The 461,373-nt window shown below is 43.1% G+C and carries 427 protein-coding genes, 5 tRNA genes, 2 rRNA genes, 2 pseudogenes and 2 riboswitches (2 of these 438 only partly in view); of the genes and pseudogenes, 295 read left to right on the forward strand and 141 right to left on the reverse strand.

The genetic code is table 11. The features are described 5' to 3' along the window. The 7 genes from NEJAP_RS07575 to hisA all read left to right on the forward strand — a co-directional run. Positions 1-1,942, forward strand: a 23S ribosomal RNA gene (locus NEJAP_RS07575); it begins 950 nt to the left of the window's first position. 115 nt (positions 1,943-2,057) lie between these two features. Continuing rightward, positions 2,058-2,173 (forward strand): 5S ribosomal RNA (gene rrf / locus NEJAP_RS07580). A gap of 272 nt (positions 2,174-2,445) precedes the next feature. Next, positions 2,446-4,479: a bifunctional diguanylate cyclase/phosphodiesterase gene (locus NEJAP_RS07585; protein ID WP_201350038.1), complete on the forward strand. Its 2,034-nt coding sequence runs from the start codon at positions 2,446-2,448 to the stop codon at positions 4,477-4,479. A 256-nt stretch (positions 4,480-4,735) separates the two neighbouring features. Continuing rightward, positions 4,736-5,443 (forward strand): septum site-determining protein MinC, encoded by a 708-nt coding sequence (gene minC / locus NEJAP_RS07590; RefSeq protein ID WP_201350039.1) that lies wholly within the window; start codon positions 4,736-4,738, stop codon positions 5,441-5,443. A gap of 48 nt (positions 5,444-5,491) precedes the next feature. Then, positions 5,492-6,304, forward strand: a complete 813-nt coding sequence (gene minD, locus NEJAP_RS07595; RefSeq protein ID WP_028471084.1) for a septum site-determining protein MinD — start codon at positions 5,492-5,494, stop codon at positions 6,302-6,304. Further along, complete coding sequence (gene minE, locus NEJAP_RS07600) at positions 6,301-6,552, forward strand: cell division topological specificity factor MinE (RefSeq protein WP_201350040.1); 252 nt, start codon at positions 6,301-6,303, stop codon at positions 6,550-6,552. Before minD ends, minE begins: the two co-directional genes overlap by 4 nt. A 109-nt stretch (positions 6,553-6,661) precedes the next feature. Next, on the forward strand, positions 6,662-7,426 hold the full coding sequence (gene hisA / locus NEJAP_RS07605) for a phosphoribosylformimino-5-aminoimidazole carboxamide ribotide isomerase (protein WP_201350041.1): 765 nt from the start codon (positions 6,662-6,664) through the stop codon (positions 7,424-7,426). Positions 7,427-7,442: 16 nt separating this feature from the next. On the opposite strand, the gene NEJAP_RS07610 is transcribed toward hisA, so the two are convergent. Further along, a complete protein-coding gene (locus tag NEJAP_RS07610) occupies positions 7,443-7,706 on the reverse strand; it encodes a hypothetical protein (RefSeq protein ID WP_201350042.1) in 264 nt (87 codons plus the stop codon). A gap of 279 nt (positions 7,707-7,985) precedes the next feature. Here NEJAP_RS07610 and leuC point away from each other — a divergent pair, with 279 nt between their 5' ends. From leuC to NEJAP_RS07690, 16 genes are all read left to right on the forward strand, one after another. Continuing rightward, on the forward strand, positions 7,986-9,407 hold the full coding sequence (gene leuC / locus NEJAP_RS07615; RefSeq protein WP_201350043.1) for a 3-isopropylmalate dehydratase large subunit: 1,422 nt from the start codon (positions 7,986-7,988) through the stop codon (positions 9,405-9,407). 33 nt (positions 9,408-9,440) lie between these two features. Next, complete coding sequence (gene leuD / locus NEJAP_RS07620; RefSeq protein ID WP_201350044.1) at positions 9,441-10,088, forward strand: 3-isopropylmalate dehydratase small subunit; 648 nt, start codon at positions 9,441-9,443, stop codon at positions 10,086-10,088. Between the two features lie 28 nt (positions 10,089-10,116). Continuing rightward, a complete protein-coding gene (leuB, locus tag NEJAP_RS07625) occupies positions 10,117-11,199 on the forward strand; it encodes a 3-isopropylmalate dehydrogenase (protein WP_201350045.1) in 1,083 nt (360 codons plus the stop codon). Positions 11,200-11,303: 104 nt separating this feature from the next. Next, positions 11,304-12,419, forward strand: a complete 1,116-nt coding sequence (gene asd, locus NEJAP_RS07630) for an aspartate-semialdehyde dehydrogenase (protein ID WP_201350046.1) — start codon at positions 11,304-11,306, stop codon at positions 12,417-12,419. A gap of 63 nt (positions 12,420-12,482) precedes the next feature. Beyond that, positions 12,483-13,505, forward strand: coding sequence for an aspartate-semialdehyde dehydrogenase (locus tag NEJAP_RS07635; protein ID WP_201350047.1), 1,023 nt, complete (start codon positions 12,483-12,485; stop codon positions 13,503-13,505). Between the two features lie 174 nt (positions 13,506-13,679). Beyond that, positions 13,680-16,610: a FimV/HubP family polar landmark protein gene (locus tag NEJAP_RS07640; protein WP_201350048.1), complete on the forward strand. Its 2,931-nt coding sequence runs from the start codon at positions 13,680-13,682 to the stop codon at positions 16,608-16,610. Continuing rightward, the gene (gene truA / locus NEJAP_RS07645) at positions 16,607-17,464 is read left to right on the forward strand and encodes a tRNA pseudouridine(38-40) synthase TruA (RefSeq protein ID WP_201350049.1); all 858 of its coding nucleotides are present in this window, start codon (positions 16,607-16,609) and stop codon (positions 17,462-17,464) included. Before NEJAP_RS07640 ends, truA begins: the two co-directional genes overlap by 4 nt. 59 nt (positions 17,465-17,523) lie before the next feature. After that, positions 17,524-18,150 (forward strand): phosphoribosylanthranilate isomerase, encoded by a 627-nt coding sequence (locus NEJAP_RS07650; protein WP_236591103.1) that lies wholly within the window; start codon positions 17,524-17,526, stop codon positions 18,148-18,150. A gap of 13 nt (positions 18,151-18,163) precedes the next feature. Beyond that, complete coding sequence (gene trpB / locus NEJAP_RS07655) at positions 18,164-19,354, forward strand: tryptophan synthase subunit beta (protein ID WP_201350516.1); 1,191 nt, start codon at positions 18,164-18,166, stop codon at positions 19,352-19,354. 20 nt (positions 19,355-19,374) lie between these two features. Further along, on the forward strand, positions 19,375-20,178 hold the full coding sequence (gene trpA, locus NEJAP_RS07660) for a tryptophan synthase subunit alpha (protein WP_201350050.1): 804 nt from the start codon (positions 19,375-19,377) through the stop codon (positions 20,176-20,178). A 34-nt stretch (positions 20,179-20,212) separates the two neighbouring features. Next, complete coding sequence (accD, locus tag NEJAP_RS07665) at positions 20,213-21,172, forward strand: acetyl-CoA carboxylase, carboxyltransferase subunit beta (protein WP_201350051.1); 960 nt, start codon at positions 20,213-20,215, stop codon at positions 21,170-21,172. A 54-nt stretch (positions 21,173-21,226) separates the two neighbouring features. Then, on the forward strand, positions 21,227-22,513 hold the full coding sequence (gene folC / locus NEJAP_RS07670; protein ID WP_201350052.1) for a bifunctional tetrahydrofolate synthase/dihydrofolate synthase: 1,287 nt from the start codon (positions 21,227-21,229) through the stop codon (positions 22,511-22,513). Then, positions 22,513-23,076 (forward strand): SPOR domain-containing protein, encoded by a 564-nt coding sequence (locus tag NEJAP_RS07675; RefSeq protein WP_201350053.1) that lies wholly within the window; start codon positions 22,513-22,515, stop codon positions 23,074-23,076. The genes folC and NEJAP_RS07675 overlap by 1 nt, the downstream gene beginning before the upstream one ends. Before the next feature lie 58 nt (positions 23,077-23,134). After that, positions 23,135-23,629 carry a CvpA family protein gene (locus NEJAP_RS07680; RefSeq protein ID WP_201350054.1) on the forward strand — a complete coding sequence of 165 codons (495 nt, stop codon included), beginning with the start codon at positions 23,135-23,137 and terminating at the stop codon, positions 23,627-23,629. 62 nt (positions 23,630-23,691) lie between these two features. Continuing rightward, positions 23,692-25,218, forward strand: a complete 1,527-nt coding sequence (gene purF / locus NEJAP_RS07685; RefSeq protein WP_201350055.1) for an amidophosphoribosyltransferase — start codon at positions 23,692-23,694, stop codon at positions 25,216-25,218. A 14-nt stretch (positions 25,219-25,232) separates the two neighbouring features. After that, positions 25,233-26,450: an O-succinylhomoserine sulfhydrylase gene (locus tag NEJAP_RS07690; protein WP_201350056.1), complete on the forward strand. Its 1,218-nt coding sequence runs from the start codon at positions 25,233-25,235 to the stop codon at positions 26,448-26,450. Here NEJAP_RS07690 and thpR read toward each other — a convergent pair. Then, positions 26,436-26,978, reverse strand: a complete 543-nt coding sequence (gene thpR, locus NEJAP_RS07695; protein ID WP_201350057.1) for an RNA 2',3'-cyclic phosphodiesterase — start codon at positions 26,976-26,978, stop codon at positions 26,436-26,438. The two genes, NEJAP_RS07690 and thpR, sit on opposite strands and share 15 nt — an antisense overlap. Before the next feature lie 39 nt (positions 26,979-27,017). On the opposite strand from thpR, the gene NEJAP_RS07700 reads away from it, so the two are divergent. Then, positions 27,018-27,995 (forward strand): tRNA dihydrouridine synthase, encoded by a 978-nt coding sequence (locus NEJAP_RS07700; RefSeq protein ID WP_201350058.1) that lies wholly within the window; start codon positions 27,018-27,020, stop codon positions 27,993-27,995. Here NEJAP_RS07700 and amrS read toward each other — a convergent pair. Then, the gene (gene amrS / locus NEJAP_RS07705; RefSeq protein ID WP_201350059.1) at positions 27,992-29,068 is read right to left on the reverse strand and encodes an AmmeMemoRadiSam system radical SAM enzyme; all 1,077 of its coding nucleotides are present in this window, start codon (positions 29,066-29,068) and stop codon (positions 27,992-27,994) included. The two genes, NEJAP_RS07700 and amrS, sit on opposite strands and share 4 nt — an antisense overlap. A 75-nt stretch (positions 29,069-29,143) precedes the next feature. On the opposite strand from amrS, the gene amrB reads away from it, so the two are divergent. From amrB to NEJAP_RS07735, 6 genes are all read left to right on the forward strand, one after another. Then, on the forward strand, positions 29,144-29,938 hold the full coding sequence (gene amrB / locus NEJAP_RS07710) for an AmmeMemoRadiSam system protein B (protein ID WP_201350060.1): 795 nt from the start codon (positions 29,144-29,146) through the stop codon (positions 29,936-29,938). A 28-nt stretch (positions 29,939-29,966) separates the two neighbouring features. Continuing rightward, positions 29,967-30,482, forward strand: a complete 516-nt coding sequence (gene amrA, locus NEJAP_RS07715; RefSeq protein WP_201350061.1) for an AmmeMemoRadiSam system protein A — start codon at positions 29,967-29,969, stop codon at positions 30,480-30,482. Between the two features lie 112 nt (positions 30,483-30,594). Beyond that, positions 30,595-31,374, forward strand: coding sequence for a hypothetical protein (locus NEJAP_RS07720; RefSeq protein WP_236591104.1), 780 nt, complete (start codon positions 30,595-30,597; stop codon positions 31,372-31,374). Beyond that, on the forward strand, positions 31,374-31,880 hold the full coding sequence (locus NEJAP_RS07725) for a M48 family metallopeptidase (protein ID WP_201350063.1): 507 nt from the start codon (positions 31,374-31,376) through the stop codon (positions 31,878-31,880). Before NEJAP_RS07720 ends, NEJAP_RS07725 begins: the two co-directional genes overlap by 1 nt. A gap of 45 nt (positions 31,881-31,925) precedes the next feature. Beyond that, positions 31,926-32,297: a YacL family protein gene (locus NEJAP_RS07730; protein WP_201350064.1), complete on the forward strand. Its 372-nt coding sequence runs from the start codon at positions 31,926-31,928 to the stop codon at positions 32,295-32,297. Between the two features lie 78 nt (positions 32,298-32,375). Then, entirely contained in the window at positions 32,376-32,534 is a 159-nt protein-coding gene (locus NEJAP_RS07735) for a DUF2986 domain-containing protein (protein ID WP_201350065.1), read from the forward strand. A gap of 153 nt (positions 32,535-32,687) precedes the next feature. Here NEJAP_RS07735 and pabB read toward each other — a convergent pair whose 3' ends face one another. Beyond that, the gene (gene pabB / locus NEJAP_RS07740) at positions 32,688-34,058 is read right to left on the reverse strand and encodes an aminodeoxychorismate synthase component I (protein ID WP_201350066.1); all 1,371 of its coding nucleotides are present in this window, start codon (positions 34,056-34,058) and stop codon (positions 32,688-32,690) included. A gap of 200 nt (positions 34,059-34,258) precedes the next feature. Between pabB and NEJAP_RS07745 the strand changes: the two genes are divergently transcribed. From NEJAP_RS07745 to prpF, 6 genes are all read left to right on the forward strand, one after another. Further along, entirely contained in the window at positions 34,259-35,104 is an 846-nt protein-coding gene (locus NEJAP_RS07745; RefSeq protein WP_236591105.1) for an alpha/beta fold hydrolase, read from the forward strand. Between the two features lie 130 nt (positions 35,105-35,234). Further along, complete coding sequence (locus NEJAP_RS07750) at positions 35,235-35,948, forward strand: GntR family transcriptional regulator (protein ID WP_201350068.1); 714 nt, start codon at positions 35,235-35,237, stop codon at positions 35,946-35,948. Then, complete coding sequence (prpB, locus tag NEJAP_RS07755) at positions 35,941-36,831, forward strand: methylisocitrate lyase (RefSeq protein ID WP_028471053.1); 891 nt, start codon at positions 35,941-35,943, stop codon at positions 36,829-36,831. Before NEJAP_RS07750 ends, prpB begins: the two co-directional genes overlap by 8 nt. 105 nt (positions 36,832-36,936) lie before the next feature. Next, complete coding sequence (prpC, locus tag NEJAP_RS07760) at positions 36,937-38,067, forward strand: bifunctional 2-methylcitrate synthase/citrate synthase (protein ID WP_201350069.1); 1,131 nt, start codon at positions 36,937-36,939, stop codon at positions 38,065-38,067. Positions 38,068-38,230: 163 nt separating this feature from the next. Beyond that, the gene (gene acnD, locus NEJAP_RS07765; RefSeq protein WP_201350070.1) at positions 38,231-40,840 is read left to right on the forward strand and encodes a Fe/S-dependent 2-methylisocitrate dehydratase AcnD; all 2,610 of its coding nucleotides are present in this window, start codon (positions 38,231-38,233) and stop codon (positions 40,838-40,840) included. A 250-nt stretch (positions 40,841-41,090) separates the two neighbouring features. Beyond that, a complete protein-coding gene (prpF, locus tag NEJAP_RS07770; protein WP_201350071.1) occupies positions 41,091-42,269 on the forward strand; it encodes a 2-methylaconitate cis-trans isomerase PrpF in 1,179 nt (392 codons plus the stop codon). Positions 42,270-42,444: 175 nt separating this feature from the next. Here prpF and NEJAP_RS07775 read toward each other — a convergent pair whose 3' ends face one another. Further along, a complete protein-coding gene (locus NEJAP_RS07775) occupies positions 42,445-44,079 on the reverse strand; it encodes a cation:proton antiporter family protein (protein WP_201350072.1) in 1,635 nt (544 codons plus the stop codon). 144 nt (positions 44,080-44,223) lie between these two features. Here NEJAP_RS07775 and ftsY point away from each other — a divergent pair, with 144 nt between their 5' ends. From ftsY to NEJAP_RS07840, 13 genes are all read left to right on the forward strand, one after another. Next, the gene (gene ftsY, locus NEJAP_RS07780; RefSeq protein ID WP_201350073.1) at positions 44,224-45,468 is read left to right on the forward strand and encodes a signal recognition particle-docking protein FtsY; all 1,245 of its coding nucleotides are present in this window, start codon (positions 44,224-44,226) and stop codon (positions 45,466-45,468) included. Positions 45,469-45,581: 113 nt separating this feature from the next. Further along, on the forward strand, positions 45,582-46,211 hold the full coding sequence (gene ruvA, locus NEJAP_RS07785; RefSeq protein WP_201350074.1) for a Holliday junction branch migration protein RuvA: 630 nt from the start codon (positions 45,582-45,584) through the stop codon (positions 46,209-46,211). Positions 46,212-46,290: 79 nt separating this feature from the next. Next, positions 46,291-47,304, forward strand: coding sequence for a Holliday junction branch migration DNA helicase RuvB (gene ruvB, locus NEJAP_RS07790; RefSeq protein ID WP_201350075.1), 1,014 nt, complete (start codon positions 46,291-46,293; stop codon positions 47,302-47,304). 99 nt (positions 47,305-47,403) lie between these two features. Beyond that, a complete protein-coding gene (locus NEJAP_RS07795; protein ID WP_201350076.1) occupies positions 47,404-47,802 on the forward strand; it encodes a TraR/DksA family transcriptional regulator in 399 nt (132 codons plus the stop codon). 301 nt (positions 47,803-48,103) lie between these two features. Further along, entirely contained in the window at positions 48,104-48,784 is a 681-nt protein-coding gene (tolQ, locus tag NEJAP_RS07800) for a protein TolQ (protein ID WP_201350077.1), read from the forward strand. Positions 48,785-48,796: 12 nt separating this feature from the next. Beyond that, the gene (gene tolR / locus NEJAP_RS07805; protein ID WP_201350078.1) at positions 48,797-49,213 is read left to right on the forward strand and encodes a protein TolR; all 417 of its coding nucleotides are present in this window, start codon (positions 48,797-48,799) and stop codon (positions 49,211-49,213) included. 8 nt (positions 49,214-49,221) lie between these two features. Beyond that, positions 49,222-50,250, forward strand: a complete 1,029-nt coding sequence (gene tolA / locus NEJAP_RS07810) for a cell envelope integrity protein TolA (protein WP_201350079.1) — start codon at positions 49,222-49,224, stop codon at positions 50,248-50,250. 2 nt (positions 50,251-50,252) lie between these two features. Beyond that, the gene (gene tolB / locus NEJAP_RS07815) at positions 50,253-51,542 is read left to right on the forward strand and encodes a Tol-Pal system beta propeller repeat protein TolB (RefSeq protein WP_201350080.1); all 1,290 of its coding nucleotides are present in this window, start codon (positions 50,253-50,255) and stop codon (positions 51,540-51,542) included. An 82-nt stretch (positions 51,543-51,624) separates the two neighbouring features. Continuing rightward, positions 51,625-52,155 (forward strand): peptidoglycan-associated lipoprotein Pal, encoded by a 531-nt coding sequence (gene pal, locus NEJAP_RS07820; RefSeq protein ID WP_201350081.1) that lies wholly within the window; start codon positions 51,625-51,627, stop codon positions 52,153-52,155. Further along, positions 52,155-53,000 carry a tol-pal system protein YbgF gene (gene ybgF, locus NEJAP_RS07825; RefSeq protein ID WP_201350082.1) on the forward strand — a complete coding sequence of 282 codons (846 nt, stop codon included), beginning with the start codon at positions 52,155-52,157 and terminating at the stop codon, positions 52,998-53,000. Before pal ends, ybgF begins: the two co-directional genes overlap by 1 nt. Before the next feature lie 19 nt (positions 53,001-53,019). Then, a complete protein-coding gene (gene queC, locus NEJAP_RS07830; RefSeq protein WP_201350083.1) occupies positions 53,020-53,706 on the forward strand; it encodes a 7-cyano-7-deazaguanine synthase QueC in 687 nt (228 codons plus the stop codon). Positions 53,707-53,821: 115 nt separating this feature from the next. Further along, positions 53,822-54,874, forward strand: a complete 1,053-nt coding sequence (nadA, locus tag NEJAP_RS07835) for a quinolinate synthase NadA (RefSeq protein WP_201350084.1) — start codon at positions 53,822-53,824, stop codon at positions 54,872-54,874. Positions 54,875-55,055: 181 nt separating this feature from the next. After that, positions 55,056-55,781 (forward strand): ABC transporter permease, encoded by a 726-nt coding sequence (locus NEJAP_RS07840; RefSeq protein ID WP_201350085.1) that lies wholly within the window; start codon positions 55,056-55,058, stop codon positions 55,779-55,781. Between the two features lie 111 nt (positions 55,782-55,892). Here NEJAP_RS07840 and NEJAP_RS07845 read toward each other — a convergent pair whose 3' ends face one another. Then, the gene (locus NEJAP_RS07845) at positions 55,893-56,690 is read right to left on the reverse strand and encodes a thiazole synthase (protein WP_201350086.1); all 798 of its coding nucleotides are present in this window, start codon (positions 56,688-56,690) and stop codon (positions 55,893-55,895) included. Positions 56,691-56,739: 49 nt separating this feature from the next. Next, positions 56,740-56,943 (reverse strand): sulfur carrier protein ThiS, encoded by a 204-nt coding sequence (gene thiS, locus NEJAP_RS07850; protein WP_236591106.1) that lies wholly within the window; start codon positions 56,941-56,943, stop codon positions 56,740-56,742. A gap of 383 nt (positions 56,944-57,326) precedes the next feature. On the opposite strand from thiS, the gene NEJAP_RS07855 reads away from it, so the two are divergent. From NEJAP_RS07855 to thiM, 8 genes are all read left to right on the forward strand, one after another. Continuing rightward, positions 57,327-58,718 carry an aspartate aminotransferase family protein gene (locus NEJAP_RS07855; RefSeq protein WP_201350087.1) on the forward strand — a complete coding sequence of 464 codons (1,392 nt, stop codon included), beginning with the start codon at positions 57,327-57,329 and terminating at the stop codon, positions 58,716-58,718. 305 nt (positions 58,719-59,023) lie between these two features. Further along, complete coding sequence (locus NEJAP_RS07860) at positions 59,024-60,502, forward strand: PLP-dependent aminotransferase family protein (protein ID WP_201350088.1); 1,479 nt, start codon at positions 59,024-59,026, stop codon at positions 60,500-60,502. A gap of 279 nt (positions 60,503-60,781) precedes the next feature. Continuing rightward, a complete protein-coding gene (ald, locus tag NEJAP_RS07865) occupies positions 60,782-61,888 on the forward strand; it encodes an alanine dehydrogenase (protein ID WP_201350089.1) in 1,107 nt (368 codons plus the stop codon). Positions 61,889-61,952: 64 nt separating this feature from the next. Beyond that, positions 61,953-63,716 (forward strand): sulfoacetaldehyde acetyltransferase, encoded by a 1,764-nt coding sequence (gene xsc, locus NEJAP_RS07870; RefSeq protein ID WP_201350090.1) that lies wholly within the window; start codon positions 61,953-61,955, stop codon positions 63,714-63,716. A gap of 200 nt (positions 63,717-63,916) precedes the next feature. After that, entirely contained in the window at positions 63,917-64,912 is a 996-nt protein-coding gene (gene pta, locus NEJAP_RS07875) for a phosphate acetyltransferase (protein ID WP_201350091.1), read from the forward strand. Between the two features lie 369 nt (positions 64,913-65,281). Continuing rightward, entirely contained in the window at positions 65,282-65,581 is a 300-nt protein-coding gene (locus NEJAP_RS07880; protein WP_028471030.1) for a DUF6506 family protein, read from the forward strand. Between the two features lie 11 nt (positions 65,582-65,592). After that, the gene (locus tag NEJAP_RS07885) at positions 65,593-66,240 is read left to right on the forward strand and encodes a helix-turn-helix transcriptional regulator (protein ID WP_201350092.1); all 648 of its coding nucleotides are present in this window, start codon (positions 65,593-65,595) and stop codon (positions 66,238-66,240) included. A 24-nt stretch (positions 66,241-66,264) separates the two neighbouring features. Continuing rightward, a complete protein-coding gene (thiM, locus tag NEJAP_RS07890; RefSeq protein ID WP_201350093.1) occupies positions 66,265-67,083 on the forward strand; it encodes a hydroxyethylthiazole kinase in 819 nt (272 codons plus the stop codon). 78 nt (positions 67,084-67,161) lie between these two features. On the opposite strand, the gene NEJAP_RS07895 is transcribed toward thiM, so the two are convergent. The 5 genes from NEJAP_RS07895 to NEJAP_RS07915 form a co-directional block, all read right to left on the reverse strand. Further along, entirely contained in the window at positions 67,162-67,347 is a 186-nt protein-coding gene (locus NEJAP_RS07895) for a hypothetical protein (protein WP_201350094.1), read from the reverse strand. 516 nt (positions 67,348-67,863) lie between these two features. Further along, complete coding sequence (locus NEJAP_RS07900) at positions 67,864-68,355, reverse strand: universal stress protein (protein ID WP_201350095.1); 492 nt, start codon at positions 68,353-68,355, stop codon at positions 67,864-67,866. A gap of 52 nt (positions 68,356-68,407) precedes the next feature. Then, on the reverse strand, positions 68,408-69,751 hold the full coding sequence (locus tag NEJAP_RS07905; protein ID WP_201350096.1) for a TRAP transporter large permease: 1,344 nt from the start codon (positions 69,749-69,751) through the stop codon (positions 68,408-68,410). 24 nt (positions 69,752-69,775) lie between these two features. Then, positions 69,776-70,330, reverse strand: coding sequence for a TRAP transporter small permease (locus NEJAP_RS07910; RefSeq protein WP_201350097.1), 555 nt, complete (start codon positions 70,328-70,330; stop codon positions 69,776-69,778). A 78-nt stretch (positions 70,331-70,408) separates the two neighbouring features. Continuing rightward, on the reverse strand, positions 70,409-71,413 hold the full coding sequence (locus NEJAP_RS07915) for a TRAP transporter substrate-binding protein (protein ID WP_236591107.1): 1,005 nt from the start codon (positions 71,411-71,413) through the stop codon (positions 70,409-70,411). Between the two features lie 507 nt (positions 71,414-71,920). Between NEJAP_RS07915 and NEJAP_RS07920 the strand changes: the two genes are divergently transcribed. From NEJAP_RS07920 to NEJAP_RS07930, 3 genes are all read left to right on the forward strand, one after another. After that, positions 71,921-72,523 carry a helix-turn-helix domain-containing protein gene (locus NEJAP_RS07920; RefSeq protein ID WP_201350098.1) on the forward strand — a complete coding sequence of 201 codons (603 nt, stop codon included), beginning with the start codon at positions 71,921-71,923 and terminating at the stop codon, positions 72,521-72,523. 75 nt (positions 72,524-72,598) lie between these two features. After that, positions 72,599-73,441, forward strand: coding sequence for a tetrahydrofolate dehydrogenase/cyclohydrolase catalytic domain-containing protein (locus NEJAP_RS07925; protein ID WP_201350099.1), 843 nt, complete (start codon positions 72,599-72,601; stop codon positions 73,439-73,441). Positions 73,442-73,505: 64 nt separating this feature from the next. After that, positions 73,506-74,585 (forward strand): poly(3-hydroxybutyrate) depolymerase, encoded by a 1,080-nt coding sequence (locus NEJAP_RS07930; protein WP_201350100.1) that lies wholly within the window; start codon positions 73,506-73,508, stop codon positions 74,583-74,585. A gap of 71 nt (positions 74,586-74,656) precedes the next feature. Here NEJAP_RS07930 and NEJAP_RS07935 read toward each other — a convergent pair whose 3' ends face one another. Continuing rightward, positions 74,657-76,597: a methyl-accepting chemotaxis protein gene (locus NEJAP_RS07935; protein WP_201350101.1), complete on the reverse strand. Its 1,941-nt coding sequence runs from the start codon at positions 76,595-76,597 to the stop codon at positions 74,657-74,659. 400 nt (positions 76,598-76,997) lie between these two features. On the opposite strand from NEJAP_RS07935, the gene NEJAP_RS07940 reads away from it, so the two are divergent. Continuing rightward, positions 76,998-77,639 carry a PolC-type DNA polymerase III gene (locus tag NEJAP_RS07940; protein ID WP_236591108.1) on the forward strand — a complete coding sequence of 214 codons (642 nt, stop codon included), beginning with the start codon at positions 76,998-77,000 and terminating at the stop codon, positions 77,637-77,639. Positions 77,640-77,701: 62 nt separating this feature from the next. Here the strand turns inward: NEJAP_RS07940 and NEJAP_RS07945 are convergent, their stop codons facing one another. Then, complete coding sequence (locus NEJAP_RS07945; RefSeq protein ID WP_201350102.1) at positions 77,702-79,603, reverse strand: PhoX family protein; 1,902 nt, start codon at positions 79,601-79,603, stop codon at positions 77,702-77,704. Between the two features lie 355 nt (positions 79,604-79,958). Here NEJAP_RS07945 and NEJAP_RS07950 point away from each other — a divergent pair, with 355 nt between their 5' ends. Then, positions 79,959-81,884 carry a putative bifunctional diguanylate cyclase/phosphodiesterase gene (locus NEJAP_RS07950; RefSeq protein WP_201350103.1) on the forward strand — a complete coding sequence of 642 codons (1,926 nt, stop codon included), beginning with the start codon at positions 79,959-79,961 and terminating at the stop codon, positions 81,882-81,884. A 12-nt stretch (positions 81,885-81,896) separates the two neighbouring features. Here the strand turns inward: NEJAP_RS07950 and NEJAP_RS07955 are convergent, their stop codons facing one another. Continuing rightward, positions 81,897-82,679, reverse strand: a complete 783-nt coding sequence (locus NEJAP_RS07955; RefSeq protein WP_201350104.1) for an AraC family transcriptional regulator — start codon at positions 82,677-82,679, stop codon at positions 81,897-81,899. 106 nt (positions 82,680-82,785) lie between these two features. Between NEJAP_RS07955 and NEJAP_RS07960 the strand changes: the two genes are divergently transcribed. Continuing rightward, positions 82,786-83,574 carry a sulfite exporter TauE/SafE family protein gene (locus NEJAP_RS07960; protein ID WP_236591109.1) on the forward strand — a complete coding sequence of 263 codons (789 nt, stop codon included), beginning with the start codon at positions 82,786-82,788 and terminating at the stop codon, positions 83,572-83,574. A 31-nt stretch (positions 83,575-83,605) separates the two neighbouring features. Here the strand turns inward: NEJAP_RS07960 and NEJAP_RS07965 are convergent, their stop codons facing one another. After that, positions 83,606-85,774, reverse strand: a complete 2,169-nt coding sequence (locus tag NEJAP_RS07965; protein ID WP_201350105.1) for an EAL domain-containing protein — start codon at positions 85,772-85,774, stop codon at positions 83,606-83,608. 280 nt (positions 85,775-86,054) lie between these two features. Between NEJAP_RS07965 and NEJAP_RS07970 the strand changes: the two genes are divergently transcribed. Continuing rightward, positions 86,055-86,390, forward strand: coding sequence for a hypothetical protein (locus NEJAP_RS07970; protein WP_201350106.1), 336 nt, complete (start codon positions 86,055-86,057; stop codon positions 86,388-86,390). Positions 86,391-86,473: 83 nt separating this feature from the next. Here NEJAP_RS07970 and NEJAP_RS07975 read toward each other — a convergent pair whose 3' ends face one another. Together NEJAP_RS07975 and NEJAP_RS07980 are read right to left on the reverse strand one after the other, a co-directional pair. Beyond that, on the reverse strand, positions 86,474-86,683 hold the full coding sequence (locus tag NEJAP_RS07975; protein WP_201350107.1) for a DUF2798 domain-containing protein: 210 nt from the start codon (positions 86,681-86,683) through the stop codon (positions 86,474-86,476). Positions 86,684-86,912: 229 nt separating this feature from the next. Then, positions 86,913-87,404, reverse strand: a complete 492-nt coding sequence (locus NEJAP_RS07980) for a MarR family winged helix-turn-helix transcriptional regulator (RefSeq protein WP_201350108.1) — start codon at positions 87,402-87,404, stop codon at positions 86,913-86,915. Positions 87,405-87,521: 117 nt separating this feature from the next. On the opposite strand from NEJAP_RS07980, the gene NEJAP_RS07985 reads away from it, so the two are divergent. The 3 genes from NEJAP_RS07985 (at position 87,522) to NEJAP_RS07995 (ending at position 90,207) form a co-directional block, all read left to right on the forward strand. Continuing rightward, complete coding sequence (locus tag NEJAP_RS07985) at positions 87,522-88,511, forward strand: DMT family transporter (protein ID WP_201350109.1); 990 nt, start codon at positions 87,522-87,524, stop codon at positions 88,509-88,511. Beyond that, positions 88,508-89,113 carry a nitroreductase family protein gene (locus tag NEJAP_RS07990; RefSeq protein WP_201350110.1) on the forward strand — a complete coding sequence of 202 codons (606 nt, stop codon included), beginning with the start codon at positions 88,508-88,510 and terminating at the stop codon, positions 89,111-89,113. The genes NEJAP_RS07985 and NEJAP_RS07990 overlap by 4 nt, the downstream gene beginning before the upstream one ends. 254 nt (positions 89,114-89,367) lie before the next feature. Beyond that, entirely contained in the window at positions 89,368-90,207 is an 840-nt protein-coding gene (locus tag NEJAP_RS07995) for a class I SAM-dependent methyltransferase (protein WP_201350111.1), read from the forward strand. A 166-nt stretch (positions 90,208-90,373) separates the two neighbouring features. Here the strand turns inward: NEJAP_RS07995 and NEJAP_RS08000 are convergent, their stop codons facing one another. The 14 genes from NEJAP_RS08000 to hisD all read right to left on the reverse strand — a co-directional run bounded on the left by NEJAP_RS08000 (position 90,374) and on the right by hisD (position 100,122). Continuing rightward, entirely contained in the window at positions 90,374-90,700 is a 327-nt protein-coding gene (locus tag NEJAP_RS08000; RefSeq protein ID WP_201350112.1) for a Fis family transcriptional regulator, read from the reverse strand. Beyond that, entirely contained in the window at positions 90,701-91,054 is a 354-nt protein-coding gene (locus NEJAP_RS08005; RefSeq protein WP_201350113.1) for a potassium channel family protein, read from the reverse strand. It lies immediately after the preceding gene. 13 nt (positions 91,055-91,067) lie between these two features. Continuing rightward, complete coding sequence (locus NEJAP_RS08010) at positions 91,068-91,511, reverse strand: CopD family protein (protein ID WP_201350114.1); 444 nt, start codon at positions 91,509-91,511, stop codon at positions 91,068-91,070. A 105-nt stretch (positions 91,512-91,616) separates the two neighbouring features. Continuing rightward, the gene (locus NEJAP_RS08015; RefSeq protein ID WP_201350115.1) at positions 91,617-92,048 is read right to left on the reverse strand and encodes a GNAT family N-acetyltransferase; all 432 of its coding nucleotides are present in this window, start codon (positions 92,046-92,048) and stop codon (positions 91,617-91,619) included. A gap of 14 nt (positions 92,049-92,062) precedes the next feature. Then, positions 92,063-92,680, reverse strand: a complete 618-nt coding sequence (locus NEJAP_RS08020; protein ID WP_201350116.1) for a MarC family protein — start codon at positions 92,678-92,680, stop codon at positions 92,063-92,065. Between the two features lie 406 nt (positions 92,681-93,086). Then, positions 93,087-93,497: a lysozyme inhibitor LprI family protein gene (locus tag NEJAP_RS08025; RefSeq protein ID WP_201350117.1), complete on the reverse strand. Its 411-nt coding sequence runs from the start codon at positions 93,495-93,497 to the stop codon at positions 93,087-93,089. A gap of 73 nt (positions 93,498-93,570) precedes the next feature. Then, complete coding sequence (locus NEJAP_RS08030) at positions 93,571-93,828, reverse strand: hypothetical protein (RefSeq protein WP_201350118.1); 258 nt, start codon at positions 93,826-93,828, stop codon at positions 93,571-93,573. 41 nt (positions 93,829-93,869) lie between these two features. Further along, complete coding sequence (locus NEJAP_RS08035) at positions 93,870-95,126, reverse strand: winged helix-turn-helix domain-containing protein (RefSeq protein ID WP_201350119.1); 1,257 nt, start codon at positions 95,124-95,126, stop codon at positions 93,870-93,872. Between the two features lie 11 nt (positions 95,127-95,137). After that, positions 95,138-95,476 (reverse strand): zinc ribbon domain-containing protein YjdM, encoded by a 339-nt coding sequence (locus NEJAP_RS08040; protein WP_201350120.1) that lies wholly within the window; start codon positions 95,474-95,476, stop codon positions 95,138-95,140. 127 nt (positions 95,477-95,603) lie between these two features. After that, positions 95,604-96,296, reverse strand: coding sequence for a hypothetical protein (locus NEJAP_RS08045; protein ID WP_201350121.1), 693 nt, complete (start codon positions 96,294-96,296; stop codon positions 95,604-95,606). A gap of 47 nt (positions 96,297-96,343) precedes the next feature. Beyond that, entirely contained in the window at positions 96,344-96,658 is a 315-nt protein-coding gene (locus NEJAP_RS19440) for an abortive infection system antitoxin AbiGi family protein (RefSeq protein WP_201350526.1), read from the reverse strand. Then, positions 96,655-97,116 (reverse strand): abortive infection system antitoxin AbiGi family protein, encoded by a 462-nt coding sequence (locus NEJAP_RS19445; protein ID WP_201350122.1) that lies wholly within the window; start codon positions 97,114-97,116, stop codon positions 96,655-96,657. The genes NEJAP_RS19440 and NEJAP_RS19445 overlap by 4 nt, the downstream gene beginning before the upstream one ends. A 467-nt stretch (positions 97,117-97,583) precedes the next feature. Further along, on the reverse strand, positions 97,584-98,777 hold the full coding sequence (locus NEJAP_RS08060; protein WP_201350123.1) for a DegT/DnrJ/EryC1/StrS family aminotransferase: 1,194 nt from the start codon (positions 98,775-98,777) through the stop codon (positions 97,584-97,586). A 37-nt stretch (positions 98,778-98,814) separates the two neighbouring features. After that, the gene (gene hisD / locus NEJAP_RS08065; protein WP_201350124.1) at positions 98,815-100,122 is read right to left on the reverse strand and encodes a histidinol dehydrogenase; all 1,308 of its coding nucleotides are present in this window, start codon (positions 100,120-100,122) and stop codon (positions 98,815-98,817) included. A gap of 237 nt (positions 100,123-100,359) precedes the next feature. Between hisD and NEJAP_RS08070 the strand changes: the two genes are divergently transcribed. Next, the gene (locus NEJAP_RS08070) at positions 100,360-101,277 is read left to right on the forward strand and encodes a LysR substrate-binding domain-containing protein (protein WP_201350125.1); all 918 of its coding nucleotides are present in this window, start codon (positions 100,360-100,362) and stop codon (positions 101,275-101,277) included. A 160-nt stretch (positions 101,278-101,437) separates the two neighbouring features. Beyond that, entirely contained in the window at positions 101,438-102,844 is a 1,407-nt protein-coding gene (locus NEJAP_RS08075; RefSeq protein ID WP_201350126.1) for a pyridoxal phosphate-dependent decarboxylase family protein, read from the forward strand. A 39-nt stretch (positions 102,845-102,883) separates the two neighbouring features. Here NEJAP_RS08075 and NEJAP_RS08080 read toward each other — a convergent pair whose 3' ends face one another. Together NEJAP_RS08080 and NEJAP_RS08085 are read right to left on the reverse strand one after the other, a co-directional pair. Further along, the gene (locus NEJAP_RS08080) at positions 102,884-103,384 is read right to left on the reverse strand and encodes a Crp/Fnr family transcriptional regulator (RefSeq protein ID WP_201350127.1); all 501 of its coding nucleotides are present in this window, start codon (positions 103,382-103,384) and stop codon (positions 102,884-102,886) included. A gap of 129 nt (positions 103,385-103,513) precedes the next feature. Further along, positions 103,514-104,980: a PLP-dependent aminotransferase family protein gene (locus NEJAP_RS08085; RefSeq protein ID WP_201350128.1), complete on the reverse strand. Its 1,467-nt coding sequence runs from the start codon at positions 104,978-104,980 to the stop codon at positions 103,514-103,516. A gap of 358 nt (positions 104,981-105,338) precedes the next feature. Here NEJAP_RS08085 and NEJAP_RS08090 point away from each other — a divergent pair, with 358 nt between their 5' ends. Next, entirely contained in the window at positions 105,339-106,949 is a 1,611-nt protein-coding gene (locus NEJAP_RS08090) for a GMC family oxidoreductase (RefSeq protein ID WP_201350129.1), read from the forward strand. A 29-nt stretch (positions 106,950-106,978) separates the two neighbouring features. On the opposite strand, the gene NEJAP_RS08095 is transcribed toward NEJAP_RS08090, so the two are convergent. Beyond that, on the reverse strand, positions 106,979-107,797 hold the full coding sequence (locus NEJAP_RS08095) for an IclR family transcriptional regulator (protein WP_201350130.1): 819 nt from the start codon (positions 107,795-107,797) through the stop codon (positions 106,979-106,981). A 292-nt stretch (positions 107,798-108,089) separates the two neighbouring features. Here NEJAP_RS08095 and NEJAP_RS08100 point away from each other — a divergent pair, with 292 nt between their 5' ends. The 12 genes from NEJAP_RS08100 (at position 108,090) to NEJAP_RS08155 (ending at position 121,491) form a co-directional block, all read left to right on the forward strand. Further along, positions 108,090-109,334: a TRAP transporter substrate-binding protein gene (locus NEJAP_RS08100; RefSeq protein ID WP_201350131.1), complete on the forward strand. Its 1,245-nt coding sequence runs from the start codon at positions 108,090-108,092 to the stop codon at positions 109,332-109,334. Positions 109,335-109,565: 231 nt separating this feature from the next. After that, the gene (locus NEJAP_RS08105; protein WP_201350132.1) at positions 109,566-110,090 is read left to right on the forward strand and encodes a TRAP transporter small permease; all 525 of its coding nucleotides are present in this window, start codon (positions 109,566-109,568) and stop codon (positions 110,088-110,090) included. An 11-nt stretch (positions 110,091-110,101) separates the two neighbouring features. Further along, positions 110,102-111,376: a TRAP transporter large permease gene (locus NEJAP_RS08110; protein WP_201350133.1), complete on the forward strand. Its 1,275-nt coding sequence runs from the start codon at positions 110,102-110,104 to the stop codon at positions 111,374-111,376. Between the two features lie 102 nt (positions 111,377-111,478). Further along, positions 111,479-111,961, forward strand: a complete 483-nt coding sequence (locus NEJAP_RS08115) for a universal stress protein (RefSeq protein ID WP_201350134.1) — start codon at positions 111,479-111,481, stop codon at positions 111,959-111,961. 454 nt (positions 111,962-112,415) lie between these two features. Continuing rightward, the gene (gene metA / locus NEJAP_RS08120) at positions 112,416-113,336 is read left to right on the forward strand and encodes a homoserine O-acetyltransferase MetA (protein WP_201350135.1); all 921 of its coding nucleotides are present in this window, start codon (positions 112,416-112,418) and stop codon (positions 113,334-113,336) included. 71 nt (positions 113,337-113,407) lie between these two features. Continuing rightward, positions 113,408-114,133: a GntR family transcriptional regulator gene (locus tag NEJAP_RS08125; RefSeq protein WP_201350136.1), complete on the forward strand. Its 726-nt coding sequence runs from the start codon at positions 113,408-113,410 to the stop codon at positions 114,131-114,133. Positions 114,134-114,624: 491 nt separating this feature from the next. Beyond that, the gene (locus NEJAP_RS08130; protein WP_201350137.1) at positions 114,625-115,068 is read left to right on the forward strand and encodes a universal stress protein; all 444 of its coding nucleotides are present in this window, start codon (positions 114,625-114,627) and stop codon (positions 115,066-115,068) included. Between the two features lie 189 nt (positions 115,069-115,257). Further along, complete coding sequence (locus NEJAP_RS08135) at positions 115,258-116,802, forward strand: tripartite tricarboxylate transporter permease (protein ID WP_201350138.1); 1,545 nt, start codon at positions 115,258-115,260, stop codon at positions 116,800-116,802. Further along, on the forward strand, positions 116,802-117,302 hold the full coding sequence (locus NEJAP_RS08140; protein ID WP_201350139.1) for a tripartite tricarboxylate transporter TctB family protein: 501 nt from the start codon (positions 116,802-116,804) through the stop codon (positions 117,300-117,302). Before NEJAP_RS08135 ends, NEJAP_RS08140 begins: the two co-directional genes overlap by 1 nt. Before the next feature lie 71 nt (positions 117,303-117,373). After that, a complete protein-coding gene (locus tag NEJAP_RS08145; RefSeq protein ID WP_201350140.1) occupies positions 117,374-118,366 on the forward strand; it encodes a tripartite tricarboxylate transporter substrate binding protein in 993 nt (330 codons plus the stop codon). A 159-nt stretch (positions 118,367-118,525) separates the two neighbouring features. Continuing rightward, positions 118,526-119,932, forward strand: a complete 1,407-nt coding sequence (gene sauS, locus NEJAP_RS08150) for an acylating sulfoacetaldehyde dehydrogenase (RefSeq protein WP_201350141.1) — start codon at positions 118,526-118,528, stop codon at positions 119,930-119,932. Next, the gene (locus NEJAP_RS08155) at positions 119,929-121,491 is read left to right on the forward strand and encodes an AMP-binding protein (protein WP_201350142.1); all 1,563 of its coding nucleotides are present in this window, start codon (positions 119,929-119,931) and stop codon (positions 121,489-121,491) included. Before sauS ends, NEJAP_RS08155 begins: the two co-directional genes overlap by 4 nt. Before the next feature lie 129 nt (positions 121,492-121,620). On the opposite strand, the gene NEJAP_RS08160 is transcribed toward NEJAP_RS08155, so the two are convergent. Then, on the reverse strand, positions 121,621-122,055 hold the full coding sequence (locus NEJAP_RS08160) for a DUF3461 family protein (protein ID WP_201350143.1): 435 nt from the start codon (positions 122,053-122,055) through the stop codon (positions 121,621-121,623). Between the two features lie 466 nt (positions 122,056-122,521). On the opposite strand from NEJAP_RS08160, the gene NEJAP_RS08165 reads away from it, so the two are divergent. Next, positions 122,522-123,013, forward strand: coding sequence for a DUF1456 family protein (locus NEJAP_RS08165; RefSeq protein WP_201350144.1), 492 nt, complete (start codon positions 122,522-122,524; stop codon positions 123,011-123,013). A 101-nt stretch (positions 123,014-123,114) separates the two neighbouring features. On the opposite strand, the gene NEJAP_RS08170 is transcribed toward NEJAP_RS08165, so the two are convergent. The 3 genes from NEJAP_RS08170 to NEJAP_RS08180 all read right to left on the reverse strand — a co-directional run bounded on the left by NEJAP_RS08170 (position 123,115) and on the right by NEJAP_RS08180 (position 125,195). Next, positions 123,115-123,357, reverse strand: a complete 243-nt coding sequence (locus tag NEJAP_RS08170) for an RNA recognition motif domain-containing protein (RefSeq protein WP_201350145.1) — start codon at positions 123,355-123,357, stop codon at positions 123,115-123,117. Between the two features lie 96 nt (positions 123,358-123,453). Continuing rightward, positions 123,454-124,167, reverse strand: a complete 714-nt coding sequence (locus NEJAP_RS08175; RefSeq protein ID WP_201350527.1) for a pseudouridine synthase — start codon at positions 124,165-124,167, stop codon at positions 123,454-123,456. Next, the gene (locus NEJAP_RS08180; protein WP_236591110.1) at positions 124,167-125,195 is read right to left on the reverse strand and encodes a site-2 protease family protein; all 1,029 of its coding nucleotides are present in this window, start codon (positions 125,193-125,195) and stop codon (positions 124,167-124,169) included. The genes NEJAP_RS08175 and NEJAP_RS08180 overlap by 1 nt, the downstream gene beginning before the upstream one ends. Before the next feature lie 196 nt (positions 125,196-125,391). Here NEJAP_RS08180 and NEJAP_RS08185 point away from each other — a divergent pair, with 196 nt between their 5' ends. Then, positions 125,392-125,637 carry a hypothetical protein gene (locus tag NEJAP_RS08185; protein ID WP_201350147.1) on the forward strand — a complete coding sequence of 82 codons (246 nt, stop codon included), beginning with the start codon at positions 125,392-125,394 and terminating at the stop codon, positions 125,635-125,637. Between the two features lie 18 nt (positions 125,638-125,655). Here the strand turns inward: NEJAP_RS08185 and NEJAP_RS08190 are convergent, their stop codons facing one another. After that, positions 125,656-126,000 carry a DUF2956 domain-containing protein gene (locus tag NEJAP_RS08190; protein ID WP_201350148.1) on the reverse strand — a complete coding sequence of 115 codons (345 nt, stop codon included), beginning with the start codon at positions 125,998-126,000 and terminating at the stop codon, positions 125,656-125,658. 151 nt (positions 126,001-126,151) lie between these two features. Here NEJAP_RS08190 and NEJAP_RS08195 point away from each other — a divergent pair, with 151 nt between their 5' ends. From NEJAP_RS08195 to NEJAP_RS08205, 3 genes are all read left to right on the forward strand, one after another. Next, entirely contained in the window at positions 126,152-126,322 is a 171-nt protein-coding gene (locus tag NEJAP_RS08195; RefSeq protein WP_201350149.1) for a hypothetical protein, read from the forward strand. A 56-nt stretch (positions 126,323-126,378) separates the two neighbouring features. Next, complete coding sequence (locus NEJAP_RS08200; protein WP_201350150.1) at positions 126,379-126,861, forward strand: GNAT family N-acetyltransferase; 483 nt, start codon at positions 126,379-126,381, stop codon at positions 126,859-126,861. Between the two features lie 106 nt (positions 126,862-126,967). Then, on the forward strand, positions 126,968-127,387 hold the full coding sequence (locus NEJAP_RS08205) for a GFA family protein (protein WP_201350151.1): 420 nt from the start codon (positions 126,968-126,970) through the stop codon (positions 127,385-127,387). 45 nt (positions 127,388-127,432) lie between these two features. On the opposite strand, the gene NEJAP_RS08210 is transcribed toward NEJAP_RS08205, so the two are convergent. From NEJAP_RS08210 to NEJAP_RS08235, 6 genes are all read right to left on the reverse strand, one after another. Beyond that, positions 127,433-129,199 carry a cobaltochelatase CobT-related protein gene (locus NEJAP_RS08210; RefSeq protein WP_201350152.1) on the reverse strand — a complete coding sequence of 589 codons (1,767 nt, stop codon included), beginning with the start codon at positions 129,197-129,199 and terminating at the stop codon, positions 127,433-127,435. Further along, complete coding sequence (locus NEJAP_RS08215; protein ID WP_201350153.1) at positions 129,186-130,184, reverse strand: AAA family ATPase; 999 nt, start codon at positions 130,182-130,184, stop codon at positions 129,186-129,188. The genes NEJAP_RS08210 and NEJAP_RS08215 overlap by 14 nt, the downstream gene beginning before the upstream one ends. A gap of 117 nt (positions 130,185-130,301) precedes the next feature. Beyond that, a complete protein-coding gene (locus tag NEJAP_RS08220; protein ID WP_201350154.1) occupies positions 130,302-131,048 on the reverse strand; it encodes a sulfite exporter TauE/SafE family protein in 747 nt (248 codons plus the stop codon). 12 nt (positions 131,049-131,060) lie between these two features. After that, positions 131,061-132,818 carry a SulP family inorganic anion transporter gene (locus NEJAP_RS08225; protein WP_201350155.1) on the reverse strand — a complete coding sequence of 586 codons (1,758 nt, stop codon included), beginning with the start codon at positions 132,816-132,818 and terminating at the stop codon, positions 131,061-131,063. A 252-nt stretch (positions 132,819-133,070) separates the two neighbouring features. Continuing rightward, entirely contained in the window at positions 133,071-133,415 is a 345-nt protein-coding gene (locus tag NEJAP_RS08230) for a RidA family protein (RefSeq protein ID WP_201350156.1), read from the reverse strand. A gap of 251 nt (positions 133,416-133,666) precedes the next feature. Continuing rightward, positions 133,667-134,677, reverse strand: a complete 1,011-nt coding sequence (locus NEJAP_RS08235) for a D-cysteine desulfhydrase (protein WP_201348832.1) — start codon at positions 134,675-134,677, stop codon at positions 133,667-133,669. Between the two features lie 692 nt (positions 134,678-135,369). Here NEJAP_RS08235 and dctP point away from each other — a divergent pair. From dctP to NEJAP_RS08275, 8 genes are all read left to right on the forward strand, one after another. Continuing rightward, on the forward strand, positions 135,370-136,428 hold the full coding sequence (dctP, locus tag NEJAP_RS08240; RefSeq protein WP_236591012.1) for a TRAP transporter substrate-binding protein DctP: 1,059 nt from the start codon (positions 135,370-135,372) through the stop codon (positions 136,426-136,428). A 29-nt stretch (positions 136,429-136,457) separates the two neighbouring features. Further along, positions 136,458-136,970: a TRAP transporter small permease gene (locus NEJAP_RS08245; protein WP_201348829.1), complete on the forward strand. Its 513-nt coding sequence runs from the start codon at positions 136,458-136,460 to the stop codon at positions 136,968-136,970. Then, on the forward strand, positions 136,970-138,271 hold the full coding sequence (locus NEJAP_RS08250) for a TRAP transporter large permease (protein WP_201350157.1): 1,302 nt from the start codon (positions 136,970-136,972) through the stop codon (positions 138,269-138,271). The genes NEJAP_RS08245 and NEJAP_RS08250 overlap by 1 nt, the downstream gene beginning before the upstream one ends. Positions 138,272-138,281: 10 nt before the next feature. Continuing rightward, the gene (locus NEJAP_RS08255) at positions 138,282-139,031 is read left to right on the forward strand and encodes an alpha/beta fold hydrolase (RefSeq protein WP_201350158.1); all 750 of its coding nucleotides are present in this window, start codon (positions 138,282-138,284) and stop codon (positions 139,029-139,031) included. A gap of 376 nt (positions 139,032-139,407) precedes the next feature. Further along, the gene (locus tag NEJAP_RS08260; RefSeq protein ID WP_201350159.1) at positions 139,408-142,332 is read left to right on the forward strand and encodes a molybdopterin oxidoreductase family protein; all 2,925 of its coding nucleotides are present in this window, start codon (positions 139,408-139,410) and stop codon (positions 142,330-142,332) included. 21 nt (positions 142,333-142,353) lie between these two features. Beyond that, entirely contained in the window at positions 142,354-143,043 is a 690-nt protein-coding gene (locus NEJAP_RS08265; protein ID WP_201350160.1) for a 4Fe-4S dicluster domain-containing protein, read from the forward strand. A 169-nt stretch (positions 143,044-143,212) separates the two neighbouring features. Beyond that, positions 143,213-144,139, forward strand: a complete 927-nt coding sequence (locus NEJAP_RS08270; protein ID WP_201350161.1) for a dimethyl sulfoxide reductase anchor subunit family protein — start codon at positions 143,213-143,215, stop codon at positions 144,137-144,139. Positions 144,140-144,196: 57 nt separating this feature from the next. Further along, the gene (locus NEJAP_RS08275; protein WP_201350162.1) at positions 144,197-145,561 is read left to right on the forward strand and encodes an NAD-dependent succinate-semialdehyde dehydrogenase; all 1,365 of its coding nucleotides are present in this window, start codon (positions 144,197-144,199) and stop codon (positions 145,559-145,561) included. Positions 145,562-145,662: 101 nt separating this feature from the next. Here the strand turns inward: NEJAP_RS08275 and NEJAP_RS08280 are convergent, their stop codons facing one another. Next, the gene (locus NEJAP_RS08280) at positions 145,663-146,046 is read right to left on the reverse strand and encodes a DUF3461 family protein (protein WP_201350163.1); all 384 of its coding nucleotides are present in this window, start codon (positions 146,044-146,046) and stop codon (positions 145,663-145,665) included. Positions 146,047-146,283: 237 nt separating this feature from the next. Here NEJAP_RS08280 and NEJAP_RS08285 point away from each other — a divergent pair, with 237 nt between their 5' ends. The 10 genes from NEJAP_RS08285 (at position 146,284) to NEJAP_RS08330 (ending at position 155,725) form a co-directional block, all read left to right on the forward strand. Next, positions 146,284-146,559 carry a hypothetical protein gene (locus NEJAP_RS08285; RefSeq protein ID WP_201350164.1) on the forward strand — a complete coding sequence of 92 codons (276 nt, stop codon included), beginning with the start codon at positions 146,284-146,286 and terminating at the stop codon, positions 146,557-146,559. A 177-nt stretch (positions 146,560-146,736) separates the two neighbouring features. Beyond that, positions 146,737-147,672: a 5'-nucleotidase gene (locus NEJAP_RS08290; RefSeq protein ID WP_201350165.1), complete on the forward strand. Its 936-nt coding sequence runs from the start codon at positions 146,737-146,739 to the stop codon at positions 147,670-147,672. Between the two features lie 233 nt (positions 147,673-147,905). Further along, a complete protein-coding gene (locus tag NEJAP_RS08295) occupies positions 147,906-148,160 on the forward strand; it encodes a DUF2164 domain-containing protein (RefSeq protein ID WP_201350166.1) in 255 nt (84 codons plus the stop codon). A 107-nt stretch (positions 148,161-148,267) separates the two neighbouring features. Beyond that, a complete protein-coding gene (locus NEJAP_RS08300) occupies positions 148,268-148,744 on the forward strand; it encodes a low molecular weight protein-tyrosine-phosphatase (RefSeq protein WP_201350167.1) in 477 nt (158 codons plus the stop codon). Then, the gene (murB, locus tag NEJAP_RS08305) at positions 148,744-149,799 is read left to right on the forward strand and encodes a UDP-N-acetylmuramate dehydrogenase (RefSeq protein WP_201350168.1); all 1,056 of its coding nucleotides are present in this window, start codon (positions 148,744-148,746) and stop codon (positions 149,797-149,799) included. The genes NEJAP_RS08300 and murB overlap by 1 nt, the downstream gene beginning before the upstream one ends. Positions 149,800-149,912: 113 nt before the next feature. After that, positions 149,913-150,785, forward strand: coding sequence for a cache domain-containing protein (locus tag NEJAP_RS08310; RefSeq protein WP_201350169.1), 873 nt, complete (start codon positions 149,913-149,915; stop codon positions 150,783-150,785). Positions 150,786-150,955: 170 nt separating this feature from the next. After that, positions 150,956-152,347, forward strand: coding sequence for a GGDEF domain-containing protein (locus NEJAP_RS08315; protein ID WP_201350170.1), 1,392 nt, complete (start codon positions 150,956-150,958; stop codon positions 152,345-152,347). Between the two features lie 18 nt (positions 152,348-152,365). Next, a complete protein-coding gene (locus NEJAP_RS08320) occupies positions 152,366-154,297 on the forward strand; it encodes a DNA topoisomerase III (RefSeq protein WP_201350171.1) in 1,932 nt (643 codons plus the stop codon). Then, positions 154,294-154,965, forward strand: coding sequence for an RluA family pseudouridine synthase (locus NEJAP_RS08325; RefSeq protein ID WP_201350172.1), 672 nt, complete (start codon positions 154,294-154,296; stop codon positions 154,963-154,965). Before NEJAP_RS08320 ends, NEJAP_RS08325 begins: the two co-directional genes overlap by 4 nt. Positions 154,966-155,350: 385 nt before the next feature. Continuing rightward, on the forward strand, positions 155,351-155,725 hold the full coding sequence (locus NEJAP_RS08330) for a zinc ribbon domain-containing protein (RefSeq protein ID WP_201350173.1): 375 nt from the start codon (positions 155,351-155,353) through the stop codon (positions 155,723-155,725). A gap of 74 nt (positions 155,726-155,799) precedes the next feature. Here the strand turns inward: NEJAP_RS08330 and NEJAP_RS08335 are convergent, their stop codons facing one another. Further along, entirely contained in the window at positions 155,800-156,507 is a 708-nt protein-coding gene (locus NEJAP_RS08335; RefSeq protein WP_201350174.1) for a DNA topoisomerase I, read from the reverse strand. 201 nt (positions 156,508-156,708) lie between these two features. Between NEJAP_RS08335 and topA the strand changes: the two genes are divergently transcribed. Genes topA through NEJAP_RS08350 form a run of 3 tightly spaced genes read left to right on the forward strand, consistent with a single transcriptional unit; the run spans position 156,709 to position 160,160 of the window. Beyond that, positions 156,709-159,351, forward strand: coding sequence for a type I DNA topoisomerase (topA, locus tag NEJAP_RS08340; protein WP_201350175.1), 2,643 nt, complete (start codon positions 156,709-156,711; stop codon positions 159,349-159,351). 30 nt (positions 159,352-159,381) lie between these two features. Further along, a complete protein-coding gene (locus tag NEJAP_RS08345; protein ID WP_201350176.1) occupies positions 159,382-159,909 on the forward strand; it encodes a DUF6586 family protein in 528 nt (175 codons plus the stop codon). Then, positions 159,909-160,160: a hypothetical protein gene (locus tag NEJAP_RS08350; RefSeq protein ID WP_201350177.1), complete on the forward strand. Its 252-nt coding sequence runs from the start codon at positions 159,909-159,911 to the stop codon at positions 160,158-160,160. The genes NEJAP_RS08345 and NEJAP_RS08350 overlap by 1 nt, the downstream gene beginning before the upstream one ends. Positions 160,161-160,182: 22 nt before the next feature. Here NEJAP_RS08350 and NEJAP_RS08355 read toward each other — a convergent pair whose 3' ends face one another. After that, the gene (locus NEJAP_RS08355; protein ID WP_236591111.1) at positions 160,183-160,644 is read right to left on the reverse strand and encodes a cell division inhibitor SulA; all 462 of its coding nucleotides are present in this window, start codon (positions 160,642-160,644) and stop codon (positions 160,183-160,185) included. Next, complete coding sequence (lexA, locus tag NEJAP_RS08360) at positions 160,641-161,255, reverse strand: transcriptional repressor LexA (RefSeq protein ID WP_201350529.1); 615 nt, start codon at positions 161,253-161,255, stop codon at positions 160,641-160,643. The genes NEJAP_RS08355 and lexA overlap by 4 nt, the downstream gene beginning before the upstream one ends. A 125-nt stretch (positions 161,256-161,380) precedes the next feature. On the opposite strand from lexA, the gene dinG reads away from it, so the two are divergent. The 8 genes and pseudogenes from dinG to NEJAP_RS08400 all read left to right on the forward strand — a co-directional run bounded on the left by dinG (position 161,381) and on the right by NEJAP_RS08400 (position 169,612). After that, positions 161,381-163,504 carry an ATP-dependent DNA helicase DinG gene (gene dinG / locus NEJAP_RS08365; protein WP_201350178.1) on the forward strand — a complete coding sequence of 708 codons (2,124 nt, stop codon included), beginning with the start codon at positions 161,381-161,383 and terminating at the stop codon, positions 163,502-163,504. A 74-nt stretch (positions 163,505-163,578) separates the two neighbouring features. Continuing rightward, a pseudogene (gene rhlB, locus NEJAP_RS08370) lies at positions 163,579-164,838 on the forward strand (ATP-dependent RNA helicase RhlB); the annotation flags it as partial. Between the two features lie 370 nt (positions 164,839-165,208). Then, the gene (locus tag NEJAP_RS08375) at positions 165,209-165,424 is read left to right on the forward strand and encodes a hypothetical protein (RefSeq protein WP_201350180.1); all 216 of its coding nucleotides are present in this window, start codon (positions 165,209-165,211) and stop codon (positions 165,422-165,424) included. A 30-nt stretch (positions 165,425-165,454) separates the two neighbouring features. Continuing rightward, complete coding sequence (locus NEJAP_RS08380; RefSeq protein ID WP_201350181.1) at positions 165,455-166,486, forward strand: NAD(P)H-dependent glycerol-3-phosphate dehydrogenase; 1,032 nt, start codon at positions 165,455-165,457, stop codon at positions 166,484-166,486. Beyond that, positions 166,486-166,932 carry a SixA phosphatase family protein gene (locus tag NEJAP_RS08385; RefSeq protein ID WP_201350182.1) on the forward strand — a complete coding sequence of 149 codons (447 nt, stop codon included), beginning with the start codon at positions 166,486-166,488 and terminating at the stop codon, positions 166,930-166,932. Before NEJAP_RS08380 ends, NEJAP_RS08385 begins: the two co-directional genes overlap by 1 nt. Before the next feature lie 40 nt (positions 166,933-166,972). Continuing rightward, positions 166,973-167,812, forward strand: a complete 840-nt coding sequence (locus tag NEJAP_RS08390; protein WP_201350183.1) for an alpha/beta fold hydrolase — start codon at positions 166,973-166,975, stop codon at positions 167,810-167,812. Between the two features lie 55 nt (positions 167,813-167,867). Further along, positions 167,868-168,713: a DUF4892 domain-containing protein gene (locus tag NEJAP_RS08395; protein WP_201350184.1), complete on the forward strand. Its 846-nt coding sequence runs from the start codon at positions 167,868-167,870 to the stop codon at positions 168,711-168,713. Between the two features lie 2 nt (positions 168,714-168,715). After that, positions 168,716-169,612, forward strand: a complete 897-nt coding sequence (locus NEJAP_RS08400; RefSeq protein ID WP_201350185.1) for a patatin-like phospholipase family protein — start codon at positions 168,716-168,718, stop codon at positions 169,610-169,612. Between the two features lie 72 nt (positions 169,613-169,684). On the opposite strand, the gene folE is transcribed toward NEJAP_RS08400, so the two are convergent. Both folE and NEJAP_RS08410 read right to left on the reverse strand, forming a co-directional pair. Beyond that, positions 169,685-170,224, reverse strand: a complete 540-nt coding sequence (folE, locus tag NEJAP_RS08405; protein ID WP_201350186.1) for a GTP cyclohydrolase I FolE — start codon at positions 170,222-170,224, stop codon at positions 169,685-169,687. A gap of 86 nt (positions 170,225-170,310) precedes the next feature. Next, positions 170,311-170,877, reverse strand: a complete 567-nt coding sequence (locus NEJAP_RS08410; RefSeq protein ID WP_201350187.1) for a Smr/MutS family protein — start codon at positions 170,875-170,877, stop codon at positions 170,311-170,313. Between the two features lie 72 nt (positions 170,878-170,949). Here NEJAP_RS08410 and prmB point away from each other — a divergent pair, with 72 nt between their 5' ends. From prmB to speE, 3 genes are all read left to right on the forward strand, one after another. Next, entirely contained in the window at positions 170,950-171,867 is a 918-nt protein-coding gene (gene prmB, locus NEJAP_RS08415; protein ID WP_201350188.1) for a 50S ribosomal protein L3 N(5)-glutamine methyltransferase, read from the forward strand. A gap of 49 nt (positions 171,868-171,916) precedes the next feature. Further along, the gene (gene aroC / locus NEJAP_RS08420) at positions 171,917-173,011 is read left to right on the forward strand and encodes a chorismate synthase (RefSeq protein ID WP_201350189.1); all 1,095 of its coding nucleotides are present in this window, start codon (positions 171,917-171,919) and stop codon (positions 173,009-173,011) included. Between the two features lie 285 nt (positions 173,012-173,296). Further along, on the forward strand, positions 173,297-174,151 hold the full coding sequence (gene speE / locus NEJAP_RS08425) for a polyamine aminopropyltransferase (RefSeq protein ID WP_201350190.1): 855 nt from the start codon (positions 173,297-173,299) through the stop codon (positions 174,149-174,151). An 89-nt stretch (positions 174,152-174,240) separates the two neighbouring features. Here the strand turns inward: speE and rne are convergent, their stop codons facing one another. After that, positions 174,241-177,060, reverse strand: a complete 2,820-nt coding sequence (gene rne / locus NEJAP_RS08430) for a ribonuclease E (protein WP_201350191.1) — start codon at positions 177,058-177,060, stop codon at positions 174,241-174,243. A gap of 560 nt (positions 177,061-177,620) precedes the next feature. Between rne and rluC the strand changes: the two genes are divergently transcribed. The 4 genes from rluC (at position 177,621) to thrH (ending at position 181,524) form a co-directional block, all read left to right on the forward strand. Then, on the forward strand, positions 177,621-178,607 hold the full coding sequence (gene rluC, locus NEJAP_RS08435) for a 23S rRNA pseudouridine(955/2504/2580) synthase RluC (RefSeq protein ID WP_201350192.1): 987 nt from the start codon (positions 177,621-177,623) through the stop codon (positions 178,605-178,607). Further along, entirely contained in the window at positions 178,604-179,692 is a 1,089-nt protein-coding gene (locus NEJAP_RS08440; RefSeq protein ID WP_201350193.1) for a DNA-binding protein, read from the forward strand. Before rluC ends, NEJAP_RS08440 begins: the two co-directional genes overlap by 4 nt. A gap of 99 nt (positions 179,693-179,791) precedes the next feature. Further along, the gene (cysB, locus tag NEJAP_RS08445; protein ID WP_201350194.1) at positions 179,792-180,766 is read left to right on the forward strand and encodes an HTH-type transcriptional regulator CysB; all 975 of its coding nucleotides are present in this window, start codon (positions 179,792-179,794) and stop codon (positions 180,764-180,766) included. A 140-nt stretch (positions 180,767-180,906) separates the two neighbouring features. Continuing rightward, complete coding sequence (thrH, locus tag NEJAP_RS08450) at positions 180,907-181,524, forward strand: bifunctional phosphoserine phosphatase/homoserine phosphotransferase ThrH (protein WP_201350195.1); 618 nt, start codon at positions 180,907-180,909, stop codon at positions 181,522-181,524. Positions 181,525-181,584: 60 nt separating this feature from the next. Here the strand turns inward: thrH and NEJAP_RS08455 are convergent, their stop codons facing one another. Next, positions 181,585-183,330, reverse strand: coding sequence for a DEAD/DEAH box helicase (locus NEJAP_RS08455; protein WP_201350196.1), 1,746 nt, complete (start codon positions 183,328-183,330; stop codon positions 181,585-181,587). A gap of 211 nt (positions 183,331-183,541) precedes the next feature. Here NEJAP_RS08455 and NEJAP_RS08460 point away from each other — a divergent pair, with 211 nt between their 5' ends. Both NEJAP_RS08460 and NEJAP_RS08465 read left to right on the forward strand, forming a co-directional pair. Continuing rightward, on the forward strand, positions 183,542-184,033 hold the full coding sequence (locus tag NEJAP_RS08460) for a hypothetical protein (protein WP_201350197.1): 492 nt from the start codon (positions 183,542-183,544) through the stop codon (positions 184,031-184,033). Positions 184,034-184,145: 112 nt separating this feature from the next. Continuing rightward, positions 184,146-184,475: a hypothetical protein gene (locus NEJAP_RS08465; RefSeq protein WP_201350198.1), complete on the forward strand. Its 330-nt coding sequence runs from the start codon at positions 184,146-184,148 to the stop codon at positions 184,473-184,475. Positions 184,476-184,508: 33 nt separating this feature from the next. Here NEJAP_RS08465 and NEJAP_RS08470 read toward each other — a convergent pair whose 3' ends face one another. The 3 genes from NEJAP_RS08470 to NEJAP_RS08480 are packed head-to-tail and all read right to left on the reverse strand — an operon-like array spanning position 184,509 to position 187,559. After that, a complete protein-coding gene (locus tag NEJAP_RS08470; protein WP_201350199.1) occupies positions 184,509-185,312 on the reverse strand; it encodes a class I SAM-dependent methyltransferase in 804 nt (267 codons plus the stop codon). 59 nt (positions 185,313-185,371) lie between these two features. Next, complete coding sequence (locus tag NEJAP_RS08475; protein ID WP_201350200.1) at positions 185,372-186,058, reverse strand: phosphatase PAP2 family protein; 687 nt, start codon at positions 186,056-186,058, stop codon at positions 185,372-185,374. Further along, on the reverse strand, positions 186,051-187,559 hold the full coding sequence (locus NEJAP_RS08480; protein ID WP_201350201.1) for a glycosyltransferase family 39 protein: 1,509 nt from the start codon (positions 187,557-187,559) through the stop codon (positions 186,051-186,053). Before NEJAP_RS08480 ends, NEJAP_RS08475 begins: the two co-directional genes overlap by 8 nt. A gap of 114 nt (positions 187,560-187,673) precedes the next feature. Between NEJAP_RS08480 and NEJAP_RS08485 the strand changes: the two genes are divergently transcribed. Both NEJAP_RS08485 and cysS read left to right on the forward strand, forming a co-directional pair. After that, the gene (locus NEJAP_RS08485; RefSeq protein WP_201350202.1) at positions 187,674-188,567 is read left to right on the forward strand and encodes a hypothetical protein; all 894 of its coding nucleotides are present in this window, start codon (positions 187,674-187,676) and stop codon (positions 188,565-188,567) included. Positions 188,568-188,697: 130 nt separating this feature from the next. Further along, entirely contained in the window at positions 188,698-190,104 is a 1,407-nt protein-coding gene (gene cysS, locus NEJAP_RS08490; protein ID WP_201350203.1) for a cysteine--tRNA ligase, read from the forward strand. A 92-nt stretch (positions 190,105-190,196) separates the two neighbouring features. On the opposite strand, the gene folD is transcribed toward cysS, so the two are convergent. Next, positions 190,197-191,048 carry a bifunctional methylenetetrahydrofolate dehydrogenase/methenyltetrahydrofolate cyclohydrolase FolD gene (gene folD / locus NEJAP_RS08495; RefSeq protein ID WP_201350204.1) on the reverse strand — a complete coding sequence of 284 codons (852 nt, stop codon included), beginning with the start codon at positions 191,046-191,048 and terminating at the stop codon, positions 190,197-190,199. 242 nt (positions 191,049-191,290) lie between these two features. Here folD and NEJAP_RS08500 point away from each other — a divergent pair. Next, a tRNA-Arg gene (locus tag NEJAP_RS08500) sits at positions 191,291-191,367 on the forward strand. A 107-nt stretch (positions 191,368-191,474) separates the two neighbouring features. Here NEJAP_RS08500 and NEJAP_RS08505 read toward each other — a convergent pair. Beyond that, entirely contained in the window at positions 191,475-193,703 is a 2,229-nt protein-coding gene (locus tag NEJAP_RS08505; RefSeq protein WP_201350205.1) for a heavy metal translocating P-type ATPase, read from the reverse strand. Between the two features lie 142 nt (positions 193,704-193,845). Here NEJAP_RS08505 and cueR point away from each other — a divergent pair, with 142 nt between their 5' ends. The 8 genes from cueR to clpX all read left to right on the forward strand — a co-directional run bounded on the left by cueR (position 193,846) and on the right by clpX (position 198,729). Next, positions 193,846-194,235, forward strand: a complete 390-nt coding sequence (gene cueR, locus NEJAP_RS08510; protein ID WP_201350206.1) for a Cu(I)-responsive transcriptional regulator — start codon at positions 193,846-193,848, stop codon at positions 194,233-194,235. A 301-nt stretch (positions 194,236-194,536) separates the two neighbouring features. Beyond that, positions 194,537-194,612: transfer RNA gene (locus tag NEJAP_RS08515), tRNA-His, on the forward strand. A gap of 16 nt (positions 194,613-194,628) precedes the next feature. Beyond that, positions 194,629-194,713, forward strand: a tRNA-Leu gene (locus NEJAP_RS08520). A gap of 121 nt (positions 194,714-194,834) precedes the next feature. Then, positions 194,835-194,919: transfer RNA gene (locus NEJAP_RS08525), tRNA-Leu, on the forward strand. A gap of 34 nt (positions 194,920-194,953) precedes the next feature. Continuing rightward, positions 194,954-195,029: transfer RNA gene (locus NEJAP_RS08530), tRNA-His, on the forward strand. A gap of 252 nt (positions 195,030-195,281) precedes the next feature. After that, positions 195,282-196,586 carry a trigger factor gene (gene tig / locus NEJAP_RS08535; RefSeq protein ID WP_201350207.1) on the forward strand — a complete coding sequence of 435 codons (1,305 nt, stop codon included), beginning with the start codon at positions 195,282-195,284 and terminating at the stop codon, positions 196,584-196,586. A gap of 117 nt (positions 196,587-196,703) precedes the next feature. Continuing rightward, positions 196,704-197,336: an ATP-dependent Clp endopeptidase proteolytic subunit ClpP gene (gene clpP / locus NEJAP_RS08540; RefSeq protein ID WP_028470914.1), complete on the forward strand. Its 633-nt coding sequence runs from the start codon at positions 196,704-196,706 to the stop codon at positions 197,334-197,336. A 106-nt stretch (positions 197,337-197,442) separates the two neighbouring features. Next, on the forward strand, positions 197,443-198,729 hold the full coding sequence (gene clpX, locus NEJAP_RS08545; protein WP_201350208.1) for an ATP-dependent Clp protease ATP-binding subunit ClpX: 1,287 nt from the start codon (positions 197,443-197,445) through the stop codon (positions 198,727-198,729). Positions 198,730-198,973: 244 nt separating this feature from the next. Here clpX and NEJAP_RS19535 read toward each other — a convergent pair whose 3' ends face one another. The 3 genes from NEJAP_RS19535 to NEJAP_RS19365 form a co-directional block, all read right to left on the reverse strand. Then, positions 198,974-199,150 (reverse strand): EAL domain-containing protein, encoded by a 177-nt coding sequence (locus tag NEJAP_RS19535; protein ID WP_201350530.1) that lies wholly within the window; start codon positions 199,148-199,150, stop codon positions 198,974-198,976. A gap of 220 nt (positions 199,151-199,370) precedes the next feature. Continuing rightward, positions 199,371-199,853: a nucleoid-associated protein gene (locus NEJAP_RS19360; RefSeq protein ID WP_236591113.1), complete on the reverse strand. Its 483-nt coding sequence runs from the start codon at positions 199,851-199,853 to the stop codon at positions 199,371-199,373. Next, complete coding sequence (locus NEJAP_RS19365) at positions 199,801-200,442, reverse strand: nucleoid-associated protein (protein ID WP_236591114.1); 642 nt, start codon at positions 200,440-200,442, stop codon at positions 199,801-199,803. The genes NEJAP_RS19360 and NEJAP_RS19365 overlap by 53 nt, the downstream gene beginning before the upstream one ends. 181 nt (positions 200,443-200,623) lie before the next feature. Here NEJAP_RS19365 and NEJAP_RS08560 point away from each other — a divergent pair, with 181 nt between their 5' ends. From NEJAP_RS08560 to NEJAP_RS08570, 3 genes are all read left to right on the forward strand, one after another. Next, on the forward strand, positions 200,624-201,517 hold the full coding sequence (locus NEJAP_RS08560; protein ID WP_201350209.1) for a neutral zinc metallopeptidase: 894 nt from the start codon (positions 200,624-200,626) through the stop codon (positions 201,515-201,517). Positions 201,518-201,695: 178 nt separating this feature from the next. After that, positions 201,696-201,953, forward strand: a complete 258-nt coding sequence (locus tag NEJAP_RS08565) for a TIGR02647 family protein (protein WP_201350210.1) — start codon at positions 201,696-201,698, stop codon at positions 201,951-201,953. A 6-nt stretch (positions 201,954-201,959) separates the two neighbouring features. Next, a complete protein-coding gene (locus NEJAP_RS08570; RefSeq protein ID WP_201350211.1) occupies positions 201,960-202,493 on the forward strand; it encodes a YaeQ family protein in 534 nt (177 codons plus the stop codon). Between the two features lie 16 nt (positions 202,494-202,509). Here the strand turns inward: NEJAP_RS08570 and NEJAP_RS08575 are convergent, their stop codons facing one another. Then, positions 202,510-203,160: an HPP family protein gene (locus tag NEJAP_RS08575; RefSeq protein WP_201350212.1), complete on the reverse strand. Its 651-nt coding sequence runs from the start codon at positions 203,158-203,160 to the stop codon at positions 202,510-202,512. Between the two features lie 254 nt (positions 203,161-203,414). On the opposite strand from NEJAP_RS08575, the gene NEJAP_RS08580 reads away from it, so the two are divergent. From NEJAP_RS08580 to NEJAP_RS08605, 6 genes are all read left to right on the forward strand, one after another. Then, on the forward strand, positions 203,415-204,470 hold the full coding sequence (locus tag NEJAP_RS08580) for an efflux RND transporter periplasmic adaptor subunit (protein ID WP_201350213.1): 1,056 nt from the start codon (positions 203,415-203,417) through the stop codon (positions 204,468-204,470). Between the two features lie 3 nt (positions 204,471-204,473). Beyond that, a complete protein-coding gene (locus NEJAP_RS08585) occupies positions 204,474-207,656 on the forward strand; it encodes an efflux RND transporter permease subunit (RefSeq protein ID WP_201350214.1) in 3,183 nt (1,060 codons plus the stop codon). 129 nt (positions 207,657-207,785) lie between these two features. Further along, the gene (locus tag NEJAP_RS08590; RefSeq protein ID WP_201350215.1) at positions 207,786-208,985 is read left to right on the forward strand and encodes a M48 family metallopeptidase; all 1,200 of its coding nucleotides are present in this window, start codon (positions 207,786-207,788) and stop codon (positions 208,983-208,985) included. A 267-nt stretch (positions 208,986-209,252) separates the two neighbouring features. Further along, positions 209,253-209,942: a GNAT family N-acetyltransferase gene (locus NEJAP_RS08595; RefSeq protein ID WP_236591115.1), complete on the forward strand. Its 690-nt coding sequence runs from the start codon at positions 209,253-209,255 to the stop codon at positions 209,940-209,942. 15 nt (positions 209,943-209,957) lie between these two features. Continuing rightward, positions 209,958-210,413 carry a GNAT family N-acetyltransferase gene (locus NEJAP_RS08600; protein WP_201350217.1) on the forward strand — a complete coding sequence of 152 codons (456 nt, stop codon included), beginning with the start codon at positions 209,958-209,960 and terminating at the stop codon, positions 210,411-210,413. Positions 210,414-210,500: 87 nt separating this feature from the next. Then, positions 210,501-211,454 (forward strand): DUF3179 domain-containing protein, encoded by a 954-nt coding sequence (locus tag NEJAP_RS08605; RefSeq protein ID WP_236591116.1) that lies wholly within the window; start codon positions 210,501-210,503, stop codon positions 211,452-211,454. 58 nt (positions 211,455-211,512) lie between these two features. Here NEJAP_RS08605 and NEJAP_RS08610 read toward each other — a convergent pair whose 3' ends face one another. Then, positions 211,513-212,019 (reverse strand): disulfide bond formation protein B, encoded by a 507-nt coding sequence (locus tag NEJAP_RS08610; protein WP_201350218.1) that lies wholly within the window; start codon positions 212,017-212,019, stop codon positions 211,513-211,515. A gap of 189 nt (positions 212,020-212,208) precedes the next feature. On the opposite strand from NEJAP_RS08610, the gene NEJAP_RS08615 reads away from it, so the two are divergent. Beyond that, positions 212,209-212,496, forward strand: a complete 288-nt coding sequence (locus NEJAP_RS08615; protein ID WP_201350219.1) for an antibiotic biosynthesis monooxygenase family protein — start codon at positions 212,209-212,211, stop codon at positions 212,494-212,496. A 17-nt stretch (positions 212,497-212,513) separates the two neighbouring features. After that, the gene (locus NEJAP_RS08620; protein WP_201350220.1) at positions 212,514-213,125 is read left to right on the forward strand and encodes a LysE family translocator; all 612 of its coding nucleotides are present in this window, start codon (positions 212,514-212,516) and stop codon (positions 213,123-213,125) included. Positions 213,126-213,191: 66 nt separating this feature from the next. Here NEJAP_RS08620 and NEJAP_RS08625 read toward each other — a convergent pair whose 3' ends face one another. Then, entirely contained in the window at positions 213,192-214,259 is a 1,068-nt protein-coding gene (locus NEJAP_RS08625) for a 3-deoxy-7-phosphoheptulonate synthase (RefSeq protein WP_201350221.1), read from the reverse strand. A 293-nt stretch (positions 214,260-214,552) separates the two neighbouring features. Here NEJAP_RS08625 and dsbD point away from each other — a divergent pair, with 293 nt between their 5' ends. The 9 genes from dsbD to NEJAP_RS08670 all read left to right on the forward strand — a co-directional run bounded on the left by dsbD (position 214,553) and on the right by NEJAP_RS08670 (position 222,297). Next, positions 214,553-216,475, forward strand: coding sequence for a protein-disulfide reductase DsbD (dsbD, locus tag NEJAP_RS08630; protein WP_236591117.1), 1,923 nt, complete (start codon positions 214,553-214,555; stop codon positions 216,473-216,475). Between the two features lie 34 nt (positions 216,476-216,509). Beyond that, the gene (locus NEJAP_RS08635; RefSeq protein ID WP_201350222.1) at positions 216,510-216,830 is read left to right on the forward strand and encodes a hypothetical protein; all 321 of its coding nucleotides are present in this window, start codon (positions 216,510-216,512) and stop codon (positions 216,828-216,830) included. Positions 216,831-216,904: 74 nt separating this feature from the next. Continuing rightward, a complete protein-coding gene (locus NEJAP_RS08640; RefSeq protein WP_201350223.1) occupies positions 216,905-217,405 on the forward strand; it encodes a DUF1499 domain-containing protein in 501 nt (166 codons plus the stop codon). Positions 217,406-217,588: 183 nt separating this feature from the next. Then, the gene (locus tag NEJAP_RS08645) at positions 217,589-218,698 is read left to right on the forward strand and encodes a high-affinity branched-chain amino acid ABC transporter substrate-binding protein (protein WP_201350224.1); all 1,110 of its coding nucleotides are present in this window, start codon (positions 217,589-217,591) and stop codon (positions 218,696-218,698) included. Between the two features lie 235 nt (positions 218,699-218,933). Continuing rightward, positions 218,934-220,070 (forward strand): fatty acid desaturase, encoded by a 1,137-nt coding sequence (locus tag NEJAP_RS08650; protein WP_201350225.1) that lies wholly within the window; start codon positions 218,934-218,936, stop codon positions 220,068-220,070. Between the two features lie 131 nt (positions 220,071-220,201). After that, the gene (locus tag NEJAP_RS08655; RefSeq protein ID WP_201350226.1) at positions 220,202-220,726 is read left to right on the forward strand and encodes an NADPH-dependent FMN reductase; all 525 of its coding nucleotides are present in this window, start codon (positions 220,202-220,204) and stop codon (positions 220,724-220,726) included. Positions 220,727-220,766: 40 nt separating this feature from the next. After that, positions 220,767-221,150 carry a cupin domain-containing protein gene (locus NEJAP_RS08660; RefSeq protein ID WP_201350227.1) on the forward strand — a complete coding sequence of 128 codons (384 nt, stop codon included), beginning with the start codon at positions 220,767-220,769 and terminating at the stop codon, positions 221,148-221,150. 140 nt (positions 221,151-221,290) lie between these two features. Next, positions 221,291-221,884, forward strand: a complete 594-nt coding sequence (gene msrA, locus NEJAP_RS08665) for a peptide-methionine (S)-S-oxide reductase MsrA (protein ID WP_236591118.1) — start codon at positions 221,291-221,293, stop codon at positions 221,882-221,884. A gap of 14 nt (positions 221,885-221,898) precedes the next feature. Continuing rightward, a complete protein-coding gene (locus NEJAP_RS08670; protein ID WP_236591119.1) occupies positions 221,899-222,297 on the forward strand; it encodes a GFA family protein in 399 nt (132 codons plus the stop codon). 29 nt (positions 222,298-222,326) lie between these two features. Here NEJAP_RS08670 and NEJAP_RS08675 read toward each other — a convergent pair whose 3' ends face one another. Both NEJAP_RS08675 and NEJAP_RS08680 read right to left on the reverse strand, forming a co-directional pair. Beyond that, positions 222,327-223,187, reverse strand: coding sequence for a pirin family protein (locus NEJAP_RS08675; protein WP_201350228.1), 861 nt, complete (start codon positions 223,185-223,187; stop codon positions 222,327-222,329). Continuing rightward, the gene (locus NEJAP_RS08680; RefSeq protein WP_201350229.1) at positions 223,184-224,176 is read right to left on the reverse strand and encodes a glutathione S-transferase family protein; all 993 of its coding nucleotides are present in this window, start codon (positions 224,174-224,176) and stop codon (positions 223,184-223,186) included. The genes NEJAP_RS08675 and NEJAP_RS08680 overlap by 4 nt, the downstream gene beginning before the upstream one ends. A 169-nt stretch (positions 224,177-224,345) precedes the next feature. Here NEJAP_RS08680 and NEJAP_RS08685 point away from each other — a divergent pair, with 169 nt between their 5' ends. From NEJAP_RS08685 to NEJAP_RS08715, 7 genes are all read left to right on the forward strand, one after another. Next, entirely contained in the window at positions 224,346-225,257 is a 912-nt protein-coding gene (locus NEJAP_RS08685) for a LysR family transcriptional regulator (RefSeq protein WP_201350230.1), read from the forward strand. Positions 225,258-225,265: 8 nt separating this feature from the next. Next, entirely contained in the window at positions 225,266-225,829 is a 564-nt protein-coding gene (locus tag NEJAP_RS08690; protein WP_201350231.1) for a methyltransferase domain-containing protein, read from the forward strand. 148 nt (positions 225,830-225,977) lie between these two features. Then, positions 225,978-227,360, forward strand: a complete 1,383-nt coding sequence (dbpA, locus tag NEJAP_RS08695) for an ATP-dependent RNA helicase DbpA (protein ID WP_236591120.1) — start codon at positions 225,978-225,980, stop codon at positions 227,358-227,360. A 198-nt stretch (positions 227,361-227,558) separates the two neighbouring features. Then, complete coding sequence (gene nhaA / locus NEJAP_RS08700; protein ID WP_201350233.1) at positions 227,559-228,764, forward strand: Na+/H+ antiporter NhaA; 1,206 nt, start codon at positions 227,559-227,561, stop codon at positions 228,762-228,764. Positions 228,765-228,971: 207 nt separating this feature from the next. Further along, on the forward strand, positions 228,972-229,400 hold the full coding sequence (locus tag NEJAP_RS08705) for a hypothetical protein (RefSeq protein ID WP_201350234.1): 429 nt from the start codon (positions 228,972-228,974) through the stop codon (positions 229,398-229,400). A 54-nt stretch (positions 229,401-229,454) separates the two neighbouring features. After that, on the forward strand, positions 229,455-229,985 hold the full coding sequence (locus NEJAP_RS08710; RefSeq protein ID WP_236591121.1) for an RNA polymerase sigma factor: 531 nt from the start codon (positions 229,455-229,457) through the stop codon (positions 229,983-229,985). Further along, a complete protein-coding gene (locus tag NEJAP_RS08715) occupies positions 229,970-230,698 on the forward strand; it encodes a hypothetical protein (protein WP_201350235.1) in 729 nt (242 codons plus the stop codon). Before NEJAP_RS08710 ends, NEJAP_RS08715 begins: the two co-directional genes overlap by 16 nt. Before the next feature lie 83 nt (positions 230,699-230,781). Here NEJAP_RS08715 and NEJAP_RS08720 read toward each other — a convergent pair whose 3' ends face one another. The 3 genes from NEJAP_RS08720 to NEJAP_RS08730 all read right to left on the reverse strand — a co-directional run bounded on the left by NEJAP_RS08720 (position 230,782) and on the right by NEJAP_RS08730 (position 234,537). Beyond that, the gene (locus tag NEJAP_RS08720; protein ID WP_201350236.1) at positions 230,782-232,422 is read right to left on the reverse strand and encodes an AMP-binding protein; all 1,641 of its coding nucleotides are present in this window, start codon (positions 232,420-232,422) and stop codon (positions 230,782-230,784) included. 87 nt (positions 232,423-232,509) lie between these two features. Continuing rightward, positions 232,510-233,277, reverse strand: coding sequence for a 3-hydroxyacyl-CoA dehydrogenase (locus tag NEJAP_RS08725; protein WP_201350237.1), 768 nt, complete (start codon positions 233,275-233,277; stop codon positions 232,510-232,512). A 102-nt stretch (positions 233,278-233,379) separates the two neighbouring features. Continuing rightward, positions 233,380-234,537: an acyl-CoA dehydrogenase family protein gene (locus tag NEJAP_RS08730; protein WP_201350238.1), complete on the reverse strand. Its 1,158-nt coding sequence runs from the start codon at positions 234,535-234,537 to the stop codon at positions 233,380-233,382. A gap of 283 nt (positions 234,538-234,820) precedes the next feature. Between NEJAP_RS08730 and NEJAP_RS08735 the strand changes: the two genes are divergently transcribed. Next, on the forward strand, positions 234,821-235,828 hold the full coding sequence (locus NEJAP_RS08735; protein ID WP_201350239.1) for an AraC family transcriptional regulator: 1,008 nt from the start codon (positions 234,821-234,823) through the stop codon (positions 235,826-235,828). 915 nt (positions 235,829-236,743) lie between these two features. Here NEJAP_RS08735 and NEJAP_RS08740 read toward each other — a convergent pair. The 8 genes from NEJAP_RS08740 to NEJAP_RS08775 all read right to left on the reverse strand — a co-directional run bounded on the left by NEJAP_RS08740 (position 236,744) and on the right by NEJAP_RS08775 (position 246,134). Beyond that, positions 236,744-238,441 (reverse strand): AMP-binding protein, encoded by a 1,698-nt coding sequence (locus NEJAP_RS08740; protein WP_201350240.1) that lies wholly within the window; start codon positions 238,439-238,441, stop codon positions 236,744-236,746. A gap of 45 nt (positions 238,442-238,486) precedes the next feature. Beyond that, the gene (locus tag NEJAP_RS08745) at positions 238,487-239,071 is read right to left on the reverse strand and encodes a peroxidase-related enzyme (RefSeq protein WP_201350241.1); all 585 of its coding nucleotides are present in this window, start codon (positions 239,069-239,071) and stop codon (positions 238,487-238,489) included. Positions 239,072-239,098: 27 nt separating this feature from the next. Beyond that, the gene (locus NEJAP_RS08750; protein WP_201350242.1) at positions 239,099-240,004 is read right to left on the reverse strand and encodes a hydroxymethylglutaryl-CoA lyase; all 906 of its coding nucleotides are present in this window, start codon (positions 240,002-240,004) and stop codon (positions 239,099-239,101) included. 1 nt (position 240,005) lies between these two features. Next, positions 240,006-241,994, reverse strand: a complete 1,989-nt coding sequence (locus tag NEJAP_RS08755) for an acetyl-CoA carboxylase biotin carboxylase subunit (RefSeq protein ID WP_201350243.1) — start codon at positions 241,992-241,994, stop codon at positions 240,006-240,008. A 6-nt stretch (positions 241,995-242,000) separates the two neighbouring features. Continuing rightward, positions 242,001-242,801: an enoyl-CoA hydratase/isomerase family protein gene (locus NEJAP_RS08760; protein WP_201350244.1), complete on the reverse strand. Its 801-nt coding sequence runs from the start codon at positions 242,799-242,801 to the stop codon at positions 242,001-242,003. Positions 242,802-242,814: 13 nt separating this feature from the next. Next, positions 242,815-244,422 carry a carboxyl transferase domain-containing protein gene (locus NEJAP_RS08765; RefSeq protein WP_201350245.1) on the reverse strand — a complete coding sequence of 536 codons (1,608 nt, stop codon included), beginning with the start codon at positions 244,420-244,422 and terminating at the stop codon, positions 242,815-242,817. An 87-nt stretch (positions 244,423-244,509) separates the two neighbouring features. Next, positions 244,510-245,676 carry an isovaleryl-CoA dehydrogenase gene (locus NEJAP_RS08770; protein ID WP_201350246.1) on the reverse strand — a complete coding sequence of 389 codons (1,167 nt, stop codon included), beginning with the start codon at positions 245,674-245,676 and terminating at the stop codon, positions 244,510-244,512. Positions 245,677-245,687: 11 nt separating this feature from the next. Then, a complete protein-coding gene (locus tag NEJAP_RS08775; protein WP_201350247.1) occupies positions 245,688-246,134 on the reverse strand; it encodes a MerR family transcriptional regulator in 447 nt (148 codons plus the stop codon). 286 nt (positions 246,135-246,420) lie between these two features. Between NEJAP_RS08775 and NEJAP_RS08780 the strand changes: the two genes are divergently transcribed. From NEJAP_RS08780 to NEJAP_RS08805, 6 genes are all read left to right on the forward strand, one after another. Next, positions 246,421-247,188: an ABC transporter ATP-binding protein gene (locus tag NEJAP_RS08780; protein ID WP_201350248.1), complete on the forward strand. Its 768-nt coding sequence runs from the start codon at positions 246,421-246,423 to the stop codon at positions 247,186-247,188. Then, the gene (locus tag NEJAP_RS08785) at positions 247,185-247,898 is read left to right on the forward strand and encodes an ABC transporter ATP-binding protein (RefSeq protein ID WP_201350249.1); all 714 of its coding nucleotides are present in this window, start codon (positions 247,185-247,187) and stop codon (positions 247,896-247,898) included. Before NEJAP_RS08780 ends, NEJAP_RS08785 begins: the two co-directional genes overlap by 4 nt. 62 nt (positions 247,899-247,960) lie before the next feature. Next, positions 247,961-249,163: an ABC transporter substrate-binding protein gene (locus tag NEJAP_RS08790; RefSeq protein WP_201350250.1), complete on the forward strand. Its 1,203-nt coding sequence runs from the start codon at positions 247,961-247,963 to the stop codon at positions 249,161-249,163. Between the two features lie 118 nt (positions 249,164-249,281). After that, a complete protein-coding gene (locus NEJAP_RS08795; RefSeq protein ID WP_201350251.1) occupies positions 249,282-250,169 on the forward strand; it encodes a branched-chain amino acid ABC transporter permease in 888 nt (295 codons plus the stop codon). Positions 250,170-250,182: 13 nt separating this feature from the next. Continuing rightward, complete coding sequence (locus NEJAP_RS08800; protein ID WP_201350252.1) at positions 250,183-251,109, forward strand: branched-chain amino acid ABC transporter permease; 927 nt, start codon at positions 250,183-250,185, stop codon at positions 251,107-251,109. Positions 251,110-251,184: 75 nt separating this feature from the next. After that, on the forward strand, positions 251,185-252,366 hold the full coding sequence (locus NEJAP_RS08805; RefSeq protein WP_201350253.1) for a thiolase family protein: 1,182 nt from the start codon (positions 251,185-251,187) through the stop codon (positions 252,364-252,366). Between the two features lie 62 nt (positions 252,367-252,428). Here the strand turns inward: NEJAP_RS08805 and NEJAP_RS08810 are convergent, their stop codons facing one another. Next, a complete protein-coding gene (locus NEJAP_RS08810) occupies positions 252,429-254,501 on the reverse strand; it encodes a TonB-dependent receptor (protein WP_201350254.1) in 2,073 nt (690 codons plus the stop codon). Between the two features lie 55 nt (positions 254,502-254,556). Continuing rightward, a riboswitch (TPP riboswitch) is annotated at positions 254,557-254,686 on the reverse strand. 246 nt (positions 254,687-254,932) lie between these two features. On the opposite strand from NEJAP_RS08810, the gene NEJAP_RS08815 reads away from it, so the two are divergent. Continuing rightward, on the forward strand, positions 254,933-256,240 hold the full coding sequence (locus NEJAP_RS08815) for a hypothetical protein (RefSeq protein WP_201350255.1): 1,308 nt from the start codon (positions 254,933-254,935) through the stop codon (positions 256,238-256,240). A 71-nt stretch (positions 256,241-256,311) separates the two neighbouring features. Here NEJAP_RS08815 and NEJAP_RS08820 read toward each other — a convergent pair whose 3' ends face one another. Together NEJAP_RS08820 and NEJAP_RS08825 are read right to left on the reverse strand one after the other, a co-directional pair. Beyond that, positions 256,312-256,968 (reverse strand): 3-oxoacid CoA-transferase subunit B, encoded by a 657-nt coding sequence (locus tag NEJAP_RS08820; protein WP_201350256.1) that lies wholly within the window; start codon positions 256,966-256,968, stop codon positions 256,312-256,314. Positions 256,969-256,981: 13 nt separating this feature from the next. Next, positions 256,982-257,680 (reverse strand): CoA transferase subunit A, encoded by a 699-nt coding sequence (locus NEJAP_RS08825; protein ID WP_201350257.1) that lies wholly within the window; start codon positions 257,678-257,680, stop codon positions 256,982-256,984. A gap of 148 nt (positions 257,681-257,828) precedes the next feature. Between NEJAP_RS08825 and NEJAP_RS08830 the strand changes: the two genes are divergently transcribed. Next, positions 257,829-258,713 carry a LysR family transcriptional regulator gene (locus NEJAP_RS08830; protein WP_329610946.1) on the forward strand — a complete coding sequence of 295 codons (885 nt, stop codon included), beginning with the start codon at positions 257,829-257,831 and terminating at the stop codon, positions 258,711-258,713. On the opposite strand, the gene NEJAP_RS08835 is transcribed toward NEJAP_RS08830, so the two are convergent. Next, positions 258,707-259,210, reverse strand: coding sequence for a CreA family protein (locus NEJAP_RS08835; protein WP_201350258.1), 504 nt, complete (start codon positions 259,208-259,210; stop codon positions 258,707-258,709). The genes NEJAP_RS08830 and NEJAP_RS08835 overlap by 7 nt on opposite strands. 97 nt (positions 259,211-259,307) lie before the next feature. Here NEJAP_RS08835 and NEJAP_RS08840 point away from each other — a divergent pair, with 97 nt between their 5' ends. The 6 genes from NEJAP_RS08840 (at position 259,308) to NEJAP_RS08865 (ending at position 263,945) form a co-directional block, all read left to right on the forward strand. Further along, complete coding sequence (locus NEJAP_RS08840) at positions 259,308-259,868, forward strand: TIGR00730 family Rossman fold protein (protein WP_201350259.1); 561 nt, start codon at positions 259,308-259,310, stop codon at positions 259,866-259,868. Between the two features lie 5 nt (positions 259,869-259,873). Further along, positions 259,874-260,806: an AEC family transporter gene (locus tag NEJAP_RS08845; protein WP_201350260.1), complete on the forward strand. Its 933-nt coding sequence runs from the start codon at positions 259,874-259,876 to the stop codon at positions 260,804-260,806. A 149-nt stretch (positions 260,807-260,955) separates the two neighbouring features. Beyond that, positions 260,956-261,156, forward strand: coding sequence for a dodecin family protein (locus NEJAP_RS08850; RefSeq protein ID WP_201350261.1), 201 nt, complete (start codon positions 260,956-260,958; stop codon positions 261,154-261,156). A 199-nt stretch (positions 261,157-261,355) separates the two neighbouring features. Continuing rightward, positions 261,356-261,841, forward strand: coding sequence for an FKBP-type peptidyl-prolyl cis-trans isomerase (locus NEJAP_RS08855; RefSeq protein WP_201350262.1), 486 nt, complete (start codon positions 261,356-261,358; stop codon positions 261,839-261,841). Positions 261,842-261,852: 11 nt separating this feature from the next. Continuing rightward, on the forward strand, positions 261,853-262,758 hold the full coding sequence (locus NEJAP_RS08860; protein WP_201350263.1) for an alpha/beta hydrolase: 906 nt from the start codon (positions 261,853-261,855) through the stop codon (positions 262,756-262,758). Positions 262,759-262,778: 20 nt separating this feature from the next. Continuing rightward, complete coding sequence (locus NEJAP_RS08865; protein ID WP_201350264.1) at positions 262,779-263,945, forward strand: AAA family ATPase; 1,167 nt, start codon at positions 262,779-262,781, stop codon at positions 263,943-263,945. Between the two features lie 19 nt (positions 263,946-263,964). On the opposite strand, the gene NEJAP_RS08870 is transcribed toward NEJAP_RS08865, so the two are convergent. After that, entirely contained in the window at positions 263,965-264,867 is a 903-nt protein-coding gene (locus NEJAP_RS08870) for an AraC family transcriptional regulator (protein WP_201350265.1), read from the reverse strand. Positions 264,868-265,049: 182 nt separating this feature from the next. Between NEJAP_RS08870 and NEJAP_RS08875 the strand changes: the two genes are divergently transcribed. From NEJAP_RS08875 to NEJAP_RS08900, 6 genes are all read left to right on the forward strand, one after another. After that, the gene (locus NEJAP_RS08875; protein ID WP_028470853.1) at positions 265,050-266,543 is read left to right on the forward strand and encodes a CoA-acylating methylmalonate-semialdehyde dehydrogenase; all 1,494 of its coding nucleotides are present in this window, start codon (positions 265,050-265,052) and stop codon (positions 266,541-266,543) included. A gap of 119 nt (positions 266,544-266,662) precedes the next feature. Next, the gene (locus NEJAP_RS08880; RefSeq protein ID WP_201350266.1) at positions 266,663-267,820 is read left to right on the forward strand and encodes an acyl-CoA dehydrogenase family protein; all 1,158 of its coding nucleotides are present in this window, start codon (positions 266,663-266,665) and stop codon (positions 267,818-267,820) included. A 106-nt stretch (positions 267,821-267,926) separates the two neighbouring features. Continuing rightward, on the forward strand, positions 267,927-268,703 hold the full coding sequence (locus NEJAP_RS08885) for an enoyl-CoA hydratase (RefSeq protein WP_201350267.1): 777 nt from the start codon (positions 267,927-267,929) through the stop codon (positions 268,701-268,703). Between the two features lie 28 nt (positions 268,704-268,731). Next, on the forward strand, positions 268,732-269,832 hold the full coding sequence (locus NEJAP_RS08890) for an enoyl-CoA hydratase/isomerase family protein (RefSeq protein WP_201350268.1): 1,101 nt from the start codon (positions 268,732-268,734) through the stop codon (positions 269,830-269,832). A 43-nt stretch (positions 269,833-269,875) separates the two neighbouring features. After that, positions 269,876-270,799, forward strand: a complete 924-nt coding sequence (mmsB, locus tag NEJAP_RS08895) for a 3-hydroxyisobutyrate dehydrogenase (protein WP_268927853.1) — start codon at positions 269,876-269,878, stop codon at positions 270,797-270,799. Positions 270,800-270,907: 108 nt separating this feature from the next. Further along, positions 270,908-272,797 (forward strand): AMP-binding protein, encoded by a 1,890-nt coding sequence (locus NEJAP_RS08900; RefSeq protein ID WP_201350270.1) that lies wholly within the window; start codon positions 270,908-270,910, stop codon positions 272,795-272,797. A 146-nt stretch (positions 272,798-272,943) separates the two neighbouring features. Here the strand turns inward: NEJAP_RS08900 and NEJAP_RS08905 are convergent, their stop codons facing one another. Further along, a complete protein-coding gene (locus NEJAP_RS08905; RefSeq protein ID WP_201350271.1) occupies positions 272,944-273,648 on the reverse strand; it encodes a choice-of-anchor E domain-containing protein in 705 nt (234 codons plus the stop codon). A gap of 749 nt (positions 273,649-274,397) precedes the next feature. After that, positions 274,398-276,029: a methyl-accepting chemotaxis protein gene (locus NEJAP_RS08910; RefSeq protein ID WP_201350272.1), complete on the reverse strand. Its 1,632-nt coding sequence runs from the start codon at positions 276,027-276,029 to the stop codon at positions 274,398-274,400. A gap of 138 nt (positions 276,030-276,167) precedes the next feature. On the opposite strand from NEJAP_RS08910, the gene NEJAP_RS08915 reads away from it, so the two are divergent. Next, positions 276,168-276,521, forward strand: a complete 354-nt coding sequence (locus tag NEJAP_RS08915) for a VOC family protein (RefSeq protein WP_201350273.1) — start codon at positions 276,168-276,170, stop codon at positions 276,519-276,521. A gap of 62 nt (positions 276,522-276,583) precedes the next feature. Here NEJAP_RS08915 and NEJAP_RS08920 read toward each other — a convergent pair whose 3' ends face one another. Continuing rightward, positions 276,584-277,159, reverse strand: a complete 576-nt coding sequence (locus NEJAP_RS08920) for a PhnA domain-containing protein (protein ID WP_201350274.1) — start codon at positions 277,157-277,159, stop codon at positions 276,584-276,586. A 150-nt stretch (positions 277,160-277,309) separates the two neighbouring features. Between NEJAP_RS08920 and NEJAP_RS08925 the strand changes: the two genes are divergently transcribed. The 3 genes from NEJAP_RS08925 (at position 277,310) to NEJAP_RS08935 (ending at position 278,627) form a co-directional block, all read left to right on the forward strand. Further along, a complete protein-coding gene (locus tag NEJAP_RS08925) occupies positions 277,310-277,705 on the forward strand; it encodes an MmcQ/YjbR family DNA-binding protein (protein WP_201350275.1) in 396 nt (131 codons plus the stop codon). Between the two features lie 150 nt (positions 277,706-277,855). Beyond that, positions 277,856-278,335, forward strand: coding sequence for a DUF4124 domain-containing protein (locus tag NEJAP_RS08930; protein WP_201350276.1), 480 nt, complete (start codon positions 277,856-277,858; stop codon positions 278,333-278,335). Positions 278,336-278,441: 106 nt separating this feature from the next. Beyond that, positions 278,442-278,627: a hypothetical protein gene (locus NEJAP_RS08935; protein WP_201350277.1), complete on the forward strand. Its 186-nt coding sequence runs from the start codon at positions 278,442-278,444 to the stop codon at positions 278,625-278,627. A 79-nt stretch (positions 278,628-278,706) separates the two neighbouring features. Here the strand turns inward: NEJAP_RS08935 and NEJAP_RS08940 are convergent, their stop codons facing one another. Then, positions 278,707-279,243: a hypothetical protein gene (locus NEJAP_RS08940; protein ID WP_201350278.1), complete on the reverse strand. Its 537-nt coding sequence runs from the start codon at positions 279,241-279,243 to the stop codon at positions 278,707-278,709. A 166-nt stretch (positions 279,244-279,409) separates the two neighbouring features. On the opposite strand from NEJAP_RS08940, the gene NEJAP_RS08945 reads away from it, so the two are divergent. The 3 genes from NEJAP_RS08945 to NEJAP_RS08955 all read left to right on the forward strand — a co-directional run bounded on the left by NEJAP_RS08945 (position 279,410) and on the right by NEJAP_RS08955 (position 283,882). Beyond that, complete coding sequence (locus tag NEJAP_RS08945) at positions 279,410-282,205, forward strand: cache domain-containing protein (RefSeq protein ID WP_201350279.1); 2,796 nt, start codon at positions 279,410-279,412, stop codon at positions 282,203-282,205. A 5-nt stretch (positions 282,206-282,210) separates the two neighbouring features. Next, entirely contained in the window at positions 282,211-282,954 is a 744-nt protein-coding gene (locus tag NEJAP_RS08950) for a response regulator transcription factor (RefSeq protein ID WP_201350280.1), read from the forward strand. 100 nt (positions 282,955-283,054) lie between these two features. After that, positions 283,055-283,882: a S1 RNA-binding domain-containing protein gene (locus NEJAP_RS08955; RefSeq protein WP_201350281.1), complete on the forward strand. Its 828-nt coding sequence runs from the start codon at positions 283,055-283,057 to the stop codon at positions 283,880-283,882. Between the two features lie 14 nt (positions 283,883-283,896). Here NEJAP_RS08955 and NEJAP_RS08960 read toward each other — a convergent pair whose 3' ends face one another. Next, entirely contained in the window at positions 283,897-284,862 is a 966-nt protein-coding gene (locus NEJAP_RS08960; RefSeq protein WP_236591122.1) for a LysR family transcriptional regulator, read from the reverse strand. A gap of 92 nt (positions 284,863-284,954) precedes the next feature. Between NEJAP_RS08960 and NEJAP_RS08965 the strand changes: the two genes are divergently transcribed. Next, a complete protein-coding gene (locus NEJAP_RS08965; RefSeq protein ID WP_201350282.1) occupies positions 284,955-288,014 on the forward strand; it encodes an FAD-binding and (Fe-S)-binding domain-containing protein in 3,060 nt (1,019 codons plus the stop codon). Between the two features lie 129 nt (positions 288,015-288,143). Here the strand turns inward: NEJAP_RS08965 and NEJAP_RS08970 are convergent, their stop codons facing one another. Beyond that, on the reverse strand, positions 288,144-289,286 hold the full coding sequence (locus NEJAP_RS08970) for a DUF5610 domain-containing protein (protein WP_201350283.1): 1,143 nt from the start codon (positions 289,284-289,286) through the stop codon (positions 288,144-288,146). A gap of 232 nt (positions 289,287-289,518) precedes the next feature. Between NEJAP_RS08970 and rraA the strand changes: the two genes are divergently transcribed. Beyond that, on the forward strand, positions 289,519-290,013 hold the full coding sequence (gene rraA, locus NEJAP_RS08975; RefSeq protein WP_419197847.1) for a ribonuclease E activity regulator RraA: 495 nt from the start codon (positions 289,519-289,521) through the stop codon (positions 290,011-290,013). A gap of 13 nt (positions 290,014-290,026) precedes the next feature. On the opposite strand, the gene NEJAP_RS08980 is transcribed toward rraA, so the two are convergent. Further along, the gene (locus NEJAP_RS08980) at positions 290,027-290,230 is read right to left on the reverse strand and encodes a hypothetical protein (protein WP_201350285.1); all 204 of its coding nucleotides are present in this window, start codon (positions 290,228-290,230) and stop codon (positions 290,027-290,029) included. A gap of 85 nt (positions 290,231-290,315) precedes the next feature. Here NEJAP_RS08980 and NEJAP_RS08985 point away from each other — a divergent pair, with 85 nt between their 5' ends. Continuing rightward, positions 290,316-290,522 (forward strand): hypothetical protein, encoded by a 207-nt coding sequence (locus NEJAP_RS08985; RefSeq protein ID WP_201350286.1) that lies wholly within the window; start codon positions 290,316-290,318, stop codon positions 290,520-290,522. 228 nt (positions 290,523-290,750) lie between these two features. Here NEJAP_RS08985 and NEJAP_RS08990 read toward each other — a convergent pair whose 3' ends face one another. From NEJAP_RS08990 to NEJAP_RS09000, 3 genes are all read right to left on the reverse strand, one after another. Continuing rightward, the gene (locus tag NEJAP_RS08990) at positions 290,751-292,133 is read right to left on the reverse strand and encodes a TRAP transporter large permease (RefSeq protein ID WP_201350287.1); all 1,383 of its coding nucleotides are present in this window, start codon (positions 292,131-292,133) and stop codon (positions 290,751-290,753) included. Further along, positions 292,123-292,719 (reverse strand): TRAP transporter small permease subunit, encoded by a 597-nt coding sequence (locus NEJAP_RS08995; protein WP_236591123.1) that lies wholly within the window; start codon positions 292,717-292,719, stop codon positions 292,123-292,125. The genes NEJAP_RS08990 and NEJAP_RS08995 overlap by 11 nt, the downstream gene beginning before the upstream one ends. 109 nt (positions 292,720-292,828) lie before the next feature. Beyond that, entirely contained in the window at positions 292,829-293,893 is a 1,065-nt protein-coding gene (locus NEJAP_RS09000; RefSeq protein WP_201350288.1) for a TRAP transporter substrate-binding protein, read from the reverse strand. 464 nt (positions 293,894-294,357) lie between these two features. On the opposite strand from NEJAP_RS09000, the gene NEJAP_RS09005 reads away from it, so the two are divergent. From NEJAP_RS09005 to NEJAP_RS09015, 3 genes are all read left to right on the forward strand, one after another. Further along, a complete protein-coding gene (locus NEJAP_RS09005; RefSeq protein WP_201350289.1) occupies positions 294,358-295,905 on the forward strand; it encodes a UxaA family hydrolase in 1,548 nt (515 codons plus the stop codon). 100 nt (positions 295,906-296,005) lie between these two features. Further along, complete coding sequence (locus NEJAP_RS09010; protein ID WP_201350290.1) at positions 296,006-296,845, forward strand: fumarylacetoacetate hydrolase family protein; 840 nt, start codon at positions 296,006-296,008, stop codon at positions 296,843-296,845. A 196-nt stretch (positions 296,846-297,041) separates the two neighbouring features. Next, positions 297,042-297,731, forward strand: a complete 690-nt coding sequence (locus NEJAP_RS09015) for a GntR family transcriptional regulator (protein ID WP_201350291.1) — start codon at positions 297,042-297,044, stop codon at positions 297,729-297,731. A 364-nt stretch (positions 297,732-298,095) separates the two neighbouring features. Here NEJAP_RS09015 and NEJAP_RS09020 read toward each other — a convergent pair whose 3' ends face one another. The 7 genes from NEJAP_RS09020 to paaF all read right to left on the reverse strand — a co-directional run bounded on the left by NEJAP_RS09020 (position 298,096) and on the right by paaF (position 304,831). Then, positions 298,096-298,545, reverse strand: a complete 450-nt coding sequence (locus tag NEJAP_RS09020; RefSeq protein WP_201350292.1) for an Rrf2 family transcriptional regulator — start codon at positions 298,543-298,545, stop codon at positions 298,096-298,098. A gap of 125 nt (positions 298,546-298,670) precedes the next feature. Continuing rightward, positions 298,671-299,978: a phenylacetate--CoA ligase PaaK gene (gene paaK / locus NEJAP_RS09025; protein ID WP_201350293.1), complete on the reverse strand. Its 1,308-nt coding sequence runs from the start codon at positions 299,976-299,978 to the stop codon at positions 298,671-298,673. A 92-nt stretch (positions 299,979-300,070) separates the two neighbouring features. Next, positions 300,071-301,279 carry a 3-oxoadipyl-CoA thiolase gene (pcaF, locus tag NEJAP_RS09030; RefSeq protein WP_201350294.1) on the reverse strand — a complete coding sequence of 403 codons (1,209 nt, stop codon included), beginning with the start codon at positions 301,277-301,279 and terminating at the stop codon, positions 300,071-300,073. Beyond that, a complete protein-coding gene (gene paaI, locus NEJAP_RS09035; protein WP_201350295.1) occupies positions 301,276-301,746 on the reverse strand; it encodes a hydroxyphenylacetyl-CoA thioesterase PaaI in 471 nt (156 codons plus the stop codon). Before paaI ends, pcaF begins: the two co-directional genes overlap by 4 nt. Next, positions 301,736-303,253: a 3-hydroxyacyl-CoA dehydrogenase PaaH gene (gene paaH, locus NEJAP_RS09040; protein ID WP_201350296.1), complete on the reverse strand. Its 1,518-nt coding sequence runs from the start codon at positions 303,251-303,253 to the stop codon at positions 301,736-301,738. Before paaH ends, paaI begins: the two co-directional genes overlap by 11 nt. Before the next feature lie 2 nt (positions 303,254-303,255). Beyond that, positions 303,256-304,047: a 2-(1,2-epoxy-1,2-dihydrophenyl)acetyl-CoA isomerase PaaG gene (paaG, locus tag NEJAP_RS09045; protein ID WP_201350297.1), complete on the reverse strand. Its 792-nt coding sequence runs from the start codon at positions 304,045-304,047 to the stop codon at positions 303,256-303,258. 4 nt (positions 304,048-304,051) lie between these two features. Then, positions 304,052-304,831: a 2,3-dehydroadipyl-CoA hydratase PaaF gene (gene paaF / locus NEJAP_RS09050; RefSeq protein ID WP_201350298.1), complete on the reverse strand. Its 780-nt coding sequence runs from the start codon at positions 304,829-304,831 to the stop codon at positions 304,052-304,054. A 177-nt stretch (positions 304,832-305,008) separates the two neighbouring features. Here paaF and paaN point away from each other — a divergent pair, with 177 nt between their 5' ends. The 5 genes from paaN to NEJAP_RS09075 all read left to right on the forward strand — a co-directional run bounded on the left by paaN (position 305,009) and on the right by NEJAP_RS09075 (position 312,450). Next, a complete protein-coding gene (paaN, locus tag NEJAP_RS09055) occupies positions 305,009-306,697 on the forward strand; it encodes a phenylacetic acid degradation protein PaaN (RefSeq protein ID WP_201350299.1) in 1,689 nt (562 codons plus the stop codon). A gap of 175 nt (positions 306,698-306,872) precedes the next feature. Continuing rightward, a complete protein-coding gene (gene paaY, locus NEJAP_RS09060; protein ID WP_201350300.1) occupies positions 306,873-307,481 on the forward strand; it encodes a phenylacetic acid degradation protein PaaY in 609 nt (202 codons plus the stop codon). Positions 307,482-307,768: 287 nt separating this feature from the next. Further along, positions 307,769-309,832: a TonB-dependent receptor plug domain-containing protein gene (locus NEJAP_RS09065; RefSeq protein ID WP_201350301.1), complete on the forward strand. Its 2,064-nt coding sequence runs from the start codon at positions 307,769-307,771 to the stop codon at positions 309,830-309,832. Between the two features lie 7 nt (positions 309,833-309,839). After that, complete coding sequence (locus tag NEJAP_RS09070) at positions 309,840-310,403, forward strand: YfiR family protein (protein WP_201350302.1); 564 nt, start codon at positions 309,840-309,842, stop codon at positions 310,401-310,403. Then, on the forward strand, positions 310,396-312,450 hold the full coding sequence (locus tag NEJAP_RS09075; RefSeq protein ID WP_201350303.1) for an EAL domain-containing protein: 2,055 nt from the start codon (positions 310,396-310,398) through the stop codon (positions 312,448-312,450). Before NEJAP_RS09070 ends, NEJAP_RS09075 begins: the two co-directional genes overlap by 8 nt. Here the strand turns inward: NEJAP_RS09075 and NEJAP_RS09080 are convergent. Genes NEJAP_RS09080 through paaX form a run of 4 tightly spaced genes read right to left on the reverse strand, consistent with a single transcriptional unit; the run spans position 312,447 to position 315,818 of the window. Further along, positions 312,447-312,920, reverse strand: a complete 474-nt coding sequence (locus tag NEJAP_RS09080; RefSeq protein WP_201350304.1) for a MaoC family dehydratase — start codon at positions 312,918-312,920, stop codon at positions 312,447-312,449. The genes NEJAP_RS09075 and NEJAP_RS09080 overlap by 4 nt on opposite strands. Before the next feature lie 26 nt (positions 312,921-312,946). Further along, entirely contained in the window at positions 312,947-313,504 is a 558-nt protein-coding gene (locus NEJAP_RS09085) for a DUF2889 domain-containing protein (RefSeq protein WP_201350305.1), read from the reverse strand. A 55-nt stretch (positions 313,505-313,559) separates the two neighbouring features. After that, on the reverse strand, positions 313,560-314,876 hold the full coding sequence (locus NEJAP_RS09090; RefSeq protein ID WP_201350306.1) for a hypothetical protein: 1,317 nt from the start codon (positions 314,874-314,876) through the stop codon (positions 313,560-313,562). Positions 314,877-314,897: 21 nt separating this feature from the next. Beyond that, complete coding sequence (gene paaX, locus NEJAP_RS09095; protein ID WP_201350307.1) at positions 314,898-315,818, reverse strand: phenylacetic acid degradation operon negative regulatory protein PaaX; 921 nt, start codon at positions 315,816-315,818, stop codon at positions 314,898-314,900. Positions 315,819-316,455: 637 nt separating this feature from the next. Here paaX and NEJAP_RS09100 point away from each other — a divergent pair. From NEJAP_RS09100 to maiA, 9 genes are all read left to right on the forward strand, one after another. Beyond that, positions 316,456-317,481 carry a TRAP transporter substrate-binding protein gene (locus NEJAP_RS09100; RefSeq protein WP_201350308.1) on the forward strand — a complete coding sequence of 342 codons (1,026 nt, stop codon included), beginning with the start codon at positions 316,456-316,458 and terminating at the stop codon, positions 317,479-317,481. Between the two features lie 10 nt (positions 317,482-317,491). Then, entirely contained in the window at positions 317,492-318,007 is a 516-nt protein-coding gene (locus NEJAP_RS09105) for a TRAP transporter small permease (protein ID WP_201350309.1), read from the forward strand. 42 nt (positions 318,008-318,049) lie between these two features. Beyond that, positions 318,050-319,378 (forward strand): TRAP transporter large permease, encoded by a 1,329-nt coding sequence (locus tag NEJAP_RS09110; RefSeq protein WP_201350310.1) that lies wholly within the window; start codon positions 318,050-318,052, stop codon positions 319,376-319,378. Between the two features lie 97 nt (positions 319,379-319,475). Beyond that, positions 319,476-319,961 carry a universal stress protein gene (locus NEJAP_RS09115; protein ID WP_201350311.1) on the forward strand — a complete coding sequence of 162 codons (486 nt, stop codon included), beginning with the start codon at positions 319,476-319,478 and terminating at the stop codon, positions 319,959-319,961. A 141-nt stretch (positions 319,962-320,102) separates the two neighbouring features. Next, positions 320,103-321,065 carry an MBL fold metallo-hydrolase gene (locus NEJAP_RS09120; RefSeq protein WP_201350312.1) on the forward strand — a complete coding sequence of 321 codons (963 nt, stop codon included), beginning with the start codon at positions 320,103-320,105 and terminating at the stop codon, positions 321,063-321,065. 132 nt (positions 321,066-321,197) lie between these two features. After that, on the forward strand, positions 321,198-322,124 hold the full coding sequence (locus tag NEJAP_RS09125) for a LysR family transcriptional regulator (RefSeq protein WP_201350313.1): 927 nt from the start codon (positions 321,198-321,200) through the stop codon (positions 322,122-322,124). A 197-nt stretch (positions 322,125-322,321) separates the two neighbouring features. Next, positions 322,322-323,998, forward strand: a complete 1,677-nt coding sequence (locus tag NEJAP_RS09130) for an FAD-dependent oxidoreductase (protein ID WP_201350314.1) — start codon at positions 322,322-322,324, stop codon at positions 323,996-323,998. A 17-nt stretch (positions 323,999-324,015) separates the two neighbouring features. Then, positions 324,016-324,213: a DUF2783 domain-containing protein gene (locus NEJAP_RS09135; RefSeq protein ID WP_201350315.1), complete on the forward strand. Its 198-nt coding sequence runs from the start codon at positions 324,016-324,018 to the stop codon at positions 324,211-324,213. Between the two features lie 105 nt (positions 324,214-324,318). Beyond that, a complete protein-coding gene (gene maiA, locus NEJAP_RS09140; protein ID WP_201350316.1) occupies positions 324,319-324,957 on the forward strand; it encodes a maleylacetoacetate isomerase in 639 nt (212 codons plus the stop codon). 18 nt (positions 324,958-324,975) lie between these two features. On the opposite strand, the gene NEJAP_RS09145 is transcribed toward maiA, so the two are convergent. Beyond that, a complete protein-coding gene (locus NEJAP_RS09145) occupies positions 324,976-326,202 on the reverse strand; it encodes an EAL and HDOD domain-containing protein (protein ID WP_201350317.1) in 1,227 nt (408 codons plus the stop codon). A gap of 137 nt (positions 326,203-326,339) precedes the next feature. Here NEJAP_RS09145 and ylqF point away from each other — a divergent pair, with 137 nt between their 5' ends. The 8 genes from ylqF (at position 326,340) to NEJAP_RS09185 (ending at position 333,959) form a co-directional block, all read left to right on the forward strand. Further along, complete coding sequence (gene ylqF / locus NEJAP_RS09150) at positions 326,340-327,308, forward strand: ribosome biogenesis GTPase YlqF (protein WP_201350318.1); 969 nt, start codon at positions 326,340-326,342, stop codon at positions 327,306-327,308. Beyond that, positions 327,298-327,585, forward strand: a complete 288-nt coding sequence (locus NEJAP_RS09155; RefSeq protein WP_028470694.1) for a hypothetical protein — start codon at positions 327,298-327,300, stop codon at positions 327,583-327,585. Before ylqF ends, NEJAP_RS09155 begins: the two co-directional genes overlap by 11 nt. Positions 327,586-327,618: 33 nt before the next feature. Next, positions 327,619-328,794: an NAD(P)/FAD-dependent oxidoreductase gene (locus tag NEJAP_RS09160; protein WP_201350319.1), complete on the forward strand. Its 1,176-nt coding sequence runs from the start codon at positions 327,619-327,621 to the stop codon at positions 328,792-328,794. Between the two features lie 387 nt (positions 328,795-329,181). Further along, complete coding sequence (locus tag NEJAP_RS09165; RefSeq protein WP_201350320.1) at positions 329,182-329,493, forward strand: hypothetical protein; 312 nt, start codon at positions 329,182-329,184, stop codon at positions 329,491-329,493. Positions 329,494-329,617: 124 nt separating this feature from the next. Next, positions 329,618-329,863 (forward strand): carboxymuconolactone decarboxylase family protein, encoded by a 246-nt coding sequence (locus NEJAP_RS09170; protein ID WP_201350321.1) that lies wholly within the window; start codon positions 329,618-329,620, stop codon positions 329,861-329,863. A gap of 183 nt (positions 329,864-330,046) precedes the next feature. Continuing rightward, complete coding sequence (locus tag NEJAP_RS09175; RefSeq protein ID WP_201350322.1) at positions 330,047-331,042, forward strand: DMT family transporter; 996 nt, start codon at positions 330,047-330,049, stop codon at positions 331,040-331,042. 503 nt (positions 331,043-331,545) lie between these two features. Then, positions 331,546-331,908: a DUF4345 domain-containing protein gene (locus NEJAP_RS19540; protein ID WP_201350323.1), complete on the forward strand. Its 363-nt coding sequence runs from the start codon at positions 331,546-331,548 to the stop codon at positions 331,906-331,908. Positions 331,909-332,180: 272 nt separating this feature from the next. Beyond that, the gene (locus NEJAP_RS09185) at positions 332,181-333,959 is read left to right on the forward strand and encodes an SLC13 family permease (protein ID WP_201350324.1); all 1,779 of its coding nucleotides are present in this window, start codon (positions 332,181-332,183) and stop codon (positions 333,957-333,959) included. Between the two features lie 116 nt (positions 333,960-334,075). Here NEJAP_RS09185 and NEJAP_RS09190 read toward each other — a convergent pair whose 3' ends face one another. Both NEJAP_RS09190 and NEJAP_RS09195 read right to left on the reverse strand, forming a co-directional pair. Next, positions 334,076-334,537, reverse strand: coding sequence for a GNAT family N-acetyltransferase (locus tag NEJAP_RS09190; protein WP_201350325.1), 462 nt, complete (start codon positions 334,535-334,537; stop codon positions 334,076-334,078). A gap of 85 nt (positions 334,538-334,622) precedes the next feature. Continuing rightward, positions 334,623-335,183 carry a hypothetical protein gene (locus tag NEJAP_RS09195; RefSeq protein ID WP_236591124.1) on the reverse strand — a complete coding sequence of 187 codons (561 nt, stop codon included), beginning with the start codon at positions 335,181-335,183 and terminating at the stop codon, positions 334,623-334,625. A gap of 460 nt (positions 335,184-335,643) precedes the next feature. Here NEJAP_RS09195 and NEJAP_RS09200 point away from each other — a divergent pair, with 460 nt between their 5' ends. From NEJAP_RS09200 to NEJAP_RS09210, 3 genes are all read left to right on the forward strand, one after another. Continuing rightward, positions 335,644-336,852 (forward strand): diguanylate cyclase domain-containing protein, encoded by a 1,209-nt coding sequence (locus NEJAP_RS09200; protein WP_201350326.1) that lies wholly within the window; start codon positions 335,644-335,646, stop codon positions 336,850-336,852. A 184-nt stretch (positions 336,853-337,036) separates the two neighbouring features. Beyond that, positions 337,037-339,223, forward strand: a complete 2,187-nt coding sequence (locus tag NEJAP_RS09205; protein ID WP_201350327.1) for an OsmC domain/YcaO domain-containing protein — start codon at positions 337,037-337,039, stop codon at positions 339,221-339,223. Between the two features lie 104 nt (positions 339,224-339,327). Continuing rightward, positions 339,328-339,606, forward strand: a complete 279-nt coding sequence (locus tag NEJAP_RS09210) for a peptidylprolyl isomerase (protein WP_201350328.1) — start codon at positions 339,328-339,330, stop codon at positions 339,604-339,606. A gap of 77 nt (positions 339,607-339,683) precedes the next feature. On the opposite strand, the gene NEJAP_RS09215 is transcribed toward NEJAP_RS09210, so the two are convergent. Further along, entirely contained in the window at positions 339,684-340,214 is a 531-nt protein-coding gene (locus NEJAP_RS09215; RefSeq protein WP_268927845.1) for a DUF523 domain-containing protein, read from the reverse strand. 336 nt (positions 340,215-340,550) lie between these two features. Between NEJAP_RS09215 and NEJAP_RS09220 the strand changes: the two genes are divergently transcribed. The 5 genes from NEJAP_RS09220 to NEJAP_RS09240 are packed head-to-tail and all read left to right on the forward strand — an operon-like array spanning position 340,551 to position 345,104. Then, complete coding sequence (locus NEJAP_RS09220) at positions 340,551-341,699, forward strand: CaiB/BaiF CoA transferase family protein (protein ID WP_201350329.1); 1,149 nt, start codon at positions 340,551-340,553, stop codon at positions 341,697-341,699. A gap of 55 nt (positions 341,700-341,754) precedes the next feature. After that, entirely contained in the window at positions 341,755-343,404 is a 1,650-nt protein-coding gene (locus NEJAP_RS09225; RefSeq protein ID WP_201350330.1) for an AMP-binding protein, read from the forward strand. 31 nt (positions 343,405-343,435) lie between these two features. After that, positions 343,436-343,867 carry a PaaI family thioesterase gene (locus NEJAP_RS09230; protein ID WP_201350331.1) on the forward strand — a complete coding sequence of 144 codons (432 nt, stop codon included), beginning with the start codon at positions 343,436-343,438 and terminating at the stop codon, positions 343,865-343,867. 21 nt (positions 343,868-343,888) lie between these two features. Next, positions 343,889-344,308: a PaaI family thioesterase gene (locus NEJAP_RS09235; protein WP_201350332.1), complete on the forward strand. Its 420-nt coding sequence runs from the start codon at positions 343,889-343,891 to the stop codon at positions 344,306-344,308. A gap of 1 nt (position 344,309) precedes the next feature. Then, the gene (locus tag NEJAP_RS09240) at positions 344,310-345,104 is read left to right on the forward strand and encodes an alpha/beta fold hydrolase (RefSeq protein WP_201350333.1); all 795 of its coding nucleotides are present in this window, start codon (positions 344,310-344,312) and stop codon (positions 345,102-345,104) included. On the opposite strand, the gene NEJAP_RS09245 is transcribed toward NEJAP_RS09240, so the two are convergent. Continuing rightward, positions 345,101-345,715, reverse strand: a complete 615-nt coding sequence (locus NEJAP_RS09245) for a response regulator transcription factor (protein ID WP_201350334.1) — start codon at positions 345,713-345,715, stop codon at positions 345,101-345,103. The two genes, NEJAP_RS09240 and NEJAP_RS09245, sit on opposite strands and share 4 nt — an antisense overlap. Then, entirely contained in the window at positions 345,715-347,235 is a 1,521-nt protein-coding gene (locus tag NEJAP_RS09250; RefSeq protein ID WP_201350335.1) for a PAS domain-containing sensor histidine kinase, read from the reverse strand. The genes NEJAP_RS09245 and NEJAP_RS09250 overlap by 1 nt, the downstream gene beginning before the upstream one ends. 194 nt (positions 347,236-347,429) lie before the next feature. Between NEJAP_RS09250 and NEJAP_RS09255 the strand changes: the two genes are divergently transcribed. The 3 genes from NEJAP_RS09255 (at position 347,430) to NEJAP_RS19450 (ending at position 351,142) form a co-directional block, all read left to right on the forward strand. After that, a complete protein-coding gene (locus tag NEJAP_RS09255; RefSeq protein WP_201350336.1) occupies positions 347,430-349,064 on the forward strand; it encodes an acyl-CoA synthetase in 1,635 nt (544 codons plus the stop codon). Between the two features lie 124 nt (positions 349,065-349,188). Further along, a complete protein-coding gene (locus NEJAP_RS09260; RefSeq protein WP_201350337.1) occupies positions 349,189-350,874 on the forward strand; it encodes a putative bifunctional diguanylate cyclase/phosphodiesterase in 1,686 nt (561 codons plus the stop codon). Between the two features lie 16 nt (positions 350,875-350,890). Continuing rightward, on the forward strand, positions 350,891-351,142 hold the full coding sequence (locus NEJAP_RS19450) for an EAL domain-containing protein (protein ID WP_268927846.1): 252 nt from the start codon (positions 350,891-350,893) through the stop codon (positions 351,140-351,142). A gap of 8 nt (positions 351,143-351,150) precedes the next feature. Here NEJAP_RS19450 and NEJAP_RS09270 read toward each other — a convergent pair whose 3' ends face one another. After that, a complete protein-coding gene (locus NEJAP_RS09270; RefSeq protein ID WP_201350338.1) occupies positions 351,151-351,588 on the reverse strand; it encodes a MaoC family dehydratase in 438 nt (145 codons plus the stop codon). Between the two features lie 175 nt (positions 351,589-351,763). Between NEJAP_RS09270 and NEJAP_RS09275 the strand changes: the two genes are divergently transcribed. The 4 genes and pseudogenes from NEJAP_RS09275 (at position 351,764) to NEJAP_RS09290 (ending at position 357,733) form a co-directional block, all read left to right on the forward strand. Further along, positions 351,764-353,557 carry an acyl-CoA dehydrogenase gene (locus NEJAP_RS09275; RefSeq protein WP_201350339.1) on the forward strand — a complete coding sequence of 598 codons (1,794 nt, stop codon included), beginning with the start codon at positions 351,764-351,766 and terminating at the stop codon, positions 353,555-353,557. Positions 353,558-353,686: 129 nt separating this feature from the next. Then, entirely contained in the window at positions 353,687-354,880 is a 1,194-nt protein-coding gene (fabV, locus tag NEJAP_RS09280; protein WP_201350340.1) for an enoyl-ACP reductase FabV, read from the forward strand. A gap of 130 nt (positions 354,881-355,010) precedes the next feature. Next, positions 355,011-355,424 carry an META domain-containing protein gene (locus tag NEJAP_RS09285; protein WP_201350341.1) on the forward strand — a complete coding sequence of 138 codons (414 nt, stop codon included), beginning with the start codon at positions 355,011-355,013 and terminating at the stop codon, positions 355,422-355,424. Between the two features lie 88 nt (positions 355,425-355,512). Continuing rightward, positions 355,513-357,733, forward strand: a pseudogene (locus NEJAP_RS09290) (YgiQ family radical SAM protein). An 86-nt stretch (positions 357,734-357,819) separates the two neighbouring features. Here NEJAP_RS09290 and NEJAP_RS09295 read toward each other — a convergent pair. Further along, entirely contained in the window at positions 357,820-358,704 is an 885-nt protein-coding gene (locus NEJAP_RS09295; RefSeq protein WP_201350342.1) for a LysR family transcriptional regulator, read from the reverse strand. A gap of 102 nt (positions 358,705-358,806) precedes the next feature. Here NEJAP_RS09295 and NEJAP_RS09300 point away from each other — a divergent pair, with 102 nt between their 5' ends. After that, positions 358,807-359,754, forward strand: coding sequence for a glutathione S-transferase family protein (locus NEJAP_RS09300; protein WP_201350343.1), 948 nt, complete (start codon positions 358,807-358,809; stop codon positions 359,752-359,754). A 23-nt stretch (positions 359,755-359,777) separates the two neighbouring features. Continuing rightward, the gene (locus tag NEJAP_RS09305; RefSeq protein WP_201350344.1) at positions 359,778-360,539 is read left to right on the forward strand and encodes a DODA-type extradiol aromatic ring-opening family dioxygenase; all 762 of its coding nucleotides are present in this window, start codon (positions 359,778-359,780) and stop codon (positions 360,537-360,539) included. Positions 360,540-360,631: 92 nt separating this feature from the next. Here the strand turns inward: NEJAP_RS09305 and NEJAP_RS09310 are convergent, their stop codons facing one another. Beyond that, positions 360,632-361,105: an LEA type 2 family protein gene (locus NEJAP_RS09310; protein WP_201350345.1), complete on the reverse strand. Its 474-nt coding sequence runs from the start codon at positions 361,103-361,105 to the stop codon at positions 360,632-360,634. Positions 361,106-361,312: 207 nt separating this feature from the next. Here NEJAP_RS09310 and NEJAP_RS09315 point away from each other — a divergent pair, with 207 nt between their 5' ends. Beyond that, entirely contained in the window at positions 361,313-362,521 is a 1,209-nt protein-coding gene (locus NEJAP_RS09315; RefSeq protein ID WP_201350346.1) for an FAD-dependent monooxygenase, read from the forward strand. Positions 362,522-362,621: 100 nt separating this feature from the next. On the opposite strand, the gene NEJAP_RS09320 is transcribed toward NEJAP_RS09315, so the two are convergent. Further along, the gene (locus NEJAP_RS09320; RefSeq protein ID WP_201350347.1) at positions 362,622-363,149 is read right to left on the reverse strand and encodes a phasin family protein; all 528 of its coding nucleotides are present in this window, start codon (positions 363,147-363,149) and stop codon (positions 362,622-362,624) included. 371 nt (positions 363,150-363,520) lie between these two features. Here NEJAP_RS09320 and NEJAP_RS09325 point away from each other — a divergent pair, with 371 nt between their 5' ends. From NEJAP_RS09325 to NEJAP_RS09345, 5 genes are all read left to right on the forward strand, one after another. Continuing rightward, positions 363,521-366,436, forward strand: coding sequence for an insulinase family protein (locus tag NEJAP_RS09325; protein ID WP_201350348.1), 2,916 nt, complete (start codon positions 363,521-363,523; stop codon positions 366,434-366,436). 53 nt (positions 366,437-366,489) lie between these two features. Beyond that, positions 366,490-367,368 carry a DMT family transporter gene (locus NEJAP_RS09330; RefSeq protein ID WP_201350349.1) on the forward strand — a complete coding sequence of 293 codons (879 nt, stop codon included), beginning with the start codon at positions 366,490-366,492 and terminating at the stop codon, positions 367,366-367,368. 371 nt (positions 367,369-367,739) lie between these two features. Next, a complete protein-coding gene (locus NEJAP_RS09335; protein ID WP_201350350.1) occupies positions 367,740-369,161 on the forward strand; it encodes an aldehyde dehydrogenase family protein in 1,422 nt (473 codons plus the stop codon). Between the two features lie 89 nt (positions 369,162-369,250). Beyond that, positions 369,251-370,390 carry a TauD/TfdA family dioxygenase gene (locus NEJAP_RS09340; RefSeq protein WP_201350351.1) on the forward strand — a complete coding sequence of 380 codons (1,140 nt, stop codon included), beginning with the start codon at positions 369,251-369,253 and terminating at the stop codon, positions 370,388-370,390. Between the two features lie 12 nt (positions 370,391-370,402). Beyond that, a complete protein-coding gene (locus NEJAP_RS09345; protein WP_201350352.1) occupies positions 370,403-371,131 on the forward strand; it encodes a class II aldolase/adducin family protein in 729 nt (242 codons plus the stop codon). A 118-nt stretch (positions 371,132-371,249) separates the two neighbouring features. Here NEJAP_RS09345 and NEJAP_RS09350 read toward each other — a convergent pair whose 3' ends face one another. Further along, positions 371,250-372,158 (reverse strand): LysR substrate-binding domain-containing protein, encoded by a 909-nt coding sequence (locus NEJAP_RS09350; RefSeq protein ID WP_201350353.1) that lies wholly within the window; start codon positions 372,156-372,158, stop codon positions 371,250-371,252. 287 nt (positions 372,159-372,445) lie between these two features. Between NEJAP_RS09350 and NEJAP_RS09355 the strand changes: the two genes are divergently transcribed. Beyond that, complete coding sequence (locus NEJAP_RS09355) at positions 372,446-373,408, forward strand: NAD(P)-dependent oxidoreductase (protein ID WP_201350354.1); 963 nt, start codon at positions 372,446-372,448, stop codon at positions 373,406-373,408. A gap of 94 nt (positions 373,409-373,502) precedes the next feature. Here NEJAP_RS09355 and NEJAP_RS09360 read toward each other — a convergent pair whose 3' ends face one another. Then, entirely contained in the window at positions 373,503-374,396 is an 894-nt protein-coding gene (locus NEJAP_RS09360) for a MurR/RpiR family transcriptional regulator (RefSeq protein ID WP_201350355.1), read from the reverse strand. A 223-nt stretch (positions 374,397-374,619) separates the two neighbouring features. Between NEJAP_RS09360 and NEJAP_RS09365 the strand changes: the two genes are divergently transcribed. The 7 genes from NEJAP_RS09365 to NEJAP_RS09395 all read left to right on the forward strand — a co-directional run bounded on the left by NEJAP_RS09365 (position 374,620) and on the right by NEJAP_RS09395 (position 382,956). Continuing rightward, positions 374,620-375,672 (forward strand): TRAP transporter substrate-binding protein, encoded by a 1,053-nt coding sequence (locus NEJAP_RS09365; RefSeq protein WP_201350356.1) that lies wholly within the window; start codon positions 374,620-374,622, stop codon positions 375,670-375,672. An 80-nt stretch (positions 375,673-375,752) separates the two neighbouring features. Next, positions 375,753-376,292 carry a TRAP transporter small permease subunit gene (locus tag NEJAP_RS09370; protein WP_201350357.1) on the forward strand — a complete coding sequence of 180 codons (540 nt, stop codon included), beginning with the start codon at positions 375,753-375,755 and terminating at the stop codon, positions 376,290-376,292. Further along, a complete protein-coding gene (locus NEJAP_RS09375) occupies positions 376,289-377,617 on the forward strand; it encodes a TRAP transporter large permease (protein ID WP_201350358.1) in 1,329 nt (442 codons plus the stop codon). The genes NEJAP_RS09370 and NEJAP_RS09375 overlap by 4 nt, the downstream gene beginning before the upstream one ends. 37 nt (positions 377,618-377,654) lie before the next feature. Beyond that, the gene (locus NEJAP_RS09380) at positions 377,655-378,398 is read left to right on the forward strand and encodes an N-formylglutamate amidohydrolase (protein WP_236591137.1); all 744 of its coding nucleotides are present in this window, start codon (positions 377,655-377,657) and stop codon (positions 378,396-378,398) included. Positions 378,399-378,451: 53 nt separating this feature from the next. Then, the gene (locus tag NEJAP_RS09385; protein WP_201350359.1) at positions 378,452-379,816 is read left to right on the forward strand and encodes a glutamine synthetase family protein; all 1,365 of its coding nucleotides are present in this window, start codon (positions 378,452-378,454) and stop codon (positions 379,814-379,816) included. Positions 379,817-379,903: 87 nt separating this feature from the next. Further along, positions 379,904-381,295, forward strand: coding sequence for an aldehyde dehydrogenase family protein (locus NEJAP_RS09390; protein ID WP_201350360.1), 1,392 nt, complete (start codon positions 379,904-379,906; stop codon positions 381,293-381,295). Between the two features lie 29 nt (positions 381,296-381,324). Then, complete coding sequence (locus NEJAP_RS09395; RefSeq protein ID WP_201350361.1) at positions 381,325-382,956, forward strand: GMC family oxidoreductase; 1,632 nt, start codon at positions 381,325-381,327, stop codon at positions 382,954-382,956. A 253-nt stretch (positions 382,957-383,209) separates the two neighbouring features. Here the strand turns inward: NEJAP_RS09395 and NEJAP_RS09400 are convergent, their stop codons facing one another. Then, positions 383,210-384,112 (reverse strand): PEP-CTERM sorting domain-containing protein, encoded by a 903-nt coding sequence (locus tag NEJAP_RS09400; RefSeq protein WP_201350362.1) that lies wholly within the window; start codon positions 384,110-384,112, stop codon positions 383,210-383,212. A 529-nt stretch (positions 384,113-384,641) separates the two neighbouring features. Between NEJAP_RS09400 and NEJAP_RS09405 the strand changes: the two genes are divergently transcribed. The 14 genes from NEJAP_RS09405 (at position 384,642) to NEJAP_RS09470 (ending at position 399,411) form a co-directional block, all read left to right on the forward strand. After that, positions 384,642-385,133: an alpha/beta hydrolase gene (locus NEJAP_RS09405; RefSeq protein WP_201350363.1), complete on the forward strand. Its 492-nt coding sequence runs from the start codon at positions 384,642-384,644 to the stop codon at positions 385,131-385,133. A gap of 332 nt (positions 385,134-385,465) precedes the next feature. After that, a complete protein-coding gene (locus NEJAP_RS09410) occupies positions 385,466-385,843 on the forward strand; it encodes a hypothetical protein (protein WP_201350364.1) in 378 nt (125 codons plus the stop codon). Between the two features lie 313 nt (positions 385,844-386,156). Then, positions 386,157-387,800: a fatty acid--CoA ligase gene (locus NEJAP_RS09415; RefSeq protein WP_201350365.1), complete on the forward strand. Its 1,644-nt coding sequence runs from the start codon at positions 386,157-386,159 to the stop codon at positions 387,798-387,800. 188 nt (positions 387,801-387,988) lie between these two features. Next, a riboswitch (cobalamin riboswitch) is annotated at positions 387,989-388,203 on the forward strand. 159 nt (positions 388,204-388,362) lie between these two features. Next, complete coding sequence (locus NEJAP_RS09420; RefSeq protein ID WP_201350366.1) at positions 388,363-390,192, forward strand: TonB-dependent receptor domain-containing protein; 1,830 nt, start codon at positions 388,363-388,365, stop codon at positions 390,190-390,192. Positions 390,193-390,264: 72 nt separating this feature from the next. Then, positions 390,265-390,843, forward strand: coding sequence for a hypothetical protein (locus NEJAP_RS09425; protein WP_201350367.1), 579 nt, complete (start codon positions 390,265-390,267; stop codon positions 390,841-390,843). Then, entirely contained in the window at positions 390,840-391,481 is a 642-nt protein-coding gene (gene cobO / locus NEJAP_RS09430; protein WP_201350368.1) for a cob(I)yrinic acid a,c-diamide adenosyltransferase, read from the forward strand. Before NEJAP_RS09425 ends, cobO begins: the two co-directional genes overlap by 4 nt. Next, on the forward strand, positions 391,478-392,842 hold the full coding sequence (locus NEJAP_RS09435; RefSeq protein WP_236591125.1) for a cobyrinate a,c-diamide synthase: 1,365 nt from the start codon (positions 391,478-391,480) through the stop codon (positions 392,840-392,842). The genes cobO and NEJAP_RS09435 overlap by 4 nt, the downstream gene beginning before the upstream one ends. Beyond that, positions 392,839-393,879 (forward strand): CobD/CbiB family cobalamin biosynthesis protein, encoded by a 1,041-nt coding sequence (locus NEJAP_RS09440; protein ID WP_201350369.1) that lies wholly within the window; start codon positions 392,839-392,841, stop codon positions 393,877-393,879. The genes NEJAP_RS09435 and NEJAP_RS09440 overlap by 4 nt, the downstream gene beginning before the upstream one ends. Next, positions 393,876-394,898, forward strand: a complete 1,023-nt coding sequence (gene cobD, locus NEJAP_RS09445) for a threonine-phosphate decarboxylase CobD (RefSeq protein WP_201350370.1) — start codon at positions 393,876-393,878, stop codon at positions 394,896-394,898. Before NEJAP_RS09440 ends, cobD begins: the two co-directional genes overlap by 4 nt. A gap of 5 nt (positions 394,899-394,903) precedes the next feature. Continuing rightward, a complete protein-coding gene (locus NEJAP_RS09450; protein WP_201350556.1) occupies positions 394,904-396,388 on the forward strand; it encodes a cobyric acid synthase in 1,485 nt (494 codons plus the stop codon). After that, positions 396,385-396,918 carry a bifunctional adenosylcobinamide kinase/adenosylcobinamide-phosphate guanylyltransferase gene (gene cobU, locus NEJAP_RS09455; protein WP_201350371.1) on the forward strand — a complete coding sequence of 178 codons (534 nt, stop codon included), beginning with the start codon at positions 396,385-396,387 and terminating at the stop codon, positions 396,916-396,918. The genes NEJAP_RS09450 and cobU overlap by 4 nt, the downstream gene beginning before the upstream one ends. Before the next feature lie 27 nt (positions 396,919-396,945). Then, positions 396,946-398,070, forward strand: a complete 1,125-nt coding sequence (cobT, locus tag NEJAP_RS09460) for a nicotinate-nucleotide--dimethylbenzimidazole phosphoribosyltransferase (RefSeq protein ID WP_201350372.1) — start codon at positions 396,946-396,948, stop codon at positions 398,068-398,070. A gap of 1 nt (position 398,071) precedes the next feature. Next, positions 398,072-398,662, forward strand: coding sequence for a histidine phosphatase family protein (locus NEJAP_RS09465; RefSeq protein WP_201350373.1), 591 nt, complete (start codon positions 398,072-398,074; stop codon positions 398,660-398,662). Continuing rightward, positions 398,659-399,411 carry an adenosylcobinamide-GDP ribazoletransferase gene (locus NEJAP_RS09470; RefSeq protein WP_201350374.1) on the forward strand — a complete coding sequence of 251 codons (753 nt, stop codon included), beginning with the start codon at positions 398,659-398,661 and terminating at the stop codon, positions 399,409-399,411. The genes NEJAP_RS09465 and NEJAP_RS09470 overlap by 4 nt, the downstream gene beginning before the upstream one ends. On the opposite strand, the gene NEJAP_RS09475 is transcribed toward NEJAP_RS09470, so the two are convergent. Continuing rightward, positions 399,376-402,102, reverse strand: a complete 2,727-nt coding sequence (locus NEJAP_RS09475) for a glycosyltransferase (RefSeq protein ID WP_201350375.1) — start codon at positions 402,100-402,102, stop codon at positions 399,376-399,378. The two genes, NEJAP_RS09470 and NEJAP_RS09475, sit on opposite strands and share 36 nt — an antisense overlap. Positions 402,103-402,722: 620 nt before the next feature. Here NEJAP_RS09475 and NEJAP_RS09480 point away from each other — a divergent pair. Next, on the forward strand, positions 402,723-403,196 hold the full coding sequence (locus tag NEJAP_RS09480) for an NYN domain-containing protein (RefSeq protein WP_201350376.1): 474 nt from the start codon (positions 402,723-402,725) through the stop codon (positions 403,194-403,196). Positions 403,197-403,279: 83 nt separating this feature from the next. Here NEJAP_RS09480 and NEJAP_RS09485 read toward each other — a convergent pair whose 3' ends face one another. Together NEJAP_RS09485 and acnB are read right to left on the reverse strand one after the other, a co-directional pair. Continuing rightward, positions 403,280-403,705, reverse strand: a complete 426-nt coding sequence (locus NEJAP_RS09485) for an immunity protein Imm33 domain-containing protein (protein WP_201350377.1) — start codon at positions 403,703-403,705, stop codon at positions 403,280-403,282. 401 nt (positions 403,706-404,106) lie between these two features. Further along, entirely contained in the window at positions 404,107-406,707 is a 2,601-nt protein-coding gene (gene acnB, locus NEJAP_RS09490) for a bifunctional aconitate hydratase 2/2-methylisocitrate dehydratase (protein WP_201350378.1), read from the reverse strand. A 171-nt stretch (positions 406,708-406,878) separates the two neighbouring features. Here acnB and NEJAP_RS09495 point away from each other — a divergent pair, with 171 nt between their 5' ends. From NEJAP_RS09495 to NEJAP_RS09525, 7 genes are read left to right on the forward strand one after another with little or no spacing between them, the layout of a single operon-like run. Continuing rightward, a complete protein-coding gene (locus NEJAP_RS09495) occupies positions 406,879-407,511 on the forward strand; it encodes a hypothetical protein (RefSeq protein WP_201350379.1) in 633 nt (210 codons plus the stop codon). Then, positions 407,512-408,120, forward strand: a complete 609-nt coding sequence (locus NEJAP_RS09500; protein ID WP_201350380.1) for a hypothetical protein — start codon at positions 407,512-407,514, stop codon at positions 408,118-408,120. A gap of 5 nt (positions 408,121-408,125) precedes the next feature. Beyond that, positions 408,126-408,992 carry a hypothetical protein gene (locus NEJAP_RS09505; protein ID WP_201350381.1) on the forward strand — a complete coding sequence of 289 codons (867 nt, stop codon included), beginning with the start codon at positions 408,126-408,128 and terminating at the stop codon, positions 408,990-408,992. 35 nt (positions 408,993-409,027) lie between these two features. Then, positions 409,028-409,660: a hypothetical protein gene (locus NEJAP_RS09510; RefSeq protein ID WP_201350382.1), complete on the forward strand. Its 633-nt coding sequence runs from the start codon at positions 409,028-409,030 to the stop codon at positions 409,658-409,660. A gap of 47 nt (positions 409,661-409,707) precedes the next feature. After that, positions 409,708-410,070, forward strand: a complete 363-nt coding sequence (locus NEJAP_RS09515; protein ID WP_028470767.1) for a roadblock/LC7 domain-containing protein — start codon at positions 409,708-409,710, stop codon at positions 410,068-410,070. 19 nt (positions 410,071-410,089) lie between these two features. After that, entirely contained in the window at positions 410,090-410,533 is a 444-nt protein-coding gene (locus NEJAP_RS09520; RefSeq protein WP_201350383.1) for a PAS domain-containing protein, read from the forward strand. Continuing rightward, complete coding sequence (locus NEJAP_RS09525) at positions 410,533-411,282, forward strand: phosphate/phosphite/phosphonate ABC transporter substrate-binding protein (RefSeq protein ID WP_201350384.1); 750 nt, start codon at positions 410,533-410,535, stop codon at positions 411,280-411,282. Before NEJAP_RS09520 ends, NEJAP_RS09525 begins: the two co-directional genes overlap by 1 nt. 8 nt (positions 411,283-411,290) lie before the next feature. Here the strand turns inward: NEJAP_RS09525 and NEJAP_RS09530 are convergent, their stop codons facing one another. Continuing rightward, entirely contained in the window at positions 411,291-412,316 is a 1,026-nt protein-coding gene (locus NEJAP_RS09530) for a sensor domain-containing diguanylate cyclase (RefSeq protein ID WP_201350385.1), read from the reverse strand. Between the two features lie 120 nt (positions 412,317-412,436). Here NEJAP_RS09530 and NEJAP_RS09535 point away from each other — a divergent pair, with 120 nt between their 5' ends. Next, positions 412,437-413,048, forward strand: coding sequence for a tRNA-(ms[2]io[6]A)-hydroxylase (locus NEJAP_RS09535; protein ID WP_201350386.1), 612 nt, complete (start codon positions 412,437-412,439; stop codon positions 413,046-413,048). A gap of 28 nt (positions 413,049-413,076) precedes the next feature. Here NEJAP_RS09535 and NEJAP_RS09540 read toward each other — a convergent pair whose 3' ends face one another. Both NEJAP_RS09540 and NEJAP_RS09545 read right to left on the reverse strand, forming a co-directional pair. Next, positions 413,077-413,799: a UDP-2,3-diacylglucosamine diphosphatase gene (locus NEJAP_RS09540; RefSeq protein WP_201350387.1), complete on the reverse strand. Its 723-nt coding sequence runs from the start codon at positions 413,797-413,799 to the stop codon at positions 413,077-413,079. A 12-nt stretch (positions 413,800-413,811) separates the two neighbouring features. Then, entirely contained in the window at positions 413,812-414,309 is a 498-nt protein-coding gene (locus tag NEJAP_RS09545) for a peptidylprolyl isomerase (RefSeq protein WP_201350388.1), read from the reverse strand. Between the two features lie 194 nt (positions 414,310-414,503). Between NEJAP_RS09545 and NEJAP_RS09550 the strand changes: the two genes are divergently transcribed. After that, the gene (locus NEJAP_RS09550; protein ID WP_201350389.1) at positions 414,504-416,198 is read left to right on the forward strand and encodes a glutamine--tRNA ligase/YqeY domain fusion protein; all 1,695 of its coding nucleotides are present in this window, start codon (positions 414,504-414,506) and stop codon (positions 416,196-416,198) included. Between the two features lie 58 nt (positions 416,199-416,256). Here the strand turns inward: NEJAP_RS09550 and NEJAP_RS09555 are convergent, their stop codons facing one another. Then, the gene (locus tag NEJAP_RS09555; protein ID WP_201350390.1) at positions 416,257-417,810 is read right to left on the reverse strand and encodes a GGDEF domain-containing protein; all 1,554 of its coding nucleotides are present in this window, start codon (positions 417,808-417,810) and stop codon (positions 416,257-416,259) included. 156 nt (positions 417,811-417,966) lie between these two features. Next, entirely contained in the window at positions 417,967-419,217 is a 1,251-nt protein-coding gene (locus NEJAP_RS09560; RefSeq protein WP_201350391.1) for a TMEM143 family protein, read from the reverse strand. A 223-nt stretch (positions 419,218-419,440) separates the two neighbouring features. On the opposite strand from NEJAP_RS09560, the gene NEJAP_RS09565 reads away from it, so the two are divergent. Beyond that, the gene (locus NEJAP_RS09565; RefSeq protein WP_201350392.1) at positions 419,441-421,207 is read left to right on the forward strand and encodes a PHA/PHB synthase family protein; all 1,767 of its coding nucleotides are present in this window, start codon (positions 419,441-419,443) and stop codon (positions 421,205-421,207) included. Positions 421,208-421,254: 47 nt separating this feature from the next. Here NEJAP_RS09565 and NEJAP_RS09570 read toward each other — a convergent pair whose 3' ends face one another. Continuing rightward, complete coding sequence (locus NEJAP_RS09570; RefSeq protein ID WP_201350393.1) at positions 421,255-422,556, reverse strand: sensor domain-containing diguanylate cyclase; 1,302 nt, start codon at positions 422,554-422,556, stop codon at positions 421,255-421,257. A gap of 226 nt (positions 422,557-422,782) precedes the next feature. Between NEJAP_RS09570 and NEJAP_RS09575 the strand changes: the two genes are divergently transcribed. The 3 genes from NEJAP_RS09575 to NEJAP_RS09585 all read left to right on the forward strand — a co-directional run bounded on the left by NEJAP_RS09575 (position 422,783) and on the right by NEJAP_RS09585 (position 425,303). Then, positions 422,783-422,956 (forward strand): hypothetical protein, encoded by a 174-nt coding sequence (locus NEJAP_RS09575; RefSeq protein WP_201350394.1) that lies wholly within the window; start codon positions 422,783-422,785, stop codon positions 422,954-422,956. A gap of 229 nt (positions 422,957-423,185) precedes the next feature. Further along, complete coding sequence (locus NEJAP_RS09580; protein WP_201350395.1) at positions 423,186-424,613, forward strand: PLP-dependent aminotransferase family protein; 1,428 nt, start codon at positions 423,186-423,188, stop codon at positions 424,611-424,613. A gap of 66 nt (positions 424,614-424,679) precedes the next feature. Next, the gene (locus NEJAP_RS09585) at positions 424,680-425,303 is read left to right on the forward strand and encodes a LysE family translocator (RefSeq protein ID WP_201350396.1); all 624 of its coding nucleotides are present in this window, start codon (positions 424,680-424,682) and stop codon (positions 425,301-425,303) included. Here the strand turns inward: NEJAP_RS09585 and NEJAP_RS09590 are convergent. Next, positions 425,300-426,220 carry a patatin-like phospholipase family protein gene (locus NEJAP_RS09590; RefSeq protein ID WP_201347027.1) on the reverse strand — a complete coding sequence of 307 codons (921 nt, stop codon included), beginning with the start codon at positions 426,218-426,220 and terminating at the stop codon, positions 425,300-425,302. The genes NEJAP_RS09585 and NEJAP_RS09590 overlap by 4 nt on opposite strands. 138 nt (positions 426,221-426,358) lie before the next feature. Here NEJAP_RS09590 and phnX point away from each other — a divergent pair, with 138 nt between their 5' ends. From phnX to murI, 7 genes are all read left to right on the forward strand, one after another. Continuing rightward, a complete protein-coding gene (gene phnX, locus NEJAP_RS09595; protein WP_201347029.1) occupies positions 426,359-427,186 on the forward strand; it encodes a phosphonoacetaldehyde hydrolase in 828 nt (275 codons plus the stop codon). Positions 427,187-427,435: 249 nt separating this feature from the next. Beyond that, positions 427,436-428,758, forward strand: a complete 1,323-nt coding sequence (locus NEJAP_RS09600; protein WP_201347031.1) for an NAD(P)/FAD-dependent oxidoreductase — start codon at positions 427,436-427,438, stop codon at positions 428,756-428,758. A 52-nt stretch (positions 428,759-428,810) separates the two neighbouring features. Next, a complete protein-coding gene (locus NEJAP_RS09605; protein ID WP_201347033.1) occupies positions 428,811-430,649 on the forward strand; it encodes an ABC transporter ATP-binding protein in 1,839 nt (612 codons plus the stop codon). Positions 430,650-430,988: 339 nt separating this feature from the next. Beyond that, positions 430,989-431,180: a hypothetical protein gene (locus NEJAP_RS09610; RefSeq protein ID WP_201347035.1), complete on the forward strand. Its 192-nt coding sequence runs from the start codon at positions 430,989-430,991 to the stop codon at positions 431,178-431,180. Between the two features lie 346 nt (positions 431,181-431,526). Beyond that, entirely contained in the window at positions 431,527-432,909 is a 1,383-nt protein-coding gene (locus NEJAP_RS09615; RefSeq protein WP_201347037.1) for a sodium:proline symporter, read from the forward strand. Continuing rightward, complete coding sequence (locus NEJAP_RS09620; protein WP_201347039.1) at positions 432,909-433,754, forward strand: metallophosphoesterase family protein; 846 nt, start codon at positions 432,909-432,911, stop codon at positions 433,752-433,754. The genes NEJAP_RS09615 and NEJAP_RS09620 overlap by 1 nt, the downstream gene beginning before the upstream one ends. Positions 433,755-433,765: 11 nt before the next feature. After that, on the forward strand, positions 433,766-434,620 hold the full coding sequence (murI, locus tag NEJAP_RS09625; RefSeq protein WP_201347040.1) for a glutamate racemase: 855 nt from the start codon (positions 433,766-433,768) through the stop codon (positions 434,618-434,620). A 7-nt stretch (positions 434,621-434,627) separates the two neighbouring features. Here the strand turns inward: murI and NEJAP_RS09630 are convergent, their stop codons facing one another. Then, positions 434,628-435,695 carry a substrate-binding domain-containing protein gene (locus NEJAP_RS09630; RefSeq protein WP_201347041.1) on the reverse strand — a complete coding sequence of 356 codons (1,068 nt, stop codon included), beginning with the start codon at positions 435,693-435,695 and terminating at the stop codon, positions 434,628-434,630. Between the two features lie 320 nt (positions 435,696-436,015). Between NEJAP_RS09630 and NEJAP_RS09635 the strand changes: the two genes are divergently transcribed. From NEJAP_RS09635 to NEJAP_RS09660, 6 genes are read left to right on the forward strand one after another with little or no spacing between them, the layout of a single operon-like run. Beyond that, positions 436,016-436,507 (forward strand): formate dehydrogenase subunit gamma, encoded by a 492-nt coding sequence (locus tag NEJAP_RS09635; protein ID WP_201347042.1) that lies wholly within the window; start codon positions 436,016-436,018, stop codon positions 436,505-436,507. Beyond that, positions 436,507-438,078, forward strand: a complete 1,572-nt coding sequence (locus tag NEJAP_RS09640; protein ID WP_201347043.1) for a formate dehydrogenase beta subunit — start codon at positions 436,507-436,509, stop codon at positions 438,076-438,078. Before NEJAP_RS09635 ends, NEJAP_RS09640 begins: the two co-directional genes overlap by 1 nt. A gap of 1 nt (position 438,079) precedes the next feature. After that, the gene (gene fdhF / locus NEJAP_RS09645) at positions 438,080-440,950 is read left to right on the forward strand and encodes a formate dehydrogenase subunit alpha (RefSeq protein ID WP_201347044.1); all 2,871 of its coding nucleotides are present in this window, start codon (positions 438,080-438,082) and stop codon (positions 440,948-440,950) included. After that, the gene (fdhD, locus tag NEJAP_RS09650) at positions 440,950-441,816 is read left to right on the forward strand and encodes a formate dehydrogenase accessory sulfurtransferase FdhD (RefSeq protein WP_236590883.1); all 867 of its coding nucleotides are present in this window, start codon (positions 440,950-440,952) and stop codon (positions 441,814-441,816) included. Before fdhF ends, fdhD begins: the two co-directional genes overlap by 1 nt. Before the next feature lie 60 nt (positions 441,817-441,876). After that, positions 441,877-442,116, forward strand: a complete 240-nt coding sequence (locus tag NEJAP_RS09655) for a formate dehydrogenase subunit delta (protein WP_201347045.1) — start codon at positions 441,877-441,879, stop codon at positions 442,114-442,116. Positions 442,117-442,135: 19 nt separating this feature from the next. Then, positions 442,136-442,531: a hypothetical protein gene (locus NEJAP_RS09660; protein ID WP_236590884.1), complete on the forward strand. Its 396-nt coding sequence runs from the start codon at positions 442,136-442,138 to the stop codon at positions 442,529-442,531. Between the two features lie 82 nt (positions 442,532-442,613). On the opposite strand, the gene metH is transcribed toward NEJAP_RS09660, so the two are convergent. From metH to NEJAP_RS09700, 8 genes are all read right to left on the reverse strand, one after another. After that, the gene (gene metH / locus NEJAP_RS09665; RefSeq protein ID WP_201347046.1) at positions 442,614-446,321 is read right to left on the reverse strand and encodes a methionine synthase; all 3,708 of its coding nucleotides are present in this window, start codon (positions 446,319-446,321) and stop codon (positions 442,614-442,616) included. Between the two features lie 225 nt (positions 446,322-446,546). Continuing rightward, positions 446,547-447,008: a YHS domain-containing (seleno)protein gene (locus tag NEJAP_RS09670; RefSeq protein ID WP_201347047.1), complete on the reverse strand. Its 462-nt coding sequence runs from the start codon at positions 447,006-447,008 to the stop codon at positions 446,547-446,549. Positions 447,009-447,168: 160 nt separating this feature from the next. Further along, positions 447,169-447,690, reverse strand: coding sequence for a cytochrome P460 family protein (locus NEJAP_RS09675; protein WP_201347048.1), 522 nt, complete (start codon positions 447,688-447,690; stop codon positions 447,169-447,171). A gap of 367 nt (positions 447,691-448,057) precedes the next feature. Then, positions 448,058-449,323 carry a hypothetical protein gene (locus tag NEJAP_RS09680; RefSeq protein WP_201347049.1) on the reverse strand — a complete coding sequence of 422 codons (1,266 nt, stop codon included), beginning with the start codon at positions 449,321-449,323 and terminating at the stop codon, positions 448,058-448,060. After that, positions 449,323-450,231, reverse strand: a complete 909-nt coding sequence (locus NEJAP_RS09685; RefSeq protein WP_201347050.1) for a cyanophycin synthetase — start codon at positions 450,229-450,231, stop codon at positions 449,323-449,325. Before NEJAP_RS09685 ends, NEJAP_RS09680 begins: the two co-directional genes overlap by 1 nt. Positions 450,232-450,245: 14 nt before the next feature. Then, complete coding sequence (locus NEJAP_RS09690; RefSeq protein WP_236590885.1) at positions 450,246-451,064, reverse strand: hypothetical protein; 819 nt, start codon at positions 451,062-451,064, stop codon at positions 450,246-450,248. A 16-nt stretch (positions 451,065-451,080) separates the two neighbouring features. Next, positions 451,081-451,602: a hypothetical protein gene (locus NEJAP_RS09695; protein WP_201347052.1), complete on the reverse strand. Its 522-nt coding sequence runs from the start codon at positions 451,600-451,602 to the stop codon at positions 451,081-451,083. Positions 451,603-451,642: 40 nt separating this feature from the next. Next, positions 451,643-452,107: a YHS domain-containing (seleno)protein gene (locus NEJAP_RS09700; RefSeq protein ID WP_201347053.1), complete on the reverse strand. Its 465-nt coding sequence runs from the start codon at positions 452,105-452,107 to the stop codon at positions 451,643-451,645. 530 nt (positions 452,108-452,637) lie between these two features. Between NEJAP_RS09700 and NEJAP_RS09705 the strand changes: the two genes are divergently transcribed. Continuing rightward, positions 452,638-454,563 carry a propionyl-CoA synthetase gene (locus NEJAP_RS09705; protein WP_329610953.1) on the forward strand — a complete coding sequence of 642 codons (1,926 nt, stop codon included), beginning with the start codon at positions 452,638-452,640 and terminating at the stop codon, positions 454,561-454,563. Between the two features lie 524 nt (positions 454,564-455,087). Continuing rightward, positions 455,088-456,749, forward strand: coding sequence for a methyl-accepting chemotaxis protein (locus NEJAP_RS09710; protein ID WP_201347055.1), 1,662 nt, complete (start codon positions 455,088-455,090; stop codon positions 456,747-456,749). Between the two features lie 25 nt (positions 456,750-456,774). On the opposite strand, the gene NEJAP_RS09715 is transcribed toward NEJAP_RS09710, so the two are convergent. From NEJAP_RS09715 to NEJAP_RS09725, 3 genes are all read right to left on the reverse strand, one after another. Beyond that, positions 456,775-457,470 (reverse strand): RES family NAD+ phosphorylase, encoded by a 696-nt coding sequence (locus NEJAP_RS09715; RefSeq protein WP_201347056.1) that lies wholly within the window; start codon positions 457,468-457,470, stop codon positions 456,775-456,777. Then, positions 457,464-457,865 (reverse strand): antitoxin Xre-like helix-turn-helix domain-containing protein, encoded by a 402-nt coding sequence (locus NEJAP_RS09720; protein ID WP_201347057.1) that lies wholly within the window; start codon positions 457,863-457,865, stop codon positions 457,464-457,466. Before NEJAP_RS09720 ends, NEJAP_RS09715 begins: the two co-directional genes overlap by 7 nt. A gap of 447 nt (positions 457,866-458,312) precedes the next feature. Next, positions 458,313-458,792 carry a thioesterase family protein gene (locus tag NEJAP_RS09725; RefSeq protein WP_201347058.1) on the reverse strand — a complete coding sequence of 160 codons (480 nt, stop codon included), beginning with the start codon at positions 458,790-458,792 and terminating at the stop codon, positions 458,313-458,315. A 151-nt stretch (positions 458,793-458,943) separates the two neighbouring features. Between NEJAP_RS09725 and NEJAP_RS09730 the strand changes: the two genes are divergently transcribed. Together NEJAP_RS09730 and NEJAP_RS09735 are read left to right on the forward strand one after the other, a co-directional pair. Continuing rightward, positions 458,944-459,585: a glutathione S-transferase gene (locus tag NEJAP_RS09730; protein WP_201347059.1), complete on the forward strand. Its 642-nt coding sequence runs from the start codon at positions 458,944-458,946 to the stop codon at positions 459,583-459,585. Between the two features lie 89 nt (positions 459,586-459,674). Next, positions 459,675-459,860: a hypothetical protein gene (locus NEJAP_RS09735; protein ID WP_201347060.1), complete on the forward strand. Its 186-nt coding sequence runs from the start codon at positions 459,675-459,677 to the stop codon at positions 459,858-459,860. Positions 459,861-460,021: 161 nt separating this feature from the next. Here NEJAP_RS09735 and NEJAP_RS09740 read toward each other — a convergent pair whose 3' ends face one another. Together NEJAP_RS09740 and NEJAP_RS09745 are read right to left on the reverse strand one after the other, a co-directional pair. Further along, the gene (locus NEJAP_RS09740; protein WP_201347061.1) at positions 460,022-460,819 is read right to left on the reverse strand and encodes an ion transporter; all 798 of its coding nucleotides are present in this window, start codon (positions 460,817-460,819) and stop codon (positions 460,022-460,024) included. Between the two features lie 172 nt (positions 460,820-460,991). Continuing rightward, positions 460,992-461,373: the 3' portion of a DUF4197 domain-containing protein gene (locus NEJAP_RS09745; RefSeq protein ID WP_201347062.1), read on the reverse strand. Its footprint extends 380 nt past the window's final position; the window shows 382 of its 762 coding nt (coding positions 381-762); its start codon lies off the right edge, out of view; its stop codon occupies positions 460,992-460,994.

The raw sequence follows: 461,373 nt of genomic DNA on the forward strand, positions 1-461,373 counted from the left end.
ACGTCCGTCGTGAAAAGGGAAACAACCCAGACCGCCAGCTAAGGTCCCAAAGTTCTAGTTAAGTGGGAAACGATGTGGGAAGGCTTAGACAGCTAGGAGGTTGGCTTAGAAGCAGCCACCCTTTAAAGAAAGCGTAATAGCTCACTAGTCGAGTCGGCCTGCGCGGAAGATATAACGGGGCTAAAACTAGACACCGAAGCTGCGGATGCCATTTATGGCATGGTAGAGGAGCGTTCTGTAAGCCGTTGAAGCGGAAGCCGGGAGGCACCGTGGAGGTATCAGAAGTGCGAATGCTGACATGAGTAACGATAAGGGAGGTGAAAAACCTCCCCGCCGGAAGACCAAGGGTTCCTGTCCAACGCTATTCGAGGCAGGGTGAGTCGGCCCCTAAGGCGAGGCAGAGATGCGTAGTCGATGGGAAACGGGTTAATATTCCCGTACTGGTTATAACTGCGATGGAGGGACGGAGAAGGCTAGGCAAGCGCGGCGTTGGTTGTCCGCGTTTAAGGTAGTAGGTTTAGAGCTTAGGTAAATCCGGGCTCTTATAAGACTGAGAACCGATGACGAGGTCCCTTGAGGACTGAAGTTGTTGATGCCATGCTTCCAGGAAAAGCTTCTAAGCTTCAGGTTATAACGAACCGTACCCCAAACCGACACAGGTGGTCAGGTAGAGAATACTAAGGCGCATGAGAGAACTCGGGTGAAGGAACTAGGCAAAATGGTGCCGTAACTTCGGGAGAAGGCACGCTGCTGGCGGTGATGAGCTTTACGCTCTAAGCTGCTGGCAGTCGAAGATACCAGGTGGCTGCGACTGTTTATTAAAAACATAGCACTCTGCAAACACGAAAGTGGACGTATAGGGTGTGACGCCTGCCCGGTGCCGGAAGGTTAATTGATGGGGTTAGCTTCGGCGAAGCTCTTGATCGAAGCCCCGGTAAACGGCGGCCGTAACTATAACGGTCCTAAGGTAGCGAAATTCCTTGTCGGGTAAGTTCCGACCTGCACGAATGGCGTAACGATGGCCACACTGTCTCCACCCGAGACTCAGTGAAATTGAAATCGCTGTGAAGATGCAGCGTACCCGCGGCTAGACGGAAAGACCCCGTGAACCTTTACTATAGCTTCACAGTGGACTTTGACATTACTTGTGTAGGATAGCTGGGAGGCTTTGAAGCATGGTCGCTAGATCGTGTGGAGCCAATCTTGAAATACCAGCCTGGTACTGTTGAGGTTCTAACTCTGTTCCCTAATCGGGATCGAGGACATTGTGTGGTGGGTAGTTTGACTGGGGCGGTCTCCTCCCAAAGAGTAACGGAGGAGCACGAAGGTACCCTCAGCATGGTCGGAAATCATGCATTGAGTGCAAGCGCATAAGGGTGCTTAACTGCGAGACAGACACGTCGAGCAGGTACGAAAGTAGGTGCTAGTGATCCGGTGGTTCTGTATGGAAGGGCCATCGCTCAACGGATAAAAGGTACTCCGGGGATAACAGGCTGATTCCTCCCAAGAGTTCACATCGACGGGGGAGTTTGGCACCTCGATGTCGGCTCATCACATCCTGGGGCTGAAGCCGGTCCCAAGGGTATGGCTGTTCGCCATTTAAAGTGGTACGCGAGCTGGGTTTAGAACGTCGTGAGACAGTTCGGTCCCTATCTGCCGTGGGCGTTTGAGATTTGAGAAGAGTTGCTCCTAGTACGAGAGGACCGGAGTGAACGAACCTCTGGTGTTCCGGTTGTCACGCCAGTGGCATTGCCGGGTAGCTACGTTCGGACGGGATAACCGCTGAAAGCATCTAAGCGGGAAGCCCCCTTCAAGATGAGATCTCGCTGGGAACTTGATTCCCCTAAAGAGCCGTTTAAGACTAAGACGTTGATAGGCTGGGTGTGGAAGCGCTGCGAGGCGTTGAGCTAACCAGTACTAATTGCTCGTGAGGCTTGACCATATAACGCCAAAGGCGTGTGGGAAGCATGTAGTAAAGATAAGATTACAGAGTAGTGCTTGTGAATAGACCAAGACAAAGAAAAGCCTTCATCAAATCCATGTTGTGACAGTTTATGCTTGGCGACCATAGCGAAATGGAACCACCTGATCCCATCCCGAACTCAGAAGTGAAACGTTTTAGCGCCGATGGTAGTGTGGGGTCTCCCCATGTGAGAGTAGGTCATCGCCAAGCTTTTAATAGAGAACCCTGATCACTTCGTGATCAGGGTTTTTTTATGCCTGAAAGAAAACTTTGTGAGTAACTATTGCTTAAGGCTTATGAAAGGAAGCACATTAACAAAAGCAAATTTCAGACGGGATTAGGAAATAATGTTGTTATAAATCAATTCAATGAGTACGTCATTGTGTAATTATTATCTTAGCAACTATCTTTGGATAGTTAGATTTTAAAGGATTAGCTCCTTGTTCTTAACGGGCTTATATCGTGAAGTCGGGGTAAATACAATGAACCCTCAAGATGCCTTCTTTCATATCAATGGACCAGTGATCTTCTTTACTTGGAAGCCGAGTGAAAACTGGTCAGTCAACTATGTCTCGGACAATATTCAACAGCTAGGTTATTACTCGAAAGACTTTATTAGTGGAGTAGTTAATTATTCGGACTTAATACACCCAGATGATTTTCCTAAGATAAGAGGGGAGCTTGATCTTCATCTTCAGTTTGGTAGTCAAAGTTTTGAGCAAGAGTATAGAGTTAGAAATAAGTCAGGTGAGTATAGGTGGGTCGTTGATAGGACCTTGATTCCCCAGTCTTGTGCTGGTAGTTCAGAACATGCTTACGGTTATGTCATAGATATTACGGAACGCAAGGTATCTGATATACAGCGCAATAAAGCGAAAGATATGTATAGCCAACTCTTTCAGCGCGGTAAGGCAATACAGCTTCTTATTGATCCTGAAACTCAGGCTATTGTAGATGCCAATGCTGCTGCACAAACTTATTATGGTTATAGCATTGAAGAACTCAAAAGTTTAAGTATTTCTGATTTGAACATCTTGCCGTCAGAACAGACACAGATTGAAATGGAGAGAGCACAGCTGGAAGAGAGAAGCTTTTTTAACTTTCAACATAAGCTAAAAAATGGTGACATACGTGATGTAGCAGTAGTATCTGGTCCTTTTAATGCCAATGGTAAAGAGATCTTATACTCAATTATTAATGACGTTACAGCGCAAAAAAGCGCCAAGCGTGAACTTGAAAGAAGTGAGGCAATGCTTCGCTCCTTTATTTCAACTACAACTGATGGTTTTATTACATTAGATCAATCGTTAAATATCACGCATTGTAATGTCCCTTTTTGCGAGATGCTCTCTTCTGCTAGGGAGAAGGTATTGGGAAGATCGGTTTATTCCTTTTTATCTTCACCCGATGAGATTTTTATTAGCACACTTCTTAGAACATTGAAGAATCAAAAAAACTGGAGCGTGGAAACGGTACTTAAAAAAGAGAGCGGAGAACTAATTTATGCTCAGCTTTCAGGTGGTCCTATTGAGAATGGTTCGGGTATTTTTGCTTTTATAACAGATATATCAATTCAAAAGCGTTCGCAAATGGAGTTGAAAAAACTATCTTTGGCTGTTGAGCATGCCGGTAGTTCTATTATGATTACCAATAAGCAAGGTGTTATTGAATATGTGAACCCTAGCTTTTGCAATATTACGGGTTACCTCTCCAGTGAAGTAATAGGGCAAACTCCTTCCATTGTCAGTACCGGGCATACAACAGAGCAAACTCATACAGATTTGTGGCAAACGATTCTATCGGGCAGTGATTGGCGAGGAGAAACCTATAATAGGACTAAAACGGGTGCTTTTTATTGGTCCTTTATGTCGATATCACCGATTAGCGATGAGAATGGAAATATAACTCACTTTGTAAGTGTTAGTGAGGATATTACTGAACAAAAGAAAGCACAGAATCAACTAGAAAAGTTAGCGTTATACGATCCTTTAACGGGGTTGGCAAATCGCCGATTATTTAATGACCGACTAAACCAGGCTGCGGCAATTTGCTTGCGCTCCACATCATCTGAACTGGCTTTAATTATGCTCGATTTAGATCGATTTAAGCTGATCAATGATACGCTTGGTCATGATGCGGGTGATGAATTATTGAAGATTATTGCTGAGCGGCTTCTTTTATGCGTACGAAAGTCAGACACGGTTGCGCGTATTGGTGGAGATGAGTTTACACTTTTATTGCAGAGCGTTAACGGACGTGACGATGCTCAAAAAATTGCCGAAAATATTTTGGAGGTTGTTAGTAAACCGTTACTGATCGGGAACCAAAAACTTAAGGTGACCTGTAGTTTGGGGATTAGTTTATTTCCTTTGGATGGTGATAATTCTGAGGATGTTATTAAAAATGCAGACCTGGCGTTATACCGAGCTAAAAAAGAAGGAAGAAATAGATGCATGTTTTTCCTTGAAGCGTACCGAGATGAAGCACTTCGCCAAGTGGCATTACAAACGCAGTAATGGTTATGTATGCCTTAAAAATGGAACTTTTATACCTCAATAGTTTCTCTTTACTTTACAATACAACGAATTTCACGCAGGTGCGTAATATATTTTATAATCAATGCTTGGATTGGTTTCCTGCTGTCATAGCAATTTGGTAAAGTAGTCGCCCAGAATTATTCACGTGTTGATTAATTGCCCCGCAGTTGAGATTGACGGCAAGCGCTGTTGGGGGTTAGTTATGTGCCGGTTTTTTGTAAGTTAGGATTGCTGAATGGCGGATGTTTGTTTTCAGATGAAAGGTACCGCTGTAACAGCGGTTGTTATGGATCTGTATGATTATTCTTGTGCTGCTTTTTTTCAGCAATTAAAGGATAAAATTGATTCAGCGCCGCAGTTTTTTAATGCATCTCCTCTAGTACTTAATTTATCTCAGTATAATGGTGTCTTACTGCCAGATCAGCTTATCCAAGTAGTTGCATCGTGCCGTGAGTTGGGTTTGCAGCCTATGGCATGTAAAGCGGTTACTGATGATTTGCTCAGTACGGTTCGACAGCTTGGGATGGCATCATTACCCGCATCAAATACTCGGGCTACTGAAATACAAGCTGAACCAGTTGCGCAAATTGTGGAATCTGTAGTGCAGGCAAAATTACGGCCGAGTAAGGTTATTACTAAACCGGTCCGTTCAGGGCAGCAGATTTATGCTGAAGGCTCAGATTTGATTTTGATGGCAGCTGTTAGTGAAGGCGCTGAAGTATTGGCTGATGGGCATATACATGTTTACGGCCCGCTGCGAGGCAGGGCTTTAGCGGGGGTAAAAGGTGATACTGATGCACGTATTTTCTGTCGCCAAATGGAAGCTGAGTTAGTGTCTATTGCTGGCTATTTTATATTAAATGATACGTTGCGAGAGCAGTGCTGGAAGCAACCAGCACATGCGTTTTTAGAGGGTGAATCCATTCAGGTTGCGGCTATTTAATATAATGCTGCAGTATGGGTTACCTAAATCGGGTTATGAGGAATCAAAGTGTCTAAAATTATAGTAGTGACCTCCGGTAAAGGTGGTGTAGGTAAAACAACGACGAGTGCTGCAATCGCAACAGGCTTGGCGCTACGCGGCTTTAAAACAGTCGTGATAGATTTTGATGTAGGTCTGCGCAACCTTGATTTGATCATGGGCTGTGAGCGACGTGTCGTATATGACTTTGTTAACGTTATTAATAAAGAAGCGAGCTTAAATCAAGCGCTGATTAAAGATAAGCGTACTCCAGGTTTATTTATTTTACCGGCTTCACAAACTCGCGATAAAGATGCTTTGTCGATGGAGGGTGTACAGACAGTATTGAATGACTTAGCGAAAGATTTTGAGTATATCATCTGTGATTCACCGGCAGGCATTGAGCAGGGTGCGCAGATGGCACTTTATTTTGCAGATGAGGCGATTGTAGTGACTAACCCAGAAGTGTCTTCTGTGCGTGATTCTGATCGCATTTTGGGCATTCTACAGAGCAAATCATTAAAATCTGAGCAGGGTGGTTCGGTTAAGGAGCATTTGTTACTGACTCGTTATAATCCAGAGCGTGTCGCTGCTGCAGAGATGTTAAGTGTTGCCGATGTCGAAGATATTTTGGCCGTTCCTTTGTTGGGAGTAATTCCAGAATCTGAGGCTGTACTTAAGGCATCTAACCAAGGTGCGCCAGTTATTTTGGATCAAGACTCGGAAGCAGGCCAAGCATACCTTGATGCTGTCTCTAGACTGTTAGGCGAAGAAGCAGAGCACCGTTTTCTTGAGGTGCAGAAAGTAGGTTTCTTGAAGCGCCTGTTAGGAGGTAAGAAGTGAGTATTTTTAACTACTTTTTGAAAAAAGAAAAAAAGACATCAGCATCAGTAGCTAAAGAACGCTTGCAGATTATTGTTGCTCATGAGCGTAATAAGCGGCAGCAACCAGATTATCTGCCGTTAATGCAGCAGGAAATTATCGATGTGATTCGTAAATACGTGAGCATTGAAAATGACCAAGTGTCGGTGCAGCTAGATAACAATGATGACTGCTCGGTATTGGAACTGAACATCACATTGCCGGAATAACTGCTGCGTGAATAAGACGTAGCTAAATAAGTATGGATGAGCGGCTTGGCGGTTTGGTAGTAATGTTCTTAATGCTGCTAAATAAGTCGTTTTTACATGGGAGATAAGGGTGACTCAGTTTCGACCTTGTATCGATTTACATCAAGGCCAAGTCAAACAAATTGTTGGCGGTAGTCTTAACGATGGCGGTGCAAAAACCAATTTTGTTAGCGCCTATGATGCGGCTTATTATGCGCGCTTGTACCATAAGCATAACCTTACGGGGGGGCATGTTATCGCGCTTGGTCCTGGGAATAAGGAGCAGGCATTACTGGCCTTGAATACCTGGCCTGACGGTTTGCAGTTTGGTGGTGGAGTTAATCATGAAAATGCTGTTGGGTTTCTTCAAGCCGGCGCTTCACACGTAATTGTTACCTCCTATCTTTTTGAAAATGGTCGCTTTTCATGGGAGCGCCTTGAGCAGATTAAAGCTGAAGTAGGTGCGCAGCGTTTGGTTTTGGATCTTAGCTGTCGACGTACAGGTTCTGGTTGGAATATTGCAACGAATCGTTGGCAAACCGTGACTGAAACCAGTATTGATCTTGATACATTGCGTGAGCTAGAAAAGCATTGCGCTGAGTTTTTAATTCACGCAGCTGACGTTGAAGGTTTGCAAGCTGGTATTGATAAAAACTTAGTTAAGTTGCTGGGGGAGATAGTTACTATTCCTGTTACATATGCAGGTGGTGCCCGCTCGCTTGAAGATTTGCAGCAGGTAAGTCTTTTATCGGGGGGCAAAGTTGATTTAACCATCGGTAGTGCGCTGGATGTTTTCGGTGGCTCTGGTGTGACACTCGATGCATGTATTGATTGGAATAAAAATATAGCATCGTAAAGTAATAAGGTTAGCTTCAGACCAGTTTGTTTTTCTGCAGGACGCGGTAGATTTTTCGGCTGGTCTTGGCTAATTTTTCAATGTCCCCCAAGCCTGGCTTTTCCCCTTGTTGCAGCCGCTGTTCCCAATCGCCTATTTCAATATCAAGAAAATCAATCAGCTTTTTTGAGCAACCATTGCAGATGCCAGAACAGAGGTCACTCACAGGAAGTTCAAAAGGGATGGTAAAACGTACTTCCTCAATCAGTTGCTCCATGGCTGTTGTGGCGTTGGGTTTCACTGGCTCCTCCTGTTTGTTTAGCTGCTAGAGTGATCTCTTATTTTAAAGTGTTTAAGCGAGTTAGCATTGATATATGACAGTTTTGGGAATGAGCCTGTTGATATATTCCTATTTGGAATTGAAACTATAAAAATTATGAATTTGTATAATTCGTAGAGCTCGATTAGGATGGCGACATATTAAAGATTGCATGCTCGTAAATAGCGTGCAAATAGGATTCTAAGCTAGCTTGCGTAGCTTCTTAGACGCGTTTTTAGCCAGATACAGGAGAAGGTTCTGATGGCGAGTAAGACATTATATGACAAATTATGGGATCAGCACCTTGTTCGTCAAAATGAAGATGGCAGTGCATTAATCTATATCGATCGTCAGATTCTTCACGAAGTTACATCGCCTCAGGCCTTTGAAGGGCTGCGCCTTGCCGGTCGAAAATTATGGCGTATAGATGCCAATTTGGCGACGCCGGACCACAATGTGCCCACAACCGAACGTGCAGGCGGTGTAGACCTTATCGTCGATCCGGTATCGCGCATTCAGGTACAAACCTTAGATGATAACTGTGATGATTTCGGTGTTGTTGAATTCAAAATGAATGATACACGCCAGGGTATTGTTCATGTGGTCGGCCCGGAGCAGGGCATGACGCTTCCTGGGTCGACTGTTGTTTGCGGTGACTCTCATACTTCTACGCACGGTGCGTTTGGTGCCTTAGCGCATGGTATCGGAACTTCTGAAGTTGAGCATGTGATGGCAACTCAGTGTTTGATCGCTAAGAAAATGAAAAATATGTTAGTGCGTGTCGATGGCCAGCTAGGTATTGGCGTTACTGCAAAAGATGTTGTATTGCATATCATTGGCGTGATTGGTACAGCCGGCGGTAATGGGTGTGCTATTGAGTTTGGTGGCGAAGCCATTCGTAGCATATCAATGGAAGGCCGTATGACAATCTGTAATATGGCCATTGAAGCAGGTGCTAGAGTAGGGCTTGTTGCTGTTGATCAAACAACCATCGATTACTTTAAAGGACGTCCATTCTCACCAACAGATGCTCAATGGGATGCTGCAGCGGCTGCTTGGAAAGATCTAGTATCAGATGATGATGCTGAGTTTGATACGGTTGTTGTTATTAAAGCTGAAGATATTATTCCTCAAGTTACATGGGGAACATCTCCTGAAATGGTAGTAGATGTAACGGCTACAGTGCCTAACCCTGAGAATGAATCTGATCCGACTAAAGCCGATGGTATTCGTCGTGCCTTGCAGTATATGGGATTGAATGCTGATCAAAAGATTACTGACATTCAATTGGATCGTGTATTTATTGGTTCTTGTACTAACTCACGTATCGAGGATTTGCGAGCCGCTGCTGCTGTAGTTCAAGGGCGTCAAGTTGCTTCTACAATTAAACAGGCATTAGTCGTCCCAGGTTCTGGATTAGTTAAAGCACAAGCAGAAAAAGAAGGCCTAGATAAAATATTTGTTGAAGCGGGTCTTGAATGGCGTGAGCCGGGTTGTTCTATGTGTTTAGCAATGAACCCTGATAAGTTGGGAAGTGGTGAGCATTGCGCTTCTACCAGCAACCGTAATTTTGAAGGTCGTCAAGGTTTTGGTGGGCGTACGCACCTTGTTAGTCCTGCAATGGCCGCAGCGGCAGCTGTTACCGGACACTTTGTTGATGTTCGTGAATTGATGGGCAGTTAAGGCCGCCGTGGCTTATTGAGAAGGAAAAATATAATGAAAAATTTTACTAAAGTAACGGGTATTGCTGCGCCGTTAGATCGTGCCAATGTTGATACTGATATGATCATCCCAAAGCAGTTTTTGAAGTCTATTAAGCGCTCTGGTTTTGGTCCCAATTTATTTGATGAGTTACGTTACTTAGATGAAGGTCAGCCTGATCAGGATTGTGCTGGCCGTCCATTAAATACTGAGTTTGTCTTGAATAAAGAGCGTTATCAAGGTGCTGCAGTATTGTTAGCGCGCAAGAATTTTGGTTGCGGTTCAAGCCGTGAACACGCTCCATGGGCATTAGATGATTTTGGTATTCGTTGTGTGATAGCACCTAGTTTTGCTGATATTTTTTATAACAACTGTTTTAAAAATGGCTTGTTGCCCATCATTCTGAATGATGAGCAGGTCGATCAATTATTTTGTGAAGTTGAAACCGCTGTAGGTTATCAGTTAACAATTGACCTAGAAAAACAAGTCGTTGTTACGCCAAGTGGTGTTGAAATGGAATTTGAAGTAGATTCTTTTCGTAAGCATTGCTTGTTAAATGGCTTGGATGATATTGGTTTGACGCTTCAAAATGCCGCAGATATCAAAGACTATGAAACACGCCGTCGCCAAGAAGCTCCATGGTTGTTTGATGCCATCAAGTAATAGAAGTAGATAAGTTAAGGATTTTGAAATGAGTAAAAATGTTCTGATTTTGCCAGGTGATGGTATTGGTCCCGAAATTGTAGAACAAGCTAAGCGTGTTTTAGAGCTAGTGAATGAGCAGTATTCACTAGGGCTTGAGTTTACAGAAGCACTAGTTGGTGGTGCCGCTATTGATGCAGACGGTATACCGTTGCCTGAAGCCACGCTGGACGCGGCTAAAAAAGCGGATGCTATTCTTCTTGGTGCTGTTGGTGGGCCTAAGTGGGATGCTATTCCTGATTTTCAGATTCGTCCTGAGAAAGGCTTATTGGGTATTCGTTCGAACCTGGGTTTATTCGGTAATCTACGCCCAGCTATTCTTTATCCTCAATTGGCGCATGCCTCTTCGTTGAAGCCTGAAATTGTTTCAGGTTTAGATATTTTGATTGTTCGTGAGCTGACAGGCGGTATCTATTTTGGTCAGCCTCGTGGTGTGCGTGTCAAAGAGGGTGGTGTTCGCGAAGGTTACAACACGTATGTGTATGATGAGAATGAGATTCGCCGTATTGGTCGAGTTGCATTTGAAGCGGCACGCCAGCGCGGTAAAAAACTGTGCTCAGTTGATAAAGCTAACGTACTAGAAGTGACAGTATTATGGCGTGAAATTATGGACGACCTTGCTAAGGAATATCCCGACGTAGAACTAAGTCATATGTACGTTGATAATGCTGCAATGCAGCTGGTGCGTGCGCCAAAACAGTTTGATGTTATGGTTACTGGCAATATGTTTGGTGATATATTATCAGATGCCGCAGCAATGCTGACGGGATCGATTGGCATGCTTCCTTCTGCATCTTTGGATGTTAACGGTAAAGGGATGTATGAGCCGTGTCATGGTTCTGCTCCCGATATAGCAGGTCAGGGTAAGGCAAATCCGTTGGCAACCATTCTTTCAGTCGCTATGATGTTACGTTACTCGCTGAATGAAGGTGATACAGCAGATAAAATTGAAGCGGCTGTGAGCCAGGTTCTGGACCAGAATTTACGTACCGTAGATATTATGTCTGATGGAATGACAGTGGTTACTACCGCTCAGATGGGCGATGCTGTCGTTGCTGCACTTAAAGGCTAATTTTAATCGAGCTTAAATTAGAGCATAATGTGTTATTGGTCGGCTTTTTAGGAAGCCGGCTTTTGTTTTTATGTACTTTGTAATTTATTTAATTGGGGATACCAATGAAACGTGTAGGTTTTGTCGGTTGGCGCGGAATGGTGGGTTCTGTGCTGATGCAACGCATGATGGAAGAGCGCGACTTCGATTTTATCGATGAGCCTGTCTTTTTTACTACTTCACAGGTTGGCGGAGCTGGCCCGGATATTGGGAAGTCGATTCCGGCACTTAAAGATGCCACCAATATTGAAGAATTAAAAACGATGGACGCTATTATTTCCTGTCAGGGCGGAGACTACACGAAAGAGGTGTTCTCTAAACTACGTGAGTCTGGTTGGCAGGGGTACTGGATTGATGCAGCATCTTCGTTGCGTATGGCTGATGACAGTATCATTGTATTGGATCCAGTAAACCGTCAGGTAATTGATAAAGGTTTAGCCGCAGGTGTTAAAAACTTTATCGGTGGTAACTGTACGGTTTCTTTAATGCTGATGGGTTTGGGGGGGCTGTTTAAGTCTGGTCAGATTGAATGGCTAACATCAATGACCTATCAAGCCGCTTCCGGTGGCGGAGCGCGCCACATGCGTGAATTGATCAGTCAGATGGGTGTTATTCATAACTCTGTTGCAGATAAAGTAGACGTTAATGGCGCTATTTTAGATATTGATAAGCGTGTTGCGGAAACCATTCGTGGTGCAAACATGCCTGTAGACAATTTTGGTGTGCCATTAGCTGGCAGTCTGATTCCTTGGATCGATGTCGCCCTAGAGAATGGACAAAGCAAAGAGGAATGGAAAGGCTTTGTTGAAACTAACAAAATTCTTGGCCGTTCTGAAAGCCCTATTCCAATTGATGGAACTTGCGTGCGTATCGGCGCTATGCGTTGTCATAGCCAAGCATTTACTATTAAGCTCAAGCAAAATCTTCCGATTGACGAAATTGAAGCGATGATCGGTGAAGCAAATGATTGGGTTAAGGTTGTTCCTAATTCACGTGATATTACGGCAGCAGAACTAACCCCTGCAAAAGTTACTGGTACCTTGAGTGTTCCTGTTGGTCGTTTGCGTAAGATGAATATGGGTGGTCAATACTTAAATGCTTTCAGTGTTGGTGATCAGTTGTTATGGGGTGCGGCTGAGCCGTTGCGTCGTATGCTACGAATCTTGCTTGAACAAGCCTGATAAAATTCATATTTAGTTTTCAATAGCCCGACATTGTTCGGGCTGTTTTGTTTTGAGGGTGTAATGGATAGAGTGTTTGATGTTGTTGTTGTGGGCGCCACGGGTTTGGTTGGTGAAAATATCTTAAGTGTTCTTGAGGAAAGAGCTTTTCCGATAGGGAATGTATATCTGCTGGCTAGTGAGCGCAGTACAGGTACAAAAATTACTTTTAAAGGCCAGACGTTAACGGTGCAAAGTGTCGTTGATTTTGACTTTAGTCAAGCACAGATTGCTTTCTTCTCTGCATCTGAGGAAGTTGCAATTCAGTATGCGCCAATCGCAGCCGACGCCGGATGCGTAGTTATTGATACGAGTTCAGCGTTTTGTAATGACCCTGATGTACCCTTGGTAATTCCAGAAGTTAATGCATATAGAATTGCAGACTTTTCTATTAGAAATATGATCAGTATTCCTGATGCTCCACTGACGCAGTTGTTGTTGGCGCTAGCGCCAATTCATCGCTCTGTTGGTATTGATAGCATTAATGTATCAACGTATCAGGCTGTATCAGGTGTTGGCAGAAAAGGTGTCGGAGAGCTTGCTAAACAGACTACACAGCTACTCAATGCAAAAGAGATTGAGTCTCACGTATTTAGTAAGCAAATTGCTTTCAATGTTGTTCCTCATGCCGGTAACTTTCTTGAAAATGGCTATACTCAGGAAGAGATGAACTTAGTGTTAGGTACGCAGAAAATTTTGGATGATCCCTCTGTGCGTGTTAATCCTACCTGTGTTCGAGTGCCGGTATTTTTTGGTCACAGTGAGTCAGTCTCTATCGAGACCCAAGCATATATTAGTGCTGATGAAGTGACGGAAATATTACAGGCCGTCGAAGGTGTTGATGTCATTGGTAAAGATCATGAAATGGACTTTACAACCCCAGTTACAGATGCTGCCGGTAGTGATGTTGTGTATGTAAGTCGTGTTCGTGAAGATTTGCATGGACATCAAGGTATAAGTTTATGGATAACGGCCGATAACGTAAAAAAAGGTTCTGCTTTGAGTGCAGTACAGGTGGCTGAATTAGTTATAAATGACTACCTGTAAAGTGTCAGATCTGCCGCTTGATTGATAAAAATGTGTGTAATTGGAGAAATTACACTCTTATTTACTCAGTTTCTTGACCGATTGGCACTTATTAACAATACTTTGATCACATATCGGATCGGCAACTTGCTGATTATGCAAGAAATAATCAGTAAGTAACTTAAGGAAAATAAAATGCTGCGCAAACTTGCTTTAAGTCTGGCTGTTGCAGGTGCTCTTGTATCAACACAGGCGAACGCGTTAGGGCTTGGTGATATTAAGATTAAATCGGCTTTAAATGAGCCTCTGAGTGCAGAAATTCAGCTGCACCAGATACGGGATTTAAACCCTTTACAGATTCGGCCTCGAATGGCAGACCAGGACGAGTTTGCACTGGCAGGCTTAAGTCAGCAAAGAGCGCTGTCTGATATCCGTTTTCAAGTAAAAGTTAGCCCCAACGGTAGTGGTGTTATTTTACTGACCTCCAGAGAACCCGTTAAAGAACCTTTTATCAATTTCTTAGTTGAAGTTAATTGGCCAAGTGGTCGGCTCGTTCGCGAGTATACACTGTTACTTGATCCCCCTGTTTTTGATCCATCACCGACGCAAAAATTTGTTGAGCCTGCAGTCTCTTCGTCAGTAGATACTCGCTCAAGTATTCAAGCTAAAACACCTGTGCCTAGACGTGCTAAGGCAAATTCTTCTAATATTCGTACGCGGATGGATAAAAAGACACAAGCGTATGTTGATGTGAAAGACACCTTGTGGGGATTGGCTCTGGATAACCGCATTGCGCCTGATATATCGTCTTATCAAATGATGGTCGCTATGCATAAGAAAAACCCGCTGGCATTTCCTGATGGGAATATTAACAACCTGAAAGCGGGTGTCGTTCTTAATCTTCCAACTGAAGCGGAGGCGAGGGCTATAAGCTCTAAGCAAGCCGCTGCAGAAGTTCATAGACAAACAGCGCTATGGAAGCAGGGTAAAGCACCTGCACCGGATAAAGCACCAATTGACGGATCAAAAAAAAGTTTAAAGAGTGAAGCCGCGGATTCTCAAGAGCCTGATGAGGCAAATAGTGGGCAGCTAAAAGTTGTCACGCCTGCAGAAGCAGTGAGTAAAGATGAAGCGGCTGTAGATGACCAAAGTGTGCAAACAGAAGATCTCGAAAAGCAGCAGCTTATTGAAAAAAATGAATCATTAGAAAACCAGTTAGCTGTTTCGATGGAGTCATTAGATCGTCTGGAAAGAGATAATGTAGACCTTAATGATAAATTAGATGCTATTCAGCAGCAGCTAGATTCATTGCAACGCCTTATTGAGCTTAAGGATCAGCAGTTGGCCGCGTTACAAACTGAAGTGAATAAGCCTCCTGCTCCTGTTGTGGCTCCACCCCCGCCACCTGAAAAAAGCTTAATTGATAAGATTCTTCAAGCACCTGAATATTTGGCAGGCATTGGCGGCGGGCTTATCGCAGTGTTGGTGGGCTTGTGGTTAATGCTGCGTCGCAAGAAAAAAGCTGAAGAAGCCGTCGAGGAAGAAGAGTTTTTTAATGCAGTAGATGTTCAAGACGATAGTGCTATTGATGAGGAAGATTCGCTTGCGGAATTAGAAGAGGTTTCAGATGACCTGGCTGAGGCTGCTGCAGAAGAGGCATTAGAAGAGAGAAGCGAAAACGTTGCTTCTAGCGAATTTGATCTTGATGATGACCTAGATGATCTGAATTTAGATATGGACTTAGATCTGGATGATTCGTTCGAGGAAGACCTGGATGTGATGGCTATTGATGATGCTGTTACAGCGTCTGAGCAGCCAGAGCCTGAGACTACAGATGGCCTTGATGACGATGACCTACTTGGGTCGATTCTAGATGATAATGAGTCTGATGATGAGTTTGACTTGGGCTTGGATGAATTGGCTGATATGGACAGTGCAACTGAATTAGATTCGGTTGAGCCTAAGTCAGCAGAGTCGCCAGATTTAGAGGATGAGTTTGAGTTAGGAGATCTTCCTGGTAGTGCATTAGCCGCCGATACGGCCTTAGATGAGTTGCTGGCAGATGATGACGATGAGTTAGATGCTCTAGAGCAATCTCGTCAAAGTAATGTACGCTCTGGCATGGATGCAGTCGACCCGATTTCTGATACTGATGACGTAGATGATTCATTAGAGTCGTTGGCATCCTTGGGCCTTGATCAGTTAGATGAGGAGCCTGTCACTATTGCTGATGATGAGGTTGTCAGTAATGAGGAAGAGCTCGAGTTTAATTTGAGTGACGCAGAACCTGAGTCTGTTGAATCAGAATCAGCGATGAAAGATTTAGAAGACGAGCTAGATGAGCTTGATTTTGAATTAGATGACCTTGATATGGCTGATTCTGCACCTGAAGTAGAGGTTGAGCCTACTTCTAATGAGAATGATCTAGATTTTGAAACGGACTTGATGGCTGATCTAGATTCACTTCTAGAGAATCAAGATGTGCAAGAGGAAGTGCCAGAGCTTGAAGACCTTGGTGATGGCGAACTTGCTTCTTTGGATGAAGAAACGCTAGATAATAACAGTGACTTAAATGACTTTGGCGATCTAGACGATGTTTTGGGTCTTGATGATGAAGAAACGGCTGAAGACGCAGCTCTTTCTGAGCAAAGTGCGAGCCTCTCTGATGCAGCTGAACTTTTGGATGATCCTGAAGAGCTTGGTCTTGGTGTGACTGAGCAAGAAGCACCAATAGATGTGGCAGGCTTTGATCTGGATGACCTGAGTTTTGATGAATCCGATGATGAGTTGCCGGGAACACCTACGGATGAAGAGGTCACTCGCGAGCTGACATCTAATATTGAGCACGATTTAGATGCTGAGCTTGATGATGAGTTAGAAGCGCTGCTCAACAGCACTGATAACGATATAGCATTAGAGGAATCTTCTTCAGAAGAGGAGCATTCTCTTGATGCTTTGGGTTTCTTGGATGGGGCTGATGAAGTTGAAACTAAACTTGACCTTGCTCGAGCTTATATTGATATGGATGATGTTGAAGGTGCTAGAGATATTCTTGAAGAGATCGCCCAAGAAGGTAATGATTCTCAAAAAGATGAAGCGACAGAGTTGTTAGGAGGTCTTGTTTGACGCAAGAAATAACTCAGTTAGGCAGTGAAGAAGGGGCGACTACGGTCGCCCCTTCTTATCGTTATGCGCTTTGTGTGGAGTATGCTGGTGCTGCTTATAACGGTTGGCAGATTCAGAAGAATGATGAAGTCCCTACTGTTCAAGGGCATATGCACAAAGCACTCTCAGTTGTAGCGAATGAACCTGTAACAGTTGTATGTGCGGGTAGAACAGATACTGGCGTTAATGGTACTTATCAAATAATTCATTTCGATACGCATGCAAAGCGTGAAAATCGTGCATGGGTTTTGGGGGGTAATAGTAATTTGCCTGATGATATTGCTATACGTTGGGCTACTCCTGTTGATGATACATTTCATGCGCGCTTCAGTGCTCAGGAACGTCGTTACCGTTATTTGATATATAGCACTAGAATTAAACCTGCCTTGCTATCGAAAGGGGTTACTTGGACTTATAAGCCTCTGGATATTGAACGGATGCGTGAGGCGGGTGCTCACTTGGTTGGAGTACATGACTTCTCTTCATATCGAGCGGTAGCGTGTCAGGCCAAAAGCCCAATCAGGGATGTAAAAGCACTGAATATTTATCGTTCAGGTGAGTTAATAGTTATTGATGTGCAAGCCAATGCTTTTTTACACCATATGATTAGAAATATCGCCGGTGTGCTAATGAGTATTGGTGCCGGTGAAGCTGAGCCTATTTGGGCTAAACAAGTATTAGACGCTAGAAATCGCTGCGCTGGAGGGATAACAGCACCACCTTCAGGCTTATATTTTGTTGATGTGAAGTATCCACAGAGTTACGCTTTACCAAAATCTGAACTGGGTCCTTATTTCCTTAATATTACTGGCTAACGTTGAGTCGCTAGTTCTGTTAGAATTCCCTCTTTGCCTAAAAATATATCGACTTAATCATGGCAGTACGCGTAAAAATTTGTGGTATCACTCGTGCAGAAGATGCGCTGACAGCTATAGCAGCTGGAGCACACTCTCTTGGCTTTGTCTTTTATAAACCAAGCCCTCGATACGTTGAGCCTTCTATCGCTGCGGATATCATCTCAGTACTTCCGCCTTTTATCACGACGACTGCGTTGTTCGTAGATGAATCCCCCGATGTTGTTAAAGAGATAGTAGCTCTGACAAAGGTCGATCTCCTACAGTTTCACGGTAAAGAATCTCCAGAATATTGTGTACAGTTTGAGCGACCTTATATTAAAGCGTTACGAATGAAGCCTGGTCTTGATTTAGTGCAGCAAGCTAGCAGTTACTCTTCGTCACGTGCTGTGTTGCTCGATGCATATAAGGCGGGGGTGCCGGGGGGGACTGGCGAATCCTTCGAGTGGAATCGAATACCACAGTCTATGCGCTCTAGTATCATTCTGGCTGGTGGCTTGTGTGCAGAGAATGTTGCACAGGCAATTGAACAAGTAAAACCCTTCGCTGTTGATGTTAGCGGCGGGGTGGAAGAATCTGCGGGTCTTAAAGACGCGAATAAAATTAATTGTTTTTTTAAAGAGGTGGCACGTGCCAACAACAACTGATCTGGCTGCTCTCATGCAGCTGCCTGATGAGCGAGGGCACTTTGGTCCTTACGGTGGTCGTTTTGTATCTGAAACGCTAATGGGCGCTCTTAAGGACCTTGAAAAGGTTTATGAGCGACTTTCAGCTGACGCGGACTTCCAAAAAGAATTTGATCATGATTTAGCACATTATGTTGGTCGTCCATCGCCATTGTATTTTGCAGAGCGCCTAACTAAAGAAGTTGGCGGTGCAAAGATTTACTTGAAGCGTGAAGATTTAAACCACACCGGTGCCCATAAAATTAACAACACTATTGGTCAGGCACTATTGGCTAAGTTTATGGGTAAGCCGCGCATTATTGCAGAAACGGGTGCTGGGCAGCATGGTGTTGCTTCTGCCACCGTTGCAGCGCGTTTGGGGCTTGAGTGTAAGGTTTATATGGGCGTTGATGATGTTCATCGCCAATCATTAAACGTGTATCGCATGAAATTGTTAGGTGCTGAAGTGGTTGCTGTTAAGTCAGGGACTCGCACGCTTAAAGATGCAATGAATGAAGCAATGCGTGATTGGGTCACGAATGTGGATGATACTTTCTATATTATAGGCACGGCAGCGGGCCCGCACCCTTATCCTAAACTGGTACGAGACTTTCAGTGTGTCATTGGTCGTGAAGCACGCCAGCAATGTCTTGAGCATGAAGGGCGTCTGCCGGATGCTTTGGTTGCTTGTGTCGGGGGCGGCTCTAACGCGATTGGTCTGTTCTATCCATTTATCGAAGATGCTGATGTTCGTATGATTGGCGTTGAGGCCGGTGGCTACGGTGTTGAAACTGGGCAGCATGCAGCGCCTCTATGTGCAGGGCGTCCAGGAGTCTTGCATGGAAACAGAAGTTACTTGATGTCTGATGATGCAGGGCAAATTCTAGGTACGCACTCTGTATCGGCGGGCTTAGATTATCCAGGCGTAGGTCCGGAGCATGCATGGTTAAAAGATTCAGGTCGTGCTGAATATGCAGCGATCACTGACGAAGAAGCGTTAGATGCATTTCGTATGCTGACAAAAGTGGAAGGTATTATGCCTGCCCTGGAGTCTAGTCATGCGGTTGCTCACGCTATTAAAGTTGCCAAAGAGATGGATAAAGAGCAGATTGTTGTGGTCAACCTGTCTGGTCGTGGTGATAAAGATATTCATACCGTCGCCGGTATTGATGGTATTGAAATTTAGTTGTTAAGGAGATTTTGAGAATGGGTCGTATTAATCAATGTTTCGAATCTCTTAAAGCGGATGGCCGAAAAGCGCTTATTCCGTATGTGACTGCGGGTGATCCTCAGCCGTCAGTTACTGTGCCGCTATTGCATGCGATGGTTGATGCTGGCGCTGATATTATCGAGCTAGGCGTGCCGTTTTCGGATCCAATGGCAGATGGGCCGGTGATTCAGTTGGCATGCGAGCGAGCTCTGCGTCACGGTACGCGTCTTCTGGATATCTTGGAGATGGTTAAAGAGTTTCGTGCACTAGATAAGCAAACACCTGTTGTTTTGATGGGCTACCTTAACCCCATTGAAACGCTTGGCTATGAGAGCTTTGCAAAACAAGCCAGTGATGCTGGCGTTGATGGAGTGTTGACAGTAGACCTTCCACCAGATGAGTCTGTTGAGTTTGCTGCCATCATGAAAGAGTATGCTTTGGATGTGATCTATCTGTTAGCGCCAACAACTGAAGAAAGCCGTATTCAGCAAGTTTGTGAGTTTGGTTCAGGCTATGTTTACTACGTCTCTGTTAAAGGTGTAACAGGCTCTGCAGCATTAGATGTTGGTGAAGTTGCTGAAAAGCTTGAGATTATACGTCGTCATACCGATATGCCGGTGGGTGTTGGCTTTGGTATTCGCGATGGAGAAACGGCCGCCTCTGTTTCTAAAGTAGCAGATGGCGTTATTGTAGGAAGTGTCTTGGTTAATGCGATAGCTGAAAAAGTATCTCAACCAGAACAGATTTCTACTGATGTCGCTGCTATTATTGCACAAATGCGCAGTGCTATGGACGCCTGAGAATAACGAATTATCATACTGGATTTAGATAAGAATGAGTAACTGGTTAGACAAAATTGTCCCCTCGCTTGTACGTTCTGAAAATAAAAGAGCGAGCGTTCCTGAAGGTCTCTGGAAAAAATGCCCTAAATGTGAGGCAGTGCTGTATCTTCCAGAGTTAGAAAAAAACCTTAACGTTTGCACAAAATGTGATCATCACATGCGCTTAGCTGCACGCCAGCGTTTGGAGTCTTTTTTAGATAAAGATTCCTTCACAGAACTGGCAGCAGAAGTAGAGCCAGTAGATCGTCTGAAATTTCGTGATACGAAAAAATATAAAGACCGCTTATCAGCCGCACAGAAAGCTACGGGCGAAAAAGATGCGCTTGTTGCCATGCGTGGAACGTTATTAAACATGCCTGTTGCGGCAGTGGCTTTTGATTTTCGTTTTATGGGCGGGTCAATGGGTGCTGTCGTTGGTGAGCGCTTTGTCCGCGCTGTAAACATTTCATTAGAAGAGAACATTCCTCTGATTTGCTTTTCCGCATCAGGTGGTGCGCGCATGCAAGAAGCATTGATCTCGTTGATGCAGATGGCAAAAACCAGTGCGGCGCTTGAGAAAATGCGCCAAGCAGGGATTCCTTATATCTCTGTGTTGACTGATCCTGTTTATGGTGGCGTATCAGCGAGCTTAGCAATGCTAGGTGACCTGAACATTGCTGAGCCAAAAGCATTAGTTGGATTTGCCGGTCCTCGTGTTATTGAGCAAACAGTACGTGAAAAGCTGCCAGAAGGCTTTCAGCGGGCTGAATTTTTATTAGAGCATGGTCAGGTTGATATGATCGTTTCGCGTTTAGAAATGCGTGAGCGTTTGCACTCAGTCCTTTCAATGTTCATGCACCGCTTTGCAGAGCCTATAGTTGAAGAGGCGCTGGCTGCTGATGCCGTTGATCCTTCAGAAGAGCAAGTAGAACTCTCTGATGAGCAGCAAACTGAAAAAAGCTCAGACTCGTAAATTAGATGGTTTGAGGCCGGTTATTGCCGGCCTTTCTTTTGGTAAACTGTATTAATGAATAGATCAGAATTTACGCTTGAACAATGGCTTAGTTGGATGGAGAAAAGCCATTCTGTGGCCATTGATCTTGGTCTTGAACGGGTACAAACTGTATTCAGCAGGTTGTCATTAGATTTCACCAATGTGCATGTCATTACGGTGGCTGGAACGAATGGTAAAGGTTCTACCGTTGCTATTTTAGATGCTATCTATCGCCGGTCTGGTTATAGAACAGTCTGTTATACCTCCCCACATTTACAAGTTTATAATGAGCGCGTTCGTATTAACGGTGGGTTAGTTGATGATGCCTCCTTAGTTGCTGCTTTTAATGCAGTTGATCAGGCGCGTGAAGGTATATCGTTAACTTATTTTGAGATGGGGACGCTTGCTGCGCTGTGGCTTGTCGCTGACCAGCAGCCTGAAGTCGCGCTTTTAGAAGTGGGTCTTGGTGGACGCTTAGATGCTATAAATGTCGTTGATGCTGATGTGGCGGTGGTAACCACGATTGATATTGACCATGTTGACTGGCTTGGTGATGACCGGGAGAAAATTGGCTGGGAGAAGGCCGGAATTTTCAGAAAAGGCAAGCCTGCAATATGCGGTGAGCTAGACCCTCCTGTTTCCATTGAAAACTATTCACAAGAACTCGGTAGTCATTTACGACAGGTAAATACGTCTTTTGAGTATCGATTACAAAATAATACCCGCTGGCTTTGGCAGGGTCGTGATATCAATGATGACCCTGTAACTTTGGCTGATCTTCCATTGCCTCGTTTGCCTTTGCAAAATGCAGCGACTGCGCTTCAGACAATTTTACTTTCAAATTTAGTGTGCTCTCCTGCTAATATTGCACAGGGCCTGCGTGATGCGCAGGTGTCTGGCCGTATGGAAGCTGTCGAGTATCAAGGGCACCATTTTATTCTTGATGTCGCACATAACCCGCAATCAGCTGCTTATCTGGCCCAGCAGTTAAAGAAAACTGACCCTAATGGTGTGCAGTTAATTCTTGGTATGTTGGCAGATAAAGATTGCTCAGCTGTTATAAAAGCATTGTCGCCAGTAGTTACGTGTTGGCATCTTGCAACTTTAGATGTACCTAGGGGGCAGACGGCGGAACAATTGAGTTCTCATCTGTTTGAGTCAGGTATTAATAAACAGAATCTTGTTTGTCATGACACGGTAGCCGACGCTGTTAACACCCTTGTTGCAACTGATGCTGCTACAACCGGCACGATAGTCGTGGCAGGTTCATTCTTTACAGTGGGTGGTGCTTACCCTGTTCTTCACAGGGAGCTGCTTTAATGGAAGAGAGTGTGAAAAGACGGCTATTAGGTCTGTCCGTGATTGTGGTCGCTGCTGTTGTTTTATTTCCTTTATTTTTGACGGGGGAGGGATATCGCGAGAGGCATTTGGAAAGTCGTATTCCACCGGCACCGTCAATGCCTGATGTCGTAAGCTTTGAGCCACAAACAAAATTGCTACCAGATACGTCTGAGTATGCGCCTATTCAAAAAGCACCTGAAGAAGTTGTAGTGTTGGTTGAAAAAAAGCCTGAGAAAAAAGCAGTCACTCAAGAAAAAAGGCCGGTTGTAAGTACTCGTACAGATAAGCCCCAGCTAGATGAGCAGAATGTGCCGGTGGCATGGACATTACAACTGGCCAGCTTTAAAGATGAATCTAATGCTCGGGCATTACGCAAGCAGTTAGTTGAAGCCGGGCATAAAGTGTATACACGCAAAAATGCGAACCTGTTTAAAGTCTATGTAGGGCCAGATATGAAGCGCCAGCGTCTTGAAAAATTAAAAGCGGCACTGCAAAGTGATTTTGGTTTGGATGGAATAATTTTCAGATTCACGACTCAGTGATTGGGTTCATCTTAACGCTCTGTTAGAATGCGCGCAAATTGGATAGGTGGTAGAAAAAATGAACTGGGCCGACTGGACAATTCTTGGGATTGTTGGGATATCAGGACTTTTTAGTATCAAGCGTGGTTTTGTAAAAGAAGCGCTGTCGTTATTGACGTGGGTTACTGCTTTTGTAATAGCGCGTCTTTTTACAGATGCTTTGGCTACGGTGCTGTCTGACTATATTCAGACCCCTTCATTTCGTATCGCGTCAGCGTTTGGCATATTGTTCGTATTAACACTTATCGTTGGCGCATTGGTAAGTAACCTAGTTAGTTTGTTAGTAGAGGCGACTGGGTTGAGCGGTACTGATAGAATTCTAGGCATGGGCTTCGGCTTAGCGCGTGGTGCCTTGGTGGTAGTCGTGTTAGTGGCTTTGCTGGGGGGAACTCCTGCAGTGCTTGATGCTTGGTGGAAGGAATCTGAATTGATTCCTCATTTTGTTTTAATGGAAACATGGTCCAGAGAAGTTGCATCTGAAGTAGGGCAATTGATTTGGAACGCGGGACGTTAAGTAAGACAGTGGTCTGATTTTAGACCAGACAGCTTTTTCTGATTCCTCTTGAGGTAGTTTAAATGTGCGGTATTGTTGGGCTAGTAGCCAAATCCCTTGTTAATCAGACAATCTTTGATGCGCTGACTGTGCTTCAACACCGCGGACAGGATGCCGCTGGCATGGTGACCTGTGAGGGTAATCGGTTTTTCCTACGTAAAGATAACGGCTTAGTTAATGAGGTGTTTCGTACACGTCATATGAAACGTTTAATGGGTAATGTGGGTATCGGGCATGTTCGCTACCCAACTGCTGGTAGCTCTAGTGCTGCTGAGGCACAGCCATTTTATGTGAATTCACCATACGGTATTGCGTTAGCACATAATGGTAATTTAACTAATGCTGAAGAACTTGTTGAGCAAATGTTCCGTGAAGATTTGCGCCATATTAACACCACTTCTGATTCAGAAGTGTTGCTGAATGTTTTCGCACATGAATTGCAACACCAGAGAAAGTTAAAGCCTGAACCTGAAGATATTTTTGAAGCTGTATCTAAAGTCCATAAACGTGTTAAAGGTGGTTATGCGGTTGTTGCCGTTATTACTGGCTACGGTGTCGTTGCTTTTCGTGACCCTAATGGTATTCGTCCTCTTATTTATGGGACGCGTTCAACGCCTGAAGGTGAAGAGTGCATGGTTGCTTCTGAAAGTGTTGCATTGGATATTGCAGGCTTTACACGTGTCCGCGATATTGAACCCGGTGAGGCGATCTTCATTGATATGGATGGTAACGTTTTCACTAAGCAGTGCGCAGAAGATACTAAGATAACGCCCTGCTTATTTGAATTTGTGTACCTAGCACGTCCAGACTCTATTATTGACAATGTTAATGTTCATCAAGCACGCATGCGTATGGGCATTAAACTGGCTGAAAAAGTAAAAGGTTTACGTCCTGATCACGATATCGATGTGATTATGCCAATACCAGATACTAGCCGTACGTCTGCACTGGAGATGGCTAAGCATTTGAATGTTACTTTTCGCGAAGGCTTCATCAAGAACCGTTATATTGGCCGTACCTTTATAATGCCTGGACAAACACAGCGTCAAAACTCGGTTCGTCGTAAGCTGAACCCTATTGAACTTGAGTTCAAAGATAAGGTTGTCATGTTAGTAGACGACTCCATTGTGCGTGGTACGACGTCTAAACAAATTGTACAGATGGCAAGAGATGTCGGTGCGCGTAAAGTATATTTTGCATCCGCTGCGCCACCAGTGCGTTTTCCAAATGTGTATGGCATTGATATGCCTTCTCCTGAAGAATTTATCGCATATAACCGCTCTGTTGATGAGATCGGTGAAGCTATTGGTGCGGACTGGATGATCTTTCAGGAACTAGATGACCTTAAAGATTCAGTATCAGAAGGTAATACAGATACTATCTGTGATTTCGACTCATCAGTATTTGATGGTTATTATGTAACAGGTGATATCGATACAGCTTACCTGGATCGCTTGGATGAGAAGCGTAAAGATGCTGCTAAAGTTGTGCCTGAGACTATTGATCATGAAGATGAGGCGCCGGCTGATCTTCACACTGAAATTTCATAAGAGCGGTTTCTACAATGGCTAAACTAGGTTTTGAGCGAGAAGAGCGCATTCAGTTTACACAAGCTGATGCAGGTCTTTCAACGCTAGCTATTAGAGCTGGACAAACACGGACGTCTGAGGGGGAGCATAGCGATGCTATTTTCCCAACGTCTAGTTTTGTTTATTCGAGTGCCCGCGAGGCTGCTGCTCGTTTTAGTGGAGATGAAGAAGGTAATATATACTCACGTTTTACAAACCCTACTGTGAATGCTTTTGAAAAGCGTATGGCGGCTTTGGAAGGCGCAGAGCGTGCAGTGGCTACCTCATCAGGTATGGCCGCTATTTTGAGTATTGGTTTGTCACTTTTACAGCAAGGCGATCATGTCGTTTGTTCTCAAAGTGTTTTTGGTTCGACGATTTCGTTGTTCGAAAAGTATCTAGTTCGTGCCGGTATTACTACTAGCTTTGTCGACCCTAAAGACCTAAACGCGTGGGAAGCTGCAATACAACCCAATACGCGTTTGCTGTTTTTGGAAACGCCTTCAAACCCGCTTGGTGAGTTAACAGACGTCAGGGCAGTAGCTGATATTGCACATAAGAATGATGCAATGCTCGCCGTGGATAATTGCTTTTTAACACCGGTTTTCCAGCAGCCGTTAAAGCTAGGTGCTGACCTTGTTATTCACTCGGCCACTAAGTATTTAGATGGCCAAGGGCGATGTGTAGGTGGCGTTGTTGTAGGGTCGGATGCCCTGATGGAAGAGGTTTTTGGTTTTATCCGCACGGGCGGGGCATGTATGAGCCCGTTTAATGCGTGGGTATTTCATAAAGGCTTGGAAACTTTAAAAATTCGCTTAGAAGCGCATGCAAAAAATGCACTTGAACTTGCGACTTGGTTACAACAGCAGCCGGGTATAGAAAAAGTTTACTATACAGGGCTAGAGAGCCATGCTCAGCATACGTTGGCCATTAAGCAGCAAACCGGCTTTGGCGGTGTATTATCATTTGAAGTGGCTGGTGGCCAAGAGGCTGCATGGCGTTTCATTGATTCAACCAAAATGGTGTCAATTACAGGTAATTTGGGCGATGTAAAGTCAACCATTACGCACCCATCAACAACAACTCATGGACGAATGACCGACGAAGCTAAGGCTGATGCTGGTATTAAAAAGAACTTGATTCGTTTATCAGTAGGCCTTGAAGACATAAAAGACATTCAGGCTGATATGCAGCTTGGTTTAGATGCGCTTTAATTGTTGAGTTTTAGCGTTGTAGATTGCTTCAATGCGATGTAAAGAGCCTGCTGGTTTTGACCAGCTGCTTTTTAAATTGAAGTGATCTACTGTAAAGCTAAGTGTGTCAAACATCCTGCGGCTTTCAAGTAGGTTCAAAACTAGATGCTCATCATTTTTTTGAGTATAAGCCAAAGTAATGTGAGGCTTAAAAGGTCTGCCTTTAAACCCCATATTTATTTCATGTAACACATCAGTGATTTTTTGATGAAGTTGCACTACTGGGGCTTCAGGGGTAACTCCTAGCCAAATATCTCCGCTGCAAAAACTACCAAACCGATCACAATGTAATGTGAAGGGTGTAAATGTTATTTTTTCGAGTTGTTGGTCTAGGGCGGGGAGCTTTCTCTTTTTTACTTTACCTAAGAATGCCAAGGTAATATGCAACCTTTCTGGTGGCGTCCATTGAATGCCGTGAAAGTTACAATACAGCTGCGAGATTTTCTGTTGCACCGTGTCGGGTATGTCTATAGCAATAAAGAGGCGCATCCGAGATTCCTAAACTACGATAGTGAATAAAGCATAAACATGAACGCTGAGAAAGTGAATACACAGGCCGGTAAAATCATACTTGCTCCAATGGAGGGTGTTGTAGATGCCACTATGCGCCACCTAATTACAAAATTGGGGGGGGTTGATCTGTGTGTTACAGAATTTATACGTATTACTGGCTATGTTCTACCTGAAAAAGAGTTTTTGAAATCAGCCCCTGAGTTAGCTCGTCAAGGCAAGACGCCTGCAGGCATTCCGGTGGTCGTGCAGTTGCTAGGGAGCGAACCTGAGTTGCTGGCCATGAATGCGATAAGTGCTGCAAAAATGGGGGCGCCAGCTATTGATCTTAACTTTGGTTGCCCTTCAAAAACGGTTAATAAACACCGTGGTGGTGCTGTGTTACTTGATGAACCCGCATTGATTCATCAGATAGTAAAAGCGGTCCGCGAAGCGGTGCCAGATAATATTCCAGTTACCGCTAAAATGCGACTTGGGAATTTAGATAAGTCGTTGGCCGTTGATAACGCTGTGGCTATCCAAGAGGCAGGCGCTAATAGTTTGGCTGTTCATGCACGCACTAAGGTAGAGGGGTATAAGCCACCGGCTCATTGGGAATGGATAGGTCGGATAAAAGAGAGTGTGGATTTACACGTCGTTGCTAATGGTGAGGTGTGGAACTGCGAAGACTATCAACGTTGTAAAGAGCTTAGTGGATGTGACGATGTGATGATTGGGCGCGGTCTTATTGCCCGTCCAGAACTAGGGTTAATGATTAAGAGCTATCAACTCGGCCAAAGTGGTGATGGTGCAGCATGGCCGCAGGTTGTTTTGCTGTTGTTAGAATATTTTTCTTTTGTTGAGCAAAAACTACCACCAAAATATGTTCATGGTCGCATAAAGCAGTGGCTACATATGATGCGACCTCAGCGTGAAGAAGCTGAAAAACTCTTCTTTAGTGTGAAAACGATCAATGACCTTAGTGATTTACGTGCTTGCTTGGAGCGTGAGCTTTAGCGCGAGTTGATCTTTACAAGTTGGCGCTTAGGTCCCCAGTTTCCAGGTGTGTTTTCAAAATAGCCTGGGGTTAAGGTATTGCACTGTCCGCATCTACCATCATGGATATTCCAGTGGCCTAGTTGGTACCCATCACGTTCAATCAGCAATGCTTTGCAGTTATGACAAAAAGTCGAACTTGCTTGTGGGTGATGTGCATTTCCAATGTAGACATATCGCACTCCATTCTTGAGTGCGATATCGCGAGCCCTTAGTAACGTTGTCAGCGGCGTTTTTGGAATGTCTTGCATTTTCCAGTCTGGGTGAAATGCTGAAAAATGTAATGGTACATTTTGCCCTAAATTCTTACTTATCCAGCGAGAGAGTGCTTCAATTTCTGCATCAGAATCGTTTTTTTCTGGTATTAATAGCGTGGTAATTTCAAACCAGACAGTGGTTTCGTGTTTAAGGTATATCAATGTGTCTAATACAGTGGTTAGCTTCGCGCCGCAAATATGTCGGTAGAAATGATCGGTAAATGCCTTTAAATCAATGTTAACCGCATCAAAAGATGAAAAGAAACGGGCGCGTGCTGCATCGCTTATGTACCCTGCCGTTACCGCAATACTTTTCATATTAGTTGCTTTGCATGCGGCAGCAACATCTTCTGCGTATTCAAAAAAGATAACAGGATCATTGTAAGTAAAAGCGATGGCGCGACAAGCGTGTTTTTTGGCTGTTATAGCGAGTTGTTCAGGCGTTGCGGCATTACACAGGTGGTCCATATTTCTTGCTTTGCTGATATCCCAGTTTTGGCAAAATTTGCATGTCAGGTTGCATCCTGCCGTACCAAAAGATAAGACAGGTGTGCCCGGTAAGTAATGGTTTAAAGGTTTCTTTTCGATGGGGTCTATACAAAAGCCGCTGGAGCGACCATAAGTGTGTAGTTGCATCTGTCCATTGGTATTTCCTCGGACATAACAAACCCCTCGTTGCCCTTCTTTTAATGAGCAATAGTGGGGGCATAAATCACACTGGATACGGTTGTCAGCCAGCGGATGCCAGAAAAGAATTTCTCTTTGATCTGGATTCATAAGTGCTGCAGGTTTAGTATTTGAAGAGTACTTATAAATGCCAATATAAAACATATTGGCCGGGGAGGGTAGTGTATGAGCATTCGACCTGCCGCTGTCGCTGGACTGTTTTATCCCGAAGATAAAGCCGATTTATACGGTGTGCTTACCGACTTATTACCTGAAAGGGTTTCTGAAAATGCTCTCAATAAGCTGACTGAAAAGCCAAGGGCGCTGATTGTGCCGCATGCGGGGTACATGTATTCAGGCGCTATTGCCGGTCTTGGATATGACCTGCTAAGAGACTATAGTGGTTTCGATACTATCTACCTGCTTGGTCCAAATCACCGTGAGCCTTTAGAAGGCTGCGCTGTTCCTACAAGCGATTATTTTTCTACGCCATTGGGTGATATTCAAGTTGATCATAAGGCTATTAATACCTTACTGAAGAATGATGTGGTGATTGAGGCGGATAAGGTCCATGCTCAGGAACATTGTTTAGAGGTGCAATTGCCTTTTCTTCAGTACCTACAACTTAACGTGCCCATCGTTCCTCTTATCATTGGTGAGTGTGCCGCTGCTGATGTTGCAGATATTATAGAACCTTTGTTGTTGGATCCTAATAAGCTGGTCATTGTGAGTACTGATTTAAGTCATTTTCATAGTTACGAAAATGCTAAAAAAACAGATGCCCATACTGACCTGAAAATCATGAGTGCTGACCATGACCTCAAGCCAACAGAGGCGTGTGGCTGTCATGCACTAAATGGTTTACTACTGGCAATTAAGCATCAGAGTCTAACAATTAAAAAACTTGCGCAGTGCAATAGTGGTGATACAGCTGGGGCGAAAGAACGTGTGGTTGGCTATGCTTGTTATGGTGTGTTTTAGCGTGTTGCAGAAAAAGCAAAAGAGGTTGTTGAGCTGTGCTAGAGCATCCATTACGCAAGGGTTGCAGGGAGGCTGGCAGCGAGAACCTCCAAGCTTAGATAAAGATGAACCAGGTGCTAGTTTTGTTACACTGACCTTGCAAGGACGCTTACGGGGGTGCGTTGGGTCGCTTGAAGTAAGGCAGTCGTTGATAGTCAATGTTTGGCAAAATGCCTTTAATGCGGCATTTAGAGATTCGCGATTTCCTCCATTAGATCAAGAAGAGTTAGGTGATGTTCAAATAGCCATTTCGATACTCACGCCTGCATTATTGTTAGCTGCAGATAACGAACAAGATTTGTTGAATAAAATCCGCCCAGGAGTTGACGGTTTAATATTAGAAGAGGGGATTCATCGAGCGACATTTTTACCTTCGGTTTGGAATACACTGCCCAAATCGCAAGATTTTCTGCTGCACTTAAAGCGCAAAGCGGGCTTGGCAGATGATTACTGGAGTAGCTCATTAAAGTTTACTACTTATCAAACGATTAGTTTTACGGAATGACTTCCAAATGCCTATACTGTGAAGAGTGTGTTAATTATGTGCTTGTTTCTATAAAGTTAATGTTAATAGCTCGCTGTTTAAATTCAATGTCCTCTCAATAAGAATGTTTCTGATGCTATCCATTTTTAAATTTCGTCCGCTAATTGATCTATCCAGTGCTGACTGGATATGCGATACCTTTGAGTGGGCGATGCAAAATTTTGATAATGAAGAGTTTTTTAAACGTAGTCGGTTAGTGCTACCAACCAATGAGTTTTTCCCAGGTAATGTTGATAGTGTTCATACTAAAGCAGAAAATATATTTAAGCATACGCTGATGTATACGGGACTCGCGCATTGGCCTTTTCAGCTTCAATTACCTGAATTGTTTGAAAGTTTACCTGCTCACCAGATTGAGTTGGTAAGAGTAGAGCGTAATTCAACGGTGAGCATGTTACCTGTTACGTACCAGCGCCCTTTGACGCTTAGTTATAACCCTCAACAAACGTTGAAGCCAGAAGATCTATCATCCAGCTTTGCTCATGTAATGGCACAACACATGTTGCTTCAGTCCCATCAGCTTCCTCCAGGTGGTGAGGATTACCTTAGTGAGGGTAGTGAGATATTAGCTGTTTTTATGGGATTCGGTGTCATGTTTGCTAACTCCGCTTATACGTTTCGCGGAGGTTGTGGCAGTTGTTATAACGCCCAAGCAAACCGTACGGCGAGCTTGTCTGAGAATGAGATTATATTTGCGCTAGCACTGTATTGCCGCTTGAAAGGTATAGAGGACTCACATGCTTTTTCTTGCCTAAAGAAGCATTTGAAAAGTAATTATAAGCAGGCATGCAAGCAGCTTGATAAGCGACCAGATAGGTTGGTAAGACTGATGGAATATAAAAGAGAAGTTTGATGTCCACGTTAAAGTATTTAACTGCTTACGCACCTGAGTTGCAGCAACAAGTGCAACAAATGATTGATAAGCGCCAACTGGCAGATTTTTTATTGAAAAAATACCCTCATGTGCATGATGTCAGTAATGATAAATATTTACGTGAGTATGTCATGACGTTAAAAAACCGCTATATAAAAAAGTCTGCGCCGCTGAGCAAGGTCGCATATGACAGTAAAATTCATGTGGTTAATAATGCGTTGGGGCTACATAGCTATGTGTCGAGAGTGCAAGGGGCTAAGTTAAAGAGTAAAAATGAGATTCGTATCAGCGCAATATTCAAAAAAGCACCTGAGGTGTTTTTAAATATGATTGTGGTGCATGAGTTGGCGCACTTGAAAGAGAAAGAACATAACAAGGCGTTTTACCAATTATGCCAATATATGCTTCCAGATTATCATCAGCTAGAGTTTGAGATGCGTTTATATTTGACGTACTTAGAGCTAGATGGCGCGCTTTATACGTAAAGTCATGTAGAATGCGCCTCCGTTAAGAAATAATCAGAGAACGCGATGGATTACGAATTTAGCATTGATGAATTGGGGCGTCCTCGGGCCAAGTTTTCGATGGGAGCCGAGGCGGTAGGTCGTTGGTTTACTGAAGAGTTATCTGATGACTTGCAGCAAATTAACCAACTAGTTGAGCTTGTTGAAACACTGGAGCGCGATGAGATAAGTAATTATCAGCAATCGGGTAAAGAGTTTCAATTACGGTTAAATCGTAATGAAATTGAAGTTGTTGCTTTGGTGTTGGGGCTTGATGTTGATGAAGAACTACCTGAAGACACTAACTTGTATGACGTGGAGTCTTATGCCGGTTGTGGCTTGCCTGACTTTAAGCAGGCGCTATTATCATGGCAGTCATTTGTTGGCTCATCGCATTGATAGAAGAGAATTATCATATTCGTGCCGTTAGCTTTACAATAGTCTCCATACATATATTTATAAAGTTGCACTGACATCATGAATCGAAAGAAAAAGATTAATAGCATTCTTATTAAGAGAATGAAAAAAGCCAATAGTAAGATCAACCCTAGTAACAAACCGCGTTATATCTCAAAAGAAGAACGGGCTAAAGCTGAAACCTCGGAGACGCAAAGTTCAGAAGGCATGAATTCATAAGTCTAAGGCCTGATTCACTGCGTATAGCGTTTTAATTAGTACGTAAAAGGGGGCGCTAAATAACACCAGAGGTATTATTTAGCTGTGTTGTTTGGGTCGGTTTTAGCACAGTCCAGTGTTCAAGTATTACTTTCATATCTAGGTATTCTGTTTTTAAAGTGCTGTTAGTGTCGACAGCAAGTTGTTGACCTTGTCGTAGGTCTCTTGATACTCCATTTCGCTGATTGAATCGGCAACGATTCCTCCTCCTGCCCAACAATGTATTTTGTTGTTTTCAACTAACAGAGTGCGAATAGTAATGCTGGTGTCTATCTGGCCAGAGACGCCTATATAGCCAATGCTTCCGCAGTAGATACTGCGGCGATGGGGTTCCAGTTCTTCGATGATTTCCATTGCTCTTATTTTCGGAGCGCCCGTGATCGACCCGCCTGGAAAGCACTCTTTGAGTAAGCTAACAGGTGAGGCACATGGCTCAAGAGTGCCGGTAACTGTGCTGACTAAATGATGAACATTTTTATAACTTTCTATAGCAAAAAGTGAAGGGACTTTAACGCTGTGGTGTTGGCATACTTTGCTAAGATCGTTGCGTAGTAAGTCTACAATCATGACATTCTCCGCTCGGTCTTTACTTGAGTCCTTTAATTCATCAGCTAGTTGTTGGTCAGCTTTAGCATCGTGTCCTCTTGGGCGAGTCCCTTTTATTGGTTGGGTAATAACGTGACCTTGCGTATCTGATGATAGGAACCGCTCTGGTGATAATGACAAAACAGCGCCATGCTCAGTGTCAAAGTAGGCTGCATAGTGAGTCGGTGCTGCGCTACGAAGGTGCTTGTAAGCTTCCCACGGATCTCCCTTACAGTTAGCACTGAATCGCTGTGCTAAATTGACTTGGTAGCAGTCGCCGGCGTGTATGTAATCGTCAATAGTCGAAAGCTGAGTATGGTAAGCCTGTTCGTCTAGGTTGCTGCAAAACTCGCTGGTCAACTGAAAAGAATGCTGTGACGGTTCGACAGGTGCTGAAGCCTGTTGTGCTATCTCTTTTAGAGTTGACTGATTAGTAAGATGAGAACCATGAAGGTTAGCTGATTTTTTTTCATGGTCAATGATGATAGCCCAACCATATAGTCCGACTAGCATTTCAGGTAGTGAGGTATCATTAACCGCTTGCTGGGGCAGAGTTTCTATTGCCCGCCCCAAGTCATAACAAAAATGCCCTACTAAGCCGCCGTTAAAAGGAATGTCTTCGGGTAGTTGAGCTTGCTCAATATAGGAATATTGATAGAGTTTTTCAAGTGCATCAAATGGGTCAGTATCAGGCAATATGTTAATAGGCAAATTAACACCAGAAAGTATGCCTTGTTGGTAGCTGAGTTGGCACAGTGGGGCAGCAACTAAAATATCAAAACGGCCACGCTCGCTGCTGGGTTTACCGCTATCAAGCAATATGGCGTTGCCTAAGCTTCTGATGCGTTCAAAGTAGTCGCTAGTGCTGACTTGGTACGGCAGTGTAATGCGTTTAAGCAATCGATCAAACCTTGTAGTTAGATAGCTATTAAATAATGGCGGCTAAATAGCTGTTATGCAAAAGAAGAGTATTTTACGCATCCTACTTATGGATAGCGAGGGTTGCTCTTTTCCAATCTTTATCTGGAGGGTGAATAACGTATACTGGATTGTAGACAATTTATGAGGGGATGAAGTGATTTATGCGAAGCGGCCAAGATATGAGTCAAAGAGAGCTGCATTTACCTGATCAGGTTATTAGTTATCGGGTCGTAAAAAACGCCAATGTTAATAATGGGAAAAAACTGGTGCTGCTTCATGGTGCCGGCGTGGCGGGTAAAGATACTTGGGTGTTAATTGCTTCAATGTTGACGCAGTGGGAGGAAGTGTTAATACCTGATCAGAGGGGGATGGGTGATACACATTATCCAGACCGGAGTGATTATCCTTTTAGTGCGCAAATGTTAGTGGCTGATTTGAATGCGCTGGTTGACCACCTAGGCTGGTGGGTGTTTGATCTAGGTGGTTATTCTCTGGGTGGAATGGTGAGTATGCTATTTAAACAGCAGCATCCAGATAGAGTCTGTAAACAGTTTTTACTTGAATCTGCTTTATTAGATAGGCCGTGCTGGGACTCAACAGTGCAGCTACGACAACGTTATAGTGAAGCTGCAGAGTATTTGCGCAGCGATAATCGTGATGTCGGTATTCGTAACTTTATGGATACGATCTCTCCTAATCGTAGAACGTCCGTACAAATTGATGACTTAACCGCCTCTCGTCTAGGGCGGCGCCCGCTGGGCTTTGCATATGCTTTAGACTGTGTGACGGATGCTATTAATAATATAGATAGAGAAAGCTTAGTCGCTGCTCAAGGTGATGTGACAAGCCTTATTGGTGGCTTAAGTGTCGACTTAATGCACCAATATCATCGAGATATGGCTGAAGGTTTGCCGAGTTGGCATTATTTCATGGTGCCGGGTACGGATCATTCTTTGCCATTTCAGAAGCCTCGGCAGATTGCCAAGGTAATGAATGAAGAAACCTTACGTTATAGAAATATGTAAGTAGGGGTAAACTCTTAAACTTTTGTATTGTGTTGACACCTTTATCCTTTTGTACGGTTGACGTGCTTAAAAACGCGCGGTATCGTTGGTTTAATTGAAGATTGTCGACAATCCCAAAAACAGATTGTTAATGGCAGATATAAAAATAATGAATGAAGCTCCGGTAGAAAGTCGAACGCTAGCTGATAAAGTTTGCGAGCAAATTATTAATGCCATTGTGGTGGGTGATATTCCGCCAGGGCAGAAGATCAGTGAGCCTGAATTGGCACGTACCTACGGTATTAGTCGGGGGCCGCTACGTGAAGCAATGCGCCGGCTTGAAGCGCTACGCTTGATCGAGCGAAAGCCTCATATTGGTGCCAGAGTCGTAAAGCTTAACGAGAAAGAACTGATCGAAATCTATCGGGTACGCGAAGCATTGGAAGGCATGGCCTGTCGTATGGCGGCAGAGTTTATGTCAGATGAAGAAATATCTAGTCTACGAATTTTGTTAGATGAGCATGATCGTTCTATAACTCAACTGGATGGCCAGTCTTACTTTCAGAAAGAAGGCGACTTGGATTTTCATTACCGAATAGTGCAGGGCAGCAAAAACGAAACATTGTTAGAACTGCTCGGCAGTGACTTGTACCACCTGGTACGTATGTACCGCTATCAATTCAGTATATCGAGTTCCCGTCCTAAGCGTGCACTCAAGGAGCATCGCCAGATCGTCGATGCTATTGAGGCGAGGGACCCCGAGTTAGCAGAAATTCTAATGCGTCGGCATATCAGTGCAGCACGCAGGAACATTGAAGAGAAGCTGAACATAGCAACTGACCTCAAAGGGGAAAAACATGGCTAAACTAACTGCAGGCGGTCGATTCCGCAAAGCGCTACTAGAAGCAAAACCACTACAGATCGTAGGTACAACTAATGCTTATCATGCCATGATGGCTGAACGCGTTGGCCATAAAGCTATCTACCTATCTGGTGGTGGTGTTGCCAATACGTCTTATGGTTTGCCTGATCTTGGTATGACTTCTATGAACGATGTATTAGAAGATGTTCGTCGTATTAGTAGTGCTGTAGAAACTCCTTTGTTGGTTGATATCGATACAGGCTGGGGTGGTGCGTTTAATATTTCTCGTACAATCAAAGAGATGACTAAAGCAGGTGCTGCCGCAGTTCATATCGAAGATCAGATTGCTCAAAAGCGTTGTGGGCACCGTCCTAACAAAGAGATCGTTTCTTCTCAGGAAATGGTTGATCGTGTTAAAGCTGCTGTTGATGCTAAAACAGATGATGATTTTTTCATTATCGCACGTACTGATGCTTTCCAAATGGAAGGGTTAAACTCTGCTGTGGATCGTGCTCAAGCCTGCCTTGAAGCTGGTGCAGATGGTATCTTTGCAGAAGCTGTTCATACACTAGAAGACTATAAAGCGTTTGCAGATGGTATTAACGGTGCACATTTGCTAGCGAACATTACTGAGTTTGGTGCTACGCCGCTGTTTAATACAGAGGAACTTGTAGCAAATGGTGCTTCTATGGTGCTGTACCCACTTTCAGCTTTCCGTGCTGCAAATAAAGCTGCATTGAATGTATACGAAGCGCTATTGCGTGATGGTGATCAGAAAGCAGTTGTTGATACGATGCAAACACGTATGGAACTGTATGATTTCCTTAACTACCATGATTTTGAGCAAAAGCTAGATGCGCTTTTTGCCGAAGGCAAAAATAAGTAATTAGCAAAGAAGACTTGTTGAGCGCTTTTACCGCAAGATTTAAATCAAATAATTAGAAAAACTGGTACGGGAGGCTCGCCTCCCAAAGACAGAAGGAGAAACCGTATGGCAGAAGCGAAAAAACTAAGTGGTGCGGGTCTGCGTGGCCAATCTGCTGGTGAAACTGCGCTCTGTACCGTGGGTCAAACCGGTGCAGGACTGACTTACCGTGGTTATGACATTAAAGAATTGGCTGATAAAGCACAGTTTGAAGAAGTTGCATATCTGTTATTGTATGGGACTTTGCCAACACAGGCAGAGCTTAGTGCATACAAAGCTCGCCTAAAAGAAATGCGTACATTGCCTGCAGCGCTGAAAACTGTTTTGGAACAGATACCCGCTGATGCACACCCAATGGATGTCATGCGTACGGGTTGCTCTATGCTGGGTAATCTTGAAACTGAGCAGAGTTTTGCTGATCAGCTTGATCACATTGATCGTATGCTGGCTGTATTCCCAGGCTTAATCAACTATTGGTATAACTTTAGTCATAACGGCAAACGTATTGACGAGAATACCGATGCTGACTCTATTGCTGAGCAGTTCTTGTGGACGCTGCATGATAAAAAACCAGAGCCTTTGCATGTAGATGTAATGCATGCATCTCTGATTTTGTATGCTGAGCATGAGTTTAATGCATCGACGTTTACTGCACGTGTGTGTGCTTCTACGTTGTCGGATATTCACAGCTGTGTAACGGCTGCGATCGGTTCCTTGCGTGGGCCGCTACATGGCGGTGCTAACGAAGCTGCTATGGATATGATCGAGAACTGGAAAACTCCTGATGAAGCGGAAGCTGAAATCATGGGTATGCTCGAGCGTAAAGACAAAATTATGGGCTTTGGACACGCTATTTACAGCGAGTCTGATCCACGTAATGCCATTATTAAAGAATGGTCTAAGAAGTTGTCTGAGCAAGTGGGCGACTCTAGCTTATATGCTGTTTCTGAACGTGTTGAAGCAGTGATGTGGCGTGAGAAAAAGCTTTTCTGTAATGCTGATTTCTTTCATGCATCTGCTTATAACTTCATGGGTATTCCTACCAAACTATTCACGCCGATTTTTGTCTGTTCGCGTGCCGCAGGTTGGACTGCTCATGTAATGGAACAGCGTGAAAATAACCGTATTATTCGTCCAAGTGCTGACTATACAGGTCCTGAATCTGCACAGTGGGTTGCTATCGAAAATCGTGGTTGATTAATCGAGTAAGGGCTGATTCTTCAGCCCTTACAGTTTTGATGTGCTAACAGATATCTGCTTGGCCATAATTAATTCTGCTTTAGAATAGGTGGAGTAGGCTTCGATTCGCTCATACGCCTGCCTCGTCTCTCTGAACCATACTCAATGGAGTTCAGGCGCAATGAATACTGAATACCGCAAATCTTTACCAGGCACAGACCTTGATTACTTCGATACGCGTGCAGCTATTGAGGCGATCCAGCCTGGTTCTTATGCAAAACTACCTTATACATCTCGCGTGTTAGCTGAGCAGCTTGTGCGTCGTTGTGAGCCAGAAGCGCTGACCGACTCATTGAAGCAGCTTATTGAATTTAAACGTGAGCTCGACTTTCCTTGGTACCCGGCGCGTGTTGTTTGTCATGATATTTTAGGTCAGACAGCCCTAGTAGATTTAGCAGGCCTACGTGATGCTATCGCTGATCAGGGTGGAGACCCATCTAAGGTAAACCCTGTTGTACCTACGCAGCTGATCGTTGACCATTCTCTGGCTGTAGAAGCGCCAGGTTTTGATCCTGATGCCTTTGAAAAGAACCGTGCAATTGAAGATCGCCGTAACGATGATCGTTTTCACTTTATCGAGTGGTGTAAGACGGCATTTGACAACGTTGATGTGATCCCTGCTGGTAACGGCATCATGCATCAGATTAACTTGGAAAAAATGTCTCCAGTTATCCAGGCGCGTGATGGTGTTGCTTTCCCAGATACGTGTGTCGGTACTGATTCACACACACCGCACGTTGATGCGCTAGGCGTTGTTGCGATTGGTGTCGGTGGTCTTGAAGCTGAAACGGTTATGCTCGGTTTGCCATCTATGATGCGCCTACCGGACATCATTGGTGTGAAACTTGTTGGTAAGCGTCAACCGGGTATTACTGCTACGGATATCGTTCTGGCGATCACTGAATTCTTGCGTAATGAGAAAGTGGTTTCTTCTTATCTAGAGTTCTTCGGTGAAGGTGCTAAAAACCTAACGATCGGTGACCGTGCAACTATCTCTAACATGACGCCTGAGTTTGGCGCGTCTGCAGGTATGTTCTACATCGATGAGCAGACAATTGATTATCTAAAGTTGACGGGTCGTGAGCCTGAACAAGTCGCCCTTGTAGAGCAATATGCCAAGTTAACAGGCCTATGGGCAGATGATTTAGAGAACGTTGAATATGAACGTGTTCTTGAGTTTGATCTATCCACTGTTGTGCGCAATATGGCTGGCCCATCTAACCCGCATCGTCGTCTACCAACATCCGCGCTAAACGAGCGCGGTATCGCTGGCGACGAGATGTTGGCTGCAGCCAAGGCTGAAGAGTCTGAAGGTTTGATGCCTGATGGTGCGGTAATTATTGCAGCAATCACCTCGTGTACTAATACTTCAAATCCACGTAACGTAGTGGCTGCAGGTTTAGTCGCTAAGAAGGCCAATGAGTTAGGCCTTGAGCGTAAGCCTTGGGTTAAGTCGTCATTTGCACCAGGCTCTAAAGTTGCCAAGTTGTATCTGGAAGAAGCGGGCTTGTTACCTGAGATGGAGCAGCTAGGTTTCGGTATTGTTGGTTATGCTTGTACTACGTGTAATGGCATGAGTGGCGCGTTGGATCCTGCGATTCAGCAAGAGATCATTGATCGTGATCTTTACTCTACAGCAGTGCTTTCTGGTAACCGTAACTTTGACGGGCGTATCCACCCGTATGCTAAACAAGCGTTCTTGGCATCGCCTCCGCTCGTTGTTGCTTATGCGATTGCTGGTACGATACGCTTTGATATCGAAAAAGATGTGTTAGGTAATGATAAAGACGGTAACCCAATCACGCTGAAGGATATTTGGCCTAGCGATGAAGAGATCGATGCGATCGTTGCTAAAGCTGTTAAACCTGAGCAATTTAGCCAAGTTTACATCCCAATGTTTGACTTAGGTGCAGTAGAAAAGTCTGAAAGCCCGTTGTACAACTGGCGTCCACAGACTACCTACATCCGTCGCCCTCCTTATTGGGAAGGTGCTTTGGCAGGTGAGCGTACGATGAAAGGTATGCGCCCATTGGCTGTGCTTGGCGATAACATCACAACGGATCACTTGTCTCCATCAAATGCAATTCAGGCGTCTAGTGCTGCCGGTGAATATTGCGCCAAAATGGGCTTGCCAGAAGAAGATTACAACTCTTACGCAACGCACCGTGGTGATCACCTAACGGCACAGCGTGCAACCTTTGCTAACCCTAAACTGCTAAACGAAATGTGCCTTGATGATAAAGGCGAAGTGAAGCAGGGTTCGCTTGCGCGTATTGAACCAGAAGGCCAAGAAAGCCGCATGTGGGAAGCGATTGAAACTTACATGGAGCGTAAGCAGCCGTTAATTATCGTTGCGGGTGCTGACTATGGTCAGGGCTCATCACGTGACTGGGCTGCGAAAGGTGTACGTCTTGCAGGTGTTGAAGCGATTATGGCTGAAGGTTTTGAGCGTATTCACCGTACGAACCTTGTTGGTATGGGTGTATTACCGCTTCAGTTTAAAGATGGCGAAACACGTAAAACATACGCGATTGATGGAACTGAAACCTTTGATGTAGAAGGTGATATTTCACCGCGTTCTAATCTTACTGTCATTATTAATCGTGCCAATGGCGAAACGCTTAAAGTACCTATGACGTGCCGTTTAGATACTGCTGCTGAAGTTAATGTTTATAACGCTGGTGGTGTATTGCAGCGTTTTGCTCAGGACTTCTTAGAAGCTAACGCTTAAGCATACATATGATCGGTATGTACTGTTATACCTATACAGTTCGTGGCTATTGCTGCGAACTCTATGAAGGGCAGCGCATATCGGTCTACTTAAGTAAGGCTATTTCAAATAACCGTGAGAAAATTTTTAATCACCTCTGCTGAATAGGTTGGCGGCAATAGCCGTTAGGCCGTAGCTGACGTTATTAAAATTTTTCTGAACCGTAGTGTTGAGTGATTATCAGCACCCGATAAGATAGGATAATTATACTATGTCGCAAGTACCTCAGATCAAAATTCCTGCTACTTACATACGCGGTGGAACCAGTAAAGGCGTCTTTTTTCGTCGCCAAGACCTTCCAGAAAGTGCACAAGTAGCCGGTGCTGCTCGCGATAATATTCTTATGCGCGTCATAGGTAGCCCAGATCCATACGGCAAGCAAACCGATGGTATGGGTGGTGCTACCTCAAGTACAAGTAAAACCGTTATTTTGGATAAGAGCAGCCAGCCCGACCATGATGTTGATTATCTATTTGGTCAAGTTGCAATCGATAGAGCTTTTGTGGACTGGAGTGGTAACTGCGGTAACCTCACAGCAGCTGTTGGTGCTTTTGCTATCAGTGGTGGTTTGGTTGATGCAGGCCGTATTCCTCAGAATGGTGTATGTGTCGTTCGAATCTGGCAGGCCAATATTAAGAAAACAATTATTGCTCATGTGCCTATTACTAACGGAGAAGTCCAAGAGACAGGTGACTTTGAGTTAGACGGTGTGACTTTCCCTGCAGCTGAGGTCCAAGTTGAGTTTATGGACCCCGCCGATGGTGCTGGTGCTATGTTTCCTACAGGTAACCTCGTTGATGATCTTGATGTTCCTGGCGTCGGTACGTTCAAAGCAACAATGATTAATGCAGGTATCCCTACTATTTTCCTTAACGCTGAAGAAATTGGCTACAATGGAACTGAGCTTCAAGAAGCGATTAATGGAGACTCTGTTGCGCTAGAGCGTTTTGAAACTATCCGAGCATACGGTGCAGTTCGTATGGGGCTTATTAAGGATATTTCAGAAGCTGTAGCTCGCCAGCATACGCCAAAAGTTGCTTTTTGCGCACCGGCTCAAAACTATGTTTCTTCTAGTGGTAAGCAAGTAACCACGGATGATATTGATGTGGCTGTGCGTGCGCTTTCTATGGGTAAGTTGCACCATGCGATGATGGGAACCGCAGCGGTTGCTATCGGTACCGCTGCTGCTATTCCTGGAACCCTGGTGAATATGGCTGCAGGTGGTGGCGAGCGTAATGCGGTTACCTTTGGTCACCCATCGGGTACTCTAAAAGTAGGGGCTGAAGCCGCACAAGTTGATGGTGAATGGACGGCTACTAAAGCTATTATGAGCCGAAGTGCTCGTGTGTTAATGGAAGGCTGGGTGCGTATTCCTGGAGATTCCTTCTAAGCGTTGTTTGTACCTAGAGATGCATATACTCTACGGCGCGTTTTAATGTATGTGAAGTTATATGTGATGATTTACCGTTTGAAGTAGGGATGTGGTAGATCTGACTGCCTATCAGGAAGGGTCTGCTTCTGCTTCTTTGACCCCGTATGGTTTCCATACGGGGCTTTTTTATGGATCAAGGTTTAGCTTTACTTACCCTTGAAGGTCCAGGCAAAAGCTTGGTGATAGCTTCTCTATCGGTAGGCTGCTCTCCAATGAGCATTAAGCTCTCCTCAGCAAAGCCGATACCGGCTTCAGTATAGAAGTTGAAAACGTTATTAATGCCCGCTTTAATGAGTTGCTCGCGCTCATCTTGATAGCGTGCTATTGCTGCGATTTGCCCTTTATAATGGGCGTTACGTAACTGGATAGTGATATTGCGGTCATCTTCAATAGAAGGCAAAGCCAATAACACGAGCTTAATAGCTGATGTGTCAAAACTTTCCCATAGGTCAGCATCTTCACCATCACCAAAGAAAACGTTCATTCCACGTAGTTGATACTCTTTGACACGATTGCGGTCGGCATCCATGCCTACTACGCGTTGATCGACCATATTCTGCAAGGCTTTAAATGCACTTTTACCTACACGCCCTAAACCTATCACTAGAATTTCTGCGTTTGGAGGTTGGATGAAAAGGTCTTCTTGTAAGCGGGTTTTGCTTTCATAGCGCTTAATTGTTTCTTTGTATAATCGGTAAATCTGATGAGCATGACGATAAAACAGACTGGTTAGGATAAATGATAGAGAGACCGCTAGTGCAAGAATAACGAGCCACTCTTTATTTAACCATCCTGATTCAACACTGAGGGCTGCTACTATGAGGCCAAATTCACTAAAGTTGCTCAATGCCAATGCCGATAAAAATGAAGTGCGACCGCGTAATTGCAGGCGAGAGAAGATAAAGAAAAACATAAGAAACTTTATCAGGATTAAACTCGAAATAAGTGCCGCCATGCCAAGCATTGACCAGTTTGGTAGTGCCGTGAAGCCAATCGAAAGAAAGAAACCAATTAAAAAGAGATCTTTGAAGCTTAGTAATGACTTTGTGAGCTCGCTGGCTTTAGGGTGGTGACTTAATAAAACACCGAATAATAGGGCGCCCAAGTCACCTTTCACACCGACTAGTGTGAATAGCTCATACCCACCAAGTGCGAGAAAGAAGCCTGTTAGGGGAAGCATTTCTCCATGGCCGGCTCTATTGAGTAATGCATCCAAGAAAGGGCGAATGAATACCAAGCCAAACAAGCCAAAAGCCCAAATTGAAGGGACTTTTCCTGTAGCGAAAACCAAGAATATTACGGCTGCTATATCTTGCATAACGAGTACGCCGATAGCGATTTGACCATGCCTCGTTTTCATTTCTCCGCTTTCTTCTAAAAGCTTAATAATGCAAACAGTGCTACTGAAGCTTAAAGCAAAACCGAGTATTGCCGCTGTTTGTAGATCCATATTTGAAAAATATGGAAATGAGATAATGGCGAGCAGCAGAGAGGAGGAAGTAAATAGCAGTGTCCAAATACCCATGTGGGAGAGTGTGCTGGCCCATATTTCTCGTTTTAATAAATCAGATACATGCAGTTTAAGACCTATGGTAAAAAGCATCAGTGTAATGCCCAGGTCGGCGAGGGTCTTAAGCGAATCGGTAGGCTCAACGCCTATAAAATGCAGTACGAAGCCGGCAAATAGGAAGCCAATAAGGGGAGGGAGGGAGATTACTTTAACCGTCAAACCGCAAACAAAAGCAAATAAAATCCAGATAAAATCCATAGTTCCCTACATTTTTTGATCAATGGGTTTGTGGAGCGCCGCACTATGATAAGATATTCCTTTTTAAATCATAGTCGTAACTGCCATATTATTATTGCATTTTTTCACTAGTTTTTGGCATATCCAGTGTTTTGAGGAACAAGCATGTTTAAGAAGCTGAGATCTATATTTTCATCCAGCGAAGAGGTTCAAAAAGAAGCAGCTGAAACAGTTGATAGTCAACAAGATTCGGTTGCCAGTAATGACATGGAAGTAGCGTCTGATATTGCTGCACAAGAGGCAGTAGAAAAAGATGCTCAAGAAGATAAGCAAGTCGTTGCGCCAGTTGCTGAAGATAGCAGCGTGGTTGTAGAACCAGAACCAGAACCAGAACCAGAACCAGAACCAGAACCAGAACCAGAACCAGAACCAGAACCAGAACCAGAACCAGAACCAGAACCAGAACCAGAACCAGAACCAGAACCCGTTAAAAAGGGTATGTTTGCTCGGATGAAGGCGGGGTTAAGCCGTACAAAAGCAAACCTATCAGTAAAGCTAGGTAATTTGTTTCTTGGTAAAAAAGAGATTGATGATGAGCTATTAGAAGATATTGAAACATTACTTTTAACGGCAGATGTTGGCGTTGAAGCAACCACAGAAATTATAGGTCGCCTAACCGAGCGTGTCGCACGTAACCAGCTAGCAGATGCACAAGCGTTGCATGAATCATTGAAACAAGAGCTAGCCGGTTTGTTGGGGCAAGTTGAGCAACCGTTGATAGTAGATACAGATAAAAAGCCTTATGTCATCTTGATGGTTGGCGTTAATGGTGTAGGTAAAACAACGACAATAGGAAAGTTGACTAAGCGTTTTCAGGCACAAGGAAAATCTGTCATGTTAGCGGCCGGTGATACGTTCCGTGCAGCCGCTGTTGAACAGTTACAGGTGTGGGGTGATCGTAACAATGTACCTGTTGTTGCCCAGCACACTGGTGCAGATTCTGCTTCAGTCTTATTTGATGCGTTAGAATCTGCCCAAACAAAGAATATTGATGTATTGATTGCTGATACAGCGGGTCGCTTACAAAATAAAGACCATCTCATGCAAGAACTTGAGAAGGTTGTGCGTGTTATGCGTAAAAAAGACGCAACGGCTCCGCATGAAGTTATGCTAGTGCTTGATGCAGGGACTGGGCAAAATGCTATGAGCCAGGCTCGCATATTCAAAGATGCCGTGGGTGTTACGAGTATTACGTTAACTAAACTGGATGGGACGGCAAAAGGCGGAATCATTTTCGCTATTGCCAAGCAGTTGGAGTTGCCTATTCGTTTTATCGGGGTTGGCGAGCAGATAGACGATTTACGTCCTTTTGTTGCGGAAGAGTTTGTTGCTGCGTTATTTGAAGAATAAGCAGAGGCTTTTCCTGTAGGGTCGCTCATTATTAAACTATGACTAACGGTATTGGTATTTATATAGTTGTACTGTATATTTATCCATGTTTTTAACTGGATGAGAAAATAGCTTTGATAGGGCGACTCAAGGGTGAAATACTCGAAAAGCAACCACCACAACTGCTCGTTGATGTGCAGGGCGTTGGTTACGAAGTAGAAGCTTCGATGAATACTTTTTTCCGTTTACCGGAAATGGGGCATCAGGTTGTGCTTTATACGCATTTTGTTGTGCGAGAAGATGCACAGCTGCTGTATGGGTTTATTGATAAACAAGAGCGTAGTTTGTTTCGCTCTTTAATAAAGGCGAATGGTGTTGGGCCAAAAATGGCGATCTCTATTCTTTCAGGGATGACGACACAAGAATTTATAGGTTGCCTACAGCGTGAAGACGCTGCCGCGCTAACGCGTATCCCTGGCGTAGGTAAGAAAACTGCCGAACGCCTAATTGTAGAGTTAAAAGATAAACTTCAAAACCTTCAGCAAACTGAGCCTGCGGACTTTCAGCTTACGGGTAGTGATTTGCCTGATATGGCACAGCATATGGCAGGTTACAGAGAGGAGGCTGAAAGTGCTTTAGTTTCTCTGGGGTATAAGCCTGTACAAGCAACGAAAGCCGTTGCGCAAGCTGAGCAGAAGTTGGGGGCCGATGTTAGCAGTGAAGAGCTTATTCGTTTGGCGCTTAAGTCGATGATATCAGGCTAGTATTCTTAGTTTTATTAGATGAGTAATAGTTAATTGATATGTACTGTTCTTTATTTGTCCTACCTATGAGGCATTTGTAGTGATCGAAGCAGATCGTTTTATCTCCGCGGTAAGTGCTCCGGTTGAAGAGCAGCATGATCGAGCAATCCGCCCTAAAACGTTAGCTGACTACACAGGGCAGCCCGTTGTAAAAGAGCAGATGGAGATTTTTATCCATGCAGCCAGGCAGCGTGAAGAGGCTCTTGATCATACCCTGATCTTTGGCCCACCAGGGCTCGGTAAAACAACTCTAGCGAATATCATTGCGCATGAAATGGGCGGCGATATTAAAACGACTTCTGGCCCTATTATTGAGAAAGCCGGTGATTTGGCTGCTTTACTTACAAATCTTGAAGCAGGCGATATTCTTTTTATTGATGAGATTCATCGCCTTAGTTCCAATGTTGAAGAGATTCTCTACCCTGCAATGGAAGATTACCAGTTAGATATCATGATTGGTGAAGGCCCGTCTGCACGATCGATTAAGCTGGATTTACCTCCGTTCACGTTAGTCGGAGCGACTACTCGAGCAGGTTCTTTAACCTCTCCACTACGGGATCGCTTTGGTATTGTGCAACGTTTAGAATTTTATAATATTGAAGACTTGACGCAAATTATTCTTCGTTCTGCGCAATTGTCCGGATCAAAAATTGATGAGCAAGGCGCTAAAGAAGTTGCCAAGCGTAGTAGGGGAACCCCGCGTATTGCTAACCGTTTGCTTCGTCGTGCCCGCGATTATGCTGAAGTAAAAGGTGATGGGGTTATTACAGAGGATGTGGCTAACCTTGCACTAAACATGTTGAGTGTTGATGAACGTGGTTTTGATCATATGGACCGGCGTTTGTTGTTGGTGATGATTGAAAAATTTGCTGGTGGTCCTGTTGGAATTGATAGTCTAGCGGCGGCGATTAGTGAGGAGCGAGATACGATCGAAGATGTACTTGAGCCTTATCTTATTCAGCAAGGTTACATCATGAGAACATCACGAGGACGTGTGGTCACTGATCATGCCTATTTACACTTTGGTATTGATAAGCCTGACGAAGATCAATAACCCTTACAAAAAGAGTGTGTTTTACTCTCTCTATAATTAGATAAGTGTATAAGCAGTGTTTATCACTGTGTTAGCACTCACATTTAGAGAGTAAGAGTTATGACTTCCCCATTAAACTCCTTTCAAGTCGATGCGATTAAATCTGAACTGCTAACGCTATTGAAACACCTGCGAGAAGATGTTGGTCATGAATTACAGGACCAGGAAGGGGAAAGAGTGCATGAGGCGATGAAAGAAGCCCATGACAGAGGGGATGAAGCCTCAGCAGAATTGGACGCTACTATTAATATTACCAACATGTCTCGCCACCTTGGAGAAATCAAAGAGTGTCAGGATGCTCTGCAGCGTTTAATGAATGGTAGTTATGGGTTATGCCTAGGTTGTGGAGAAGAGATAGAATTAAATCGTTTAAAAGCGAATCCTGTATCGGCTCGGTGCTTGTCTTGCCAGTCAAAAGAAGAGCGTGTTCATCGTGAAGGGCACCGTGCTTCATTGTAAGCGCGAATGGCTGTATGTGTGATGCTTTTTGAGGCAATAGCGTAATTAAAGAAAATACCTCCATCATTTTGAATGCTCTTCTTGTATAAATCTGCGTGCCTGCTATTGTTGCGTTTTTGCGATAAATACCGATGTTGTTGTATTAATATACATCTGTTGGGTTGTTAGGGTGAACTTTTCAAACGTGCCGCTATCAGAGCATGGACAAGTTCCCATCAGGCTTTGTTTTGAACATTCAATTATCATTTATTATTCCTATTAATCGACTAAGGATTATTAGGCTTGTCTCGGAGAATATGTAGTGGGCGAACAGTTGTCGATCTGGAGTCTTGTTGTTAATGCCAGCACAGTAGTGCAGGTAGTTATGGCTATTCTAGTCCTTGCCTCTTTTATATCTTGGGTGATGATTTTTCAGCGTTTTGCCGTCATTCGTAAAACGACTTCAGCGCTACGTAGTTTTGAAGACCGCTTTTGGTCTGGTATAGATTTAGGGCAACTCTATCGAGAGATAACGGATTCAGGCACTAAAATCAGTGGTGCAGAAACTATTTTTTGTGCGGGCATTAAAGAATACACAAGAATGACACAGCAAAAGAATTATGATCCGGATGCTGTGATGGACGGTGTTCAACGGAGTATGCGTGTTGCCTTAGCGCGAGAAGAGGAAAAGCTAGATCAAAACTTACCTTTTTTGGCTACAGTCGGCTCCACGAGTCCATACATTGGCCTATTTGGTACGGTTTGGGGCATTATGAATTCCTTTCGTGGTCTTGCTAACGTGCATCAAGCAACGCTTGCCTCGGTAGCGCCAGGTATATCAGAAGCCCTTGTAGCAACCGCGATTGGTTTATTTGCGGCGATACCCGCCGTTATTGCTTATAACCGCTTCTCGGCTAAATCAGAATGGTTAATGAATAACTACGAAAACTTTGCAGATGAGTTTTCTAGTATTTTACACCGTCGTATTCATTCGCCTATTTAATGGTTCAATACGATGATTAGACGGAACAAGAATAAGCGAAAGCTCAATGCCGACATCAATGTGGTTCCTTATATTGATGTCATGATGGTGCTGTTAGTGATTTTTATGGTGACAGCGCCGATGTTAACGCAAGGTGTCAGTGTTGAGCTCCCTCAAGCAACAGCTGAACCTGTTGATGCTCAGGATCAAGAACCTGTCATTGTTACTGTTGATAAAGAGGGCCTGTATTATATTAATATTGGCGGCTCTGAAACCGAAGCCATCAGTAGCGAAGAAGTATCGTCACGTGTTCAAAAAATTATGAGTGTTAATCCAAAACAGCTGTTGCTGGTTCGGGGAGACAAAAATGTCTACTACGATAAGGTCGTGACCTTGATGTCCCTGATGCAGCAATCAGGTGCGAGTAGTGTTGGCTTGGTCACTGAGTAGATTATCGCGTGGGTATAGCCAGTTATATTATTCCAATACTATTTGCGCTGATTTTGCATGGCGGGTTGCTGCTGCTATTGATCCCTCATTGGTTTCAGCAAGAGGACCCTTACCATCGAACGCCTCGTCACATTCAGGCACAAATGATTGACTTAAAAGCGTTAAGTAATCAGGAAAATTTACAAAAGAAGTTTCAGCAAGATCAGCTAAAAAAAGCTGAGCAAGAAAAAAAGCGCGAAAAAGTCGAGCAAGAGCGCCAAGAAGAGCTTAAACAACAGCAACGTGAACTAGAACAGAAAAGGCAACAAAAGCTTGAGCAGCAGGCTAAAAAGCTACAGCAAGAGAAAGAAATAAAACAAAAAGCAATCGCTGAGCAGCAGCGTAAAGAAACGCAAGCCAAGAAGCTAGCTAAACTGAAAGAACAGAAGGCCAATGAGCTTGCGCGTAAAATTGCTGCTGAGAAAGAACAGAAAAAAGAGCTAAAAAAGAAAGAAGAGAAGAAAAAATTAGAAGCTAAAAAGCGTGCTGACGCAAAGAAAAAACGTGATGCAGAGAAAAAGCGCAAAGCAGCAGAGGCCAAGAAGAAAGCCGATGCTGAGAAGAAGCGAAAAGCAGATAAGTTAAAACGTGAAGAAGCAAAGCGCAAAGCCCAAGAAGAGAAAAAACAACAAGAAGCAGAGCGCTTGGCAGCTGAAAACGCGGCTAATCGTAAAGCGGCTGCAGCAGAGCGCGCCAATAAAATGCGAGCCGAGATTAGTGGGTATATTCAAGCACTGATAGAGCGAAACTGGAGATACCCGAGTAATACTCGTAATGGCATGAAGGCTAAAGTGCTAATACGCTTGTTTCCCTCAGGTGAGGTCGATAGTGTGGAAGTGATCCAAAGCAGCGGTGATGCAGCTTTTGATAAGTCGGCCGAAAAAGCAGTATTAAGAGTTGGTAAGTTTCCTCGTGTTAGAGAAGTCGACCCGCTCTTTTTTGAAAGAGAATTACGTCGCGTTATTATTGAATTCCGACCAGAAGGATTAAGGTGGTAAACATGGTTAAACAAGTACTGCTAGGTGTTGTCTTACTGCTATCGTCAATAGTTGTTCGTGCAGAATTGCTCATTCAAGTGACTCAAGGTGTTGACGCACCCACACCCGTCGCCGTTGTCCCTTTTGGTTGGGATGGTGAGCTGTTAAGTGATGACATCGCAACAATCGTATCTGAAGACTTAGGTCGAAGTGGCTTTTTCAAGATGATGAAGCGCGAAAACATGCTGAGTACGCCTCATAGTAAAGAGCAAATATTCTTCCGTGATTGGCGTGTTTCAGGAAGCGATTACCTTGTTGTTGGCCGCCTTTTACCTGCAGCTAATGGACAAATTACAGCAACGGTTGAGCTTTATGATGTGCTTAAAGAGCAGCTGGTGTGGTCTGAAACAGTAAACGGTAATTCAGCTAATCTTCGAGATGTAGCTCACTATATTTCGGATCAAATTTTCCAGCAATTAACCGGTATTAAAGGCGCATTTTCAACACGTGTTGTTTATGTCACCGCAGAAATGTTGGGCAAGAATAACTATCGCTATCGTTTACAGATGGCGGACTCTGACGGTGCTCGGCCGCGTACTATACTTGAATCTAAAGAGCCTATTCTATCGCCGACCTGGTCTAAAGATGGTAGCAAGTTAGCGTATGTGTCGTTTGAAAGTACACGTCCTTCTATTTATGTACAGCATCTAGCTACGGGGCAGCGCCAGCGAATTCAGTCATTCAAAGGCTTAAATGGAGCACCTGCTTGGTCGCCTAATGGCGATAAGCTTGCACTAGTGCTTTCTAAAGACGGTAACCCTGAAATCTATGTGCTGACATTAGCAACGGGGCAATTAGATCGTATTACACGCCATTATGGTATTGATACAGAGCCTACGTGGGCACCCGATGGAGAGTCTTTATTATTTACTTCCGACCGCGGTGGAATGCCTCAAATCTATTCTCTGCATTTACCTACAAGAGACCTAAAGCGCTTAACGTTTGAGGGTAGGTATAATAGCCGTGGTCGCTTAACACAGGATGGTCGCTTTTTAACCATGGTACATCAGGATTCATCAGGTTTTCATATTGCAGTCCAAGACTTAAAAACAGGCCGGTTAGATATTTTAACCAGTACAGGGTTGGACGAATCTCCAACGATTGCACCTAACGGAAGTATTATTCTTTATGCCACGAAAAAAGGTGGACGGGGTGTATTAGCCGGTGTTTCGTTAGATGGACGTGTTCGTTTTACCATGCCTAATACGCGTGGTGATGTGAGAGAGCCTGCTTGGTCTCCTTATTTGCAATAATTTTTTGTTACCCATAAATTAGTAGTGATTAAACTACGGCCTTGGTGTAGATCAAGGTTATTAAAATTTTTTAGGAGTTACTATGCGCGTTTCCAATGCTGCAAAAGCAATATCTTTAGCGTTATCTGTTGCCTGGGTTGTGGGTTGTAGTTCGCCAAGTACCCTAACTGATGATAGCGGCTCATCTTCAACGGATAATGGTTCTGCGACTACTTATGGCTCTGGATCAGGTTCTGGTGTAAATGGTTCCGGTGTTGGTGGCTCAGTTGATGTAGCCAACCTGCAAACTGTTTTCTATTTTGACTTTGATGCTTCATCGGTACGTAGTGATAGTATTGCTGATTTAGAAGCGCATGCTCAGTATTTAGCAACGCATCCCTCCGCTTCTGTACGCTTAGAAGGCCATGCGGATGAGCGCGGAACACGTGAATACAATATGGCGCTTGCTGAACGTCGTGCTAAATCTGTTGAGCGTTTTTTAGCAATTAATGGAGTGAGTGGCGTGCAAGTTGAATCGATCAGCTATGGTGAAGAGAAACCGGCTGTCATGGGTTCTTCTGAAGGCTCGTTGTCACAGAATCGTCGTGTTGAACTGAAATACGAAGCGCGCTAATGAAATTGATATTCTCAAAAAGAATATCTGTTGGTTTGTTAGCCACTGTTTTTACGGTGGCTACGCAGGCTGCACAGGTAGTCCCTGTTATTGAAATTAATCAGGCTGGTGGATCTTCTAGTAATTATGCTTTGTCACAAAATAGCCAGCTGATTATTACTATTCAGCAGTTACAAGATGAAGTGCGTGAACTACGAGGCAAGCTAGAGTCTCAAGAGTACCGTTTCAAGCGTCTGGAAGCATCTCAAAAAGAGCGTTATAGAGATCTTGATCGCAGACTAAGTCTTATTTTACAAAGCCAGATGCAAGACGAAGATGCTTCTGGCATGTCTACCGGTGGCGTGCCAGAGGATAGTAGCTCTGAAAAAGTGCCCACAGCACCCATTAATGCAACAGCTAATGCAGGTAAGTCTGCAGCAACGCTGGCCAAGCCTGCTGCTAAAGATCAGTCTAAACCATTAGAAGACGCTCCAAACTTGAAGGATCAGGGTGATTATCAGGCGGCTTTTAAGTTGGTTCGTGAGCGCAATTTTAACGGTGCAGCACAAAGCTTCTCTCGCTTTTTGACCGACTATCCTGATAGCCCTCGTGTGCCGAATGCTCATTATTGGTTGGGTGAGATCTACCTAGCTCAAGGTAAGCATCCTCTCTCAGAAGAGGCCTTTTTACGCGTGGCTGATCAGTATAGCCAATCTCGTAAAGCGCCTGATGCTTTATACAAATTAGGGATTCTTTACAAACAGCAGGGTGATCTCAAAAAATCTATGACGTTTATGTCCCGAGTAGTGACAGAGTATCCTGAAACTTCAGCTGCACAGTTGGCTGAAAGTGCGTTAAATCAATAAAACTAGGAATAGAATTGTTATGAGTACGCCTGCACCTAAGGCTGTTGTGCTGTTATCCGGAGGTCTAGATTCGGCCACGGCGTTAGCCATGGCAAAGAGCCAAGGTTTCCAGTGTTATGTTTTGAGCTTTGACTATGGGCAGCGTTCGCTAACCGAATTAAATGCGGCTCGTCGTATTGTTGAGCAGTTAGCAATTTCGGAACATCGTATTATTCGCCTTCACTTAGAAGACTTTGGCGGTTCGGCGTTAACTGACCATGATATCGATGTGCCGGATCATGAAACCGGCGGGATCCCTGTTACTTATGTACCTGCACGTAATACGGTTTTCTTGTCGCTGGCGTTAGGTTGGGCTGAAGTGCTGGAAGCCGATTCGATCTTCATCGGTGTCAATGCGGTTGACTACTCAGGCTACCCAGATTGTCGTCCAGAGTTTATTGATGCATTTGAAAAAATGGCCAACTTGGCAACAAAAACAGGTGTTTCAGGCCAGGGTATAACAATTAAGACGCCGCTAATGAATATGTCTAAGTCGGATATTATTCGCGAAGGCTTGGCGCTCGGTATTAACTATGCAGATACTATTTCTTGTTATCAAGCTGATGATAATGGGTTTGCCTGCGGTGTTTGTGATAGCTGTCGTTTGCGTGCTAAGGGCTTTGAAGATGCAGGTATTATCGACCCTACACGTTATATTAGTGTCTAATTTAGGCATTCTCTCATCGCAATGAGAGTCTTCTAGGGGCCACTGTGGCGTGAAAAAAATTGCGCCATAGTGTAATCTATCCTTCCCATTTATTTTTTACTGGCGATATCTGACTATGTTGAGTAAGAAGGACATTTCGGATCGTATTCTGGTTCAGGAACACTTTGCGCAGGAACACCTGCCTAGTGAGATGGAGCTGGCTGAAATCGACCGCTACAAATCACGTATTAAAACATTGCTTAAAGAGAAAAATGCCTGCTTGGTAGCTCATTACTATACTGATGCTATCGTTCAGGAAATCACCGAAGAAACCGGTGGTTGTATCTCTGATTCACTTGAAATGGCACGTTTTGGCACACAGCGCCCTGAGCAAACATTAGTGGTAGCTGGTGTTCGTTTTATGGGTGAGACAGCGAAAATTCTTAATCCAGAAAAACGTGTTTTGATGCCAACGCTTGAAGCGACTTGTTCATTGGATATTGGCTGTCCAATTGAAGAGTTCTCGGCATTTTGTGATCAGCATCCAGACCACGAAGTAGTTGTCTATGCTAATACCTCCGCAGCGGTGAAAGCGCGTGCTGATTGGGTGGTGACATCGAGTATTGCTGTTAATGTTGCTGAGCACCTGGAAGAGCAAGGTAAAAAGATTATCTGGGCGCCTGATAAGCATCTTGGTGAATATGTACAAAAGCAAACCGGCATTGAGATGTTGATGTGGGATGGCTCATGTATTGTTCATGAAGAGTTTAAAGCTAAAGGTATTCTTGAGCTGAAAAGCGTTTATCCAGAAGCGGCAGTGCTAGTTCACCCAGAATCACCCGATGCTGTTGTGGAAATTGCCGATGTAGTCGGTTCTACAACACAGTTAATTAAGGCGGCATCTGAGCTGCCTAATGAAACATTTATTGTGGCAACTGATCGCGGTATTTTTTATAAAATGCGCCAAGCAGCCCCTGGCAAAACTTTCATAGAAGCGCCTACTGGCGGAAGTGGTGCAATGTGTCGTAGTTGTGCTCATTGCCCTTGGATGGCCATGAATGGTCTTGAAAATATTATCTCTGCACTTGAAACAGGTGAAGGAGAAGTATTGGTCGATGAGTCATTGATTGAGGATGCTCGTCGCCCGTTACAGCGCATGTTAGATTTTTCTAATAGCCTGAATAAGTAAAATATAACACTCGCTCAGTGCTCTGCTGAGCGGGTGATCATTATCACTTCATGTTTTGCTGTAACATCTCCTCTACTTCTAACACCTAGTATATTCCTCTTAACGTGACACGTTATGTCGCATAATACCTCGACAAACTTTTCTCAAATTGCTGCTTTTCAAGGAATGGAGCCCTGTAAATATGCCTACTATATCTTGGTTGTCACTGTCATGGTGTGCTCTTCCCGTATTGATGATTTGCGGTATTTATCTGTATTGGCAAGGTAAACCGTCTGAAATATTGTTATCTAGTGCAAGAATGACATTACAGTTGATCGGTGTGGGCTACATTTTAGTCGCTCTATTTGGTAACCCATCTATTTGGCTTACCTTAGTGGTATTAGTGGTGATGATTAGCGCAGCCTCTTGGATAGCTATTCGCCCGGTTAGACACCACAAAGGCTTTTTAAAACCGGCTTTTATTGCTTTGGGATTAGCCGTTACTTTACATCTGTTAATAACATTGAAGTTAGTGTTAGATGTCGATGTTTGGTATGAACCCCGTGTAATGATACCGCTAGCGGGTATGTACTTTGCCAATACCATGAACGCAATTAGTTTGGCAGCAGAGCGCTACCATGCTGAGCTGCACGAAGGAAAAGATGAAAAGCAAGCAAGGTTAAATGCTTTTCATGCCGCGATGATACCTCAAGTTAATGGTCTGCTTGCAGTAGGGTTAGTCGCGTTACCGGGAATGATGACAGGGCAAATTTTGTCGGGTGTATCGCCGCTGATAGCTGTGCGTTATCAGATTATGATTATGACGATGATTTTGGGAACAAGCGGTATGGGGGCAGCAATGATGTTGTGGCTATTAGGTCGTCGTTACCGTAATGTTTCAGCAGCTATAACAGAGGCTAAAAAGTAAGTTATTACAAGAGCGCGCTTATGCGTGTGAACAGGGAGGTATAGCGAAGAAAATGACAGCCAGCATCAGACTATTAACATCTGTTACTGCTGTCATTTTATAGATTTTTAGTTATGAAATAGTACCTTCAATCGGTGAGGAGGCGCTGGCATACGCTTTACGAGGCATCCGCCCAGCCAAGTAACCTTCACGGCCACACTCAACAGCTTTACGCATAGCTTGGGCCATCAATACAGGTTGTTGGGCATGTGCTACTGCGCTGTTCATTAGCACTCCCGCGCACCCTAACTCCATAGCGAGCGTTGCATCAGAAGGTGTTCCTACACCAGCATCTACAATAATGGGTACCTTAGCATTTTCAAGAATTAGCTTAATATTGTGAGGGTTGCTAATACCAAGTCCAGAGCCAATGGGCGCACCGAGTGGCATAACGGCAACACAACCCATATCTTCTAAGCGTTTAGCTATTAGCGGGTCATCACTTGTGTAAACCATGACGTTAAAGCCATCATTTATTAATACTTCAGCGGCTTTGAGTGTTTCTGTGACGTTGGGGTATAAAGTTTTTTCATCACCGAGCACTTCAAGTTTAACAAGGTCGTGTCCACCGAGAAGTTCTCTTGCTAAACGGCAGGTGCGTACAGCTTCTTCCGCCGTATAACAAAATGCGGTGTTTGGCAGTATGCAATATTTTTCTGGCGAGATAACATCCAGTAAATTGGGCTCGTTTGGGTTTTGGCCAATATTGGTTCGACGCAAAGCTAGAGTGACTATTTCGGCGCCACTCGTTTCTATCGCCTGACGTGTTTCCTCCATATCTTTGTACTTTCCTGTACCTATCATCAGTCGAGACGTGAAGGTGCGGTCAGCAATAATAAACGGATCATTCAAAATAATATCAGGTGTCATATTTGCTTCCTGTGAATTGCTAAGCTAATGAATTAGAGATGAATTTTTGTTAGCCGCCGCCAATTGCTCGTACAATTTCTACCTGATCACCTTCACGGATGCGCGTGCTTTGGTGCAAACTTTTAGGGATGATTTCATGATTAACTTCAACAGCAATTCGCTTCTGGCCTAGGTGAAGAGATTCTAGTAATTGTTTTAAATTATCTGTGTTGTAAAGCTGCATTGTTTCGCCGTTAACCGTGAGCCGAATCATTTTATTTTCCTTCTAATTCACACCAGAACAATAGATATGTTCAATTATTTTTATGCTGCAATAGTCGGAAAACTACTGTGTATCTAGAAGAGCCAAAGTGTTTTGAATTGTGAGTCCAGAGCTTTGAGTATGAGTTTTGATGTGGGTTTAAAAGCAAATTTAATACGCTGGTATCATTATTGTGAAACATCTGGTTCTAACTCACTTTCATGCTTGGACAGTAATTTAAACGTCATTGCTAGGCCGGGCGGGGTGCTTTTTATAGGTGTTAAACCTTAAGTGTAAGTACGTTAACGCGCTTCAGTCTCTATAAAAACGACAGAAGTTAGGAGCAAGAGCTCCTGCCTCAGTATAAAAATAACAGTATTTCAGAGGAAGTGAGTATGACTTACAACGCTAACGAATTTGATGCAAAAGAAGTGGTTGGTAACGACCGTAAACATATTTGGCATCATCTAACGCAGCATAAACCATTTGAAGAAGCTGATCCGATGGTTATTGTTAAAGGCGAAGGCATGCGTGTTTGGGATGCGAAAGGTAATGAGTATCTGGATGCCGTATCAGGCGCAGTATGGACAGTCAATGTTGGCTATGGTCGTACTGAAATTGCTGATGCTGTGCGTGACCAGTTGGTTACCCTTAACTACTTTGCTCAAACGGCGGGTAACGTACCTGCCGCACAGTTTGCAGAAAAACTAATTAGCAAAATGCCAGGCATGAGCCGTGTTTATTATTCAAACTCGGGTTCAGAAGCAAATGAGAAAGCATTTAAAATTGTTCGCCAGCTAGCTGCTAAGAAAAATGGCGGTCAGAAGCATAAAATTTTATTCCGTGAGCGTGATTATCATGGAACGACTATTACAGCGCTGAGTGCGACTGGTCAGTATGAACGTAAAAACCAATACGGCCCGTTTACTCCGGGTTTTGTTGAAGTACCACACTGCTGTGAATATCGTGCTCAAGAAGAATCAGATAAAGAAAACTATGGTGTTTGGGCTGCGAACCAGATTGAAAAAGTCATTCTTGCAGAAGGTCCTGAAACTGTTGGTGCATTGTGCTTAGAGCCAATCACAGCAGGTGGTGGTGTTATTGAGCCGCCTCATGGTTACTGGGAGCGTGTTCAGGAAATCTGTAAACAATACGATATCCTGCTACATATTGATGAAGTTGTTTGTGGCTTAGGTCGTACTGGAACATGGTTTGGTTACCAGCATTACGGTATTAAACCAGATATGGTGACTATGGCTAAAGGTGTTGCATCGGGATATGCAGCTATCTCATGCACCGTTATGACTGAAGAGCTATTTAATCAGTTTAAAGACCCTGAAGATCCACGTATGGATTACTTCCGTGATATCTCAACATTTGGTGGTTGTACTGCAGGCCCTGCTGCTGCATTAGTTAACATGCAAATCATCGAAGATGAGAATTTGCTTGATAATGTAAATCAGCAAGGTGAGTACCTAAAAGGGCGTTTAAATCAGCTAATGGAAAAATACGACGTCATTGGTGATGTGCGTGGTAAAGGCTTATTTGCTGGTTTTGAGATGGTTAAAGACCGTGCTACTAAAGAGCCTGTTGATGAAAGTGTAGCGATGGCTATTGGTGCACATTGCATGAAAAATGGTGTCATTATTGGTCGTACTAACCGTTCATTCAAAGAGTATAACAATACTATTTGCTTGAGCCCTGCGTTAATTGCTACACAAGCAGATATCGATAAAATCGTAGATGCTATCGATAATGCATTGGCTGAACTCGCTCCTAATGCATAAAGCATAAGGCACGACTCTCTCAGTCGTTGTCTATGAAAAAGGCAGCTACCCATTCTTGGGTGGCTGTTTTTTTGATGCTAAATTGCTTCCCTCGTTGAAAAATTTACCAAAAATTAATATTTCTCTGTCCTTGATACAAGTCTGCTGAGTAATCGGCTGCCATACACTATACTGCGTGTAATGGTGCTTTATTTCATGCATCACTTATAGGTTTGCTACTTGGGGTTGTCTACTAACGTTTGTTTGATGGCCAGATTTCAGTGTGCAAAAATTAAAACAAGAAATTATTGTAAAAGGCTAAATGAATGTTTCATCTCTTTCACTTAACTCCTGGTAAGGGCGGCAGTCTGCAGCAGCAGTTGAGAGAGCAGATAGCAGCGGCTATATTGAATGGCAACATTCCCGTTGATTCCCCACTACCTTCAAGTCGAAAATTGGCTCAGCAGCTTCATGTTGCACGTAATACAGTCGTTTTGACTTATGAGCACTTGCTAGATGATGGATATTTAATAGCAAGAGAGCGAAGTGGGTATTACGTGAACCCTGATATTTTACAAGGACAAGTAAAAGCGCTTCCTCCGAGTGACTCAAAAGAGGATGAGCCGACAGGTACTTATTGTCCATATTGGGAAGGGCGCTTTAAATTAAAGCCTTCTCAACAAACCAATATTATCAAGCCGCGTGACTGGCAAAAGTATACGTATCCTTTCATTTATGGGCAGTTTGATGCCTCGCTATTTCCGACGGTCAATTGGCGTGAGTGTTGTCGTGATGCGGTAAGTGGCCCGTCGATTAGTGATTGGGCGGCGGATCGTTTTGATAATGATGACCCTTTGTTGGTCGAGCAGATCCGCACGCGTTTATTGCCACGGCGCGGCGTGTGGGCTTCTGCTGATCAGATTTTGGTCACAGTTGGTGCACAGCAGTCGCTATACATGCTAGCAAAGCTTCTCCTTGATAACACGAGTGTGATGGGATTGGAGAATCCGGGTTATGTAGATATTCGCAATATAGCCAAACTCAACCCTGCTCAGGTGCGCACTATTCCAGTCGATAAGGATGGAATGATTGTTGATGATCGCCTTAAAGGCTGTGATCTTGTGTATACCACACCTAGTCATCAGTGTCCGACGACAGTTACTATGCCAATAGAGCGTAGATACGAGCTGTTACGTCGCGCTAATGAAGATGATTTCATCATCATCGAAGATGACTATGAGAGCGAAACCAACTTTAAAACCAACCCTATACCGGCCCTGAAAAGCTTGGATAAAAACGATCGAGTGCTTTATATCGGCAGCTTATCAAAGACGCTTGCTCCGGGCTTGCGGGTTGGTTATTTAGTAGGGCCTGCGGAGCTTATTCATGAAGCTAGAGCTTTACGGCGCTTAATGGTACGACATCCAGCAGCTAATAATCAGCGCTCAGTTGCGTTGTTTTTAGAGCGTGGCTATCACGATTCGTTGATCATGAATATTATGCGAAATTATCAAACACGCTGGAGAGCAATGGATGAGGCCCTAACTGCCCACCTACCAGAGTCGCATGATCAGCCGACATTTGGGGGCTCTTGTTACTGGGTCAAAGGCCCTGAAGGTTTGGATGCCTCTGTTTTACAAGAGCGTGCAAAAGAGGAGAGTATTTTGATTGAGGCAGGTGCAATTCATTTTCTTGATGATGCGCCACCTAAGAACTACTTCAGGCTAGGATATTCCTCTATTTCTACTGATCGGATTGAACCAGGAATCAAGAAGTTGGCAGAATTGATTCACGCAATGGTTTGATTTCGTGTAGATGGGTCCAAAAAAAACCACTTTGATAAGTGGTTTTTTTTATTTTTATATTATTGTAATTGTTTGTATTTAAAGCGTTTTTAAATATTTGTTTGGCTTCCCTCTCTCTGGCTCAACCCATTCTTTTAATCTGGTTCTACTGACTTTAGGGCCACACTCCTAATCTTCTAACCATGCAACTTGCGTTGGTAATGATGTTTTTCTAACAGACCAACTCAGAAAAAAACTCTACTACCTTGAATGATAATAATAGTAAATGGGAGTGGTATTATGTTGATAGGCGTTCCTAAAGAGATCAAAAATCATGAGTACCGGATTGGCATGGTTCCCGCTAGTGTTGAGGAACTAACCAGTCGTGGTCATCAAGTGATGGTCCAAGCTAATGGCGGTGTTGGTATTGGTTTTACCGATGCAGACTACCTTGCGGCAGGCGCGACGATTATTGAGACAGCAAAAGAGATATTTGCTGCTGCAGATATGATCGTTAAAGTAAAAGAGCCGCAAGCTGTTGAGCGTAAAATGCTGCGTCCTGGCCAGTTGCTATTTACCTATCTTCACCTCGCACCTGACCCTGATCAAACAGATGACCTTCAAGCGAGTGGTGCAACATGTATCGCTTATGAAACGGTCACATCAGAGAGAGGCGGTTTGCCTTTATTAGCGCCAATGTCTGAAGTCGCTGGCCGTATGTCAATTCAAGCAGGTGCCGCTTGTTTGGAAAAATCCAAAGAAGGCCGCGGTATGCTTCTTGGCGGTGTGCCAGGTGTTGAACCAGCAAAAGTAACTATTATTGGTGGCGGTGTAGTTGGCTCAAACGCCGCTCGTATGGCTATTGGGATGGGCGCACAAGTGGTTATCTTAGATCGCTCTGTCGATGTGTTGCGCCGCTTGGTATCTGAATTCGGAACGGCTATTCAAACTGTCTATTCAAGTAAAGCAACGTTGGAAGAGCACGTTCTCTCAGCTGATCTAGTGATTGGTGGTGTGTTAATTCCTGGCGCTGCAGCTCCTAAACTGGTGACTGCCGATATGGTTTCTCGTATGAAGCCTGGTTCAGCAATCGTAGATGTTGCAATTGATCAGGGAGGTTGCTTTGCAACGTCTCATGCAACCACACACCAAGACCCTACTTATATTGTGGATGGTGTTGTTCATTACTGTGTTGCCAATATGCCGGGGGCGGTTGCGCGCACCTCAACATTGGCTCTAAATAATGCGACGCTGCCATTTATCGTTTCATTAGCTGATCTTGGCTGGCAGGAAGCAATTCGCCGTGACAAGCATCTAGCGAATGGTCTGAATGTCCATAACGGGCAGATTACCAGCAAAGAAGTAGCTGATGCACTAGGACGTGAATACATCTCTTACTGTGCTTGATTATTTAACTTTTTCTACCGACAGCAGACATTGTTGTCAATATTAATAATAAGGAATTATGACTATGGCTCGTATGACTCCTAGTGAAGCAATGGTGGAAACACTTGTTGCAAATGGTGTAACTGATTGTTTCGGTATCATGGGTTCAGCTTTTATGGACGCAATGGATATCTTCACTCCTGCAGGTATTCGTTTAATTCCTGTAGTGCACGAGCAGGGCGGTGGTCATATGGCTGACGGTTACTCTCGTGTTTCAGGCCGTCACGGTGTATGTATTGCTCAGAATGGTCCGGGTATTACAAACTTTGTTACAGCAATTGCTGCTGCTTATTGGGCTCACTCTCCTGTTGTATGTATCACGCCAGAAACGGGTACTAACACTCAGTGGTTGGGTGGCTTCCAGGAAGCTCAACAGCTACCGTTCTTCGAAACTATTACTAAGTTTCAGGTAACAGTAACTAACAACGCACGTATGGCTGAATATACTGCACGTTGTTTTGACCGCGCTATGCTAGAAAACGGTCCTACTCAGTTGAACATTCCACGTGACTTGTTCTACGGAGATATTGACTGTGAAATTCCTAAGCCTATCCGTATCGAACGTGCTGCTGGTGGCGAAGAGTCACTTAAAGAGGCTGCTGAATTACTAGCCAATGCTGAATTCCCAGTAATGATTTCTGGTGGTGGTGTTGTTATCGGTGATGCTTTCAATGAAGCTATCGCTATCTCTGAGCAGCTTGGCCTGCCTGTTGTAAACAGCTACTTGCACAATGACTCTTTCCCTGCATCTCACCCTAACTGGTGTGGCCCTCTGGGTTACCAGGGTTCTAAAGCAGCGATGAAGTTGATTGCTAAAGCGGATGTTGTACTAGCCCTTGGTACTCGTCTAGGTCCATTCGGTACCTTGCCACAACATGGCCTAGATTACTGGCCGAAGAACGCTAAAATCATCCAAATTGATTGCAATCCTAAAATGCTAGGTTTGGTTAAGAAAGTTGATGTAGCTATTTGTGGTGATGCTAAAGCAGCCGCTAAATCTATTATGGCTCTGATGGAAGGCAAGCCTGCTAAGTGTCTTGAGAACCGAGCTGCTCGTGAAGCTGAAGTTGCCGCTGAGAAAGCAGCTTGGGAGAAGGAACTGGACGAGTGGATCCATGAGCGTGACGATTACTCTATGGAGATGATCGAACAGCAAAGTGGTGAAGAAGGTTCTTACTTACACCCACGTCAGGTTCTACGTGAACTTGAAAAAGCAATGCCTGCTGATGTAATGGTATCAACAGATATCGGTAACATTAACTCTGTTTCTAACAGCTATTTGCGCTTTGAACGCCCACGTTCATTCTTTGCAGCAATGGCTTTCGGTAACTGTGGTTACGCATTGCCTACAATGATTGGTGCTAAAGTTGCAGCGCCTGATCGTCCAGGTATCTCTTATGCTGGGGACGGCGCATGGGGTATGTCTATGATGGAAATCATGACATGCGTACGTGAAGATATTCCTGTCACTGCAATCGTTTTCCATAACCGTCAATGGGGTGCAGAGAAGAAGAATCAGGTAGATTTCTATAACCGCCGCTTTGTTGCTGGTGAGCTAGAAAACCCAAGCTTTGCTGACATTGCTCGCTCTATGGGTGCTCAAGGTGTTGTAGTTGATAAGCTAGAAGACGTTGGTGCCGCTTTGAAAGCCGCTCTTAATGATCAGATGGAAAATCGTAAGACTACAGTTATCGAGATCATGTGTACTCGTGAGTTAGGCGATCCGTTCCGTCGTGATGCACTGTCTAAGCCTGTTCGTCACTTAGATAAGTACAAAGACTTCCAGTAAGCCTTTGTAGACTGACTAAGACCTATCTAACCGAAGGCTAGCCGGCCTTCGGTTCTTTTAAACTTCACATATGTCTGTAAGTAGACTCGATATTGTTAGGCAATTTTATATTGATTCTTTTTAGGCTCCTGTGAATAGCTCATTTTTAATAGTGAGTTGCTTAGAGGCTGCCTCTGATCAATCCTTGAGGATAAGACGTTATGAAAGCCCTGAATAATATTTTTAAACGTGCAAGTGAAGACCCTAAAAGGGTAGTACTTGCAGAAGGGGAAGATCCTCGCATTATTGAAGCGGCAGTGATAGCAACTCAAAAAGGTATTGCTGATATCACGCTATTGGGAAATACCGCCTCAATTAACAGTAAAGCGGCTGAATTAGGCTTTGATCTGAATTCTATCGCGCTGATTGACCCCGCGACATCAGATTCATCAGAGCGATATGCCAAAGCATTGTTTGAATTGCGCCAAGCTAAAGGAATGACAAATGAGCAGGCCTCTATCAGTATGAAAGACCCTCTGCATTATGCACAGATGATGGTGCGTTTAGGTGATGCTGATGGTTCAGTAGCAGGTGCTGTTTATACGACGGGTGATACTGTTCGCTCTGCGATTCAAATTATTGGTATGGCACCTTCTAGTACGATGATATCGAGCTTTTTCCTTATGATGCTATGTGAGCCTTTTCATGAGCTTAAAGGCGGAGTGCTTTTTGCCGATTGTGGTCTAGTTATTGACCCTGATGCTTCACAGCTCGCACAGATTGCGATGTCAGCGTCGAATAGCGCTAAAACCTTACTGGAAGAGGAACCACGTGTTGCCATGTTGTCTTTCTCTACAAGTGGTAGTGCTAAACATGCTGCCGTGGATAAGGTGGTAGAAGCGACCAGTTTGGTAAAAGAGAAAATGCCAGATTTAGCGATTGATGGTGATGTGCAGTTAGATGCTGCGATTGTTGCAGAAATATCTGATCGAAAGGTAACCGATTCAGCGACCCATGGACGTGCCAATGTACTGATTTTTCCTAATCTAGAGGCGGGAAATATTGGCTACAAGCTGGCAGAGAGGATTGGTAAAGCCGACGCAATTGGGCCCATTTTGCAAGGCTTAAATAAACCCGCCAATGATCTTTCAAGAGGTTGTAGCGCGAAAGATGTCGTTAACGTTATCGCAATTACTGTTGTGCAAGCGCACGTGTAAAATATTTTTATTTAGCTGTTTCTAAAAGGATTATTTGTTTTATTTTCGTTTGTAATGCATTAGTTGTTTACGCTCGTCCCTATCAGCTTGCTGCTGAATTGGCCGTTTCATGGTGTGCATGAAACGGTTTTTTTTTGTTTGCATGTGAAAGGAATATTGGCTACGACTTTTTTGGGTAAACCTGTATTTAATTATGACTGGTTCCACATTTCAAAAAGCTCTGGCACTAAGGGGTTTTCTGAAAGCAGTCTTAAATGAGGGAACTCAAAGGTAAAGGCATATTTTTAGCAGAGTGCTTTTATTGAATAGGCTTCAGAAAGTAGAGCTAATGCTCTTACAATCATAATAATATATTTTCAGGAGGGTGGGATGGCACTACAACGATATGGTTTTATTGTTAAAAGTAATGACCTAGAGATGTTTAAGCACCATGCACGTTTGAATAGTGAGAACTTTAGCATGATGGTGTCAGGTGTTTCTGATGTAGCTCAGGCAGAAATGGTTGCACAAGAGATGATCACTAAAGATGTGCAGCTTATTGAGCTTTGTGGTGCTTTTTCCGCAGAAGATGCACAACAAATACGTGATGCAATCAATGACCATATTCCAGTAGGGTATGTTCAATATACAGATGATGAACGAGCACGCCTTAAAAGTGAGTTGAGCTAAAAGGTGTCACTATGAAAATCATCATTGCTGATGCATCTCCATTATACCGTTTAGGCGTTCAGGTTGCGCTTGATCACGCTGGCATAGTGGCCAAGATATCTTGTGTTGATAGTTTTTGTGAATTGACTCGTTTGTTATCTAAGCGTCAGGAAGCTGTCATCGTAATTCTTGATGCACGTCTTAATGGGCTGGAAGAGTTGGAGCATGTTAAGCGTGTTTTACGCCGCCCTGATACTCAAATTCTTATGTTGACTGATAACAAAGATATTACTTGGATGCGCCGAGTATTATTTTGTGGCGTAAGCGGTGTTATTGCTAAAACAGCTTCACTTAAAGAGTTCGGAGAGGCAATCAAAACGGTACTTGATGGTTGTATTTGGCGTTATGATGATGAAGTTCCAAATGAACTTATGGATAGTCAAAAAACACGTTTAGGGCATGCCCTTTGCCGATTGTCGGGTCAAGAAAATCATGTTCTGAAATGGGTTCGCTGTGGCTTAAGGAATAAACAAATAGCGCATCAAATGTCTTTGACTGAGCACACTATTAAAACACATATGTCTAACATTCTACGCAAGCTTGAAATTGAGAACCGCACGCAACTCGTCGTTGCGATGCAGGCTATAAAAGTGGATCAGTGGCCTAATATACGTTCCTGATTGAATGATTTTTGGAGGTAAGCTATGTCTTCTGTATTTAATGTATTTGATATCGAATCGCAAAGTAGCACAGATTATGCATCTTCTAGTGCTGTTATGTTGTCTACCATAGCTCGTCAAAAACCTCGGGTGCAATGTATTACTAATACTGTCGCCATGGATTTTACCTCTGATATATTACTTGCTGTAGGGGCAAGACCTTCATTAACAATGGGGGTTGAAGAGATCCAGGAGTTTGTTGCCAGTTCTGATAGCCTGAGTATCAATATAGGAACCTTGGATGGAGCACGTAAAGCTGCCATACCCTTGGCAATTGAAACCGCTCTTGATTATCATCGTCCCTGGGTACTTGACCCTGTATCGGTACATGCTTCGCAAAAGCGTTGTGATTATGCTCACGAACTACTTACGTTTAAGCCAACCGTTATTCGCGGCAATAGTGCTGAGATTAAAGCGCTTGTTGGTAAAGACACGGCTGAAGCTGCTTGGTTATTAGCCGAACAAACAGGCTCGGTTGTTGTTCAAACAGGTGAAGCTGACATTATCACCGATGGAAAAAAAGCCCTCATGATCGCTAATGGCGACTTAATGCAAACCCGGGTATCGGCAATGGGGTGTGCAGCAACTGCTTTCATCGCTACGTTCTTAGCTGTTAATCGGCGTGCATTTGATGCAAGTGTTCAGGCAATGCTAACGCTGTCTGTCGCAGGAGAAATCGCTGCACAACAGTCGCAGGGCCCTGGTAGCTTACATATGCATTTGTTGGATACCCTATATGGGCTTGACGACGTAATGCTGGCTAAGAATGCACATATCTTAATGTGCAAAGAGATCGCAGCTTAAAACACTAGGGTTTGTGTTATTTAATGGGTAAAACCGGGCTAGCGCATTGCGTGCGCTAGCTGCTCAGTTGGCCTGTTGTTAGTGGCGGGTTAGTTCTTCTTCTGATTCCATCCAAAAATCATTTTCATTATCAACGTGGCTGAATTCTTCCTGTAGTAATAAGCTATCAGGGCAGTGCGGGTCTCTCCAGCGTAACAGTTCTTCAACTTGGATATTAATACTAGTTCGGATGTTTATTTGTTGCATATGTTCTTTGTTGATCATAGCTACGTCCTCATCTTATTAAACGAACAGTTTTTAGCAGGCAGTTTTTAACACTGCGAACTTTGAAATCGCCTTTAACCTATAGCTTGTTTAGTTTGTAGTCGTCAACTAGATTGAGGGGTTAATTTAAATTTTAATGTGGCTGATAGACGCTATATTTATTTATAGAGAGGGGCTTTGAGGAGAGTGGGTGGTATTATTTTATAAATAATACCAAGGTGGTAATAGTATTTACGGTGTTATTTTCTATGATTTTTCTATTTTTATTAAAGGCTTATAATTTATATTCTTTCCGGTTATAAGTATTGTTTTTAAAGTTTGTTTACGTATGGGGTGTTGTTCTGTTTATACTAATATTTCAATTTTAAAGAGCGGTTTCTGATAAGGAAATAATGAAACCATAATTGGTTTATCGCAGATGTTCCCCCTTATGTGATGAAGCCCTGGCATGAAAGTGCTAGGGCTTTTTTTTATTGCAGGTGGTGGCGTTAAATATACTTTCGTTCTCTAAACGACCTACCTTTTGGATAAAGGAACAATCATCACAGGTGTACGAGTATGGCTTAATACATTTTTTGCCACACTACCTAAAAAGGTATGGAGCAAACCTTTTTCGTGCGTTCCCATAACGATGAGATCAATATCTAAGTCTTTTGCCATCTTTAAAATCGTTTCTTCAGGATAAGCTTCTATCACATTGATCGATTTAATCTGTTTTTGAACGTCTGCATCATCTTTATGAAGATTATCCCAAAAATTGCTTTGGCGTTCGTCTAGTTTTTTTCTGGCGTTCTGAACACGTTCTTGCAAAAGCTCATGTCGGCTTGATGAATCCATTACATAAGTTTGCAGCGTGATTTTGGCTTCGCTCGATAGTTTTTCAACAATATGCAATATATGAATTTCAGCACCCGTTTTTTTAGCAATGTAGGTCGCGTGTTCAAATGCCGCCGTGGAACCTGCGGAAAGGTCAGTGCTATAAAGGATTTTTCGGATTTCAGGTAGCATTATGATATCCCTCTAATAAATGAAAGCCCTCTCGTGTGAGAGGGCGGATATATCAGTAACCAAACATTCTGGGTAAGAAGAGTGATATGTCTGGTACAAAAGCGATCAGTATCACAGCCATAGCCGAAACCAGCGCAAAGGGAAGCGCTTTGGCGGTGACTTCTTCAAGTGAAATATTTGAAATACCCGAGGCAACAAATAAATTCTCTCCCAAGGGGGGCGTGGAAAAGCCGATAGATAAGCTACATACCATAACAATGCCGAAATGTACTGGGTCAATCCCTAGGTTATAGGTAACAGGCAGCAGTACAGGCGTTAGAATCATAATGGCTGCCAGTGTTTCCATAAACATGCCAACAAACAATAAAAACGCAATGATCAGTATCCAGATTAAATAGAGGTTCTCCGTCACACTTAGCATAGACTCAGCAACCATTGCTGGAATCTGATTCTCTACCAGTAAGCGACCAAAGACAGTTGCAGTGAATAGAATCAGGAGGACACGACCTGACAACCATGTGGTGGTTTCTAGGCAGCGAGCTAAGTCTTTCCATTTCAACTCTTTATGGATAAAGAAACCGACAAAGAGGGTGTAAAAAATAGCAACAATTGCTGACTCAGTCGGCGTGAAGAAGCCTGAGTAGATGCCCCCCAAAATAACCAGAGGAGCCATGACAGACCAAAAACCAGTGCGGAAAGCGCCTGTTATCTGCGAAAGAGACCAGCCTTCATCGGTGCCTTTATAGCCTAGCTTTTTACAACGGAAATAGTTGAGTGTCATTAATGCGCCGGCCAGTACCATGCCGGGAATGAAACCCGCTACAAATAGCTTGGTGATGGATACGCTTTGAAACTCGCCATGTTTAGCAATCGCTTCAGCGGGTACTTGCATACCAATGGCTGAAATACCGAAGATAACCATAGGGATAGAAGGTGGAATGACGATACCTAGACCACCAGATGATGCGGTAACAGCAGATGCATAGCCTTTATCATAGCCACGCTTTACCATGGCAGGAATCATCAACATGCCTACAGCAGCTGTAGTAGCCGGGCCTGAACCAGAAATGGCACCAAAGAACATACACGCAAGCACGGCAGCAGCAGACATACCACCAGTAACAGGGCCTGCGAAACTTTCCGCTAGATGGACAAGCCTTTTGGATATTCCAGCGGCCTCCATGAGCGCACCTGCCAAGATAAAAGCAGGTAGGGCCATCAGTGGGAACGATCCTACTGATGTAAAAGCAATTTGGACAAATTTTATTGGGTTCTGGTCAAGATAAAGGAACGATGCTAGTGCTGCCACACCTAGTGAGACAGTCACAGGTGCTCCTAATATCAGCAAGCCCAGAAACGACCCGAACAAGATAAGGACAATTGATGTTTCGGTCATGAGCCGACTCCCGAATTAATCGAATTATTTATTGTTGTTTTCGTCGATGTGATGAGCGTCATCGATTAGCTCATCCAGCTCCTGGGATTCTGGATCCCGAATATCAACACCCTTCACTAACTTGTAGTAATTCACCTGAATGATACGAATGGTCATAAGTGAGAACGCGATGGGTAGAATCATATAGATGTATTTCATTGGAATGCCAAGTGTCTGAGACTTCCAGAACAAGTTCATTTTGTTGAATACGAAATCATATGATAGATATACGAAGTAACAGTTAAAACCAATCCAGATGAGATCGGAGATGAACTCTAAAACAGGTGGTACCTTTGCAGGCATTAATTTGTATTGAAAAGTCACTCGGTTGTGTGCAGCCAATTTGGCGGCATAGCTAGCACCGAAGAATACAAACCAGACAAACATGTAAACGGATAGCTCTTCACTCCACGAGAATGAATAGCCAAAAAGCTGGCGGGATACAATCTGTGCAAATAGTAATGTTACAAATAATACCAACAGCGTACGGCAGATGTAACTTTCAATATTATCAAGAAAATGAACAATCTTACTGCCCATGATATGACCTCCGGTATAAAGCACATACACCAAGCGCGGTGCATGTGCTTATTGTGATAAAGAAATCTTACAACTTAATTAGATTTCATCACGTCCCAAAGAGCGTAGTAGAGCATTCACTTTGTCTTTGCCACCTACACTTTCATAATACTTAGGCCATACAGCCATCTGAGCTTTTTTAGCCCACTCAGCTTCATCAGCTAGCGTATCGATTTGCATTTTGTACTTGTTCACTAGCTCATCTTTGATTGTCGCTTCCTGATCTTTCAGCCACTGCAAGCTATAAGCTGTTGCTGCAAGACCTGACTCATCGATTGCTTTCTTAGTGTCTGCATTCTGATCTTGGTATAGAGATTCAGAAACAATCAGTGGCTCAAGCAAGAATAAGTAATGTAAATCAGTGATGTACTTCTGAACTTCACCAAACTTCATCGCATAGATTGTAGTGTATGGCGTGTCTTGCCCATCAACTACGCCCTGCTGTAATGCAGTGAATGTTTCTGACCAAGCCATAGGTGTTGGGTTATTACCCCAAGACTTATAAGTATCGATCATGATTTCGTTTTTAGGAACACGAACAATTACGCCATCTAGATCAGCCAATTTTTGAATTGGCTTTTTAGAGTTACTAAGAACGCGGAAACCAGAGTAAGTCCAACCTACAATGCGAACACCAGAATCACGAATTGTATTTGCGATCAATTCTTTTGCGATAGGGCCTTCGACAGTTTGCTGCGCTTGCTCAAGGTTTTCGAAAATGTAAGGAAGCGAAAGAACACCCAAAGTAGGAGAGAAAGGTGCGAGGTTGTTACTTGCTAAAATGGAAAAGTCTAGTGTGCCTAGTGCCGCATCATTGACTGTGTCCTGCTCAGAACCTAACTGACCGTTCAGGAATAATTTTGCTGTGTGCTTGCCGCCAGTTTTTTCTTGTAAAGTTTCAATGAACTTTAAACCAAGGGCTTCCTGAGCACTTCCGCCACCGTCACCTACAGCAATGTTCCAGCTGGCGGCGATTGAGCTAGCAGAAAACACCATACCAGCTGTCAGGGAAAGTACTTTAACGATCTTATTCTTATGTTTCATAAGTATCTCCTGGATTTTTATGTTCTCCCACCTTGCAAGATAAGCTGGGAGTTTTGGTCGCCTGAAAAACTCAAGCTAACTTCTCAGCTTTAATAGTAGTGGTCTTTGATGGACCCTGTATTATTAGTGCTAAGCAGTTATTATCACGCTTTAAAAGCATTTTTTTGAACCTGGTGACTCAACTAATAAGTTCCATAATCCTAAAGTGACAATAACCCAATAGTTAACTTATACGGTGATATTTTTTAGGGCCAGCTCATCGTACATAGTAGATCCAGTCTTGATGTTCAGCAATTATGGGGGCTGTGGCGAGATGCTAAGTTTGTAATTTTATTCAATAATCTGAATGTTTGACAAAATTATGGATGTAATCTAATACCTTCGATTGAAGTTTGTCTTTTGAGTGTCTTCGTACCGTATGGATTTGAATTGTTAATGTGGAGCGATACTGTGCAACACGGTTATTTGTTATTATGCACCGTAGTTATGTCACTCAATAGGTAACGAATGAACCAGCCACATCAGCCAAGCAAAGATACTGCTGAAAGTGAAAATCTGCGTATTGGAAGTCAGATACGCGATTTACGCAAAGCTAAGGGCATTACACTGGTCGCTATGGCGGAAAAAATTAAACGCTCAGTTGGCTATGTCAGCCAGGTTGAGCGTGGGGTTTCTTCTTTACCCATTCCTGTGCTGCAAGCGATTAGCGAAGCCTTAGATGTACAGATAAGCTGGTTTTTTTATACCGACCAGCATCCACCCCTTGATGAACGAAATCATATTGTTCGTCATAATGCTCGCCGTAGCCTTAATTTTTCAGGAACAGGAATACGTGAAGAGTTGCTTTCTCCTCGTTTGAGCGGGCAGTTACAGATGATCCTAACTACTTTTTCTCCGGGTGCAGGTAGTCGAGAGTCTAGAAAGCGAAAGGGTGAAGAAGCTGGTTTTATTCAGTCAGGGTCACTTGAGCTAGGCATTGGTAATAAAGTTTTCCTGTTAAAGGCGGGTGATAGCTTTTCTTTAACAGGAGATGAGCCGCATTGGGTGTTGAATGCCTCTTCTGATGAAGAGGCTGTGGTTATCTGGACCCTCGTAGGTACAAGCTATTAAGTGCTAGCTACTTACCATTTTTGAATTAGGCCATTATTAGTTCTATATCAGTTTTTAATTTAGGAGCGTTTTTAGATGTCTGCACAGGTGTTGGATGGAAAACTATTAGCTAAAAACCGCGAGCAGTTGTTAAAAGTAGCAGTGGATCAGCTGATAGCTCAAGGAGGTCGTAAACCTGCGCTAGCCACTATTCTTGTGGGAGATGATCCTTCTTCAGCAACGTATGTACAAATGAAGATCAATGCTTGTGAGCGAGTGGGCATGGGCTCAAAAAGTATTATATTGCCAGCAAAGACCACGACTGAAGAGTTACTAACAGAAATTACGCGCTTAAATAATGATCCAGAGATCAATGGTATTTTACTTCAGCATCCTGTGCCTGAACAGATCGATGAGCGTGCTTGTTTTGATGCTATTTCACTTGAAAAAGATGTTGATGGCGTCACCACGCAAGGGTTTGGTCGTATGGCAATGGGAGAGAAAGCTTTTGGATCAGCCACTCCAGCAGGAATCATGACCTTGTTAAAGCATTATGATGTGCAGATGGAAGGTAAACATGCCGTCGTGGTTGGGCGCAGTCCTATTTTAGGTAAGCCGATGGCTGCGATGCTGTTAAATGCAAATGCTACGGTCACTGTATGCCATTCCCGCACAGTTGATTTAGCGCAGCAAGTTCAGAAGGCTGATATTGTTATTGGTGCGGTAGGGAAACCAGAGCTGATAAAGGCGCAATGGATCAACGATGGTGCTGTGGTCATCGATGCGGGTTATCATGTCGGCGGTGTAGGTGATATTGAAAAACAAGGTTTAGAAACACGTGTTTCAGCCATGACGCCCGTACCAGGGGGCGTGGGTCCTATGACGATTAATGCACTTATCAGTCAGACACTTAAAGCCGCCCAACTGGCTTCTCTGTAATATTTATTATCGCAGAGCTGAGGTAAACTTTAGCGCAACTATCTGATGCTGGAGTTTACCCCTCATGCGATCGCGTATGCCGCTCATTCTTGCCGGTTTCATAATCCTAGTAACAAGCTATGCTCATGCCATAGAAACGAGATTGCCTGCTATGAATGCGCAGGCTGAACAAACCTCGGTTTCGGGTTTGTCTTCGGGCGCTTATATGGCGGCTCAGTTTCATGTGGCTTATTCTGAGAAACTGGTGGGAGCAGGTATCGTAGCCGGAGGGCCATGGAACTGTGCGTCGACTTTCTCTTTTATGTCGCCCCTGACTAACGCACTTACTACCTGCATGGATCCTTGTAAATACTCCTGGTTTATTTGCCCCTCGGCATTTTTTCCTGATGGGGATGAGCTGGCTAATTTCGCAAAGGAATCAGCGGAAGCCGCATTGATTGATGCTCCTACTAACCTTTTGGATGACAAGGTCTATATCTTTTCTGGCCAAAACGATAAAACCGTTGTAACAAAAGTAGTGGATTCAACATTTGATTTTTATCAATCGATTGGCCTTAGCGATAATCAAATTTTTTATAATAAATCTGTTAATGCGGGCCATGCTTTTATTACCAATGATGCAGAAGATTCAGCCTGTGATGTCACTCAATCGCCGTATATAAATAATTGCAATATTCCACAAGCCCTGAGAATGCTGACGCATTTCTATGGTGAGCTCAATGAGCCTGCCGCCACTCCTGGGGGCGATTTGCTACGGTTCAACCAGAGAGCTTTTTTTGAGTCAGATATAACGAGTATGGATGATGATGCTTACGTGTATATTCCACAGTCATGTAAAACGCAGCAATGTCGTTTACATGTGGCATTACATGGGTGCCGACAGGGAATATCGGTTATAAATACTACTTATATTGAGCAAACCGGATATATGGAAGTGGCGGATAGTAATAATATAATTGTCTTGTACCCGCAGGTGAAAGCGTCGCATGTTAACCCGGTTAACCCACGTGGTTGTTGGGATTTTTGGGGATACACCAGTAACAATTTACCGCCATTTAATTATGCCTACAAAAAGGCGCCGCAAATGCAGGCAATTAATCGGATGATAGAGCGCCTGATAAGCCCTATAGAAAATATAAAGTGAGTTATGAGGCTTTATAGAGAGATCAGCCCGCAAGTAGCGGGCTGGTTTAGGCGTTGCTGAATAGGTGTCTTTTATACTTTGAACTGTTTCATTATGTTACTTAAGTCATTTGCTAAAGCAGATAATTCTCGGGCGCTATTAAGAGTTTCTTCAGAACCTTTAACGGTATCGACAGCGGTTTGATAAACTGTTCCTATATTATCTGAGATCTGTTGTGCCACCATGCTTTGTTCTTCTGAAGCGCTAGCAATTTTCACGTTCATGTCTAGAATCGTTCCTACAGATGAAGAGATTGAGTCAAGAGCCACTCCTGCTTCTTGTGTTTTACCCGCGGTTGATTCTGCATCTTCAATATTGAGCTGCATTGCATTTACTGAACGTTGCGCTTCGGATTGCAGTTTAGAAATCATTGCTTGGATCTCTTCGGTGCTTTCTTGGGTTCGGCTGGCAAGGCTTCTGACTTCATCGGCTACAACGGCAAAACCTCGTCCATGTTCGCCCGCACGAGCCGCTTCAATAGCTGCATTGAGGGCGAGTAAATTGGTTTGTCCAGCAATACCCCTAATAACATCTAGAATTGATCCGACTTGATTGGTTTCTTGTTTCAGGTTTTCTAAGTTTAAACTGACATCGTGTATGCGTGTAACTAGGCCGACCATTGAATCACAAGTTTGGGCGACTACCGTTTTACCTGTACTGGATTCACTATCGGAGTGATTTGCTGCATTTGATGCCAGCTGAGCGCTTTCCGCGATATCTTGCACTGTGGCTGACATTTCAACCATTGACTGTGAGGTATGTTGTAAGTGCTCCATTTGGCTTTCTGCGCCTTGGGTCGCCTGTTCAGTAATCAATGTTAAGTTGGCTGCCGATGTGTTCATTTGTTGGGATGACTGTGAAATTTGGCCTAGCATCTGTTTTAGCGTCTTAACCATCTCTTGCATAGCGCCATAAATACCCGTTTCATTCCCTGTCTGGCTGAACTCCATGGTTAAATCACCACTAGCAATCTGACGTGCTAGTCGCTCGATTTCTTTTGGTTCACCGCCAATGGGCTCTCGAATAACACGAGCGATATACCAGCTTAGAAATAGGCCCGCTATCAGAACAATAAGGGAGATAGAAATGACTGTTGTGATAGTCGACTCACTAGAGCTTTGTGCCAGTGGGCCGAGTTCGTCTTGATCCTTTTTGACGGATAGTTTGACTTGCTCTAACTGGTCGGCAACCTGAGGCCCAATACGGTTCAGCGTGCCATCAATGATTTTGTTTCGCTCTTTAATCGTTGTGTACACATCGTCAACGCTGAGGGTGTAAGTTTTCATTCTTGCCTGAGTATCATTCAGTAGGTTACGACGGCTGCGGTTTTCTAGAACAGTGTCGAGTTTATGTAGGTCCTCAGCCAAAGCAGTAAATTCTTGTTTGGCACGCTGATAATCTGAATCCAAGTTAGTGACTAAGAACTTAGTCACATAGAGTCGACCTAAGAGTAATTGTTCTTGTGCACGAGAAGCATAATAGGTGGCTTGTGTATCATTATCTTTATAGGCTGAAGTAATAATGTCGGTAACATTCTTACGCATCTGTAGGCCATTGGGGTCTAATGAATCTTTCACAATCTCATTACGGTGTTGAAAGTACTCCTGAACCTTGTTGAAACCTTCTTCGTATTCCCTAATGCTAATTATTGCGCTTTTAATGAGTGGTGCTCGGGTTGGTTGTTCAATCTCCAGGCTCGCTTCATTTAATAACGTCTTGAGTAGTGCCAAACGCTTATTGAAGTCGTTAACATTTTCAGGACTTTGTTGTTTTAAATATTTAAGGGCATCCAAGCGAACTATTAATAAGTTTGCTTGGACGCGGCCCGCTAGGTTGCTGTCTCTTGCTAAGCCTCTGTATTCAACAAAGTTGCTATAAGCAGTATTTAAACCAATATAAGCAATCCCCGCTAGTACGGACATGAGCACTAGCATCGCACCGAAAGAGCTGGAGAGCTGGGTTGTAAGCTTCATTCTTTTGAACATGGAGTACCTTTTAAATTGATAGTTTACTTACCATCCATCGCTAAGTTTTTAAGTATTCAGACCAGATAAATCATGTCGTATGTGTATCGTTATATTTTATAAAATATGGTACGCAACACTTTTGTTAAGCTAACATTCATATAGCGAATACTTTTCTATCTGTTTGTTTTTATTCAAGAAAACAGATTGTTTAAAAGAGTAGTAGATAGATTCTAAATAGTGTGGGTTTATTAGGTTTTTCTTAATTAAATTTGAATAAATGTCTTAGATGCCTCAATTATTCCAGTCTTATGCATACAACGTATAATGTTGCGAATATGCTTATCGAAGGCTCATTTTTATTTGAACTAGATGGCTTAAATAAAGCCTCTTTATAAAGGAGTGGATATTGGAAAGGGCAATTATTCCTAATGCCGATACGGTTGTGGTATTAGATTTTGAGACCACAGGTTTGTCGCCTGATATGGGAGATAGAGCGATTGAAATTGGTGCTGTGCGTATTGAGCAAGGTGAGATAACAGGGCGTTTTCAGGCATTAATGAATCCCGGTGTACGGGTCAGTAGTTTTATTGAAGACTATACGGGCATCACAAATAGCATGCTAAAAGATGCTCCTTCATGTGGTGAAGTGATGCATCAGTTTGCTGACTTTATCAATGGCTATAATTTGGTTGCTCATAATGCGTCATTTGATAAACGTTTTTTAGATGCAGAGCTAGGGATGATTTCAAGGGGGTATACTGGGCAGTTTGCGTGTTCGATGCTGGTGGCACGTAGGTTGTACCAGAATTCGCCCGATCATAAGTTAGGTACATTAATTAACCACGCCAATATCCCTAGTGAAGGTACTTTTCATAGAGCCTTATATGACTCAGAAATGACAACTAAACTGTGGCTTTCTATGCTCGGTGTTATGCATGAGCAATATGCAATATCTAACGCGCCTTTCAAATTATTACAAACACTTGCCAAAACACCAAAAAGCGCAGTTCGTCGACTACTTGAACGCTCATCGTCAAACAAAAAATAGACAGAGTATAGAGAAAAAAAAGCCCCTCAAAGAGGGGCTCAAGACCTGTAACTGAGAGTTATTTAAGCGCCGATGATTCCACCATCTTCGCGCTGTACTACCATAATCGTTGAGCGAGGCTTGCTGTTGCCACCCGCTGGGAAGTGTGAAGGAGCGTTTTTCTCACCAGGGTGCTGTATGCCAACAAACATGCTGCGTTGGTCTGGCGAGAATGTCAGGCCAGTAATCTCACAGGCGATAGGGCCCGTAGCAAAGCGACGTATTTCACCGGTGTCAGGATCAGCACATAGCATTTGGTTATTACCCATGCCTGCATAATCCCCTTCATTTGAGTACTTGCCATCAGTAAGAACCCATAAGCGGCCTGCTTTATCAAAGCCTAAGCCGTCTGGGCTGTTAAACATGTTTTCATCTGTGATGTTCGCACTGCCTGCATACAAGTCGCTATGCACGGTTGGATTACCTGCAACTAAAAACAGATCCCAGTCGAATGTGTTGCTTGTGTGGTCAGCGTTTGCAGGCTTCCAGCGAACAATTTGACCGTATTTATTTTCAGCACGTGGGTTAGGGCCTGTAACTGGCTGATTGTCTTTTTTACCACGGTTCTTGTTGTTAGTTAACGTACAACATACCGTCTGGTTATTTGGGTGAACGGCAACCCACTCAGGTCGGTCCATTGTTGTTGCGCCAACAATGGTGGCGGCTTCACGTGCGTAGATTTGAATGGTAGCTTGATCCGCAAAGCCGTTTTCGGCGGTAAGACCATTTTTGCCGTGTGTTAGCTCTAGCCACTCGCCATTACCCTTCAATTCACCTTCTTGTGCATCAAAGCGAGCCACAAAAAGAGTGCCTTCTTCTAATAGATCACGGTTAGCGGCTTTGTTGTCTGGGTTGTAACGGTTTTTAGAAACAAACTTATAAAGGTGCTCACCACGCTCATCATCACCAAGATAAACAACAACGTGGCCATTGTCAGCTAGAGTTACGGCAGCATTCTCATGCTTGAAACGCCCTAAAGCAGTGCGTTTTTTCGGTGTAGAAGTAGGGTCCATTGGATCTATTTCTACTACCCAACCATGGCGATGCGGCTCGTTAGGCTCTTGAGACATATCAAAACGCTGATCGAACTTGTACCACTGGTACTTATTCTTATCGGCTTTTAGACCGTAACGTTTTTGGTGCTTATCCATCTCCGTACCCGGCGCTGCAAAGTAGCCGTTAAAGTTTTCTTCACAAGTAAGGTATGTGCCCCAAGGCGTTTCGCCGTTAGCGCAATTGTTAAATGTACCTAATACTTTTTTACCGCTCGGATCAGCTTTAGTTTGTAGCAGAGGGTGGCCAGCAGCCACACCTGTGATTTGCATCTCAGTATTAGCGGTAATACGGCGGTTATAGGTGGAGTCTTTCAAATAATGCCAATGGCCGTCGGCTTTACGCTCTACTTCAAAGACAGATACGCCATGTGCTGCTTGGGCCTTTTTCACATCATCTGCAGTCAGCTCTTTTCCCTGATGAGCAAATAGCAGTAGGTAATTAGTGTATTCGTTATTCACAGCCAACAGAGCACGGTTAGCAGAAAGAGGAAAAAGGCTCATGCCATCGGTGTTGTCGCCAAACTGTCCGGCTTGTGCAGCGCTGGTTTGTGTACCTGATTCATCAAAAGCAGGAGCGCCTTTTAAAATTGGGTCACCCCAAGATATCAGCGGTTTAGCAATGTAGCCCTTAGGAACAATAAACTCATCAGATGTGCTGACTGGTAATGCAGTGAAACCTAACAATTGGCTAGCTGGCTGTGCGGCGGCTGCAATTGCCTGTGCTAATGGATTGGCGGCTAGAAAAAGACCCATTGCAGCGGCGCCACCTTGCATGAAACGGCGGCGGCTTAATCCACTATCCACTATTTTGGAGAAATCAGAGTCATCATTAAGTCGGTTAGCATCATTTTGAAGTTTGATTTTGTTCATTACAGATATCCAGTTACTTTTTAAAGGTAATGCCAAAATGGCGTTGGCGAAATCTAATGAGCGGAAGGCTAAACGTCATTTGTTAACAAAAGATGACAGTCGGTAATGAGATTACAGTGTAGGTAGCGTTATTCTGCTAGGGGGAGTAAGAAAATATTTTTTTTAGACTACACTATATGCCATGTGGTTATTGTAATCATAATTTGACGAAAACGACGTTCGTTACTATTTTTTAATGCTTTTGTTATAGGTTTTTCGTGAATGTCGTTAGCGGTCTTTTGGAGTTATGTCTTGTTTTTACTTAAATTATGATAGATACCACTCATGTAAATGCTGAAATCGGGGAAGCTTATCAGTGAATTACCATAATAAAAGCAGACAAGAAATGCTTGATGTACAGTTTGCAACGCGATTACGGCTGTGCAAAATTCAGGCATTGATTGGTTTTGTATTGTTATTGGTTTTCAGCTTGATTAGCTATAATAACCAGTCTTTTTTACTCGCCACCATCCTTTTTAGCTGTGCAGTCAGTGGATCTTTCATTCTTTACTTGTTGTATTGGACTAGACGAGTTGGACTAGCTATTCACTTGTTGAATGTTAATTTGTTTGTGTTGCCATTGGCGCTTTTGATAACAGGTGGGCATGAAAACACGGGTGTTTTTTGGATCTATCCGCTTTTGGCGATAACACTGTTTGTTAACCGTTTTTGGACTGCTGTAACGCTTTACGGTAGTTTTATACTCATTAGTAGTCTAATTCTTTTTACCCCTTTATCTGGCTTGTTAGTGACAAGTTACTCTTTCGTTGAATCTGTGCGGTTTGAAGTAACACTATTTGTGTTATGTCTTATCTGTTTGGCTGTTTTGCATTCCAAAGAGCGTGCCGATGAGATGATCATACAATTACATGATGAAGATATACGTAAGCTGGCCTATTATGATGCGCTTACAGGTTTACCCAACCGTAGGAACTTTAAATCTAATCTGACGCGTTTATTACGCCGTGCTGGCAAAGAAGATAAGCGTGTAGGTCTACTGTATATTGATCTTGATAATTTTAAACAAGTAAATGATAACTATGGTCATGAAGTCGGCGATATCTTGTTGCGTAGCTTCAGCGATTTACTAAAAGAAACAGTACGCCCAACCGATATAGTTATGGATGATAAGTTTGATGAGCTTGCTCGTTTAGGGGGAGACGAATTTGTTGTGATATTAAACGATTTAAGTAGCCCCATAAGCAGTGCAGTCGTTGCTGAGCGTATACTTAAATTGTTCGAAAATGGCTTTGAAACGGTCGAGAATACCCATTCAGTATTTGCCAGCATTGGCATCGCTACTTTCCCAGATGATGCCGCCACTCCCGATGAACTACTGCACCATGCTGATTTGGCGATGTATGAAGCCAAACGTAATGGTCGAAATCGATTTGAATATTACACAAAAGATATTGCAGAGTTATTGCGAGAACGAAACTACATAGAAGAGCAATTAAAGATTGCACTTGAGCAAAACCGGCTTTCACTCGTTTATATGCCGGTGTTTAGCTGCCATACCCTTAAAGTTGTGGGTATAGAGGCACTTTTACGATGCCAGAATTTAGCGGAAGAGGGGATTACTCCTGAGCAATTTATTGCGGTTGCTGAGAAAACAAATTTAATTAAAGAGTTAGATTTGTGGGTTATTGATAATAGCTTAGCCAACCTAGCTGAGTTGCAACAGCAACAAGGTTTTACGGGTAAAGTATGTATCAATATATCTGGAGCTGAACTTAAAAATGATTCGTTTTCACGGGCAGTTGAAGAGTTATTAGAGAAGCACCAAGTGGCTCCTTCTACAGTCGAGTTAGAAATTTCCGAAACGGCTCTTTTATTGAGTGATGAAATCATTGCATTAGCGTTTGAGAAAATAAAAGCACTAGGTGTGTCCATTGCCCTAGATGACTTCGGTACAGGGAGTACGGCGTTTGGGCAACTAAATCACTACCCGCTTGATAGCTTAAAAATTGATAGCTCTTTTGTAAGAGAGCTTTTCTCAGAAGATGCTGATAAAACTAAGATGGTAAAAATTTTTAATAATCTTGGAAAACTTTACGACCTTAGAATCGCCGCAAAAGGTGTAGAAAACCAGAGGCAGTTAGAATATTTACAAGAGATTAATTGTGACTGGATACAAGGTTATCTGCTCTCATACCCTTTGAAAAAGCCTGACTTAATAAGCTTTATCAGCCAAAATGACGCTGATGATACCTCGATTAAAAGTCTTGAAGTACTCTCTTAATTGGCAGTATTACTACGGGTATTGGGCTACATAAAAGCTGGGTGAAAGGCCAAGCTCTTTACGAAACATATAAGTAAAAGCCGAAACAGACTCGTAACCCAAGTGATCAGAAATAGCACTGATTGCGTGTTGCTCACTTAACATACTTATCGCAATTTGAAGTTTTAAGCGTTGTTTCCACTCTCGGTACGATAAACCTGTTTCTTTAATAAAAAGCCGTGTGAGCGTTCGAGAGGATGCCCCAATCTGCTTTCCCCAGTCTTCTAGCGTATTGTTATTAAAAGGTTCGTCTTGCAGGGTCATCGTTATTTGAATTAAGCGTGGGTCCTTAGGGTACGGGAGTTGTAAAGCAATATCATCAGCCTCGATAAGGTAATCCCTGATAAGCCGTAATAAGCGCCCATCTTTTCCTGACCAGTCGTACGTAGCTGAAAGTGTCGTCGCTTCGGTGATCAGTGTTTGAAGCAGATGTGAAATATTGAGCACCGTGCAGTGTTGTGGTAGTTGCCGAATCTCATCGACACTGATGTAAAAACTGGCCAGTGTGACATCGCTCACCGTGATGATTTCATGGTCGGTATGCGGAGGCACCCAAACGGCCTGTTCGGGCGGAACAATAAAGCGCCCTGTTGCAGTAATAACTGACAAGATACCCTTAGTGGCATAAATTAGTTGCCCCCAATCGTGTTGATGCTTTTTAACAGCACGCTTACCTAAAAGACTTCGATTTAAGACAGTAATGGGGCGCTGTAATGCTTGCTGTCCGAGTGATGAAGGGGGAATCGTTTTTAACATGTCATATTTTATTGTTAAGTTGTCAGTTTGTAGATAATAAGACTCTCATTAAGTATCTACAATGGTTTTTTTGATTACACATGGAATCATGATGTTAGCGTACGAAATGATAGTAGCTTTTCTATTGCTGGGTGGGTTTGTTGGTGTGATGGCTGGCTTATTAGGGATTGGCGGTGGTGGGATTATGGTGCCAGTACTCACGTCGCTTTTTATCTATCAAGGCGTTGATAACGACATGGTAGTGCACTTGGCGCTAGGCACATCGATGGCGTCCATGGTGGTTACGGCTTTTTCGAGTTTACGCTCACATCATGCCAAACGAGGTGTATTGTGGCGTGTAGTTAAAGCTATGCTGCCTGGTGTACTACTCGGTGCATTTGCAGCAGCCTTTATAGCATCTTTGCTTAGTACTGTGTTTCTTGCTGTGTTTTTCGCCGCTTTTATGTTGTTTGTTTCGATCCAGATGTTTTCAAATAAAAAACCAAAATCTGATAAAGGTTTACCGAGTAAAGCGCGTTTATTTTTGGTCGGAGGAGGCATAGGGAGTATATCATCATTGGTTTCTATTGGTGGTGGCTCACTCATGGTGCCTTATTTTGTATGGCGTAATGTCGATATCAAGCAAGCGATCGGCTCCTCTTCAGCCGTCGGTTTTTTCATTTCGATGGCCGGTACTATGGGGTATTTAATCAGTGGTTGGCAAAGCACCCATGAAGAGGCCTTTGTGATGGGTTATATCTATTGGCCTGCTGTCCTGCTTATTTCAGTAGTCAGCTTTTTTACAGCCCCGCTGGGTGTTAAGTTGGCTTACCGCATCCCTGTCGCTAACTTAAAGAAGATCTTTGGGCTGTTGCTCTTTATTTTGAGTATTAAGATGCTAGTTTCTGTTTTATAAACCCTGATAGAAAGGTATTTTAGAGCAGAGCTTACAAGGGTTTGTATATGAAATTTTGTAGGTGATCCATAGGGACTGGCTTCCTAAATAAGTAGCCCTGCCCGAGGTCGCACTTGTATTGTTTGAGTAGTCGGTGCTGCTCTTTTGTTTCTATGCCTTCAGCGACTACTTCTAAATGTAGCTTATGCGCCATTGAAATTAACCCATGCACTATTTTCTGGTCACTTAGGTCTGTTTCTAAATCCGTAATGAAGCTTTTATCAATTTTAAGCTTATCCACGGGAAGGTGCTTTAATAAAGCGAAAGATGAATATCCCGTACCGAAGTCATCAATGGCTATCGATGCTCCCATTTTTTTTAGCTGTAAGAGAGTGCTGTTAGTATGTTCGATATCTTCCATGATGGACGACTCGGTTACTTCAAATTCTAGGGACCGTCCATCTACACCGGTCTCTTGCATAATATGGCGGATGTTTTCGAGCAAGTTAGTATCTTTAAATTGTTTTGGAGACAAGTTGATTGAAAACCTAAGAGGAGGCTGTAGGTTTGATGTGCGTAGCATTATTTGGTTACACACTTCTTTAATGACCCAATAACCAATATCAATAATTTTCCCAGTTTCTTCTGCTACACCTATAAACTTATCAGGGTAAATCAACCCTTGATCAGGATGTTTCCAGCGTATGAGCGCTTCATACCCGGTCACCTCATCCGTTAATTGCGTGAGAATAGGTTGGTAGTGCAGGACAAACTGTTTGTCTTTAATGGCAATAGCTAAATCATCTTCTAATTGTAGTTTAGCCATTGCGATGCTTTGTAGCGATTGATCATAAAAGCTGAATCTTTTCTTACCTGCTGTTTTCGCTGCATACATAGCCATGTCTGCATTTCTAAGAATAGAGTTTGCATCATGTCCATCGGCAGGGATCATGGTGATACCGACAGAAGCAGAGACGGTAAAAGATTTACTTTCTAAAGTGACGGGTCTTTCAACGGCCGCTATAAGCTTCTTGGCAATCCGGCTTACGTCTCTTGTTGAGTGTGTGTTTAAAAGTAAAATACTGAACTCGTCACCTCCTAGTCTTGTGACGAGGTCGTTGGAGCGCACACACTCCTTTAAACGTATGGCAATTTTTTGCAGTAACGTATCACCAGCACCGTGACCCATGGAGTCATTAATTTTTTTAAAATCATCTAGATCAAGATATATCAATACAGCTGGTTTTTGATTTCGACTGTACTCTTTAAACACTATATTAAGCTGTTCATGTAAATATCGACGATTAGCGAGCCCTGTGAGATGATCGTAGTATGCAAGCTGTTGTAACTCTTGAGTTTTTTCTTTTACTTCTTTTCTCAGCTTTTCTGGTTGTAGCAGTACAAAACGTGTGATCCAGGCAACGAGTAAGGCAGTAAAAACACTAATGATGTAACCATTATATGAATACCATTTAGATACGTTTTCAGCGCGACTAATAATAAGTTGCCAAGTAGCATTAGGTACATTAATAGATACCGAGTAGGAGTCCTCGGTCAGTGGGCTAACAGAGCGGGCAAAGGTTTCTGTTATGCCTGTGTCAGGGGCTGGTCGGCGTAGTTGATAGCTATAACCGCGCTCTTGTAATGAGTCTAGATCAGTGACTTTGAGTAGGTCTTCTAGGTAAATAAGAGCCGACGTAAAGCCCCAAAATTTATCACCCTTATCGCTTGGTAAGTACACAGGGTTTCGCCCAATAACGGCAACACCGCCTTGAATTAATGTGAAAGGCCCAGCGAGTGTGAGGCGACGCTCATTGATAGCGAGCATTGCTTCTTTAAGGCGATGGTCATCTTTTAAAATATTATGACCAATAGCTTTTTCATTACCTGCTATTGGATGTATGTGGCTAATAACACCATTAGGTGCTAACTGTAAATTAGAGACGCCGCCAACCGCTTTTAGCACTTCATCAGCATATATTTCAAATTGATCAATGACGCCATTATGTTGGCGTACACCTTGAGCTAATATCCGTGTGGAAGATAGTGAGCGTGCTAGGCGGCGTTCGATTGCGGACGCTTGTGAATTGACCAGCTCGCTCATATAAAAGCGTTGCTCATTTCGGTCAAGAGATTGCCCTATTTGGCTCCAATAGGCTCCTAAGCTTGAAACGAGTAGAAATATTGCAATGCAAATGGTTGTTATTTTAGTTATGTGCACTGATATAAGTCCGTGTTTTTAATGAGATAACGGTTTTACTATTGAGTGACGACATAATTAGCATAGCAGTCAATTTTAGAATTGATGGTTTTCTGTTAGATTTTTTTGATATATGTGTATGTTTTTAAAAGAAAAACCATGGGTAATGAAAGGTTAATATTACCTTGGTATATCTGCTTGTCTTGAGTTTTTAATATTGATTAACATGATGTTGTTTTTACTATGATCTACTACTTGCCTTGGCTGTACGGTGAGCCTTATAACATTAGAGATATAGAAAATGAATAGAGCTGAGTCATTAACGCAAATCCTTACATTTGGTAAGGACCGGGAGCAGGCGTTTACAGTGTTAGCCAAATTTGGTTTTTTATTAACGGATGACAACGATGATTTGATCGAACTCTCAGACTCAATATTAGCGGGCGTATTACAAAAATTTATTTCTGGCGGTATCTCTGCAGATGATCTTGAGGAGTGGGCGAATTTTATTGAGTGTAGAGGCGATATCAATTGCGATAAAAATGAAGGTTATATTTATGCATTGGCAAACCCTGAGCTGATGGGTGACATTACCATAATAAATATTCGTAAAATGCTTTCTGTATTAACAGCTTAGGCCTAAATCGTTATTTAGAGCCGTGATGCTGCAAAGATCGGCTTTAACCGTCGTTAAATCTTAACAGCATTATGTTTATACCTTTAGTGAGAGAGTTTCTCCGACATTTTATAAATTTCAGGGCCAATAAAAAATGAAATAAACCCTGCCACAGGCCATGCAAGTGAGAAGGCATGTAACCATTGGGTGAAAAAGCTCTCAACCCATCCTAAGTTAATCCAGGTAACCCAACAGGTCATTAATAGCGATAATAAGAAGGACATTAACAGGGCAAATATGACTCTTTGCTTCATTTTACTCTCACGTTGGCAATATTTTACAAACAGTAAACGTATCCTAGATGTTTTCAACTATGGAATATATGCTGATATATCAAACTTTAAATTCCAAATATGAAATAATAAAGTATGTATGATGACATCGCTTCGCAGTTGGGCATTCCAACGGCCAGCTAAGGCGGATCTTATCTGAGTGGCAAGGCCCTAAAAGGGCCTGCTAAACTTCACAGTGCCTTTTGGGTGGCTATTCTTCTTCCAGCCCATCGATCAGTTTTTCTAACAACCTTTCTAGTGTTTCTTGCTCTTCTCTACTCAGGTTCGATAGCGAGTTTGCTTCGTTTTCAACATGCAGTGGGACGATCTGGTTCATTAACGTTAGTCCTTCTTCGGTTAATAATACCAGCGTACCGCGGCGATCTTCTGGATTGGGAGCGCGTGCAATCAATCCTGCTTTTTCAAGCCGATCTAATCGGTTAGTCATTCCACCAGATGAAATAAGTAAGGCTTCAAATAACTGTGTGGGCGCTAATTCATATGGGGCACCTGAGCGGCGTAAAGTGGCTAGCACATCAAACTCACCTAGCTGTAAACCGTGGCTTTTAAAGAACGGGTCTAAGTAATTTCGAGTGACTAAGCGGGTCGCTTTTCCAAGATTACCAATCACTTTCATTGGTAAAAGGTCGAGTTGGGGCATCTCACGCTGCCATTGAGACGTGACTAATTTGATTTTATTCATTGTTATAAATTTATCTCTACGTTAAGATACTTTTAATCAAGAAGCTTTTTATAAAGAAACTCTTTGCTAAGAAGCTTGTCGTTAATAGATATAGTAACACGCAATAGGAGTAGGGCGATGTCGGTTAGCAGAAAATCGGATAACCACCGTTCACCAAAACCCACTAACAGAACTGGCTTTTATGCTTTTTCGTGTTTGTTGCTGGTGGGTGTTTTTTTATCGTTATCATTAGTGGTGGGTAAGCTTGCTTCTACCGCAGGGGCACCGTTATTAACTTTTCTTATGGTGGCAATGCTGGGCGCGAGTATTATGCTTTGCTTCATATCCGTACTTAAACGCCACCCCATGGCATTAAACAAACGCATGCTTGAGTACGGGCTAGTGTCTGGAGTGTTGTTTGCGCTACCCAATGCGCTGGGATTTTTAGCAATACGTCATGTTGGCGCAGGGTTTATCTCATTAAGTTTTGCCTTTCCCATACTCATTACATGGTTGTTAGCGGTTGTGTTACGCATGGAGCGACTGCGAGCATTGCGTCTTGTGGGCGTTCTATTAGGGCTCAGCGGTGGCATAGTGCTTGCGGCTGCTAAGAGTGGCGGTACGGGCGATGCACAGGCATGGATTCTTTTAGTGTTATCGATGCCTATTGTCATTGCCTGCGGAAATATTTACCGAACACTGCGCTGGCCTACAGCGGCATCCCCTGTGTTTCTGGCAGCACTCATGATGCTGGGAGGTGCTATTACACTGCTCCCGTTTGTACTTTTTCTTGAAGCAGGCCAAGTAGAGGGGTTATTCATTTCAAGTCAAGCAATGGGTTTACTCGCCTTAGAGGTTGCCGTTTTCACGATTCTTTACCTGTTTTACTTCTTGCTTCAGCAACTTGCAGGGCCTGTGTACCTCAGCCAAATTGGAACGGTTGCAGCGCTCAGTGGCACGCTATTGGCCGTTTTCGTATTAGGTGAAGTTGCACCGCCGAATCTTGGTTTGGCCGGTGTTCTCGTCGCCATTGGCATTGTGCTATTCCAGCGTGGTGCGAAAGAACATACAACACCGTTACCTAACTCATCAGCTACACCTTTAACAAACGTGGAGAAACACGCATGAATACGCTTGATGCCATCTATAATCGTCGCGCCGTTAAGCACTTTGACGCGCAGCATCGCTTAACCGCAGAAGAAGAAAACACATTGCTAGAAGCCGCGATACAGGCGCCCACTAGCTATAACTGCCAACATTGGCGTTTTATCATATTGCGTGACCCGGCATTACGTGCACAGATATGTAAGCAGTACGCGAATGACCAAGCACAGATTACTGATGCATCTATGCTGGTGTTATTTACCGCTGATGTAAAAGCATGGAGCAAAACACCAGAGCGTTATTGGGCTAATGCGCCACAAGAGGTAGGAGAAATGCTAGTGAGCTGGATGGGGCCGTTTCATGAGGGCCGTGACTGGCTACAACGCGATGAAGCACACCGCTCAATTGGTATGGCAATGCAAACCATGATGCTAGCAGCACAAGAGCTGGGTTATCAGACTTGTCCGCTCATTGGTTACGACATTGATGAAGTGGCGAAGCTGGTTAATTTACCAGATGATCATGTTATGGGACCGATGATAGCTATTGGTAAAGGCATAAAAGATCCTTGGCCTAAAGCAGGGCAGCTTCCGCTAAGTGAAGTGGTATTTGAGAACTCCTTTTAAATAGTCGCTATTAAGCGTACTCCACTATTATTTATACCGTTATCTTCTGACGAAGCATTTTTAATTAGTGAAGTAAACAAAGGAACGCTGATCTCCCTGTTAGGTCGGCGGTCGTAACAAATCTATGCTTGGTGCAGCCTAGATGACTAGGCCCTGTTACTGCTTTTTTTACAGTAGCCATTTTTAATCGGCAACTAGCGGGTATAAACAGGGTATAGTGCAGACCATAAAATCCAACAAGATAAGCGATCCACATGCTCAACTACTATCTTCATGCTGAAAACGCCAAACAGGCGCTCGCGGCGTTAGCGAAAGGGCTTGCCAGCGTTGAGCTCTCAACTGATCTGAATCTTTCACAACAGCGTTTCTCTTTGAATGAGCAAGGCCTGATACTCGATGAAGATAATCAGCTATCTATCGATGAGCTCAAATATATCGCTAAGAAAAAACAGAAGATATTTCTGTGTTGTGATGGTGAGTTTGACCCTCTAGAAGACCGCAGTTCGGGCTACTACAAGCTGGTTCCTACGGCCGGGTCACCGCTGCTAGAAATTAGCGGCGTTAAAATGCATATCTCTAAGGGCACCGACCCTTTTAAAAGTGCCTCCGAGATGGCACAGCAAGCTGTTCACAGCGGTGACAAAGTGCTGGATTGCTGTAGTGGGCTAGGTTATGCCGCGATTGCGGCCCATCGATTAGGTGCAAGAGAAGTGATAAGTATTGAGCTTAGCCCTGAAGTCATGGGATTGAGGGCGCAGAACCCTTGGTCAAATGACTTAGGCAATGAAGGCATTACTCAGCTCAAGGGTAGTAGCTATGAGCTAATAGACACAATGCCAAGTAACTCCTTTGATGCGGTGATTCATGATCCACCACGTTTTTCCCTTGCTGGTGAGCTGTACAGTGAAGAATTTTATAGCCAAATCTTTCGGGTGTTGCGCCGTAATGGACGGCTTTTTCACTACACCGGTAACCCGCACTTATTACGGAAGGGCAGTGGCTTTGTTGATGGCGTTATCCGTAGGCTCAAGGCTGCTGGTTTTAAGAAAATAGAAAAAATCGACCACCTTATGGGTGTTAGTGCACAGAAGTGATTTAGTTTTAAATCATTTTTAAAGTAGAGCGCCGTTGTCACTTAGTAGCTCGTAGATCGACTTAGCCAGCTCTTGGTACAGTGGCGCAGAACCTGAGAATAAATGTTTTTGCGGTACGCCAAACAGCACTACTGGTATATCTCTGCTTTGGGCTTAATCATAGCGTTTAGTGTAGACGATACTTTTCGGGCTCCCAGGTTTCTTCTGAATCAAAACGTACAAACTGTTGGCTATTTTTACATTGAATATTAGCTGCACGCAGCTTGCTTGTTATTAGTGTTCGTAAAAAATCATCGTGATGAGCACTAAGGGCGCTGGATAATTCACTCTTTGTAGCAAAGACACAAACAACAATAAGAGAACCCGGCAAATTATCGTAATTGACAAAATGGGTTATCCATTGAAAGCCAGGGACTTCATCTAGCGCTACGTCACAAACGTTGGTCAGTGCTATCCTGATTGCGTTCTCAGTTTTCTTATCGGTTTTTTTCATTTACTTTAATGACTGCTCAATCTGTTGGAAAATGACGGGGTCGGTATGCATGCTAAATGCTTTAGATGATGTTTCTATAGTGATAGCAACGATCAATCCGGTAAACATAATACCAACGCCCGCAATCATAATAGACAACACTTTAGAGCGTCTCTTTAATGGCCTAATATCCCCATAACCCACTGTAAAGGCAGTAATAAACGCCCAGTAGAGCGAATCAAACTTCTTCCAAGATTCTAGATGCCCGACGATAAGCCCTAATAATAAAAATACACTGCATAGCATTAACAGCAGAGGAGAGGCTAAATAGATGCCCCAAAAAAACAGCTGAATAAAGGTAAGTGAAAATTCCATTATCGCTCCCTAATTACAATAACCATCCCGCGCGAAACGACACGCCCACTAAAACAAACAGGATCGAAAAGAGTGTAACAGGGATAATATGCCACGCCATATCGACAAGGCTCGCTTGTGATAATTTAGGGATAACACGAAAACGTGCATCAATCGCGAACAGAACGGTTAACGCTAATAAAGTGAGTTTTGCCACAATGCCATGCGCTAAAGGATTGCTGAAATCAAACCATAATGAAACATCGGGGATCAACTGGTAGGCCAACATCAAACCACTTATTACCTGAATAATAAGTGCCGGCATACCTATTTTTTCAAAGCCGGACTCAAAATTAAGTAACTCCTCAGGAGAACGGTTTTTGAGTACCCGAGGCAGAATCACCAGCGATAAAACAATGTGACCACCTGTCCAAATAGTGGCTGACAAGATGTGGATAGCCAATAGAAAACCGTACATGCTTTAGGTGCTTCCTTTATGTGTTTGAGAGACTACATTGTAGTAAGGCGCAGAACACTAACACAAATGTTATGAGCGTAAATGCGCATAAATCAATTTACGGCTTTAAATCGTTTTTTCATAATTATGTGATGTTTTTTTCAGAGCAAAACCAAGGGACTGATAAAAACTATGCGAGGCATCTCTTGTGGTGTTTGAATGCACAGCCAAACGTGTTAATCCTAAATCCGTTGCCCACACTTGTGCGGCTTGGACGAGTTTGTTGCCCACACCTGCACGGCGGTGTTGAGTACTAACAACTAGACCGGTTATCTCAGCTTTAAAGCCAGCTTCTAGTGAAATGCGTTTTTCGACAACAATCCAACCACACAACGCTTCACCCGATACCGCAATCAATACTGCATGGGTAGCCGAGTTTAAAATATAAGTTAGCCACTCTTGGGTTTTAGTTTCATTGGCTGCGTAACCCAACTCATGAGTGAGTGCAGTTATAGCTATTACATCATTGAGTGTTGCGCTAGTGATTGAAATATTCATACATCCCCTTGGGCTTAGCCCATACTGCGGACAACGGCTGTTACTCCGGTAATCACCATTTGTGTACCTATAACAGCCAAAATTAGGCCCATTAAGCGCGTTACAATACTGATACCACTTTTACCGATAAGCGCGATAATGTTCGAGCTAAAAATAAAGCAGATAAAAGTTATCAGGCACAAAATAGCAAATACAGACACGGTAATTATTATCCCGCTTGTTCCGCCTGAAGATGAGAAGTTCATAGCGGTAGCAATAGTGCCCGGGCCTGCAAGCAGAGGCACGGCTAAAGGTGATATAGCGATATCGGATTCGTCATTGCCTTCACTTGAGTGCATCTTAGAGGTATGTCCGTTGAGCATATGATATCCGACAAGGAACACCAAAATACCTCCTGTTATTCTTAATGCCGAAATAGTAATGCCAAATAGATGAAAGATCGCTTTGCCCAGCAAAGAGAAAGCAAGGATGACAAAAAAGGTAACAATAAGGGCTTTAGCCGCGATTTTTATCTGTTCTGCTTTGCTTTTATCGCCAACAAGGCCAGCGAAAGCTGCCGTATTGGCGATAGGGTTCATGATAGCAAAAAAGCCTAAAAAGACGGTGATCATTTGCGTGTATAAATCACTCATAAGGTGGTGCTTCCTAGCGTTTAAATGACATCGACCTGTGTACAGGTAACATTGTAATCGTGCAGTAATGGTTACATAAAGCGTAATACATGAGCTAAAATTCACAATTGTAAATGAAACACCTAGTATGGACTATGCGCTTGAATATTAGTGCTTTAGTCGTTCTTTAGACGTTGGTTAAATAAGTAGATGAGCATACAAACATCATGAGCGAAATTAGCTGTAGCCATTGTGGTAAAAACTTTTCTGATGAGCTGAACTATTGCCCACACTGCAGAACACCAACGGCCGCCCAAAAAGAGCGGCAAATTAACGCCGCACAAAAAAAGTTTATTCGCTATTTTATAGCCTTGGTGGTGTTCTGCATCATCATGATAGTGTGGCTACCGCGTTAGTATCTTGTAATTTACTTTACCTTGGGTTCTGGCAAAACTGGGGGCGTACTATCCATGTAGGTAAGAAAGCTTGACCAAATATCATGGGTGCGTTGCTTGGTGATGTTTGTTTTACAGCTTAAATACATTACTCCCCGAATAGAGCCTTCACGCCACATTGTGTAAATAGAATCGCAATGTGCTTGTGCGTACACCGCCCATGTTTTTTGAGCGCTCTCAATTGATTCAGTCAATTCAGGGTCATAGTGATGATGCTCTTTGCTCTTCAATAAATAAGTGTTCATCTCTTTTTCTGCGCTGTCTAATACAAGGCCTACACAATGGTTAATTTCAATGGTTGTCATGGCATTGTCGCAGTCAAAATCATCACTAAAAACGGCTGTAGAATATAACCAGATAAGTAAGAGCAAATACTTATTCATAGAGCCTTCCTTGGTACAAATAGCCTTAATTTACAAGAATGTAGCGTGACATGTTCGCGGGCAGCACACTGCGTTAGATTGACCAAAGATCAGGAAGAAAAAAATTCTTGGCGAGCACCAGTGCGCCTGCTGCTAAAATAGCTAACTTAATGCCGGTGCTTAGCTTACTAACCTCACCTTTAGTGTTGCAATAAACATCGCCTGTTAAGCCAACAATAAGAGATAGGGGGTAAAACACAACGAAGGTGGTTAAGAAGAACCATCTCCATCGATACCAAGGGATCTGGTCACCATCAATTGAATCTGATTTTGTATCCGTTGAATCTGTCATCGCTTTTCCTCTAGATAGCAACATATCTATTTATTAGGGCGTCACTCTAAAGGTTTTAGTGCGCTGTGCAAGTGTTGCGCCAGATGTTTTGGGTAGACTTGAGTTAACGATACCGAATCACATTTTTGAAAATGACTAAATTCTCTAATAGCGTTTATAAAGGCCGTAATGAGTGAATCCTCATCAAAGCCTGATTTATTAATAGAAGGTTTAAAAGTAGCTTGCTCAAAAAGGCGTTGTTCAAAATGTAGCGATTTGATTTCTAGAAGGCGGGTTTTACGATGCGCCTTACAATCCATCCGCCCAATAAACTCACCACGATAAAGTAGCGGCAGGCAAAAGTAGCCGTACTGGCGTTTAGCGGCGGGTACATAACATTCTATTTGGTAGTCATAATCAAATATTGCTCTGAGCCGGTCGCGTTGAATAACGCTGTTGTCGAAGGGTGAAAGAATCAACAGGCGGTTGTTTAAACGCGTTAGTGGGCGCTCTAGTGCACCGGCCTCTATTATAAACACTTCGCCACTGTTTACTTGTACTTGCTCTAACGTACCTTGCGCTAACCTTTCATTGACTAACGCTTTTACTGCTTTGCGAAGCTCGGTGTTACGGCGCAGGTAAGTGAGCCCTTTGAGGGAAGCAAACCCATGGCAGCGTAATTGTTGATCAAGCATATGCGCTGCAAACTCTTCTATGCTGGGCATGCGTGAATCTATGTTAGATGGCAGGACTCGCTCGGTCAGGTCGTAGGTTTTTTGGAAACCCTCGCGGTTGCTAACCATCAGGTCGCCTTGCATATACAGCTGCTCAAGCGCCTTTTTTGCAGGTTTCCAATCCCACCAGCCAACAGGTTTTGTGGTGTTGGTTTCTAAATCGCGTGAGCGTAATGGGCCATCTGAACTTATGCGTGCCAACAGCTCACCCATCAGCTTTTTATCAGGGTTTTTATACCAATGGGTTTTGCCGCTTTTAATGGTGTGCTTATAAGGTAAAGAGAAACGAAAATCGGTGATAGGCAAAAGAGCCGCTGCATGCGACCAATACTCAAACACATCTTTATCGAGCAGCAATTGGTTGGTCATGGCTGGCTCAAATTTGGGCACCCTAGAATAAAGCACATGATGGTGCGCACGTTCTACCACCGATATGGTATCAAGCTGCACATACCCTAAGTGACTGACCGCTTCACGTGCCCCCGCCAAGCCATGCCCAAAGGGTTGTGCTTGCAATAAACCTTGCGAGGAGAGGGCAAGGCGGCGCAAGCGAGTTAGGTCTTTAGGGTGTTTGATTTCAATCACTGTTTGGTATCTCAGGCTTTCTTCACAAACTTTGCGGTTACCATCATTGCGCCTGCACCATCCACTTTGCAGTCTAATTGGTGATCTTTACCTTCGACTATTCGTTTTATCAGCGCTTTAGTACCAATCTTAAGCACCTGAGAACTGCTTTTTACTTTAAGATCCTTAATGAGTGTGACCTTATCGCCTTCAGCCAGCAGTGTGCCGTTGGCATCCTTGATGCTCAAGGTATCATCTTCACTAGAGGCTTGTGAGAGGTTCCACTCATGTGCACATTCTGGGCAAACCAGATTGTTTTGGTCTTGATAAACAAACTCAGAGTTGCATTGTGGGCAGGGAGGAAAGGACATACGTTTTGGTTCTCTAAATGGATGTGGCGTGTATTGTGATGAGTCTATATTGCCTTAGCGAGTAGATTTAATCGAATCTGTTAAATGCAGTTGGCTGGTCTGTAAGCATGACAATAACATATGCGTGTTATGCCGCTTTTTCTAAGTCAATTAGTTCATCAGAAAAATCTTTTTGAAGCATATTTATTACCTGAATAACTTCAGGTTTAGTACGAAAGTATTCAATTTTTTTGAAAGACATTTCGTTTCTTTCTAATAGATCCGCTATGATTTGAAATTGATGAATCATTTTGCTGTACTTAAAACCTAACTCATGTTGATTCCTAGCTTCTTGAAACATAGGCTCTATTAAAGCATCTCTATCAAGGCGGATCCTATCCGTTGTCTCTTTCATTCTAATAACATCTATGATTTCAGCTGTTAACATACCATTTGCATTAGAAATATAGGATAAGGCTAATTGATAAGTGCTCCAAAAAATATCGCTACCACTCAATAGTTGCAGGCGATGATTTGCTACTTGGTGAAATTGGGGGGGCTTTATTTCCATGAAGCCTTTATTTAATTCGTCAAGGTTAAAATTATCCCCTTGATCTCTATATGCTTTTATAATGTTTAATGCTCGACAAAAATTATGGCTTGTTATACTTAGCCCACTTTCAAGTTCAGATAAAAGCAAGTCGATTGAACCATTAAGGTATCTATCTTTGACTAGTTCATATTCTTTTTGTTTGAAAAAGAAATAAATACCAACTTTTGCAGCCCCTGCCGTTACACAAAAAGTGACTATTCCTTTTATGATAATTTCACATATATCCATTTGACACTCCACTATTTGATAGCTGCATAACGCCTCGTTATACGCTGTTACATATCACTACGTATTTGGTCAGCGGTTAATATTCTACTGGATAGCCTATCTATCGTAGATGGATCGAAATGCGCCTTTGCATTTCTTAAATGATGAATTAAATCGTTAATATCATTGTCAGATTCCACAATAAGGTACTTAATATCGTTTGGTTTAAACTGTAGGCGCACATCGTGAGCAATGTTATTGTACTTTTCTTTTTTAGTTGGAGTGTCAATATTTGATTTTGCTACAAAAGGAGGTATACCTGCTTTGGTAATCAAAGGAACATAACGCCACTCTCTTTCGTCAGCAAAGCGGAAGTTTTCTATAGTTTCTTCATTACAAGTAAGTGTGCCTTCATAGTTTTAATGTATCGATAAGCATCAAGTATTTTTATATTATTGTCTGAAATACCTTCAAATTCGTAATTATCTGTTAACGCACCTATTTTCTTAAATACACTATTCAGTGAGTTATTGAAATTATCAGTAAAAGGGCAATGCTTACTAACGTACATTACAGGGTTTAACCCATTTCTATTTGCCCAATTTTTAGTTAAACCAATACCAAAATTTCCATACTTTCCCATATGTACCTTCAACTCAGAGAGTTTTAAATCGCAAAAAGAGACCATTGGTACACCAAACTCTCTTATCGTATCTATCCCCTCTACTTTTTCACGAGCATATGAAACACGAAAGGTACTGTTCAAAATGTCAAAAAGAGTGTCTTTGTCTTTACTGAAGTGAAATAGAATGTCTGGATACAAACTTGCCTGATTACTCATAAAACTCCGAATGGTTAAACCAAACTAAGGCGCATAACAGTCTGTTTATCAGGAACCCTTATAACTCCACCGCTAGATTTTCGTGTTTTGTAACTGCTTGAATTTTACTAATAAATAATAGAAGCATGGCGTTGTCTCAGAAAATCAAACAGGAAGGGTGTAGCAGAAGTAGAGTGGCCTTGTACTAGAAAAATGTTGCTGTGCGAGTACACAGCTCTTAAGAGGTGATTATTCAATGTTGTACTCCCCATTCCTTAGGTTTGTCTGCCCAACTGCTTGTTAGGTGCGATGCGTGTCGTATTGCGTGACTATATAGTCGCTTAAACATAACTATATACCCGTATATGGGCAAGGTTTATCTATTGCGCTAGGGCAAGTGCTTGTCGATTCGGCATAAAAAAGCAGTCACATCATCACTTATGGCTGCTTTTTGTTGAGTGAAATTGTTAGAGGTGAATGAGGTTGTTTTACCCTTGAACCGCCGTAACCACTTCGTTAATCACTTCTCCTATGAGCTGGCAGTCGTCCTCACTGAAGGTGAGGGGAATGCGCATATCTAACAGCTTAGAGAGTATCTTTTCGGTTTTGGGTAGCTGTGGCAGCTCTTCGATATAGCGCCAGCTGTCGTAGCGGCTGGTGTAGTCTTTAGGGTCGGCATCGCCAAACCATTTAAGTACTACGCCTTGGTGCCCGCATTGCTCTACTACTTTGAGTATCTGCTCGGTGCTGAACTGCGGTAATGAGAACTGAATCGAGCTGGCAACAAAGTGCTCTGCTGCTGGGCGCGCCGGGATGTTAATCGCTGCACATTGGTTAAAGGCCTGTTCCAAGATACGGTAACGGGCATTCCAGCGGTTGCATTGCTTTTCTAGGTCAGCCAGTTGTGGGCGCAGTATGGCCGCACGTAGGTTGTCCATTCGCCCGCTATAGTTGGGCGTATCAAAGCGGATGTCGGCAAAGGTCTCTTTAGCCGGTGCTGCAAAGTGGCGTTCATACAACATGTATGAGCCGCTATGCATAATGGCGCGGGCCATCATATCTGGGTGATGCGTGGTTAAAAAGCCACCTTCGCCAGAGTTTATGTGTTTGTACGTCTGGGTGCTAAAGCAGGCGATATCACCATAGGTGCCGCTCTTTACGCCGTTCCAGCTTGCGCCCATGGTATGTGCGCAATCTTCAATCAGGAATAGGCCGTAGCGCTCGCATATCTCCATAATGCGATCCATATCAGCCAAGTGGCCGCGCATATGAGAGAGCATAAAGTACTTGGCACCACTGGCAGCGGCTTTGGCATCTAGGTCGTCTAGGTCGATGCAGTAATCTTCTGCTACATCTACCAGCACGGGAATAGCGCCACTGTTGTGAATTGCGCCAGGTACCGGTGCTAGTGTAAACGCATTACACAGTACTTTTTCGCCAGGCTCTACACCGGCAGCTCGCATGGCAATATGCAGTGCATAGCCACCCGAGGAGCATGCCAAGGCAAAGGGCACGCCCATATATTCTGCAAACTCGATCTCTAACAGGTCGGTTTCGCTTTTTTCATCTGGCAGTGTGTTGTAGCGATGTAAGCGCCCGGTGCGCATGACCGCTACGGCGGCATCAATACCGCTTTCTGGGATTGATTCTTGCTGCGTAAACGATTTAGTAAATTGCTTCATTCCTGCACTCCATAATAGTAGCCCTTAATCCCAAGGCTTAGTCGTAACGCTTCTGGTCGTATACGTGGAAGTCCCATTCATTTTCTGGGAAGTACTTACGTAAGCGCCAGTCACAAGCACGCGCGTGGCCTTCCATTCCTTCAACACGGGAGATACGAGAGCCGACAGCACTAAAGTCCAGATTCGCTGCTTCACTGATCTCTTGGTAAGTCAGAATCTTAAGGAATTTATGGACGTTCAAACCGCCGCTATAACGGGCCACTCTTTTGGTCGGTAGTATGTGGTTAGTGCCCGAGCATTTATCACCGTGCGTCACGGTTGCGCCTTCACCTAAAAACAGAGAGCCGTAGTTTTTAAGGTTATCGCGCCACCAGTCGGTGTCTGTTGTGAGTATCTGAAGATGCTCAGATGCGTATTCGTCACTGACTTTTGCGCACTCTTCACGTGTTTCGCAGTAGATAATCTCGCCATGCAGATCCCACGCCGATTGCACCACGTCATGGTTTGGCATATCGGCCGCTACTTTTGGCATGAGCTCAGCCACTTTCTCACCGATACGGCGGCTCGTTGTAAATAGCCATACCGGGGAGTCGTAACCGTGTTCAGCCTGTGAGACTAGATCTACTGCAATGGTCATCGGGTCGGCACTGTCATCTGCGATGATGGCTGACTCAGTTGGGCCTGCAAATACATCAATACCCACTTCGCCAAACAATAGGCGTTTTGCTTCGGCTACATAGCCGTTACCCGGGCCTACGAGAATGTCTGCACTTACACCGGTGAACAGGCCTTTTGCCATGGTTGCAATGGCGTGTACGCCACCCATCTCAAGAATGATATCGGCACCGGCTAAATCCATGGCGTACACAATGGCAGGGTGCATGTTGCCATCTTTAGGGGGAGAGCAGGCAATAATGGTTTCTACACCAGCGACTTTAGCGGTCGCAATACTCATCAGTGCCGACGCGGCATGTGAGTAGCGGCCACCTGGTACGTAGCAGCCCGCACAGTTAACAGGGATAACTTTCTGGCCAAGCTTAACACCCGGTGCTGATTCAATTTCAAACTCGGTTAAGCTGGCGCGTTGTGCTTGTGCAAATGTTTTAACCTGCTGGTAAGCAAATTGAATATCCTTTCGAGTTTGCTCAGGCACTTGTGCAATGAGAGCGGCACGCTTTTCGTCAGAAAGAATAAAGTCTCCCTGCCAGTTATCAAACTGTGCGGCGTATTCGCGTACTGCCGTTTCGCCTTCAGAATCGATACGTGCCAGCATCGTTTTAACAGTGGCATGAATGCGCTCATCGTTCTCAGCAACCGGAGCATTGGACTTTTTCAGATATTCCATTGGTGCACCTATATGTGTTTTGTACGTTACGTACGTTTTTTATTGTTGTGGCTCGTATGGGTCGCTAGGTTGTTATAACTGGACCTAGCGCATACGCTACCGTGATGGTTAGATAGTAGGAGTAGTAGGCTTGGGCTGACCAATGCTATTTTTAAAGTGGGCGGTTACTTTTCGGTATAGGTTGGTTTTCTGTAAGGTTAGTTACGCACTATTTATAATAATTACAAGGGCTTATTGATGGAACTTAAGTGGTTAAAAGACTACGTTGCCTTGCTAGAACAAGGTAGCTTTTCAAAGGCAGCTGAGTCTCGTTTTGTGACACAGCCCGCTTTTAGCCGGCGTATTCGCTCGCTTGAAAACTGGCTCGGTGTCAGCTTGGTCGACCGTAATCAATACCCCACAACGTTCACACCCGCAGGTGAAGCGTTTGCAGAACAAGCGCGGCAGCTCATTGGCCAAACCTATGCGGTGCGTAATCAAATGCGCGATATTAGCGCGGCACGCGAGCAGTTATTGATAATGTCCCAGCATGCCTTGGCGGTATCTTTTTTCCCTTCTTGGATGCAAACCCTAGAAGCCTTGGCCGATGGTGCGTTAATTAAAGTAGAAACAGGTAACCTGCACGATAACGTTGAGGCTTTTTTATCAGGCAATGGCGACTTTTTATTGTGTTACTCCTCTACCGATATCTTCTGCCAGTTACAGCGCGATGATGTAGAGAGCCTACAAGTGGGTGTTGATGAACTCGTACCCGTGACGGCGGTTGATGCAACAGGAAAGGCGCTTTTTGCTTTAGAAGAGGGTAAGCCTCTCAAGCTATTAAGCCATCCTGCGGAGTCCTTCTTTGGGCGTTTGTTACAGCGCGAATGCCTGTCGCGTTTGCCTGCGGATTTAAGTATTAATTTGGCGTGTGAAAATGGTTTGTCAGAAGCACTTAAAGCATTGGTTTTAAAAGGTTATGGCATGGCTTGGCTGCCAAGAAGCTTGATCAGCAGTGAGCTTGCCTCTGGCCAATTACAGCGGCTAGAAGAGCCGCTGCATACGGTTGATCTGAGCATTAAACTCTTTAGACTTCGCCAATCCCGTAGCGCAGCAGCAGAGCAGTTTTGGCAGTATTTACAGGAGCTATATAAGCAAACTAGCGGTGGCGATTAGCTCTACTGAGCACAGCGGGTTTTAGTCGCCATGCCGAAAAGTAATCGCATTAAAGTAAATCAGCATTGGTCGGGGCGTTAACGCCAAATCTATACTGATTAGCATTAATGGCGAGTGTGGATTTGAAAAAGCACCTCGCGATGCTACCGGAGATCTACAAATGCAAGAAAGCCTCGAACTACTATCCCGCGCGATCAATGAGTGGATGCCTAAGAACAGACCGGTATCTCAGAACCCTAGCGCGCCAGAGCTTGAAAAGATTCTGGATGTTTCTTTAGGCGAACAAGGGTGTGATCAGCAATCTTTAGAAGACGCGATCAAAGCGTATTTACATTACAACCCTGATGCATCACAGGTCGATTTCTTTAAGCTGCTCTATTCAGGGCGCAACAAGCATGCCTTGCTTGGTGATTGGATTACCAGCCTAAGCAACGCCACTATGCATACCTACCAAGTAGGGCCTGTCGCTACCTTGATGGAGCTAGAGTTGATTCGCCAGTGGAATAAGCTGGTGGGCTTTAATGATGGCAAGAATGAGGGCGAGGGTGTCATGGTTGCCGGTGGCAGCCAAGCTAATTTAATAGGAATGATGCTAGCGCGTCACCATGTGTGCCCCGACTACAAAACAAAGGGTGCGGGCGGGCGTACATTGGTCGCTTATGTTTCGGACCAAGCGCATTACTCCGGGCAAAAAGCCGCTAACGTGCTTGGCATAGGTACGGATAACTTAATTGCGGTTGCCAGTGATGACAACGGGCGTATCTGCCCTGTGGCGTTACAACAAGAGATTGATAAAAGCGTGGCGCAGGGCCATATCCCTTTCTATATTGGCATAACTGCCGGTACTACGGTCATTGGTGCTTATGATCCGGTAGCCGCGTGTAGCAAGATTGCGCGTGCGCACAACATTTGGTTGCACATTGATGGTGCGTGGGGCGGGCCTATTCTGTTCTCAGAGCAGTATCGTCACCTGTTGGCCGATAGCCATCTGGCAGACTCCTTCACGTGGGATGCCCACAAGCTGATGAATGTGCCGATAACGGCTGCGGTTATTTTGGTCAAACATGAAGGCGCATTAAGAGCCTGTTGTTCTGGTGGTGGCGGTGAATACCTGTTCCATGCTGATGAAAACGCCGCTTATAACTTAGGTGAGCGTTCTATCCAATGTGGCCGCCGTGCTGATGCATTAAAAGTGTGGCTAAGCTGGAAAGCCATCGGTAACCAAGGCTTTGCTGCTAAGATTGATCATCTGCAATCTATTAAAGCGGAATGCGTTGAGATGGTTGAGCAGAGTGAGTCCTTAGAAATGCTGGCGCCTTCTGTATACCTTAATGTGTTGTTCCGCTATCGCCCTGAGCATATGACGGATGAGCAGGAGATCCGCAAACTGAACATCGAGATCTGTAAAACTATGATGCGCAACGGCGGTCCGTATGTCGATTATGCGCAGTACAAAGGACGCTACGGTATCCGCTTAATATTGGCCAATGGTGAGGTCACTCGAGAGCATATATCTGTGTTGTTAGATCAGTGCGAGTTGGTTGGCCGAGAGTTGGCTGGGCAATAAGCTAGAGGGATAACAATATGCAGATGGTAGATGCAGAGCTTAGTAATGCTCGCATGTGTCCGTTGCTTTGTGGTCCGCTAGCTTGTCGTCTGATTCGCGCAGGCGTCTTGCCATCTCTCTGGATAGGTTGAGTAGCAATATTCCAAAGTCAGTAGGGAGTGTCTCATGTAGCCCATAGAATACGCTACATGAGACCTGCAAGATGATGCAGTTTTCACTAGCAACGCTATCACCTACGCGATTGTGAAGACCGATCATCGCGACTGAACCGATCTCTTGGCCAAACTGATAATCACGGATATGTTTGGCTTTGTTTTCTCGAATTTTAAAAAATTGGATGCAGCCTTTTAAAATCACAAAGAAACTATTGCCAGGCTCATTGTACGAAAATAGGGTTTCACCCTTATTGAGTTCGAACACATGGCCATTATCTAATAGATAGTGGATGGCATCAGGACTGAGTGCCCCTAATGTGGAGGCTCCTCTGAAATACTCTATCCCATACTGTTCTAGTAATTCGCTACCGATTACACTTTTCACTTTATTATCCAAGTCAGCTTTAATACTGAACATTGCGTGTGGTAAATACACTCGCCAAAAGTCCTTTTTATAGGCGCTGTTTTGTAGGTTACTTCCTATCTACTTTGTCATAGTTACAGTGCTTTAAGTTCAAGACATTTCTTGTATGAGCTCTGAGAGTATCTTTATGCCAGACTCAATTGCTTCCGGTGAAATAGCAGAAAAGCCAAGTTTAATGTAATTATGGGGTAAATTATCACCGTAGTGATAGCTGTCTCCAGAGATAATAAGTAAGCCTTTTTCTGCGGCTATGCCTTTTAGCTCGGCGGTGTCTATGTGCATAGGAACGCGGCACCAAAAAGAGGATCCGCCAGAGGGGAGCGTATAACTGCCAGGCATGTACTGGTCTAAAGCGGCGGCCATAATTTCACTGCGCTGCTGAAAACTGCGGGCAAGTTTGCGCAAAAGTGCATCGTGATAGCCCTGCGCTAGAAACAAAGCAACGGCTCGCTGGTTGTTAAGGGGTGGGTGGCGCACCATCAGCTGGCGAAGGTTTCTGGCCTCTTGTATGAGTGCTTTGGGGCCCACCATAAAACCCATTCTTAAACCGGGCGCTAAGGTTTTGGAGAGGCTGCCTATATAAAGTACGCGGTCGTGCTTATCGAGGCTTTTTAGGGCTGGTATAGGGTTGGAGTCGTAATTCATCTCCATTTCGTAATCATCTTCAAAGATGATGAAGTCGTCGTTACGTGCTTTATCCAGTAACGCTTGGCGTCTTTCTAATGGCATCGTTACTGTTGTCGGGCATTGGTAGCTGGGCGTGATATAGATCGCATCGCAATCTGTTAAACGCTCATCAAGTACCAAGCCATCTTGGTCGACAGGGAGGCTTATCACATTAGCACCAAACACATCGGCGATATGTGCTGCACTCACATAGCCTGGGTCTTCGATGCCAAAATTTGATGTTTTGTCTAGTAGTAACTGTGCTAGCAGGTAAAGCGCTTGCTGTGAGCCCACGGTGATGAGAATTTCATCCGCATTAGCCTGGATACCACGGCTAGGCAAAATGCGTTTTTGTATCTGCTCTATCAACATTGGGTCATCACTGTCGTAGCGGTCTGAGGTCCAATCTCGGATCGCCTGAACACTGACGGCATCACGCCAGCATTTTCGCCAGTTATCGATAGGAAAGAGTTTTGAGTCGAGTTGTCCATACACAAATGGATAGGGGTAGGATTGCCATGAATACGCCAAGCTTGGGTTGGATTGGCTACCTGCTGTTACTTTTAGTTTTAGTGTCCAATCAACCGTGTCTTTGTTTTCTTGCGGTGCTTTTGCCAAATTCTTTTTAAGGTGATCGGGTAAGAAGTGATGGTCGACAAAATAGCCGCTACGTTCTACTGATGTCAGGTAGCCGTCTGCAGCGAGTTCATCATAGACCAGCACAATGGTATTGCGGGCGACATTGAGGGTTTTGGCTAAGCTGCGGCTCGAAGGTAATGGCTTATCGATCGGAAGGAAGCCTCCCAGAATAGCATTGACTAGCTGCTGGCGAATCTGGCTTTGTAAGGTCGCTGCGTTCTCGTCTCTTTTTAAGTGGAACAGCGTAGACATAATGTGGGTCGCCTTCTTATTGTTATCGTTTTAGAGCGCATACTTTAGTGGTTGCTAGCTTTCTAGAACCGCTCTTCTCTCATTCTTTATTTAAGTAATACCTTTATTTTCTATAAATGTCACTTGAGAAAACTCATTATTATTACCATTTTTAATAATATTGAGACTTTAGATATCAAAATATTTAATTTTTGTTGATTTATGTTTTCATAAAAACGATACTTTTGGAATCGAATGTTGCTGTAAATGTTGCTTTGTTCGTTTGTGACTGTGTTTGGCAAGGATAGAAACTTTCGTTTTGAGTTTGTTATGTCGTTGTTGAACGAGCAAATAAAAATAAAAAGAGATGGTGTCAGTTATGTCTTTAGAGAATGCCTACGACTATATCGTGATTGGTGCGGGTTCTGCCGGGTGTGTGATGGCAAACCGTTTATCTGAAAATCCAAATCACCGCGTACTAATTTTGGAAGCAGGTAACAAGGATCGTAACCCTTGGATACATGTCCCCATCGGCTATTTTAAGATTATGCATAACCCCAAGACCGATTGGTGTTACGTGACTGAACCAGATCCAGGTATTAATAATCGCCAGCTACAATGGCCTCGTGGAAAGGTATTAGGTGGGTCGAGTTCATTGAACGGGTTGCTATACGTACGCGGCCAAAAAGAAGATTACGATGACTGGGCGGCTCTGGGTAACAGGGGCTGGTCTTATGATGAAATATTGCCCTACTTCAAAAAGTCAGAAAATCAGGAACGTGGCGCTAGTAAATACCATGGAGAGGGCGGCCCTCTCGCCGTTTCTAATATCCGTATACACCGTGAGATTTGTGACAAATTTATTGATGCAGCCGAGCAAGTAGGTATTCCTCGTAACGATGATAGCAATGGTGAAACACAAGAAGGTGTGGGTTACTTCCAGCTGACCATTAATCAAAATGGTACTCGTTGTAGTACTGCGGTGGGCTTTTTGCGCCCTGCTTTAAAGCGACCCAACCTTGATGCTGCCACTAATGCCTTAGTACACCGTATAGAGTTTGAGGGTAATCGTGCTGTGGGTGTCACTGTTTCTATTAAAGGTGAAAAGCAAACCATTCGCTGTCATAAGGAAGTGGTATTGTCGGCAGGTGCTATTAACTCTCCACAAATCCTGATGCTGTCAGGTATTGGTGAGAAAGAAGAGCTCGCTAAACATAATATCCCTTTAGTTCAACATCTTCCTGGCGTAGGCAAAAACCTACAAGATCACCTGCAGATTCGAACGATCTATAAGGTTAATAAACCAATTACTTTAAACGATGAAGTTAACAATCCCATTCGCAAAATGTTGATGGGCATGGAATACGCTTTGTTCCGTACTGGCCCCTTGACCATGGCGGCCAGCCAAGTTTGTATCTTCACTAAAACAGATGAACAGATGGAGCGCCCTGATATTCAATATCATTTGCAGCCGCTCAGCGCTGATAAGCCGGCTGATGGTACGCATCGGTTCTCTGCATTTACCGCCTCTGTATGTCAGTTGCGCCCAACCAGTACTGGGACTATTGCGCTTAAGAGTGCAAACCCTGAAGAATACCCAGCGATTCATCCAAACTATTTAGCAACAGAAGAAGATCAAAAAACAGCCATTGAAGCCATTAAGACTACGCGCCGTATTATTTATGCGCCCGCTTTAGCACCGTTGATTAAAGAAGAGCATGAGCCAGGGTTGCAGTACCAAACAGATGAAGAGCTACTTGAATATGCTCGCAATCGCGCCACAACTATTTATCACCCAACAGGTACATGCAAAATGGGCAGTGATGAAATGGCTGTTGTTAATGACCGTTTACAGGTTTATGGCGTTGACGGTTTGCGCGTGGTGGATGCATCGATTATGCCCATTATCGTATCGGGAAATACCAATGCACCGACAATCATGATTGCAGAAAAAGCATCTGACATGATGAAAGAAGATGAGCAGAAGTAGAGTAACGGGCGAGGGTGGAGCCATAAAAATTATGGCTGCTCACTTTCACTTGGCTCTATTTGAAAGTCTGCCATATCGTCTTCCATCAAGGCTGATAGTTCAGCGGCGGCTTTATGCATATCAGGGACGCTCTCAAGAGCTTGTTCAATTGATAGCCTGGCTGTTGGGGCATGCATGGCAAGCGCTGCGTACATTCGGCCTTCTTTATCACGGATGGGAACAGACACAGCAATCATGCCTTGGAAGAACTCTTCGTTATCAAGGCCGACACCTTGTTTACTGATTTTACTGAGTTCGGGCTTAAGCGCTGCAGCGCTGGTAAGCGTGTTGGGTGTGTAGCTATTGAGTGGGATCTTGGCGAGCAGCCGGGAGCGTTGAATGCTGCTGAGCTCACTTAAGAAGAGTTTTCCACTGGCAGTACAGTGCAGAGGTACGCGGTCGTTAATTTGCAACTGTACGCGTAAAGGCCAATGCGTTTCAACACGGTCGAAGTACACCATTTCTCCGCCATTCGGGATAGAGATGTTACAGGTTTCACCGAGAGTATCAGATAAACGCTGAAGGATGATGTGGCGTTGAGTGCGTAAAAAGTCATTGTTACTGAGTATGGCAATTGCAAGTTTGTTGAGCTTAAGACCCGGTAATAGCCCGCGTCCATCTAAGCGAGGCTGTAGAAAACCCTCCTCTTCCAGTTGGCTACATAGCCTGTGAATGCTGGGCTTAGGCAGTTTAAGCGTTCGATTGATTTCAGTCGGTGTCATTGGCTGCGTTGCATTAGCAACGATCTCGAGAATTTGTAGGGCACGTAGTATTGATGAGCCTTTTTCCTTAGAAGGGGAGCCTGGCATCGGTATTGTCCTGTTTGATTATGAGTAATTTAAAATGATAATACGATTGTAAAAGTCTCATTAATAGTTGTTTTTGTTGTAAATATATTTTGTTTATTAGTTTCCTATTTAAGATTAAGTAAAAAACATGAATTATTTATTACATTTTATATTAAAAACGAGACTTAATTTATCGAAAAAGTTTGTAATAAGTATTTTTATGTGTTTTATTGAACAGACGATCAGTTATTGACTTGTGTCAAACGGATCATCAAATCCCTAACTGTATAAAAATAAATAAGGGTGTTTAAAAATGGCTAAAATAATTACCTCCTCAAAACCGGAACAAGGAAGCGTCTCACGTCGCGACTTTTTTCGTGTTGCTGCCACCTATGGCATGAGTTCAACTATGCTTGCAGCGACTGCATTGGGGAGTTTTACGCTTCCGCAGTTAGCTCAGGCTGCTGAAGGCAATGCAAAACGCCGTTACAAAAAAGAAGCTAAGCATGTACTGAAATTTGGTGCATCAGGCTTCAACGAAAACAATCTGTTGATTGAACGGGCAGGTTGCATCGATTTCTTAAATGACATCGAAGAGCGTACTGATGGCGAAATTCGTGTCGAATTTATTGGTGATAACCAAATCTGTGGGCAGCTGAACTGTGTGAAGAAAACCCAGCAGGGTATTGTTGACATGTTTACCGCCTCGACGCAGAACTCCGCAGGCGGCGCACCGTACTTAAACGTACTTGATTATGCGTATATGTTTCCTACGCGCGCTTCTCAATATCATTTTTTGTATCACCCTGACAGCCAAAAGCTATTACGTGATCCTCTACGTAAAAAGCATGGCTTGCAGTTCTTGTTCTCGCATTGCGAATTACGTGGTTTGCAGATGGGGTTGGGCTGGAAAGATAAGCCTCTAATTACTTCTATTGAGCAGCTACGCGGCACGAAAAACCGTGTGACAGGTACACAATTAGGACGTATTGCAATGCAGTTACTGGAGTTAAACCCAGTGCCTATTGCGTGGTCTGAAACGCTTGACGGCCTGAAACAAGGCTTGATTGATGGTGCTGAAACATGGGCGGGTGCGGTAGGTTACGCCAATATGTCTCCTGTTGTTTCACAATCTGTTGATCTGCGCTTCTTCTGTGGTACTGAAGCAACAATGATGAGTGCGAGCATGTTTGATAGCTTTAGCGGCGATTTGCAAGATGCCGTTATGGAATCTTCATACTTAACACAGGTAAAAATTCAGGCGGCTCAAGAAGCGGCATTGGTTAACACTGTGGGCGCTTCAACACCTTCTTTACCTGGGACTTTATTTCATAAACATGGTGTTCGTATGGCAAGCTTGTCCGACGAAGAACGTGCTAAAGCAGAGCGTATTTGTGCACCGGAGTTCAACCCTGAACCATGGACACAATGGCGTGAGCGTTTGGATAAATGGTCTGGTGGTCAAGACACTTATGGTTCTATCCATAAGATTGCTCGTGAAATCCCACGCGATATGTTGGCAGAAAATGTTGCACCTCGCCGCTGGTGGAAAGGTTAAGTTTGCACTTAACAAGCCCGTTCAGACTGTGTGTTGATCGGGCTTTTTCTACTCAAAAAACTCGTTAGCTTTTATTAAGCAGGCTAATAAGAGAACCCGACACATTAAATAATAAGAATGGAGCGTTGCTGTGAACGCTGGTGTAGATACTTCAAATACAATTTTGGTTGATGATATTCAGCCAAGAATAGACTGGGCAGCGTTCGTCCGCTCGGTTAGAGGGCTAACAAGATGACTATTGGATCTGTGTTTGGTGCGATTGAACGCAATATAGAGAAGAGCGTTATTCTGGTTTCGTATGCCTCGATGGCGGGCATTATTTTTGTCGAAGTTATTCGTCGTTTTTTCTTCAATGAGCAAGCTCCTTGGAGTACGACTATCCCAATTTACATGTTTTTATGGCTTGCTTGGATGGGTGCTTCTTACAACACTATGCGTCGTTCTCACTTGCGTTTTACGGAGGTGAGGGAGCGCCTTCCGTATAAAGGACAATTCTATTGCTTGTTACTGGACGCTTTATGTTGGTTCGTTATGGGTGTTGTTGTTATCTATTACTCTGTTGAGCAGGTTTATATTGCCTATGACAACTTTGCCATCGTACAAGGCACCGATAATGTGATGCAGTGGTGGTTCTATATGGCTACGCCACTGGCCTGGGTCTTGTTACTTTTTCGTGTCATACAGAATCTACGACAAGATATTCGTTCCTTTATTGCTGGGCGTCCTTTGACTACCCAAGCCAAAATGTTTGATTGAGGAGAGTTGAGATGGATGGAATATTAATTACCCTGATCAGCCTCGGCGTAACGGGACTTTTTATACTGGGAATACCTATTTTTCTAGTGATTTCTTTATGGGTTATCGGTGTTAGCTTAGTCATTGATTTTACATTGGCTAATGTGGGAGTGACGCTTTATGAAGGGCTTAATTTCTACGGTTTGTTGGCGTTACCGCTGTTTATCCTGACAGGTGATTTGATCAATGCTGCGGGTATTGCTAAGCGGCTATCGGATTTTGCTTATTCTTGCTTAAGCTGGCTTCATGGCGGTTTAGGGATGGCTTCTTTGGGCGCGTGTGGTCTGTTTGCTGCAATATCTGGGTCTAACTCAGCCACAACAGCCACCATTGGTGGCATCATGCATCCTGAAATGACAAAAGGTAACTATGATTCTAAATTTGCCGCTGCAACGGTGGCTGCGGGTGGTACGGTAGGGATTATCATCCCACCCAGTATCATCTTTATTGTATATGGCTTTATGATGAATCTGCCGATTGGTGACCTATTTATGGCGGGTCTTATTCCCGGCATTTTGATGGTGGTTGCCATGCAGCTCGTTTGCTATTTCATTGCCCGTAAAAATGGCTACGGAGTTCTTAAGGCGTTTCGCTTTAAGCATGCGGTTAAAATGGGTATGCGTGCTTGGTTAGGTTTTCTGGCCATTGGTATCGTACTGTGGGGTATCTATTCAGGGGCATTTTCGCCTACTGAAGCGGCGGGTATGACAACAGGGTTCTGTTTACTGGCAGGCGTGTTGGTGACGCGAGAACTTAAGTTCTCTCAGCTCCCTACTATTTTGATGCGTTCTGGGCAAATCACAGGAATGTTAGCTCCACTTATTGCGGTATCTGTTGTTATGCAGCAGGTATTGTCATTACTGGGTGCTAAAGAGTTTCTAACAGAACTGCTTGGACTGCTAGGCGGTTACTATCCAATATTGTTTGCTTGTCTACTTATTGTATTGCTTGCAGGTACTGTTTTAGAAAGCTTACCGAATACAATAATACTGGCACCCATTTTAGCGCCAATAGCCATGAGTATTGGTGTAGATCCAATTCACTTCGCTGTGCTATTCCTGATTGGTGATGCTATTGGATTTATTACTCCGCCATACGGTTTGAATCTCTATGTCGCCAGCAGTATGACCGGCATACCTTATCTTCAGATAGTGAAAGCGGTACTGCCTTACTTATACGCCTTGATGGCAACATGGGCTCTGGTTGCATTCATTCCGCAGTTAAGTTTATTCATGCTTTCTTTCTAAAGCGATTGGGTGCCGAAGATATTCGGTACCCGTTTCTTAGGTGCATAGCGTAATAATTAAAGTTTGAGATAGTTATTTTATTGATTAAAGACAGGTGAGAATATGCTGCCAGAAATTAACAATATTTTGTATGCATCTGATATGGGAAAGGCCTCTCGGCCAGCGTTCTTCAGAGCAGTAAGTGAGGCGCTTCAACATGATGCACAGATCACATACTTGCATGTGATGGAGCCAATGAATCAGTCAACAGAAACGATGATTGAGAGTTATCTTTCTGAGGATGTTTTGGCGTCATTGCGTGACAAAGGGGTTGAATCACTTAAAGAAAAAATGACAAAGCGAATTGAGGATGTCGTTCGTGAGGGACTCGTAGGTATTACGCTCCCGCAAGGTGAGCTACTACATAAAATTGAGCCAGGTAAGCCTTCTAAAGTTATCTTAAAAGTGGCAAAAGAAATCAACGCTGACCTTATTGTGATGGGTACACGAACGCATTCTTCCATAGGGAAGTTGCTCATGGGGTCTACTGCACAAAAAGTGTTACAGGACTCTACTATTCCTGTGTTGGTCGTGCCTCTTAAATAGAGGTTGCTATTTTCACATCAAAACCGGCTATAAGAGCCGGTTTTTTTTATGCAGCCACATGCTCTAAGCTTTGGACTTATTACGGCATAAAGCACGAGTAAATTTTATTGATAGGGAAAAGGTAAGGTTCACTATTGTATTGAATAGTTTGTAGCTAGCGTCTTGGCGCATACCATCGGCAATTAGGTGTACTGGTGAGTTCTGCATATGCAATCTCCTCATAAATAAACGTTAAAAAAAGTGTGTTACCGCTTCTGCGGTTGTTGTTACCACTGTTTCTTGTTTTTATTTGGTGGAGATTTGGGGCGGATATTAATGTTAAAGAAGATATGTGTCAAATAACTCATATGTATCAATTTAGGGTTATAATTGTTACTTTCAGCGCTATGAAAAAATTAAGTATCTGTCGACAAGAATACTTCTAATGTCAGATGAGTTTGTGAGGTAATGTGTAATGCCCATAAAAATCCCCGATCTGTTACCCGCAGTCGATGTATTGGGGGCCGAAAACATCTTTGTGATGACCGAAACACGGGCAACACATCAGCATGTAAGACCGCTTAAAGTAATGATTCTTAACTTGATGCCTAAGAAGATCGAGACGGAGAATCAACTCATCCGTTTATTGTCTAATACGCCGTTGCAAGTTGATGTTGAATTGTTACGCATTGATAACCACGAAAGTAAAAATACCCCGCGTCAGCATTTAGATAGTTTTTATCGTGATTTTGAAGATGTTCAAGATAAAAATTACGATGGATTGATTATTACTGGTGCTCCTCTAGGTTTGGTTAGTTTTGAAGATATTCATTACTGGGAGCAGATTCAGGAAGTCATTAAATGGTCACAACAACATGTAACCTCAACGTTATTTTTGTGTTGGGCCGCTCAAGCTGCACTTAAAGTGCTTTATGATTTGCCAAAACAAACACGTTCCGAAAAATTGTCGGGTGTGTATCAGCATAATATTCTGTCGGCACATGAGCCATTAACGCGTGGTTTTGATGATCAATTTGTAGCGCCGCATTCTCGTAATGCAGACTTTCCAGTTAATTTCATCGCTAATCATACAGATTTGAACTTGCTAGCATCTTCGGATAAAGCAGGTGCATATTTAATGGCGAGTTCATGTCGTCGCCAAGTCTATGTGACCGGGCATCCTGAGTATGAAGCTGAAACCTTAGCTCAGGAATATTGGCGGGATATTGATGCAGGGGTTAATACGATAATTCCTGTTAATTATTTTCCTGGGAACGATCCGGATAATAAACCTGCGAATACATGGCGCAGCCACGGTAATCTACTTTTCTCCAACTGGTTAAATTACTATGTGTATCAGTTAACGCCTTATGATCTCAGCGTTAATCCGGAGTAAAGGGCGGGAATTCATGTGTACATTTATAGTTTTTAACCTATGTATCATTGATATGAGTGAAAAATATTCCAATGAATCAGTTTGATAATAGACATATCCCGTTATACAAACGTGTTGAAAGTCATATTCTTAATGATATTGATGAAGGCCGGTTAATACCTGGTGACTTAATACCATCAGAGCCCCAATTGGCTTTATTACTTGGAGTCAGCCAAGGTACGGTAAAAAAAGCGATTGAAAACCTAGTAAATGAAAATCGCCTTTACCGCCATCAAGGTAAAGGTACTTATGTCTCGACGATCAACTTCAATAACAGCTTATTTCGCTTTTTCTCTTATGGTGATGCTTCTGGTAAGGGAGTGCGTATACACAAAGAGGTTAGTGAGCGTGAATTGAAAATAGGCCCTAAAAATATCTGCCAGCAATTGGGTTATGAGCCTAATTCTGAGCTGCTCTATATTCAGCGTTGTGGTTATGTTCTTGAGCTCCCTATTTTAATAGAACACTGCTGGTGGTGTCCTGAGGTGGTACCCGGTATGGAAAGTGAAGATGTTCATATTCCTGACTTGATGTATGCCCTTGTTGTTGAGAAGTATGCCGTTCCAGTGGTGCGCGCTGAGGAGACGTTGACTGCTGATATAGCAGATAAGCAAACAGCCCAACTGTTAGGTATTCCAGAAAAGTCTCCTGTTATTGTTTTGATAAGACATACTTATAGTCGACATAACAAGATGATTGAGTACCGCAAAACTGTAGGTCGAGCAGATAAGTTTAGTTATAAAGCAGAAATACGTTAGTCATAGATCTAACCTGCATATTCTTAGTTTTGATGATTTTTAAGAATATGCAGTTTCTTTTTTATACTTTTTTAAAAGCTTTGCTCTTACAACTTAAGTTAATATTCTAAGCTGTTAACCCTTCTAAAAGTAACTTTATTAGTAAAAGCTTCCTCATTCTGTATGTCTTTTGTTAATAAATAGCCTCTCCAAAAATACATTTTATGGCATGATTTTCAGAATGTATTTATCAATTATTCACAGCTCATATTACTAAGATAATTTCTTAATAATCAATTCTGTAGCTTTAGTTTTTCAAGTGATTTTTTTTCGAAAAAAAACGCGTGTTTACATGTGTCCGCGTTTTTAATTGTGTCGTCTATGCGTCCGTTGCTCAATATTTATACTTGACAGGGCGGGGAAATTATTTAATATCATTCATGTCATCTAACACATATATATGAGTTAGATTATTTAATGCTATATCACTTCACAACGGCAGGGCTGAACCAATGTATAAAAAGATATGTGTTGCTGTGGATGGATCTGAATCTTCTCTGGCGGCAGTGAAAGTTGCCGCTGAATTAGTGAGGAGGTTAGGTGCAAAATTACTGGTGCTGCATGTTATTCGGCCAATGAAAATACCCGAAGAGCTGCAGCGCTATATTAAAGAAGACGACCTCGCTAAAGTAAGGTATGCCGCGCTTGAAGGTGTTGGTCAGGAGATTATTGCTAATGCGGTCAAGATTGCTAAAAAATTTGATGTAGAAAGCCTGAATACGGTGATCTTAAATGGTGATCCGGCAAGCTCAATAGTGAAAGAGTCAAAAAGGCAGTCGGTAGATCTGATCGTATTAGGTACGAGAGGACTCGGCAAATTCGAGGGAGCATTGATAGGCAGCATTTCACGTAAGGTGACGGATATCTCTGAAATTAGTTTATTGATAGTGAAGTAGGATAATCAGAGCTAACAGTGAGGATTGTTAATTATTTTACAGGGGAGTTTTAAATAAGCTGATTTTAATAGTGTGAGTTTTTGCTACCCATGTAAAAAATACTCATCACCTATGCCCATAAATGAAAATAACAATAGCAGCGATAACCTATTCATATTGAGTAGATGTTAAGCGCAAGGGTGATCAACGATGTTAGAGTTTCTGCAATACCTCCCGGAAGTATTTACTCCCTGGAACTTCATGATTCTTGTATTAGGCACCGTAGGTGGCCTGATATTAGGCGCTACACCAGGCCTAAGTCCAACAATGGCGGTCGCTTTGTTGATCCCTTTTACCTTTCATATGGAGCCTGCTACAGGCTTGATTCTGCTTGGCGCTGCATATACGTCTACAGTAGCAGGGGGAGCGGTTAGTGCCATTCTGTTAAGTATTCCGGGAGCTCCGGCTAATATAGCCACAACACTGGATGGTAACCCACTTGCCAAACAAGGTAAGGCGACTTCCGCACTGCATTACTGTTTTATCTCTTCTTTTGTTGGTGGTGTGATCGGAGTATTCGTGCTGATCTTCTTTACTCCTACGCTGTCTCAATGGGCACTTGGTTTTGGTCCTTCACACTTGTTCTGGGTTGCTATATTGGGTGTTACAGTGATCGGTACGTTAGGCAGCGGCTCTGTTGTGAAAGGCTTGTTTTCTGGCTTTGTCGGCCTGTGGATCTCCACGATTGGTTATGACCCTGTGCTAGGTGTAGAGCGTTTTAATTACAGTGAACACTTAGGTGGTGGGATTAATATTATTGCAGCGCTGGTCGGGCTGTTTGCTATTCCACAAGTTCTTTCTATGTTGACCCCGCAAATGATGCCAGGTGGTGTTCAGAAATTTGCGATGGAAACGCAAAGTGTTATGACATCTGTTAAAGAAACTCTACAGCGTTGGAAAGCCTTGGTTGTCGGTAGTTTCATTGGTGTTTTGGTCGGGCTGATTCCTGGTGCTGGTGGGCAGATAGCGGGTCTGGTTGCGTATGACCAAACTAAAAAATTGAGCCGTAATAAAGATATGTTCGGTAAAGGTGAGCCGGCGGGTGTGATTGCTGCAGAGTCGGCTAATAACGCCATGGTTGGCCCTTCTTTAGTTCCGTTGCTTACATTAAGTGTTCCCGGTTCGCCTACTGCCGCCGTGTTGTTGGGTGGTTTATTGATTCATGGTCTATTTCCAGGACCTGCATTGTTTACAGAACATGCGCCCGTCGTTTGGACCTTCATCAACTCTTTGTTGGTTGGTCAACTGCTGATGTGTGTGTTCGGTATTATGATCGCACGTTATAGCCGCTTTGTTATGGATATTCCTGAGTTCTACATGGCTGCGGCGATTACCGTATTGGCAGTGTTTGGTACCTTTAGTGTACAGAATAGTTTTTCAGATGTTTTTGTCATGATGACGCTGGGTATTGTGATGTACTTTGCTTCTAAAATTGGTTTTAGCCCATCACCAGTAGTGCTTGGCATTATCTTAGGACCCATTGCAGAAAGTAACTTCCTTCAAGGACAAATGATCGCAGAGGTAGGAGACGGATCGTTTAATTACTTCTTTGGTGGCCCGCTAAATATTGTTCTTGTTGGTGTTGTTGCTATGTCTATTGTGTATAGCGCTTACAGTGAGCTTAAGCAAAAGAAACAACAGCGCACAGCCCAGCAAAATGATGCTGACTACCGTGCAGAACAAGAAGGAGTCTGATGATGTTATCAAAACGTTTAACGGCTATTGGTGGCGTATTGCTTGCGCTGATTCTTCTTGTACTAGGAAGTAATGTTGAATATGGAGAAGAGGCCTATTTCTTCCCTAACTTATTGGCGTATTTCCTGCTCGCTTTTGCCTGTGTTTTATTGGTTTCTGATGGAGATTTGTGGAATTGGTTGAAGGAGATAGCAAGCTTCTTATGGCGCTGGATGTTTGGCATTGTCGGTGAGGGTAACCCGTCGCGCTGGCCTGACACAGTGCGTCTGATACCGATGTTTATCACTATCTTCTGTTATTTATATTTTGCAGATATCGTGGGCTTGTATACAACATCGTTCATCACTTTTCTGCTAATTACGGTTATCTATACACCGCATAGGCCAAGAAGCCGCACCTTATTTAAAAGCACTTTAATCGCTTTAATGTTCACGGGAGTTATCTACCTTATCTTTTCAGTTCTATTGCAGTTACAAGCCCCTACAGCCTGGCTTATATAGCAGGAGGAAAATGGAATTACCCACTAGCGTCAATAAAAATAATTAACGTCAATCTTGACGAGGAGTTAGCTATGTTTAGTTCTAAAATGTCCAGGAAACTGGCCACTAAAACCTTAACAGCACTTGGTGTTGTGAGCGTATTATCCCTACCTCAAATGGTACAGGCTGATACCTTTCCTGAAAGACCCGTCAGTATGGTGGTTTCATATTCACCCGGTGGAGCAACTGATTTTCAGGCCCGTATTGTAACTATGCTTGCTGGTAATGAGAGCTACTTGGGGCAGCCCATGGTCATCCTTAATAAGCCAGGTGCGGGTGGTAAAATTGGTTGGGACTTTTATGCATCTAAAGCGAAGAAAAATGGCTATGAATTAGCGGCGTATAACGTGCCACATTTTATCGCTCAGTCGATTGTATTCAAGACTAAATATAACATCGATAATCTTGAACCGATTGCCAATTGGGGAGCAGATCCAGCAGTACTGGTGGTAGGTAAAGACAGCCCTTTTAATACACTGGAAGACTTAATGAGTTTTGCTAAGGAGAATCCTAAAAAAGTAACCTTCTCCGGAGCGGGTTTGTATGTGGGTCATCATATCGCTTTCTTGCAATTTGCTAAGGAAAGCGGCCTCAAGATGACGTATATCCCACATAAAGGTGGAACGCCTGCAATGAAAAGTGTGATGGGTGGTCAGGTTAAGGCTGGTTTTAATAATCTTTCAGATGCTTTTAGGAATAGAGATAGCGTAAAAATTCTTGCTGTCGCTGACTTGCAGCGCAACACCGAGTTTTTGCCAGATGTGCCTACGTTTATGGAAAAAGGCGTCAATGTTGATGACTCAAGTGTTAACTTTCGCGGGATTATGGCAAGAAAAGGTACTCCTCCTGAAGTGCTAAGTTACTTGTCTCAGCGTGTTCCTTTGATGTTTGATGATAATAAAACAACGAAGAAAATGTCAGCAGCAGGTTCTCCTGTGCGTGTGTTGAGCCGTGAAGAAGTTATTAAGATGTGGAAAGAACGCGAAATCTATCTGAAAGAGCTATTGGCTGACCTTAAGAAGTAGGCCCGCTATTTCCTGTTCGTAAGCTACGGGCGGTTCCTTGGTGTAAATGAAGTTATATCTATCAAGACACGCCGTTCGTATATCTATTCTAATCATGTATATGAGTTGTTAGATCTATATCATTTATATGTAAATGGTCTGGATCTTTGGAGACCAGTTATGACAGCAATAAATGAAAAGGCTCAGGTAGCGGAGCTAGTTGATCGCGCGCGTAAGGCTCAGCTCATATTGGCGGGCTATTCTCAATCTCAGGTTGATGAGGTCGTTATTGCGGCGGCATGGGCGATTATTAATCCAGATAATAACGAGAGACTTTCAATACTGGCAGTAGAAGAAACCGGACTCGGAAACGTGAAAGACAAGGTGATTAAGAACCATCGAAAAACTCTGGGTCTTTTGAGAGATCTACAAGAAGCCAAAACCGTTGGTGTTATACGCGAAATTCCGGAGAAAGGTTTAGTAGAAATTGGCCGCCCCGCAGGTGTTGTTGGAGTGATTGTTCCTTCGACAAATCCAATCGCCACGCCAATGAATAACACGTTAAATGCACTTAAGTGCGGTAATGCAATTATTTTAGCACCATCGCCAAAAGGGCAGCCATCTTGTACACGGCTACTGGCGTTAATACACGCAGAGCTTGATCGTGTTGGCGCTCCTCGTGACTTAGTTCAGCAGCTCCCTTCACCTGTCAGCAAAGCACTCAGTGCTGAAATGCTTAAGCAAGTGGATCTAGTGGTATGTACGGGTTCGCAAAATAATGTACGAGCAGCTTATACCAGTGGCACGCCTGCTTATGGAGTGGGTGCTGGTAACGTCACAGTGATTGTTGATGAAACGGCAAATCTTGTAGAAGCAGCCAATAAAATTAAAGCTTCTAAAACCTTTGATAACTCGACTAGTTGCTCCTCTGAAAACAGCCTGGTCATTGTTGATGAGGTTTACGATGCCATGATGGAGCAGCTTAGTAATGTTAATGCTGCACTATTAAATGCAGAGGAAAAACTACAGCTACAAAACGCTATGTGGCATGAGGGCCATCTTAACCGTGAGGTGCTTGCAAAGCCTGTTAAGAGTGTGTGTGCTGTTGCTGGGCTGACGCGTGCAGGGTTAGCTGAGAGTGATTTTCTGATGGTGACAGAAACTGAAATTGGCGCTGATGCTCCATTTTGCGGAGAAAAAATGTCATTAGTGCTTACTGTTTATCGCGCTCGTAATTTTAGTGAAGCCAAGCAGCTGGCTAGCCGAATACTCGAACACCAGGGTAAAGGACATTCGCTGGGTATCCACACGCAGGACAGTAATCGCCCACAAGAGCTCGGGCTAGAGATGTCAGTGTGCCGAATTATTGTCAACCAGCCGCACTGTTTTGCCACGGGGGGGAGTTTTGAAAATGGCTTGCCGTTCTCTCTATCCATGGGCTGCGGTACATGGGGAGGGAATATCACAGATGAGAATGTGCACTATAAGCAGTACATGAATATCACACGTGTGGTGCGAACTATTGCACCCCAAGAAGTGGCTGCAGAGGATATATTTTCTGATTATAAGAGGAAGTATCTGTCATGAAACCTATCTCTTACATACCCCCTGCAGATTCAATTCGTGCTGTTATTGATCGTTTTGCCGGGGAGCGAGCAGAGCAAACGTTTGTTGTTTTTCCAGAAACAGATGCGCAATTAAATTACGGTCAACTACAGAAAACTGTTCAACAGCACAGCCGTTACTTCAGATCTCTTGGGTTGAGCAAGGGGGACACGATTTCATTCATGATGGAAAACGGCCAGACAAGTCTGGAGTTATTTTTAGCGACGCTATACAGCGGTTGTATTTCTTCGCCTTTAAACCCGGCAGCGGGGCAAGATCAGATCAGTTATGTGTTGGAACACTCAGATACGACAGTGGTGTTTGTATCGCCGCAGTATCGCGAGCAAGTTGAAAAAGCTGCGGTGACCTTAGATCGTGTCATCATTATTATCGAAACGGATATAGATCAAGGAGCAAAATGGCCGGTGGCACCTGCGGATGAAGGTATTCAGGCTGAGGTTGTTGGAGGTGATGATGGCTTGCTGATGTATACATCAGGCACGACAGGGCGCCCTAAGGGTGTGATTCTGACGAATACTAACCTGTTGGCCGGTGGTATGAATACAGCTCAAGCGCATGAACTAACCGCTCAGGACAGAACTCTGTGTGTGTTGCCTTTATGTCATATCAATGCTCAGTGTGTCACGATAATGGCACCGCTAGTCAGTGGTGGTAGTCTAGTTCTGCCCCATAGTTTTAGTGTGTCAGCGTTTTGGAATTGGGTAATCGAACATAATGTAACCTGGTTTAGCGTTGTGCCAACGATCATTTCATACTTGATGCATAACGAGGGAAAGCTCAGCGGTACTGCGTTGAAAATAGCACTCAATAAAGTCCGTTTTGGACGCTCAGCGTCTGCAGCATTACCGCCTTCACTGCATGCTGGATTTGAACAGAAATTTGGTATTCCTATTGTGGAAACGATGGGTTTGACGGAAACATCGGCGCAAATTCTTTCTAATCCTATGCCGCCTAAGAAAAACAAATACGGCTCACCAGGCATTGCCTTTGGTACTCAAATCAAAGTGATCGATGAGCAGGGAAATACTCAACCAGCAAATATCGAAGGAGAGTTAATGGTACGTGGTGACTGTGTCATGCGCGGCTATTATAAGAATAGTGAAGCAACCAACGAAGCTCTGGAGCCGGATGGTTGGTTGCATACAGGAGATTTAGCAAAACAAGATGAAGAAGGGTTTGTATTTGTCACGGGGCGTTTGAAAGAACTTATTATTAAAGGAGGAGAGAACATCGCTCCACGTGAAATTGATGATGCTTTATATTCCCACCCAAGCGTTGTCGAGGCTGGGGCCGTAGGCATTGATGATCAGCATTACGGGCAAGAGGTGATAGCGTGTGTGGTGATTAAAAATAATGCTGAGGTATCAGAAAAAGAGTTGCTAGATTTTTGTTTTGAAAAGCTAGGAAAAATTAAAACCCCGAAAAGTATTTATTTCTTTGAAGATTTACCAAAAGGGCCATCGGGTAAGGTGCAGCGTTTGAAGTTAGTCGAGCAGCTAAAAGTTCGTAGTATTATTTAATAATAAGGCAAGGATGTATTCATCGGTGTAGCGTTAGGAGTAGATCACTAAGGCTTAGTCAACACTCATTACCGGCTCAAGCAGAGCCGGTATTTTTATAAATGGCTGAGGTGTTGGTACTAATGTAATTTAGTTCATCTCATTAATTTGGCGACGGATTTCATCCATCTTGGTCGTCATTACTTTTTCCATATGATCTAAGTCAGAGAGGAATTTCTGCTTAGGGTCGATTGGATCAACTTCTTTACGACGAGCATCAAGTGCTTTCAACTCTTCTAAAGCCATGACCAGCTGCGGGCTGATTTTCGCCATATCATCAAATGCATGGGAGTTACGCGCCTCAAGAGGGATGCCGCGACGTCCACGTACAAAAGTAAATTTCTTACTACGTGATAAGAAAGAGCCTTTAGGACGTTTGTAATAAATTTTCAGTACATCTGTATCGCCTTGATGACGTAAGGTGTATTTGTCTACATTATCGACAGATTTGATGCCCATTTTTTCTAATGTAGGGTAGTCAGACATGGTGTTCAGGTTCTCATTCAATAGCACTTGCGTTTTCAAGTACTGGGCTCAAAAAATAGGTTGTTTATGCTTTAGCGTGTTGATTATCGTTAAAGCAATATCTCGTATTAGATCGTGGCACTTGGAACGATCTTGAGAAGCATTAAACAGGCAATAGCCTATTATACGGCTTCAAATTATTTTTATTTTGAGCTGAAACAATGTGTTTAGTTTCAGAAATTGACAAGGCCCTGAAAACGGCTTTAGTAAGGATGCTTATATTAGTGAATAAGCATCTATGGCAGCTTTCAAAAGAATAGTAAGGCTTATACCTTAGGACCAGTTAGGGCCACATTATGAACTATTTTGGTGCCAAGTTGTTATTTTCTAATTTTAGTGCACTTATTCAGTGCTTTTTTTAGAAAAATCCATAATGATTGAGTTAAGAAAAGGCGATATCTGTTAGAGTTAGGCGTTTTTTAGTGGGTCATAATGACGCCACTTTATGCTAAGTAAGAGTCTGCCTGTGACCAATAATGATGTTTTACGTCGACTTCGCTATACCTTCGATTTTAATGATTCCAAAATGGTTGCCATTTTTCGTTTGGCAGATCATGAGGTGACCCGTTCACAAGTTACTGATTGGTTAAAAAAAGAAGAAGACCCTCAATACTTACGTTGTAGTGATCGTGAGTTTGCAATTTTCTTGAACGGCTTAATCAATGAGATGCGCGGTAAAAAAGAAGGTGCTGCACCCGCTCCTGAGCGTGTATTAAACAATAATATTATTTTTAGGAAGCTAAAAATTGCGCTGAACATGACATCAGAAGATGTTATGGAAGTGATGGCAGTAGCTGAATTTAGACTGAGTAAGCACGAGTTAAGTGCTTTTTTCCGTAAGCCCGATCACCAAAACTATAGAGAGTGTCAGGATCAGGTGCTGCGTAACTTTTTATCCGGCATACAGCTTAAGTATCGCGATAATAAGACAGATGCTGCTGAGTCACCAAAAGCATAATACACAGTGTATATGATGACTGCTTGAGCTGTTAAAGCGTTACTTTGCTATGCTCAAGCAGGCTTTTTGTGAAGGTGGTTATAATGTCTATGTTGGGATGATTATTTAGCTTCAGCTTTTTTTACACGAATAATATTGTTATCTACTTTTGTGCCATTGAGAGTTTTAATGGCGGCTTTTGCATCCCCAGGGTTTGGCATTTCAACAAAACCAAACCCCTTTGATTTTCCGTTATGCTCGTCCATGACAAGAGTGCAGGACTGAACAGCGCCATGAACCTCAAATAGTGCTAAAACTTCTGCTTCAGTGGTGGAACGTGCAAGGTTACGTATTAATACTTTCATTGGGAGGCCGTGTCTTAATTAGTTAAATAAAGAGGTTGAATAATGCCGCTCATACTAGCAGGTATCAGCCTGAACCCCAATGGTGATGGTCATTGATTATTGAGGGCTTGCTAGGCGTGTTTTAAGTTCATGAGCTTCTTCATTTGTGAGCTCGCGAAGCTGATTAAGAGGTAAGCCTTGCAGTGATAGATTCATAATCGAGACGCGTTGCAAATCAACAACCTTGTATCCGAGCGAGCGAGTCATACGTCTGATTTGACGGTTTAGCCCTTGTGTTAGTGTGATTTTAAATCGATTCTTACTGAGTAGTGTTAGCTTGCAAGGCCGTGTTAAAACGTTATCAAGTTGAATACCTTGGCTCATCTTTTGTTGAAAATCATCACCAATATCGGGTTGTTGGTAGTGCGGTTCAACGGTCACTAGGTAGGTTTTAGGGTGTGAGTAATCAGGTGACAACAAACGTTGGCATAAAACGCCATCATTAGTGAGTAGCATTAAACCGTGAGAGTCTTTATCGATTCGCCCTACCGGGAATAGGCGTGTGGGTAGTGTTACATGATTAATGATACTGTGGGGGTTGTCAGCGACACAGTTACAGTCGATACCCACCGGTTTATTATAAATCACATAACAGCACTGCGTAGGTAGTGTGGCTTTTTCCCCACCCGCGATAATCTCCTCATCACCGGTTACGGTTGAGGGGTGTACGGCTACTTGGCCGTCAATACTGACATGGCCATCAGCAATCATTTTGATAGCAGCACGCCGTGAGCAAACACCAGCGTGTACTAAAAACTGTGTTAGGCGCATCAGCTGCCTAAGATTTTAAGTGGTATTGCTAACGCCTGGTTTTCACCTTGCCCTACAATCCAGATAATGGCACTTAAACCACCTAAGGTTAAAAAATACCAAACACCAGAGACAAGCTGTCCGTAACGGTCTAATGGAAGGAGCTCACTGTGGTGGCGTCGCTTCCATTCAAACATTATCTCGATACTACCGATAGCAAGTAAGAAGCCCAGTAGTGCCATACCAAAATAGTAGCTGGCCAAGATGCCTCCTATTGCCCCTAATACACAAGCGACTAAACCGACAACCGAGTTCATAGAGAAGGCAATGCTTTTTAAAATATGCCCTCCGTCTAACGGTAATACTGGTAGGAGGTTGAATAAATTGAGCAGCGCGTTGAAAACCGCAAGACCTGCAAACAGTTCGATACCAGTAATCCAAAAGATAAGTAGGCATGCGCACGATAAGATGAAACCAAAAAATGGCCCCATAATTGAGATGTAAACATCTTGCCAGCGTGTATTAATCTTATCATCGGAGAGTGCTAATCCCCCCACGAATGGAATGAGATAAATCCCTTTGGTTTTCAGGCCAAAGTGCTTCATAGCCCGAATATGGCCATATTCATGAAAGACTAGACAAAGAATTAATGCGATAGCAAACTGAATTGAAAAGAGCCATGCATAGGCTGCTAAGCTACCGGCTGCAAAGAGTACTTTTATTACTTTCGCGCTTTTGAATAGTTTAAGCGCTAGCGAACCTAAGCCAATTAAGCTAATTTTGTTAGGGGCTTTAGGGCGTTGCAGTACTTCTTGGCGCTCAATATCTTTTTCATTAAGTGCTGATTGGCTAATCAAGTCATCATTAATATGTAACTGGTATTGCAGTGTAAATGGTTGCCAGTTGAGATCGACACTGAGCTTGCAATGGATTTGTGTTTGATCTGCTTGTAAGGAAAAATGATGAGTAGGTTTTGATGTAGGGTCAGCACTGGCATTGTGCTGAGAAACAAGCTGGTTATCCCAATATAATGCTTGCCAGCCAGCCATGGAGCCTTCTAATCTTAACTCTCGACCCAGACAGTCTATTCGTAATAATTGCAATGTAGTGTTCCATTTTCCTAACAAAGAACGCAAATTATCCCTGATTCATTTAATCTGGCAAGTGATACTCGATATTTAACATCGCGGCTAAAAATATTATTTGGAAACATTCATTTAAATAACCTTACTGGATATACAGCGAATGGCTAATAAAGCATTTATCTTACAGCGGATTTGTATATTTGCTGGAATAGAGTTTGACCCTGATTCAGATGAGCAGGTCGTAGATGTTTTACGTGACAAGTTTAGTATTTCATTGCCGCAACGCCGTTCAATCGACGAGTCGTTACTTGATGTTGCCAGTGATCATGATGTTATTGGCTTGATTATAGAGTATCGCGTATTGGGGAAGGTTAAGAAGAACTCGCCTTATATATATGATGTCTAACGAGTCCTTTACGGTATTTTAGTACCAAAAATAAGCAGCAAATATTGTCCAAGATATTAGTAATAGTATCCAGGGTAGTTTGCTTGTGTGTGCTGTTGGCTGCGCTTGTTGTAGAGTGTCATTCTCTGATGGCGCATCAATGTTAGAGGATGAGTTAATCGATTTTATCTTTTTCTTTTGACGGTCTAGATCTCGTGCCTTAGATTTTTGCTGTTTTTTGTACTGGTCAATACCTTTTTGAATACCTAGGGCAATGAGTTTGCTCTGCTCTTTGGTTTGTCCCTGTTTTTGGGTGGCGCGGGTGATCTTCAGTGCTTCTGCTTTGGTTTCATCAGAGGCTGTGCTCTTGGCTTGCCGACTCATTCTTATTACCTTGATATGGAATGCGCTAAGTATAACCTGTGCATTACAAAAACGTGATAGTGCCTATAAAAATGGCTTGTATAAAGAGTCCTTGTTTCGTGCTTTTCTTCTTTGTATATTTTCATTTTGGTATTTTGTGAAGAGAGCAATTATGTCTAAAGTTACCGTTACTTTTGAGTATGAAAAAGAAACTAAAAACAGCGTGCGTTATCAAGAAGTACCTGAAGAGGGTAAAGCGCCTATTATGGGGTCTTTGTATGTGCAGAAATGGTTTGCAGGTAGCACCAAGTCGCTTGAGATAACTATCGAAAAGAAAGACTAAATAGAGAGCTAATATTTTAAGCAGTATTGAGAGATCTTTAATATAAAAGGAACGCTATGTCAGTTTTATCGATTAGAAACGCTACTCTTGATGATGCAGGTGTTATTCTTCAGTTTGTTAAGGAGTTAGCGGCTTATGAAAAAGCAGAACATCAAGTATTGGCTACTGAGACGTCTATCAGGGAGTCGATTTTTTCACAAGACTCCGCAACGAAAGCACTTATCTGCGAAACCAATAATAAACCGGTCGGGCTGGCAGTTTATTTTTTGAATTACTCCACATGGCTGGCTAAACACGGTTTATATTTGGAAGACCTGTACGTTACGCCTGCTGCTCGTGGTACCGGCGCAGGTAAGGCGCTTCTGAAACATCTTGCACAAATAGCGGTACGCAAGAATTGCGGCCGGTTTGAATGGAGTGTGCTTGATTGGAATGAACCTGCGATCAAGTTTTATGAGTCCTTAGGTGCTCAGCCACAAAATGAATGGATTGGCTACCGGCTAACCGGACAGGCGTTGCTAGATTTAGCTGACTCATAAAAAAACGTTATGCTAAGTCATACAGTGTCAATTTTGCGAAGTTAATCAGGTAGGGTAAGTTGAATACTTGGTTCACTTAATTAGCGTGAAATACCAGGAGGTTGCTATGTCAGAATTTAATGGGGTAGAGGGTAGCTGCTTATGTGGGGGTGTGCATGTTCAGGTAGTTAAAGTAGCGGAGAAGATTGGTGCTTGTCACTGTGGCATGTGCCGAAAATGGGGCGGTGGACCTTTGCTTGCGGTTGATTGCGGTACTGAGGTGAGCTTTACAGGGGAAGAGAATATTTCTACCTTTAGTTCTTCCGAATGGGCTACACGAGGTTTTTGTAAGCAGTGCGGTACTCATCTGTTTTATCACCTCAATGCGAACAACCAATATATCATGCCAGTTGGACTGTTAGAAAATACGGATGAGTTGCTATTTGACCATCAGATCTTTATTGATAAGAAGCCGTCTTATTATAGTTTCTCTAATAAAACGGCTGATATGACGGAAGCAGAAGTCTTTGCTATGTATGGTGCTTAAGTAAGGTTTGTAACCTATTTTAGCTTAACTTCTTTTAGCCACTGCTTAGCGGTGGCGACGTTCTAGCATCTTGATGATGTCTTTAAACACCGAGTTCTCTAAAACCTCTGGTAGATCTAGCTCCAAACTGTTGCGATAGTAGGTACTTAGGTCTAATCCAAACCCCAGTGCATATAACTCCATATCACCACGTGCTTCTAGCATAGTAGCCACTTGGCGTAAGTGGTTGTCCATAAAGTCTGGCACGTTATTTTGCGCGGTGGCTGATTCCATTGGCGAACCATCTGATAGCACAATGAGAATACGTCGCTCTTCTGGGCGTGCAGCCATCCGCTCAGCGGCCCAAAGCAGCGCTTCTCCATCAACACCTTCTTTAAAGATATCCGGCTTCATCATGGCGGCTATATTTTGCCGCGCGCGTTTAAATGGCGTGTCGGCATCTTTATAGATAATGTGCTCTGTCTCAGCCAAGCGACCCGGGTTTGCTTCCTTGTTAGCAGATGAACGCCAGCGTTTAAAGGTTTTCCCGCCTTGAATACTGCGGGTGGTAAAGCCAAGAATTTCAGTGCTAGCACCTGCAAGCTCAAGTGCTTTACTCATAATCTCTATCAGCATAGCGATGGAGCCGATGTGCTGCTTCATGGAGCCTGAGTTATCTAATAAAAAAGTAACCAAGCAATTGCTATGGGGTTGGTAGCGTTCTTTGCGAAATAGCTGGCGATATTCAGGAGAAGTAACTAGGCGCGTTAAGCGTCGAGCATCTAAATAACCCTCTTCTTCACCAAAGTTCCAGCCATCTAGTTCGGGTGCAGATAATATCATCTGTAATTGTCGAGCTAAGCGTGGAACGTTAACTCCTTGGCCGCGTATGCGTTCATCCAGTTGGGCACGCAGTTTTGTTCTGATAAAGGATGCGACAAGTTTTTCAGCATGTATAGTTCGGTCATTATCGCGCGACCATATTTTATAGCTGTTTAGTTGAACCAGTAATTCGCGGTATTGTGAATGTGTTGTGCGACCATTACCGGCAGGCATTTCACTTTCAGATTCACTTTCTGCTTCAAGCAGTAGGCCGAAGCTGTTATTAATTGCATCGTCTTCCTCTTCGCTGTCTTTTTCATTCTCATCCAAAAAACCGACCAACTCATCAACCACTTGGGCTACGCCTAAGGCGTTATCGGCGAATACTTTTTGGTCGTGGACGTTGCGACGCATACCAACAAGGTAAGCACCAACATGAGGTGCAAGCATCATGCGGTGCGGTTCGATAAGGTCTTCTGTAACTTCAATGACAGGCTTTCCTGAGAGGCGTGTCCACACCATCTGGGCTACCGTGTAGATCATTAGACCCACATTGTTTTCAGTCATATTGGCTGCGTGTAGCTGCAAACACCATGACTCGAAACGATGCTCGATGTTACGTTTAGCGCCGGGGTGAGCTGAATCAACCAGTGCTTCTACACGCAACTGCTCGAGCAGTTCAAAGATCATTTGGCCCACATCACTTTCAGGCATAAGGCTGCGATGAAGGTCAATGTCACAATGCTTTAAGCGCAGAGCGATACCGTCGGCTGCACCGCGAAAAGATTGAAAATCGTCTTTTTCTAAACTGGTACGCAGATGTGATGCGCGGATGCCTGAGGGGCGGCCGTTTAACTCTGGTCGGTGGCCTCTAAACTTAAAACCACTGACACCAGAGTAACCACGCACACTGACACCGCACAGCTCTTCAACCATTTGCTGAAGTTTTTCATGGCGCGGTTGCTGCTGCGCGGTTCGTTTTGCTTCGTAACCGCTATTAGTGTTGCTCACTGCTCATTACTCCAGACGCCTTATGAGCCCAAGATTCCGTTAATTCTTGGTCGAAACAGCGTTGGAAAAATTCAGCGATCATTGGCCGTTCAGCTTCATCACACTTGTTTAAGAATGATAAACGAAAGGCAACAGCAGGATCACGGAAGATCTCGATGTTTTCTGCCCACGAAATAACCGTACGCGGAGACATTAGCGTAGAAATATCGCCGGCAGCAAAGCTGTTACGTGTCATATCTGCAACAGCAATCATGGATTTTACTAACGTTAGGCCTGCGTCATTATCAAAGTTAGGTACTCGGGCTTGTATAATTTTAACTTCATCATCGGTTGGTAAGTAGTTAAGCGTTGTAACGATATTCCAGCGATCCATCTGGGCTTGGTTAATCATCTGAGTACCATGGTACAAGCCAGTGCTATTACCTAAACCAATCGTGTTGGATGTTGCAAATAAGCGGAACTGCTTATGCGGGTGGATCACTTCGTTCTGATCCAGTAGTGTAAATTTACCATCACGCTCTAATATGCGCTGGATAACAAACATGACGTCAGGGCGGCCTGCGTCGAATTCATCAAAAATCAATGCCGTTGGGCGACGTAATGCCCACGGTACGATACCTTCCTGAAACTCAGTTACCTGCTTGCCATCGCGTAAAATGATGGTGTCTTTACCGACTAAATCAAGACGGCTGATATGTCCATCAAGGTTGATGCGTACACATGGCCAGTTAAGACGAGCAGCGACTTGCTCTATATGAGTAGATTTACCTGTGCCGTGTAAGCCTTGAACCATAACGCGGCGGTCGCGGCTAAACCCTGCCAAGATGGCTAACGTTACTTCAGGGTTAAACTGGTACGCAGTATCTATTTCTGGAACATGGTCATCCCGCTCACTAAACGCAGGGACTCTAAGGTCTGTATCTATGCCAAAAGCCTCGCGAACAGAAACCGTCGTATCCGGCTGGTCAATTTTAATATCAGACATAGTTATACCTGTAATCTATAGATTTTATTAAGAAATGTGCTGCATAAGTGTTTGCCACAGTCTAGGTGAATGGGGGGGATAGGGGGTGGGCCAGTTATTATCTTTTAGTATGGCCAGTTATAGTGCGCCCACCATTAGGCTGATGCCAATGATAATCAGCAAGGAAAATGCAAAGCGGCGCATATTGGTAGTGCTCAGGGGTGGTGGGTAGCGTTTGCCGACCCACGTAAAGAACATCACCATAGGAATACACAGAAGTGAAAAGGTCAGCATATCCAGTGTTAATCCGCCCTGAAAACCAACCATAATAATCCGGGCTGTTGAGCAAACAAGGAATATGCTAACCAAGCATAACCTTATCGTTTTCAACTCAAAGGGTTGGCGATAAAAAAGGTAAACAAGAGGTGGGCCGGCCATACTAAACATCCCTGCTAAAAAACCAGCTGTTGCACCAGATACTGCAAAAACAGCATTAGGGGAAGGTTCTTTTAAGGGTTCCGGGCGAAGCATAATTAACATACCGCCGGTAAAAATAGTGATGCCCAATAATAGCTGTAATAGATTATTAAATGACTCACTCAGGTAATCCAGTAGGATTAGACCGGCGAGTAATGCAGGAAAAATACCAGCACAGGTAATCATGACACGTTTAATGTCTAGCGCATGGAAGTTACCTTTGATAGCAATAAGACCGTTGATCAAGGTGACTGCGCTAATAACGACAGAAGTGAATGCAATGGGTACTAGGCTAAATGCAGTAACGGCGCCCATCACTATCATGCCTAAAGCAAACCCTGTGATGGTTTGTACATAGGTTGCAAAGGCAATGATAGCGATGAAGGGAATAAGTGTTTCTAGGCCCATGATGTGTAGGATTTACTCTTTAGGGATGATGGTTTTGCATTCTTTAAAAATACGGCTGCTGCAATTATGGCAGATGTCACGATCAAGCTGGTCGTATATTTTATGAATGGCTTCCCCTTTTGACTGAAAAAATGACTGCTCACCTAAGCTCTCAAAGTACTCGTCACGTCGTAGGTACTCATCAACTTGTGTTTTAAGATTGCTTAGAAATAGTGCTTGTCCGATGCTGCGTCTACGTTTTGCTTCTTGCATCAACATCTCGGCTCCAGCGATATCGATATGGTTCATACCGTTACCGATAATGAGCACGTTGGGTGAACTTATATTTTCAAGATAATCTTTTACGTAGTTAACTGAACCGAAAAATAAAGAGCCTTCGATGCGAATTACTTTTAGCTGCGGGCAGCGAGGCTGGCTAGTACCAAGAGCGTTGATGAAAAACGGTGTGGCGCTGTGCTGGTCTGGCAGCACTTCCACAATATTAGGTTGGGACGTACGCTTTAGATAAAACACCAGTGACAAAATAACGCCTAGGTAGATAGCAAACTCTAACGCCATAACAAGGGTCGCAGCGAAGGTAACAATTAATACAGCAAATTCCGATTTTCCTGCACGAAAGATCAATTTTATATGATGAAAATCAATAAGGTTATAGGCAACAACAAGCAGTAAGCCTGCCATGCTTGGAATGGGAATAAAGCGTGTCATTTCAGAAAACAGCAGAACAATAACTGCCAGTGAAATGGCTGCGATAATGGCCGCTAATGGTGTTCTAGCCCCAGATGTGAAGTTGACGCCGGTACGAGTAAAAGAGCCTGAAGAGGCGTAAGAAGAGAATACAGAGCCAACAATGTTTGAAAGTGCCTGCCCATAAAATTCTTGATTGCCGTTAATGGATTGGTGTGAACGTGTTGCTACTGAGCGGGCTATTGAAACCGCCTCAACTAAGCCTAATAAGCCGATAGCAATGGCGCCAGGTGCTAAGTCATAAAATACACTAGAGTCGACGCTTGGAAACATGAAGGGCGGTAAGCTTCCAGGGATTTCACCAACTAATGCGATGCTGTTCTCATCTGCACCTAGCCACCATGCAAAGACACTGCTGATGATCATAGCGATAAGCATGTTTGGCCAGCGGGGTAATATACGTTTAAAGAATAGGCATGTAACAACGGTAACAGCCGCGACAGAGAGTGCGTAAAAGTTGGTGTTGTGGGCTGCTGAAAATACCCCAGACCATGTGGATAGGAAGGATCCATTGCTCTCAATAGAAATGCCTAGAATATTTTTAACCTGGCTGGATGCAATAACAATGGCAGCCCCTGTTGTGAAGCCGACAACAACAGAGTGTGAAACAAAATTAACTAAAGTGCCAAAGCGAAAGAATGCTAATAGTAGCTGAAACAGACCCGCCATGAGTGTGAGTGCTAACACAAGATTGATGAATTCAGGGGAGCCAGGAGACGCCAGTGGGCTCACTGTGGTAAAGACAACAATTGATAACGCAGCGGTTGGGCCAGAAATAAGATGCCATGAAGATCCAAACAAGGCGGCAATGATGGCGGGAATAATCGCTGCGTATAAGCCATATTCAGGAGGCATGCCGGCGATCAAAGCGTAAGCTACACCTTGGGGAAGTACGATGACCGCATTGGTGATACCAGCAAAAAGATCATCACGAGCTTTGTCCATCGTAATAAGGCGAGACCATACCAGAAAGGGAAACAAGCGGGCCCAGTTAAATTTCTGCTTGTTTGGTTGGTTCTGCATAAGGCTGATCCTAGTGATTGATTTTTTTAACTTTTTTATTATGACTATCAAGTTATATGCTCTTGGTGCCAGAGCATAGATCCAGATTATCAGCGTTTTTAAGACCATGCTACAGTGGAAGGGTCCGCAGCTAAGTTCCTTTAACGTAGCCGCAGGCAGTATAAAACTGGTAATGCTGAATCTTTGTACTTAATTGAGCCAATCCTGAGGAATTCTAGAGCCAACAGCACGGCGGAGTGAGAGAGCCTAAGATTACTTAACGGCGGTAACTTGAATCTCAACCTTGTAATCAGGGGTTATTAGATCTGCTCTTACACAGGCGCGAACTGGCGGGTTCTCCGCATCGATCCAGCCAACCCATACATCATTCATGGCTGCAAAATCGTTCATATCACTAACCCAGATAGTGGCACTCAGTAGGCGTGACTTATTAGTACCGGCTTGAGCGAGAAGGTCGTCTACTCTGGAAAGGATTTCTTGAGTTTGTCCTTTGATATCCACGGAGGTATCTGTTGCCAGTTGGCCTGCGAGTATAATAGTACCGTTGTACTCGACAGCCTGACTCATGCGTTCGTTCTTGTTGTATCGGTTAATCATTTTTAAGGTTCCCAAATGCGCAGTGCTGATAAACTCGACATATCAAAGGTTTATTCAGTGCTGTGATTATTAGATTTACAAAGAAAAAAAGCGGCTCCCAACGACCTTAGCCGTTGGTCAGCCGCTAAAATATGGCTGGAGGACACCAAAAAACAAACACTCCCTCAGTAATGACAGGCAATTCGTTTATAGCGCTGCCCATGACTGAAGGTGATATAACACTAGCAACCTTATGTAGTTGCTAGATGTAACTAGCAGTAATCTTCAAAGTCTAAGGCTTGGCGATAGCCAAATAGAGCCTGAGCACCACCGGTATGCAAGAAGACGATATTGTCATCTTTATCAAAGTGACCTTTACGGATCAGGTCGATAAAGCCTGCTGCACCTTTAGCAGAGTAGACAGGGTCTAGCATGATGGATTCTTGGCGAGCAAAAAGTTCGATCGCTTCGATACCACTTTCTGTTGGTATTCCGTAGCCTTCACCCACGTAGTCACAGTTAGCCACAACATCTTCACGCTTAACCACACCAGGAATACCCAGATGTTCAGCGGTTTTTTCTGCGAGACGAAATACGTTACCCTCTTGCAGATCACGGGGAGCACGCACACCAATACCTAAAACAGGGATCAGGCTATTAGAAGCCACTAAACCTGTGACCAAGCCCGCCTGTGTACCTGCACTACCGGTAGCATGAACGACTCTATCGATCTTAAGACCCATATCATTTGCCTGTGTGAGAAGCTCTAAAGCTGCATTCACATAACCCAAAGCACCGATAGGGTTAGATCCACCACCGGGAATAATATAAGGCGTTTTACCTTGCGCACGTAGCTTTTCGGCAACCTCTTCCATCGCTTGATTCATGTCAGTATCAGCGGGGTACTTGCTTAAAGATGCACCAAACAGCTGGTCCAGTAGCACGTTACCATTGTAGTTATAGTCAACATCTTTACTGCCCGTACGGTCTTCTAATAGTACATGACACTCCATACCCATTTTGGTCGCGATTGCCGCCGTCTGGCGAGCATGGTTAGACTGTGTTGCACCTTGAGTAATAATGGTATCAGCACCCTGAGCAATGGCATCGCCCATCAGGAACTCTAGCTTGCGGGTCTTGTTACCGCCGCCAGCTAAGCCGGTGCAGTCATCCCGTTTAATCCAAAGATTAGGCCCACCAAGAAGCTTGCTAAGATTTTCCATGGGCTCAAGTGGTGTTGCCAAATGTGCAAATTGTAAGCGGGGAAAGCGAGATAAATGCATCGTAATGCTCCTGTTATTATACTTGTGCAGCTCATAGGCTTTGTTCAAGTGACGCTATTGAACTGTGATTTATCATAGAATTTCTCAACAACAACTGACCAATGCTGTTTTCTGTACAGCTTGGTACTTTTTGGCATACTCTAGATATAATGCGGCTTATGGGGCATATTCGGTATTATTTCAAAAATATAAAAAGGTAAGCTCACTCTCGCCAGCTATCGGTAGGCCTCGTGGCTCTTCCACCGTGTTTGGCGCTATTGTTGTGGCTTTTAAGTTCGCTTCTATTCTTAGAGAGGCCTATTCACGACTTCATCGAAGTTCGATGGTGGTTACTAAACCTTGCCAGAGAATCTGTTTTCTATACGAACATAAACTTCTTTTTACGCGTCTGACGATGCTTATGATTGAATTCATTGTCGGCAAAGGTGAATGGGTCATCCAGTGACTTATCTGTGAAAATATATGGCCTGTATTTTTCATAGTGCCGGACTTCATCGTATGTTCCCAAGCAGAATACCTTCAAGAGCCATTTTTCTGCTTCCAAAGCCTCTTTCGTCATACAACATCAAATACATCTTCTGCTGAACAACTGCGTTGCAAGACGTGTAAACATGCGGGCTTGTCATTTTTAGCATGGGGTCAGTCTGAATAAGCATTAGCCAATAATGTAAAAAAATGGAAATACTAAAAGCATGAGTAAGAACATAAACCCAACTCATATGACTATGACGACAATAAAAATAATGGTGATTCAAATGATGAAAACTACATTCTTACGAACAGTTTTAGCCAGCGCCGTTGTACTGGGCATGACGGCAAGCGCTGTTCAGGCAAAAGAAACGATTCGTGTATCTACCTACGTTAACGAGTCAGATATTCGTTATGACGGTTTCAAAAAGTTTGCTGAGTTGGCCAGCCAAAAATCCAATGGCGATTTAGACATACAGATTTTTCCATCGTCTACGTTACATGGTTGGAGTGAAGGTGTTGATGCCGTACAGGGCGGTGTGTCTGATGTTAGCTGGATTCCAGCCGATAAACGTCTTGCCTGTTATCGCGTGACATCCTTATACCCTGCTGCCGTAAGCCTTGAAAACCAAGTCGAGCTGGATGCTGAATATGCTGAGCTAATGCGTAGCGAATCGGCCAAAGTCGGCTTGGTGCCGCTGATCAATTCTAACTACTCCTACGACCAAGAGTGGTGGTTCGAAGAGCCTATTAAAGATCTGAATAACTTGGATGGAAAACTGGTTCGATCTATCGGCCCATTGGTCAGTAGCATGATTGAATCATGGGGTGGTAAGCCTGTGTTTGTTGCGCCCAAAGAAGTCTTCCAGTCAGCGGAACGTGGTGTGGTCGATGGCATCAATATGGGAGTGGCAACCTACAGCTCATGGAAGCTGTGGAGCGTGATGCCCTACATGGTCAATGCCAACCTTTTCTACGGCAACATCATGTACATGATGAATAAAAACAAGTTCGAGTCACTCAGCGAAAGCAACCAAACCGCACTATTGGAAGCAGCAACAGAAGCAGAGACTTGGTTAAAGCCTCGCTATGAAGACTGGGTCGATCAACGTGTCGGTAACGCGGTTATGAAAGGCGGCGGTGCCGCTGTCACGGTCTCTCAAGAAGCCCGTCACTCAATGATCGAAAAGGCACAATCTTCATGGGATAGTGAAGTGGATGCAGCCTGCGGCAAACCTCTTGCTAACAAGGTTAGGGCTTTATTTGCTAAGCACGCTAACTAAGTAATTTTTTGCAATAAGAGGGTGTCAATATGCGACAGGCATTGGCTCGACTACTAGAACGATTAGCACTGGTGCTGCTGTATTGCGGTGGTGTAATCGTCCTCATTCAGGCGGTTTGGATCAGTTATGGCGTATTCATGCGCTATGTACTGGATAGCCCTGACGGCATGGTGACTGAGGCAACAGCATTGATGCTAGTGCCTGTTGCATTCTTTGGGCTGGCGTATGCACTTAGCAACGACGCCTATCCAAAGGTCACATTGCTGCGGGATTTACTGCCTATCAAGGTGCAAGGAATCATCGATAGAATCAACCTGCTAATCATGACGCTTACTGGCATGTTTTTCAGTGTCTCCGCGTGTGAGGCTGCTTATCGCGCCTTTCATTCGGGGGCCGCTTCAGAGATTTTACTCTGGCCGCGGTTCTATTTCTGGGTTCCCGTTGCTATTTCATTGTTAATTTTTACCCTGCTAGCGATTGTTCGTTTACTTAACTACGAACATCCATCGCGCCGGGTAGATGCTGTACAGGAGGCTCCCTAATGGAATGGTACACTGTTGGTCTAGGTTTACTGGGTCTGCTCATTCTATTTATCTCGATTGGTCTTCCAATCCCATTCGCGCTAGCAGCGGCTTCGGTGCCGTTTCTTCTCAGTATTCAGTCGCTCTCGACATCACTGATAACGGCAGAGCTAAAACTCTGGGGAGTATGGGTTGATTACATACTGCTGGCGGTACCCCTCTTTGTACTCTTAGGAGAGCTCATTGGGCGGTCGTCGATTGGCCCCAATCTCTACTGGTTTATGCACAGTAAAGTTCCTGTCAGAGGCTCTGCCGCCTACGGCAGTATTGGTGCTTGTGCAGGTTTTGGTGCGGTCTGCGGTTCCAGCATGGTGGGGTCACTCACCATTGGAGGCGTTGCTCTTCCTGAAATGCTGAAACTGGGTTATGGCAAGCGCTTATCCAGCGGTGTGTTAGCGGCCGGTGGTACGCTCAGCGTATTGATTCCACCGAGCCTGATACTGCTGTTTTACGGTATCGTGACGGACCAATCGATTGGTGATCTATTTATTGCCGGCGTTATTCCGGGCATTATTTTAGTCTCGTTCTTTATCATTATTGTCGCTATCTGGGGCTGGTTACGCCCTAGCGATGTACCTGAACGTGATAACACCAACCCGATCCCTTGGGGATTGGCACTGAGTGCCGTGTTGCCGGTTATCTTTATCGGTCTGATTATCACGGTATCGATCTATACCGGTATAGCAACACCCACTGAAGCGGCGGGCATCTCCTGTGTCGCTACTATGATTATGGCCTTTACGGTTGGGGGTTTACGTTGGGATGGTTTTCTTGGGGCGATACGCGCCACCATGCAAACCATGGGCTACCTCGGTCTACTGTTATCGGCCGGTGTGTTGTTCGGTTTTGTGATGACTTACTATCGCGTGCCACAACAGTTCACTGAAATATTCAGTGCCATGGAGCTGTCTCCCTACTTAGTGTTGGCGATCATCATCGTGTTTTACGTCATCCTCGGCATGTTCCTTGAACCGGTCTCCATGACCTTCATTACTCTGCCAACGATGTACCCGCTCGTGGCCGCATCCGGTTTCGATCTGATCTGGTTTGGCGTGATCTATACCATCACCATGGAGTTGGCGGTGCTCACCCCCCCCGTAGGGCTCAACTTGTACGTCATACAAGCCCTGGCCCGAAAGGAAATCACCATCATCGACGTCATTATTGGCTGTCTGCCTTTCATTGGTGCACTGATCGTTTTATTGGGCTTAATGGTCATGATTCCCGATATAGCACTGTGGTTACCGAGCATCATGGATTAGGAGAGTGATTATGGGATGCATTAGAGTCGGGAAGGGACCCGTGTTGGTCTTAGTTCATGGGTTCTTAAGCGGACTTTCTTACTGGGATAAACAGATTGAAAGCTTAAGTACACGCTTTGAAGTTATCGCCATGGACCTGCCCGGTTATGGCGGAGAAACACAACAAACCGGTCTTGATACCGTCGCAGGCTTTGCCCGCACGATACTCGAACAGCTGGATAAGTTGGGCGTAAAAAACTTCCACCTGGTCGGGCATTCGATGGGCGGCATGATTGCTCAAGAAATAGCCCTTCAGGCGCCAGAAAGAGTTAATAGGTTGGTACTGTATGGAACCGGGCCTATGGGTGAGCTGCCTGGTCGTTTCGAGCCGCTAAAAGTCAGCATGGAAAAAGTGGAAAAGGATGGCACTGAAGAAGCCAAGCACTACACGGTCGCTAGCTGGTTTAAGCAAGGGGATAAAGACGCGAACTTTGAACCCGGAATGGAGCTGGCCAAAGATGTGTCACTGCAAACCTATATTAATGGATTGAATGCGATGGCGGGCTGGAGTGCCGTTGGGCGGCTAGATCAGATCCAGTCCCACACCTTGGTGATATGGGGAGATATAGACCGCAGCTATATATGGCAGCAGCCTTACGCTCTGTGGCAGGAGATACAAAACTCGAGTCTGGCGGTAATGCCACTGTGTTCACACAATGCGCATTTGGAAAACCCACAGCTATTTAACCAACTGCTGTACGACTTCCTAACTCATGAATGATATTTAAAACGAAAAAACACTTATCTAGGAAGGTGTGAAGTAATACAAATTTTTTGGCTAGAAACGACTGCTTAATGCCGTCTGTAGTTGAATCAAATGTGCTTGCTTGCAGCTTTCTTGATAGTGGTGCTGATAGTGATCAGAGTCACTGTTTGATTGGTCCAGTCTTATTTTTATGCGGTATTTTTTTGAGCTGGCCCCATCGTTGAGTTCTTACTGGTCATTGTCGGATGGTTATCTAGTTTCTAGCATAACTGTCAGAGTCGAGTTCGTTTACCTATCTTTTTAGGGGGAAGGTGACGGGCTCAGTAACTTTTGATAGATCCGAATTTGTGGGCATCGCGTTACGCGCTAAACGCTACGGTGGATAATAAATATGACAAGCCAAGCCAATTTGATACCGGTTAATTCCGGTCTTCCAGAATTTGAAAATAGAGATAAGCAGGAAACTAAATACACTACCTGCTACATGTGTGCCTGTCGTTGCGGTATAAAAGTAACGGTAGAAGATAACAAGGTCCGCTTTATACAAGGTAATCCCAACCATCCTGTCAACAAGGGTGTGCTGTGTGCTAAGGGTAACTCCGGCATTATGAAACAGTACTCACCTGCAAAGCTAAGCTCACCTTTGTTACGTAAGCCTGGTACTGAGCGTGGTGCGGGTGAGTTTGAAGAGATTTCTTGGGAACAAGCGTTAGATATGCTGGAAAAGCGCTTATCGCACATCCGCGCTACTGACCCTAAAAAGCTGGCATATTTTACAGGTCGTGACCAAATGCAGGCACTCACAGGTATGTGGGCTAGCCAGTTTGGTACCATCAACTGGGCTGCTCACGGCGGGTTTTGTTCCGTGAATATGGCGGCCGGTGGTCTCTATACGATGGGGCATGCCTTCTGGGAGTTTGGTGATCCTGACTGGGAAAATACGAAGTATTTCCTTATGTGGGGAGTGGCAGAAGATCACGCATCTAACCCGATTAAGCTCGGTCTAAAAAGGCTCAAAGAGCGTGGTGCTAAGTTTGTATCGGTAAACCCAGTTCGTACGGGTTACCAAGCCATTGCTGATGAGTGGGTTGCTATTCGCCCAGGCACTGACGGCATTCTTGCGTTGTCGATGGTTCATGTTCTGCTAAAAAATCAGTTGGTTGATGAAGAGTTTTTGATTCGCTATACCAACTCAGCTCAACTGGTAGTTAATACACCGGGACAGAAAGGTGATGGTCTGTTCTACCGTGCCGGTGGTGAGACTCCGCAAGTATGGGATCAGGTAACAGAAGCTTACGCGGATGCGAACCGCCCTGATGTATCGCCTGCATTATTTGGTGAATACACAGCGCCTGACGGAACACCATTGCGCACAGCAATGAGTATCATGTTAGAAAAGTATATGGGTGATGAGTACTCTCCTGAAGTGGCAGCAAAAGAGTGTGGCGTCGCGGCTGAAGATATTGAGCGAATTGCACTTGAGATGGCGCATGTTGCTTTCAAAGAGACCATCACGGTTGATGTAGAGTGGACTGACTGGGCTGGGCGTAAGCAAGATAAGTTTATTGGGCGCCCGGTATCGATGCATGCGATGCGTGGTATATCTGCTCACTCTAACGGCTTCCAAACATGCCGTGCTATCCATATGTTGCAAGTACTACTGGGAACGATTGACTGTCCGGGTGGCCATCTGGCTAAACCGCCATTCCCTAAGCATATTCCGCCTGGAATTAAGCCAGCAAAAGAGATGGCGCCCAATACGCCGTTGAAATCACCACCCCTTGGCTTCCCGACATGCCCAGAAGACTTGGCGATTGATGCTGACGGTAAGCCGTTACGTATCGATAAAGCTTACAGCTGGGATGCGCCTATATCGTGTCATGGTTTGATGCATATGGTGATTAGTAATGCGGTAAAAGGTGATCCGTACAAAATTGATACCTTGATGTTATTCATGGCCAATATGGCGTGGAACTCCAGCATGAATACTGAGCAAACTTTGGAAATGTTATGCGCCAAAGAAGATGATGGCGAATATAAGATTCCATTTATTGTTTGCTCAGATGCATTTAACTCTGAAATGGTGGCGTATTCTGACCTTGTATTGCCAGATACCACCTACTTAGAGCGTTACGACACAATTTCTATGCTCGACCGTCCAATCTCAGAACCACATGCTGCATGTGACTCTGTTCGTATTCCTGTGATTGAGCCTGATCGTAATGTGGTTTCTTGGCAGGAAGTGATGGTTGAGATGGCCGGACGACTAGGTTTTCCTGCTTTTACAACAGGAGAAGGTGAGCGTAAATACGATGATTATAAAGATTTCATCGTTAACTTCGAGAAAGAGCCAGGTATTGGTTTCTTGGCAGGTTACCGTGGTGAGAATGGTGATAAGTCGCTTCGTGGTGAGCCAAACCCTCGTCAGTGGGAAGCGTATGAAGAAAACGAAGGTTTCTTTGAATTTGAGTTAGGTATGAATCAGCGTTATATGCGCCATGCTAACCGTGACTATCTTGAGCTAGCAAAAGAAGCAGGCTGGATTGGTAATACTGATCAGATCGTTATTGAGCTTTACTCTGAAAAACTACAAACGTTCCGTTTAGCAGGGCAGGGCTTATATGACGGTCCAATGCCAACTGAAGCGCACCACAAAGAACGTTTAGTAAAGTATTTTGATCCGCTTCCTATCTATTACATGCCGTTGGAAGAGCAACGTATTGATCGTGATGAATATCCCTATCATGCAGTGAATCAGCGCCCCATGTTTATGTACCACAGCTGGGACAGCCAAAATGCTTGGTTGCGCCAAATCATGAACCAGAACTATCTGTACATGAATCGCGTAGCGGCAGAACGTGATGGCATTAAAGATATGTCCTGGGTATGGGTAGAGTCACACAACGGCAAGATTCGTGCGCAAGTTAAGTTGATGGAAGGTACTAACGAGCAAACGGTGTGGACTTGGAACGCTATCGGTAAGCGTGGCGGTGCTTGGGGCTTATCGGAAGATGCAAATGAGTCGACGGATGGTTTCTTGATGAACCACCTGATTTCCGAGCTGCTTCCACAAAAAGGCGACGAAACAGATCGTGTGACTAACTCTGACCCTATTACAGGGCAGGCCGCTTGGTATGATTTGCGAGTGAAAATCACACCCGCCGCGCAAGGCGAGACTGGTAGCTGGCCGCAGTTTGGGCCGTTGAAACCGCAGCCTAATGCGAAGCCATCTCCGGATATGCTGAGCTATACCAGCCATAAAAATGTCAATATTTTGCGCTCGCTGTCAGACATTCTGACACGGGGTGAGAAGTAACTGCAGACGGAGAATAATAAGATGAAATTAGGTCTGGTAGTTGATCTGGATTCCTGTGTTGGTTGTCATGGCTGTGCAACAGCCTGTAAGCAATGGAATACGTCGGGCACCATTGGTCCTTTGTCGGATAAAGACCCTTATGGTCGTAATCCTAATGGGGCTTGGTTAAACCGTATCCGTACTTATGAGGTGGATGATTCTCCGAACAGTAAAACGGTGCATATGCCGATGTCATGTATGCATTGTGACGACGCTGCCTGTGTCACTGTGTGCCCAACGGGTGCTTCGTATAAGCGCTCTGAAGATGGCATTGTGTTGGTCGATCAAGATAAATGCATGGGTTGTAACTTGTGCTCATGGGCTTGCCCATATGGTGCGCGTGAATTGGATCCGCAAGAAGGAACAATGAAAAAATGTACCTTGTGTGTGGATCGTATTTACGATGAAAAATTGCCGGAAGACGAGCGTAAACCTGCGTGCGTGATGACCTGTCCAACTAAGTCGCGAGTGTTTGGTGACTTCGATGACCCTAATTCAGAAGTCAGCAAATTGGTGCGTGATCGTGCCGGCAAACAGCTGCTGCCTGAGTTGGGTTATAACCCTGTAAATACTTACTTACCACCGCGTAACAAACCGGTTGTAGAGCAGTATCAGCCAGCATCGTTGAAAAATACGGTTAAAGGTTGGGTTAATAAGGTTATTTCCCGCTAATTTTTCAAGCGGCTGCGTTTGGAAATATGACAGTAGTTAGTTGTCATGTTTCCTAAAGTCGTGGTGCTTGAAAGTAGTGAAATAGATAGAGCCTGCTCCCTAGTTCAGGGAGCAGGCGCATAATAATAAAACGGCCAGCGTATTGGTCGAGAAAAACGGAGATTGTAATATGCATCCGGCTTTTTCAGTTCTAGTATTTACCGTGATGTCAGGTGCCGGTTATGGTCTGATCACATTAATGGTGCTGGGTCACATGAGTGGTTTTGCGCCTCAAGAAGATAGCGTACTGATCGGCGGCGGTGTGTTAGCGCTAGTGATGATTACCGTGGGTCTTCTTTCATCTACATTACATTTGGCAAACCCGAAAAACGCATGGCGCTCGTTCAGTCGTTTTAAAACATCGTGGTTGTCACGTGAGGCCGTGTTTGCGGTATTGTTTTACCCGTTCACCTTGATTTACCTAGCTGGTGTTTGGTTTCAAGGTGCAGAAGTAGGCACTTTTGTAGCGCTGTGCGGATTGGTGTCAGCAGTGCTTGCGATGGTGACATTGTTCTGTACGAGCATGATCTACGCTAGCTTGAAAACTATTCGTCAGTGGAACTCATCACTAACACCCGTTAACTATATAGCTTTAGGTTTGATGTCCGGGTCGTTATTGCTGGCGGCTGTTCAAGCGCTCTTTGCTGGTGAACTAGCGGCTATTCAATTGCAAATGGCAATGGGCTTGTTGGTGTTGGGAGCAGTGGTAAAAGTGGTTTACCTCTTTTGGATTGGCAAGCCCGCTGGTAGCACGATTAATACGGCAACTGGTTTTACACAGGCAAGCGTTCGTTTGCTGGACCAGGGGCATACATCAAACGGTTTTTTGAATAATGAGTTTGGTTACACGGTTGAAGCTAACAAATTAGTGCGCTTACGTCTGTTGATGCTGGCACTCGCTTTTGTCATGCCGTTTCTATTACTGCTGGCAGCGAGCAGTGCGTTAACCGTTATTGCGGCTTTGTTAGTTATCGCAGGTTTGTTGGTTGAGCGTTGGTTGTTCTTCGCTGAAGCGCGTCATGTTGTTCGCCTATTTCATGGTGATCAGCGTACGTAAGCTGAAGTGTTCCGCTAAATAAATGCGTAATGAGACAACGAAGTAGAGAGAACTGTCATGAATTTTGAAACGCGTAATCCGGCAAATGGTGAGTTGTTAGAAGCATTTGATATGCTGACTAATGAGCAGTTAGAGCAAAAGCTTAGCGTTGCAGAGCAAGCAGCAGATGCTTGGAGTTGTTCGGTTTATACTGATCGTTCAGCGTTGTTGCATGCTATTGCTCAGCAACTAACCAATAACCGCCAAACGTTAGCTGAAACCATTTCTCTTGAGATGGGTAAGTTGTTGCCGGAAGCGTTAGGAGAAGTTGATAAGTGTGCGGGAGCGTGTAGTTTTTACGCTGATAATGCCGAGCAGATGTTGCAAGATGATCTGATCGAAACACCGGCGCGTAGAAGTCTGGTGACTTATCAGCCGCTTGGCATTATCTTTGCCATTATGCCGTGGAACTTCCCTTTGTGGCAGGTCTTTCGTTGTCTTGTACCTGCGTTAATGGCGGGTAATGGTTTGTTGCTAAAGCACGCACCTAATGTGCCGCGCTGCGCAAAAGCAATTGAAAAACTGATACGCGATGCAGGTGCACCTGAAGGTCTTGTAACTGACTTAACTATCTCTGTTGAGCAGGCGGGGTTAGTCATTGCTGATCATCGTGTGCATGGCGTTGCCTTTACCGGTAGCGAAATGGCAGGGCGACAAATTGCAGCGTTAGCTGGCCAAAACCTTAAGAAAGTTGTTTTAGAGTTAGGCGGATCAGACTCGTTTATCGTGTTAGATGATGCCGATCTTAATAAAGCGATGGATGTGGCAATGCGCGCTAGGTTCGGTAATGCAGGGCAGATTTGCATCGCTTCTAAGCGTTTTCTTGTTGTGCCTAGCCGTATACAAGAGTTTACCGAGCTTATGGTGTCGCGAGTTAATGATCTGAAACATGGTGATCCATTCAGCGCTGATACGACACTGGCTCCCATGTCGCGATTAGATATACGGGACAAGGTTCATCAGCAGGTAATGGCGTCTATTTCTGAAGGTGCACGAGCATTGACGGGTTGTAAGCCCATTGACGGTGCTGGTTACTTTTATGAGCCGTCCGTCCTGGATAATGTGAAGTTAGGCATGACTGCTTTTAATGAAGAGATCTTTGGCCCCGTTGCGGCCATTGTTGCTGTTCGTGATGAAGCAGATGCAATTGCGCAGGCAAATGCTACTCGCTTTGGTTTGGGTGCAAGCATTTGGACAGAAGACCTTGAGAAAGGCGAGGCCATTCTGCGTCAGATCGATGTGGGTTGTGGTTTTGTTAATGCTCAAGTTGCCAGCGATGTTCGTATGCCATTTGGTGGCGTTAAAGCTTCAGGTATTGGTCGTGAGCTAGGGATCAGCGGTATTCGAGAGTTCTGCAACGCTAAGTCTTTGTGGGTTGCTTAGGCTATAAGCTTGCTTAGGTATTGGGCAGATATAAAAAAAACGGATGACTTGTTCATCCGTTTTTTTATGCAGGTAAAACGGCTAGCTTTCTATCCAAACGGTTAAGCCATTCTGCTTAGATCGTTGCGTAGCTCTTGGATTTTAGCAGCCATTACTTGTTCCATTTTATCCAGCTCTTCCATTAATACTGCGCGGCGGTCGCTGTTACTGTGCTTTTTTGAAAGCGTATTCAATTCTGTGATGGCGGCCATCAGAACAGGGTCGCTTCCCCCATTATCTTTACTTTTTTCTTGTGCTTGTGCGTCGGCGGCAACCACTTTATTGCATTCAAAATAGAAAGAACTACTTTCAGGCAGAGCTGAAGTCTCAGAGTTTTTAAAGTAGATTTTCAGCACTTCCTGATCATCTTTTTGGCTGAGTTTGTAGTGGCTGATAGCGTGAGGGTCAATCAATCCCATTGTTTTAAGTGTGCTGTATTCAGACATAGCTTTACCTGTTTATTCTTATATAAGTTCTTATCATTCGTAAGCGCCTGTAGGCTATCTTCAAGCATAAAGAACATGCAAGGAAGCAGTAGGGCCAGTTTGTGAGGTCTGATATGTCCAGATATGTTTGCTATAAATACTCTGGTCCTAAAAAACAAAAAATTCTGGCACTAATTAAGCACGTTACAGGCATCTATAGTTAAAGCATAATGATAAAAATCGAGCAGGAGATACGCAATGGCGACTAAAACTCAGGTACAGATTGAACTACAACCAGAAACACTTGATCTGTTTGATCGTTATCACAAATATACTGGCACTTCGCCTGAGTTTTATATTACTGAGCTTGTTGAAAAAACTTTACCTACTGTAAAAGCCATGGTTGATGCAATGGATGAAGCAAGCGAAAACCCCGATGCCGGCATCGATGTAATGGAGCTGTTTGCACGTAACATGGCATCTGCTGCTCTAGAGCAGAAAAATGCCGCTAAAGATGCTCCTCTTACTGTTTAGTGGAGTTCGCTTTTACGATTTTGGTTTTATCCCTATAAAGCGCGTCAGCTTGTTAAAGTAGGCGCGTTATATATTCCATTTTTGTTGCTATTTTCATTACAGCAACAACCAACTGTTTTATATCTTCTATACCTTTGCTATTACTATGAACCCTCGATGAGTAGTTAAAGGGATTTTATGTCTTACCCAATTGATAAAAAGCTGGTGATCGCCGTATCATCTAGTGCTTTATTTGATCTTCGTGAATCGAATTCAATTTTTGAAGAGTATGGACCTAAATCTTATAAGCAGTTTCAGGAAGATAATCTTGATAAACCTTTAGGCAAGGGCGTCGTCTTTCCTTTTATCAAGCGTTTCTTAAATATTAACAGCCGCTTTTCCGAACAAAAACCTGTTGAGGTTATCTTACTTTCGCGCAACTCAGCAGCAACGGGTAAACGTGTTTTTCGCTCGATACAGGCGTATGGGCTAGATATTACGCGTGCTGCGTTTGTTGAAGGGAAGTCTCCTTTTGAGTATGTGCCGGCCTTTAATGCATCGCTGTTTCTTTCTGCTAATGAGAACGATGTACATAATGCTATTGGTGCCGGCTTTCCAGCAGGCGTGGTAATGCCGGGCAAGTCTGTAAATGATGAAGGTAGTGAGGAGCTGAGAATTGCCTTCGATTTTGATGGTGTTATCGCTGATGATGAGGCTGAAGCTATTTTTAAGGAAGGCGGCCTTTCAGTTTTTCAGGCTTATGAAGTGATGAACTCTCATATCCCTCATAATCCGGGGTTATTGGCGGATTTGTTTAAAAAGCTCTCCTTTCTACAGCAATTAGAGGATGAGGAGATAGAGAAAAACCGCCATTACAAACGCGTAATAAGAACGGCTATTGTCACGGCTCGTAATGCACCATCGCATGAGCGTGTTATAACAACGCTTGAGTCTTGGGGGGTAAGTGCAAACGAGACTTTTTTCCTTGGAGGTATGTCGAAAGATCGAATTTTGTCGTGTTTTAAGCCACACATGTTTTTTGATGATCAGCGTACTCACCTTGATTCAAGTGCAGGAAATATCCCTATGGTACATATTCCGTTTGGGGTCGCGAACACACAAGCGCTAGAGTGACTGCTAGCTAATATAATTTAACCAGTCGCATTTCATCGTGTGAAAATGTTGGCTCTCATTTCTTCCTGTGGCGAAAACTCATGTGAGTACGTAAATACTAATGGCTTTGTAAAACCTGCTATAAAAATTTCTTATGTCCCTAACTAATGACATGTAATGGAAAAGAGAATGCCCTGCAGGTTATTATTAGTTTCCCTTTAGATCATGGCTAATTCAAAAGGAAATTGTCATTCATGTCTAAAATTGAGTTCTCGAGTTCGCAAAAAAATGTGATTGTTCAAAAGATCCAGCGTTACTTTCAAGAAGAGCTGGATCAAGAACTGGGCCAGTTTGATGCTGAATTTTTAATGGATTTCTTTTCCAAAGAGGTGGGCGCGTATTATTACAACCAAGGACTACATGACGCACAAGCAATGATTGAAAAGCAACTTGAAAGCATAGCTGATGCTATCTATGAAATTGAAAAGCCAGTTGTATTTACTCGCTAACCGTATTTGTAAAACCATTTGATAACTAATTGATTTATAATATCTGCCGTTGATAGTGTCGATCGTTGTTTTCTGTTCCAGAATGTTTATTTAATTGGTTGTTTTAAATGAAAAAAGCTCGTGTTCTTTTTGTCTGCTTGGGTAATATTTGCCGCTCACCAACAGCGCATGGTGTATTTGAAACACTGGTTGCCCAGCATGGCTTAGCGAGTGTGGTTGATGTTGACTCAGCTGGTACGGCTGCGTACCACGTTGGCAATCCGCCTGATTCACGCGCTACCAGTGCTGCAGCAGAGCGTGGTTATCAGCTAGATCACCTTCGTGCTCGTCAGGCGGTCTCTCAAGATTTTTCTGAGTTTACGCATATCCTTGCGATGGATGAGGAGAACTTACGCGAGCTTAAGGCGATAGCTCCTGCTAATTATGCAGGGCATTTAGGCCTGTTTTTGGATTTTGCTCAGTGTGTTGAGCGTGAAGTCCCTGACCCTTATTACGGTGGTGAAGCAGGTTTTGGTCATGTTTTAGATCTGGTTGAGAATGCCTCCATGGGGCTGTTGTTAAAACTTCAGCAAGTACCGCGTTGATGAGTATCGAGCAAAAATTACAGAAAAACTATTCGCTTCAAACGAGTAACACATTAGGCTTTTCTGCTTTTGCTGAATACTTTTTAGCAGTGAGGAGTGAGGCTGAGCTAGTCGCCGCTATAGATTATGCTCAGCAAAATGATCTTGCCGTGCGAGTACTTGGCGGCGGGAGCAATGTATTAATGGCACCGCAGATTGATGGTCTTGTTATCCGTATTGATATTATGGGTAAAAAAGTTCTTCATGAAGGCGTTGCGAATCGCGCTCTTGCAACAGAGGTTGTCGATATTGTTGTAGGGGGAGGCGAGAATTGGCACGAAACTGTTGAGTGGAGTGTTGCTCAAAGCTTGTCTGGCATGGAGACAATGGCTCTTATCCCTGGTCGTGTTGGGGCTGCTCCTGTGCAGAATATTGGCGCTTACGGGCAAGAGATGAAAGATATTGTCTTCAAGGTGCGCGCATATCAGTTAGAGACGGGGCGCTTTGTTGAGTTATTCAATGATGATTGTGGTTTTGCATATCGCGATAGCGTATTTAAGCAGTCCCCAGGGCAATTCATTATAACCGAAGTGGTACTTAGGCTTTCTTGCCATCAAGACGAGAGCATTCGATATGCAGCATTACAGAGCTATTTTAGGGATCAGGGCATTAGTCAGCCTGATATAAAGCAAATTTTTAATGCGGTTTGCGCTGTACGCCGTAGTAAGTTGCCTGATCCAGAATTGTTAGGTAATGCAGGGAGTTTTTTTAAAAACCCAGTGATTACTCAGACTCAGTTTGATCAGCTGAAGCTACAATGGCCGGGCCTCGTTGCTTACCCAGAAAACAAGGGCTTTATGAAGCTTGCTGCGGGCTGGTTGATTGATCAGTGCGACTGGAAAGGTAAGCGTGTAGGGCATGTTGGCGTGTATGAAAAACAAGCGTTAGTGTTAGTACATTTTGGCGGCGGTGATCGAACCGAATTACTCGCATTAGCGTCTGATATTCAAGCATCTGTACTAGCTACTTTCAGCGTAGAATTGGAAATGGAGCCTCAGCTTTTTCCCTTCGTATAATTTGTTAATTCTTCAATTTGTCTACTATAGTCCCAAGGCCGTTATAAAAAGTGGCATGTCTAAAAATAATAAAAATAGGCGGTTTGTGCGGCCGTCAGCCTTGGAGCGCCAAAGTGAAAAACTTTAAAATAAAGCAAAAGATCCTAATTCTAACGGCCATTCCGTTGATCTTAACCGTTGCCGCTATTATGACGGTATCGACCTACCAGATGCGCACTTTGGGCATGCAGGAGGTTGAACAAATTCGCTATACCATGATGGCTTCCAAGCAAGAATCGTTACGAAATTATATGGAAATCACCGCCACCTCGATTCGTCCTATTCTTGAAACAGAAAGTGATATTTTTACGGCACGCGAAAAAGTAAAAACTGCATTACGATCAATCTCCTATGGTGATGATGATGGTTACGTTTTTGCTTTTGATTATGAGGGTGTCACTAAGGTCCATCCTGCAAAGCCTGAGTTGGAAGGTAAGAACTTGATTAATCTAGTTGATGTGAATGGTGTGCGGTTAATCGAAGACCTTGTAAGTGCTGCACGAAACGGTGGTGGTTATGTAAGCTATTTATGGGATAAGCCTTCGAAAGGGCGCGAGGTTCCTAAGCTTAGTTATGCTATTGCGCTTAAAGAGTTTGGTTGGATGCTTGGGACAGGTTTTTATATCGATGATATAGATGATGCTGTTTTGTTAAAGCAGCAAGAAGTAGATGAGAAAATTCAAATGATGATGATCTTATCGCTTTCAGTGGGGCTGGCAATTTTGATCTTGATTATTATTGTTAACTTGTGGTTTTCAAACCGCGCGCTGGTCCAGCCTATTCGTGAATTGGCAGAAAGTGCCCGCCAAATGAGTTTGGGTAAAATGGATACTGTCATTACGGTCAACTCAAAAGACGAAATAGGTGAGCTTGCCGATGCGATTGGTCGTATGCAGAAAAGCCTTAAAGTGATCTTCAAAAAATTAAAGCAAACACCGAGGAATTAGCGTTGTCAGTGTTGTCTGTTTAGAAAAGTAAAAAGGCAGGTTATCTTGCCTTTTTATCTATAAACCTCTCAAATAAAATGTAAATTACTTGTAATGATCTATGCTAAAAGCATTGTTTATAGCCTCTTGGGTGTCTTTAGGATGATTGCCCGTCTCTTCAGGATGAATGCATGAAGAAAAGTGTTTCTGACTTTTTGATCGCTATTGGTGTTTTTCTTGTCGCTAATTTCGTTGCTGTTTTATCAGGGTTTAATGAGCATTGGGTTTTATGGACTTCGGATTACTCTGCGGTTGGGCTTAATGAGTTACCAGTAGCGTTAGCGTTTCTATCTTTGGCCTTGGCTTGGTATGCTTGGCGACGCCTGCAAGATGCTAATGCTAGTCATCAGGAATTGTCTAAAATAGTAGAGCAGCTGAGTGAGCAAGTGGAAGAAAGAAAGCTTGCTGTGGAACAGGCACAAGTACTCTCTGAGACTAAAAATGAGATGCTGGAATACGAGTATCTACGTAGTAAAAAGTTGCAGCAGGTTCGTATGATGAGTGATGCATTAGCTGCTGCCAGTACATTAGATGAGCTGCAGGAAATATCAGTTAAGTATTTAAAAAACCTGATACCTGATCATACGGTTGCTGTGCTGTTTGCTAATAAGGCCTTTGAGAACTGGGCCTTGGCAGGCGCTTGGGGCGAGCATAAAGATAAAGTCTATCCTAATGTTAAGCTAGAAGAGTGTCAGGTTTTACAGCAGGGGAGGCCTTATATTGACTCTTCAAATACGCAAAAAATGCTGTGTGATAATGCTAATTTAACCACAATAAAAAGTGTGGCTTGTTACCCTATTACTTGTCACGAAATGCAGTTTGGTGTTTTGCATATTCGCTCAGAGCGGCTAACAGAGTCGTTATTATCCAAAGAGGATGAACAACGAATTATAGCGGTCTGTAACACTATCGGTTTGCATTTTAATAACGCGCAGCTGCGAACCGAACTGAGTATGGCTTCTAACCGTGATGAGCTAACGGGGCTGTTAAACCGTAGAGGTTTGGGTAATACCTTAAAACGAGAAGTAACTACTTCTGGTCAGCAGGGATATGAAGTTACCGTCGCTATGATCGATATTGATCATTTCAAAAGTTATAATGACTCATTCGGCCATCAAGAAGGCGATAAGGCATTAAAGTTTGTTGCAGAAACGCTGGCTAAAAATATGAGAGCCCGAGATGTTGTTGCAAGATATGGCGGAGAAGAATTCATTCTTGTGCTACCTAATACCAGTAAAATAATCGCTTATAAAAAGCTTAAAATGCTGATTGCGACAGTGGCTAAAGATTCTGAAATTAGCCCGGATTGTAAGCGTGCAATCACGTTATCTGCAGGTATTGCGACCTGTCCGCAGGATAAAAATAGTGAAGAAGCATTGATTAAATCGGCAGATTTGGCATTGTATGCGGCTAAAAAGCGTGGTCGAAACTGTGTGATGGCGTATAAGGCCGCTAGCACAAAAGTCTCGGCTGCTAAGCAGCCTGCCGCGGTTAGTATTATTCCTACCAAACAGGTTAAGTAACCTAGAGTAAGTCCTTCCATGATTTTATACATAGCGGAAAAGCCCAGCCTTGGGCGTGCTATCGCTGATGCATTACCAAAGCCACATAAAAAAGCGGATGGTTGCATCCATGTAGGTAATGGGGATGTAGTGAGCTGGTGCATTGGCCATTTATTAGAACAAGCCCAACCTGAAGCTTATAATCCTGCCTTTAAAAAATGGACCATTCAGCACCTTCCTATTGTGCCCAGCGAGTGGAAGCTCGAAATTAAATCAAAAACCCGCAAACAGTTTACGGTACTAAAAAGGCTGATCAAACAAGCAGATCTGCTTGTAAATGCCGGGGACCCCGATCGCGAAGGGCAGATACTGGTTGATGAGGTTATTAGTTTTAGTGGTGTTTCTAAAGCAAAACGAGAGTCAGTAAAACGCTGCTTAATCAGTGATTTAAATATAAACTCGGTTAAAAAATCTTTGAGTAACTTACGTAGTAATGCTGAATTTGTTCCTTTGGCGACATCTGCATTGGCAAGAGCGCGTGCAGATTGGCTATATGGCATTAATATGACACGTTTATGTACTCTGCAAGGCCAGAAAGCGGGTTTTAACGGCGTATTGTCGATAGGGAGGGTACAAACTCCTCTATTAGGCTTGGTAGTGCATAGAGACTTAGAGATTAAGGATTTTGTGTCTAAGCCTTTTTATGAAGTATTTGTTACTTTAAAAACAACGAAATGTGAATGCTATAAAGCTAAATGGAAACCTAGCGAAGCTTGTGAGCCCTATATGGATGAGGGGGGGCGAGTTCTCTCTAAAAAATTAGCTGAGAACGTTGTGACACGAGTTTCAGGTCACAGTGGCGCTGTTGTAAAAGTACTGCAGAACAAGAAAAAACAGGCCGCACCACTGCCTTATAATTTATCTTCTTTACAAATTGATGCCGCCAAACGATATGGTTTAAGTGCTAAGCAAGTGCTTGATATATGTCAGCAGCTGTATGAAAAACATAAGCTCATTACCTACCCCCGTTCTGATTGTCGTTATTTACCATTGGAGCACTTTAGTGGTGCTGGATATGTTGTTAGTGCTATTGCAAAAACTTGTCCTGAATTAGAAAAAGCGGTTGCTAGCGCTGATCTGAAATTAAAAAGTAAGGCATGGAATGACACTAAAATTAGTGCCCATCATGCGATTATCCCTACGGCGAAAGCAATGGTGACGAGTCGTTTGTCGTCTGGGGAGGTCAATGTTTACGAACTGATTGCTCGGCAATATTTAATACAGTTTTATCCGCCTTTTGAGTATTTAGACAAACAGATTGATACTGAAGTGGCAGGAGGATTGTTTGTCGCCAAGCAAAAAGATGTATTGGTGCAAGGCTGGAAAAGCTTGTTCCCCGCCGTAAAGCAGGCGAGCGCCCTGGCTACTGGAGGTGATTCTGGAGATGGATTTTCAAGCGTAAACTTTCCTGACGTAAAACAGGGTGATACAGTCTTGTGTTTAGAAGCGGACTTATCTGAAAAGCAAACGAGCCCGCCTAAGCATTTTACTGATGCCACGTTATTATCTGCTATGACAGGTATCGCGCGTTACGTACAAGACCCCACTATTAAAAAAGTGTTAAGAGAAACGGATGGTTTAGGAACAGAGGCAACGCGGGCAGGGATTATTGAGTTGTTATTTGCACGGCAGTTCTTAACAAGAATTGGCAAAGATATTCGCGCAACAGAAGTGGGCATTCAATTAATTACTAGCTTGCCTGACAATATGGCACATCCCGATATGACTGCGCATTGGGAATCTCAATTAGAAGCGATAAGCCAGCGTGAAATGAAGTACGCTCATTTTATGGAGCCGATGACCAACAGTTTGCAGCAGTTGATTGAAGAGGTTCGTTTGGTTCAATTTCAAGGCCTACGAGGGCAGGGGAAGGCTCCGGCTAAAAAGCGCAGGAGAAAGAAAGCATCATGAGTGCTCCTGGAGATAACTTTATTGCGCCTTTGTGTGAAGAGCAGGTAGGCATACTTTTTCAAGATGAACATATTCTATTGATCAATAAGCCAAGTGGCCTGTTAAGCTTGTCGGGTAAAAATCCTTTGAATAAGGATTCGGTACATTTTCGTTTATCGCAAATGTTTCCGGGTATTACTATGGTGCATCGTCTTGATTTTGGAACGTCGGGTATTATGGTGCTGGCTTTTAATAAAACGGTTAATGCAAACCTTACTAAACAGTTTCAAAATAGAACGGTACAAAAAACCTATATTAGTGTTTTGAGTGGCCATTTAGATTGTGAGCACGGCAGTATTGATGCACCTATAGCGAAAGACCCTCCCAACTTTCCTTATCAAAAAATCTGTTATGAAAAAGGTAAGCAAGCACTTAGTCGTTTCAAGGTGTTATCTACATCGAGTAACCCGGACATAAGCCGGGTATTATTTACGCCAGAGACGGGTCGAACCCATCAATTGCGTATTCATAGTCGTGAGATGGGCTTCCCGATTATAGGTTGCGATCTGTATGGAACACCGCAAACCCAATCTATGTCTAGTCGACTTTTATTGCACGCTTTAACCTTGGATTTTGATCATCCCATAACAGGTGAGAGGGTTAAGGGACGGTGTGAGTGCCCATTCTAAAGTGACTATCTTAAAACTAGCAAAATAATTTATTCGTCGAGCAGTGTTTGTATTCAATATTTTGCCCGTCAGCGAAGATACATGTTCGGGTATAGAATAATAGTGATCTCATAAGTCAATGTATGAGTAAGGCGAGTGATAATTAAGGGTTCTGTTTCGCGAAAAGAAGTAGAAGTGTAGGTTTTTTGCTTGTATAAGCGCCATGGTAATTCAGAGTTCTCCAGAAATATTCTCGATGATAGCACTTAGGGAAATGTTGCAGAAATATAGGCTGCTAAACATTGGCAATGTAAACTATTCGAAAATAAACACGCGAAGATCTTAGCTGGTATCGCAAGATAGCAAGCCTGATTTCAGGGCTTATCTTCTTGCACAAGGAGTAAGAATGTTTTGGAAAGCTAAACAAGACCGTGATTGGGATTTAAAAAAGCTCACTGATGAGCAGCTAGAATCCCTCCCTCTAAAAGAACTGCAACGAATAAGAAACAAGCGTTGGGCGAATGGTTTAGAGGAGCTTCAAACAAGAGCTCAAGATGAGCTTGATCGAAGAGATCCTCGTATTAACTGGTGTTGCCTGCGTTGCGGAAAGAAAAAATTTCATGAAAAAGAAATTCGTGTTTCAGGTGGTTTTTTTGAAAGCTATATAGGTTGGGAAAGAAACAAATACCACGCTATTGTATGCAACTACTGTGGGAAAACAGAATTTTATAATGTTCTTATGTCAGGCGCTGAGCAAAGTATTGGCTTCTTTGGTAGCTAAAGTTGCGTATTAAAAAAGCGGCTATTGCCGGTTTTATGAGTTTGATGTGCGAAAGTCATTAGTGAGAAGGGTTATTATTTCAAAAAGTTATCAATAGAGTCCTCAAGCGCTCCGCGATGATTTGTTTTGCGCGGTTGTATAGCGGTTATCTGAGGTTGAATTAAGTCTAGTTTTGGTTGTTTCTTCTGTTGTGGGACCATCGCACGCACAATGACTGCTTTGGCGTGTTTAAGGTGGGAAAGAGCAAGCGGTTTTTCATCTTGTGTAATAAACTGCTGTGCTTGGTGTATGTGTGCATCAGCAACTATTGAGATATTTAGCCAGTAAAGCTCTTGACCATAGTTTTCAGCTAGCAATGGCGATAACTTGCCCTTTTTTAGCATTTGATTAAGTAGTTTTTCAGTAAAGTTGATGTAAATTTGGAAGCGCTTTAAATCTTTGTCGCTGTTGAACACACCTTGCCCAGGCGCGGTTCTATCAGCTGTTTCTTTTTGATTATTTACTTGTGTCATTAGATCAGAATCAGGTGCTAATTGGCTGATCTCTTCTATTTGCACCATGGCATGGTTATTAAGCTTTTCTAAGATTTCTGGTTTACAGCCAGCTGCTTTGAGTGTTGCAATGGCGTCTAATGTATTAAAAGTTTGCTTGCGCAGCCAGTCTAGGCGCTCATGTTTAGCCGTTGTATTGTATTCTCTTTGAGAAATGAAATAGTTGATAGCCAGCGCAATTGCACCAATAACAGCTATTATGACGATATAAATCAGATTATCTTGCAACATGGTATGAAACTGCCTCGCTAAGTCTCTGAATTATATAGTTAGGATGTACTGTTGTTAAAGGGAGTATTGAAGTTATTTGCTATTAGCTGATTATAGTACTTATGGACTTTTTTATGAGTCTTGCTTGACCCCAGTTGTATAAGCACTTATATATGCTCGCTATTTTTATTGTGTCGTATCTGCCCGAGGATAGTTACCCCTATGGGAAAGTCGCTCGTTATTGTTGAGTCACCCGCAAAAGCCAAGACAATTAATAAGTATCTTGGTAATGAATATGTCGTTAAATCGAGCGTAGGTCATATCCGTGATCTGCCTACGAGCGGTAGCGCCACAAAGTCAGATCCTAAGGCCCGCGCTAAGCAGGCTGCGCTGACACGTAAAATGGCGCCTGAAGAAAAAGCCATTTACAAAGCGAAAAAAGCTAAAGACCAGTTAGTTGCAAGGATGGGCGTCAACCCCGAAAAAGATTGGGAGGCGCATTACGAAATCCTTCCTGGGAAAGAGAAAGTTGTCGAAGAATTGCGACGTTTAGCTAAAGATGCCGATACTATCTATCTCGCGACCGATTTGGATCGCGAGGGAGAAGCGATTGCTTGGCATTTGAGAGAGGCTATTGGTGGTGAAGATGAGCGTTACCGTCGTGTTGTATTTAACGAGATAACGAAAAAAGCTATCAGCAGTGCATTTGAATCACCTGGTAAGCTCGACATGAATCATGTCAATGCGCAGCAGGCGCGCCGTTTTCTAGACCGTGTTGTGGGTTATATGCTGTCTCCTTTATTGTGGGAGAAAGTTGCTCGTGGGCTTTCTGCAGGGCGAGTGCAATCGGTTGCTGTGCGTTTAGTTGTTGAGCGAGAGAAGGAAATTCGCGCCTTTATTCCTGATGAGTATTGGGAAGTACATGCGGACACTAAGACGGCTACTGCTGAGGCTTTAAGACTGCAAGTTGCTCGCGTTAGTGGCAGTGCGTTCCGGCCTTCATCTGAAGCTGAAACTAATGCACATTTAGCCGCGCTTAAAGATGCTGAGTATACAGTTCTTAGTCGCGAAGATCGTGCGACAAGCAGCAAGCCATCGGCTCCATTTATAACATCAACGCTTCAGCAGGCAGCCAGTACACGCTTGGGCTTTGGTGTGAAGAAAACCATGATGATGGCCCAGCGGTTATATGAAGCGGGTTACATCACATACATGCGTACAGATTCAACCAACTTGAGCTCAGAAGCTGTAGAAAGTTGCCGTGAATATATCGGTGATCACTTTGGTAGCAAGTATTTACCTGAAGAGGCTATTCGCTATTCAAGTAAAGACGGTGCTCAAGAAGCGCATGAGGCGATTCGTCCAAGTGATGTGAATATCGAAGCTACTGCTTTAAAGGCGATGGAGCGCGATGCAGAGCGTTTGTATGAGTTAATTCGTCGCCAGTTTTTGGCTTGCCAAATGATGCCAGCGCTGTATACCAGTTCACGCATTACAGTGAAGGCAGGTGAGTTTGAGTTAACCACGAAAGGACGTATTTTACGTTTTGATGGTTACACGCGGGTAATGCAAAAAGGTAAAGGTGATGAAGATCTCATTTTGCCGGATGTGAAGAAGGGTGAGTTGCTGACGATGACAGCGATTGATCCTAAGCAGCACTTTACTAAGCCAACGGCTCGTTTTACAGAAGCTAGCTTGGTTAAAGAGTTAGAAAAACAAGGGATTGGTCGTCCATCCACATATGCATCAATTATCTCTACTATTCAGGATCGTGGCTACGTCGAGATTCAGAATAAGCGTTTTTATGCCTGTAAAATGGGCGATATTGTGGTTGAGCGCCTTACCGAAAACTTTACTGACCTAATGGATTACAGTTTTACCGCGCGTATGGAAGACGCCTTGGATGAGATAGCCCAAGGTGAAGCTGAGTGGAAAGTGCTGCTCGATCGTTTTTATGGTGGTTTAACGCGTAAGCTAGAAGAAGCGCTTGATCCTGAAACAGGCATGCGCCCTAACTCGCCAACAGAAACAGATATTCCATGCCCTGAATGTAATCGTCATATGATGATTCGTACCGGTAGCACAGGTGTGTTTTTAGGCTGTTCGGGTTACAACTTGCCGCCGAAAGAACGTTGTAAAGCAACAATCAACCTAACCCCTGGTGATGAGGTTGTTAGTGTTGATGGAGATGAGGAAGAAGAATCTCGCATCTTGCGTAACAAGCATCGTTGCAATCTTTGTGATAGTGCGATGGATAGTTATTTGGTCGACAAGCAGCGTAAGTTGCACGTATGCGGAAATAACCCGGATTGCCCAGGGTACGAAGTCGAAGAGGGTAGTTATCGTATTAAGGGTTATGAAGGCCCTTCGCTTAAGTGCGATAAATGTGGTGCTGAAATGCAATTAAAAACGGGCCGTTTTGGTAAGTTCTTTGGTTGTATGAATGAAGAATGTAAAAACACTCGTAAGCTGCTGAAAAGTGGTGAAGCTGCGCCGCCTAAAATGGATCCGGTGCCTATGCCTGAGCTGGCCTGTGAAAAGGTTGAAGATACCTACATTCTTCGTGATGGTGCTTCTGGGTTGTTTTTAGCCGCAAGCCAGTTTCCACGTAACCGTGAAACACGAGCACCCAAAATTATTGAGTTACTGCCTCACGAATCTGAGATTGACCCTAAGTACACATTCCTGTTTAGCGCGCCAAAGCGTGATAATGAGGGGAATGAGACTATTGTACGATACAGTCGTAAGACAAAGGAGCAGTATGTGATGACTGAGGTCAATGGCAAAGCAACCGGATGGCGTGCATTCTATCAGGGTAATGCCTGGGTGATAGAAGAGCCAAAGGCTAAAGCGAAGAAGAAGTAACCTTTAATGGTCATGTTATAGAGGTAGTGTATGAGTAATGTATATCTGGTCAGGACGAATCAGAAAATTAATTTTGCACGTATTCATTTAGATGCTTTGACGGTCGCGCAAGACTCTACGAAGTGGAGTAAGCACAACGAAATTGAATCGTATAATGAATCTATTTTGTTTCATTTAGCGTCGGCATACGGTTCATTTTTACGAGAAGTTGCTGAAAAATATAGTTTTGATACCAGCAAGGTAAACACCTTGGCTGATTTAGAAGTTATGTTTGAGGCATCGGGGCAAGAGTCACCAGAAAGGATTGAGCTGGTAGGCTTGGAGAAGAGTGAAGTAAGTTGGTTGCATAAAATGCTAGCTGCTTATGGAGCTTGTTGGAAAGCCCTTGATAATCATAGTGAAGCTGCGAGTGATAAAGTAAGCGTTTCAGAAATTCATGTTGTGCAGATTAACCCAAATCATGCAGAAGATAGCGATATTCTGGCCGAATACAAACAGTGGCTTAATGAGTTTCGTTCGCTAGTCGAGCGTTTACGTTCAGATATGCAAGAGTGGTAGTGAGTAAAAATACAGTGGAACAAACAGTACTTGAGATTATCAAGCTTCCATCAGGCGAATACGCTATGCGTAAGGCGGGTGAGGATGAGCCACTGATCACAGTGAACTTGTCGCAAAAAGTTAGAGATGGTCTAAATGGTCAGTCTGAAGAGTTAGCGCGTATGATTCTTGTAGCTGGTGCAAAGATGATGTCTGAGTTATCAATGGAGTCTGCGGAAGCACCCAAGACTCCTAAACCGGTAATCCACTAGTTCTTCCCTTTTGTCTGCTGTTTTAGTGGTGGCGTCTTCTTATGAGGATGCCGTTACTACATCCTTGTTGAGCTGAGTGCTCTAAATTTTTAATCTCATGTTCTGATATCTCTTCGGCCCAGCTAATGACTGCGTGACAGGTGCCCGTACTTAATGCTTTTTTTGCAAGCTGCAGTACTGAATGATGCTCATCTGGGTAGAGTAAAATTACCTTGTTTAAGTCAATACCTGCATCCTGTAAGAGCGAACGAGGTAAGTTGGTCGGCGGCGCTACCCATGCAAACCAGCGGTCTTCATGGCTGAGCTGTGCCAGTAAAGGCATGAGCAGAGGCATATCGTTGAGTTCGCCGCTACGTGTGACTATTTCAGTTATTTTTCCGAACTCTTTTTTTGTGGCTGGCGGTTTTTGGTGGATCTGGTTTTGTTCGTGTTTGCGTAACAGCGCCATGCCGGGTCTGTTGCGATGGTTATGTAATTGAATCACAAATCACCTCCTTGCCTAATGACGCCTACGCCTAACCCTTCGATAGACAATTCTTGCTGTCGAAGGTCAACTTGAATTGGTGAAAACTCTGTGTTTTCTGCAATCAGATAGACCATGTGACCTTCTTTTTTGAAGCGTTTTACAGTGACTTCGTCATCAATGCGGGCGACAACAATTTGGCCGTTACGTGCTTCTGTACATTGATGTACAGCGAGCAAGTCACCGTCCATAATGCCAATGTCTTTCATGCTAGTGCCATGGACTCTCAGTAAATAGTTAGCTGGTGGATGAAAGAAGTCAGCAGAGATAGTGCAGTGCTCTTCGATATGTTCTTGTGCCAAAATAGGAGATCCAGCAGCGACACGCCCTATTACGGGTATCCCGTCTTCTGCTGCTTCCAGTTCAGGTAGGCGTATACCGCGAGAGGTTCCCGGAATAATCTCAATCGCGCCTTTTCTCGCTAATGCTTTAAGGTGTTCTTCGGCAGCATTAGCGGATTTGAAACCAAGTGTTTTTGCGATTTCTGCACGTGTCGGTGGATACCCGGTTGCTTCAATGTGCCCGCGGATGCATTCCAGTACTTCTTCTTGACGTTTGGTTAGTTTCATAATGTTGCCTGTTTATTTATACAGTATCTGTGATTATATACAGCAAGTAAGTGATGTAAAGTAATTTTCTGTTTATATATCCAGTATCTTGGTATGATCCACGCCAAATGTTATTCGGGTAGTTTGTCTTGCTTAGTGATGCTCTTAAAAACTCTATACAGGCTTCTTATCGACGCTTTTTAGCGGACCATGAGATGAAGCCGCGTTACGGCCAAAAAATGATGATTGCGCACGTAGCGCGAACACTCGGTGCTATAGAGGTGGACGAGAAAGGAGAACGGGTTAACGAAAATCATCTTTGTGTGATTGAGGCAGGGACCGGTACGGGTAAAACCATGGCCTATCTGTTAAGTGCAATTCCTATTGCGCAGTCGCATTCTAAGTCTTTAGTTATTTCGACTGCGACCGTTGCATTGCAAGAGCAGCTGTTAAATAAAGACCTACCTGAAGTGGCTCGTCTCCTAGGAGAGTCAGTTAATTATGTGCTGGCTAAAGGTAGGGGGCGTTATTTTTGTATTTCGCAGGCGGAAAAACTTTTAGACTCTCAAAATCAAACGGGACAAATTGCTCTATATGAAGATGAGATAGAGCATAGTATCGACCCTTCATTGCTGGTTTTTTATCAAGAGCTGTTGGGTAAGTTTGCTGCAGGTGAGTGGGATGGTGATCGAGACAGTCTTGCTCAAGAAATAGAGGCTGCAAACTGGGCCCCTCTAACGAGCGATCATACGCGTTGTACCAATAGGCGCTGTAGTAATTTTTCTGTATGTCCTTTTTATAAGTCTAGAGACTCTATGGATAAGGCCGACATTGTTGTGGCTAACCATGATTTAGTCTTGGCTGATTTGTCATTAGGTGGCGGTGCGATTTTACCCGAACCGGCTAATACTGTTTATATATTTGATGAGGCTCACCATCTTTCGTCTAAGGCAACGGGGCACTTTGCTTATACAATGCGTGTTAAAGGCACGCAACGTTGGCTGAAGTCATCCGTAAAGCAGTTAGATGCTATGCTGGATGAATGTGATAACAACGCCGTTTTGGCGCAGTATGTTGAGCGTATGGCGCCTGCACGCCAAGATATCGATATTGCGCTTGATCAATTGCATAGTGATTTGCGAATAATGTTGATGGATGGTGTTCAGCGCCCTGCATCAGAGCGTTTTCGTTTTCCAAAGGGTGTGCTTCCCGAAACAATGATGCATAGCGCAAAAGATATTGCCTCAGCGGCAGAGCGCTGGATGTTAAAAGCGGAGCAAATCGTTGATGTGCTTAAAGAGGCACTGGACGGAGGTGTTCCTGAGATTAATAGGGACGTAGCAGAGCGTTGGTATCCTCGTATGGGCCTACTTTGGATGCGGGCTCAGTCCTTGTATTGGCTAAACAAAAGCTATGCGGTGGCTGACCCTGAAGGTGTTGCGCCAACGGCACGTTGGATTAATTTAGTCGATGCTAGCGATGGCGTTGATTTTGAGTGTAGAAGTAGCCCCGTGTCAGCAGCAGATACATTACAAGAGCACCTTTGGTCCAGTTGCTTTGGTGCTGTGTTAACGTCAGCAACGATGACAGCGCTAGGGCATTTTAATCGTGTGATTCATGAGTTGGGATTGCCACAAGATGTATTGTGTGAGCGGTTGCCAAGTCCATTTAATTACCCTCAAGCAGCAGTATTGTCGGTTCCGCGTATGGAGTCGGATCCTGGTAAACCAGAAGAGCATACGAAAGAAGTTATCAGTATCCTTAATAAGGGTTTGGCGAGTGCAGCGGCAACACTGGTATTATTTAGCTCATGGCGACAAATGTTTACTGTGTTGGAAAAGCTTGAGAGTACGATTCGTAGTAAGGTGTTGGCTCAAGGCGATTTAACTAAGAACGAAATTATTAGAAAGCATAAAGAGATCATTAATGCAGAGAAGCCTAGTATCATTTTTGGCCTGGCGTCGTTTGCAGAAGGAGTGGATCTGCCAGGTAAGTACCTGACAGAGGTTATTATTACTAAATTGCCGTTTGGTGTGCCAGACGATCCTGTTGATGCCACGATGGCTGAGTGGATAGAGCAGCGAGGTGGTAATGCATTTATGGAGTGGACTGTACCTGAGGCGTCAATGCGCTTGACGCAGGCTACAGGTCGACTCTTACGTACCGAGCAGGACAGTGGTCGGGTTATTTTATTAGATAGACGTGTAGTGACGCGCCGTTATGGCCGGCAATTGCTGGATGCGTTGCCTCCTTTTCGTCGTGAAATCAGTTAAAAGTGAGTAATACATTGGAAGAATTAAACCCAGGTAACACGAAAGAGTCGACTACCGTAAAAGAGAATGGAAAAATAAAAGGTGAGCGTAAAGATAAGCGTCGCTCATCTGGTCGTAGTCGTAAGTCGGCAAAAAAGAGCGCTTGGACTCCAAATGATTCTAAGGTTGCTGTTGTTGACGGCAAAAAGCGTTTTCATGATTTTTCACTTCCAGATCAGCTTATGCATGCGATCCATGATCTAGGATTTGAATATTGCACGCCTATCCAAGCTGATACCATTAAGCCGGCTTTGGCGGGTAAAGATATTATCGGAAAGGCGCAAACAGGCACGGGGAAAACTGCTGCTTTTTTGGTAGGAATAATTACCGATCTATTAGATTTTCAGCTTGAAGATAAACAGCGCCAGGGAGAGCCTCGTGCGCTCATTATTGCGCCAACACGTGAACTTGCTTTGCAAATTGCTGATGATGCAGTGCTACTGTGTAAGTACACAGACATCAACGTAGTTTCTATTGTGGGTGGTATGGACTATGAGAAGCAACGTAAAGAGCTAAAAGCAGGTCCTGTAGGTATTTTGGTTGCTACGCCGGGTCGCTTAATTGACTTTGTACGCTCTAAAGAAGTTGATCTACATAACGTTGAAGTGCTTGTCTTAGATGAAGCAGATCGTATGTTGAGCATGGGCTTCATTCCTGATGTCAGAACGATTATCCGGAATACGCCACGTAAAGGTGATGAGCGTCAGACCCTACTTTATAGTGCTACTTTTACCGATGATATTATGAGTTTAGCGCGTCAGTGGACTGATGATCCGGTTCAAATCGAGATCGAGGCTGAGCGTCGTTCAACAGAAAATATTAGCCAAAAAGTCTTTCTTGTTTCTAGTCATGAGAAATACAAATTATTACGCAACTATATCCGTTTGAATAATATTGAGCGTGTTATCGTTTTCGGGAACCGTCGACATGAAACCCGTGATCTTGCAGAGAAACTTAAAAGAGATGGTGTAAGAGCTGCTTTGATGTCTGGGGAAATTCCTCAGCACAAAAGGGTTAAAACGCTTGAGGACTTCAGGAACGGTAAAATTGAAGTGTTGGTAGCAACGGATGTTGCTGGGCGTGGAATTCATATTGATGGTGTTACTCATGTTGTTAATTACCAGTTGCCTGAAGATGCAGAAGATTATGTGCATCGTATCGGACGTACCGGTCGAGCGGGGGCGACGGGAACTTCGATCTGCTTCGCCTGTGAGAATGACTCTTTTATGATTCCAGACATAGAAGAAGAAACAGGTGTCAAATTAGAATGTATTCACCCCAGCGAAGAATTGTTAGCAGACCCTAATGCTTATAAAACAGCAGTGCCGGTAGCTGTGGTTGCAGTTGAGCCGGTAATTGAAACGACAGGCAAGGTTGAGAGTAGTGTCGAAGCGGTTGCTGGCATTGAAGAAAATACTCAGCAAGGCCTGAAAGAGGTGGCTGAAACTTCTGTTGCTACAACCAAGGAGCTACCTGAAAAAGATGTTGCCCAGGAAGCTGTCGTTGAGCAAGTGCCAGAGGCCAAGCTTGATACGGCACCAGAGCAAGTGCCAGAGGCCAAGCTTGATACGGCACCAGAGCAAGTGGAGCTGTCTTTAGCATCACCTGAGGTTGCAGAGCCGGCTAGTGTTGTAGCAAGCCAAGGTGAGGAGACGAATCGTTCCGATGTCTGAAGATCGACATAAAACGCGCTTAATTGCGCGCATACTAGCTATCGTAGTCAGTGCACTTTTTGCTGTTTTTGCAGTGGCAGGCTATCAGCATACGGGTGATATCACGCAGTTATTAGTGTTTTTAGTGATTTCGGTTATTGCTTACGGTGTTGTGATCTTTATCTTTAAAGGTATCGATAAGCTGTTAGATAGCATTGGTGATCAGTAGCAATGAACAATCTGTAATAAGGGCGAGCACATGAATGCAGTGCAGCAGAAAGTTGCTGTGTTAGGGGGTGGTAGTTTTGGAACTGTCATCGCCAATATAATGGCAGAAAAAGGAATTAAAGTTTCTCAGTGGATGCGTGATTCCAGTAGAGCTGAAGAAATTAACCAGCAGCATATGAATACGCGCTACTTGCCAGATTACCCTTTATCAGAGGACTTGTGGGCAACGTCAGATATTGAGCTGGCGTTAAAAGAAGCTACGCTTATTTTTGTGTCTATACCAAGCCAGAGCTTTCGCTCGGTGGTACAGCTAGCCAAGCCTTTTTTAAAGGCTGGGCAGATGGTGATTAGTACCACTAAAGGAATTGAAGGCGAAACTTTCAGCTTAATGAGCGAGATTCTTAAGGATGAGTTGCCAGCCGCTAAAGTAGGTGTTTTGAGTGGCCCGAACCTAGCTAAAGAAGTCGCTAAGCATCAGCTAACGGCGACTGTTATTTCAAGTGATGATGAGGCGTTGCGTACGGATGTTCAAGCGGCGCTACATCAGTCTTACTTTCGAGTCTATGCCAGCTCTGATATGTATGGTGTTGAACTGGGTGGAACGCTCAAAAATATTTACGCTATTGCAGCAGGCTTAAGTGCTGCGTTAGGCATGGGCGAAAATACTAAGAGCATGTTGTTAACACGCAGTCTTGCTGAGATGAGTCGCTTTGCAGTCAGTATGGGGGCAAACCCTATGACGTTTCTTGGACTTGCTGGTGTGGGTGATTTAATAGTGACTTGTATGTCTCCTTTGAGTAGAAATTATCGCGTGGGTTATGCGCTAGGCAGCGGAGAGAACTTAGAAGAAGCCGTTGAATCTCTAGGGGAGGTTGCTGAAGGCGTGAACACCATTCGTATCATTAAAGCTAAGGCTGATGAGCTAGAAATATATATGCCGTTAGTCTCTGGCTTGTATGAGGTGGTATTTAACGGAGCACATGTTCAAGAAGTTGTAAAAGCCTTGATGATGAATGAGCAAAGCTCAGATGTTGAATTTGTACTCCCTAGGGAAGCGAACTAATGTTGATCCTGATGCGCCATGGAGAGGCCGGTTGGGATGCTTCAAGTGATCGAGAGCGTGTCTTGACGGAGGCAGGGATTGCTTATATTGATCGGCAAATAACGCATTATCAGCAATCTCTTTTATCCATAGAAAAAATTATCAGTAGTTCTTACGCTCGAGCTAAGCAAACGGCTTCTCAGGTGCATAGCATTATACCTGAGGCGCAATGGGTAATTGATGATCGTTGGTCGCCTGATGCGCCGCTCAGCGATGCGATAGCAGCACTAGAAGAGCACTGGGTTGATAACTTGCTTGTTGTTACGCATCAGCCGCTTATTGGTTATGCCGTTCCTTTTTTGGCTGAAGGGGTTGTGCATACTCCTGAACCATTGCTTCCTGGGCAATTAGTGGTTCTTGATCTTCTTTGGCCTGCCTCAGCTTCCGCTATCCGTTTATCTTTATAATTCTGAAGCTTTCTGTGTAAAGCTCTGCTAATTTATTAGTATGAATGAAAGACAATTTCGACTCGACGAGTTAACGCTACATGCATTGGAGTCTGGTAAAGGCCAGAAAAAGGTCATTGTGGCGCTTCATGGGTGGCTAGATAATGCGGCTACTTTTAATGAAATCCGAAAACATTTTAGTGATTACCACTTTATTGCGCTGGACTTAATGGGGCATGGGATGACAGATCATCGCCCTGCCTCAATGCCGTACTATATTTGGGATAATGTCGGCGATCTGCTGTTGGTGTTAAACCAGCTGGGGCTAGATAGAGTCACCTTGCTTGGGCATTCAATGGGAGCCAGTATTGCAACATTATTTGCGGGTGCTTTCCCTGACCGCGTAGAGCGTCTTTATTTGATAGAAGGGTTGGCTCCGCTGGTTTATGAAGCGTCTGAACTGCCGGTATTAATGGGGGATGCAATACTTAAGCGGCGTAGGATGAAATCAAAAAGTCTCAGGCCTTATCCCGATAAAGAGGCTGCTATTAATGTTCGTATGCAGGGGCGTTGGCCGGTGAATCGCCAAGCAGCAGAATGGTTGATAGAACGGGGTTTAAAGCATGTCGAGGAAGGTTATATTTGGCGTAGTGACCCTAGCTTGATGCTGCCGTCGTTATTGCGCATGAGCGAAGGTCAGGTTAGCGCATTTTTGCAAGGGGTGGCTGCCCCTGTTCGTATTTACTTAGGGGATACGGGCATCCATGATGAATCATGGATGCCAAGAATCGCGCAAATTAAAGCAGTAAATGTTATAGATTTAAAAGGTAATCATCATCTGCACCTTGAGCCTTTGGCAGCTAAGCTGATTGCAGAAGATATCAAAATTAGTATTGAGTGAATGTTTTAGGTAAATAGCGTTCTAACTTTCAAATAGTCATAAGGGTTGTTTGCTGATGTGGTTAACAAGGATTTGCTCACTTATATTGCTATTAGGTTCGTCAATTGCTTATGCAACAGATGATCTTGCAGGGTCCGCGGATGATGGTGTTTTAGAGCGGTTTAGAGGGTCTTGGATAGTAAATTACAGCACGGCACCTCTAACAGATTATGCGCTACCTTTAGGTGGTGTTGAGCAAGTTAATGGTGTTGAGCGATTGGAGCGTGAAGAGCGCATTACTGGTCGTCTTACACGTATCAGTTACCGTATTCCTGAAGGAAATAAGACACGTAAAGTGTTTGATTTTTTTAAAACTCAGCTCGAAATGAAAAAAGCAGAAGTGCTTTTTAAGTGTCAGGGGCGAGAATGCGGAAGTAGTAATTATTGGGCTAATGATGTTTTTGATTTCTCTAAACTTTATGGTGTTGAGCGTACACAGTACTACTTAGCAGCGCGATTACCAGGAGTGACTGTGTTGATGTATACGGTCGAGCGTGGAAATCGCAAGTTGTATGCGCATATTGATGTTATTGAAACAGATGCCGTTGCGCGTATAACTGCCACCATCAAAAGAGAAGGGTATGTCGGCCTTTCGGTTAGTCAGTTGCCTGATATGGACTTGCTTGAAAAGTTAGTGAGCCAGTTAGAGGCGCATACAAAAGACATTACGTTAGTTGTCCACCACAAAGGAGATACGCTAGCGCTTGGTAGTGAGCTTGGTGCTGCTAAGGCGTTGCAGCTGCGTCAGGCGCTTGCCGGGCGCAATATGACGAGTGTGTCTGTTCAGTCAGTGGGTGCGCTTGCGCCTTCTGTGTTAAAACAAAACCAGATGGTGGTTGTTCTTGTCTCTGGCGCACCCTAATTATGACAAGTGTTTCTTTGGTGTTGGGTAGCGGGGGAGCTCGTGGATATGCGCATATTGGTGTGATTGAAGTCCTTGAAGCAAGGGGATATCACATTAATTGCATCGCGGGTAGTTCGATGGGGGCCTTGGTCGGTGGTTTATATGCCGCTGGCGCACTTAAAGAATATACAGAGTGGGTTGAGGGTTTGTCTCGATTGCAGATTTTGCGTCTGCTGGACTTAACGTTTGGAATAGGGGCTATTCGCGGTGATAAGTTATTTCAAAGAATAAGAGAGATGGCGGGTGATCCGGACATCGAATCTTTGCCAATCCCTTTTACCGCCGTTGCGACCGATATAGTTCACCAAAAAGAAGTGTGGTTTCAGCGCGGCTCGTTACAGGCAGCTATTAGAGCGTCTGCTGCTGTTCCGGGTGTATTTACCCCGGTTGTTGATGCGCATAGGGTGTTAGTTGACGGCGGTGTATTGAATCCTTTGCCGATTATTCCAACAGTTGCGACACGCTCAGATTTGATTATTGCTGTTGATTTGAACGGCAGTCCAGTTATGCCTGATATAGAGTTGCCTAAAGGTGATGAGCCGGTTGAGGGTGATTTGTTTGCTCAAAGCTCTGTTGATGAAAAGATATCAGATGATGGGCGCGTGGTTCAATTGCTTCATGGTGAGGCAGAGGGCAAGATTAAGCTTGATAGTAACTTGGATGTCATCATGAGTTCGCTTGAAGTGATGCAAGGAGCACTAACGCAGTATAAAGTTGCAGGCTATCGTCCAGATTTATTGATGAACATACCGACTGAGATTTGTCGTTTTCACGATTTTCATCGAGCCAGTGAAGTTATTGACGAAGGTCGGCGCGTTGCAACTGAATGTTTAGATAAAATTGAAAGGTGTTCTTGATAGATGCGATTATGAAGCTTGATACTTAAAGCTACTGGTTAAAATAGTAGCTTTAAGTGGGTTGTTTAGCCGCTAAGAAAGTAGAGAGAGGAACTCTGAACGAGTTTCAGGTTTTGATCTAAAAGTACCTAGCATCATGGATGTTTTCATAGAGCCGTTCTGTTTTTCAACGCCGCGCATCATCATGCACATATGTTTTGCTTCGATCACTACACCAACGCCTTTGGCGCCTGTCATTGACATAATTGCCTCGGCGATCTCTTTTGTCATGTTTTCTTGGATTTGTAGCCGGCGAGCGTACATGTCAACTATGCGTGCAATTTTTGATAGTCCAATCACTTTGCCGTCTGGGATATAAGCGACATGTGCTTTGCCAATAAAAGGCAGCAAGTGGTGTTCGCACAGAGAGTAAAGTTCAATATCTTTAACAAGAACCATTTCGCTATTATCAGATGGGAAAAGGGCATTGTTTACCACTTCTTCAAGATTTTGCTGATATCCGCGTGTCAGGTAGGCCATTGCTTTTGCCGCGCGAGCAGGAGTATCGACTAAGCCTTCGCGGCTAAGATCTTCGCCTACTTGTTCGATAATGGTAGCGTATGCTTTTTCCATCACTGATGAATACCCTCTGTAATATAAGTCAAAAAAAATGCTAAGTTACGCGAACATGACAGTTTCGTAAAGTAGGCTGTATTAATTTATTGTCTGTTTTGTTTTAACAGTATGTAAAGTGCCCCAGAGCCACCGTCCTTAGGCTGGGCGGAACAAAATGCGAGTACTTGAGAGAGTTGCCTTAACCAATCATTTACATAGGACTTTAGCACAGGCTGCTGGCCTGATTGGCTAAATGCTTTTCCATGAATAACCATGACTGAGCGCATACTTTGGCGTTGTGAGTCTCTAACGAAAGCGCTGAGCTCGTCTCTAGCGGTATCTACTGTCATGCCATGCAAGTCAATGCCTGCTTCCCAGGGGATATGCCCTTTGCGAAGGCGTTTCATTACACTGATTTGTATGCCAGGGGCTGCAAAAATGAGTTCTTCATCAGATTCTACTATTTCGACGACTTCGCTAGAAAGACCATCAATAACTTGTTCTGTTTCTGCTTGGGCCATAGCGCGATGATACGCCCGTTGTTTGTCCTTGCGTATAGGCCCATTGGTTCGCAAGACAGTTTTGTCGTGCTTTATAGGTGAAACATCTCCCATTACCTCACTAAAAGAGATTTCTGGGTCAGTCTTGTTGGAGTTTATTTTGTCAGACATAGCACCGAACACGTGAATTCATTAAACTGTCTGGCTTAAACCAAATCAGATCCAGGTATTATCCCGATAGTTATGATGATTGATCAAGAGCAGGTTGCAACTGAATTACAAACAGTGCGCGATTTTATTCGTTGGACGTGTAGTTTACTGAATGAGCATAAGGTTTATTTAGGGCATGGTAATACTAATACGTGGGATGAGGCCCTGCAGTTGGTTATGGCTGGCGTTTACCTTTCCTGGAATAGTGATAAAGCGGTGCTAGATGCGCGTTTGATGGCCTCTGAAAAGGCCCGGGTTATCGACTTTGTTCACCAGCGTGTCGAAACACGTAAGCCGTTGCCTTACATTACTAATGAAGCATGGTTTATGGGTATGCCTTTCTACGTAGATGAGCGAGTGCTCATTCCACGTTCACCCATTGCGCAATTAATAGAAACAGAGTTCTCTCCATTTTTACGAGAGGGGCGAGTTGAACGCGTGTTGGACTTGTGCACCGGCAGTGGTTGTATTGGTATTGCGTGTGCTTATGCCTTTGAAGAAGCGCAAGTAGACTTGATTGATATCTCTATTGAGGCGCTAGTTGTTGCGCAGAAAAATATCGAGCAGCATGAGCTAGAAGAGCAAGTCACGGCTATTCAGAGTGACCTTTTTGAAGCAGTCGGCGGTCAGAAGTATGATTTGATTGTTTCAAATCCGCCTTATGTTGATCAGCAAGACTTTGAAAGTATGCCGCAAGAATATCATCATGAGCCAGAGCTAGCGTTAACCTCTGGAAATGACGGCTTAGATATTACGCGTTCTATTTTACGTGAAGCTTGTGATTATCTGACAGATGATGGGCTTTTGGTTGTAGAAGTTGGTAATAGCGAAGTGCACCTGATGACAGAATTTGCGCATGTGCCATTTACTTGGGTTGATTTACCTGAGGGTGGTAACGGCGTATTTGTGATTACTGCGCAAGAGTTAAAGCATTTTCGCGACGAATTTTGATTCGGGCGTTATAATGAATCAGCAGATTTAATAGAGAGAATTATAGATAATGTCGGGAAATAGTTTTGGTAAGCTGTTTACAATAACGTCTTTCGGTGAGAGTCATGGTCCAGCTTTGGGGTGTATCATTGATGGCTGCCCTCCTGGAATTGAGATATCAGAAGCTGATTTGCAGCGCGATTTGGATCGACGTAAACCAGGTACATCCCGGCATACAACTCAGCGTCGTGAGGCGGATGAGGTGCAAATTCTTTCTGGTGTTTTTGAAGGAAAAACAACGGGTACTTCTATCGGTTTGTTAATTCAAAACACCGATCAGCGTTCTAAAGACTACTCAAACATTGAAGAAACCTTTCGTCCAGCGCACGCTGACTATGTGTATACGCATAAATATGGTTTTCGTGATTATAGAGGTGGTGGCCGCTCTTCTGCACGTGAAACGGCCATGCGCGTTGCTGCAGGCGGTATTGCCAAGAAGTATCTCGCTAGTAAAGGCGTAGGTGTTCGTGGCTACTTATCTCAGTTAGGCCCCATTTCGATTGATGAAAATAATTTTGATTGGGATCAAATTGAGCAAAACCCATTCTTCTCTCCTGACACTGCAGCGGCAGAAAAAATGGAAGTGTATATGGATGAACTTCGTAAAGAAGGAAACTCTGTAGGCGCTAAAATTTCTGTTGTTGCTTCAGGTGTTCCAGTAGGGCTAGGAGAGCCGATTTTTGATCGCTTAGATGCAGAGCTTGCGCATGCGTTAATGAGCATTAATGCAGTGAAAGGAATCGAGATTGGTGATGGTTTTGCGGCGGTTGAGCAAAAAGGCACTGAGCACCGTGATGAAATGACACCTGAAGGGTTTCTTTCAAATCATGCGGGTGGCATTTTAGGTGGTATTTCTACGGGGCAAGATATTGTTGCACATATAGCGCTAAAGCCTACATCAAGCTTAAGGCTGCCGGGGCGAAGCATTAATATCAAAGGCGAGCCAATTGAAGTTATTACAAAAGGGCGGCATGATCCTTGTGTTGGGATTCGAGCGACACCGATAGCGGAAGCGATGATGGCCATTGTCTTGATGGATCATTTTTTGCGACATCGTGCGCAAAATGCTGATGTTGAATGCACTACGCCGGTTATCTCAGGCTAGCTTTAAATTAAAAGCGAGGCAAGCACGCTCGAATAAGCTTGGTTGTTATGATGGTGGTCGTTTTTCTTGCGTTAATCGTGTAAAACAACGTAAAAGATTGGCTTTGTTTGTAAGGTGCCCGGCTTTGGCTGGGCATTTTGTTTTCTGGTAGAGCGTTAGGTAATTACTTAGAAAATGTTGGTTTGCTCGAAGGGGTAAATCGTGTGGTATTTAAGGTCGCTTGTTCTTATGGTTATAAGTGCAAGTTAATGAAAAAATTATGCAGTACAAAGATGGACTGAATTGATGACTACTACCTTTCTAGAAACACTTTATGATGGCTACGGGCAGTCGTACACTGTTGAAGAGATTTTGTTTGAGCAACAAACTGATTCTTGGCATTTGATCATTTTCCGTAATAAAGAGTTCGGTACAGTTATGGCGCTGGATGGGATTATTCAGACAACTGAGCGCGATGAATTTATTTATCATGAAATGCTGACGCATGTTCCTTTGTTTGCGCATGGCAATGCTAAACGTGTACTAATTATCGGCGGTGGCGACGGTGGTATTTTACGTGAGGTACTGAAGCATCCTGAAGTTGAGCACGCGACTCAAGTTGAAATTGACCAGTCTGTTATTGATATGTGTAAGACTTATCTGCCTAAGCACTCTAATGGCGCGTATGACGACCCTCGAGCAAATATTGTTATTGCTGATGGTATTGAGTTTGTTTGTGAAACTGATGAAAAATTTGATGTCATTATTTCTGACTGTACGGACCCAGTTGGGCCTGGGGAAGTTCTTTTCAGTAGCCGCTTTTATGAAGGTTGTAAAAGTTGCTTGAACGATGGTGGTGTTTTTGTTGCGCAAAATGGTGTTGTTTTCATGCAAGTAGATGAAGTGCAAACAACGCGTCGCCGTTTAAGTCCGTATTTCTCTGATCAAACGTTTTATTGCACTGCAGTGCCAACTTACATTGGCGGTAATATGACGCTGGCTTGGGGAGCTGATGATGCCTCCTTGCGTAATGTTTCTGTTGATGTGTTGGAGCAGCGTTTTGCGCAAGCAGGAATCAAAACTCGTTATTATAACCCTCAGATGCACGCGGCTGCTTTTGCGTTACCACAGTATGTGATTGAAGCGCTAGCTGACGTCTAGCATTTGCATCGACATAAAAAAACCGGCTAATGCCGGTTTTTTTTATGTCGATTAAAGAGCGTCAGCATAAAGCGTGACGCCCTTTAGGTTTACTCGCTTGGCGCTTCAGCGTTTAGCTTAGCAGCCTCTTCCGCTTGGCGGCGACGGATTTCCCTAGGGTCGTTAGGTGCACGAGTCGTACGTCGAGCTCTTCGGGGTGCTCGCTCAGGCGGCTTCTCTTGAGTTGCCTCTGCCGTTGCTGCAGGAGCTGTTTCGGCGGTAGCTTCTTCTGTTATTGTTGTTTCTTTCGCTGTTCCAGTGACTTCAGGGCTGTCGACTACCGTAGAGGGTGTTTCATCAGTAGTATCTTCAGTAGTCACATTATTGCTTGCTTCATCTGCTTGAGTAATTTCTACTGTCTCAGCAACTTCAGCAACTTCAGCAACTTCAGCAACTTCAGCAACTTCAGCAACTTCAGCAACTTCAGCAACTTCAGCAACTTCAGCAACTTCAGCAACTTCAGCAACTTCAGCAACTTCAGCAACTTCAGTAACTTCAGCAATTTCAGCAACTTCAGCAACTTCAGCAACTTCAGCAACTTCAGCAACTTCAGCAACTTCAGCTGGTTTAGGCTCTTTAGTGGCTTCGGCTGCTGTTGTTGTTTCAATTACGGCAGTAGCGGCAGTAGCGGCAGTAATTGCTGTTGCTTGCGTATCCGGTTGAAGAGCTTCGGAGTCTGCAACTAATGTGCGTTCAGCTGAACGTTCATTGTTTCTACGACGACGACCACGGTTACGGCTGCGAGGTTGATCGCTGGTGGTTTCAGAAGGTTCTTCAGTAGCTTTTGCGTTTTTATTGCTACCAGAAGATTTTTCAGTTTTATCGTCACTGTTTTTGCGAGTACGGCGGCGGCGGCGCGGTTTGCCGTTCTTGTCATCATCAGGTTGCCCCGCAACTCCCGCAGCACTGGCAGAGCCAACAGCTTGAGGTGCTTGCTCTGGTGTTACTGTAATAACTTCGTCTAGCTGTTTACTTGGGCGGCCGCGTTCTGAGCTGTCACGACCATTGCGGCGTGGCTTGCGATTTCGCTGGCTGTTGTCTCTCGAACCGTCGCGCGAATTACTTCTCTTATTGCTGCTTTCTTTTGCAGCAGGCTTAGCTGGGGTTACTGGTTCTGCTTTCTTTTCTTCAGAACCAAATAATGAAGCCAGCACCGCCATAATGCGGCTGCCAATACCGACGGGCTTAGCTGCAGCTTTTGCAGTAGGCTTCGCTAACGTCTGGCTACTGGGTGCTACTGGCGCTGCTGCTGGTGTTTCGGCTGGGGCCGGTGCTGCTGGCGCTACGCTTCGAACAGCTGCTGACTCGCGTTTTACGGGTGGTGTGCGTGCAATCTCTTCTGACTCAGTTTCTGGCTCAGGTTGTAGAGTGTAGCTCGCATCATTAATCGTTGTGATTGTGTGGTCATCCCGTAAGCGAACCACTTCATAATGAGGTGTTTCCATGTTCGGATTTGGCACGATAACAACACGAACGTCGTGGCGTAGTTCAATGTCATGAACGATGCGACGCTTTTCGTTAAGCAGGTAGGTGGCAACAGTAACTGGTAAAATTGCTCTGATTTGCGCCGTGCGATCTTTAGACGACTCTTCTTCAATCAGGCGCATGATAGAAAGTGCTAGAGACTCAGTGTCGCGTATAGATCCCTGGCCATTACAGCGTGGGCATACAGTGCCGCGGCTTTCGGTCAGAGAAGGGCGTAGTCGTTGACGTGACATCTCTAATAGACCAAAGCGAGAGATACGTCCCATTTGCACGCGAGCACGATCAAGTTTCAGAGCGGTAAGAAGTTTTTCTTCAACGGCGCGCTGGTTTTTGATTGGTGTCATATCGATAAAGTCGATAACAACTAAGCCGCCGATGTCGCGCAAACGTAATTGGCGTGATACTTCTTCTGCAGCTTCAAGGTTTGTCTGTAGTGCTGTTTCTTCAATATCTCCACCGCGAGTCGCTCTCGCTGAGTTAACATCGACAGACACTAGCGCTTCTGTTGGATCTATAACAATAGAGCCACCAGAAGGCAGTTGTACTTCGCGTTCGAAAGCCGTTTCAATCTGGCTTTCAATCTGGAATCGATTAAACAGTGGTGTTTGCTCTTTATACAAACGTAATTTGCTTTCGTAAGAAGGCATGACCTGTTGAACAAACTGCAAAGCGTTTTGATAAACGTCTTCGTCATCAATCAAAACTTCGCCGATATCCGCGCGTAGGTAGTCACGAATAGCGCGAATAACTACGTTACTTTCCTGATAAATCAGGAACGGTGAGGGTTTGTCGCTAGACTCCTTGATCGCATCCCAAAGTGTTTTTAGGTAATCAAGGTCCCATTGCAGTTCTTGAGATGAGCGACCAACACCAGCAGTACGGACGATGATGCCCATTTTGTCTGGAACATTGACGCCATCAAGCGCTGCTTTAAGCTGAGTGCGTTCTTCGCCTTCGATACGACGTGAAATTCCGCCAGCACGAGGGTTATTAGGCATTAGAACTAGGTAGCGTCCAGCTAAGCTAATGAATGTAGTTAGGGCTGCGCCTTTATTGCCGCGTTCCTCTTTGTCGACCTGAACAATGACTTCAGTGCCTTCTTTAACTACATCACGAATGCTAGGGCGGTTACCGCGTTGTGGTTGCTTGCTGAAATACTCGCGAGAGATCTCTTTTAGAGGCAAAAAACCGTGTCTGTCAGAGCCGTAATCAACAAATGCTGCTTCTAGGCTAGGTTCTACGCGGGTGATTTTTCCTTTGTAAATATTAGCTTTTTTCTGTTCGCGGCTCTCTGATTCAATATCTAGGTCGTAAAGGCGTTGGCCATCTACGAGTGCGACACGCAACTCTTCAGGTTGAGTCGCGTTGATCAACATTCTTTTCATTTTAAATTATTTCTCTATTGCAGAGAGTGCAATTCATCCTGTCCGATCTGTCTGGTGAAAACGTTACACGATTCAATCATACGATACAGTTCAGTATTGAGGATGCCAGTATCTATAGATGATAGTACTGCGCAAATGCATCTGCGGTGGAGGAAAAAACAGCCACTATTGTTTTTCTAAGTGTTTGTGTCTGCGAGATGAAGTCGCAGGTTCTAGGCTGTTGATGCGTCTCCACCTCCAATCAAATCCAGCAGGAGATGTTCGGGAGGTAATGCACTCTCTTAAAAACTTTAATAAATACTGCCGTGCTGTCTTAGTTATCATGCTTGTTCGTCTCAGATGCTTAATAATCTGAGCGCTAGCATGAGTTTTACTACTATTAAGTCGTAACTGACATTAGTCGTAACGTAGATTCTACTATCGTGGGCATGAGTGAAAAAACATCTTCTCAACAGCCCATTTATCTATTTTTTTAACAATAGCTAAAGCCAACAGCGTTCGGCGACGCTACAATATAGCAGCTAACCCATACAGCATCAATCGAGAACACAACTTCCTCAATGTCAGATAATAAGCCAGCCGCTAATATTAGCGTTCGTTATATCGAAGTAGAAGATGATCAAGCAGGACAACGTATTGATAATTTTTTACTGACTGCCTTAAAAGGCGTACCTAAAAGCATGATCTATCGCATTATTAGAAAAGGCGAGGTACGTGTTAATAAGAAAAGAATTAAACCTGATGGTCGTATTCAAGGCGGCGATTGGGTGCGAATACCACCCATTCGTGTATCTGAGCCTGCTGATGCCCCAATTGTTGGCAAAGCGCTACTTGAACTATTAGATGCGTCGATTCTTTATGAGTCAAAAGCGTTGATTGTCCTTAATAAACCTTCAGGCCTTGCTGTGCATGGTGGGAGTGGTATTAATCTTGGTTTGATTGAGGCCATGCGCCAATTAAGACCGGATGAACGTTTTCTTGAGTTAGTTCACCGTCTTGATCGTGATACGTCGGGCTGCATCATGATTGCTAAAAAGCGCAGTATGTTACGTCATTTGCATGAGGCTTTACGTCAAAATCGTGTAAATAAGATTTATCATGCCTTGGTGGTTGGTAAATGGGAGTCTAAGAATAATGTGGTAGACGCACCTTTGCGTAAGAATGAACTGCAATCCGGTGAAAGGGTCGTCAAAGTTCAGCCAGATGGTAAAGCTTCAATTACACGTTTTAAGGTATTACGTCGATTTACCCAAACGACCTTGGTAGAGGCTAAACCTGTAACGGGGCGAACGCATCAAATCCGTGTGCACACGCAATTTGCAGGCCATCCCATCATTGGTGATGATAAATATGGCGTTGAATCAATTAACAAAGATATGAAAAAGCAAGGTGTGCGTCGTTTGTTTCTTCATTCGGCAATGTTGCAAGTAGCGCTACCAGAGGGTGAAATGTTAAACGTAAAAGCGCCATTGGAGCCTGCATTGAGTAGTGCATTAGAGCGCTTGGCAGAACAGCAAAATAAAGCATATAAGGAAGAGTCTGAATGATAAAGGAGCAAATTTATCGTTGTGCAGATCGTATTTTAACAAGTGGAGAGCAACCCACTCCGGAAAAAATTAGTGCTGAATGCCAGGTTGATGTTAATGAAGCGGTGCAATATCTAAGCAGTTGGAAACAAGACCTTTCCGATCGCATTAGTTTTGCTAGAAACAATATTTATGTACCGGATGTTCCAGAATCTCTTAGCTTGTCATTTGGCCGTATTTGGCAGCAAGCGGTGGATGAAGCAAGCTCGCGTTTGCAAAATGATCAAAAAGTTACGGGAAATAATTTAGAAGAAGCAGGTCGGGTTTCTGATGATGCTATTAAAGAGATGCAGTATCGCCAGCAGGACTTAGAAAATCGTTTACGTGAGCAAAACCAGAAAAATGGTGAGCTGGCAGGGCATAATAAAGCGATTGAAGCTGAATTGTCGGTATTGAAAACGGGACTGGCTTCAGAAACTACCTTGCGTAAGCAAGAAGAACAGGTTCGCTCAAATGTTGAGCATGAACTTGCACATCTAAGAAAGACCTATGAAGATTCGAAGCGTACTTTTGATCAGCGTATTAAGGATGAGCAGCGCCATATGTTGGATTCAGTCAGTAAGGCTGATGTCGATGTTCGCTATTATAAGAATGCATTAGAAAAGCTGCGTGATGAAGTTGGTAAGAAGGAATCAGCGCTAACTAAGTCGATTCACGATATCAAAGCTGAGCTTGCGAAGAAAGATGTCAAGATTGAAACGCAGCGCTCCCAGTTGCGTAGTCAAGAAACAGAGCTGAAGTTACTTAAGCAAGATGTGGCATCTCAAAGCCGCGAATTAGCACGTTGTACCTCATCGCTTTTAGCTGAAACAAATAAATCCAAGCGCTTTGAAGATAAAGGTCGTGATCTGGATAATGAAATAAAAAGACTTAATCAAAAGCAATATAACTCAGCAACTGATTGGAGCCGCCGCGAGAATAATCTGCGTAAAGAAGTCAAAGATAAAGAGGATGAGCTGTTAAGAACAGTCTCCCGCCTTACGAGTCTTGAAAAGCGTATTATTGCTCAAGATGAAGAGCTACGTCGCTTGAATTCGCGTTTGTAGGTCGTGAAAATGCCATCCCTTATTCTTTACAGTTATAAATGAAAGTAGTAATAATAGTGTAAATAGTGTGGGTAAGATTAACATGAGCGGAATGCTATTATGAAGTTGCAACAGCTACGTTATATTTGGGAAGTCTCGCGTCATGATTTAAATGTATCAGCGACTGCTCAGAGTCTATACACATCACAACCTGGTATCAGTAAGCAAATACGTTTATTGGAGGATGAGTTGGGTGTTGAGGTGTTTGCACGTAGCGGTAAGCATCTAACACGCGTGACGCCAGCTGGTGAGGCTATTCTTGAAGTGGCAGGGCAAATTCTGCAAAAGGTAGAAGGGATCAAGCAAGTCGCTCAAGAGTTTAGTGATGAAAAGAAAGGTAGCTTGGCAGTAGCGACGACTCATACTCAAGCTAGATATGCCTTGCCTCGAACCATTACCGAGTTTATTAAGTCCTACCCTGATGTTTCTTTACATATGCATCAAGGAACACCGATGCAGATTTCAGAAATGGCTGCAGACGGCACCGTTGATTTTGCAATTGCCACTGAGGCAATGACGCACTTCTCAGATTTAATTATGATGCCGTGTTATCGCTGGAATCGTTCAGTGATAGTGCCCAAAGATCATCCTTTGACTCAGGTATCTAAGTTAACGCTTAAAGATATCGCTGACTACCCGATAGTCACATACGTATTTGGCTTTACTGGACGTTCCAAGCTTGATGATGCTTTTGCACAGGAAGGTTTGGACCCAAAAGTGGTTTTCACTGCAGTAGACTCTGATGTTATCAAAGCTTATGTTCGCCTAAATCTAGGTGTGGGCATTGTCGCTACAATGGCTTATGAGCCAGAAGTTGATAAAGATTTAGTTGTGCTAGATGCGAGCCACTTGTTTGAACCAAGTACCACCAAAATTGGCTTTCGCAAAGGGACCTTTCTGCGTGGATATATGTACGAGTTTATTAACTTATTTGCACCGCATCTTACAAAGGATGTGATTAAGCAAGTACTTGAGTGTGGTAGCCGTGCAGAGATTGATGAGATTTTTGCTCATCAAGAATTACCCGATCTTTAATTCTGTAGCCAATGTATCTTGTCAGGTGTTGATCAAGTTTTAGGCGTGACTAACGACTAGAGTCTGGATTGCAGGCGGTATTTGAACGAGTTACATTGCGCTCACTTTATTGTTAGAAATTATTCTTGGAGGAGTTGCTTGTGGAATTAGCTTGTCTTGATTTAGAAGGTGTATTAATCCCGGAAATTTGGATCGCATTTGCTGAAGAGACCGGAATCGATGAGTTAAAGGCAACGACACGCGATGTCCCTGACTATGATGTGCTGATGAAGCAGCGCCTGCGTATCTTGGACGAGCATGGTCTGACACTACCGCAGATTCAGGCAACCATTAGTCGTTTGGCGCCACTTGAGGGGGCGAGTGAGTTTATAGATTGGTTGCGTGAGCGTTTTCAGGTTGTGATTTTGTCTGATACTTTCTATGACTTTGCAGAGCCATTGATGAAGCAACTTGGGCATCCTACATTACTGTGTCATAAGCTTGAAGTTGATGATAATGGTCGCATTACTGACTACACCTTGCGTCAAAAAGATCCGAAGCGTCAGTCAGTTAGGGCGTTTCAATTGCTGAACTACCGTGTGATTGCAGCAGGTGATTCTTATAATGACACTACCATGCTGACACAAGCTGAATCTGGAATTTTGTTCCATTCTCCGCAAAATGTCATTGATGAATTTCCGCAGTTTCCTGCCGTGCATACTTTTGAAGACTTAAAGAAACAGTTTTTAAAAGCTAGTCAACGAAACTTGACATTATAGCGCTTCGTCCTTGATCACTGGAAATCAGTTAACGGGTTTTCAGTGATTTCAAGTTATTGTTTAATTAAGCTGGTTTGCCTTTCTGAAGTTTCCTGCATAATCAAAAATTCTCGTTTGAATACGCCAGAATTTACCTTTTTTCCTAGCGATTACAAAATCAGGCGGTGTTAGTTGGGTGCTGTGTTCAACAACTTGCGTCGCAGTGCGAAATGTCATTGGCTGAGTGCCATTTAGGAAGCGTCGCCCATAGAGTTTGTTGAAAACGCCTCTTTGTGTCGAAAAACTGAAATTAAAACTCTCTTTTAATGTTTCTCCTTGTTCATCATGATAAATCACAGATACTTTCGTTTCGTTAATATCAATGCTCAGACCTGCGCAGCGTAAAATAAAAGCATCTTTGAGTTGTAAGGCTTTCTTTAATTGCTCGTCAGGGTCAGTAATGGCCTCTTTGCATTGGTGGCATTGTCTTGCTGCAATATCATTTTCAGCTGCACAAAAAGGGCAGCTTTTAAAACGAAACCGGTATTCGCAGCGTCTGATATTGCCGTTTTTATCTTTTTCGGCTTGCTGGCAGCGTCGCCCAAAGTGCTCAATAATATGCCCGTTGTTGTCTTTTTTTCCCCAGAAAATATTAGCGAACTCACAAAGAGGGCAGAATACTTGTACTGGTTCTGCTGTTGAGTCGGGTTTTGGTTTGCCGACTTCAGGGTGGTGTAAATTGAAATTGTTACCAGCGTAATCAATAACTAAACAGTCTTTCTTATTAGGAGCTAGGCGTAGTCCACGACCAATGATTTGTTGGTATAAGCTGACAGACTGGGTTGGACGCAATATGGCAATCATATCGACATGCGGGGCATCAAAGCCGGTGGTTAAGACAGAAATATTAACCATGTACTTAAGTTCCTGTCGTTTAAATTTCTGAATATAGTCATCTCTGGTAATGTTTGGGGTATCGCCGGTTATTAATGCCGTTAATTGTGGGGGTAAGTAAGACACGATCTCTTGTGCGTGCATAACCGTTGCGGCAAAAATCATCACGCCTTGTCTGTTTTTCGCGTATTGCTCAACTTGCTGAATAATGGCTTGAGTGACGCGTTTGCAGCGAGTTAGTAAATCATTGACTGGTTTCTCGGGTAGGTTGCCTGAATGAGTGGGAGTGATGGCTGAGAAGTCATATTGTGTAATGGCTGCATCAACAATATTAGGTGGCGTGAGGTAGCCATTAGAAATCATATGCCGTAAAGGGAGTTCAAAGATGCACTCTTTAAAAGGGCGTGGTGTATCGCTGCGCGTATAACCGCGATGATGATATTGGTAAATCCAGCCTAGGCCCATTCTGAAAGGTGTAGCTGTGAGGCCGAGTACCTTTAGGCTGGGGTTGAGTGTTGTTAAGTGTGTAATAGTTTTTAGATACTGGCTATCTGGGTCTTCGCTGAGGCGGTGGCACTCATCGATGATTAGTAATGTATAGGGCGTATCTAGTGCTTCTAAATTGCGTGATATGGATTGGATGCTGGCAAATGTGACTTGTTGCGTCGTATCTTTCTGTTTGAGTCCTGCGGAGTAGATGCCCGCATCAATACCTATCGCACAAAATTTCTGATGGTTCTGTTCTACCAGTTCTTTAACATGAGCGAGCACAAGAACTTTTCCGCGTGCTTTTTGGGCAAGGGCTGCAATGACTAGGCTTTTCCCCGCCCCGGTTGGTAAAACGATAACGGCGGGGCTGCTGCTGTTGCGAAAGTGCTGAATGGTTAGGTCGACAGCGTCTTGTTGGTAATCTCTAAGAGTAAAAGGCTTCATGTGCAAAGCATACGATTAATTTTCTTTAGAGTAAAAACTCAATTCTTTTTATATGAGTAGGTGCTGAGATGTCTGGCATTATCTGTTTTTAATATGCGACATATTTTGTGCGATGCGGCATAATCCAGTTCTTGTTAAGGTTTAATGGTTTACTCTACGAAGCTGAATTATGTGATGTTTGTGAGTATCTGTAAAAATTAAGGGATAGAAAATGAAATTCAATAATGTATTGATGGCAACAATGTTAGCTTCTGCAGTAGCTCTAACAGGCTGTGATAGCGATGATGCTAAAAAAGTAGCTGAAGAAACTAAAACGACTGCTGCAGAAGTAGTTAAAGATGCTTCAGAGGCTTCTAAGTCAGCAATGGATGTTGTTAAAGAGAACGCTAGCAAGGCTGTAGAAAGTACTAAAGAAGCGGCAGTAAAGGCTGTTGAAGGTGCAAAAGAAGCGTCTGCTGATGCAGTTAAAGCGGCTACTGATGCAGCTGGTAATACAGTTGAAGCTGCAAAAACTGTTGTTTCAGATGCTGCAAATTCAGCAATGGAGTCAACAAAAGAGGTCGCCAGCAGTGCTGTAGCATCGGCTAAAGAGACTGTTTCTGATGCGGTAAGTGATTCTGCTGAAAAAAGCACTGAAAAAGCTACTGAAGAAGAAGCAACGTCTGTACTAGATGACGCTAAGAAGGCATTGAAAGCAGAGTAATTGTAGCGCCCCATCTGATATCTGTAATTAGCTGGGGTGTTTTTTACGATACTTTTTGTTATTTCTTAAACTGTTGCTATGCTCAATCAAATGGAATAATTGTTGAGGGAGCATGATGGTTTCTGAGTTGAAGGGGCTTGTTTTAGAGCACTCCGGTTTTAATGCAGCTATATCGGGAGGAAATGGGCGTTCGATTGATTCTGCCATTATTATCCATCGAGATGGTGTTCATGATAAGCGTACGGTACAAAAAGCTGTGTTATGGGCATTGGGGCAGCATAAAGATTTGAGTTGGGGTGTGCTTTCTGATGAAAGAGAAGACGCTAACGGCAGATGCTATGAATCAATGCTTTTAGATGTTCGTATAATGAATAATAGTGGCCAGGTGAAGCGAGGTCAGCAACAGATTTATTTTGATATTACTGAGCATGTAAATGGCTAGATGTAATTTTATTTGACTGCTGCATAAAATGCTTTAACAGATAACCAATTCTACTATTCGTATAGCGTTGCATTGTAAATTACGCTGTACGTTTTTCCCCATGATCGCAAACTCTGAACCTAAAATCATATTGGGAGATACCACAGGAGCTTGTGGTGTTTCTTGTTTGCTTGTTTGCCGCGCTCTCCATGTGAGTGCTTCTTCTGTCCAGTCTTCCATTGACTGTATCTGCATGTGAGTCGTATTGATTAATGCGGTTATTTCTTCTTCGCTTATAAGGTGAGATAGTTCAGGGTGTCGAGCCCAGGGGACGGGGTATTGCATTTCTTGATAATTATCCCCTTTGAGTACCTCGTGGAGAATCAGATGCCCGTTTGGCGATAATACGCGTTTACATTCTTTAAGCGTGCTGATTTTGTCTGGCATGTTCAATAAGCTGTGCTGCATTATTATGACGTCAAACGAGTGGTCGGGAAATGGGAGTTTCTGACCATTACCGGTGATAACCATACTGTTCTTCTTGCTTAACAGGTTTAGTTGATGGTTTATCTTGCTTAGTTCATGGGTTATATCCAAACTGACATAAAGTGCGTTGTGTTGTTGCTGACATACACGCAGTAAGCCACCTAAACCGCTGCCAACATCAAGTACCGTGGAGGCGTTTAGATCCGCAACGCGTTGACTTAATTTCTTCGATGCCTTAATTCCGCCTATATGTAGCTGATCAATCGGCGCGAGCTGATAAGTGTTGGGGCCTTCGGGGTAAGCTGTAGCGAGCCGGTTGAGGATATCGTCGGCTTGAAGGCTTTGGCTGTAGTGGTTATCAACGCTTGGCATGCAGATCTTCCATTAGGGTATCTATGTATCTTGATGTTAACGGAAAACTTGTCCTTGTGCTATTTATCCTCTTTGCAAAAGAATGACATAGCAGGAGAGGGGTAATTAAAAAACCGTGCGATCAATAGGGTGCTGAAGTAAACACTCCAAAAAGCAAAAACAATGTCGCTTAAGAAGTGACCGCCTTCCATTATGCGGCTTAGACCAATGATTGCGCCTAATGAGAATCCAGCCCAAAACCACGCTCTTTTTCTAAACACCCAGCCTAAAACAATAGCATAAAAACCAATAGCCGCATGTCCGCTGACAAACGAGCAGTTCTTTTTGCACTGTCCTGAATAAGCAAAGGCTGGGGTGAAGCTTGCTTTGCCTCCAAACTGCTCAATATGAACCGGGCGTGCTCGCCCGATGGAGTTATCTTTGATGAGCACGTTGACTAAAATTCCTGGGCCTACAACCATAGTGACAATGAGAAAGAAGAAAATCTTTTGTTTGGCTTTTAGCCCTTTTTTCCAGCAATAAATGAGCCCGGCTATAAAGGCGACAAGCCATAGCAGATGGATGCGGGCAAAAGTGGAGTGTATGAACTGGTTAAACCAGATATCTCTCAAGTAAAAGCCTTCATCAGGCGTATAAAAGAAAGACGCAACACGTAAATCTATACTAGAAAAAATGGTGAAAAACAGTGTGCACAATATGAAAATTTTAATATCGGTGCGTAGTAAAAACTGCTTAATGTTACTCATTTATATAGCCTTTGAATTCAGTGCATTCATACAGGTAAATGTGACGAGTCAGGTCGCTAAAAACTGTTTCAGTATAGTGTTGCGGTGAGTTGCATTGCTCGAATTGAGCAAGAAACTTATCACCCGCGGGCGTTTCGCTGATGAGAATGAATTTTTTATCCGCCGTGTTTTTATATTCTCTAAGATTAAAAAACAAATCGTAGTAATCGCGAATGCTTTCCTTGTTTGGGTTCCAGCGAGCAACACGTAACTTTCCTGGTTCTGCATAAAAGCTCATGTAGGCGAGCAGCTTCCTTGAAGGACTTGTGATGAGTGCTTCAGGGTTGGCTTCCAAGGCGGGTTGTAGTTGTTTGGCAAGTTCTGGCCAGCTTTGGGTGCGCTGAAATGGATCTACTTTGCGGGTCCTTTCTATTCCAGCACTCTCAAGAATGATTGGCCAGTGGTAGAAAAGGCTAATCATAGATAATTGGATAACAAGGCCTAACAGAATTTTTTTTGGTGTCTGAGAGCTCAGGTAAAAACCAACCCAAAGTGATGCGGCTATCAAGCACGGGGCTGCCCAGTTAATAAAAGCGCGTGATAACAAGGCTTGTGTGCATATGACAATGATCAGTGGCAGAAAAATAGCAAGCAGTACACCTGATTGGCTAATAGCTGAGCGTGCTTCACGACGCAACCACTGGCGTATTAAGAAGTAGCTCCATATAGGGCCAAGAACCAGTATTTGGCTAAGTAAAAACTCTGCTAGCTTGTCTGGGTTAAAAAGCTTTTTGTCCAGTTGTGAAATTTCAGAAGTGTGGCTGAGCGTTACAAAGTCATGCTGGTAGTTCCAGTAGATATTCAGCGAAAAAATTAACCCAGCAATAATGGCGGCAGTCCAAGGTTTTAGGGTGGCAAGTTGAGAGCGGTGTTTTTCAGCAAAGCCCATATAGATGAACAAACCAAGGGGTAGTAGAGCCATGGTGTACTTGCTCATCATGCCGCAACCAACAGAAAAGCCGAGTAAAACCCAATCTTTCCAAGAGTTAGTTTCAGTAGCAATAATGAAAAGCCATGTAGATAATGCCCAGAAAAATAATAAAGGCGCGTCTGTCGTGATGAATAGGCTATTAAAGCCGACAAGGGGTGCAGAGCAAAAGACTAGGGCTGAGCACGCTGCTGCTTTGGGGTTCCAGAGGCGTTTGGCTATTTGGTAAATGACACCGGCGGTCAAGCTATATAGGAGTGGTGCGCCTAGCTTTACGGCAAAATCATTATCGCCAAACAAGGTGGTAGTGAATGCAATGATCCAGGCAACCATTGGCGGCTTTGAGTAATAGCCCCAGTCAGGGTTTAAAGACCAATGATAATAATATGCCTCATCATAAAAAAGTGAGACGTGACCCTGTGTGATAGAGAGGATTCTATATAATGTCAGTGCTACTATAAATAGAGTGGCGCCTTGCCAAGAGAAGATGCCGTTGCTTGACGAAAGTGAAGTTGTTTTGTTTAAGGTGGCCATGCTGGCAATCGATACTCTGTAATGTAAAAAATCCGTGTATTATATCATTGAATATTACGGCTTTCTTAGCCTCATTAATTTATATGGAAATTTATTGTCTGTGATGGTTATTCGATGCGTCTAAAAAAAATAGTGTTGCTTTCATGTGTGGCAGGGTTTCTTGTTGGTTGTTCTGCTTCAGCTGTTTCTAGAGATCAGCTGGGACAAACTTTGACGGTCGAAAGCCTTAAGTATTTGCCCGATAAAGTATCTGAAACGTCAGGCCTGGCAGAGTTCGGTCGTTACCTTTGGACAATTAATGACAGCGGTGGGAAAGATTCTGTTTATGCATTTGATAAAAAAAGCTATGGCTTTGTTAAGCGGATAAAAATTGAGGATGCTAAGAACAAAGACTGGGAATCATTAGCTCAAGATGATGAAAGTTTATTTATTGCAGACTGCGGCAATAATAAGGGAAAGCGAAAAAAACTAGATCTTTATAAAGTGGATTGGAAAAAACTCGTTGAGGCAAAGAATAAAGATAAAGTGGCGTCTAAAAAAATCAGCTTTAGTTATGCTGATAGAGGCGCTTCAGAAGAAGGAAAGCAGCATAATTTTGATTGTGAAGCCTTGACTGTTGTCGATAATGATCTGTGGTTGTTTACAAAAAATAGAGGAGATTTGCAGACTAGGCTTTATGCGTTGAGTAAGAATAAATCACAACAAAAGATAAAGCCTTTGATGACGCTGCCGGTTTCAGGGCTAGTGACAGCGGCTGATTATAATGAAAAGAGTAACCAGTTGGTGTTGTTGGGCTATCAAAAAGCGAGTGTGTTTGGGCAATCGTTTATTTGGATTATTGATATTGAGGCAGGCTTACCGGTGTGGGAAAGCGCTGTTTATCATACAATCTTGCCTTATGGGCAGTGGGAGTCGGTGATCTGGGAGAGTGCTGATCAGTTATTGCTGACATCAGAAAAGAGCCCGTTAGGTGCTCAGCAAATTGGACGGTTGCGTTTATCTAATTAAAATACACTCGTGTTGTTTTGAAAGAGTTTGTCATTTGTCACATAGGTTTTCAATTTCCATTATAATAGCGCTCTGTTCGGGCCAGTTGAGCAGTTTATTATTCATTTTTCTAGGAATATATCGGTAGATCATGCTTCAGATTTATAACACACTCACCAAGCAAAAAGCTCCTTTTATGCCGTTGGTAGAAGGCCGTATTAATATGTATGTTTGTGGTATCACGGTATACGATTATTGTCATATCGGGCATGCAAGGGTCATGGTGTGTTTTGATGTCATTACTCGCTACCTGCGTTCACGTGGCTGGGATGTAAACTATATTCGTAATATCACCGATGTTGACGATAAAATTATTAAAAGGGCTTCAGAAAATAGTGAAAGCGTTGAGCAGTTAACTGAGCGCATGATAGATGCAATGCATGAAGATGAAGATGCGTTATCAGTTCTAAGGCCAAGTCAAGAGCCTAAAGCGACAGCGCATATTGATGAAATTATTGCGCTGATAAGCACGCTGGTTGAGAAAGATTTTGCCTATCCTGCATCAAATGGTGATGTTTATTATAGAGTCGAGAAGTTTGCTGAATATGGCAAGCTGACAAATCAGAATGTTGAAGAGTTGCGTTCAGGCTCTCGTGTTGAGATAGATGAGGCAAAGGAAAGCCCACTCGATTTTGTTTTATGGAAAGCGGTAAAGCCGGGAGAGGTTAGTTGGGAGTCTCCGTGGGGCGCTGGTCGCCCGGGTTGGCATATTGAATGTTCTGCAATGTCAAAATGCTGCCTAGGTGACACCTTTGATATTCATGGTGGAGGCCCTGATTTGCCATTTCCACATCATGAAAATGAAATTGCGCAATCTGAAGCAGCTAATGGCTGTACGTATGCCAATTATTGGATGCATGCAGGTCCTGTGCGTGTAAACAGTGAGAAAATGTCTAAGTCATTGGGTAATTTTTTTACCATTAGAGATGTATTAGAAAAGTACAATCCAGAAGTGGTGCGCTTCTTCTTAGCGCGAGTTCACTACCGTAGCTATATTGACTACAGTGAAGACAGTCTTAAAGAAGCGCGTGTTATGCTTGAGCGCTTTTATCAGGCACTAAATGGAGTTGCTGCGTGTGAGTTTTCTTCAGAAGATGCAATAAGCGCCGGTATAAATGATTTTGAGCAGCGCTTTATTGATGCAATGGATGATGACTTTAATACGCCCAAAGCTATTTCAATTTTGTTTGAAATGGTTAATGAGCTTAACAAGTATAAGAAAGCGTCTAACGCAAGCGCAGCAGCAGTCGCTCATAAGATAGCTGAGTTAGGCGGTGTGCTAGGTATATTGCAGCAGAGCCCAGACGCTTTCCTGAAAGGCGATGATAAAGAAGGGGAGTTGAGTGCTGAGGGTATCGAGGTGTTAATTCAGCAGCGAGTAACGGCTAAAGCAAATAAAAACTATGCTGAATCTGACCGAATTCGTGATGAGTTAGCATCGCAAGGGGTTATCCTTAAAGACAGTCGAGAAGGTACTACTTGGTTTCGTGAGGGCTAGTTAAGCATTCGAATTTTGTAGAGTGAAAACCAGGTTAATAAAAAGCGAGCATATAGCTCGCTTTTTATTGTCTGTAAGAAGCTTAAACTACTTTAGCTAATTCTTGATGCGGCTTCTAAGGTGTTTTCCATAAGGCAGGCAACTGTCATTGGGCCAACGCCGCCTGGAACTGGTGTGATCCAGCCAGCGCTCTGCGCGGCTATATCATAGTCCACATCACCTACTAAGCGTCCATCGCTGAGGCGATTGATACCTACATCAATGACGATAGCGCCTTTTTTAATCCATTCGCCTTTGACGATGCCGGGTTTACCAACGCCCACAACGACGATGTCGGCGCGCTGAACGTGAAACGCCAAGTCGCGGGTAAAGCGGTGGGTTGTTGTAACCGTGCAGCCTGCCAGTAATAATTCAAGTGACATGGGGCGGCCGACAATGTTGGATGCGCCAACAACGACAACTTCTTGGCCATGCAAATCAATATTGGTTGACTCAAGTAGCTTCATTACACCTTTTGGAGTGCAGGGGCGCAGCGCTGGTAAGCGTTGGGCTAAACGGCCAAGGTTAAATGGATGGAAGCCATCAACATCTTTTTCTGGCTGGATGCGTTCAAGAATCTCGTTACTGTTTAATTCGATAGGTAGTGGTAGCTGTACTAGTATACCGTCAACATCAGGATTCGCGTTAAGCTCATCAACAAGAGAAAGCAAGTGTTGCTGTGATGTGTCTGAAGGCAGGTCGTATGATAGAGATTGTATGCCTACTTCAATGCATGCATTTTTTTTATTGCGCACATAGACATGAGAAGCGGGGTCGTTACCCACAATAACAACGGCCAAACAAGGAGCTCGCTTATCTTCTTTTAGTCGGTTCTGAATATTTTCTGCTACCTGTCGACGAACGTCGGCAGCAATCTGTTTTCCGTCAATAATCTGTGCGGTCATTGTTTTAGATGATTCCTGATGCTGGCATTGTATCAAAACTGCGCGGATTTTCTCATGTTCAGCCTCTGTGGCCAAGTAGGCGATAGGTTATTAGGCGTAAGAAGGTCAATTATGTACTCTCATTAAAATAAATATTGACGACATGCGAGTGCTCCTTTAGGATACGCGCTCCTTTATGAGGCCTTTGAATCTCGGTTCAGCAGCAGGGTCTCATAAAGGTTCAGGTATCCCTGATTCCTGTAGTGCCCATAGCTCAACTGGATAGAGCAACGCCCTTCTAAGGCGTAGGTTGTAGGTTCGAGTCCTACTGGGCGCACCAGTTACTATCTAACTCCTCTTAAAATTCTCCCTCTGTTTTCTTTGAGCCGTTGCTTTAGCAAAAATCTCAGATGTTTGCTTGTGATTTTATAAATGTTTATCAGCCGTTCAAGCTTTGCTTCCATGTGAAGGTTTAAATAACCTTAAGCGGTTGGCATTGCTAACTACTGTCGCGGATGAAAACGCCATTGCTGCACCGGCAATAATTGGGCTCAGTAGTAAGCCGGTAAAAGGAAATAGAATGCCCGCGGCGATCGGTATTCCTAAGCTGTTGTAAATGAATGCACCAAAAAGATTCTGTCGAATGTTTTTTAGTGTGGCTTTTGATAGTTCAATAGCATCTGCAACACTGTGTATAGAGTTGCGTATGAGTACCATGTCAGCACTCTCTATCGCTATGTCGGTACCGTTGCCAATAGCGAAGCCTACGTCTGCTTGGGCTAACGCTGGGGCGTCATTAATGCCATCGCCCGCCATGGCGACAATTCTGCCTTGTGCTTGTAGGGCTTTTACTTTGTCAGCTTTATCTGCAGGCATGACTTCAGCAATAAATTCAATAATGCCAACCTGCTTGGCTACAGCTTCGGCTGTTTTGCTGTTGTCGCCGGTCAGCATGATGACTTTTATTCCGGCATTACTTAAGCGTTTAATCGCCGCTGTTGAATCTTCTCTTATCGAGTCAGCTACTGCGAGTAGTCCTTGAAGCTCTCCATCAGCAGCAAGGTAGATAGGTGTATGCGCAGAGCTTGTTAGATCGTCAATTAGGTCGCTAACAGCTTGGGTATTTATTTTGTTTTCTTGCATGAAGGCGTGATTGCCTAAGAGTAGGGCTTGCTTATTAATGAGGCCTGTTACTCCGCGTCCCGTGATAGTGTTGAATTGTTCTACTTTCATAAGCGTTAGCTGCTTATCTTTGGCGGCTTTAGTGATAGCTTCTCCTAGTGGGTGTTCAGACCACTGCTCAAGGGATGCAGCAAGTGTGAGGAGTTGGTTCTCGGAAGTGTTTATAGCAATGATGCTGTTTAGCTTGGGCTTACCTTCAGTGATGGTTCCCGTTTTATCGAGAATCAGCGTGTCGATACTTGAGGCGGCTTGTAGTGCTTGGGCGTTACGAATAAGAACGCCATACTCGGCAGCTTTACCTACACCAACCATTACCGACATGGGGGTGGCAAGGCCTAACGCGCATGGGCACGCGATGATCAATACGGTTGTGGCTGTTATCAGCATATAAGCAATTTTTGGTTCAGGCCCAAAAAAGTACCAAAGCAGAGCAGTTAACAGGCTTATAACCAGAACGGCAGGAACAAATACGGCTGAGATTTTGTCGGCTAGTCGGGCGATAGCAGGTTTGCTATTTTGTGCTTGTTTAATCATTTCAATAATGTGATGAATCGCAGTGTCCGCGCCTACTTTTTCAGCTACTACCAATAAGCTGCCCGACTTGTTGAGTGTTCCTCCTGATACGCCGTCTCCGGGTGTTTTGTTGGTTGCTATGGATTCGCCGGTCAGCATTGATTCATCAATGTAGCTCTGACCTTCAATTACGCGGGCGTCTACTGGGATTTGCTCGCCTGGTCGGATGCGGATTTTGTCTCCAACCAGTACAAGCTCCAGAGGTAAGTCTAATTCTTTGTCGTTTCTAATGACGCGCGCTGTTTTAGGTTGCAGGTCTAATAAGCGTTCTACGGCGCTTGATGTCTGCGTGCGTGCTTTTAACTCCATCGCTAAGCCTAGGTTAACTAAACCAATAATCATGACGGCCGCTTCAAAATAAATATGCCTTGCTGTGATGGGTAGTAGGTGAGGGGCGAGCACAACAAGCATGGAGAAGAGCCAAGCGCTACCTGTTCCGATTGAAATCAAAGTGTCCATAGTAGAGCCGCCGTTGCGTAGTGCAGTAAGAGCTCCTGTGAAGAAATGGCGTCCAGAGAAATACATGATGGCTAAAGTGATAAGCCCTATTGCTCCCCATAGTATCTGGTCACTGCTTGTCTGAATGCTCATATCATCCATGAAAAAACCTGCAATCATCATGGGTATGCCAAGAGCAAGGGCTGTGCCTGCATGAATTAGACGTAGCCGATACTGAGCTGAGTCCGCCTCTTTTTGTTTGCGCCTATCATCGGCGTCGCTTTGTGAAGGTCGTGCTTGATAGCCAATGTTCTTTAGCTCTTGGATAATCGCTTCAGCGCTGGCAGAGCCTTGAATGTATAGCTTGCGTTGCGGGAAGTTGACTTCAGCATTGTCTATATTGGGAATGTTGGAAACGCAGGTTTCTATTTTCTTAACGCAGCCTGCGCATGAGACGTTTTCAAGAATTAGAGTAGTATTCATGGCTTATTAGTTATTCCTGCAGGTCTTCAGTTGATCGAGTGTGTTCGCTAAATGCGTTAATATTTATATCAGTGTAAAGGTTACAGTAACGGTAAGGTCAAATAAAAAGTGGATATTAAGGGCTGGTGCATTAGGTGATGAAATGAATATTGCAGAAGCTGCTAAGTATACAGGCTTAAGTAGCAAAACCATTAGGTACTATGAGAAGGAGGGGATTATACCTCCCGCTAAACGCAGTGCTAATGGCTATCGTTTATATGATCTGGAGCAGTTAGATAGCTTGCTCTTTGTTAAAAGGGCGCGAGGGCTTGGTTTTTCGTTAAGTGATAGTCATGAATTATTATTGATTTCACAAGACCCGGGAAGAAGCAGTGCGGCTGTTAAGCAAAAGGCGGAGCAGCATCTTATAAAAGTAAATAATCAAATTGAACAGATGCAAAAAATCAAGGGTGTGCTCGAAAGCGTTGTAGATAAGTGCCTAGGTGATGAGCAGGCGGCTTGTCCAATATTAGATAAGCTAAGTCAGGGTTGAGGGGTTCGCTGTTTTCTGGTGTGTTAGTGTTGGCGTTGGGTTTATGGTCAGTATTTAATAATAAGCGTTAACAATTGCTTATAATTTCAGCTATTTTGGCAACTAAACCTAGTCTATTGAAATAGTTACAAAATTTCTTACAAATAGCTGAATAAACTTGTTGACAGCATGGGAGTGTCTCCCTAGAATACGCCCCATCTTGAGTGAGGGGCTTACCTAAGCACTGAAAACAGTAAGTTTAGACTGTTTCATTCAAGTGTACTTTCAATGCTTTTAGTGAAGAAAGTGATATTTAGTTATGGTGGGCGTAGCTCAGTTGGTAGAGCTCCGGATTGTGATTCCGGCGGTCGTGGGTTCAAGCCCCATCGTCCACCCCATGCTAAATTATCAAATGCGGATGTGGTGAAATTGGTATACACGCTGGTTTTAGGTACCAGTGCCGAAAGGCGTGAGAGTTCGAGTCTCTCCATCCGCACCATTTGTTATCATGATAAATGGTGCTTTATTAAAGTAAGCGCAGTTTGATTATTTGGCTGCGAATTATAGATTTAACAATGTCAGGTCAGCCCTCGTTGTTAATGCATTGTTAGACGTTATATGCGGATGTGGTGAAATTGGTATACACGCTGGTTTTAGGTACCAGTGCCGAAAGGCGTGAGAGTTCGAGTCTCTCCATCCGCACCATTTATCGTCCTGATAAATGGTGTTTTTCATTATGGTGAGCGTAGCTCAGTCGGTAGAGCTCCGGATTGTGATTCCGGCGGTCGTGGGTTCAAGCCCCATCGTTCACCCCATTTCTTATATTTACACTATATTTACTTATTCTGAGCATTCTTAATGCTAAAATAGATTTAAGCTCCTGTTTTTCCGTAATTGCTTGACTAATATCTTCAAGTGCCGGAAAATTTCGCGCTTTAGAATTTTTGACATCGACGTATAATCGAGTCTAATTAAACGACAATGTGGATTAAGCAGATAAATAATCTGATGAATTAATTCATGTAGGTCGACAAACCGGTACATAGTATTTTTTGGTGAGGAATTCCATGCAAGTTTCTGTTGAAACGACTTCCGTTCTAGAGCGTCAGATGACAATCACTGTTCCTGCAGAGCGCATTGAAGGTGATGTAAATAAGCGAGTTCAGCAAGCTGCTCGTACACAGCGTTTGGACGGTTTCCGCCCTGGCAAAGTTCCTATGAAAGTTGCTAAGCAGCGTTTCGGTGCTGGTATTCGTCAGGATGTTATTGGTGAAGTGATCCAGCAGAGCTTCTATGAAGCAGTTCAGCAGGAGAATGTTTTACCTGCTGGCGGGCCACAGATCGAATTTAAGAACGACAAAGATGGTGAAGACTTTCAGTACGTTGCAACGTTTGAAGTTTACCCAGAAATCACACTTGCTGATTTCACATCGGTTGAAATTGAAAAGCAAAGCTCAGAAGTGAAAGATGAAGATCTTGAGCAGATGATTGACACGCTGCGCAAGCAGCAAGCAAATTGGTCTGAAGTTGAGACAGCTGCTGTAGATGCTGATCGTCTAAAAATCGACTTTGAAGGTTTCGTTGATGGCGAAGCGTTTGAAGGTGGTACGGCAGAAGGTATGGATCTGGTGTTGGGTTCGAACTCAATGATCCCTGGTTTTGAAGATGCTCTTGTTGGCGCTAAAGCTGGCGATGATGTCGAAGTTAAAGCAACGTTCCCAGCAGACTATCATGCTGAAGACCTAAAAGGTAAAGACGCTGTATTTAACGTTAAAGTGCAGACTGTTTCTTCATCAGAATTGCCAGAGCTAAATGAAGAGTTCTTCACGAAGTTCGGTATTGAAGCTGCAGATTTAGAGTCATTTAAAGTTGAAGTGCGTTCTAACATGGAACGTGAAATGGCTAATGCTCTTAAAATGAAATTAAAAGATCAGGTTTTCACTCAGCTGGTCGATATCAACGGTATTGAAGTGCCTTCTTCATTGGTTGATAGTGAGATTGATAACTTGCGTAAGCAAGCTGTACAGCGCTTTGGTGGCGGTGCAGAGATTGATCCGAACATGCTTCCTAAAGAAATGTTTGAAGATCAGGCTAAACGTCGTGTTACTGTAGGTTTGTTAGTTCAAGAAGTTATTAAAGCTAACGAAATCAAAGCTGATGACGACCGTGTACGTTCTACTATCGAAGAGATGGCAAGCACGTATCAAGAGCCGAAAGAAGTTATTGATTGGTACTACAGCAATGATGATATGCTGAATCAAGTTAAAAGTTTGGTATTGGAAGATCTTGTGATTGAACACTTGCTCGAATCTGCCAAAGTTACTGATGCAGTAGTTGCTTATGAAGAAGCAATTAAGCCTGCACAGCAATAAAATGCTGAAGGGTCGTATTGTCTTGCGTCGTTGAATGATGCATTGACTGAATGGAAAACGACAGTTGATGCAAATCCTCTGTCGTTTTTTGTTTATTAGGTTTAAGGAGAAAGTTGCATGTCAGTATTCCATCAGGATAATGCCAAGATCATTGAGAATTCTGGTCTGGTACCGATGGTAGTAGAGCAGTCCGCTCGCGGTGAGCGTGCGTATGATATCTATTCACGTCTTCTAAAAGAGCGAGTTATCTTTCTTGTTGGTCAAGTTGAAGACCATATGGCTAACTTGATTGTTGCTCAGATGTTGTTTTTAGAAGCTGAAAATCCAGATAAAGACATCCACTTGTATATTAATTCGCCTGGAGGCTCTGTTACAGCGGGCTTGGCAATTTACGATACGATGCAGTTTATCAAACCAGATGTGAGTACTATGTGTACAGGCCAAGCTGCTAGCATGGGTGCATTCTTACTATCCGCTGGTGCTGCTGGCAAACGCCATGCTCTTCCTAATGCTCGTGTTATGATTCACCAGCCGTTAGGTGGTTTTCAGGGGCAGGCAACTGATATTGAGATTCATACCAAAGAAATTCTTAGTATTCGTGAAAAATTAAACCGTATTTTGGCAGAGCATACTGGGCAAGATATAGAGACGATCAGTCGTGATACTGATCGAGATAACTTTATGGATCCTGTTGCTGCAGCTGAGTATGGTTTGATTGATTCAGTATTGGATAGGCGTCAAGGGCAATAAAGCGTGGTTAACAAGTAGTATATTAATGTGGCTATGAGTTAAAAATTCCTCGTTAGTCACTTTAATTTGAATACCGCTTTGCTGGAACGAGTTTGAGGTAAGTTTAATGAGCGATAATATCGACGATAAAGACAACGAGCAGGGCAAGCTTTTTTGTTCATTCTGTGGCAAAAATCAGGATGAAGTAAAAAAACTAATTGCCGGGCCGTCTGTTTTTATCTGTGACGAATGTGTTGATCTGTGTAACGATATTATTCGTGAAGAGATTCAGGACATTGATGAGCAGGAAGCACAAGAGAGCTTACCTATTCCCGCTGAAATTAAAGCAAAGCTTGATTCTTATGTAATAGGTCAAGATCGAGCTAAAAAAGTATTGGCTGTTGCTGTCTACAATCATTACAAGCGTTTGCGTTTTCAAAGTAGTGCGGCGAATAAAGATATTGAATTAAGTAAAAGTAATATTTTACTTATTGGTCCAACCGGTAGTGGTAAAACACTGTTGGCCCAAACATTAGCGCGCTTACTGAATGTGCCTTTTACTATTGCTGATGCAACTACGCTGACTGAGGCGGGTTATGTTGGTGAAGATGTAGAGAACATTATTCAAAAATTGTTGCAAAAATGTGACTACGATATTGAGCGAGCGCAATTAGGTATCGTTTACATTGATGAGATTGATAAGATCTCACGTAAATCTGATAATCCATCAATTACCCGCGATGTTTCGGGTGAAGGTGTGCAGCAAGCATTGCTTAAGCTGATCGAAGGAACTGTTGCTTCAGTACCTCCACAAGGTGGGCGTAAGCATCCTCAGCAAGAGTTTTTGCAGGTTGATACATCTAATATCTTGTTTATTTGCGGTGGTGCATTTGCTGGTCTAGAGCAGATTATTCGTGATCGTTCTGAAAAAAGCTCTATCGGCTTCAATGCAAGTGTAAAAAGTAAAGATGATACCAAGTCGATTACTGACACATTGTTGGATATAGAAGCGGAAGACCTGGTTAAGTTTGGTTTGATTCCTGAGTTTGTTGGCCGTTTACCAATGATCGCTACACTTGGGGAGTTGGATGAAGAAGCGTTGATGCAGATTCTAACTGAACCGAAAAATAGCTTGGTGCGCCAATATACGAAGCTATTTGAGATGGAAGGCGCTGAAGTGGATTTCCGTAAAGAGGCACTTCATGCGATAGCTAAGCACGCGTTAGAACGTAAAACTGGTGCGCGTGGCTTGCGTTCGATTCTTGAAGGAACTTTGCTTGATATTATGTATCAACTACCTTCAATGGAAAACGTTAGTAAGGTCGTTATTGATGACGGTGTTATTGATGGTACTTCTGAGCCAATCTTGATTTATGAATCTCCAGAGCAACCAGCTGCAGCAGATAACAAGTAGCATTGTTGGTTTAGCAGTGACGAGTCTTATTTGATTGTGTCGTTGATAATAAAGCCACTCTCCTCAGGTTGAGTGGCTTTTTTGATTCACGACGTCTTTCTCAATAAAGTTAACATACCTGCGGAATAACCGATTGACCAAATAGATAGTCTTGATCGCTATCGCAGCCAAGTTGTAAGTATGTGGGGCTGCTCTGTGTGCCTTCCTCGGTAATCAAAAATCACAAGAGTGAAACTCATCTTTATTATTGAGCCAATGGGAGACATGCTCTCCTGCCTGTTAGCACGCTATCAATGCAGTGCTTATCAATTTTAAGGAAAACTACATCTAGGTGTTTTAACGAAGCGAAGGGTGAATAGTTGGTTCCAATATCATCAATGGCAAGTAAAGCCCCAGTTGTTTTAGGTCTAGAAAAATGGATGGCGGGAAAGCCTGCTGACTAATGATTGAAAAATTACAGCTAATTCAATATAACAAATTTGGGTAGGATTACCCGATTTAAGATGCTGCTGGTTACGAAAGCTGATGTTATTTTGAATCAGAGATGATTATGGTTGATGTCTTTGAGTGTGTCGGCCACTCCGCTGTGGCTGTTTACTTAGCTGGGAGTGGTTTCTATCTTAGTAGTAGAGAAGTATATGCTAGTCCTCCTCATCGCCTTCTAGGGTGCGTTTAATCTGCTCAACAACGCGGCTTGGCATGCGACGTAACACTAAAATTTGTTTTTCTTCATCAAATTCAATATCACTTCCAGAGCCTGCTACTCCAAGTGAGCGTTTAGCGAAATCGACTTGCCAATTATCTGCTTTAGCTTTCAATTTAGTATGAGCATTCAATGTATGTGTATGTGGTTGAAATTCTTGGCTGACTTGGTATCGCTCGCTATTTGCGAAGCGGCCAAATTTACCAGTGATCTCTTCAGTTTTTTCTGTAGGAATATGTTGATCAAAGATCTGTTCGATTTCAGGCAGGTTGGCAGTGTTCTTTTCAGCTCTTTGACGGCTTAAATAGCTGACTACATCTTCGACTACCTGTTCTCTTTCATCATACATGCCATTTTGAGTACAGAAATCACGTGTAGCGCGAATGAGATCTCCGGTAGATTTTTTTAGATGGGGTAACATCTGTGCAACCAAAAGCATTAGAAAAATAATGAGTAATATCGCCTTTTTCTTTTGTGCCCATAAAACTCAAGTAACTATCTTTACCTTTTTTATATGATGTTATATTAAATTTAGCAGCTTGATGTAGCTTGTCCAGATCGACTTCATTAACCTCGGTAGGGCTTAATTGGTCGTTTAAGGAGATCGCTGAGCGATTACGCACCAATGCGACTAATAAAAACTCATAACGCTCTTGCTGGTAATGGGCAAAAATAATATACCCGCCGACAGCTGAATGTGACGATGGTGAATCCATTGCCGCAGCAAGTTGAGTGATTCCAAGATCTGAAAGTTTTAGAAAATCAGATGATGATTGCTCTTGTGAAAGATAGTTATCAAATGCTTGAATGAACGGGTAGCTATTTGGGTTTTCTTTATTAAAAGAGCCATGGGTAAGTGTTGAGCGTCGAGCCAAGGCATTATTCAAAGAGAGCACCATATCAGGTACAACAGGGTGTTGAGTGTTAACGCTACCGCCACGCTCACTAATGACAGTAGCCTGATCTTCTTCTTTATGTAATTCTCTAATTACTAGGTGCTTTAATTCCACAAATATTTCCAGATCTATAATCAAAATTGAATTTTATGTGAAAGAAGCGCTATTGTCAGGGTTATCTTACATCTAGTCAGGTATCGCGCTGGAGTAGTATGCTGGATGGACCTTAATTAAGGTGTAGTACATGCATTTTTTGCATCATGCTTATTTGAAATGAATTTTTTGGAGAAGGTCAATGCGCTGGAAAAGTGGTCGCCGTAGTTCAAATGTAGAAGATCGGCGAACTGAGCAGATGAGCTCCGGGCGCTCTAACGGAGGCTTTCGCATTGGAGGTGGAGGTAAAAAGGGCGGTATAGGCTTACTCGTTGTTGCCGTTGTTATTATGCTGATGGGGGGGGATCCCAGTACTATTCTCAATATGTTATTAGGCGGTGGTGGCGCTCCATCACAGTCTCAAAGCCAAACGGCTGAGCGTAATTATCAAACCTCAGCACCGACTGATGAAATGGCTGATTTTGTTTCTGTCGTATTAGCGGACACTGAAGACACGTGGAGTCCGTTATTTCAGCAAATGGGTGAGCAGTACCAGAAGCCACGTTTAGTGTTGTTCCGTGGTTCTGTTAAATCTGCTTGTGGGATGGCTCAGTCGGCCATGGGGCCGTTTTATTGCCCAGGTGATCAGAAGGTATATATCGATCTTAGTTTTTATGAAGAGTTAAAACATGCGTTTAGTGCGCCTGGGGATTTCGCTCAGGCTTATGTAATTGCACATGAGGTGGGTCATCATGTGCAGCAGCAATTTGGGATTTTACAAAAAGTGCATCAAATGCAGAGAGGTATGCCAAAAGCGCAAGCCAATGCGCTATCTGTAAAACTTGAATTACAAGCCGATTGTTTGGCAGGTATTTGGGCGCATCATGCAAATCGTGTCAGGAATATCGTTGAGCCCGGTGATATCGATGAGGCTATGAATGCGGCGAGTAAAATTGGTGATGATGCTATCCAAAAACGAACTCAAGGGTATGTTGTACCGGACTCTTTCACGCATGGTACATCATCCCAGCGTGTAAAGTGGTTTAATGAAGGTTTTAAGCGTGGGGATGTTCAAAGTTGTAACACTTTTGGTTAGTTTTTGATGGGATTTATTTCTTTCTCTAGGCAGTAGGGTGCTTGCTTAATTGATTAAAAGGGGCATGATTTCAATCACATAATTCCTTTAAGGATATTATCTTTTTGCTGTGGGGCTGTACGGGAAGGCTTATAAGCTCTATGCTGCTGGCATAGAAAATGATGTAAGGAAATAAACAATGCCGTACAACGCTGAATTGGTTGATGAACTGAATTTATTAAATCACTTTAATTTGGGTACAACACAAGAAGGTATTAAAGTGCACCACAGCGCAGGGCCTCAAATGGTCGCCGCTGCCAAACGTTTATTTGATAAAGATCTAATTTCTCAGGAAGATGGCGGTTACCTAACAGATTTAGGTCATGATGCTGCTGAGCATTCACAAAACCTTATGTTGATTTTAACAACACCGGTTCAGCTGGACACTACGTCTTAATAATTTATGGCACATAAACCAACCATCTATAAGGTTGAGTTGCAGCTGGTTGATATGAATCGTGATATCTACACCAGCTGCAAGCTTACACTTGCACTGCATCCCTCTGAAACTCAAGAACGAATGATGATTCGATTGATGGCTTTTGGTGTGAATTTTCATGATGACCTTCAGTTTAGCCGTGGGCTGTCTGCTACTGACGAACCTGATGTATGGGAGTGTTCTTTAGATGGGCAGGTAAATCATTGGATTGAAGTGGGGCAAGCAACCCCTGAACGTATTCGCAAGGCTGTTAGTCGTTCTCCAAAGGTTTCTTTGTATGCTTTTGGGCGAGAGGTTGATATTTGGTGGAATCGCGCTCAAGAAGCGTTTAAAGGTCTTCCTCGGGTGGCGGTTTGGCAGTTTAATGCAGAACAGTCTTTAAAATTGCCTGATCTGTTGGAGCGCACAGTGTCGATCACTATGACGATTACAGATAATGAGATTTATCTTAATAAAGACGAGCAACAGTTAGCATTAGGATTTACGCGGCTTTTATAAGGCCGCTGTATTTTTGTTATACTCGCTGCTCTAGATTTGGACCGCTTACTAGTAAGCTAAGTAAGTCGCTGCGACAAACAATACCAACAACTTTATGTTCTGGATCAACTACCGGTACGCAACTCACTTTTTGCTCCATGAAGATCAGTGCTATTTCGCGCACTAATGTTTCTGGGCTTACGGCAATTAACGCGCTGCTCAGTAAATTGCCAACAAAGCCACTGGAGTCAGATCCGGAACGAAGTAGATGTTCACCTGTAATAGCGCCTAACGGGTGCCCATGGGCATTGGTTATGATGAGATGATTAATATTCTCTTTTTGCATCAAATCCCAAGCAAATTTAATCGTGTCGAACTGCCCCACAGTAACTACGGGTGCATTCATTATGTGAAGCGCTATCAACCGTCTGCGGTCTTGCAGAGTATCTGATTTGCGCCCCGTTTCTTCATAAAGGCGTGATGATACAAGGGTGGAGCGTGTTCCGCTGGTCAGTGGAGAGCTTGCAGATGTTGCTTGTGTCGTAATTTGTGGGTTACTAACAGCATTGTTCTGTAAAGAATTTTTGGACGCAGTGATTCTTGAGGTGGCTGCAACGCCGCGCTGTGGGAACTGAGCTGCTGACGGGTTCTTTACAAGGTTCCCGTTGTCATAAATTAACAACGCCATTTAATTTCTCCGAACTACGATATGTACTTTATCGGCGAATATTGATTTTACTTTATTCTGACCGTATAGCTAGTTAGTCAATAATCTTGAGCAAACATTCCATTTTGATTGCCAAAAGTAAGAGAATACTTACTTGAACCTGAACAGTTGCAGAATAGTGACCGGCGGAAGAGGCTAGATATTGAGTAAAAATAGGGAGTTGGTATTATATTAGTATGTGCTAAAATAAGAATAATTTACTCATGGGGTGTTATATGTTTCGTTCAGTGGCGTCTTTCATTTTGCTGGTTTCTTTCATTGCCTCAGCCCCTGAAGCTATAAAAGCACAAGAGCTAAGTTCGGTAAAGGTTGTGAAAACAATCATGCCATTGCAACGTCTCTTGGACGGAAGCGTTGAGGCTATATCGCAAGCCACGGTATCTGCTCAAACGAGTGGTGTGGTTGACCAAGTTATGGTTGATGTTGGTGATCATGTACCGGCAGGTAGTGTTATCTTAACGCTAGTAGGTATTGACCAAAAAGAAACCCTTAACCAAGCAAAGGCAAGCTTAAGTGAAGCCGATGCGCAGCGTAAAGCGCAAAGCCAGCAATATGAGCGTGTCAAAGCACTTTATGCAAAAAAACTATTATCTAAGGCGAACTATGATAGTGCGGTTGCTAGTTATAACAGTGCTAAAGCACGTTTCACTAGTGCTCAGGCAGCTCTTAACCGTGCGCGTCAGCAAGTTTCATACACCGAAATAAAAGCTGCTTATGGTGGTGTCGTCAGTGGGCGGCATGTTGAAGTGGGCGAAGCTGTGCAGCCTGGTATGCCACTGTTAAGCGGTTTTGATCCACATCACTTGCGTGTTTACGCCGATTTACCCCAATCGATTGCTGCAATTATTAGAGAAAAGCCATTAGTTAATGTGTTGTTAGACAGTGGGGTGATGATTGCCCCTTTAAAAGTTTCGTTCTTTCCTGTTGCTGATGCCGCTACAGGGACTGTACGAATGAGGCTTGAATTACCCGTATCAGAAAACGGTCTATATCCAGGGAAATTAGTTAAAGTTGCGGTGCAAACGGGTGAAAAAGCACGACTACTCGTGCCTGAATCCAGTGTTGTCTATCGTTCTGAGGTTGCGGGTGTGTATGTGCTTGCTACTTCGAGAGGTGATGTATTACCTCAGCTACGTCAGGTACGAGTAGGAAGTCATTTTGCTAATCAAGTTGAAGTGCTTTCCGGACTCATGGTAGGCGAAGCGATTGCAATAGATCCCATAGCCGCGGGCATCTTAACAGTGACTGCCTCGATTGAAGAGAAGAGATAAAAAATGGATAAGCCTTTAGGGTTTTCTGGCGCTATAGCTAATCGGTTTATGCGCTCTCAGCTTACGCCCTTACTTGCATTAGTTGGTTTACTCATGGGGGTCTTTGCTGCATTAGTGACGCCACGTGAAGAAGAGCCGCAAATTAACGTTACCATGGCCAATGTCATGGTTCCCTTTCCTGGGGCTTCTGTTACTGATGTAGAAGCGCTTGTTAGTACACCGTTAGAGCAGGTGTTGGGTGAAATTAAAGATATGGAGCATGTGTATTCTGTATCAAGCCCTGGGATGGCGGTTCTCACCGTACAATATAAGGTAGGAGTTGAGCGAACAGAGGCACTAGTGCGGCTATACAATGCTGTTTATTCAAATATGGATTGGCGGCCGGCAAATTTGGGTGTAGGCCCGATTATTGTTAAACCTAAGGGGATTGATGATGTTCCTATTGTTGCGTTAACCCTACATAGCAGTGACATGTCTCGCGGTGCTTATGAACTTAGGCAAGTCGCTCATGCCTTAGAGGCTGAGCTTAAACGTGTACCTGGCACGCGAGATATCGAGACCATTGGCGGCCCAGAGCAGACTGTACGTGTTCTCTTGGATCCCCAGAAAATGGCAGCACGTAATATTTCTATTACTGAGCTTAAAGAAGCACTAATACTGAGTAATATTGCTGTAAAAGCAGGTGCTTTTGTGGGTGATAACAAATATACACCGGTCACTGCAGGCACTTTTTTTTCGACACGTGATGATCTAATTGAACTGGTTGTCGGCATGGTCGATGGTAGGCCTGTCTATTTGCAGGATATTGCTGCGATCAAACAATTTGCAGCTGAAAATAAGCAGTACGTGTGGTTTGCAGAAAAGGGCACTAAGGTAAGTCAACCAGCTGTCACGTTAACCGTTAGCAAAAAACCAGGTGAGAATGCGGTAGATATTGCCAATCATGTTTTGGAAAGAGTAGAGCATCTAAAGGGTCACGTAATACCGCAAGGTGTTGAGGTTACGATAACCCGGAACTACGGAAAAACGGCTAATGATAAAGCCAATAAATTAATTCAAAAGCTTATATTTGCTACTTTGTCAGTGATTGCTCTGGTTTTTTTAGCGCTGGGGCGACGTGAGGCCATTGTTGTCGGGGCCGCTGTTGTACTGACTTTAATGGTGACACTTTTTGCGTCATGGGCGTGGGGCTTTACCTTAAACAGGGTTTCGTTATTTGCACTGATCTTCTCTATAGGGATCCTGGTCGACGATGCCATTGTTGTTGTTGAAAACATTCACCGCCACATGGCGTTAGATAATAAAACGCTGCTTGAAGCGATTCCTATCGCTGTAGATGAGGTTGGCGGGCCGACGATTCTGGCGACATTTACTGTGATTGCAGCATTATTACCAATGGCGTTCGTCAGCGGCTTAATGGGGCCTTATATGAGCCCTATACCTATTAATGCATCAATGGGGATGTTGTTGTCTTTGATTATAGCGTTTACGTTTACTCCTTGGCTTTGTCACAAACTGCTTAAGCATAATGTCAGTCCACAGCAAAACCATACTTCAGTTAATACTAGTGATAAGGCTGATGTGGCTGAATCACGTTTGTATGATGTTTTTAAACGATTAATGATGCCGTTTTTAGGTGCGGGCAAACGATTAAACCGCTATTTACTCGGCTTTTCATTGATCGCTCTAATCGCAGGCGCTATTGGTTTAGGTGTTATGCAGCTAGTTATTCTGAAAATGCTTCCCTTTGATAATAAAAGTGAATTTCAGGTGGTTGTTGATATGCCTGAAGGTACAACACTTGAGCAGACCAACAGGGTGCTGTTTGAGCTGACTAGCTCACTGCTTAATGTTGATGAAGTAGAGAATGTTCAAGCCTATGCTGGTACCGCTTCACCGATTGGATTCAATGGGCTAGTTCGACAATACTATTTACGCCAAGCGGCTAACCAAGGTGACCTTCAAGTTAATCTCGCTGATAAAAAGCAGCGTGATCGTTCGAGTCATGAGATAGCACTTTCTGTGCGTCCGCAATTAATAAGAATTGCTGAGCAGTTTTCTGCCTCGGTTAAAGTGATTGAAGTACCGCCGGGTCCGCCTGTGATGGCACCCCTCGTAGCTGAAGTTTATGGGCCTGACTATAAAGGGCAAGTTGCCAAGGCACGCGAGCTTGAGAGCTTATTTAAGAAAACCAGTGGATTGGTTGATATAGATACGAGCATTGAAGCAAACGCTGATAGAGTTGTATTTGAGATAGACCGTAGTAAAGCTGCACGATTAGGTATTAGCCAAGCGGATGTTGTATCAAGTATTGCCGCAGCGTTGGGTGGCGAGGATGTTACCTATCTTCATACGGGGCATGCGAAATATCCTATACCCGTTCGGCTAGAACTGCCTATTGCAGGTAAGGCTGATGCCAATGCTTTATTGGATATTAAGTTGAGGAGCCGTTCAGGAAAACTAATACCTCTATCGGAAGTCGTGACAGTTTTGAACAGAGTATGGGAAAAAAATATCTATCATAAAGATTTGCTGCCTGTTGTGTATATTACGGGTGATATGGCAGGTCAGCAGGATAGCCCTCTGTATGGCATGTTTGATATGGTGGGGAAGATTAAGAAAATGGAGCAAACATTCATTAGCCAACCTGAGCATCAATACGACTATTCGGTAAAATGGGATGGTGAGTGGCAAATCACTTATGAAACATTCCGTGATATGGGCGCAGCGTATTCTGTCGGTTTGATTCTTATTTATTTGTTAGTCGTGGCGCAGTTTGGCTCATATATGGTTCCGCTCGTAATTATGGCACCCATTCCACTCACCATGATAGGTATTATGCCAGGACATGCATTGTTAAATTCGCAGTTTACGGCAACATCAATGATTGGAATGATTGCATTGGCAGGTATTATTGTACGTAACTCAATACTGCTGGTGGATTTTATTAATCATTTAATAGCGCGAGGAGTGGCGCTAGAAGAAGCGGTTGTTAGTGCCGCTAGCGTTAGAGCTAAGCCCATCATATTAACGGCTGTGGCCGCTATGATGGGCGCATTCTTTATATTGGATGATCCTATCTTTAATGGCTTGGCAGTTAGTTTGATTTTTGGTTTGTTGGTATCTACCTTGTTGACCTTGGTAGTTATTCCGCTGCTATATTACAGCTTGCTGCGCCGCCGATAAGCGAGAAACTACTTCTTTATCAAGCATCTGCTTTACGTTCATCTTGATTACTTTAGTATAGAAGATAATTAAAGTGCAGCATTTATCAAAATGTTGCACTCGTTCTCACACTAAAAAAGAATAATCATAATGAATGCAGACACGATTCGCTCACAACATGATTTGGCATTAGCTGCACATTTAATGCAAGCGCCAGAAGTTATCGCCATTAATAAAAAAATTGCTCAGGCAGAGGCTCAAGGAGTTAATGGAGTAAGGCGGCGGCTGCTTTCCACATCGGTTAGGTTAAGCCCTGCTATGGCACCCAGTCTTACACGTATAGCTAAGGACTGTATTGCTAAACTAGGCGTGGATTTACCGGTTGAACTTTATGCTTATTCAAGTCCTCACTTTAATGCCGCCTGTGTAAAGCCTGAGGAAGGGCGCTTGTTTATTATGTTTTCTTCAAGTCTTTTAGATAGCTTTGACGAAGAAGAGTTGCGCTTTGTGATGGGGCACGAGCTTGGGCATTTCATCTATGGCCATCATGATATCCCTGTCGGTCATTTGCTAAAAGGTGGAGCGCCTATATCACCCGATTTGGCATTAAAGCTTACAAGTTGGTCGCGTTTTGCTGAAATTTCAGCTGATCGCGCCGGTGCTTTTTGTACTCAAAACTTACACGCCGTTGCTCGGTCTTTATTTAAGCTGTCTTCGGGGGTGACAAGCTCAGTGGTGCGTTTTAATTTGGGTGACTTTCTTAAACAGATGGATGATATGAAGTTAGAGGATGGCGCTCCTGGGGTTGGTGCTCCAATGGAAGATTGGTTTATGACGCACCCGTTTAGCCCACTTCGAGTGAAAGCCTTGCAGTTATTCCATCACTCGCAACACATGATTCCCATGGGCGTTAATGTTGAGACGTTAGAGCTAGGCGTTGAAGGTATTATGGCTTTAATGGAACCTAGCTATTTGGAGTCTAAAACGGATGCTTCATTGGCAATGCGGCACTTACTCTTTGCTGGATGTTTATTGGTTGCCAATGCCAATGGAGATATTTCAAAAGAGGAGATAGTAATTTTTGAGCAATTCTTTGGGCAGTATAAATACAAAGAAAATTTCAATCTTGAAAAATTACGTGAAGAGTTGCCTAAACGTGTTGACCAAGTGGTTAAATACAATGCTTTGCCAAAACGTATGCAGGTATTGAGAGATTTATGTGTCATGGCAAAGGCTGAAAACAAAGCGCATCATGCTGAGATTGTTGTATTGCGTGAGATTGCTCATCGACTTGAAGTACCTGCTTTCTTTATTGAACAGTTATTAAATGAGAACCCAGAGTTGGACTAATAACAAATAACAACGCTCTGAATGAGAGCGCTATTTACTTACTTATCAAAGTGCATCGTTATTCTTCTAATGAGGGTGCACTTCTTAAAAGTGGTACTGTTGTATAGTTAATTATTGGGTCTGTTCCTGATCCAATAATCCTCCTAACCTATGTCTGAATCGAACTCATCGTGCGTAGAGTTGGCTATCTTTTGTGTAGCTAGCATTTACGGTGAGCTTACTACTTATGTGTATGCGCAAAACGGTAGATCAGATATGGAAATACGAATGAATGAATTAGGCCAGCCATTAGGCGATGAACTCGACCAATGGCAGTCGTGTGCTTTGCCTGAACGTATGGTTATTAAAGGTAAGTATTGTCGGCTTGAACCGTTGGACCCAGTTTTACATGCAGAGCAACTGTATGAGGCTTTTATTGAAGATATGCAAGAAGCTAATTGGACATATTTGCCATACGGACCTTTTAATAAATTTACTGATTTCAAAGTATGGTTAGATGTTAGCTGTGAAGGTAATGATCCTCTTTTCTTCACTGTTATTGATAACTCATCCTCTTGTGCCATTGGTTTGGCTAGTTATTTACGTATTGCTCCTTTGAATGGTGTTATCGAAGTAGGACATATACATTTTTCACCGAAGCTTCAAAAAACCGTGATGGCAACTGAAGTAATGTATTTAATGATGAAGCATATATTTGATGAGTTGGGTTATAGGCGTTATGAATGGAAATGTGACTCATGTAATCAAGGGTCAAAAAAAGCAGCGCTTCGTTTAGGCTTTAAGTTTGAAGGAATCTTTCGTCAAGCGACTATCTATAAAGGGCGTAACCGCGATACTGCTTGGTTTTCTATTTTGGATAAAGAATGGCCTGCGTTAAAGCTCGCTTTTGAACATTGGTTAGATACTTCGAATTTTGATGAGCAAGGGCATCAAAAGCGCTCTTTACAAGACTGCTAAAAAAGGAAAAATGATATGCAAAGTTCAGTAACCGTTGCGCCGTTAAATGTTGAGGATAGAGAGCAATGGGAGGCGCTATACAAAAACTATGCTCATTTTTATGAAGTACCGATGAACCAAGCTATCTTAAATACAGTGTGGTCGTGGGTTTTTGATGAAAATAACCAATTCTTCGCATTGGTAGCAAAAGATGATCAGGGGCGTGCTTTGGGGTTGATGCATTTTCGAGAAATGCCATCGCCTTTGCGTGGTACATCGGTAGGCTTCCTTGATGATTTATATGTTGATTCTAGTGTACGTGGAGAAGGTGTTGTTGAGCAGCTTTTTAGTGCGCTTACTACTTCAGCCAAAGAGCATAGCTGGCCGCATGTTAGATGGATTACCGCTGAGAATAATTATCGGGCACGTGCGGTTTATGACAAGTTAGCAAGTAAAACACATTGGAAAACGTATCAGCTACTATGTGATTGATGATTTTTTTAGTAACTCTATTTCTTGAAAACTGAATTATTATTTTATCTGATACTCAAAAGGCTAATAACATCGTGGAGCTACAGTATGATGCGTATTCGCCTTGTATCTTTTATTTTTTCCATGTGCCTAATGGTGGGGTGTGTCAGTTTTTTCTCAGCGTTCGCACTAGCAAATAATGGTTTTGATTTAACTAACGCATCTATTCCAGCAGAAAAGATACTACCCGGCGGCCCTGTTAAAGACGGTATCCCTTCAATTGACTCACCCCGGTTTATTCCTGTTGATCAGGTCAGTTGGTTAAAGGGAGATGACCAAGTGCTGAGTCTGAGTATCAATGGGGTGACACGAGCTTACCCCATTGCGATTTTAAATTGGCATGAGATTGTGAATGATAATATCTCTGGCTTGCCTGTGGTGGTTAGTTACTGCCCTCTGTGCGGAACTGGTATGGCGTTTTCTGCGAGGGTTGATGCAAACGTGTTAGAGTTTGGTGTGTCTGGCCTTTTATATAACAGCGATGTACTGCTGTATGACCGACAAACACAATCTTTGTGGTCGCAGTTAATGAGCGAATCCGTAAGTGGGCCGATGCGAGGAAGTAAGTTGGAGATGCTTGCATTGCACCAAATGACGTGGGCAGCTTGGCAAAATCGTTATAAGAGTGGACACGTTTTGAGTCGTGATACTGGTCATGTTCGTGACTATTCGAGAAGCCCATATGCTCAGTATGATGATACCCCTATCATCTATTTCCCAATTGACTTCTTAAGCCGCGCTTATCACCCCAAAGAACGCGTATTAGGAGTGGAAGTAGCTGGGAAATTTAAAGCGTATCCTTTTGCTGAACTGGCAAAACATGGTGGTAATCGTATTGCAGATAAATTTAATGGTGTTGATTTGGAGGTTCAGTTTGATGCGTTTTCACGTACAGGAGAAATTCGTTTGCAAGCGGGAGGTGTGCCTCAGCCTGCTGTGAATGCATTTTGGTTTGCTTGGTATACCTTCCACCCTGATACCGAAGTATTCGTTTTGCCATAAAATTAGCGACACCCCCTTTCGCAGCGTGGTTGATGGAAGGGGGATGTGAAAGTGGTAATTAGCGTTTTGATAGACTCGTTAGTATCATTATTAACATCACAATCACTAGTCCAGCGGATAGAACAATTAAGCCTTCGGCCATAGTGATGCCAAATAGTAGCTCAGGAGTGTAGCCACAGGCTTCCCAAGGCTCAAATGCATAAGGTATCCACTTGTCTAGCGCTAGCCACGAAGGAAAGCCCGAGCTTAGCGTGCAGCTCCCATCAACAAAGCCTCGTTCAATTCCTAGTGTTGTATAAGCTCGCTCTAGCATACCTATAGAAAATGCAAGCGCGACTAGGTTGGATATAATGAGTCCCAAGCGTGTTTTACGTAGTATAAAACCAAGAATAGAGATAATTAATAACGCGAACACCCACGCACGAATATGTACACAAAGTACGCAGGGGCCATAATCCAGTACGTATTGGTAATAAAGAGCGATAGACTCCATGCTAATACAAAGAACAATCATTGCTAGCCAGAATAGGGCTGAACGGTTAATACATCGAAAAACAGAGAGCATGAAAATTAGATCCTTCTAGGAAGCAGAGGTAATAATAAGACGACTTAATATAAAAAAAGTTTAACAGATACGACAGAATAGGTGAAAGTTGAGGCCTATATAGTTAATAACTCAAAGTTTTATATGTGTTAGATGCTGGAATGGCCTATTAGCAGTTGGGTTCGATAATTACATCGGAGTATTTTGATTGTGTATGTAGTCATATTTCGTGCAAAAACACGAGCGTTAGATAGCGAGTATTTTTCCGTTGCAAATAAAATGCGAGAGATTGCAATAGAGCAATTTGGTTGTATAGAATTTACAGCAGTAACAGAAGGTGCCAATGAGATCGCGCTATCCTACTGGCCAAATGAGGAAAGTATTCGCGCTTGGAAATCACATGCCGAGCATAAAGTAGCACAGCAGTTGGGCCGTGAGCGTTGGTATGAGTCATATACTGTGCAAGTCGCACATATTTCACGTGAATATTCGTTTTAAAAAAGGAAAGTTTGGTAATGGAACTTCATATATGGCTGGTTTACTTATTAGCGGTCATCGGTTTGTCTCTTTCGCCAGGGCCGAATGGATTATTGGCGCTAACACATGGTGCTATGTATGGACATAAGAAAGTTTTATATACGATCAGTGGAGGTACATTGGGGTTTATTGTGCTCATCGCGCTTTCAATGTTTGGTATTGGGGCATTACTGCAAGCATCGTCAAATGCACTGGTGGTTTTAAAATGGTGCGGTGGTGCTTATCTTATTTGGCTGGGTATTCAGCTATGGCGCTCGCCAGCACTGCACTTATCTGTCGCTTCTGCATCGGCAGATAAAAGTGGTTGGAAACTGTTTCAGGAAGGTGCTTTGTCGGCTGTTTCTAACCCTAAAGTTTTACTGTTTTTCGGCGCTTTTTTACCACAGTTTATTGATCCTGCTCGTAGCTTAATAGAGCAGTTTATAGTGATGGCGCTAACTTTTTCAGTGATAGAGTTTATGGTTGAATATTTACTGGCACGGATTTCATATCGAGTGAAGCCGTGGTTAGTAAAGTCGGGAAGACGTTTTAATCAATGTTGTGGTGGGATGTTTGTAGCAATAGGTGTTGCGCTGCCATTGTCGCGTTAATTGATGAGCGTATAAACTAAAAAGTGCTCTGTTAGGTAAACAGAGCACTTTAGGTGCGAGTAAGTGCTATCGTTTTGCTAGTACATCTTTGAGCTTTTTATTCATATCTAGTAAGCATTTTTCAGTTGCTGGCCAGTCGATACAAGCATCAGTGACAGATACACCGTATTTCAGATCGTCCAGGTTTTCAGGAATAGATTGGTTGCCCCATTCAAGGTTGGATTCAATCATCAGGCCTACAATTGATTTATTACCTTCAAGAATCTGATTGGCCGCATTTTCAGCAACCAATGGTTGCAATGCAGCATCTTTACTTGAATTAGCATGACTGCAATCAATCATAATATTTTTCTTAAGGCCTGATTTCTCTAGTGCCTGTTCACAAATAGCAACATTAACTGAATCATAGTTAGGCTTACCGTCACCGCCACGAAGAACAATATGACCGTATTGGTTACCTTTAGTACGAATAATTGATACCTGGCCGTCAGGGTTAATACCTAAAAAATTATGAGGATGTTGGACAGAGTTTAGTGCGTTGGTCGCAACAGTTAGACCGCCATCAGTACCATTTTTGAAGCCTACAGCACACGAAAGACCTGAAGACATTTCACGGTGCGTTTGAGACTCAGTTGTACGAGCGCCAATAGCAGACCACGAAATCAAATCTTGCATATACTGTGGAGAGATTGGATCTAGCGCTTCGGTAGCGAGCGGAAGTCCCATTTCTGATAGATCTAGCATTAACTTACGCGCAATATGCAGCCCTTCTTCGATATCGAAAGAGTCATTTAGGTGCGGGTCATTGATTAAGCCTTTCCAGCCAACTGTTGTACGTGGTTTTTCAAAATAAACACGCATGACGATATATATAGAATCTTTGACTTGTTCGGCTAACTCTTTAAGTCGTTTGCCGTATTCAATGGCAGCATCAACATCATGAATAGAGCACGGGCCGATCACAACGAAAAGGCGTTTGTCTGTTCCGTCTAAAATATCGCGGATGACTTTACGGCCATTCATTACAGCCGCGGCTGCCGCTTCACTGATCGGTAATTTGTTTTTAAGATCTTCGGGCGTGATCAGGACCGAATGGGATTCGACATTAAGGTTTTCTACACGGTTATCAGTCATGGTACATTTTTCCTGAAGCAGTTCAGTACAAGCCGATATCTTGGCCATACAGCATAATCATAAGTACGCATCTTTTTACCATAAAGTCATGACTTATATAAGGGTTTTTACAGGCTACTTGTCTCAAAACCTAAAAGGATATGACCAAAGAGTAGTGTTACAATGTTAATTAAATGTTGTCGTATGTTTTTTGGCTTGGAATAATTTAGTTTCTAAATCATCCTCTTAAAGCGAACTCAACAGATCACCTGTAGTCCATAGCTTATTAAACGACAATTCAGGAGTGCCTCAGGGTGCCGAGTGCAATTAAAATAGCAATTAAAACCATCACAATTATTTGTGTTCTGGCGATGAGCGTTTCATTTGCCAATGCCGGTTTTTTCGATAAGAAAAGTTCAGCAGGGCAGTCAGCAGATGGTCCTTTACCCGTTGAAAAAGCATATATCTTTGCGCCTGAAATAGGTGATAACGGACAAGTTTTTTTACGTTGGGATATCCCCGATGAGTATTATTTATATCGTGACCGTATACAGGTTACTTCCTCTAAAACACTAGAAATTGTCAGTCATATTAACGGTGCTACAGATACAAAAAATGACCCTTTGTTTGGTACTGTTGAGGTGTTTCATAATAGTGCAGATGTCACCTTACAAGTTCGCAGCCTAACAGGAGCTCCAGCTGATGGGAGCTTGAAAATCACCTATCAGGGGTGTTGGGAAGGAGGTATCTGTTATCCACCAGTGACAACAGACTTAGTGCTTACTGATATTCCGGCCGATATTTTTAAAATAGTGGCTATACCCGCTGATGCTTCTTCTAAAACAGTGCCTGATAATAGCCGTTCCTTGGAGCAAGCTAGTAACGGTGCTTCTCAAGTCGCACTTAATAGTAGTCAGGCTGGGTTTCTGAGTGAGCAGGATCAATTTGCTAGCCTTATATCGGGCGATAATGTGTTACTCACACTAGGCGCTTTTTTTCTGGCGGGTTTAGCACTATCGCTAACGCCATGTGTTTTTCCCATGATTCCTATTATTTCCAGCATTATTGCAGGGCATGGCCATAGAATAACGACACAAAGAGCGATGTTTTTGTCGATGGTATATGTTCTGGCAGTATCTGCTACTTATACTGTTGCTGGAGTTCTTGCTGGTTTGTTTGGTGAAAATTTACAAGCGGCCTTTCAGAACGCGTGGATCATTGCTTTTTTCAGCCTGATATTTGTCATGCTTTCATTGTCTATGTTTGGGTTTTATGAGCTTCAGTTACCAAATGCTTGGCAAAGCAAATTGAATAAAACTAGCCATCATCAGCAGGGTGGAACGGTAACCGGCGTCGCCGTTATGGGGCTGCTATCAGCGCTGATTGTTGGTCCATGCATGGCCGCTCCTTTAGCGGGTGCGCTTATTTATATAGGCCAGACTGGAGACCCTGTTATGGGTGGTCTTGCCTTGTTTACATTAAGTATGGGGATGGGCGTTCCTATTTTGTTGATAGGTGCCTCGGCAGGGAAGTTATTACCTAAAGCTGGGCGTTGGATGGACTCTATTAAAGCTGGGTTTGGGGTGGCTTTGTTATTGATGGCTGTGTGGATGCTCGATCGTGTAGTACCAGCGTCTGTCACCATGATCTTGACAGCGGTCATCCTTATTATTACTGCCATATACATGCGTGCTATCGATGGCATCCCTCATGATGCTAAGGGCTGGCTAAAGCTATGGAAAGGTGTAGGAGTCATGCTACTACTCTATGGGGCAGCTTTACTGATAGGAGTGTTTTCAGGAAGTAATAGTCTAATTTATCCGCTAAAAGGCTTCGCTTCTAATTATTCAGTTGATTCTCAAGCTAATAAATTAAGTTTTGTGACGGTGACATCAATAAACCAACTAGAACCGCTTTTAAAGCAAGCGAAAAAAAACGGTAAGCCTGTCATGTTGGACTTTTACGCTGATTGGTGTATTTCCTGTATTGAGCTGGAGCATGTCACGTTTGCCGATGCAAAAGTACAGCAAGCACTGGCTAGTTTTGTACGTATTAAGGTTGATGTGACAGCGAATGATGCCGACTCCAAATCACTCAATCAAGCCTATAAGGTCATTGGCCCACCGGCGCTCATTTTTTATAATCAATCGGGTGTGTTACGCTCGGAACTGACATTAATTGGTGTTATAGATCCATCTGACTTCGTTAGTCATTTAACAAGGCTAACAGCAACATAAAAATAAGAATGGCTACGGGCCACAGGGAGGAAATATGAAAGTCAGTGCTTTGATTACTGCTCTAATATTGAGTTCAACGACAGCCTTTGCGGGTGATGCAGATAACGGACTGGAGTTGTATCAAGAAGTAGAGATAGAACGAACTATCAGCGGTGAGCATTATACAGAAGCTAACTGTGAAACCTGTCATAGCGCTGAGATTTATCAGCGTGAAGATCGTAAAGCTACTACCTATGCAAAACTTGAAAGTAGAGTTGAAGGGTGCAATACCAACCTTGATGTTGGCTGGTTTCCAGAAGATGTTAGTGATGTCGCTGCGTATCTGAACCGTGAATATTATAAGTTTGAAAAGTAGCTCAGTGTGCTGGTGGAAAGCCATCAGCATCCTTTAAATCAGCAATTATATGTCAATGATAAGGGTGCTAAACGATGAAGCTTTTATTAACGCTGGCCGTTGTCGTTATCTCTGCAATTATTATCTATTTTTTTGTTTTAAGTTACCTTTCCAAACAAAGCAGCCCACTCGGACTGGTTGATGCCAAGTTGACTGTGTGCATACAAAAACCAAATTGTGTGTGTAGTGAATACCCTGAAGATACGTCACATTTTATAGAGCCAGTTGATTTGAATGTGCAAGGTCTGCGTTCACATTTATCTTCAATGGATGTTATTTTAACAATCAAAGAAGCGATCACCGATGCGGGGGGTAAGCTTCAAGAAAATCAGGCGCTTCATTCGGAGGCATTGTACTTCGCCGCTACCTTTCACTCCTCTTTATTTGGCTTTATTGACGATCTTGAAGTGCGCTTTGATCCAAAAAATAATCTACTACATTTTCGCTCGGCTTCACGGGCTGGTTATAGTGATTTTGGCGTTAATCGAAAAAGAGTCATGCAGCTAAGCGATGCTATTGTGCGCCGTTTACAATGAACACTGGCGATGCTATCAGGCTTTAATAATCAAAGAAAATTGCGTTAAATCAGTGCTTTTTACACGTTAAAAGTACATTATCCTTTGCGTTGATTGAATCATTTAACTGGGAAGCCACAAGCATCCTACTTAAGCATGTAAGCGGATACTATCCGTCTGCTTACGGCGCTTTAGGAAACCATCATGAAGCTAATAAAAAATCTTTTTATAACTTTACTACTTGCAGCAATGAGCCTGTCTTCACAGGCGAATAATGTACTTAAAATAGGTATTGCTGGGCCGTTCTCTGGTCCGGTTTCACCCTATGGACAGATGCAATTACAGGGTGCATATGCCGCAATCGAAATGCTGAATAAAGAAGGTGGTGTAAATGGACATTTGATTGAAGTGATAGAGTACGATGATGCGTGCGAGCCCAAGCAAGCGGTTTCTGTTGCACATCGTGTTATTAAAGATGGGGTTAAGTATGTTGTTGGTCATCTTTGCTCTAGCTCGACCCAGCCAGCGACAGATGTTTATCAGGATGAAGATGTATTAGTCATAACAGGTTCTACTAATCCAGGTATCACCCGACGTGGTTATCAAAATGTATTTCGCACCATCGGCTTAGACTCGGAGCAGGGGAAAACTGCTGCTGATTATATCTCTAAGATAGTTAAGCCCCAGCGTGTTGCTATTATTCACGATAAGCTACAGTACGGAAAAGGTGTTGCGTCAATAGTGCGAGCCCAGTTACTGACTAATGGCATTAATGTAGTGAGTACAGATGGTGTAAACCATGGCGAAAAAGATTTTTTTGCGTTAATAGGTAAGCTAAAACGGCACAATATTGATTTTGTCTATTATGGTGGTTATCACCCGGAGTTAGCACTTATTATGCGCCAAGCAAAGGATGTTGGTTTTAACCCCGTTTATATGGGACCAGAAGGTCTGGGTAATAAAGATATAGCCTATCTTGCTGGTGATGCAGTTGAAGGCTTACTGGTTACTTTGCCGGAACGTTATGACTTGATTAAAAAGAACCTCACGATTGCTGAGTCTCTAAAGAACAAAGGCATTGACCCTAAAGGTCCTTTTATCTGGACAAGCTATGCTGCTGTTCAGGCATTTGCTGATGCTGTGAGTCGTGTTGGGATGAAAAATACTCAGAAAGTGGCTGCCGCCTTACGATCAAAAATAATTGATACTGTCATTGGTCCTGTCAGTTGGGACGATAAAGGTGACCTTAATGGTTTTGATTTTGGTGTTTATCAGTGGCATGCAGATGGAACAGGAACGCTTATTAGTAAATAAATGACTCTTGATAATTGTATAGTTAGTATTTAAAAGCGTTTAATGAACGCCGCTTGTAGCTTACTTGCGGCGTTAAAAATAATATTATTGGTATCTCTTTTTATTTTTCGTAAGTTTTTACTATTTGTCACAAGATTTAAATGTGTTTTATATAGAACTATATATTAATTAATGTATATAATTTCAATCTTTTAATTAAATAATAAGAGTTTATAAATGTTTCTGGAGAATTATTATGGATGAGTATAAAAATATAGGTGGAGATTTTTCAACCAATATACATAAGTTTTATAACTACCCCTTTCAATGCTTATGGGTTCTTTTTTCGGGAAAAGAAATAATAAATAGAAAACGTTTATTTGTTCCTAATAGCTATACTCATTTGGTTATGGCATTTTTGTATTTATTTATCGGTGGTTTAGGCGTCGCAGCCTTTACTGCTAATAATAATGTAGCACTTTTGCTTATTTCATTATTATTTGTTGTGGCAGGTTCACGTTATATGATGACAACAAATATTCATATGATGTCTCACGGTGTTTTTTTTAAAAATAGAAAACTAGATTTTGTGCTGGGAGAGTTTTTGACAACGGTGTTTTTTGTGCAGAGTTGTCAGTTTTATAGGGTTGATCATTTAAGACACCACGGAAAACATTTTGGTTCTTTGCAAGATGGTGATGCTCAGAAAGTGATCGATTTAGGTTTTGATCCAGGAAAGAGTAAAGCTCAGCTGTGGTCTCATCTTTTATTATTGTGTATTAGTCCGCTTTATCATTACCAGTCATTGAAAAGCAGATTTTTAGATAATTTTTTTCACTGTACGAATATGAGAAAAATGATGAGTATTTTATGGGTTCTGATTTTATGCTTAGTGGCTGTGAATGCGGGAGGCTGGTTAGTATTTTGGATCTATATAGTCCCTGTATTGTTGCTTTGTCAGGTAGCAGCATTAATTCAATTAATATGCGAGCATATCTGGATTTCAACGACTCTCTCTTCAAAACAATGCCATATTCAACTGACAAATGGTCGCTATTGTGGAACGCCATTTCCTGAGGCAGGTTCCAGTGTTTGGCTTTATGCTTGCGATTGTTTTTTATGGGTATTGCGAAATTTACTTATTGAGTTACCTATACGTATTGCTGTTTTTCAAGGTACGGTACCGTCACATGACTGGCATCATAGGTTCTGTGGCAGTAAACAATGGGCGGATAGTGCGATGCAACGGGAAATACACATTCATAAACAAATTACAGAGACAGGAAAATCATCATATACAGAGATATGGGGTAGCATTGAAATCATTGATAATGTGTTTTCTCATATAAGCCAATCTGACACCTATGCTGAAAAATTATGTGAGGTTGGTTAACTCATTATACTTATATAATATACGATCAATGATAGATGAGTGGGATTAATCTTATGAGTGATATCTAGGTCGTGTATTGCACTTTATGTAATCACTAGTATTTCTGCCCTTTAGATAAATATGAGTACATTATGAAAATAGTAGCTTTTGCCGCCAGTAGTAGTAAAAAATCTATTAATAAAAAATTGGTCACTTATGCGAGCAGCCTGCTTGAATCAAGCTGTGTTGATATTTTAGATTTGAACGATTATGAACTCCCTTTATTTAGTGAAGATAAAGAAAGTGAATTGGGCAAGCCAGCTTTAGCTCAGGATTTTTTACAAAAAATAGCGGATTGTGATGCATTGGTCATCTCTTTTGCCGAGCACAATGGTTCTTACAGTGCTGCATATAAAAATTTGTTTGATTGGTGCTCTCGTATTAATCCAAAGGTTTTTCAAAATAAATCGATGGTCCTTTTATCTACCTCTCCAGGCGCAAGAGGGGGAGCGGGCGTGTTAGCTCAGGCGGTGAATTCAGCTCCATTTTTTGCAGGTGAAGTAAAAGCGAGTTACTCAGTGCCGAGTTTCTATGAAAACTTTGATATGGAAAATTCATGTATTAATAATGAAGAAATAAAATTTTCGTTGCAGTCAGCGATGGCTAAATTGATCTGATATTGAAAGCTATTTAACGCAAAGGTTACGGGAGGTTATTATGAGAAATTCTGATTTTGTAGTGTCTCACGCTGTTGATGCGACTTTTGAGCGTGGCCTGCGTTCGTTCTTTGAATACCGAGATCTTGGCATTGAGCATGCAACGAAGGGACAGGTGGTTGCCCATGTTATTCGTGCTGCTGCCGGCACTGATTTTTCTAGCCAGCCTCATTACCATGAGACTCACTTTCAATTTGTATACATACTTAAAGGGTGGATTGAGTTTGAATACGAAGGGCAAGGGATAGTGCGCCTTGTTGCTGGCTCTTCTGTGCATCAACCACCAGGTATTCGACACCGAGAAGTTGGGCATAGCGAAGATGTTGAAATGCTGGAGATTGTTATGCCTGCAGGTTTTAAAACTCAAGAAGTTGAATCTGTGTAAAAGAAATAGTGTTTATTAACTCATAGTTATTACTTTTGTTGCTGGGGTTGTAACAATTCAAGCAAACTGTTGTCCGAACCACTATATCGATACCGTTAGGTGTTGCGGTTTTTGTAGGTTTTTTTGCTGAGAGATGTTACATGAAGAATAAATTGATGTTACTTGCTGTTGTTACGGGCCTGCTTTCTTATGGCGCAAATGCGTATGCAGATAAAGCTGTTTTAGCAGGCGGCTGCTTTTGGTGTATGGAGTCAGATTTTGAAAAGTTAGATGGTGTATCTGGTGTTGTTTCTGGCTTTACTGGCGGTGTACTTAAAAACCCAACTTATAACGGTAACCATAAAGGCCATTATGAGGCCGTAGAAATTACCTACGATCCCAAGAAAGTGACTTATAAAGAGTTGCTGGCGCATTACTGGATTAATGTTGACCCATTTGACTCGCGTGGGCAGTTTTGCGATAAAGGGCCTAGCTATTTGAGTGCTGTTTTTGTCGCTAATAGCACTGAAAGAGCACTGGCCGAAGCTTCAAGAAAAGAAGTGGTAGCGCAGTTTCCAGAGCAAACTGTAGTGACTCCCATTTTAGATGCATCCACCTTCTATCCCATTCAAGGGCGAGAGAGCTATCATCAGGATTACTACAAAAATAATCCTCTGCGATATAAAGCGTACCGCTGGAATTGCGGTCGTGATAAGCGTTTGAAAACAATTTGGGGTGATAAAGCCACACATTAATAAGGAGTAAAACCATGGCAATGCAAGGAAGCTGTTTGTGTAAGGCGGTAGTATACGAAGTTGATTCGCTGGATATGCCTATAAGTCATTGCCATTGTGCTACGTGTCAAAAAGCGCATGCCGCAGCATTTGTAGCCACGGCAGGTGTAATGAGAGAGCATTTTAGGTGGCTTAAAGGGGAAGAGGTGATAGCCTCTTTTGAGTCATCTCAAGGGAAACTACGCCATTTTTGTTCTCAGTGTGGATCTCACCTTATGGCTGAGCGCGAAGCAGCACCTCATGTGATTCTTCGTGTTGCCACATTAGATGATGGCCCTGGTGTTAAGCCGCAGTCTCATATTTGGTTATCGCATGATAAATCATGGCTGGAATATAAAGATGTTCCAGCCTATGACGAGTGGCAAACGGATTAGTTGAGAGCTTGCCATTATTGGCTTAACCGCTAATTTGTTAGTGTATTGTTTTGATAATCCTCAATCGCTTGATCCACTTCCTTCATAGAGTTCATGACAAATGGGCCATATTGTGCGATAGGTTCACCTATTGCCTTGCCAGCTATTAACAACATTCTTGCGCCCATATCAGGTGCGTGAATAGTAACGCTGTCTCCTGAGCCTAAAACGGCTGTATTATCGTTGCTTAGCGCTTGTTTGTTGATTTCTGCTTGCCCCTCAAACAGATAAATGAAGGCACTTAAGCTATCGCTAACCGGTAGGCTAAGGTGCTCGCCTTTTGGTATATGAATATCAAGGTAGGTAACTTGTGTGCTGCCCGCAGCAATAGGCCCACTGGCGAGTTTATCTTCTAACTGATATTCACCCGCAATGACTTTAATGGTGCAGCCATTATCCAGTGTTATGACTGGTATTTCTTCGGGTTCTATATTTTGGTAAGCGGCTGGTTTCATTTTCTCACTAGCCGGTAAGTTAATCCATAATTGAAAGCCACGAATTAAGCCTTGTGTCATTTGAGGGCGCTCTTCGTGAATAACGCCTCGGCCAGCCGTCATCCATTGCACACCACCTGCACGCAGGTCTCCTTCATTGCCCATGTGATCTTTATGGATCATGTGGCCATCTAACATGTAGGTGACGGTTTCAAAGCCACGGTGTGGGTGAGGAGGGAAACCGGCAATATAATCATCCGGATTAGTTGAAGAAAAAGCATCAAGCATTAAAAAAGGATCAATACGCGATGCTGGGTTTTTACCTATACTGCGCTTAAGCTTTACACCTGCGCCATCTTGGCTATCAACGGCCGCCACGATGCGAGTAATTGTTCTTTGTTGTGTAGAGGTGCTCATAGGATATCTCTCCTGTGGGGTGCGTTGAGGTCAAACGCTGGTCCAACAGGAATGATGCCGGTTGGATTAATCATTTTGTGGCTGGTGAAATAGTGCTGTTTGATATGATCAAAGCAGACGGTTTCAGCAATGCCATTTATTTGATAAATGTCTCTTACGTAGCCAGAGAGTGCTGGGTAGTCGGCAATACGCTTACGGTCGCATTTAAAATGGCTGACATAGACAGGGTCAAACCGTATGAGCGTTGTGAATAGACGAATGTCTGCTTCTGTTAGCTGCTCGCCTACTAAATATCGTTGTGTGCTAAGGCGTTCCTCTAAATCATCAAGAGCTGAAAATAACAGGGTTGCTGCTTTATCATAAGCTTGTTGGCTAGTGGCAAAACCTGCGCGATAAACGCCGTTGTTAACAGTCTCATATATCCAGCTGTTTAGCTGATCAATTTCAGGGCGAAGGGCAGAAGGGTAGTAGTCCGCCTGTGTTGCGCCCAAGCCATCAAATGCATTGTTGAGCATACGTATTATTTCAGATGATTCATTATTGACGATGCGCTGTTGTTGCTTATCCCAGAGAACAGGTACCGTTACTCGACCGCTATAATTGGGTTGCTCATGGGTATAAAGCTGATAAAGGAAATCAGATGAGTGTTGTGAGTCTCCTGTCGTTGTCGCTGTGTCATTTACAAAAGTCCAGCCGTTCTCTTGCATTAATGGATGGACAATATCAACGCTAATAATATTCTCTAATCCTTTTAATGCTCGCATAATTAATGTGCGGTGGGCCCAAGGGCATGCCAAAGAAGCATACAAGTGATACCGTCCCGCTTGTGCTATAAAAGGGATATCTGCATTTGAATTATTTGTATTTTTTTCTGAGCTTGGCTTGGCAATCCAATGTCGGAACTGCGACTCATGGCGAATAAACTCGCCATCATTCGTTTTAGTGTCATACCACTGATCGTGCCATTGGCCATTAATTAACAGTCCCATCAGATAACTCCTCGCGTGCAATGTGATCTAAAAAAGCCTTCAGCTGCTTATGCTTACTACTTGATATGTTTAAAGTGTTTTATTGGATGGAGTCGATTTTATATTCATTAAAAAGATTATAAATAGGTATAATTAGTGCATTATTATCTAAAAATTAGATGTGAATGAGATGAATACACTCGTTACTTTAGAGCAGTGGCAAGCTTTAGTGGCTGTAGTTGATAGTGGTGGATATGCGATGGCAGCTGAATCACTGGAGAAAAGCCAATCATCTATTAGTTATGCTATCCAGAAACTTGAGACGAGTTTAAGCATCCAAGCCTTTAAGATTGAAGGGCGCAAAGCAGTATTAACACCCGCTGGGAAAACACTATATCGGCGTGCCAAAGTACTGCTTGAAGAAGCGCAGCAGATGGAGTCGATGGCTCAGCAGTTTTCTTCAGGTATAGAGGCAGAGGTAAAAATAGTGGTTGATACCTTGTTTCCTGAATGGGTTTTATTGGAAGCAATTCAAGAATTCGTGACTGAAAACCCAATGATAAGGATTGAGCTTAAAGAAACGGTATTAAGTGGGTCTGATGAAGCGTTAAGTAAAAAAGAAGCGGATATTGTTATTAGCGGCTCAGTGCCTTCAGGGTTTTTAGGTGATCCCTTAATGCAGGTGACTTTTCGTGCGGTTGCAGCCCCAGATCATCCTCTACATCAGTTAAAGCGTGCATTAGATTATCAAGATTTGCGTTTGCATAGGCAGCTGGTGGTGAAAGACTCGGGGAGTCGTGGGGCTGATTCTGGCTGGCTTGGCGCGCAGCAGCGTTTGACGTTCAGCCATATTGGTACCTCTATACGCAGTGCGGTGATGGGGCTAGGTTATGCTTGGTATCCTGAATTAAAGATCAAAAGTGAGCTGGATAGTGGGCAGTTAAAGGCGCTCCCTCTAACCTCCGGTTCAGAGCGCTCAGTTGAGCTATATCTTATCTACCGTGAGGGAAGTTATGCTGGTCCTGCTACCCTGCAGCTAGGTGATTTGATTAATCAGAAAGTAAAACAAGCATATGCATCCGCAAACTCGTCAATACAATAAGGCTTGATATGTCATCAGTACGTGAAAAATGGAATCGCCGTTACGCAGAAAAAACTGGATCACTTGCATCCGTACCTGCAGCAATAACACAAGGGTGGCAACAGCTAAAACCCGGTTCAGTATTAGACTTGGCGTCAGGTGATGGAGGATCTTCTTTGTATTTAGCGCAGCAGGGTTTTGCAGTCACTGCTGTAGATATCGCTGAGGAAGGTCTAAAACGCTTAGCACTCAGTGCGAAAGAGCATCAATTATCAATACGTACATTGCAATGTGACCTCGATGATGTGCAGGGATTAAAACAGTTAGGCCGGTATGACAATATTGTCATCAACCGTTTTAGGCCGTCTCCGCTGTTGTTTGCTTGCTTGCCTGATTTGCTTACCTTAGAAGGTAAGTTAATGCTCAATAGTTTTAATCTACGACAGCACCAAGAAAAAGGCTTCTCAGAACGTTTTTGTTTACTGCAAGGTGAATACCTAGAAGTGACATCCAATTTTCGTGTTGAATATTACCGTTCATTAGAGCGCGAGGGTGATTTTATGGATGAGTATTTATTCACACGTGAAGGCTAGTGCACGGGGTGTTGTTCTCTGTGTTAAATGAATGAAATTACTTGGCGTAAGCCGTGCTTATAAATCAGCGTAAAAGTCGTACATCTGCTATTATATGCGCCTTTTTGGTCATCTTTACTTTGAAACCGACCACGCACAGGACAACACATTGAGCTCTCTAGATTTTTCGACCCTAAAATTAAAACCTGCACTACTTCAAAACTTGGATTCCATTGGTTATACATCAATGACACCCATACAAGAGCAAAGCTTGCCACATATCTTGGCGGGCAAGGATGTTATTGCTCAGGGGAAAACAGGTTCAGGTAAAACCGCTGCATTTGTTTTAGGGATGCTAGAAAAGCTGAATGTGAAGCGTTTCAGAATTCAGGCGTTGGTGCTTTGCCCAACACGTGAGTTGGCTGACCAAGTGGCTAAGGAAGTGCGTACGCTGGCGCGTACTATCCACAATATCAAAGTGCTGACGCTGTGCGGCGGTACTCCATTGGGCCCACAGATAGGCTCACTAGAGCACGGTGCTCATATCATAGTGGGTACACCAGGGCGCATTGAAGATCATATCAATCGTAAAACTCTTAACCTTGAGTATGTCGAAACATTAGTCTTGGATGAAGCGGACCGTATGCTTGAAATGGGGTTTCAGGATGCGCTTGATGCCGTGATTGATCAGATTCCTCTGGACCGCCAGACTTTATTATTTAGTGCGACATTCCCGAAAAAGATTGAATCGATTGCTAAACGCATAATGACTGAACCGGAGATGGTTCAAGTAACGTCAACTCATGATGATTCAAGCATCCAGCAGCATCTGTTTAAAGTGAAAGATGATGCTGAGCGTATGCTTGCTTTGCGCTTACTTTTATTGAAGAACCGTCCTGAATCGACCGTGGTCTTTTGTAATACTCGTATTGAAACACAAGAGGTTGCAAATGAGCTCTGTAATTATGGCTTCAGTGCTGTTGCGCTTCATGGCGACTTAGAGCAGCGAGACCGGGATCAAACATTAGTTCGTTTTGCCAACAAAAGTGTTTCGATATTGGTGGCCACAGATGTGGCATCACGAGGTTTGGACATTGAGGCTCTAGATGCCGTTATCAATTATCAAATTGCTCGTGATATCGAAGTGTATGTCCACAGGATTGGCCGTACTGGCCGTGCTGGTCGTAAGGGCTTAGCATGTACTTTGTTTAGTGATAAAGAAACCCACAGGGTTGCTCGTTTAGAAGATTACATAGGCCAACGGATTACCGTTGAGTCTTTGCCTTCTGATAGTGCGTTGGACAAACCTGTTTTCAAACCAGAAATGTCGACCATACAGATTGATGGAGGCAAAAAGCAGAAAATTAGAGCGGGCGATATTCTGGGTGCACTAACCGGTGAAAATGGTATTGATGGCAAGCAGGTTGGTAAAATCCAGATTATGGATAATAAATCGTATGTTGCGGTGACGCAGGGTGTTGCTAAAGCGGCCTTGAAAAAGATCAGTGAAGGGAAAATGAAAGGCCGTTCATACCGTGCAAGACGCCTCTAAGAGCACCGGAGTTACAGGCTAGCCATAGCCAACGACTGAACTAAAGGTAATTTTCTTTATCTAATGCGAACAGCTAAATGAGGGTGGTAGATTATAACTACCCTCATTCGGTTATACATATCTAACAGATGATACGCATAGCTTTTCTAAAAGGCTATTATTGTTAGTGATGTTAAGCGTTTGAAAGTAAAGGAAGTTATGCCGAATTATCCAGATTTATGGACGCATGGTTCATCTTTATCTAGTTTTTTTAAATTAGAATCAGCAGGCGGCATTACCTTGATGCTCGCTGCTGTGCTCGCCATGATATTGGCTAATAGTCCCTACCAACACTACTACGACCTTTTGATATCTACCCCTGTTGAAATCAGAGTTGGCGCTTTGCATATAGCAAAACCATTACTGTTATGGATTAATGATGGCCTCATGGCCATTTTCTTTTTTCTGGTTGGCTTAGAACTCAAGCGTGAACTCATTGAAGGTGAACTCGCCGATAAATGTAATATTATATTGCCGGGCGTGGGTGCAATCGGTGGGATGGCAGCACCAGCTCTTATTTATACTTTTTTTAATATAGGCGACACAACGGCCATGAAAGGCTGGGCTATTCCCGCAGCAACAGATATTGCGTTCGCGCTGGGTATTTTGATGTTACTGGGTGCTAGAGTACCTATTAGTATTAAGATGTTTCTTACGTCATTAGCCATTTTTGATGATATGGGGGCGATTCTTATTATCGCTGTTTTTTATACTGAAAATATTTCAGTAACGGCGCTATTGATCGTCACCGCATGCTTACCGTTATTAGTTTTTTTTAACAAAAAGGGTGTTGAATCCAAAACAGCTTTTATTCTAGTTGGTATTATTATGTGGATCGCCATGTTGAAATCAGGTATTCATGCTACCTTGGCTGGCGTTATTGTCGCGATGTTTGTTCCCATGAAGTCTCGCCCCGATAGTGATTATTCCCCACTAAAAAGTATGGAGCATGATTTACACTTTGCTGTCGCGTTCTTTATTTTGCCTATCTTTGCATTTGCTAATGCGGGTATAAGTTTTACCGGTATGGGTTCAGCACAAATCATGCACTCTGTTCCACTGGGAATAGCGTTGGGTCTATTCCTTGGTAAACAGGTGGGCGTTTTCGGGCTTTGTTGGCTAGCTATTAAGCTTAACTGGAGCCGTTTACCAAAGGGGATGTCATGGGGTGGTTTATATGGAACGGCCGTTCTTTGTGGTGTGGGTTTTACGATGAGTTTGTTTATTGGTTCGCTCGCATTTGATGAAACAGTAATGAATCAGTTGTTTGATCAACGTATTGGTATCATTTTAGGTTCTCTTATTTCTGGCATTGTTGGTTTTGTAGTTCTTAATCGCTGTTTGCCAGCGAAGAGATGTACTTAGCTTTACGGTTTTAGCATTTTTTATAAGGCTCCACTTCATAGAATGAGTTTTTTGTACAAGCTAAAGGCTTGTTGTGCTGGCTAAGCATCAGGGTTAATGCAGCTTTATGGCTTACAAAAATATAAAAATAAATATTTTGCATCCAAAAGCACGTCTTCTTTCGTTTCTATATTGAAGATCATATTTAATATACGAAGGAGTTAACTAATGATTAAGCAACAATTGGCTGGTGCTGCAATTATATCCATGAGTTTGTTGGTCGTAGGGTGCGCCAATGCGTATCAAAGTAGTGAAGGAAGCCAGAGTTATTCTTCCTCTAAAGTGGGAGCTATTACACAGCAAACAGCCGCAGGCAATATCTTGGCAGATGCGCAGGGCATGACCTTGTATACTTTTGATAAAGACTCTCAGGGTATTTCGAAATGTTACGGGCCGTGTGAGCAAAAATGGCCACCTTTAAAGAGCAAGGTTGAGATTGATGAAATGGACTTCTCAACTGTATCTCGTAAGGATGGGTCATTACAGCTACGTTATAAAGGTCAGCCTCTCTATTTATGGGTTGGTGACAAAAAGCCGGGAGATACCACAGGTAATGGTATTAAAGGTGTTTGGCATATTGTACCGGTAGTAAAGTAACTCTATAGGCGAGTGAGCATAGGCACTCGCCATTTTTAACACGAAGGAAACAGTGTGAGCTGGAACCACGAAGTAGATATTCTGATGGCTCAGGTGAAGCTCAAGCATTCACCCGCTTTTAAAAAGCTATATGAGCATACCAGCAGTAAGCTTTATGGCTTACTGATTAAAATGCTAGGTGATAAAGAGTTAGCGGCTGATGTGCTTCAAGATGCTTATACAAAAATTTGGCAAAATGCAGCTCAGCATAATTCATCCATGGGAGAGGCGTGGCCTTGGTTGTGCCAAGTAACTCGAAATACGGCGTTGGATAAGCTTCGTCAAATAAAGCGTTATCCGCTGAGCCTTGAAGATGTCGACTGGGTTGAAGAAATTCAAGAGAGTAATCATCTTTGGCAAAGTAGTTATGACATGCGTCGTTGTTTAGGAAAGTTAAAGCAAGAGCCACGTCAGGCCATTATCTTTTCGTACATTTATGGTTTGACTCATAAAGAGTTAGCAGAACAGTTTAAGCAGCCGTTAGGGACACTAAAATCGTGGATCAGGCGTGGTATGAAGGAGCTTGAAACATGTCTGGATGCATGAGATATCGACGTAAAGATATTCAGGAATACTTAGCACAACAGTACGTTCTAGGGCACTTATCTAGCCGTGTTAAAAGACGAGTGGAGGTTTTAATTAAGCATGACCAAGCGTTTGAAAAAGTCGTATATAAATGGCAAGCACATCTGGCTACGCTAATGCACTCAGTAGCCGATGAAAAGCCACCGAAACGCGTATGGAAGGCGCTAGAACGACAATCAGGGCGTACTTCAGCGCCTTTTAATGGGTTAGCGTCATTATGGCGTTATGCAGGTGTGATGTCTTTTGTGATGCTTTGTGCTGTTAGTTTATTGTTGTTGCAGCAGTTACAAAAGCCTGTAGTGTCGCATCAGAATATGCCGGGTTATCTCGCTGTTATGAGTACACCTGAAAAGCCTCAAACAACGGCTTTTGTGTTAACCGCTTACCAAGGTGAAAAACCGGGTCAGTCTGTTTTGAAGTTACAGTGGGAGCAGACGCAATCTGAGCAAGCACGCGCACGGTTTAATCCGGATGAATTGCGGCTTTGGTCTATTGAACGTGATACTGGTAATCGTTCTGAAATAGGGCGTTTATCTTCGCTAACTGCGGATAACGTACTAACCAAAGAAGCATGGTTGAAAATAAAAAACAGCGCCGAATTGCAGATCAGCTTAGGCGGGGAAATTGTTTATCAGGGGCCGTGTTTGCAGTTAACTAAGTGGCAAGAAAGTTAGTTTCTGGTTGTTATTACAGGCTTAAAAGATAAAGTGTTGAAAATAGAGAGTCTGCAGTTGCAGACTCTCTAGGCAATCTACGACTAAGCTACTTCATCAACAGCACGTTGGCGAAGTAGGAAGCGTTGAAGTTTTCCACTTGGCGTTTTTGGCAGGTCTTCTACAAATTCGATCTCACGTGGGAACGAATGTGTAGATAAGCGTTTACGAACAAACTGTTGAAGTTCTTCGATGAGCGCCGTGCCTTCTTCATACTCAGGGCGAACAACAACATAAGCCTTCACTATGCTGCCTCTTTTTTCGTCTGGTTTACCAACAACGGCGCTCTCAGTAACAGCAGGGTGCTCTAGTAGAGTACTCTCTACATCGGCAGGCCCGATACGGTATCCAGCAGACGCGATAATATCGTCATCACGACCTGTATATGAGTGAGAACCATCTCCATTGCTAATAACAATATCACCGGTTAGATAGTACTTGCCTTTAAAGGGGTTTTTCTCTTCCCATGTATATCCCTGGAAGAAAAACTGTGGTGATTGCTCAACATCAATAGCAAGTTCACCGGTTTGACCTGCGCCAACTTCGTTTAGGTCTGAATCCAACGCAACCATACGGTATCCTGGAAGAGGATAGCCCATGCAAGCTGTGCGATATTCATGTGTGACCGCATGAAAGTTAGCAGAAACCATCCCCGTTTCTGTTTGGCCATATTGATCGCATACTTTGCAATTGAAGATCTCATCCATCCACGAAACTACTTCTGGATTCAATGGTTCACCAGCACTGCTGGCTGCTCTAAGATTGATATCGTAGTTAGCGCGTAATTCTGTATTGGCCATTAATAAACGATAGGCTGTTGGTGCTGCAGCTAAGTTGGTGATTTTATAGTTTTGTAAAAACTCAAATGTATTATCTGCAGTGAAGCCCTGTTCATTAAAGTGTGTTGTACAGCCCAGCAGAAGTGGTCCGACAACGGCATAATATAATCCGTAAGCCCAACCCGGATCAGCTACATTCCAGTATCTGTCTTCTGGTAGTACTTCTATCGCGTAGCTCATGTAGTTCCAGAAAGAGATCAGCGCTTTAGCAGGCACTGTAACACCTTTGGATTTACCTGTTGTTCCTGATGTGAACATCTGTAGGAAGGGTTCTTCTTTGGTAATTAGCACCGCTTCGAAGGTGTCAGATTGGGCATCTTGTGCATCGCTAAACAATGCATCAGCATCTGAAGCAAACTGGCTGCCTGCATCTGCAACGATTAATGTTTTAGGTAAAATACTAACGTCGGTTAGTTTTGGCCATTGCTCAGTGTTGGTTACAATCAGTTTTGTGTCAGCTTTGGTAAGGCGATACTCAATAGCACCAGAACCAAATGCTGTAAATAATGGCTGGTACACACCACCGGCTTTTAATGTGCCCAGTACAGTGATCAGTAGTTCTGGTGTGCGTGGTAGTAGGCAGGCAACACGGTCGCCTTTACCTATTCCCTGCGACGTGAGGTAGTTAGCAAATTGTGAGGAGCGGCGTTTAAGCTCTTTAAAGCTAAGCTCGCCACTTGATCCATCTGCTCGCTCATAGCGCAAAGCGATTTTATCTGTGTCAGCATAACGATCACAGATCTCAACACAAACGTTAATACCAGTTTCTAAGCTTCCTGAAAATTGATTATCAATGTCGGTCGCGGAGAATTGTTTGACCAATTCTTCATAAGTTGGTTTTTGCATCACTGTACCTCGTTTTGTATTTATATTTTTATCTTTATGCGTGTTACAACGCAGGCCTTTCCTGGCCTAAGAGGTTATTTTATTCTGTTACTTTGGTTCCATACGAATTGAACCATCTAAACGAATCACTTCACCGTTTAGGTACCCGTTATTGATGATATGAATCGCCAAAGAAGCATACTCTTCCGGCTCGCCAAAGCGTTTAGGGCTTTGAACCATTTGGATAAGTGGTTCGCGTACTTCATCAGTCATGGCTTTCATCATTGGGGTATCAAAAATACCTGGGGCAATTGTCATTACGCGAATGCCCAATGGTGCTAAATCTCGGGCTAATGGCAATGTCATGCCAACAACACCGGCTTTACTTGCGCTGTAAGCAGATTGGCCGACTTGTCCGTCAAAGGCTGCTACTGATGCGGTATTAATAATGACACCGCGTTCACCGTCAGCATTAGGTTCATTTTTTGCCATCTGTTCGGCAGCAAGGCGCAAAACATTAAATGTACCGATTAGGTTGATATTGATTACCTGAGAAAACTTCTCAAGAGGAAGGGCACCCTTACGACCGACTGTTTTCCCGCCGGGTGCAATGCCAGCGCAATTGATGCATGCATCAATGCTACCAAACGCTTCAACAGCTGCTGCGATACCTGTTTCAGTTGATGCCACATCAGTCACATCAACTTTAGCAAAAACTGCTTTGCCTTCAAACTGTACTTCCAGCGCCTTGCCTGCTTCTTCATTTAGGTCAAATGCAACAACTTTTGCGCCTTGTTTTACGAGTTGCTGGCATGTAATCAAACCAAGACCAGATGCACCACCAGTAACAACAACAACTTTATTATTAAGATCCATATTTGTTCTCTATGCTTGTGTTGGCACTCATGGCCAATACAGAAAATCGGTTAAGGGAGCCACTAAAGTGAATAGCTCCCTCTGCTATATGTTCAATATGTTTTAGCTAATTTCGCGCAACAATTCGCGCGAGATGATAACGCGCTGGATTTCGCTGGTACCTTCATAAAGTGACGTGATACGAACATCACGTGAGTAGCGCTCTAGCGGGTAATCTTTGATAAAGCCGTAACCGCCTAACAGCTGTAAACCGGTGTAGCAGGCTTTGTTAGCTTTTTCAGAAGCAAACAATTTAGCCATTGAGGCTTCTTTTGAAAATGGCAAACCTTTAGCTTTTTTGTCAGCAGCGTTCATTAATAACAGACGGGCTGCTTCGAGTTCAGTATAAGCATCAGCCATCATCCACTGCAGGCCTTGGAAGTTAGATATAGGCTGCCCGAACTGCTGGCGCTCTGTTGTGTAAGCACGCGCATAATCCATAGCGGCTAAGCCAATGCCTAATGCAACAGAACCAATACCGATACGTCCACCGGCGAGCTCTCCAACAGCAATTTTAAAACCTTGGTTGAGTTGGCCCATCAGTGCATTTTTAGGAATGCGGCAGTCAGTAAAGAGAACTTCGTTGGTAGGGGATGCGTGCTGCCCCAATTTCTTTTCTGCTTTAGATATTTCAAGGCCTGGCGCAGTGCTTTCTACTAGGAAGCAGGAGATGCCTTTGCCTTTAGGTAGGCTGCTATCGGTGACGGCCCATACAACAAAGACACCGGCAATCTCCCCACTAGTAATAAACTGTTTAGCACCGTTGATGACCCATTCATCGCCATCAAGAACGGCCGTAGCCTTCATGTTTGAAGGGTCTGACCCTGCCGTTGTTTCTGTTAAACAAAAACCGCCTGCTGGATACTCGCCGCTGCAAAGCTTGGGTAAGTATGTGTTTTTCTGTTCTTCAGATGCTACTGCTTGGATTACTTCAGCGACCATATTGTTAACAGACATGGTCGCGGCTGTGGATGCGCAGGCTCTGGCGATTTCGGTGATCGCTAGGCTAAATACAACAGTGCCTGCTTCCGTGCCACCGTACTTAGCGTCAATATTAAGGCCCATGAAGCCAAGTTCAGCTAGCTGCTTAAGGTTTTTTAAGAACAGCTCACGGTCACCTTCTTGATCGAGTTTTTCAGCAACAGGGGCGAGTTCACTTTGAGCAAACTTGCGCGCCATATCCTGAATCATGGCCTGGTCTTCAGTTAGGTTAAGATCCATCACTTCTCTCTCTTTATATAAAAGGAAGCCCTTAAACCAGGCCTCACTTTCTTAATTATTTTATCTGGAAAGTGTTATTCGTTTGGCGCTGCTCAATGCTTGAGTGTATCCATAAATAGCACAAACAAACAGTCAATATAGAGAAAAACCCGTAGACATAAAATGACATTAGATTACTATAAAAATCACATTATGTTACATTTGGCTCGTGTGTAATCCTTAAGTTTAAGGCTCGATGGTTTATCCGTGGTGAGAAACAAGTTTTTGGCCCTAGAGAGCAAGCATGGCTACTGTAGATATACATTATGTAAAAGCGTTGCTTAATTGTAGTAAGAGGAAAGGGTACTCCATTGAGGCCCTTATTGAAGAGATTGGTATCGCACCAGAGTTGTTGGATAAGCCTGAGGCGAGGGCATATGGTGAGCAAGTCACTCAGTTAGTGAAGCTTACTTGGGATCAGCTTAATGATGAATTTTTGGGCTGTACCCAGAGCCCTTGTAAGCAAGGGGTGTTTGCTTTAATGGCTTGTCATGCTTTGCACTATGAGTCATTGCAGGCAGTTTTAGAGCAAGGAATCAATTTATATAATCTGTTTACTGACGATATTCAGATGCAACTGACGAATAGAGGCGATATCGTTGAGTTTAAAGCGCGTTTCTCACGACCAGACTTAGATCCTGACCATTTTTACCAGGAGTTTTGGCTGGTTATCTGGCATCGTTTTGCCAGCTGGGTTATTGGTAAAAAGATCCCTTTGCTTTATGTTGATTTTCCCTATGAGAAACCGGATAACTTTAGAGAGTTAAAGTATCTTTTTCCTTGTCGACATCAATTTAATCGCGCGGAATTAAAATTCTGTTTCAGTGCTGATTATTTAACAGGCACACCGGTACGAACGCAACGGGATTTATCTCGCTTTCTTAAAAACTCCCCTGCAGATCTCATCACAATACCGGGTGAAGAGAAAAGTTATGAAGCACGTATCCGTTCAGTACTTCTCTACCAAAAAACAGAAGTTCTGGTGTGTCCTTCATTTGAAGAGTTAGCGGTTAAGTTCAATATTAGTGGTCAAACTCTGAGGCGCAAATTAAAAACTGAAGGGACATCTTATCCATTGATCAAAGACGATATTCGTCGTGATTTGGCTATTGAAAAGCTTTGCTCACAGAAGCTTCCTGTTTCTGAAATAGCACGCTTATTAGGCTTTAGCGAACCACGTTCTTTCACACGCGCATTTAAAACTTGGACAGGCTACACGCCTAGAACCTATGTAGATAAGAATATAAGATGATTCAGTGACGGTGAGCTCAATAGCGTGGGCGTTTTTTGATGTGCTTGTTAAATAATTCCAAACCCAGCAAATTTTCGGAGTAATTTATTTGTGACTTGCTCTCTTTGAGCAATGGAAGGAGAGAGGCTTCATTTTCTGACGTCTTTTAATAACTTTTTTTGATGCATATAGTGGAAGCTTTAATCCCCCAATAAGCTTAATTTTTAACTGCAACCTCTGCAGCAGTATAAGCACTATTGATCGTTCAAGTTTATCGTAAGCCAGCATAATTGACGTCAGATTCTAAATACAAAATGCATTTAATAAGCATCTATAGATACGTGGGTCTAGATATAAGAGCATTTATTAAATGACAGTGCCTGTTACTTCCATCGTTGAGAATAAGCATATTTGTTGTGATGATATAAGGCATCACGGTCTGTAGGTTGTTGACCTGCATCAACTAAAAACAATTTTATGCTAAAAATACTCTTATTGAATTTCTATTCAGTTTATATTCATTTTTATGGCAAGCAGGGTATGATTGCTTATCTTGTTTTAAATGAACAAGTTTCATTGCAAAGGACGTTCTACAACAGGCAATCATTTAACGTGATGGTCGCTGTGTTGCACGCTGCAAAATAGGAGTGTTTTTAACACTATTAATTTTAGAAAAGGCATGTGAGTGAGTAGCAAAGTGCAGAAGTGTGAGCAGTGTGAAAAGTTGATACAAACCCAGCAAACGAGTGCACATCTAGATCTGATAGAAGAGCATCATAATTATAATGATACGCTCTATAAATGCATTACGTGTGAGTCAGTTGTACGTTTAACTCATGTGCCGCATTGCTGGAGTTCTCTAAGTTCGTCGTAGCGATAGTGAAAACCTATAAAAAGGCCAGCTACCTATGTAGCTGGCCTTTTTTGTGAACTTGTTTAGATATCGTCTAAACCTAACTCAGCAATAGAGATTTCACGCATTTTAAATTTCTGAATTTTCCCTGTGACTGTCATAGGGAATTCATCAACAAATTTAAAGTACCGTGGAATTTTGAAGTGAGTGATCTTTCCTTTACAAAATGCACGTAACTGATCTTCTGTTACGGTATCAGTATCTGCACTTGGGTGTAGCTTGATCCAGGCGATCAGTTCTTCACCATATTTTTTATCTGGAACACCGGTTACCTGAATGTCTGAAATATCAGGGTGGGTATAAAGAAACTCTTCAATCTCTTTTGGATAAACATTTTCACCACCGCGGATAACCATGTCTTTAATTCGACCAACAATTTGAATGTAACCTTCTTCATCCATTGTTGCCAAATCTTCAGTGTGCATCCAGCCGCCAGCATCGATAGCTTTTTGGGTTGCGTCTTGGTTATTCCAGTACTTGAGCATAACACTGTAACCACGTGTGCAAAGCTCGCCAATTTCACCACGACCTACGATGTTACCTGTAGCAGGATCAATAAGTTTTGTTTCAAGGTGAGGTTGAGTGCGGCCTACGGTCGTTACCTGCTTATCAAATGGATCATTAGCAGCGGTCTGAGTAGAAACTGGACTAGTTTCTGTCATGCCATAAGCGATCTGAACTTCCTTCATGTTCATTTTTGTATTAACGGCTTTCATCACTTCAGCAGGGCAGATTGAGCCTGCCATGATGCCTGTACGTAACGTACTAAGGTCAAAGCTCTCAAATTCTGGGTGATCCAACTCAGAGATAAACATAGTAGGCACGCCATACAAAGCTGTCGCTTTTTCTTCTGTTACTGTTTCAAGAACGGTTTTTGGATCAAAGGCTTCATCTGGATAAATCATGGTAGAACCATGAGTCATGCAACCTAAGTTACCCATTACCATGCCGAAACAGTGATAAAGCGGCACAGGAATAACCATCCGGTCATTCTCAGTTAGGTTCATGCTTTCCCCCACAAAATACCCATTGTTCAGAATATTGTGATGAGTCAGTGCCGCACCTTTTGGAAAGCCTGTTGTACCAGACGTGTATTGAATATTGATAGCGTCGTCAAACTGTAATTGGTTTTGCACGTCTTGAACTTGTTCTGCGCTAGTGTTTTCTGCCATGGCGGTGAAATTAGCCCAGCTCCACATGCCAGAGAAGTTTTCATCAGACAGGTTAATGACGCCTTCAAGAGAGGGAAGCTTCATCGATTTAAGCTTACCTTCAGCAGATGCCTTAAGCTCTGGAGCTAGTTCAAATAGCATCTGAGTATAGTTGGAGCTTTTAAAGGTATCAGCCGTTACGATGAAGCGGGCTTCTGACTGGTTAAGAGCGTATTCAAGCTCATGCAAGCGATATGCTGGATTAATGTTAACCAGAATAGCGCCCACTTTGGCGGTAGCAAACTGAGTAATAGTCCACTCCGCGCAGTTAGGTGCCCACATCGCAATACGGTCGCCACGCTTTACACCGATGGCAAGAAAAGCCCGTGCTGCTTGGTCAACGACTTCTTTAAGTTGGCTATAGGTGTAACGCAGCCCTTGGTGGCGAACGATGAGTGCATCGTTGTCTGGGAAGGTTGCTGCTATTTCGTCAAACTTGTCACCAATGGTCATGCCCAAAAGTGGTTTGTTGGAAGTGCCGCTGGTGTAGCTTGGCAATTTAATAGTCATAATAAAATCCCTGCAATCTTGTTTTTATCAGGTAGTCCATAAAGTCTAAATGCCGCGATGGCTAGCGTGGTATTGCAGGTTAGGCTGCATCTCCACGGCACTGGCAACACGGTTAGTCATGTTGTAGAAACCTGTAATGTTGGATATGTCCCAGATCCCTTGGTCACTGAAACCAACATCTCGTAATGCTTGTCGGTCTGCTTCAAGAATCTGATCAGGTTGATGCGTTAATTTGTCTGCAAAATCGAGCATGGCGCGTTGGCGAGGACTCAGCTGTGCAGCACGGTAATTCATTACCATAAGTTCACCTAATACAGGATCCTCTGAGTATTCGCGAACAGCGGCACCATGTGCAGTAAGGCAGTAGTAACAGTGGTTCTGAGCAGAGACAACAACCGCTATCATCTCTTTTTCCAACGGGGTGAGTTCGCTTTCACCAAACATTAACTCGTTATAAAAACGGGCGAATACATCTAGTTGAGCAATGTTCTGACTATAAGCTGTCAGAACGTTTGGAACCATGCCTAGTTTTTCTTCACATTTATTGAAGTACTTCTGAAACTCTTCCGGTAGTTGATCTTTCTCCGGAATTGGCAGGTCAAGTGCGGTAATCTGCTTAGGTTGACTCATGTTGCTATGCCTCATTTTTATTGTTATTTATTCACCACACGCCATGGCGAGACCGACTTTAGAGCCGTTAGTGCGTCCGATTTGTTGGGTGATCCAGTTCCCAATAGGAACTAGCTTATCTAGATCAATACCGGTTTCTATCCCTAGACCGTTGAGCATGTATACCACATCTTCTGTGGCAACATTACCGGATGCTCCTTTGGCATAAGGACAACCACCCAAGCCTGCAACCGATGTATCAATGACGCTGACGCCGTCTTGCATTACAGCATATAGGTTGGCTAAAGCCTGGCCATATGTATCATGAAAATGCGCTGCAAGCTGGTTAACCGGAACTTCGTTAGCAACGCGAGCAAGCATTTTTCTGGCTTTGACAGGCGTGCCTACGCCTATCGTGTCACCAAGGGATATTTCATAACACCCCATATCAAGAAGCTCACGCGCAACCGCTGCTACTTGAGCGGGATCAATTTCCCCTTCATATGGGCAGCCAAGCACTGTTGAAACGTAACCACGTATACGAACATTGTTTTTCTTAGCCGCTTCAACAACGGGAATAAAGCGCTCGATACTCTCAGCAATAGAGCAGTTTATGTTTTTACGCGTAAATGATTCAGAGGCCGCACTAAAAATAGCGACCTCATCTGCGCGTGCAACAATGGCTCCTTCAGCTCCTCTCATGTTGGGAGTAAGAGCGGCATAAGCCACTCCTGCTTTGCGGGTAATACCTGCCATAACCTGGGCAGCATCGCCCATTTGCGGCACCCATTTTGGGGAGACAAAACTGGCTGCTTCTATATGGTTAATGCCAGCTTGTGCAAGACGATTAATCAGTTCGACCTTAATCGATGTTTCAATCACCGGACCTGATTCGTTTTGTAGGCCATCACGCGGGCCTACCTCAACGATGCGCGCTTTGCTAGGAAGCCCCATGTTACGCCTCCTCAGCAGGCGTAACGGCGACTAATGCCGCGCCGTCCGATACGAGGTCGCCAACAGCAAAGAATATCTCGCTGACAACACCATCATGAGGTGCGCGAATGCTGTGTTCCATCTTCATCGCTTCCATAATGACCAAGGTGTCGCCTTCAGCAACGGTTTGTCCAGGTTCTGCTAAAACAGCCACGATAGCGCCGTTCATGGGTGCCGTAAGAGAGCCTCCACCGGATTGATCGCTCTCTTCAAACGTGTGGCGGAACAGTTTGCACTGGAATTGATTGCCTTCACGGAACAACGTCATATCATCGCCAGAAAGGTGGCCATGAATACTCAGGCGGTGTCCGTTAATGACGGCACGTAAATGGTCGTCACGCAGGCTTGCAGACACTTTAAAAGAGACGTTATCAACGGTGATTTCATAACCGTTTGGCTGCTCAATAATGCTCACCTTATGATGCTCTTCTCCAACAACCCACTCCATTGGGCGGGAGTAGTTAGCGTTCAGGCGCCAGCTAGTTTGCAGGTTGAAAGGAGAGTCGGGGTCACCTTTTACCGGGTGTGCTTGCCTCTCTGTTTCAAGAACATAGCTAGTCGCAAGTGCTAATTGGCTTTGAATATCGCTTTTAGATGTTTGAAAAAGCAAATCATTGTGCTTTTCAATAAAGCCTGTATCCAGCTCTTCGTCACGGAAAGGCTTGCTGTCAGCTAGCTGGCGAAGAAAACGGATGTTTGTTTTCATTCCTCCGATGCGATAAGACTCAAGCGCATGAACCATGCGGTTGATCGCTTGTTCGCGATCTTCATCCCACACGATAAGCTTGGCAATCATTGGATCATAATAAACGCTAACGTCATCGCCTTCGATAACGCCGGTGTCTACGCGAATATGAGCGTTTTCATCGGGTGTTCGCAGGTAATGCAATGTGCCGGTTACGGGTAAAAAGTCATTATCAGGATCTTCTGCATAGATACGTGCTTCTAATGCATGGCCGCGAATTTGGATGTCATCCTGCTGTAATGGTAGGGGTTCGCCATCCGCGATGCGTAACTGCCATTCAACCAAATCTTGGCCGGTAATCATCTCAGTAACAGGGTGCTCTACCTGTAGGCGGGTGTTCATTTCCATAAAATAGAAAGAACCATCTACGTCATATAAGAACTCAACCGTACCTGCGCCAACATAATCGATAGCTTTTGCAGCAGCAACCGCGGTTTCCCCCATTGCTTTGCGGGTTTCTTCTGATAGACCCGGTGCTGGGGCTTCTTCAATAACTTTTTGGTGGCGGCGTTGAACAGAGCAATCACGTTCAGCTAAGTAAACACCGTTACCTTGTTTGTCACAAAACACCTGAATCTCAACATGGCGCGGTTGAGTCAAATAGCGCTCGATGAGCATATCGGGGTTACCGAATGCATTTTGAGACTCGCGCTGAGCGGCCGCTAAGGCCTCTTCAAATTCACCAATGTGATTAACAACACGCATCCCTTTACCACCACCACCGGCAATGGCTTTAAGTAAAAGAGGGAAACCGCATTTTTCAGCTTCGGCTTTCAATAGTGCTGGATCTTGGTCGTCACCGTGATAACCCGGTACTAAAGGAACATCCGCTTTAAGCATGATCTCTTTGGCAGCGGATTTAGATCCCATAGAAGCAATAGCAGAAGCGGGTGGGCCAATAAAAGCAATATTATTAGCTTCACATGCATCGGCAAACTCTGTGTTCTCCGACAAAAAACCGTAGCCCGGATGTATGGCTTGAGCACCTGACTTTAAGGCGATATCTAAAATCTTATCGGCACGTAAATAACTTTCGCTACTTGGGGCAGGGCCTAATAAAAAGGCTTCATCGGCCATGGCTACATGGCGCGCATTACGGTCGGCTTCTGAATAAACGGCAACGCAGCGAATACCAAGGCGATGTGCTGTCTGAATAACACGACAGGCGATCTCGCCACGGTTTGCAATCAAAATCTTGCTGAACATAGTGACTTACTCCTGAATCCAGTTAGGTTTACGTTTTTCTAGAAAAGCGCTTAAGCCTTCCTGTCCTTCACTGCTAACACGAATGTCTGCAATACGGTTTGCCGTATCCTGGATTACTGTTTGTTCAATAACTTTATGGCTGACAGCAAAGATAAGCTCTTTGGCTGCCCGCATTCCTTGAGGGCTGTTCTTGCTGAGTGTGCGAGTAATACGTGCACAGGCATCATCAAATAGCTCTGGTGATGCAACGACTTCATGAACCAACCCCAAACTTTGGGCGGTGGTTGCAGAAAATGCTTCTGCCGTCAGAAAGTAGCGGCGTGATTGGCGCTCGCCTATTGCTCGCACAACGTAAGGGCTAATCACAGCAGGTATCAGGCCAATTTTGACTTCGCTAAGGCAAAACTGTGCTTCTTCAGAGGCAATAACGATATCGCAGCACGCTGCAAGACCGACGGCGCCACCGTAAGCGGCACCTTGAACCAAACCGATTGTCGGCTTGTTCAGGTCATTCAGAAGTTCCATCAGCTTTGCTAAACGCCCAGCGTCTTCTAAGTTCTCTTGGTGAGAGTTCTTAGCCATGCGTTTCATCCACGCAAGATCGGCACCGGCAGAGAAGTTTTTGCCGTTTGAGCGCAATACTAGCGCACGAACATCATCATTATTCGCAACGCTCTCAAGTTGAGAAATGAGCTGCTCTATAACATCGTCATCAAAAGCGTTATGCACTTCAGGGCGATTTAATGTGAGTTGCGCTATGCCATCTGAGCTAATACTCAGGATGACGCGACTATTATTATCAGACATATGAATCACTCCATTACATTCTGAATATGCCAAAGCGGGTTTCGCCTACAGGCTTATTCAGAGCGGCGGAAAGTCCCATGCCGATAACTGCTCGGGTTTGCGCAGGATCAATGACACCGTCATCCCAAAGGCGAGCCGATGCATAATAGGGATGCCCTTGATGTTCGTACGTGTCGATAATAGGTTGCTTGAAATCAGCTTCTTGTTCGGCTGACCAGTTCTCACCTTTACGCTCTTTACCATCGCGCGTTACGGTTGCCATTACGCCAGCCGCTTGTTCGCCACCCATGACCGAAATACGTGCATTTGGCCACATCCACAGGAAGTTAGGGCTATAAGCACGGCCACACATGCCGTAGTTACCTGCACCGAATGAGCCGCCGATCAAAACAGTTAGCTTAGGTACCTCAGCACAAGCAACAGCAGTAACTAGCTTAGCGCCATGCTTAGCAATACCTTCCGCTTCATATTTTTGTCCAACCATGAAGCCGGTAATGTTTTGCAAGAACAGTAGCGGGATTTTGCGTTGGCAGCATAATTCAATAAAGTGAGCGCCTTTTTGTGCTGACTCACTGAACAAAATACCATTATTGGCAATGATACCGACTGGGTAGCCATAGATGTGAGCAAAACCTGTGACGAGTGTGGTGCCGTAGTTCTTTTTGAACTCATCAAATTCAGAACCATCAGCAATACGCGCAATCACGTCACGCACATCAAATGGTTTTTTAAGATCAGTACCAACAATGCCGTATAGCTCTTCAGCAGGGTAGAGAGGCTCTACCGAAGGTTTGATGTTTATATTGATCTCTTTTTTACGGTTCAGGTTAGCAACGCACGTGCGTGCTATCTGTAGCGCATGTTGGTCATTCTCTGCGTAGTGATCGGCAACGCCCGAAACTTTACAATGCACATCAGCGCCACCCAGGTCTTCCGCACTAACGACTTCACCCGTCGCTGCTTTAACGAGTGGTGGGCCTGCTAAGAAGATCGTACCTTGATCACGAACGATAATAGATTCATCCGCCATAGCCGGTACATAAGCACCACCTGCAGTACATAAACCCATAACGACAGCGATCTGAGGAATGCCTTTAGATGACATGCGAGCTTGGTTGAAAAAGATGCGACCAAAATGGTCACGGTCAGGGAAAACATCATCTTGTTGTGGAAGGTTTGCACCACCTGAATCTACAAGATAGATACATGGCAAGTGGTTTTGTTCAGCAATCTCTTGTGCTCTCAGATGTTTTTTGACAGTTAGAGGGAAATAAGTCCCGCCTTTAACGGTCGCATCGTTTGCGATGATCATGCATTCTTGGCCAGATACACGGCCAATGCCGGTGATAATACCTGCAGCTGGAATATTATCTTCATATACTTTATAAGCGGCCATTTGTGACAGCTCAAGAAAAGCAGAGCCTGAATCAATTAATGTATTGATACGGTCTCTTGGCAGTAGTTTTCCACGGGCAGTATGGCGTTCTTGATATGATGGGCCGCCACCTTGTTCTATTGTACTTACTTTGTCGCGAAGATCTGATACAGCTGTGTGCATCGACTTTTCACGAGATACGAAATCTTCCGCGCGGGTATTTACTTTGGATTGGATTATCGACATATCCTGTCCTCACCAGATTCAGGGATGCATGATCACCTGAATCTGTATTAGTTCTGATTTGATGGAGTGCTGCTAAAAATTGAAGGCTTACTTATTTAGGTAAAGTTCGCGGCCAATTAGCATGCGGCGGATTTCTGAAGTACCCGCGCCGATTTCATAAAGCTTAGCATCACGCAACAGGCGACCCGTTGGGAATTCGTTGATGTAGCCGTTACCGCCTAATAGCTGGATAGCATCCAGTGCGATTTTAGTGGCCATTTCTGCCGTAAATAAAATACAACCCGCCGCATCTTTACGTGATGTTTCACCACGTTCAGCAGCCATGCCATTAAGATAGACATAAGACTTAGATGCGTTCATCAGTGTGTACATATCGGCAATCTTGCCCTGTACCAGTTCAAATTCACCAATAGGTTGGCCAAACTGTTGACGATCACGGATGTAAGGAACACAGATATCCATAGCCGCTTGCATAATACCCAGCGGGCCGCCAGACAGAACTAAACGTTCATAGTCTAGGCCACTCATCAGTACTTTAACGCCGCCGTTTAGTTCACCAAGAATATTTTCTTTAGGAACAGGGCAGTCTTGGAAAACAAGTTCGCAAGTGTTGGATCCGCGCATGCCTAGCTTGTCGAGTTTCTGATGACGAGAAAAGCCAGGGTAGTCGCGTTCTACGATGAAAGCAGTGATGCCGCGAGGGCCCGCTTTAGTATCGGTTTTAGCGTAAATGACATAAGTGTTAGCATCTGGACCATTCGTGATCCACATTTTGTTACCGTTTAGCAGGTAGTGGTCACCATTGTCACGCGCACTTAGCTTCATCGAAACTACATCAGAGCCCGCATTGGGTTCTGACATTGCTAAAGCACCGATATGTTCGCCGCTCACAAGCTTAGGTAGGTATTTGTGCTTTTGTTCTTCTGTACCGTTGCGATGAATCTGGTTTACACAGAGGTTAGAGTGCGCGCCGTAGGAAAGGCCTACAGATGCAGAAGCGCGGCTGATCTCTTCCATAGCGATGATATGGGACAGGTAACCCATGCCAACACCGCCGTATTCTTCGTCGACTGTGATACCGAGTAGGCCCATGTCGCCAAACTTGCGCCATAAATCATTGGGGAACTCATTATCTACATCAATCTGTTCTGCACGAGGCGCGATTTCTTTAGCTGCAAAGCTATTAATCTGCTCACGTAGCATATCAATTGTTTCGCCAAGTCCGAAGTTCAGCTCTGTGTATTGTGAAATCATCAGTGACATCCTTAGTGATAGCTTATCCCTGTCTGAAGTTGCTCAGTCCAGGTTCGCTTTTTGTTTTTTTTGCTCGCTAGTTCCTTCAGTGCATCAGTACAACGGGTTTCAGCACTTTCGAGTTCTAGACGAACCATTGCGATATCGTTGAGTTGTTGTTCAAGGGCTGCTTTACGCTCAAGGATCTTATCGCGCAGAAGTGTTAGTTGTTTCTCACTGCCTGATAAGGTTTCATCCCAAAGGTCAAATAGCTCTCGCGTTTCAGCCAGCGAAAAACCTAATCGCTTGCCGCGTAAAATCAATTTAAGACGTACTCTGTCTTGTCGGCTATAGATGCGGGTTTGCCCTCGACGGCGAGGTGAGAGCAAGCCTTGATCTTCATAAAACCGAATGCTTCGAGTGGTGATATCAAATTCGGTTGCCAATTCGCTTATTGAGTAAGTCGATTTTTTATCCATGTTTCTTATGCCGCGCCGTATTTAGAGTTAATGTAGCGGAAGTTTACGTAAACGTAAAGCAGGAAAAGGTTGTAGACGAAGTATACATGATTATTTTTTTATTTGTTAAGTCTTTGTTTTAAAAAGAAATAGTCTTTTTTAATGGGGGGTGCAAGGCATCTGTTAGACCAAAGTACTACTTGGCTTCCAGTAGGGGAAATTGCTAATTTCTATACAGCGCTTACGTACAAGTAAGCTTACAGCGCAGCGAAAGATGCACAATAAGAACAAGAGGCATAGTACCGCAATGAGTGCAGATTACGTTCTGGAGACCCAGAATCTCATAAAAGAATTTAAAGGCTTTACGGCCGTAGATGATGTGAGTCTTAAGATTCAGCGCGGTAATATACATGCGCTGATCGGCCCCAATGGAGCTGGTAAGACGACCGTCTTTAACCTATTAACAAAATTTTTGACACCAACGTCAGGTACAATTTTGTTCAACGGAAATGATATCACCTCAATGCAGTCCGCGGCGATTGCACGTAAAGGTGTCGTGCGTTCATTTCAGATTTCAGCTGTATTTCCGCATCTAAGCGTACTCGAAAACGTACGTGTTGCATTGCAGCGTAAAGAAGGTAATAGCTTTCATTTTTGGAAATCAGACAAGATCCTAGACAAGCTTGATGATAGGGCTGTAGAGCTACTTGAATCAGTAGGTTTAGGGGATTTTGCAGATGCAAAAACTGTCGATCTGTCTTATGGGCGTAAACGTGCTTTAGAGATCGCTACTACCTTGGCTCTTGAGCCTGAGCTTATGTTACTGGATGAGCCAACACAGGGGATGGGGCATGAGGATGTAGACGTTGTTGCAAACCTGATTAAGCGCGTTTCTAAAGATCGTACTATCTTGATGGTTGAGCATAACCTACATGTTGTCTCCAAGCTTGCTGATCAGATCACGGTGTTACAACGCGGTGCTATTTTGACCGAAGGTAACTATGAGACAGTATCTGCTGATCCACGAGTGCAAGAAGCGTATCTAGGTGTGGCTGCAGATGAGGTACACGCATGAGTACTACCCGTCCTGAAAAAATTCGTATAAATGATTTACATGCCTTTTATGGCGAGTCTCATATTCTTCACGGAATTGACATGTCTGTCGGGCAAGGTGAACTTGTTACCTTGTTGGGAAGAAATGGTGCGGGTCGCTCAACAACACTAAAAGCCATTATGAGTATGGTGGGCCGCCGTACGGGATCAATCGTGATTAATGGTACAGAAACAATCAATATGCCTGCGCATAAAATTGCGCATCTAGGTATGGGTTTTTGTCCTGAAGAGCGCGGGATTTTCTCCAGCTTAAATGTAGAAGAAAACCTAATGTTGCCGCCAGCAGTTCGCTCTGATGGCGTCAGTGTTGAAGAAATTTATGAGATGTTTCCTAACCTTGCAGAGCGTCGCTACAGTCAAGGAACGCGTTTGTCGGGTGGGGAGCAACAGATGTTGGCTCTTGCGAGAATTTTACGCACGGGTGCAAACATTTTGTTACTTGATGAAATTACTGAAGGTTTAGCTCCCGTTATCGTCCAAAAATTAGCAGAAGTATTAATGCAGCTAAAAGAACGAGGCTTAACCATCTTGCTTGTTGAACAAAATTTCCGTTTTGCGGCGCCTATCGCGGATCGTCACTATGTTATGGAACATGGTCATATTGTCGAAGAGGTTCATGCGCATGAGCTTGAAGCTAAAACGGAATTGTTGAATACCTATTTGGGTGTCTGATATTTGTCAGATGTCTACTTGAAGCTATAACAATAAAAAACGCTCTAACCAGGAGAGTAACGATGAAATTAATGAATAAAACACTTCTTTCTGCTGCCATGGCAGTAGCATTGACCTCAACTGCCGCCCATGCTGACTTGTCAGATGACAAAGTTAAAATTGGTGTGTTGGCAGACATGGGTGGTGTTTATGCAGATGTCTGCGGTAAAGGTTGTTTAACTGCTGTTGAAATGGCAGTTGAAGACTTCGGTGGTTCTGTATTAGGTAAGAAAATCGAAATCGTTTCTGCCGATGATCAGAATAAGCCGGATGTGGGTTCTGCGATTGTCCGTGAATGGATCGAAAGCAAAGAAGTTGATGTGGTTACTGGTTTGGTTGCATCAAGTGTGACCGGTGCTGTTACTAAAGTGACTACAGATAACAAAAAGATCGCTTTGATTGCAGCGTCTGCAAGTAACGCTTTTACGACAAAAGCCTGCTCTCCTTACAATGCTCACTGGACATATAACGTAGTGGCATTGGCAAATGGTACAGTTAAACCAATCGTTCAGCAGGGTAAGAAAAAATGGTTCTTCATTACAGCTGATTATGCATTTGGTCATGCTCTAGAGGGTATTGCAAGTAAAGTAATCAAAGCAGAGGGTGGTGAAGTTGTAGGTGCGGTTCGTGCACCACTAGGAACAACAGATTTCTCTTCTTATATTCTACAGGCTCAGGCGTCTGGTGCTGAAGTTGTTGGTTTAGCAAACGCGGGTGCTGACTTTGTAAACTCACTTAAGACCGCTGCTGAATTTGGTCTAACTGAAATGATGGACGTTGCTGGCTTGTTGGTATTTACGCCAAATGCTAAGTCATTAGACCCTGCTATTGCTGGTGGCATGTTGACTACAACTGGTTTCTACTGGGATCGTGATGAAGAATCTCGTGAATGGAGCGCGCGTTTTAAAGAACGTCAGGGCGTCATTCCTGCAATGCCACACGCGGGTGCTTACTCTGCAACAATGCATTACCTAAATGCAGTTAAGGCAGCAGGTACCGATGATTCAGATACGGTAATGAAGCTTATGAAGTCGACTAAACCAGATGATTTCTTCGCTAAAAATGCAACACTGCGTTCTGATGGTCGTATGGTTCACGATATGTACTTAGTGAGAATTACTAAAGGATCTGAGCGTAAATCTGAAGATGATATCTTCAAGATCGAAAGTGTTATTCCAGGTGATAAGGCATTTGCCCCTGTATTACCTGCATGTGACTTTAAATAATAAAAAAATAGCCCTTCAGTGATACCACTGGGCCCCGTCATAACTGAGAAGTTAAGGCGGGGGATGGGCGCGTGTTCGCATCTGTTCGTAATTCAGGTCGAATTTTAGAGGTAGATATATGGCGACGTTTATGGGAATCAACCTGTTTGGCTTATTTGGTCAGCTTTTGGTTGGCTTAATCAATGGATCTTTTTACGCTCTACTGAGTTTGGGGCTGGCGATTATCTTTGGGTTGTTGAAGATCATCAACTTCGCACAAGGTGCTATTTATATGCTCGGCGCTTTTGCTGCATATTTGGCACTGCAGTACTTCGGCATTGGTTATTGGGCCGCTCTCATTGTTGTGCCGCTAGTGGTCGGCCTCTTAGGTGTTCTCATGGAGCGCTTCTTAATTCGACCTATCGCAAATGAAGATCATCTATACTCTTTATTACTTACCTTTGGTGTAGCACTTGTGCTGCAGGGTATGTTTACACATATGTTTGGATCTTCAGGTCTTTCTTATGCAATTCCTGATGCTTTGAAAGGTGGTAATAAGCTGCCGTTTATGTACCTGCCTAACTACCGTGCTTGGATCATTGTTGCTTCTTTGATCGTATGTGTCGGTACATGGTGGATGATTGAGAAAACCAAGCTAGGTGCATACTTGCGTGCAGGAACTGAAAACCCGGCACTGATGCAAGCGTTTGGAATAAACGTACCATTAATGGTTACATTAACATTCGGTTTTGGTGTAGCGCTAGCAGGCTTCGCTGGTGTAATGGCTGCTCCTGTTTATTCGGTATCGCCAGATATGGGGTCGAATATCCTGATTGTAGTATTTGCCATTGTAGTTATTGGCGGCATGGGGTCAATTGGTGGTGCCATCATTACAGGTTTAGGCATGGGTATTGTTGAAGGTTTAACAAAATACTTTTACCCAGAAGCTTCTAATACAGTGATTTTCCTTGTCATGGTGATTGTATTGTTAATCAAGCCTGCTGGCTTATTTGGTAAAGAAGCCTGAGGAGGATCCAGTTATGAAAATATCTAAGTTCAATATTGTTTTGCTGGGGCTCGCTCTGGTTGCGCCATTCGTCTTCTATCCTGTTCTTTTGATGAAGGTGTTGTGTTTTGCTTTGTTTGCTTGTGCATTCAATTTACTACTTGGTTTTGTCGGTTTGCTGTCTTTTGGTCATGCTGTTTTTTTAGGAACAGGTGGCTATGTGACGGGGTATCTCATGATGAATACAGGGCTTACTCCTGAGCTTGGGATTCTTGCCGGTACTGTTGCCTCAGGATTATTAGGCGCTATTTATGGGAAGTTATCTGTCAAACGTGAAGGTATATACTTTGCGATGGTAACGCTGGCATTGGCACAGCTAATGTTCTTCGTCTTCTTGCAAGCGCCATTCACTGGCGGGGAAGATGGTTTGCAGGGAATTCCTCGTGGATATTTGCTCGGTCTTATTGATCTGTCTGATAACCTTAATATGTACTACTTCGTGCTTGCGATTTTCTTATTCGGTTTTTGGCTAATTAATCGTACGGTGCATTCGCCGTTTGGTCAGATTCTAAAGGCTATTCGCGATAACGAGCCACGTGCCACATCACTAGGTTATAATGTTAACGATTATAAGTGGGCTGCTTTCGTAATCTCTGCAGCTTTGGCAGGGTTGGCTGGCTCTACAAAAACATTAGTATTCCAGCTAGCTTCGTTAACAGATGTGCATTGGCACATGTCGGGTGAAGTGGTATTAATGACACTATTAGGTGGCATGGGTACTATTTTTGGCCCGGTGGTCGGTGCTGCAGTTGTTGTTGGTATACAAAACTTCCTATCAGGTGGTGAGCTTGGAAATTATGTTCACATCATCATGGGGCTGATCTTTATTGTTTGTGTACTAGCGTTTCGTAGCGGTATTGTTGGTGAGATTCAAAAGGTTGTTAAGCGCAACTTTAGCTAATCAATCGTAGCCCCGCTTTATAGCGGGGTTTTTTTGTTTTATGTAGTTAACGTTTACGTAAACTGAGGTTTAGTTATGAGTCAGGATTCAGTAGTCATTGTAAGTGCGGCAAGAACACCAATGGGCGGTATGATGGGCGCGCTGAGTGATGTTCGCTCCCCAGATCTTTGTGCTGCGGCTATTAAAGCGGCGGTAGAGAGAGCCGGTATTAGTGGAGCAGACATTGATGAAGTTATCATGGGGTGTGTACTACCCGCAGGCTTAGGGCAAGCTCCTGCTCGACAGGCATCGCGTGCAGCCGGTATCCCGGATGCTGCAGGTGCTACCACTATTAATAAAATGTGTGGTTCTGGTATGAAGGCTGTTATGTTGGCGCATGACCAGATCATGGCAGGTCAGGTTGATGTAATGATAGCCGGTGGTATGGAGAACATGAGCCAATCACCTTACTTGTTGCCTAAAGCGCGCGCGGGTATGCGTATGGGGCATTCTCAAGTTATTGATCATATGTTCTTTGATGGACTTGAAGATGCTTATGAAGGCGGCCTAATGGGTGCTTTTGCACAAAAGAGTGCTGATGACTTTAATGTGACCCGTGAAGCAATGGATGACTTTGCTATAGGTTCGTTAAATAAAGCGCTGGCAGCTATTGAGTCAGGTGCATTTAAAGATGAAATTACGGCAGTAACGATTAAGTCCCGTAAAGGAGAGGTTGTAGTCGATACTGATGAACAGCCGGGTAATGCGCGAATAGATAAAATTCGCTCATTAAACCCTGCCTTTAAAAAAGGCGGCACAATTACAGCGGCAAACTCAAGTTCAATTTCTGATGGTGGTTCGGCGTTAGTCTTGATGAAAGAATCTGATGCTATCGCGCGTGGTTTAAAGCCATTAGCTCGCATAGCTGCACATTCAACACATGCACAGCTGCCTGCAGAGTTTACGATTGCGCCTATCGGTGCTGTTGAAAAAGTACTTAAAAAAGCTGGTTGGAGTAAAGGTGATGTTGATCTTTATGAAATCAATGAAGCATTTGCAGTCGTCTCTATGCTAGCTATTTCAGAGCTTGGGTTGGATGCAGATAAAGTAAACGTAAATGGAGGGGCTTGTGCACTAGGTCATCCAATTGGATCGAGTGGTTCACGCATCTTGGTTACTTTACTGTATGCGCTAAAAAATGCGGGTAAGTCAAAAGGTGTTGCATCGCTGTGTATTGGTGGTGGTGAAGCGACAGCTGTTGCGGTTGAGATGCTTTAGTCGTTTAACTGATTACAAAAAAACGCCGCTTTTTAGCGGCGTTTTAGTTTGCTTCATTTGAATTAGAAGTTCAGTTTTGCCGTGATGCCTATTTGGCGTGGTGCACCTAGTTGAGTGTACTTTGTAGCGGCATATCCGTTACGAGGGTCATTACCAAAATAGAAGCCGCGAACAAATGTGTCTTGGTCTGTGAGGTTGCGTCCCCAGAGTGTTAGATCCCAGTCTTTGGTTTTGTAACCAACGCGAGCATTTAACAAGGCATAAGCTTCAGACTTTTGGTCGTGACTGTCAGAAAAGTAGTAGATATCTTTGCCTTCAACATCGACCCCTGAAAACCAGCCTTTTCCATGATTGAAATTGGCGCCTATCGTATATTGATAGTTTGGTGACTGTGCTGCATCGCGTCCGTCAAAAGCGGCACTGCTGTCTTTTAACTTGGTATTAAGTAAGCCAAGTGAGCCAAAAAGCGATACTGTTGGGTTTAACTTCCAACGAGCTTCTGCTTCTAAACCGTAGCTATATGCTTCGTCAGTATTATCGACGTAATCAAAAAAGCTGCTTCCTCCGCCGGGGTTGCTAACAACCCGATTTCCTTTTATTTGAGCATCATCGCGTTGTTGGAAAAATAAAGCAATTTGTGTTTGTAAGCTGTTCTCTAGCCAGCTTTTTTTGCTACCAACTTCATAGTTCCAAAGGTATTCAGTATCAAACTCTTTTAGGTTTGCTGGTAGTGAGCTGTCCGCATTAAAGCCGCCTACCTTGTACCCTCGTGAGATCAAGCCATAATAAGTCGTGTTTTGGTTAGCTAGGTATTCTAGAGCCACTCGCCCACCTACTAGCAGCTCATCAGAGCTAGAAGAGGCACCGTCGTTATCACTGTATTTAGATTCTGAATGCTCAATGCGTAAACCTGTTGTTAGCACATAGTTCTCAGATAATGATGACTCAAGCTGCCCGTAGACTGAAAGACGAGAAGTATCAAACTCGCTGATAAAGTCGTTGCCAAGGTATGTATATGTGCGAGCTAAGTCAGATGATCTATCATAATAGTATAAGCCGGTTGCCCATGATGTAGAGCCGTTGAATAGTTCAGAGCCAGGAGCTGATATAAATCTGACTTCAGCGGTTGCTGTTTTGTTGTCGCGTTTATAATTATCAAATGCATTGTAACCCGCAACATGAAAACCATCGTATACCCAGTCTTCATCATAACCATATTCTAGGTTTGAATCTGAGTAGCTCAATGATGTTTCTAATGTGAACGCATCATGTCCTGTCCAGGTAGTTTTAGCGGCTAGGGCTGATGTCTCTTGACGATCATGCCCTGGCTCGTCAGATAATGTTGTGCGGTTATTATCTAATGAAAATGCATCATAACCGTTATCGATATTGGCATAGAATGCTGTTAAATCTACCATTAGGTCGTCGCTTGCTTCAATACGTAGCTTGCCGCGGAACAGGGTTTCATCAATATTGTTGGTATTATCTTTATGCAGGTGGTCGTTCTCGGTAAATCCATCACTTTTGTTACTTTGAAATGCAACGCGGTAACCGACGCTATCATTGATGGGGCCACCTACAGCGGCTGATAGGCGTTTAGTGTTGTACGTGCCTAATGTTGTTTCTATGTGGCCTGTGGTTGTGGTGGTTGGGTCGTTAGAGCGGATATTAATCAGACCGGCGAGGGCATTTGCACCATAAAGTGTTCCTTGAGGGCCACGAAGCACTTCGACTTGCTGTGCATCTAACATATTTGCGGCACCACCAATATTACTCATATCTATGCCATCCATGATGACGCCGACTGACGGGTTGATCGGCCCGATAAACTGGCTACGCTCACCTATACCGCGAATCTGGAAGTATTTCGCATGTGATGCACCGCTGGATGAATTTACGTTAGGTGCAAGGGTTATAAGGTCTTCTAAATGGTCTGCGTTACGTTCTTGAATGACCTGGTCATCAACCACAGTTAAGCTTGTAGGTACGTCTTGAAGGGCAGCCCCGCGAAAGCCGGAGGTGACAACAATTGAGGGTAGCGAGAAGTTATTTCCATCAGCTGCAAAAGAATGGTTAGCTGACAAGATAGCAACGGCAAGCGTAGATTTAACAAACAATGAAGGTTTTAAATTCATACAAGTCTCCGGAAAAAAGCTCAGAGACCCGGTTGAGAAGCGGGAAAATAAAGAAGAAGTATAACTTTCCTATTCCTACGCCGGTATCATCCGGATCAGGTTCAAAGGGTCCGCATTCCATATGCGTCTCAGGCGCAGAGAGCTTAAAACGGCTCTCTTTTTCTGTGCCACCCCTTAGGAACTTACTTAATTAGTAAATTGGCTTGGATTATAACGTTTAGATTAATAAAAGATAGGCGCCAAATATGTGATGTGATTTCAAAGGTATGGATCTTGTTGTTATTAGTGATGAGTGATAGCGTTTTATTAAGTAGCGATGAAGCATTAAAATGAATGTCCATTTTAATGAGAAAGTTACTAAATACTAAGTGAGTGTTCATTTTCATTTGAGATAATGTTAAGTCACTATTAATTTAATTTGGACTTCAAGAATGGATACAGTTTCGGCTGTCAGGGCGGGTAAATGGACCATTGCTGTATTTATAGCTATTGCAATTGTGTATTTATTTATAGGAAATGGAACAAAAAAAGATCGTCAACCTGAAGTGCTTTCCTATACGCCAGAGATGTATGATAAGTGGAGACAAAGGATAGTTGAGCACTCCCGAAAAGGTGATCTTCTTCGTTCCCTTGATCTTATTAAGGAAGGTGAGAGAGAAAGGGTGTTGAATGATTACGATGCCGCTATGCTGCGTAGCCAGCTATTATTTGAACATAAGCGCTTTCAAGAATCTGAATCTGTACTGAAAAGCGTTGTCGCTAAATACCCTTCAAAGGCGGAAGCCTACAATAACTTGTCTATTGTGATGTTCTATCTTGGTAAGCGTTCTGAAGCTATAGATGCAATATCAGCAGCACAAAAAGCGGCTATTGATAATGCTTATATTGCAGGCAATGAAGACAAGCTTATGACTATTGTTGCTGAAAATGATTCCGCATCCTTTATGACTGCCCGCAACTATACTGAACAACTCGTTTACTTATCTGGAAAAGGAATGCCTGTTGATAGCGAAGAGTCAAAGGCCGAGTTAACTAGCCAAAATAATGTGCTGGATTCACTGGTAAAACCAACGAATTTAGACGATCAGGAAAAACAATCGACGCAAATAGAAGCGGCTATGCCTTCCGCTCCATACGGACTTATTGATTTGGGATTGAAAAATGAAGACCTTCTATCTTCTCTTCCACAAAATGTTGCTGAGCTAAAGACCGTAAATGAAGTAGCCGAAGTAGCTGAAGTAGCCGAAGTAGCCGAAGTAGCCGAAGTAGCCGAAGTAGCCGAAGTAGCCGAAGTAGCCGAAGTAGCCGAAGTAGCCGAAGTAGCCGAAGTAGCCGAAGTGGCCGAAGTAGCCGAAGTAGCCGCAGTAGCCGAAGTAGCCGAAGTAGCCGAAGTAACGGAAGAGGCAGAAATAGAGGCTAGTATAAATGCTTGGGCCTCAGCGTGGGTGAGCCAAGATGTTGGCCGTTACTTGCATCACTATATGTCAGATTATAAATCTAAATATAACAGCCATAAGCAGTGGGTGGAGCAAAGAACACGGCGCATCAAAAAAGCAAAAGGCATACAGATAGTGCTTGAAGATGTGAATATTACTGTCAATTCTCCAGCTTATGCGAAAGTAAGCTTTAAACAGAAGTATCAATCGCACAACTATAGTGATGTGAGCTTTAAGAAAATGGAGCTTGTTAAAGATGGAGATGGTTGGAAAATAATTAAAGAAAGAAGTCGGTCTCTATAAATAAAAAAGCCCGAACGCAGCATAAGCAAAGTTCGGGCAAAGCGCTATATCAGTGCTTTAGGGCAACGCTCTTAGAAAACCATTTCAGGTACATGATCAGGTACAATCATTTTTCCTTCTGTCTTTGACACAATCTCTTCTACAGAAACGCCCGGTGCTCTTTCTTTCAATATGAAAGCACCATCTTCAATTTCTATATAAGCAAGATCGGTTAATACTTTTTTAATGCATCCTGCACCGGTTAACGGTAGCGAGCATTTAGTTAAAAGTTTGGACTCGCCGTGTTTTGATGCATGAGTCATGGTGACAATAATGTTGTCAGCGCCCGCGACCAAGTCCATTGCTCCACCCATGCCTTTGATGAGTTTTCCTGGGATCATGTAAGATGCAATATTGCCTGAAATATCAACTTCAAACGCACCTAGTACGGTTAAATCTACATGTCCGCCACGGATCATGGCAAAAGATTCAGCTGATGAGAAAATCGATGCGCCAGTAACAGTGGTCACTGTTTGCTTGCCAGCATTAATCATATCGGCATCAATTTCATCTTCTGTTGGGAACTGTCCCATGCCTAGCAGTCCGTTCTCTGATTGCAGCATAACTTCCATTCCTTCAGGAACGTAGTTTGCTACAAGAGTAGGAATGCCTATACCTAAGTTTACATAGAAGCCGTCCTGCAGTTCGCGAGCGACACGGATTGCAATTTGTTCACGTGTTAGTGCCATCTTTAAAACCCTCTTACGTACGGACAGTGCGTTGTTCAATGCGTTTTTCGAAAGTGCCTACAATGAGGCGATCAACGTAGATACCCGGGGTGTGAATATGAGCTGGGTCTAATTCACCAGGCTCTACAATCTCTTCCACTTCAACAACCGTAATTTTTCCGGCGGTTGCGGCCATTGGATTAAAGTTTTGTGCAGTATGGCGGTATATTACGTTACCGAATTTATCGGCTTTCCAACCTTTAACGATAGCAAAATCGCCAGTGATGGACTCTTCAAGAATATAGTTGCGACCATTGAATTCGCGTACATCTTTACCTTCAGCGACGGGCGTTCCGTAGCCTGTTGCAGTATAAAATGCAGGAATTCCAGCACCGCCAGCACGCATTTTTTCAGCGAGGGTGCCTTGTGGAGTAAGCTCAACTTCTAATTCGCCCGCCAGCAACTGTTGCATAAATAATGCATTCTCACCGACATAGGATGAGACCATTTTCTTTACTTGGCGATCTTCTAATAAAACGCCCAGACCGAATCCGTCAACACCGCAGTTGTTGGAAACAATAGTGAGATCTTTTGTGCCCATTTTTTTAACTTGGGCAATTAAGTTTTCTGGAATACCACAAAGACCAAAACCTCCAGCGATGACAGTCATGCCATCCTCAAGTCCCGCCATTGCTTCATCGTAGCTATTGACTACTTTGTTAAAACCCGACATTGAACATCTCCATGCCTTGTAGCTTATTGTTATTCGGCCTGCCTAATACATCGCCCTAGGGTGAAAGCAGAATTTAAGTTTGTTAAGTGTCTATCACTGGCTTATATTTATCCAATGAATTTAATAGAAGAATTAATAGATTATATTTATGAATATAACAGTTAAACAATTACGTGCATTTGTTGCTGTTGCTAATACGCAAAGCTTTACTGAGGCTTGTGCTGTTGTGCATCTTTCACAACCTGCGTTAAGTGTGGCGATTAAAAATTTAGAAGAAGGCTTAGGCGGGCCACTTTTTTCACGCACCACCCGAACATTATCTCTAACGCCAGAAGGCGAAGCTTTTTATCCAACAGCCCAGCGTTTATTAGCTGATCTAGATGAAGCTTATGAAGAGATGCACAATCGCTTTTCATTGTTTAGAGGTAAAGTGGCTATCGCAAGTATGCCTTCTTTTGCATCAAACCAGTTACCAATTGCGCTTCGAAACTTTCGTGATAAATACCCACATATTAATATGACAGTACATGACGTCATTGCGGAAGATGTCGTTGATATGGTTAGGGATGGACGGGTTGAGGTTGGTGTATCTTTTGACCCAGGTAATACCGAAGATTTACTTTTTAATCCATTATTTGATGACCGGTTTATCGCGGTACTACCTAAAGGTCATCCTTTAGCCCAGTACAAGGCTATTAAATGGCAGCATTTGTTAGAAAGTGATTTTATTATATTGCAGCGCCCTTCAAGTATTCGTTTACTAGTAGAGGCCATGCTCGAAGAAGAAGGGTTGTCGTTAACTCCACAGTTTGAAACTCATCAGTTAGCAACCATTGGGCGTATGGTTGCTACGGGGCTAGGAGTGAGTGTGGTGCCATCGTTATGCTTAGGACAAATGACTGAGTTAGGTGCTGTATGCTGTGCATTAGAGTCGCCAATAATTACCAGGCCCGTTGGCGTTATAACACGACGCCGTTACCCACTTTCTGCCGCCGCTAAAGGCTTAGTTGATGTTTTGCTAACTACTTACTGAGGCTGGTTGTGTTCGTTGTTGGCTTCTGTGCTTTCAACCTGATCCCAAACAGGGTTCCCCCATAGTGGAACCGTAGATAACGAATGCTTATGACTCCCTTGTATTTCCTTTGTGGAATAACTGACATAGATGAGAGTTTTGTTCTGTGCATCATAAATTCGTCTTACTTTTAAGCTTTTAAAAAGAATGCTTTTGGATGTTTTGAAAACAACTTCACCTGATTTACTTTTATCTATTGCCGATATCATAGGAAGGGTGATAGGGCCTGTTTGACGGCACGCGATGGACATATCAGAAGGGTCTGAAAAATTTAAGTTGGCTTCAACATGTGCAATATGACAACTAACACCTGTGACGACTGGATCTTTGACGATTACCAGCTTAATGTCTTTTGTCGTAAATACGCCCAAACTTACATTTCCTACCTCATTATCTGAACAGCCAGAAAGAAGAGGTGCTATTAAAAAGAAGGGAAGAAGGTATGTAGACTTGAACATGTTAACCTCATGAAAATAGCTAATAAACTGTACCTACTTTAGGTAATGGTTTTTGTTAAGCTGGAATATATTGTTGCACTAAATAAGTGAATCGGAAATGAAAATAGCAGTTTTTTGTGGGTCAGGCACTGGTGCGAATCCTATCTTTGCGACAGAAGCGCAACGCTTGGGGCGGTTATTAGTCGAGGATGGTCATGAACTTGTATACGGAGGGGGAAAAACCGGTTTAATGGGCGTTATTGCTGACACGGTTTTACAAGAAGGTGGCAAGGTTTATGGTGTAATGCCTATGGCCCTAAAAGATAGAGAAGTACAGCACAGAGGAGTGACAGAGTTATTTATTGTTGCTGACATGCACGAGCGAAAAGCCAAGATGGCTGAGTTAGCCGATGCATTTATTGCTATGCCTGGTGGTATAGGAACACTGGAAGAGATATTTGAAATCTGGACTTGGGGGCAGCTTGGTTATCATCAAAAAGCCTGTGGGTTCCTGAACGTAGCTGGCTATTACGATCAGTTATTAGGTTTTATGAATACAGTAGTTGACCAAGAGTTTATGAGATCAGAATATGCCGATATGATGCAGGTGAGCGCCGAACCCGCTGAATTATTAGAGATGCTTTGCAACTATGCAGCCCCGCAAGAGAAGTGGAGCTAGCCCTTATGTTGTTGAGCTTTCAGTCAATATTGCCGTTGTTTTTAATGATTGCGCTGGGGTATGTAGCTAAGAGAACCATATTTAATATCAATATGTTACCCGGGTTAAATCAGTTTGTTTATTACTTAGCAGTTCCCGCTTTACTGTTTAATGCTGCTAGTAAGGCGTCTATAGATAATTTGATAAATGGGCCTGCATTGGCCGCTTTCTTTTTGGGTGCTATTGTTACGGCCATTATTGTTGTTTTCGGTAGCCGTATGTTTTTTAAAGCAGACAGTACTGAGCAGTTAGTGCTTCGCGCTTTAAATGGTACCTTTGCCAATTATGCCTATATGGGGATTCCACTGACATTCGCGATATTTGGCAATGAAGCTTACGCTGCGACGGTCAGCATTATTCTTGCGGGGAATATTTTTCTCATTGGCGGTGCCCAATTATTGATAGAGTCCATACGCCAAAAAGAGCTAGGCCTTAGGCCTATTCTAGCCATTTTGGACCGTTCTTTATTGCGAAACCCTATCTTTATATCAACGCTGTTGGGGTTATTGTTTTCTGCTAATCAAGTGAGTATGCCTGCCGCCATCCATACACTATTAGATATGTTGGCTCCTGCTGCTATACCTGTGGCTTTATTTTGTTTAGGTGCCAGCTTGCAGTTTGCTAAAACAACAATTGTGCTAGCAGAGTTGGGCTGGCTGGTCCTAATTAAGCTGTGTATTCACCCTGCGCTTACATTAGCAGCATTTTGGTTACTGGATGTAGAAGCCCCAATCTGGTTAGCAACCACCGTATTACTTACAGCACTGCCTACAGGGGCGTTAGCGCATGTAGTGGCACTTAAGTATGACGTGTTCGAAAAAGAAACTTCTCAAATTGTCGTCGTCACGACGGTGTTTTCTTTATTAAGCGTAACGCTTTGGATGAGCTGGTTGCAGTAATATTGCTATGGATCTTTTAGTTCATGCCTTATTAATGATAAGAGAGCTAAACCTATACCAAGACTGATAGATTCTTAATCAGCCCTATTGAGTTGATTAAGTTTTTATCAGAGTAAATAACTATTTTTTGCTCAACTTGGAGAGACCTAATGTCTATTGCAAAAATTACTGAAGTTACATCGTCTTCTAAAAAAAGCTTTGATGACGCGCTCCAGAAAGGTGTTAAGCGTGCATCTAAAACAATCAAGAACATTAGTTCTGTTTGGGTTAAAGATCAGAATGCCACCGTTGTGAATGGCAAAATTGATGAATATCGAGTGACGATGAAAATCACTTTTGTTTTGGATTGATTAGATATTACGTGAAAGGGGGAGTGTCCCTCTTTTGCTTTTTTTCATTAAAGTTTTTTAAGATAGCGTTTCACTTTTTGCGACCACTTAGCGTTTTAGGCCCGCTTTAATACCATCTTTATTTTGTGTATTTAATGTTGTGAGTCACCTATGGTTTACTGTTAATATCTCTCTTTTTATATAGTGTTAAGGATATTTTATGCAGATTGCAAAAGATTCAGTGGTTCAATTTACCTACACGCTGAAAGACGTAAATGGTGACATTGTTGAAGCAACAGATGAAGATTCGCCTGTTGCTTATTTGCACGGCCATAACAGTATGCTTCCTGGGCTTGAGAAGATCATGGAAGGCAAAAGTGTAGGGGAAAGTGTATCTGAAACATTGCAGCCAGCAGACGCTTACGGAGAGAGAACAGAAGACTCTACGCAACGAGTACCTGTTAAGCATTTACAAGGTGCTAAAAAGTGGAAGCCAGGTATGACGGCTACTGTGCAAACAGAACAGGGAAATCGCCAGGTTACTATCGTTAAGATGGGTAAATTTATGGCGACGGTTGATACTAATCACCCGCTTGCTGGCAAAGTAGTTACGTTTGATATTGAAATAAAAGACATTCGTGAAGCAACCGCTGAAGAAATTCAGCATGGTCATGCTCATGGCGCTGGCGGTCATCAACACGACTAGTATTGCTTAATATGAAGCAAGCACAAGAAACGCTAATTCCGTGGGAACATGATGATGGTGTATTAATACTGCGGGGGTGGATGACACCCAATTGTGGAAATAATGGCCGCCCAATTATCCATTTTCTGCATGGGACAGGATTGTCGAATTTAACTTACTGGCCCTTTCTCGAATTATTTCATGGAGAGTACGATCTATTTCTTGGCTCATTTGAGGGGCACGGGGATAGTGATCATGCTCCACGAGAGTCGTATTCGGATTGGCAGGCATTAACAGCTCGTGCGCTGCTGTGTTATGAAGACTTCAGCAAGAGCTGGGATCCACAACTACCCATTATTGGGCTGGCACATAGCTTCGGCGCTATCGCCACAACGTTGATGTTACATAAACAGCATCGCTTGTTTGATCAGTATATATTGCTGGACCCCGTTATTTACCCTCAGTCTATGATTGCACTGATGCGTTTTTTGCACCTGGTCGGTGTCGCTGGGCGTTTGCCCCATGTGAAGCAAGCAAAAAAAAGACGCCAAACATGGGCCAGTAGAGATGATGTGCAAAATAACCTTAAGGGTCGTGGCGTTTTTAAGAGTTGGACGCCTGCATCGTTAGATAGTTATATCGATCATGCTATACGGCCTAATGAAAAAGGTGAATGGCAATTGCGTTGTCCTCCTTGGTTGGAGGCTCGCATATTTTCTGGTTATCCTAAAAAACTATGGCCGGCTATCGCGCAGTTACCTGAATATACGCATATTTTACACAGCACCAAGACATATCCTTTTGTTCCGCCAGCAGTAAGGAGAGCAGAAAAAGCCAATGCACATATTCAACTCACAGAAGTTGAGGGTGGACATTGCTTTATGCAAGAAAGGCCAAAAGAAACCTATCTTCATGTTAAGCGTTTATTACGGTTCTAAAGTGAAAAGCAGGATGCATTATGATCACTTCCTTAGCGATTAATAATTACCGGTCAATTCTTAACTTAATTATTCCGCTGGGCCCACTTAATGTGATTACCGGCCCTAATGGCACGGGTAAGTCTAACCTGTATAAGGCATTACGCCTGTTATCTGATACGGCTCAAGGTGGTGTTGTTAATTCATTGGCGCGAGAGGGTGGTTTAAGCTCTACCTATTGGGCAGGGCCTGAAAAAATATCAAATCGGATGAAAAAGGGTGTCGTTCCCGTTCAAGGAAGTCCGTTACAAGCGGTTAAGCGTTTGCGTTTAGGTTTCGCTACACAAGACTATGGCTACTCAATCTCACTTGGGCTACCCACGCCGTCTCGCTCGAAATTTAGCTTGGACCCAGAGATTAAGCGTGAAGTAATTTGGGCGGGAGGTTTTTACCGGCCTGCATCTTCTTTAGTGGATCGAAATGGCTCCGCAGTAAAGCTACGTAAAGGAAGACGCTGGGAGGTTGTGGCACAGCACCTAAATAGTTTTGATAGTTTGTTTGACCAGATCGCAGACCCAGGTGTAGCGCCAGAAGTATTTCATATGCGTGAGCTAATAAGGCGTTGGCGCTTTTATGATCATTTTCGGACAGATGCCGATGCGCCTGCACGCAAGCCTCAACTAGGGACTCGAACACCGGTGTTGCACCATGACGGTCGTGATCTAGCCGCTGCTTTACAAACCATACGTGAAATTGGTGATCCTGATGTGCTTGATCATGCAATAGCAGATGCATTTCCCGGAGCACGAGTATCCGTAATGCCGCATGAGGATGGCCGGTTTTCTATTGAGTTTTTTCAACATGGGTTGTTACGTCCATTAACGGGTGCCGAATTATCAGATGGAACATTGCGCTATCTATTGTTGATCGCAGCATTATTGACACCAAGGCCACCCTCTCTAATGGTGTTAAATGAGCCGGAGACCAGTCTGCATCCTGATCTGTTACCTGCACTCGCCCGCTTAATTATACGTATCTCAAAAGTTACTCAGGTATGGGTGGTTTCGCATTCAAACCGTTTAATAGCCGCGCTTAATCGCGACCCCGGCTGTCATGCAATTGAACTAGAAAAAGTGTTGGGGCAATCAGAGGTCAAAGGTTTAAGTATGCTTGATGAGCCGCCCTGGTATTGGCCTGATAAAGCATGAATATGCCTGTTTTAGCGCATTAATAGGAATAAGGGTAGGTTCCCATTCGCATGCGTCGATACTGGCTGGGTGAAATGCCCATGATTTTTTTGAAGATTCGAGAAAAATAGTAGGCATCTTCATAACCCACGGCAAAGCTTATTTCATTAATTGATTTCGTTGTTACATCAAGCAAATGGCAGGCACGTTCAATTTTTAGATGTATGAAATGGTTAATCGGTGTGGTGCCCGTGAGTTCTTTATATTTTTTGATAAAATGAAATTTTGATAGGTTGGCTGTTTCTGCCAACGTATCTAAGTCTAATTGCTCGTGGGCCCTGGCTTGCATAAGGCTGTGAATGAGCTCTAAGTCAAAGTTGTGGGCGGCTTTTTGTTGCTTGGCCAATGGTTGTAGCTGCGCTATGTGCGTTAGTATCTGGCGAAGAAGGTTGGCTGCATGTACAAATGCACTGAGGTTATAACTTGATTGACGGCACTCCAGTAGGGACTCTAGGTCGCTTGTAAGTCGTGCATGGATTCCCAGCGGCAATACAAAATTATTTTCACGAACAGCAAGATAGTCAATGAAATCCTCACTTTGCTCGCCTGAAAAATGAATCCAGTAGATAGTCCATGGCGTTAGTTCGGATGCTCTATAGGCATGTGGTACTCCTCTTGGTAGGAATATGATATCGCCAGCTTTAATATCATAAGACTCATGATCCAGTGTTAACTCGCCTTCGCCATCAAGACAATAGATCATTAAATAGTCATCATGTGTGCGCCGCAACATAGTATGGTTAAACGCTTGTTTATAGTACCCAAGGCCTATGGGGTATAGCCCTTTTGTTAATGTATGAGTGCTGAGGTGAGCCACGGTTTTGCGGGGCACAACGAATCTTGAGCTCTCGGGGGGGAGTGGCCATTCTGATGGTTGGCTCATATCGTTAGACCTTTAGACTAGGGAAAACCACTATTAATTCGCAATATAGTCCATTAATCTGACAAGATTATCAATCCCTGCTCCACATGACATGTGCTTAAATTATCATCAACGTAATTGCAAAGCACGCCATTAGGCGCTGACCGTAAAACTACAATAAAACAAGAGGCAAGGTATTTATCATGACTCAACAAGTACAACTTCTAATCAACGGCGAACTCGTAAGTAGTAAATCTGATAACTGGATTCCTGTAACAAACCCAGCTACGCAGGAAGTTATTGCACAAGTACCTTGTGCAACTGCTGATGAAGTAGAGCAAGCTGTTGATGCGGCAAAGGTTGCTTTTGAAACGTGGAAAGAAACGCCAGTAGGAGAGCGTGCACGCTTAATGCTGCGTTACCAGGCGTTGCTTAAAGATAACCATGATGAGATTGCTAAAATACTCGCACTAGAAACAGGCAAAACTTTTGAAGATGCTAAAGGGGATGTTTGGCGTGGTATTGAGGTCGTTGAACATGCCTGTAACATCGCTTCACTGAGCATGGGTGAAACCGTTGAAAACGTTGCTCGTAAAATTGATTGCTACAGCATTACTCAGCCTTTGGGTGTGTGTGTTGGTATTACACCATTTAACTTCCCAGCGATGATTCCTCTGTGGATGTTCCCAATGGCCATTGCTTGCGGTAACACTTTTGTTCTTAAGCCTTCTGAGCAAGATCCTCTAACACCGATGTTCTTGGCTAAGTTGTTCCAAGATGCGGGTGCTCCTGCTGGTTTGTTACAAGTGGTTCACGGTACAAAAGATGCTGTTAACCAACTACTAACACATAAAGATACACCGGCTATCTCGTTTGTTGGTTCGGTTGCTGTAGGTGAACATATCTACCGTACAGGTACGGACAAAATGAAGCGTGTACAGGCATTTGCCGGTGCTAAAAACCATATGGTGATCATGCCTGATGCGGCTAAAAACCAGGTAGTTAATAGCATTGCGGGTGCTTCTGTAGGTGCCGGTGGTCAGCGTTGTATGGCTATCTCTGTTGCTGTATTTGTGGGTAGTGCACGTGAGTGGATCCCTGAAGTACGTGATGCATTGGCAAAAGTTCGCCCTGGTGTATGGGATGATGAAGGTGCTGGATACGGCCCGTTGATCAACCCTCAAGCCAAAGAGCGTGTTTTGCGCTTTATCCAAGAAGGTAAAGATGCCGGTGCTGATTGTATTCTGGATGGTTCAGAGTGCGTAGTTGAAGGTTATCCTGATGGTAACTGGGTTGGGCCAACGATGTTCCGCAATGTGTCTACTAATATGTCAATCTATCAGGAAGAGATCTTCGGACCTGTATTGATTGCTTTAGAAGTCGATACGCTAGATGAAGCGATTGCTTTGATTAATGACAACCCGTACGGTAACGGTACGTCAATGTTCACATCTTCTGGTGCGGCTGCTCGTAAATATCAGCACGAGATCAAGGTAGGTCAGGTGGGTATTAATGTACCTGTACCTGTGCCTCTTCCAATGTTCTCGTTCACCGGTTGGAGAAAATCTTTCTACGGTGATCAACATGCCTATGGTAAGCAGGCAGTGCGTTTTTACACTGAAACTAAAACAGTGACAGCGCGCTGGTTTGAAGATGATATCGATACCGGTGTTAACACTAGTATCAACTTGAAGTAATATTTTCTAGTAATAAAAAGGTCTTGAGAGATGTTGTAATTAATATCGCTCAAGGCCTTGTTTTATATAATAATAAATTTCGCGAAGGCTAGCGGGCTTCGCTAAACAGGGAGAGGCTAATGGATTTTGAACTTAACGAAGATCAGATCGCATTTTCCGATATGGCGCGAGCATTCGCTCAAAATGAGATGGAACCCCATGCGGCAAAATGGGATCAAGAACAAATTTTCCCAGTGGATGTTTTGCAAAAGGCGGGTGAGCTTGGTTTTTGCGGATTGTATTCCCCCGACGATGTAGGCGGTTTGGGCCTTGGTCGTCTTGATTCAAGTATTATTTTTGAACAACTCGCGATGGGTTGTACTTCCACGACAGCTTTTATCACTATTCATAATATGGCGACGTGGATGATTGCTGATTTTGGCAATGAAGAGACACGACAGTTTTGGTGCCCCGAATTAACGGCAGGTCAAAAACTCGCTTCTTATTGCTTAACTGAGCCTAATGCAGGTTCTGATGCTGCTTCATTAAAAACAACGGCACGTAAAGACGGTGATGAATACGTTCTTAATGGCAGTAAAATCTTTATTTCGGGTGCCGGAGCTACCGATGTATTAGTAGTGATGGCGCGTACGGGTGAAGATGGTCCAAAAGGTATCTCAGCTTTTGCGGTTGATGCCAAAGCGGCAGGTATAACCTATGGCCGTAAAGAAGAAAAAATGGGTTGGAATAGCCAGCCTACGCGACTGATTACTTTTGAAGATGCCAGAATTCCTGCTTCATGCCTAATGGGTAACGAGGGTGATGGCTTTAAAATTGCCATGAAAGGGTTGGATGGAGGACGCATCAACATTGCGACATGTTCAATCGGTACTGCTCAGGCGGCACTTAATCACGCTATTCAATATATGGGCGAGCGAAAGCAGTTTGGTCGTACCCTTGAAAACTTTCAGGCGTTACAGTTCAAAATCGCGACTATGAACACAGAGCTAGTCGCTGCCCGCCAGATGGTGCGCCTTGCTGCTAGCAAGCTTGATGATAAGCATCCCGACCGTTCTACTTACTGTGCAATGGCAAAGCGCTTTGCTACGGATGTAGGTTTTAAGGTCTGTGATGAGGCGCTGCAGATTTTTGGTGGGTATGGCTACATTAAAGAATATCCGATGGAACGTTATGTGCGTGATAATCGTGTGCATCGTATTCTTGAAGGTACCAATGAAATAATGAATGTCATTATTGCACGTCGTCTATTGTTAAAAGATGCAGCTGATATTCTGTAATGTATTTTTGTTAAATAAGCTTTACTAAGCAAGTTTGCTAGTGACTGTGACCTAGCTCTTATTGTTTATAAATAGGCCAGATAAAAGAGTAGAGGTAAAGGATCCAATGAGCGACCAACTTATAGTAGAAAAGCAGGGCCATATCGCGGTTATTACAATGAATAACCCGCCAGCGAATACTTGGACTGAAGCGACCTTAAAAGAGTTAGCAGTCATTGTTAAAGAACTGAATGATGATATGGATATTTTCAGCTTGGTGCTTAAAAGTAGCAGTGAGAAATTTTTCTCAGCGGGCGCTGATTTGAACCTTTTTGCTGATAGTGATCGTTCTGTCGCAAGAGACATGGCGCGCTACTTTGGTGAAGCATTCGAGACGCTTTCTCAATTTCGTGGTGTTTCAATTGCAGCAATGAATGGCTGGGCAATGGGCGGCGGTTTAGAAGTTGCGCTGGCGTGTGATATTCGTATAGCTGAAGAGCAGGTTCAAATGGCGTTACCAGAAGCCAAGGTTGGTTTGTTGCCTTGTGCGGGTGGTACGCAAAATCTCACAATGTTGGTGGGTGAAGGTTGGACTAAAAAAATGATTCTATGTGGTGAGCGAGTTAAAGCTGCGAAGGCATTGGAAATTGGTTTAGTCGAAGAAGTCGTCGCCAAAGGGGAATGCGTTAACCGCGCAATGGAAATGGCTGAGCAGGTTGCTGAACAAAGCCCAATGGCTGTTGCTGCATGCAAACAGTTGATCCAGTCAAACCGTACTCGCGCTTGGGATCAGGGTTATATTCTTGAGCGTGAACTGTTTGTGGATTTGTTCCACTCTGAAGACCAAAAAGAAGGCGTGAATGCGTTTTTAGGCAAGCGTAAAGCTGAATGGAAAAACCGATAATACAACGAGCTCAAAAGGAGAAAAACGGATGAGTTGTGTACTTTTTACAGAGCACCTAACGCAAGATGGTAAGAAAATTATTGAGATCTGCCTTAATGCAGAGAAATCTCTTAATGCGTTAACGTTGGATATGATAGATCTGATTCAGCCTAAGCTAGATGCGTGCAAAGAAGATGATTCTGTTGTTGCCATTCTGCTTGACGGTATGGGTGAAAAAGCATTCTGTGCAGGTGGTGACGTTGTTAGCCTGTATAAATCCATGACAGGTGGCGCTGAGCCTGATTTTCCTGAAGAGTTTTTCACGCGAGAATATTTATTGGATTACACCATCCATACATACCCTAAGCCAATTATCTGTTGGGGCAGCGGTATTGTGATGGGTGGTGGCATGGGTCTAATGAGTGGTTGTAGTCATCGTATCGTGACTGAAACAACACATATGGCGATGCCTGAAGTCACGATTGGTTTGTATCCTGATGTAGGTGGTACGTGGTTTTTACACCGAACTCCAGGACGAACCGGTCTTTTTCTCGGTTTGACTGGGAATAGAATGAATGCTGCTGATGCGTTATTTCTCAATTTAGGAGATCGCTTCCTGAAAACATCACAGCGTGGCGACATTCTTGATCGGCTATCACAAGAGTCTTGGGGTGGTGACCTGAATGCTGTTGTTAATCGTGTTCTGCGTGACCTTGAAGATGATGCCTGGGATATGCGTCAGGCCATCGAGTCACCAGTACGTACTCATTTTGATCTGATTCAAGATATTACGGATCAAGATACCGTCGAAGAAATTATTGAGACATTGCTTGCAGTTGAAACAGAAGATAAATGGATGCAGCGTGCTCAAAAAGCGATCAGTCATGGCAGTCCTCTTGCAATTCATATGATTTATAAGCAGTTGCAAAGTACGTTGCAAATGTCATTGAAAGAAGTATTTGAGTCTGAGTTGGTGCTATCTGTGCAGTGCTGTCGTCATCGTGAATTTCCAGAAGGAGTTCGTGCTTTATTGGTTGATAAAGACGGTAAACCTAATTGGACATTCAGCTCTATTAATGATGTTGATCCAGCCTTCTTAGACGAGCTTTTTGTCTCCCCGTGGGAAACTAATCCACTGGCGAATATGTAAGCTGGTTTTCTCAATCAAGGATTCTCAGTTAAGAATTTTTTATATTAAGAATAACGATAAGAACAAGGATTATAAAATGGCTACTATAGGCTTTATTGGTTTAGGGAACATGGGCGGTCCAATGGCGATTAATCTCGTTAAGGCTGGTCATACAGTTAAGGCTTTTGATTTATCAGCTGAAGCTGTAGCAAAAGTAGTATCTGAAGGTGGTGTATCTGCTCAATCTGCCAAAGATGCCGTAACGGATGCAGATTTTGTTGTATCAATGTTGCCAGCAGGTAAGCATGTTCAGGGTTTGTTTGTTACCGGTGATGACCCTTTATTCGAGCATGTAAAAAAAGATGTACTGATTATTGACTCATCTACTATTGATGCTGCAACAGTACAAAGTGTAGCGGCAGCCGCTGAAGCACGCGATATCGACTTTATTGATGCGCCAGTGTCTGGTGGTGTGGGTGGTGCTATAGCAGGGACGTTAGCCTTTATGGTTGGCGCTAGCGAAGCGCAGTTTGCTAAAGCTAAACCTATCTTAGATGTTATGGGTAAAAATATTTTCCACGCAGGTACTCATGGCGCAGGTCAGGTTGCAAAGGCGTGTAATAACATGCTGTTGGCAGTACTGATGACCGGTACCAGTGAGGCACTCAATATGGGTGTTAAAAATGGTCTAGATCCAGCTGTTTTGTCTGAAATCATGAAGCAGAGCTCAGGTAACAACTGGGCGCTGCAGGTCTATAACCCGTTCCCAGGTGTTATGGAGGGGGTGCCTTCCTCAAATGACTATCAGGGTGGTTTCCAGGTTGATCTAATGTTTAAGGACCTTGGTCTTGCGATGGAAATGAGCCAGCAAAGTGCTTCTCCAACACCGATGGGTTCGCAAGCACGCGCTTTATTTAATCTACACAAGGTTAATGGCAACGGTGGCTTGGATTTCTCAAGCGTATTGAAGCTGTATCAAGATCAGTAATCTCTGGTCTTCATGACTACCGAATAAGGGCATCCTATTTTTAATAGGGTGCCTGCTTCATAGCCTTTAATAAGAGCGCCTTTAATAAAAAAAACATGAGGTCCTACGATGGGTTACACAGAAGAATATCGTCACGCGCTTGAGAATCCTGAGTCATATTGGGCAGAGCAAGCCAAAGCAATAAGCTGGTACAAAGATCCTCAAACAATTCTACAAGAAACCGAACAAGGTACTTTTTGCTGGTATCCGGACGGTGAGCTGAATAGCTGTTATCTAGCGGTTGATAAGCAGGTTGAAGAAGGCCGTGGTGAACAAGTTGCCTTGTATTACGATTCGCCATCAACACAAACTAAAGAAGCTATTACCTATAATGATTTGCAGCAACGGGTTAGTCGCTTTGCGGGTGCAATGAAAGGCTTAGGCGTTGAAAAAGGCGACCGAGTTGTTATTTACATGCCGATGATTCCTGAAGCGGCTGTCGCTATGTTGGCTTGTGCTCGATTGGGTGCGATTCACTCAGTTGTGTTTGGTGGTTTTGCTGCGAATGAGCTCGCTATTCGTATCGATGATGCAACACCTAAGCTTATTCTTACGGCTTCTTGTGGTATCGAGTTTGATAAAAAAATAGCTTACAAGCCCTTGGTAGATAAAGCTGTGGAGCTAGCCGCTCATAAGCCTTCACATACTGTGGTTTGTCAGAGGTCTGTCTTGACGGCAGAAATGAATCCTGCGCGTGATCTTGATTGGCATGAGTTTCAAAAAGATGCAGAGCCGGCTGATTGTGTTGCCGTGAAAGGGTCTGACCCGCTTTACGTGTTATATACATCGGGTACGACAGGACAGCCAAAGGGTATCGTTCGGGATAATGGAGGGCATGCTGTTGCCCTGCGTTATGCTTTTAATAATGTCTATGGAATGAAAGCCGGTGATGTTTGGTGGGGAGCCTCCGATATTGGTTGGGTTGTTGGGCATTCTTTTATTGTCTATGGCCCATTGATGGGCGGTGGTTCTGCTATCTTCTATGAAGGTAAGCCGATTCGCTCGCCTGATGCGGGTGCTTTTTGGCGTGTTATTGAAGAGTACAAAGTTAACTCGATGTTCTGTGCGCCGACAGCGTACCGTGCAATTCGTAAAGAAGATCCGACAGGTGCGCTTTCAAAAGATTATGATTTAAGCAGTTTGCGCTGGGTATTTGTTGCAGGAGAGAAGCTGGATTCTTCAACTTTCCATTGGCTTAACGAGTTATTACAGGTTCCGGTTATTGATCACTGGTGGCAAACCGAGACGGGCTGGCCAATGACATCACCGATGATGGGATGGGATAATCCATCTGAGGCGCGCCTTGGCTCAACTAACAAGCCTATTCCTGGATATGATATTCGTGTGCTGGATGGTGATGGTGGCGAGATGGAGGCGAATGAGACAGGAAATATCTGTGTTAAGTTACCGCTTCCTCCGGGTGTTGCTTGGAGTATTTGGAACCAACCGCAACGTTATATCGACTCCTATTTAGAAGCCTTTCCCGGTTATTACCATACAGGCGATGGTGGCTTTAAAGATGATGATGGCTATATCTACATCACCGGGCGTACAGATGATGTTATAAACGTCTCTGGGCACAGGCTTTCAACAGGTGAGATGGAAGAGGTTGTTTCAGCTCATCCAGCTGTGGCAGAGTGTGCTGTCATTGGTGCTAACGACTCACTTAAAGGGCAAGTGCCAGTCGGCCTTATTGTTCTGAAAGCGGGCGAGGACATTGATGAGGTGCAGCTTGAAAAAGAACTAGTCGAGCGTGTGCGTGGTGAAGTCGGTGCTTTGGCCTGTTTCAGAAAAGCCGTTGTTGTTGAGCGCTTGCCAAAAACGCGTTCAGGTAAAATTTTGCGTGCAATACTGCGTAAAATTGCTGCTAATGAAACCTATAAAATGCCTTCTACAATTGATGATGAGACTATCTTGCCAGAGATTGAAGATATCTTGAAAGAGAGAGGGCTGGTGTAGAGATCTATTACAAATAGGTATTTGCGTTATGAAAGAAGGTGCCTTAGGGCGCCTTTTTTTATGGCCTAAATAAGATACATCTATATTCAAGCAAACAAAAAAGCCCCATCTTATCAGATGAGGCTTTTGTTAGTGCTTAAAAGGGCTTATGCGCTTTTACGAGCACGCATAGCTAGTAGGCCAAGACCTAGTAGAGCAACAGTTCCTGGAACAGGTACAGTGCTTGGTGGTAGGGCAGCATCATAAGTGTATGCAACGTCAACCTGACCCCATGAGCCTGTTGCGAATGAGTTAATGAATGCGCCTGTACCTGAATCTACAGAGTTGTTGATATTAGTTTGAGCGAAACCTGTAAAATCAAATTCTACTGGACCAGCAGAGAATGCAGACAAGTCAACACCCGTTAGTGATGTGCTCAGCTCGCCACTAGAAACGCCGTATGAGAAAGTATCATTTGTTGCTAGGTCAAAAGTACCAGCTGTAGAGCTTTCATCAGTCAAGTAAGAAAGCATGAAGCCTTGGAAAATGTGGTCATCAGCTGCTGCTGTTGAAACTTTCCAGTCTTGGAAAATATTGATAGATACATCAGCACGGCCATTAGCAGCACTAGTGTTTTGAGAAGTACCAGAGCTATCTAGTTGACCATAAACAGTTACGTTAACGCCTGTTAGGTTACCTAGAGCAGCATCAAAGCCAGCAATAGTGATTTTTTCGTTTAAAGCGCCCATTGCAACATCAGTTGAGCTGCCTTGCGTACCAAAAGAACCTGTTTCAGTAATTAGCGCTGCAGAAGCTGTGCTCGCTGCTAAAGTAAGAACTGCGGCTGCTGAAATTTTTGTGAAAGCTGACATTTAATATCTCCATTATTTATAAAAATCGCTTCCAACTACATTTTATGTGAAAGCTATCCCCCTTAAAGCAAAATGTGGACCAAGAGTTGTAGTTTTAGTAAAAATATTTTTATTTTATTATTTCGCTATATTACTGACTCTGCTTGGCTACATTTTAAAGCGTGTTAATGAGTTGTTAATTTTTAAAATATAAGTAAAAGAATTAAACCACTTATTATTAATGGGTATTGTGGCTGTATATTAATATTCGGTTCATTTTTTTGCTTGCGAACTATTTAATGTAAAAAAATACGACGTTACTGATTGTTTAATGATCACTTGTAAATATATCTAGATTTTATTATTCCTATAGAAGTCTTTAGACTTAATCAATACTTAATATTATAAGGAGTGTCTCAAATGAGAGACTTTAAACTGTTGTTTTTTGTGGATTTATATTTGTAATGTGTAAATAAAACTGACGTTTCTTTATAAAATCTCATTTTTAATTATTCAGTGCCAATAATTTTTAGTAAAAGTATAAATAATGACTACCCATGAGTAGTCTTATCTGATCGGTATTTTAATATTGTCAATAATCTTAGCATTTTGTTTCTTAATGGAGACATATATTTTTTATAAAGTAGGCGTGTGTTAAGCGGCTTAAACGATGTTTATTTGAGGCTGTTAATGGGTATGGTGTATTAAATAATAAGCGCTTGGCTCGGGCGGGCACAAAGCGCTTATTGGTAGGAGGCTGGCGTTTTCTTTTAAGTTTTAAACTTGGCTACTTGTCGGCTTAGCTCAGAAGCGAGCGATGCTAACTCTAAACTGGCTGTTGAAATTTGAGAGGCGCCATCAGAAGACACTTGAGACGAATCATGAATTGAGACAAGTGATCGGTTTATCTCTTCGCATACGCTGGTTTGCTCCTCACTAGCTGAGGCTATATGAGTATTCATTTCATTGATAGCAGTAACGGATAGTGTGATTTCTTCAAATGCTTTACTGACTTCGGCTGCTTTATTACCGGCCTCTGCTGCTTCTTCTTGGCTTTTGGTCATAGCAGACACTGCTGTACGGGTGCCGTTCTGCAGTCGCTCAATAGTTTCCCTGATCTCAGTGGTCGATGTTTGAGTGCGTTGTGCTAACGTTCTCACTTCATCGGCGACAACAGCAAAGCCTCTACCTTGATCTCCCGCACGAGCAGCTTCAATAGCTGCATTGAGAGCGAGTAAGTTGGTTTGATCGGCAATGTCATTAATAACATCAACAATAGAGCCTATGTTATCGCTATCAACGCCGAGTATTTTGATGCGTTCTGATATATCAGCAACATTGCTGACTAGGGAGTTAGTTGCAGACACCGCAATGCCAACAACATTGTTACCTATATCGGCTTGCTCACGCGTTTCCTGTGCTCTGTGATCGGCTTGTTCTGCGTTACCCGCAATCTCTTGGGAGCTGGATACCATTTCATTCATGGCGCTTGCTACTTGCTCAATTTCGAGGCGTTGGCTGTCTATGCTTTGGTTTGCAGTGTTGCTGACAGAGGTCATTTGCTCAGAGGCGACTGCAAGCTGGGTAGTCGCGTTGCTTATTTCGCTTATGAGTGAACGCTGCTGGTTCAGCATGGTATTGAAGTTCTCAGTCATGGCAGCGAGTTCGTTTGTGCCGCTGGTGTCCAGTTCAATAGTTAAATCTGATTCAGTGGCGACTTTGCTCATTGCCTGGTTGAGTGCTGTTAAAGGTTTATTAATCGATTTGTAAATTAAGTATCCGACTATTATAAGGATAAGCAGAACGGCTGCCCCTTGGGCTATCACCAAAAAGACTTGGTTTAGGTAAGTTTCATGTATATGTGCGCGTTCCTCTCCTGCGACCCTTAGCTGTAAATCTATTAGCTCAGCTATTTTATCGTTGATGGGATCCATTGTTTTATAAAGAGGCCCATCAAATTCATTTAGTTGGTTTGGTATGTATCCGTTTAAGCTCTGCAAGGCTTGTTCTAGTGTATCAAGTGCATTATCGGCGGCTACAAAGAGCACGCTGGCCTCTTTGGCTAAGCGGTCTTCTTCTGCAGTGTGGTGAGTTTTCATATACTCACTCCATGTTTTCTTAATTTCCTTCCTGGCGCTTCTGATGCCTAATAAGGCTTCGGATGCAGTCATTATACCAGCGTTGGCTTTGTTGACCGCCTCAATTACGTAGACTCCATAATCATCAGCTATAATTTTCAACTCTTTTAATGGGACTACTCGGTCATCATAAATACTGGCTACACCAAGATCTGCTTCTTTGAGAGAGCTTAGCGACTCGCTGATGATCAGGATGATAGCCAGCATCGGTAGTGCTGATAGAAAGATTAACTGATTGCGAATGCTGAAATTATTTAGAAGCATAGAATTCTCACATAGAACGTTGAAAACTTTAAAGTGTGTCATTAATAGGAATTTTTCCTATTGACATATTTTTATTTTAGTTTAGACGGTTATTGAGGGAATGCTAAAAAATGATCAAATATTTATTGTGGAGGGTATATGAGTGAACATGAAAAAATAAACTATGTGGAGTTTCCGGCTAAAAACCTTGAAGAAGTGAAGCGTTTTTATTCGCAAGCTTTTGAATGGGTATTTACCGATTATGGTTCCGAATACGTGGCTTTTTCTAATGCCGGGTTAGAAGGTGGTTTTTTTAAGTCTGAGTTGTGCTCGTCCAGCGATCAAGGCGCCGCATTGATTGTTTTGTATAGTGACCATTTAGACATTACTCTAGAAAAAATAGAATCTTCTGGTGGCCAGATCATCAAGCCTATATTTGAGTTTCCAGGTGGGCGTAGATTTCATTTTACTGACCCTAATGGAAACGAGCTTGCCGTGTGGTCTAATCGATAAGATCAGCACTGCCAATAAATAGAAAAGGGCAGTGCGGTTGTAAGCTTGTCTAAGGTTAATAATTAGTTTTGCTTTTTGAGGAATTTTGTCAGAAGAACGATTCGCGTGCCGTTGACGCGACCTTCAATTTGATCTGGATTCGATGTAAGCGAGATTCCACGCACGGCTGTACCGCGTTTAGCAGTAAAGCCTGCGCCTTTAACATCTAAATCTTTAATGAGTGTCACGTTATCACCAGCATTTAACGTTGCGCCGTTACTATCTTTTGCTGGTGGGTATGCGTCATCATCAGCATCGCTGGCTTGAGCCCAGGTTTGGGTTTCTTCATCGAGGTAGAGCATATCTAAAAGATCTTGTGCCCAAATTTCACCCATTGATGAGAGCTGCTTAAGTTGGCGCCAAGCCATGACTTGAACCGCAGGTATTTGGCTCCACATGCTATCGTTTAAGCAGCGCCAATGGTTTACATTAATTGAATCTGGCTTATTGATCTGACTATTGCATGCTTCACAAGTCAAGATGGCTTGCTCTGCAGAACCATTAGACGGGCTGACTTCAAAAACAGAAAGATTGTCAGTTGATGAGCAAAGCTCACATGCTGAGTTACTACGCTGCATTAATTCTTTTTCAATAGTCATATCAATAAGCCCTCATTTTTGTGGGGCGTATTATGCCTGATTGATTTACTAAAACACAAATGGAGGAATGCTATAAATACTTGATCGGCTTATTATTTTGATGTTTGTAGCTTTTATGTTTAAGCGGTTAGCAACAAGAGAGGATATGTAATGGATAAACAGGCGTTAATCACCTACTTGCGCGAAAAACCACAAGCCGTTGAAGATTTCCCTTTTGGTCCTGAGGTAGATGTTTTTAAAGTGAAAGATAAAATGTTTGCCCTGGTGTCCAACTATCAAGGGAGGTTAAGTATTAATCTAAAAAGTGACCCTCAAGATGCTATTGAGCTTAGAGATGTTTTTAATGATGTCATCCCTGGTTATCACATGAATAAGCGGCATTGGAATACAGTGTTTGTTGATGGCGCAGTTCCAGAAGGAGAGATCCAACGTCAAATTGATTGCTCGTATGCGTTGGTGGTCAAGGGGCTTGTAAAGATGAAAAAAGACGCGCTGGTACTGGCGTATGGAGAGTCTGTTGTATTTAAAGGCTTACGCTGCAAGTAGTGCTATACAATCGTCAGGTGTTGATGTTCTTAAAACCCAGCAATAAGCCACTTGTTTTGTTAAGAATTAACAGTTTGAACTGACATATGCTTAAATCAATCTATAGCTATTAAAGAGAATAACACGTTAGTTGAATAGATGGAGAAGACTGTGTTTACTTTTCGATTAAAAATAGGGGTATTGCTCATCTGTTTAATGCCACTCCTTGCGAGTGCTGAAATTTATCGTTGGACAGATGAAAACGGTAAGATTCATTACAGTGATAAGGCGCCAGTTGGTGTTAAAGCTGAGAAGAAGACCTATGTTAATGTAGCTACGCCTTGGCGAAAAATACCTAAACCAGAAGTACCTAGTGAAGAAGGAGTACAAAACGAGCAGTCTGATTCAGTAGAGAGTCCTAGCGCAGCGAAAAGTAATAATGAGGAACTTTCGGCGGATAAAAGTGACAAAAAAAATAACAAGAAAACTAAACGTCTAAAAGTTAAGGATGATAGTTCTTCGTCAGATGGTAGTTCAGTACCGGCACGCCTTAATCAGAAGGATAAATCATCATCCACTCCAGCTAAACGAGCGGCCGATATAAAAAAGACTTACAAAAAAGCCAAAGAAAACTACAACAAAACTAAATAACCTCACGTAACGATAGTTTCTTATGTAATTAGTAGCCTTATATGGCAAAATTCGGTTTTCAATATTAATACACGGTTTTCGAAGCCGGACAGTGGAGGGCGATGCTATGTCTGAGAATGACTCATTACATCCCAAGTTTGTAGAAGCCATGCGTAAGCTGAAAGAAATGTCTGAGGAAGACCGTTTATCAGAATCAAATAAAGACTTATTTGAACAAGCGATGAACTACGCCCCTCTTGATATTCAGCCGCAGTTGATAGAAATCAAGAAAAAGTATCAGGATCTGCATTAAATACAATGTAAATAAAAAGCCCTCTTTTTGAGGGTTTTTTTATGGCGAGGAGTTCAACTAAACGTTTGTGGTTTGACTACTATACTGGCTGCAGTGCACTTTGAAATGGAAGGAACTCTTGGTACTGTTGCAGGGAAAGCCAGGGTTTTTTGTTACTGATGTCGGCTAATATCGGCAATAATACGGTGTGAGCACCGCTTAGCATTTCACGAATCACCAGTAAACGGTATTGGTTTCTATCTAGTCCTGAAGACTTAATCGTTAATGACTCATTTATCATGGAAGATAGCACTCGTCCTGTTGGACATTCTTCACTGGTTAATTGCTCGCTAATAATCAACAGCTCAGGCTTTTCTCGTTTTACAATACCTATTAAGTGTTCAGCGACGGTATAAGCACTCAGGCTATCGGAAGTGACAACATGAATACCCTTGTTTGCACCTATTTCAATAGCCGTCTCTAACTGTTCTGTGCTGTGTGAAGAGCCGATAGATACGACAATAATAGAATTTGTTGAATCAGTTTTCGCGGAAAATGCTTCCGTTAAGGCTGCTTGTAGTGAAGTATCATGAGAGTTGCTGAATTCTGGTCGCTTAACAACGATGATAATTTTCATGAGCTGTTCTCTTGTTATTATGAACACATTTAATGTTCCATACTCACAGTAGAACGTAAAAAACTTGCAGGAGTTTGTCTGAAATCTTACGAATTGTAACAGTGGGGTGGATTGTTTGGTTTTTACGATAAACTCTTGATATATGAGTCTGTAGTAGGGTTTTTAGATGTTGTTTCCTTCTCGGTTAGTTCAGCGTTTCTTTCCAATTGTACTGATATTGATGTTAGTCATTTTCAGTGCGGTTTATTTTTATTCTGTTCCTTTTATTAAAAGCAAAGTATATGAAATTGAACGTAATTCTAGTCGTATTGCATTAGATAATGTTTTTACTATGGCTGATAGGATGTATGCGGATACTGAAAGCTATCAGAAGCAAGTACTTGAATCACACAAGCAGCGGTTAAAAATTGTTGTTTCGATGGCTGAATCTTATATAGATCAAGTCTACCGACAAGTTAAGGCTGGTGATATTGGTATTGAAGAAGCCAGAAATATTATTTTTGAGATGCTTCGTCATTTTCAAAGTATCGATGGCGATTATATATGGGTGTCCAGTTACGACTATCGCTTTTTGTCACACCCTGATGACAGGTTTCACGGTAAAGATGTATCAACACTAAAGAGCGATGATGGTGTGGTTGTTTTACCAGAAATTATCAATGTGGCTACTCGTCAAGGAGAAGGCTACTCCCAATACAAATGGAATCGGTTATCAGGCAACAAGCAGTTAGATAAGCTTTCCTATGTTAAAGACTTTCCTGAATGGGGCTTTGTCATGGGGTCTGGTATCTATCTAGAGGATGTACAAGCCGAACTAGAAGCAAAGCGTAATCGAGCTCTTGAAGATCTACGAGAGAGCTTTAAGCAGTTGCGCGTAGCCAAAACAGGCTATTTATTCATTTTCGATGCAAGAACCAACATGTTGATCCATCCCAACCCTAATATTGATGGAACCAATATACAGAACTTACTTAACCCAGTGACGAAGAAATCGATAGCGAAAGACTTAATTAACGTCGCTGATACGGGTAATGAACTTTATTACAAGTGGGATAAGCCAGGAGACCCTGGTAATTACATTTATGAGAAGTTATCACTGGTACGACACGTGAAAGGTTTTGACTGGTATATCTGTTCATCTGTGTATGTTGATGAGCTTAAAAGCAGCTCTGAGCAATTGAGTGAGCGTATTTTAATGATTGCTTTATTGTCTTTATTGGTCGCTATTGCGATGGCTTTTTTCTTTATCTATTGGGTTACTAACCCTATCAAGCAGTTAGCAGATACAGCGCTTCGGGTTTCTAAAGGCGAGCTAACTGCGACAGTCGGTTTTAGGCGTGATGATGAGTTAGGGATTCTTGCTAAGACATTTGATGAGATGGTTGAAAGAGTACGCGATAATATTCAAAACCTTGATGATAAAGTGGCCAGCCGTACCTTAGCTTTAGAACAAATAGAAGAGCGACAACGAATTATTCTGGATTTGTTGCCGGCCGAAGTAGCATATTTTGATACGACGTTAACCTTTCAATTTGTAAATCAGCGCTATGCTGATGCGTTAAGCAAAGTCAAAAGTGAGATTACAGGCAAGGCCTTAGAGTCGGTGAGCCAAAAGCAATACCAGGCAACACTTGTGCAATTAAAAGCGGCCTTATCTGGAAATGGATTTGGCCAAGAATATAGTAATTGGCTGCATGATCGCGAAGTGATCATTAAGCGCTTAACTACCCCTTGTTATGATGAGGTTGGACAGGTTGTTGGCGTCTTATTGGTAGTTTTGGATGTCACATCAGAAAAAGAGGTAGAGAAGAAACTATTAGAAGCTCAGCGAATGAGTGCAGTAGGACATTTGGCCGGTGGCTTAGCGCATGATTTTAATAATTTACTATCAATTATTTTAGGGAATCTGGTGTCAGCAGCAGAACATTATCAAGCTGACGCTGTATTGCAGCGTTATCTTAAACCTTCGATTCGCGCGGCGAAAAGAGGGGCTGATATTACTAATCGTTTGCTAGCATTTTCTCGCAGACAGCCATTGGCTCCACTGCCTTGTGATATCAATCTTTTACTACATGAAAGCATTGAGTTACTTAGAGGTTCGTTACCGAGTGATATTGAGTTAATTTTTAGCCCCGTAGTAACAAAAAATTTACCCTTTGTTGATCCTGGGCGTCTTGAGGATGCTCTGGTTAATTTGGTATTGAATGCAAAACAAGCAATGCCTCACGGTGGCTCGGTCCACTTTGTTGTATCAGAAGTCAGTATTATTGAAGAAGGAATGAGGCTTGATGAAAGCGTAGTACCAGGCCAGTACATACAAATTTGTGTTTCTGATACGGGACATGGGTTTAGTGACGAGGCTATCAGGATGGCGTTTGAACCATTCTTTACTACTAACTCGGGTGGAACGGGTGCAGGACTCGGGCTCAGTATGGTGTATGGCTTTGTTAAGCAATCTAATGGTTATATCGGCGTGAAAAGTATACCTGGTAGCGGTGCTGAAATTACGTTGTTATTACCGTCGATTCTTGCAGGAGCATTACAAGATTCTACTGACTTAGTGTTATCACAAAGTAAGGAGTGGAAAGGTAAGTTAGTGCTACTGGTTGAAGACGATGATGATGTACGCCAAGTGGTTCGTGAGTTACTCGTTAAGATGGGTTTTAATGTTATTGAAGCTTCTACAGCACAAGAGGCATTGGAGTTGATGGGCGTATTGGAGGGTGTTTTTGCTTTGGTTTCAGATATACGCTTGAACGGTGAAGTGAATGGTTTTGACCTTGCTGATAATTTTCAGGCTATGCATCCCTGTAGCAAAATTGTACTAATGACAGGTTACGCTTTTGACGAAAATAGTGGGCGAGAAGGAAAAAATGCCCACCGCATTATTCAAAAACCTTTTGATATCAAAGAATTAAAAGAGTCTTTTGAGGTTGAAGATCAGCTTGGTAAAGGAGAGTAGTAGCAATGACTAGTCGAAAGCTAATTTATATCATTGATGATGAACGCGATATTTGTGACATCGTTAGTCGAGAGCTAAGTGCTTATAATTTTGATGTTGAAACATTTCTAACTGGCGCCCAAGTAAAACAAGCCCTACAGGTTAAATCGCCAGATCTGTGTATTGTTGATCTGGGGCTGCCTGATATAGATGGTATAGAATTAGTTAAATCACTATGTGAGCAAGCCAATATGGGGGTGATGATCCTCTCTGGACGAGATGGTGTTACTGACCGCATTTTAGGTCTTGAGCTAGGGGCTGATGATTACATTGTTAAACCGTTTATACCTCGAGAGCTCGTGGCTAGAGTCAATAGTTTGTTTCGCCGTTTTAAGAAGAATCATCATGAACAAGAAACCTCTGTTTCTAAAATAGCTCAGTTTGCTGGGTGGCGTTATGACCCCTCCACACTTACTTTATCCGGTGTGTTGTCATGCAATGTAAAGGAAAGCGGGGGTGAAGAGATAGGACAAGGATCTGAGCTCAGCTCTGCAGAGCATGAGTTACTGATGCTATTACTGCATTCACCGAAAAAAATATTATCTCGTGATCAGTTATTGGGTGAGCGAGTCTCTCCATTTGATAGAAGCATTGATGTTCGTATGTCACGAGTACGTAAAAAAATAGAGAGTAACCCAAAACAGCCTACATTAATTAAAACGGTTTATGGTGTGGGTTACATCCTCACCACAGACGTTGAATGGATATGACATTAGTATTGTAAACTGATTGGGTGGAGAGGGCGTTTCTGCTAGTATCGCTTTTTTTATAACCTCATTTCTTCTAAAGACTTAGAACAGGATAATCACCGTGGTTGATATAGGCCGAATGAATACTCTCACTGTAATGCGCGAAGCGGATTTCGGTGTCTATCTAGATGGTGGTGAATTTGGTGGTATTTTACTGCCCAAAAAAGAAGTTCCGCAGGGCTGTAAACTCGGCGACCAATTAGATGTTTTTATCTATCTTGATACGGATGACTTTGTAGTAGCGGGCATTAATCCGCCGATAGCACAAGTGGGCGAGTTTGCATCACTTAAAGTTGTAGAAGTGAATCGTATTGGCGCGTTTCTAGACTGGGGTATGCCTAAAGACTTGCTATTGCCTTATGGTGAGCAGCAGCGCGCAGTTGAAGTAGGTCAGCGTGTTATGGTCAGGGTCTATCTTGATAACAGTGATCGTTTGGCGGCCTCTGCTAAGTTAGAAAAATTTCTTGATAAAGATCCTAAAGGGCTAACCGTAGGCGATAAAGTGAGCTTATTTGCTTTTCGTCATAATGATTTGGGCTTTAGCGTTATTGTCGATAATAGTTATGGTGCTGTCCTTCATCAAAAAGACTTGTTTCGTACAGTCAGACTTGGCCAAACATTAACCGGGTATATCAAGCGTGTATTGGCTGAGGGTAAAGTCGATGTCATGTTAGATAAGCCAGGCTACGCTAAAGTAGATGAGCTATCGCAGCGCATCTTAGATAACCTAGATAATAACGATGGATTTAGTCCGTTAAGTGATAAAAGCCAGCCTGAAGATATCTATCAGGCATACGGCATTAGCAAAAAAGCGTATAAAATGGCGATTGGCACCTTGATGAAAAAAGGGCTGATATCTATTGCTAAGGACGGAATAACCAAAGTCTAATTAGATAATCACCATCATGCTCGAAGGGCTGTCTGTTTAACAGAAATACTAAGCGCTTCAACATAAGCTGGTAAGGGGGCTTCCTGAAAGTATTGGGTGGCTCTCTTAAGTAACTCTTCTCCTGCGGGCCCGATTGAGCGTCCCTTTCGTGTAATCAAGCATAATTCTCTACGTAATACGGGCTCACTTAACGGTTTAAATACGAGCGAGTGAAAAGCCGGTGTGCTGGCTGCTAATGCTGGAAGAATACTAATACCAATACCATTTTGGATGAGTGATGCCAGAGTTGCAGGTGTGGAGGCTTCAATGAGAGAGTTTTCTAATATAAAAGGGATTTTCTTTTCACTTATGCATTTCTCCAGTTGAATACGAATACCGTTTTCAACAGAGAGCATGCTTAGTGAGCGTTGCTTAAGGTCATTCCAGCACAATGTATCAGCCATGATGAGTGGGTCGTCATGGGTCATGACCACACCGTAGCGGTCCTGTAGGATGGGCTGGTAGAGTAGCTCTGGATGTGCGGATCTATTCCCGCCTATACCAAAATCCACAATATTGTTAATCACATTCTCTTCAATACCGCTGGCGCCTTCTTCTTTCAAGGATATTCCAATGTTAGGGAATGCTTGTCTATACGTTTTTATGACGGGTGGCAGAAGGCTGTTGAGTACAGAGGGAGATGCGGCAATACCAATATGTCCCCGCTGTTGTTGTGCACTGGCTCTTAAATCATTAATCGCTGTATCAAAATCAGAAATAAGGCGTTCAGCAACCGGATAAAAACGTTCACCATCACGGGTTAGGTTAACGCGTCGTGTGGTGCGATCAAATAACTGAAGAGCGACTTGTGCTTCTAGCTGCTTGATTGTCGCAGTAAGTGTTGATTGAGTCACATGCAGGTGTTCTGCGGCATGTGTAAAACTACCGTGTCGAGATACCTCTATGAAGGCATTAAGATGTCGATAAGAGATATTATTCATAATTTTCGATTAATTAATTAAATTTTATCGTTTGAATGATTAATCATGATTCTGCATCATAGCGCCTTTAATAACAAATTAGATGATTAGACATGATCCCACGCATTTCTACTGTAGAGACAACACAAGCGCACTACGTATCTTTTATAGAGGCCTTGCAGGCAAAAGGTTTTGCGGGGGAGCTTAATCAGGATTATGCCAACCGTATCGCATTATCGACGGATAACAGTATTTACCAATTGTTACCTCAAGGTGTGTTGTACCCAAAAACACTGGATGATTTGGTACTTATTGCTGAGCTGAGTGCGCAAGCAGCATTCTCCCAAGTAACGCTAACACCTCGCGGTGGTGGTACAGGTACGAATGGCCAGTCATTGACCGACGGCTTGATTGTTGATGTTTCTAAGCATATGAACGGTATTTTAGAAATTAACGAGCAAGAGCGTTGGGTTCGTGTTCAGGGAGGCGTGGTTAAGGATCAGCTAAATGCAGCGCTTAAACCCTACGGGTTGTTTTTTGCTCCTGAACTGTCAACCAGTAACCGTGCAACCGTTGGCGGGATGATCAATACTGATGCGAGTGGCCAGGGTAGCTGCCTCTACGGTAAAACGCGTGATCATGTTTTAGAATTAAAAAGTGTATTGCTCGATGGTACTGTTTGGAATTCAGCGCCACTTGACGAAGATGAGCTTGAAAAGCTAAAACTTCGTGAAGATAGAGTCGGTGAGATTCATCGGCTGGTGGATGATATTCATAGCACTAAAAAAGAGTTAATTGATGCTAAATTTCCAACATTAAACCGCTGCCTTACAGGTTATGATCTTGCTCATATCCGTAATGAGTCAGGGCGTTTTAATCTTAACTCTGTGTTATGCGGTGGTGAAGGCTCGCTGGCATTTATTGCTGAAGCTAAACTTAATGTTTTGCCTATCCCAAAATTTGCCGCTCTAGTGAATGTTAAATACGATAGTTTTGAGAGTTCGCTGCGCGATGCAAAAGCGTTAATGGATTGGGAGCCTACGTCCATAGAAACAATTGACTCTAAAGTACTCAATCTGGCAATGGGTGACATTGTTTGGGATACGGTTAAAGACTATTTCCCAGAAAAAGAGGGCGATCCGGATACGCTCGGAATAAACCTTGTTGAGTACACTGCAGATGATGAGTCTGTTCTACAAGCGCGTGTTAACAAGCTGACCCAGCATTTAGAGAAGGTTGCAGGAGAGCCAGGTAAAAGTTTTGGTTTTAGCGTGGTATACGGTGGCGCTGAAATTAACAAAGTATGGGGAATGCGTAAGAAAGCTGTTGGCTTGCTGGGGAATGCGCAAGGGCAAGAACGCCCGATTCCTTTTGTAGAAGATACCGCTGTACCTCCTGAGAACCTTGCTGACTTTATTATGGAGTTTCGGGCAGTACTGGATAGCCATGGCTTAGCTTATGGTATGTTTGGACATGTTGACGCAGGTGTTTTACATGTACGCCCAGCCATTGATATGAAAGATGAAGCGCAGGAATCAATGATTAGAGAAATCACTGATCAGGTGGTTGCTCTTACTCAAAAATATAATGGTTTGTTATGGGGAGAGCATGGTAAAGGAGTACGTTCTGAATACTCACCTGCATTTTTTGGTGAACTGTATGTTGAACTGCAGCGAATTAAAGGCGTATTTGATCCGCATAACCAGCTAAATCCTGGGAAGATTGCTACTCCTGTTGTTGGTGGTGCTGAGCTTCTAAAAATTGATGCTGTGCAGACGCGCGGCCAATTGGACCGTCAGATCTCTGCTAAAACACGCGATACTTACAATTCAGCAATGTTCTGCAACGGTAATGGTGCGTGTTACAACTACGATCCTAAAGATGCGATGTGCCCTTCGTGGAAAGGCACTCGTGAACGTATACACTCACCTAAAGGGCGCGCATCACTCATTAGAGAATGGTTACGTTTAATGTCTTCACAGGGGGTCGATTTAACAGAAGAAAGTAGCCGTATTAAATCCACAAGCTATATCAAATCCTTGCCTGGGAAAATTAAAAATACTCTCAAAAAACAAAAGGGTGAATACGACTATTCACATGAAGTCCACGAAGCAATGATGGGCTGTTTGGCGTGTAAATCTTGTGTTGGTCAGTGCCCCATTAAGGTTAATGTTCCTGACTTTAGAGCACGCTTCTTAGAAGTTTACTACAGCCGTTATTTACGCCCAGCTAAAGATTATATGGTCGGTAGTCTTGAGTTTATGGTGCCCGCATTATCTAAGTTTCCTGCTCCTTATAATTGGGCGATGCAAAATAAAGTCATGAAACGCGTGTTCAAGCAATACGTGGGCATGGTCGATAGTCCTACCATTTGTAAACATACATTAGTGAAAGGTCTTAAAGAAAGGGGGGTAGAATTTGCCAGCGTTGAGATCATCAGTGGTATGGCAACTAAGCAGCGAGAAAAATCGGTCATTATTGTGCAAGATGCCTTCACTAGCTTTTTCGAGACGCAGTTAGTGTTGGACATAATCGACCTGCTCAATGAGCTAGGCTTCACGGTGATGGTTGCGCCGTTTATGCCTAACGGCAAACCATTGCATGTGCATGGCTTTATGAAATCCTTTGAAAAGGCAGCAAGTAAAAACATATCAATGTTACGTGCATTAGGACAGACCGGTGTGCCTTTGGTTGGAATCGATCCATCAATGACCCTTACGTATAGGCAGGAGTACGCACAAGTTGCTGATCGCTTGCCAACGGTAAACCTAATCCAAGAGTGGTTAGCGACTCAGCAAGAGGCTGTCGCAACTAAAGCCTCTAAGTTACCAGCCCACTCTTATAAGTTGCTGGCTCATTGCACTGAAAAAACCTCTGCAGCGGCTTCAATCAAACTGTGGCAGCAGATCTATGCCGCTCTTGGCCAAAGTCTAGAGGTTCAGGCTGTTGGTTGTTGTGGTATGTCAGGGACTTATGGCCATGAAGCTGAAAATTTAGAAACATCAAAAACAATTTATGACTTGAGCTGGCGCGATGTTGTTAATGCGGATGAAAACAAAGGGAAGTTGGTTGCTAGTGGATACTCATGCCGTAGTCAGGTGAAGCGTATGGATGATCAGAAAATTCCTCATCCAGCACAGGCTTTGCTAGATTTGGTGCGTGCAAATCGCTAGCTGAGTACTGTCGGTTTTTTTAGGTTAGGCGATATGGTAAGCGAAGCCGTTTATATAAAAAAAGGGCCCTTAGAAAGGGCCCCGAAAATTGAAAGATGGATAGGTATCTTTCAGTGATGACAATCTAAGCTAATTATCTTGTACTGCTGCCGTTTGTTGGCTGGCCAGCAGGTTGTTCATGCTATCTAGGTTGGCGTCATATCTTGCTTTTTCTGGCTCGTTTGAATCTTTATATCTAATGTCTTGTGTCACTAGAGTTGAGAGCATTTCTCGACTAAAACTTGATGCATCCTGTATAAAGCCCAGTCCTGGTCTATCAGCAGCGCCGTGCATGTTTTGCATCATATGCCCTAGGCGTTTTCCTGGGTTCATGCCAGGGCTATCAAGGTTCTCGACTTCAGAATACTTAGCGACAGCAGTATGTTGTTCTGATTGCGTTAAACGAAGGTTCATGGACGCGAGTTCTGTTTTATCCATACGAAACTCGCTAGCCATATCAAAGGCTTTTTGCACGTCGCCATCAAAAAACTCATTTGAAATTTCATTCACATCTTTTATTAAGTCTTGCAGAGCATCAATCTCATCGTTATCGAGGTCGCCTTCAACAGAGAACTGATACGCGCTGCTTTCGCTACGACTAATATTGAAAAGTGACTGCGTATTACCCTGTTGATCCTTTTCAATCCCAAAGGAACTTTCATATTCGCTGTTTTTAGCGAAGTTGATGGTGACTTCATCGCCATCTTGGGTTTTTACTTTCAGTGATAATGTTTCTGCTTCCTGATAGCGCTCAGCAGCTATTAAGCGAGATACTTGTGCATCTTCAGGTGTTTTTTGTCCTGATTCTATCGCACTAAGCGCATCCAGTGTTTTCTCTTCGGTGAGATCAATATTTGCTGTGACAGAGTCACTCAATGCGCCTAAACCATCGAGAATTTCGCGTGCTTCAGAAAAACCTTTCTTAACGCCGTCTACGGCAGCGTTATACATCTTTTGTATATCTTCTTCTGAGCGACCATTACGGCGTGCTGCTTCCAAACCCTGAGCGACAAAATCGCCAATACGACTGGCGACTTTCTCCGGAGAGAAATCATCCGCACTCATGCTTTTAAGATCGCCACCACTCATGCCTGGTATATTGCTAGCCAGCCGGTTTAATACGGTATCTTGGCTAGCCGCTTCCGAAGTCTTTCCATTAGAGGTGGCGTGTTGAAAGCTTGTTTGTGAGCTTTGCTGTGTAAATGAAGAATGAGAGTACAGAGTGCCAATCATGTTGGGCCTCCGGTTATTAGTCGGTTATAGCTATTTATATCGACTTATTTTAGTAGAACTTTAGAAAATAGTGGGTGAATTGAATAAGTTTTACGTTGCTGGCCGTGAAAAATAGAATGTTTTATTTTCAATATCATAAAATCACTCTATTTATCATAGTAGTAGTGTAAATAGCGCATAGCAGCTTAAAATAGAGTCATTATTAGTTGGATCATGAAAATGGTTAAAGGAGATGAGTGTGGAAGATTTATTACCAGAGTTGTGTGACCAGTTCCCTGAGCAGGTTCAAGTGGTTGAGCCCATGTTCGGCAATTTCGGCGGCCGTGAAGCTTTTGGTGGTGAAATTGTCACACTAAAAGCATTTGAGGATAATTCCTTGGTTCGTGAACAAGTTGCGTTACCTGGTGAAGGTAAGGTTCTCGTGGTTGATGGCGGTGGTTCTATGCGCCGTGCGATGTTAGGCGATATGCTGGCTGAGAAAGCAGAAAAAAATGGATGGGAAGGCATTATTATTTATGGCTGCATCCGTGATGTAAATGCTATTAGCGGATTAGACTTGGGTGTACAAGCGCTAGGTTCACATCCAATGAAAACGGATAAGCGTGGTTTAGGTGACTTAAATGTAGATGTTACTTTTGGTGGCGTTACTTTCAAGCCAGGTCACTACGTTTATGCTGATAATAATGGTGTTCTGATTTCAGCGGTTAAACTAGAGCTCGCTGATTAACATTGCTTGATTATTAAGAAAGCCCCATGGCCATGCTGATATAAAGCTTGGCCATGATTCCAAATACACTTGCACCACTAATCAACCCAAGAAAAATTAGTTTACCTTCACGTGATGCTTTCGAGTCATTAGACACTGTCCAGACAGACCAAAATTTAAATAAGATCATTCCTGTCACGCAAATTATTACAAATATTTCAGAATCAAAAATGCTCATTATTCCCATCTCTTAAAATGTATTTGATATATACCTATTATTCATATATAAAATATATTGTAAATACATTTTATGGAATACGATCATGAATAAAAGTGAAAGAGATGAATTACACCGTGTGTGGATGGAGGTAACAGGTAGTGCCGTAAAGGCACTTCATCGGGCAGATGGCTATAAAGGGAGTCTTAATAAAGAAGAGGAAGGAGGGGCTTTAATTAGGCCGAACTTATTAGTTGAACTGAACGTAGCTGTTAAGAATCAGCTACGGAATTTGCCAAGTCAGAACCAATAAGACCGCGCTGCATAGGTTTGTTGGAAATTAAATCAGCTAATGTATGTTATTTGAGTACTGCCATGAAGCGCGTTTTGCTTTGTTCAGGACTGGTTGTAAAGTACATGAACAACTTTGCGTAGATGTTCAATGGAGATGTCATATCACTAAGTTTTTCAAAGCGGCTCGTCAAAGAAATGATTCAAGCCGCTATCTAAACAAGCCCTGTACCGTACTCTCAGGCCTCCACTAATATGCCATTGCGGGTAGCCAGGTTACCAATGATGGATTGAATAAAATGATCAGCAGAGCCACAACCTGAATAATAATAAAGGGGATTACGCCTTTATATAAATCCATAAGCGTTACGTCTGGAGGACAAACACCTTTTAAGTAGAACAATGCAAAGCCAACAGGAGGGGTTAGGAACGAGGTCTGTAGGGTCACCGCAACAAGCATAACAAACCAAACCAGCTGAGGATTATCCACAGAACCATAACCATTAACATCTAAGCTGAGTCCTGAAATAATTGGAGCCAATAGTGGAAGGATGATTAAAGTAATTTCTATCCAATCTAAGACAAAACCTAATAAAAAAACGACCGCTAAAATAATAAAAATGGTTTCATAGTCACCTACATTCAAAGAAGAGAAAGCAGACTCGATTAGCTCATCACCCCCTAGTTCCCTCATAACCAAAGCAAAACAGGTGGCTCCCAAGATAATTGCAAAAATATAAGCCGTATTGTTGAAAGTAGATCGGAGTACTTCGATAAAAACAGAAGTGTTTAGCTTTTTATTAACAGCGGCCAAAGCTAGCGCACCTAATGCGCCCACCCCTGAAGCTTCAGTAGGAGTCGCAATACCTGAAAAAACTGATCCTAATACAGCAAAAACAAGAGTCAATGGCGGTATTATTGCTTTAACTAAATCCCAAACTAATGCCCACTCCATTGGAGGCTGGTTAGAGCTTAATGGAACTAATGTGGGCTTAAAGAAACCAATCAAAACGATGTAAATAACATAAAGTGACCCTAATAGAAGGCCAGGAAACACTGCTCCCATAAATAAATCACCAACGGACAGGCTAAGCTGGTCGGCCATTATAACGAGCATAATACTAGGCGGTATTAAGATGCCAAGTGTGCCAGCGCCACATATAGTTCCTAAAGCTAGAGGCTTGTTATAACCCTGTTTAAGCATAATAGGTAGAGACATTAACCCCAATAGAACAACGGACGCACCAATTATTCCTGTAGCTGCTGCTAGAATCATCCCAAGTAAAGTAACAGTTATTGCTAGTCCTCCATGAAGTTTGCCAAAAACTCGCTGCATAGAAAGCATTAGTCGTTCTGCTACACCGGATTTATCAAGCATAAGCCCCATAAAGATGAACATGGGAAGGGCAACAAGCACCCAATTATCCATAATTTTATAGATACGATTAACGACAATCCCAAGTGTTAAGTAATCAAGCCCTGTCGTTGCATCTAAATACATATCTGCAAAATAACCAATACCAGCAAAAATGACTCCAATACCAGCTAAAACAAACGCAACAGGTATACCAGAGAACAAAAACAAGACGAAGCTAGCAAACATGCATATGACTAAAATTTCATTAATTTCCACTTTTTAATCCTCGATAAATTACAACAACATCGCGAATCAGGCGGGATACTGATGCTAACGTTAAGAGAATAAAACTGAGAGGTATAACAGACTTAATAAGCCAGCGGGCAGGAAGCCCAAGTGGGGCGTCTGAGCTTTCATTCACGCGCCACGAATCAGCTACAAAATCAAGGCTCTGATCGATAACGACAAAGCAAAAAGGTAGGATAAAAAACATAATGCCAAAGATATCTATACAGCGCTTAGTCGTATCAGAAAATCTTGCATGTAAAATATCAACTCGGATGTGCGCATTATTGATTTGAGCGTATGATACGCCAAACATCACCCCAATGGCATAAAGGTGCCATTGCAGCTCTTCTAAAACGATCAGACTATTATTAAAGCCATATCTCAAAACTACTTGAAGGATAATGCAGCCAATCAGTACAGCATTACACCAACAGAAGATATGACAAAACCAACGTATGAACTTGTCTAATTGATCTGAGATCCAAACATGAGCAACATCCTGTTGCTTTTCTATGCCTTCCATCGTTTCAAGCAGCCGAAGATCATCCAGCTCATTATTATCTTGTTTGCTCATTTTTCAGCTCCAAGTACTACAAACTTGAGACACTTAATTTAGCTTATTTAAGTACAGTTCAGAGGTAATGCCACAATGGGAATCACCTCTGAACGGTTACATTTACAGCTTATTTAGGGAGGAATGCGTTTTTACCCCAGATAGAATACTGATCTCTAAAGGAGTTCAGGTCATCTAAGACCACTTTAAAGAACGGATCGTTACTAGACTGCTCTTCTGCAACTTCATCCCATGTGTTTTTGAAGGTTTCTAGCATCTCATCCGACCAACGGACATTTGTAACGCCTTTATTCTCAACGTTATCGTTCATCGTTTTGAATTGAGAAGCTTCACCAATAGCCAAAGAGTAGGTAACAGCTGCGCGACAGCTAACTTCGAGAGCGGCTTGTTGTGTTTCATCCATGCTGTTCCAGGTATCTTTGTTGATCAAAAGCTCCATTGTGCTTGCTTGCTGATGCCAGCCAGGAAAGTAGTTATATTTAACTAGCTTATGAAACCCAAGTTTCGAATCAATTGAAGGCATAGAAAACTCTGTAGCATCAATAGCTCCTTTTTCCAATGAAGGGAAAATTTCACCGCCTGGCAAAAGCGTGACAGAGACGCCTAGTTTTTGCATCACTTTCCCACCAAGCCCTGCGAATCGCATTTTTAGGCCTTTTAAATCATCTGGTGAATTAATCTCTTTACTAAACCAACCGGACGTTTCTGGAGGCAGCATGCCACACAGCATAGGTTTTACGTTATAACCCGCATCATCATACATTTGTTGCCACAGCTTTCCGCCATTGCCAAAATAGATCCACGCAAGGTATTCCCCTGCATCGGGGCCGAAAGGAACAGAGTTAAAGAGCGGTGAAGCTGGCATTTTTCCGGCCCAGTAGCCGGGTGAGCCAAAACCAGCATTGGCTTTTCCTTTTGATACAACATCTAGTATTTCAAAAGGCGCAACTAATTTTCCAGGCTCGTATAGTTTGATTTTTACGCGCTTACTTGAAATAGTAGCAACTTGATCCACAAGCCACGTCTGCGTTTCACCCAGAACAGGGAGGTGAGTTCCATATGCGGTAGGCATCTTCAGCAGTACTTTATTGGCTGCGCTAGCCTGCCCTCCAATTGATGTTGCTGCTAACATCGCAAATGATAATAGTGCTTTTGATTTTATTATTTTTTTCATTGTGGACACTCTTTTTTTGTTTGCAGTAAATACTATTTATACGAAAGCGCAGGTTATCTACGCCTCTAAAAAATTGAACTAATCCTAAAAAAAACTTTAGTTAAACATGAGCTAGATAAACTCATCGATCAAGGGACTAGCAACTCAATCTCAAATTCATCCTACTGGCATGCTAGCATGCCAGTCAAGAAAAATATTCTATAAAATGAATTACCACTTCACCGTTTAAGAATAAAAATTCTTTATAGACAGTAATTTAGTAGTTAATGCATGTTTTTTAACGTGTAGCTAAATACTCGTCTTTAAATCCTCTTAGGCAAAATTAAAGAGAAACACAGATAAAGCAAAGCTTGTAAGAGACTTACAAATGGTGTTGCAAAGCCTTTCTTTAAAGTGCTAGCATGCTAGCATGTCAATAGGGATGATATCTCTATTTTCTCTTTCACTATAAATTTGGAGTCACCATGTCGGGTATAAAAGATCAAGAAGTTTTCAGATTAAGTGAGCTAGATAATGTAGTTGTTGCTAAATCATCTTTAAGAGAAGGTAAGGTATTGTTATCAGAAGGGGTAACTTTAAATTCTGATGTCTCTGCAGGTCATAAGATTGCCACGCACGCAATCCCTAAAAACTCCCAGATAGTAAAGTACGGAACTCCAATAGGAATCGCCAGCCAGTCAATACGTGCCGGAGACTTAGTCCATACAAATAATTGTGAATTTAAGGCCTTTAAAGTAGAGCAAAAATCTCACTCCAAAAAGTTAAGCGCACAAGAGAAAGAGGCTACGAAAGTACGTTCTTTTAATGGTTTTGTTCGTACTGATAATCAGGTTGGTACTAGAAATTACATAGGAATACTGACAACGGTTAACTGCGCAGGATCCGTTGCTCGGATGATCGATAGTGAAGTTAATAAAAAGGGACTACTAGATAAATACCCTAATGTTGATGGTGTCGTTGTCTGTGTTCATAATACTGGTTGCGGCATGGGATCCACTGGTGACGGTTTTAACATTCTAAATCGCACTATCCAGGGTTATTCAACAAACCCAAACTTTTCTGGAATCCTTCTCTTAAGCTTAGGTTGCGAAGTTTATCAATCTAAGAACCTCCTCAATGAGGAAGCATCTACTGCCCCCGATAGTAGTTCAACCTTAATAAAGCAGCTTGGTATCCAAAATTCTGGGGGTACAGAAAAGTCTATTAAGTTAGGCATAGAACTGCTGATATCGCTTTTAGAGCATGCCAATCAGTTTACGCGAGAAAAGGTCCCACTTAGCAAGTTGAAAGTTGGGCTTCAATGCGGGGCTTCTGATGGCTACTCGGGAATAAGTGCCAACCCAGCATTAGGTAAAGCCGCCGACTTACTAGTGGAGCATGGAGCGACGGCTATTCTCTCCGAAACGACCGAAATATATGGGGCTGAGCACCTGCTTATTGAAAGAGCACGTAATAAAGATGTCGCTGATCAAATACGAAATCTAATTGATTGGTGGGAAAAATATACGGTCAAAACTGGAAATGAAATTGATAACAACCCATCACCTGGAAATAAGGCAGGTGGGTTGACGACTATTCTTGAAAAGTCATTAGGGGCCGTTAGCAAATCAGGAAGTACTCCTTTAACCGCTGTATACAGCTATGCAGAAAAAATAACTGAGCCTGGATTAGTTTTTATGGATAGCCCAGGATTTGATCCTTGTGCCGTAACAGGGCAGATTGCCGCAGGAGCTAACCTTATCTGCTTCACAACAGGCCGCGGTAGTGTTTTTGGCAGTAAACCATCTCCGACTATAAAAATATCCAGTAATAGTGACCTTTATAAACGTCTTTCTGATGATATTGATATTAACTGCGGAAAGGTTATCGACGGTGAATTAACTATATCCGATATGGGCCTCATTATTTTTGAAGAAATTATCCGAATTGCGTCTGGAGAAAAAACAAAGAGTGAGAAATACGGATTCGGAAACGAAGAGTTTGTACCTTGGAATATTGGTGCAGTGGTTTAAATAAAAACGTTAGTCCGTTATTCAGGTAACTACCTAATTAATTCAAAATATTTTAGTAAGCCTAAGTTTGTAGGCAGCAATCATTGTAGTGAGGTTTAACATGAAATTAGTTCGATTCGGTTTAGAGAATAATGAAAGACCTGGTGTTGTCGATTCTAAAGGAAAAATTCGAGATCTTTCTAGCGTCATATCAGACCTAGAAGGAGATAACCTTTCGCCAGAAAGTCTCGAGAAACTTAAAGCTATAGATATAGAAAAGTTAGCACTAGCGCCTTCAGACGTTCGTTTAGGGCCTCCGGTTACAGGGGTTCGTAAGATCGTTTGTGTAGGGCTAAATTACAGAGATCATGCCGAGGAGTGCAAACTAGATATTCCCGAAGAACCATTACTGTTTATGAAAGCAGCAAGCTCAATTTCAGGCCCTTTCGACGATATTGTATTTCCAAAAGGATCTGAAAAAGGAGACTGGGAAGTTGAGCTTGGTATTGTTATCGGCTCTAAGGCAACTAACGTAGAAGAGTGCAGTGCGGATAAATATATTGCAGGTTACTGTATTGTAAACGATGTATGTGAACGAGCATTCCAATTAGAGCATGGTGGCCAATGGTGTAAAGGTAAGTCGGCTGACACTTTCGCACCAATTGGTCCGTGGCTTGTAACGACTGATGAAATTAAACCTGACTCACTTCCTATCGCACTAAACCGAAATGGTGAGCGAATGCAAGACAGCAATACAAAGCACCTTATCTTTAACGTAGCGCAACTCGTCAGCTACATTAGTAAATATATGACCTTGGAAACAGGCGATATTATCGCAACAGGTACTCCAGGAGGGGTAGGGTTAGGCTATATTCCACCGAAATATCTGAAACCTGGTGATGAACTAGAATTATCAATCAGTGGCCTTGGCGTTCAACGCCAAGTAGTTCGTTTTAATTAACTACTTTTGGGCGTCGGGCGTTTCTCATAATAGTAAGAGAATCGTCCGGTTTATTAAATCAATATTATGCTTAGTTGGACCGACAAGTGATTGTTATCAGATATGATTTAAAGACGCTAAATATGATAATATCCCGAAAACTGTTATGACAAGTTGAGTTCTAATTAGTGCTTAATCTATGGACAAAAGAACTGTTATGTTGAAAAAAACAAAGCTTGATCGAGGCCTACCCCGAGCACAGCAAATCTACAATATTTTAAAAAATGCCATTATTTTAAATGAGCTTATGCCTGGAGAGCCTATAAGCAAAGAGCAGCTTAGTGAGCTCTTTGGTGTTTCTAGAACACCTATATCTGATGCTCTAGCGAAGTTAGCCGAAAGCGGTCTTGTAGATATTTACCCTCAGCACGGAACATTTGTGTCAAAAATAAGCCGTGAAAGAGTCTATGAAGGTGCATTTGTTAGAAATGCTCTTGAAGTTGCCATAGTTAAATCTGTTGCTGAAAATATTACCCCTGAGCAATTGGAGCGCTTGCAAAGTAATCTGCGTATCCAACGGCTTATAGTTTCTTCAGCTGATTTTGAGTCATTTTACAAATATGACAACGAATTTCATGAACTTTTATGCAGCTTTACAGGGTATAAGCGAGTTGGGCTTGTTATAGAAAATGCTAAAACCCAACTAGACCGTACTCGTCGATTAATGGCGCCGATAGCCGGAAGTACAGAAAGAGCACTTAAAGAGCATGAATTAATATTTGATGCACTTAGGAAAGGGGATTCTCTTGCTGCTCAAAAGGCCATGACTCAGCACCTAAATATGTCTATGAAGACCGTTGAAACTGTTTACAATGAAAATAGAGGGATATTCACAGAGGATGAATAGTTAATGCTCAAATTCTTTTATAACAAATTGATTTAATGCCAAGCTTATACAAGGCTTGGGATAATAACTCTATTATTTGATGATAACTGAAGTTTGAATTAGCGTGTTTACCTTTAGGGAGTTTAAGTTCTTGGTTAATAGTCGCAAGCAATACTAGTTAAACTGCAAAAAAATGATTACGAGGTTTTTTTATTAAAAGCTAAAACTGCCGTGGTTATGTACTCTATGTATAGCTAGAACAAGAATACTAGCTATCTCAAAAAAACAGCTAATGTAAAACCTTTTAAGTTATTAGTACACCTTAAATCAGAAATGACAGTGTCTTTAATTAAGCCGAACTTATTAGGTGAATCGAACGTAGCTGTTAAGAATCAGCTACGGAATTTGCCAAGTCAGAACCAATAAGACCGCGTTGCATAGGTTTGCTGGTAATTAAATCAGCTAATGTGTGTTCTTTGAGTACTGCCATGAAAGCGTGTTTTGCTTTGTTCAGAATTGGTTGTAAAGTACAAAAATGCGTGAGTCGGCACCCATGGTGTTCGCAATCGATAATAGGGCGAATGCCCTCTGCTTGCTGCACGACTTCACCAATATTGATGTCAGCAGGATCCATGCCTAATTGGATACCGCCATTTTTACCACGAAAGGTCTTTAAATAGCCGGACTTTGAGAGCGCATGAACAACTTTGCGTAGATGTTCAATGGAAATGTCATAGAATTGGGCAATTTCAGAGAGCGTAGTCAGGCGATCATTATTGATGGCCGCGTAGAAAAGTACGCGTAATGTATAGTCGGTAAAGCGGCTGAGTTGCATATAGATTCAGTCTTTAAAGATGTTAATCTAATATACTTTATAAAGTAGGGTATTAACAAGGTGGCGTTGGATTAAAAGGCCGCTAATATAAGCGGCCTTTAAAGAGCACGTGTCGTCAGTGTAGATTAGTTGTCTTTACGCTTATCAAAAACGCGTTTTGCTTTACCTTCTGAGCGAGGAATAGCGCCACCATCTACAACCGTAATACGCGTACTAATACCTACCACGGCTTTAATATGATGCTGAAGCTCCTTGGTTGCCGCTTGCTGGTCTGCATCACGAGCATCCGGTGTCATTTCAACTTTTACTTCGACTTTATCCAGGTTGCCGTCTTTGGTCACAATGATTTCATAATGCGGAGCCAAGGTAGAAACTTTAAGAATCTGCTCTTCGATTTGTGTTGGAAAAACGTTAACACCACGAATAATCATCATGTCATCTGAGCGGCCAGTGATTTTATCGATACGACGCATTGGACGTGCGGTACCTGGTAATAAACGAGTCAGATCACGGGTACGATAACGAATAATAGGCAGCGCTTCTTTTGTTAAAGAGGTGAAAACTAACTCGCCATATTCGCCATCAGGTAGAACTTCGCCTGTATTTGGATCAATAATTTCTGGGTAGAAGTGATCTTCCCAAATGGTTGGACCATCTTTGCTTTCAAGGCATTCCTGAGCAACACCAGGGCCCATAACTTCAGAAAGACCGTATATATCAAGCGCGTCTATACCTAGGCGTGATTCAATATTCTTACGCATCTCTTCTGTCCATGGCTCTGCACCGAAGATGCCAAGACGCAGTGAAAGTTTAAGTGGATCTACGCCTTGGCGATCCATTTCATCAATCAAGTTGAGCATATAAGAGGGTGTCACCATGATGATGTCTGGATCAAAGTCCTTCATCAGTTGGACCTGTTTCTCAGTCTGGCCACCTGACATTGGGATAACAGTACAACCCAAACGTTCTGCACCATAATGTGCGCCCATACCACCCGTAAATAAGCCGTAACCGTATGAGATATGAACTTTATCTCCATGGTGGCCGCCAGCTGCACGAATTGAACGAGCTACAACATTTGCCCAGGTATCAATATCGTTTTGTGTGTAGCCAACAACGGTAGGCTTACCTGTTGTACCACTGGATGCATGGATACGAACCACATCACGGTTGGGTACAGCAAATGTTCCAAATGGGTAATTGTTACGCAGGTAATCTTTTTGAGTAAACGGGAATAATTTTAGGTCTTCTAGTTTTTTCAGATCGAAAGGGTGAACCCCTTTGTCTTTACACATCTGACGATAAGCCGGAACATTGTTATAACAGTGAGCAATACTCCAGCGCATACGTTTGAGCTGTAATGCACGTAGTTCGTCAATGCTCGCCATTTCGATATCATCTAGCGAACCGCTGCGGGTTTTTTCAATAGACATATTTTTATAATCCTGTTGTTCTTCGACAATCTTGGGGGCTAAAGCTCAGTATGTAATGAGCTTTAGCGCTCTCTTATATTGTTTTTGGCAGATCAAACGCGCTCAATAATCATCGCTATTCCTTGACCAACGCCGATGCACATAGTGCATAGAGCATAGCGACCACCAGTACGATGAAGTTGGTACATAGCGGTTGTCACTAATCGTGCTCCACTTGCGCCAAGAGGGTGGCCTAGAGAGATAGCTCCGCCGTTAGGGTTAACGTTGGCAGCATCATCAGGCAAGCCTAAATCACGCATAACAGCGAGGCCTTGTGACGCAAATGCTTCGTTAAGCTCTATGACATCCATCTGCTCTAGTGTGAGTCCTGCTTTTTTCAGCACATTACGCGTAGCGGGTGCTGGGCCAAAACCCATAATACGAGGCTCAAGACCCGCTGCTGCCATCGCAACAATACGAGCTTTTGGTGTAAGGCCGTTTGCTTTAGCGGCCTCAGCTGAGGCGATTAATAGTGCGCAGGCGCCATCATTTACACCTGATGCATTACCCGCTGTAACAGAACCACCCGCACGGAACGGTGTTTTTAGCTTCGCAAGGTCAGCTAATGTGGTGGAAGCGCGGGGATGTTCATCGGTATCGACAACGATGGGATCACCTTTTCGTTGTGGGATGACGACAGGTACGATCTCTTCTTTAAAGAGACCTTTTTCCATAGCGGCAGCCGTTTTTTGTTGACTGCGAAATGCGAAAAGATCTTGGTCTTCACGCGAAATGTTAAATTCTTCAGCAACGTTTTCAGCGGTTTCTGGCATAGAATCAACACCATATTGCTCTTTCATCTTCTTATTGATGAAGCGCCAGCCGATTGTTGTGTCATAAAGGCCATTTGGGTTACGGCTAAAAGCAGACTCTGCTTTGCCCATAACAAAAGGTGCGCGAGACATTGATTCACAACCACCGGCAATCATTAACTCTGTTTCGCCGGACTTAATCGCACGTGCTGCCATGCCAATAGCGTCCATGCCGGAACCACATAAACGATTAATCGTAGTGCCTGGTATGACAACGGGCATACCGGCCAGCAAAGTTGACATGCGCGCTACGTTGCGGTTGTCTTCACCCGCTTGGTTAGCATTTCCGTAGATAACATCTTCAACCGTTGCCCAGTCAACTTCGGGGTTACGTTCCATTAGCGCTTTGATTGGAATAGCACCAAGGTCATCTGCGCGAACAGAAGCTAAGCCGCCAGCATAGCGTCCGAACGGTGTACGGACTGCGTCGCATATAAAAGCATCTTTCATGAATTGTTCTCCTGTTGTGCCGATGGTGGGGCTAGATCTTCTGGCTCGTCGATGAGGACGCCATTAATTTGATGAGACTTACCACGGAAAAAGGCGAGAGTTTCGTCCTTTTGGTTATAAACAGTAATGTCGTAGATGCCGGTGCGGCCTTTTCGATGACGCTCTTGAGCAATGGCTTTTAGGCGATCACCTTCACGTCCTGGTGCTGCAAAGTCAATGCTGCATCCACTGGCTACGGTTACTTTATTGTAGCTGTTACAGGCGTGCGCAAAGGCCGTGTCTGCGAGAGTAAAGATAATGCCTCCATGACAGATTGCATGGCCATTAAGCATGTCTTTTCGCACGGTCATTTCAAGGTGTGCATAGCCAGAACGTATTTCAATAATGTCCATGCCGAGTGTTTGGGCTGCATGGTCATTTGCATGCATAGCGGTACTGCATGCCTTGGCTAGTTGATCAGCTGTCATGCTTTCCCCCAGCGACTTTTCGACGAATAAGAGGTGATGTGCGGTAGCGGTCTTCCCCATAGCTACTAGCAAGGTTATCGAGTACGTTCATGATGCTGCTTAGGCCGACAACTTTTGACCACTCAATCGGTCCAAATGGGTAGTTAACGCCGCCTTTCATAGCTACATCAACGTCGGCTTCAGAGCAAACTTGTTGGTTAACCGCATCAAAACCTTCATTGGCAAGCATCGCAATCGTGCGCATAACAACCATGCCTGCGACATCGTCAATAATCGTGACATGCTTACCAATCGCTTGGAAAAGCCCAGTTGCTTGTAATATGGCCTCAGGCTCGGTTTGGACAGCAGGTGCTAAAGCGATGCGTGTTGCTTTGTTGTAATCGAGAGCAAGATCAAAGTGTATAAGGTTGCTATTACGTGCATTATAGGCTCGCTCAGTGGTCATCTGGCCGTTCGTCAGCTGAAGAGTGGTATCACCGATAAGTATGGAGCCAAAGCCCTCTTGGACACGGGTTACTTTAATGCCTGCCTCTTCAATTAATGCAACCAAAGGTTCAGCCACACCAAGGTAGCCTTCAATGGTTACATGATGAGGTGCTTTAGCGGGCGCAGCAGTGGTTGCCGTAGGTTTTTCAGCCTGCTCGCTGTAGTCGTAAAAGCCCTTTCCTGATTTTCGTCCTAAGTGCCCAGCACTGACCAGCTCTTGCTGAATTAAAGAAGGTAAGAAGCGTTGATCGTTAAAGAAGGCAGCGAAGACTGATGAGGTCACAGCAAAGTTAACATCATGGCCAATCAGGTCCATCAACTCAAACGGTCCCATTCTAAAGCCGCCAGCTTCACGAACGATAGCATCAATGGTAGCTGCGTCAGCCCCGCCTTCTTGAAGTACCCTTAGGCCTTCAGCATAGAACGGGCGTGCCACACGGTTAACTATAAATCCAGGCGTTGACTTAGCGTGAACCGGTTTTTTGCCCCAGCGTGAAGATAAGTCATAGATTGCGTCAGCAACAGTGGGAGCTGTATCTAACCCACTAATTACTTCTACAAGCTTCATGATGGGGGCTGGATTAAAGAAATGCATGCCCACTAGGTTGTGCGGGCGTTTGAGTTTACTGCCAATCGCGGTAACAGATATTGAAGAGGTGTTGGTTGCCAGAATAGTGTCTTCTGCACAGATCTCTTCGAGTTGGGCAAAAACAGACTGTTTAATATCAAGGCGCTCTACAATCACTTCTATAACGACACGTGCAGGAGTAAAGTCTTCAAGCGAGTCAGTCAATGTGATACGTGCTAAGAGTGCATCTACATCGGTTTGTTGCATTTTTCCGCGCTGCACCAGCTTATTCAGGCCTTTTGATACACCGTCAAGTCCTCGTTGTGCAGCACCTTCAAATGCATCGTAAAGCAGTACGCTGTGCCCTGACTTTGCCGCTACCTGTGCGATGCCAGCTCCCATTGTTCCGGCACCAATAACACCAATAACAGCATCAGAATTTATTGTGCTCATGATTACTGTCCTTTGAAATCTGGTTTACGTTTTGCAATAAAGGCTGAAACACCTTCGCGGTAATCTTCAGTTCGTCCTGCTAATGTTTGCAAGTCACGCTCAAGGTCCAGCTGCTCATCAAAAGTATTGGTAGCTGATGCTTGGATAGCACGCTTAATAAGCGCAAGGCCTTTGGTAGGTTGGGTAGCAAAGTGTTGAGCCATCGCCATGGCTTCAGATTTTAGTGATTCGTTTTCAACTGACTTCCAGATCATGCCCCATTGTTCAGCTTGCTCTGCAGATATCTTATCGCCAAGAAGAGAAAGGGCCATCGCGCGAGCCGGCCCAACTAAGCGCGGTAATGTCCAAGTACCGCCACAGTCTGGAATCAAGCCGATTTTACAAAACGCTTGGATAAAAGAGGCTGACTTCGCAGCTAACACGATGTCGCATGCAAAAGCTATATTGGCACCAGCACCGGCAGCAACCCCATTGACGGCACAGATAACAGGCATTTCTAGACTGCGGATAGTACGCAGCATAGGGCTATAGTTTTTCTCGATAGACTCACCAAGGTTAGGGGCTTCACTGCCGGGTGCTACATTTCTATCGCCAAGATCTTGCCCAGCGCAGAAACCACGACCATTACCTGTTAATAACAAGCAGCGTACGGAAGAGTCTTTTTTAACTTCTTTTAATGCGCTGCGTACTTCTGAGTGCATTTGCGCATTGAAGCTGTTTAGGCTATCCGGGCGATTTAAAGTCAGTACCGCAACACCTTCAGAAATTGCAAATTCAATAGTTTCATATGACATTTTATTATTTTCCTGTGAAGTTCGGTTTGCGTTTTTCCATAAAGGCGGCGATCCCTTCGTTACGGTCTTGTGTTGCCGCTAACAAAGTAAAGGATTTACGTTCCAGATTAAGGCCACTTTCTAGCGTTGTTTCATAAGCTTTTAATAGAGATTCTTTTGCAAGTCTAACGGCAATAGGGGGCTTGGTAGCAATTTTTCGTGCCAGCTCCATTGCACGCTCAAGTGAGCGTTCAGGAATAGTTACTTCACTGATTAGGCCTAATGCTTGTGCCTTTTCAGCAGTGATGAATTCGCCAGATAGCACTAATTGCATGGCCATTGATTTGCCGATAGTTCGAATTAAACGTTGTGTACCGCCTGCGCCAGGAATAATGCCGAGATTAATTTCTGGTTGGCCGAATAACGCATTATCACCCGCAATAACAATATCGCAGTGCATTACTAGCTCGCAGCCGCCACCTAAAGCAAAGCCATTAACCGCAGCAACAATCGGCTTAGGGAATAGAGTGATGCGGCGCCAGTAAGAAGGGCGTGGGTCGTTCATTACGCCAACAGCATCCAGTGATGCCATCTCTTTAATATCAGCACCCGCCGCAAAGACCGTATCGCTTCCTGTAATAACAACGGCTTTAATGGCGTCATCATCATTGGCTTGATCGAGCGCGTGGGCCAACTCTTTTAGTAATTGGGTTCGTAGCGCATTATATGCTTCAGGTCTGTTAAGTTTGATGGTGAGTACACCTGACTGGGCTTCACCAACATCTATATCTTGATAATTGTGCATTCAAAGGCGCCTTTATTATCGTTATCTCTCGTACTGTTATTGTCTTAGGTTAACGAAAACATCAAAGGGATACAATATTTATAACTAAAGACATGCTTTATGTATCATAAACTTTGGTGTATGGTCTCTCTATTAATAAAGAACAGCACCTTCACCGAATAACGACAGAGAATCCTCATGAGCCATGCGATGACGCCCCAGCTTGCTGCATTAGTCACCAAGCACGAAAGCACACTAAACGCTGCCCTGAATGCCATTAAAACCCGCGATTACTGGACGCCTTACCCAGAAAATCCGAGCCCACGTGCGTATGGCGAAACCGCCAATGCGGACGGTGAAGCCGCCTTTAAAAGCTACCTAAACCAGAGCTTTGCATTGGAGATGCCGGGTATTGTTGGTGAAGCCGGTGCTGAAGTCTCCCCGTATGGTATTGATCTGAACGTTAAATACCCGCTGGTCGATTTGGGCCAATTACTACCGGCCATGCAGGATGCACGTAAAGCCTGGCGTGATGTGGGCCCTCAAGGGCGTGCAGCCATCTGTTTAGAAATACTGGAGCGTATCAATAAGCGCAGCTTTGAAATTGGCTACGCGGTGATGCACACCTCAGGACAGGGTTTTATGATGGCTTTTCAGGCGGGTGGCCCTCACGCACAAGACCGTGGTCTTGAAGCGGTGGCTTACGGCTACACAGCGATGATGCATACACCGCAAAGTGCTGTGTGGACAAAACCACAAGGAAAGCACGACCCATTAGTTCTAAATAAAACCTTCACAACCGTTGGGCGGGGTATCGGTTTAGTGATTGGTTGTTCAACCTTCCCTACGTGGAATACCTATCCTGGCATGTTTGCCGACCTCATCACCGGTAACCCGGTGGTGGTTAAGCCACACCCTGCGGCTATCTTGCCGGCGGCGATCAGTGTGAAAATTGCACAAGACGTACTAACAGAAAACGGTTTGCCAGCGCATATCGTATCGATGGTCATCGACGAAGATGGCAGCAAACCTGCCACAGCAGAATTGGCCACACGGGAAGAGATCAAACTGATCGACTTCACCGGCAACACGCCGTTTGGTAACTGGTTAGAAAGCAACTGCACACAAGCACAGGTGTATACCGAAAAAGCCGGCGTTAATACCATTGTTATTGACTCCACTGACGACTACAAAGGCATGCTGCGTAACCTTGCTTTTACCTTGAGTCTCTATTCAGGCCAGATGTGTACCACCCCACAAGACATCTTTGTAAGCAAAGATGGCATTGAAACAGACCTCGGTCACAAAACGTTTGATGACGTGGCAGGCGATCTCGCGACCGCGGTGAGCAAGTTCTTATCAGATCCTGAGCGTGCTGCGATGGTGCTGGGTGCTATCCAAGCCCCCGTCACGGCAGAGCGCATTGAAAACAGCGTGACCTTGGGCACGGTCTTGCGTGAATCAGAAACCTTAGTACATCCACACTTCCCGAATGCACGCGTACGTTCACCGCTGTTGATGAGCATTGATGCAGATAAAGCGGACACGTACATGCAAGAACTGTTTGGTCCGATTAGCTTTGTCGTAAAAACGGACAGCACCGCACACTCGATTGCCTTGGCGACCGATGCAGTTAAACAGCACGGTGCGATTACTTTAGGTTGCTATACGCATAATGAGCATATTCAAGAACAGGTAGAAGAAGCGGCAATTGATGGGGGCGTAGCGTTGAGCAGCAACCTCACTGGTGGCGTATTCGTAAACCAGAGCGCAGCGTATAGTGATTTTCATGCCACGGGTTGTAACCCGGCAGCGAATGCGTGTTTGTCAGATTTAGCGTATGTCGCGAATCGTTTTCGTGTAGTGCAGAGCCGTCGCCACGCGTAATAGAGACAGCAATAATAGATTTAGAAAAATTAGGTATGGCTAATAAATACTGGTAATCATGTATTTGTTTCCGTTATAAAGGGGGATGCACAGTCATATGAGCAGTCCCCCTTTTTTATAACCCTCTTTTTTATAATCGGGGAATTATTCTTGGTTATCTGATTTGGAGAGCAGAATGAAAGTATACGAAATTGATGGTGTTACACCGGTCATTGACCCAACAGCTTATGTACATCCAACAGCAGTGCTCATTGGTGATGTAATTATTGGGCCGCGATGCTATGTAGGTCCTGCGGCATGTTTGCGTGGAGATTTTGGGCGACTAGTATTGAAAGAGGGCGCTAATATACAAGATACCTGTGTGATGCATGGTTTTCCTAATAGTGACACTGTTGTTGAGGAAGATGGGCATATCGGGCACGGTGCAGTACTGCATGGTTGTGTCATTAAGAAAAATGCATTGGTGGGTATGAATGCAGTTGTGATGGACGGTGCCGTAGTTGGTGAGTCGGCTATTGTTGCAGCAATGGGTTTTGTGAAAGCGAAATTTGAAGTACCCGATCGCACCTTGGTTGCAGGATCGCCAGTCAAAATTATTCGTGAATTGTCTGATAAAGAGATTCAATGGAAATCGCAAGGAACAGCACAATACCAAGACTTGGCAGTGCGGAGCTTAAGTACTATGCGCGAGGTTGAAGCGCTCACCTCAGTTGAACCAGACCGTAAGCGTCTAGAGATAGATGTGAATGTAAAGCCTTTATATCAGGTTAAAGAAGAGGGGTAGGCTCTTAAAAGTTACGGACTATTCATTGATTTCAAAAGCGATAAGCCATTGATTTAAAGGTCAATGGCTTTTTTGTGCCTGAGCTACTCGGTATGCGGCTCAATAACAGATATCTAAGAAGACATGTATGTATCATGCATGTATAATTTGTCTCCGAAAAGAGACTGTCTTGATTCATGTTGTCCGTTAATAGTCTGTTGCTAGTATCAATAATGGTATTAACACTTTGTTTTAGATTAGATTTTTATCATGAAAAGCCACTAAATAGATGTAGGTATTAAATAAATATGCTTCAAACACAACGTTATCACCGCTGGGGCGTTAGTTTTATTATTGGTCTGCTTACATTGGTAAGAGTGGTTGAAGCAAGTGATGTTGACCTTGAACTTGAGTCTCTGATGAACGCAGATGTACAGGTTACATCTGCGATGAAGCGCTCTCAGCCGATAAGTAACACGGCATCTTCGATATACGTGCTATCAAATAAAGACTTACTGAATGCTGGGGTGCAATCGATTCCTCAAGCGTTAAGTCTCGTCCCAGGAATGCAAGTTCGACAAATAGATAACAATCAGTGGGCGATTACTACACGCTTTGCGGGTGGCCGTTACTCAAGTAGCTTATTGGTACTGATTGATGGGCAAAGTGTTTACAATCCTAGCTTTGCGGGTGTCTATTGGGAAAATATTGATGTGCCAATACAGGATATTGAGCGTATAGAAGTAATACGAGGTCAAACAGGAACGCTGTGGGGTGTTAATGCATCCAATGGTGTCGTTAATATTATTACTAAAAATTCGATAGATACTCGTACGGGATACGTCAATGTAACGGGGGGAGCAGAGCAAGAATATAATTTGAACTTTAGGTATGGGGACAGCATTGGTGACCAAGGCAGTTATCGAGTGTATTCCCATCATTTGAAAGGGAACAAGGCGTCCCAAGGTTTTTTCCCAACAAATGATACTGCTCAACTTAATAGTGTGGGTATGCGTGCTGATTATGCTTTTGATGATGATGTGACGCTCTTTACAAAGTGGAATTTACTGAACTCCCGAATGGGCCAGACCACTCGTCGAGTTAACACTGCTACTCGCATAAATAATTCTTACAATGAAAGTGTTGAGCGAAATAAAATAGATTTTCTAGTTCGTGTTGAGGAACGCCTCTCAAAAAATTCTAACCACATGGTTCAGTTATCCGCAAATAAAGAAACGGGTGATCAGGCATACTTAGATGAAGAATTCACGGCTGTTGATTTTGAATATCAAATTAATACATTAGTAGGTGAGCACCAGATAGATATGGGAGGTTATTATCGCTATAACGATATTAAGCTTGATAGTGCTGAATATATAATGGATTTTGGAGGAAGTAATAAGCTCGAACACTACGGTGGTTTTTTTCAGGCGCAGTTAAATATTGTACCAGATACTTTTCACATTGTTTTAGGAAATATGTCTGCCTATAACGATTTTACAGGTTGGGAGAACCAACCAAGTTTAAGAGCGATATATAAATTTTCACCGAAGCAAACGTTATGGTTTAATGCTTCAAAAGCGGCCAGAGTTCCTTCCTATCTAGAGCATAATATCAAACTACAAGTCAGCGGGAGCAAGGTTAACGACTTTGTAAATACTGGAAACCCATTAATAGACAACTATGTATTAGCAACTTATCTAAGAGGGAATCCTACTGTAGAAGCAGAAAAAACTGTTTCATATGAAGTGGGTTATCGTTTAGCGCAAGAAAATTATTCTTTTGATCTTTCTGCTTATCATACCTCTTCAGATAACACGCTAACTATCAGCCCAACAGTGGACCCGCATGCTTTAAATTCTGTGATGGCTGCCTTGCTTGCAGGTAATACGCCTTTAGCCGTATCTGTATTACAAAGTACTCCTGTTAACTTTGATCTTGCTTCTTTGGCTGCTTTGGATGTTACGGGTGTTGATGCAGTGCTAAGTTGGGATATATCCCCTAAGCTGAATACTGAACTTTCATATAGTATTACAAAACTAAATTATGACCTACCTTCAGGTCATATCGTTGCTATTAGCCGTAATTCAACTCTGATTCAGGCGATGGCAAAATTCAATATCATGTTGCCTCATAATCAATCGCTAAACATTAATGTGAAATCTGAATCAGGGGATACATATGAAACAGGGGATATCTTTACTGCAGATTTTGGTTGGCGCTGGAAAGTTAAGCCTAATGTAATGCTGTCAGTGAATGCATGGAACCTGTTGAGTAGTGACAGCTATGAGTATTTGAATTCAAATGAGCTACATACATCACCCACCAAGGTTGAAAAATCGGTAACCGCTAGCTTGTATGTCGGTTTTTGATAACCACATGTTAGCTTTAACGCTACATAAATATTTTAGGTTTACGCTTAAAATACACAATTATATTGCTCTTTTTTTAGTGCTGATAATTTCTTCAGCGCCTGTTTTCAGCGCTAACCTTGATCGAGAAATGATTCTTAAATCTGGTTTTATTTATAACTTCTCTAGATTTGGGAAGTGGGAATCAGATTTTTTAAATCAAGATAGCTTTACTATTTGCAGTCCAGATAAGACATTCACTCGAGTAGCTAAAATTACGCTCGATCACAAAAAAGTTAAACGATTACCTATTGTTGTAAATGAAATAGGTATTATTAGTGACATAAATAAATGTAGTGTGGTTTTTGTTACAAAAAAATATTATTTGGATTGGAAAAATAGACTGAGCCAATTAGGTAACGAGCAAGTAATGCTGATTGGCGAAAATAAAGGGTTTATTAGATCAGGAGGTCATATAAATTTCTTTATTTTGTCAGGGAAGATAAGGTTTGAGGTTAGCGTTAGTAATTTAAAAAAATCTGGATTACTACTTAGTTCTAAGGTTTTAAGATTAGGTAGAATTCATGAGTAAAATCAAAAAAACTGGCTCTATTGCAAATAAGCTTTTACTGATGTTAGTAGGTATATCAACATTATCAGCGATGATTACGGCAAGTGTTTTATTTGTTAATGAATGGTTCTCAGCGACAAATGAGCAGCGAAAAAATCTGGTCTCTATTGCTGAAATACTAGAGCCTAATTTGATTACTGCTGTGATTTTTGATGATAATCAGACAGTTAATGAACTTATTAATCCGCTAAATAAAAGACAAGAGATTATCTATTCAAGCGTTAGTCGTCCGGATGGTTCTATCATTACGAGTATCGGTGATAGGAAAGCTTACCTAACAGTAGGCGAGAATTTAAGTGATTACATTATTATAAAAAACACCCTCGTTTTTGATAAGCAGAATTTTGGTAAGCTTTTGATTATGGCTGACAAATCTTATGTAGAAAACAGAAGTCAGTTCTACTTATATTTTCTTATTGTTTTGATTCTAGCTAATTTTGTTATTTGTTTGATTATTTCGTTGAGTCTGAGAAAGCGGTTCGTTGCTCCGATTATCCAGTTGGCGTCACTTGCTAAAAAAGTATCCTCTAATCGTGACTATTCATTACGTGCTAAAAAAATAACTGATGATGAAATTGCCGACCTTACGGGTTATTTTAATCAGATGTTGAGTACCATTGAGGAGCGTGATCAATACTTAGAATCTCAGGTGTTTGATCGAACGAAAGAAATCGAACTGGCAAACAAGAACCTTAGGCTTCAAGCATATAATGATAGTTTGACTGGGTTACCCAATCGGCACTTTTTTTATGAAAAGCTACAAAGAACAATCGACTACTCAAATCGTTACAATTTGAAGTTCTCACTCATTTTTATAGACCTTGATAATTTTAAAGAGATTAACGACACATTAGGGCATGATTATGGTGACTTGTTACTAACAGAGGCCTCTAAGCGGCTAGTTGAGTGCGTGCGTGGAACAGACACGGTCGCACGCCTTGGTGGCGATGAGTTTACTCTCATCATTCAGGACCTAAGTTCTAAAGAAAGAATAAACGCCGTTGCTGAGAATATTTTGAAGTGCTTAGCTAAGTCTTTCCAATTAAAAGATGAGCGAGTATTTGTTTCAGGGAGTATCGGTGTAACGGTTTATCCTGATGATGGTGATAATGTTGAATCGCTCGTAAAACATGCAGACCAAGCTATGTATGAATCAAAGCATGCTGGACGTAACTGCTATCGTTTCTTTACAAATGAGCTGCAAGTAAACGCACAGAATAAGAAGATGTTATCTGATGATTTAAGGCGAGCCACTTATGAGAATGAATTTATTTTATGTTATCAGCCCATCATTGAGTTAAAGACGGAAGAGGTCGCTAAAGCAGAAGCACTGGTACGCTGGAACCATCCGTCTAAGGGTATTATTTGGCCTAGCCAGTTTATTCCTTTAGCTGAGGAGATGGGATTAATCAGCGAAATTAGTAGCTGGGTTGCAGAGAATGCACTTAAGCAATCTATTCTATGGCGCTCAATGTCAGGAAAAGAAAGACCAATCTCTATCAATACATCACCCTTGTTGTATAAGGGTGATCCGGCGTGGATAGAAAATTGGTTGCAGCAGCTCAAGGCTAATCACATTCCAGGGAATATGATTACAATTGAGATTACTGAAAGCCTTTTGATGGAGAGCAATGATTCAATTAAGAGCCAATTAATTACGCTTAGGGATCATGGCGTAGAAGTGTCTATTGATGACTTTGGTGTGGGGTATTCATCACTTTCTTATCTTCAAGAATTAGATATAGATGTACTGAAAATAGATCAGTCATTTGTGAAAGGCATTGAGAGTGGTAACGATAGTTTAGCCCTGTGTGAAGCAGTTATCGTAATGGCTCATCGCATAGGGCTTAAAGTAATCGCTGAAGGTATTGAAACGGCTAAACAGCATGAGTTGTTGTTAGAAGCTGGTTGTGATTATGGCCAAGGCTATTATTACTCAAAGCCTATAATGGCTGAGGAATTTACAGAGCGTTTTATTACACAAGCACCACTAGAAATACTAGCTTAGCCAACGTGCTTGTGGGTGAATGGCGAAGCTAGTTTTCTTCTGCCCATCATAATAACAATAAAGCTTATAACTTCATTGCGGTGTTGGTTGTAGCCTCTGCATTTGATTCTTAAAATGCCTCTGTCAGGCTTGGATTTTGAAGGAATCATATCAACAATTTCTATTTCAGGGCGGATGGTGTCTCCGGGCCGAACCGGAGCATTGAAGCGTAGCTCATCGATACCAGGGCCTCCCATGCTGACGGTTTCAAAAATGCGTGTTTGGACCACCATTCTAAAGCACAGTGAAGTAGTCTGAAAACCACTGGCAATTAAGCCACCATAAACGCTTTCTGATGCTGCTTGAGTATCAATATGAAAAGGCTGAGGGTCATAAGTGAGAGCGTAATCTAATATCTGGCCTTCACTTAGTGTGAATCCTTGAGCAGTGAAGGTATCCCCTACAGAGAAATCATCAAAATACCGATCCATAGCCTTCTCCTCGTTGATGGGTTTAGTTACTCATTAAAGATGGCAAAATGAGGCCAGTGCTTTTGAACAACCGGGCTTTTTTGGCTCCAGCTATGGCAAGTATTCATTACATCGGGCAGTGCGTTTCCTGCTGTCCAGTTGCTTTCTTTTTCACGATCTTGGTAAGTAGACTGGTAGGCAGACGTCGCAATAGGGCCAAGTAGCTCAAGTAAGTGAGTGCAGCCACTGTCTCCGCTAAAGAGCGTCTTTGTTATCTTGGTAAAGCCAGGCTTAATCTGCAGGCCAATCAATTTTTTATAAGCTTCACTAATCCCTTTACAGTACTCAAAAGGAGTAAAATCCATACTGGCTTCTGCATCGACAATATTAAGGTCAAGATCGATAGTAATACGCAATGCCATATCATGGATGGCTTCACCGGCTGGTATCTTTCCATCATTTCGCTCTTTAGACATGATGTCGTGATCTTTAATGTCTACAAGATGTCCTTCAATATCCCATAAGCCATCTTCACGACGAAAGCCTTTGCAGATAACGGTTCGCGTATGTTGCGGTGTTCTGTTAGCAGGAGGGGATAAAGGCATGATACTGATCTTCTATATTAGGGTTGTCGAAAAGTTGAAGGTACTGATAATCAAGTCAATTAAGTAGGTTCAACATTTTGGAAACTGTAGTGATCTTTTCACGGGGCTTGCCCGTTATTGCCCTATCAATTTCGGCTTTATTAATGACTTGCCAGTCATTATAACTAACAGATTTAATATTACGTTCATCTAATAGTGTAGATATACAGGAAAACCCCTCTTTATGTGGCAGAGGAACAGTATTTTCCAAGTCTGCAATAATGTCTTTGCTTAATGTTACGGCATCAGTTCGGTTGGAGGGTATGACACCGTTTGCACCTCTTTTGCACCAGCCGACAGCATAAACGTCAGACTCTATGCAGCTATTCTGATGCTCAAACATACCGTTGTTATTGTTAAATGGAACATTGGGTATCGGTGTGGATGTGTATCCTATAGCAGATATAACAGTTCCAACATTAAGAGAAATCAGGTTTTTTGAATTTGCTGATAGGCTGCTAGTCGCGTTATTTCGCGTAAACTCGATGCTAGAAACTTGAGATGTATCACCTTGTATAGTGCTGATTGGGCGATTGAATAAAAAATGTATATTGATGCTTCGCGTATCTGCAGTGGATACTTGAGTTTTTGTATTGTGAAATATCTCTAGGTTCTTTGCAGTGTTTCTTAATCGTTCCTCTTGAATATATTCGGGAGGGAGTTCAGGGATGTTAGAGGTATCAATATGAAATGTCAGATTGGATTGTGACATAACCTCTTGAAGCTCCATCGGTGTGAAATTGACATCTTCAGCCCCACGACGACCAATGATATAGATGTTTTTAATGTTAGCGTTGCTGATCTTATCTAGAGCATTTTGACTAATATCGCTCTTACGAAGTTGTTCTACATCTTTAGAAAGCACACGAAGAATATCTAAAGCGACATTGCCATTGCCGATAACCGCAATATTTTCTGAAATCAACGGATTTAAGTTTGCGTTGTCAGGGTGTCCGTTATACCAGCGACTAAATTCACCAGAACCATAAACACCTTCCAGAGACTCGCCAGGAATGCCTAGTTTTCGGTCAATGGGGGCTCCGCTGGCAAAGACGATAATATGGTAATGTTTTTTTAGCTCTGCATAAGAAACATCTGTTCCTATATGCACATTACCAACAAAGCGAACGTTCTCACGGGAAAGAGTACGCTCAAACTGTCGAGTTATATTTTTTGTATGTTGGTGGTCTGGAGCAACACCGGCTCTGACTAAACCGAAAGGTGTGGGCAATCTTTCAAATAGATCAACTTGAGACTCAGGTAATTTTTTTGCAAGCATGTCAGTGATGTAACAACCAGATGGGCCGCTACCAATAATGGCGATGTGAATCATAAGTTACTCAGGTCCTTTGAATTAAAGACCACCGAAGCGTTTGAAAAAATGAGGGGCAGGTTCTGGTAAAGGGCCATCCGCTGTTTCTTGTGTGGCAGATAAAAACTCTTCCGCGGGCATGAAAATTTTTCTATAAATATTCCTGCATAATACACGTGCAGATGTTCCAACCCAGTCTGCCGGTAATAGCTTTTCAGGCAGGCGAGGATCCCTAAGTAATAATCGACGGTAATGCTGAATGAGTAATGTTCTTAATAAGAAGCATTGCTCTGGGTCTAAATCAGTTTGGTTATCTAAAGCTCGTAGGATAGGGCGGAACCGATCAAGAAATGCTTGGTAGTCTTTTGAAAGCTGGTCTAAATTCCAGCACTCATGGACTAGCTGCTTGAGAGAAGCTGATGTATGGCTACCAAATAACTCTGATTTCATATGGATGATTTCGTTGGTAACACATAACTCTTGTAACGTGTTATTGATTTCGACTAAATCAGCCATTGGGTGTGCCATTACCCCTGGAGCAATGTTGCCAAAACCTTGCCACTCAAACTCTTTCTTTAGTACTTTCCTTAACTCATTATCCAGCTGGGTGGTAATGAGCATATCCCATTTTCCCTCCCATTCAGGGTAGAGCTCAGCATAGATTCTCTTAAAAGCACTTTCAAAGCGGCGGCGTCCTGTATCAGTCAGGCTGTAATAGCTACGTCTGCCGACTTGATTAGAGGTTAGCCATCCTTCTTTTGTTAAACGGAAGATAGAGGTGCGAACAAGACGTTGATTAAGACCTAAAGGTTCAAGTAAGCGAATTAGGCTACCTAGCCATACTGATCCACCACGAGGTGCTATTGCATCACCATAAATAGTGATGATCAGAGAGCCTCCACGAATAGGGCGTTGGTTTTTAAACTCTTCAACGAGTTCATCTATGCATTTGAGTTTGTTCATAAAAATATTATATCACGGAAGCTTTAAAAATTTGAGAGCGTCTACTTTACCGCTAAGGATTGGGCTCCGGTGTTGGTAGCCTAGGATGCATATACTTTTGATAAACAGTTCAACAAATACCCGTATGAAAAATAGGTATTGAAATAGCCCAGTATTATACTTAATATATTAAGTATAATGCTGGGAGGTCACACTGTTCTTTAGTTGTCTTAGCAAATAAGGGAATTGACATTGACTATGTGATACATTATTTTCTTTCTTATGATGATTTCTTGTGTCATTTTGTTGGTGTGATTCAGCCCTTTTATAGGATAGGCCTTTAATTGTGCAAAAGTGAGTTGCTAATCACTAAATGAGGTAAGAGCTGAAATAACAATTTCCAAATAGGAAATAATCTTCTGCAAATGCACTAGGTTATTCACTAGGTGAAATCAGGTATCTTTTGATAGATGTCAATTTTATGGTGTTGTTACTGTGAATATATGATACAAAAAATTGCCTGATGTTAGTGTATTTGTAGCAATAAAAGAGTTGCAACAATGCGTTAGCAGCCTAAGGTTTTTAAAAAGATACTAATAATAATAGATTTTTCGCTGACTCAAAAATAAGCGAGTACTTAAGCCAGGAGAGCAAGTCAATGATAAGAAGAAACTTCCTAAAAGTTGCAGGTGCCTTAACACTAGGTATGTCACTTTCTACAACAGCAATGTCGGATACTGTATTGCGTGTAGGAAGCTGGTTGCCGCCCACGCATGCGCAGAATGCCGTTGTATGGCCTACATGGTCTAAATGGGTAGAAGAAGCGACAGAAGGGCGTGTAAAAGTGCAAATGGAATATGGCTTGGGTCACCCTAAGACAATGTTTGATTTGGTTGAAGATGGCGCTATTGACGCTAGTTTCAGTTATCACGGTTATGTTCCTGGTCGCTTTAAGTTGACTCAAGGTATTGAGCAACCATTATTGGGTGTCAGTGCTGAAGCAGCCTCTGTTGCTCATTGGCGTGTACATAACAAATATTTTGCTAAAGCCCAAGAGCATGATGGACTTGAAGTATTAACATTATTCACCCATGGGCCTGGCCAGATTCATATGGCTGATCCAATTACTAGCTTGGCAGACTTGAAGTCGAAAAAAGTTCGTTTAGGCGGTGGTGTACAGGGTGAACTAGGTAAGCGTTTAGGCGTGACTGCTGTAGGTGCACCAGCACCTAAAGTTTATGAAATGATGCAGCAGGGCGTAATCGATGGTGTGTTTATCCCAATGGGTGAACAGAAGTCTTTACGTTTGAAAGAAGTAGCTAAAAATGTCGTTGCTCTGCCAGGTGGTATGTACTTGGGTAGTTTTGCTATGTTCATCAACCCTGACTTTATGGCAGGTTTGAGTGAAAAAGACCGTGCAGCTATTCGTGCTGTTTCTGGCGAAAAACTAGCGGCAATGGCGGGTGCTGCATGGGATGCAGCTGATGCTGAAGGTTTAATTGCTGCACGTGATGAAGGTGTAAATGTGACTGAAGTTGCAGTCGATGGTCCCATGGCTAAGGAATTCCAAGGTATCGTAGAAGGTATGGATGAAGAATGGATCGAAAGTGTGGCTTCTCGCAAAGTCGATGCAAAAGCAGCGCTTGAAGAGATGCGCTCTATCGCCAGAAACTACGGTAAATAAGGAGTAGGCTATGGGATTTAGTGCCTGGTTAACAGCGCACTATGAAGAGAAAGGGCCAGTCCAATGGCTGGCCTTTGCTCTTGAATTGGTGGCTGCCATTACGCTGTTTTTACTGATGATACTAACCTGTGCTGATGTTTTTGGTCGTTATTTTTTCGGTAATTCGGTTGATGGCACAACAGAGTTAACAGAGATAGGGATTGCTATCCTTGTATTTGCTGAAATGCCGATTGTTACATGGCGTGGTGGGCATATTGTCGTCGATATTCTTGACAAGATGTGGAGCAATACTGTGCTTAAAGCACTGGGGCTACTCTCTGCTTTGTTAATGTCGGGTTCACTGTACTATTTAGGTGTAAGAATCTTTCAATTTGCAGATCGCTCTTTCAGAAGAGAAGAGATCACCGAGTTGCTAGAGATTCCCGTTGGCATAATTGTGCAATATATCGCCTTTATGAGTTGGGCAACAGCGGCGTTGATGATGACTTATGGTGTTTACCATATGCTCACACAGGATCGTGACTAAATAATCTTTTCATTTCACCTTTAACGTTATAGGTATCTCCTTATGGAAACTGCGTTAATCGGTTTCGCGATTTTGCTGCTGCTGATTGTTGTCGTACGTATCCCCATTGCATTCTCTATGGGTATTGTAGGGTTCTTTGGCTTTGCGGCTGTGCAAGGTTTGAATTTCGATAATTTTACAGACTTTAATTGGACGCCTTCTATTAGTATGGCGGCTAAAAGAATTGTTGATACAGCACAGGAATACAGCCTTTCTGTTATTCCTTTATTTATTCTAATGGGTAACTTTGTTACTAAATCTGGACTATCCCAAGAGTTGTACCGTGCATCTTATGCTTTCTTAGGTCACCGTAAAGGTGGTCTGTCGATGGCGACTGTGGTGGCATGCGGTGGTTTTTCAGCTATCTGTGGCTCTAGTTTGGCAACATCTGCAACAATGGCTAAGGTGGCGATGCCTCCTATGCGCAAATATGGCTATGCTGACTCATTGGCTACTGCTTCTATAGCAGCAGGTGGAACGCTGGGCATTCTTATTCCGCCAAGCGTTATTCTTGTTATCTACGGTCTTTTAACCGAGACCAGTATTCGTGAGTTGTTTGCTGCAGGCTTTATACCAGGAATAATGGGGATTTTGCTATACTTGGTTGCTGTGCGCTACGTAGTTTGGCGAAACCCTGAAGATGGCCCTTGTGGTGAAAAGTTCACATGGGCAGAGCGGCTAGAGGCTCTTAACGGTGTGTGGGGAGTATTAATACTCTTTAGTATCGTTATGGGTGGTATTTATCTGGGTATATTTACACCGACTGAAGCGGCTGGGATTGGTGCAGGTGGTGCATTTGCTATCGCGCTTTTCAGAAAATCACTCAACTTTGGTAGTTTGTTCGATATTTTAACGGATACAGCTCGCACATCAGCAATGCTGTTTACCGTACTTATTGGCGCACTGATATTTTCAAACTTTATCAACCGTGCTGGTTTGCCTGCTGATTTGCTAACGCTTGTCTCAGGGCTAGATGTTTCTCCGATGATGATCATCTTTGCCATTTTGCTGATTTATGTTGTTCTGGGAATGGTATTTGAAAGTCTATCAATGCTACTACTGACTATCCCGATCTTTTTCCCTCTTGTTCAAGAGTTGGGTTTTGATCTTGTATGGTTTGGTATTGTGGTGGTGGTGGTAACTGAAATCAGTTTAATTACACCACCTGTCGGTATGAACGTTTTCGTGTTGAGTGCGGTACTGCGTGATGTTAAAGCCAGTACTATCTTTAAAGGTGTAACACCATTTTGGTGTGTTGATATCATTCGTTTGATTTTGATAACACTGATCGCACCTATATCGCTGTTCTTGCCCGAATTACTTTATAGATAATATCGAAGAAAATATAAGGGTGCTTTTTGCACCCTTTTTACTCTGTGCAAGATACCTATTTATCTATTAAGGGGTATCTATAAAACGAGGTGTCACAATGTTACCTGATGTTAAAACTATTCTTTATGCATCCGATATTGAAGAAGGTTCTCGTCCTGCTTTCAGAGCGGCAGTCAGCATGGCAGGGCATTATAATGCCAAGATCACCTTTCTACATGTGATTGAGCCATTGAGTGCATCAGCACGAAATATCATGAAAACAATGATGAACGATGCAGCATTGAATGAGATGCATGACTCAAGCATCGTTAATCTTAAAAATAAGCTGGTTTCACGTATTGAGCGCTTTTGCGAAACAGAGCTTGATGCAAGCGAGATCATGCAAGAAGGGCAGGTTATCCCGCGAGTAGAAGAGGGTGCTTCTGACCGCGTCATTCTCAAAGTGGCAAAAGAGATTGGTGCAGACCTTATTGTGATGGGGACGCGTACGCATTCTTCTGTAGGGCAGTTTTTGTTGGGCTCAACAGCAAACCGCATTATGCACCATACCGAAATACCGGTGCTGATTATTCCGCTTAAGTAGTCTATTTGTTTCTAGTAAGGAAATAATATTGTTCTGTTTAGCTACTTATTTAGAAAGAATGAATTCGGTATCGTATGACCCATCGAAACAATCAGAATTTACTGTAATACAAAAACTGTAGTACAAATATAGGTAAAAAATATGACGAAGAAGTCTTTTGCGTCCTCTGCGGACCTCGGCGTAAAAACCGAAACATTGGAAATCCTAGGTGATGGTATTTATGCACTAACCGCTGAAGGCGATCCAAATATATGTGCGGTTGAAGGTGAAGACTTCATTGTTGCTTTTGAAGCGCGTGCAACACCAAAAGCTGCCAATGACTGGTTAGAAAAACTACGTGAACATACAGACAAGCCAGTAAAATACCTTGTACTGTCTCATTACCATGCTGTTCGTGTCTTAGGTGCTTCTGCCTACAATGCAGAATCTATCATTGCGCACGAAAACACTAAGTTTTTGATTGAAGAGCGTGGAATGCAGGACTGGGCAAGTGAATTTGGCCGTATGCCTCGTTTGTTCCGCGAGCCAGACGGTATTCCTGGTTTGACGCATCCTGATATTGTTTTCAATGATCGTATGGAAATTCCACTCGGTGGTGACCGCGGCAACCTAGTACTTGAGTACTGTGGACGTGGTCATACGGCAGGTGACATTGTTGCTTGGATTCCAAAGCAAAAAGTTTTGTTTGCTGGTGATTTAGTAGAAGCTGCTGCAGCGCTTTATACAGGCGATGCTTTCCATTTTGACTGGTCTACAGAGACTCTAGACAAAGTTAAAAAATATGAAGCTGAAGTATTAGTTGGTGGCCGTGGTGCTGTTGTTCGTGGTCGTGCTGATGTTGATGCGGCAATTGAGCAAACACGCGGTTTCTTAACGGGTATGATCGAGAAGGTCGGTGAAGTTCATAAACGTGGCGGTAGCGTTAAAAAAGCGTTTGAGTCTACACGTGACCATTTAGGCCCTCAGTTCGGTATGTGGCCAATCTTTGAACATTGCCTGCCATTTGACGTTCAGCGTCTGTGGGATGAGTTTGACGGTATTGACTGGCCGCGCATCTGGACTGATGAGCGTGATCAAGAAGTATGGGCTAAACTCCAAGACTAATGACTCGCTCTTCAAAGGCACCCTCTTATAGGGTGCCTTTTTCGTTTCTCATCATTAAATCAAAGACTTGTAACTTCTCCGGACAGTTGTTAGCTTGCTTCTAAGCAGACTAATAATATGTGGGGTGTTTGGATGGATGTTCTTTCTGCAATGGGTGTCTTTGTTCGTGTCGTTGATCTTAAAAGCTTTTCGTTAGCGGCAGCAGAAATGGGTATCTCCAGCTCTTCCGTGAGTAAGCAGGTTTCACAGCTAGAGCAGCATGTCGGCGCTAAGCTATTGCAAAGAACAACGCGGCGTTTGTTCGTTACCGACGTCGGTGCTGCGTATTATGAAAAATGCCAAACAATTCTGGAAGAAGTAGAAGACGCAGAAAATCTAGTCTCTCAGTTACAAGGCAAGCCACGCGGCATACTGCGTATCACTTGTAATATGACCTTTGGTCAGATGCAGCTATCAAAAGCAATTCCTGAATTTATGGATAAACACCCTGATGTACAGGTCGATATAACCCTAGATGACAGGGCGCCAGACCTCATACGTGATGGCTTTGATATGGCGATTCGTATTGCTGACCCGCAATTGCCGGATTCAAGTATGATCGCGCGTGAGATCTCTAAAATTCCCATGTATATCTGCGCAACACCCACTTACCTTGAGACACACGGCTACCCTGAGTGTGCAGAACAACTCAAAGAACATAATTGCTTGGTGTTTGTGTATGCGGCTAATGCAAACCAGTGGACCCTAGAGAGAAATGGCAAGCGTTGTACTGTTCCTGTCAGCGGTGATTTAAAAGCTAACAATAGCTTAGTGGTCAGAGAGTCTGTTTTGCATCACCGAGGTATCGCCAATTTGGCGGGTTTTGTTATTTCTCGCTTTGTTAAGTCTGGTGACCTAGTGCAGGTTTTTCCAGACCATCAACCGGAACTATTATCAATTTTTGCCGTATATCCTGATCGTAAATACACCTCGCCAAAAGTGAGTGCTTTTATAGATTTTTTCCGTGAATGGTTGGAAATCAATCATAAAGAAGATCTTTGGGCTGAAGTGGTCCATTAATGTAAATTAATGAATAATGAGTACGTCTTTAGCATGATTAATGCGTATTTATTCTGCTTGTTCGCTCTTTTGTTTCTTATTAAGAAAGAATCTTATTCGTTTAAGCCTGATTATCAATGCGCGGGTTTCCGGTATCTTTAGTACATGAAAGCGCTGTTCGCTATGTAACCTGAGAACATAAAACGAGAGCCCCTGTAATGTTAAATACCTATACTTTCCCCGAGTTTCATTATGCTCGGTCAGCTGATCAAGATTCCCAGAAAACAGTTAAGCATCCCGTCGTCGTTGTTGGCGCTGGACCCATGGGGCTCGCCGCTGCTGTCGATTTAGCGCTTAATGATGTACCCGTTGTTATTCTTGATGATAACAATACGGTGAGTGTTGGCTCACGTGCAGTATGTTATGCCAAACGCTTTCTGGATATTTCTGACAGGCTGGGTGTAGGTCAACGCTTAGTTGATAAAGGTGTGACGTGGAATATCGGAAGAGTGTTTCTGGATGAAGAGCAAGTCTATAGCTTTAACATGCTTCCAGAAGAGCATCATCGTCGACCAGGCTTTATAAACCTTCAGCAGTATTATATGGAAGAGTATTACGTTGATCGCATTAGTCAGCTAGACAATGCAGATTTGCGTTGGAAAAACAAAGTCATCAACGTTGTTGAAGAAAATGACCATGTCACGTTAACAGTGGGTACGCCAGAAGGCGAGTATCAGATCCAAGCACAATATGTGATCGCCTGTGACGGTGCTAACTCTAAAGTTCGCGCTATGTGTGGGTTAGAGTCTAAAGGGCAAGTTTTCCAGGATCGTTTCTTAATTGCTGATGTAGTGATGGATCCTAAAAACTTCCCGCCTGAGCGTTGGTTTTGGTTTAACCCTCCGTTCCATGAAGGCCAATCAACATTATTGCACCGTCAGGCTGATAATGTATGGCGTATTGATTTTGACTTAGGTTGGGATGCTGATCCTGAAGAAGAGAAGAAGCCTGAAAACATTATTCCACGCGTGCGAGCTTTCTTAGGTGAAGATGTTGAGTTTGAACTAGAGTGGGCATCGGTTTACACCTTCACATGCCGTCGTATGGAGGCGTTCCGCAAGGGGCGTATCTTCTTTGCAGGCGATGCTGCACATCAGGTTTCTCCGTTTGGAGCACGTGGTGCTAACTCAGGTATTGAAGATATAGACAATCTAGTGTGGAAACTAAAGCTAGTTATGGAACACCGGGCCCCCGAGTCTTTACTCGATAGCTACTCGCCGGAGCGTGTCTTTGCGGCAGATGAAAACATCCTTAACTCTACACGAAGCACTGACTTTATATCGCCAAAGAATGCCATTAGCCGTGTCTTCCGTGATGCTGTTCTAAAGTTGGCTAAGAACTACAATTTTGCCCGCCCATTGGTGAATAGTGGCCGTTTATCGGTGCCACCAATCTTGACAGAATCATCATTGAACACAGCCGATAGTAGCAAGTTCGCTTGTAAAGTTGTTCCTGGTGCGCCTTGTACCGACGGGCCGGTAATGCGTAATGGTGCAGAAGACTATCTGCTCACATGTTTAGGCAATACGTTTAATGGATTGCTATTTATTGAACAACAAAAAGACCTGAGCCAAGATGTTTTGGAGCAGCTTGCCGTGTTGGCTACTCAAGAAGTTCCCGTTAAAACCTTTATCGTAGCACGCCATGAAATGGATATTGAGCTTCCAAAAGGGGTTGAGCTGTTAGTCGATAAAGTAGGCGCAGTAAATGAGCGCTTAGATGCTACATCAGGAACATTTTATTTGATGCGTCCTGACCAGCTAGTAACCGCACGTATGCGCCAGTTTGATCAGCAAGCCGTTGGCGCGGCATTGAATAAAGCACTGGGCAAGTAATCAGGAGATAATGAATAATGAGCACATTAATTACCGAAGCAAACCTGCCACGTCCAGATGATTTTTATCAAGTACTCACGGATATGCATAGAGACCTAACCGATGAGCAAAGTGCTGATGTGAATGCTCGCCTAATATTATTATTGAGCAACCACATTGGTGATCAAGGCGTATTAGAAGAAGCGATGACAATTGCTCGTGAGCATATTAGCTGATAGTTAAGAAGCAGTATGTGATGTTATTTAGAGAGCCCGGCCTAGTGCCGGGTTTTGATGTTTATCGTAGAATGAAATTGATAGATTTCACGTAGGGATAGAAACATGATTTTATATGATTACTGCAGATCATCAGCTGCATACCGTGTTCGTATTGCCTTGAACCTAAAAGGCCTTGCTTATGAGCAAGTCGCCGTAAACTTGGTAACGGGTGAGCATCGTGAAGAGTCGCATATAGAGCGCAACGCACAAGCATTAGTCCCTGTACTTGAAGATAATGGCGTGCAACTAACGCAATCAATGGCGATTAGTGAATACTTAGATGAAGCGTATCCACAAACGTCTCAGCTGCTCACAGGTTCTGCTATTGAAAGAGCCCAGCAAAGAGCTTTTGCCTTGGCTATTGCATGTGATATCCATCCCGTTAATAACTTACGTGTGCTTCAGTATTTAGTGGGCGAGATGGGCGTTGATGCAGAAAAGAAAATGCAATGGTATCACCACTGGATTCACACAACGTTTAAAGCGCTTGAGATGAAGTTAGAAAATAGGGCAGCACAAACTGACTTTTGCTGTGGCGATCAACCATCCATTGCAGATATCTGCCTTGTTCCTCAGGTGTTTAATGCAAACCGCTTTGAAGTAGATATGTCTTTGTATCCGCTTATTGCGGCTATTAATGAGCGCTGCTTGCAAATAGACGCCTTTAGAAAAGCGCACCCAGATTTACAACCAGGTGCGTAGCTCTAAGTAATAGGTGCGTTAGATGGACTCGGACATGGCTTGCATGGCTTCCCGAGTCCACTCCATTGCTTCACGGTAGCCTTTTTCATAAATAACATCGTCAAAGTCTGTTGGCAGTAATTCCCAGTTACCTGCTTCATAATTTATAACGTTGTTAAGTACTACTCCAATATCACCTGTGCCATCACAAATAGCTTCTTTGATATCGTCACCTAACGGGACTTGTTCAAGCATTTTATCCCGTTCAATATCTAATAGAGCATGTAACCCAGACATCATACCTGCCATAAAATAGCTAGGCGCATTACTCTTGTTTTGCTGCTGAGCTACTTGCTCAGACATGCGGCCTCTAATGAGAAGTGCACGAGACAGCTCTTCAGGTTTGTCTGAGTTTGCAGACATCGCTATGAGCGTTGTCCACTTTTTGACTTGCGGTATACCCAGTAAAACAATCGCTTCTGATACTGACTCGACCTTGCGGATCAAAGAGTAGGCGGCAGAGTTAACAATGCGCAACAGTTTATAAGTGAGTACAGGGTCTGTGATAATCAGTTTTTCAAGTGCTTCTGGCTTTGCGTCAGGGTTCTGTAATGCCTGCATTAGTTGTAGTAGGGCTATTTGACCTGTGCTTATTTTCTTGCCCTTAACAAGCTTAGGCCTTGATAAAAAGTAGCCTTGAAACAGTTTAAATCCAAGAGAAATACAAGTATCAAGCATTTCATGCGTTTCAATTTTTTCAGCAAGTAAGGCGCATTTATACGGTTTAATGGTTTTAATCAGTTGAACCATCTCATCGTGAGTATGTTCAAGTACATCAATCTTAACAATGTGCGCTATTTCTAAGAGCGGAATGTACTCGGGACTATAGATAAAATCATCCAGTGCAATGCGGTATCCCTGGTCAGCGAGTTTGCGCACGCCATTGATAAAAGCCTCATCAACATGGGCATCTTCGAGTAACTCGAGCACAATCTGTTTTTTGGGTAGATCAGGAATATTCCCGTCTACCACGATGTCATAGGTAAGGTTAATAAAAGCGGGAACAACCCTAACCTCACCCGCATCACATATAGAGGTGTATTCGTTTAAAAGTACTTCACTCGTAGCCTCAGTGCCTCGGAAAACGGCTGTTTCTGAATCGCCATCTGTTCGGTACAATATTTCATACGCAACGACACGTTGTTGTCGGTCAAAAATTGGCTGGCGTGCCATTAAGACCTGGCTGCCCATTTCGGCATCATTCATTTATTAGCTTTCCTGCATATAAAATATAACTATAAGTTTAGTCGGTGATTTTTAAGTTTGCCAAAATTTATTACAGTTATTGCACGGTTTCATTGATGCATGACGTTATAATAGGCGCTACTGATAAGGAGAGTGTTATGACGATCAACTGGTTTCCCGGACATATGCATAAAGCCCGTAAGGAAATTGCCAAGGTCATGGATGAAATTGATGCCGTGATAGAGGTATTAGATGCGCGCTTACCGTTGTCTAGTGAGAACCCATTGGTTAATTCATTACGCAAAGGAAAACCTGTACTAAAAATCCTTAACAAGAGCGACTTGGCAGACCCTACTAAAACAGCGCAATGGTTAAATTACTTTAATGGTTTAGAAAACATTAAAGCGATTAGCTTAGACCAAGACCAGAAAAAGCTGATCAATAGCATCCCAGAGATGTGTAAACAGATGGTACCTGTTCGTGTGAATCAAGACCGTCCTGTACGTGTCATGATTATGGGTATTCCAAATGTTGGAAAATCGACATTGATTAATGCCTTACTGGGGCGGCGAATTGCTAAAGTAGGTAACGAGCCTGCTGTTACTAAAAACCAAAAACGCTACATCTTAAAAAATGGTATGGCGTTATCGGATACACCGGGTTTTCTTTGGCCTAAAATTGAAGATCAAGAATCGGGGTATCGCTTGGCAGCAAGTGGTGCGATTCGTGATACAGCAATTGAATATGAACTGGTTGCACTGTTTGCTGCACAGTTCATGCTAAATGAATACCCGCAACGACTGCTTGAGCGCTATAAGCTGAAAGAGTTACCTGTAGGCAGTGATGAGTTGTTAGATGAGATTGGCCGTAAGCGTGGAGGGTTGCGCCCGGGGGGGGTAGTTGACCTTCATAAAGCGTCAGAGGTGCTATTGCATGATATGCGAGGAGGTAAGCTGGGGCCTATTACCTTTGAAACAGTAGCTGAGTGGATATTTAAACAAGAAGAAGCTATTCGTTTGCAAAAAGAAGCCGAAGAAGCACAATTGCAGCTTGAAGCCGATGCAGCAAAAAAAGCGCTGGAAAACCAAAATTATAGAAAGTCTGGAGAAAATAAGTATGACGCGTAAGAAAAAGCAGCGTAGCCATGTAGGCCAATTTATTACGGGAGAATCGGATATTCCGACTAAAGAAGAGCTGTTAGCTGATCCAAACAGTAAAGAAAGCCTAAAAAAGAAAGCCTTAGAGCAGAGCAAGAAAAGAAAATCTGTCTATCAAAAAGAGCTAGATAAACAGCAGGCAGAGAAAGACAAAGCAGATAAGCTACAACAACCACAAGGTGGCCGTTTAGCTGACAAAATCCGCGCAAATGCCAAAGCAAAAGAAAACGAACAAGCCGACTCATAATATTCTGCCGTTCTTTATAGAGACTCTGCGTTAGTGAAATACGATGTTGTAATTATTGGAGCCGGTGCTTCCGGCTTAATGTGTGCTGCTACTGCGGGCTATCGTGGTAAATCAGTACTGGTGATCGAACATACCAACAAAGTAGGCCGTAAAATTCTGATGTCCGGAGGCGGGCGCAGTAACTTTACTAATTTACATAATACGGCTGATAACTTTGTTTCAGAAAATCCGCACTTTTGTAAATCAGCATTGAGCCGTTATTCTGTTCGTGATTTTATCGAGCTAGTTGAGCGCCACGGCGTGGACTATCACGAGAAAACATTAGGGCAGTTGTTTTGTGATGACAGCAGTAAAGAAATACTACGTGTACTGCTCACTGAGTGTGAGTGGGCTGGCGTAGAGATCCATAAAGAAGTCACCGTTAAGCAAGTACAAAAACAGGCCCAAGGTTACCAACTGGACACAACTGAAGGTAAGATACAGGCACAATCCGTTGTGATAGCAACAGGTGGCTTATCGATCCCTAATGGTGGCGCCACACCATTTGCCTACGAAGTGGCAACACAGTATGGCTTAACGGTTTTGCCTACATCAGCAGGGCTCGTTCCTTTTACCTTACAGCCTGACTTGTTAGAGCCGCTTAAACCATTGTCAGGTGTATCGCATCGTATTACAGCCAGCGTTGGCGAGGTCTCTTTTACCGAAAATATGTTGTTTACGCATAGGGGGGTGAGTGGCCCCGCAATCTTGCAAATATCCTCCTATTGGCATTCTAGTGACGAAGTTGAGATCAACTTCTTCCCTGAATTTGACCTTTTGATATGGCTAAAAGACCAACGAGAACAACGACCTAAAGCTGATATATCAACCGTAATGTCACAAAAGATGAGTAAGCGAATGGCGCAAATACTGTGCGAGCTATTCTCTTTAAGTGGGAATATGGCTGACAAGGGTAACGCTGAGCTAGAGAAAATCTCACAAGCATTTTGCCATTGGCGGGTAAAACCTTCGGGTACAGAAGGGTACCGTACGGCCGAAGTAACCTTAGGTGGAATATCAACCACCGAAGTATCGCAAAAAACCATGGAAGCGAATAAAGCACCTGGCCTATTTTTTATTGGTGAATGCCTAGATGTAACAGGGCACTTAGGTGGCCACAACTTCCAATGGGCGTGGGCATGCGGTTTTGCGGCAGGGCAGGCTGTTTGATTGTGTAGAGACAATAGAGTTATCAAATAGTGCTCCTAAATCTAGAGTAACTATCGAGTAATTGCTGTTCAAACATACAGTGTATTTATGAGCGGCTTATATTTATGCTGGTTTTGCATAAACTGTAACGAGGCAAATGCTTGTATTGCTTCAGCTGCTGAGTTAAAAATATATGTAAATCAGACAGATGGATGTCTGGCATGGGTAGATATACGGACCCCCGTATATCAATTGTTAATACGCCTGCGCGGTTTGCCACGGAAGATGCCTCTATATTTCTAAAGATTTTCCTTCCTTTTCAAACGATTACATCTGTTTTTAACTAATGGCGGTGAGGGTAGATACACGGACCCCCGTATATACAAATGTTATGTTACTTAGGAAACTATGAGTAAAATTATAATTTATGGAGCAGGATTACTTGTCGTAGGTTTTGTAGTGTTTTTGTTATTATTTCTTACTTTTGAAAATGCTATATCAGGTCAAGCTATCTATGGCACAAGACAAGGCGATGCATTTTTTGTAACTGGTTTTCCTGCCACTTTAATTAATTTTGGTATTTTAGGTTTAATTTTAAGCCTAATCACCTATATAGGTTACTTATTTAAAAGACATGTTTACTTTCTTAAAGCCTATCGTTATTTAGGTTTATTCAGTGGCGTTTTAATTTCAATAGGTATTGTGCTCAACGTAACATAACAAGCTAATTAACAGGACAAATAACAGTTGGTTTTTGCTCCTGCGTCGCTTATTTTAACCAACTATTATTTGCCCATTATTAGGGCGTTACATTCCTTGAGTAAATTAGACCTGAGGAGGATATATGGACAATAAAACTAAAGAGTTAATAGCTATTGGCTCATCTATGGCGACAAATTGTATGCCCTGTCTAGAGTTTCATATAGGCAAAGCCAAAAGTCATGGCGCTAGCATGAAGGAACTAATTATTGCTTCAAAGATTGGCATTCATGTAAAAGCAGGCGCAGCGGAGAAAATGGAAAGTTATGCATCCAAAATTATCCAAGGATTTAGCGAGGAGGAGGTTGAAGACATCTGTAATTGCGACTAGTTATTGGTCTATTTTTGGAATCATTACCATCAATAAAATGTAACAAGTAAGGGTTTGGGACACGCTACCGCGTGCCCCAATCTTAGGCGTTAGGCAGTACTTTGTACTGGGAATTTGCAGTGCGTTACGTAGTGATTATGGACATTACTGTGCCAGCATACACAGACAAATTCGGAGAAAATCTTGACCGCTGAAACAAAACATGAAGCCGATAGAATTCGTTCCGCAATTGTTACGATCATATTAACTGTGTTCGCACTTGCACTTGGAGATGCTATTATTAAGGGAGTCAGTGCCAGTTTTACCCTCTGGCAAATCTTCTTTCTGCGCTCTGCCATCGCTGCCCCTATTCTCGTTGCAGTCCTCAAAACCCGGAAACAGCTCACGTTTATCTTACCAAATCATTTTTGGTGGACGATGTTGCGAAGTTTGATGCTAACCTTAATGTGGGTTACGTACTATGCCTCACTTCCTCACGTCAATTTATCGGTAGCGGCTGCGGCTTACTACACACTGCCCCTCTTCATTACTATCTTTGCTTCTGTATTTCTTGGCGACACAATTGGCAAGATTGGATGGCTAGAGATAGCACTTGGGTTCGTAGGGGTTTTAATGGTACTTCAACCACGAATCGAAGATTTTAACTGGTATGCACTCTTACCAGTATCGTCCGCTATCTTATACGCCTTGGCGATGGTACTCACTCGATCTCGTTGCAAGTCGGAGAATGTCATCGTGCTTTCTCTCTGGCTGAATTTAATGATGCTCTTCACCGGAGCAATACTAACCTTGGTACTCATGTTGCTCCAGCCAAGTCCGCAGGTAGTTGAAGGCCAGGAGTTCCTTTTCGGCCCCTGGTCAGAAATGAGCGATAAGGAGTGGGTGGTGATAGGTATTCTTTCGGTAGCAATTCTGGTTGGTAGCGTAGGGGCGGCATACGCCTACCAAAATGGACCGCCTGCCACAATAGCAACCTTTGATTTTGCTTATGTGGCGTTTGCGGTCCTTTGGGGCGTGGTCATGTTTCAGGAGATCCCCAGTGCTGTTGGCGCGATTGGTATGTTTCTGATAGTGTTTGCAGGAATTCTAGCTGTCCGAGCAAAGGGAAGGAGTCATACCCCGCCTAACAAGGAGCGAAACGCGGATTCCGGCGCAGGAGCGCCTCCACCGGTTCGCTGAGCGTTAAGAGTATCGTAATAACTATGAACTGTTTCGAAGAATACAAGGTATGGAAAAAAAGGCAAAAAGTTGGATTAATACTATTGATCTTAGCCTCAATAATTGTATTTTTAAGCCCATGGGTATTTTCTTTTTATATTTTTTTAATACCGTTCACAATTTGTTTGTTTATGCTTTTTTGTAACTACATGTTATCTGAATGTAAGTGCAATAAATGTGACGCGAATATAGTTTCAAAAATTCACTTTTATTTAGGAACCAATATGTTCCTGAATCCTAAAGAGTGTAAACAATGTGGCTTCAAAGTAGAAAACTCTTAACAAAACAGACATTCTTACACGTCAGCGCTTAAACGACACAGAAGCGGTTCATTCGCGATGTTTCGGTACATATGTGGCTTTCTGTTTTAAACTAGGCTTTGTTTAGCGTTATTGAAGCGTTATATTCGGATAATACCTATCCATATTTAACGGGGAACGGAAAATGAATTTAAAAAAGGGTTATTGGTTTTCTCGTTTTTTACTATTTGTATCATTGGGTTACTATATGGAGCTTCCCCTAGCTGGTTCTTTCGTTCTTTTCTATTAGAGTCGCCTCCACCGGGTGTTGATCAGTCACATATTCTTAGGGCGGTGATGATGCTCTATATTGCGCTAGGGTTATTTTGGCTTTACTGCGCTTTTTCGGAGAAATACAGAGATGCAGGCATTGTTGTACTTTGTGTGTTTTGCGGTGGGCTTGTAACAGGTCGAATTTTGAGTGTAGTTATTGACGGAATTCCTTCTCCATTATTGGTTTTATATGTTTTTATAGAGTTAAGTGTGGTTCCTTTATGTATATGGCTTTTAAGGCGTGATAACCAATAATAAAACCATCAGAAAAACCGTTCTTTTCATCTGTTTTTGTCGGCTGTTAAGTGAACTTTCAGCAAACATATCATGAACACTTCATTTGGATATCTAGCGACTTTCTTGGTGACGCGTTATTCGCTCACAATGGGTAATTGCCATTGTATAAGGAGATAGTCAGTACACTTAAGGGCAGGCCAAGCTATGGTTTTTTATTGATTTTATCCGTATTGTGAGTATTTGCCCAGCGCTGGGCGTTGCCACTTAAAGATGGTTATAGGAGCTTGTATTTGAATACGGATCAATGGCTGATTAGCGGCGTTTTGATGTTAACGCTGGTGCTCTTTGTTTGGGGAAAGTATCGTCATGATGTTGTGGCCGCTATTGCACTGGGGCTGTGTGTGCTTGCTGGCCTAGTAGCGGCCGAAGATGCCTTTACCGGTTTTAGCCACCCTGCCGTTGTAACGGTGGCAGCGGTGCTGGTGATTTCAGATGCGCTACGCCGCTCCGGTGTAGTGGATATGATCGTACAAAAAATACTGCCCTACACCGAAAACCCACTCAGCCATATCCTGATTATGACGACCGTCGTCACAGTCGCGTCTGCCTTTATGAATAATGTAGGGGCTCTGGCGCTAATGTTACCGGTTGCACTGGCAACCTGCAGTAAGCACCAGCGCTCGCCAGCGTTGATTCTTATGCCGCTGGCCTTTGGCAGTATTTTGGGCGGTATGACAACAGCCATAGGCACACCGCCCAATATTATTATTGCCATGATGCGCGCCGAAGTAAGTGGAGAATCATTCAACATGTTTGATTTTTCACCTGTGGGGGTGGCTATCGCCATTATGGGCGTGCTCTTTATCACGCTGGTGGGCTGGCGTCTGATACCGGCTGCACGCCTTAAGAGCAGCTCACCTGAGCAGCTCTTCGCTATTGATGAGTACCTAACAGAAGTGATCATCACTACTGGTTCTGGTTTGGTGGGGCGCCCGGTAGAAGATATTGATGGGCTAGATGATGGCAGTATCGAGGTGGTGGGTGTGGCTCACCGCCATGGCAAAACGATGTCGTTGCGTCCAGGCCAGTTGCTTAATGCCGGCGATATTCTGATCTTGCAGGCCGACCCATCTGAAGTACAGCCTTTACTCGATAAGAACGATCTAGAGCTGATCACCAGTGCCGATAAAAAATTCTCCGAACTGACACAAGGCGATCTAACCCTAGTAGAAGGCGTTATAAAGAAAGGTTCGGTGCTAGAAGGGCGTGATGTGCCTTTTTTACGTAGGCGCAGTGGTAGTTCTTTGGCGCTGGTGGGTTTGGCACGTGAAGGACAGCAGGTTCGTAGGCGGTTGCGTCGCAAACAGTTTAAAGCCGGTGATATTTTGTTGCTGCAGGGGGCTGCGGATGATGTTGGGGAGCAACTCAGCGAGCTGGGTATGATTCCACTGGCCGAGCGAAACCTAAGCCTAGGACAGCCGAAAAAAATCGCTATCGCGTTGGCCATTTTTACTATCGCTATTGGGCTGGGTGTTGCCAAGGTATTGCCGCTAGCAATCGTATTTTGTCTTGCTGTTGTCGTCTATTTGTTACTGGATATTCTTCCGGTTCGTAACCTTTACGACGCTGTTGACTGGCCAGTGATTATCCTGCTATCAGCCATGATTCCGGTGGGCTCGGCTCTGCAAAGCACAGGGCTTACACAATTATTAGCGACGCAGGTTTTGGCGCTGACTGAAGGTATTCCGGTGTATCTCGTTATCGGTTTGGTGTTGGTTGTTACTATGTTCCTGTCAGATATCATCAATAATGCAGCTACTGCTGTGATTATGGCACCGTTAGCTTATGGACTCGCTATGGGGTTGGGTGTAAGTCCGGATCCATTTTTTATGGCTGTGGCTGTTGGTGCTTCCTGTGCCTTTTTAACTCCGATAGGGCACCAATCAAACACCTTGGTGTTGGGACCTGGAGGGTACGCGTTCGGTGACTATTGGCGTATGGGCTTGCCTCTAGAAGTTATGATTGTACTATTGGCGGTACCGCTGATTCTGTTGGTTTGGCCGCTTTAGTATTAGGGGCTGGGGCAATTCAAGTAGGAAATAAAAGCAGCTGAAAGGCTGCTTTTATATAGAGAATTTAGTTAGAGAGAAGGTTAAATTTGTATTGATTTAATGTATTGCTAGCGCTAAATTTTCATGCGCATTGAGTAATTTATCAATACTATATTATGTCTAATAACTTGATTCTCATTTTCTATTAAAAATCCTGCCTTTTCAAAAAAGGGTTTTGCAACAATGGATGCCTCTACATAGAGCTGCTTTAAGCCTACATTTTTAGCAACACTCATTACGTGCTTGAGTAGCTTTGTAGCGACGCCTTTTCTCTGGAATTTGGGTGCAACATAAGCGCAATCTATATGCCCATCTGATTCTAATTCGATAAAACCTGCGACTTCACCTTTAATGACAAGCAGGTAGGGTTTTTTGCGTTCAAGTCTCTTTGCCCATTCACTGTAGTTAATAGGCGTGGAAGCCCAAGCATCTTTTTGTTCGTTAGAGTAAATTGAAGAGTCAATCGCATGTACCGACGCATAAAATAGATCTGCTATGTCTTTAGCTTTATCTGGCGAGTATTTAATAAGGTTCATGTGGCTAACTGTACTGAATCAGTGATGTTTTCATAGTGTTGCTTACATGCTTCCTTTGATTACGTGTTACAGGGTTACACAGCTACTAATCAATGAATACGTGACCTAAATATGAAAATACGCCCATCATTATGCCGGTAAACAGCTGGGCATGAACAAGATAAGATAATTTCTTGACCTCTTTTGGTGTGTATTTCCAGCTTATGAATAAACCAAATGCTCCCTGCCAAACAACAAGAAATAATACTGCCGGAAAAAAGAGAATGTGCATGGGTATGCCCATAAGGGCGATGTGTAAAAGGATAACCGCTACAGCTGCGATGCCAAAATATATATGAGTGCGGTCCAGATAATGAATCAACTTCTGAAATAAATTTGCATCGATAGGGGATGAGTACTCAGGCAGAATGCGTTTTGATAAGGCTCCTTTTCCAAGTGCCAATTTAAGCGCAGTTCGAGCATAAATAAACAAGAGAAGCCACAAGCCAATCTCGCCTATGCCCTCTCCAAGTTCGGATAAAAATGTTTCATGCTCAGGAATGGATGGGTAATGCAAACTTATATAAATATAGTACCCAGCCGACAGTACTAAGGTTGTTGCAGTAAAAACAAGAATTTTTCTTAGTCCGTCTGATATGGTTTTCATGAGCCTACTCAATGAGTTTTTTTTAAGTTTACTAGTGTATAAATTTTTTTTCGTTCAAACAACCACTGATTTAAGCAGTGATTGCTATTGGCATCGTTGGTTATTATAACCACGGGTATATGCATTTAATGAGTGCTAAGGCAAAAAAGTATGGTCTACAAACAGCCTCTATGGCGAGTATTGACAGGTTTATAGCATTGATAATTATGATCACTCCGGCTGCTTCTGAATAACTGTTCTTCATCGTTAACGTGTTTGATACCAATTAATTATTCTGCATGGTTTATCAGCGGGGTTGCCCAAAGCCGCAAAGCGAAGGCTATTTAACCAAAGTTGAACGGAGTTATTGGCCTGTACTGGTTTAGTCTTACTTATCGCTTGTAGAGAATAAAAGCTAAGCATTTATTGATTTTAATGCAGTGAACTATAATCAATTATTAAGGGTTGCCAGTAATTGCTAATGAAAAATCAGAACCGACGGATATATTTGGTTTATTTACTTGTTGGTATTGCCATGCTTACCAGTGTGGTAGGTTTTGTTCTTATCGACAGGCACTACCAACAGGTGGCTGTTGATCAAGCCAGGATGAATGCAGAAACTGTTACCAGCTTGGTTGATAATGCACGCCGTGCCTACAGTAAAGTGTTGAGTGAGTTAAAGTCGCAGACACGTTTAGTCACGGCGCATGATCATGCGATAAATGACGGTGTAATTCCCAACCCTGCCACCTTTAGTATTGAACTTGCGAAAAGTGTTAGTAGTGTCAAGCAACGAGTATGGATGTATAGCTACCATCCTTTTCCGTGGCGCAAGGATACCGCAGTTCCAAAAAACGATCATGAAACAGAAGCGCTTGCTCAGTTAACCGCTAGCCCGAAAGAACCTTACATCCGCATTTTGAATGAAGGGCCAGAGAAAAAGTTTTTTTATGCCAAAGCCATTGTCATGAACGATGCCAGCTGTGTTGATTGTCATAATAATCACCCTGACAGCGTAAAAGTTTCTTGGAAGATCGGTGATACCAGAGCGGTACTAGCAACAGTCTCTAGTCTGAAGTACGAGCAAAAGTTCTCTCTGTGGTTCATCTTTGGGTTTATCAGTTTTCTGTCTTTATTTTGTGTTGCCTTGTATCTCAAGAAGAATCAGGAGTGGCTGTTAAGTGAAATAGCTGGGCGTACGGACCCCTTAACAAAAATACCGAATAGAATTTCTATTAACGAACAGATCAACCAGCAATTTAATCATCATAAAGAAACCCACAAAGCGCTGGGTGTGATGATGATCGATATTGATAATTTCAAAGATATCAACGATAACTACGGCCATGATATTGGCGATAAATGTATTATTGCTGTAGCTAATGCATTAAGCGCAGAGTTACGAACTAATAACGACTATGTCGCACGCTGGGGAGGGGAGGAGTTTTTGGTATTGTTACATGATACTAATATTGAAGCGGCTAAAGCTGTGGCAAATCGCTTGTTAAATACGGTCCATAGGAAAAAAATAACCAAGCATAATTTATTAGTCACTTTCAGTATTGGTATTGTAGTTGCCAGCCCCCATCAGGTTAACTCTTGTGAAGAGATGATCCAGCAAGCTGATCAGGCTTTGCTAAAGGCGAAGGCGGTTGGGAAAAACTGTTATGTAATGAATGAAAACAAATAGTGCGTTGTTGTCTAGTCTTTGCATAAGTTGGGCCTTTTTACTGCGTTGCTAGCTATTTTGTTAATACTTGATGCCTCTGTAATGCGGAGCTTTTAGAATGTCTTCGTTTTAACTCCTTTGTTAGTGCTAAAATACCCGTCTTCAATACTCCTTATGCGCCACACGATCCCGGAAAGAATATTAAATGGAAATCAAAGTAAATTTTTTAGAAAATCTTAGACTCGAAGCAAAGTTTGATGATTTCACTGTCACCGCAGATCAGCCTATCCGCTATAAAGGTGATGGCTCTGCACCGAGTCCGTTTGATTACTTTTTAGCTTCGTCGGCGCTTTGTGCGGCATATTTTGTGCGAGTTTATTGTTTAGCGCGAGATATTCCAACAGATGATATTAAGCTCTCACAAAACAACATTGTTGATCCTGAAAATAGATACAACCAAGTATTTCAAATACAGGTTGAACTCCCTGAGAGCATTTCTGATCGAGACCGTGAAGGAATTCTGCGGTCCATTGACCGTTGTACGGTTAAAAAAGTGGTTCAAGAAGGCCCTGAGTTTAAAATTGAGCCCGTGGATAGTCTAGATGAAGATGCAACGCTAATGAGCCTTGGGCGGCCTGATGGCGATACTAATACAACGATTATTGGCAAAGATCTTCCGCTAGAAAAAACCATTGCCAACATGACAGCGATTTTGGCTGATCTTGGAATTAAGATTGAAATTGCTTCGTGGAGAAATATTGTCCCGAATGTTTGGTCGCTACATATTCGTGAGGCGGCTTCACCGATGTGTTTTACCAACGGTAAAGGCGCAAGCAAAGACAGCGCACTATGTTCAGCACTTGGTGAGTATATTGAGCGTGCTAGTTTTAACTTCTTTTATAACGACCAATTCTTTGGCGAAGATATTTGTAACAGCAAGTTCGTTCATTATCCTGATGAGAAATGGTTCAAAGCAGGTCCAGACGATGCTTTACCTGAGGGCTTGATGGATGAAGCATGTCTTGAAATCTACAATCCCGATGATGAGCTGAGAGCGTCTAATCTAATTGATACAAACTCGGGTCTTATTGAGCGTGGCATTTGTGCGCTACCTTATGTTCGCCAGTCTGACCAACAAACCGTCTATTTTCCCTCTAACCTGATCGAGAATTTATTTCTTAGTAACGGCATGAGTGCAGGCAATAATATTCACGAAGCCAAGGTTCAGTGCCTTTCAGAAATATTTGAACGTGCTGTAAAAAGGCAAATCATCGAAGAAGAAATTGTCTTGCCTGATGTTCCGCAAGAGGTACTAGAGCAATACCCACATATTCTTGAAGGCATAAAAGGGTTAGAGGCAAACGGTTTCCCCGTTGTCGTGAAAGATGCGTCTTTAGGTGGCGTCTTCCCTGTGATGTGTGTCACCTTAATGAACCCTAAAACGGGCGGTGTTTTTGCCTCGTTTGGTGCTCATCCAAGCTTTGAAGTGGCTTTAGAGCGTAGCTTAACCGAGCTTCTGCAAGGTCGCAGCTTTGAAGGACTAAATGATGTGCCACCGCCTACTTTTAATAGCATGGCAGTCACTGAACCGAATAATTTCGTTGAACACTTTATTGATTCAACAGGCATCATCTCTTGGAAGTTCTTTAGCGCTAAGCATGATTATGATTTCTGCGAGTGGGATTTTTCAGGCACGACAGAGGAAGAAACAAGTAACCTCATGAACATCTTAGCTGATCTAGGCAAAGAGGTTTATATAGCGGTGCATGATGATTTAGGCGCTGCAGCCTGCAGAATTTTAGTACCTGCATATTCAGAGATCTACCCTGTTGAAGATCTTATCTGGGATAACACCAACAAAGCACTGTATTTCAGAGAAGATATCTTAAACATTCACTCACTAGATGATGACGAACTGACGGATTTAGTTGAACGCTTAGAAGAGAGTGAGCTTGATAACTACACTGACATTAAAACGCTCATTGGAATTGAGTTCGATGAAAACACTGTTTGGGGCCAGCTCGATATCGGTGAGCTTAAAATTCTTATTTATTTAGCGCTTGAACAGTATGAAGAGGCCAGTGAGCTTGTTCAAGATTACATGAATTTCAACAATAACACGGCGACTCGCGGCTTATTCTATCAAGCGATCAATGTTGTTCTGGATATTGTTTTGGATGAAGAGTTAGATCTTGATGACTATTTGCCAAACTTGGTAAGAATGTATGGCGCCGATACGATGGCAAATGTCGTAGGGTCTGTTTCAGGTGAAGTTAAATTTTATGGCTTAACCAAGACCAGTATGAAGCTTGAAGGGCTTGATAAGCACTTAAGGTTGATCGAGAGCTATAAGAAACTCCATAAGGCAAGAGAAGCCGGGATGTCGCGTTAATGTCTCTCACTTGGCAAAACTTAGTGAACAGTAAATAGTTGATGACGTGTTATTAAGCCGTTAAATACGTTTCTATAGAATGATTGGTGGTAGGAGGCTCTATAATGGCCAGAGCAGGCGCGCGACATATATTAGTGAAAACCAAGGCTCAAGCTGATGCGCTAAAACAGCAGTTGGCTAAAGGGGCCGACTTTGCAGCCCTCGCTAAAAAGCATTCCACATGTAATTCTGCAAAGAAGGGCGGAGATCTTGGAGAATTTTCTCCTGGCACGATGCTAAAAGCATTTGATAATGTAGTTTTTAAGAAAGCCTTGCTAACCGTACATGGACCAGTGAAAACCAAGTTTGGATTTCACTTGATAGAAACAATTTACCGTGACTAACTAGCTGCTGTGCTAAGTCGCTCCTGAGCTGTGATTAAAAAGGCCAATAATATTATTATTGGCCTTTTTTATGCTGTTTATCGTTCTTCCGGATGAAGCACTTCAGGTGTTTCTTGCATCGCAATGAACTCGATCAATTGACCAATTTCTCTTTCATTGAAAACAGGGATCCCATGGCGCTGAAGTTCCGACGCAGTGACACCGCTGCCCGGTGTTAATGTGTCATTAAATTTACCATTGTAGGTTTCGCGGTTACCACAAGAAGGGCTTCGGCTTTTGAGTAGGGCACAACATGCCCCTGCTTCTTTTACCTTTTCTACGGCTAGTTCTGCACCATGTAAAAACTGAGGAGTTACATCTTCTCCTTCAATGTTTACAACCATTACTGGGTGTCGAGACGTTATTTCTGCAGGTAAACGAGGGGTCGGTAAACCGCCTGCCATCTCTGGACAAAAATGAACAATGCGTCCTTCTTCTTGCCACTGTTTAATCTGAGTGTGTTCGAGCAAGCTGTGTTGGCCATCATATCTAACTTTTTGACCTAAAAAGCAGGCACTCACGAGTATTTTTTTCATTCTTATAAAGTTCTCGAGTTTGTCTGCGCGCATTTTAACGACTCTAGCTAATAGTTCAATGTTATAAGCATATAAAACTGCTCTTTATCAAAGAAAAGTTAGATTATCTCTATTCTTTAGTATTACAAAATTGAGTTTTGTTATCTATTTGATTTTTATCAATTTTTATATTTATCTTTACGTAAAGGTAAGGGAAAGTGTGAATAGTTCTTTACGTTTATAGCAATAGGCGATATAAAATTACGGGTTAACACTTAAAGGAAGATACTCATTTCATCTCCAGTCGTGTTAATACCAGTGATAACAATAATAACGAATACCCGCGGTAGTTACTCGTGAGGCGTTCACTGTTTAGGATAGGTATTCGGTTTGACTCGACCATTAGAAGGGCTAAAAGTACTCGATTTTTCAACCTTGTTACCGGGGCCATACGCAACCATGTTAATCGCTGACATGGGTGCAGATGTTTTGCGTATTGAATCTCCATCGCGCCCAGATTTAGTGCGGTTAATGGAGCCTCAAATCGGTGGACAGTCCGCCGCGTTTGAGTATTTAAATCGTGGTAAACGTTCCTTAGCAATGAATCTTAAAAAACCTCAAAGTCTTGAGGTTATTCATGCATTGCTAGCTGATCACGATATTGTTGTTGAACAATTTCGCCCCGGTGTAATGTCTCGCTTAGGCTTAGGGTATGAGCAGCTCTGCAAAATAAACCCTCGCATTATTTACTGTTCAATTACTGGGTATGGACAGTCCGGACCTTATCGAGACCGCGCGGGTCACGATATTAACTACCTTGCATTGAGTGGTATCGCTGCATCATCGGGTAAAAAGTCAATTGGTCCATTGTTATCGGGTGTTCAAATAGCCGATGTGGCAGCAGGGTCACAGCCGGCAGTAATGGCTATTCTTGCTGCTGTGATTCAGCGCTCTAGAACGGGTAAAGGGCAGCATATTGATATTGCTATGAGTGATCAGTGTATGGCGTTACAGCCCCTAATGATGCCCAGTGTTATTAACGGGCAAGCCCCAATCAATGCAGAAGAACACTTTCTTAACGGTGCTGGTTTATATGATTACTACGCGACAGCCGATAATCGTTATATGGCAGTCGGCAGTTTAGAACCTCAGTTTCGTAAAGTACTTGTTCAAGCGTTGGGGCATCCCGAGTGGATGGACAGTGATGATGTTTTTCTTAAAGAACACCTTAGCGAAGCTTTTGCTCAAGAAACTCAAGCATGTTGGAGTGAACGTTTTGCAGACCTAGACGCCTGTGTTGAGCCCGTCTTAGCTATGGACGAAGCGCTAGTTCATCCTCATGCAGTGGCTCGCGAACTAATGAGTGAAAGCCCCTCTGGTGTTAAGCAGGTTAAACCGACGCCTTCGTTAGCAGGTATGAGTAATCGTTCAGTTGAATCAGCTCCTTTGTGCGGTCAAAACAATCAAGAAACTCTTCTCAGCTTAGGCTATACGAGTGAGCAGATTGAGGCTTTTGGTGCTGAGGGTTTATTTATATAAACGTTATGAGCTATAGCAGCAGGCTTTCAGATGAATGATAAAAAGAGAAAATAAAATGAGCAGAAAGGAATATCAGTCATTTTATGAAAACTTTACACCTGCATTAATTGAAGAGCAGCTTACTGGTAGCTTCAAGGATGGTTTTAATGTATGTGAAGAAATATGTGATCGCTGGGCAACGACAGACCGTGTTGGCTTGTTCTATGAAGGACTGAAGCGGCCTGCTAGCCAGTATACTTATGCAGAGTTACAAGAAAAGTCAGCTAGATTTGCCAATTTCTTACATTCAAACGGTATAGGTAAAGGTGATCGTGTAGCTGCATTATTGCCGCGCACACCGGATTTAATGATTGTTATTCTTGGTGCATTACGCGTGGGTGCGGTTTATCAACCGCTTTTTACTGCCTTTGCTTCAGGCGCCATCGCCTATCGTATGGATATGGCTAATACAAAACTGATTGTTACGGATGAGTATAATCGTCATAAATTAGACGCCGTTAAAGCGTGTCCGACGATTGTGATAGCTGATTTGATATCAGGTCAAAGTGCTAGGACGGGCAGTGATGATTTATCATTAACTGATGAGCTCGCTCGGCAATCAGATCAATTTGAGCCTGTGCGGATTGGAGCAAATGAACCTTTTTTGCAAATGTTTACCTCCGGCACTGTAGGCAAAGCTAAAGGCGTCGCTGTACCTGTGCGCGCTATTTTGTCTTTTTATGTGTATATGAAGTATGCCATAGGTTTGCGCTCTGATGATGTGTATTGGAATGTGGCCGATCCTGGCTGGGCCTACGGTTTGTACTATGCGGTTATTGGGCCTTTGTTGCTTGGCAATGGTACGCACTTTAATGAAAACGAGTTTACCTCTGAATCCACTTATCAGATGGTTCGCAAATACGGTATTACTAACATAGCGGCGTCTCCTACTGCTTATCGTATGTTGATGGCCAATGATAATGAGTTAACGGAGTGTAGTTCATTAGGACTTAGAGTTGCGAGCAGTGCGGGCGAGCCTTTAAATCCTGCCATTATCAGTTGGGCTAAACGCCGATTGGGGTGTCTTGTTATGGATCACTACGGGCAGACTGAAACGGGAATGACATGCTGTAATTATAGTGATCTTGAGCAACCCTGCGTACGAATGGGCTCCATGGGTTTTTCTCTTCCAGGCCATCGTGTTGTTGTTTTAAATACTCAGTATGAAGAAGTTAATAAGGATGAATTTGGTCAGCTTGCAGTTGATGTAGAAAACTCTCCGCTGTTCTTTTTTCATGGATATACGTGGGATGAAAAAGAACCGTTTAAGGGACGTTATTATCTAACAGGCGATGTGGCCGTTAGTCACGGCGATGGGAGCTATTCGTTTATTGGCCGTGATGATGACATCATCACGACGGCGGGCTACCGTGTTGGTCCTACCAACATAGAAAGTTCATTGCTTGAGCATGAGGCGGTTGCTGAATCGGGTGTTGTAGGTAAACCTAACACTTCTTATGGCGCTATTATTAAAGCTTATGTCGTGCTTAAGCCTAGCTTTGGTGCCTCACTAGAGCTTGAAGATGATTTAAAACACCGAATATGTGAGCGTTTATCCTCTCACGATTCTCCCTGTGAAATTGAGTTCATTAACGAGCTTCCCAAAACTACCAGCGGAAAAATTCAACGCTTTATTTTACGCCATCAAGCACGTGACGAAGTTTAGTATTAATCGATTGCCTGACTTGGAGACCAATATGAGCGCCTCTCTTGTTGAAGCAAAGCGCGTTTTTGATAGCGCCCCTTTTATCGCATCCTTGGGTTGTCATCTCGATACATTAGGCAGTGGGGTTTGTCATAGCCATATTGTGTTGGCAGAAAAGCACCAGCAACAAGATGGCTATGTGCATGCCGGTGTGCAAGCAACGTTAGCAGACCATACCGCAGGGACAGCCGCTGTCACCTTGATCGAAGAGGGGCAGCGTGTGCTTACTGCTGAGTTTAAAATTAATTTATTGCGTGCAGCAACAGGTGAACTATTGATCTGCCGTAGTAGTGTTTTAAAACCCGGCAGAATGTTAATTATTGCGGAATCTGAAATATACACCAAACAAGTAGGAAGCGCGGATGACTGTTCTCTTGTTTTAGTAGCAAAAGCAACAGTCACGTTAGCTGTAACCAATAAGTAAAATAAACAGCGGAGAGCTTATATGGCACAAGTAATGAATTTTGAGGAAATGCAAGCATTCTTAGCTGAGCAGTTTCCGCAGGGTAATCAATATGGTGTGCTTGAGAGTTTAGGAGATGGATGGGCAGAAATGCGCTTGCCAATTGATGATCAACACTTAAGGCCCGGCGGTACCGTCTCTGGACCGGCCATGATGGCATTGGCAGATGTGGCTATGTATGCCGCGCTACTCAGCAAAATAGGCCCTGTTGCATTAGCGGTAACGATTAACTTGAATATTAATTTTTTACGTCGTCCTAAAGCTGATATGGATATCATTGCGCGGGCTGAAACATTGAAAGTGGGTAAGCGTCTAGGTGTTGGGGAGGTATATATTACTTCTCGTGGAGAAACCGACCCTGTTGCCCATGTCACGCTTACTTATTCGATTCCGGAGCAATAATATGACCGTCTTTTGGAGCAATCAGCTGCTGGATATGGGGCATGGAATGATGCTTTCTATACGCATAGGTAAGCATGCACAGCAAAACATTCAACGGCCTGTGCTTGTGCTCCTGCATGAGGCGCTGGGTTGTATTGCTATGTGGAAGGATATACCCGAGCAACTAGCTGCTGAAACTGGTTGTGATGTTGTGGTATATGAGCGTCAAGGGTATGGCTTGTCTTCTGAGATAACGTTACCCAGAGATGATGATTATCTAGTTGAGGAGGGGGAAATATGGTTACCTCGGCTAATAGATAAGCTTGGACTAAACAGAGTAATTCTTATTGGTCATAGTGATGGAGGGTCAGTCGCTTTAATTGGTGCAGCTACGTCTGCGAGTAAAGTGGTCGGTGTCATTACAGAAGCGGCGCACATATATATTGATCACCTAACGACAGCAGGTATCAAAGAGGCGGTTGAACGCTATCAAGACACTAATTTGAAAGATAAGCTGGCAAGGTATCATGGCGAACGAACCGACCTGCTGTTTCGCGCTTGGCATGAAACATGGTTACGTGAACGCAAGTCCCCTATGAATCTACGGCCTTGGTTGCCTCGTATAGAGTGTCCGGCATTGATTATTCAAGGGCAGGATGACTGTTACGGAGTAAGGGAGCAGGTCACCGATATTTGTACAGGGATTGGTGCGCGAGCAGAACCTCTTTTCTTACCTAAGTGTGGTCATGTTCCACACTTTGAGGCAAGAGAAAGTTTGATTTCAGCCGTCGTTAAATTTGTTGATATTAACAGTTAAGTGATATTAAGACGGTTAGCTTGCTGAACGAGATCAGGCAAGCTAGCGGCTCGCATCTTGCTCATGACACGCGCCCGATGTACTTCAACAGTTTTTGGGCTGATGCCTAAGGATTCGGCAATTTCGCGGTTCGATTTTCCACTAACAACCAGTGACATTACCTCTTTTTCACGCTTACTCAAAGAGTCATAGTTATTACGTGATTGAGCACGGGCGTTGTTGCTTTTGAACATTTCAGTGGCGCGTTGTAGGCCAAGCTCTACTAACCTTAATAAAACCTCGTCATCAAATGGCTTTTCAATAAAGTCCAGAGCGCCATTCTTCATGGCATTGACTGCCATCGGTATATCGCCATGCCCACTGATAACGATAATGGGAAGTTTAATATCTCTTTCAATCATGATCTGTTGGAGGGCTAAGCCGTTTATTTCGGGCATGCGTACATCAAGCAGCATACAACCCATATCACCGTTGTAGCGATTCAAAAAATCTTGAGCAGAATCAAAACCAATTACATGGAAGTTATCTGATTCAAGTAACCACTTCATTGAATCTCTGAAATCATTATCATCGTCGACAATAAATACAGTACCGCTTGCTCGTTGTGTCATTAACTTGTCCTTACCGGAACTTTAAAATGAAATTGAGTGCCATTCTTGCCATCGCTCTCAGCCCATAGCTGTCCGCCATGGGTTTCAATTATCGTTTGTGAAATTGCTAAGCCCATCCCTAAACCTGTTGATTTAGAGGTAATGAAAGGCTCAAAAAGTGTATCGAGTCCTTCGGCTGAAATCCCATTTCCTTCATCTTGAACCGAGATGCAAATATATCCGCTTGCGAGTCTCGTGGTAATAATGACGGGACGGTACGTTTTTTCACATTCGCTATAAGCCTCAATAGCGTTACGCACCAAGTTTAATAATACCTGTTCAATCTGGATCTTGTCAGCTAGTAGCTGAGGATCACAGGGATCTAATTCAAAATTAAAGGTAATATTATGATCGGTAGCTTCTTGATTTAAAAAGCCGATAACATCAACGCAAGAATCATTAATGAAGAACTCAACTCGCTGGAAATCAGTTCGTTTCACAAAGCTGCGCATGCGTTTAACAATCTCAGCTGCACGTTTGGCCTGTTTGGTGATGAGCTGCATTGAGTGTGAAATTTGAGGAAGATTTGACTCAGGAGAGCCTTCTTCCAGACGCCTTAAGCTGCCTCGACAGTAATTCAAGATAGCAGCTAATGGCTGGTTGATCTCATGCGCGAGCCCTGTGGCCATTTCACCAACAGACAGCAAGCGAGACATATGAGCCATTTCTAGTTGCTGTCGTTTTGCGTTTTCTTCTGCTCGGTGTTTAAGAGTGATATCACGGCCAATAATGGAGTAATACTCAACCTGCATATTTTCTGTATGGTTGCGGTGGGCAATGACTTCTCGAATTTCTGCAATTCTATTGTGGTTTTCAGGCATTTTAATAGGGACGCTACCGTACCAGGTGCCATGTTGTGCGGCGTGATTGAGTGCATCCTGTACGAGTGTTTTAAAAATATTATTGTCAAAAAGCTGATCAAGATAAAACACGACTAGGTTTTCTTTTTCGCTGCCTAAGGTGCGATAGGCTGATTCATTCAAGTAGGTCAGCTGCATCGACTCGTGATTGCAAAACATGATTAAATCACTTGATGCCTCAACAACACGGGCAAGACGACGGATAGCTTTTTGTGCCATTTCACGTTCAGTTACATCACGAGAGACGCAGATGATCTCTACGGGTACTCCTTCATCATCCCTTATTGTACGGCTGGTGGTTTCTAGCCAAATGTAATGACCATCTTTATGTCGGTATCGGTAAGTATTGGTATACATACCACGCCGATAATGAACAGTTTTAGCTCTTTTTAGTAAGTTATCAGCATCGTCAGGGTGGAAAAGATCATAACCATTCATGCCGATAATTTCATTCACGGTATACCCTAAAACCCTCTCTACTGCTGGGTTTACATCGATATATACCCATTCAGATGTGGCCGAATGGCGTGAAATCATATCAGTAGATTGTTCTGCGAGTAGGCGATATCTATCTGCTTCTTCACGATATTTTCTAAGGTCATCTGCGATGCTTTCGTGCATATTTGTCTCTTGGTTCGTATATGCTGCGTATTATCCTGAATATAGTATGACTTTAGGCTAGGTTGTGTAATAAGGGAAATTGCGTATCATTGTGCGGAAGTAGGGGTTTTTGCTTATTTTCAGGCGTTTTTAATGCATTGGTATAGCGCTAAACCTTTAGGTGTTTATAACTCATAGTGAGTAAAGGGAATATAATGTCACACAATAATCACAATCCTTATATTATGGGTCTTGATAAGAATGAAGCTAATTATTCTGCATTAAGTCCTTTGTCTTTTATTCAGCGCTCTGCCAGCGTGTATCCAAATCACTTGGCTGTTGTGCATCAAGATACGCGTCGTACGTGGTCTCAAACTTACAAGCGTACAGTTCAACTTGCTAGCGCACTGACAAAAAATGGAATTAATAAAGGCGACACTGTTGCTTTTATGGCGCCGAATATTCCTGAATTATTTGAAGCGCATTTTGGCGTTCCTATGGCCGGTGCCGTTCTAAATGCATTAAATACACGCTTAGATGCAGAGGCGCTTGCTTTTATTCTTCAGCATGGTGAAGCAAAAATTGTTTTTGTTGATCGTGAATTTTCAGAAGTGATTTCACGTGCCGTTAAAATGATTCAGCACAAGCCAGTAGTTATTGATATTGATGACTTGTACTACGAAGGTGGTGAGCTTATCGGTACAATGGATTATGAAGCGTTTATCGCACAAGGCGATGAAAACTTTAACTGGTCGTTACCTGAAGATGAGTGGGACGCAATCACTTTAAATTACACATCAGGAACAACAGGTAATCCTAAAGGTGTTGTTTATCATCACCGAGGGGCTTACTTGAATGCCGTCAGTAATCTTATTTCCTGGAATATGGGCTCACACCCTTCATACTTATGGACACTGCCAATGTTCCATTGTAATGGTTGGTGTTTCCCGTGGAGCCTTGCTTCTTGTGCTGGTGTGAATGTGTGTCTGCGTCATGTTCGAGCTGATGATATTTATAATGCGATACGTGATGACAACGTAAACCATTTTTGCGGTGCGCCAATTGTATTGAATATGCTAAACAATGCGCCGGATGAATTAAAAGAAGGCATTAACCATGAAGTAAAAGTAATGACGGCGGGCGCTCCACCTCCAGCCTCTGTTATTCAGGGCATGGAAGAGATGGGCTTTAACGTGACTCATGTATATGGTCTTACTGAAACTTATGGCCCTTCAGTTGTGTGCGCATGGCATGATGAATGGGATGAGAAAACCATCGAAGAGAAATCTCGTTTGAAGTCTCGTCAAGGCGTTAAGGTGCCTATGCAGGAAGGGCTAATGGTTGCTCATCCTGAAACTCTTGAACCAGTACCGCAAGATGGCACGACCATCGGTGAGATCTTCATGCGTGGTAACTTGGTGATGAAGGGGTATTTGAAAAACCCAACGACAACTGATGAGGCTTTTGACGGTGGTTGGTTGCATTCAGGTGACCTGGCGGTATGGCATGCTGATGGATACATTGATATTAAAGACCGCTCTAAAGATATCATTATTTCTGGTGGGGAGAACATCTCCAGTGTTGAAGTAGAAGATGTGCTTTATCGCCATCGCTCAATTATGGAAGCTGCTGTTGTTGCTCAGCAGGATGAGAAGTGGGGTGAAGTACCGTGTGCTTTTGTCAAAGTTAAAGAAGGCGAAGAGATTACGGCCGAAGAAGTGATTGCTTTTTGTCGTGATAATATGGCGCGCTTTAAAGCACCTAAAAAGATTGTCTTTGGCGATCTACCAAAAACTTCAACCGGTAAAATTCAGAAATTTTTACTGCGTGACCAAGCGAATGATAAATAATTTTTGATGCTAGTCAAAAACGGCCTACGGGTCGTTTTTTTTGCTTATAATATGAGAATCATAATGGATGTGAGTATGGACTCATTGTGTGAGTTACATTTGGTTTTCAATTAGGAGTGGTGTTTTGTTTACCGAGAGTTCGCTAGAGGCTTTAAAGTCTCTACATAATGCTATTTGGGTGTACGATGTAGAGCTTTATAAGATTCGTTGGGCAAATGATCAGGCATTGCTTTTTTGGGAGGCGGACTCAGAAGAAGAGTTGTATCAACGCGATTTTAAAAAAAACATGTCCGAAGCAATTTATACGCTACTTAGTAACAACCTTGTTGAATACCGCCGTGGCCATGAACACACGCAATGGTGGACACTGTTTCCCAAAAATAAACGCAAAGAGATCTATTGTCATTATTCTGGAATAGAGCTTTGTGATGGTCGTACGGCTATGTTGGCGCAAGTGATTGTGACAAGAGAACTGTTAGAAACAGAGCTCTCTCTGCATTTATCAACAACTACAGTGTCTTTATGGGATGCACAGGGCCGGCTTAAAAGTGCTAACCCTATGTTTATTGATCTTTACGGTGAATCATTAGGCCAGTTTGCGGAGTTATTCTTCTCCAAGCGACAAGCCGATGAGGTTTGGGAAAAAGCCTTTGATAATAGTGAATTTGAGGTAGAGATTTTCTTACCAACGCCGCTAGGTGAACAGTGGCACTCTCTTCACTTAAGGGTAAATCAAACGTTACAAGGCGATGTGCTGGTGGTGCGCCAGTTTGATGTGACTGAACGCAAACAGCAGGAATTACATCACAAGCATTTGGCGGTTGTTGATCCACTTACCCAGCTAAGAAATAGATACGGTGTTTTACAGCAGCTAGAAGGTTTTGCAGCGAAAGGTTTGTCATTTAGTTTGTTCTTTATTGATTTAGATAACTTCAAAACGATTAATGATTACTATGGTCATGAGCAGGGTGACAAGTTATTACGCGCTTTGGCAGACAGGCTGAGGTTTCGTTTTTCAAGCTCTTTGAGTATAGCTCGTCTTGGTGGTGATGAATTTTTGTTGGTTGATGCTTGTGATGTAGCGTTGGAGCAAGTGGCTGATCAACTTATTAATGCAGTGTCAGAACCCTTTAATTTAGAAGTGCTGGGTGATTTGCGAATTACGGCCAGTATTGGTATTGCAAATTTCCCGTCAGATGGAGAGAGTGTTGACGCTATTATAAGGCATGCTGATGCCGCTATGTATGAAGCGAAAGGACGTGGAAAAAGTACGTTTGTTTACTTTTCTCAAAACATATCCAACGGCATTAAAAGGCGTCACCAAATGCGCCAGCTGCTCGGTAAAGCCGTTTCTCAGCACGAGTTCCAGGTCGTTTATTTGCCTGTAGTGGATACTCAAACACAAATGCTGTTTGGTGTTGAGGCTCAATTGCAGTGGAACAGTCCAGAGCTTGGGGTTATTAAGCCCTTTGAGTTTATGCCGGTTGCTGAAGAAAATGGGATGGCATCTACACTTGAGTATTATGCCTTAGAGAAGTCTTGCCAGCAGATGAAAGAATGGATCAACATATCTCATGGCGATTTTGGCACTCTGGTATTAATGATAGATATTTCAGTTAGGCAGTTAAGTTGTCATAAATTTATTTCATCAATTAGAGCGTTATTTCAAGCTAATCGCATGGCCCCCAAACATGTGATGCTTCAGGTTATAGGCTCAGCAAATTTAGATAACGAGTTTGCACTTAAGGGTTTACTTAAACTGCGTGAGATGGGTTTAAAAAATTGCGCTGTGTGGATTTGCTTCAAATAACACGTCGTTTACGTTATTGCACCGTTTATCAATAACACATCTAAAACTAGATGCAAAAATTATAGCGGAGCTAGAAAGTGGGACTCGTCCGGTTGTTAAGGCGTTGTTCTCTATGGCGCAGAGCATGGAATTAAATGTGTTGGCAGAAGGGGTGTCACGACAAGAGCAGCTTCATATCTTAAATGAGCTAGGCTGTTTTATCTGTCAGGGGGGGATGTTTGATAGTTTTAAAGAGGCCAAGAATTATAAGCTTCCTGGCCTCGTATAGGCATCTAATTATTCAGCTGTTTCACGACGATCAACCATGAAAATGGCTGTTCCCGTTGCCACCAGCTTCTCGCCTACATGCACATCAGTTTTGGCAGTTACACGGCGACGTTTTTCATCAATCTCAGTGATGCTAAGCGTTGCTTTGGCAGTATCGCCAATAAAAACGGGCGCTCGAAATTTAATTTGCTGGTCGATGTAAATAGCACCTGGGCCGGGTAAGCGTGTGCCCGCTACTGTAGAAATAAGTGCAGCACTAAACATGCCGTGGACGATTCGTTTTCCAAAAGGCGTTGTTTTTGCGTACTCGTCATTGATATGGATCGGATTGTTATCACCTGAAATGCCAGCAAACATATATACGTCTGATTCAGAAATAGTTTTCGCATAAAAATCGCTCATACCCACTTCTAAGTCTTCCAGATAGTAACCGTGAAGTTCCTGCATGCTTTATCTCCTATGTAAAATGGTTAACTCTAAATTCTTCATCTAATCCAAAGTATTAGGGGAAATCATTAGTGATTTAAAATTCTATGGTAGAATAGGTGAATTCCCTGATTGATGCGAGTCTGATGTATCAATCATTTGGTCTCCTAACTTGGCTACAGAGAGAAGATGACACATGGCTGATTATAAAGCGCCGGTAAAAGACATGCAGTTTATTCTGGAAAATATTTCCCGCATGCCGCAATTAGCACAACTTGCTACTTTTGAAGATGCTACACCCGATATGATCAGCGCGATTCTTGAAGAAGCGGGGCGTGTATCTGCAGAAGTTATCGCACCGACTAACGTTGTTGGGGATGAGCAGGGGGTTAAGCTCGAAAATGGAACTGTAAAAATTCCTGATGGTTTTGCACAAGCTTACCAGCAATACGCTGAAGGTGGTTGGGGTTCTCTACAGTTTGATCCTGAATATGGTGGCCAAGGGTTACCTTATTCGTTATCGACTTCTGTCATGGAGATGTGGCAATCAGCTAATATGTCATGGGGACTGTGTCCTCTATTGAGCCAAGGTGCTGTTGAGGCTCTTTATTTGAACGGCAGTGATGAGTTAAAGAATACTTACTTGCCTAATATGGTCAGCGGCGAGTGGACTGGTACCATGAACCTAACGGAGCCAGGTGCAGGTTCTGATCTATCAGTGATTCGTAGTAAAGCTGTGCCTGAAGGCGATCACTATTTAATAAGTGGTCAGAAAATTTTCATCACATGGGGCGACCATGAGATGGCGGATAACATTATTCATCTGGTATTAGCCCGCCTTCCTGATGCGCCCGCCGGTGTGCGCGGGATTTCATTGTTCTTAGTGCCTAAATTTTTAGTAAATGAAAACGGCGAGTTAGGGGAGCGCAATGATGTTGAAGTCGCTTCTTTGGAGCACAAGCTAGGTATTCACGCGAGTGCAACCTGTGTCATGGCATTTGGTGAGAATGCGGGTGCAGTAGGTTATCTAATCGGTCAAGAAGGTAAAGGTTTGGCCTGTATGTTCACTATGATGAACAACGCGCGTTTGGCTGTTGGCCTACAAGGTGTGGCCATTTCTGAGCGCGCTTATCAACAAGCGCTTTGGTATGCCGGTGACCGTACTCAGGGTAAAGCAGTAGGCTTTAAAGAAGAGGGGCCGATCCTTCGCCATGCTGATATACGTCGCATGCTGATGACAATGAAGTCATTTACTGAAGCAGGCCGTGCATTGGCCTATGATGCATGCGGCAGTTTAGACTTTGCACATGCCTTAGAAGATAAAGTATTAGCGGGTCAGGAAAAGGCACGTGCCGCTTATTTAACGCCGATCGTAAAAGGCTGGTGCACAGAAGTGGCTCAAGAGGTCACATCTTTAGGTGTTCAGGTTCATGGTGGCATGGGCTTTATCGAAGAGACCGGTGCAGCACAGCATTTTCGAGATGCACGTATCCTTCCTATTTATGAAGGTACGAATAGTATTCAGGCACTCGACCTTGTTGGCCGTAAAACCTTGTCTGACAATGGTGTTGCAGCACAATCTGTCATGGAAGAAATATCAGTTACTTTAGCGCAAGCATCTGAGTCAATGCGCTTTAAAGAAGCAGCCGGTAAAATGCAAAGTGCTTTAGATGTAGCAAAAAGCGTAACCGCACAATTATTATCAGAGTCTACTGATAATGAGTACTTCTCAGGAGCAGTAGCTTATAACTACATGATGATGATGGGTACACTGTGTGGTGGCTGGCAGTTATTGCGTAGTGGCTTAGCCGCTGAAGCTAAGCAGGCTGAAGGGGAGAGTGATCCTTATCTTGAAGCTAAGCAGCTGACTGCTTTGTTCTATGTGGATCAAGTGTTACCGCGTTACTTAAGCTATTCAGCTGTAGTTACAACAGGAAGTGACGCGATCATGGCCTTTACAGACGAGCATTTGGAAGCGGCTTTTAGTTAAGCGTTAATACCTTGATGCAATACAGGTAAACACCCGCTCTTGCGGGTGTTTTGCTATCCAATACCCCTAAAATCGGGTAAGGTATCGGCCAGAATATTTCCAATAAATTGAATGAGATTATTGCCAGCCATGATCATTACACCAAAAATCCGTGGTTTTATTTGTACCACTTCTCACCCTACGGGTTGTGCTCATAATGTTCGCGAACAGATCGAGTATGTTAAGAATAAAGGCCAGATAGAAAACGGCCCTAAACGTGTTTTGGTTGTCGGCTCTTCCAGCGGTTATGGGTTGTCTTCTCGTATTGAAGCCGCGTTTGGCTCTGGCGCTGCTACGATCGGTGTTTTTTTTGAAAAGCCGGCAACAGAGAAAAAAACAGGAACTGCAGGTTGGTACAACGCTGCGGCTTTTGAGCAACAAGCACGCGAAGCAGGCCTGTATTCGAAAAGCATCAATGGCGATGCGTTTTCTCATGATGCAAAACAAAAAGCTATCGAGCTGATCAAAGAAGATCTTGGTCAGATAGATTTGATTGTTTACTCACTCGCGTCACCCGTACGTAAAATGCCAGAAACAGGAGAGGTTGTCCGTTCTGTGCTTAAGCCAATTGGTGAGTCATATCGCTCTACAGCGATTGATACTAATAAAGATATTATTATCAATGCTGAGATCGAGCCGGCCAATGAGGAAGAAATTGCCAATACCGTTACTGTAATGGGCGGAGAAGATTGGGAGCTTTGGGTTCATGCCTTGAATGATGCTGGTGTATTAGCACAGGGTTGTAAAACAGTTGCTTATAGCTATATAGGGACTGAAATTACATGGCCTATCTATTGGGATGGTGCACTGGGTAAAGCTAAGCAAGATCTTGATCGCGCGGCGGGTGAGCTTAATACGTTACTATCGGCGAATGGTGGGCAAGCTAATGTTGGTGTGCTTAAATCTGTTGTTACTCAAGCAAGTTCTGCGATCCCAGTGATGCCCTTGTATCTGTCCATGGTATTTAAAATCATGAAAGAAAAAAGCATTCATGAAGGATGTATGGACCAAGTAGACCGCTTATTCCGTACGGGTTTATATGGCGATACCGGCTTAATTGACGATGCAAATCGTTTTCGTATGGATGATTGGGAATTACGTGATGATGTTCAGGATCACTGTAAAGAGCTATGGAAAACAATCACTACAGAAAACCTTTTCGATCTAACAGATTATGCTGCTTATAAAACTGAGTTCTTGAAACTTTTTGGTTTTACAGTTGAAACTGTTGATTATGATGCGGATGTAAATCCAATAGTCGATTTTGATGTTATTGATTTGTAATAGCTTTTAAAATTAAATAAAACCCTGCTTGATGCAGGGTTTTTTATTGCGCTTAACAAAATTTAGGTTATATTGTTTGGAAACAACTCAAAAGGAAAGGGTTAATTAAATGCTAAGGATAGTGTGTACCGTGATTTTTCCTATACTTATCGCCGGTTGCCAAACGACGTCAAATTTATCAACTCATACCTCTACTAGCGGTACTGAAATAACGTCACTTGATAATACCTCTTGGGTTGTTCAATCCGTTGCAGATCGCGGTCTGATGGAGTACCTCTCGTTAACACTTAACTTTAAGAGTAATAGCGAAGTTGAAGGCTTCTCTGGTTGTAATCAATTTAAAGGCCAGTATGAAATTATTAATTCACGACTTGAAATAGGGACATTGGCATCAACCCGAAAGTATTGCTCAAAAGTAATAATGTATCAGGAACAACTATTATTAAATGAGTTGTCTCAACCACTGGTTTTATCCCAGATGGATAATAGGGTTATTCAGTTAATTAATAATAAAAATGAAATAACCCGCTTGATGATGCAATAAATTCATCTGTATTTGTTTTATATCGCTAGGCTGGATGGTAGATTTCTGGGAGAATGACGGGTTAACCCAACAAGATTTATATTATTCCATGATAAGAACAGCCCCAGATCTTTTTTCGCATACACCTTATTGGGCCGAATGCTTCGGTTCAGCTCCTTTTTTTCCAACAACCCGTCAAGAAATGGAAACATTGGGGTGGGATAGCTGTGATGTTATTTTAATCACGGGTGATGCCTATGTTGACCATCCAAGCTTTGGTATGGCTGTTATGGGTCGTGTATTAGAAGCTCAAGGCTTTCGTGTCGGTATTATAGCGCAACCAGATTGGCGCTCGACTGATGCATTCAATGAGCTTGGTAAGCCTAATCTTTATTTTGGTGTTACTGCTGGAAATATGGATTCCATGATCAACCGTTATACGGCTGATCTACGCACGCGCCATGATGATGCTTATACTCCTAATGGTGATGAAGGTAAGCGTCCCGACCGGGCTGTTATTGTGTATTCGCAGCGTTGTCGTGAATTATATAAAGATGTTCCTCTTGTTATTGGTGGTATAGAAGCCAGCTTGCGACGTATTGCTCAGTACGACTACTGGAGCAATAAAGTTCGACGTTCGGTTCTAATAGACTCCGGCGCTGATATTCTTTTGTATGGTAATGCTGAGCGCGCAATTGTCGACTTGACGCATCGTTTGGCTAAAGGTGAAGCCGTACAAGATATCAACGATTTACGTGGTACTGTGGTTGTTCGAGAATTTTTACCTGCTGGTTATACTGAAGTTGATTCAACTCGTGTTGATTGGCCGGGTCATATTGATAAAATTACAAACCCTTATGAATATATTCCCGAGCCATCAAAATGTGCTTCGGATAAGGCCAAGAATGACCCGCAAGAAGTCATGCCATTGCGAATCATTCCTGAGCCACTAAAGGGCAAGCAAAGGCTTGATGGGAATAACACTTATATTCGTTTACCTTCACTAGAAAAGGTTGCCAAAGACCCTGTGCTGTACGCACATGCTTCTCGAATCTTGCATCTAGAATCCAATCCGCATAATGCAAAGGCGTTAGTGCAGCGTGATGGTAAACGTGAGATATGGGCTAACCCGCCGCCTATTCCATTAGAAACATCTGAAATGGACGCGGTGTTTGGTTTGCCGTACCAGCGTATCCCACATCCTAAGTATGGTGATCAAAAAATTCCTGCTTATGACATGATCCGTTTCTCAATCAACATCATGCGTGGTTGTTTTGGTGGTTGTACCTTTTGTTCGATTACCGAGCATGAAGGGCGTGTCATCCAGAGCCGCTCGCAAGAGTCTGTCATTAAAGAGATTGAAGATATTCGTGACAAGGTCCCAGGTTTTACTGGAATGATCTCTGACTTGGGTGGCCCTACATCCAACATGTATCACCTTAACTGTAATGATGCAGAAATCCAGGCATCTTGCCGTAAGTTGTCATGTGTTTATCCAGTAATATGTAAGAACCTCAAGACTGACCACAGTGAGACAACGCAGCTTTATAGAAAAGCTCGTGCTCTTGATGGTGTACACACTGTGGCTATCGCTTCTGGTCTACGTTATGACCTTGCTGTAGAAGATCCTGAGTACGTTAAAGAGCTAGTGACTCATCATGTTGGTGGTTACCTTAAAATTGCCCCGGAGCATAGCGAAGAGGGCACGCTATCTAAGATGATGAAGCCGGGTATGGGAACTTATGACCGGTTTAAGCAGATGTTTGAAAAATATTCTAAAGAAGCGGGTAAAAAACAGTATTTGATCCCATATTTCATTGCCGCACACCCAGGTTGTGAAGATGAAGATATGCTTAATCTTGCGTTGTGGCTCAAAGAGCATAAATTCCGTGTAGATCAGGTGCAGACTTTTTTATCCATCTCCCATGGCGTTAGCAACGGCTATGTACCATTCGGGCCGAAACCCACTGAAAAAAGTAAGCTATAAAAGTGAAAAGCTTTACATACCTCGTGAGTTAGAACAGCGTCGCTCGCAAAAATCTTTGCTGCGTTACCACGATGCTGATAACTGGCCGCGTTTGCGTGAAGTGTTAGAAAATATGGGCCGTGGCGATTTAATCGGTAATGCTGATTGGCAGCTCGTGCCGGCAGAAGAGAAGATACGTAATATACGTGCGGCAGCCGCTCAGAAAAATAGCCCTAAAGCTAAAAAAGTCGCTGCCGACGCGAAGTTGACACTTGCCAATCGACCTACGGCTGCTGCACGCAAAAAGGCAGCAGGTAAGTCAGCGAAAAAAGGAAAGCAGCAGCGTAGTGTAAAGCGCGGTTAAATTAAGTATTGCAGTACATATGAAGGAGGTTGTTGATTATATTAACAACCTCCTTTTTTAATGCTTAGCCTTTGTACATATCCTATTTACTTTTCGAACGCCTTGACTAAAGCATCAATAAATAACCTGACCTTTGCTGAAAGGTGTTTTCGATGTGGGTACAACGCATACACGCCTGTGCTTTCAGGTTCATGTTCCTTAAACAGCCTAACTAAGCATCCTGTCTCTATCTCTTTTTGCACCACAAATGAGGGAAGCAAGCTAATGCCTTGACCGCTGAGCAGTAACTCATTAACAGCGCGTGCACTATTAATATTGATTCTGCTATGAATAGGAATGGATATCGCCTGCTCTCCTCGACCAAAGACCCATCGGTCTTTATATTTATAATTACTATCGAAAATGCACTGATGCTGGGGCAGTGATTCTAACGTGAATGGTATATCCGTATTGGCTACATAATCGGGGCTTGCGCAGAGCATCATCTGCATGTCAGTCAGTTTTCTAACGACAAGTGATGAGTCCGGTAATGCACCAATACGTATGGCAAGATCAACACCTTCCTCTACTAAGTCGACAAACCGGTCTGCTAACTCTAACTTGACGGTGACATCAGGATGAAGGTGTGTGAACTCAGTGATAACCGGCATTAGGGTAAGTTCAGAGAACGACATAGGTGCATTGATACGTAGCGTGCCCTCCGGTTGGTTATGCTCTGAGCGAAGAGCAGATTCAATCTCATCAATTTCCTGTAGCACACTAATACAGCGTACATAATAGGCTTTTCCACTGTCCGTCACGCTCATGCGGCGAGTCGTTCGGTTGAGTAGACGTACTCCTAAAGATGACTCTAAGGCGCCTACATATTTACTGATGAGCGCCTTAGAAAGCTGCATTCTTATGGCAGCTTGGGTGAAGCTTTCGGCCTCTACTACGGCAACATAAGCACGCATGCAATTAAGTTTATCCATAACTGTCTTTATTTTGTTGATAATTATTCAATATTTTACATTATTGTTTATTTAATAACGATTATTAGATAATGCTGGCATCTTTTACGGAGGTGTTATGAAATGTTAATCGATGGGCAGTGGGCAGAAGACTTTCAGCCCGTTCAGAAAAAAGATGCTAAAGGTGGCTTTGTGCGCCAGCCCTCGCAATTTCGCAATTGGATAACCCCTACAGGTGATGCAGGCCCAACAGGAAGTGCTGGTTTTAAGGCTGAAACAGGCCGTTATCATTTGTATGTTGCTTATATCTGTCCGTGGGCAAGTCGCACGTTGATGGTGCGTAAACTTAAAAAATTGGAAGGTGTTGTTTCGGTTTCGATTTTAAACCCAAAACTAACCGATAAAGTATGGGCATTTAATGGTTACCCTGAAGCAGGTTCAGATCCTCTTTTTGCAGATGATTATCTGTATCAAACCTACCTGCGCGCTGATAAATATTACACGGGTCGTATTACCGTCCCGGTGTTATGGGATAAGCAGTTAAACACTATTGTGAGTAATGAGTCCTCTGAAATAATCCGTATGTTAAACAATGGATTTGGTGGTCTTGCTGATAACAGTATTAACCTCTATCCGTTGCTATTACGTGATGAGATTGAACAGGTAAACGAGCGCCTTTATCATAGTTTTAACAACGGTGTATATCGTGCGGGTTTTGCTACGAGCCAAGAAGCTTATGAGGAGGCATGTAAAGAAGTTTTCTCTTCGCTTGATTACATAGAGTCACGTTTAGCAACACAGCCATACATTGTCGAAAGTGTGCTGACAGAAGCTGATATAAGATTGTTCGTGACCTTAATTCGTTTTGATCTTGTATATCATGGGTTATTCAAAACTAATTTAAAGCAGATAAAAGATTACCCGTTTACCTATGCCTATATGCTGAAAGTGTATCGCTTACCAGGGATAGCAGAAACCGTAAATATTGATCATATAAAAGCGGGTTATTACTCAATAAAAGCGTTGAATCCAACAGGCATTGTGCCACTGGGTTTAGGTAATATCATTTAAGATTCATTAAGTAAGAGGAAAATATGAAGCAGCCTTCATTATTTTTAAGTCATGGTGCGCCTGATGTGTTGTTAAGTAATGACCCTGTACTGGATTTTTTTGCACAGCTAGGTGATGTTCAATCGATGCCTGCTGCTATTGTAATTATTTCTGCTCATTGGATTACAGAGCCTATTGAAGTAAGTGTTATCAATGAGTACCAAACTATTTATGATTTTTCTGGGTTTTCTAATGAACTCTACGATCTTAAATACCCCGCTAAAGGTGATATAAGGTTAGCTAATCAGATAATAGCGTTGCTCAATAGTAAAGGCATTAGTGCTGAGGAAAACACTACTCGAGGACTAGACCATGGTGCCTGGATTCCATTAAAAGCTGTTTATCCTAAAGCTGAGATACCTGTTGTTGCTGTGTCATTGCCGCAAACGCTTCAAGCATGTGCTGAGTTAGGAAATGCTTTACAAGAGTTACGCCAACAAAATGTTTTGATAATCGGCTCAGGTGGCAGCGTACATAATTTAACGGCTATTAATCGTTTAAACCATACGGATGAGTGGGCGTTATCGTTCTCGAATTGGTTGAGTGAAGTAGTAGCAACAGGTGATGTAAATCTGTTGTTAGATAGCGAAAAGTATCCAGATGAGTTCACGCCAGCCCATCCTAGTGTAGAACATTTGGCACCCTTGTTTGTGTCATTAGCGGCGGGAGGAGGTCAGGCAGGTAAGTTAATTTACGATGGTTATATGTACGGTAATATTGGTATGGCTTGCTACCAATTTGATTAATGCCGCTAGCTAAGAATTGATAATAGATCTATTACGATTGCTGGTAGGAGAAAGCTCTGATGGTTTTTCATTAAACTATCAGAGCTGATTTTTTACTGCTTATTTGGTTTGAGTGAGATTTCTCCCGCTTCTTTAACATGTATATCGGGTGTAAAGGTTCCAAGGTCCAATTTTGCATTCATCTCGTATGCTACTTGGTCTTGGTTTTTTTGCATTAATGATGCAAGAAGTCGCACGCTGTTAATTAGGTTTGCGGTAGCACTTAATGTGATGTCGCCGTCTGCGTATGCTGCAATCTTAGGCATTTTGTTTGAGACGCCGTTTAGTATCTGTTTCCCTTCTATATTGACCGTATAAGCAACGCCACGTAGTGGTAGAGCAATGCTGTTAGGATTAACGACATGTAGACTAATTTCAAATTTTGGAGCAATCCCTTCACTGGGTACAATTTTAACTGAATTAACAGTGACACTAGGGTCTTCAAAATCTAATGGTTTTAACGTTGCGCATCCTTGTAGCAACAGTAACATGATTGTTAAATAAAAAGTTGAATAGAGGGGGCGCATTTAAGCTCTCCGAACGTGAGATAAAAAATTATTCTATTTAGCGGAGATAGTACATTAGCTTAACCGCCTTTCTTAATCTATCGAGATTTAGCTTATGCTGTACTAATTAAACCTCTTGTCAGTACCTTTGCTTTTTGGCATTAAGTGTCGACATGCTGCGTTAAATAATAAGTTATAATGTAGAAAATTTTTGCGAAGAGAGCCAAGATGCAGTCTTGTTATGATGTCGTCATTGTCGGTGGTGGTATGGTGGGTGGTACACTCGCTTGTGCTTTGGGTAATACCTCACTGAAAGTTGCTGTAATCGAAAATCAACTTCCTGCTTCGTTTGAATCAGCACAAGAGCATGATCTACGTGTATCTGCATTAAGTATAGCCTCAGAAAATATTCTTAAATCAATTGGGAGTTGGCAAGGTATTCTCGATAGGCGTAGCTGTCCTTATCGTCGTATGAAGGTATGGGAAGCAAGCGAAGAACATGCCGCTACCTTGTTTGATTCACTTAATCTGCAGTATGACCATTTAGGTCATATCGTTGAAAATCGCATCATTCAATTAGCATTGATAGACCAGATGAAAGCGCTGGATAATATTGAACTAATAATGCCTGTAAAAACTAAGCGGATTGATTACTCGCCTGGTTCAAGTATTGTCGAGCTTGGCGATGGTCGTCAATTAGTTGCACGTTTGATCGTTGCGGCTGATGGTGGCGAGTCGCGTGTGCGGCAAACCGTAGGTATCGGTGTGCAAAAGTGGGATTACGAGCAGCAAGCGTTAGTCGCTTCAGTAACAACGGCATACCCACAACAAGATATCACCTGGCAGCAGTTTACCCCGACAGGGCCATTAGCATTTTTACCATTGAGCGGGCAAAAAGCATCGTTGGTTTGGTACAACACGCCAGCTGAAGTAAAGCGTTTAGCGGGCTGTTCTGATGAGCAATTCATGGAAGAGCTCGTTAATGAATTCCCTGACGCATTAGGCTCGATCGATAGCTTGCTTAGCCGAGGCAGCTTTCCTCTGCGCCGACAGCATGCGCAGCAGTATGTGAAAGAGGGCGTTGCGCTTGTAGGGGATGCGGCTCATATGATCCATCCGTTGGCAGGGCAAGGCGTTAACATTGGTTTGTTAGATGCGGCGGCGTTAGCTGAAGTACTTATTAATGCAGAAGCAGCAGGTGAGGAGATTTCTTCATTAGCGGTGTTATCAGTTTATGAAAAACATAGACGTCGCCATAACTTTGTCATGATGCAAGCAATGGATCTGTTTTACCGCGTGTTTAGTAATGACGTATTACCGCTAAAGCTATTAAGGAATGTAGGGCTTAGTGTTGCGGGTAAAGCGTTTCCGCTGAAGCGAAAAGTGATGGCCTTTGCTATGGGCTTGGAAGGAGACCTGCCTACGTTAGCAAAATAAGTAATTAGATTGTCAATTTTCAGATACAAAAAAGCCGCTTTAAAAAGCGGCTTTTTTCAACACTGTTTAGGAGACCCGTAAACCTCCTAAGTATGTTTAATTAAGATGCAGTAGCAGCTTTACGAGCAGTTTTAGCAGGTGCTTTAGCCGCAGGTGCAGCAGCTTCTGGAGTGAAAGCTTTAGCAGCTTCAGTCATTTGTTCTTGAGCTGTTTGCATAAACTTAGTCATTTCAGCCATCGCTGGAACTTCAGTCATTTTCTCTTGAGCAGTCTGGATGAATTTAGTTACATCAGCCATAGCTGGAACTTCAGACATGTCAGAAACGCCTTTTTCTACGATCTCTGTCAGCTGTTCTTTAGCAGCCGTCAAAGTAGCGATCTCTTGCTCAGCAACGTTGGTAAGCTTAGCTTCTAGATCTTTAAAGTACTTAACCTGAAGTTCGATAGCTGCTTTAGGCTCTTTAGTTTCGCTCAACGCTTTCATCTGAGCTACACCAGCGTTGAACAGATCAGTAACGTATGCTGTCTGAAGAGAGATCAATTTCTCAGCAGTAGACTTGTTGATTTCAGCCATATCAGTTACAGGCTTCATTTTGTTTTGAACGTCTTTCATCATATCTTCGTACATTTTTTAATCCTCGGTAAGCAGCATGTGTTCTTTTGTTGCGTTGCAACATTTAGTTAATATTAGTGATTCAATATTTATCTGTCAATCATTTTTGTGCGGTGCAATAAAATATATTGATGTTACGCATATAAAAGCTAATTAATTGTATTTTAGGTATTTATCAATAAGTCGCATGTTCATTAAAAGAAACAATCGTGCAATTTAAGCAACAGTTTCTCGTCTATTATTAAGAAAATATGTATATAGCAGGTGGGGTTTGGTTAAATCTAATACGCAAAGCCCACTTTTGTCGTTACAATTCCCTAATACATGGCACAATAGTGTGCTTCGTGCCTGTTACAGATTGATGAATATAAGGAAAGTGAATTTCTATGCCTGCAGAAAATGCTCATACCAGCTTTGAATTTATCCGTTCAGAAAAAATAGAATCGCTTAATGTCCATGTAGAGGAATACAGACATAAAGTGACGGGTGCTATGCACTTTCATATTGCAGCGGACCAAGATGAGAATGTATTTTTGGTTGCTTTCAGAACTGTGCCGATGGATTCAAAAGGTGTAGCGCACATACTTGAGCATACTGCGCTTTGTGGGAGTGAGCATTACCCAGTGCGGGACCCGTTCTTTATGATGACGCGTCGTTCTCTTAATACCTTTATGAACGCCTTCACCAGCTCCGACTGGACTGCTTACCCATTTGCCAGCCAAAACCGTAAAGACTTCTTTAACCTACTTGATGTCTATCTTGATGCTACTTTCTACTCTAGGCTTGATCCGTTAGATTTTGCACAAGAAGGGCATCGTGTGGAGTTTGAAGAGCCGAATAATCCAGAATCACCATTGGTATATAAAGGTGTTGTGCTTAATGAGATGAAAGGTGCGATGAGCTCACCTGTGTCTACCTTATGGCAAACAGCTACTAAGTATTTATTTCCAACCGTGACTTACCATTTTAACAGCGGTGGGGATCCAGACAGCATTACGGACCTTTCTTACGATGAGCTATTGGCTTTTTATCGTACTCATTATCATCCGAGTAATGCGGTCTTTATGACCTTTGGTAATATTCCAGCTAAAGAGCTACAAACACGCTTTGATGAGCAAGCTCTTAGTAATTTTGAAAAGTTGGATATCAATATTGAAGTGTCAGACGAAAAGCACATCTTCTCACCGGTTAAGGTAGAAGAGGCCTACGCGCTTGATGAAGACGATGTCTCAGGAAAAACTCATCACGTGATGTCATGGTTGCTTGGACAGTCAATTGACCTCAAAGAGCAGCTTAAGGCGCATTTGTTATCTCGTGTGCTGCTAGACAACAGTGCTTCTCCGTTGCGCTATGCATTAGAGTCCTCAGAGCTCGGTAGTGCACCTTCACCATTATGTGGCTTAGAAGACTCAAATCGCCAGATGTCATTCATGTGCGGTCTGGAAGGTAGTGAACCTGAAAGTGCGGCAGCATTTGAACAGCTTATTTTAGAGACCTTGCAACGTGTTGCAAAAGACGGTGTGCCGCAATCTATGGTTGAAGCACAGTTGCATCAGTTAGAACTTGGCCAGCGTGAAATCAGTGGTGATGGTTATCCTTATGGCTTGAGCCTGATCATGGCCTCTGTGTCGTCTGCTATTCATCGCGGTGATCCAATAGCGCTCTTGAATCTTGATCCTGTACTGGATGAACTACGAGAACTTATTAAGGACCCTGACTTTATTCCTTCAATGATTCGTGAGCTACTTTTAGATAACACTCACCGTGTACGTTTGACTTTACGCCCTGATAATAAAATGACAGAGCGTAAAGATATAGATGAAAAAGCCAAGCTTGCCGTTATCAAATCGGGCTTGTCACAAGAGCAAACACAGTTTGTAATTGACCAGGCGGCTGCACTTGAAGCACGTCAGATGCAACTCGATGATGAATCGATCTTGCCTAAAGTAACTTTGCAAGATGTGCCTACACAGATGCACGTGCCTATAAGTGAGCAAGAAACTTTAGCAGGCCAAACGTTTGACTGGTATGGCCAAGGCACAAATGGTTTGGTGTATCAGCAGGTGATCATTGATCTGCCTGAACTCAGCGATGATGAGTTACAAATCATGCCGTTATTTAGTCACTGCATGACTGAGCTTGGTTGTGCAGATAGAAGCTACCAAGAGAACCAGCAATATCATGTGCAAATTTCAGGTGGTGTAAGCGCGTATACCACAATGCGCGGTGCGACGGATGATGAGCAAAGCGTTAGCGGCTACTTTGTCGTATCCGGTAAGGCGTTACTGCATAATCAAGAAGCGCTCACCAATTTGCTGCATGAGACATTAAATGAAGCGCGTTTTGATGAAACGACTCGTCTACGAGAGATCGTTTCTCAACAACGTAGCCGCAAAGAGCAAAGCATTACAGGCCAAGGCCATAGCCTTGCAATTATGGCTGCTGCTGCGCAGTTAAGCCCAGTCGCACGCGTAGACCAAAAATCACGTGGGTTAGAAAGCATTCGCTTTGTTAAAGCGCTGGATAAGCAACTAGACGATCCAGCGGCACTTCAGGCGTTGTCTGCAAAACTGGTTGCGATGCATGAGAAAATCAAACAAGCGCCGCGTCGTTTCTTATTGATAGGTGAACCTGAGCAGAAAGAATCCCTAGCCGCTTCTATGAATCAGCAATGGGGGGCATCAAAAGGGGCTACTACTTCTAGCTTGGCTCTTAAGCCGACACGTGAAGTTGTCAAACAACTTTGGACCACCAGTACTCAGGTGAGCTTTTGTGCAAAAGCGTATCCTACCGTACCTGTTGATCATGAAGATTCAGCTGCGTTAACAATACTGGGTGATTTCTTACGAAATGGCTTCTTGCATCGCGCGATACGTGAACAAGGTGGTGCATATGGTTCGGGAGCAGGGCAAGACAGTGGCGAAGCAGTGTTTCGCTTCTTCTCTTATCGTGACCCGCGCTTAACAGAAACGCTGGATGATTTCGACGAGTCCGTCAGCTGGTTATTGGATAATGATCATGATGAAGCCAAGCTTGAAGAGGCTATTTTGGGCGTTGTGAGCTCTATTGATAAACCAGGCTCGCCAGCAGGTGAAGCTAAAGGGGCATACCACAGCTCACTCTTTGGGCGCACACCAGAGCATCGTAAAGCTTTTCGTCAGCGCATTCTGAATGTGAAAACTGATGACCTTAAACGTGTTGCTGCAAAATACCTTAAGTCAGAACTGGCCAGTATTGCTGCAGTGACCAGTGTAGAAAAAGCCAAAGGTCTGGAAGACCAGTTTGAAGTGATCGCACTGTAATCAATTGACTCAAGGAAGGCCGTTGGAGCACCCGCAAGGGTGCTCTTCTCGTTATGACTAACAATTTTACTGATAATGCCATTTACAAAGGTGCTTTATTGATTCTACTGTCTGAACTATTTTTGGTTTTTTCAGGGATGGTCATAAAACAAATTAGTGGCGAACTACCTACCGAAATAATCGTATTTATACGTAACCTATTTGGCTTAATGTTATTGATGCCTTGGTTGCTCAAAAATGGCACCAAAGCGATTCGCACAAACTTGCTACGTTTTCATTTTATGCGAGCAGCCGTTGGTGTCACCGCGATGAGCTGTTTGTATTATTCTTGGGGGCACTTACCCTTAGCTCAAGCAGCATTACTTAAACAAACCGCACCGTTTTTTATGCCCTTGATAGCGTTTTACTGGCTAGGTGAAAATATCAGTGGGCGTGCCAAGCTTGCAATACTGATTGGCTTTATTGGGGTTTATACTGTTCTTAATCCACACGAGGGTAGCTTGAATTTTGCTGTTATCATCGCGGTAGTTGGGGCTATGCTAGGCGCGTTAGCTAAAGTGACTATTCGCCGTATGGTGGGCACAGAAAGCCCGCAACGTATTGTGTTATATTTTGCTTTTTTCAGTGCGTTACTGTCAGCTATACCCGCGTTACTTGTCTGGGAAATGCCAACAGCGATACAATTTAGTTGGTTGCTACTGTTGGCCTCAACGTCCACGGTGGCACAACTCTTATTGAGCAAAGGCTATAGCTATGCACCTGCGGGGCAGTTGGGGCCATTTACCTATGGATCAGTCGCTTTTGCTGCAATATTTGGCTGGTGGATTTGGGCAGAAAGCCTAGGTTGGAATACTTGGGTTGGTATGGTGCTTATTACAATGGCAGGGCTAATGGCGATGCTAAAGAAAAGAGCACAAAAACATCCAAGATAAATGAAATTAGCAAAATATTCATATTCCTATGGGCCATCAATGAAGGTGGCACTATATTCAAGTCGTAAAAAATCCTCTTTGTATCCAGCGTGATATGCCTATCGTTAACCAATCGGTAAATAGTTTTTACCATTAGGTTAGAAAAATCTAAATTGTCGTGTCTTCCATGAAGACTTAATCTGACTAGGTGATTCTTAATGAGTGTCGAAATTTAAATGACAAGCATTCGGTATTCGTTAATGTTGCAGTTATTTTCTCAAGGAATCTGTTTGAATAACATCTTTGAGCTGAGAGGTGTTTAGTTGTTGATGCATACATGCGTGCCGGTATACCAGCCGTGAAATATTTATAAACGTTTAAGGTCAGCAACAATGAAAATTATTAATGAGTTATATATCAACGGTAAGTGGCAAACCCCAACAAGTGGCCAAACGCTCACGGTTATTAACCCTGCCACGGAAATACCTTGTGCAACCGTATCTTTGAGCAACAGTGTGGATGTCGAGTCAGCGGTCCTTGCTGCACGAGAGGCTTTCAAAGGTTGGTCAATGACTTCAGCCAAAGAACGTGCAGACTTAATGAATGCGGTTGCTAATGAGATGGGAAATCGTTATGACGATTTAGTTGATGCTCATGTAATGACAATGGGTTGCCCTAAAAATATCGCAGGTGTTTTTCATGTTGATTGCCCGATAGATGCGATGCGCTATTACGCAAAACTTGCACTACAAATGGAAGAGGTTGAAGAGAAGGGATCTGTATTGATTTTAAAAGAACCGGTAGGTGTGTGTGCTTTTATCAATCCATGGAATTATCCACTGCATCAGTTGATCGGTAAAGTAGCGCCAGCATTGGCGGCGGGCTGTACGATTGTGACGAAACCGGCGGAACAGACCCCGCTTGCCGATTTAATTATGGCGGAAATTTTTCATAAAGTAGGATTGCCTGCGGGCGTATTTAATCTAGTGTTCGGCCATGGGCGTGATATAGGGCCTATCCTGTCGGGCCATCCTGAAGTCGATATGGTGTCCTTTACCGGCTCTACATTGGCGGGCATTGAAGTGGCCAAGACCGCGGCTCCTACGGTTAAACGTGTTTGTCAGGAGCTGGGAGGGAAATCTGCTTATATCATCACCGAAGATGCTGATATTGCTGCAGCGGTTCGTTATGGTGTGGAAGATGTTATGGGTAATACCGGCCAGACATGTAATGCATTAACACGCATGTTGGTACCCAGTAGTTGTTATCAGCAAGTGGCTGATTTGGCTACGCAGGTTTTACAAGAACAAGTAGTCGGTGACCCTCTGGACGAGATAACGACAATGGGGCCAATGTCGTCAAAGCGTCAAAAAGAAACAGTACTTAAGTATATCAATCAAGGTATAGCTGAGGGGGCCCAGTTGTTAGCAGGTGGCATAGAGATGCCTGACAAAGTGCAGCAAGGCTACTATGTTAAACCGACTATTTTCTCAGGTGTGACACCTAATATGTCTATCGCACGAGAAGAAATCTTTGGACCCGTGCTGTGTATTCTTACCTACGATTGTATTGAAGAGGCAATCGAGATTGCTAACGATAGTGAATATGGCCTGTCATCGGCTGTTTTTGCTAAAGACAAAGCCAGTGCGTTGAGTATTGCTCGTCACCTTCGGGCGGGACAATGTTATCTGCAGGGCAGCTATTTCTCAATTGATGCCCCCTTTGGAGGTTATAAAAAGTCAGGTAATGGCCGTGAATGGGGCGCTGAAGGGATGTCTGAGTATATAGAAACGAAGGCGGTGATTTGCGGGTAGCGCGTATGATTACCATGAATTAACAACGATAGCCCACATATATGCTGTTCTTTACATATAACAAAATAACAATAAGGGAGTGCCTCTGGATGTCTGATATTGTATTGCTAGAAACTGGCTTAGAACTGCCTGTTAAAGGAGAAATAGCGTACTTTAACTACTTCTGGTTACGAGACAGCTGTCCGACTTCGTGGGATAGCAGTACTCAGGAACGTACTTTTGATATTCTCGAAGAGCCGGATGACCTATGCCCTTCAGCGGTTAAGTTAAATGATGATGTGCTAGAAATTGTTTGGAGTGATGGTCACCAGAGCTGCTACGAGCTTAATTGGCTTAGGCGTTGGTTCAAAGGAGAAAATCATGGCGACTTGGCTATTCGTACTCGTAAACCTTGGTATAGCGACCACTATTCAGACATGGCGCGTTTTACCTATGAAGATGTTGTGACTAATCCTGCCAGTGTCGCGAATTGGGCGCAAGCGATGCTTGATGAAGGGGTTGCTCTTATTCAAGGAATGCCGGATTTAGACGAAGGGCTACAAACTCTGTGCGAACTGTTCGGTACCGTGCGCCCATCTTTTTCAGGTTATGTATTTGACGTGAAATCAAAAGCGAATCCTGAAAATCTTGCGTACACTAGTAAAGCGTTAGAACTGCATACAGATCTCCCAGCAGAAGAACTTGCTCCAGGTATTCAGTTTTTACACTGCCGGGTTAATGATGCAGAAGGTGGGAATAGCCTCTTTGTTGATGCGACAGCCGTTGCTAATGTATTAAAAGAGAATTACCCAAGTTACTTTAGGATACTCACTGAGTATGAAGTGCCTTACCGTTACACCACCGGTTGTCAGGACGTACGCACTAAGCAGAGGATCATCGAACTGGATCCTAATAATGGGGAAGTTAGCGGTATTAATTATAGCCAGCACCTCGCGGATGTATTTGACTTCCCACAGCGTGAAATGGATTCCTTTTATCCTGCATTTAGAAAATTCGGGAAAATGCTGCAAGACCCACAGTACCTGATGAATTTTCGCCTTAACGCTGGGGAATGCATTGTTTTTGATAATCACCGTATTGCTCACGGCCGAGCCGCTTTTATTGAAGGCAGTGGTGAAAGGCATTTGCGCGGTTGTTATGTGGACCGTGGTGAGCTTCGCAGCACCTACCGTGTCTTGCGTGCTAGGTATCCTAAGATGGAAGAGATACCATCGACCCAAGCTTACTAAGGGAGAAGTACAGTGCAAACTGAACAAGAACTACGGGTCGATCTAGCGGCTGCTTTTAGGCTGATTTATGAAGAGGGTATGCATGAATCGGTTGCCAACCATCTAAGTGCAGCGGTCTCCCCGGACGGTAAGCAGTTTATTATGAATCGTCGCTGGATGCACTTTGCTAATGCTACAGCGAGTAGCCTGCAGCTACTCAATAGCGAAGACGACAGTATTATGCAGAGCGCTGAGGCGCCAGACTCTTCTGCATGGAGTATTCATGGCAATGTGCATAGATCTTTGCCCGAAGCGCGTGTCATCCTGCACGTACATTCTACTTATGCTACGGTCCTATCGACCTTGAAAGATCCTCGAATATTACCGATCGATAATAATACAGCACGATTCTACGAGCGCATTGCCTATGACACTGACTTTGGCGGCATTGCCAACAGTGATGAGGAAGGTAAGCGCATCATGGATACTTTTGCTGGTAAAGCAGCATTGATGATGGGTAACCACGGAATAACTGTTTTAGGTGAGTCGGTCGCTGAAGCCTTTGAGGATCTGTATTATTTAGAAAAAGCGTGTAAAACGATGGTATTGGCTTATTCAACGGGCCAGCCACTTAATGTTCTTCCTCATGAGTTAGCTCGGGAAACAGCAGAAAGTTGGGATGAGTTTCGTGGCCAGTCTTTAGCTCACTTTGAGCAACTAAAAGGGATGCTCGATCGAAAAGATAATTCCTATCGGGAATAGAGAGGGTGTTAATACTCTATGCTGATCTATGCTGATCTATGCTGATCTATGCTGATCTATGCTGATCTATGCTGATCTATGAGATATATTTGGCGATGCCAGTTGTTGGAGTCGAAGTCTAACTTTTGGCTGCCTCCCTCGACAACCAGTCTATAAAGGTAATTACACGCTCATCGTTGCAGATATCTTTGCGGCAAACTACGCCCCACTCACCTAGCCCATCAACCATATAATCGATGGGTTGTATTAAGCGACCAGACTTTAGATCATCATCAGCAGAGACACCATTTACAAGTGCAATTCCTTCTCCCCTTAATGCCATTTCAAGGGCAATAGCAAGGGTATCGACAATAATCGAATTGGTAATTTCGTTTGGGCTAGCATTAGTAGCGCTAAACCAGTCATCCCAGCTCCAACCCTCGGTATAAACCATTATCAAAGGAAAGTTTAGAAGGTCTTTTGGCTGAAGCTTGCTTTCCTTTTTCTCGATTAAAGACGGACTACAAACAGGGAATAGTTTTGAGTCGAACAGCTTGGTCCAATGAAGGTGCGGCTGTACGGGCTTATCCCGATAGATCAAACCAATATCCGCATCCGCTTCGTCAAATTCCCAGCCGGCACTGCACGTCATGAGATGCAGCTTAATGTTTGGATGTTCTGCTCTGAACTGTGATAGTCGAGGTGCTAACCAGCGAATAGATGTGGTCACGTAGACTTGAATGCGTAGCGGCTGGGACGTTGTTGCTCGTCGAACGGCTTCAGTACCATTGATTAGCTTTTCGAGTGCTTCACGTACATAGGGATAAAAGAGTTTGCCTTCTGTTGTCAGGATTACGTTACGCCCATCGCGAGCAAAAAGTTTGGTGCCCAGGTTGTCTTCCAGTGATTGAATCTGGTGAGTGATGGCAGGGTGAGTCAGGTTCAATTCCTCGGCAGCTCCGCGAACACTTTGTAACCTGGCGGCAGTCTCGAAGCCTTTTAAAGCTTTTAGCGGTGGGAGCTTACGCAAATTGATAGCATCTGACATAGTTACAAGGCTCTTAACAAGAAATTAGGGACAGTCTAATAATGGGCTTAACGCTACTACCGCTGCCTAAAAAATGAAATAAAAAGTTGAAGCATTTTTTTTACCAATAATTAAAAAATGTTCAATTGTTACTAATACAAACTCCGAATACGCTTAATTGAAGGTCGATAATATAATGAAAATTACCGGCCAGAATTGAAAGTTTTGGTTTTAATGTCACGTAGTAACACTGCGTTGACTAGCCGTGACTCATCAATTATTCACAGTAAGTATGATGAGGTTTTTTTATGAAAGTTGGATTTATCGGTTTAGGTAATGTTGGTGGAAAGCTCGCAGGAAGCTTGCTACGTAATGGATACGATTTGACAGTCTTAGATCTTAATCTTGAAGTTGCTCAGCCCTTTATCGACAAGGGAGCATTCTGGGTCGACACACCTAAGGCGATGGCAGAAGCGGTAGATTTAATCTTTACATGTTTGCCGTCCCCTGCTGCTTGTTCGCAAGTAATGGAAGCGGATGATGGTGTGATTGCCGGGCTCACAACGGGGAAGATTTGGTTGGAAATGAGCACTACTGACGAATCTGAGGTTCGCCGTTTGGCAGAGTTAGTTGAAGCAACAGGTGCATCTGCAATGGAAACACCTGTTTCTGGTGGTTGTCATCGTGCTGCTACCGGTAATATTTCTATTTTCGCCGGAGGTGATCGCGAAGCGTTCGTAAAGGTTTTGCCATTACTGACGACATTAGGGCGTCGAGTTCTACACACAGGCCCGATTGGTTCAGCCTCCGTTCTAAAAGTGCTAACCAACTACCTGGCCACGACCAATCTGTGCGCTCTGGCTGAGGCTCTTACAGTTGCAAAGAAAGCAGGTATGGACCTCAATACAACTTATGAGGCGATTCGTATCTCTTCGGGTAACTCATTTGTACACGAAACAGAATCCCAAGTAATTCTTAATGGCAGCCGCGATATTAGCTTCACCATGGACCTGGTGGTTAAGGATGTTGGCTTATTTGATGCGCTGGGTAAGCGCCTTGATGTACCACTGGAAATATCCTCCCTAGTGTTGGATATCTTTAAGGATGGTCAGAAGCGTTACGGGGCACGTGAATTGTCTCCTAATATCATCAAGCGATTAGAGGAAGCCTGCGACATTCGAGTGTTAGCGCCTGGGTTTCCTGCTGAAATGGTAGATGATGAACCGGAAGAGTCAGGTGCTGAAATCATTGCCAAAGGTTTATGCGCTTAACCGAAAGGTTTTAGATGCATCATTTGTTATTTTCTGAAGGCTGGCCATCTCAAAAAAGATGGTCTGTCGAGGTTATTTAAAATAAACACAGAGGTTACTCTATGCGCTTTTTAAAGCGCTCTGTTAGATCGAACATATCTTCCAGCTCACGCATACGCTCGGAGGTTTGCGTCCAGAGTTTTTCTTCTAACGCGACCACAATCGCTTCTGCAAAAAACAAAGTAACGACACCAGAGTCCCAACCAGATTTACCTTCAATACGGATGGGTAGCGTGTGAATAGCATCGCTGGCAATAGGTGAGAGCCATTGATCGGTAAAGAGGATTATCTTCGCGCCACGTGCGTTAGCTAAGCGGCTAATGGTGATTAGGTCTTGCTCATAACGGCGTACGTCAAACACGATAAGAACATCGTTCGGTTTTATTTTCAGCAAATGATGTGGCCACAGAGCAACAGCTTCAGGAAAGATGTAAACATTTTCACGTATGACTTCTAAATGCGTATTCATATAACGCGCAAAGGCACTGGTGATACGACCTCCCACGATATGCAATGCTTTATCCTGCTCTGCTAGCAAATCAATAATGGCATCAAACTGCTCATGGCTAACTTGGTTTAGGCTGTGCCGTAAATTAGTAGTGACTGTGTCCGCTACTCTATTGAGTACATGGCTTTCTGGTGCATCTGCTGCCCATTGGTCATGTTTAGTAATGGGGTCAGACAGCGTTTGCTGTAATTCGTCTTTTAACTCTTTTTGAAAAGTCGTAAAACTTGAATAGCCAATTTTCTTGAGCGTGCGCATTACGGTAGGGGTGGATACTCCGCAATTTTCTGAGAGTTCAGTAATAGACACCATGCCGGCCATCGGGTAATTGGCCAGTAGATGATTAACAATTTTTATTTCTGCTGGGCTGAACTTATTTAACTGGGAACGGATAAGTTCAGCAATGGTATGGCTGTTATCTTGCTTCGTTAATATGTCGATCATAAGTGTACGCCCAGTTATCAATAATCCTGTAATAGGTTTGTAATGTACATCACATAAAAAAATTGACAAGTAAAAAATGTAATGTATAAATGTTTACATCGGTTGTTTCAGTGTTGAACTCAACGTTGAGTTGTAATCCAGCAAGCTTTCGAAACGAAAGATTAGAAAACATCGTGAAGTTCGCAATACAAAAAAAATAATCTCATGTTGCAGAGGACTGAAAATGAATAAGAATAAACGCGATTTTATGAAGAAAGCCGTTGTCGGTGGAGCAGCTGCTGCGACACTGGGTGCAACTGCACCTTATGTTCATGCTAAAAAAGCTCCGATTAAATGGCGTTTACAAACGTACGCAGGTGCAGCGCTAGGCGCTCATGTTATCAAGCCTGCAGTAGATGCGTTTAACCTTGCTGCTAATGGCGAAATGGAAATTGAGCTTTACTATGCAGATCAACTAGTGCCAACTCCTGAGCTATTTCGTGCTCTTCAAAAGGGAACAATCGACGCGGTACAGAGTGATGATGACTCGATGGGCGCGCCCGTAGATATCTCGGTATTTGGTGGCTACTTCCCTTTTGCAACCCGTTATAGCCTTGATGTTCCTGTACTATTTGAGCAATACGGCTTAAAAGAGATCTGGGAAGAAGCATATGATGAAGTCGGTGTTAAATGGTTGAGTGCAGGGGCATGGGACCCATGCCATTTTGCAACAAAAGAGCCAATTAATAGCCTTGCTGACCTTAAAGGTAAGCGTGTCTTTACTTTTCCTACAGCGGGTCGTTTTCTCAATCGCTTTGGTGTTATCCCGGTAACGTTACCGTGGGAAGATATCGAAGTCGCACTGCAAACAGGTGAGCTAGATGGCATTGCTTGGTCAGGTATCACTGAGGATTACACCGTAGGTTGGGCTGATGCAACCAATTACTTTCTGACGAACAATATTTCAGGTGCCTGGAGTGGTTCTTTCTTTGCGAATAATGATTCTTGGAATGAATTACCTGAGCATTTAAAAGAGCTATGGAAACTATGTATGGATAGTTCTCATTATTACCGCCAGCACTGGTATTGGGGTGGTGAAGCTAAACTACGTACCGAAGGCACTAAAATGAAGCTCACCACTATTCCAGATGCAGAGTGGGAAACGGTTGAAGCCGAAGCGCATAAGTTCTGGGATGAAATCGCCGAGACAAGCCCACGTACTAAGAAGGTTGTTGAGATCTTCAAGAAATATAACGACGTCATGAATAAAGCGGGACGTCCGTACCGCTATAGTTAAATCTTCTGTGTTTTTGTCTTAGATCCTCTTTTGCCGTCCGGTAAAAGAGGGCTTCTCAGTTCTATCCTAGGTACGTAATTGTGTATAACGCGATTCAAGCCTATGTACGATTTATCTATAAGTTTAATCGTACAGTGGGCATATTTGCCATGTACTTGGTACTAGTGTTGATGGGGATTTTGTTGTTCTCATCTATATCCAAAGGCATGGGATCACCGCAAATATGGGTGATCGAAATGGCGCAGTTTACTATGGCTGCTTACTATCTTTTGGGCGGCGGTTACTCCATGCAGATGGATGCTCACGTTCGCATGGATGTTTTTTATGGTAGCTGGTCTGCTAAAAGACAAGCGATTACAGATGCGTTCACCGTTCTATGTTTATTGACTTATTTGGGCATGCTGTTGTTTGGCGCATTATCCAGCACAATCTACGCCGTTGAGTATGGACAGAAAAATTATTCCTCATGGGCACCGCCACTGGCGCCTGTAAAAATTATTATGACAGTGGGAATCTCTTTGATGTTACTGCAGGTGCTGGCAACCTTTGCTCAGAATGTAGCTGATGCCATAGGTAAGCCTTTTGATGTTGAACAGCATCCAGAGGAAACATCTGTATGAGTTATGAAATGATTGCTTTGCTGATGTTTTCGTCATTAATGCTAATGCTGTTAACCGGTCAGCGAGTGTTTGGTGCTGTAGGTTTTGTCGCTGTTGTTGCTTCACTGGCATTATGGGGGGACGGTGGTTCAGAAATGGCATTTAATGCCACGATGAAATTGATGAACTGGTATCCGCTGCTGACCTTGCCACTATTTGTATTTATGGGGTATATGCTTTCAGAGTCCGGGGTGGCCGGAGACCTGTATAGAATGTTGCATGTCTGGATGGGCTCTCTGAAAGGAGGCTTAGGTATAGGCACGATAGTATTGATGGTCGCTATCTCGGCGATGAATGGCTTGAGTGTTGCTGGTATGGCCATAGGAACCAGTATCGCGTTGCCAGAGATGCTCAAACGCGGTTATGACAAGCGCATGGTCACGGGTGTTATCCAAGCAGGTAGCTCGCTGGGTATTCTAGTACCGCCGAGTATAGTACTTGTGCTGTATGGCATGATTGCCAGACAGCCGGTTAGCCAGCTGTGGTTGGCAGGAGCGATTCCTGGCTTGATCCTAGCAGTGATGTTTATTGGATACATCGTTATTCGTTGTCATCTACAACCAGAGCTTGGGCCTCCCTTACCTCAGGCCGAGCGTGATCAGATCACACGTAAAGAAAAGTATATGTTGCTTGGTGCCGGTGTTTTGCCTCTATTTGTTATCTTTTCAGTCATTGGGTTGTTCTTAATGGGCTATACCAGCCTAGTTGAATGCTCTGCTGTTGGTTCGTCAGTGGCTATGTTGGCTGCTTTGCTAAAGGGGCGTCTTAACTTTTTATTGATTCATACGACACTACGTAAAACCCTAGGGGTAAGCTGTATGTTTATGTGGATCATTATGGCTGCATTGTGTTTTGGCGCAGTATTTGATGGTTTGGGTGCCGTAAAAGCAATTGAAGCATTATTCCTTGAAGAGTGGGGTTTGAGTCCGTGGCAAGTACTGGTGATGATGCAGCTATCGTACATCATTATGGGAATGTTTCTGGATGATACAGCAATGCTGGTTATTGTAGCTCCGCTGTATATCCCGTTAATCATTGCGTTGGAATTCAACCCTATTTGGTACGGTGTACTCTATACAGTGACATGCCAAATTGCCTATATGACGCCACCCTTTGGTTACAATTTATTCCTCATGCGAGCGATGGCACCAAAGGAAGTCGGGCTAGTGGATATTTATAAATCCATCACGCCATTTGTTGCCATCATGGTATTTGCACTGATGTTGTTTATGGCTTTCCCGCAAATAACATTGTGGTTACCTGAGTTAGTTTTCGGTACGAAATAAGGATGTTCAAAATAATCGTAGGAGTATGACTACTGTGATGATGCAAGGTTTAGAACAGTCGTCGGTAGAGTTAGTTAATCCTTTGGGAGAATCAGATGTACTGCTGGTGTGCGAGCACGCCAGCCATTACATCCCAGATAGTTTCACCAATTTAGGAATAAGCCAAGCCGAACGGCTCAGTCATATAGGGTGGGATATTGGCGCTGCGGACATGGCGAGAGCGTTAAGCAGCATGCTGGATGCGAGCTTGGTGTTGCAGCGTTATTCGCGCTTACTTTATGACTGTAATCGTCCTCCTAGTGAAGCGAGCGCCATACCGCCGCTAAGTGAAGTCACCGAGATTCCGGGTAATAAGGCCCTAACAGCAGAACAGCGCAATTACCGGGTAGAACGTATCTATGAGCCGTTTCATCAAGAAATTGCAACGCAAATTGCAACACGAAAGACAGCAGGGCGAGCAACGATACTGGTAACTATTCATAGTTTTACTCCCGTATTTATGGGGGTAAATAGAGCTGTGCAGCTAGGTGTCATTTGCCACGAAAACAATACGTTTGCAAACTCGTTTTACCGAGGAGCCCGCAAGCTGAGTCACTTTGATATTCGCATGAATGAGCCTTATGGGCCATCAGACCCAGTATTACATATGGTGACTCGTCACGGTGATGAGCAGCAAATACCTAATGTCATGCTAGAAGTGCGTAACGACTTGATTGTTGATGATGCAGGGCAGCAAGAGTGCGCCACATTAGTGGCCGAGACGTTAAATAGCCTTACCTAGCTGATAACGTTTACAACTTAACAAGAATTTAGCCGATTTAAAGAGGAAACCTGATGAACGCTATGCTGACGCTGGAAGAATTAAAACAAGAATTTGCGACAGGAAGCATCGATACGGTATTGGCCTGTATGGTTGATATGCAGGGACGCTTGATGGGAAAGCGTTTTCATGCTGATTACTTTATCAATCATGCAGTCGAAGAAACACACTCCTGTAATTACTTACTGGCAACAGATCTAGAGATGGAAACTGTAGACGGTTACAAGTCTACAAGTTGGGAAGCCGGTTATGGTGATTATGTAATGAAGCCAGACATGAGCACACTTCGTCGCGTACCGTGGTTAGAAGGCACCGCATTAGTATTATGCGATGTGTTAGATCATCATCACAACCCAATACCTCACTCGCCACGCGCTATATTGCGCAAGCAAATCGAGCGACTAAGTGCGATGGGTATCCAGCCTATGATGGCGACCGAGCTAGAGTTCTTTCTGTTTGATCAGAGTTACACTCAGGCGTGTGAATCTGGCTATCGTGATATGAAGCTAGCAAGTGCTTACAACGAGGATTACCACATCTTTCAAACCACCAAGGAAGAGGGTGTGATCCGAGCCATGCGTAATGGCATATACGGTGCTGGAATTGCCGTGGAATGCTCTAAAGGTGAGGCCTCTGCTGGGCAAGAAGAGATCAACATAAAATACGATAAAGCACTTACTACAGCAGACCAACATTCCATTGTTAAAAATGCGTGCAAAGAGATCGCTTGGGAACACGGTAAAGCCATTACCTTTATGGCTAAGTGGCACAACGAAGCTGCTGGTAGTTCTTCGCATGTGCATCAGTCTATGTGGAGCCTCGACGGAAAACCGTTGTTTTTAGATGAAAGCCGCCCTCATGGTATGTCTGAACTGATGAGTCACTATCTAGCAGGTTTACTTGCACATGCAGATGATGTGACTTATCTGTTAGCGCCGTATATAAACTCATATAAGCGTTTCCAAGAAGGTACGTTTGCCCCGACAAAAGCCGTGTGGAGTTTGGATAACCGTACGGCTGGTTTTAGGCTTTGTGGTGAAGGTACAAAAGCGATTCGTATTGAGTGTCGCATTGGCGGCGCTGATTTAAATCCGTATCTTGCACTGGCGGGGCAGCTGGCATCAGGCATAGCAGGCATTGAACAAAAGCTAGCATTAGAGCCTGAGTTTGTCGGTGATGCTTACGCAGGTGAAAATGCCAGACAGGTACCAAATACGCTTAGGGCTGCTACAGAAAAAATGGATGCTTCAACCATGCTACGTGAAGCCTTTGGTGATGATGTTGTCGATCATTATGTACATGCCGCACGCTGGGAACAGAAAGAGCATGACAAGCGCGTAACCGATTGGGAAGTAGCACGTGGTTTTGAGCGTGCTTAGTAATACCTGCAATAACAACGATGCTTAAAAACAGCAATGCCCGAATAAAAGTGCTGAATACAGAGCACAAAAACATGAGACAAAGTCATGAGTAAAATTCAATGTATTTCGCCAATTGATGGCAGTATGTATGCAGAGCGTCCTGTAGCTGATGCAGAGCAAGTGGCTACACTATTTGCGCGCAGCAAAACAGCACAGCATAGTTGGGCGCAGTTAACGGTTGCACAGCGTTGTGAGTTTTGCAGTACAGCGGTAGATGCCATGGTGAGTATGAAAGAGCGCATAGCGCAAGAGTTAGCATGGCAAATGGGGCGGCCTATAAGTCAGGGCCCCGGTGAAGTAGGCGGCTTAGAAGAGCGGGCCCGTCATATGATATCTATTGCTGAAGCCTCGTTACAGCCACTGGATCCAGGCGAAAAACCTGGGTTTGTCCGCAAAATAAGCCACGAGCCATTAGGTGTGGTTATGACGATTGCACCGTGGAATTTTCCCTTTATGACAGCATTAAACTCTGTGATTCCTGCTTTATTAGCGGGTAACACTGTAGTGCTCAAACACGCAGCAAATACCTTGTTGGTTGCCGAACGCATACAAGATGCATTTGATAAGGCTTGCCTTCCCGAAGGCGTGTTCCAGCATATTGTGCTGGATCACTCCACTACCAGTGAGTTGATCGGTTCAGGCAATGTTGACATGGTGTGCTTCACAGGTTCAGTTGGTGGTGGTAAAGCAATGGAGGAGGCCGCCGCAGGGCAGTTTATTCCACTGGGTTTGGAGTTAGGGGGGAAAGATCCTGCTTATGTGCGCGCAGATTGTAACCTTTCTTACACTATTGAAAATTTGGCAGATGGTGCTTTCTTTAATAGCGGGCAGTCATGTTGCAGTATAGAGCGCATTTATGTTCACGAGAGTATTCATGATGAGCTTGTTGCTGGCTTAGCTACGGTAGGGCAAGCATATGTGTTGGGAAACCCTCTAGAGGCTACGACTAATCTTGGCCCTATGATCAGCCCCGCGGCTGCAGACTTTGTGCGAAAGCAAGTAGCTGATGCGGTAGCAGCCGGGGCTAAAACCCACGTAGATACCAGCCAATTTACGTTGGATCAACCGGGTTCGGCATATATGGCACCACAGGTGCTATCTGATGTAACACACGAGATGTCTATCATGATGGATGAGAGCTTTGGTCCCGTGGTTGGTGTTATTAAAGTATCCAGTGATGATGAAGCCATTGCGCTAATGAATGACTCTGATTTTGGTTTAACCGCTGGTATCTGGACAGAAGACCTTGATGCAGCAGAGCGCATCGCGCCTCAGCTAGAAACAGGCACAGTATTCATGAACCGTTGTGACTACTTAGACCCTGCACTCGCGTGGACAGGAGTGAAAGATACCGGGCGTGGTTGCTCGTTATCGGCTATGGGTTTTGATGCACTCACACGTCCTAAAAGTTTTCACTTTAAAACATCCACTGATTAATGATTGTGCTGAAGTGAGGAAGATAAGCAATGAAATCCTATGATTACATCATTGTTGGTGCAGGCTCATCCGGTTGCGTCGTAGCAAACCGACTCAGCGCTGATCCAAGCATTACTGTTTGCTTGATAGAGGCGGGCGGTAATGGCAAAAGCCCTTTGATATCGATCCCGGCCGGTATCTTTGGACTCTATGGGAATAAAACTTACGACTATACCTTTGAAGGGGTACCACAGCGCCATCTCAATAACCGTACCATGATGGTTAATCGAGGTAAGGCTCTCGGTGGCTCCAGTGCCATTAATAGTATGGTGTACATTCGTGGCAACCAGAATGATTACGATGGCTGGGCTAAGCTAGGCTGTGAAGGCTGGTCATACGCTGATGTTCTGCCACTCTTTAAGAAAATGGAAGCGAATCAAAATGCCCAAAAGAATGAATATCACGGTTATAACGGTGAGCTGAGTGTGACTAAACCACAGGATCCTAATCCTGTGTGTGAGGTGTTTATCAAAGCAGGCGTCACTGCAGGATTACCCGAAAATAATGACTTTAACAGCGAAACGCAGCTGGGTTTGGGTATATATGATGTGAAGCAAAACAGCGGTGAGCGTGTGAGTAGCTATAGTGCATTTGTTAAGCCCGTATTATCACGAGCAAACCTCACAGTAATGACGGACTCCGAAATTGTGGCATTACAAATTGGTGATGATACAGTCATAGGTTTAGAGGTAGAAGAAAACGGTGTCCCGCAACAACTACGCTGTAACAAAGAAGTTGTTCTTTGTGCAGGCACTATTCTTTCACCACGGATTTTATTGGCGTCTGGCATTGGTGATAAAGCGGCATTAAATGAGCTAGGCATAGAGTGCAAACTGCACCTGCCTGGGGTGGGTGAAAACCTGCAAGACCATGTTGATAGCATGGTGACGGTTCGTTCCTCAAAATCCCAAACGATTGGTATCTCCTTAGGGACATTGTTACCGCATATTATCCCTGCACCGTTTAAGTACTGGTTAGCGCGCAAAGGTTGGTGGACCACCAATTACGTAGAAGCAGGTGGTTTTGCGAAAACAAAATTAGCTGACGCTGCCGAACCAGGTTCTGCTGATGCAGACCCAGATGTGCAGTTTCACTTTACCCCTTTGTTTCGTAGCCATCGTGGTAAAAAGTTTGAGCTTGGCCATGGGTATTCAGTATTTACCTGTGTGCTGCGCCCACGAAGCGCTGGCAGCGTAAAATTAGCCAATGATGGAACCGCACGCAATGTGCTGATCGATCATAACTTCTTTGCTGATGAGCGCGACCAAAAGGTATTAATAGAAGGGGTAAAAAAAGCCCGCAAAATTCTAGCGTCACCAGAGTTTGATCATCTACGTGGTGAAGAGATGGCTCCCGGTAAAGATGTGCAAACAGACGAGCAAATACTCGAATACCTACGCAACACCACAACAACTGTGTATCACCCCGTAGGTACCTGCAAAATGGGTATTGATGAGATGGCAGTAGTTGACCCAACAACACTTAAAGTTAAAGGGATGCGTAACCTGCGAGTAATGGATGCATCCGTGATGCCAACGTTAATAAGCGGGAATACCTCCGCACCTTCAATGATGATCGCTGAGAAAGGCGCCCAGATGATTTTGGCAGAGCGAGATGGTTAATCACTAAGAGGGTGCGAGATGAGTCTTTTGGTTGAAAACGCGATGAATAGGCCAATGAATCGGTAATTGTTTCTACCATGGATGGATCTTGCACATGTTATAGCAGAAAAGTATTTTGCTGGGATCCACAACCAATACAGAAAAGGGAAGATTGCATCAGTGTGAGTTCGCTCTTATGAGTGAAGCGTGGGGAATACTTGGAACAAAAAAACACCAATTATTACAATTGGTGTTTTTTTAAGAGTAATGCTCTTTAAAAAGATTTAGATTTTTTCTTAGATCTACGTGATGCTAAACCTAGCACTCCAAGTGCAAAAAGAGCCATTGTAGATGGTTCAGATACATCTGTAGGAATATCTACAGTATCCAATCTGTCACCCATAATATAATGATAATCAAAACTGACTGCTTCAGAAGCGTTAAGAGAACCAATGTTAAATGCTAAGCCTATTGCATTGTCGCCATTCCCTGCATCATTAGCCGCTAAATAATTAGCAGGGTCAAAGCTCCAAGGTGATGTGATTCCCGTATTGTGAGTAACCGAAGAGTCACTATATAAACCAAGTGTTAATCCTGAAAGAGTGCCAACAGAGTGGACCCAGTCCTGTGGCAATAAACTGCCGAAACCACGTCCGTTATTTGTTCTTGCGCTCCCCCCAGGATAGTTATCTGGATCAGGATCTATTGCTCTTAAAAAGCTTAAACCGGTTAAATTAGTCAAAGCAGTAATGGTCGTAGTAAAACTTACTCGTTCGTCACCATTATTAAAATAAGTATCAGTTGAAATACTAAAGAGTGAACCGAATATACCTGACCAGTTAACTGCATTATTATAGGCACTTGTACCTGAAATATCGGAAAGAGTACCTGATATGTCAAACCCACTAGCATTGTTGTTAGTTAAAAGGCCGCTTTGATCACTATCAACACTGAATATTTCCCAAGGGCTACCAGGTGTAAGGTAATCAAGTCCAAATGTACCTGTCCCAGTGGCGTCATGTAAAAGACCTGGTGAGGTATTTCCACCAAACCCTAACGTACCATCGTCACTAATAGCGGTTTTTACAAAATCGCCTTGTAAAACTATCGGAGCAGCATTTGCAGTTGATATATATGGTGAAACAATTAACGCTGTAATTAATAGCTTAGATTTCATTTGAATTCCTTATCAATTTTTTTGCTTTTAAATTTAGTGATTAATAGTTAATAAAATACTTCTGCCGTTAAGGCAATATTCATACCAATTAAAAAATATTGAATGATTTCAATGTAATGATAATCCATGGAAAGTGTTAACTCAGCTATATTGTAAAATATCCTGACCTTACTCTGTTCATGGATTAATGGACTGCTCAAGTGTAGAAGAGCATCTTCTCAAGGTCTGCACTTATGACGTCCGGTTTCTCTCAGGTAAGTAATCATAATTAAGTCCTTGCCATTCGCTAAAAGTTAACATTTAAAACCGCTATGAACGGTAACCTTCTCATAAGGATCTTTACCTCATTTCTTGCGGACATACGCAAAGCGTTGCTACCGCACAATTTACTCGCAGACCTTGATATCATGTCTTCTCGCTTACAGTGCTTATAAGGTTCTTCAATCTGCTGTGCTTAAAATTATAGAATGTGCGGATGCTAATTCTGTGATGGCAATTGAAGGCGTACCAATTAAAAAAACGGCGTGATATGAAAGTATATTTTTCACATGGTAAAGAAAGCGGCCCTTGGGGCAGTAAAATCAAAAGGCTTGCTAGCTGTGCTGAAAAGCATGGCTGCGCTGTTGAGAGTGTCGACTACTCAGATATTGTAGACCCTGATCTTAGGGTTAATCGCCTATTAAACGTATTGAAAGATGAAAAAGATGATTTCTTGCTTGTAGGCTCAAGCATGGGAGGATACGTTTCTGTGGTCGCTGCAGAACAGGTTGATACAAAAGGGGTGTTTTTATTAGCGCCCGCTCTATTTGTGCCAGGTTATAAAAAGCAAAGCTATGAGAGTAAAGCTTACATAGAAATTGTTCATGGTTGGTCTGATGAAGTTATTGCTCCAGAAAATTCGATTAAATTTGCAAAAGATATTCACTGCTCATTACATTTGATTGCTGGAGATCACCGGCTTAATTCTTCTATTGAAGTTGTTGAAAAGTTTTTTGTGCAGTTTCTAGTTTCTCGTACATAACATATATAGCTTTCGTAAATAATCCAAGACACTCTTAATACGGCTTCGTCAGATTATCCATAGAGCAGCCATTAGGTTAACTACTTTTGTGATGGGTAAATAAATTTTTGACGCTTTCTGTTCCGCAGGCCTTTACCGGTTATGGTGATGTAGCACATGGAGTCAACTAGTTCTTTATTGCCATCAGGTCTCATACTTGCCTAATAAATTACTATTTATTGGTATGTTGTATACTGCCACAAGGAGGTGATTCAATTAGGTAAGATCAATAGGTGAATTAAAAACCATATAACGATGCGATAAGTATTATTAGATTATCTTTGGAGGTAATTATGAATACGAGATCAATAGGCGTTGCGTCATTCATAGCTGCGGCTATCTTCATTACGGGATGCCAACACAATCCTACTTCAACTGCTCCCACCAAGAGCTTTGTTATCATTGGTGAATCATCAGCTACCGGTGTTGATGCAGCCCAAGAACTCCAATTAGCAATCAATAGAACACAAACAGTTGGCTGTAAAGCTATCTCTGTAGGTGGCTATGGTGCAGGAGGTGAGGGGATGATACTTGGTATAGCCGCACTCATTAGTTGCCCAACAGGTGTGCATATTATCCCGACGGGTTTTCCTTATGATGCAAATACTGGTCGTAAAATCCCGGTTGATCCAGCGGCCGTGTTACCACCACCGTTGTCGCCTGTACCTTAATGGACAGGGTGAAAGTTATTGTTTGAGGTGTGTAAGCTGAGTTTGGCTGTTTTTTGTGGTTACTTTCACTGCCATAAAAAATAGCCTTTTATACTATCTATTAGTCTATTTACTAAGTACGAATAGCCAAGCTTTGTGAGTGCTGGCTAAACACTGAACAAAAATGTTACAACTTTGATCTGTTTTGTTATTGTGAGAGTGGCTGTAATACAACCAAAATAAGTGCATCTACTTATTCTTTGTTGAACGATGTGCTTAGTTACCGAAGCACGTCGTTTTTAGAAGGACACAATAAAAACAACAGGCCTAGACAATGAAAACTAAAATACTCGACCCCTCTCAGAATGCCCATCAATCTCCGTTACTGATTAAAAGCTTACTGCTCTCTGGTCAGCGATACGAACCAAATCACGAAATTGTCTATAGTGATGTTTTGCGTTATGACTATAAAACGCTTAACCAGCGTATCTGTAAGTTAGCTAATGTATTAACAGAAGCTGGAGTGCAGGCAGGCGATACGGTGGCAGTGATGGATTGGGATAGCCATCGTTATTTAGAGGCTTATTTTGCGGTGCCCATGATTGGTGCGGTATTACATCATGTGAATGTACGTTTGAGTCTTGATCAGATCATCTACACGATGGATCATGCCGAAGATAACTATGTGTTGGTACATGATGACTTTCTCATTTTAGCTGAGCAGTTTGGCGAGCAAATTCCAAGTGTGCGTGGTTACGTGCAGTTATCAGATAAGGCAAATGCTGCACAAACTAGTTTAAATACCTTGGGTGAGTATGAGGCATTGTTGGCTAGCGCATCTGCTCAGTATGATTTCCCAGATTTTGATGAGAACTCAATAGCGACTACTTTTTATACTACCGGTACTACGGGGAATCCAAAAGGCGTTTACTTTTCGCACCGCCAGCTCGTGTTACATACATTGAATATGGCTGCGACGTTAGGCTGTTACGAAGGTCAGCCTTTGTTGCGCTCAAACGATGTCTATATGCCGATGACACCGATGTTCCATGTGCATGCGTGGGGTGTTCCTTACACGGCAACCATGCTAGGTATTAAGCAAGTGTATCCGGGCCGCTATGAACCAAATAAGCTGGTTGAGCTGTTTGCCAAAGAGAAGGTGACTTTTTCGCATGGTGTCCCCACAGTCTTACAGATGATTCTTGATAGTGATGCCGCTAAAACGACCGACTTAACGGGTTGGAAAATGCTTACTGGCGGTAGTGCGCCAACCTTGGGTATGGCGAAGCATATGGCAGAACGGGGCATTGAGTTTTTCACCGCTTATGGTATGTCTGAAACCTGCCCACTATTAACGGCGACCTATTTACATCATGATGATCTTGCTCAACCCATGGAAGAGCAAATGTCTGAGAGGATTAAAACCGGTGTGCCAGTTGGCTTGGTTGATCTGCGCATTGTAGACCCGGCGGGTAACGAGGTTATCCATGATGGAGAAGCGATGGGTGAGGTTGTAGTACGTGCACCGTGGTTAACACAGGGCTATTACAAAGAACCCGAAAAAAGTGATGAGCTCTGGGAAAACGGCTGGTTACATACCGGAGATGTGGCTTCTATATCACCTGATGGTACGTTAGAGATTAAAGACCGTATTAAGGATGTGATTAAGACCGGTGGTGAGTGGATCTCTTCTCTAGAATTAGAAAATCTGATTAGCCAAAGTGAAGCGGTGAATCAGGTCGCTGTTGTAGGTGTACCCGATGTACGTTGGGGGGAGCGTCCGTTTGCGATGATTGTTCCTGCAGAAGGTCACTCAATTGATGCGGAGGATATTCATAAGCATCTTCAGCAATATGTGGCGAGTGGCCAAATTGCTAAGTGGGCTATTCCTGAGCGTGTCAGTATTGTTGACGAGATACCTAAAACCAGTGTTGGTAAGATCAATAAGAAATTGATTCGTGATCAAGTCGATAACTAATTAAATGCAAACTATTTAAGCGCTTCATAAAGCCAGTTAATTGTAATAGTTATTTTTTACTTCCTCTCAAGCGCGTTTTACGCGCTTGTTTTTTATCAGCCTTGATAAAAATCATAGATGAATAGAATGCGGTTTATCGTTAAATTTATTCATGACTTTTGATGTTGACCCCACAGGTTCATCTCCCTAGAATGCACACAGTTTTTGGTAATCCTGTTTTAAATCGGGATTTTAAACGGGAAGTTGGTGCGTTCAGCTTTAGCAAGCAAAGCCAACACTGCCCCCGCAACGGTAATCGAGTTAAGGCATTACAAAAGCCACTGTGTCATACATGGGAAGGCGTAATGTTGGGATAATTATCCTCTCGTAAGTCCGGAGACCGGCCACAAACATTACTCAGTCGGCATAGCGGAGGGCTAATGCAACGGTGCACATTCTTGTCGTTTCAGTTCTAGCTTGCTAGTGCCTGCTTTGCGGTTGTCGTGTTTCTGTTCATTCCTGCTCGTTAATGCCATTAATTTTATTGGCGTGCGGCGGGCACGTACAGGACACCATCTGAACCATGAAAAAACTTTCCAACACCGTTTTAGCAACGGCGTGCTGTTATTCCTCTTTGGTTGCAGCCCAAACAACCAATCTTAATGAAATATTAGTAACAGCTTCTCGTACTGCTCAGTCTGTTGATGAAACGCTGGCTTCAGTTACCTTAATAACACGTAAAGATATTGAGCGTTCACAAGCAATTACAGTGGCTGATATTTTACAAAAAACTCCCGGTGTAATGATTACCAACAGAGGTGGTATTGGTAAATCCAGTAGTATTTTCCTACGCGGCACATCGTCTAAAAATTCATTGATTGTGATTGATGGTATCCGTGTTGGTTCAGCTACGCTAGGGCAAGTAAGTGTTGAGGAACTTAATCTTAGTCAGATTGAACGTATTGAGATTGTTCGTGGACCACGTTCATCTTTGTATGGTTCGGATGCTGCCGGTGGCGTTATCCAAATTTTCACACGCCGTGGTGCGGGTAGGCTGACGCCTTCTTTTACCATTTCAGCAGGCTCAGATGGTACATCTTTAGCTGAAGTTGGTTTGCAGGGTGGTGATCAAAACCGTTGGTTTAATGTAACTGCATCAGGCATTACGACGGATGGGTTTGATGCAAAAACGACGGGAAATATCGACGATGATGGTTATCACAATCAAGGCTTACATTTACGACTGGGGCAGCGTTTTGATGGAGGCCATGAGCTTGAAGGCTTTTTTTCTATCACTGATTCTGAAAGTGAATATGATGACTTTAGTTCGGATCGAAGCGATACGCTAACTAAAGTCATGGGTGCAAGTGGCACTTTTGCTGTATCTGATATGTGGCTTGTTAATGTGTCTGCAGGTCGAAGCTGGAACAAGACAAAAGCATTTTCTGGTAGCGCATTTAAAAGCCGTCATGAGACAGTACGTGACTCTTTTACTATTCAAAACGATCTGTTAATAAGTGATGATAATCAGCTTATTTTTGGTTTGGACTACATAAACGATCAAATAGACACAAACAATGCTTATGTTGTGACTGATCGCAACAACTGGGCAGGTTTTGCTCAATACCAGCTAACATTAGGCAAATCTGATCTGCAGTTCAGTGCTCGTGTTGATGATAACGAGCAATTTGGTTCCTACACAACAGGCGGTATTGCTTGGGGAATTCCATTAAATAATAACCTCAAGCTGGTTACTTCTTATGGAACCGCTTTTAAAGCACCTTCGTTTAACGATTTGTACTATCCTTCAGATGCCTACGGGGGCGGTAATGCTGATCTTGTACCAGAAGAATCAGACACCTTTGAGTTGAGCTTGAGAGGGAAGTATCAGGACGTTAATTGGCAAGCCTCACTTTATCAAACAACCTTTAAAGACATGATTGCGTGGGCGCCTTCGCCAACGGTTCTATATCCCTACAGATGGTTACCTAGCAATATCAACTCAGCACGCATCCGTGGATTAGAGCTAAGTGCTGATTATCAATGGCAGCAATGGTTGCTGAGCGGTAATCTTTCATTTCTTGATCCTGAAGTCCGTTCAGGTGCTAATAAGGGTAACCGTTTAGCACGTCGAGCTGACAGAATTCTCAATCTTAATCTTGATCGTAATTTTGGTGCACTGACTTTAGGTGCAACATTACATGCTGAAGGTCGTCGTTATACCAGCGATAGTAATACAAGCTCTTTAGAAGGCTTTGGTACTGTCGATCTGCGTGCAACGTATCAGTTAGCACCGGCATGGCAAGTACGCGCCAAGCTAAGCAACTTACTAGATAAGCAGTATCAAACCATTAGTGGTTATAACCAGGCGGGTTCAACTGCCTTGTTTACACTGGCTTATCAACCTCAATAATTCGTGTTAATAAATGTATTTAATTACATTAACTTAACAGCATTAGTTCAACTTACTTAAGAGATATCTGTCATGATGAATATTCAACCACGATCACAATTGATGATCGGTGCATTTTTGATTTTGCTGATGGCAGTGACACGTGGCCATCATTTCGCATCCATCGATCATTTGCCGAGTGCCTCTTGGGCTGTTTTTTTTCTGGCAGGTATCTTCCTTAAGCCGTTATGGTCTTTTCCGTTGCTGATTTTGGAGGCTTTTCTTCTTGATTTTGCAGCAATCACTTTTGGTGGCGTTAGTTCATTTTGCGTAACACCCACTTATATCATGTTGGTTCCTGCTTATGCTTCTATGTGGTGGGCAGGGCGCTGGTATGCCAAACGCCACCAAGAAACATGGGGTAGTTTGTTAACGATGTTTAGTAGCTTAATACTCGGAACCGCTGTTTGTCAGATTATCTCCAGTGGCAGCTTCTATTTTTACTCTGGTCGCTATACAGACCCAACTATGGCTGAAATGCTAAATCGTTTGGTTAAGTACTCGCCTTCGCAGTTTGAAGCCGTATTTTTCTATGTCGGTTGTGCAATTGCTACTTACTTGTTTCTGGGTTGGTTTAACCGAACTCGTCACTCTGGAGCTGAAACTTTATGAGTGATAAACACTTGTCTGATTCATCTGAGTTAACGGAAGAACAGCAGCGAGAAGAACGTTACCTCGCTCGTATGAAACGTAAAAAAGAGATAATAGATCAGTCTATTGCGCGTGCTGATCAAGATCGCGGCGTATGCCTTGTTCATACCGGTAATGGTAAAGGCAAGAGCAGTTCGGCCTTTGGCATGGTTGCACGTGCGTTGGGCCACGATATGCAGGTTGGCGTTGTGCAATTTATTAAAGGTGCTTTCAGTACCGGCGAAGAAGCGTTTTTTAGGCGCTTCCCTGAAGTGCAGTATTACGTGATGGGTGAAGGATTCACGTGGGAAACACAAGATAAAGAGCGTGATATTGCAGCCGCAACTAAAGCATGGAAGCAATCTGAGAAACTTCTCAATGATGAAAATATTACCTTAGTTGTCTTGGATGAACTAAACATTGCGCTTAAATATAAATATGTTGATTTACAACAGGTCATTAAGGCAGTTGAGAGTCGCCCTGTGAATCAACATGTGGTTATTACTGGCCGTGGTGCGCCGCAAGCGTTAATAGATATTGCTGATACCGTAACTGAGATGCAGGTTGTAAAGCATGCTTATCAGGCGGGCATTAAGGCGCAAAAAGGGGTTGAGCTGTGAGCGATCAATTGCTTCAGTCGTCATCTTCTAACAATGCTATTTTATGTCCAGCGCTATTTATTTGTGCACCGGCATCTGGCCAAGGAAAAACCACAGTCACGGCGGCATTAGCGCGATTGCATCGTAACGCTGGGCGTAAAGTCGTGGTTTTTAAAACGGGGCCTGATTTTCTTGACCCTATGATTTTAGAAATTGCCTCAGGTGAACCCGTTAATGCACTCGATTTATGGATGGTAGGTGAGAACCGAAGCCGTGCTTTATTGCATGATGCAGCAAAGCGTGCCGATTTAATATTAATTGAAGGCGTCATGGGCTTGTTTGATGGTAAGCCTTCAGGAGCAGACTTAGCTCGCTTGTTTGGTGTGCCTGTATTGGCTGTTATCGATGGTTCGGCAATGGCGCAAACCTTTGCCGCTATTGCTCACGGCTTAGCGACATTTCAAGATGATATGCCGTTTTCCGGTGTGTTAGCGAACCGTCTTGGTAGCGATCGTCACGCAGAGATTCTGCGTGACAGCTTACCTGAGTCTATTCGCTGGTATGGTGGCATTAAGCGCTCGAAAGATGTTGAACTTCCGAGTAGACACTTAGGCTTACTGCAAAGTAATGAAATTAGTGATCTTGATAAGCGCCTAAATACAGCGGCACAAATGATCTCAACAACAGGGGCAAGTGAGTTGCCACCTGCGATATGCTTTGAAGCAAACCCACTGCCGACAGACACCACTAAAAATAGTGATGATTTGCCAAGGCAGTTAAGTCCTGCTTTGGCTGGTGTTCGTATTGGTATCGCAAAAGATGAAGCATTTTCGTTTATCTACCCAGCAAATATCACATTGTTAAGGCAGTTGGGTGCACAAGTGGTGTTCTTTTCACCATTGGAGGATCAGGCTTTACCCGATGTAGATAGTGTTTACCTACCCGGGGGCTACCCCGAGTTATTTACACAAAAACTTGCTGCTAATGATGCAATGAAACAAGCCATTAAAGCACATGTAGCTGCAAATAAACCTCTTATTGCTGAGTGTGGTGGCATGATCTATCTTGCACAGTCTCTCACTGACCTTAACGGCAATGTTGAACCCATGCTGGGTCTTCTTAAAGGAAAGGTAACAATGCAGCCACGCTTAACCGCTCTGGCTATGCAAAGCGTTGCACTGCCAGAAGGTACACTGCGCGGGCATACTTACCACCATTCATCTTTTGAAACAGACGAAATAGCAGATTACCAAGGCTTGTGTCCTAATTACGCTCGTACTTCTGAAGCCGTGTATAGAAAAGGAAATCTATACGCTAGTTACATTCATCACTATTTCCCGTCAGCAGTGGATGCTTGTATTGCTCTTTTTAAGCCTGAATGATCAGCACCTCCATCTTACTCAGTGTGTTAATCGATTGGTTGGTAGGGGAGCCTAAACGCTGGCATCTGCTCGTGGGTTTTGGTTGGGTCGCGCAAAAAGTGGAAAGCGTACTTAACTTACAAAAAGTTAACTCACAAAAGCTTCGCTCGTTTGCAGTAAACTCAAATGAGCTTTTAGAAGAGCCTTCAACTGAGCTGTTAGTAGATGCACCGGTAGCGAGATCATCTGCAATAAAGCTTAGATTATTAGGCGCGTTAGCTGTTGCTCTTGTGTGTTTGCCTCTTCCGCTTATTTTGTATTTTTGCTTATCTAGTGAGAGGGGGGCATTCGGCATATACACTCTGTTAAACGTGCTCCTTTTATATCTTTCAATAGGGCATCGTAGTTTATGGGATCACATTCAACCCATTGCAGACGCTCTATTTCGTCAAGACGATGCCAGTGCCCGCCACCACACAGCAATGATAGTGAGCCGTGACCCTGAAGCACTTAATATTGAAGTGTCTGCAATTGAATCAGTTCTGGAAAATGGCAGCGATGCAGTTTTTGGTGCCATTTTTTGGTTTGTAATTGCCGGTGGTTCAGGTGCTATATTTTATCGCTTAGTGAACACCTTGGATGCAATGTGGGGCTATCGTACGGAACAGTATTGCCATTTTGGCTATGCTGCTGCAAAGATAGATGATCTGCTTAATTATATACCTGCACGCTGTACGGCGTTGAGTTATGCGCTTTTATCTAACACTAAGAATGCGCTGATGTGCTGGAGTAACCAGGCCGCCGCGCATGCTAGTCCTAATGGCGGACCAGTCATTGCAGCTGGGGCCGGTGGCTTAGGAGTATTGCTGGGCGGTCCTACACGTTACCACGGTGTTTGGCATGATAAACCATTGCTGGGTACTGGGGCAGTTCCCAAAGCAATAGATATCCAACGTGCTATGCGATTAGTTTCACATAGCTTAATACTGTGGATTTGTTTGATTGGTAGTGCCGAGTTTTTATGGTTTGTCTTCATTAATATTGGGGGCAATTTATGAGTGCAATTACTAGTAAGCCATTTCATGGCGGACGTTTACACCATGCTGCCCAGCAGTTCGGTATTCCTATTGAGAGCTGGATTGATCTTTCTACTGGTATTAACCCACACAGCTATCCGCTACCAACAGTCCCTCAAGAGGTGTGGCAAAAATTGCCCGATGCAGATGATAATCTTTTGAGCATAGCAGCTACCTATTATAGATCAGCACACCTGCTTGCTGTCGCTGGCAGCCAGGTTGCGATTGAGGCTCTGCCAAAGTTGAGGTCTCACTCACGTGTGGGAATCTTGTCACCTGCGTATGCTGAATATGCTTACCAATGGAAACGCCAAGGGCATGATGTTCAAGAGCTTAGTATTGAAGAGCTGGATGCTCAGATTGCTAACTTGGATGTAGTGGTTGTCATTCGACCGAATAATCCAACTGCAGAGTTATTATCGCAAGCTCAGCTAAAACACTGGTTAGACATACTTCAGCAAATAAACGGTTGGTTGGTTATCGATGAAGCATTCATTGATGCGATGCCTAACAGTGATAAGTTATCAATGATTACTCAAGACCCCGCATCTGGGTTGGTTGTATTGCGCTCAGTTGGTAAATTTTTTGGCTTAGCCGGTATTCGATTGGGGTTTGTTTGGGCTGAGCCTGCTTTGTTATCTCGGTTAGCACAGCAGCTAACAACTTGGTCTGTATCTAGTGTGGCTCGTTGGGCGGGAGCCGTTTCGTTGCAAGATGATAATTGGCAGTTATTGATGCGACAGCGTTTAGTACAAGACAGCCAACAACTCTGTGCGATGTTAGCTAAGTATGACTTTGAATTTGTATCAACACCTCTCTTTTGTACAGTACAGCTGCCTATTGTTCACAGGAAAACTGGTTTTAGTGTTTATCAGTACTTCGCGGAGCGCGGCATTCTTATTCGTAATTTTGAACATTTACAGGCATTTCGTTTAGGTCTCCCTAAAGATGCTATGGCATGGCGACTGCTTGAAAAGGCGCTAAGTGAGTTAAAGACATGAAAAGCATGGGCACATTGATGGTACAGGGGACAACCTCTGATGCCGGTAAAAGTACATTGGTGGCAGGGCTATGTCGTGTGCTGTGGCGAAAGGGCTTATCGGTAGTGCCTTTTAAACCTCAGAACATGGCGCTAAATAGTGCAGTAACGGCTGATGGCGGAGAGATTGGCCGTGCTCAGGCTGTGCAGGCATATGCTTGTGGTTTAGCGCCGCACATTGATATGAATCCTGTTTTGTTAAAGCCTAACAGCGATACCGGCGCACAGGTGATTATTCATGGCAAACCTCTGAGTAACATGGAGGCAACGGTTTACCATGACTATAAGCAAGTGGCTTGGAATGCTGTTGAGTTATCGCATCAGCGCCTACGTGCTGTATACGACTATGTCATCGTGGAAGGTGCTGGTTCTCCTGCTGAAATTAACTTGCGTGAGAATGATATCGCTAATATGGGCTTTGCTGAACGTGAGGATTGCCCAGTCATTATTATTGCTGATATCGACAAGGGCGGTGTATTCGCGCATCTTGTCGGCACCTTGGCGCTATTATCAGAATCGGAACAAGCCCGGGTAAAAGGTTTTGTCATTAACCGCTTTCGAGGTGATATTGCACTATTGCAGTCTGGGCTTGATTGGCTAGAAGAATACACGGGCAAGCCTGTGCTGGGTGTCCTTCCTTATTTACATGGATTCCACCTTGAAGCAGAAGATGCTGTTGAACTGCAGCAGCCCGAATATGCAGAGCAAGCATTACATGTAGTTGTTCCCGTGCTACCTCATATCAGTAACCATACTGACTTCGACCCTTTGCGTTTACACCCTTCAGTTAAGCTTACTTACGTTGGGCCTGACCAGCCAATACCAGCAGCTGATCTGATCATTTTACCCGGCTCAAAATCAGTGCGAAGTGATTTGGAGTGGTTGCGAAAACAAGACTGGGATACACAAATAAGTAAACACCTTCGCTATGGCGGTAAAGTATTAGGAGTATGCGGAGGTTTTCAAATGCTGGGTCATACTATCGATGACCCTCATGCTATCGAAAGTGAGGCGGGTTGCTCACAAGGCTTAGCTTTGCTTGCAATGGATACATGCCTTAAGCCTGAAAAGCACTTATCTAATCAAACCGGTTCTTTTTGTCTTGGTGCTCAAGAGGCGGTTGCCGTTACGGGTTATGAGATTCACTGTGGTATTTCAACCGGCGAAGCACTATCTACGCCACTGATACGTTTCTTAGATGATACGCCAGAAGGCGCTATTTCTAGTGATGGTCGTATTGTTGGAACTTACCTGCATGGTCTATTTGAATCCTCAGCGGTAGTGAATCAGGTGTTGCAATGGGCAGGCCTTAAAACGATTGCCTCTTTTGACTATAACAAACGTAAAGACCTTGATCTTGATCGGTTAGCTGACTCTATTGAAGAGCATCTTGATATGGAGGCTATTCATCATTTATTACAAGCCTCTTTTGTTCGGGAGAGTGATCAGTGATTCATTTTATTATTGGCGGTGCACGCTCAGGAAAAAGTAGCTATGCAGAAAACCTAGCAGGTAATAGCGGTGCAGAGGTGATCTATATAGCAACAGCACAAGCCTATGATGATGAGATGCAAGAGCGTATACAGCAGCATAAACATCAGCGTCCGAGTCAGTGGGATACATTTGAAGAGCCCATAGAGATCGGTAATGTTATTAATGATAAAAGCTCTCCAACTAATTGTTTATTAATAGATTGTTTGACGCTATGGGTTACAAACTTGCTATGTGAGAATAAAAACATGGCCGATTATAAACAGCAGTTAGTTGATGCTTTAAGTAACGTAAAAGGTGATGTCATTTTAGTAAGTAACGAAACAGGGATGGGCGTTGTTCCTATGGGCGAGTTGACGCGTCGTTATTGTGACGAGGCTGGTTGGCTACATCAGGAAATTGCAGCACTGGCCGACCAAGTCGTTTTAATGGTTGCGGGCATCCCTGTCGTTATTAAACATATATCTAGTCACCATCAACACAAATCATAGAGCATTTAATCTAGAGGCAGACCCTATATGAATAGTGATTCTTCATCCATCGATTGGCTAAGCTCATCTATAAAACCACTAGATACTATGACGATGTATGCCGCTGTAGAGCATCAAAAACAGCTCACTAAGCCTGCTGGATCTTTAGGTAAATTGGAGAATGTGGCTATTCGTTTAGCGGCTATGCAAGGCGTGTTATTTCCTACGGCTGATCATGTTTCTATTGCTATATTTGCGGCAGATCACGGTATTGCAGAAGAGGGGGTGTCTGTCTTTCCTCAGTCAGTCACTGCTGAAATGGTTAAGAACTTTTCTAATGGAGGTGCCGCTATTTGTGTAGCGGCGCGCTTTTTAAATGCGCCTATGACAGTGTACAACCTAGGCACGGTGTCACCCACTGACGGCTTGGCTAATGTTGTCAATTGTGCGATTGCTCCGCAAACTGCTAGTTTTTTGCACCATCCAGCTATGACTGCAGAGCAGCTTGCACAAGCGATAAATACTGGACGTCACGCCGTATTAACATCATCAGAGAAACAGCGAGAGCAAGGTCATAAACTTGATCTATTTATTGCTGGAGAAATGGGTATTGCCAATACTACAGCGGCGACTGCTATCGCCGCGGTGCTACTTAATACCGCACCTGAAAAGCTAGCAGGACCAGGTACTGGATTAGATGCTAAAGGTGTTTCTCATAAGGCAGCGATTATCGCTCAGGCACTACAAACACATGAAAAGGCTCTTGCTAACAGTTCAATAGATCCGATAGCAGCATTGCAATTATTAGGTGGTTTTGAAATTGCGGCGCTTACAGGAGCTTATCTTACTTGTGCGCAAGAAGGCGTGCCTGCTGTTGTTGATGGTTTCATTTGCACAGTCGCGGCCTTGGTCGCGTGTCGTATTAATTCTGAGGTGTCTGATTGGCTCATTTTTTCTCACTATTCAGCTGAACCTGCCTATGCTTTATTGCTAGAGGGCTTTGCGACTCAGGCGCCGTTACTAAATCTTGAATTGCGCTTAGGCGAAGGTAGCGGTGCTGCTATTACTGTTCCGCTTATTAGGCTTGCTTGTTCTTTGCACCATGAAATGTCTACATTTGAAGAAGCAGCGGTGTCTTCTTCGACAGTAACAATAAACGAAGTAGCACACTAAAATGAAGCAGTACTGTAATAGTAAGCAACCGTTAATTATCGACGCATTACGACATGGAGAGACAGTAAAAGGCCAATGCTATCTTGGGCGCACCGATGCAGAGCTAACGGATCATGGGTGGCAACAAATGCATACCACTGTGCAAAACATTAATGTGGATGATTATGATGCCATCATTACTTCTCCATTAGCGCGTTGCCAGGCGTTTGCCGAGCATTGGGTTGGATTACAAGAATCAGGTACTGAATTACTAAGCATCGATCCATTAATTCAAGAATATGATTTTGGTCTATGGGACGGTATGACCGCAATAGATATCATGTTGCATTGGGCTGAGGAACTCGCTGATTTTTGGCGTGATCCTGATCAGTATCCTCCGCCTCAAGGGGAGCTAATAACTGAGTTTTTTGAACGCTTACAGTTTTTTTTGAATGCCAAGATAACCAGTGAACATAACAAGGTACTTTTAATTACTCATGGTGGCGTGATCAAAGCACTGACGTGTTTGAATGAGGGAAAATCAGCATCTAGGATGTTTAGTGTTGAGGCCAAGCACGGCGAGCTACACCAGCTTGTGTGGCAGCGTTCATGAAGATTTTTTTCTCTGAGCACTGGCAAGCACTATGCGTTGCTATGCAGTTTTTGACACAGTTTCCTATTAGATTACGTTCCTATCCTGATTCGCAAGTACAGGCGTTATCATTGCTCTATTACCCACTCGTGGGTGCAGTGATTGGTGGTATCTTGTATGTGTTTAGCTGGTTGCTTAACGTGCAATCGTTGTATTTGCAGGCATCACTAGTGCTAATTACTTGGGTTGTACTGACGGGTGGCTTACATCTAGATGGGTTAGCTGACAGTGCAGACGGTTGGATGGGTGGTTTAGGCGATCCAGAGCGCACGTTACGTATTATGAAGGATCCTTGTTCTGGGGCGATAGGCGTTTTAGCATTAATACTATTACTTGTATTGAAGTGGTCGGCGCTTATAACATTACTCGAAACTACCACTCTGCTACCTATATTACTTGCTCCAATATTTGCCCGGCTGGGAGCTATCATCTTGCTAGCCTGTACGCCTTATGTAAGAGTGCAAGGGATAGCCACTTCCATGGTCGCGGCAATGCCAAGGCAAGGTATCTATGTATTGGGGTTCTTAGGCGCGGCACTGTTAGCATGGCTTAGTTTGGTATGTTTGTTGGCGGTCGTTATTGTGTTTTGGCTCACGCGAAAAATGATGCTAGCGCGCTTAAAAGGCACAACGGGTGATACAGCCGGCGCCCTCATTGAGTTGCTAGAAGTAACTTTACTGACTGCGGCAAGCATCATCTTGGAAGTCTGATATTTGGGCGTTTTTGAGCAGTTCAGCCATAATTGCTTCTGGTTTCAATTGCTGGCTTCGCAACAGTGCGGCGTCTTGCATTTTTATCTGCTTGTCTAGATCCCGACAGTATTCAATCATCGCTTCAGCCATTTCATGGGCACTGTCTACAAGGTAGCCACTTACCTTATCTTCGATAATATCTTTTGGGCCTTTGCAGTTGTATGCAGTAACAGGTAGCGCGCAACTCAGCGCTTCTAATACAACACAACCAAAAGTATCAAAACGTGATGGTAGTAACAGTAAATCTGCTCGCTGGTACAATGCTGGTAAATCGGCCTTATCAACCCAACCTAAAAAAGTTGCTTCAGGTAGGACGATCTGTAACTGCTTTGCCGCTGGACCTGTACCCGCAACCCATAATTCGGCATGTGGGATCTTCGACTTTACCGCCGAATATATGCTGGGCAAATCAAACACTCCTTTCTCATCACTCAAGCGGCCTACATACAAAAAAATCGGGTTCGGTTGGCTATTATGTGGAGTATTATTACTGCAGCGGTTTTCTTTATCGCACTGGCTTGGTTGTTTGCGGTAATTGTCTGCAACCCAATGCTGAGTAAGGAATACCTTTTCTGTATCAATCCCCATTTCAGGGCTGGTTAACCAGTCCCGGTGATCATTGTTTAGTGTGTAGATACCTTCAAACTGTAAATAAAAAGCACGAAGTAAACGGCGTATTCTATCCTTCTCGTGGCCATTTAGATTCATAGTTTGTTGGACGAACTCCATCCAGTCGGTATGCATAAAAAAGAATGCGGGTACAGAGAATGCTTTTTTTAGATAGAGTGCGATAGCGCCCATCAGCATTTCGGTTGAACAAATAATTCTGTCATAACTGCCTTGCTCAAAAATACGTTGAATCTTGATCATGTCGGGGACATTAAACTCTTGCTCGCCTAAACTTGAAATTTTAAATTGATGTACCGGTTCTACAACTACAAGGTGTTCTTCAGATTTAAGCGTGGGATGACAGGTCAGAATGTCTATTGGATAGTTGTATTTTTGGATCTCTGATAATGTACTTTGCAAAGCCGAAGATACGCCATTGTGGTCGCTAAAAGTGTCCGTTAACCACAGTATCTTTTGTGGGTGCTGTCCTTTATCTAGGTGATCAGCCAATTCATTAAGGAAGGGCCTATTACTGTAAATGACTTGGCTTGCAGCAAAAGATGCTCCTGCAATTACGAGTGATGCAAGGGCAGGGAAGGTTAGTTGGTCAAGCATCTTTGTTAGGTTTAGCGATGTCATGTGGTCGCTGTTTGCAGTTAGTTCGGGTGTTTTATCACCTGCAAACAATGCCCGTAACTGAGTGGGGATTTCAAACTTACGAATCAGCTCATCCGTGTTTAGTTCGAAATTATTAAACCCCGCTTGATTGTCTTTTTTAGCTAAAGTTAAGTGCTGGTTTAAACGTGAGAAAAATATGCTTGTGACTAGGTTATAAATTTCAGGAATAGCTGTGCGAATAATGTTAAGAAAGTTATCTGGATCTTTACGTTGGGTTCGAGCAATTTCTTTTACTACTTTAAGGGTCGGACGAAACTCTTTGCTAACGCCAATGCTAGTTAATAGTGCAGGTTTAGTTCCAGAAAGAGCTTCATGAAATGTCTTAAGAAAGGTGAGAGTGTACTTGTGACGTTTGAGCTCTTGCATGGCATTGCTTACACCAAGGCATAGCATTTTATCTTGTAATGATCCTTTATGAAGCAAGAGACGCAACAATCCAGGGTCTTCCATGTGAATGGCAACTTGTGAAAAGTAGTCGAGGAAAGTTACAGTTAACTTTTCTTCTTTGCCCACCTCGCCATAAGGTGCAGTATTTCCATCGCGTATTGCTTCAAGTACTAGTTCGGATCGCCTCGTATTTTTTAGTCTATTTTCTAAGTCAGGAATATGTGCCAATGTTCCTGTACGCCCCGCAAAAATCCCATTGTGATCATCGGAGCCGCCAGTGAATGACTTATTATAAGGGTCGGTGCAAAAATCATATGGATTTAGGTTGTGTTTATGCGCATAAGCATTGATTTTATCCGGAGTAAGGCTCTCAACCCAATGCCGTGTCAGCTGGTTTTGCCAATAACCACGTTGGCCGTTAAGAACTTCAAAGCGTTGAAACATCACTGCAAATTTTTCAAGTATGGAGATGTCAGGGCGTTGTTTATGCGTATAGAAAAACAATGGATGGGGTAATACGGTAGGGATATCGTTCTCTAAAGTGTAACGAGTAAAGTCTAAAATATTATGTCGTAGATTATTGAGATCTCGTTCTTGGCTTGGCGTAAATCCATAGGTCAGTACGTGAATGCTGAGCTGGGAATCAGGAAAGTGACAAGTAAACTCTGCACCCACTAAGACATCATATCCCATATCAAGGAGCTGCCAGCAAGAGCGTGCATTATTGTGGTTAGTTACCGTGATGAGGTCTGTGCCGTTTCGCTCAAGAGTTTTAACGAGATCTTTTGTTTTAAGCCATGTTTCTGGTAAGCGTAATAATCGTCCCCATAGCTCATCAGGAACATCACTGTTCTTATCATGACAGTGAATATCAATTTTAAGTGTTTCATTGCTGGGAAAGCGCAGCTTCTGCTCATTTAGAAAAGCGTCATAATCCGAATGCAGGCGAGAGTGAAAATCTGATTCGATAATCATAGTGACGTTCTCGTGTAGAAATTCATTGTGTTGTTCAATTCTGGCGTCTTTTAATAATGGCTTATCAATAACTAGATGTTATATCTAGATAATCCAAGTCCTTAGGTAGTGAAGTAAGGAATATGAGGGAAGTATAAAAGGCGTTGTTTTAAGAAATGTGACAGAAACTGATTTATGTCAATTATCCGAGTTGTTTAGTTGGTTATTATGTGGGTTATCTTACATAAATAATTAGGTAACAATGATGAGTACATGTTGTGGTTCTTGCGGTGGTCAGAGTGCAGAAGAAATTAAGCAGCAAGAGCAAGCTGATGCAGAGAAGCGTAAAAAGGCTAGTGAAGACAAGAAGGATGAAAAGTAGTTTTATATAGACTGACTACTGGGGAATAAAGAACGTTGAGTATAGTGCTATTCGCTTAATAATCTATTTACTCCTCAGTATCTACGATGGTAGCCCGTCATGGTGCTACTTATACCGTGTTCCTCCTCTATATACTTTCTGTGACTTTTGAGTTTCATATAATAAAGTTATTCATAGAAAGTAATGCTCTTAATCGGTTACCCTGTTATCCCATATAAACGATATAAGCACACGTGCGTGTGACTTTTAGGCAGGCGCTTTGAAAAAAATTGCAATTTTTGTCGATGTACAAAACATCTATTACACCACACGGCAAGCGTATAATCGCCAGTTTAATTACCGTAAATTATGGCAACGTATCAGTGAACAAGGTGACATAGTATCAGCGACGGCTTATGCGATTCATCGTGGTGATGACAAGCAGTATAAATTTCAGAGTGCGCTCAAACACATGGGGTTTACGGTAAAGCTTAAACCCTTTATTCAGCGAAGTGATGGGTCAGCTAAAGGCGATTGGGATGTTGGCATTGCCATTGATGTAATGGATGTTGCTAAAGAGGTTGATATAGTAATTTTACTTTCTGGAGATGGAGACTTTGATCTGTTGTTAGAGAAAGTGCGATCAGATTTTAACGTGACAGCAGAGGTCTATGGTGTTCCATCGTTAACGGCTAACTCTCTCATTGAAGCCGCATCTATTTTTCATCCGATTAGAGATGATTTTTTAATCTGATTGGACTATAAGAAATTAGCCAGACCTTCAGTGCCGGCTAATTTTTCTATTCGTACTGAATATTATTTATTGACTACTATCACTTATTTATCTGATTCATTAGGGGTATTGAAACGATCAGGATCGTTTGTAATATCAACGTCCACGTTGGCAGATGGAATCTTAAAGTCGTGTACACGCTGCCAACCTGTGCTCTCAGGTGGGCGCTCCCAAACAGTCCCAGCATTATAGGTAAATAAATCAGCTAAAGATGGATCCATAGACGACAGCTTCTGCAAAGGCACTGGTAGCATGTTAGCCAATTCATTAGCTGCGTACTCTTGTGTTTCATACCCAGTATATAGGCGCCATCCAGTATCGTTAAGATGCTCTGGTACTGTTTTATACATGAAACGAATCGGTAAGTTTTCATCAAAAGTTAATTTAGATACTAGCGCTAAAAATCCATTCTTTGTTTGGTTAGTTTCAGCGTCTTCAGAAATAGGGGTGTCTACTGTGGGTGTTTTCATAGCAAAATCCAACGAAATTTAAACGAACAATATTGTATAGTAAATCGAAGAACTTGAGGACTAAAACACTCATACTGTTTATATCAAATGAAAACTGGATACGGTATTTAAACAAGTATCACTATTATCAGAAGTTAGATATCTACTAAGTTAAGAAGAGGGAGAGCTTTCATGGTAATTTTTTATATTGTTGATTCTTGTGAAGCAGTTTTATAGAGTTTATCAAAAGCTGATTAGTAATGAGTTCGATTATTTCTTCAACGATGGGGTTGGCTTGTAAAATCTAAGCGTTGGGCTCAGCTGACTAGTAAAGTTCCTGATAGCTAAATGAACTTGCTTTTACGACAGATAACAAAACAAAAAAGCCCGTCATAAGACGGGCTTTTTAATGTCAGCAATAATTACGCTTGAACTGTAGGAATAACAGTTGCTGCTTTAGCTGTGTAGTTTTCGATCTGGTCAAAGTTCAAGTAACGGTATACATCTTCAGCCATTGGGTCTAGCTTAGCTGTATATTCCATATACTCTGCAACCGTAGGGATTTTGCCGGTAAGGGCTGCAACAGCGGCCAATTCAGCAGAAGACAGGTAAACATCAGCACCTGTACCCAAGCGGTTAGGGAAGTTACGAGTAGACGTAGAAACAACGGTTGATTTGTCTGCTACGCGTGCTTGGTTACCCATGCATAATGAACAACCTGGCATTTCCATACGTGCACCGGCTTTACCGAAGATGTTGTAGTAACCTTCTTCAGTTAGCTGTGCGGCATCCATTTTCGTTGGAGGGGCGATCCACATGCGTGTTGGTAATGATGTACCCGCAGCATCTAGAAGCTTGCCAGCAGCACGGAAGTGACCAATGTTTGTCATACAAGAACCGATGAATACTTCATCAATTTTTGTGCCAGCAACTTCAGACAATACTTTCACATCATCAGGGTCGTTAGGGCAAGCCAAGATAGGCTCTTTAACATCAGCTAGGTCAATTTCGATTACTGCAGCGTATTCAGCATCAGCATCAGCCGTCATCAATTCTGGGTTAGCTAGCCACTCTTGCATGCCAGCGATACGACGTTCGATTGTACGTACATCACCGTAGCCTTCAGAAATCATCCACTTCAACATTGTAATGTTAGAGTTTAGGTATTCGCGAATTGGTGCTTCATCTAGTTTGATAGAGCAAGCAGCAGCAGAACGTTCAGCGGCCGAGTCAGACAGTTCGAAAGCCTGCTCAACTTTAAGGTCTGGTAAACCTTCAATTTCAAGGATACGACCAGAGAAGATGTTCTTCTTACCTGCTTTAGCAACAGTCAATAAGCCCGCTTTAATTGCGTACAAAGGAATAGCGTTAACGAGGTCACGCAGAGTGATACCTGGTTGAAGCTTGTCACCTTTAAAACGAACCAATACCGACTCAGGCATATCTAGTGGCATTACGCCTGTAGCTGCAGCAAAAGCAACTAGACCAGAACCCGCTGGGAAAGAAATTCCGATTGGGAAACGCGTATGAGAATCACCACCTGTACCAACGGTATCAGGAAGCAACATACGGTTTAGCCAAGAATGGATTACACCGTCACCAGGGCGTAGTGAAACACCACCACGGTTCATGATGAAATCAGGTAATGTATGGTGGGTCTGAACATCAACTGGTTTAGGGTAAGCCGCTGTATGACAGAAAGACTGCATTGTTAGGTCAGCAGAGAAGCCTAGGCAAGCCAAATCTTTTAGCTCATCACGAGTCATCGGCCCCGTAGTATCCTGAGAACCTACAGTCGTCATTTTTGGCTCACAGTATGTACCAGGAAGAACACCGGCTACGCCGCATGCCTTACCTACCATTTTCTGTGCATGAGTGTAGCTCTTACCGCTATCAGCAGGCTGATCAGGTTTGCGGAACAGTTCAGTAGGCGCTAGTCCTAACGCTGTACGCGCTTTATCAGTAAGACCACGACCAATGATCAGAGGAATACGACCGCCAGCACGCACTTCATCAAGAAGTACCTGAGTTTTTAGGCCGAAAGTGCAAAGTTCTTCGCCAGTATCAGCGTTCTTAGCAACACCCTCATATGGATAAACGTCAATAACGTCACCCATATTCATTTTTTCAACATCCATTTCGATCGGTAAAGCACCAGCATCTTCCATTGTGTTAAAGAAGATAGGAGCAATTTTACCACCGAAGCAGTAGCCGCCAGCACGCTTATTAGGAACGTTCGGGATATCATCACCGAAGAACCATAAAACGGAGTTAGTAGCAGACTTACGTGAAGAACCTGTACCTACAACATCACCAACATATGCAACAGGGTGACCTTTAGCTTTGATCTCTTCGATCTGCTTAAGAGGACCTACAGAACCGTCTACATCTGGGTTAATGCCATCACGTGACATTTTCAGCATTGCATTAGCATGTACTGGGATATCAGGACGTGTAAATGCATCTGGAGCAGGGGACAAGTCATCGGTGTTAGTTTCACCCGTTACTTTGAAAACAGTAACTGTGATTTTCTCTGCCAATTCTGGTTTAGACGTAAACCACTCAGCATTGGCCCATGACTCAAGAACTTGTTGAGCGTGAGCATTGCCTGCTTCTGCTTTTTCTTGGACATCATGAAATGCATCAAATACAAGTAATGTACGTGATAATGCAGTAGCAGCAGTAGGTGCTAGTGCGTCGTCATCTAGGCAATCAATCAGCGGTTGAATGTTATAACCACCTAACATAGTACCCAGTAATTGAGTTGCTTGAACTTTATCAACTAGAGGTGAGCTTGCTTCACCTTTAGTGACAGCAGCAAGGAAGCCAGCTTTTACATAAGCGGCTTGGTCAACACCGGCTGGAACACGGTCTGTTAACAGGTTTAACAAAAACTCTTCTTCACCTGCAGGTGGGTTTTTCAGTAGTTCAACCAGCGCAGCTGTTTGGTCAGCGTCTAATGGTTTTGCTGGTACGCCTTCAGCGGCGCGTTCTTCTACGTGTTTACGATAAGCTTCTAGCACGATTTAGCCCTCATCTATTATTCCCACCGTTCTTTACTCATCACACCGGAGATCGATGCTGCGTAAAGTTTAGTCTCGTTATTAATCTGCGTGAGGATTCTAACTTATAGGCGGCTTAAAGTTAAGTTTGTAGACAATTCAGAGCGTTAGACTTTGTGCCTAAGTTACTGCATGATCCGTTCTACTATTTTGAATTTTAAGAAAAATAGGCATTTCTCAGTTGAAACATGCATTATTATACTATGCTGTTATGTAGCTCATACGGTTAACAATCTGACGGTTAATATTAAGAATTATTCAATTATGCTAGTTCAGGAAAATAAAAAGGTTAGTTCTCCCATTTGGATGGCACTATCTGATTGGGATATTAACGCAGAGCTTGATAGCGACTTGGCTGAAAATATTCAGGCCGCTTTTGAGTCTATGGATCAAAAAAGCTTGATTTATAAAGGCTCTTTAGCAAAATTGAATTTAGAGTATGCAACTCGGGCCGTTGCGTCCCAGCCTATGGAATTAATGGTGCACGTGAAACGCTTTTATCTGGCGATGCTGTGTAAATCAGAAAAGAAGGTGTTAGGAGCATTAATAGATCTACTTATTATTTTACGCTACCGAGGTAACCCTTTACTGCTTCGGCTTATTAAAGAAGCCGAGGTTATTCTTGGCGTTTCGCTTTGTGGAACCTTAAAAACAATTGCAGAAGATAAAACTGCAAATGGAATACTTAAACTGGATGTTTCAGGATCTGTCTTGATTAATGGGTGTAGTTTGCCGGCAACACACCAAAAGAGGGATAAGTCATAAATGGCTGCTAACAATGGAAGTTACCTGAATGTATTACTTGCGGGCTTTGAAGGAAGCACGCTACATACTTTAGAGTATTTTTTTCAATCACAACGTAGCGGCAAAAAATTCAAACTTGTGGACTCCCTCTTGCGCGCAGATTGGGTCATCTATAATGCTGATCAGCCCCAACCCAAAGATTTGTTACAAGATCATCTTGAAAATAAAATAGGTTTGCCCGCAATCGTTATCTCTATTAAAGAGCTTCAATGGAATAACAGCGTTACGTTATGTAAACCTTTTAGTGTTAAAGATTTAGAAAGCTCAATTACGCAGCTCTTTAATGACGTTATAGATAAGAATAAACGTGAAATAACGCCAATTATTATTGAAACTAATTCATCAGTAACATCATCATTGATAGCAGAGCCAGCAGAGCCAGCAGAGCCAGCAGAGCCAGCAGAGCCAGCAGAGCCAGCAGAGCCAGCAGAGCCAGCAGAGCCAGCAGAGCCAGCAGAGCCAAAATCAAATGTGACAACTCTTCGCGTGGTAAAAAGAAACACATTCAACATAAAGAGACGGCTAATAAAGAAGCACCTCCTGCTCCGGATGCTCACGAACAGGCGCTAACCAGTTTGAAGAAAAATGTTGCGCAATCACAACCTTCTGATGCGACTGTGTCTAGTGTGAGATCTGAAGTCACCGCAAAGCTGCTTAAGCACAATCAAACAACACGCAGACCAAAAGCGGATGTAATTGCTAGCTTAGGTGTGTCTCACTCAATAGCTGCAACAAATACAGCAACCCGTGCAGCAGCTTTGACTCCGATTATCGAGACGAAGCGAAAGGCAGCTGAAAAAAAGCAAGTTGATAGGAAAGATGTCTCACCTAAAGACTTAATTATGAGCACCGCCTTTGGTAACTTACCTGAGCTTGATTGGACTGATGAAGCAGATAGACGCCGCTTACAGATTAATCCTGATGGCATGCTCTTGCCTTGGATTAGCAAAACTGTAGAGCAGGGTAGAACTCAGAATGTGTCATTTTCAATCGATGGTTTACATTTGCGCTTAGAATACCTTCCTTGGACGGATTGCTTTGTTACTAACCTTTCAGATGAAGTGCTTTATACGGTTATGACTAGTCGCTTTGGGCTGGGTGAGTTGTCGATTAAATTTGGCGAGGTAGTAGAAGATGATCTTCAAGATGGGTTAGGCTTTTCCGAATACATTATGACTGCCGAAGAGCTGTTATGGCTGGCAGGGCTGTGGACTGCTCAAGGGCGTGTTTTGCCAGGTGATGATCCGACTAAAGCTCGCCGGTTACTGCATGCGCCTGATTGCATGAAAGACATCGCTATTCCTGAAGTGCATGCCATTATCGAGTTATGGCAAACTCGTTTAATGAGTGCATTTGAGGTGATTAGTGAGCTTAATGTTCCTCAACGGTATGTATTTGGGTTGATGGCTGCTGCTACGACAGCGATGCAATTTGAATATTAGTATTGATGTTTTTACTTACGTGATGAGAGGGTAATGTGACGACAGAAGGCGCTAAAAAACGGTACTTACAAGTGACGCCCAGTGGCGCCTATTATGCTACGGTAAACTCTCAACCAGATGATGCCCGTGCTTTATTGTTACAGTTAATGAGCAGTGAAATACCGATTGAGCACTCTCTGGATATTTTTGCGGAGTTGGCTGATTTGGATAGAGAGCTCGCTGATGCTTTATTTAAGCGTTTGCTTGCTCGACGGTTTCTTGCTTTAGTGAAAGAACCTATAGCACCACGCCAGGGTAGTCTTGAATCTACACTTTCAGATATTTTATTAACACTTTCAGCAACCGAAAAAGTGGTGCTTGGTGATGATCAGGGTTTTTGTTTAGGTTCATCAGGGTTTGACAGAGATCATGCCGATGCTTTGGCAGCACTCGCTGCCGATCTGATCTCTTTACATCAGCGACATCATTTGCTCTTGAATAAAGAGTTACAATTGATGGGTGAATCTTGGGGATTGTTAGACCCTGTTGGTAACAGTATGCTGGGAGTATGGATAATCCATATTGGCTCCCAATCATTTGCTATTGTGATTCATGACCAGCCTAATCTAAATCAGCATCAGTTTGTTGAGTTAATCAGTGCACTAGCGAGTCGCTATCTGGATCAATAAGCTTGATACGAAACAGGCTAAAAATAAAATTATGGAGATAAGTTGTTATGCGTTCTGAAATGATGAGGTCAATTCTTAGCGACCTGAATGGAACGTCTGCTGAGATAGAAGCCTCGGCAGTCATCTCAACGGATGGGTTGATGATAGAAGCTTTACTTCCAGCCAGTATGGATGAAGATAGAGTCGGTGCAATGAGCGCAGCTATGCTTTCTTTAGGAGAAAGAACAGCGCAAGAGCTGGCTCGTGGAGAACTAGAGCAGGTATTGGTAAAAGGTGTCGATGGTTATATTTTAATGACGCATGCCAATAGCGATTCTGTATTGACTGTTGTTGCTAAACCAAATGCACGTTTAGGTTTAATCTTTCTCGATGTAAAGCGTGCAGCCGAAGCAATAGGTAAACTGCTTTAATTGGGGAATTATTCTATTCATGTTTATTACGTACCATGATGGCTCTTCAAGAGAGATAACCATTATCGATCAAGAAGTCCCTTATCCAGATGGGAAACTGATCGTTTCCAGAACAGATACGGCGGGTGTTATTACTCATGCAAATCAGGCGTTTATTGAAATGTCTGGTTACTCTTTAGATGAGCTCATTGGAATAAATCACAACATTCTTAGGCACCCAGATATGCCAGCAGCAGCATTCAAAGATTTATGGGTAACCATTCAGTCAGGAAAAAAGTGGCACGGTTACGTTAAAAATCTTCGCAAAGATGGTGCTTTTTATTGGGTAAAAGCTACAGTTATTCCGAATATTCGTAATGGCGAACTGATGGGCTACACCTCTGTCAGAAGAAAGCCATCACGAAGTAAAGTTGATGCTTGTACCGCACTATATGCACAAATGAAAATGGACATGCCTAGCTGATGCAAACCTATACGTTATCTGTAAGCCCTGATTTTTCTCCTGAGCATTTGTCTGGATGGTTTATTTTTAACACCTGGTTACAAAAATCATTAGCGACGCCTTTTCATTTGGAGTTGTATGACGAGTTTGAGCTGCAGCGTCGCGATATTCAGTTAGACAAAATAGACCTTATTTATGCAAACCCTTACGATGCAGCGATGTTGGTAAGAGAAAAAGGCTTCAAAGCAGTAGCACGGCCAGCGAACACATCAGACGAAGCTGTCATAGCAGTGCTTAATGGTTCTGCTTATTTGAATATTGATGACCTTAAAGAAGGTGCGAAAGTCGCTACCACGCATGATCCTGATGTGCATATGATGGGTATGATTATGCTGGAGCCCGCTGATCTTGATCGTTCTAATGTCATTGTCACACCTGTACATAGTTATGTCATTGTTGCTAAACAACTCTTAAAAGGGGAAGCCGATATTGGCTTTTTCTTAAAAGATGCGTTCCATGATCTTTCAGACCTCATTCGAGGCCAAATGCGAGTACTAGTGGAAAGTCAGATCGACGTTATTCATCACACGCTTCTGGCGGGACCTAATGTTCAGCACCTAATCCCGCAATTGCTTGGTAATCTTTTGAATATGCAGGATGACGCTAAAGGCAAGGCTGTGCTAGAAAGCATGCAGATGACAGGCTGGTTGAAAATGGAACAAGAAGATACAGAGTTTATGATCGATTTGATTGATACATTGATAGAGTAAGATCCTAATTAGGTTAAATTAGGAATGAGTTGTGTTTCTTTGGATATTTCAATTTTATTTTTGCCGCTATTTTTTGCAACATAAAGTGCTTTATCAGAACGTCTTATTATTGCTTCTATATTCTTATCATTTACTGTCGTTAAGCTAATCCCAAAGCTCGCCGTTACGCGGATTTCTTTGCTTTTATTTTCAAAGCTGAACGGATGCTCTGCCAGCCTTGTGCGAATTCGTTCAGCAACCAGTGCTGCGCCTTCCAGCGAGCTACCAGGAAAAATGATTGCAAACTCCTCCCCTCCATAACGATAAGCGGTATCAGAGTGTCGCAAATTTTGTTTAAGAATATGGCTGAAAATTGAGAGGATTTTATCTCCGAATAAATGCCCGTAACTATCATTCATCTCTTTAAAGTCATCTAAATCGATAAGACATAGAGAGAAGTGTTGGGCGTATCGTCGGCTGCGCTCAAGTTCCAGCGTTAAACTTTCAGTAAAGAATCTTCGATTATAGAGACCCGTAAGATTGTCAGTGATGCTTAGCTTTTTATAGCGCTCTTCACTTTCTTGTAGTGCTAGCTGGCTCAGCTTCTCATTACTTATATTGGAGAGGGTTTCTATAGCGCCGATAACATTACCTTTACTATCTCGAATGCTTGCCGCCGTAAAAGATAACCATTCACCATGTTCGCCAATGTCGGGGAAGAAATCCTCTGCTTCAAAAGCATCGTCAACTAAAGCAGATTTCTTATATTTGTTTTCATAAAAGTGCGAAACGGCGTCGTCTTTACCGCCTTCGATTATGAGATCGGCAAGCGTGGGCCTTTTAGATGCATAGAATGCAATCCACTGATTTTGCGTACCAATCATTTCACTTTGTTTTTTTGCGGTGAGACGCTCTAGAGCTTGATTCCAAAAGACGATGGTATGGTTTTGGTCTAGCACAAAGGTTGGAAGTGCGATTCTGTTGAATACAGTTTCCAGTAAGCCTTCATGCTGACCCAAAGGGTTCATATCAGTAAAAGAGCTTTCGGCTACCACAAATATGCCTTCCTGTTAATTTTCGGTTCATCTAGTAATAATTGTAGGTGAACATCCACAGGAGTAACAAGTTTTTAATGAAAGTGTATACTAACGGCCTAAATAATAAGGTAGGTACCCATGGACGCGCTTAATGAAATACACGAATTTCTCGCTTGTGAAACACCGCAGTGCTGGATAGATTACGCTATACAAAATCAAGATATACTTTTGATTGACCATGCTCATTGTGAGAAAAAAGCAGCGTCTACAGCGATGACTCTAATGTTTCGTTATGTCGATAGACCTGATTTATTACATAAGATGTCTCGCTTAGCACGAGAAGAGTTAATACACTTTGAGCAAGTGCTGGAGTTGCTACAAGCCCGTGGAATTGAGTACTGCCATATGGATTCGTCTGGGTATGCCGGAGGAATGCGCAAAAATATTCGTAACCATGAGCCCGCACGACTAATTGACACTCTCATTGTTGGGGCTTTTATTGAAGCACGCTCGTGCGAGCGTTTTGCGAAAATTGCTCCCTACTTGGATGATGTACTAGCGAAGTTTTATCGTTCCTTATTAAAGTCAGAAGGACGTCATTATCAGGATTATTTATGGTTAGCACGTGAATATGCTGGCGAGCCTATCGAGGAAAGGATCGAAGTTTTTCGAAAGGCTGAGCGTTTGCTGATAGAGTCTGAAGATGATCTTTTCCGTTTTCATAGCGGAATGCCACCCGCTATATCGTAAGTAAAATGACAAACTCTAGGTTGGTGAGCTAAATTGGCTCATCAACCAATGTAAAGCCGTTTTCATCGCACTCCAAATACCATAATTGCGTGTCCCAATCACCAAGTACAACGCGTGTACCTTGACCCGCTTTAAGCTGGTTGTAATGAATCGCAGGGCGATGAGTATGGCCGTGAATTAACAACTCTATATCCGCTTCTTGCAGAACGGATGCGACGGCTAGTGGATTAACGTCCATTATATCATTTGATTTTTCTGCGTTGCGCTGCTGGCTAGTAGCACGTAACTGTTGTGCGATGCTTAAACGTTCCTTTACAGGTTTGGATAGAAATTCTTTTTGCCAGTTTGGATCTCTAACGAGAACTCTAAACTCTTGGTAGTCTTTATCATCAGTGCATAGTTGGTCACCGTGCATTAATAAAGCGTCACCAATAGGCAGGCTTACTCGATACTTTTCTTCTAACTGTTTTGCCCCGATTCTTTCAAGGAAGTGCTTACCTACCAGAAAGTCACGATTACCATGCTGGAAATACAGTTTGCAACCTTGTTCGCTTAAGGTTTTAAGCGTTTCGAAGAGAGGCTCAAATTCCGGCATAGGGACGTCATCACCAATCCATGCTTCAAAAATATCACCTAAAAGATATAGAGCATCGGCATGAGTTGCAGTGTCGTTTAAAAAATGTAAAAACGCCCGGGTAATATCCGGGCGTTCAGCTTTCAGATGAAGATCTGAAACAAACAGTACTTTCATAGAAAAATTAACTTATTCTTCAGTGATTTCAGCTGATTGAATAACAACGTCTTCAGCAGGTACATCTTGATGACCTGCAGTCATTGTTGTTTTTACGCCCTTAATTTTATTAACAACATCCATGCCATCAACTACTTTAGCGAATACAGTGTATCCCCAGCCTTCCGTAGTTTTTGCGGTGTGATCTAGGAAAGTGTTATCAGACACGTTGATGAAGAATTGAGCCGAAGCTGAGTGAGGGTCCATTGTACGAGCCATTGCTAGCGTACCCGTTTGGTTTGAAAGACCGTTGTCTGCTTCGTTATCGATTGTGTCACGTGTTTCTTTTGAAACCATGCCTGATTCAAAACCACCGCCTTGAATCATGAATCCATCGATGACGCGATGAAAGATGACACCATCATAGAAACCATCGCGTACGTACTGCTCAAAATTAGCGGCTGTAGCAGGCGCTTCCTTGTGATTGAGTTCAATAGTAATGTCGCCGTGATTGGTATGTAGAATAATCATTAATGATTCCTTTTTAGCTCTGTGTCGTTAGCGGGCTATTATACGCAAGTCTAAAATCTCTGCACGAAAAAGCATAAAATCTTTACAGTTAATTCTCTGTCCTGGCGGTGTGCAGTAAACGTCTAAGCGTTTATAATGTCTCTTCATTTTGGGCTTGAAGGCCCGGCCAACAGTTTCGGATACACACTGATAACATGTCTAACAACGAATCGAACCAGAAGCCAACTAATTTTATTCATCAAATTATTGAAAGTGATCTACAAAACAACGTACATGAGAAGATAGTAACTCGCTTTCCTCCTGAGCCTAACGGTTATCTTCATATAGGGCATGCAAAATCTATATGCCTTAACTTTGGTACAGCCGAAAAATATAACGGCGTCTGCAACTTACGTTTTGATGATACAAACCCTGATAAAGAGAGCCAAGAATATATCGACTCTATTCTTAGTGATATCAAATGGCTAGGTTATCAGTGGGGAGGAGAAATTTGTTACACCTCAACGTATTTTGATCAGTTATTTGATTGGGCTATTCATCTTATTAAAGAAGGAAAAGCTTACGTTTGTGATTTAGGTGTCGAGGCTGCACGTGAATATCGTGGAAGCTTTAGCGAAGCGGGTACAGATAGTCCATATCGTAATCGCTCTGTAGAAGAGAACCTAGCGTTGTTTGAGCGCATGAAAAATGGTGAGTTCAAGGAAGGGGCTTGTTCTCTGCGTGCAAAAATTGATATGAGCGCAGCCAACATGAATCTGCGTGATCCGATGATTTATCGTATCTTACACACTAGTCATCATCAAACAGGTGATAAATGGTGTATTTATCCTATCTATGATTTTGCGCATGGGCAATCAGATGCCATTGAAGGCATCACACATTCGCTATGTACACTAGAATTTGAAGACCATCGCCCATTATATGAATGGTTTATTGAGAACTTACCCGTTCCTTATACACCAAAACAGTATGAGTTTTCACGACTAGAGCTCAATTATACAATCACCAGTAAGCGTAAGCTCAAGCAATTAGTTGATGATAATGCTGTCACAAGCTGGAACGATCCTCGGATGCCGACCATTTCCGGTCTTCGTCGTCGTGGCTATACACCGAAATCACTTCGCCAGTTCTGTGACATGATTGGGGTTACTCGTTCAAACGGTGTTGTTGATATGGGTATGCTTGAAGCCGCCATTCGTGAGGACTTAGATTCATCAGCTCCTAGAGCCATGTGTGTGACACGCCCGCTTAAAGTTACGCTGACTAACATGGAAGAGGGTGTAGAGGAATGGTTTGAGCTACCTGCGCACCCTAAAGATGAGAGCATGGGTGTTCGTCGAGTAGGTTTGACACGTAATTTACTGATTGAGCAAGAAGACTTCATCGAAGAAAAACCTGTCGCTAAAAATAAACACGATAAGTGGAAGCGATTAGCCACTGGTGATGCTGTGCGTCTGCGTGGTGCTTATGTTATTACCTGCAATGACGTGGTTAAAAATGAATTAGGTGAGGTTATCGAGCTGTTATGCACTTATGACCCAGAAACTAAGGGCAGTAACCCGCAAGGATATAAGCCTAACGGTGTTATTCATTGGGTTTCTGAGGAGCTTTCTGAGCCATGTGAAGTGCGCTTATATGATCGTTTATTTACTGAAGCTAACCCTGATGCAGATAAAGAACATAGCTTTATGGAGTTCTTGAATCCTGAGTCTTTGGTCATTCTATCTGATTCAAGGGTAGAGAGAAGCCTTAAAGGCGCCGAACCTGAAACTCGCTATCAGTTTGAGCGTATGGGTTACTTCTGTATCGATGCAGATAGTTCAGAAGATAAACTAGTCATTAACCGCACAGTCACGTTGCGTGACTCTTGGGCCAAAGCAAAAAAATAGCCCTTTTGTGATAAGAGCAGAGCTGGGGTACCAGCTCTGCTGCTTAGTTTTCTGACTTTTATAACACCGCTGTACGATTTCTTCCTTCATGTTTTGCGATATAGAGCGCATCAACGGCACGGCCAATGAACTCTTCAATCGTCTCATCACGTACATACTGTGTTACGCCCAAGCTACAAAAAACTTCATGCTCAAAACAAAAGTTATTGTCTGCAACGGATTTACGTAACTTAGCAGCAATGAGTTCAGCTGTTTGAAGGTTTGTCTCAGGCAAAATAATCACAAATTCTTCACCTCCCCAACGACCAACAATGTCTGTACGACGCGTCTGCTGTTGCAATAGTTGAGCAAGCTCTTTCAATACGTTATCGCCGGTGTTAAGGCCATGGGTATCATTGATTGTTTTAAAGTTATCTATATCAATAAAAATACAAGATAATGTCCACTGATAGCGTGCCGACAAATTAATGTACTCAGCCAAGCTGTCTGCTAGCTTACGGCGGTTATAAAGACCTGTAAGCTGGTCTTGTTCTGCAATAACAATTAACTGAGTATTTCGAACGGTAGTGACTCTGTTCTTGTAAAGCAAAAAGCAGATGAGTAAAACCATAGCTATGACGATTAGCCAAAGAAATAAAAGGTCCGAAGAGCGACTCAGTGATTTATTTCCTTTATAGATAAAATTGGATATATCGTAATCAGCATTCAAATGCCCACTGATAAGATAGATGTTTGCCATCTCTTTAAAGCGGTTTTGATCAATATTTCCAAAAGGGCTACTCAAGTAAGCTAGTTTTTTAAGCTCTTCGCCTTCATAGATCAGTGCTTCTAGAGTACGACCTTGCGTATTATACTTTTCAAAAATAATTTTTGATGTTTCTTCAATATTATCAAAAGCATAAAGCCAACCTTTAATAGAAGATCTAAAGAATTTATCTGTCAGTAAAGGTTTTTCTTGAACCGTTTTGCTGTGAGTGAAGAGTATGTCGCTATACATATCAAAACCATAATCTGCAGGGTGGATTACAGAATATGGGAGGTTTTTCGTTATCATCTGATAAGGCTCATTAGAAATATAAGCACCCATAACGTCAGTCTTGCCGTTTATCAGATCTGAAATATCAAATGAGTGAGTTTGCTGAATGTAGTCATTAGGTGTCAGTCCCGCTCTCATTAACATTGCTTGAACTTCGACAACATCCAACGCGTCATTTGTCAGCATAAGATGCTTGTTTTTGAGCTCTTCAGGTTTGTTGATATCCCCGCGAGTCAATAACATAAGTGGGGATTTTTGAAAGGTAGCAAAGAGGGCGGTTAAGGGAGCGCCATTACCTTTATTAACAATAATTGACGATCTGCCTACAGCAAACATAATATCATCGTTAACAATCGAATTTACTGTGTCAATCCCTTGTTGGTACTCATGAATGTCAACGTTGAGGTTTTCTTGAGCATAAAAGCCTTTTTCTTTGGCAATGTAATAACCAGCAAACTGGAATTGGTGCTTCCACAATAATTGTAGCGATACCTTTTGTTGTTTGTGTGCTGAATAGCTATTGATAGACAATAGTAAAAGAGTAATTAATATCCCACAACAAGATGAACGCTTCACTTATATTCCTTATAGTAAACGTATAGGTAGTATTAAACTTGAGTGTTCGCTCAATATCTATCTTTTATGCATAAAAAAATATTTCCTATAGGATCTGTCATTTAATAAGTACAAAAAGTAGCTGTGTGACTTATCAGAGTTTACTCATTTAATATGCTAAGGAGTTGACTGAGTACCTATCTGTTGCCAAGCTTGGTGTAGGGTGTGTTGGGCTACATCAAGTGGTAAGGCAATTAAGTGCTGATCTTTCATGATTTTTATTAGTTCTAATTCCTCTAATTTTTCCAGAGCGTCAGTAATATCAAAGTCGACTTTTTGTTCCCATTTTTCTGAAAGCCAGCGCTCTATTTTATGATCAAGTTCTTGGCGGCTGAGTGGGACATCTGTCTGAAGTAAGAAGTAGTAAGCAAGAAATGCTTCTTTACACTCTTCCTCTTCCGCTGCGTCGATCAATCGATGAAAAACACCTGCGTTGTTATCTAGATTTTTAAAATATAAGTGTTGTGTTAGCGTTTGAATGAATCGTAATTTACGATTTTTAAAATTATTAAATTGTTTCCATAAGTAGCTACCTACAGCGCCAAATCCTGCAAAAATTACAATGATAGCTGCTTGGTCTAACTCCACGGGTTGGCTTTTAAGACCTAACCAAAAACCAAACAATGAAGCCAATAAAAGCAGTGATGCACCTAGCTTTGTTGTCAGCACAATACCGCCACTAATTACGGCAGGTATACCTATAAGAAGCTTGTCAACAAGACGCATTTTTATTTCAGTATTTGGAAACAGCATTTCCAAGTCTGCTTTAGGCACATTTTTAAACAGCTTTAGAACCATTCCTCCAGGCTGAAGATTAAACTCTTGTTGTCTTTTTAAATCAATATGCTCGTTAAAACGTATATAAATGGCGACTCTCTCATAGTTAACAAAACGCACTTTTGTTTTTCTTAATCCGAAAAATGAAGTGACAGTTTCTTCGGCTTCCCTTTCTCCCCGGGCAAACAGCAAAACCTCGTCAAAGTCTGAAAAATCAACGTGTAAACGCACCTTCACTAGAGAGTCATGACATAGCGCTTGCTTTAATGTTTGTTCAGTGATTTTTTCATAGTTGGCTTTATCCAATAAAGACTCTAACTGCTTGATAAAAGCAGGGTCGTCGTGATGCATGGTCGTCGGGAGGTCAACTTTGATGGTATCTGAATCAGGATTAATTTTAGAAAAACTATCTTTTAATAATTCCAGTCGTGTCTGAAAGGAGATGTGAAATAGCTTTTCTATCATAGAAGCCATCTGCCGAAATTTTTGGCGCTGCTCTTGATCTAAATCGCCTGTAGACAAGCACATTTCGATAACGTCAGCTTTTCTAAATGGAATAAAACGTAATGGATCAATAGCGTGTTTTTGCATAGGGAAAAATTAAATCTCAGCGCCAAAAATGCGCAATTCTAACAGCTGTGCAAGCAAAGCATAAGTTACCTAAATAAAATTTCTGCTCTTCTCCAAAAGTCTCCCAATAAATATAACGGGCTATCGCTAAAGGAGTGATACGCATCAAGTATGCGGAGCCTAGTTAGGATGATAATAGTATTAGCCAATAGAAATGTTCTGTTGATATCAGGAGATCGATTAAATGACAGACAAAAAGTTAACAACGAACAGAGTGCCTAACTTATCCAAGCAAGATGTTGAAACAGGGTATTTTTCTGTCACAGCTCTGGATAATGTTTTTAAAGCAAATATGGCAAAACTCACAGGTGGTATTTCACCAGCAGGGTTGCTTAGTCTTTATTTTACGTGGGTTTCTCATTTAGCTTTATCTCCAGGTAAACAAGCGAGTTTAGCGGAGAAAATGTGCCGTAAAGCTTTTAGACTGTCTAAGTCGAGTCCTAGCATGATGCAAAAAGACAGTTTGCCGTGTATTGACCCGCTACCACAAGATAAACGTTTTTCCGATCCTAGTTGGCAGCAATGGCCATACAATTATATTTATCAAAACTTTCTATTAACACAGCAATGGTGGCATAACGCTACAACCGATATTGATGGGTTATCTAAAGCGGATGAACGGAGTATTTCATTTATCGCAAGACAGATGCTAGATAGATACTCCCCAAGTAATATTCCCTTATTAAACCCTGAAGTGATTCAAAAAACGAAAAATGAAGGCGGTGCAAACTTAATCAGCGGCTTTAAAAACTATCTTGAAGATATGGACAGGCACCTTGCTGGTGAGCTACCCGCTGGCGCTAGTCATTACGTACCTGGTGAAAGCGTCGCTATCACTGAGGGTAAAGTTGTATTTAGAAACCACTTAATAGAGCTAATCCAATATACCCCAGTTACAGATAAGGTTTACCCTGAGCCTATACTTTTTGTCCCCGCGTGGATTATGAAGTATTACATTCTTGATCTCTCTGCTCACAATTCGATGGTGAAATATCTTGTTGAAAATGGGCATACTGTTTTTATGATTTCATGGCTCAACCCTACAACACAAGACCGTGATCTTGATATGGAAAGTTACAGAGAAGAGGGGGTTATGGCAGCAATTGATGAAGTGAGTACGATTTTTCCCCAGCAGAAAATTCACGCGGCCGGTTACTGTTTAGGTGGTACATTGCTATCAATTGCTGCAGCTACAATGGCAAGAGAAGGAGATAACCGTCTAAAATCAATGACTCATTTTGCAACACAAGTAGATTTTAGTGAAGCAGGTGAACTCATGATATTTACTAATGAAAGCGAGGTATCCTATTTAGAAAAAATGATGTGGGATCAAGGTGTTTTAGATGGATCACAAATGGCTGGTGCATTTCAGATTTTACACTCTAATGACTTAATTTGGTCTCGTATGGTGCATCACTACCTCTTAGGTGAACCCGAGTCGATGAATGATTTGATGGCTTGGAATACTGATCTGACACGAATGCCCTATAAAATGCACTCTCAATATTTACGTAAGCTATTTCTTAATAATGAATTAGCATCCGGTCAATACTTGGTTAAAAATAAACCAATAGCTATTCGCGATATTCATGTACCTATTTTCTCAGTAGGTACAGAGAAAGACCATGTGGCTCCATGGCGCTCTGTTTATAAACTGCATTTACAATCTGACAGTGAGGCTGTCACATTTGTATTAACCAGTGGCGGCCATAATGCAGGGATTGTCAGTGAGCCAGGCCACAAGCACCGGCACTATAGAATTTCAACCGAATATGATAGTGACTGTTATACCGATCCTGATAGTTGGATGGTAGAAAACGAAATCCGCGAAGGCTCTTGGTGGCCGCAGTGGAAAGAATGGTTAAAAGAACATTCAGGGGAGCTAGTGAAGGTTCAGCCTATAGGAAAGTCTATTTGTGATGCGCCAGGGGTATACATACATCAGAAATAACTTAATAAATTAATCTTTACGTTGAGCAGTCATCTATGGATAGCTGCTCAACGTTGGAATATTTCAGCGATACACACATTGTCTTTGCCTTGAGCCTTTGCTTGGAACATGGCGGCATCAGCACTTTTAACGAGTTCGGATATTGAGCAGCCGTGATTAGGGCAGCCACTAATACCCGCACTAGCCGTCATAAAAACTTCATTTTTATCATCGGTTAAAAACGGTATTTTAGATAGCTTTATTAAAAGCCGTTTTGTAAGTTCAAACGCGGTGTTTTGTGCCGTATCTGGAAAAAGTAGCAAAAACTCTTCCCCCCCCCAACGAAACAGCAGATCAGTTTTACGTATCAGCTTAGGCACAGTATTAGCAACATGCTGAATTGCCTTATCGCCGTTTTGATGGCCATATTTATCATTTATTGACTTGAAATTATCAATATCAAGCATGATAACTTGCATCGGTTGGCCTTGTTGCAGGCTAACGTTTAAATATTGACCGAATAATTCATAACCTGTTTTTCTATTATATAGGTCTGTTAAATCATCACGTTGAGAGCGGTGGAACAGCTTTTCCGTTAAAAGCTGGGATTGAGTTATATCTAACACTAAGCCGATCATTCTTAATGGTTGGTGATCGTTGTCGCGTTTTACTACAAGGCCACGATCATGAACCCAAATAAAGTCACCGTTACGATTTTTTAAGCGATACTTTGCTTCGTAACGAGAGCTTTTAGAAAGGAGGTGCTCTTGAAGCATTTCGGTGACACGGCTGAAGTCATCTGGGTGTACAGCAGAGCTCCATGTTTCTAATGTAGGGTTACCTATTTCATGCGGGCCGTATCCCATCATGCGATACCACTGCGGGCTTAAAAACAATGAGTCATCCGATAAATCCCAGTCCCAGAGGCCATCACTAGCTTCATTTAGAGCAAAAGCTCGGATGGTGTCGTCATTATGAAAATCATCTTCATGCTGAGCACGTAATGTAATATCACGAGCTATTGAAACAAAGTAAGGAACGTCATTATGAATGAAGTAATTTGTTCTAACCTCTACAGGGTAATCGCTACCATCTTTGCGTTTATGACGACCGACAAAGATAAAGTTGCCGGCTTCTTTGATCGCTTCAGATATTTCAGCCCACTGGGATATGCCAATAACATCTTTATTCAGGGATAGAACGCTTTGATTTAAGAGTTCACTTCGTGTCATGCCTAAAGAATTCCAGCCTTGAGTATTGGCTTCTATGATATGTGAAGTGAAGGGGTCGATAATATAAATAGCATCACTGACATGATCAAAGAGGCTATGAAAGAAAGGCATATCAATGACCGGTAAATCTGAAGGCATTTAGCTCACACTAATAATTATAATTGGTAGCTTCATTGTAGGTTAAAATCAAAATATTTCTAAATAACATACTAAAAATAAGTGATTAACTGAATGTGAACAGCGGTTAGACTAAAGTAGAAATTTGTTGCAGTGCACAATATACCTATGTAAAATAGTCGGATAATGTGGTTCGGTAGTATTTCCGGATCTTTTAATTTCTGCATTGGCGCATGGAGGTATATTTATGTACCCAAAAATACGCAACCCCGAAGACTGGCTAGAGCAACAGGAAGCTCTGCTTGATACCTACATAGAAAGAGTATTTGAATCACAAACTATCGATGAGTGGTTTAGTGCGTCACATTGGTATTTTGATGCGATAACAACGCAATTTTTGCCCCAAGCGATGTCGAAGTAAGCATTGCTGTAAAGACCTGCTAAGGCAGGTCGACTTTTTCCTTTTACATTCATTATTTTAGTTTTCCTGCTATATATTTCAAAATTACATTGCTAGCCTGCATTGGCCTAAGTTATTGTCTTTATTGCCGATACTTTGTAGGTCCACTTATGAGCTATAAGTTACCAAATGATATTTTTATTCCTTTAGCATCAGATCTTCTAGATAAAAAAAACCAAAATATGAAGCGTTGTATGATCATATTAAGGAAGCAATATTTAGTGGGCGTCTTAAAACAAATGACAAGCTCCCTTCAACTCGCTATTTAAGTAAACTAGTAGGTATCTCACGTAACTCCGTATTAACAGCGTATGAGTTACTCTTTTCAGAGGGGTTCATAGAAAGTCGAAAAGGTGCCGGGACCTTTATTGCAGATGTTGCAGATCTGAAACCCTTATTAGGTAAAGTTGCTACTACTGTTTTCACTCAGGAAAATATGCGAATTTCTGATTCAGGCAAACGAGTGAATGCAATTGAGGCGCCAACGCGCTTAGATGTTACAAAACCAAGAGAGCAATTATTACTGCCCGCACAGCCTGCAATGGACTTGTTCCCTTATAAAGAATGGCAGGCTTGTGTGACCAAGAGCTTACGTGATGTATCAACATACTCTGAGCAACCTGCAATGGGTGTTGGTTTATTGCGAGAGCAGATAAAAGAGTTTCTCCTACTCACTCGGGGCGTACGCTGTGATGTAGGTGAGGTGATGATTACCTCGGGCTCCCAGCAGGCATTATCGATAGCATTAAGTTTATTAGTTAATAGTGGCGACTCTGTTTTACTAGAGGAAATAGGTTTCAAAGGTATTGATGGTGCACTATCTAGCTTGGGGGCATTGCAAACTACATTGCCTATTGATGAGCAGGGGGTTTGTTTCAATAAAGATGACGATATATGCCAGCAGGCAAAAACATTAATCTTAACCCCTTCGCGCAGCTTCCCTTTAGGGCACACTCTGTCGCTACAGCGTCGTTTAGCCATTCTTGAGTGGGCTTATGAGACTCAAGGATGGATTATTGAAGATGATTATGACAGTGAGTTTATCTTTAGCGGTCATAGTATTGCCTCATTGCAAGGCTTAGATTCTGGTGGCAGAGTAATTTATGCGGGGACTTTTAGCCGAACGATGTTCCCAGGTATTCGCCTAGGTTATATAGTATTACCCGCTATACTTGTCCCACTTTTTAATAAATATAAACGCTTTGTTGATGGAGGCCTATCAGCACAACAACAAGCTGCAATGGGGCTGTTCATGCAAAGCGGTGCTTATAGCCGGCATTTACGCCGAATGAGAAAGTTATATAAGTCTCGAAAAACAACACTTGATAACCTCGTAGAAAAAGAGATTCCGAGTCTATCGCTCATACCTAGTGATGGGGGAATGCACAGTGTTTATTCTTTTCAAGAAAATCAGAATGATATAGCTATTTGCCGTAAAGCAAATCAACAAGGCTTAGGTATTCGTGCATTATCATCTTACCAGCGCCCTCAGCAAGATAATAAAAACAGCCGTACAGGTATTGTTTTAGGCTACGCAGGAGCAACAGAAGAGCAGATGCACAAAGGGGTGGCCCTGCTGCGTCAGATTATGGATGAGGAATCTATAAAAAATTGCTGACTATTCTGTTAGATATGTGTTTAATGATTTCTAATTTCAATTACCAAAAAGTATCAGGGTTGTTTCATGTTAGAGCTTTCAATACTGGCCGTATTCGTGCCTACATTCTTCTTTGTATCAGCTACTCCAGGAATGTGTATGACGCTTTCAATGACGATGGGTATGACGATTGGTTTACGCCGAACACTGTGGATGATGGCTGGTGAGCTAGTTGGTGTAGGACTCGTTGCATTTTTATCTGTAATTGGCGTCGCGGCTATCATGCTAAATTATCCCGAAGTTTTCGCTATATTTAAATATGTTGGTGGTGCCTATCTAGTCTTCTTAGGTGTGCAAATGTGGCAATCTAAGGGCAAAATGGCTGTTACATCTGAGAACTCAGTTTCAAGCACATTGAGCCGTAAAGCACTTGCGCTGCAAGGCTTTGTCACTGCAGTAGCTAACCCGAAAGGTTGGGCGTTTTTTATCTCTCTCTTACCACCATTTATAAACTCTCAAGCACCGTTAGCGCCTCAATTAGCTGCATTGATTGTGATTATTCTGACAGTAGAGTTTATTTGCCTATTAGCTTATGCAAGCGGCGGGCGCACAATGCGCCGCTTCTTACAAAAGAACGGCAACATCAGTCTGATGAACCGCATTGCGGGGAGCCTAATGATGGGTGTCGGAATTTGGTTAGCTACGGGTTAGCTCTCTACTGCTTGGATGTGGGGGTACTTTAGTAAAATTTTCAGAGGAATAATTCTCAGTGTGGTTGTGTAGCCCACTTGGTATAGTGCATTTTTTTGCTCTTGATTGAGTTTAAACTCTGTAGGAGAAATGCTGCCCGCATGAATCACAACGGTTGAGTGCCAATAGTGGTCGTTAATATACTCTCTGGACATGGTTGTCATGAAAGTTCTGATTAATAATGCCATATAGCTAATCAAGGGAAAAAACCTAAATCCTTTAGGGTTGGTTACTTCTTGAATACTGCTTAACCTGAACACAACTACTGGCGAATCATCTCCCGCCCAATTTTGTTGCAGAGCTTCCTCTGACAGAATGCTTCCATCAACCATTAGCTGGCCACTGAACTCTTTAAAACTAAATATGATTGGAATAGATATGGAAAAGCGAACCGCTAAAGATACTTTAAGGTTTGGTGTCCGTTCTTTATCGAAAATAACCGGTTGACCCGAGCGAACATCGGTCGCAACAACATGAAACGAATAGGGAAGCTCGGCAAAAGTAATACCATCAAGTTTATCGTCGATCCATGCCTCGAAACTATCTCCTGTGGAGAGTCCGCCTGAGCGTAGCAATCTGAATAATGAATGGCCTAAAAAGTGACTGAAATCTGTTTCTTCAGCGATGACTCTAATTTGCTTTAAAGAATAGCCAGCAGCATATAGTGCACCAACAATACTACCGCCAGACACTCCAACCAGCGTTGAGAACTTTAGTCCCATCTCTTCAAGTGCTGTTAAAACACCAATATGTGCAGATAGCCTACTTCCACCTCCAGCTAATACTGGAACAATACTCGAAGCTGACGAACTGATTTCTGCTTCATCTCTATTCAAACGACTGATACCTAGATTAAATAATTGAGAAATATATAACATTATAGCTGTATGTGCCTATAAACCCTTACTTTTGGATAGGTATATTATCTTTCTTGGTCCTATTTCAAACAGATAACTCGGTAGATCATGATGAAATAGTAAATTTTTTAACTAAATCGATATACCAATAGGTTGATTATGAAGCAAACGAAATACCTTTATATGGGCAAGATTCAAGCTGTTATTTTTGATTGGGCAGGAACAACAATCGATTATGGCTCACTTGCACCTGTCAACGCTTTTTGTGAGCTATTCAAATCTCATCATGTAGCTATTACTTTATCCGAGGCTCGGGCGCCCATGGGCGTTGAGAAAAGAGAACACATTCGCCAGCTCCTCTTAATACCGCGTATACAGCAAGCCTGGTTGGACACTCATCGTATGGTGCCTGATGATAACGTAATTGATCAGCTATATAATGAGTTTATACCTATTCAAAAGGTGAGTATTGCAGAACGTTCGGAGTTGATCCCTGGTGTTAAAGCCGTGTTTGATTACTTAATAGCGCATGGGATTAAAGTGGGTGCCAATACTGGATATAGCCAAGAAATGATCACTGATATGCGCCAAACCGCTACAGCACAAGGTTACAAGCCTGCTTCTGTTGTTTGTGCTACCGATGTATTTAGAGGGCGTCCTTTCCCAGACATGTTGTTAAAAAACATGCATGAACTTGAAGTTAGTGCTGTTCAATCAGTCATAAAAGTTGATGACACTATCGCTGGCATTCAAGAAGGCTTAAACGCAGGTTGTTGGACAGTAGGGGTCACGATAACAGGAAATGAAGTCGGACTGGATTTACCTGAATGGAATAAAATGTCAATTGAACAACAGCAAATCCTTCGCAGTACTGCTTATGAAAGACTTCACAATGCTGGCGCTCATTTTGTAGTTGATTCAGTCGCAGAGCTACCGAAAATAATAGCTAACATTGAAAAAAAGCTCAGTAATGGAGAGCAACCTTAACCTGCCTTCTTTGTCATAAGTACTGCGATAAATATTTTTATCTTAATAAAACCACCCAGCTATTTGTTATTTCTGGTGAACTAACGTCTAATAATGCAGCCAAAGTAGCAATGTTTTGCATCTAAATGCTTGATGCCAAGCTAGCTAATACTTCGGTAATCTGGGTTTGTTTAGATATCTACTTTGAGATAGATCAGGCAAAAGCTTTGTCACTAGAGCTTTCGCCTGACACTATTTTAAGGAATTAATATGAAAACTATCGTCATTGTAGGTGGCGGGGCTGGGGGGCTTGAATTAGCCACTCGGTTGGGCCATCAATATGGGAAACAAGGTAAAAGCACACCTGACCAACAAATAGAAATTATCCTTGTAGATAAAAACCGCTCACATATCTGGAAGCCGCTGCTGCATGAAATCGCCACAGGCTCTTTAGATATCAATACTGATGGGGTTGTCTATCGTGCCCACTCTAGTCTTCACTATTACCAGTTCCAACAAGGAACAATGACCGGTATTGACCGGGAGAATCAAACCATCCTTTTGCAAGCACTCGATGATAATGAAGGTAAAGAAATACTCCCACCGCGTGAGATTAAGTACGATACGCTAGTAATGGCTGTTGGTAGTGTAAGTAATGACTTTGGCACGCCTGGTGTTGCTGAACATTGTTACTATCTTGATTCGCACCTTCAGGCGGAACGCTTTCATCAATCAATGCTGAATCACTTTTTAAGGATTAACCAGCAGTCCGATAGCCCGGATGCTGAGCAAGGTGTTTTAGAACTAGCCATAGTCGGTGGCGGAGCAACGGGGGTTGAGCTTGCCGCTGAGCTTTATCATGTAGCTGACTTATTAAAAGTTTACGGTATGCCTGAGATGTCAGCTAAGCGATTAAAAATAGCATTAATCGAAGCAGGTCCGCGCTTACTTCCTGCCTTACCTGATCGCATTGCACTAACAGTAAGGCGAGAATTACAAAAGTTGGGGGTCGAAATACGTGAAAATACACGTGTTATAGCGGCAGATCCCGAAGGGTTTGAAACAGCAGACCAACAACGTATATCCGCAGATATTACCGTGTGGGCTGCTGGAGTTAAGGCACCCGATTTTATTAAGTCACTTGACATGTTTGAGACTAACCGAATCGGTCAAATCATAGTAAAACCAAGCTTGCAAAGCAGTGTGGACGATAATATTTATGTTATCGGTGATTGTTCTGCATGTGAGCAGCCCGACGGTAGTTGGGTTCCACCAAGAGCACAGTCCGCTCATCAAATGGCTGATTTGGTCAGAAAGAATATTAAACTTCAATTAAAACACAAGCCTTTACAAGACTATATCTACAAAGACCATGGATCATTAGTGAACTTGAGTAAATACAGTACTGTGGGGAGCTTGATGGGGAACCTAAATAAAGGGACCATGTTTATCGAAGGACGTCTTGCGCGCTTTGTTTACATCTCACTTTATAGGATGCACCAGATAGCTATACATGGCTGGTTACGTGCCACTGCAGTAATGCTTGCACAGAAAATTGCTAATAGCGTTAAACCCAAAATGAAACTGCATTAATGGTATGATTTGTCGCTAGAATTTTTAAAACGACAAATGATAAGGACATACCATGTTTGCATTTTTTGAGCGGTTAGTTGCACCGTTTCCATCAGAGGAGCCGCAGCAACCGCCCAAAGGTATTTATGCGTTTTGCCGCCATTATACGAAGGGGAGTGAGCTGTACCTTTTATTGATGGCGGTGTTAACAGCCTTAATCGCTATCTCAGAAGTTATGTTGTTTGGCTTTATGGGAGAACTCGTTGATTGGTTAGTCACTAAATCCCCTGAAACACTGTTTCAAGATGAAGGTGGCCGCCTTATAACAATGAGCCTAGTCGTACTGGTAGTTTTACCATTGCTTGTACTACTGCATGGCTTATTGGTTCATCAAACATTGCTTGGCAATTACCCCATGTCAATTCGTTGGATGACACACCGTTATTTATTAAAACAAAGCATGTCTTTTTATAGCAATGATTTTGCTGGCCGTATTGCGACTAAGGTTATGCAAACCTCTTTGGCGATTCGTGAAACCGTCATGAAAATACTCGATGTACTGATGTTTGTATTGGTGTACTTCATCTCTATCGTTGTACTGGTTGCCCAAGCGGATATTAGATTGATGTTCCCTATGATTATTTGGATGGGATGTTATATCGGTATTCAGATGTACTTTGTACCTAAGCTAAAACGGGTATCAATGGAGCAAGCAGATGCACGCAGTATCATGACAGGCCGCATTGTTGATAGTTATACCAATATCCAAACGGTTAAATTGTTTTCTCATACTGACCGTGAGTCGCGCTATGCAGAAGAGGGGATGAACGGTTTTTTAGATACTGTCTATCGCCAGATGCGTTTAGTGACAGGCCTTAATTTTTGCGTACAGTTCATCAACTATTTTTTAGCATTTTGTGTTGCTGCATTTTCAATTTGGTTATGGAAAGACAGCGCAATTACGGTAGGAGCTATTGCTATCGCCGTGAGTCTTGCACTACGTATTAACGGAATGGCGCAATGGATCATGTGGGAGATAAGCTCTCTGTTTGAGAACATTGGAACAGTCAGTGACGGTATGAAAACAATGTCGACGCCACAAGAAGTAGCCGATATTCCCCATGCACAAGCATTAGATGTCAAACAGGGTGCTGTTAAATTTGATCAGGTTGGTTTTCACTACGGTCAAAAATCAGGGGTAATTGATCACCTTAACTTAGATATTAAACCCGGTGAGAAAATTGGTATTGTAGGGCGCTCTGGTGCTGGAAAATCAACACTGGTCAATCTGTTGATGCGTTTCTATGATGTCGAGTCTGGTCGAGTTGTTATTGATGGGCAAGATATCAGCCAAGTGACGCAAGAAAGCTTACGCCAACACATCGGCATGGTGACACAAGATACTTCTTTGTTGCACCGCTCGGTGAGAGATAACATTTTATATGGTCGTCCAGATGCAACTGAAGAAGAGTTGCGTGACGCCACTGAAAAAGCTGAAGCAAGCGAATTCATACAAAAGTTAACCGACCCAGCAGGGCGAGTTGGCTTAGATGCTCAGGTAGGTGAGCGTGGTGTCAAGTTATCAGGAGGGCAACGTCAGCGAATAGCAATAGCGCGTGTATTGTTAAAAAATGCACCTATTCTTATTCTTGATGAAGCAACTTCTGCCTTAGATTCAGAAGTTGAGGCCGCTATTCAGCACAGCTTGAATAAACTGATGGAAGGCAAAACTGTGATTGCGATCGCGCACCGCTTATCAACAATTGCAGCAATGGATCGCCTAATCGTTATGGAGCAAGGTGAAATTGTTGAGCAGGGTACTCATCAGGAGCTTGTCGCTTTCGGTGGAATTTATGCGAAATTATGGGCGCACCAAACAGGTGGGTTCTTGGGGTTGGATATCAGTGATTAACCTTAATTCTAATGAGTAAATAACAATCGGTTCATCTGCTTTCCTAAAAAACCAGTTCAATCGTAAGAGTGAGCTGGTTTTTAAAATTACTCGATATAAAGTCGGTTAAAAATCTCTTAGTGAGTACCTTAGCTAGTTGTTTTTATCGATATTTTTTATTTCGAAAATACTGATGCTTGCTTTTATAATTAGAGTACTTCTTCGCTCTAATGGGTCGATGTGCATCCCTCTTATAGTGCTGCTTGTATCCTTTCTTATTGTGTTCTCTGTTATGACGCGTTTGATACTTCACCCTAGGTGAATAAGGGTAATGTTGATAGGATCGATTAAGTGGGCTGTGTGGAACAAGATAAGTGCTTGAATAGTTTTGATGAGAATAGTGATGCTGCTGATATCTTGATGACCGACGTATTTTTTGATCGCTATACAGGTAAATTGGCGTTCCAAGCGAAACAGATATGGCTCCATGCGGGAAGAAAAAATTCAGTGCACCGTTGGCTACAATATCAACCTCGGCCTTGGCGGGCATAATCAACAACAGTGAAATGAGTAAAGCCATGCTTAAACGATAAGGTAAATTGTATATGCTACGCATAACGGTTACCTCCTGACTAATTGCACTTAGGTATTTAGGTGCTATTTCAGCATATCCCTTAATAGAAATGATTGTCAGTTATAGAATTGCTAAGAAGTGTAAAGTTTTGTTAAGCCAGTACTCTTTATCTATGGGTTTTATCAGCTTCGGCTACTCCGATAAATTTATTTTTTATTCGTTAACATCTTAAAAAACTTAATCTTTATCGCTTGACGGAACTAAAAAATATTCATGTAATCACATTATCTAAAGGGGGTAATTTAGCCCCAATAAGGGGACTCTATGGAGCAATCGCTCGCCATTGCCGTTGGTTTTATTGCTGTACTCTCTCTATTACTATCGCCAAAAGCGAAAAGTGACGGAGCATTTTTTAAAGGGTTATCTCCCGCAGGGGAGCAACCCGGGTTATTACTCCTTATCTTTTCACAAGTGACGACATGGATTTTTGCACGCTCTTTACTTAATGCCGCAATCCTGGGTTTCTATTATGGGGTTTGGGGTACCTTAGCCTATGCCGCATACTACTTGTCATTTCTGACTGGTGCTAAAATCATTGACTCGGTACGTTTTCAACACGGCTTCACTAGCATTCAAGCATTTTTAGATGACCGTTTTGGTGCTTGGGGTACTCGCTGTTACAACTTTGTTGTTGGTATAAGGTTAGTGAGTGAGATTTTTGCCAATATTCTAGTTATTGGTATTTTGTTTGGTGTTGCTGGTAGTAGTTCGTACATGTTCGCTGTTATTGCCTTTGCTGTTATTACGCTTGTGTATTCGATGTTGGGTGGCTTACATGCGTCTTTGCGTACAGATCTAATGCAGATGATATTGTTTCTTGTTGTATTAGTGGCGCTTACTATCCTAGTGATCGCTAGCGGTAACGCTACACTGGATAACTTGCTGTTTAAGCCTTTTGAAATCACGGACCCGGGTCCTATTTTATTGCTTGTTGCTTTATTGCAAGTGTGGAGTTATCCAATGCATGACCCTGTCATGATGGACCGCGGTTTTCTGGCTGATCGAGACACAACAAGAAAAAGTTTTTTACATGCCGCATGGATAAGTGTGATCTGTATTACACTTTTCGGGACTTTCGGTGTAATAGCCGGTGCTCAAGCACAGTCGGGAGAAGCAATGAATGCAGTTTTATTACGCATTCTGGGTGATGTACCCATGTTGCTTTTTAATGTGATGCTAGTTATTTCAGCTATGTCTACGTTAGATAGCACGTTATCGAGCTCCTCAAAATTGGTCGCTGTTGATATGAAATGGGTCGCACCCAATGTGCGAAATGGCCGTATGACAATGGCAACCTTTATGCTGGTTGGTTTGCTTTGTGTTTTCTTAGGCAATAAAGATCTGTTTAGCGCTGTTGCTGTAAGCGGTACTGCCTCTATGTATCTTGCGCCGGTTATTTTCTTCTCTTTATGGGGTGGGAAAACAGACATTCCAGTGTGGAGTTATCTGGCAACATTCTTGCTCGCTTTAACAGGTGCAGCGCTCTACTTTATTGAGTCAGCAGGGCACACACAGCTCTTAGGCAACTATCATAAATACACAAAATTGTTGTTTATTTCGGCTTCGATTTTAATAGTGGGTTGTGTGTTTTTCTGGCTGGGCTCATTAAGTAATTCACAAAAACAACGTATGCAAGTAGCCGCATAATGACAATATTTAATCCTATATCAACGCGTCCCCTTCTTGTTTTCGGAGGGGCTTATAGTAATGCATCAGCCACTGAAGCGTTAATTGCTGAGGCTCAGCGATTAAGCATTCCACCCAGTAATATCTTGTGCACAGGTGATCTTGTTGCTTATTGCGCATCCCCTCAAGAAACAATAAATTTAATCAAAAATTGGCAGATCGCCGTGGTTATGGGCAACTGCGAAGAGTCCTTTGGCAATGATGCAGACGATTGTGGCTGTGGCTTTGAAGAGGGTACTGCTTGTGATTTACTTTCAGCAGACTGGTTTAACTTTTCGAAGCCTAGAATTAGCATGGCTAACAAACAGTGGATGAAAGCGTTGCCTCGTTCTATTGAGTTTAACTTTGCAGGGTTTCGTTGTGAGGCAATACACGGTGGAGTCGATCGGATTAACCAATTCATCTACACTTCAGATGAGGACGAAATCTCTCAGCAACTAAATAAAGTCGATGTTGATATCGTCTTTGGTGGCCATTGCGGTATCCCCTTTGGTAAACGCTCAAGAAATAAAACGTGGCTCAATGCGGGGGTGATTGGCATGCCCGCTAACGATGGAACACAAGATGGTTGGTATATGCTTGTGACACCTAAACAAGATGGAGTCAATGTTGATTGGTACCGGCTGCCATATGACGCACAGTTAACAGCAGACACTATGCAAAGAGAAGGTTTAAATACGGGCTATAAAGACGCTTTACTGACCGGTACTTGGCCGAGTGCAGATGTGTTGCCGGCTGAAGAGAAAGCCGCTTCGGGACAACAGTTGAGTCTAGAGAGTATGCATCTTGAGATGACACAGGCATGATAGATTAAGTGATGCATCGTATCCCTTCAGAGCCTAAGACAAACCCTCAGTTTGGTACTGCGGTAAGCCGTAGACCTATCGGCGTTTTTGATTCTGGCGTTGGCGGTTTATCGATTATTAAGGTCATTCAGCAATACTTGCCCAATGAAGACATTGTCTATATCGCTGATCAAGCGTTCGCGCCATATGGTGGTCAAACTGAGGAAACCATTACGCAGAGATCGCAGTATCTTGTTAATTCGCTGATAGAAAAAAACTGCAAAGCGATAGTAATCGCCTGTAATACTGCAACCGCAGTTTCAATAGCCCGCCTTCGTGCAACAGCTTCGATCCCCATTATTGGTATTGAACCGGGTATTAAACCTGCCGCTTTACGAAGTGAAACCGGTGTTATTGGTATTTTAGCAACACCCCAAACATTAAAAAGTACAGCATTTCTAGACTTAAAGGAGCGCTTTACTAAAAATGTAAACATTGAGTCACAAGCATGCCCGCGCTTTGTTGAATTAATAGAAAAGGGTGTCTTTTATGGTGATGAAGTTAAATCTGCTGTATCAGATTACGTTGCTCCTTTATTAGAAAAGCAAGCTGACCAAATTGTTTTGGGCTGTACACATTATTCTTTTCTAACGAATGAAATAAGCCGGTTATTACAGGGTAAGGCAGCGATTATCGATACAGCTCATCCGGTTGTCGTGGAATTGGAAAGGGTATTAGATAAACACCATCTTATAAATGATAGTGTACTCAGGAATACGTTGTATTTCACGTCGGGAGATCCTTATAAGTCTTCAAGAGTAATGAGTCAGCTATTAGGAAATAATGTTCATGTATACGCTTTGTCCAAATTTTTCCTTGAGGAATAGAGCTATTTTAGCGCTTAATAAAACCGGTTATATCTTCAATTTTACCGCTTAATTCACTCTTATAACCCGCCAAATTTTGCACTTCATTATGAAAAAGATCACTTTTTATAATCTCTATAAATTGGCTCACGGATGCTTTTTGGAGGCTTTTCTGATGACAAACAAATACGTAATCTTCGCTACATATAGGGATAAATCCGAGCCCAAATTGATATGCTGCCTGCTCAACACCAAAACCTACATCGGCCATACCCGCAGCAATATAAGCAGCAACCGCAGAATGGGTGAACTCACGATTGTTATAACCCTCGATATTATCCGCACATACACCTTCATTTTTTACTAGTTGGTCGAGTAGTGCGCGAGTACCTGAGTCCTCTTGACGATTAATAAACCTAATGCCCTCGTGTGTTAAGTCCTGTATTGAATGAATGTTTAAGGGATTGTCTTTTTTGATCATTAGTCCTTGTTGTCGTGATATAAAACGAATTACTTTGTGAGACCGAGGCTTGAGGAGTTGTTGGTAGCGTTCTATTAACGAGGGAATAACAACACCGGCTGGCATATGAAACCCTGCAATATCACAAGCATCACGATTAAGTGCTGTCAGCGCCTCTAAGGGGCTGCTGTATTGCAGGTCAAGCTGTAAACCTTCGCAAACATCAGGTAAAAGGGCTACAGCGTAACCGTGGCTTGCTTGAATACGCAGCAGTGGCGTGAGGTTGACGAGCGCTTTTTGTATTTCTACGTTGAGTTCTGATGCCAAATTAGCCATTTGTGGTTGAAAACGAGCCATTACGCGTTGTTCTGCCCACAGTAGTTTATCTCCTAGCGGGGTAAGTGTTGCCCCTCTGCCTTTTTCGAGCTTAACTAACTGAGCCCCAAAAAAATCAGCCCACTTATTGAGCATATTCCAAGCATGACGATAAGAAATACCAGCAGACTCAGAGGCAGCGGTAAGCTTTTTGTGCTGATTAATGGCTGCCAATAAGCGAAAGAGCTGTGGATCCAGTGTATTTCCAGCTTCATCTCGAAACGACCAAGTAGGATCGATATGTATTCTTTTACCAGGCATTAACGTATCTCGTTCTTAGAAAAACCCATTGATTACTCAGCTGTTCAAATAGGTAGTAAAGTGCATATATAGTGAGTATTAATCAATTTATTAGCATTCAATGCCTGTATTTTCACATAAATTCATAATATGCACAAAAATTCATATTTTTTGTATCCCTTGGGAATGGTAATTTATCAGGTATAAAGTATGACAGGTGGATTTATAAGGGTTTCATTATTCAAATTTATTCCCTTTAAAAGCCTGTCCACAATAAAGCTATTAAATTCAGTAGCACTAATAACAAGATCTCTGACAGAAACTGAGTAGGTACCAAACGTATGAATGACAAGGCCAAATGGGATCCCCAAGCAGTACAGGGGATCATTGCATCGCTGCAACATAAACCCGGTGCTTTATTGCCCATCTTGCATGGCATACAGAATGCTTTGGGTTATATCCCCCCTGATTCAGTTCCAATGATTGCTGATGCAATACAGCAGACACGCGCTGAAGTACACGGGGTCATCACGTTTTACCACCATTTTCGTTTAACGCCTCCAGGACGCATTAAATTAGAAGTGTGTCGTGCAGAAGCCTGCCAAGCACGAGGCTCTCGTGATCTTGAATTTCATGTCAAAGAAAAATTAGGCATTGATTATCATCAAACAACGCTGGATAGAGAGTTTAGTTTGGAGCCTGTTTATTGTTTAGGTAACTGTGCTTGCGGTCCAACTATTCGTGTTGACGACGATATAATAGGGCGTATCACACCTGAAAAGTTTGACCTTCTGGTTGATGAGTTAACAACTACTGCGCTGGAGATAAGATAATGAGCCATAAAATTTTTATCCCACGTGATACAACGACTTTAGCCCTTGGTGGTGAACGCGTCGTTACAGCTGTTCTAAAAGAAGCACAAGCACGTAAATTAGATATAGAGATTGTTCGCAACGGTTCGCGAGGAATATCGTGGCTTGAGCCTCTTATTGAAGTTGAAACGGCAACTGGACGTGTTGCATATGGCCCTGTTGAACCTCATGACATTGCAGCCTTGTTTGATACAGGCTTTTTAAACGGGAATGCTAGCCATCGATTGTCTCTGGGTGACCCTGAAGAAATTCCTTATCTAAAGAAACAACAGCGTTTAACATTTGCCCGTGCAGGTGTTATAGACCCTGTTTCTATTGAAGATTATAAAGCACACGGTGGTTTTAAAGGGCTGGATAAAAGCCTAACTCTGACCGGCCAAGACATTGTTGATGAAGTCAAAGCATCAGGTTTGCGTGGTCGTGGTGGTGCAGCATTTCCCACAGGGATTAAATGGCAAACTGTTCACGACTGTAGCGCCGATCAAAAATACATCGTCTGTAATGCAGATGAAGGTGACTCAGGTACATTTGCTGACCGGCTTGTTATGGAAGCTGACCCGTTAATGCTGATTGAAGGCATGATCATTTCAGGTTTAGCTGTTGGAGCTACGCAGGGGTATATCTATTTACGCTCTGAATACCCTGTTGCTCATCAAGTTATGAATGAAGCAATTGCCAATGCTTACGCGTCGGGATATCTCGGTGGTGACATTCAAGGAAGCGGAAAAGCATTCAATTTAGAAGTGCGTTTAGGTGCAGCCGCTTATATTTGTGGTGAAGAGACCTCTTTGCTGGAAAGTCTTGAAGGTAAGCGTGGCTTAGTACGTTTTAAACCACCACTGCCTGCAATTGAAGGGCTGTTTGGTAAGCCAACAGTCGTTAATAACGTACTGTCGTTGGCGGCGGTACCTTTTATTATGGATAAAGGCAGTAAAGCCTATGCTGATTGCGGCATGGGACGCTCTCGCGGTACGTTACCATTTCAGCTAGCAGGAAACCTCAAACAAGGCGGGTTGGTTGAGTTAGCATTTGGCCCCACACTACGAGAGCTAATTGATGATTTTGGTGGCGGAACCGAATCAGGGTTACCAATGCGAGCAATACAAGTAGGCGGCCCCTTAGGTGCTTACCTGCCAGAGAGTCAATGGGATACGCCGTTAGATTATGAGGCCTTTTCGGCCATTGGTGCAGTGCTTGGACATGGCGGCATTGTCGTATTTGACGAATCAGTTGATATGACTGAGCAAGCACGCTTCTCCATGGAGTTTTGTGTTGCCGAGTCTTGCGGTAAATGTACACCTTGTCGAATCGGCTCCACACGCGGTGTTGAAGTGATTGATAAGATCAGATCAGGCAATAATGTAGAAGCCAATTTGGCATTATTGGATGACTTATGTGAAACCATGATTGATGGGTCTTTATGTGCCATGGGCAGCATGACGCCAATCCCTGTTAAAAGTGCATTTCAATACTTTTCAGAAGATATAGCACTCGCCAATGCATCTTCTTCAGTTCAGGCGGAGGCTAAATAACATGTTACAACACTTTGATCCTAATAAAGATTACGGTACGCCTGCGCGTGTATCTGAAAACCTCATTACGCTTGAGATTGATGGCGTTGCTGTCACAGTGCCTGAGGGAACTTCTGTGTTGCGTGCTGCGGCATTAGTCGATATCAACATTCCTAAATTGTGCGCCAGCGATAATCTAGATGCTTTTGGTTCTTGCCGACTTTGCGCGGTACAGATTGAAGGCCGCCGAGGCTACCCGGCATCTTGTACGACACCGGTAGATGCTGGGATGAAAGTCGTCACACAGAACGAAAAAATTGCAAAACTGCGCCGTAATATTATGGAGCTGTATATTTCAGACCACCCATTGGACTGCCTGACCTGTCCATCAAACGGTGACTGTGAACTACAGGATATGGCCGGAGCCGTTGGCTTAAGGGAAGTTCGTTATGGCTTTGATGGCCATAATCACCTAGACGCAGAAAAAGATCTATCAAACCCTTATTTCAGCTTTGATCCTAGCAAATGTATCGTCTGCTCGCGTTGCGTGCGTGCATGTGAAGAGGTTCAAGGGACATTTGCATTAACGGTTGATGGCCGTGGTTTTGACTCTAAAATTGCAGCGGGGCAGGACGATTCGTTTCTTGAATCCGACTGTGTCTCGTGCGGTGCGTGCGTACAAGCATGCCCAACCTCAACCTTGATGGAAAATAATGTCATTGAGATGGGCCAACCCGAGCATAGCGTTGTGACAACCTGCGCATACTGTGGTGTTGGCTGTTCTTTTAAAGCCGATATGAAAGGCGATCAAGTTATCCGCATGGTGCCATATAAAGGCGGGGAAGCTAACCAAGGGCACTCTTGTGTCAAAGGCCGTTTTGCTTTTGGTTACGCCACTCACAAAGACCGTATTAAAACACCCATGATTCGCGATAGTATCAACGAAGCATGGCGCGAAGTAAGCTGGGAAGAAGCGATTGGCTTTGCTGCAAAACGCTTAAAAGACGTCCAAGCAACCTATGGCCGAGAGAGCATTGGTGGCATCACTTCTTCACGTTGCACTAACGAAGAAACCTACTTAGTTCAGAAGCTGATCCGAGCTGGATTTGGTAACAACAATACAGATACCTGTGCGCGTGTTTGCCATAGCCCTACGGGTTATGGTCTGAAAACCACACTGGGTGAATCTGCGGGAACACAAACCTTCGATTCGATTAAATATACCGATACGATGTTAGTAATCGGCGCAAACCCAACCGATGCGCATCCGGTGTTTGGCTCCATGATGCGCCGCCGTTTACGCGAAGGTGCGCAGTTGATTGTTGCTGACCCTCGTAAAATTGACCTATTAAAAACGCCTCATCTTAAAGATGCCATACATCTACCGTTGCGCCCAGGTACCAATGTTGCCTTAGTGAACTCACTTGCACACACCATCATGAGCGAAGGCTTAGAAGATAAAGCATTTATAGCCTCACGCTGTGACGATAAAGCATTCATCAAATGGCAGGCATTCATTACAGAAGAGCGTAACTCACCTGAAGCGATGCAAAGCATTACCGGTGTTGATGCTGAAGATGTTAGAAAGGCGGCTCGCGTGTATGCCTATGCAGGTAATGGTGCGATCTTCTATGGGCTGGGTGTAACTGAGCATAGCCAAGGATCAACTATGGTCATGGGCATTGCAAACTTAGCGTTGGCTACCGGTAATATTGGCCGTGAAGGTGTGGGGGTTAACCCATTGCGTGGCCAAAATAACGTACAGGGTTCTTGTGATATGGGTTCTTTCCCTCATGAGTTACCAGGCTATCAGCATGTTGCCGATGATGAAGCACGTGGCCGGTTTGAAGCCGCATGGGGCGTTAAGCTAGATGATGAACCCGGCTTACGTATCCCTAACATGTTTGATGCGGCACTGGCTGGCAGCTTCAAAGCCTTGTATGTGCAAGGTGAGGATATCGCTCAGTCTGACCCAAATACTCAACATGTAGAAGCAGCACTTAAAGCACTGGATTGTGTGATAGTGCAGGATATATTCCTCAATGAAACAGCAAAATTTGCCCATGTTTTATTACCGGGATCTACGTTTCTTGAGAAAAACGGCACCTTTACCAATGCCGAGCGCCGCATCAATCGTGTTCGTAAGGTTATGCCTGCGTTAGCAGGGAAGGAAGACTGGGAAGTCACAGTAGCGCTTTCAAATGCGTTGGGTTATGAAATGAATTATAACCATCCTTCAGAAATTATGGATGAAATTGCCAGTCTTACGCCTAGCTTTACCGGCGTAAATTATGAGCGCTTAGAAGAGCTAGGAAGCATTCAATGGCCGTGCAATGAGCAACACCCTGATGGGATGCCTATCATGCACGTAGAAGACTTTCCAATCGGTAAAGGCAACTTAGCCATTACTGAATACGTCGCAACCGATGAGCGCGCAACACGGCGCTTCCCACTGCTGTTAACGACGGGGCGTATTCTTTCGCAATACAATGTTGGCGCACAAACACGTCGCACTGAAAATCAGACATGGCACAACGAAGATGTCTTGGAGCTTCACCCGCATGATGCAGAAGAGCGTGGTGTTAATGAAGGTGATTGGCTAGGCATTAGCAGTCGTGCAGGGCAAACTGTATTGCGTGCCGTTATAAGTGAGCGTATGCAGCCCGGTGTTGTCTATACAACCTTCCATCACCCAGGCAGTGGCGCTAACGTCATTACGACCGATAGTTCGGATTGGGCAACAAACTGCCCTGAATATAAGGTCACGGCGGTACAGGTTGAGAAAGTAACGCAACCGTCTGAATGGCAGAAGAATTTTGAAGACTTTAACAATAAGCAACAAGATTACCTTAGAAAAGGGCGCCGCAGCCGATCTGAAGAGGCCCGCCAGTAATGGCTGCATGTCCGCAAATGGTTACTCATAAGGACGTTGTGCCGACTGCATCAGAATCTGGCTTACAGCTTGAACTGCAAGCCAGTGTTGCGGTTAGTCGTTGGGAGCAAGGAAATCAAAGCCTTGCTCACGACAACGTCGCTGAAGAGGTAGCGGTTGCTTTAGTCTATAACGGCATTTCACATGTCGTTATGATGACCAGCCCAAATGACTTAAAGGATTTTGCGCTAGGCTTCAGTATTACAGAGGGTATTCTGACAAGTGCAGATGAGCTATATGACATTGAGCTACAACAACACGACACAGGTGTTGAGGTGCAAATGAGTATTGCCTCTGGGCGCATGATGCAGCTCAAGCAGCAGCGACGAAACCTAACAGGCCGTACCGGATGCGGCTTGTGCGGTGCTGAATCTCTAGGGCAAGCGGTACGACCTATTAAGGTGTTGCAGAACCCAAGTGAAGTCAGTGATGAAGCCATTCAAAGCGCAGTGCTCAAATTAGATGAGAACCAACCACAACAAGCACTTACCGGTGCGTGCCACGGAGCAGCCTGGTGCAATAAACAGGGCGAAATATTGATGGTTCGTGAAGATGTGGGCCGCCACAATGCACTGGATAAGCTTATTGGTGCATTAGTACGCGAAGGCATAAATATGCAAAAGGGGTTTGTATTGATATCAAGCCGTGCCAGTTACGAAATGGTGCAGAAGGTAACAGCCGTAGGTATCAATACGCTTGTAGCTGTATCTGCACCGACAGGGTTGGCCTTGCGCTTAGCAAGAGAGGCTGGATTACAACTCATTGGCTTTGCTCGCCCGCAACGGCATGTAAGTTACAGCCCGGAACCAGTAGCATCAAATGATTAATGGCGCAGCAAAATTACTCTATTTATTACTTAAGATGGGCAGTACTGGAGCAAACAGAATATGAGTCACTCGCAGTTAGATCAGCTAATTATCATGGCAAACCAAATTGCTGATAATAACCACCTAGATACAGATGCGGAGTCTGTTGAGTTTATCGCAACGCATATAAAAAAATTCTGGGCTCGTTCCATGAAAGAAGAACTTATAGCGTATGCAAAAGAAGGTGGCGACAAACTAAATGTATTGGCAACACAGGCAGTAATGGTATTGTCTGAGCAATATACCTCACGAAGCACCTAACGCATTAATTGGAGTTAATATGCCAAGACGTATGACCGAAACGAAAGAAGGCACTCATCAAACGATGATAAACATGTCGTTTGAAAGTCGAGTCGTGAGTTGGTTGATGCAAGACGGCTGGCAGGTTTTCTCCCCAGTATTAGATAATGGACACCAGACTGATATTCTTATCTCAGACGGCCCTAATTATCATCGTATTCAAATTAAGACAGTTGAAGCTTCGGGTGATGATCATGTTATGCATAACAAATGGCAGGGTAGTAATGTTGATGTTGTGGTGATTTTTGCGCGCAACTCAAACTGGGGTTATGTAGCTCCAGCGTTCGAAGAGGATACTCGTCCTCTTAACCACCCCGAGCACCAAAAGTTTATGCAATCTAAAAATGAATTTCTTAAAGCCTTTCATAAACTGTAGTTAGATAAGAGATTAGCACCGAAGCCATTAGCCTCGGCGTATCTCTTTATAATGCGCGCTTTTAGCGCGCATTATTTAAGCGCTATCCCTCTTCAGGCTCGTACCCTAAGTTGGGTGACAGCCAGCGCTCTGCATCTCGCATCTCCATACCTGTACGTTTGGCATAGCTTTCAACCTGATCTTCACCAATTTTTGCTACCCCAAAATACTGTGAATCAGGATGACTAAAGTACCAACCACTCACAGCTGCTGTTGGTAGCATGGCATAAGACTCTGTGATGGTAATTCCCGTACGGGTTTCCACATCAAGTAACTCCCACAATAAGCCTTTTTCGGTGTGATCGGGGCAGGCTGGGTAGCCAGGTGCTGGTCGAATACCTTGATACTTTTCTTTTATCAGTGATTCATTATCGAGGTTTTCATTAGCGCCGTAGCCCCACGCCTCTTTACGTACGAGTGCATGAAGGTACTCAGCAAACGCTTCAGCTAAACGGTCAGCTAAGGCTTTAACCATAATGCTGTTGTAATCGTCATGATCCGCTTCGTACACCGCAGCAAGTTCATCAACGCCAAACCCAGTAGTGACGGCAAATGCACCAAAGTAATCAGCTTTACCACTCTCTTTAGGTGCAATGAAATCAGTCAGGCACATGTGTGGCTTACCGGCAATTTTCTCTGTTTGCTGGCGTAAGTGATGCAGTGTCGTTAGTACTTCTGAGCGTGTTTCATCGGTATACAGCTCAATATCATCGTCGTTAATGCTATTGGCCGGGAAAAGCCCATAAACTGCACGTGCATACAGTTTTTTATTATTGACAAGGTCATCAAGCATCAGTTGAGCGTCAGCAAACAGCTTAGTGGCTTCTTTGCCAATAATTTCATCGTTCAAAATACGTGGATAACGACCTGCTAACTCCCATGAATGGAAGAACGGACTCCAGTCGATATAGTCACGTAAAATGTTTAGGTCTATATTTTCTAATACTTGTACACCTAACTGCTGTGGTACTGGAGGCGTGTAGTCTTCCCAAGCTATTTTGAATTTATTAGCGCGCGCCGCTTCTAAACCGATCCGGCGCTTTTCATTTTGGCGTGCTGCGTGGCGCTCACGCACTGCTTGATAATCTTCTTTTATCTCATTGACATAACTTTGTTTTTTCTCTTTTGATAGCAGCGCAGAAGCAACACCAACAGCACGAGAGGCATTGGTTACATGTACCACTTGATCACGTTTGTAAGCGGGTTCAATTTTAACCGAAGTATGTGCTTTTGATGTGGTCGCTCCACCAATCATTAAGGGAATGCTAAAGCCTTGTCGTTCCATCTCTTTGGCAACATGCACCATCTCATCGAGAGAGGGCGTAATCAAACCTGAAAGACCAATCAAATCTGCATTGGATTCGCGGGCCGTAGTTAGGATTTTTTCAGCAGAGACCATGACGCCAAGATCAATGATCTCAAAGTTATTACACTGAAGAACAACCCCCACAATGTTTTTACCGATGTCATGCACATCACCTTTAACGGTTGCCATGACTACTTTACCGGCAGAACTTGATTCGTTGTCAGCTTTACCTGCTTCGATAAATGGCATTAGGTACGCCACTGCTTTTTTCATCACGCGTGCGGATTTAACAACTTGAGGCAAAAACATCTTACCCGATCCAAATAGATCACCTACGATTCCCATTCCGTCCATCAATGGACCTTCAATGACTTGAATAGGACGCTCATAATTTAGACGACATTCTTCAACGTCGTCGTCGATGAAGTCGGTAATGCCTTTAACCAGTGCATGCGATAAGCGTTTATTTACTTCCCAAGAACGCCATTCTTGAGTTTCGGGTGCTTTTTCTTCTGAACCATCCCCACGATATTTATCAGCTACTGCGAGTAAGCGTTCAGTGGAATCTTCACGACGGTTCTGAATAACGTCTTCTACTAACTCTTTGAGCTCTTCTGGTAAATCATCATAAATAGCAAGCTGGCCGGCGTTAACAATCCCCATATCCATGCCTTGCTGAATGGCATGGTAAAGAAATACACAGTGAATGGCTTCACGTACGGGGTTATTTCCACGGAACGAGAAAGAAACGTTAGACACACCGCCTGAGATTTTTGCGTAAGGTAGGTTCTTTTTGATCCAACCAGTGGCCTCAATAAAATCAAGGGCATAGTTGTTATGTTCTTCTATACCGGTAGCGACCGCAAAAATATTAGGATCAAAGATAATATCTTCAGGAGGGAAGCCCACTTCATCGACTAGTATGCGATAAGACTCCGCACATATTTCAATTTTTCGCTCGCGCGTATCGGCTTGGCCCACTTCATCAAATGCCATAACGATCACAGCAGCACCATAGCGGCGCACTAGTTTAGCCTGATGCTTAAACTTCTCGACACCTTCTTTCATCGAGATAGAGTTAACAACGCCTTTACCCTGAATGCATTTCAACCCCACTTCGATAACTTCCCACTTTGAGGAGTCGATCATGATGGGAACACGTGAAATGTCGGGTTCCGAGGCGATTAATTTAAGGAAGCGCTCCATTGCCGCTTCTGCATCCAACATGCCTTCATCCATGTTGATGTCGATAATCTGGGCACCGTTTTCTACTTGCTGGCGTGCTACTGCTAGTGCCGTTTCATAATCACCTTCTTTGATCAGGCGTTTAAACACAGCAGAGCCGGTTACATTGGTGCGCTCACCCACATTAACAAACAGGGTTTCAGCACCAATATTCATCGGTTCAAGGCCTGCTAAACGTGCTTCAACAGGAAGGTCAGGCATAAGCCGTGGTACATATTTTTCAACAGATTCACGGATAACGCGAATATGTTCTGGCGTAGTACCACAACAACCACCCACAATATTCAAAAAACCTGACGCAGCCCATTCGCCAATCTCATCGGCCATCTCTTCGGGGGTTTCGTCGTATTCACCGAAAGCATTTGGTAAACCTGCGTTAGGGTGTGCTGAGACGTTGCACTGAGCAATACGAGACAGTTCTTCGATATATTGGCGTAGCTCTTTTGGCCCAAGGGCACAGTTAAGACCAATAGCAATTGGGTTGGCGTGGCGAACGGAGTTCCAGAAGGCTTCAGTTGTTTGGCCTGATAATGTGCGCCCTGATGCGTCAGTAATGGTTCCTGAGATCATTACAGGCAAGCGCATATTATGATCATCAAAGTACTGCTCAACAGCATAGATAGCGGCTTTAGCATTAAGTGTATCAAATACTGTTTCGATCAAGATGATGTCTGAGCCACCTTCGATCAAGCCATCGATAGATTCAGTGTAGGCTTCAACAAGTTCATCAAAAGATACATTGCGATACCCCGGATCATTTACATCCGGTGAAATAGAGCATGTGCGGTTTGTAGGGCCTAAAACACCCGCTACATAGCGAGGTCTGTCTGGTGTTTCTCGTTCAATCTCATCGCATGCTGCACGAGCAAGTCTTGCCGCTTCTACGTTAATCTCACGACTGAGCGATTCCATGTTGTAATCGGCCATGGCAATCTGTGTTGCGTTAAAGGTATTGGTTTCAACAATGTCGGCACCCGCATCCAGGTAATCACGGTGGATGTCTTTAATGATCTTTGGTTGAGTTAACACCAATAGGTCATTGTTGCCTTTGACATCGGAAGCCCAATCTGCAAAACGCTCACCACGATAGTCAGCTTCTTCCAGTTGGTAGCCCTGGATCATCGTACCCATACCTCCATCAAGAATCATGATGCGTTGTTTGAGTGCTGCTTCGAGTTGTTGTGTGATCGTCTGTGCCATCGAATCTAATCCAATACCAATAATAAAAGTGCTTATGATAAAGCAAATCACGATTAAATTTACTGAGATCAATTCAATTTAACGTGAATGGCACTCATATGGACGTAAATAATCATGAAAGGTGGCAGAAGGGGGAGTGACGAAAGGAAAAGTAGAGGCTAAATGGCTATAATCTCTGATTTTAAGCGTACAATAAGGCCTGAACTTCTTGGCTGTTTGATTAAATTATTGTGCTCGAAGTGTTTTCCAGGCGTTATCTGCTTCTATTTTATACGCCTTCCAATCGCCTTCGAGCCAACGTTCGCGGCCTCTTTCAGCATAAAAAAGATGCAGGTTGTCACCAAAAAATTCCCATACCGTCCCATCGGTAGAAATTAAACCTTCGCCCAGGCTAAGCGCATTAGAGCAAAAGCCGTTATACAAAGGGCGGTAGCGTTCAGGATCTGCTGCAAATTTATCGGCAGAGGCTTGGGATGCAAATAACCATTGTGCGTTATTCCACTCAACCACAAAGCGTTTATTGCCTGCGACTTCCTTATGTTGAGTTCTAACATCATCAGAGTGATATTCAACTGTATCGTGCCCTCCGATTGCTTTTGAGCCCCAATAACTCTTACTTACGGGCTCATCAGCAAAACTGCTGAAACTAGTAAAAAGTAAAGCGAGCACTATTAAATACTTTTTCATGCTATTCATCCTTAATTGATATTCTTTATCATTTTAAAACACAGCTTAACTATTAATCGAATATGCGGATTCAATAGAGAAGATACTTTTTCGCTATAAAGCCACTCAGAAAGTGGCTTTATAAAAAGGTGAGTCGAAAAGTGAAATTCTCAGCGCCGACCTAATAATGCTGCTTTAAGAAGTCTTCGTTTGTAAATACAAAATCATTCTGTGTAGCAATAGAATGGCAACCGCTACAAAAAGCGTTGGTTTCTTCTAACTTGGCGTTGTAACCTGCGACCCAGCCCCAGTTTTTAGCATCAGGTGTCGCACCGTTTCGTAATTTAACCATAATGGTTAAATCTGTAGGCTTTTGTGCTTCAAAAGCTGCAAGGTCATCAAACTGTTCTTTTACAATCACTGTTCCCGCAGGGTAGTTATAAGGCGCAGTGCCTTGGATAACAGCTAAACCAATATCGTTTACATAAACATCTCGGTAACCGTCACGGCCTTTATGCACAGTGCTTACAAAACCAGTAGGGTCCCCAGTACTGGTTCGGTTTTCTGTGATTTTTGTCCAGTTTTTAAAATTAGCCCATCGGCTATCAGTATTGCCGGAATAGTCCGGTGCAGAAGCGCAAGCAACAATTAAGCCGCTGATGGATAGAAATAAGCCTGCTTTGAGATAGATACTGGGTTTCATATTATTATTCCCCTGTTTTTACTGCCTAACTAAACCTGTACTTTTTTAAGTATAGAGCCTTAAAAGGCTTTAATAAGGGGAATACTAATACTCTTATATGAAATGAAACTGAAAATAAGGCTAAGCAAGGGCGCGATAAGCACGCTAGCGTTAACTCGTTTTGGTAGTGTATACGCTGATTTTTTGTTCCTCGAGCCTTGAATATAAACATGGTGATATCAAAAAAATGTCTTAAGTGCTGCCCAATGTTGCTCTCAAGTAATCAGGATGAATTATCCTGAGAGACATCATTATCAATTTTTTGAATAAAGCCATTAAGCCGATCAAAAAATCCACTGTGAGCAAATCTTTATAAATTAAGAAGGCGCTAAGTTTTGGATGTCCTTAATGGCGTGTTTGCTGCAACATTAGAACTAACATTAGACTCTTTAGGGCCGGAATAAACCATATAGATTAATGCGATAGGGGTTAAAACTAGATACAAAGTTGCCAGAGAAGAGTGCACGTTTGAAAAATAAGAGGCAAGTAGAGCAACAGCTGAATAAAAAACAACGATACCTGTTTGGGATAAGTAACTCTTAGCCAGTAAATAGTTCAAAGGGCGTTGCTCTTTTGCATGATCAAAAAAGCGCTTGTTAAAACTTAAACGGAAAAATGTAGTTAAAAACGCAATCAACAAAATGGCTGGGTACACCAAGTGGTTAGGTAAAGAGGGGTCTAATAAACTTCTCAGCCACCATGAAATAGCATAAAAGATAACGGCACAAATATATATTTTATTGCGATCAATACTATCGATTTTATTTTTTAGCAGATAGAAAATGACAGACAGCAGGACGGTTAATGAGACAATAACAATGCCTAGCTCTTTGACGCTTTGCTGGGAAATCAAAAATAAAGAGACGACCCAGAAATAGCTTTCAAGAAAAAGAAACACGCCATCAAGGTAAAACACTACTGCAGAGTTGTTAGAATCCTTAAAGAAAAACATAGAGGTGCTTTTAGATTTTTGAGCATCGATATTAACGGGCAAAGCTTGACTAACCTTAAGGAATGCATTCATCCGCTCTGCTTGAAAGAACCAAATAAGTCCAGCTAAAGAGATGAACGAGCTAAGCAACCATAATGAGTACTTAAGGTTATCTTCTAGCATCAGTGCACCCACTAAAATACCTAGCTTTAAAACGACAACCACTAAAATTTGGAAGTTCCCAAACTGCTTACCCGTTTGATTCTCAGTATTGGTTTGGCTAATTGTATTTTTAGGTTCAGATGTCATCGTGCTGAACAATACTCGCTGTGTTGTCCAGTAAAAACAGTTATAAGCGCCGTTAAGCAATGCAGCAAACGCCCATATAATCGGGGTATCGCTAAAAAGTAATACACCGACAAGAAGCACTTCTGTAATAAAGGATAAACCAATGATCCAGCGCCATTGCGACTGTTGGAACAATGCTTCCCATATCTTAAGTGAAACAATAAAGCCAAAACCGGTAACGGCAATAAATAAAGCTATTCCTTCAACTGACGCGCCTTGTTTTAGCAGCAGTACAGGTATAAAGAAGGGCAGTAGCCCAATCATAAACGAGTGAATGCCTGCAAATTGGAAGAAACTCGAAGATACGATCTTCATTAGTAAATATCTGCGTTACTAATTTCGATTTGATTGAGCTTATTGTAATAAGGACTCAAATCTTCTTTTTTGCCGTAGCGAGGATAATCATGCATCTTCAAATAAGGACGTGAATTCACTTCCAGAAAAATACACTTTTGGTCATGAAACGAATGTTCAATACCCTTTTCAAAAATAACATCAATACCCAGTATGTTTGCATCAAACATGCGCAACACATCTAAAAACAGCTGCTTGTTGTCTTCAGGGATGGTGTCTTGGTCAATAGTGCGGACAGTGCCGCCTGGAGCTAACGATATACGATAAAAGAGTATGACGTCTTCGCCTTTTGGTGGAATACTCTCAAGCGTATACTTGCTCTTTTTCAAATAATTGATGGTTTGCTCGTTCTTTTCTATTGGATAAATACAAGGGTGTAGATCCATAGCTTTACGAATGGCATTCTCTTCGTCAATAAGTTCGCTAATCGTATGTATCCCATCACCTGTAATAGTCGGCGGATAACGCTCAATCACTGACATCAACTCGCCTTTGATAGCGACGACTCGGTAGTTGTGGCCTTTTAAATACTGCTCAACTACCGTGGTAGGCCACCAAATTTTTGCGAGGAAAATAGCTTTCCATAACTCAGTAAAGCTGTTGATAGGAAAGTAACTACCACGAGAGTAACCGCTGACATTTGGCTTAATAACTAAAGGAAACCCGTGTGTTTTAGCAAAACGATGTGCAGTCATAGGGTTTAAGAATATCTGCCCTTTAGCGTGAGGGACGTTACCTTGGCTAAAGACAGCACGAGCTTGTTCTTTAGAGCGACAGCTTTTTCTTACGTCTAAATTATTGTAGCTACTACAGCCGTTCATATAACGCTGGCTTACCCAGCTATAAATTATCTTTTTTATATTTTGCATTACAGGTGCTCGTCTTAGTCAGTGCGCTTAGTGCGCTGCATGAAACCTAGTTTCTTAAAGAATAGAAAAGGCTCATTTTGTTCTTCTGGTATAGTTCTTGTGATTTTTGCCAGCAACCACGTGCATTGGATTGCCAAGCTTAACTTTCTCTTTAACGATGTATTTTTGGTAAGCAATACGAGTGGCATTGGTAAAAACAGATTAATCTCAATAACTTTAAACTGACCGTTTATCAACTTGTCTAGTGAGTCAGCGCGTACGCCAAAACGTGAAATTCTAAAGTGCCCAACTGTTTTTAAATTTCTCCACAACACTTCGAGTTTTTCTTTACTCAGTTGTGCTGTTACATCTTGGTATTCAGTTTGCTTATTATAAATACCATTAATAGGAAACTTGTCGGTACTGTGATTTACCACTTGTGTGACTGACAGCATCGCATACTGATCCTGCGCTTTATCTGATGGTATCAGGAAAATTTCATACTCAATCTTTCCTTGGGCGGCTTCTTGAATTAGGTATTGCGATTGCCCTGCTACCCGTTGACTGCGAATCACGCCTAACTCGTCGATGTTATCTGCTCTTCGAATCCCTTGAGAATTTTGCCCCCATTCTGGTTTGACGAAAACTGGGTAGGATTCTGGCTGCTTATCACCAGAATCTATCCATTGTTGTAAATGCCATTTTTCCGGAATCAGATCATTAATATCCTGTTTGGAATAGATACCTTTGCGCTTATTAAAATAACCAGCGTTTAATTGGAAGTAGTGCCATGGCATTACTTTAAGGCGAACGCACGAGACTATATAGGAAGCCACCAACAGAATTCGAATCATCATAATTATCTGAAGTTTACAGTGTGTTATTACTGTTAGTATTGCTATTACGCCAATACGTAAAGTTAACAAAAGCCATAATTAACCCTAATACAAAGATTGATACAGCAGCATAAAACAGTGATCCATGATCACTTTGACCATTATGCAATACTTCTATTCCGAGTGGTGTTGCTAAGTGGAAAAAAGCGGCTCCTGCCATAATTCCTGCTGCGAGTACGCCACCAGCACTATGAACTAAGGCACGCTCAGGTGCTTTATTGATTACACCTAGCTTTTTAAGGATAAAAAAGACAATAGGAAGCAATAAAAAGATTGAAACAAACAGCTCGGCACTGCCCACTGCATAAGCGCCATACTCAGTAAACCATGTACCTAAACCGTTTGAAATCGTAGTGCTCATCCAAGCACCAATAGTTGAAAAAATGTGTTGTGTGTCAGGGTGGCCTGAAAATTTGTAGGGTAGGGAGCTTAAAAACACCTTACATGTCCACGCAACAACCACCCAGCTGAATATTGTGATGATTCGAGATGTCATATTTTATCCTTAATATTTATTATTAGTTTTATCGATTCAATTACTTAATAACGTTAGGCCAATTTTTGTCAGCAGAGCTAATAAAACTTTGTTTATCTTTCAGCCATTTGGATTGAACTTTAGCATCGTAGTTAAGATAAAGTTTTCCATTATGAACAGTCCACTGAAGAGGGTCGCCTTTCGCGGTATCATTATTTGCAACAGCCCATGCACAGTAGCCACCATATTGTGGTGCGTATTTTTCAGGAGTGGCTTTAAAAGCCGCTAGATTATCAGCATTTTTGAAACGCCACTCAGCACCCTTATATTCAGTTACAAAACGCTTATTACCTTTTATGGGCTTGCTTTCAGTAAAGTAAGCAACGGTATCGTAACCTGCTACAGCTAGGTCACTGAAGTACGATGTATAAATAGGGGGCTTTGCACTTACCTGCAAAGAAAAAATCATCAATATTGTTGCAACTACTGAGCCCCATATTTTTTTATATGAAAGTAGATTAGTCATTTGCGTACCCTCTGCACTTTTGTACTTGTTAGACTATTTTTGTTTGCGAGCAAGCGAGTAGCTTGGCTACAAAAAGTAAGCTAACTATATATTTTGAATCTGAAATCAAACTGAAAAGAATGATTATTTTAATATATTTACCTAGACAACACCCATGAAAAGTTACTTACCTTGTATCGAATGTATTGATTCTCAGTTCTTTAACTATATGACTTACTTGTTGACGATGCGGCCTCACCCAAAACATTCATTGAATTGATGGTTTTTTAGCCAATTATCGTTAAACCTTCAAAATGACTGTCTATCAAGCCTTTAAAAGGTGATTTATGCACAAAAATACACGGAATTGTCGACAATCTTGTTTTTTGAGAACAAGCAAGACGCATCAAAAATGCATATTTCGCTCTGATAAAGCCATATTCGCCTTATGTCTTAGTTAAATTCACCTTTTTTTTAGTTAAAGTACTTGGATCTTGTAGGCCGACTGTCAACAATAACAATTAACGGCTCACATTGACGTAGTCCTGAAAATTAACTTACAAGCACAAAGGGCCCGCGCTATGTCCTACCAAGCAGAATATAAAAAATCGATAGAAACTCCAGAGCTGTTTTGGGGTGAAAAAGCAGAAGACATCCATTGGTTTAAAAAGCCACAAAAGATTCTCAGTAAAGATGAAAATGGTATCAGTCGTTGGTTCGCTGATGGGGAGCTTAACACCGCTTATCTAGCGTTGGATTTTCACGTTGAAAACGGACGTGCCGAACAAGATGCATTAGTCTTTGATTCTCCTGTTACGGATACAAAGATTCGTTATACCTATAAAGAATTGCGTGATGAAGTTGCAAAGTTTGCAGGTATTCTTAAAGCTCAAGGCGTAGCTAAAGGTGATCGTGTTGTCATCTATATGCCAATGATCCCAGAAGCTGTTATTGCCATGCTTGGTGTAGCACGCTTAGGTGCTATTCACTCTGTAGTATTCGGCGGTTTTGCCCCACAAGAACTAGCTGTACGTATAGATGATGCAGAGCCAAAAGTAGTTGTCACCGCGTCGTGCGGCATCGAAATTAAAAAAGTACTGCCTTATAAACCATTGCTTGATGAAGCAATAGAAAAATCAGCACACAAACCAAGTAGCTGTATCGTATTTCAGCGCCCACAAGTAACTGCTGAATTAATTGCTGACCGTGATATTGACTGGGCTACAGCAATGAAAACTGCTGAACCTGCGGATTGCGTTCCTGTTAAAGGTACAGATCCTCTCTATATTCTTTATACATCTGGAACTACGGGCAAGCCAAAAGGTGTTGTTCGTGATAATGGTGGACATGCTGTTGCGCTTAAATACAGCATGAAATCTATTTATAATATGGAAGCGGGTGAGGTTTTCTGGGCAGCATCAGATGTAGGCTGGGTTGTTGGTCACTCTTATATTGTTTATGCACCATTATTAGCGGGTTGTACTACTGTCGTTTTCGAAGGCAAGCCAATTAAAACACCAGATGCTGGTGCATTCTGGCGCGTATGCGAAGAATACAAAGTAAAATCTTTGTTTGCTGCACCTACTGCATTTCGTGCAATTCGCAAAGAAGATCCTGATTCAGAGCTATTAAAGCCATACGATCTATCTCATTTGAAAGCTATTTTCATGGCAGGTGAGCGACTAGACCCTCCAACATACACTTGGACGACAGAAACTCTGGGTAAACCCGTTATTGATCACTGGTGGCAAACCGAAACAGGTTGGGCTATTTGCGGTAACTTAACAGGTGTTGAGATGAAAGAGCCCAAAGCAGGCTCATCGACACTGCCTATGCCTGGTTTCAACGTACAAATCGTTGATTCCGAGGGTAATGAACTACCTGCAGGTGAGCAAGGCAACATTGCAATGAAGCTTCCGCTACCTCCAAGCTGCTTGCCAACTGTGTGGGGAGACCATGAACGTTTCCGTACAGGGTATCTAGCTGAGTTCCCAGGTTACTATTCAACGGGTGATGGCGGATATAAAGACGATGAAGGCTATGTATTCATCATGGGCCGCACCGATGATGTAATCAATGTAGCGGGGCACCGCCTGTCTACAGGTGAGATGGAAGAGATTGTTGCTAGCCACCCTGCAGTAGCCGAATGTTGCGTTATCGGTGTAAATGATCCGCTGAAAGGTCAACAGCCTATCGGGCTGGTGCTTCTCAAGAATGGTATTGAGTTAGACGAGAAAGAACTGGAAACCGAATTGGTTGCCATGGTTCGTAAAGATATCGGAGCTGTTGCGTGTTTCAGAAAAGCAATGGTTGTACAGCGTCTTCCAAAAACCCGTTCAGGAAAAATTCTGCGTAAGTTGCTGCGTCAGATCGCTGATGGTTCTGGATACTCAGTTCCTTCAACAATTGATGACCCAGCTAGCTTACCGGAAATCGAGGAAATTTTGACTAATCACGGCTTAGTGTCTAGTCAATAGTACCTCACCTAAGACCCTTAGTAGTTTTTAGGCAGCCTTTTGGCTGCCTTTTTTGTTGGTTTTTTTAGACCACCTATGCATTCCCCACCTTATGTACTTGTAGAAATTTAGAAAACAGCCTGTCCTTATTAATTTTAATTTTTTAGTCTGTGTCTTATTGCGAAATTCAGATCAAGCATTCATCAATCTCGATTCTCGTGAAATCCGTCCAGTATTGGTTGATTGCTCCTTTCAGGTACTCGCGCGTGATTTAAGCGATATTTCTGGGCGTTATTATTTTTTGATGAGCGCTCAGATATTTGTGGAGCATTAATCATAGTAATACGTGGCTTATTCCTTCTAGTGAATAAAAGAATGGATTGAGATTAAAGCAACCTAAAAGTATATATTTCTTATAAAGCCTCTGGTTGCTTTTCTAAATCTTGTACTACACTACAATTAATTTTAGCTCTGATGTCTCTCTTATTTAACTTTTATTCCTTAAATGGAACATAAAGTCAGATAAGAGAAAAAAAGGATTTTTAATGTTTTCAACAATACGATTTAAAGCCTATTTATTCGTAAGTTTTTTTGCTGCAACGCTGTTGCTTCAAGGCATTATGCAGCACTTGCAAGCCGAAAGAGTACATGAGCAGAGTGTTTACCTTGCCAATACCCAGAGCGCAATTATGACTCATCTGCATGAAATGCAGCTTGCAGTCATTCAAGTTCAACAGCGCCTGACGGATATTAGTGCAACGCGAGGGATGGATGGGTTGAATGATGGCTTTGAAAAAGCCGCTAAAAGTGTTGAGCTTTTTCAGACATCAGTAAAAACACTACAGCAAATAGATACTAAGTTCGGTTTTAATTACTTAACTTTATTGCCTCTTATGGATGACTATTATGTCGTTGGCCAAAAAATGGCTCATGCCTACGTTGATGATGGTGCTCACGCTGGTAATGAGATTAAAGGGGAGTTTGATATTACTGCTTCAGCTTTATTTGGTAAGGTTGCTGAGCTATCTAAACAACTTAATAACAAAGCGGACGAGCAGTTTGCCATTGAGTTAGAGTCCACAGAATCAGCACAAAATGTGAATGTTATATTTTTCTGTATATTTGCAATCCTCTTATTGATTATGTTGTTTGGTATGCATCGTTTTGTTCTTAAACCTGTACATAATATTGTTGAAATGGCGCAAAACCTTGTGAACGGTGAGGGGGATTTGACTCAGCGCTTACCCATTAAAGGAAAAGATGAGCTAGCGCAGTTGGCACAAGCATTCAATGAGTTCATTGAACATACTGATAACCTAGTTTCACAGGTTACCAAATCTGTCATTAGGTTGGTGCCTATGGCAAAAGAGCTATCACAAACCAATAATAGTATTGAGCAAGCAGCTACTGAGCAACGTGAACGTAGTCTACAGGTCGGTAATTCAATGGAAGAAACCACAGAATCAGCTAAAGAAGTGACTCTTCGCATTCAACAAATTTCAAACTCAGTTAAAGAAAGTGTTGGGACACTAAATGATGGCCAACACGTAGCACAGCAAACCATGCAAGGTATGGATCAACTATCTCTTGAGATCACCCTCATATCTGAGGCTATCGTTAAGTTACGCACGGATAGTGAAAAGATAGAGTCTATTATTGATGTTATTAATGCTATTTCTGAACAAACTAACCTTCTTGCTTTAAACGCAGCGATTGAGGCGGCTAGAGCAGGTGATGCTGGGAGGGGGTTTGCTGTTGTAGCTGATGAAGTAAGAACACTTGCTACCCGAACGAAAGACGCGACTGTTGAAGTTCAGAAAATGATCCTGTCAATTCAAAGTGGTGCTCAACAGGCTTCAGAAACAATGCAAAAGGGGATGTCATCTGCCCAATATAGCGTGACTCAAGTAAATAAAAGCGCTGATGTGCTCAAGGGATTAACATTGGTCATGAATGAAATAGATAGCCAGTCCAATGAAATACAACAAGAAACTGAGAAACAGAATCATCATTTTGATTCGGTTACAGACAGCATTCATCTCATGGAATCTGAGTTTAACAATACGCTTGAGCATCTAAGTAGCAGCTTAGAGTTTGGAAACGATTTAAATAAGTTAAGCGATAAATTGCGCAACTTGATAGAAAAAATTAAAGTAACAGATACAGACTATAGCGCCGCATCCCGCGCTAAAAGACGAACATCTTGATCTAAGAATGGCTTTTAAACATGTATCATAATGTCGTTGAAAGCTTACTTACTCCGGTAATTGTACCGTTCCATACCATCTCATAATGTGCTGCTTGATGTATGGAGCTTACTTGTAGGGGTGTCATTAACCCCCAGCAGATAGCGCCCTTGCGTCGTACTGAGTGATAGCGAATGCCAGCGCTACCCCCTAATTTAATCGTTGTACCTAACTCACGTGCTTGCGTGTAATTTTTAGATGAGTAAATAGCATCAGTTGGAGGTAGAACCAAGCCATCTACTATTCCCACTTCGTTAAATTGGCAAATAAGTCCCCGAAAAACAAAACGTTCATAAGAGAGTTCAGGCACATTACTCCAATAGGCTTGCTGATGGTATTGCACTTCTGCAATAGCCGTTTCTATGCAGTCGGCGACATACAAAACACCAAATGAGCCATCGCTGAATCGAGAACCGTTTGGGTTAACGTGAGTGAAGGGGGCGGTAGCGTATGAGCATCCATGAATACCAAACGGAATTTCAGTACGAGGAATCAGCTGCAAGTCTCCTACTTCGTTTTTAAGGCGCGGATTAGTCAGGGCTTGTAGCGCATAGAGGCTTTCAAATTCGTTTACATCAGCAACATCATCAAACAAACTGACAGGAGGAAATTTAGAATTAATTAATCGATAACTTTTAATTTCTTTGCTAGGTAAAACAGGTAACTCATTAATGTTTACCACTGGCTACCTCGCATACTGTCTATTCTTCGAAAGGTTTCGTAAACAGAGACGAAGTCACCATTTCCCATTACTTCTAGAGGAGAGCGTCCTGCAAAGAAAGGGTTGTGGTTAATCATCTTCATAAATCCGTATAGGTTTTCAGGGTTATCAAACACAATACGTAATGCCGCATGAATATTTAAAATAAAGCTGATGCGGGTAACCTGATCACGATCTAGGTTGATTGCTTGCATGACATCTTTCTTTTTAGCTCGAGCATAAGTGCTGTGTGAGACGCGTAAAATAGCCTCTCCTTGTTCTCCACTAGCCCCCCATTTATCTAAAATTGTAACAGCGGCTTTTAAACCCGTAGCAGCAGCGGCTTTATCAAATGAAGGTAATGGTAGATTTAACATGACAGCCTCCCGAGCAATTCTATAAATACATTATACATTCATTTGTGTCTTAAGACATAAAGATGTAAATATAGGTATGATATTTAGCTTAAGGAGGCCCTGTGTATTTGAATCATTACTTTGTAACCGCTCGCAAGCTTCATAATGTTGACCTTGCAGGTATCTTTGTCCAAATAGGTTGAGTGGCGAATGGCTGAAAATGGATATTGATGTGAGCGAACAAAGGGAGGCCATTATTGATAGCCGTTACATCAATACCTAGTGTGTTTTCAGCAGGGGGTTGAGCAGCGTCGATCATTATTGCAATGGGGGCAGGCTCTAGAACAGCGCTAAGTGCATTTGATTATCTAATCCGAACCCCGCTACATGAAACACAAAACCAAGCGATCAATATCTAATAAACAGTCATCAGTGCCATGTCGCCTATTCATACTAATCAGTAGATTGCTATGCAGAGCAGCCTTGTTCAGGCATAGCAATTGAATTGCCAGCACCTTTGGGCCATTCAATATCGGCATGCCTTTCTTGTAATGCTTGTATTGCGACACGTATTGGCTCAGGCCATGTGGCACTGTGTCGGGTCTGCATATCGACACCAACCAATAAACATTCAATAGCCGCTAGGGTTTCAGTACCTTCTTCATTACGTAGTTCATGCCATATACGTAAACGTTTCCTATCACTCGATAGTAATTGAGAATGAGCAATGACCTTTTGGCCTTGGCGAACTTCTTTAAAATAACGTAAGTTGTTTTGCACAGTAAAAGCACTAAATTGATGTTTAGCTCTATGCGCTTCATCCAGGCCAGCAGCATCCAAAATGGTATCGGTTGCTAATGAAAGCATAACAAGGTAATAACCTTCATTAAGATGCCCGTTATAATCGCAATAGCTTTCTGGAACAGGAGGGTACTGGGTGGTCAACATGACGGAATCCTTTTTCTGGCCGATGTGATTCATCAAGACTACAAGGTTAATAACTTGAGAATGGCGCATATCAAGTTCTGGATGCGTATAATGCTACGAACGAGCGCCTGTTTCTAGTGCATGTTAGTAGAACATTAATGAAATTGAGTTTATGCCAATACCACCTAATACAATAACACTTCCTATTTTATATTCTTTTCGACGCTGTCCTTATGCTATGCGGGCTCGTTTAGCCATTTATAATAGCCACTTGGATATAGAGTTACGTGAAGTTGTTTTAAAAGAGAAACCTACATCACTGCTCGCTATTTCTCCTAAAGGAACCGTGCCTGTTTTACAGTTACCTAATGGTCGTGTCATAGAAGAAAGTATCGATATCATGTATTGGGCTTTGCAACAGAACGACCCTAGTCATTGGTTACCAAGTGAGCTAAAGCCTGCAATTCAGGTATTAATAAAGCAAAATGACGATGAGTTTAAATATTGGCTGGATCGCTATAAATATGCAGATCGTTACTTAGAGCATCCGATGGAGTTCTACCGCTCTCACTGTGAAAACTGGTTCGCTATATTAGAACAAAAACTTATATCTAATGATGGTTTTTTACTAACAAATAGATACACATTGGCTGATATCGCGCTCTTCCCATTTGTGCGTCAATGCGCACATGTCGACCGTAGCTGGTTTTTACAGACACCTTACCTACATTTACAGGCTTGGTTAGAGAAAATGATTAACTCAAACTTGTTTACCCAAGTCATGCAAAAGCAGCCACAATGGCTCGCAGAATAGAAAAAGTACAGTCATGTAAGCAACCCTAGAATATTCCTGCTAAAATAAAATTATTGCTAGGATTGCGGTGATATTACAGGGAATTACATATGGACTGTTTAACGTGTAAAAGTAAGCTTTTGCAACAAGGGGCTGTCGATCAAGCAGCTGTTGTTGAATCACTAGGCGAAAGTACTAATCAGTCATGGTGTAAAGTTTGTGCAGTTATTGTTTGCTTACCCTCCGACATACCCATGGATATCTACACTGACTATGATTTATGTGAAGCTGAATAGCATCAGCTAAATACAGTCATTGGCAAAGAATTATCTGGTTAAAAAATCATTCACTACTCTAGGCTAAAGTCTTTTGTTAAAAACAACTTCACTTTTTGTAGTACCTTATAAGTAAAGCGAAGCTGTTTTTAACAGGAACCTGCAGGGTCATATATTGTTGTTTATCTGTTTTTCAGTATCTCTTTGAGCTCTTTTATTTGATTAGATAAATCTTGAATGGTTGGTTCACCATCGGCCAATGCTTGCTCCCTTGCTTCTATCGCATGCTCTTCTTCCATTACGTTGACAACAATACCAATGACCATGTTTAAAAACGCAAAGGTTGTGAGGAATATAAACGAAAGATAATAAATCCAGCTAAATGAATACACAGCCATTGTTTCATACATCACATCCGTCCAGTCCTCAAATGTCATAACACGAAACAATGTCAGCATAGATATAGAGATATCGCCCCACAATGTGGCATTAATCGACGCGAAAAATGATGCACCTACCGCAGCGTAAATATAGAAGATGATAAACATCAGTAGGATGACATAACCCAACTGCGGTAATGCCTTAAGAAGTGAATTCAGTAATAAACGCAACTCAGGAACAATGGATACCATACGTAAGACACGAAATATGCGTATTAAGCGACCAACCAGGGCGAGTTCGCTGTCTTCAACCGGTATTAAGCTTACTATAACGATAAGCGTATCAAAGACATTCCATGCATTTTTGAAAAAGTTCCGTTTTTGCGGCTCACCAATAAAGCGAACAGACACCTCGATCAGAAAAAAGAGTGTAATACCCACATCGAGCCAGCCGATGATCATCAGAACGTTGTCGGGAATATCATAAGTTTTGGCACCGATAACGAGTGCAGAAAACAAGATGACACCAACAACAAATAGCTCAAAAAATCGGTTATGACGTAATGAGTAAAAACGAGACTGTAGATTATCAATATTCATGATTGAGAGAGTTCAGGAAAGTATTATTATGAGATCGTAAGATGAAAATTTTTACGCACATTTTATAAATGTACGATGAGAAATGCCAATCTAACATGTAGAAAAAGCGCCGCACAAATAATAAGCTTCTTTTACTTATGCGGTGTTTATTAATAGAACGAGACTTAGCAGATCAATTGGTCCAAAGCTTTTTCAGCAACTCGGTTGAGCGTGCTGCTGGATTCTCACGAATCAACTTTTCTTCAGCGGCTAATTTTAGAAACAACCCATCCAAAGCGGCATTAGTGACATGAGTGGTAAGATCGCTATCAACTTGTTTACCTATAACCGGTAGATCTGCCGCTTGTGCCGCAAGCGTATTGTAATATTTAGTTGCGCCCACTTCACCTAAGGCACCATCAACCTCTGGCTTAAATAAAGCAGCTATTTGCGGGCCAGCCTTTTCACGAAAGTATTGAGTAGCCGCATCATCAGAGCCTTCATAAATTTTACGAGCATCTTCAAAGCTCATACTCTTGATGTTATCAACTAAAATAGCCGTTGCTTGTGGCGCA

This window comes from Neptunomonas japonica JAMM 1380 (assembly GCF_016592555.1).
Taxonomy (GTDB): Bacteria; Pseudomonadota; Gammaproteobacteria; order Pseudomonadales; family Balneatricaceae; genus Neptunomonas; species Neptunomonas japonica_A.

Bases quoted from the DNA above. Each gene is read 5' to 3' on its own strand.
- NEJAP_RS08135 (WP_201350138.1), top strand. From the start codon at position 115,258: ATGTTAGAGTTTCTGCAATACCTCCCGGAAGTATTTACTCCCTGGAAC.
- NEJAP_RS08485 (WP_201350202.1), top strand. From the start codon at position 187,674: ATGCGTCTAAAAAAAATAGTGTTGCTTTCATGTGTGGCAGGGTTTCTT.
- NEJAP_RS08940 (WP_201350278.1), bottom strand. From the start codon at position 279,243: ATGAAAATTATCATCGTTGTTAAGCGACCAGAATTCAGCAACTCTCAT.
- NEJAP_RS09105 (WP_201350309.1), top strand. From the start codon at position 317,492: ATGGGATTTAGTGCCTGGTTAACAGCGCACTATGAAGAGAAAGGGCCA.
- NEJAP_RS09005 (WP_201350289.1), top strand. From the start codon at position 294,358: ATGTCGGGTATAAAAGATCAAGAAGTTTTCAGATTAAGTGAGCTAGAT.
- NEJAP_RS08455 (WP_201350196.1), bottom strand. From the start codon at position 183,330: ATGAAGCCTTTTACTCTTAGAGATTACCAACAAGACGCTGTCGACCTA.
- NEJAP_RS08830 (WP_329610946.1), top strand. From the start codon at position 257,829: ATGAATATAACAGTTAAACAATTACGTGCATTTGTTGCTGTTGCTAAT.
- NEJAP_RS08385 (WP_201350182.1), top strand. From the start codon at position 166,486: ATGTTGATCCTGATGCGCCATGGAGAGGCCGGTTGGGATGCTTCAAGT.
- sauS (WP_201350141.1), top strand. From the start codon at position 118,526: ATGACAGCAATAAATGAAAAGGCTCAGGTAGCGGAGCTAGTTGATCGC.
- NEJAP_RS08575 (WP_201350212.1), bottom strand. From the start codon at position 203,160: ATGGCGTTGTTAATTTATGACAACGGGAACCTTGTAAAGAACCCGTCA.
- NEJAP_RS08000 (WP_201350112.1), bottom strand. From the start codon at position 90,700: ATGAAAAAAACCGATAAGAAAACTGAGAACGCAATCAGGATAGCACTG.
- NEJAP_RS07855 (WP_201350087.1), top strand. From the start codon at position 57,327: ATGACTTACAACGCTAACGAATTTGATGCAAAAGAAGTGGTTGGTAAC.
- NEJAP_RS09170 (WP_201350321.1), top strand. From the start codon at position 329,618: ATGGACAATAAAACTAAAGAGTTAATAGCTATTGGCTCATCTATGGCG.
- NEJAP_RS08335 (WP_201350174.1), bottom strand. From the start codon at position 156,507: ATGTTGCAAGATAATCTGATTTATATCGTCATAATAGCTGTTATTGGT.
- NEJAP_RS08560 (WP_201350209.1), top strand. From the start codon at position 200,624: ATGCGCTGGAAAAGTGGTCGCCGTAGTTCAAATGTAGAAGATCGGCGA.
- NEJAP_RS08205 (WP_201350151.1), top strand. From the start codon at position 126,968: ATGTCAGAATTTAATGGGGTAGAGGGTAGCTGCTTATGTGGGGGTGTG.
- clpX (WP_201350208.1), top strand. From the start codon at position 197,443: ATGAGCGATAATATCGACGATAAAGACAACGAGCAGGGCAAGCTTTTT.
- asd (WP_201350046.1), top strand. From the start codon at position 11,304: ATGAAACGTGTAGGTTTTGTCGGTTGGCGCGGAATGGTGGGTTCTGTG.
- metA (WP_201350135.1), top strand. From the start codon at position 112,416: ATGCCCATAAAAATCCCCGATCTGTTACCCGCAGTCGATGTATTGGGG.
- NEJAP_RS07680 (WP_201350054.1), top strand. From the start codon at position 23,135: ATGAACTGGGCCGACTGGACAATTCTTGGGATTGTTGGGATATCAGGA.
- NEJAP_RS09325 (WP_201350348.1), top strand. From the start codon at position 363,521: ATGCCTGCAGAAAATGCTCATACCAGCTTTGAATTTATCCGTTCAGAA.
- NEJAP_RS08470 (WP_201350199.1), bottom strand. From the start codon at position 185,312: ATGCCAAGCGTTGATAACCACTACAGCCAAAGCCTTCAAGCCGACGAT.
- NEJAP_RS07900 (WP_201350095.1), bottom strand. From the start codon at position 68,355: ATGCTACCTGAAATCCGAAAAATCCTTTATAGCACTGACCTTTCCGCA.
- NEJAP_RS07640 (WP_201350048.1), top strand. From the start codon at position 13,680: ATGCTGCGCAAACTTGCTTTAAGTCTGGCTGTTGCAGGTGCTCTTGTA.
- NEJAP_RS19445 (WP_201350122.1), bottom strand. From the start codon at position 97,116: ATGAGTAATCAGGCAAGTTTGTATCCAGACATTCTATTTCACTTCAGT.
- NEJAP_RS08330 (WP_201350173.1), top strand. From the start codon at position 155,351: ATGTTTTGGAAAGCTAAACAAGACCGTGATTGGGATTTAAAAAAGCTC.
- NEJAP_RS08705 (WP_201350234.1), top strand. From the start codon at position 228,972: ATGATTAAGCAACAATTGGCTGGTGCTGCAATTATATCCATGAGTTTG.
- murI (WP_201347040.1), top strand. From the start codon at position 433,766: ATGCATCGTATCCCTTCAGAGCCTAAGACAAACCCTCAGTTTGGTACT.
- NEJAP_RS09155 (WP_028470694.1), top strand. From the start codon at position 327,298: ATGACGCGTAAGAAAAAGCAGCGTAGCCATGTAGGCCAATTTATTACG.
- NEJAP_RS08625 (WP_201350221.1), bottom strand. From the start codon at position 214,259: ATGACTGATAACCGTGTAGAAAACCTTAATGTCGAATCCCATTCGGTC.
- NEJAP_RS09600 (WP_201347031.1), top strand. From the start codon at position 427,436: ATGAAAACTATCGTCATTGTAGGTGGCGGGGCTGGGGGGCTTGAATTA.
- NEJAP_RS08850 (WP_201350261.1), top strand. From the start codon at position 260,956: ATGTCTATTGCAAAAATTACTGAAGTTACATCGTCTTCTAAAAAAAGC.
- NEJAP_RS09085 (WP_201350305.1), bottom strand. From the start codon at position 313,504: ATGCCTTTATCCCCTCCTGCTAACAGAACACCGCAACATACGCGAACC.
- cobT (WP_201350372.1), top strand. From the start codon at position 396,946: ATGAATAGTGATTCTTCATCCATCGATTGGCTAAGCTCATCTATAAAA.
- NEJAP_RS07675 (WP_201350053.1), top strand. From the start codon at position 22,513: ATGGAAGAGAGTGTGAAAAGACGGCTATTAGGTCTGTCCGTGATTGTG.
- NEJAP_RS07960 (WP_236591109.1), top strand. From the start codon at position 82,786: ATGATAGTAGCTTTTCTATTGCTGGGTGGGTTTGTTGGTGTGATGGCT.
- folC (WP_201350052.1), top strand. From the start codon at position 21,227: ATGAATAGATCAGAATTTACGCTTGAACAATGGCTTAGTTGGATGGAG.
- NEJAP_RS08020 (WP_201350116.1), bottom strand. From the start codon at position 92,680: ATGAGTGATTTATACACGCAAATGATCACCGTCTTTTTAGGCTTTTTT.
- NEJAP_RS08280 (WP_201350163.1), bottom strand. From the start codon at position 146,046: ATGTCTGAATACAGCACACTTAAAACAATGGGATTGATTGACCCTCAC.
- acnD (WP_201350070.1), top strand. From the start codon at position 38,231: ATGAATACTGAATACCGCAAATCTTTACCAGGCACAGACCTTGATTAC.
- NEJAP_RS07935 (WP_201350101.1), bottom strand. From the start codon at position 76,597: ATGAAGCTTACAACCCAGCTCTCCAGCTCTTTCGGTGCGATGCTAGTG.
- NEJAP_RS08375 (WP_201350180.1), top strand. From the start codon at position 165,209: ATGTCTGAAGATCGACATAAAACGCGCTTAATTGCGCGCATACTAGCT.
- NEJAP_RS08800 (WP_201350252.1), top strand. From the start codon at position 250,183: ATGAAAATATCTAAGTTCAATATTGTTTTGCTGGGGCTCGCTCTGGTT.
- pcaF (WP_201350294.1), bottom strand. From the start codon at position 301,279: ATGAAAGATGCTTTTATATGCGACGCAGTCCGTACACCGTTCGGACGC.
- NEJAP_RS08760 (WP_201350244.1), bottom strand. From the start codon at position 242,801: ATGTCTGATAATAATAGTCGCGTCATCCTGAGTATTAGCTCAGATGGC.
- NEJAP_RS08025 (WP_201350117.1), bottom strand. From the start codon at position 93,497: ATGAATAAGTATTTGCTCTTACTTATCTGGTTATATTCTACAGCCGTT.
- NEJAP_RS09540 (WP_201350387.1), bottom strand. From the start codon at position 413,799: ATGAAAGTACTGTTTGTTTCAGATCTTCATCTGAAAGCTGAACGCCCG.
- NEJAP_RS08685 (WP_201350230.1), top strand. From the start codon at position 224,346: ATGAATACACTCGTTACTTTAGAGCAGTGGCAAGCTTTAGTGGCTGTA.
- NEJAP_RS08765 (WP_201350245.1), bottom strand. From the start codon at position 244,422: ATGTCGATAATCCAATCCAAAGTAAATACCCGCGCGGAAGATTTCGTA.
- NEJAP_RS08505 (WP_201350205.1), bottom strand. From the start codon at position 193,703: ATGAATACTACTCTAATTCTTGAAAACGTCTCATGCGCAGGCTGCGTT.
- NEJAP_RS07930 (WP_201350100.1), top strand. From the start codon at position 73,506: ATGCGATCGCGTATGCCGCTCATTCTTGCCGGTTTCATAATCCTAGTA.
- NEJAP_RS09470 (WP_201350374.1), top strand. From the start codon at position 398,659: ATGAAGATTTTTTTCTCTGAGCACTGGCAAGCACTATGCGTTGCTATG.
- NEJAP_RS08645 (WP_201350224.1), top strand. From the start codon at position 217,589: ATGAAGCTAATAAAAAATCTTTTTATAACTTTACTACTTGCAGCAATG.
- NEJAP_RS07905 (WP_201350096.1), bottom strand. From the start codon at position 69,751: ATGACCGAAACATCAATTGTCCTTATCTTGTTCGGGTCGTTTCTGGGC.
- NEJAP_RS07735 (WP_201350065.1), top strand. From the start codon at position 32,376: ATGAATCGAAAGAAAAAGATTAATAGCATTCTTATTAAGAGAATGAAA.
- NEJAP_RS08255 (WP_201350158.1), top strand. From the start codon at position 138,282: ATGGGATGCATTAGAGTCGGGAAGGGACCCGTGTTGGTCTTAGTTCAT.
- NEJAP_RS08745 (WP_201350241.1), bottom strand. From the start codon at position 239,071: ATGAGTCAACCTAAGCAGATTACCGCACTTGACCTGCCAATTCCGGAG.
- leuC (WP_201350043.1), top strand. From the start codon at position 7,986: ATGGCGAGTAAGACATTATATGACAAATTATGGGATCAGCACCTTGTT.
- NEJAP_RS08100 (WP_201350131.1), top strand. From the start codon at position 108,090: ATGGCTAAAATAATTACCTCCTCAAAACCGGAACAAGGAAGCGTCTCA.
- NEJAP_RS08275 (WP_201350162.1), top strand. From the start codon at position 144,197: ATGAATTTTGAAACGCGTAATCCGGCAAATGGTGAGTTGTTAGAAGCA.
- NEJAP_RS08600 (WP_201350217.1), top strand. From the start codon at position 209,958: ATGCAAAGTTCAGTAACCGTTGCGCCGTTAAATGTTGAGGATAGAGAG.
- NEJAP_RS08110 (WP_201350133.1), top strand. From the start codon at position 110,102: ATGGATGGAATATTAATTACCCTGATCAGCCTCGGCGTAACGGGACTT.
- NEJAP_RS08720 (WP_201350236.1), bottom strand. From the start codon at position 232,422: ATGCAAAAACCAACTTATGAAGAATTGGTCAAACAATTCTCCGCGACC.
- NEJAP_RS09215 (WP_268927845.1), bottom strand. From the start codon at position 340,214: ATGCGCGCAGACAAACTCGAGAACTTTATAAGAATGAAAAAAATACTC.
- NEJAP_RS07995 (WP_201350111.1), top strand. From the start codon at position 89,368: ATGCTCAACTACTATCTTCATGCTGAAAACGCCAAACAGGCGCTCGCG.
- NEJAP_RS08605 (WP_236591116.1), top strand. From the start codon at position 210,501: ATGATGCGTATTCGCCTTGTATCTTTTATTTTTTCCATGTGCCTAATG.
- NEJAP_RS08320 (WP_201350171.1), top strand. From the start codon at position 152,366: ATGATTTTATACATAGCGGAAAAGCCCAGCCTTGGGCGTGCTATCGCT.
- NEJAP_RS09320 (WP_201350347.1), bottom strand. From the start codon at position 363,149: ATGTACGAAGATATGATGAAAGACGTTCAAAACAAAATGAAGCCTGTA.
- NEJAP_RS09620 (WP_201347039.1), top strand. From the start codon at position 432,909: ATGACAATATTTAATCCTATATCAACGCGTCCCCTTCTTGTTTTCGGA.
- NEJAP_RS08200 (WP_201350150.1), top strand. From the start codon at position 126,379: ATGTCAGTTTTATCGATTAGAAACGCTACTCTTGATGATGCAGGTGTT.
- NEJAP_RS08970 (WP_201350283.1), bottom strand. From the start codon at position 289,286: ATGATTGGCACTCTGTACTCTCATTCTTCATTTACACAGCAAAGCTCA.
- ald (WP_201350089.1), top strand. From the start codon at position 60,782: ATGTTGATAGGCGTTCCTAAAGAGATCAAAAATCATGAGTACCGGATT.
- NEJAP_RS09525 (WP_201350384.1), top strand. From the start codon at position 410,533: ATGCAAACCTATACGTTATCTGTAAGCCCTGATTTTTCTCCTGAGCAT.
- NEJAP_RS09295 (WP_201350342.1), bottom strand. From the start codon at position 358,704: ATGGATAAACTTAATTGCATGCGTGCTTATGTTGCCGTAGTAGAGGCC.
- NEJAP_RS07885 (WP_201350092.1), top strand. From the start codon at position 65,593: ATGAAAATCATCATTGCTGATGCATCTCCATTATACCGTTTAGGCGTT.
- NEJAP_RS09315 (WP_201350346.1), top strand. From the start codon at position 361,313: ATGCAGTCTTGTTATGATGTCGTCATTGTCGGTGGTGGTATGGTGGGT.
- cobD (WP_201350370.1), top strand. From the start codon at position 393,876: ATGAGTGCAATTACTAGTAAGCCATTTCATGGCGGACGTTTACACCAT.
- NEJAP_RS08740 (WP_201350240.1), bottom strand. From the start codon at position 238,441: ATGACTATTAAATTGCCAAGCTACACCAGCGGCACTTCCAACAAACCA.
- NEJAP_RS09550 (WP_201350389.1), top strand. From the start codon at position 414,504: ATGTCTAACAACGAATCGAACCAGAAGCCAACTAATTTTATTCATCAA.
- NEJAP_RS08985 (WP_201350286.1), top strand. From the start codon at position 290,316: ATGAATAAAAGTGAAAGAGATGAATTACACCGTGTGTGGATGGAGGTA.
- NEJAP_RS07795 (WP_201350076.1), top strand. From the start codon at position 47,404: ATGACTTCCCCATTAAACTCCTTTCAAGTCGATGCGATTAAATCTGAA.
- NEJAP_RS09375 (WP_201350358.1), top strand. From the start codon at position 376,289: ATGAGTTATGAAATGATTGCTTTGCTGATGTTTTCGTCATTAATGCTA.
- NEJAP_RS08915 (WP_201350273.1), top strand. From the start codon at position 276,168: ATGAGTGAACATGAAAAAATAAACTATGTGGAGTTTCCGGCTAAAAAC.
- NEJAP_RS08570 (WP_201350211.1), top strand. From the start codon at position 201,960: ATGGCACATAAACCAACCATCTATAAGGTTGAGTTGCAGCTGGTTGAT.
- NEJAP_RS08040 (WP_201350120.1), bottom strand. From the start codon at position 95,476: ATGTCCTTTCCTCCCTGCCCACAATGCAACTCTGAGTTTGTTTATCAA.
- NEJAP_RS08325 (WP_201350172.1), top strand. From the start codon at position 154,294: ATGAGTGCTCCTGGAGATAACTTTATTGCGCCTTTGTGTGAAGAGCAG.
- ybgF (WP_201350082.1), top strand. From the start codon at position 52,155: ATGAAATTGATATTCTCAAAAAGAATATCTGTTGGTTTGTTAGCCACT.
- NEJAP_RS08005 (WP_201350113.1), bottom strand. From the start codon at position 91,054: ATGGAATTTTCACTTACCTTTATTCAGCTGTTTTTTTGGGGCATCTAT.
- prpC (WP_201350069.1), top strand. From the start codon at position 36,937: ATGGCAGAAGCGAAAAAACTAAGTGGTGCGGGTCTGCGTGGCCAATCT.
- thiS (WP_236591106.1), bottom strand. From the start codon at position 56,943: ATGATTCGGCTCACGGTTAACGGCGAAACAATGCAGCTTTACAACACA.
- folD (WP_201350204.1), bottom strand. From the start codon at position 191,048: ATGACCGCACAGATTATTGACGGAAAACAGATTGCTGCCGACGTTCGT.
- NEJAP_RS08825 (WP_201350257.1), bottom strand. From the start codon at position 257,680: ATGTCGGGTTTTAACAAAGTAGTCAATAGCTACGATGAAGCAATGGCG.
- NEJAP_RS09575 (WP_201350394.1), top strand. From the start codon at position 422,783: ATGTACCCAAAAATACGCAACCCCGAAGACTGGCTAGAGCAACAGGAA.
- NEJAP_RS07720 (WP_236591104.1), top strand. From the start codon at position 30,595: ATGCTATCCATTTTTAAATTTCGTCCGCTAATTGATCTATCCAGTGCT.
- NEJAP_RS09300 (WP_201350343.1), top strand. From the start codon at position 358,807: ATGTTAATCGATGGGCAGTGGGCAGAAGACTTTCAGCCCGTTCAGAAA.
- NEJAP_RS08730 (WP_201350238.1), bottom strand. From the start codon at position 234,537: ATGGATCTTAACCTAACTGAAGACCAGGCCATGATTCAGGATATGGCG.
- NEJAP_RS09245 (WP_201350334.1), bottom strand. From the start codon at position 345,715: ATGACACAACGAGCAAGCGGTACTGTATTTATTGTCGACGATGATAAT.
- NEJAP_RS08265 (WP_201350160.1), top strand. From the start codon at position 142,354: ATGAAATTAGGTCTGGTAGTTGATCTGGATTCCTGTGTTGGTTGTCAT.
- NEJAP_RS09270 (WP_201350338.1), bottom strand. From the start codon at position 351,588: ATGCAGGAACTTCACGGTTACTATCTGGAAGACTTAGAAGTGGGTATG.
- prpB (WP_028471053.1), top strand. From the start codon at position 35,941: ATGGCTAAACTAACTGCAGGCGGTCGATTCCGCAAAGCGCTACTAGAA.
- NEJAP_RS07690 (WP_201350056.1), top strand. From the start codon at position 25,233: ATGGCTAAACTAGGTTTTGAGCGAGAAGAGCGCATTCAGTTTACACAA.
- NEJAP_RS08865 (WP_201350264.1), top strand. From the start codon at position 262,779: ATGATCACTTCCTTAGCGATTAATAATTACCGGTCAATTCTTAACTTA.
- speE (WP_201350190.1), top strand. From the start codon at position 173,297: ATGACTACTACCTTTCTAGAAACACTTTATGATGGCTACGGGCAGTCG.
- NEJAP_RS08465 (WP_201350198.1), top strand. From the start codon at position 184,146: ATGATGGTTTCTGAGTTGAAGGGGCTTGTTTTAGAGCACTCCGGTTTT.
- leuD (WP_201350044.1), top strand. From the start codon at position 9,441: ATGAAAAATTTTACTAAAGTAACGGGTATTGCTGCGCCGTTAGATCGT.
- NEJAP_RS07840 (WP_201350085.1), top strand. From the start codon at position 55,056: ATGCCTACTATATCTTGGTTGTCACTGTCATGGTGTGCTCTTCCCGTA.
- NEJAP_RS07635 (WP_201350047.1), top strand. From the start codon at position 12,483: ATGGATAGAGTGTTTGATGTTGTTGTTGTGGGCGCCACGGGTTTGGTT.
- NEJAP_RS09275 (WP_201350339.1), top strand. From the start codon at position 351,764: ATGGCTGATTATAAAGCGCCGGTAAAAGACATGCAGTTTATTCTGGAA.
- NEJAP_RS09340 (WP_201350351.1), top strand. From the start codon at position 369,251: ATGTCTGATATTGTATTGCTAGAAACTGGCTTAGAACTGCCTGTTAAA.
- NEJAP_RS09545 (WP_201350388.1), bottom strand. From the start codon at position 414,309: ATGATTATTCTACATACCAATCACGGCGACATTACTATTGAACTCAAT.
- NEJAP_RS08640 (WP_201350223.1), top strand. From the start codon at position 216,905: ATGAAGCTTTTATTAACGCTGGCCGTTGTCGTTATCTCTGCAATTATT.
- NEJAP_RS08440 (WP_201350193.1), top strand. From the start codon at position 178,604: ATGATAAAGGAGCAAATTTATCGTTGTGCAGATCGTATTTTAACAAGT.
- NEJAP_RS08715 (WP_201350235.1), top strand. From the start codon at position 229,970: ATGTCTGGATGCATGAGATATCGACGTAAAGATATTCAGGAATACTTA.
- NEJAP_RS09500 (WP_201350380.1), top strand. From the start codon at position 407,512: ATGGCTGCTAACAATGGAAGTTACCTGAATGTATTACTTGCGGGCTTT.
- NEJAP_RS08260 (WP_201350159.1), top strand. From the start codon at position 139,408: ATGACAAGCCAAGCCAATTTGATACCGGTTAATTCCGGTCTTCCAGAA.
- NEJAP_RS09495 (WP_201350379.1), top strand. From the start codon at position 406,879: ATGATCCGTTCTACTATTTTGAATTTTAAGAAAAATAGGCATTTCTCA.
- NEJAP_RS08900 (WP_201350270.1), top strand. From the start codon at position 270,908: ATGGGTTACACAGAAGAATATCGTCACGCGCTTGAGAATCCTGAGTCA.
- NEJAP_RS08965 (WP_201350282.1), top strand. From the start codon at position 284,955: ATGATCCCACGCATTTCTACTGTAGAGACAACACAAGCGCACTACGTA.
- clpP (WP_028470914.1), top strand. From the start codon at position 196,704: ATGTCAGTATTCCATCAGGATAATGCCAAGATCATTGAGAATTCTGGT.
- NEJAP_RS08870 (WP_201350265.1), bottom strand. From the start codon at position 264,867: ATGAGCCAACCATCAGAATGGCCACTCCCCCCCGAGAGCTCAAGATTC.
- NEJAP_RS08070 (WP_201350125.1), top strand. From the start codon at position 100,360: ATGGAACTTAAGTGGTTAAAAGACTACGTTGCCTTGCTAGAACAAGGT.
- accD (WP_201350051.1), top strand. From the start codon at position 20,213: ATGAGTAACTGGTTAGACAAAATTGTCCCCTCGCTTGTACGTTCTGAA.
- NEJAP_RS09335 (WP_201350350.1), top strand. From the start codon at position 367,740: ATGAAAATTATTAATGAGTTATATATCAACGGTAAGTGGCAAACCCCA.
- NEJAP_RS09410 (WP_201350364.1), top strand. From the start codon at position 385,466: ATGAATACGAGATCAATAGGCGTTGCGTCATTCATAGCTGCGGCTATC.
- NEJAP_RS08675 (WP_201350228.1), bottom strand. From the start codon at position 223,187: ATGAGCACCTCTACACAACAAAGAACAATTACTCGCATCGTGGCGGCC.
- xsc (WP_201350090.1), top strand. From the start codon at position 61,953: ATGGCTCGTATGACTCCTAGTGAAGCAATGGTGGAAACACTTGTTGCA.
- NEJAP_RS08680 (WP_201350229.1), bottom strand. From the start codon at position 224,176: ATGGGACTGTTAATTAATGGCCAATGGCACGATCAGTGGTATGACACT.
- NEJAP_RS09630 (WP_201347041.1), bottom strand. From the start codon at position 435,695: ATGCCTGGTAAAAGAATACATATCGATCCTACTTGGTCGTTTCGAGAT.
- NEJAP_RS09020 (WP_201350292.1), bottom strand. From the start codon at position 298,545: ATGCAACTCAGCCGCTTTACCGACTATACATTACGCGTACTTTTCTAC.
- NEJAP_RS08085 (WP_201350128.1), bottom strand. From the start codon at position 104,980: ATGTCTACGCTGTTCCACTTAAAAAGAGACGAGAACGCAGCGACCTTA.
- NEJAP_RS07750 (WP_201350068.1), top strand. From the start codon at position 35,235: ATGGCAGATATAAAAATAATGAATGAAGCTCCGGTAGAAAGTCGAACG.
- NEJAP_RS07725 (WP_201350063.1), top strand. From the start codon at position 31,374: ATGTCCACGTTAAAGTATTTAACTGCTTACGCACCTGAGTTGCAGCAA.
- NEJAP_RS08390 (WP_201350183.1), top strand. From the start codon at position 166,973: ATGAATGAAAGACAATTTCGACTCGACGAGTTAACGCTACATGCATTG.
- NEJAP_RS09440 (WP_201350369.1), top strand. From the start codon at position 392,839: ATGATCAGCACCTCCATCTTACTCAGTGTGTTAATCGATTGGTTGGTA.
- tig (WP_201350207.1), top strand. From the start codon at position 195,282: ATGCAAGTTTCTGTTGAAACGACTTCCGTTCTAGAGCGTCAGATGACA.
- NEJAP_RS08925 (WP_201350275.1), top strand. From the start codon at position 277,310: ATGGATAAACAGGCGTTAATCACCTACTTGCGCGAAAAACCACAAGCC.
- NEJAP_RS09385 (WP_201350359.1), top strand. From the start codon at position 378,452: ATGAACGCTATGCTGACGCTGGAAGAATTAAAACAAGAATTTGCGACA.
- NEJAP_RS09655 (WP_201347045.1), top strand. From the start codon at position 441,877: ATGAGTCACTCGCAGTTAGATCAGCTAATTATCATGGCAAACCAAATT.
- NEJAP_RS09590 (WP_201347027.1), bottom strand. From the start codon at position 426,220: ATGTTATATATTTCTCAATTATTTAATCTAGGTATCAGTCGTTTGAAT.
- NEJAP_RS07945 (WP_201350102.1), bottom strand. From the start codon at position 79,603: ATGAACAAAATCAAACTTCAAAATGATGCTAACCGACTTAATGATGAC.
- NEJAP_RS08295 (WP_201350166.1), top strand. From the start codon at position 147,906: ATGTCTAAAATTGAGTTCTCGAGTTCGCAAAAAAATGTGATTGTTCAA.
- paaF (WP_201350298.1), bottom strand. From the start codon at position 304,831: ATGCACAATTATCAAGATATAGATGTTGGTGAAGCCCAGTCAGGTGTA.
- NEJAP_RS08875 (WP_028470853.1), top strand. From the start codon at position 265,050: ATGACTCAACAAGTACAACTTCTAATCAACGGCGAACTCGTAAGTAGT.
- NEJAP_RS09635 (WP_201347042.1), top strand. From the start codon at position 436,016: ATGAATGACAAGGCCAAATGGGATCCCCAAGCAGTACAGGGGATCATT.
- folE (WP_201350186.1), bottom strand. From the start codon at position 170,224: ATGGAAAAAGCATACGCTACCATTATCGAACAAGTAGGCGAAGATCTT.
- NEJAP_RS08880 (WP_201350266.1), top strand. From the start codon at position 266,663: ATGGATTTTGAACTTAACGAAGATCAGATCGCATTTTCCGATATGGCG.
- fdhD (WP_236590883.1), top strand. From the start codon at position 440,950: ATGGCTGCATGTCCGCAAATGGTTACTCATAAGGACGTTGTGCCGACT.
- NEJAP_RS07775 (WP_201350072.1), bottom strand. From the start codon at position 44,079: ATGGATTTTATCTGGATTTTATTTGCTTTTGTTTGCGGTTTGACGGTT.
- NEJAP_RS08480 (WP_201350201.1), bottom strand. From the start codon at position 187,559: ATGGCCACCTTAAACAAAACAACTTCACTTTCGTCAAGCAACGGCATC.
- ylqF (WP_201350318.1), top strand. From the start codon at position 326,340: ATGACGATCAACTGGTTTCCCGGACATATGCATAAAGCCCGTAAGGAA.
- NEJAP_RS08250 (WP_201350157.1), top strand. From the start codon at position 136,970: ATGGAATGGTACACTGTTGGTCTAGGTTTACTGGGTCTGCTCATTCTA.
- NEJAP_RS08315 (WP_201350170.1), top strand. From the start codon at position 150,956: ATGAAGAAAAGTGTTTCTGACTTTTTGATCGCTATTGGTGTTTTTCTT.
- NEJAP_RS09605 (WP_201347033.1), top strand. From the start codon at position 428,811: ATGTTTGCATTTTTTGAGCGGTTAGTTGCACCGTTTCCATCAGAGGAG.
- NEJAP_RS09080 (WP_201350304.1), bottom strand. From the start codon at position 312,920: ATGGATCGGTATTTTGATGATTTCTCTGTAGGGGATACCTTCACTGCT.
- NEJAP_RS08905 (WP_201350271.1), bottom strand. From the start codon at position 273,648: ATGTCAGCTTTCACAAAAATTTCAGCAGCCGCAGTTCTTACTTTAGCA.
- cysB (WP_201350194.1), top strand. From the start codon at position 179,792: ATGAAGTTGCAACAGCTACGTTATATTTGGGAAGTCTCGCGTCATGAT.
- NEJAP_RS08095 (WP_201350130.1), bottom strand. From the start codon at position 107,797: ATGCCAGGCTCCCCTTCTAAGGAAAAAGGCTCATCAATACTACGTGCC.
- topA (WP_201350175.1), top strand. From the start codon at position 156,709: ATGGGAAAGTCGCTCGTTATTGTTGAGTCACCCGCAAAAGCCAAGACA.
- NEJAP_RS07585 (WP_201350038.1), top strand. From the start codon at position 2,446: ATGAACCCTCAAGATGCCTTCTTTCATATCAATGGACCAGTGATCTTC.
- NEJAP_RS07910 (WP_201350097.1), bottom strand. From the start codon at position 70,330: ATGGGCAGTAAGATTGTTCATTTTCTTGATAATATTGAAAGTTACATC.
- NEJAP_RS09585 (WP_201350396.1), top strand. From the start codon at position 424,680: ATGTTAGAGCTTTCAATACTGGCCGTATTCGTGCCTACATTCTTCTTT.
- purF (WP_201350055.1), top strand. From the start codon at position 23,692: ATGTGCGGTATTGTTGGGCTAGTAGCCAAATCCCTTGTTAATCAGACA.
- NEJAP_RS08670 (WP_236591119.1), top strand. From the start codon at position 221,899: ATGGCAATGCAAGGAAGCTGTTTGTGTAAGGCGGTAGTATACGAAGTT.
- dctP (WP_236591012.1), top strand. From the start codon at position 135,370: ATGAGTAAGAACATAAACCCAACTCATATGACTATGACGACAATAAAA.
- NEJAP_RS09235 (WP_201350332.1), top strand. From the start codon at position 343,889: ATGGCACAAGTAATGAATTTTGAGGAAATGCAAGCATTCTTAGCTGAG.
- fabV (WP_201350340.1), top strand. From the start codon at position 353,687: ATGATCATTACACCAAAAATCCGTGGTTTTATTTGTACCACTTCTCAC.
- NEJAP_RS08775 (WP_201350247.1), bottom strand. From the start codon at position 246,134: ATGGATAAAAAATCGACTTACTCAATAAGCGAATTGGCAACCGAATTT.
- NEJAP_RS08845 (WP_201350260.1), top strand. From the start codon at position 259,874: ATGTTGTTGAGCTTTCAGTCAATATTGCCGTTGTTTTTAATGATTGCG.
- minC (WP_201350039.1), top strand. From the start codon at position 4,736: ATGGCGGATGTTTGTTTTCAGATGAAAGGTACCGCTGTAACAGCGGTT.
- maiA (WP_201350316.1), top strand. From the start codon at position 324,319: ATGATTTTATATGATTACTGCAGATCATCAGCTGCATACCGTGTTCGT.
- NEJAP_RS09520 (WP_201350383.1), top strand. From the start codon at position 410,090: ATGTTTATTACGTACCATGATGGCTCTTCAAGAGAGATAACCATTATC.
- NEJAP_RS08585 (WP_201350214.1), top strand. From the start codon at position 204,474: ATGGATAAGCCTTTAGGGTTTTCTGGCGCTATAGCTAATCGGTTTATG.
- NEJAP_RS09685 (WP_201347050.1), bottom strand. From the start codon at position 450,231: ATGCAAAATATAAAAAAGATAATTTATAGCTGGGTAAGCCAGCGTTAT.
- NEJAP_RS07920 (WP_201350098.1), top strand. From the start codon at position 71,921: ATGAACCAGCCACATCAGCCAAGCAAAGATACTGCTGAAAGTGAAAAT.
- NEJAP_RS09090 (WP_201350306.1), bottom strand. From the start codon at position 314,876: ATGATTCACATCGCCATTATTGGTAGCGGCCCATCTGGTTGTTACATC.
- NEJAP_RS08770 (WP_201350246.1), bottom strand. From the start codon at position 245,676: ATGATTTCACAATACACAGAGCTGAACTTCGGACTTGGCGAAACAATT.
- thiM (WP_201350093.1), top strand. From the start codon at position 66,265: ATGTCTTCTGTATTTAATGTATTTGATATCGAATCGCAAAGTAGCACA.
- paaY (WP_201350300.1), top strand. From the start codon at position 306,873: ATGAAAGTATACGAAATTGATGGTGTTACACCGGTCATTGACCCAACA.
- NEJAP_RS09115 (WP_201350311.1), top strand. From the start codon at position 319,476: ATGTTACCTGATGTTAAAACTATTCTTTATGCATCCGATATTGAAGAA.
- fdhF (WP_201347044.1), top strand. From the start codon at position 438,080: ATGTTACAACACTTTGATCCTAATAAAGATTACGGTACGCCTGCGCGT.
- NEJAP_RS07860 (WP_201350088.1), top strand. From the start codon at position 59,024: ATGTTTCATCTCTTTCACTTAACTCCTGGTAAGGGCGGCAGTCTGCAG.
- NEJAP_RS09125 (WP_201350313.1), top strand. From the start codon at position 321,198: ATGGATGTTCTTTCTGCAATGGGTGTCTTTGTTCGTGTCGTTGATCTT.
- NEJAP_RS08235 (WP_201348832.1), bottom strand. From the start codon at position 134,677: ATGCATTTATCTCGCTTTCCCCGCTTACAATTTGCACATTTGGCAACA.
- NEJAP_RS09675 (WP_201347048.1), bottom strand. From the start codon at position 447,690: ATGAAACCCAGTATCTATCTCAAAGCAGGCTTATTTCTATCCATCAGC.
- NEJAP_RS08565 (WP_201350210.1), top strand. From the start codon at position 201,696: ATGCCGTACAACGCTGAATTGGTTGATGAACTGAATTTATTAAATCAC.
- paaG (WP_201350297.1), bottom strand. From the start codon at position 304,047: ATGTCATATGAAACTATTGAATTTGCAATTTCTGAAGGTGTTGCGGTA.
- NEJAP_RS08810 (WP_201350254.1), bottom strand. From the start codon at position 254,501: ATGAATTTAAAACCTTCATTGTTTGTTAAATCTACGCTTGCCGTTGCT.
- NEJAP_RS08795 (WP_201350251.1), top strand. From the start codon at position 249,282: ATGGCGACGTTTATGGGAATCAACCTGTTTGGCTTATTTGGTCAGCTT.
- NEJAP_RS09305 (WP_201350344.1), top strand. From the start codon at position 359,778: ATGAAGCAGCCTTCATTATTTTTAAGTCATGGTGCGCCTGATGTGTTG.
- NEJAP_RS09120 (WP_201350312.1), top strand. From the start codon at position 320,103: ATGACGAAGAAGTCTTTTGCGTCCTCTGCGGACCTCGGCGTAAAAACC.
- paaX (WP_201350307.1), bottom strand. From the start codon at position 315,818: ATGAACAAACTCAAATGCATAGATGAACTCGTTGAAGAGTTTAAAAAC.
- NEJAP_RS09400 (WP_201350362.1), bottom strand. From the start codon at position 384,112: ATGAAATCTAAGCTATTAATTACAGCGTTAATTGTTTCACCATATATA.
- NEJAP_RS08945 (WP_201350279.1), top strand. From the start codon at position 279,410: ATGTTGTTTCCTTCTCGGTTAGTTCAGCGTTTCTTTCCAATTGTACTG.
- NEJAP_RS08190 (WP_201350148.1), bottom strand. From the start codon at position 126,000: ATGAGTCGGCAAGCCAAGAGCACAGCCTCTGATGAAACCAAAGCAGAA.
- NEJAP_RS09395 (WP_201350361.1), top strand. From the start codon at position 381,325: ATGAAATCCTATGATTACATCATTGTTGGTGCAGGCTCATCCGGTTGC.
- NEJAP_RS08300 (WP_201350167.1), top strand. From the start codon at position 148,268: ATGAAAAAAGCTCGTGTTCTTTTTGTCTGCTTGGGTAATATTTGCCGC.
- nhaA (WP_201350233.1), top strand. From the start codon at position 227,559: ATGCCGAATTATCCAGATTTATGGACGCATGGTTCATCTTTATCTAGT.
- NEJAP_RS09360 (WP_201350355.1), bottom strand. From the start codon at position 374,396: ATGATCGACATATTAACGAAGCAAGATAACAGCCATACCATTGCTGAA.
- prmB (WP_201350188.1), top strand. From the start codon at position 170,950: ATGATGATTGATCAAGAGCAGGTTGCAACTGAATTACAAACAGTGCGC.
- cobO (WP_201350368.1), top strand. From the start codon at position 390,840: ATGAGTGATAAACACTTGTCTGATTCATCTGAGTTAACGGAAGAACAG.
- NEJAP_RS09415 (WP_201350365.1), top strand. From the start codon at position 386,157: ATGAAAACTAAAATACTCGACCCCTCTCAGAATGCCCATCAATCTCCG.
- NEJAP_RS08170 (WP_201350145.1), bottom strand. From the start codon at position 123,357: ATGAAAGTATTAATACGTAACCTTGCACGTTCCACCACTGAAGCAGAA.
- NEJAP_RS09730 (WP_201347059.1), top strand. From the start codon at position 458,944: ATGCCAATACCACCTAATACAATAACACTTCCTATTTTATATTCTTTT.
- NEJAP_RS09230 (WP_201350331.1), top strand. From the start codon at position 343,436: ATGAGCGCCTCTCTTGTTGAAGCAAAGCGCGTTTTTGATAGCGCCCCT.
- NEJAP_RS08820 (WP_201350256.1), bottom strand. From the start codon at position 256,968: ATGGCACTAACACGTGAACAAATTGCAATCCGTGTCGCTCGCGAACTG.
- NEJAP_RS09165 (WP_201350320.1), top strand. From the start codon at position 329,182: ATGAGTAAAATTATAATTTATGGAGCAGGATTACTTGTCGTAGGTTTT.
- NEJAP_RS09725 (WP_201347058.1), bottom strand. From the start codon at position 458,792: ATGTTGACCACCCAGTACCCTCCTGTTCCAGAAAGCTATTGCGATTAT.
- NEJAP_RS09065 (WP_201350301.1), top strand. From the start codon at position 307,769: ATGCTTCAAACACAACGTTATCACCGCTGGGGCGTTAGTTTTATTATT.
- NEJAP_RS09565 (WP_201350392.1), top strand. From the start codon at position 419,441: ATGACAGACAAAAAGTTAACAACGAACAGAGTGCCTAACTTATCCAAG.
- murB (WP_201350168.1), top strand. From the start codon at position 148,744: ATGAGTATCGAGCAAAAATTACAGAAAAACTATTCGCTTCAAACGAGT.
- NEJAP_RS09310 (WP_201350345.1), bottom strand. From the start codon at position 361,105: ATGCGCCCCCTCTATTCAACTTTTTATTTAACAATCATGTTACTGTTG.
- NEJAP_RS08690 (WP_201350231.1), top strand. From the start codon at position 225,266: ATGTCATCAGTACGTGAAAAATGGAATCGCCGTTACGCAGAAAAAACT.
- paaN (WP_201350299.1), top strand. From the start codon at position 305,009: ATGAGCCATGCGATGACGCCCCAGCTTGCTGCATTAGTCACCAAGCAC.
- NEJAP_RS08840 (WP_201350259.1), top strand. From the start codon at position 259,308: ATGAAAATAGCAGTTTTTTGTGGGTCAGGCACTGGTGCGAATCCTATC.
- NEJAP_RS08115 (WP_201350134.1), top strand. From the start codon at position 111,479: ATGCTGCCAGAAATTAACAATATTTTGTATGCATCTGATATGGGAAAG.
- NEJAP_RS09695 (WP_201347052.1), bottom strand. From the start codon at position 451,602: ATGACATCTCGAATCATCACAATATTCAGCTGGGTGGTTGTTGCGTGG.
- NEJAP_RS09110 (WP_201350310.1), top strand. From the start codon at position 318,050: ATGGAAACTGCGTTAATCGGTTTCGCGATTTTGCTGCTGCTGATTGTT.
- NEJAP_RS08785 (WP_201350249.1), top strand. From the start codon at position 247,185: ATGAGTACTACCCGTCCTGAAAAAATTCGTATAAATGATTTACATGCC.
- NEJAP_RS08475 (WP_201350200.1), bottom strand. From the start codon at position 186,058: ATGAGTAACATTAAGCAGTTTTTACTACGCACCGATATTAAAATTTTC.
- NEJAP_RS09355 (WP_201350354.1), top strand. From the start codon at position 372,446: ATGAAAGTTGGATTTATCGGTTTAGGTAATGTTGGTGGAAAGCTCGCA.
- NEJAP_RS08395 (WP_201350184.1), top strand. From the start codon at position 167,868: ATGTGGTTAACAAGGATTTGCTCACTTATATTGCTATTAGGTTCGTCA.
- NEJAP_RS09205 (WP_201350327.1), top strand. From the start codon at position 337,037: ATGGAAATCAAAGTAAATTTTTTAGAAAATCTTAGACTCGAAGCAAAG.
- NEJAP_RS09330 (WP_201350349.1), top strand. From the start codon at position 366,490: ATGACTAACAATTTTACTGATAATGCCATTTACAAAGGTGCTTTATTG.
- NEJAP_RS07970 (WP_201350106.1), top strand. From the start codon at position 86,055: ATGAATAGAGCTGAGTCATTAACGCAAATCCTTACATTTGGTAAGGAC.
- NEJAP_RS08220 (WP_201350154.1), bottom strand. From the start codon at position 131,048: ATGGGCCTAGAAACACTTATTCCCTTCATCGCTATCATTGCCTTTGCA.
- NEJAP_RS09130 (WP_201350314.1), top strand. From the start codon at position 322,322: ATGTTAAATACCTATACTTTCCCCGAGTTTCATTATGCTCGGTCAGCT.
- tolR (WP_201350078.1), top strand. From the start codon at position 48,797: ATGATTAGACGGAACAAGAATAAGCGAAAGCTCAATGCCGACATCAAT.
- ftsY (WP_201350073.1), top strand. From the start codon at position 44,224: ATGTTTAAGAAGCTGAGATCTATATTTTCATCCAGCGAAGAGGTTCAA.
- NEJAP_RS07730 (WP_201350064.1), top strand. From the start codon at position 31,926: ATGGATTACGAATTTAGCATTGATGAATTGGGGCGTCCTCGGGCCAAG.
- NEJAP_RS09100 (WP_201350308.1), top strand. From the start codon at position 316,456: ATGATAAGAAGAAACTTCCTAAAAGTTGCAGGTGCCTTAACACTAGGT.
- NEJAP_RS09515 (WP_028470767.1), top strand. From the start codon at position 409,708: ATGCGTTCTGAAATGATGAGGTCAATTCTTAGCGACCTGAATGGAACG.
- NEJAP_RS08145 (WP_201350140.1), top strand. From the start codon at position 117,374: ATGTTTAGTTCTAAAATGTCCAGGAAACTGGCCACTAAAACCTTAACA.
- NEJAP_RS07650 (WP_236591103.1), top strand. From the start codon at position 17,524: ATGGCAGTACGCGTAAAAATTTGTGGTATCACTCGTGCAGAAGATGCG.
- NEJAP_RS08595 (WP_236591115.1), top strand. From the start codon at position 209,253: ATGAATGAATTAGGCCAGCCATTAGGCGATGAACTCGACCAATGGCAG.
- NEJAP_RS08805 (WP_201350253.1), top strand. From the start codon at position 251,185: ATGAGTCAGGATTCAGTAGTCATTGTAAGTGCGGCAAGAACACCAATG.
- NEJAP_RS07925 (WP_201350099.1), top strand. From the start codon at position 72,599: ATGTCTGCACAGGTGTTGGATGGAAAACTATTAGCTAAAAACCGCGAG.
- rluC (WP_201350192.1), top strand. From the start codon at position 177,621: ATGTCAGATAATAAGCCAGCCGCTAATATTAGCGTTCGTTATATCGAA.
- NEJAP_RS08345 (WP_201350176.1), top strand. From the start codon at position 159,382: ATGAGTAATGTATATCTGGTCAGGACGAATCAGAAAATTAATTTTGCA.
- NEJAP_RS07845 (WP_201350086.1), bottom strand. From the start codon at position 56,690: ATGACACCTGATATTATTTTGAATGATCCGTTTATTATTGCTGACCGC.
- NEJAP_RS08960 (WP_236591122.1), bottom strand. From the start codon at position 284,862: ATGAATAATATCTCTTATCGACATCTTAATGCCTTCATAGAGGTATCT.
- NEJAP_RS08635 (WP_201350222.1), top strand. From the start codon at position 216,510: ATGAAAGTCAGTGCTTTGATTACTGCTCTAATATTGAGTTCAACGACA.
- NEJAP_RS09700 (WP_201347053.1), bottom strand. From the start codon at position 452,107: ATGACTAATCTACTTTCATATAAAAAAATATGGGGCTCAGTAGTTGCA.
- trpB (WP_201350516.1), top strand. From the start codon at position 18,164: ATGCAGCTGCCTGATGAGCGAGGGCACTTTGGTCCTTACGGTGGTCGT.
- NEJAP_RS08780 (WP_201350248.1), top strand. From the start codon at position 246,421: ATGAGTGCAGATTACGTTCTGGAGACCCAGAATCTCATAAAAGAATTT.
- NEJAP_RS09420 (WP_201350366.1), top strand. From the start codon at position 388,363: ATGAAAAAACTTTCCAACACCGTTTTAGCAACGGCGTGCTGTTATTCC.
- NEJAP_RS08155 (WP_201350142.1), top strand. From the start codon at position 119,929: ATGAAACCTATCTCTTACATACCCCCTGCAGATTCAATTCGTGCTGTT.
- NEJAP_RS09075 (WP_201350303.1), top strand. From the start codon at position 310,396: ATGAGTAAAATCAAAAAAACTGGCTCTATTGCAAATAAGCTTTTACTG.
- NEJAP_RS08075 (WP_201350126.1), top strand. From the start codon at position 101,438: ATGCAAGAAAGCCTCGAACTACTATCCCGCGCGATCAATGAGTGGATG.
- NEJAP_RS08290 (WP_201350165.1), top strand. From the start codon at position 146,737: ATGTCTTACCCAATTGATAAAAAGCTGGTGATCGCCGTATCATCTAGT.
- NEJAP_RS09365 (WP_201350356.1), top strand. From the start codon at position 374,620: ATGAATAAGAATAAACGCGATTTTATGAAGAAAGCCGTTGTCGGTGGA.
- NEJAP_RS09250 (WP_201350335.1), bottom strand. From the start codon at position 347,235: ATGCACGAAAGCATCGCAGATGACCTTAGAAAATATCGTGAAGAAGCA.
- NEJAP_RS08460 (WP_201350197.1), top strand. From the start codon at position 183,542: ATGAAATTCAATAATGTATTGATGGCAACAATGTTAGCTTCTGCAGTA.
- NEJAP_RS07895 (WP_201350094.1), bottom strand. From the start codon at position 67,347: ATGATCAACAAAGAACATATGCAACAAATAAACATCCGAACTAGTATT.
- cysS (WP_201350203.1), top strand. From the start codon at position 188,698: ATGCTTCAGATTTATAACACACTCACCAAGCAAAAAGCTCCTTTTATG.
- NEJAP_RS08580 (WP_201350213.1), top strand. From the start codon at position 203,415: ATGTTTCGTTCAGTGGCGTCTTTCATTTTGCTGGTTTCTTTCATTGCC.
- NEJAP_RS08045 (WP_201350121.1), bottom strand. From the start codon at position 96,296: ATGGATATATGTGAAATTATCATAAAAGGAATAGTCACTTTTTGTGTA.
- NEJAP_RS09535 (WP_201350386.1), top strand. From the start codon at position 412,437: ATGGACGCGCTTAATGAAATACACGAATTTCTCGCTTGTGAAACACCG.
- NEJAP_RS08125 (WP_201350136.1), top strand. From the start codon at position 113,408: ATGAATCAGTTTGATAATAGACATATCCCGTTATACAAACGTGTTGAA.
- NEJAP_RS09190 (WP_201350325.1), bottom strand. From the start codon at position 334,537: ATGAACCTTATTAAATACTCGCCAGATAAAGCTAAAGACATAGCAGAT.
- NEJAP_RS09225 (WP_201350330.1), top strand. From the start codon at position 341,755: ATGAGCAGAAAGGAATATCAGTCATTTTATGAAAACTTTACACCTGCA.
- aroC (WP_201350189.1), top strand. From the start codon at position 171,917: ATGTCGGGAAATAGTTTTGGTAAGCTGTTTACAATAACGTCTTTCGGT.
- NEJAP_RS09135 (WP_201350315.1), top strand. From the start codon at position 324,016: ATGAGCACATTAATTACCGAAGCAAACCTGCCACGTCCAGATGATTTT.
- NEJAP_RS09405 (WP_201350363.1), top strand. From the start codon at position 384,642: ATGAAAGTATATTTTTCACATGGTAAAGAAAGCGGCCCTTGGGGCAGT.
- NEJAP_RS09425 (WP_201350367.1), top strand. From the start codon at position 390,265: ATGATGAATATTCAACCACGATCACAATTGATGATCGGTGCATTTTTG.
- phnX (WP_201347029.1), top strand. From the start codon at position 426,359: ATGAAGCAAACGAAATACCTTTATATGGGCAAGATTCAAGCTGTTATT.
- pta (WP_201350091.1), top strand. From the start codon at position 63,917: ATGAAAGCCCTGAATAATATTTTTAAACGTGCAAGTGAAGACCCTAAA.
- NEJAP_RS09560 (WP_201350391.1), bottom strand. From the start codon at position 419,217: ATGCAAAAACACGCTATTGATCCATTACGTTTTATTCCATTTAGAAAA.
- NEJAP_RS08610 (WP_201350218.1), bottom strand. From the start codon at position 212,019: ATGCTCTCTGTTTTTCGATGTATTAACCGTTCAGCCCTATTCTGGCTA.
- NEJAP_RS09210 (WP_201350328.1), top strand. From the start codon at position 339,328: ATGGCCAGAGCAGGCGCGCGACATATATTAGTGAAAACCAAGGCTCAA.
- NEJAP_RS09350 (WP_201350353.1), bottom strand. From the start codon at position 372,158: ATGTCAGATGCTATCAATTTGCGTAAGCTCCCACCGCTAAAAGCTTTA.
- NEJAP_RS07980 (WP_201350108.1), bottom strand. From the start codon at position 87,404: ATGAATAAAATCAAATTAGTCACGTCTCAATGGCAGCGTGAGATGCCC.
- NEJAP_RS09640 (WP_201347043.1), top strand. From the start codon at position 436,507: ATGAGCCATAAAATTTTTATCCCACGTGATACAACGACTTTAGCCCTT.
- NEJAP_RS08750 (WP_201350242.1), bottom strand. From the start codon at position 240,004: ATGGGGCTTCCTAGCAAAGCGCGCATCGTTGAGGTAGGCCCGCGTGAT.
- NEJAP_RS08855 (WP_201350262.1), top strand. From the start codon at position 261,356: ATGCAGATTGCAAAAGATTCAGTGGTTCAATTTACCTACACGCTGAAA.
- NEJAP_RS09615 (WP_201347037.1), top strand. From the start codon at position 431,527: ATGGAGCAATCGCTCGCCATTGCCGTTGGTTTTATTGCTGTACTCTCT.
- NEJAP_RS08105 (WP_201350132.1), top strand. From the start codon at position 109,566: ATGACTATTGGATCTGTGTTTGGTGCGATTGAACGCAATATAGAGAAG.
- NEJAP_RS08380 (WP_201350181.1), top strand. From the start codon at position 165,455: ATGAATGCAGTGCAGCAGAAAGTTGCTGTGTTAGGGGGTGGTAGTTTT.
- NEJAP_RS19360 (WP_236591113.1), bottom strand. From the start codon at position 199,853: ATGTTACCCCATCTAAAAAAATCTACCGGAGATCTCATTCGCGCTACA.
- NEJAP_RS08245 (WP_201348829.1), top strand. From the start codon at position 136,458: ATGCGACAGGCATTGGCTCGACTACTAGAACGATTAGCACTGGTGCTG.
- NEJAP_RS07915 (WP_236591107.1), bottom strand. From the start codon at position 71,413: ATGAAACATAAGAATAAGATCGTTAAAGTACTTTCCCTGACAGCTGGT.
- paaH (WP_201350296.1), bottom strand. From the start codon at position 303,253: ATGAGCACAATAAATTCTGATGCTGTTATTGGTGTTATTGGTGCCGGA.
- NEJAP_RS07985 (WP_201350109.1), top strand. From the start codon at position 87,522: ATGTCGGTTAGCAGAAAATCGGATAACCACCGTTCACCAAAACCCACT.
- NEJAP_RS09680 (WP_201347049.1), bottom strand. From the start codon at position 449,323: ATGAAGATCGTATCTTCGAGTTTCTTCCAATTTGCAGGCATTCACTCG.
- NEJAP_RS07745 (WP_236591105.1), top strand. From the start codon at position 34,259: ATGAGTCAAAGAGAGCTGCATTTACCTGATCAGGTTATTAGTTATCGG.
- NEJAP_RS08400 (WP_201350185.1), top strand. From the start codon at position 168,716: ATGACAAGTGTTTCTTTGGTGTTGGGTAGCGGGGGAGCTCGTGGATAT.
- NEJAP_RS08140 (WP_201350139.1), top strand. From the start codon at position 116,802: ATGATGTTATCAAAACGTTTAACGGCTATTGGTGGCGTATTGCTTGCG.
- NEJAP_RS08225 (WP_201350155.1), bottom strand. From the start codon at position 132,818: ATGCAGAACCAACCAAACAAGCAGAAATTTAACTGGGCCCGCTTGTTT.
- NEJAP_RS09690 (WP_236590885.1), bottom strand. From the start codon at position 451,064: ATGATTCGAATTCTGTTGGTGGCTTCCTATATAGTCTCGTGCGTTCGC.
- paaI (WP_201350295.1), bottom strand. From the start codon at position 301,746: ATGACAGCTGATCAACTAGCCAAGGCATGCAGTACCGCTATGCATGCA.
- rraA (WP_419197847.1), top strand. From the start codon at position 289,519: ATGAGTGTGGAAGATTTATTACCAGAGTTGTGTGACCAGTTCCCTGAG.
- metH (WP_201347046.1), bottom strand. From the start codon at position 446,321: ATGGCACAGACGATCACACAACAACTCGAAGCAGCACTCAAACAACGC.
- NEJAP_RS08285 (WP_201350164.1), top strand. From the start codon at position 146,284: ATGGCGACTAAAACTCAGGTACAGATTGAACTACAACCAGAAACACTT.
- NEJAP_RS09380 (WP_236591137.1), top strand. From the start codon at position 377,655: ATGATGCAAGGTTTAGAACAGTCGTCGGTAGAGTTAGTTAATCCTTTG.
- NEJAP_RS08735 (WP_201350239.1), top strand. From the start codon at position 234,821: ATGGCTACTGTAGATATACATTATGTAAAAGCGTTGCTTAATTGTAGT.
- NEJAP_RS08270 (WP_201350161.1), top strand. From the start codon at position 143,213: ATGCATCCGGCTTTTTCAGTTCTAGTATTTACCGTGATGTCAGGTGCC.
- NEJAP_RS08195 (WP_201350149.1), top strand. From the start codon at position 126,152: ATGTCTAAAGTTACCGTTACTTTTGAGTATGAAAAAGAAACTAAAAAC.
- NEJAP_RS09485 (WP_201350377.1), bottom strand. From the start codon at position 403,705: ATGAAAACACCCACAGTAGACACCCCTATTTCTGAAGACGCTGAAACT.
- NEJAP_RS08920 (WP_201350274.1), bottom strand. From the start codon at position 277,159: ATGACTATTGAAAAAGAATTAATGCAGCGTAGTAACTCAGCATGTGAG.
- NEJAP_RS09390 (WP_201350360.1), top strand. From the start codon at position 379,904: ATGAGTAAAATTCAATGTATTTCGCCAATTGATGGCAGTATGTATGCA.
- queC (WP_201350083.1), top strand. From the start codon at position 53,020: ATGAGTACGCCTGCACCTAAGGCTGTTGTGCTGTTATCCGGAGGTCTA.
- amrS (WP_201350059.1), bottom strand. From the start codon at position 29,068: ATGAATCCAGATCAAAGAGAAATTCTTTTCTGGCATCCGCTGGCTGAC.
- NEJAP_RS09570 (WP_201350393.1), bottom strand. From the start codon at position 422,556: ATGCCTTCAGATTTACCGGTCATTGATATGCCTTTCTTTCATAGCCTC.
- NEJAP_RS09465 (WP_201350373.1), top strand. From the start codon at position 398,072: ATGAAGCAGTACTGTAATAGTAAGCAACCGTTAATTATCGACGCATTA.
- NEJAP_RS08090 (WP_201350129.1), top strand. From the start codon at position 105,339: ATGTCTTTAGAGAATGCCTACGACTATATCGTGATTGGTGCGGGTTCT.
- NEJAP_RS08860 (WP_201350263.1), top strand. From the start codon at position 261,853: ATGAAGCAAGCACAAGAAACGCTAATTCCGTGGGAACATGATGATGGT.
- NEJAP_RS07990 (WP_201350110.1), top strand. From the start codon at position 88,508: ATGAATACGCTTGATGCCATCTATAATCGTCGCGCCGTTAAGCACTTT.
- NEJAP_RS08650 (WP_201350225.1), top strand. From the start codon at position 218,934: ATGGATGAGTATAAAAATATAGGTGGAGATTTTTCAACCAATATACAT.
- NEJAP_RS08660 (WP_201350227.1), top strand. From the start codon at position 220,767: ATGAGAAATTCTGATTTTGTAGTGTCTCACGCTGTTGATGCGACTTTT.
- NEJAP_RS08935 (WP_201350277.1), top strand. From the start codon at position 278,442: ATGTCTGAGAATGACTCATTACATCCCAAGTTTGTAGAAGCCATGCGT.
- leuB (WP_201350045.1), top strand. From the start codon at position 10,117: ATGAGTAAAAATGTTCTGATTTTGCCAGGTGATGGTATTGGTCCCGAA.
- NEJAP_RS09000 (WP_201350288.1), bottom strand. From the start codon at position 293,893: ATGAAAAAAATAATAAAATCAAAAGCACTATTATCATTTGCGATGTTA.
- msrA (WP_236591118.1), top strand. From the start codon at position 221,291: ATGAAGAATAAATTGATGTTACTTGCTGTTGTTACGGGCCTGCTTTCT.
- NEJAP_RS09735 (WP_201347060.1), top strand. From the start codon at position 459,675: ATGGACTGTTTAACGTGTAAAAGTAAGCTTTTGCAACAAGGGGCTGTC.
- NEJAP_RS09740 (WP_201347061.1), bottom strand. From the start codon at position 460,819: ATGAATATTGATAATCTACAGTCTCGTTTTTACTCATTACGTCATAAC.
- NEJAP_RS09200 (WP_201350326.1), top strand. From the start codon at position 335,644: ATGAAAAATCAGAACCGACGGATATATTTGGTTTATTTACTTGTTGGT.
- nadA (WP_201350084.1), top strand. From the start codon at position 53,822: ATGTTGAGTAAGAAGGACATTTCGGATCGTATTCTGGTTCAGGAACAC.
- NEJAP_RS08590 (WP_201350215.1), top strand. From the start codon at position 207,786: ATGAATGCAGACACGATTCGCTCACAACATGATTTGGCATTAGCTGCA.
- NEJAP_RS07700 (WP_201350058.1), top strand. From the start codon at position 27,018: ATGAACGCTGAGAAAGTGAATACACAGGCCGGTAAAATCATACTTGCT.
- NEJAP_RS07975 (WP_201350107.1), bottom strand. From the start codon at position 86,683: ATGAAGCAAAGAGTCATATTTGCCCTGTTAATGTCCTTCTTATTATCG.
- NEJAP_RS08655 (WP_201350226.1), top strand. From the start codon at position 220,202: ATGAAAATAGTAGCTTTTGCCGCCAGTAGTAGTAAAAAATCTATTAAT.
- NEJAP_RS08215 (WP_201350153.1), bottom strand. From the start codon at position 130,184: ATGTCTGATATTAAAATTGACCAGCCGGATACGACGGTTTCTGTTCGC.
- prpF (WP_201350071.1), top strand. From the start codon at position 41,091: ATGTCGCAAGTACCTCAGATCAAAATTCCTGCTACTTACATACGCGGT.
- NEJAP_RS08980 (WP_201350285.1), bottom strand. From the start codon at position 290,230: ATGAGCATTTTTGATTCTGAAATATTTGTAATAATTTGCGTGACAGGA.
- NEJAP_RS08030 (WP_201350118.1), bottom strand. From the start codon at position 93,828: ATGACAGATTCAACGGATACAAAATCAGATTCAATTGATGGTGACCAG.
- rne (WP_201350191.1), bottom strand. From the start codon at position 177,060: ATGAAAAGAATGTTGATCAACGCGACTCAACCTGAAGAGTTGCGTGTC.
- NEJAP_RS08790 (WP_201350250.1), top strand. From the start codon at position 247,961: ATGAAATTAATGAATAAAACACTTCTTTCTGCTGCCATGGCAGTAGCA.
- NEJAP_RS08885 (WP_201350267.1), top strand. From the start codon at position 267,927: ATGAGCGACCAACTTATAGTAGAAAAGCAGGGCCATATCGCGGTTATT.
- NEJAP_RS09240 (WP_201350333.1), top strand. From the start codon at position 344,310: ATGACCGTCTTTTGGAGCAATCAGCTGCTGGATATGGGGCATGGAATG.
- NEJAP_RS08910 (WP_201350272.1), bottom strand. From the start codon at position 276,029: ATGCTTCTAAATAATTTCAGCATTCGCAATCAGTTAATCTTTCTATCA.
- NEJAP_RS09450 (WP_201350556.1), top strand. From the start codon at position 394,904: ATGGGCACATTGATGGTACAGGGGACAACCTCTGATGCCGGTAAAAGT.
- hisD (WP_201350124.1), bottom strand. From the start codon at position 100,122: ATGGAATATCTGAAAAAGTCCAATGCTCCGGTTGCTGAGAACGATGAG.
- NEJAP_RS08060 (WP_201350123.1), bottom strand. From the start codon at position 98,777: ATGAAGCAATTTACTAAATCGTTTACGCAGCAAGAATCAATCCCAGAA.
- thpR (WP_201350057.1), bottom strand. From the start codon at position 26,978: ATGCGCCTCTTTATTGCTATAGACATACCCGACACGGTGCAACAGAAA.
- NEJAP_RS08015 (WP_201350115.1), bottom strand. From the start codon at position 92,048: ATGAATATTTCAATCACTAGCGCAACACTCAATGATGTAATAGCTATA.
- NEJAP_RS08755 (WP_201350243.1), bottom strand. From the start codon at position 241,994: ATGTTCAGCAAGATTTTGATTGCAAACCGTGGCGAGATCGCCTGTCGT.
- NEJAP_RS08950 (WP_201350280.1), top strand. From the start codon at position 282,211: ATGACTAGTCGAAAGCTAATTTATATCATTGATGATGAACGCGATATT.
- NEJAP_RS09475 (WP_201350375.1), bottom strand. From the start codon at position 402,102: ATGATTATCGAATCAGATTTTCACTCTCGCCTGCATTCGGATTATGAC.
- NEJAP_RS09010 (WP_201350290.1), top strand. From the start codon at position 296,006: ATGAAATTAGTTCGATTCGGTTTAGAGAATAATGAAAGACCTGGTGTT.
- NEJAP_RS09720 (WP_201347057.1), bottom strand. From the start codon at position 457,865: ATGTTAAATCTACCATTACCTTCATTTGATAAAGCCGCTGCTGCTACG.
- NEJAP_RS09255 (WP_201350336.1), top strand. From the start codon at position 347,430: ATGTCACACAATAATCACAATCCTTATATTATGGGTCTTGATAAGAAT.
- NEJAP_RS09660 (WP_236590884.1), top strand. From the start codon at position 442,136: ATGCCAAGACGTATGACCGAAACGAAAGAAGGCACTCATCAAACGATG.
- NEJAP_RS07955 (WP_201350104.1), bottom strand. From the start codon at position 82,679: ATGTTAAAAACGATTCCCCCTTCATCACTCGGACAGCAAGCATTACAG.
- NEJAP_RS09710 (WP_201347055.1), top strand. From the start codon at position 455,088: ATGTTTTCAACAATACGATTTAAAGCCTATTTATTCGTAAGTTTTTTT.
- NEJAP_RS08995 (WP_236591123.1), bottom strand. From the start codon at position 292,719: ATGAGCAAACAAGATAATAATGAGCTGGATGATCTTCGGCTGCTTGAA.
- NEJAP_RS08185 (WP_201350147.1), top strand. From the start codon at position 125,392: ATGGCTAATAAAGCATTTATCTTACAGCGGATTTGTATATTTGCTGGA.
- NEJAP_RS08180 (WP_236591110.1), bottom strand. From the start codon at position 125,195: ATGGCTGGCTGGCAAGCATTATATTGGGATAACCAGCTTGTTTCTCAG.
- NEJAP_RS09195 (WP_236591124.1), bottom strand. From the start codon at position 335,183: ATGAAAACCATATCAGACGGACTAAGAAAAATTCTTGTTTTTACTGCA.
- NEJAP_RS08835 (WP_201350258.1), bottom strand. From the start codon at position 259,210: ATGTTCAAGTCTACATACCTTCTTCCCTTCTTTTTAATAGCACCTCTT.
- NEJAP_RS08130 (WP_201350137.1), top strand. From the start codon at position 114,625: ATGTATAAAAAGATATGTGTTGCTGTGGATGGATCTGAATCTTCTCTG.
- tolB (WP_201350080.1), top strand. From the start codon at position 50,253: ATGGTTAAACAAGTACTGCTAGGTGTTGTCTTACTGCTATCGTCAATA.
- cueR (WP_201350206.1), top strand. From the start codon at position 193,846: ATGAATATTGCAGAAGCTGCTAAGTATACAGGCTTAAGTAGCAAAACC.
- NEJAP_RS08230 (WP_201350156.1), bottom strand. From the start codon at position 133,415: ATGATTAACCGATACAACAAGAACGAACGCATGAGTCAGGCTGTCGAG.
- trpA (WP_201350050.1), top strand. From the start codon at position 19,375: ATGGGTCGTATTAATCAATGTTTCGAATCTCTTAAAGCGGATGGCCGA.
- NEJAP_RS09070 (WP_201350302.1), top strand. From the start codon at position 309,840: ATGTTAGCTTTAACGCTACATAAATATTTTAGGTTTACGCTTAAAATA.
- NEJAP_RS08010 (WP_201350114.1), bottom strand. From the start codon at position 91,511: ATGTACGGTTTTCTATTGGCTATCCACATCTTGTCAGCCACTATTTGG.
- NEJAP_RS08410 (WP_201350187.1), bottom strand. From the start codon at position 170,877: ATGTCTGACAAAATAAACTCCAACAAGACTGACCCAGAAATCTCTTTT.
- NEJAP_RS09670 (WP_201347047.1), bottom strand. From the start codon at position 447,008: ATGAAAAAGTATTTAATAGTGCTCGCTTTACTTTTTACTAGTTTCAGC.
- NEJAP_RS08890 (WP_201350268.1), top strand. From the start codon at position 268,732: ATGAGTTGTGTACTTTTTACAGAGCACCTAACGCAAGATGGTAAGAAA.
- pal (WP_201350081.1), top strand. From the start codon at position 51,625: ATGCGCGTTTCCAATGCTGCAAAAGCAATATCTTTAGCGTTATCTGTT.
- NEJAP_RS08620 (WP_201350220.1), top strand. From the start codon at position 212,514: ATGGAACTTCATATATGGCTGGTTTACTTATTAGCGGTCATCGGTTTG.
- amrB (WP_201350060.1), top strand. From the start codon at position 29,144: ATGAGCATTCGACCTGCCGCTGTCGCTGGACTGTTTTATCCCGAAGAT.
- NEJAP_RS09145 (WP_201350317.1), bottom strand. From the start codon at position 326,202: ATGAATGATGCCGAAATGGGCAGCCAGGTCTTAATGGCACGCCAGCCA.
- NEJAP_RS08815 (WP_201350255.1), top strand. From the start codon at position 254,933: ATGGATACAGTTTCGGCTGTCAGGGCGGGTAAATGGACCATTGCTGTA.
- NEJAP_RS09015 (WP_201350291.1), top strand. From the start codon at position 297,042: ATGTTGAAAAAAACAAAGCTTGATCGAGGCCTACCCCGAGCACAGCAA.
- NEJAP_RS08175 (WP_201350527.1), bottom strand. From the start codon at position 124,167: ATGCGCCTAACACAGTTTTTAGTACACGCTGGTGTTTGCTCACGGCGT.
- NEJAP_RS08725 (WP_201350237.1), bottom strand. From the start codon at position 233,277: ATGGATCTTAATAATAAAGTTGTTGTTGTTACTGGTGGTGCATCTGGT.
- paaK (WP_201350293.1), bottom strand. From the start codon at position 299,978: ATGTCTATTGAAAAAACCCGCAGCGGTTCGCTAGATGATATCGAAATG.
- NEJAP_RS07880 (WP_028471030.1), top strand. From the start codon at position 65,282: ATGGCACTACAACGATATGGTTTTATTGTTAAAAGTAATGACCTAGAG.